Raw genomic sequence first — 461,373 nt, 5'->3', positions numbered from 1 at the left:
CTTTTTATAAAACAGATAAAAATAGAGAAAACGCCATTGAATACGAATATCAAAAATACTATAAGTATACTACTATATTAGAAATTCCTGAAGGTTATAAAGTAGATTATGTGCCAGAATCAATAACAGTTTCTAATGATTTATTAATTTCTAAAATTACCTATCAAGTAAAAGAAAATGAAGTAATTTACAATCATGAAATTGAGTTAAACTTCTTAGTTTTATCAACAGAACAACAAAAAGAAGTAAATAAAGAGATTCAGAAAATTGAAAGAAATTATAAAGAAATTGTAGTTTTAAAAAAAGAATAAGAACAAAACGAATTGACCAATAATCATGAGGTGTCATTCTGAATTTATTTCAGAATCTCCTATAACGATTTTTTATTTTAAGACCCTGAAATAAATTGATGGAGACAAATAAGACATGATTTTAAATAAACGAATGATGAAGAATAAAATTCACCTATTAATTGCCTTATTATTTGCTTTTCAGATTGCGATAGCGCAAGAAAAACCCTTTTTTGAAAGCTATGATTGGGAGGTAAATCCGAGTTATAAAGTAGATAAAGAAATTTCTGAAGACATGATTGCTGTTAAAGAAAAAACAGTGACAGAATTTTATTTTCAAGAGGAAGATTTAGTAGAATTCTATTTAGAACACAAAGTTTTATGGCTAAATTCTGATGATGCAATTGAGGAGTATAACAAAATATATTTGCCGTTTTCATCCGAAGCAGAAATGCAAGTGAATAAAGCAAGAGTGATTACTCCCGATGGAAAAATCATCAACTTAGATAAATCTAAAATTCTTACAGCTGAAGATGAAGAAACTGGTAATACTTATAAATATTTTGCTTTAGAAGGCATTACAAAAGGTAGTTTTATAGAGTATATGTATGTGGTAAAAAGACCACCAAGTTATACCGGAAATAAAATTTACATTCAAGATGGGTATTATAAAGACCAAGTAGCGTTCGATTTGTACTCGCCAAGTAATTTGTTGTTTAAATTTAAGAGCTATAATAATTTACCAGATGTAGAAAGAGATACATTAAGTACAGATAAAATACATTATAAATTACATGTTTCTAAGGTAGAAAAATTAGAAAACGAATACCAAGCTCCTTATAATGCTTCGAGAGGTTTTATTGTTTATAAAATGGATAAAAATGTAGATAATATGGACGAAGATATTATCTCTTATAGCAATATTGCAGAGAATGTATATGCTTCTTATTATCCGGAATATTCCGAAAAAACAAAGGAGTTGTTAAAGGATTTTGTAAAAGAACTAGCGTTGCCAAAAAATGCAGATCAAGAAAGTATTATTAGAAAATTAGATTTTTATATAAAATCGACCGTGTTTTCGCAGGATACTTTTAATGAAGACTTGCAAGATTTAGACCTTATTTTAAAAACGCAAGTAGCCAATGAAAGCGGAGTTATTAAACTATATATTGCTGTTTTAAGAACCTTAAATATAGAACATGAGTTGGTGATAACAACGGATAGAAATGAAATAAAATTCGACCCAGAGTTTGAAGCAACAAATTTTTTAACGGACTTTTTACTGTATTTTCCTACATCAAAAAAGTATTTGTCTCCAAATGCATCCGGAACAAGATATGGTTTTCCGTTGCCTTATGTAACAGATAATTACGGACTATTTTTGAAGGAGGGTGTTGTTGGAGATCAGAAAACGGTTACCGGAAGAATTGCATATATAGAGCCTGTAAAAGTTGATGAGGTTTTAGATGTGATGAAGGTAACCATCGATTTTAATAAGGATAATTTAACCGAAAATACCGTTCATTTAGACAGAGCTTTCAGCGGATATTACGCCATGAATATTCAGCCTTTTATGCATTTAATTCAGGGTGAAGATGCTAGAAATGACTTGGTTGATAGTTTTGTAGAAAGCATGACGTATGATTTTGATGTAGAAAAAAGAGAATTAATAAATGCCGATGCAGAATTGTTCGGAATAAAGCCTTTAAAGATAAAAGTAGATTTTACTACGGAAGGTTTTGTGGAAAAAGCAGGAAGAAAATATTTGTTTAAGTTAGGCGATTTAATTGGACAGCAAATAGAAATGTACCAAGAAAAAGAAAGGGTTTTACCATTAGAAGGACAGTTTCACAGAGGTTATAATAGAACCTTAACACTTCACATTCCTGAGGGCTATAAAATAACCAATTTAGAGGATATTAATATTAACAACTCCTATGTGAAAGACGGAAAAGAGTTGTTCTTTTTTAAATCTTCTTATCAATTAGAAGGAAATACCTTAACAGTAATTGCTAACGAATATTATAAAGAAAACAGTATTGAAGTTGCTATGTATGAAGCGTACAGAACTGTAATTAATAGTGCTGCAGATTTTAATAAAATTGTGTTGTTGTTGGAAGCTGAATAGTATTTATAAGTTATTTTTTTTTGTGATATTTTATCATATTGTTACTAATATGATGTCGTTTTAATTCTCTATAAATGTCTTTTCATTTCTTAAGGTTGTTCCACTGTATTTGCTAAAGTACGTTTTAACAAGGTTGTATAAATAGGTTTGTTTCCTAGTAGCATTGTAAATACAGATGCAGTAACTGTAGTGATTATTAAAGGTAATATTAACTCATAGTTAGATGTCATTTCTATGGCTAATACTAGGCCTGTTAGGGGTGCTCTAACAGTTGCCGAAAAAATACCAGCCATTCCTGCAATGGCAAAAATTCCAGGATGAGAAATTAAATCAGGAAATAATTGTTGCATGCTAATACCAAATAGCACACCTAATATTACACCTAGTGTTAACATGGGTAAGAAGATACCTCCAGGCACACCTAAACTGTAACTAAAAAAAGATAAGAGTAGTCTTACCGTAAATAAAAAAACTAAAAATAATAAAGTAAACGAATTGTCTAACACCTTTGTGATGGTTTCATATCCACCTCCAATCATATCTGGAGAGAAAATACCGATAATAGCAATAATAGATCCCACAAAAATACCTGTATAAAGGATTGGTAATTTATTAGAAAATTGGAAAAAATTTAAAGATAGAATTAGTACTTTGTTGTAAATTAAACCAATAATACTGCAAACTAAACCTAGAATAATAAATAACCATAAACTATAAATATTAGGACTAGGGAACACCATCATTTGTATAGTGGGTTTAGATTCTACTAAAATACGTACTATAAAATCTGCTGAACCAGCACCAATCATAATGGATGCTACGGAATAAAAGTTAAACTTAAAATGTCCATGCATTTCTTCTATTACAAAAATGATACCCGCAAAAGGAGCATTAAAAGCACTTGCAAGTCCTGCAGCAGCTCCGGTAGAAATTAAAGGATTATTTTCAAGACTGGTTTCACCAAAAGTATCTTTAATCATTTTACCAATATTAGCTCCCAATTGAATTGTTGGACCTTCTCTACCTAATAATAACCCACTTCCTAAAGAAAATAAGGAGGCTATAAATTTTATAGGAATTACCCTTTTCCATCTCATTGGACGCACGCCGTCTAAAGCACCTTCGATTTCTTGCACTCCACTCCCTGATGCTTCTGGAGCAAATTTTCGAACTAAAAATAATGCGATACTAATTGCTGTAATAGCAAATAAAATAGGCCATACCCAGCTTACTATATCACCAGTTACTGCATTTTTAAATAAGCTTTCTCTAAAGCTTTCAATATAACTTAGACTAAGCCTAAACAAACCTGCAAAAAGGCCTACAAGAATTCCAATTAATAAAGCATAAAATAACAGTTTGAAATTTTTTGTATTCTCATCTGTAGATCGTAGATGTTTATTATGAGATATATTAAACGGTATCATAAATCAATTATTTTTTGATTCGAGTATTGTAAATGTCACCTAAAAAGTAAAAGATTCCTTATTATTTTAAAAGTAAGAATCGTTGGAACAAATATTTTAAGTTCAAATTTTGTTTGTAGTAAAATTACTAAAAAATGAAATTATAGCCCTTTTTTTACTGATTTACTTTTGTTTTTTTATTGATAATATAAAGGGAAAAGAATACAATAGGAATTTGGAAATTAAAAGTAATTACTTACATAAAGGACATCTTAATGTGGGCTTTAACCAAAAAAAAACCTCAAGCTTCTGCTTGAGATTTTAAAAAGTAATTTCAATAAGTAAACAAAAGTTTACCCTAAATATGTTTTTAAAAGATGTGTTTTAGATTGATGTTGTAAGCGTCTAATTGCTTTTTGTTTTACTTGGCGGACTCTCTCTCTAGATAAATCAATCGTTGCTCCAATTTCCGTTAAGCTATAAGAACTAGGAAGATTAATGCCGTAAAACATTTTTATCACTTTTGCTTCCTTGTTAGAAAGCGTGTCTAAGGCTCTGTTTATTTCAATGGATAAAGATTGCTTCATTAAGTTTTTGTCGGGTCTAGGAGACTCGTCAGACTGTAATACGTTGTATAAGTTAGAATCTTCTCCTTCTTTAAAAGGTGCATCCATAGATACATGTCTACCAGAATTTTTTAAAGATTGCTCTACCTCATCTTCAGTCATGTCTAACTGCTTTGCAATTTCTTTATTGGTAGGCATTCTTTGCTCTCCTTGTTCTAAACGAGCATATATTTTTCGTATTTTATTAATGCTACCAATTTTGTTTAAAGGCAAACGTACAATACGAGATTGTTCTGCTAAAGCAGACATAATAGATTGACGAATCCACCAAACGGCATAAGAGATAAATTTAAAACCTCTTGTTTCGTCAAAACGTTTTGCAGCTTTTACAAGACCTAAATTTCCTTCGTTTATTAAATCAGACAATTTTAAACCTTGTCCTTGATATTGTTTTGCAACAGAAACAACAAACCTTAAATTTGCGGTAACAAGTTTATCTAACGCTCTATTATCTCCTTTTTTTATTTCTAAAGCTAGTTCTACTTCTTCATCAGCAGTTATTAGCCCAATTTTACTAATTTCTTGAAAATATTTCTCTAAAGATTTGGCGTCACGATTGGTTACTTGTTTTACAATTTTAAGTTGTCTCATATATTGTTTCTGGTTTTTGTAGATTAATTTTAAATAAATAGATTGCAATCATCACACGTTTTCATTTCTCCATAATATGTTTCTCTGTATTGATGGATCGTTTTAATAGGAATTCCTAAAAAATACTTTTTAATGTACGTTACTCTAGAATTTAGAGTTCCCATAGCAGACGAATAGTATTTTTGATATTTAGTTTTTCTTTGAACTTTAATTATTTTCATATATATAGATTTAAAGAAGTGTAAAAACACTTTTTTATAAAATTGTAGATGACAAAGGACATAATTTCCTTTAAAAAATTAAGAAGTAGAAAAACTAGAAAGCAGTCGTGATGAATTTATCAGAATGATTTTTTAAAAGACAAAAATCAAAAGAATAAATGCTCGTATTATTTTCGATGTAAAAAGAAGAATTTCTCATGAATCTACAATATACGAAAAAACGAGCGATTTTCAATAGAAAATGCTCGTTTTGTTTATTTTTTTAGTCAGTTTTAATCAAAAACCTCGATATAAGGATAAGAGAATAAATCCTTGGTTATCGCCCTGCGATTAAAACTTTAAGGTAACGCCAACTAAGAAGTTTCTAGTAGCTTGTGGGTAATAACCTGCTCCGTCACCAGTAACTGTATTTCCATTATCAGTATAATCATACGTGTAATAATAACCTCTGTCTACATATTCTGTATTAAAAATATTATTTACCAAAGCAGAAAATACAATCGATTTAAATACTTTGTTTGGTGTTATTTGATACACAATATTAAAATCAGACGTAAAATAATCGTTTAAAACATCGTTATCAGAAATAGCACTTCCAAAATTACTCATGTATTGTTTGCCAACAAATTTAGATAAGAAAGAGAACTGTAGATTGTCTATTGGTTTAAAAATAAACATGTTTCCTGCAATAATATCCGGAGAAAAAGACAAATCTGTATTTCCTAATGCTTGCGGAATTGGGTTTGCATCTCTCGTAATAAAAAAGTCTCTGTTTTTATTAGAACTAAAAGCAACATTCGGTTTTATAGAAAATTGATCTGAAACCCTAATATCTGCATCTATTTCTAAACCTAAACGGTAGCTGTCTCCAGAAGTCGCTCTTACAGGCGCGCCAACATCATCTAAAGCACCAGTTAATACCAACTGGTTTTTATAATTCATATAATAAATATTGGAGTTTAATTTAAAGTTTTCCGACTTAAATCTCCATCCAAATTCTAAATCATTTAAAGTTTCGTGTGTGGTAACTCCGGCTTCAAAATCATTTCTGTTTGGCTCTCTATTTGCAACTGCAAAAGAAGTATATAAATTATTATCGTCGTTAATTTTATAAGTTAAACCAACCTTCGGATTAAAGAAATTAAAGTTTGCATCAACGTCAATTGGAGCTCTTTTAGAAGTAATTCCTTTGGTTTCATAAGTTACAAAACGTCCTTGTACATCTGCATAACCAGATAATTTCTCACTAATATCAAAAGTTGCTTTTGCAAAGATTGAAAAATCTGTTTTCTTAGCGTCAGAAAAATAATATTGATCTCTAATGCTTGCGGTATCTGTAAACTCTTTTCCCCAAATTACTTCACCAAAGTGGTTTCCTGTATAATTAGAATATGAAATTCCTGAAATTAGATTCAGTTTATCCGTTTTGTAATTGGTGTTAAAATTCACTACATAAAAATCGTTTTCTAACCAACGTCTTACAATAGCATCTGTAATCGGTATTAAAGAAGTACTACCGTCTTCATTTTCTACAGTTTTTATCTTTGTTCCTTCTAAGATACCATTATAATTATCAAAATCTAATGTACCGTCTTCATCTAAATCACTAATTACTTCTGTATCTGCTTTGTATTGCTCAAAAAATCCAGCACCTTTTGTATAGTTCAACGCTAAATTAGTAGACCAGTTTTCGTTTAACTTTTCATTCCAATGTAATTGGTAATGGTTTTGGTCATAATCATCCACTTCATTCTCATACGTATAAGGATTCTGTCTTCTATCTTCTTTAAGTTGATCTGCCGTTAAACCTTCCCAAGCTTGGTACGTAACTTCTTTTCCACCAAAAGTAACCGCTTTTATCAATGTGTTTTCATCGGTATAACTACCTTGTAAATAGTACGATTTTATATCAGAGCTTGCTCTATCTACATAACCATCAGAATAAATATTAGACAAACGACCTGCAATTTCTATGTGGTCGTTAATTTTACCTGTTGTAAATTTTACGGTATGTTTTCTAGTTCCGTAAGAACCAAAAGAGTTGGATATTTCTCCACCAGCTTCCTCGGCAACAGCATCTGTTAAAATATTTAAACTCGCACCAAAAGCACCAGAACCATTGGTTGAGGTTCCTACACCACGTTGCAATTGTAAATTCTCTGTAGAAGAAGCAAAATCTCCTAAATTCACCCAAAAAGAACCGTGACTTTCAGCATCATTATACGGTATTCCGTTTACGGTAACATTAATTCTTTCTCCGTTAGAACCACGCACACTCATGTAGGTATAACCAACACCTGCACCAGCATCTGATGATGAAACCACAGAAGGCATATAATTAAGCAGAATAGGAATATCCTGACCTAAATTACGGGTTGCGATTTCCTTTTTAGAAAGATTAGAAAATGTTACTGGCACATCAGCATTTACACGAACTGCAGAAACCAAAACTTCTTCTAAAACCGTGGCATTTGGAACTAAAGTAAACTCAATTTCATTGTTTTTGTCTAAATGAATTTCTTTAGAAACGGTGTTGTAACCAATAAATGAAACCTGAATGGTGTAGTCTCCTTTTAGTAGATTTAATTGAAACTTTCCATCAAAATCGGTAGAAGTTCCTTTGTTGTTTTCTTTCACCAAAATAGTGGCTCCTGGCAAAGATTCATTGTGTTCGTCTACTACTTTTCCTTTTAAAGTAAGCGACTGGGCGTTTGCAAATATACCTGCAAACAAGAATAAAAAAAATGTGATTTTTTTCATTTTAAAATAATTTAAAACGAATAAAAAGAGGTAATTATTCTTGTGATTTATGTTGAATAATTAGTGTTTATCATTTATGTAAAATAAGAACAAAATAATTTTCAGTTAAATTGTTTTACGCTACATAACGATGTGTTATGCAAAATGGCGATTATCGCCTCCCTAAACAGCATTATCTGTTCTAGGTTCATTGGGTATGATCTCAGCCTTAAAAAGTTGAAAGTTTATATCGTTAAAAGTATAAAAAGTCTGTTGAGACTGAAAACTAATAACTGAAACTGCCAACTAAAAAGCACCCCTTTATGAGAACGCTGCAAAATTACCTCAGTTTTTTGACATAAAGAATAACAAAAGCTTTTTTTTTTTGAAGCTATTTCCTGCTTTCACTACTCGCTTTTTTTATCCTAAAAAGGGATAAAAAAGAGCTCAAACATGTCGTTCAATCAGGGCTACATTTGTTTGCTAACTTTATTAAAATAAAATTGTAATTAGTAGTTAATGTTTTTTTCTATCTTTAGAAAACCAAAATCATCAAAATGAAAAAAAGTATTGTAATTTTATGTCTTATAATTGGCTTAATATCTTGTCAAAAAAAACAAAGTGGTTATATTGTAGAAGCAGATATTACAGGTTTAAAAGACAGTACAAAAGTACTTTTATTTAATTCTAACACTTGGAAAGAATTAGATTCTACAATCATCATAAATAATAAATTTACTTTTAAAGGAAAATTAAATGATCCTACACCTGTTGGTATTTATATTTCTGATGTATCTATTGGTTTTTGGTTAGAAAATAAAAAAATTACGATAAATTCTTCTAAAGAAGAACTATTAGAAAAAAATAATGACTTTAGTAAAATTATTACAGGTAGTGAAACAAATAAAATTGCACTTCGTCATGAAAAACTTTTGAAGCCTTTTAGAGACAGGCAAGCAGAAACGTATAAAAAATTTAATAAAAAACTTATTTCAGAAGAAGCATATAAAGCATATAGAGATTCAATTACAAATACTTCTACTAAATTTCTATTCGAGAATCCTAATAATTATTTTTCTTTATCAGAAATCTTAGATTACAGGTTTGATTTAAAAAAAGAAAAACTAGAAGATTATTTCAGTCAACTTCCTTTAGAACTAAAAAAATCTAGTTACGGAAAAATATTGGATGATTTTTTACACTTAAAACGAGTTAAAGAAGGCGATGATATTGCAGATATTATCGGAAAAAACTTAGACGGAGAAGAAGTGAAATTAAGTGATTTTAAAGGCAAAGTAGTGCTGTTAGATTTTTGGGCAGGTTGGTGTCCTCCGTGTATAAAACAAATAAAAGAAGAATTTCCTTCGTTAATAGAAAAATACAAAGACAAAAATTTTCAGATTGTAAGTTATTCATTTGATATAAGAAGAGAAATGTGGAAAAATGCAAGTGATAAATTAGAAATAAATTGGCCAAATTTTTCTAAACTAACTAAGATTAATATTGATCCGGTTGCATTACAATATGATATATCATCCATACCAATTACTTTTATTATAAGCGAAGAAGGGAAAGTTTTAAAAAAAGTAGAATATAATGATGATTTAGAAAAAGAATTGGATAAAGTATTATTGGGTAAAGAGTAAATTTAAATTATATATCATCTTATTTATTATTTTAGCTTTTGTAATTTGCTATATATAATTACGACTGTTACAATTTAAAATATTTTTTTTGATCAATTTAAAACATTCTAAAACTGCTATTCTTATCTTTTCGCTTTCGCAAGAAGCCGAAAATTTACGTAAGCCTTTCCTTCAAAAAAAGGATACGGCTAGCAAACTGAATGCTTTAATTAAAGAAAAAGTTAGTTCTTTAGGCGTAGACTATTTTCATTATACAGAGAAAGACCAAAAAGGAAATAATTTTGGTGAACGTTATGTAAATACTGTTTCCGATATTTTTAAAAAAGGGTATAATAATGTTATAACAGTTGGTAACGATACTTTAGGTTTAGAAAAAAAGCATCTTCGTGCTGCCATAGAATCCGTAGAAAACAATCAAATACCTATTGGACCTTCTTACGATGGTGGTTTTTATCTTTTAGGTATACGTAAAGATCAATTTAAAGCCTCAGAATTTCTTTCACTTCCTTGGGAATCATCAACATTATATAAAGAATTAAAAACACTTTTATCAGCAAAAGAAATAGCAACTGCTACACTTCCTTATTTATACGATTTAGATGAAGAGTTAGATATTTCTAAAAACATTGCGTCACTTTCTTTTCTAAAGATAAAAGCACTTAAATTATTACAAAATCTACAAGTAGTAATTTTAAAAGTAAGCAAATACATTCTTCAAAAATTTAAAGAAGCTTCTTTAAATCACCTATACAATAAAGGACCTCCATTGGTTTGTAATTAATTATAAGTACAATTTTCTGTAAAAACAGGACTTATTATTTTACATACATTTTAACTCAAACTAATGAAAAATTTATTTTTCGGGTTACTTGCGCTATTTACTATTAGCCTAAGTGCTCAAGAAGATCTTGTCGTCTACGTTATAGATTATGAGACCAAAGCACCAATTAAAAACATAACTGTTACGCTTGTGAATGATCAACAAGGTTATGAAGCAGAAAAGACCACAAACGAAGTAGGTAAAGCCTCTTTTAATTCCATTGCCGCTGCAAACGGTTATCAAGTTATTTTTGATGGAAACAAAACATACGGAACCACTATTTCTGATATGGTAGATGTGCGTTCTAATGAAGAATCGGTGGTTAAATTGTTATTGTTTCCGGCTTCATTTCAGCAAGAAATATTAAACGAAGTTGTTGTTACTGCTTTAGGTATTAAAAGAGAAAAGCAATCTTTAGTATCTTCCGTAACCACTATAAAGCCTGCTGCTCTTACAGAAGTTACGCTTACGAACGTGGTAAATAGCCTTGCAGGACAAGTTGCTGGTGTAAAAGTTACCAATGGTTCTTCTGGTGTAGGATCTTCTTCTCGTATTGTTATTCGTGGAGAGAATTCTTTAAGCAGCTCCAATCAACCTTTATTTGTTGTTGATGGTGTGCCTATTAGTAATGAGCAAATTACAAGTGATTTAGTAAACGACGGTTCGTTACAAGAAGTAGATTATGGTAATGGTGCATCTGAAATTAGTCCGGATGATATTGCTTCTATTTCTATTTTAAAAGGAGCTGGTTCTGCTGCTTTATATGGTGCAAGAGCTGCTAACGGAGTGGTACTAATCACTACCAAAAGAGGTGAAAAGAAAAAAGGTTTGGGTATTAGCATTAATAGCTCTTTAACCATAGAGACTTTATTAACCTTACCAGATTATCAAAATGTATATGGTGGTGGTTCTAATGGTGAATATTCTTTTCAAAATGGTGCTGGAGCTGGCGTTAATGATGGTGGTTTAAGTAGTTATGGTCCGCGTTTAGATCAAGGTTTTTTAATCAACCAATTTGATAGTCCATCTGTAGATATCAACGGAAATACAGTTCGTGCTGGAGACGTTATTGCAAGAACACAAGCAGACGGAACTTTAACACCAATTACACCTACAGCTTGGGTTTCTAACCCTAATAATGTGCGTAATTTTTTTAAAACCGGAATTACGAAGCAAAATAATATTGCTATTAGCTCTTCTGGTGATAAAGGAAGTAGTAGATTTTCTTATAGTAATTTAATAAACGAAGGAATTGTACCAAATACCGATTTAAAAAGAGATGGTATCTCTATAAGTTTGAACCAAGAATTACACAACAAGTTACATGTAAATGCTTTTGTTAATTATATTAATACAAGAAGTGGTAACCGTCCTAATTTAGGATACGGATATGAAAACCCTCTTTATGGTTTTAATTGGACAGGTAGACAAGCAGATATTAATTCTTTTAAAAATTATTGGCAAGCAGGACAAGAAGGTTCTCAGCATTTTGATATTAACTACAACTGGTTAACAAACCCTTATTTAACTGTTTTTGAAAACACCAACAGTTTTAATAAAAACAGATTTTTAGGAAACGCTGCTGCCGTTTACAATATTACAGACAAATTAACTGCAACTATACGTACTGGTTTAGATACTTATAATGATAAGCGAGAATTTAGACGTGCTGTAAGTACCAATGCAAATCTAGAAGGATCTTATAGAGAAGACAATGTGTTTTTTAAAGAATTAAACACAGATGTATTAATCTCTTATGATGATGTAATTAATGAAAATTGGAAATACAATGTAAGTGCAGGTGCTAACCGTTTTGATCAAGAAATAGAATACAGTTATACTTTAGCGCCTCAATTAGCTATTCCAGATATTTTTACACTTGCAAACTCTAAAGCTGCTTTGGTTGCAGAAAGTAATACGTTTACTAAAAGAATAAATAGTGTATATGCAACTGGTAATTTAAACTATAAAGATGCTCTTTATTTTGATGTTTCTTATAGAAATGATTGGAGTAGTACCTTACCTGCCAATAACAATTCTTTTGGATATTATTCTGCCGGCGTAAGTGCTGTAATTAGTAAATTAGTGACATTACCTGAAGCAATCTCTTTCTTAAAACTTCGTTTTAGTGGCGCAAGTGTTGGTAATGATACAGATCCTTATCAAAACAACCAGAACTTTTTATTAAATCAGAACTACGGAACCAATTTTCGTGTAACCAATGAGAATGTACTAAAGAATTCCAATTTAAAACCAGAAAGATTAAATGCTTTAGAAACTGGTGTTGAAGCTTGGTTTTTTAAGAATCGATTACAAGTAGATGTTTCTGCCTATCAAAATACCAGTGTAGACCAAATTATATCTAGTCCTATTTCTCAAGCAAGTGGTTTCGGTAATTTTAATATAAACGGTGGAGAAGTTCGTACGAGAGGTTTAGAAATTTTATTGAGTAGTATTCTTATTAAAAATAAAGATTTTAAATGGGAAAGTTCTGTGAATTTTTCTACTTCTAGAAGTATTGTTACAGAATTACCAGAAGGAGTAGATCAATTTGTAACAGGTTCCGCAGACGTATTTTCTGGTTCTGGCGGTTCTAATAGTGTTTTTTATATTGCCCAAGAAGGTGGTAGAGTTGGAGATATGTTTGGTACTGGTTTTGTAGAAATTGATGGAAAAATTCTTCACAATGCTAATGGTTTACCTGTACAAGACCCTAATTTACGCTTATTAGGAAATTATAATCCAGATTTTCAAATAGGTTTTAACAACAACTTTACCTATAAAAATATAAACCTATCCTTTTTATTCGACTGGAGACAAGGTGGAACAATCGTTTCTAGAACGAAAGCTTTAGGAAGTACTTCTGGTGTATTAAAAGAAACTTTAATAGGTAGAGAAACAGGTATTGTAGGTAATGGTGTGGTTAATATAGGTACAGATGCAGCACCACAGTATGTAGCAAATACTACTAATGTTTCTGCACAAACATACAATAATACCTTTTTTGATAGAGGTAATGAAGCAAGTGCATTATATGATGCTTCTTATTTAAAATTAAGACAATTAAGTATTTACTATAAGTTTAATAAAAGCTTAGTAAATAGAGTTGGTTTCCAAAAAATAAAAATTGGGTTAACAGGTAGTAATTTATTCTTGTTTACAGAAAACCCTCACTTTGACCCTGAGCTAAATGCTTTACAAGGACAAAGTATAACACAGGGTGTTGAAGATTTCTCATACCCATCTACAAGAAGTTTCGGAATTAGTATTAAAACTGAATTTTAAGAAAATGAAAAATTATAAAAATATATTTTTAGCAATCTTCGTTTTTAGTACATTTTTTACTGCGTGTACTAACGGTTTCGAAGAAATTAATACAAATAATAATAACCCAGAATCCGTTGCTCCACAGTTTTTATTAACCAATGTTCTTTCGGTTTCTTCAGATTTAAATGCCTACGACCAAGGTTTTAGACAATCCAATTATTTAGCCCAGTTTTCGGCTAGTATTGAGTTTGAACGTATTGATCGTTATGAAATGGGATCTAATAGTGGCTATTGGAATGCTATTTTTGGTTTGCTTTCTGATATTGAATCGATACAAAATTCAGAAACCACAAACAGTGCTTATAATGCCGTTGGTGATATTATGAAAAGTTATTTATTTTCTCAACTTACCGATTTATGGAATGATGTTCCATATACACAAGCTATAGGTGCTATTGATGGTGTTTTTTCGCCTAAATACGATACACAAGAAAGTATTTATACAGATTCTGAAACAGGTATTTTGGCTACTTTAAAAAATGCTGTCGCAACGTTAGAAAACAACAATGCTATTATTGAAGGTGATGTTTTATTTAATGGCGATTTAAGTAAATGGATAAAATTTTCCAACTCTTTACAAGTTCGTTATTTAATGCGTATTAGTAAACGTTTAAGTGATTTTTCAGATTTACAAGCTTTGGCAGATTCAGGTAACCTCATGCAATCTAACAACGATAACGCGGTTCTTCCTTATTTAAGTACATCACCAAATCAGTTTCCTTTATTTAATGCAGCTTCTGGTATTAATAATGAACATACCATGACGATTACTGTAGAAGAAATTTTAAAATCTTGGAACGATCCTAGAATGGCAGTTTTATACAAACCTACAAATGCAACTGCTAATACAACCGCAGAATTTCATGGTTTATTAAACGGACAATCTAGTAATAGTATTGCCGCTAGTGGTGTAGACTTAAATAATATTTCTTTATTCGGAACTATTTTTAGAGATACTCCTAATGGCGTAGACGCACAATATATGCAATATTCCGAAACTCAATTTGCTCTGGCAGAAGCTGTTGCTAAAGGTTTTATTTCTGGTGATGTAAATACGTATTACCAAAACGGAATTGCAGCTAGTTTTGCTTATTATAACACAGAAATTCCTGCAGATTATTTTACAAGAACTGCAGTTGCTTTAGATGGAAGTAACGATGATATCACAAAAATTATGACTCAAAAATGGTTGAGTTTAATTTCTGTAGGTCATGAAGCTTGGTTTAATATTCGTAGAACCGGAATTCCTAATTTAGTAGCTGGTCCAGATAATTTTAATCAAGATCGTTATCCAGTTCGTTATTTGTATCCAGAATCAGAGCAAGCTTCTAACAACGCTAATTATAAAGAAGCTGCAGAAAACATTGGTGGAGACAATATTAATAGTAAAGGTTGGTGGGAAAAAGATTGATTTTTAAATTAAAAATAAAGAGAGGTAAACCCATAATTTATACTTTAAAAATGTGGGTTTACAATCGAAATATAAAACATCATATATAATGACAAATTACATGAAAACGATATACACATTTATACTCTTCTTGTTGGTTTCAGCCTTTGCAGAAGCACAACAGAAACCGATACATTTAATTATAGATGCAGACACCGCAAATGAAGTAGATGATCTTTTTGCACTGGTTCGTGCAATAGATGAACCTGCTTTTAATCTTTTAGCAATTACTTCAGCACAGTTTCATACATCGCCACAAGCAACGGATAATACGGTTGGTGAAAGTCAGGCTATTAATGAGCAAATCATTAAAGTGATGAACCGCCCAGAAATTAAATTGCCTTTAGGTAGTAATGTTCCGTTAGCGTCTATGACAACACCTTCTCCTTCGGAAGCTTCTAGATTTATTATAGAAAAAGCACACGAAATGAAAGGTAACGAAAAGTTAGATTTGGTTATTTTGGGTTCTTGTACTAATGTTGCTTCGGCAATTTTAGAAGATCCTTCTATCATTTCTAAAATCCGTGTAAATTATCTTGGTTTTTGGCACACGGTAAAAACGAATACGTATAGTAAAAAAGAGTTCAATTCTCGTAATGATCCTTTTGCAGTGGATGTACTTTTAAATACGGTAGATTTAGAGTTTAATGTAATGACGGCGACTACTTCTCAGCATTTAGTTTTTAAAAAGAAAACCATCGATAAGCAGTTAAAAGGAAAAGGCGGCATTAAAGACATCTTAGTAAATCGTTGGGATACGTACAACCGTTGGTGGACAAAAAAGGATCCTAAAAAGAAAAAATGGGTAATGTGGGATGTTGCGCTTATTGAGGCTTTAATAAACCCTGAGTTTGCAACAATAACACCTTTGCAAACGCCAAAAGAAAACACAAAACGGACTATTGGTGTCTACACCGGTTTAGATAAAAAAGCAATGGAAAAGGCTTTTTGGAAACACCTTAATAAATTGTAATATGAAATATATTGATATACATACAGATTTAAAAGTCATCAAAGAATTTCTATTAGAAATCAATTTTTTAAAGGAGTCTGAAGAAATTTTATCCGTAGAAAAACCAGGAGAAGGGAACATGAATGTGGTGTTGCGTGTAAAAACCAATCAGCGTTCTTTTATTGTAAAACAATCGCGTCCTTTTGTTCAGAAATATCAAGATATTCCTGCGCCAGAAGATAGAATTGATGTAGAATATCAATTTTATAAAGCGATTGAAAGTCCTGCTGTTACTTCTCATATTCCTAAAATTCTTGCTTATGATGCAAAAAATTATGTATTGATTTTAGAAGATTTAGGGAATTGCGAAGACATGAGCTTTCTTTATAAAAACCGTGTTATTGAAACGGAATCAATTCAACTTTTGGTAGATATTCTTTCTAATATTCATAAAAGTGATATTTCTAATACGTATCCAGAAAACAAAGAATTACGTGCGTTAAATCATCAACATATATTTGTTTTACCTTTTGCTGTTGATAATGGTTTTTCTTTAGATACGATTCAAGATGGATTAGAAGCAGTATCACAAACTTATAAAAACGATGAAAAATTAAAAGAACAAATTGCTTTGGTTGGAGAGCGTTATTTATCCGAAGGAACAACTCTTTTACACGGAGATTATTATCCTGGTAGTTGGATGACCAAAGAAGATGATGTATTTGTAATTGACCCAGAATTTAGTTTTAAAGGTTTTCCAGAATTCGATTTAGGAGTTATGGCGGCACATATAGTGATGGCAACCGGAAATAAACTACTAATTTCTACTGTTAAAAAAGCGTATACATTAAAGTTTAGTGAACGTCTTTTCTTACAAATAACAGGAATTGAAATTATGAGGAGGTTAATTGGTTTAGCCCAACTTCCGTTGGATAGAACTTTAGAAGAAAAGAAAGAATTACTTGAAATAGCGAGATTATTAATTGTTGATTAATCTAATCCTGGTTTTTTTCTCAATGCTTTTTTCACAGAAGTTCTCTTTTTCTTTTCTGCATTTTTTCGAACAGAAGATTTACTTGGTTTTGTAGGTCTTCTTTTTTTCGGACGAATTAAACTGACACGTAATAATTCTAAAAACCGTTTGATTGCTAAGTCTTTGTTTCTGTGCTGAGAACGTGTTTCTTCACAAAATAAGATGAGGTTATTGTCTTTTGTTAATTTAGAAGAAAGCTTGGTTTTTAAAAGTTCTTTTTCGTTATCAGAAAGAGAAAGAGAGTTTTCTAAATCGAAAGTTAATTCAATTTTAGAAGATGTTTTATTTACATGTTGCCCACCAGCACCAGAACTTCTAATGCCTTTAAAATTAAGTTCTTTTAGTATGTTTTCTTTGTTCATGTTCTAAAAATAGATGTTATACCAAATAAACATCAAAATGACTGATTAAATTCATTTCTTTTTCCTTACTAATTCAATATAAAATCTAATCGTAGCTATGGCTATGATTAGATTTTCTATCTCTTATTAAGAAAAAATAACTTAAATTTATCATCAATCATTTTAAAATTCATTTGGTATTAGAATATAGATAAAAGAAAATAGACGAGCTACTTTGGGCTATTCTCTAACTTCTTTTTTCTATTTTTTTAAGACTCAAAAGGAGTGCCAAAATCATTTGTATTTTGATGTAAAAATTGCATGTCTACGTCTTATAAAGATTTAGAAAAAGAATGCAAATCGTTTTTATCGGCAATAATCTTATTAATAACTTCTGTTGCGTTTCTTAAGCGCGTTTCTTTATCTCCTTTTAATAAAATATAAGGTCTGTTATTGTCTATTAAAGATTTTTCAAAAGCATTAAACATTTCTAAACGCAGTTCTGGTCTGTCTCGTAAATCATCTTCTTCCCAAGGCGTATCTATATAGGTTAATAAGTACAAATCATACTGGTTTTTGCTTGCTGCTTCGTTTAGTCTTTCATCAACAAAACCACCATAAAACTCTTCGGAATATACTTTTGTTTCTAATAAATCGGTGTCGCAAATTAAAATTTTATCAGCCTTTTTTGCTAAAGAATTTTCTAATTTCATTTGTCCGATGGCAATAGGAAGTAAATCTTCTTTTTCGCACGTTTTACGCTCGTTGTTCCATTTTTCTTGTAAATATTCACGTGCAAATTCTGGTGCCCAAACCGTATTATAATAACGCGCTAAATGACGAGAAAGAGTTGTTTTTCCTGAAGATTCTGGTCCAAATAAAACTACTTTTACAATGTTAATTGGGTCTTGTTTAAGTTCTTTTTCCATGCTAAATAACCTGATATTGCTATAAAAGTAAATATTAAATATTGAAAACTCGTAAAAGTGAAGCCTTTATAGAAATACAAAGGAGCAGAAATAATATCTCCCACAATCCAATAAATCCAGTTTTCTATTTTTCGTTTTGCCATTAACCACATTCCTACAAAGAAAATAGCTGTTGTAAGGGTGTCTACATAAGCCGTCCAACTTGTCCATTTTTCGAAATACGTATAAATTCCGTACACAAAAATTAAGGTTGCTATAAAGATAAAGATACTTAGTTTTTTTTCTTTTAAAGTAGTTCTAGAAATCGGCGTTTCATGCTCACCATCGCTTTTATAAGTCCAAATATACCAGCCATAAACACTCATAACAAAGTAGTAGGCATTTATCATCATATCACCTAAAAGTTCCCATTTATAAAGTAGGTACACAAAAATAAGCGTGCTAATCATTCCTGTAGGAAAAACCCATATTTTATTCAATTTAGAGTACCAAACAGATAAGAAACCGAATATTATAGCAATAATTTCTAATGAAATATCTGTAGTAGAATAGGTTTTATATTGTCCGAAAAGGAAATCGATAATTTCTGACATTGGGTTTTGTTTTAAGTTGTAAAAGTAACCTTTTCTGTTTTTATTAGTAAACGTAAAAGTGTAATTCATTTAAAACTACTTTAAAAAAGATAATCGTGTCATTTCGAACTTTAGGGAGGAAATCTCATAAGGTTTGGTTGTTGTTGTGTTATCACTGTTATGTGATTTCTCCTAACGTCGAAATGACAATTGTTGTGTTTTTTTTGCGTTCAGTTTTTGCTACACTCAGTTTTGTGATTTCGACCTTTTGGGAGGAAATCTCATAAGGTTTGGTTTTTGTTGTGGTATTACTTTTATGAGATTTCTCAATACTTGGAAATGACATATTTGTGGTTCAATGTTGTAGTGTCACTGTTATGTGATTTCTCAATACTTCGAAATGACAAACTGCGAGAAAATATTACAATGTATTATTTTTTAAGTTGATTAAAAAACGCTTCATCATTTTCAAAAGCAGTACCAATAACCACTAAATCTGCACCAGCATTAAAAGCGGTTTCTAATTGTTTTTTAGAACGAATTCCGCCACCAACAATTAAAGGAATGTTTAAATTCTCACCCACAACAGTGATAATATTATGGCTGACTGCCTCAGTCGCTCCGGAACCGGCTTCTAGGTAAATTAGTTTTTTACCAGAAAATTCGCCAGCTAAAGCGGTGTTTAAAATGAGTTCGGTGTTTTCTTGCGCAATTGGTTTTGTGTTGCTTACTTTTTGGGTAGCTGTATCTTTTTTGCCATCAATTAAGATATATCCTGTAGAAATAATCTCTAAAGAAGAATCCTTCAAAAAAGGGACACTTCTTATTTGTTGTTCAATTAAATATTCTGGATTTCTGCCAGAAAGTAGACTTAAAAATAGAATTCCGTCTGCTTTTTGAGAGATTTGTTTTACATCACCAGGAAAAAGAACAACAGGCAAATGCGTTGTTTTTTTAATTGCCGCAACAACTGTATCCGTTACGTTATCTTTATCTGTACTACCACCAACAAATATATGCGTTGTTATAGATTGATGTACTTTTTCAAAAAAAGAAACGATGTTTTTTAGATCAATCTTTTCTGGATCGATTAAAACTGCTAACAGTTTTTTGCCTTCTTTTTTTGCTAGTAAAATGTTCTTATAAATATTCACAACTGCGAAAATAAGAAATTACAAGCAGATTAATATTAAAGAGGTCTGTTTTTACAAGTAGTGCTAATTGTCTATTTATGAAGTATACTTTTTTCTAAAATCCATTGGCGTACAACCAGTTTTAGATTTAAAGAATCGAGAAAAATAGGCATAATCAGAAAACTGAAGTGTCTCTGCAATAGCAGCTAAATTATTTCCAGAATGAATAATTAACCTTTTCGATTCTAAGATAATTCTTTCAGAAATTAATTGACTTGTAGTTTTGTTCAGTGCTTTTTTTACAACCCTGTTGAGGTGTTTTGTGGTGATGTTTAATTGATCGGAATAAAATTTAGGTAATTTCTCTTTATAAAAATGTTGGTGTATTAAGTTTTCTAGATTTTCTAGTATAATTGAATAACTAGTAGAAACGAGTTTTTCTAAATTAACATCTGCAGTGTAAGCCCTTGTTAAATCTATATAAATACTATTTATAAGGTTTATTATTTTTAACTCTCTTAACAAGTTTTGTTGTTGATATTCTGCGTACACTTCTTCAAACTTTAGTTTTAATACATCTATTTTTAATGGAGACAATTCTAAGAAAGGCGGATTCTGATTCGAATAATAAAAAGGAAATGAGTGAAGGGTATGATCTAAAAATTTTATTTCATAAAATTCTTGAGAGTGGAAAAAGATAAAACCTTCTGGTTTTGTATCAAACTGCCAAGAATGAGTTTGACCAGGTTTTAAAAAGAAAACCTTCCCTGGGTTTACTTGGTAAGAATTAAAATCAATTTCATGCGTACCAAATCCTCCGGTAAAAAGAACACATAAGTAAAAATTATGACTGTGAGGTTTGTCAATTAACTTCTTATTCAATTCCAAATGGTTTGAAAAAGAATTGACATACAAATCCTTTAAAGATTCAGATTCTTTAAATTGATCAATTTTTAAAACAGGTATTTTCATAAGAATGTCCTAAAAGTACAAAAAATGGCGATTATACTATATGGTAAATGTAGTTTTATCAACTTAATTTTGTTATATTATTAAATTAGAGAGTATGGCAAATGTAATTGATATGTTAAAATGTAAATGTCCTAATTGTAAAAAAGGGAAAATGTATAGCGAATTAGGGAATCTTCTTCTGCTTAGATCTCCTAAAATGTATACAACTTGTAGCGAGTGTCATTTTAAATTCGAGAAAGAACCAGGTTTCTTTTTTGGAGCTATGTTTGTAACTTATGCACTTATATCGGCAGAAATGATAGCAGGTATGGTTTTATTTAAGTTTATATTAGATTTCTCTTACATAACTGTTGCGCTTTTAGCAATTACAACGATTATTTTATTAAGTACCTTTAATCTAAGACTTTCTAGATCTATTTGGATTTATATGTTTTATCACTAGTGTCCCCTAAAAAGACTTAAAAACGCTCTGCTAAAAGACACAAGAAATAAGACTTTCTCTATTTACTGTTTTTAAGTATTTTGTATATTATAAAGTCATTAAAAAAAATATTGTTAATCGTAATTTCATATTCCAATTCAAATATTCACGTAATAATTTCTATCTAAACAAATTGAATTTCATAAAGTTGACTGAAGAAAATGATGCTTTATAATAATTTATATAAAATTGATTTTATAGCGGTATTTTTAAAAATAAAATTTAATTCCCTTAATTTAAATCTTAATAGCTTTAATAAGCATAGACACACGTAAAACCATCAAACTCTAAAAATTCAATATTGTAGGCAGTCGTTTTTCCTTCATATCTAATTTCTCCCGTAGTTTTAGCATCAGAAAACTTAAAATCTTCAATATAAATATTTTCTAAAAAGCGTAATTTTTTCTTTCCGTAAATTTTATACAAACTCTCTTTTCCTCCCCAAACAATCGTCAATTTACTAATTAAAGCATTGTGGTTTGCAATGGTAACATACTCTTTAACGTGCGTAAACTTGTGTGCAATTTTTAATATTTTGTCACGTTGCATTTCAATATCAATACCAACATGTAAATCATCAGAAATTATTAAGCCAGAAAAAGTAAAAGAATGGGTAATAGAAATATACTTTCCATCTTTTAAATGCGGTTTTCCAAATTCATCATAAATTAAATCAGCATCAGAATAGCCTGCTTCTTTTAATAAATGACGGACACTTAAAAAACCTCTTTGGTGTAAGTCAGATTTCATACTATCTAAACGAATTTGGCTTTTATCAGAAAGTAAAACGTTCTTATTTAATTCATTAAAGGATTCATCAATTTTCCAAATAAATACTTTGGTGTTTTCGTTAATCGTTAAACTTTTGTAAAGAGGCATACTTTTTTAAAATGGATGTCGTAACTTTGCAGTTCGAAAAATTAGAATATAAATATACATAATATGAGCACTAAATTAGCTTACGTACCAAACAAAGTTAAGGATATTTCTTTAGCAGATTGGGGGAGAAAAGAAATTTTATTGGCAGAAGCAGAAATGCCAGGATTAATGTCTTTAAGAGAGGAATACAAAAACGAGCAACCTTTAAAAGGAGCTAGAATTGCAGGGTGTTTACACATGACAATTCAAACAGCAGTTTTAATAGAAACTTTACAAGCTTTAGGTGCAGAAGTAACTTGGAGTTCTTGTAATATTTTTTCTACACAAGACCAAGCAGCAGCAGCAATTGCAGCAGCAGGAACAGCGGTTTACGCTTGGAAAGGTTTAACAGAAGAAGAATTTGACTGGTGTATAGAACAAACTTTATTCTTTGGAGAAGACAGAAAACCATTAAACTTAATTTTAGATGATGGTGGAGATTTAACAAACATGGTTTTGGATAAATATCCAGAATTAGCTGCAGGAATCAATGGTTTATCAGAAGAAACTACCACAGGAGTTCATAGACTTTATGAAAGAGTAAAAGCAGGAACTTTACCAATGCCAGCAATTAACGTAAACGATTCTGTTACAAAATCTAAATTCGATAACAAATATGGTTGTAAAGAATCTGCAGTAGATGCAATTCGTAGAGCAACAGATATTATGTTAGCAGGTAAACGTGTTACTGTATGTGGTTACGGAGATGTAGGTAAAGGAACAGCAGCATCATTTAAAGGAGCAGGTTCTATTGTTACGGTTACAGAAATCGATCCTATTTGTGCTTTACAAGCTGCAATGGACGGTTTTGAAGTTAAGAAATTAGAAACTGTTGTTGGTAATTCAGACATTATTATTACAACTACAGGAAACAAAGATATTATACAAGGTCGTCATTTCGAAGCAATGAAAGACAAAGTTATTGTATGTAACATTGGGCACTTTGATAATGAAATTGACATGGCTTGGTTAAACGGTAATCACGGTCACACAAAAGACACTATTAAACCTCAGGTTGATAAATATAACATTAACGGAAACGATATTATTTTATTAGCAGAAGGTCGTTTGGTAAACTTAGGTTGTGCAACCGGTCACCCAAGTTTTGTAATGAGTAACTCATTTACAAACCAAACTTTAGCACAAATAGAACTTTGGAAAAACAGAGATGCTTATGAAAACGAAGTGTACATGTTACCAAAACATTTAGATGAAAAAGTAGCAAAATTACACTTAGCTAAAATAGGAGTAGAGCTTACAGAATTACGCGAAGAGCAAGCCTCTTATATTGGTGTAACTGTAGATGGTCCTTATAAGCCAGAACACTATAGATACTAGAAATAGTTTTTAGGTTTTAGTTGTTGGTTTTTAGTAGCAACTTGAATTCATAAAATTATTCTGTCATTTCGAAATGAGCCTTTTTGGGCGATTGAGAAATCTCATAATACCTGAAAACCCTTTCATTAATTTGAAAGGGTTTTTCTTTTTTTTCTGTCATTCCGAAATGAGTCTTTTTAGACGATTGAGGAATCTTATAACAGCAGAATATTTTCATTAATTTGAACTTTTTTAGTTATTGTGTTACAAGAAAAAATGAAGTAAATTTCACTCTAACTGACATCATATTTTTTATACTGTCCCATCGAGTGATTTTGTTTTTTTTACAAAATTGTATCGAGATGTTTTATTTTTGGGCGTTTTAACAGGCTTTCCACTATATCTTTTTTGAGAAAAACAAAAAAGGATGCCGTTTCAATCCTTAACGCGGGTTTTTAGCATTTTTAAATATGTCTATTTTTCCTGCAAGGTTTCAAAAACCTTGTAGGTATAAGTTTGATAAGCCATATTTTGGCTAAAGCCACTTTGTTGCAAATATTTAAAGACCTGCAGATAAATCTACAGTCAATTAAAAACTTCATGCTTATATTCAGTTTATCAATTGTCACAGACTTTCGTCTGAATAGAAGAACATTTTTTGCGTTGAAAAGGATAAAAAACAAACAACATTTGGGCTAAATCCATTGTGTTACAGGTAATTAAAATCTCATGTTTATATTGATTTCATGAATTGTCACAGACTTTAGTCTGTGTTTAATTAATATGTAAAATATTGGCTTTAGCCAAATAATTATAGATTGATTAGAAAAAGTGATTGATAATTTTAAAGAGTAAATTCCATCTTCTCATTCTTTCATACCTTTACAACTTAAAATAATCACCTTGAAAAAAAAACAAATACTATCCATCATAGCCATTATTATATTAGTAGCTGTTTTAGGTTCTGAAGAACTATTAGATGCTAAAAAAGAAAATAACATAATAGAAAACGGTAAAACACCTAAAGCAACAACCAATCAATATTTTCTACCAACAAGTACTACAAACCAGGTTATACATCATCAAAACTATTCACTATCCTATAGCGAAAAACACGAACAAGCAGAATGGGTTGCGTATGAGTTAAAAGCTTCCGATTTAAGCAGTACAAATTACAAAAGACCTTATTTTGAAATAGACAGTGCCGTAAAAACCAAAGCAGCACATTGGCGGAATTATAAAAATTCTGGTTACGATAAAGGGCATTTATGTCCGGCAGCAGACAGACGTTTTACCAAAGCAGCACACGATGAAACCTTTTTAACAAGTAATATTAGTCCGCAAGAACACCAATTTAACGCAGGAGTTTGGAATCGTTTAGAACAGAAAGTACGGTATTGGGCAAAGAAAAACGATGGTGTTTTTGTAATTACAGGCGGGGTTTTAGAAAACAATTTAAAAACGATTGGTAGTGAAGCCGTTTCTGTACCAAATCAGTTTTATAAAGTAATACTTGACAAAACAAACGGTAAAATTAAAATGTTGGCTTTTCTAATGCCTCATAAAGAATCGAAATTACCTTTGTATAAATTTGTGGTTTCTGTAGATAAAATAGAGGCTAAAACAGGTATTGATTTCTTTAAAGAACTAGACGATACTATAGAAGAAAAACTAGAAAGTTCTAGTAGTTATAAAAACTGGAGTTTTTAGAAAACCCAATATTAAACTGGTTAGCCAGTTTAATATTCACTATTTTTGTACCCACTTTAATAGGTGTTTAAAATAGTACAAACTACCACTTCATGAAAAGCTCAAAGGCAATTTTTTATATGATTTTTAGTGTTATTGCATTTTCACTAATGAATACTGTTGTAAAATTCTTAAATGATTTTAGTGCTTATCAAATTGTGTTTTTTAGATCTATTGGTACGTTGTTTTTTACGGTGCCATTAATTTTAAAAGCGAAGATTCCTATTTTAGGGAAAAATAAAAAACTGTTATTTATTAGAGGACTTGCAGGAGTAATTTCTTTAACCACTTTTTTTCAGGCTTTAAATTATTTAGCAATTGGTACGGCAGTTTCATTAAGGTATACCTCTCCTATTTTTGCAGCAATTCTTGCGCTTATTTTCTTAAAAGAAAAAATTAAACTAGTACAATGGTTTTTATTTTTACTCTCCTTTGCAGGAGTTTTAGTAATTAAAGGGTTTGGTGGAGATGTAGATTCTATGGGAATAATCTTAGTTCTTTTGTCAGCAATTTCATTAGGTGTAATTTTTGTAGTAATTCGTAAAATAGGAGACACAGAAAACCCATTAGTAATTATCAATTATTTTATGGTAATGGCTTTTGTTTTTGGAGGTATTATGTCTATTAATAATTGGAAAAACCCAAATTTAGTAGAATGGTTATTATTACTAAGTTTAGGTATTTTTGGTTATGTTGGTCAATTATATATGACCAAAGCATTACAGTCTCACGAAACCAATGTAATTGCACCTTTAAAGTATTTAGAAGTCATTTTTATGATTGTTATTGGCGCTTTTTGGTTTGGAGAAATTTATACTCTTTGGACTTTACTAGGAGTCTTTCTAATTATGTTCGGTTTGCTTTATAATATCTATTTAAAACGAAAACGTAGTTAATTTTACTAAAAGGTTTTTTTTAGAATCAACCTCATTGAATAGATAAAACACAAAAACAAACAGTTTTTCAACCATAATTCTCTGCGAACTTTGCAATTTACCTTTGCGTCTTTGCGTTTAATTAATGTCAACTTTTACCCCAACCAACCATCTCTATCTAAACTTCTATATTGTATGGCTTCTGCAATATGATCTGGAGAAATATCTTTAATATTTGCCAAATCTGCAATAGTTCTAGAAACTTTTAATATCCTGTCATAAGCACGAGCAGAAAGGTTTAATTTTTCCATAGCCGTTTTTAATAACGTTAAACTTTCTTCGGATAATTTACAAAACTCACGAATTTGTTTCACGCTCATTTGGGCATTATAATGTACATTTTCAAAATCTATAAAACGTTCAGATTGTATTTCTCTAGCCGCTGTAACGCGTTCTCTAATTACAACGCTAGATTCCCCTTTTCTTTCTTCGGTTAGTTTTTCAAACGGAACGGGAGTTACTTCTATATGAATATCAATTCTGTCTAATAAAGGTCCTGAAATCTTACTTAAATAACGTTGCATTTCTTGTGGAGAAGAAGTCATCGGACTATTTGGGTCGTTAAAAAAACCACTCGGACTCGGATTCATACTTGCCACCAACATAAAACTACTTGGATAGGTAACCGTAAATTTTGCACGAGAAATAGTTACTTCTCTGTCTTCTAAAGGTTGACGCATTACTTCCAACACATCTCTCTTAAATTCAGGTAATTCATCTAAAAATAAAACACCGTTATGAGACAAAGAAATTTCTCCAGGACGAGGATATTGTCCGCCGCCGACCAAAGCGACATTTGAAATCGTATGATGTGGGCTTCTAAAAGGACGTTGGTATAGCAAACCCTCCTTTTTAATTTTACCTACCACAGAATGAATTTTTGTAGTCTCTAATGCTTCATGTAACGTCATTGGAGGTAAAATAGATGGCAATCTTTTTGCTAGCATTGTTTTTCCAGACCCTGGAGGTCCAATTAAAATAATATTATGCCCGCCAGCAGCAGCAATCTCCATACAACGTTTAATAGACTCTTGTCCTTTTACATCAGAAAAATCGAACTCTGGGAAATCGATATTTTTATAAAACTCAGCCCTTGTATCTACAATAGTGGGTTCAATTTTTTCATCATCATTAAAATGATTGATAACTTCTAAAATATTTTCTACACCTAAAACTTCTAAATCATCTACAATGGCGGCTTCTTTCGCGTTTTCCTTCGGAAGAATTAAATACTTGTAACCTTCTTCTCTTGCTTTTATGGCAATTGGTAAAGCACCTCTTATGGGCTGTAAGCTTCCGTCTAAAGAAAGTTCTCCCATAATAATATATTCCTCAATATGGTCTGATTTTATTTGCGATGATGCTGCTAAAATTCCAACAGCTAAAGTTAAATCATAAGAAGCACCTTCTTTCCGAATATCGGCAGGAGCCATGTTTATGATAATTTTCTTTCCTGGAAGTTTGTAATTGTTGTTATTGAGTGCTGCGGAAATTCGATACGAACTTTCTCGAACAGCATTATCTGGCAAACCTACCAAATGATAGCCAATTCCTTTATCAATATTTACTTCTACGGTAATTGTGGTTGCCTCAATACCAAAAACGGCAGAGCCATAGACTTTTACAAGCATTCTTTTTCTTTTTTCTAAAGATAAAGAAAATTAATTAAGGTTTGGTTGCTTAAAATTAATAGGATCCCATCGAGTAGGGTCGTGCTTTTGTAAAAAACCTTTTAATAAGTTTTCATCTCTATAACTTTTATAATCGTCATAGATAAATTTAGTGGCTTTTGTAGAAAGATTTTCAGTAGAAATTAAAAATTGGTTATCATCAATTTCTTCAAAAGAAACCGTTGAAAATTTATATTTTTTTTTGAAGTTTAAATCCTTGTTTATAGAAGAATAAGTAGGATTGTTATCAGCTTTTAGCTGAAAAGAAGTAGTATAAATACTAACAGGAGTAAAATTATTGTTGGTAGTTTGTTGTTGTGAAAAACAAAAACTATTAACAAAAAGAGTTAAAAGTAAGAAAGCGTATTTTTTCATGGTACGTAATTTTACTTTATAAATATACCACTTTAATTCATTATTAAAAAAAAATAATTTATAAGAACTCAGTTAATTTGTTTTATTTTTTGAAATACTAAATTAATATCACAAAAAAATGCACTCATAAATTGAGTGCATTTTAAATATAAATTATTTTTTTGATACTATTTTAAGCAGAATTTCTACTTGCATTAATATTACCAAATAAAGAACGCATTACCATTTTTTCATATACTTCAATTTCTTCTGCGCTTCCGCCATTTTTTTGAAGTTCTTGAATTTTCTTTAATGCGAACTGTTGTATTGTTAATAAAGGCAATACAATTTGTTCTCTAATTTCTATAGATGCTTTTCCTACAGGAAAATTTTCCATTAATTCAGATTCTCCAGTAAGTTTTAAAAGTAACCTTTTAGAAGTTTCGTATTCTGTAAAAATCAAAGTCCAAAATTCACCAAATTCTTCGTCATCTGCCATATAAGAAGTTAAGCCAAAGAAAGATTTGGTTAAACTCATCATACTGTTTTCTAACAAAGTTCTAAAGAAATCTGAAGCGTGATAAAATTCTTTTACTTCTTCAAATCTACCAGCATCTTCGTATTTTTTAAGAGCAGTACCCACACCAAAGAAACCTGGTACGTTTTGTTTTAACTGACTCCAGCTACCTACAAAAGGAATGGCTCTTAATGCAGAAAAGTCTAACTTGTCAGATCCACCACGTTTACTTGGTCTACTTCCAATATTGGTTTTTGCATAGTATTTTAACGTACTCATTTTTTCTAAATACGATAAAAATTTAGGATGATTTTTAAAGTCTACATACGTTTGATAACTTGTAGCAGCCATGTCGTTTATTAACTCTCTATGGTTATCATTTAATTGATCTTTTGTAAAAACATCATTTTTAATACCAGAACTTATCAATTGTTCTAAGTTGTATTGAGATGAATTTAACGTACCAAAGTTAGAACTAATTGTTTGTCCTTGTATGGTTAATTGTATTTCTTTATCCTCTATTGTTGGGCCTAAAGAAGCATAGAATTGGTGTGTTTTTCCTCCTCCACGTGCTGGTGGTCCACCACGTCCGTCAAAGAAAACTACTTCAATATCAAATTCTCTAGAGATTCTTGTTAAAGCTTCTTTTGCTTTAAAAATACCCCAGTTAGCCATTAAGTATCCACCATCTTTTGTTCCATCAGAAAAACCTAACATAATTGTTTGTTTGTTTTTTCTTTTAGCAACATGGTGTCTATATACTTGATTAGAGTATAGGGTTCTCATTACTTCTTCTGAATTTTCTAAATCATCTACAGTTTCAAAAAGCGGAATAACATCTACTGGTAATTCGTTTTCAAAACCACATAAATTTAGCATTGCAAAAGTTTGCATTACGTGTAAAGCACTTTGGTTGTTACTAATAATGTAACGGTTTGCTCCACGTTCTCCATTTCTTTGCTGAATCTCTTTTAACGCATAAATAGATTCTATAGTTTTAACAGAAGTTTCGTCTGTTAAAATACTTGGGTCTATACTTCCTTTTACAACAGATAGAACTTCCACTTGTTCTTCATCTGAAAGACTTAAATAGTTTTTAGGGAAAGTAGTGTCTCCAGTTTTAAGTAAATCTTCTACAATTTGAGTAAATGCTTGGTGATGTACTCTACTATCTTGTCTAATATCTAAAGTTGCAAAGTGAAAACCGAAAATTCTAACTTTATTGATTACGTCATTTAATTCTTCTACAAATAAAGATTGATGATCATTTACAATAATTTCTCTGGCAGCATATAATTCGTCTAATAAGATTTTTTGAGAAAAATTAACTTTCGTATAACTTCTTACAACATGCTTATAAAGTCTCTTTTCTAACTTTGCAAAAATTTCTTGAACACCATCAAACGTATAACGTCTTTTTAAACGTCTTATGTCTCTATAGTAATTTCTTAAAATTGTTTGACGCAATCTTTCTGCAACATCTAAAGTTATTTTAGTAGTTACAAACGGATTTCCATCTCTATCTCCACCTGGCCAAAAACCAAGTTCAATAATTTCATTTTCTATTGGTTCTCCATCATAAATATGATGTTGAATGTAGTTGTATATTTTAGGCACAGAGTGATAAAAAACATGTTCTAAATACCAAATTAAACTTACAGCTTCATCAAAAGGAGATGGTTTTTCTTTTTTATAGAAAGGTGTTTTTCCTAATTGAGCTAATAATTTTCTAATTAGTAATAAATCATCATTTTGAATCGCTTTGTCTAAGTCTGTAATGATACCTAAAACAGACCCCGGATAAAATTGTGTTGGGTGCGCTGTTAATACAACACGTACTTTAAAGTCTTCTAAATGCTTTTTTAATTCGTCTTTTTTATTGCTTAATAGCGCTAGCTCTTTAGAGTTTCTTAACGTACCAAAACCATCCATATTATTTACAATAGGATATGCGGCATCTTCTACAGCATCAAATAAAACTACTTGACGTTCTATAAATTGAATAAAACGAAAAAGCAAATCTGATTTTTCTTTTTCTGTAGGTTCGTCTTGGTATTTATTAAAAAAGTGTTCTACAATTTCTGTAGGGTTTTTTTCTAATTTAAAACCTTTACTACAAACTTTATGTAAAAGAGGTAATAAAACCCCAGTATCGTCTATGGTGTCAAAAGGTAGCGTTGTGAAAATACTGTTATAAATCTGATATTTAGACAGTACGTTTTCATTAAATCTATCTAGCTTAGGTAAATTGTTCATTTTCTTATGATTTTACGGGATTAAAATTACGAAAAAGGGAAATGATTAAGCCTACTTTTTAATGAATAATCATGTTTTTATTTGCGAAAACGATATAAATTTGATTCCTTTTTAGTGAATTGTTTATTTTCTGTTACTTAATGTCCATTTTTGTTTTTATCTAAACAAAAATAGTTTGCATAAATATATTCTTTATTAAAAATAATAACTGTGCTGCAAAGATTTTAATTTTTATAAATAAACGTTGTTCTTATAATTTTAAAGATTGTAGTGTTTCAACTAATTTTTCATCAGAAGGTCTTGGTGCATTTGCATTTACAATATTTCCGTTTGGGTCTATTAATATAAAACGTGGAATCCCTTTTATGAGGTATTCTTCTATAAATTTAGACTCCCAATTATTATCTGCAAATAACTGTATTCCTTTTAAATCTTTATTTACAATCATTTCTTTCCATTTTTCATGGTCTTTCATTTTGTCGATAGAAATACTAATAAATTCAATGTTTTTACCATGATATTCTTTTTCTAATTTCTTTAAAGAAGGAATCTCTGCAATACAAGGTCCACACCAAGTTGCCCAAATATCTAAATATAAATATTTTCCTTTTAAGTCGTCTAAAGAAGTGGTTCCGCCTGCATTGTTTTCATAATCTACAAATTTTGGAGACGGACTTCCTTTTGCCAAAGCTTTCAATTTGTTGTAAGAAGTTGTAATTGTTTTGTTGTTTTCTTCGTTGGTAGAATTGTTAGAAAAAAGGGAGTAAAATTCTTCTAAATTATCTGTGTAAGTAACTCCGTATTTAGCAGCATCATACAATAATTTATTTTTTATTTTATCATTTTTAATATTTGTAGTCAATTTTAAATAGGCAATATCATCTGCTATAGAATCTTTTTTTGCTAATACTGTAGCATTGGTTGCTAATGCATTATCAACAAGACTTCTATACCCTGGAGAAAAAAGAAAGTCGTTTTCATTTTCTAAATCGATATTTTTTAATTCATCTAAAAAGTTTTCCGAAGCTTTAAAACTTTTGTCTTTAGTGTAATATCCATGATAAGGAGTGTAGTTCTGTAAAGTAGATAAATAACTGTAATTAATGTTTTTAAGTTCCTTGTTTTTAAATTCTTCAGAAATATCATTTGTTTTTATTAATAAATCTTCTTCTGTTTTTTTTATATTTAATAAATGTGCTTTAAAACTTGCTTCATCTTTTAGATACATTTCTTTTTGATCTCCAGTTGTAGCTGCTATAACCTTATTTTTTTCTGATAAGTATTTATTAATAGTGCTATTACTACCTGATAATTGTAGCGTAGAGTCTTTTTTTTCTGAATCGTATTCAATTTTTAAAACGCTTCCTTTAGTAATATATAAATTTGTGAAATCTTTATCTTGACGCAGTGCGTAAAAGTCGGTAGATATCTTTAAAGTGTCTCTAAAAGTACCATCTTCTGCAATCGTTATATCAGCAACTTTATCCATTGTATATTGATCGTAAATGATTACTTTTTTAGAATCTGTATTTTCAATTTTACCAGAAATAATTGCATAGTCTACCGTTTCTTCAGGTTTTGGTTTACAAGATAATATGGTTGTAAAGGCAATTAAAAGTAGTAACTTCTTCATAATTTTATTGGTTTAAGTTTATATTGAAATTTTTAAGAGTGTATTGTTTTTTTTGTTTGTATCAAAACGATTGTCCTTTCTATATTCTACAACCCAAATAATGGCATTGTCATTATTACAAAGCAGCCATGTGTTTTGTTTTTGTAAAAGCGAGAATTTTTCGTCTTTAAAATACTTGCTTAATTTCTTTTTCCCAGTCATTCCAGAAGGATAGAAGAAATCTCCGTCTTGCCACTTTCTAAGTGTTAAAGGGAACTGTAAGTTTTGTTTATCAATATAAATGGTTTGTTTGTTCTCTGTTGATTTTTCTTGTACTTCTTCAATTTTTAAATGAATAGGATTTGTAATTTCTACAGTGTCTTTATCAATCTCAAAGATAGTTTCTACTGCTGATAACCCTTTTTTTGTTAGAATTAAAAAATTTCTATCTTTTAATAAAGTATGTGTTTTAGAGATAACTTGTTTCCCAGACTGTGCAGAAAGTAGATCGGCAACATCATTCCATTCTGTAAAATTATAGTCTTTTAAAAGTTGATATAAATAAGCCTTCGGGTTCGATAATTTTTCAATTTTAGAAATATCAATTTTAGAAATATTGTTTTCTGTCGCTATTGTTTCTGCTGATATTTCATTAATTCGATCTTCAATGATTTGCTGACTTTCCTTTAAATGTGCCGTTGTTTTTTCAAAAGTTTCTAACAAACTAGGGTTTATTTCCTTTAAAACAGGAAGAATTTGATGTCTAATTTTATTTCTGATGTATTTTGTAGAGGCATTGCTTTTATCTTCTCGCCAAGAAATATTGTTTTCTTTTACAAAAGTTAAAATTTCTTCTCTAGAAAACTTTAAAAGCGGACGTATAATATTCCCATTAATTTCCGGAATTCCTGTTAAGCCATCTAAACCGGCACCACGCGTTAAATTAATTAGAAAAGTTTCTAAATTATCATCTGCATGATGTGCTGTTAAAATATAATCGAATTGGTGTTTTTCTATAAGTTCATTAAACCAATCATAACGGAGATTCCTTGCCGCAATTTGTGTAGATTGTTTGTTTTCTTTGGCAAATTGGGTTGTATTAAAATGAATTGTAAAAACTTTGGTGTTTAGATTTTTTCCTAAGTTTTTTACAAAATCCTCGTCTATATCACATTCAATTGGTCTTAAATTAAAGTTACAGTGTGCAAGAGAAATATTAAATTTTAATGTTGATAAAAGGTGTGCTAAAACCACAGAATCTACTCCGCCAGAAATGGCGATTAATAACTTTTTATCCTTTAAAAAAGGAAGGTTTTGGTGAATGTGGTTCTCTAGTTTTTTTAGCATTATACCTCAAAAATAACAATTTTAAATGTGATAGTGTTATTTAATTTGAAGAGTATTTTATATCGTCTTTTGTATTCAATTTCCCATCTCCTCCTAAAGAAGTCAATTTGTAATTTTGTCTATCTTTAGATGGAATATATACAAAAGTAGTTTTCCAGTAATCTGTTGTTAAATTGCTTCTTAACGGGTTGTTTCTAATAATGACTTTTAATTCTGATGGGAATTTTCCAAATTGTTTCTTTTCTGCTTCTAAAAGTTTAGAAATTTCCAGCATTCTTTTTGTAGTTCTCTTTGGATTCTCATTTTTAAAAAAGAAGAAAGAAAATAGGAAATAAACAGGAATAAAAATAATAAATAAAACTAAAAGTGGTTTTGCCATTGGGTGCCAAACAATACTTTTTGGTAGGTTATTTTCTTTCTCATACTTTCTTCTTCTTTTTGAATTAAACCAATGTTTAATGTCTAAATAGGTGTCTAAAATACATCCTATAAAAGCAAACATTTTATTGTTTATTTAACCAAGCACGAATATCTTTTCTGATAGAAACTTCTGGTTTTGGTAACGGAATAGTTTTACCAAATTGTTTACTTCTGTTAAATTTAGAAAAGGTTACTTTAAGAGCTTTCCATTCTGCTGGGTACAACGTTAAAAACATATTAAACATATTCTGTTCAGTTGGTTTTTCTTTTAAATTATCTAATGTTTTCTTAAAAAGTTCTTCTTGATTTGGTATCATAATGTAGATTTAAATAAAATTATTAATTGTTTTTTATTGCCTTATAAAACACTTGCTGCAGCTTTGGTCTTATATTTAGATTGTATATATTTCTATGGTTTCTATTGGGATATACTCTGTTTGATAAGAATATAAAAACTAAATTATTTGTAGGATCTGCCCAAACAAAAGTTCCGGTAAAACCACTATGTCCAAAACTCTCTGGACTCACTTCTGGTGCAGGATAAGCTTCTTTTATAGATAATGTGGCATTGTTAATTAAGGGTTTGTCAAAACCTAAACCTCTTCTGTTTTCGTTTTCTGGATATTGAATTCGTGTAAACTCTCTTAGCGTATTTTCAGAAATATATCTTTTTCCATTGTAAATTCCGTAATTGGCATACATCTGCATAATTTTTGCCAAATCTAATGAAGTACCAAACAAACCTGCGTTACCTGAAATTCCGCCTAAAAGAGCGGCATTTTCATCATGAACCCAGTTTTTTGTAAGTCCTTTTCTAAAAAGGCTATCGACTTCTGTTGGTACAATTAAATTATTAAAGTTTTTAGATTTTGGTCTGTATCCTAAAGTGGTTGCTTCTAAAGGACCATAAAAATTGGTTTGCAGATACTCTGTATAATCTTCTTTGGTAATTTCTGAAATTAAGTCAGGATAAATTAAAAAACTTAAACCAGAATATTTGTATTTTTTTACATCAGAAACTTTAGATCGGTTAATTTGTCTAAATACTTTATTTTTAAATCGATTCTTAATATAAAGTCCTTCGTAAGCTTCGTTTTTAAATCTTCTACTAGCTTTAGTTCTTATAAAACGTGATTTTATTTTGCCATTTTTCTTTAAAACTTCATTTAAAAAAATAATATACGGACTCAATCCTGCCTGATGTGCTAAAATTTCTCTAACGGTAAGTTCTTTTTTATCTTTTCTTTTTTTCCAAGGTTTCCAATATGTGCTAAAAGGACTGTCTAAATCTAGTTTTCCTTCAGAATGAAGTTTCATTAAAGCAGGTAAAGGTCCTGTAATTTTTGTTACAGAAGCTAAATCGTACATATCATCTAAACGTACTGCTTGAATACTGTCATAGGTATGAAAACCATAGGCTTTATTAAAAATAATCTTACTGTCTTTTACCACTAAAATCTGTGCACCAGGAAATGCTTCTTGTTGTATTCCAACAGTCATAATGGAATCTACTTTGGTGTAAATGTAAAGAGAATCCATACCTACTTCAGACGGGTTTCCGTAAGTGATTTTTAGATTTTGAGCAATTGTAAAATGTGTGATAAATAAGAATACAATTAACAATAAAGTAGCTGTTTGTTTAAATGTTGTCATATTTATTGATAATTATTTTATGATTACTGTTTACTTAGAATTCAATAAAGCAAACTTCATTGCTTTTGCTTTTAGCAAACATTCTTCGTATTCTTTTTCTACAACAGATTGTGCTGTAATTGCGCCGCCAACGGAGTAAGAAACATATTTTTCTGCTTCATTATATAAGATACTTCTTATGATTACATTAAAGTCAAAATCGTTTTCTGGTGTAAAATAACCAATCGTTCCAGAGTATAAACCACGTTTGGTTTCTTCTAAATCTTCAATAATTTTCATGGCAGAAACTTTAGGAGCTCCGGTCATACTTCCCATCGGAAACGTACTTTGTAGCACGTCTATAGGATGTGTGTTTTCTTCTACTTCAGAAACTACTGTAGAAATTAATTGATGCACTTGCTTAAAAGAATACACTTTGCACAATTCTTCTACTTTTACACTTCCAATTTTAGCCGTTTTAGACAAGTCGTTTCTAACCAAATCTACAATCATTACATTTTCTGCGCGTTCTTTTTCGTCTCGTGTTAAATCTAACGCTAATTGTGCGTCATCAAACTCGCTAACCAATCTTTTTGCAGTTCCTTTTATAGGTTGAGAAATTATTTTTGTGCCTTCTTTTTTAATATACCTTTCTGGTGAAGCACACAGAGCATATTTATCATCTAGTTTTAAAAAGGCAGCAAATGGAGGTTCGGAAATTTGGTTGAGGTGTTTATATACTTCAACCGGATTTATAGTAGCGTTTTCTGCATAAAATTCCTGACAAAAATTAGCTTCGTAAATATCACCTTTTTTTATATGCTCTAAAACTTGAGTGACTTTTGCATGATACTCATCCTTGTGAATCCTTAGTTTTATTTTGATGTCACTTTTAGATTGCTCGATTGCTGGATTTTTAGATTTAAGAATCTCATCAAAATCACTTTCAATTTCATCGTCTACCATTCTTAAATATTGAAACTCTACAGAATTTCCTTTGATGAAAACAAGTTTTTTAGGCTGAAAAAAATATAAATCAGCAAAATCTAAACCATCAAAATTCTTGGAAGAAAGTTGCTCAACATCATTTTTAACATCATAGGTGATGTAACCAAAAATATAATCTTTGGTAATGGTTTGGTATTCCTTTAACTTCTCAAAAGCGTTGTAATAATCTGTTTTAATAGAGGTAAAATCGTCTGCTGCTAATGCACCATCGAAACTAGAGTATTTTTGATGATAATTGTTAGAGTCTAACCAAATAACCGTTTCAAATTGTTGTGCCCAAGACAATAAATTGTTTTTGAACTCAATAGTATTATCAACAGAAAAAGTGCGAGTTGTTCTTTGCATATTCGCTTCAAAAATACAATTCTTATTTCTTTGAGGTATAAATTTTTAAATTGATTTGATGTTGATGTTAAAATGTTTTTCCAATTGTAAATTGGATAGGAATTGCAACTCCAGAATTTTTAGTAAAAATATTTCCGTTAGAGTAATGCATAATTCTAAGTTCTGCATTGTAAGCTCTTTTTTCTCCAAAGAAAACACCTAAACCCATCGTATCTTGATACGTGATTTTAGGTCCTGTTTCTAAATTATCTATGTTGCTTTTTGTTAAATAAGTCGGGCCAATTAAAGAGTAATTGGTGTACATATCAAAACCATCTCTTCTCATTAAGTAAAAACGCATAGTTGGGAAAATAGAAAACGCAAACACATTTGTATTGGTGGCTTCCGTGTTAAAAGCCGTAACACTAACTCCCCAATCTAAAGAAAAAAGTTTTTGTGTTCTAAAAGCAAGTCTTTGGTAGGTTATAGAAAAAGAATTTTCTGCTTTTACATCTCCAACCCAAAAAACCGGAATTCCGAAACTTTCGAAATTCCCCACTTTTAAGCTCATTCCGAAAAATTGGTTTGCACTAAAACCAATTTTACTAGTTCCGTAACTTACTTGTAAAATATTTTTTGGAAAGAAATACCTTTCATCATTTTCGTATTCTAGAGCTAATTCTTCTGGGATTTTTTGAATATGGTATTCAAAACCAACAGAGGCTTGTGAAATAGATGGTTGATTGTGTTTATCTGATTTCGGAAAAAAGGTTCCATTTAGAGCTAATTTCCATCGGTCATTTAATTGATAATTGAAACCAAAACCATAGAGTAGGCTTCCATAATGAGCATCGTCATAAATTACTTTGTCTTCAATAGAAAAACCACTTCTTGTAACATTTGCAGCGCCAACTTCTCCAAAAAAGGATAATTTATTGGTAATGTTGATGTTCTTTTTAAGTGACAAATACCAAGCGTTAATCCACACACTTCTGTAGTAACCAATATTATTTACATTGTCGTATTTAAACCAAGAAGCAGGTCTAATAACTCCAAATTGTAATGCTAAGTTTTCTTTTATTTTATAACCAAAACCTAATTTTCCTGAAAAATAGTTTTTACTGAAGGTTTCTGTTTCATAACCATCAATTAAGTTATCATTAGAAAAAGGATAAAAAATACCACCAAAGTTAACACTATAGTAAAAATTTGATAAAAATTTAGAAGGTTGTGTTTTTGGGGTCTCACTTTCTTGACTATTCAGGTTAAAGAATATCATAAAAAAAGAAAGTAAGAACATGTTTTTTTTCATTTTATAAAAGTAAGTAACTTTTTAAAAAGAAAAAGGATTGGTAAAGAAGCTATTTTTATGAAGTATATTTTTAGATTTATTTTTTCGGTAGTATCTTTACATTATGGAGTTAATTATTTTAGGACTGGTTATTGGTTTAGGTATTTCCTATCTAATATCGAAACGATTTTCAGTATCAAAGAAAAAGAATTTAGTAGAAAAGCAATCTGTTATTTTATTGGATAAAATAAAGAAAGTGTCTAAATTGATTACTGTAGAAGGAGATTTTTCTGAAATTTATCATCATGAAAATACCAAAGAAAACTTTTGGGGATTTAGCAGTAAGAAAAAAGCGATTGTTTTAATTCAGGCAAAAGCACACATCGGGTTCGACTTTAGAAAAATTAAACTGGCAGCTAATACTGAAAAAAAGGAAATTGTTTTATCAAATTTTCCGCAGCCAGAAGTAGTTTCTATTGAATGCGATATTAAGTTTTACGATATAAAAAATGGTTATTTAAATAAGTTTGGTACAGAAGATTTTACCAGTTTAAATAAAGATGCAAAAGAACATGTGTTGAATAAAATACCAGAAAGTAATTTAATACAATTGGCAAATAAAGAAGCTTTAGAAGCCATTTTATTAATGGAAAATATTGTAGAAACGATTGGCTGGAAACTAGATTATACCGCTTTGGAAGCAAATGAAGCGCATAAAAAAATCTCGAAATAAAATGTATTTCGAGATTTTTAAAATTATATATTTTACTAATTAAGCATTTAAAGGCTTTCCGTCCCAAGCAGCTTTTGCAGCTTCTTTTACCGCTTCAGAATACGTTGGGTGACCATGACAAATTCTTGCCAAGTCTTCTGCAGATGCTCTATATTCCATTGCAACTGCAGCTTCCATAATTAAATCGGCAACACGTGCACCAACCATGTGAACTCCTAAAATTTCATCTGTATTTTTATCTGCAATCACTTTTACAAAACCATCTGTATCTCCACTTGCACGAGATCTACCTAAAGCTCTCATAGAAAATTTACCAACTTTGTAATCTACTTTTGCATCTTTTAATTCTTGTTCTGTTTTACCAACAGCAGCAACTTCTGGCCATGTGTATACAATACCAGGAATTAAATTATAATCGATATGTGGTTTTTCGCCAGCTAAATACTCAGCTACAACAACACCTTCTTCTTCTGCTTTGTGTGCTAACATTGCACCTTTAACAACATCACCAATTGCGTAAATATTAGAAACGTTGGTTTGTAAATGATCGTTTGTAGTAACTTGACCACGTTCGTTAACCTCTACACCAATTTTTTCTAAACCTAAACCTTCTGTATATGCTTTTCTACCAACAGCAACCAAACAATAATCTCCAGTAAAAGTAACTTCTTCACCTTTTTTGTTATTTGCTTTTACGATAACTTCATCACCGTTTCTTTCTACAGAAGTAACACCATGACTTACAGCAAACTTAATACCTTGTTTCTTTAAAACTTTTGTAAGTTCTTTAGAAACATCAGCGTCCATAGTTGGTGTAATTTTTGGTGCGTATTCTACAACAGTTACATCTGCTCCTAAACGTTTGTAAACTGTACCTAACTCTAAACCAATAACACCACCACCAATTACAATTAAATGTTTTGGTACTTCAGTTAATTTTAAAGCTTCGGTAGAAGTAATTACACGTTCTTTATCTAAGGAGATAAATGGTAAAGTAGACGGTTTAGAACCTGTTGCAATAATAATATTAGTTCCTTCAATTATTTCTGATGAACCATCGTTTTTAGTAATCTTTACATGTGTTGCATCTTCAAAAGAACCTAAACCTTCAAAAACATCAACATTGTTTTTGTCCATTAAATAGGTGATTCCTCCTGTAGTTGTTTCTACAACTTTGGCTTTTCTTTCTACCATTTTTCCAAAATCGAACGTAGGGTTTTCAACAGAAATTCCGTGTTCTTCGAAATGGTTAACAGCATCATAATAATGATGCGAAGAATCTAACAATGCTTTAGATGGAATGCAACCAACGTTTAAACAGGTTCCTCCTAAAGTTGAATATTTTTCTATAATTGCTACTTTTTTACCTAATTGAGAAGCTCTAACTGCAGAAATGTATCCTCCAGGACCAGATCCAATTACAATAATATCGTATTTCATGATTGCGTTTGTTTTGCGTATAATGTAACCTTTCGGTTTTTTTTTATATTGATGAACAAAAATACATATATTTTCATAGAATAAAGTAAGAAATAAGTAGTTTTACCAATCTGAATTTCTTATTTTTTAGCTAAATAAGTTTTAAAAAGAACCAGATTTTAAATGAAAAATGATTTGAAAGAATTAACAATACAAAATGTCTTAATTATTGGTTATGTTTGGGTTGAGCCAAATTCTTCTGCTGCCGGAAGTAGAATGATGCAATTAATTGAGCAGTTTTTAAAATATAATTATAGAATAACTTTTGCTTCTCCTGCGCAAAAAAGTGAAAAAGCTACAAGTTTAAATTCTTTAGGAATTGATGAAGTTTCTATTGAGCTAAACAATGCTTCTTTTGATGATTTTATAACAGAGTTGCAACCAGAAATTGTAATGTTCGATCGTTTTATGATGGAAGAACAATTTGGTTGGCGCGTTGCGGAAAATTGTCCGAATGCAATTCGGATTTTAGATACGGAAGATTTACATTTTTTACGTAAAACACGTCATCAACAATTAAAAAAAGGAGAAGAATTTACAACAGAAGCATTATTAAAATCGGATGATGCAAAAAGAGAAATTGCGGCTATTTTGCGTTGCGACATGAGTTTGATTATTTCTACGTATGAAATGGATTTATTAAAATCTGTTTTTAAAGTTGATGAAAAAATCTTGTATTACCTACCTTTCTTATTAGATAAGATTGATGAGCATCAACAAGAAAAATGGAAGTCTTTTGATGAAAGAGCAAACTTTGTGTTTATAGGTAATTTCTTTCACAAACCAAATGTAGACGCTGTTTTAACTTTAAAAACTGAAATTTGGAGTGAAATTAGAGAGCTGCTTCCAAAAGCAGAAGTTCATATTTATGGAGCGTATGCGAATCAACAAATAAATCAATTACATAATAAAAAGGAAGGTTTTATTATTAAAGGTTTTGCAGAGGACGCTAAAGAAGTGGTGAGAAATGCAAGAATTGTTTTAGCTCCGTTACGTTTTGGAGCAGGAATAAAAGGAAAATTGACAGAAGCCATGATTTGTGGAACGCCAAGTATAACTACAGATATTGGTGCAGAAGGAATGTGTGATAGATTTCCTTGGAATGGTTTTGTCGAAAATGATTTTTCTGATTTTGCATTGATTTCCGCAGAATTGTATCGAAATAAAAGTATGTGGAAAAGTCATCAATTAACAGGAGCTGAAATTATCAATGAAATATATGATAAAGAGAAGTTAGGTGTGCTTTTTATCAACCAAATAAAAGAAATTCAAGAAAATTTAGAACAACACAGAACTCAGAATTTTTTAGGAAATTTATTGCAACATCAAACGTTACAGTCAACAAAATACATGAGTAAATGGATTGAAGCTAAAAACAGTATTCAGTAATTTATTTTAAAGAGATCAGTACTTGTTTTCAAATATTATAATTGCATAAAAAATGCAATATGTCTGGTTGAGCGCAGTCGAAACCTAATTTTAAGAATCTAATAGTTCTCAACTGCGCTCGAACTGACAATAGTAATTTAATTTCTATAAATTAATTTCCTTAACAATACTCTCGTTTCCAAATTTATCAACAGCAGTTATGGCAATCGCTTTTAAAATGCTTTTTGAATTTTTATTATCAACCTTAACTAAAGGTATGTTTTGTGAGTTTGTAAAAATACCATGAATGCTATAATCCCATTTAGAATTGTATTTGTAATAAATTACCCAATTTGCAATTTCATCAATGTTTTTATGCGCCCAAATTACCGATAAATTGTCTTTATCTTTAGAGTAATTTACAGTTGGAGCTTCTGGTGCTGTTGTGCTTAACCAAGGGTAACTAGGTGTTAATGCTTGCTTTTTATAAGGACCATTAAAAATTGCTTCCGTAAGTTCTGGTGAATCAATTAAAGGCGCAATGCTCCAATGCACGGTTCCTGGAGATTTTGAGGTCATTCCACGTGTAATCATAATTTGATTGATGACTTCATCAATTGCTTCTTCCCCTTTTTTACTAGCAAGACTCATTCCTGGCCAAAGATGTCTTTGTTTGGTGTTTTCACCTATCCACCAATTTAATAAAACAGGAAAACTTACATCCATTCTATTAATAGGCCAATACAATTGCGGTGTAAAATAATCTATCCAACCTTCGTTTAACCAAAGTTTTGCATCTGCATACAACTCGCTATATTGGTCAAAACCAGCAGTTACTGAAGCAGGATAATTAGGTCTCCAAAATCCAAAAGGACTAATGCCAAATTTAACGTTAGGTTTTGTTTCTTTTATATTTGTGTAAATACTTTTAACGAATTGGTTTACATTATCTCGTCTCCAATCATCTCTTTTTAATTTTCCGCCAGTATTTAAGTATACTTTCCAGCTTTTATCATCAGGAAAATCTTTGTTGTTGTTGTAAGAAGGGTATGGGTAAAAATAATCATCAAAATGAATTCCGTCTACATTATACCTTTCAACAATATCCATAACAACTTTGTAGCTATGGTTTTGCGTTTTTTTATTTCCTGGATCTAGCCAATAAAAACCAGTTTCTAGTTTTACAGCCAATTCTGGTTGTTTGCTAACAATAGAAGCTGCTGTTATTTCGCCTCCGGTGGTGTGGTGTGCTCTATAAGGATTTAGCCAAGCATGTAATTCTAGTCCTCTTTTATGTGCTTCTTTAATCCAAAATTCTAAAGGATCATAATATGGAGAAGGCGCTTTACCTTGAGTTCCTGTTAAAAAATAAGACCAAGGTTCTAAGTCGCTTTTGTACATAGCGTCTGCTTGCGGTCTCACTTGTAACACAACGGCGTTAAAATTATTTTTATGAAGCAGGTCTAATAATTTAATAGCTTCTTCTTTTTGTTGTTTGCTAGAAAGACCACGTTTACTTGGCCAATTTATATTTGCAACACTCGCAATCCAAGCAGCTCTAAATTCTCTTTCAGGAGCAGGAATTACCCTTTTTTTTATCTCAATAATTTTTTCAACTTCAACACTTTTTTCAATTTCAATGTTTTTTTGTATTTTATTGTCTGTTTTGACTTCTTTGTTATAAATTTTTTTACTACAATTTATAAATAGTAAAGTGAATAAAACAATAAAATATATTGATTTGGTGTTTTTATAAAAAAGCATTTTCATTGATGTTGTTATGTTTATTCTAATAATCGCTTTTTTTTCTAGTTGAAAATTACATTAAAACTACGCCATCTTTAATGTAGTATTTCTTTTGTCTTCAATAAGAATGAATCTAAAAAAATATTCAGTCGCAGTTTTCAGTATATAAATAACTGAATACTGCGACTGAAAACTGAAAATTAAATTAACCCTGCTCTTCTTAAAAGTGCATCTGGTTTTGGTTCTTTTCCTCTAAAACGTTTGTATAATTCCATAGGTTTTTCTGTTCCACCTTTAGAAAGTACGTTGTCTTTAAATTTTGTAGCTACTTCTTTATTAAAAATCCCTTCTTCTAAGAAATATTCAAAAGCATCTGCATCTAAAACTTCTGCCCATTTGTAAGAGTAATATCCGGCTGAATATCCTCCTTGAAAGATATGAGAAAAAGCAGTACTCATACAGTTTTCTGCAACATCAGGATACAATTTTGTGTTTTCAAAAGCTGCATTTTCAAACTCTTTGATAGATTTTATTTCTGATGGATCTTGTCCGTGCCATTGCATGTCTAAAAGACCAAAACTAAGCTGACGTAAAGTTTGCATTCCCTCATGGAAACTTGCAGATTCTTTAATTTTCTCTACATATTTCATCGGAATAACTTCTCCGGTTTCGTAATGCTTTGCAAACAATTCTAATGCTTCTTTTTCGAAACACCAGTTTTCTAAAACCTGACTTGGTAATTCTACAAAATCCCAAGAAACAGACGTTCCAGATAAGCTGTTGTATGTGGTGTTTGCTAACATTCCGTGTAACGCATGTCCGAATTCATGAAACAAGGTAGTCACCTCGTTAAACGTTAATAAAGACGGTTTGGTTGCGGTTGGTTTGGTAAAGTTGCAAACAATAGAAACCTGTGGTCTTTCGTTAATTCCGTTTTTAATTTGTTGCGATTTGTAACTTGTCATCCACGCACCATTTCTTTTTCCTTTTCTAGGATGAAAATCAGCATAAAAATGCGATACAAAATTTCCGTTTGCATCAGTTACGTTATATGTTTTAACATCATCATGGTATTTGTCGATGTTGTTTATTTCTTCAAACTTTAAATCATACAATCTGCTGGCAATTTCAAAAACACCATCAATTACATTTTCTAATTTAAAATAAGGTTTTAAAGCTTCTTGGTCTAAATCGAATAATTCTTTCTTCAGTTTTTCTGAATAATAAGAACCATCCCATTTCTGAAGCTGATCTATTCCGTCTAATTTTTTTGCAAAATTTTCTAAATTTTCAAACTCTTTTAATGCAGCAGGTTTTGCTTTTTCTAAAAGGTTGTTAGAAAATTCGATTACTTTTTCTGGCGTTTCTGCCATTCTTTCTTCTAAAACAAAATGAGCATGTGTTTTATAACCTAGTAAATTAGCTCTTTTCTGACGAAGATTTACAATGTCTAAAACAACTTGTTCGTTATTAAATTCATTGTCCTGAAATGCTTTTTTACCAGCAGCAATGGCCATTTCTTTACGCAATTCTCTGTTGTCTGCATACGTTAAAAAAGGAATGTAACTTGGGTAATCTAAAGTAAAAATATATCCTTCTTTATCTCTAGATTTTGCTACTTCTTTAGCAGCTTCTTTTTCGCTTTCTGGTAAGCCTGCAAGATCTTTTTCATCCGTTAAATGCATCTCGAAAGCCTGCGTTTCAGCTAGTACATTTTCGCCAAACTTTAAAGATAATTTAGAAAGTTTTGCATCAATTTCACGAAGCTTCGTTTTATCTGCTTCCTTTAAATTAGCACCGTTTCTAGCAAAACTTTTATATTGCTTCTCTAAAAGCATGGTTTGTTCTGGTGTTAAATCTAAATTTTCTTTAGCATCAAAAACGGATTTTACCCTTTTAAATAAATCTTGGTTTAAGGTAATGTCGTTTCCAAATTCACTTAACCAAGGAGAAACTTCTTGTGCTATTTTCTGAATCTCATCATTTGTTTCTGCAGAATTCAAATTGAAAAAAATACTGGTAATTTTATTCAGTTTTTCACCAGAAAAATCTAAAGCAACGGTTGTGTTTTCAAAAGTTGATTGTTCTGTATTATTTATAATTGCATCAATTTCTGCTTTGGCAATTTCAATTCCTTTTTTAATAGCAGGTTTGTAATCCTCATTAGAAATTTTTGAAAAAGGAGGCGTATTAAAATCTTGTAAAAGTGGATTCATGATTTCTTTGTATATAGATGTAAATATAAATATTCTATCAATTTTATACTTGAAATCAGTATAAAAACTTTCATTTAACGAAGAAATAATTAACTTTATCTAATTTTTATAAATCAAGGTATGCTTTAGAGTTACCTTTAGATGAATACTTAATATATCTCCCAAATCATGAAAAGCGTATTTATTAATTTAATAATAATTTTAATTACTTGTTTTAGTTATGGACAGACAGCTAATGATGGTCTATATTTTGATGGTGTAGATGATACTATAATCGTTCCAAACACTACAAATATTAACAGTACAGTAACTAATAACAGAACGTATGAAACTTCTTTTAAAGTTGAAGATGCAACTTCTTCTATAAAACAGGTTATCATGAAAGAAGGGGGGTACAAGAGCTGTTATTATATATATAGAAAGTGGATATTTATATGTAGGAGCTTATAATAGAACAGATTATTCACCAATATGGGATGGTACTTTTTATAGAGAAGCTATTTCATCAAATACTTGGTACCATGTAGCATTAGTTTTTGATAACGCTATAGCTGCTGATGCAAGTACGAACCCAATGACAGTTACTTCAAATAATGCTCTAAAATGGTATTTAGATGGAGCTTTAATGGGGCAAATTTCTGGTTATCAATTAGGAGGGCATAATTCAATAAGATTAGGGTATAAAAATGAAACTTTGCGTTTTCCTTCTTGTGGAACATGGACAGCAACTGGTATGTCTGAGTATTGTTTTAATACAATTGCAAATGATACTGGTAGTGATGAATATTATTTTAAAGGATACATTTGGGGGTTTAGAGTTTGGAATGATGTAAGAACAATTACAGAACTTGTAGATTATAGAACAGACATTATAACAACTGTTGGTACTAATGATCTGGTTGCTGCTTTAGATGGAGATACATTTACCTATTTAAATAGTTCTGATGTTGCTGTAGAAGCAGCTGTATCTACTGTTACTACTATTATTTGGAAATCATCAGGAACAACTACAGATTGGAATACGGGGTCTAATTGGGTTGGTGGTATTGTGCCAAATTCATTAAAAAAAGAAAAAGCAAAAATACAAGTCTCTAGTAATTATCCAGAAATAGCAACCCATATTGTTGTAGGGGATTTAATAGTTGATACTGGAGCTAGTATAACCGTTAATACAGGCGGAACGATGGAGGTTTCTTATGATTTAACAAATAATGGTACTATTACTGTTTTAGATGATGCTAGTTTAATTTTAAGAGAAAAAGATGCAGCTGTAAGTGCAGGTACGTTTAATATTCAAAAAGTTAGGCCAACTTATGGCAGTAATAAGTTTTATTCATATTGGAGTTCTCCGGTTGTAGCCTCAGACTCTAATATTGCAACTGTTTTTTCAGACGCTTCAATAATTTATAAATTCGATGCGGCTGCTGCAAATTCAGATTGGGTTTCTACAGGGAGTTCAGATTTTAATCCAGGAATTGGATATGCTGTTTGTAATGAGAGTACGGGAGGACAATTAAGAACTTTTACAGGAAATATTAATAAAGGTGATATAGCCGTAGATATATACAATACTACAAATTTAACAGGGCCAGATTTTGATGGAATTCCATGGTCTACAAGTGGAGATAATTTAATTGGTAATCCATATGCTGCAGCGATAAATCGGGACTTAGTTATTACAGACCCAGATAATACAGAAATAGATGGTACTATGTACCTTTGGGACCAAAACTCGGTTCATATAGGTGAAAACAGACAAGCAGATTATTTAGAGTATAACATGACAGGCGGGGTAAGTAATACAACCACTAGTAATATTGGTTCTGGTCAAGGTTTTTTTATAAAAACAACAAGTGCAAACCCTAATTTAAAAATCACTTTTAAGACAACACATCAAATTGCAGGGGCAAATACAAAATTTCTTAGAAGTATTACTAATAACGATAGTAGTGTAAAGAAGAAAGGTCGTTCTTGGTTTACTTTTAATCATAAGGATGTTACAAAAACAATATTGATAGGTTTCTTAGATGGAGCAACAGAAAATTTTGATCGCTTGTATGATGCTCCTTTTGATGTGGAGAAGAAATTTATGGGGTTTTATTCGTTTGTAGAAGATGCATACAAGGCAACTATACAAGGTTTACCTGTTTTAAAAGAGGATATTAAAACAGTTAAGCTAGGGTTTGTAGTAGATGAAATAGGAGGTTATGCTATCAGTATTCAAGAAGAGCAAATAGAAGAAGGTTATAATATTTATTTATTAGATACAGAAAAGGGAATGACTGTAGATTTAAAGCAAGCAGAATATAATTTTACTATTGATGCTGTTGGTGAAAATAATACCAGATTTAAAGTAGTGTATGCTAAAAGTAAATTTAAAACATTAGGTAAAGAGTTTAATGAGATTGAGGCTAAAGAACTTTCTGTGTATCTCGATGCTGGAAAAGAATTAATAGTAACATACAATAATAGTAAAGATGATATAGATGAGGTTTCTTTGTTTAATGTTAAAGGAAGAAAGGTAGCTTCTTACAAAGGAATCCAAAAAAAGAATACGTCTAATTTATCACCTGGGGTTTATGTTGTAAAAGTAAAATTACAAGATACTAGCACCTTAAATAAAAAAATATTAATTGCAAATTAGTCTATTTTAGAAGCATAAAAAAACTCAGAATTTATATAAATTTTGAGTTTTTTTATTTTAAAAAAGAATTATTTTCTAACTCTAGCAGAAGCTTGTTCAACTTTCAGTTTCAATTCTTCTTTGTAAGCAATAATTTTATTTAAAACAAGCTCATCTGAAGCACCAATAATTTGTGCCGCTAAAATACCTGCATTTTTTGCGCCGTCTAAAGCAACGGTTGCAACTGGCACGCCACCTGGCATTTGTAAAATTGATAAAACAGAATCCCAACCATCAATAGAATTTCTACTTTTAACAGGAACTCCAATTATTGGCAACGGACTCATAGAAGCTACCATTCCTGGTAAATGCGCAGCACCACCGGCACCTGCAATAATTACTTTAATACCTCTTTTATGTGCGTTTTTAGAGTAATCAACCAATTTTTCTGGAGTTCTGTGAGCAGACACAATATCTACTTCAATTTTAATATCAAAACTCTCTAGAATGTCAATTGCTTCTTGCATTATTGGAAGATCAGAATCGCTTCCCATTATTATTCCTACCATATTTTTTATTTTGTGTTCCTGCTAAAACAGGAATCTATTCAAATTTTGAAAAACCGAGTAATATTCGGTAGTTCGTTTTTATTTTTTTGAGTTAATTTAAAAATTTAAAGTGGTCATTCTGTATTTCTGAACAGCCATATTTTAGAACTAACTAATTTTATTCAATTTCAGGAAGTAATTCCCATATTTTAATTTTAAACTCTTCGTCTATTGCTCTTAAATAAGAAACTTGTTTTAAATCATCATTAATTAATATTTCAAAAAAAGTAGCTGAATCTACACCAAAAATCTCCATCTCTACTTTTTTTCTTTTGATATATTTTTTTCTTTCATCTGCTAAAAGAATATCATCTAATTTAAGTAAATCAATCAAATTTTTAGCTTCAATATCTTTTGAATCTGCTAAAACATAGTCCCCGTTTAAATATAAAATTCGATTCTCGAAAGTTTCATCAGTTGGATGTAAAATTGGCTGATATTTTTCCCATTTAGAAGCTTTTTCTATATTCCATTGGTGTTTCGCTAAAAACCAATTTTGATAAGAATCTTCATCAGTTCCTTTTAAAATAGGGTTAAAATGTTCGATGTCTTTAGCATCTGTTCTTCCAATAAATTCTTCGGTATAAGCACAAAACCCTTTTTGCTCTTTATATAAAATAGTTGATATCTTTTTGTTGTTCGAAGAATTTCCTATAATGTAATTTAAGTTTTCTTTTACAATTTCAGATGCTCTTTTTTTTATAATTCTTTTCATATTTAAAAATTATATGCATCTCCTAATTTCACAGTTTCAAACAGTAATTCTTTTTTCTTTTTTGGGTCTTTTTCATTGGCTACTGATTGTTTTAAGCTAAGGTATTTCTTGTAAGCCTCTTCTCCATGTTTATTGTAATAATTAATTCCAAAATCATTTTTTAGCATATCGTTTGGGTCATCACCAATAGGCGAACTTCCTCGTCGAACAGCTACCTTGCCTTCTTTATCAAAATATAAAATAAAACGTTCTTCGGGTTCAAAAGAAGCCGCAATAAAAGGAGAATGCGTTGCTACAATAAATTGAGCATCTGGAGCAAGATTTTGATAATGCTCTATTAAATCCATTTGCATATCTGGGTATAATGAGCGCTCAGGTTCATCCATTAAAATGATAGCATCTTTTGTATCTAATTTGAATAATGGTAAAAATGTAAGCAATAAACTTTTTGTTCCTGTGCTGGTATTTTGGATTGGAATAATTTCTTCGTTTCTTTTATTAGCAATAGGAATTGAGTATTCTGTATTTACAATATCTACTTCTAAATTTAATTTTTCAATGATTGGATTGAATTTTAATGCAAATTCTTTTAGTTTATTTGGATTCTCTTTTTGCCACTTATTAAATTCTAAATTTAATTTTTTTGTATTTCCTAATAATCCTTTGTGGATTAGTTCAGACATTTTTTGATTGAACTTCTTACGATATTCAAGAATTTCAGATAATAATTTCAACCAAGTTTTATATTCAACTTTATTATCGAAAGTAGAAGTAAATTCAGGATCTACTAGATTTACTATATTTTCCTTTTCAATTTCTTTAAAATCAGAATCATTATGTTCAAATATTTCTACTGGATTTTTATTGAAAATTGAAATGTTTTCATCTGAAATAATATTCGTTTTAAAAAATAAAAGGTTTGATTTGGAAACGTTAGGAATTAATTTGTTTACTACTCCTCCATGATTTTGATAACTATATACTTTCTCATTATAAGTAGTTATTCCATTTTTTGTTTTGTAAATATTTGGTTGAAAGTTTATAATTAATTCACCATTTAATTTTTTTTCAAAATCTTTAGTGAAAATAAGTGAGTTACCAACTATTTCTTGATTTAAGGCTTGTTTTACTTGTAAAAACAACAACTCTAATAGATTAGTTTTCCCTGTAGCACTTTGTCCAATAAAACAAATTTTATCTAAAGGTTGTCCTTTTCTTTTTCCTGTTTGATAGGTGAAATCAAAATCAAGATTTTCTAGATGCTTGTATTGTTCTATGTTTAATTTTGAAATTTTCATTGTAGAAATTTTTACTAAATTAAGGAATACTTATCAATCTTTTATCACTTTTTGAACTGTTGCATTTTTTGCACTAGTTCAAAATATTTTTAACTTATTTAGAAACCACCCTAAGCGTTTCTTTTACTTCTTGTGCTACTTTTCTTGCAACTTCAATATCTTTATTTACAATCGTAACATGGCCCATTTTTCTAAACGGATGTGTTTCTTTTTTTCCATAAATATGTGGCGTAACACCATCAATTTTTAGAATTTCTTCTATGTTTTCATAAATTACATCACCAGAAAAACCTTCTTCACCTACTAAATTCACCATAATTCCGGCAACTTTACTATCGGTATTTCCTAACGGAAGATTTAAGATTGAGCGAATATGTTGCTCAAATTGATTGGTATAACTTGCTTCTATAGAATAATGCCCAGAATTATGAGGTCTTGGTGCTACTTCATTTACTAAGATCTTATCATCTACTGTCTGAAACATTTCTACAGCCAATAAACCAACAAAATCTAAATCGCTGACTACTTTTAAAGCTATTTATCTCGCTTTTTCTGCTACCTGAGCATCTATTCTTGCAGGGCAAATAACATACTCTACTTGGTTTGCTTCTGGATGAAATTCCATTTCTACAACCGGGTAGGTTTTTACTGCACCATCTGCATTTCTTGCCACAATTACTGCCAATTCATTTTTAAACGGAATCAGTTTTTCAGTAATACACTCAACATTTGGCAAAGAGTCTAAATCTTCTATATTTCTAACAATTTTAACACCAGTACCATCATAACCAAAACGAGCAGCTTTCCAAACAAAAGGAAAATCTATCGTGTTATTTTCATAAGAATGTTTAATTTCAGTTGAATGTGCAAAATGAGAAAAATCTGCAGTAGGAATTTCATGATCTACATAAAAGTTTTTCTGTCTTGCTTTACTCTGTATAATGCGTAAATCTTTCGGTTTCGGAAAAATGGTTAAACCTTCATCTTCTAGTTTATCTAAGGCATCTAAGTTTACATTTTCAATTTCAATAGTTAAAACATCTACGGTTTTACCAAAGTTGTAAACGGCATCAAAATCTAATAAATCTCCAACCACAAACGTGTTACAGATTTCTGCACAAGGTGCATTTTTATTCGTTTCTAAAATAGAAGTATGAATGTCTAATTTTTGCGTTTCTGCTAAAAGCATTCTACCTAATTGACCTCCACCAAGAACGCCTAATTTAAAATCTGAAGAATAATAGTTTTTCACGTTGATAATTGTTGTGTTTAGGCAAAAATAAGCAACTTATCTAAAGTACCCTATTAATAATTACTGATTCGAATAGCGGTTCCGACTTTTGTAACTTTGTATTCTATTGCAGGGCAAATAAAACCTTCCGTTTGTGGAGCACCTCCAATACTTCTTCCAACACCATATTCGCTGCCATCACATTCGCATTTTAAAATAAAAGTTCCACTAAAAGTCATAGGTGTATCGCAGTCTCCAACGGGACACAATTTGTCATATGCTACAAATTCAGTTCCATTTACATTCATTAAAAGTATTCCTTTAGAGCCTCCACTCAACTCTACATAGCCTCCTGGTACATTTACGTCTAATGCTTCTGGATTAGTTAAATATGTAACACGATTTAGTGGTAAAGCTTGTATACATCCGTCTAAATTGTCATTAGTAGAGCAATTTAAAAAGGCTAAAAAGCAGCAGAATAATACTATTTTTTTAATCATACAAAAGTTTCATTTTATTTAAAACGTTAGCAAGTTACAAATATTTTGTATATTTGTTATTCAATCTCATTCCTGTTAGGGCAATGGGATTTTTTAATATAAACCCATGTTGGGTTTTTTTAGTGTAAAAGCAACTTGTTTTTAATAAAATTAAGAAGTTATTAAATTGAGGTTAGAAATTAAAATAAAAAAAAATGAGCGAGATATCTTATTATTCAGCAGAAGGATTAAAGAAATTGAAAGATGAATTGGTGCAACTAGAACAAGTTGAGCGCCCACGAGTAACTACAGAAATTGCAGATGCACGAGATAAAGGAGATTTAAGTGAAAATGCAGAATATCATGCAGCAAAAGAAGAACAATCTCATTTAGAATTTAAAATAGCCAAATTAAAGAACGTTATTTCTAGTGCAAGAATTATAGATGAATCTCAATTAGATACCTCAAAAGTATTGATTCACTCTATCGTTAAAATAAAAAATACAGCTAACAAAATGGAGTTTTCTTACACGTTGGTTGCAGACTCAGAAACCGATGTTAGAAACGGTAAACTGTCTGTAAACTCACCAATAGGTAAAGGTTTGTTAGGTAAAGAAGTTGGTGATGTTGCAGAAATTAAAGTACCAAACGGAATTATGAAATTCGAAATTGTAAATATTTCTAGATAGTTTTTTTAGAAGCTATTTCCTGCTTTCACTACTCGCTTTTTTTACTTAAAAAAAGTAAAAAAGAGTTCAAACAAATAGGCCTGTCTTGAGCGAAGTCGAAAGATTCAATTAGGGCTAGACTTGTTTGCAGGCTTTTAAGATTTCTTAAAACAAATAGACTTTTTATACAAGTTTAAAATTATAAATTCGGGTTTTGGCAATGCTAAAACCCGAATTCTTTTTTTACCTTTACTACTGTTTGTCAGATTGAGCGCAGTCGAGGTCTAATTTATAAATCAATTCCATAAAAAAATGAGCATTTTTACAAAAATCATAGAAGGAGAAATTCCTTGTTACAAAGTAGCAGAAGACGATAATTATATTGCTTTTTTAGATATCAACCCAAATGCAAAAGGGCATACGTTGGTAGTTCCTAAAAAAGAAGAAAACAAGTTGTTTGATTTATCTAAAGAAGATTATTTAAGCTTGATGGATTTTTCTTACCGAGTTGCAGAAGCTTTAGAAAAAGCAGTTTCTTGTAAAAGAGTTTGTATGAGTGTTATTGGTTTAGAAGTACCACATGTACACGTACATTTAGTGCCAACAAATGCAATGGCAGACATGCAATTTAATCAAAAAGTAAAATTAACAAATGAAGAGTTTGTTGCTTTGGCGGCAAGTATTTTATCTAAATTTGAATAAAAACTAATAACTCTAACTAAAAATGAAATACGCTGAATTTAATATAGAATCTAATAAAATTGAGTTTTTAAATTCTTTCTTTGGAGTTGAAAGTGTTTTGTTAAATGGAAAAATAATATCTAAGAAGTTCTCTTTTTCTGGAATTAAGCATAAAGTAAAACTAAAATATAGCGATTTAACATTAGAATCAAATTATAAACAATTCGATAAAAAAGAAATTATACTTGAATTGAAAAATAATGAAGAATTGTTAGATAAGCGAATTGTAAAAACAGACAAAAAACAACGTTTTTATTGGATGTTAATAGGAATGATTTTAGGTTTTGGTATTTATAAAATATTAGATTTCTTGCTTTAAAACTATACTGTATAAATTACAAATAATTAGTTGGCAAACAAGTTTAGCCCTGATTGAACGGTCTGTTTGAGCTCTTTATTGCCATTTTTTTTGGCAATAAAAGCGAGTAGAGAAAGCGGGAAATAGCTTCTAATTAAAAAGCCTACTATTATATATAGTAGGCTTTTTAATGTTTAGAAATTAGTTTTTATTTCCTAAAAATAAATTATTCTACTGCTATTTTTTTAGTAACTCTTCCATTTTCTGTATCAATATTTACAATATAAATAGATTCAGAAATAGTATTAATTTTCAATCTATTTTGGATTGTATTGGTTTCAATTGTATTCCATTCAGCCACTTTTTGACCTAATAAATTAAATAAAGTTACCTTTTTTAATTCTAAATTACTGTTGTTATCAATTACCAATTCTTTAGCGTTATTATCTAAGTAAATAGAAACGTTGTTCTCTAAAATTGCATCTTCTATACCTAATACTTTGCTTTTAATAATTTCAGAAAAAGCAAGTACAAAACGGTCTGTGTAGGTTCCTTTTGCAAGTGTTAAAACAATACTTTCATTATTAAGTAAATAAGATGTTCTTGTTAATTTATCTGTTATGTAGATGTTTCTGTCAATTTCATTCCATTCATCTAAGCTAATTGTTACTTGTCCGTCTTTAGAAATAATCAACTCTAAAGGAATTTCTAGTTCTTCAGAAATACTTTGTACACCAGTAATTACATATTTTTCATTGGTATTAGGAAACTTCCAATAGATATCCGTAGTTCCTACATCATAAATTTCAGTATCGTATCCTTTATCAAAGTTAAAAGAGTTATTGTCTTTAAATGAAATAGCTAATTGTCTATGTAAATTGACGTTATTATCATCGGTATAACTCATTCCTAATTTAATAATTGGCAATGTATTTGTAAAGCTTTTTTTAGCGATTGATTTTTTGTTTCCACTTTTAAAGAAATGAGAATTTGTTCCTTCTTGTACATATTCTCTTTGGCTGTTGTTAAAAACAATAGGTCCAGAGAGTAGATCGTCTCCTTCTATAAAAAATCCTTGTCCGATTGCTATAAAAGATTTTGGCTCTGTATAAGATCCATTACCCAAAGTAGGTGTGCCATTATTACTGTTATTATTGTCAACTACACTGTTTGCAGCAACGCCTCCAGATAAGTTTCTAACAGCATATCCACCAACATATCCGCCATAATTATGGCCTTCAGAACCATTTGTAGAACTTTCTTCTCCTACATGCTCCCAAAAATATAAACTACCGTTAGTAACTTCTAAATTATCTTCGATAAACTTTTTAGCACTTATTGCAGATGCATAAGGATTACCAACTAAATAAGAATCTCCAGCACTAATATAAGTTGTTAATTCACCGTCTTTAGGCGTACCTACAAAAGTATAGTTTTGCGCAGCACCAGATCCTTTAAAAGTAAATCCATCTGTTTGTGAAATGTTTCCACCTTTGTATTTGTGAGTCCAACCAGATCTTCCGTTAGATCCTGTTGTATATGTGTATACCCAATAACCTGCTATAGAAATAGGAGATGTAGTATTGCCATCATACCCACTCACAAAATTAATGTCTGTAATTGCAGAAGTTGCAGAGGTTGGTATTGTACCGTCTTTTAAAACATCTTCTATAGTAAATGTTGTAGCATTAAGCGTACGTACAGGAGAGCTTAAATAGTTATATCTATATTTACTTGATATTGTAGAGTTTTGGTCTACTAATAATTTACCATTACCAGTAACTTTAGAGGTTGTCTTATGCGTTTGAATTAACTGTGCCTTATTAGTGTTGTCTGTACTAATTAAACGTATTTCATCATTTGTATCTTTAATAATTATTTCATTAGTAACAACTAATAGGTTGTCTGTAACTGTAAAAATACTACTCTCTTTAACTTCTAATTTTCTAGCACTTAACTTACCGATATGATTATAATCTTCAGAAACTTTTACATTTCTAGACCTATCTGGGTATCCGTTTGTCCAAACACTATTGCCTAATACGGTAGTTCTGTCTGTGAATTGGAATCTATGTAAACCAGGTTTTATATTAGCTTCATCATTTGCTGTAGCTATTTCAGATAATAAAGGATCGTGTGCATGACGTTCTGTAGCGTTATCATTCGCTTCGTCTGAATAAGTAATAATAGCATCGTTAATAAAAGCGACCCATTCTGTTGTATCTGCAGTTTTATTTGGTTTAGAAACTTCATCAATACGAACATAACTTGTATTGTCTTCTATAGTTGCTATAACATCAATTCTTGTTGCCCAAGCATTATCATCAGAAGTTCTTGTTACAGCTATAATATCATTTGCAGTATCAAAATTGGTAACATTTGTATTTACAATTTCTAATACTGTGGAAAGCTTATTAGAAACAGTTCCTGCAGATATTAGTATAGATTCTCCTGGGTTAATAATACTCGTATTAGAGGTAAAAGCAGTAGGAGTATTACCTGTTTGATCTCCAGAAGTGTTTTTAAAGAGTGCAATAATTGCTGTATTTGGTGCAACGATATTTTGGGTGTCTTTATTGGTAATTTCTATCCAACGTTCCGTGGCTGTTTGGTACACTTGTGTAATCATAGCAACCCCACAGACATTTGTGTTTTTATCTAACGCATACGTATTGTAGGTTGATGTATAGTTTATAGAGGTTGTAGTATTATCATTAGTTTCTAAGCTAGCCGCTAATCCATTATCTCCAACAGGATTATTTGTAATGTTTATTATTGCGTCTGTAATATTGGCAATTGTATTATTGGTGTTATTTGTACCATTTCCATTAGTTACAATTGCACTTTCTAATACTGTAGGCACACGAGCTTCTATAGTATCTGGACAACCATCGCCATCAGAATCTAAATCTAATTGATTTGGTATGCCGTCGTTATCGGTGTCATTATTTCCTTCAGTTGTATCTAAAATACCATCGTTATCATCATCAATATCATTAATATCTGCGATACCGTCTCCATCATAATCTCTTAAAATGTTAAAAGAAACAGAAGGAGAATCACTTGTAATATTGGCATCTGTTTGGTCTTGCGTGTTTGTAGCTGTATTTGTTTTAGCAACAGTAGCGTTAATACCCGTCATTGGATCTACTTTTGCAACAATTGTAATGGTTTCTACTTGGCCACTTGTAAGATTTCCTAATGTCCAATTAGGAGTTGTCCAAGAACCAGTACTTGGGCTTGCATTAACAACTGTTAATCCATTAGGCATTACATCAGAAATATTAATATTTGTAACAGGATTAACACCTTTACTTTCTACTATAATTTTAAAAGTAATATTTTCTCCTTCCATAACTTCAGTCTTGTCAGCAGTTTTGTTAACAATGATATCTGGGTTACAATAATAAGCAGAAATTGGTTGAGAATCATAGGTGCAACCTCCTTTAGAAACACGTACATAATAATCTCCAGATGTTGTTGGGGCGTAAGTAGCATTGGTTTCACCAGGCATTAAAACCCCATTATCATACCATTGGTAAGATTCAAAATTTTTAGTTACTACTTCAATGGTTCCATCTGGCAAACATCCTCCACCGGTTATAGCTAATTCGGTAACAGGTACGGTATCAAAACCAGAAAAATAACCAGCAATACCTCTTGCTCCATTAAACCCTAAAAATCCTACGGCTATTGGTCCTGTAGAGTTTACAGACACATTTCCTGTTAGTCCTGTAATATAAAACGTTTTCCATTCTGATGTACCTGATACAGTTTCCGCAGAAGGTAAAGCAACTACATTGTTGTCATTGGTAACAATAATGTCTGAATTGGCTGTGGTTGTTGATGCTACAATGTATAAACCACCTGATGCTGTAATTCCAGAGATATCTTCTATATTAGAAATATAATCCATTGTGTCAGGCAATAAACAATTTACGGGAGCAACAAAATTTAAACTTACTGTAATAATAGATGAACTACCTGAAAGTACTTGGTAAGCATATACATTTTTTGTTGAAGATACAAACATGTTTTTACCAGATGTAGTGCCAGAATATTTAGAAGATGGTATTTCTGCATACTCTCCAATACCTATGGTAGCAAAAGGAGTCGTTTCATTATTTACATAAATTTCTGTGTTTGCTTGGGTTCCTATAATGATTACAAACTCATTCGTTGTACCACCGTTACCACGCACAAAAACATAGTCTTTTCCTAATTTGTCTTCTGGTACAGGTTGGTCTGCTCCAGCATCTCTGCTTGCACTACTTGGGTTTATACCAAAATTTAACATTCCGTTACTAATGGCAATATCTTTGTCTGCATCAATAGAGGCACCAATCCATCCGTCTACATTGGCAGTGGTAGCGTCTTTTGCAGCTTCAAGTACATAAGACTGTCCTTTGTTTAGTGTAATGTTTATGGTGTTAGCAGTAATGCCGCCAACCGTATTTGTGGCTCTAAATTTACAATTTGTATTATAACCACTTATTTTTATTTTGGTATTGTCTTCTGTAGCCATAATACCTAATGTAGCACTCATTGTTTTATGATTTGCTTCAATAGGAGCGCCTCCCCATTTAAATTTCAGGCCTAAAGCAGCTCTACCTTTAGAGGTAATTGAGGCTGCTTGTGAAGAAGATCTACCTCTATAATTTACATAAAATTTTTCTCCATTTTCAGATTCAAAACGCAAACCACTGTTAGATAAAATGATTCCTGTATTGGCATTGGTTACTAGAGTTATATTGTTGTCTCCATTACCTGGGTTGTAGGTTTTTGGAGTTGCTTTTGATAGTGATATGGTTGTAAGTGCTGTAGTACTAGTACCTTTATATACTTTTACATTGAAACTTGAAGTTTCTGGAGTAGATAAATAGATGGTTTGTTCTTTGATTGCTTGATTGTTAGCATCTTGTTTTAATGGCGGAAGAATATGTAAATCACTTAATTGACTATAACCAACTTGTGTGAAGGTTAATAAAATTATGGAGATTAATATTTTATGTAAATTATGTTTCATTAGATGGTCTTTTTAAATTTTACTTAACATTTGTAAGGTGTTGTAAAATAGCATGTTGCTATACAAAGATAAAAAGTACTCTAGAAAAATAGAAAATTATTATTTGATTCCCCTCGTTAAGCAAGGTGAACAGCAAGTTACTTTCTTTAAACGGTATTTTTACTGATTAAAAAAGGACTAATAGTAGCTGTGATTGGTGTTTTAAAGCTATTATTTTCGTTATTTTATGAGGAAGGATGGTATGTAGTTTCTTTTTAGTATAAGAAGAAACTAAATTTTATTCAGTGAAATCTCAAAAGTAGTTCCTTTTCCAATTTCAGATTTTTGCACAAATATTTTTCCTTTATGATAATCAGAAACAATACGTTTAGATAGTGATAAACCTAAGCCCCAACCACGTTTTTTAGTAGTAAAACCAGGTTTAAAAATCTGTTTAAATAGTTTTTTAGGCATTCCTTTTCCGGTGTCTGAAACTGTAATTTTTACTTTCTTGGGTGTATTCTCTATGTTTAGATCTAATTGACCTTTACCCAACATAGCATCAATAGCATTTTTGATGAGGTTTTCTATAACCCAACCAAATAATTCTGTGTTTAAATTGGTGTAGATCTCGGTGTCTGAAGTTGTAAAAGAGAAAGAAATTTGCTTAGAACTTCTAGACTCTAAATAATCGAAAGCTTGTTTTGTAATAGCAACCACATTTTCTTTTTCAAGTTCTGGCGTAGAGCCAATTTTAGAAAAACGATTGGCAATAGTGTTTAACCTGCTAACATCTTTTTGTATTTCTTCTACATATTTATCATCTACTTTTTCCATTTTTAAAATGGCAATCCATCCTAAAAGAGAAGACAAAGGTGTACCAATTTGATGCGCTGTTTCCTTAGCCATACCTGTCCAAAGTTTATTGGTTTCCGCAACTTTATTAGAGCTGTAAAACATATAAATAACACTTACAAATAGAAATAAAATTAAAATTAACGCAATAGGATAATACGTTAATCTGTTTAATAAATCTGAATTTCGATAATAAATAAACTGTTTATTTTTTCCTTTATAACTAACCTCAATCGGTTGGTTTTCTGCCTTCATTTCTATCAGTTGCTTTTCTAGATATTTAGGGTTTAAGGCTTTTACAGAATCAAGATTCTGAAAATATTCTATTTCTCCTTTATCATTTACCAGAATCATGGGAATATTGTTGTTATTCTCAATAATTTTTAAAGGCAAATCTACATTAGCATCTAAGTTGGTGTCGCTAGCAATTTCTTTTTGAGCAGTTGCTAAAATTTCCATTTTTATACGCTCTTCATGCTTAAATTTCTGAAAGAAAGTGTAGGTGTTCCATAAAATTAAAGAAACAATAATAAACGAAACAAGTATGGTAATTCGTTTAAATAAAAGGGTATTAGAAAAAATGTTCATCAAAACAAATATAAGGTTTCCTCTGTATAACTCATTTAAAGATTAGATAGTATCTTTACAAAGCAAATAATATTTGCCAGTTAGCATATTTACTTTTTATCAATAATTTATTTTGATAAAAGTATCAAACGGATATAAAGACTTCGTTAAACTTTTTAGTTGTGCTCTAAATGGCAATTAATAAAATTTATAAGTATGCTATCCATCAATCCAAAAGAGATTTCTACCCAAAAATTACATCGTTATTTATTAGGCGCCATTGCTCCAAGACCTATTGCTTTTGCTAGTACGGTTGATGCAGATGGAAACCCTAATTTATCCCCTTTTAGTTTTTTTAATATTTTTGGAGCAAATCCACCCATATTAATTTTTTCTCCTGCTAGAAGGGTAAAAAATAACACTACAAAACACACGTTAGAGAATGTATTGGCTACCAAAGAAGTGGTTATAAATGTGGTAAATTATGCCATGGTACAGCAAATGTCTTTAAGTAGTACAGAATATCCGCAAGGTGTAAATGAGTTTGAAAAAGCAGGGTTTACCATGTTGCCTTCAGATCTTATAAAACCATTTAGAGTAGCAGAATCTCCAGTGCAATTAGAGTGCAAAGTAAATGATGTTATTTTTACGGGTGATGAAGGTGGAGCTGGAAATTTAATAATTTGCGAGGTGGTAAAAGTACATATTTCTGAAGACGTTTTAGGAGATGACGGAAGCATAGATCAGCATAAAATAGACTTGGTGGCAAGAGCAGGAGGTAATTTTTACACAAGGGCTAAAGATGGTTTTTTTGAGATACCAAAACCAATTACTACTTTGGGCATTGGAGTTGATAAAATACCTTTAGAAATAAGAAATAGCAACGTGTTAACGGGTAATAATTTAGGCATGCTGGGCAATGTAGAACAATTGCCAACAGAAGCAGATGTTAATAACTTTAAGAAAGATCATTTAGAGTTTATTGGACTAGAAACCACAAAAAAACATACATTTGCCCAAGAGTATTTAAAAAAGAATGATGTAGAAAGTGCTTGGAAAGTACTTTTATTAAATTAGAAATTATGGAAGTTATTGGTAAAGTAAAATTAATTGGAGACGTTCAAACATTTGGATCAAACGGATTTCAAAAAAGAGAATTAGTGGTTACAACAGATGATCAATATCCGCAAATGATTAATATCGAGTTTCAACAAGATAAAACTGATTTATTAAACAATTACAAAGTTGGGCAAGATGTAAAAGTATCTATCAATTTAAGAGGTAGAGAGTGGATTAACCCACAAGGTGAAGCTAAATATTTTAACTCAATAGTTGGGTGGAGAATAGAAAACTTATCTCAAGCATCTGCAGGTGGTAATTTGCCTCCAGTAGATCAATTTGAGCCTGCATCTAAAGTTACAGATGAAGAGCCAGACGATTTACCGTTTTAAATAGTATTAAGATTTTTAGCATTAAGAATCAAGACAAATAAAAAGAGAGATTTCATTATTGAAATCTCTCTTTTATATTTTATAAAGGTTTGTTTATTTTTTGTTAGTTTGTTTCTTGCGTCTAAAAGCGAAGCAATCTAAAAAATAAAAACTTATTTCTTTTCACCTTTTTTAGGCATTGGTCCTCGTAAATGAACAACCAATCCGTTTAAGAAGTTACGCAATATTTGATCTTGACATTCTACATATTTTGGGTGTTCTTCACTTCTAAATAAGGCACCTAATTCTGCTTTACTTACTGTAAAATCTACCAAAGCACAAATTTCTACAATATCTGTATCGCGTAATTTATGAGCTACACGTAGTTTTTTTAAAATGTCATTATTTGTTAATCCCATAATACTAATATAATTATTTTTAATCTGAATTTAATCTACAACCTGAAAAATTGCCCAAGCATATATTGCAAATCTAATAAAACGAAATAAACCAAAAAATACAACTTTATTAAAAGGGTATTTTATCATTCCTGCAGCAATACAAGCAATTGAAAAAGGCAATGGAAATAAAGCACCTACTAGAATTAAAATACCACCCCATTTGCGAGTGTTTTTTAAATTCTTAGCCATTTTTACTTCTAAATATTCTTTAACCGACTTAATTCTTAATGCAGTTTTACCTATAAAGTAAGAAACTAAACCACCAGAATATGATAATGTAGCTAAAATTGTTAAGTTTAATATTGGGTCAGGTGTTTTTTTAGACCACGCAATAAAAATTTCTGGAGGCACTAGGCCTAACAAGGTTTCAGAAACAAAAAAGAATATTAAAACCGTAAGTCTAGAAACCGTTTCTGTAAAATGATGCAATCCATCATTGATATTATATACATATTCGTTAAAAAGAAATAAACATGCAACAACAATTACAATTGGCCAGAAAGCTTTCTTTAAACTCTCCCATATAAACATATAGAACCCCGTTCTATGAAAATAGGAGTGCATTAGTTTTGCTCTATGCGTTTTTGTTTTTTGTTTTCTTTTTTTTGCCATTTTTAGATTTCTCTTTTTCTTTAAACAGAGTACAAAAATAAGGACTTAATTTTTATAAAGTGAACAATAATTTATATTCCTACTCTTTTATGAATTCCTTAATTTAGCAACAAATAAATTTTTATGATTTGGCTTACAGATAAAATTGAATTTCCTCCCTATGAATTAACTACAAAAGATGGAATTATCGCTTTAGGTGGAGATTTATCTGATGAACGGTTAATTTGTGCCTACAAAAATGGAATTTTTCCTTGGTTTTCGGAAGGAGACCCTATTGTTTGGTATTGTCCGTTAGAAAGAATGGTATTGTTTCCTGGTGAAATTAAAGTGTCTAAATCGATGCGAAAAATTATACAGAAAAATGAATTTATCATCACGGAAAATAAGGCGTTTAGAGAAGTAATTTACAACTGTAAAAATATTGAAAGGAGTGATGGTTTTGGTACTTGGATTACTGATGATATGGAGCAGGCTTACATTAATTTACACCATAAAGGCATCGCAAAATCTATAGAAGTTTGGCAAGACAATCAATTAGTAGGTGGTTTATATGGTTTAGAGATTAACAATATTTTCTGTGGAGAAAGTATGTTTAGTAAAGTTTCTAATGTTTCTAAATTGGCATTTATTCATCTCGCTAAAAAGAAAGAATACACTTTAATAGATTGCCAAATGTATAATGATCATTTAGCGAGTTTGGGAGCAAGGGAGGTTGATAGAAGTTCCTTTCTTAAAATTTTAAAATCTTAGTTTTTCATTATTGTCCGATAAAAGACATAAGACCGCTTCGCTTTTAGAATCAAGAATCAAGACGGTGCTCTAACTGCTTGACAAACAGATCTAATTTCAACTAAAATTAGTATATCTTTCCTTAATTAAATTATTAAAAAACAAGAGTGTCATTTAAAAAGTATGCAAAATTACTTATTTACAAAGGTTTATCAAGAAAAATAATCGGACACTAATCAATATTTTTATGAATTGAGGGATTGGAATAATTATTGCAGATGTTTTAACAATCAAAGTTTTTTATGAAAAAAACACTCGTATTAATTGTACTATTATGTGCATTACAATCTTCGTCACAAGAGAAAATTGGAAGACCTTTTTTTACAGGGGATGTTAATTTTACTTTAGGAGTTAATGAAGATTATAAAATAGGTCCGGATGATGACAATGGTCCTTTAATTATACCTTCTGCACTATTTTTTAGAGTTGGTTTTGGTTATGAATTTAAGCGAAAATTGGCTATCGCTTTTAATTCAGGTTTTGATTATCATTGGAACTATGCCGTAAGTGCTTTTCCTACGTATGGAAGTTTAAAATATAATATTACAGAAAAGGATGATGATGCTTTTTTTGTTGAAGCGAGATATGGGAAAATGTGGACGCCCACTTCTAATTATCCTGATGGAAATTATTTTGGTTTAGGGATAGGTGTACAGGTTGCAGGAGAAGAAAGATGGAACACTGTTATTCGATTAGATTTTCATAGAAAAGGAATCATTGGTTTCGAAAATAACAGGTTAAATAGTGTTTCTTTAGGAATCGGTTTTTCATTTTTCTAAAAATCTGGAGCCACTGTAAAACTCATTTTTTTATGGGTTGTTGGGTGTGAGAATTCTATAAACTCTGCATGTAAATGGAGCCTATTTTCTTTGTTTCCATACAAGTCATCACCAACAATCGGAGTGTTTAGTCCGTTTATGTGGGCAGCATGAACTCTTAATTGATGTGTTCGTCCTGTAATTGGGTAAAAATAGACTTTTGTCTTTCCATTTTCTCTTTTGATGATTTTCCAATCTGTTTCCGCATTTTTTCCATGAACGAAATCTACTAATTGTTTAGGTCTGTCGTCTAAATCTACACGTAAAGGAAGTTTTATTTTTCCACTTTCTTCAGTTAGGTTTCCATCTAATAAAGCAACGTATCGCTTTTTTATAGTTCTATTTATAAACTGACTTTGTAATACTTTATTAGCTTCTTTTGTTTTGGTTAATAATAAAATTCCGGAAGTAGACATGTCTAATCGATGTACAATTAATGGCCCTGTAGCATCTGGGTACTTTTCTTTAATTCGAGTATATACTGAGTCAGAAATATCTTTCCCTGGAACTGATAAAAACTCCGTTGGTTTATTTATAACCAATAAAACATCATCTTCATAAATGGTTTCTAATACCTGTTTTTCTGCCAAATTTTCTAACAATAAATTTTCATCCATAGCAATACCCTCTAACATGTGTGTTAAAATAGGTTTACATCTACCTTGGCAGGCAGGATAAAAGTTTTTGTGTTTTCTAATTGCTGAGTTTGGCGAAATTCCCCACCAAAATTCGGCCATACAAATAGGCGTATAGTCGTTTAAAAAAACGTGTTGTAATAATTTAGGAGCAGAACATTCACCTGAACCAGCAGGAGGTTTAATTTCGGGATTATTAAAAATGTTTAATAGGTTTCGTTTCTCTTTTTTATGATTTAAGAAAGCATATTTACTAAAAAGAGTTTGTTGTAAATAATTAGATTTTTCTTTTCTATCTTTTTTTAAGGCTGCAATTTTATCTTCAAAAAGTGCTAATTCTGTTCTTTTTTTTGCAATTTTATCTTCGTAGTATTCTACTAGTTCTTTGTAATAAAATTGGTCATTAAAACTTTCTTGGACTAATACTTTGTAGAGGTTATTAAAATCAACTTCGTTTAAAGTTGCTTGTCCGTTTGTTTTTCTAGACTTTCTATCCTTTTTCTGAAGTTTTAATTTTTTCCTTTCCTGTGTTAAGTCTTCTTCAATTTCTTTCGATAATTTAAAAAAGATTTTCTTTAGTTTTAAATAACTTTTATCCTTTTTTACAAGAGATAATTGAGCGTTTATTTGGTCTATTTCTTTTTCACCTTTAATATAGAAACTTCCTTCTGTTCTCATGTTAAAAACTGGCGGAACAAATTTTTCTGGCAAACTTTTATCAGCTAATTTTCCTGAAAAGGCAGCTAAATAACCAATTTCATTTTGTTGGTTTTTAACCACCAACACCCCAAACATTTTACCGATTGGCAATTCGTTTTCCTCTTCTGTAAGTCCAAAATTGTGTTTAAAATCTGTCTGATTTTCTAAATATTCTTGCAATTCATTTGTAGCAATGGTTGCTAGCTGATGAGGTTGATAATAAAACGGAAACGTAAATTTTTCTGGAAGTTCAGCGCTAGAAATATCTGCTTTAAATTTTTGGAAATAAGTCAAATTAAAAAAATATCAAGTTAAAGGCTAAAAGTTGCACGTTGCAATCGGTCGTTAATAGATTTTCCTAAACCATGCTCAGGAAATCGTTCTGCAATAATTACATCTAATTTTAGATGGTCTAATTCGTGTAAAGAATCATATAATTTAGAAGCAGCTTCATGCAAAGATCCTTTTTCTGATAAAATAATTTCTGTTAGAGAATCATCATTTAAAGAATTTTTAAAAGGTAGCGCACCAATTTTTTTACCTACATGCTTTTTAACTTCATTCGCAATATCATCAACCAAAAAAGTACGAGTTGCAGGCGCATAATGTCTTGCCAACATGCCTGGAGCATCCGGACTTATTTCTTCTTTGTTTTTAATACTAATCTTACCAACAACCGCTTCAATATCTTCTATAGCTAAGGCACCTAATCTGTAAATAATAGGTTCATCATCTATAAAACCAATAATGGTAGATTCAATACCGTTTGTACAAGCTCCGCCATCTAAAACTTGCTGAATATCATGCTTAAAATAACGTTCTACGTGTGCTGGTTTTGTAGGACTTATGCTTCCAAAAGGATTGGCACTTGGCGCTGCTAAAGGAAATGGTAGTTGTCTTAATAACTCTAAAGTTACCGGATGATTTGGTACACGAACAGCAACTGTATCTTTACCGGCAGTAATAATATCTGGAATTTTTTTGTCCTTTTTTAAGACCAAAGTCATAGATCCTGGCCAAAAAGCAGCTGCTAATAACTTTGCTTTTTCAGGAATGTGCGTTACAATTCCGTCTAAAGCATCAACAGAAGGAATGTGTACAATTAACGGATTAAAAAACGGACGCTTTTTAGTCGAAAAAATGCTTTTTATTGCCTTTTCGCTAAAAATATTTCCTGCTAAACCATAAACGGTTTCCGTAGGTATGGCTACCAGCTCTTCGTTGGTTAATAATTGTATCGCTTTTTGTATGTCTTTAGAAATGATGCTCATTGATTATTCTTATAGACCGCAAATTTAATTATAAAATAGCACAAATAGGTTTAGTTAGTTTGATAAGAAATAAAGTTCTAATTTTTTTTGATAATTAATGCTATTTTTTCTTTATTATGAACGTAGGTTCATTAACTTTGAGTAAAATTTAAGAGATGCCTAGACCTCATAAGAAAAGAAAAGTAAATCATCCACCAAAAATGCTGGGTTTTAAACCGTTTGGAATTCGATTTTGTGATACGGAGCATGTCGATATGCAGTATGAAGAATATGAGGCGGTAAAATTGGTTATTTATGATAATCTTTCTCAGGATGCTGCGGCAGAAAAAATGGAGGTTTCTAGACCTACGCTTACTAGAATTTATAACAGTGCCTTAAAAAAAATTGCAAAAGGATTTGTGGAGGGGAAATCGATTGTTATTAAAGGCGGAAACTTCGAATTTGAAAAAGATTGGTACAAATGTAAAACGTGTTTTAAATTAATTGACGGTGTTACAAATCCGACAACATGTGGCGATTGTCCTGACAATGATAAAGATGAGTTAGTGAATCTAAATGAATAGAATATGCCGAATTTTGATAACAATGGTCCACAAGGTTTAGGACCAAAAACAGGAATGAAATTAGGGAAATGTAGAAAAAACAAATCCGATGTTAATCAATCACTAGAAAATAGGCCTTTTAGAAAAGGAAGACGTAAAAAAGACAATAGGAGAACAATAGTAAAAATAACTGATTCGTTATGAAAAAAATAGCAATCCCAATAACAAAAGACAACAAGGTTGCAGACCATTTTGGAAGATGTAAGTATTATGAAATCTATACTTTTTCTAATACAAATGAAATTTTAGACTTAAAATTGTTAGAGTCGGATGGTAAGTGTGGTTGTAAATCTAATATTGTTAGTGTTTTAGTAAAGGAGTGTGTAACATTTATGTTGGCTGGTAATATTGGTGATAGTGCAAAGAGTAAATTAGTGGTTGCTGGTGTTGACGTAGTACGCGGTTGTTCTGGTAAATCTGCAGACGTAATTTTAGAATTTGTTGAAGGAAAAATTTCTGATACTGATGTTAGTTGTGCAAGTCATGATCACAAACATAAAAAAGGTCATGCACACGCATGTCATCATTAGTAATTATTATATTATTTAAAGATTAAAAAGCGTAAGATGAGGCATCAACTTAATGGTGAAAAACCAGAACAGAATTGTTATGATAACTGATCTTTTTCAATTAAGACCTCGTTATGGGGAAGTCGATAAAATGTGCTATGTATACCATGCCAATTATGTAATTTATTGTCACCAAGCACGCAATGAATTATTGCGAAAATTAGGTTTAGATGAAGTTAAGTTAGAGGAGAATCAAATAATGTTACCTGTAATTTCTTTTGATATAAAATACAGAAAACCAGCTCATTTTGACGAGTTGATTACCATAAAAACAATTATTAAAGAAATGCCAAAGGTTCGTTTCTGTTTTGAATTTGAAATAACAAATGAACAAAAGGAGTTGCTAAGTAAAGCTAAATTAGATGTTGTTTTTGTAGATGTTCAGTCTCGTTTGCCTAAAAGAATTCCAAGTTTTATTGAAAAGAAATTAGCTACTTATTTTTAAAATGTAACTGTGTAAAAAGATTGATTTTAAAAGCTAATTATTTCTGGTTAGAAACCTGTGTAGTCTCTTTTTGTAATTGATTTAATAATACAGAGTTAAAAACTGAAACAGTTCTGTGGTATTGCAGTTTATATAAATAAAAAATTAACAAAGTAATTGATTAATTAACCCTTTTTTTTCAGAGTTTTGCAACTGAAAAAATACTAAATATTTACAGATTAAATAATCCGTAAAACATTCTCATTAGAGAAAACGACGTTGTAATAAACGTTTAAAATAAAGCACTTATGACAAATAATATACCGATAGAAGATCAATATAAAAGAACGTCTTTATTTGAAAAAGAAAATATTAATTATCTAGTTCATGTTTTAAAGCGTTTTAATACGGTACCAAAAATAAATAACATTAATATTATTACTTCTAATACAGTACCAAAAGTTTTTAAAATTGTTCCGAATAAATCAATAATCATTGGAGCGTTGTATTTAAGAAACCCTGTTTTAGCTTTAGTTTATTTACGATACGGAATAGAATGGCAGCTTTGGTATAAATCTTTAGAGGGCGAAAAAAAAGACACTTCTTTATGTAATATTGCAGCGCTAGAAGTAACTAGAATATTCTACAAATTATTACCTAAAGAAGATAAAGAAAAGTTAGAAAATGTTGATTATTTTTTAATTAACTTAATAAAAAGTGATGATAGCTTAAATGCAGAATCTCTATTAAATCATGAAGAGTTAGAAGCATTTCATGGATTAAATACTGGGGATAAAATATTTGAAAAATCTTGGAAGCCAATTGTTGATAATCTAGCAAAACCTACAGAGTATTTATTAATGGATGGTGGAGATTTTAGGTTAAATATAGATGAAATAGCTTTGTTAAATAAATATGGTTGTAGGCCATTTCCAAGACCAGAAGCTTTTACGTTTGCCTCTTCTACAGCAACAAGTGTGTCTAATTTTGCTTTTGATAAAACAGATAAAGCTAGAAGTATTTTAATTAAGAATAGTTTAAAAAACGGTTTTAAAGAAAGTGCCATTGAGTTTTCTGAATTATTAAAAAGTAATTTAAGAAAAATTTTTACTTTAAATGATGCTTGCGAAATAATTTTTTCTCCTTCAGGCACAGATTCATCACTTCAAATAGCTGCTATTAGTCAAATTGTTACCGACAAAGAAATTACGCATATTTTAGTTGCTTCTGATGAAACGGGTAGTGGAGTTCCGGCAGCCTTAAAAGGATGTCATTTCGAGAATAATACAGCTTTGAACTATCCCGTTAAAAAGGGAGATAAAATGGAAGGTTTTAGAGATGTAGATTTAATTAAAATTCCGTTTAGAGATGAAAAAGGAATATTAAAATCATCAGAAAAATTAGATGCAGAAGTTTTAGAAGCCATTACTGAAACTTATAAATTAGGAAGACAAGCGATATTGCATGTAATGGATCATTCTAAATTAGGCTATCAATCTCCTAGTGTAAAAATGATGCAAGAGATAGATGATCTTAAAGAGGTGTCACTACAAGTAATTATAGATGCTGCACAGTTAAGATTAGATCCTGCAGACATTCAGAATTATTTAAACAAGGGGTATATTGTTAGTATTACCGGAAGTAAATATTTTACAGGACCTCCGTATTCTGGAGCATTAATTTTTCCAGAATGTGTGAGTCAGCAAATTACTGATGCCAAAAAGAAGTTGCCTAAAGGATTAACGCAATATTTTAATCATTCTGATTGGCCAGTTAATTGGTTTTGTTCTAAAGAATTATCGGACGGATTTAATTATGGTTCTTATATGCGTTGGAATGCTGCTATAGTAGAAATGGATAGATATTATAAAACGCCTATTTTATACAGAAATATGGGGATTGAGATGTTTTGTAATTTTATAGAAGACTCTATAAAAGACGCAGCCTTTTTAAAACCTGTTTATGGTGATAAACCAAATGTAGGTAATGAAGAATTTGGAATAAGAAATATTCGTACTATTTTTCCTTTTTTCATCCTTAAAAATAAAGAAGTATTATCTGTAGAGAATGTAAAAAAATTATACACGCTTTTAAACTCCGACCTTTCTAATAAGTTTGAAGGAGAATCTTTAGAGATTATAAGGCTTGCGGCACAAAAGTGTCATATTGGGCAGGCGGTAAACGTTAAGTATGAAGATGATATACAAAGTGCTGTTTTAAGAATTAGCTTAGGTGCTAGAGTTATTTCTGAAAGTTGGGTTAACAGAGATATTAGTCTTTATTTTAGAAATATAGAAGCGCAGATGAGTCAAATTACTGTAATTATTAAAAAAATAGAATTGATTCTTAATACTCCAGAATTATTGAAATAATTTGAATTGATTAACACATTACCTTGTAGTTAAACTTACAATGTAATGTGTTTGTTTTTGCAATTCTGACTTATTTTTAAACTAAAATCGTCTACTTTTTGCCAATTGGTAAATTCTATTGGTTCTTTAGATTTTGTAGGACCATCCGTTAATCTCATAATTAGTTTAATCATAATTCTGTCTATTATTGAATATGATTTATAATCTAATTTACCTGCAAATACTTCTAAGAAATCTGGAGTCCAATTTATTTCTTTTATAAATTTAATTAGATAGGGATTTGTAGAAGGGGTGTTTTTATCTTCTTTTCTTGCCACTAAATTAACTGAGAAAAAGGCCGTTTTTATTTCTTTAAGATGCTCTTTGTTTTTTAAGATAAATTCATAAACTTGTTTGTTGTGTTTTCCATATCTAATACTAGCTCCAATTATTAGTGTGTGAAATTCAGATAAATTACCATTAAAATTTTCAATTGAAAATAGTGCTGTTTTTATTTGATTTTTATTGAAATTAGCACTTAGCTTTTTACAAATTTTTTTAGTCTGTCCGTCTATAGAAGAGTAAATAATTCCTATCTTTCTTTCCATAACATTATTTCGTCACTTTGTTTTGAATGATTACTTTCATACAATAAAACGTTTTTGTTTTTTTACAGCTACTAATTTACGAAATTCAGTCCATTTTTAGTCATTTAAAGACAGATTTTAGATCAGTTTTATTATATTCATTTTATAAAAAGAAGGCTTTTTAAGAAGTCTATTTTTGTTAGTTTTTTTAAAGATAAACGTGCCTTAATACCGTGTTTTCTAAAACTAGCTAAATTCAATTTAAGAGATTAAATGCATTTTTTTTAATTTTCCTTCTTCTATTTCTCCTTTGTTATTTGCTTTTAAAAACTGGCCTGTTTCAACATTCAAACAAGTTAACCACATGCCACCATGTGCAAAAGTATCAATACAAATTGTGTGACCAAAATCTGCTATTTTTCCATTTATCCGAGCAGTATGTCCGCAAATCACTATTTTATTTGCGTCATAAATTGTTGGTTTTTCAAACTTGTTATGATATAAATAATGCTCATTTTGTTCCTCTAAATGCTTGTTTTTTTCAAGTCCTGCATGCACAAAAATAAATTCTCCAATTTCTAAATAAGGTAAGCAAGAATCAATAAAATTCCAAAGCTTTTTATCTATTTGATGCATCCAACTTTGGGTATCATCAATATTATAGGAGTTTAATGTAAGTGATCCTCCATAATCGTTTAGCCAATGCTTAAATATTTTGGTGGAAGATTTGGCAAGTGTCATCATTACCTCATGGTTGCCACGAATAAATTCGAAGTCGAATGTTTTGTTTTTTTCAATTAACCAATCAATAACGCCTTTGCTATCAGGGCCCTTATCAATATAGTCTCCAAGAAAAACAACTTTATCATTTTCTTTTATCAAACCCTGTTGAAAAATAGTTTTTAATGCGTTTATACTACCATGTATATCTCCAATTGCATAAATTGCCATAATAACTTTTGTTTTTATACCATGTAATCTAAAGTTTATATTAATTTTTTTTTACTGTTGATAAACATTAAGATTTTAGTAATTTATTTTTTTTAATCTATAGATTGTAAGTTATGTGAATTTTTGATGTAAGGTTTTCGATGCAGTTTTATCAATTACCAAATTTACAGCAGATAATTTTGAAGTAAGAATTCTAGCACAACTACTTGATCCAATTACCTTTGTTTTCTCTATTTTCATCAATTAAGATAACCTCATTTCCATTTCAAAGATGTATTAATGCTTTGTCTAACGGTTACTACTAGTTGTTTGTATTGTGTTTAATGCTGCTAATTCCATTTTGAATTATGTTTAATTTTTCGATTAACAAAATTAATATTATTTGAAGCCAAACTTTTTGACATAAGTCAATAAATTAATATGGATTGTAATTTATTTGAAGACGAGTATTTTTTAATGTCGAAAATTAAAAATTGTTGTGCTATCAATTAGTTTAAGGGAGATGTGATTAATTGATAAATAAAAATGGTAGCGCTACAGCTTAAGCTATTATTGTTTTTTTATATTGTTGTCTGCTGTTATTTATTTCGATTCTTTTACTTCCTTTTGAGAAATAATAGGTTTGCCGTTTAAGGCCTGAACTAATGTAGATGTTGCAAGAAGTCCGTAAAGTACCGAAATAACTATTGTTGCTTTTGTGTTTTTAAAAATATAAAAAGAAAGCAATGGGAGTACTTGTAAAGCATGCATTCCTATAAAGTGAGAAACTCTTAAATCGCCTACAGTTTTACTCCAACCCACAAGCCACCAATTAGAATTATCGTTAATAGCTCCAACACTATGGTTCATACGAGACCCCATTAAGCCTCCTTCGAATGAAAAAATAACAAAAATTAAAATACCCAAACGAATTGACCAAACATAATAAGTTGGTAAACTTGTAAAAGACTGTGTAAAAAAAAGTACACCAATATATGCTGTATATAGCGTAACAAGTACTGCTATTAAGCCCATTAATGTATATAAAAGGGAATATGTTGGTGTGCTATTATTGAAGTGAGATAATTGTCCTTTTGATGCTTGAAAAATAATATATATAAGCTCTAAGCCGAACAATGTAATTACTGTCCAATTAAAAGGTGTTACATTAAAATCGGACAGATAATGGCAATACCAAGCCATAGTCCAAGAATATAATCCTATTGAAGCTGCAAATTTGAAAGGCTTAAACCAAGCATTTACACCATGTACCTGTGCAGATGTTGTTTTGGTTAGAACGATACATACAATTGAAAGAATTACACATAACAAACCAAAATAAAATAAGTATTCGTTACGGATTTTCAGTTCTTTAATGAAGCTGATAATTCCTTCAATCATAGTGTTGTTTTTTATTTAACCTTGTATTTCGGAACAAAAGAATTTAAACAATAAAGCATTGCTCCATAAGTAAATATAAGAGTAGGCATATTGGTGTTAAAACCTAAATCAAATTCAGGAATACCTAAAATATCTCTAAATGAGTGTGTTGCAATTAGTGTCATAAAAACAATTCCATAAGCAAAAACAGAAATAATGGCAATTTTATTTTTAGTAGTTCGTATAATTTCTTTTTTTGCCTCTCCTCTAAAGAAATACCAAAGTGATACAATGATGAATATTACTTCTATAAAAATTGCTAAATATACGTTAGAAGCATACAAGCCAAGACCAGCGTCCATTGTACCTGCTCCAAATAGATGATGCATGTGGCCAGAAAAGAAATCTAATACAAAGTGTACTAATACTAAAGCCATACTTACTAATCCTATTTGCGTGCTTTTAAATAATAATTTTCCAATTACAAATGCAATAGCTAGCCAGAATAATAAAGGTGCTAAATCATGACTATATAACATATCAACAGCCATGTTACTTAAAGTGGCATCAAAAGCATCACTTGGTGCAGTAACTTCAAGTCCTAAATAATGGAATGTAAACCACAATAAATCTTGTAATTGTGATATGATTAAAAAATAAAGGAAAGCTCCTTTTGGGAACTTTTGCTTAGCTATTAATGCGGTTGTAAAATGTCCTGCTAACATAATTCTTGTTTAAATTTTGTATTTTTGCTACTGAATTGAAAGCAAAAGTAACAATTACTTTCGAATTGATAGTAATAATCTGTAAAAAAAATGAAAAAAGAATTTCGTTCTGGCTGTCCAATCTCTTCTACATTAGATATTGTAGGAGATAAATGGTCTTTGTTAATTATACGAGATATGTTAATTAAACATAAAAAGACGTTCAAAGAAATATCTGATTCAGACGAGAGTATTGCGCCAAGTATTTTGTCTGCACGCTTAAAATTGTTGGAATCTTTTAAATTAATATCCAAGACAAAAATACCTGAAAACAAAAAAGAAAATATTTATTTGTTAACAGAAAAAGGAATTCGTTTAACTCCAATAATTATAGAATTCAGTTTGTGGGGTGATACTAATATGAGAGAATTTAATGAAATAAAGAATATAGAGGGTTTAAATTTAGATAAGTCTTATGTTATTAAAACAGTTGAAGATCGTTATAATTCTATGTTACTTAATTTTCAATAATGCTTGGATTTAATTGCTAAATAGTTGTGTCCTTTTTCTGTTTTAATGTATGTAATATCACTGACCCAAAGTTGTTCGGGTCTAGTAGGTATTTTGTTTTGAATGAGGTTTTTATATTTTTTAAATAGTTGATTAGTGTTTGTGGTAGTTATGTGGTTTTTGAGTTTAGGTACGAGTAAATTATACAGTCTTAATACATCAAAAAATTTATCTCTACCGATTTTTAAGTTCTTTATAGAGTTTTTTACCGCCAGTCCTAGAGCTTACTTTTTTACGATATTCTTTGACCAACTTAATTATTTTAGTGTCGTTTATAGCTTTACATTGTTTTACTTTTTCTCTTTTGTAAGAGGCTTGTTTACTAAACCCAAAACACTGATAGAACCATTTTCTTTTAAACGGTTTTTCTTTTTTAGTTCTATCTCTTTCGCTAATGTTTTTGGTAACGACTTTTTTGACAAATCGACGCCAGTAATGATTTCCATATCTGCAATAATATCTTGCTTAAAGTCCTTTACAAACTCCAGTTCTTCAATACGTTCCTTTAGTTTTTTAATTTCATCTAATTTACTCATACCTGTGTTTTGTTGGACTAAAGTACTATATTTTTTGATCCAATACCCAATTGTCGTCCTTGGAACGGCATATTTTTTGGAAGCAAAGTTAGTAGAAATCTGACCATTTTGAATTTGGTCAACGACGAATAATTTGAGTTCTAAAGTTACTTTTTCGTAGCTTTTTTTTCGCCAGTGTTCTTTTTGTGTTTTCATAAGTGACTATAATTAAATGTTTAATTTTTAGTCAACCTATTTCAGGACGCTTCATCGGTTTTATTACAGCTAACGTGTTTGTGTAAGAAAAGTTGCGTGTTTTAAGTGATAAAATTAGTAAATAAAACACAAACCAAGAAAATCCGCGAGGATTTTCGTAAGTGGTCTAAAACTAGCATTTTTTTTTACACGGTGTTGTAACCAGTTATTTTATTCGTAACTATAAATATTAATTGGTTCACAAATGCGTTCATTTCCATATATCATTAAAGGTTTTTCAATTTCAATTCCTTTAAATGATTTAATTCCAATTTCCTCAAAAGCTTTATTAAGTAATAAATATGTTTTGAATTTTATAGAATTTCGTAAATTTTGATACAATTCAGATTCCCAAACTAGCTGGTCTATATCTATATCTTCCAAAATCTCGTTTATTGATGTTAGTTTTTTCCAAATTTTACTATAATCTACTTTTCCGATTCCTGCATATAATTCTTCTCTAAAGTTAAATTCAAAATATTCAGGTTTTTTTAAAATTGGATAATCTCCTTTTCCAAAACCACAAAAATAGGCACGAGGTTCGTAATCATATTCTAAAAATATTATTTGATTTTTGAAACCTTTATTTTCAGAGTCAATTTTATTTCTCAATTGTGTAATAGAATTCAATATTTCAGTTTTAAATTCAGCTATGATTTCTTTTTCATCAAATTTCATTTTCTTCACATTTTCAAAGGCAGTAATTAATTCAGAATTATTTTTTGCATTAAGCAATTTTGTTATCTCAATTTCCCTCAAACCTTGTGTTACTGAATCATCATCTACATTAATTGTATAAGTTTCAGCTTCTTCAATTATTATATCATCAATTATTTTCTCGAAAGAAATTGACTTTATATTATTATAATTAATGTTGAATAAGTATTCAAGATTTGATTTTATTTCTTCGTTCATTTTAATTGGTTACAACGTTGTTGTATAAGCTTTGTTGCGTTGTTTAAGCAGTGAATTTAATAAATAAAACACGAACGGCGAAATTCCGGAGGAATTTCCCAAGTGAGCTAAAACCAGCAATAAAGTTTATACGGTGTTGCCATTTCGTTGTTTTTCCTTTATAATTCAGTTTTTATAGGTTTTCCAATTTTTTTCCGCAAACTTGTAAAACCCAAAAGATTTTTAATTCCGCAACTTTGGAATTCTGTTTCGATTTTCGCCATAGTAAAAATCCCAGACTTTGCTCAATTGCAAAACTTGTCATAATTCCAAAATTCTGATTTCGGTCAGCATTTGATTCCGTAATATTTTCAACTCCGACTGATTGAGCAAAGTGTTCAATATTTTTAAGATGTCTTTTTTTTACTTTTGAAAATATCAAAGATTAATGAAAAATTAATTATAAATGCTGAATAAAGAAAAATATCTATAATTGCTCCCGTTTCAATAGCATTATATTTTAGAGTTATCATTGTTAATAAAATTAAAACTGTTGAAATTATTAGTCCAAATTTATTTTTGTTATTAGTATTCATTTTATTTTTATTTTTTGTTTCTGAGTGTTTTCCGCCAATGAATGGCAACGTTGTTGTATATGGTTTGTTGCGTGTTTCAAGCAACTAATTTAGTAAATAATTACCGACCAAGAAAGTTCTCGAGGACTTTCGTAAGTAGGCTAGAACTAGCAATAAATTATATACGGTGTTGGCAAACGTTTTTATTCAATAAGTAATCTAATATTTTCAATTTCTTTCTTGTCAAATATTTTAGTCCTTGTGCAAGTATCTGTGTAAAGAGCATTCTTGTATTTTCTATTACTTTCTCTTAGCTCTTTAGTTCCCCAACTATTTTTAAATGCATAAATCAGATATTCTTCACCTTCTTTAAAATTAAAACCACAATCACCTCCGCCACTACCAGTATAAATTATCTTTTCTTTTTTTCTTTTTTCACCCTTTAATATTTCGGTCGTCTCTAGTGTAATTTTTGCTAATACTCGTCCTTTAAAAATATCTAATTCATCGCGAAATTCAGATGTCAGTATTTCAGTTTTTTTTCTATTTTTTTTTAGTATTTGTACAAAATCAATTGAAATAACTTTTCCTGTTAACACATAGTCAGCATTTATAAATTCTTTTTGAACGGATTTAATAATAATACATTCACACGCAATTACATTATAAGATGTCAAAATCAAAAGTGTTAGTAAGAATTTTCGGATGTTAATTTTCATAATGTTTGCCAACGTTGTTGTGTTATGGAAAGTTGCGTTTTAAATGAACGGCTATTTTCCGCAGGAAAATAGAAGTTTATAAAAATGCAACTAACTTTGGTTAAGTACTAAATTAAGCAATTTTTTATACACGGTGTTAGCACACGTAATTTTTGATTAATTTAAAAGTCCAATTCTTGATTCAAATAACAATCACAACCAATATGAAATGGTACTTTCGGTGGTGAATTTTTTGAATACTTTTTCTTAGAACATTCTATCGCTTTTGGGCAAGCATTTTCGTTATGTAATGGTTGAACTTTATATCCTTTAATATATTCTTTATCTCCTCTTAGTTCTTGCCAGGAATAAAATGAATTTCTAAATGTTTGTGTTAGTAATTTTACTTCTTCTTCGTGATATTTCCAAGTTTTGGAAAGTTCATTGAGATTAATCGAATTGTATTTTTCCGGTAATGGATTTAATTTAAAAAGTTCTCTCAGTGAAATTTTCTTTCCAATTAACTCTTCTACATTGTTTTTTTCTAAAATAAAATCTACAGCTTGTTTTTTTCTGTAATATTTCTTTTCCTGATTATCTGCTATTTGATTTAGGTCTTTAAGAGTTAAAGTGAGTAATATTTCGTCATTCGGTATTTCATTTCCTCTTTTTGATAATCCCAATTCAGAAAGTTTTTCAAATATTGGTCGAGGATATGAATCTGCTGACATTACACGAACTTTATCTAATTTATCTGCGTAACTTAAATATGTTTGTATATTTTTAAAACCATATTCCTTTATTAATTCATCGTCTATTGTTATGTCTTTTGGCTCGTGTTCAAAAAGTATTTCTAAATTGCAATTAGCTCTTTCGTAAAGTTCACTTATTGCTGTTTTTCTAAAGTCTATAAGAATATCTTCTTTGTCTTTAATTCCTGAAATTTCCCAATCTTTTGATTCTTTTTTTAGTTTTTCAATTTTTTCAAAATATTGTTTTCCATATTCATTTTTATAAGATTCTATTTCTTTAAGACGAAGATTATGTAATGCGAATAGTCCAACTAATTCCTTTTCTTTTTCATATTCTCTAATTTCATCGTCATCTAAAATTATTCTTATTTTTTCCGCTATTTGCTTTTCTGCATTTTGTAGTGTGAGTTTAAATGGTGATTTAGGATTTAAAATCCAATCTTCATTAGAATCTTGTTGAATTGGCGGGAATTTTTCTGCTTTATATGAACTTGAACTTGAACTATAAGATGTTTTTATTTCAACAGTTATTGGATTTTGTTCCTTCGTGTTATTTTTTGATTGTGTACTTTTTTTAGAAGATTTCACAATCAAAAGAATAATTCCTCCAACAATTAATAAAGTAATAAATGTTCCCATCTTTCTCTTGGATTTTTTTATGTGTGCTAACGTTGTTGTGTATGATTAGTTGCGTGTTTTAAGCACTAAAGTTAGTAAATAAATCACAGATAGAAAGTCCGCGAGGACTTTCGTAAATTGGCTAAAACCAGCAATTAATTATACACGGTGTTGGCAACTGTAATTTATAATCTTGATGTTGTTATTATTCGTTCGTTTTCATAATTTTTTCCCCAATTGAGAATTATATATGAAGTCAATTTTTCCTTTTTTAGTTTTATTTCTTCCTCACTTTTTTGATAATAAATTTTATTTTTAAATTCATTTCTTATTTTTTCATTAAAGTTCTTTTTAGCATTCTCATTTTGCGGAATTATTTCTTTTATTTTTAATTCAGAGTCTAAATGAACTTTATACAGAAAAATTCCTTTTACAGATTTTTCAAAAAGATTGTTGTTAATTTCCTCTTTCGCAATTTGGCGAAGATTTGAACTTATATTTTGTTCAATTTTTTCCTTACTTAATTTTCTTAATATTGATAAACTTTCCTTTTTTGGATTTCCTTGTGCTAAACAAAAAGAAATCATAGTTTTTCCGTCGTTTTCTTTATAACCTAAAATCAAATATTCACTATTCTTTTCAGGCAAGAAGCTACAAGAACTTCCTTTCATACTATTAATATAAATTTTTTCGTTTCTATTTCCTTTGTATAACTCCTTAATTATATAAGTTGATTCGTAGATACTTTCACTATTTTCAATTTCATTCAAAGTTTGGAATTCTACAATTCCAATAAATTCAAGATTTGAGTAAGCATTCACGATTTTTATTTGAGAACAGCTGCAAGCAAATGAATAAAATGATGTTATTAAAAGTAAAAAAGTTAAAATGCTATTTCCAATTTTCATTCGTTCGTTTTATAGTTGCCAACGTTGTTGTATATGGTTTGTTGCGTGGTTTAAAGGAACTAATTTAGTAAATAATTACCAACCAAGAAAGTCCGCGAGGACTTTCGTAAGTAGGCGAGAAGCAAGCAATAAATTATATACGGTGTTGTAAGTAGTGCTTATTGCTTTTCTAATTTATCTATCAAATTGTCAGCTAAATTTAAATATTCTTTTCTTTTAGTTTTAGATATATTAATTGATTCGTGAAGAATTTTATTTCTTAAGATTAATAATTCTCTTAATTCTAAATGTTCTTTTTCAGTCAGTGATTTATTATTTTTTAAATATTCAAGTATTTGATTGAAAGATTTTGGTTTTTCATTACTTTGCTTTTCAATTATTTCTCGAGTTAGTTTTTCTATTACAGTCCAGCGTTCAACAATAGAAAAATCTGATTCAGTAGAATAACTATTTATTTCCCCACGTTCTATTTTATTTTTTTCTTTAAGCATATAAAGTTGATTATAAAAGAAAGCCATAAAAGTTACAAGAATACCAACAGCTGTCACAATTAAACCTAAATTATCTCTAATATCTAATTTTGTATTTTGATACAGGTAAATTAAAATACCAATTATAGAGTATAACACACCACTCATTGTGAGTAATCTTACGATTCTCTTTCTTTTTGATTCTGATTTATTTATATGTTTCTGTAGATATTCTTTTTGGTCTTTTGCTTCTAAAATATCTCTTAAAGCAATTTCTTTAACATTGTCATCAACGTTAGATGCCTTTTCATAAGCTTTACTAAGAATTCTTTCTTTTTCTTCGATTAAGTATTTTTCAAGTTCTTCCTTAGCCGACTTTGTTAAGATGTTTTCAAATTTATTATTCATTGTTATTGTCGTTTAAGAATATGTAAATATTTGCGATAATTGAGATAAGAAATACAAGTAGAAAAGGTAATAAGTATTTTGGTTCGTTAAATTTTTCGGTTTTGAATAAGCCACCTGTTAATATTGTACTTATAAAAGCTACAATTAAAGCTATAATTTTTGGTGTAGAATTCTTTTTTCGAACACGAAACCTTTTATTAAAATCAACAGCATCATCAATAATAGTAGCTGTGATTTCAGGTGAATGTCCACTATTTCTTGTTGTTTCAATTCTACTAGCTTCATCTAGAATGTCATTAGAATATTTACTGACGACTGTATTTAATCTAACTTCAGCAGGTGGACTGAGATTTTCTACTTTCTCGTCTTGTATATCAATTTCAAGTTTCATTTAGTTATCTCATTTTTTTTTTGCATTACTTACAACGTTGTTGTATATGGTTTGTTGCGTGTTTCAAGCAGTTAATTTAGTAAATAATTACCGACCACGAAAGTCCGCGAGGACTTTCGTAAGTAGGCGAGAAGCCAGCAATAAATTATATACGGTGTTGGCATTAGTTTTTTTGTGTTATGTCATCGTAAATACTTTTAATTTTTCCTTCTTTTGAAATAACGCAAACTGTATTTAAAATATAATTGTAAGGTTTATTATTCTTTCTTCTAATTATATTATATTCCATTTTATATTGAATAGTGTAACTTTCATTCCCTTCAAATGTTCTAACTGATTGAGGTAGGATATTAATTAAAGAGATTTCATATTTTGACAAATAATCTTTGTGGTCTTTTATTGCTCGGGATTTATTTATAGAATATAAACCGTGAAAACGAGATAGTTCTTTTTCATAAATTTCAAATAAAGAATACATATCTTCATTCTTTAATTTATTATAGTAATTGTTCATAATTTTAATTAAATCCCTTTCATTTAATCTATTATTAAAACTCTGTTTATCTTTTTCTAAATATTTTGGTAAATTCAGATTATTGATATTAACAGCAAAGTTTAAATTGGCTTCTCCCATCCCAGAAGAAGTAATTCCGATAACTTCTCCATTATCGTTAAAAAGTGGTCCACCACTACTTCCGTGAGTAATTTCGGTAGTAGTTTGAATTAAATGTTTCCTGTAACTTGAAATAATTCCTTTTGAAAGTGTTTGTCTCAAACCGTTTGGATTACCAACTGCAAAAACATCTTCTCCAATATTTGGTATATTTTCAGATATTTTCAAAAATGGTATTGAGTTTGTTAATGGACCAAGTTTAAAAATGATATAATCCTTTTCTTCATTTTTTTCAATTATTTCTGAAATTAGAAACTCATTACCTTTTCCATTTATAGCAATTGCACTGGAAGCATTTTTGAAGACGTGATAATTACTAATTGCCATTCCTTCTTTTGACACTACAAAAGCAGATCCTTGTGATGTTCCTTTTTCGTTTTCTGTATAAATTAAATAAACTGAAGACTTAACCTCATTGTATAAATTATATAATTCCTTTTTCGGTTTTATTTTTGAAAAACTTTCTTTTAGTAACTTTAATTCTTGATTTAATAATTTTATTTCAGATTTTTTTTCTTCAATACTTACTATTTGATCTCGAATTATCAATTCTTTTTCATCAAGTTTTAAAATTAAATTTTCCTTTTCTTTATTAAATTCCTTCTGATTACAAGAAATTAGTAGGATTATGTTTAATACAAGTAGTATTTTCTTCATTTTCGTAATTTAATGACAAAGTTTTGGTTTTAAAAATTTAGTCTCTGTAAACTGATAAAATACAAGAACCATCATCAATTTCTAATTCGTAAGCGATATTGTTTTCATAATTTTTCCATTTTAATTCATTAATTTTAACATATCCTTTACCATTGTAATATTTAACGAAAGAATTAATTTCTGAAGAAGGTTCAATTACTTTTCTTAAAAAACATATTAATTCTTTACTTTTATTTTCGGTAAAATAAAAAGCTGATTTTCTTGTATATTTTCCACTTGCCTTCGTGTCAAATTCTTTTTCATAAACTATATAAGGAGTCTTGTCGTCAGTAGTTTTATCTTCTTCAAAAGTAGTTCCAAATTCCTCAATTATTTCGGCTTTTGTTAAACCAATTTGAGCGTTTAATGTAATTAAGCTAAAGAATATTAGTGTAAGCGTAATAATTTTTTTCATAAAATTTAATTTTTGTAAAGTTCCGTTTTTTACTTATATTTTCTTTACGGAAAACCGTAAGAAGTTCTTTTTATTTGTTTTAGTTTTCGGTTTGTATTGTCCTGATATAGGTTGACCTTTTTTAGGTTAATTTATACCGTTCAAACTATTTTTTTAGCCGTTTAGAAGGCTAAAAATAATTTAAACTAGGTTTGTTCTTAAATTGTTAGTTCAGTCAAATTTACATTATTTTTTCGATAGGATTTGTATTTGATGTTTGGATTTAAATGTACTTCAGCTGGTTTTCTTAATTCTAGGCTAAAATGTGTTCTTAAATTGTTGTAAATATATACAGCTTGTTTAGCTGATTTTTGAGCAATAAGAGTGTTTTTAAGGCAGTTTCTAAGGCCATATTCATATTTCAAAGTTCTATTGATTCTCTCTGCAATAGCGTTTTCATATGGGTCATATTGCTCTGTCATGCTCATTGTTATTCCATTATTTTCAGCAAACTGGGTATATTCTGGGCAACAGTATTGCATACCTCTGTCAGAATGATGAATTAATTTTTTGTCAGGGTATTTTCTGTTTTTAATAGCCATTTTTAAAGCATCTTTACAGAGTGATACCCTCATATGGTCATCTAATTTATATCCCATAATTTTCTTAGAGTACGCGTCGGTTACAATTGCTAAATAGTTGTGTCCTTTTTCTGTTTTAATGTATGTAATATCACTTACCCAAAGTTGTTCGGGTCTAGTAGGTATTTTGCTTTGAATGAGGTTTTTATATTTTTTAAATAGATGATTAGAGTTTGTGGTAGTTATGTAGTTTTTGAGTTTAGGTACGAGTAAATTATGCAGTCTTAATACATCAAAAAACTTATCTCTACCGATTTTAATTTTGTGTTCTATCAACTGATTTTTAAGTTCTTTATAGAGTTTTTTACCCCCAGTCCTTGAGCTTACTTTTTTACGATATTCTTTGACCATCGAAATTATTTTAGTTTCGTTTATCGCTTTGCATTGTTTTACTTTTTCTCTTTTGTAGAAGGCTTGTTTACTAATCCCAAAACATTGATAGAACCATTTTCTTTTAAAATGTTTTTCTTCTTTAGTTCTATCTCTTTTGCTAATGTTTTGGGTAGCGACTTTTTTGACAAATCGATGCCAGTAATGATTTCCATATCTGCAATAATATCTTGCTGAAAGTCTTTTACAAACTCCAGTTCTTCAATACGTTCCTTTAGTTTTTTAATTTCATCTAATTTACTCATACCTGTGTTTTGTTGGACTAAAGTACTATATTTTTTGATCCAATAGCCAATTGTTGTTCTTGGAACGGCATATTTTTTGGAAGCAAAGTTAGTAGAAATCTGACCATTTTGAATTTGGTCAACGACGAATAATTTGAGTTCTAAAGTTACTTTTTCGTAGCTTTTTTTTCGCCAGTGTTCTTTTTGTGTTTTCATAAGTGACTATAATTAAATGTTTAATTTTTAGTCAACCTATTTCAGGACGCTTCAGTTTGTAAATTAATGCCAACGTGTTTGTGTATGATTAGTTGCGTGTTTTAAGCACTAAAGTTAGTAAATAAAAACTGAATATAAAGTCTGCGAGGACTTTCGTAAATTGGCTAAAACCAGCAATTAATTATACACGGTGTTAGCAAAAGTTTTTTTCTTATTCTTTATCAAATCTATTATATTCTCAATATTATATTCTCCTTTTTGAATATAAAAATTTCCATTTTCATCGATTATCACAAAACTTCCACAAGGATAATGTATAGGTAGAAAAGTCTTTTCAATAGTTCCAGATTTATCTTTAATCCAATTCAACTGTTTCCCATATTCAACTGTTCCTTCGTGTGATTTATACATGAAAAATTGATTCACATTTTTCAATTTCTTTAATTTTCTTAAATAATTCTTATATTTTCCTCTAACATAGGATTTGTCTCCAGTCGAGTTGCATCTGTCCAACCCATGATAATAATTTATAATTAAAATATTATTTTCAGGGATATTCTGGTCTGATACTGTTGAGAGTTCATTTCTTATTGAATCAAGTTTTATTTTAGAAACTTGACCTTTTTTTACTCTTTGAACTTTTACGTTAACGATTAATGTATCCAATTCAAATCTCATATTATAAGATTTGTGAAGGTCCTTTTCTTTATTAAATTCAGATTTAGTTATTTTGACTAAATCATCATTAATATAAATTTCTTTTTTTTGTCCAAAGGATATTATTGAACATAGACAAATAAAATATGTAAGTAAGTTCGTTTTCATCTTAATTTTTGCTAACGTTGTTGTATAAGCTTTGTTGCGTTGTTTAAGCAGTGAATTTAGTAAATAAAGTACGAACGGCGAAATTCCGGAGGAATTTCCCAAGTGAGCTAAAACCAGCAATAAAGTTTATACGGTGTTAGCCAAAGTTTTTTTGTTTCAGCATAAATTCTGTAAAATCTTCCATACAATAATTTGTGATTGAATAAAGATTCCAGTCAAATTTTTCTTTTTCAAAAAGTTCAATTAATAATATCATACCAAGGTCTTCTGAATATTTGAAAATACTTTTGGTTAATTCTCTAATATAATCTTCCATATTATAATCTACTTCCAAACTATTCAAAATATTCGGCATTAAATTATCATTACTATATAAACCTGTTTTTGGGATTCTTATAAACAGTTGGTTATCTTTTTTTGTAATAATGATCTCCTTTCCTTTATGAACAATAAAATCTCTTATAGTTCTGATTTCATCGAGATAGGGTTCAATGTCTAAAAGAAAATGTTGAATTCTTTCAGGAAGTTTTTCCTTATTATTTTTGTTTTTTGAAAACTTAATAAGTTTATTTAAAGAATCTGTTTCAGGATATGTTTTTAGTTGTTTATCTGTTAAACATATTTTTATAATGTGAAATAAAAAATCATAAAGACTACGAATGTTTGTAAAATAATTTTCAAGAAGTAAGCTAACATAAAGATTAGCTTTATGTTTATTAATTTCTGAACTTTCAAGAGTTTCCTTTAAAAAACAATAGTTAATTGAAAGATTGTGTAAGTCACTAGTATATCCATAAATTGAAGATTTTATTTTTCCAAACTCTCTGGATTTCCAAGATTCAATATTTACTGTTAATTCGTCTTGTGGTGAAAAATTATTCGATTTCCAACTATTAGCTACAGAAAGCAATATTGAAGAATAATCTTCATTTCCAACAACCCATTTTTCTCCGTAGGTTAATATTGTTCCTTTTATTACTAATCTTTGTTTCAAGTTCGGATTTTAATTTTGGCTAACGTTGTTGTATAAGCTTTGTTGCGTTGTTTAAGCAGTGAATTTAGTAAATAAAACACGAACGGCGAAATTCCGGAGGAATTTCCCAAGTGAGCTAAAACCAGCAATAAAGTTTATACGGTGTTGGCAATAGTAATTTTCAATTTATTGTTCTATCTCAACATACATTGCCATTGATTTTCCTTTATTTATATTCCAAGTACCTAAACTTGAAACTCTATTAATAGACTTTCCAAGAAATTGTCCACTTATTCTGCAAGGTTCTTCATCTGTTTTTGTCTTTGGGATATATTCAAATGTTATAAAAACAGGTTGGTCATATTTTAAATCAAAATCCTTTAAATCGAATAAATTCCATCCTTCTTTTATGTTTTTTGTTAAAATGATATTATGTATTCTTTTGTTTGGTAATTTATCTTTTACCGTATAAAAATTTATTCTAAAAGTCATTGAATCTACAAACACATTGAATAAATTCATATTTAAATTTAGTATTTTAGATGGTTTTTTAATATTCAAATATTTTGCGTGTTCAATAATGTCTCTGTTTTCAAAGTTTTCTCTATTCCAAAGATAACCAGCAACCATTGAAACATAAGATTTTGTCCCTAATTTTCTTATTTTTCTTTTTCTTGTAGAAATTACAACTTCCTTTAATTCAGTTGGTTCCTCAAATAAAATAAATTCATTTAACTTTCTTGACTTTATATCTTCTATTTTAATTGTTAGATTTTTATAACCTACATAGGAAAAAGTAAGACTATCTTTTATAAATGATTTATCAAAAATTATTGAAAAATTTCCATTTTCATTTGAAATTGTCCCGATATTTTTTTTCTTAATTCCAATATTTACATATTCTAACTTTTTATTATTATTCGTCTTTACGATTCCCGAAATCGTTAAATTTTGAGAATATGAATAATTAAATACTAATAAAATTACTAATAAAATTGTTCTTTTCATAGGTTCGTTTTTTATTATTGCCAACGTTGTTGTGTATTGAAAGTTGCGTTTTTAATTAGCGGCTATTTTCCACTGGAAAATTGAAGTGAGTAAAAAAGCAACTACTTTTGGTTAAGCACTAATTTAGCAATTTTTAATACACGGTGTTGGGCACTGGCTATTCATTTTTAATTACTTCTTCTAATTCTTTAATTAAATCTTCCTTGTTTGGTAATATGTAAGTGTATTTTGAAGCAAATACATTATTTTCAAATCCGCCTAAAATATATTCAGCTGTAATTTCATCTTTCTCGGTACATAAAATTATTCCAATAGGAGGATTGTCATTATCATCATTAACTTCAGTTTTGTAATAATTCAAATAAGTGTTTAATTGTCCTCCATCTGATATTTTTAGCTTAGTAGTTTTAAGTTCTATTAATATATATGATTTTAATATTTTGTTATAAAAAACCATATCTACGTAATAGTGAGTATTATTAATTGTTACTCTTTGTTGAGATCCAACAAACATAAAACCTTTTCCTAACTCTAATAAGAAATCCTCAATATGTCTAATTAACTTTGCTTCTAAATCTTTTTCTAGCATTGGTTTGTTTTCTGGAATTCCCAGAAATTCAAAAACATAAGGACTTTTTACAATATCTTCAGGTTTAGTTACTTCTTGTCCTTTTTTAGATAATTCTATTATTTTTTCTTTATTAGCTTTTCCAGAAGAAAGTAATAATCTTTCAAAAAGAGAACTATCTATTTGTCTTTTTAATTCTCTTATTGACCATTTAGAATTTTTTGTCTCAGTTTCATAAAACTGTCTTTTTTCTAAATTTTCTATTATTAATAATTCACAGAGATGAGACCAACTTAAGTGTCCAGACAGTGTCTGGATATCTTTATATTCAAGATGTAGTTTTCTCATATTAAATAAATTAGAACGAGAAAATCCACGACCTAATTCATTTGTTAATTCTTTAGAAAGTTTTAGAATTACTTGATTTGCTGTTTTCATATCAAGACTTTCTTTCTGCTCATTCAAAAGAATTTGTTCACCAATTTTCCAATAAGTCAGGATTAATTCATGATTTACCTTAGTTGCAACTTTTTTTCGTGAATTTGAAATAATAGATTTAATACTTTCTATTAAGTCACTTTGATGATTAGTTAAACTAGATTTTTTCTCCATTTTGTAAAAGTATAATTTTATGTTTTATTATACTGTTTTTCTTCCTTTTTTTTGCTTGTGCCCAACGTTGATGTATAAGCTTTGTTGTGTTGTTTAAGCAGTGAATTTAGTAAATAAAACACGAACGGCGAAATTCCGGAGGAATTTCCCAAGTGAGCTAAAACCAGCAATAAAGTTTATACGGTGTTGGCATTTCGTTGTTTTTAAGGTTAGTTTTATTCGCTAATGTTTTTCTTTCTATTTTAAAATTTCTGTTTAATAAATTTAATATAAGGTCATAATAAAAAACATCATTATTTAAGTTCTAAATTGCTAAATTTCTCTTTTGTTATACTAAACTCTTCACGACCATTTATATGATTTAATATAATTTTAAATTGCCCTTTATTCATGTTACCTAATTTAAATTCTTTCTCAATTAAAATTCTTATTTCATCCCAATATTGATTTTGCGAGTGCCTTAAAGTTATAGCAGGAAATTGTTCTTCTTTACAATCAGGAAGATTTGGGAAACCTCTTTTTTTGATAATATCTATTAATAATTCTGTATTTTTATTGTCAAGTACTATTTGCAATTGCATTAAGGAGTCCTCTTGCTGTTTAGTAAACTTCAATTCTCGTTTGTTTGTAATTGCTCTTGCAATTCTCCCATAAGCCAACTGCTTCTCTTCTGAAAAACCGCTATACTCTTTCTTAGAGATACCTTCAGACTTTTTAATTGAATCTAATATATCAAAAAATGGATCTATCATTAATTGTCTATATTTCTGATCATCATCATGGATTTTTTTAATTATTTGACATAATTTTTCGGGATTATCATATTTGTTTTCTTTTTTACAAGAAAAGATACAAAGACTCAAAATTACTATTACTATTTTACTATTATTCATGTTTTTTCGCTTTTTAAATTCCTTAGGATAACGACTTAAAAAATTATTCTTATCTACTTTTTTTATAAAGTGGCTCTCAATGAATGCCAACGTTGTTGTATAAGCTTTGTTGCGTTGTTTCAGCAGTGAATTTAGTAAATAAAACACGAACGGCGAAATTCCGGAGGAATTTCCCAAGTGAGCTAAAACCAGCAATAAAGTTTATACGGTGTTGGCAATAGTTTCTATTTTTATTATTACAGAAGAAAATATTAGTGTTTTATATGATTCTTCATTGTAATCAAAACCATTTTCCAATCTAAGTTGTTCTACTCCATAATGTACAATGTTATCAGTTTGTATTTTTAATGAAATATTATTTGGACATATTTCTTCTAATTTATCTTTAATTCGTTTTAACCTTTGTTCTTTTTTATCAGACAATTCCTTTTTAGTTTCTATTTTTTTGAAATTGTTATGATGTATAAAGAAAATCAAATAACCTGCTTTAAAATAATTTTTAAAACCTTTAATTTCAGTATTTAAAAATCTTTTAATTCTTTCAAAATCTTTTAATAATAGACTCGGTTGTGGGTTAATAGATTTAATTTCAAATATATATTCTGAACTTCCCTTGTAATTGGTTTCGTTTTTACTTAAAGCAATATCTAATCTCCCTTTCCTTATTTTCTCTATATTTTCTTTAAATCCTTTTTCGTGAATAGAAAATATAGTTGGAGAAAAAATAGTTTCACCATCACGTTTATGATTATCGAAACAGTTTCTAAAAAAATCAAATGTCTTTTTTTCTAATTCAATTTTATATGGATATTTATTTTTCTTATTCCACAAGTGTATTGACTTACATATGTTTACAGTAATTAAATATTCTGTAATATTAAAAATATTCTCATCAAAAAAAGAGAACTGTAATTCCTGATGCTCAAAATAGGTGTTTCTTAATCCTTCAAAAATTATCTCTTCAAATTCCATTTTTTAATTATTGCCAACGTTGTTGTGTTATGGAAAGTTGCGTTTTAAATGAACGGCTATTTTCCGCAGGAAAATAGAAGTTTATAAAAATGCAACTAACTTTGGTTAAGTACTAAATTAAGCAATTTTTTATACACGGTGTTAGCACACGTAATTTTTGATTAATTTAAAAGTCCAATTCTTGATTCAAATAACAATCACAACCAATATGAAATGGTACTTTCGGTGGTGAATTTTTTGAATACTTTTTCTTAGAACATTCTATCGCTTTTGGGCAAGCATTTTCGTTATGTAATGGTTGAACTTTATATCCTTTAATATATTCTTTATCTCCTCTTAGTTCTTGCCAGGAATAAAATGAATTTCTAAATGTTTGTGTTAGTAATTTTACTTCTTCTTCGTGATATTTCCAAGTTTTGGAAAGTTCATTGAGATTAATCGAATTGTATTTTTCCGGTAATGGATTTAATTTAAAAAGTTCTCTCAGTGAAATTTTCTTTCCAATTAACTCTTCTACATTATTTTTTTCTAAAATAAAATCTACAGCTTGTTTTTTTCTGTAATATTTCTTTTCCTGATTATCTGCTATTTGATTTAGGTCTTTAAGAGTTAAAGTGAGTAATATTTCGTCATTCGGTATTTCATTTCCTCTTTTTGATAATCCCAATTCAGAAAGTTTTTCAAATATTGGTCGAGGATATGAATCTGCTGACATTACACGAACTTTATCTAATTTATCTGCGTAACTTAAATATGTTTGTATATTTTTAAAACCATATTCCTTTATTAATTCATCGTCTATTGTTATGTCTTTTGGCTCGTGTTCAAAAAGTATTTCTAAATTGCAATTAGCTCTTTCGTAAAGTTCACTTATTGCTGTTTTTCTAAAGTCTATAAGAATATCTTCTTTGTCTTTAATTCCTGAAATTTCCCAATCTTTTGATTCTTTTTTTAGTTTTTCAATTTTTTCAAAATATTGTTTTCCATATTCATTTTTATAAGATTCTATTTCTTTAAGACGAAGATTATGTAATGCGAATAGTCCAACTAATTCCTTTTCTTTTTCATATTCTCTAATTTCATCGTCATCTAAAATTATTCTTATTTTTTCCGCTATTTGCTTTTCTGCATTTTGTAGTGTGAGTTTAAATGGTGATTTAGGATTTAAAATCCAATCTTCATTAGAATCTTGTTGAATTGGCGGGAATTTTTCTGCTTTATATGAACTTGAACTTGAACTATAAGATGTTTTTATTTCAACAGTTATTGGATTTTGTTCCTTCGTGTTATTTTTTGATTGTGTACTTTTTTTAGAAGATTTCACAATCAAAAGAATAATTCCTCCAACAATTAATAAAGTAATAAATGTTCCCATCTTTCTCTTGGATTTTTTTATGTGTGCTAACGTTGATGTATAAGGAAAGTTGCGGTTTTGTCAGCGAGGAATTTCCGAAGGAAATTCAGAAGTTGATAAAAATGCAACTGCCTTTAATTAAGCACTAATTTAGCAATTTTTTTTATACGGTGTTGGCTGTAGTGTTTTCTTTCAGGCTAAAATTTCGTAATTCAATTCAGAATTCCAGGATTTAAAGTTTTCAACATTCAAACATTTCAAACGACTAATTAAATATTCAGCCATTATTTTTTGACATTCAGTCATATTTTCAGCTTTTTGTGATAAGTCTGTAATTCCTTTTTCCTCACGAAAAATATTATTCCGACTGCAATTTACATATGGAACATATTTATTTCCATTTATTATTGGTGAGTAACCTAAAGTCAAAACTCCATAATTGAATAAAAAACTATCAAAAAATCCATAATAACTTTTATTCCGATTGCTGTTTTTAAATTCATCTTTTATAAAGTTCAATACAGGATGATTTTCGTTTGAAATTAGTCTCTTTATTTCTCGGTTAAAAACTATTGTACTCATTCTTTTTTGTTTTACAGTTTATTTCGGTTTTGCATTACAGCCAACGTTGTTGTGTTATGGAAAGTTGCGTTTAAAGTGAACGGCTATTTTCCGCAGGAAAATTGATGTTCACAAAAAAGCAACTACTTTTGGTTAGGATAAAAATAAGCAATTTTTTATACACGGTGTTGGGCGTAGGTTATTTTATTTATCGATTTTTCTAAATTAAATTCCTAATTATTTTACATTCAGAACATTTTTCGTTTTCTTAAAACTCTAAATTTTTCAACTTTTTCTAAATTGTCTTAAACCTTGAAATTTTAGTTCTCACAAAGTTTGGCTGCGTTCAGTTTTTCGTTTTCTTAAAACTCTAAATTTTTCAACTTTTTCTAAATTGTCTTAAATCTTGAAATTTTAGTTCTCACAAAGTTTGGCTGCGTTCAATTTTTCGTTTTTTTAAAACTCTAAATTTTTCAGCTTTTTCTAAATTGTCTTAAATCTTGAAATTTTAGTTCTCACAAAGTTTGGCTGCGTTCAATTTTTCGTTTTCTTAAAACTCTAAATTTTTCAACTTTTTCTAAATTGTCTTAAATCTTGAAATTTTAGTTCTCACAAAGTTTGGCTGCGTTCAATTTTTCGTTTTCTTAAAACTCTAAATTTTTCAGCTTTTTCTAAATTGTCTTAAATCTTGAAATTTTAGTTCTCATAAAGTTTGGCTGCGTTCAATTTTTCATTTTCTTGAAACTCTAAATTTTTCAGTTTTTCTAAATTGTCTTAAAATTCAATATTTCACTTTTTTTATGGTTAATTTGTCTTTAAAATAACGAATTTTTATAGCTTATCTGAGTTTACTTTTAACTTACGCCCAACGTGTTTGTATATGGTTTGTTGCGTGTTTCAAGCAACTAATTTAGTAAATAATTACCGACCAATAAAGTCCGCGAGGACTTTCGTAAGTAGGCGAGAAGCCAGCAATAAATTATATACGGTGTTGTAAACTGGCTTTTATCAGTTTCAAATTTATTTTTGTTGTTTCTTTAAAATTTCCAACATCATTTCGTGAAACATTTCTCCAAAAATAGAAGGATTTTCAAGTTCTAATTTATTCGTTGTCATTAAACGAATTCCATCGCTATGTTCTAAACCAAAAATATCGTGTCCAAATTCGTGAAACATTATAAATATCTTATCAAGATAAGTCGATTTGTTCCAATTTTCAAGGTCAATTAAAATTTCAATGCAACAATCTTTATCCATACCGATTGCTTTTGCCAAAATTCCATCTGGTAAAGTTGTGTAAGTATATTTTTGATTTTTTTCAAATATTTCATCTCCAAACTCTATGTTATAAATTGAATTTGCAATAAAAAAGAATTTAGTAAAATATTCTTTTGGGTCATTTGTGTTTTCAATAAAAAACAAATATGGAAAAAGTTTTCCTCCAACAATAGAATTTGAAGTCTCAAAAAATTCTGAATCTAATAAAGATTTGATTTCATTAGTGTTTTTATTCCACGTTTTAGTTACTCCATCTGAAACTTTAGATGCGACATTAAAATTAATATCATCAGCAGTAACTGAACCCTTTCCTTTTGGTGTTTGAGCGAAATAACCAAAATTAACAGTTCTGTGTTTTTTGATTTTTCCTCTCTTATTTCTTATTGGAAGTTTTGCAATTCCTTGTCCAACTTCTAATTCGATTTTTGTTTCTCTATATAATGCGTTATTCCATTTATAATATTTTTTAAATGTAAATTCAGAATTTTTGTCATTATAAATACGTGAATAGCTTACGTTTTCTTTTGTAATTGAAGGTGTTCCAATGTTTTTGTAAAAGTTTCCTATTTTAATTGGATATTTAATAGGAAACCAATTTTCTAATTTGCCGTTATGAACAGTAAAGAAAACTTCTATCTTTTTAATCTTTTTTTGTTCATTTAAAGTTAGTTGATATTCTTCTTTAAAAATAAAATTTTTCGCACTAAATATTAAAATACTATCATTGTCCATAGTAGTTTTAAATTCACAGTCGTAGTCGTCATAAACCTTTTCTTTCCAAGAACTCATTTTTTCGTAATAAAATTCATCCTTTGAAATATCAAAATATCCTTTGGTGTTTTGTGAATAGGAATTAAACGAAATAAATAATAATATTAAAATAATTTTCATACGATTTCTTGGTTTCATAGCTTGTTTACAACGTTGTTTTGTATGGAAAGTTGCGTTTTAAATGAACGGCATTTTTCCGCAGGAAAAATAGAGTTTATTAAAATGCAACAACCTTTGATTAAGCCAAATTTAGCAATTTTTTATACAAGGTGTTGCCAAATGCGTTATTTTATTTCCATTTCCATATTTCGTTCATTTTTCAGATTATTTTAATTTACAACAACACATTTCAGTAATTTCCATTTTTTAGACATTTCCAATTCCGTAAACTTGATAAATTAAATTCTGAGTAAAAATTCCGCAATTTTGGTTTTTCAGCGTCTGATTGTTTTCTCACGTGCTTAATTCCGACAATAATTTTCACTTTATTTAATTTTCAGAAAATTCTCAGCCTTTCTAAATTATATTTTAGAGAAAATTCCACACAATTTTTGTTCTGCATTTTGCTCAATTCCGCAAAGTATGGAAATTCATATTTGAGTAATTTCTCCGCAATCTTGATTTCAGCGTTTGAGTAAATTCCTTTTTTGTGAAATTTTGAAAACTTCTCCAACTTTTCAAAATTTTGATTCGCGAGAGAGTGTTCCGCTTTTTTCAGAATTCCGATTTACAAACTAAAAAAAAGCCAAAATTATATTTAAATAAATGACTTGTATTCGGCTCGATTCACCAGTTTTTGGCAACGTTGTTGTGTAATGAAAGTTGTGATTTTTGTGAACGGCTATTTTCCGCAGGAAAATTGTTGTTTGCAAAAATGCAACTGCTTTTAGTTAAGTACTAATTTAGCAATTTTTTTTACACGGTGTTAGCTACAGTATTTTTCTGTTTTATTAATATTTTCATTAATTTTTCTATTCGTAAATACAAATCGAAATAATATTATTCCGTAAAATGCTAAAATCGGTAATTTCATATAATTCCAATATGGGTTATTATTATTATTATTAGAAAACCCCATTTGCCAAATCCCCATTATCATAATTATTATTGCCAAAATTATTTCAAGCCAACCATTTTTCAATCTATTATTTAGTTTTTCAATTATGTTTTTTAATTCTATATTTAGTTTTTCAATTCCTTCAAATTCCGATTTTGAATTGATTTTTTTCAAATGATTAAGTAATTTTAATTCATAAAATTGATTTGGTAGATTTAATACAAAACTTAAACTCAAAATAGCTAAAAGTCCAGTTTTCTCCCATTTAAAAATCTCATAATTAAATAAATTAGAAATAATAGATAAAACTAAAATTCCTGCGCTAAAAATAGTAAGTGTTAAATTTAAAATAGTCATTCCTTTTAGAAATTGAAATCTTTTTTCAATTCCCTTTTTTGGTTCTCCAAAACTAGATTTTAGAGAAACTATAATATTCTTTCTTTCGTCAATTTTTGTCATTTTCATATTGTAGCTAACGTTGTTGTATAAGCTTTGTTGCGTTGATTAAGCAGTAAATTTACTAAATAGAACACGAACGGCGAAATTCCGTAGGAATTTCCCAAGTGAGCTAAAACCAGCAATAAAGTTTATACGGTGTTAGGGCACGTAATTTATGATATAATAGTTCCTTCAATTTTTTCAATTCTCCATTTTCCAGATATTTTTTTGATGAATATTCTAAAACCATTTCCGTGTAATACTCCAAAATTAGTTCCACTTTCTAGTACTCCAAATTTTTTATTACTGTCAAAATATATTCTAGAAAATGACATTACAGCTCCAAGATAAAATGGGTATTCAGTTCTCCAAATCTCTCGACCTTTTGGGAATTCAGAATAGTATTTAAATTCAAATTTTTTATTTTTCTTAAATTCGGATAAATTGATTTTATATTCTTTTTTATTTTCTAAAGTGTCTTTTTTGAATTCAATGTTTTCAAAATACTTACTCAATGTTTTATAATTTGTTCTAAATGGTCTAGAAATTGTATCATTTATAGCTATTACAATTCTGGCTGTATCTTTTTCAATTTCGATTTTTCTCTTTTCAAAGTTTTCTAAAAACTTCTGGTACCTTTTTATATTTTCTTTATTCAAACTATCGCTTATAATAGTTCCGTTTGGAGGTGAAGGAATTTTTGGTGATGGTTGAAGTATTCTATAATCATAAAAAGTAGAGTCTACCAATTCAGTGAAAATTTCATTAAACACTTCCTTCTCAAATTCTAATTCACTTTTTTGTGTTTTACAACTTGATAAAATTATTAATATTAATAAGGTTATTATTCTTTTCAAGAATTCGTTTTTTTATGTGCCCTAACGTTGTTGTGTTATGGAAAGTTACGTTTTAAGTGAACGGCTATTTTCCGTAGGAAAATTGTTGTTCACAAAAATGCAACTACTTTTGGTTAGGATAAAAATAGTAATTTTTTATACATGGTGTTGCCAAATGCGTTATTTTATTTCCATTTCCATATTTCGTTCATTTTTCAGATTATTTTTAATTTACAACAACGCATTTCAGTAATTTCCATTTTTCAGACATTTCCAATTCCGCAAACTTGATAAATTAAATTCTGAGTAAAAATTCCGCAATTTTGGTTTTTCAGCGTCTGATTGTTTTCTCACGTGCTTAATTCCGACAATAATTTTCACTTTATTTAATTTTCAGAAAATTCTCAGCCTTTCTAAATTATATTTTAGAGAAAATTCCACACAATTTTTGTTCTTCATTTTGCTCAATTCCGCAAAGTATGGAAATTCATATTTGAGTAATTTCTCCGCAATCTTGATTTCAGCGTTTGAGTAAATTCCTTTTTTGTAAAATTTTGAAAACTTCTCCAACTTTTCAAAATTTTGATTCGCGAGAGAGTGTTCCGCTTTTTTCAGAATTCCGATTTACAAACTAAAAAAAAGCCAAAATTATATTTAAATAAATGACTTGTATTCGGCTCGATTCACCAGTTTTTGGCAACGTTGTTGTGTATTGAAAGTTGCGTTTTAAATGAACGGCTATTTTCCGCAGGAAAATAGAAGTTTATAAAAAAGCAACTGCCTTTGGTTAAGCACTAATTTAGCAATTTTTAATACACGGTGTTAGCAAACGTTATTAATCTATTATTTTTTAATAAATTTAATTATATCCTTATTATTTATCTTTAAAAAGTATAAGCCATTTGCCAAATGCAGTATGTTTATCTTATGATTATGAGCGATAGTTCCATTAATAATTTTCTTACCAATTATGTCGTAAATTATATAATCTTCTGATTTGTTTAATCCTGAAATATTAAGAAAATTAGATGAAGGGTTTGGGAATACATTAATTTTTTCAGACACTTCAAAATTATTAATAGTTAAGGCTGCAGATAAATCTATTTTAGAAATTTTACCTTGACTCAAACCCGAATTAAAGTCCTCCTCTCTATGAACGATATACATAATGTTGTTAGATATAGTTATTGACCAAGGAATATAGACATCTGATATAACTTCTTGAAAATTATTGGTCATTAAATTTTCTGTGTTCAGTACTGATATGTTATCTACATTTTCTCTCATTTTAGTTTTTGAATAATCATATATAGATGAAAATAGGTTGTTATTTTCATCAAAGGCAATATCAGTTGTGTATTTACTTTGAATAATTATTGATGGTTCTAAAGTAGGTGTGGTTAAATTAATTACATACAACTTGGTGTCAGCTGATAAATAAAGAAAATTCCCATTAATAGCTATGTTTTGATCGCCACCATATAATAGATGTTTATAATAGAGATCAACTTCAGAAACATTGGAATTTACATCAGTAATATCTGTTTTATATAATTTATTATTGCCCGTGCTATAAATAAACAGTTCATTTCCTGAAAAAGCAATTGAACTAGGGGTATGATCCATTTTTATTACTTCAATTAAACTAGGATTAGTTTGTGTGTAGTCAAACTTTAAAACTCTGTTTTCCAGCAGTACTCCAAAATATAAATAATTACCTTTCACAGCTAAAGAGACAGGATGATCAAACCCAGTTATTTCGTTTGTAATTGAGGGAATAGAAGATGTTAAATCTACTATACTAATTTTATCATATTTAGCAATAAATAAGTAATTTTCAATGGCCAAAATCGACCTTGCTCCTAAAAGTTCACCAGTGAGAAACATAAAGTCGGTGACTTGACTATTGATAGGTAGGTAAACAAATATAAATAAATATAGTAAAATCTTATTTTTCATTATCATTTCTTTTTATTAATGTTTGCTAACGTTGTTGTGTTATGGAAAGTTGCGTTTTAAGTGAACGGCTATTTTCCGCAGGAAAATTGTTGTTCACAAAAAAGCAACTACTTTTACTAAAGCTAAAAATAGCAATTTTTTATACACGGTGTTACCAAAAGTAGTTTTTTTATTTTTCTAATTTTCCTTATTATTTTCTGAATTCAGCGTTCGAGTGAAAATTCCGCCAACAATTTATACTTTTTTTGATTTTCAATAAATTCTCAGCCTTTCTAATTTTTCATTTTGAGATATTTTCGCAGAGTTTTACTCCACATTTTATTCAATTCCGCAATTTTGGTTTTTCAGCGTTTGAGTATTTTTCCACGTGTTTAATTCCGACAACAATTTTATTTCAATAAATTCTCAGCCTTTCTAAATTTTCGGTTTAGAGATAATTTCGCACAGATTTTATTCCGCATTTTGCTCAATTCCGCAATGCTCAGTTTTTATTTTTTTAAACTTTCTAAATTCTATAAAAAACAAACAAAATTCTTTCAGAATTTTCCAATCTTCAGAGAGTGTTTCGCAATTTTATATTCCTTTTTTTGGATTTTAAACGCTATTTTCAATTCAGCATTTGAGTGATTGGGCTATTTTTGGTAACGTTGATGTATAAGCTTTGTTGCGTTGTTTAAGCAGTGAATTTAGTAAATAAAACACGAACGGCGAAATTCCGGAGGAATTTCCCAAGTGAGCTAAAACCAGCAATAAAGTTTATACGGTGTTGTGTACAGTTATTGTGTTTTTTTGGTTAAATTTTTCATATTTTTTAATAAAGTTAAGAGCGCTTTTTCATTATCGCTAATTAATTGATTACATTCATTACTTGTTATTTTTGTTGGATTTATTGATTCAAATACAATTATTCCATCAGGATTTGATGCGGTATTATTGTCATTTATTGTTTTGACGAATAAAGAGCGACTTTTCATTCCAATTTTATTCAACCTTTTATCCGTAATATTACATTTTGTTTTCATGAAATTTTTGTAGTCAGTACCTTTTCCAGTCCACTTAGGGGAACCATTTACAATAACTTCATTTTCATCCCAACCTTTGCCAATTAATCCTTCATTGTCACGATACTTGTAATCTGTATTTTTATTATAAGCGAAATTCTTTGAACATCTTCCTAATAAGGTGAAATGATCACCTTGATGTTTATAAATACTTATTCGTTCTCCACCCGTAGTGTAAAAGGATTCAAATAAATGAAGAATATTATTACTACATAATTTATAATATTCTTCTTGATAAGTCTTTATTGATTTTTTGAGTAGTAAATTTTTATTGATTTCTTCTTGAACAGTACGATTATGTAAGTTTCTTTTAGCTCCTACAATTATTGCAGATAATACTATTAATGAAAATATGATTAATAATACTACCCAAACATCTTTCCATGAACTTGTTCCGATAAAAATATTATCACTACCTGATTGTATGTCAACTACGGTTAGACCTATTGCTCCAATTGCTGTTAAAAATTCAGATAAATATTGTGTTAAAAAGTTTCGAGTTGCCTTAATTGACGTAAAAACTAAAATTAATATTAAAGTTATTACAAAGTATAAATATCCATCCATTAATTTTCATTCATTTTTCCTTGGTTTTTAATTGTACACAACGTGTTTGTGTAATGAAAGTTGCGATTTTTGTGAACGGCTATTTTCCGTAGGAAAATTGTTGTTTGCAAAAATGCAACTGCTTTTAGTTAAGGACTAATTTAGCAATTTTTTTTACACGGTGTTGCCCAACGTTTTTCTTATTTTCAGTTCTTTTATTCTATTTTCAATTACTGATAGGTTATTTATAAATTCAACTTGTCCAGTACATTTTATTTCAGCCGATAAAAGTATTTTATTACCTTCTTTGTCAATAAGTAATATTCCTTCATCGTGGTTTATTTCAAACTGTTCGTCTATAATTTGCTCTCTTGAAAGTATCAAGATTTTTGAAATTATAAATTCAGGAAACGTAATGTTAGAGTTAATTCCATTTTTTGAGGTTTGTTCCAATATATTTTCAAAAGTTCCTACAAATTCTTCTCTTTTAAGAACTTTAATTTTCAAATTATAGTAATCTAAAAGAGTTTCTTCTTCTTCATTCCATTCATATTTGAATTCCAATTTTTTAGACTCTTCAATTCCAAGTTCATTTTTCCAGAAGAAAGGTATTTCAAATAAGTTTGCTGTATAAATATTTTCTTTCAGATTTGCTCCAAGATTTAAACATTTAATTAACCATATTCGCTTATTGATTAGCGTATTTAATTCCTTTAATTTGTTATCTTTTATGTATTCTCCTAATTTTTTCAAGAGTTCGTTTCTTTATGTTGGGCAACGTTGTTTTGTATGGAAAGTTGCGTTTTAAATGAACGGCATTTTTCCGCAGGAAAAATAGAGTTTATTAAAATGCAACAACCTTTGATTAAGCCAAATTTAGCAATTTTTTATACAAGGTGTTGCCAAATGCGTTATTTTATTTCCATTTCCATATTTCGTTCATTTTTCAGATTATTTTAATTTACAACAACACATTTCAGTAATTTCCATTTTTTAGACATTTCCAATTCCGTAAACTTGATAAATTAAATTCTGAGTAAAAATTCCGCAATTTTGGTTTTTCAGCGTCTGATTGTTTTCTCACGTGCTTAATTCCGACAATAATTTTCACTTTATTTAATTTTCAGAAAATTCTCAGCCTTTCTAAATTATATTTTAGAGAAAATTCCACACAATTTTTGTTCTGCATTTTGCTCAATTCCGCAAAGTATGGAAATTCATATTTGAGTAATTTCTCCGCAATCTTGATTTCAGCGTTTGAGTAAATTCCTTTTTTGTGAAATTTTGAAAACTTCTCCAACTTTTCAAAATTTTGATTCGCGAGAGAGTGTTCCGCTTTTTTCAGAATTCCGATTTACAAACTAAAAAAAAGCCAAAATTATATTTAAATAAATGACTTGTATTCGGCTCGATTCACCAGTTTTTGGCAACGTGTTTGTATATGAAAAGTAGCAGGTTTATATGTGCCAATTTTCAGTTTAAAAACAAAGATAGCAGAAATGAACTAAACTTTAAGTTTTACTCTTAACTGCTATTTTTTATATACGGTGTTGGCAACAGTATTATTTTTCGAATACTATATTTTTAAAATTTTGCCCTGACAATTTAAATCCTTTTATCAATCTATTTGGGGCATAAGTAAAATCTAAATTCCCTAATTCTGGCGAATAAAAGCTTTCTAAAGTAAGAGAATTTAGAACTATCGGATTACCAAAAGTTCGGGTAAGTGTAAGTTCATCATCTATTATACTTAAGTCATAAACCATATTATGTTCTTTGTTTCTGTATGTTCCTGTAAAATCAGTCAAATCTATTTCTTTTGAATTAGGTTGTTCTATAATACTTTTAAAGCACTCATAGGTGAAATCTGCGATTCGGAAATCAAACTTATCATCATAAAAGATGAATTTAGTGTGCGGGATATACGGGAAATCAAAAGTGTTTCCGAACAAATGGGGTAATGGATGTAAATCCTTTGTTCCAAAAGATTGAAAATATAAAGTATCTTTCTTTGCTATAATATTATAGTAAACACCTGGTTGAAACTCGTATGTTCCTGTGTATTTTTTTAACTGTTCATTGCTGATAGCGATTTTTGCTGGCGTTTTAGCTTTTATATCTTCTTTTAAAAGTAATTCGATTGATTTATAAACAACGTCAAGACCAGAAAAGTCATTGGCATTAGATAAGAAAATGAGAGACAACTTGTGCTTGGGTACATGCAAAATGTAAGAACGGTAACCTGCTGTTCCTCCACCATGAAATATAACATCAATCCCTTTGTAATTATCAAACTGTAAACCTAATCCATATTTGATTTCTTTTTTAGAATTAAGAATGGTCGCAGTTTGCATTTTTTTATAAAAACTGCTATTACCAATAACTGGGTTTTGGTAATTTTTTGCCCATAAAGCTAAATCATTTATTGTAGTATAAATTCCAGAAGAACCTATAGTTGAAAGTTTTACAGGATTGATTTCATAAATATCATTATCTAAATTGTACGAATATGCTTTATTTTTAACAACCAAATTATTATTATCAACTACTTTCGTGTCTTTCATACCCAATGGAATGAATATTTTTTCTTGTAGTTGTTCCTTAAATGGTTTTTGTCCAACTCGTTCAATAATTTCTGAAAGTAATATGTATCCAGTATTGTTGTATTCGTATTTTTCTCCTGCATTAAAGTTTACATGTTTTATGTTTAATAACATTTTTACAACTTCTTGGTGACTCATTGTTTTAAGACCTTTTAGTTGAGCTAATTCATCTGGGTTCGATAGTCCGTGTGTGTGATTTGCAAGTTGTTTAACCGTTATTTTATTTGGTAAGTGTTTTAGTTCTGGTAAATATGTTCGGATATCATCATTAAATGAGAGTTTGCCTTCTTGTTCTAGAAGTAGAGCTAGGTAGGTTGTAAATTGTTTAGATATTGAAGCGATATTAAATACTGAGGCATCTGTTATAGGAATGTCATACTCAACATTGGCTAATCCTATGGCTTTTTTATAGGTGGTTCTGCCATTTTTAATGATGGCAAATACAGCACCTGTTGTATTGGATTTGTAATGAGCATTGAATAGCGAATCTATTTTATAATAAGAATGCTGTGTTCTTATATTTGTTTGCCCTGAAACAAATAATGTTTGAAAAAATAGAAATAAGATAATAGAGATTTGATGTTTCATTTTAATTATTTTTTTGTTCGGGACAAAAGTGAAACATAAAGTCAAATAAAGAGTTTGACTATCGGAAATCGAACTGATTTTATAGCAAAAAATGTGTCCGACTTTAAATCGGACTATCCTATGTTGTTGATTTTCTGTAAGCTAATGGTGTTTGAAGAGTTTCTTTTTTAAAAGCCGTATAAAAGGATGATTTTGAATTAAAACCTATTTGGTAAAGTATTTCTAAAACTGTTAAGTCGGTTTGTTCTTTTAATAACGTTTTAGCATCATTGATTCTATACTCATTAACATAATCAAAAAAATGTTTTCCAATATGCTTATTGATTAGTTGTGAAAGTTGTTTTTCAGGAAGATTTAAACTAATTGCTAACTTTTGTAAATTAAGTTCGGGATCCAAATAAGGCTTTTCAGTATTCATATATTCGGAAAGTAGTTGTAAGGCTTGTTCCGTTTCTGTAGTCGGTTTTTGAATCGCTTTAAGCGTAGTTAAATTTTTATCAACTCCTAAAAATAATTTTGGTTGATACAATGCTTTTAAAACAAACCAACAAATAACAAATAAGGCAAAAACACTTATGAGCAAGTTTATGTAGGCAAGTAGATTACTATTGTTTTCAGACGTAATAAAAGACCTGAACAATACAAAACAATTGCCAATTAGAAATAGAATGGTAATTTGCAACAGCCATTTGTATGTGTTTTTATGGTTGGCTGCGTAATTTTCTTGATACAATTTTTTAAATTGAATCAGTGTGAAAAATACAGCGATTATATAACAATAGTATTGGACTTTAGATAGTGTTTGAAAAATATTATAGCTCCCATCAGAAATATTCGTGCTAAATAAAAGTATAAATACAACTAAAAATAAAATGGCATGTAAAAAATGTTTTCTTTCTAGTTTAAAATTAAAATAACAAACTGATTGTACATACAAGTAGTATAAAGGCATTTGAAGTAATACGGATGCTATTTTTAAGCTATTTAGGGTGTTATTGGAAATATCTAAAAACATACTAATAAAATCAAAGGCGGTAACTAAAAGAAATACTGCAAATAAATAGTTTGATACTTTTTTAGTAGATTTTACAGTAATCAAGAATATTGATAACAATATCATTAGAAAAACAATGATTTTTCCAATGTCATTTATTAGTTCTGTATTTGTCAAATTAGTTCGGTTTCATATTGTTGCCAACGTTGTTGTGTATTGAAAGTTGCGTTTTAAGTGAACGGCTATTTTCCGAAGGAAAATTGTAGTTCACAAAAATGCAACTGCTTTTAATTAAGTACTAATTTAGCAATTTTTAATACACGGTGTTAGGCAAAGTTGTTTTTATATTTGTCTATAATATTCTTCATCTAATTCAATTCCTGTATTTTTTTCGTGAATTTTCGGATAATTGACAACTAAATTATCAAATCCAATATATTTTAAAAGAATAGATGAAACTAGAACATATAGTTTTAGATAAAGATAATATATTAGTTTATCCTCTTCGTTAATGGATTTTGTTGTTATTTCTCGAATCATTGGAGTTTTCCCATGTAAGAAGGCATTCCTTTGTTCTATAGCTTCAATATCAGATAAATAAATTGGAATATCCAAAATCTTAAATGGAATTAATAACTTGTCTCGGTTTGTTCTTTGATTTATTTGGTCAATCCTTGACTTAATTATTTCTTTACCTTCTAAATCAATTTCATCTTTAAAGTTCTCGAGAGTCTTTAAGAGTTCCTTTCTTAATTTCTTTGAAATACTTTTGTTTTTTATTGGTGCTAATGTAGATTTGTTTTCCTCATATAATACTTTAGATAATGTTTCAAGTGCAATTGATAATATTCCCGGTCCTGATACAAGTGTTTGAGTATGTACCTCGATTAATAGTAGTAAAACTGATTTTATATCATTATTTAGGTGGCAATATTGACACAAGTTTGAGAACTCTTTTAAATTCAATGTTCTAACTTTATTTTGATATAAACTTGCTTTCTCTTTTTCATGAATATATCCAAATGGATTTGAATAAATTGGTGAAAAATGACATTTTATTGAACCTCTCATTTGCCTATATGCAACACCAACAACGTCTTTCATTTCGTTATTTTCATACTGTAAAAAATAACCATCATTATTTATGAAGTTACCAGTAATAAAACCAAATGAAATTAGTATTGAAAAACAATATTCTGAAAATTCAGAATAAGACATTTTAGTTTTACATTCTAGAACTAAATAATCCCGATCTGAAAATTCTGTAATTTTTTTCTTTGCTTTAAAAAGAAGAAATATATTTTTATTAATTATAATTTCAGTTGCTTCTCTTGTGTGAATTACTGATTTATATTTATAATCAATTATTATGTTTTCTAGTGAAAAGGAGAAGTCAATTGTATTTTTTAAAGGTAAAACTAATCTATGGCTTCTTAATTCTAGTTTACTGAAAGAACCATATTCAAATTCCGAAATTTTTCCATTTACTTGATTTCTGCTTTTATTCGTTAAATATAAATAAGGTACTTTTAATCTTAATTCATTTTGATTTATTTCTAAATCTTTAAATTCCCATTTGTCAAGTTTAAAGTTTAAGGGATCTGGAAAAAGTGTAAATTTTATTCCTTTATCATTAGGTTTTAGTTGAATTTTATAAATAGAAGAAAATTCTGTTGAAGATAGAAAACCATGTTCTATATTTCGTATTTCATCAAGTAATTCAAGAGATTTTGATAAATCAATTATATTTCCAATTTCCTTTAATGTCATGAATTTGTATTCAATTTTGCCTAACGTTGTTGTGTTATGGAAAGTTGCGTTTTAAAAGCACGGCTATTTTCCGTAGGAAAATAGGAGTGAGCAAAAAAGCAACTTCTTTTAATAAAGCTAAAACTAGCAATTTTTTATACACGGTGTTGTAAAATGCGTATTAAATTCTGCCTCTTAATTACTAGTTCTATATTTTGATGAAATTTACAATAATTTTTTTAAAGTTTCGATAAAAATTCAAATCGTAAAAAATGAGTTTTATAGAATTTTCTAATTTTAAATTATTGATTCAGGTTTTTCATTTCTCTTTTTTCAACGTTTAATTAATTTTTAAAGTTCAATTTTTCAGCTTTCTAAAATCTTTCATTTATTTGATACTCCACAAAGATTTAAATTTTCATTTTAGTTTTTTAAAACTCTAAGTTTTTCAGCTTATTGTAATTTTCATTTTACTAGAAATTCCGCAAAGATTTTAAATATTCATTTTAAGTTTTTGATTATATAATAAAATCGAAATTTTTCAGCTTTCTATAATTTTCATTTTATTAGAATTTCCACAAAGATTTTAATTCAGTTTTGCTTTATTAGAAATTAGAATTATTCAAATAATTTTCTAGGTATTTTTAGTTTTTCATTTAAAAGTAAAATGCTGTTTTAAAAGAACTGTTGCTTTTTAATTATGAAATCAACCAGTTTTTTACAACGTTGTTGTGCTATGGTTTGTTGCGTAAATTTAGCGAAAAAATAATTAAAATACCAGACTTTTATGTGTGCGAGGTTTTTCCAACGGAAAAACTACGCAAGCAATAAATTATGCACGGTGTTAGCAAATGCGTGTTTTTATTTTTAGCTAATTTTTCCTTCATTTCTATTTTTTTTCTTTTTCACGTTTTGCAAAATTCAGCTTTTGATTAAGTATTCCGCAAAGCTTTTTCATTCTGTATTTTGCTCAATTCCAAAATTTTGTTTTTTCAGCGTTTGAGTAAATTCACATTTAGATAATTTTTCAAACAGGCTAAATTCCGCAAAGTTTTTTTCCTTTTTTAAGAGCTTCTAAATTCTGAACTAGAATATGGATTTGATTAAATTTCGGAACTTTAAAATCTTAAAAACCAACAAAATCCTTTCAGAATTTTGATTAGCGAGAGAGTGTTCCATAATTTTATTTTTCCTACAATTTTCTCCGAATTTTATTTTTTTCAAGCTTTAAAAGTAGAATGTTTATTTATATAACTTTTGATCTTAAATTATACTTTCAACAGTTTTTGCTAACGTTGTTGTGTTATGGAAAGTTGCGTTTAAAGTGAACGGCTATTTTCCGCAGGAAAATTGATGTTCACAAAAAAGCAACTACTTTTGGTTAGGATAAAAATAAGCAATTTTTTATACACGGTGTTGGGCGTAGGTTATTTTATTTATCGATTTTTCTAAATTAAATTCCTAATTATTTTACATTCAGAACATTTTTCGTTTTCTTAAAACTCTAAATTTTTCAACTTTTTCTAAATTGTCTTAAATCTTGAAATTTTAGTTCTCACAAAGTTTGGCTGCGTTCAATTTTTCGTTTTCTTAAAACTCTAAATTTTTCAGCTTTTTCTAAATTGTCTTAAATCTTGAAATTTTAGTTCTCACAAAGTTTGGCTGCGTTCAATTTTTCGTTTTCTTAAAACTCTAAATTTTTCAGCTTTTTCTAAATTATCTTAAACCTTGAAATTTTTGTTCTCTCAAAGTTTGGCTGCGTTCAATTTTTCGTTTTCTTAAAACTCTAAATTTTTCAGCTTTTTCTAAATTTTCTTAAATCTTGAAATTTTAGTTCTCATAAAGTTTGGCTGCGTTCAATTTTTCATTTTCTTGAAACTCTAAATTTTTCAGTTTTTCTAAATTGTATTAAAATTCAATATTTCACTTTTTTTATGGTTAATTTATCTTTAAAATAACGAATTTTTATAGCTTATCTGAGTTTACTTTTAACTTACGCCCAACGTTGTTGTGTTATGGAAAGTTGCGTTTTAAGTGAGCGGCTATTTTCCGAAGGAAAATAGGAGTGAGCAAAAAAAGCAATAACCTTTACTAAAGCTAAAACTAGCAATTTTTTATACACGGTGTTGTAAAATGCGTATTTAATTCTGTATCTTAATTACTAGTTCTATATTTTGATGAAATTTACAATATTTTTTTTAAAGTTTCGATAAAAATTCAAATCGTAAAAAATGAGTTTTATAGAATTTTCTAATCTTAAATTATTGATTCAGGTTTTTCATTTATTTAATACTCCACAAAGATTTAAATTTCCATTTCATTTTTTTAAAACTCTAAGTTTTTCAGCTTATTGTAATTTTCATTTTACTAGAAATTCCGCAACGATTTTAAATCTTCATTTTGGGTTTTAATATTTGATTATATAATAAATTCGAAATTTTTCAGCTTTCTATAATTTTCATTTTATTGTAAAATTTCACAAGGATTTTAAATCTTCATTTTGAGTTTTAGAATTTTATTATTTGAAAACTTGAAGTTTCTCAGCTTTTTGTAATTTTCATTTTATTAGAATTTCCACAAAGATTTTAATTCAGTTTTGCTTTATTAGAAATTAGAATTATTCAAATAATTTTCTATGTATTTTTAGTTTTTCATTTAAAAGTAAAATGCTGTTTTAAAAGAACTGTTGCTTTTTAATTATGAAATCAACCAGTTTTTTACAACGTTGTTGTATATGGTTTGTTGCGTGTTTCAAGCACCTAATTTAGTAAATAATTACCGACCAAGAAAGTCCGCGAGGACTTTCGTAAGTAGGCGAGAAGCCAGCAATAAATTATATACGGTGTTGTAAGTAGTTTTTATTCGGATTCTTTTTTATAAATCAAAACGTAATTTTTTTCATATTCGATTTTCATTATTGTATCTGTTAATGAAATTATTTTACTTGTAGAAGAATCAAGATAATTTCCTTTTTCATCTTCTTTCCATTTTTTACCCATAGCTTTTTGAGCTATAGCAATAAATTTTGCTTGTTCAGAATTTTTAGGAATAACCATTTCAAATTTAATTTCATCTTTTTTTAGCATTTCCCAATTCCCGTAATCTGTATTTTCTTTCGTGAATTTTTTCTCGTAAGTACCATCATTTTTAATAATAATATTTGGCCCACTTGCAACAATTTTCATTTCTTTCCCATTTGGGTATTTACGAATAACGTGTTTAATAGATTTATTTTCTTTGTCAGTAGATTTTATATAATTCCATTTCCCAATTATTAATTTATTAAAGGCTTTATTTTCTAATTTTTCAGAAAAATCCTTTTCGTGAATTAATTCTCCTTTTTCATTCCACCAAAACCATTTTCCAATATTAGTTTCGCTTAATAATTTTCCTTCAGACTCTTTTTGTCCGTTATTAAAGTACCAAGTCCATTTCCCATTAGAAGTTCCATTTTTATAAAAACCTCTCTTTTTTAATTTTCCGTTTTCATACCACCAAGTAAATTTTCCTTCTTCTTTATTGTCTTTGTATATTCCTTCTCTCAGTTTATTACCATTAGAAAACCAAGCTATCCAATTACCATTTTTTTTTCCTTTAACCATTTTTCCGGAAACTTCAATTTTTCCGTTAGGAAACCATTTTTTCATTTCACCGTTCAATTCTCCATCAGTGAATTCTGTAAATGTTTCTTTTTTGTTTTCAGAATAGAAGGTATAAGATTCTCCAGTAAAAGGAATCTCTTTTCCTATTTCATAATATTTACCATTACGATTTTCTAATTCAATCTTTTTAACCTGTGCTTGACTTGCTAATGTTATAAAAATTAAAATAACGTTTGTCAATATTTTCTTCATTTTCTATTGTTCTGGTAAATTACTTACAACGTTGTTGTATAAGAAAAGTTGCGTGGTTTAGTAGTAAAGTTAGCAAATAATAACCTACAAAGAAAGTTCGCGAGAACTTTCGTAAGTAGGCTTTTATTAGCAATTTTTTTTATACGGTGTTAGCTTTAGTTGTTTTCCGTTTTCTTAAATGAATTAAATGTTTCTTGTGCTATTTCTTCTGCATCTACAATCATATCATTTCCAATCCAAGATGTCATTTTAAATCCTATTCCAGCTGCAATTATTGAACCCACTAAAGGAATCCATTTTGAAGCTGTTTTCGCAATTAATGTTGTGCTTGCTTTTTTCAAAAGAATCATAATTGCTTCTTTTCCACCATATCTCGCAGTGTACTGAAGAACTTTACTTGCAATCAATTTTATACTTTTTTGATCTAAAAGTTGTTTGTTGTATTCTTGTTGTTCTTCATTCAGTCCGTAAATGTTCTGAACTTCTTTTGACAATTTAACCATTAATGTTATGTCAACACCGATGTCAAGTCCAGGTATTGGGTTTAGACCATTAGCAGCGGCTAATGCAGAATAACGTGAAACTATTTTATCTGCTATTTTTCTTTTTTCTAAAAGTATATTTTCACTAGTGATATTTATGTCGGCAATAAATCTTTCTTTTTTGAAATTACTTAAACTGGAATAAATATCTTCTAATAATTTACTTAAATCATACTCATTTGGATAGTCAGATGATGTTAAATAGATTCCTTTGATTCTGAATCCTTTTAGATTTTCAGAAAGATTGTTATAAATCTTTCCATATGTTTCTTTTTCATTAATTCCTCTTTTTAAACCTCTATCTACAGCAAAATCCATTTTAGTTCTTACGGCGTATACAGGTTTTTTAATTCGGATTAATTCTTGCATTAAAAATAAGTCATCATCATAAAATCTATCCGCTGTAACTAGAATAACACAATCAAATTCTTCAATATTAAATTCGTTAATATAATTTTCTTTCGGAAAATTAGAAGTTGAACAACCGGGTAAGTCATAAAATAGTAAACCTCCGTGTTCAATTGGTTCGTTAACATTCATTGTAGTTTCGATTTCTCCAACCTCGGCAACTTCTTCTCCTGCAATAGCATTAATTAAAGATGATTTTCCAGTTCCGCTTCTACCAATAATTCCACATTTGATTTTTGCGTTTTTGTAACTTTCCAAATCTTTTTTAAATTTTTTTAAAACCTCATTCAGGTCTAATTTGTCTATTTCCATATTTTACTTTTATTAATTATTATTGTCTTAAGGTTTTGATTGTATAAAAAAGACCTCAATGTTTTTTGATGTTTCAAAAGTTGCTCGTCAATTAAAGCTAACGTTGTTTTGTATGGAAAGTTGCGTTTTAAATGAACGGCATTTTTCCGCAGGAAAAATAGAGTTTATTAAAATGCAACAACCTTTGATTAAGCCAAATTTAGCAATTTTTTATACAAGGTGTTGCCAAATGCGTTATTTTATTTCCATTTCCATATTTCGTTCATTTTTCAGATTATTTTTAATTTACAACAACGCATTTCAGTAATTTCCATTTTTCAGACATTTCCAATTCCGCAATTTTGGTTTTTCAGCGTCTGATTGTTTTCTCACGTGCTTAATTCCGACAATAATTTTCACTTTATTTAATTTTCAGAAAATTCTCAGCCTTTCTAAATTATATTTTAGAGAAAATTCCACACAATTTTTGTTCTGTATTTTGCTCAATTCCGCAAAGTATGGAAATTCATATTTGAGTAATTTCTCCGCAATCTTGATTTCAGCTTTTGAGTAAATTCCTTTTTTGTAAAATTTTGAAAACTTCTCCAACTTTTCAAAATTTTGATTAGCGAGAGAGTGTTCCGCTTTTTTCAGAATTCCGATTTACAAACTAAAAAAAAGCCAAAATTATATTTAAATAAATGACTTGTATTCGGCTCGATTCACCAGTTTTTGGCAACGGCTTATATTAAATCAAATGTATTGATTTTTACTTAAATATCCCGGGATAATAAAACATTTCCCTTGTCTTTATCGGACTTATTTAATTTCTGTAAAGCAATGTCCAGAGGGTTCTGAATTTCCATTAAATCCTTTCTTCTTACATGTGTATAGATCATCGTAGTTTCTGGTTTTGCATGTCCCAACAAAGATTGAATATATCTAATGTCAACACCATTTTCTAATAAATGAGTTGCATAACTATGTCTTAAAGTATGAGGAGTTACTGTCTTTTTGATTCTAGCTCTCGCACAACTTTTTCTTAAAAATTGTCGCACACTTTCTGTGCTATATTTTCCTCCGTTTTGTCCTTCTACAAAATAAATCTTTGGTTTGTAAGAATAGTAATAATTAGATAAAAGAGGTAAAAAACTATCTGCTAAACTAACGTATCTGTCTTTTCTGCCTTTTCCATTTTTTACTATCAGTTGTTTTCTTTCAATATGAAAATCTACCAATTCTAAATTTGTAAGTTCACTAATTCGTAATCCGCAAGAATAAATCAATGCTAAAATTGCTCGGTGTTTTAAGTTTTGTGTACACCTTATTATCTCTAAAACTTCCTCTTGTGATAAAACACTAGGTAACTTTCTAGATTTCTTAGGTCTTTCTAATACAAGATCATTAATTTTGGTTTGTGGACAAAAAATAATAAAAATCTTTAAGGCACTTATAAACTGTCTTTGAGAGCTAATTGAATAATCTCGTTCTATAAAAACTTTTTCAATAAAAAGTTCAACACTTCTATTGGTAAGTTCATCTAAAGGAATTTTTGTGTGGAAATTTACAAAATCAGCAATAAAAAAAGTATAAGTCTGTATGGTGCTTTTACTATACCTTTTCCCTTTTAAAAAAAGATAAAAGGTGTTTAATAGTTTTTTCTCACTTTCAGTTAAGTCTCTTTTAAAAAGGATTTTTTTATTTATTTTAGAAGTATCAACTTCAGTAATACCTTTAAAAAGAGTGGTGATTTTCTTTAAATTTTCTGGTGTGTTTTTTAAATACCAAGCGGTTAAATTTTGACTCCAATAAGTATCTTTAATAGACTTAACAAGAGTAACTAACTTTTTATCATAGGTAAATCTAACCAAAAGATGATCTTCCTTTCTATGATTCTTTTGTTCCAGATAAATAGTTGGTAGTTTTTCCAAAATTCTTTTTCAGTTTATAGCACTCTAAATATAATGAAAAAAAACAGTATCAACTTGTTTATTTTCAATCAATTATAGTGAAACTGAATTTTAGGAAGCAAAAGAACCATTTAAAAGTGTTAGAAATTTATAAATTATTTATTCCTCATCAAAAGTAGCAGTTGGGCAAAATAATAAATCTGTAGGGTTGTCAATTTCATATAAATACTCATATCCTTTAGATTCTTTTCTACAAAAAGGCTCTAAAAGTCTTGCTATATTTGTAAACCCTTCTAAAGTTAAAATACAGAAAAAAGTCTCATTATCTTCTGTCAATATTCCTTCATCAGTTTTAAATAATCCAAAAATTAAATTACAATTACGTGGTGTTATAAAATCTACAGCTGCCAGATTTAATTTTTGCTTTTTATTGATAACTGTATCTACAATTAGTTCTCTAAAAAGGATTGCTTCTGCTTTGTCAAAATTGTATAAACGGACAATATTCTGATCGTGACCATCTATGTTTTCAATATAATCTAATTCCATTTCTTGTGGTAAACTTGTTTTTAGCTTTAATACTTGGTGTCTATAATTTTTAAAATCTAATGCGCTTGTAACCAGTTTTCTCCAATTCCAACTTCAACATCTAAAGGAACGCTCATTTTAAAAGCATTTTCCATTTCGTATTTTATAATAGGTCTAATAATTTCTAACTCGTCTTTATGCGCGTCAAAAACCAATTCATCATGTACTTGCAATAACATTTTAGATTTAAAACCTTCCTTCTCAAAACGGTTATGAATGTTAATCATCGCTAATTTTATAATATCTGCAGCAGAACCTTGAATAGGAGCATTTACAGCATTTCTTTCTGCGCCACTTCTAACCATAGCATTTCTAGAATTGATGTCTTTTAAATACCTACGTCTGTTTAAAACCGTTTCTACATAACCATGTTCTCTAGCAAAATCTACCTGTGCAGACATATATGCTTTTAACTTCGGATACGTTTCGTAATACGTATCAATTAGCTCTTTTGCATCACTTCTAGACAAATCTGTTTGGTTACTTAATCCGAAGGCAGAAACACCATATACAATTCCAAAATTAACTGTTTTTGCATTACTACGTTGTTCACGCGTAACTTCATCTAAAGGAACATTAAAAACTTTTGCAGCGGTAGAAGCATGAATATCTTCACCGTTTTTAAAAGCTTCCATCATGTTTTCTTCTTCACTTAAAGCAGCAATAATTCTTAATTCTATTTGAGAATAATCTGCAGCTAATAAAACGTAATTTTCATCTCTTGGTATAAAAGATTTTCTAACTTCTTTACCACGTTCTGTTCTAATAGGGATATTTTGTAAATTCGGGTTGTTAGAACTCAATCTTCCCGTAGCAGCAACTGCTTGCATGTATTCCGTATGAATTCTTCCTGTTTTAGGATTCACTTCATTTGGCAACGCATCTACATACGTACTTTGTAATTTTTTATACTGACGATATTCTTGAATATCTCTAATAATTTTATGGTCTTTTGCTAAAAAGGATAAAATATCTTCACCTGTTTTATACTGACCCGTTTTTGTCTTTTTAGGTTTATCTACCAACTTCATGTTTTCAAACAATACAATACCTAATTGTTTTGGCGATGCAATATTAAATTCTTCGCCTGCTTGCTCATAAATATTTTTTTCAAGTCTATTGATGTCATCTGTTAAGGCGACAGATAATTCTTTTAAGAAATCGATATTGATGTTAATTCCCTCAATTTCCATGGCAGTTAAAACAGAAACCAACGGCAATTCTATATCATTAAAAAGACTAGAAACATTTCCGCTTTCTAATTCGCTTGTAAAAAGTTGTTTTAATTGAAATGTAATATCTGCATCTTCAACTGCATATTCTGTTTGATCTGCAATAGGAACAACACGCATAGAAAGTTGATTTTTTCCTTTTTTACCAATTAAATCTACAATAGAAACTGGTTGGTAATTTAAATACGTTTCTGCCAACATATCCATATTATGACGCATATCTGGGTTAATCAAATAATGCGCAATCATGGTATCGAATAATTTCCCTTTTACAGGCATTTCATAATTAGACAACACCTTAATATCATACTTTAAATTATGCCCAATTTTTTCGATTGCATCGGATGTGAAAAATGGACGAAACTCTTCTAAAATAGCTTTGGTTTCCTCTTGATCTTCCGGAAAAGAAACATAATATCCTTTACCAACTTCGTAAGAAAAAGCAATACCTATTAACTCCACTTCTAAGGCTTTTAAGCCAGTGGTTTCAGTATCAAAACAAACAGAAGTTTGCTCCATTAATTTTTTTAATAATAATTTTCTAGAAAAAGGAGAATCTATATGTTGATAAAAATGACTCGTATCCTTAATTGTTTTAAAACCAGATGCAATTGCTTCTTCAGAAACAGATCCAGTTCCTGGAGCCGCAAATAAATCAAACTGACCTTCAGGAAGTGGAGCTGCTTTTTTGCTTTGCAACGGACTTGAGTCCGTTGTGTTTTTATTATCTTCTACAGAATTTGCTTTTTCTGCATTTTCAACGGCAAAAGTTCGTAAGAAATTAGTTAATAAATTTCTAAACTCTAATTCGTTAAAAAGTTCCGTTACCTTGTCTTTATCTGGCTGATCTAATTCAAAATCTTTTGCATTAAAAGTTACAGGAACATCTAACATAATTGTTGCCAATTGTTTAGAAAGTATACCTAATTCTCCGTTAGCTTCAATTTTCTCTTTCATTTTTCCTTTTAGCTCATGTGTATTGGCTAAAAGATTTTCCATAGAACCATAAGTTGCTAAAAACTTTTTGGCAGTTTTTTCTCCAACACCAGGTAACCCTGGAATATTATCTGCAGAATCTCCCATCATTCCTAAAAAATCAATGACTTGCTCTGGGTTTTCTACACCAAATTTTTCTTTTACTTCATCAACTCCCCAAATATCGTAACCACCACCAAAACGAGGTTTGTACATAAAAATATTTTCAGAAACTAGTTGTGCAAAATCTTTATCTGGCGTTACCATATATGTTTTGTAACCTTCTTTTTCTGCTTGTTTAGCTAAAGTTCCAATAACATCATCTGCCTCAAAACCAGCTTTTACCATTATTGGTATGTGCATGGCTTTTAAAATTTCTTGAATATATGGAACCGCTAACTTAATAGCTTCCGGAGTTTCATCTCTATTTGCTTTGTAAGCTTCAAACATTTCTACCCTGTCTACACTTCCGCCTTTGTCAAAACAAACCGCTAAATGATCTGGTCTTTCACGTTTTATAACATCTAAAAGAGAATTCATAAAACCCATAATAGCAGAGGTATCTAAACCTTTACTATTAATTCTTGGGTTTTTTATAAAAGCATAATATCCTCTAAAAATTAATGCAAAAGCATCCACTAAAAAAACTCTTTTTTGATCTGACATATCTATTTTGTAATCTATTTTAATAATAGTTCTTATAACAATAACTGAAAAATAAGGGGTTATATAAGCAGCAGTAAAGCTACAAAACTTTAACATCCTATTAAAATTCCACCGACAATATAACTGTTATCTTTGACGAAATTTTTTAAAATAAAATTTCTTTTATGAAAATAGCAATTAGACTAATTATTTTGTTTGCCATTATTATGTTGTTAGAGGTGTATGCTTTTCAGGCAATAAAAACAATTACTAAAAATAAAATTTTTCGTTACTCTTGGGTTTTAATAAGTGTAATAGCATATATAAATTTCTTTTATGTATCAATTACCTACGATAGAACTGAAGGTCAAACTCCACAGTTTCAAATGGCAATGGGTATAATGTTAACGGTCTTAATACCAAAATTAGTCATCTTAATAATAATGTTTGGTGAAGATGCATATCGCTGGGTTTTAAAATTGTTTTCTGCCGTTTCAAACGGAGAAACAAATGAACTTGCAGGTAGAAGAAAGTTTATTTCTCAAATTGCTTTAGGTTTGGCAGCAATTCCATTTGCAGCATTTATCTACGGAATTATTCAAGGGAAATACAATTACAAAGTTTTAAAATACCAATTAAGTTTTAAAGATCTACCAGATACTTTCGATGGATATACCATTACTCAAATTTCAGATATTCATTCTGGGAGTTTTACAAACAGAGAAAAAATACAATATGGTGTAGATTTAATAAATCAACAAAAATCGGATGTAATGTTGTTTACGGGTGATATTGTGAATAATAAATCGGACGAAATGGATAATTGGATGGATGTTTTTGATAAATTAGAAGCAAAAGACGGTAAGTATTCTATTCTTGGTAATCACGATTATGGAGATTATATAGATTGGGATAAGCCACAAGACAAAATAGATAACTTTCAAAAAGTAAAAGACATTCATAAAAAAATTGGATTCGATTTGTTGTGTAATGAAAATAGATATTTAGAAAAAGACGGGCAAAAAATTGCATTAGTTGGTGTAGAAAACTGGGGGAAAGGTGGTTTTCAGAAAAAGGGAGATTTACAAAAAGCATCGGTAAACATTAAAAAAGAAGATTTTAAAATATTAATGAGTCACGATCCAAGTCATTGGGAACATAAAGTAAAAGAAGACCCTTTTAATTATCAACTTACCTTAAGTGGGCATACACATGGCTTGCAGGTGGGTATAGAAATTCCGGGTTGGTTAAAATGGAGTCCTTCTCAGTTTGTCTATAAACAATGGGCAGGTTTGTATGAAGAAGCAGGTAGATTTATTAATGTAAACAGAGGTTTTGGATACCATGCATTTCCGGGTAGAGTTGGTATTTGGCCAGAAATTACGGTGATAGAATTGAAGAAAGCCTGATAATCAGTTAGTTTAAAAACTTTTTTATATCTTTGCACTTTGTAACAAAAATTGTTTGCAGATTATCCCTCATTTAAAACTTATACTATGACTAGATTTGGGGAGTTAATAAATACTGAAAAACCTGTTTTAATTAACTTTTATACAGACAGAAATGATTCTGACACTGCAGTAAGTACCTTAAGGTATGTTGTTGCAGCTATAGGAAGCAAGGCAAAGGTAATTAAGATAGATGTTGCTAATAACGAAAATCTTGCAGATGCTTTACTCATTAAAGGAGGCTCAACTTTTATGATTTATAAAAATGGCGAAATGAAATGGCGTCAAGCAGGTTTACAAGACTCAAAAACTTTAGTAGGTTTAGTACTAAAATATCTTTAATTTTTTTAGAAGCTATTTCCTGTTTCCACTTCTCGCTTTTTTATTCTAAAAAAGAGCTCAAACAATGAGACTGTCTTGAGCTTGTAGAAAGGTTCTATGAGGGTTAGAATTTGTTTGTTAACTTTTTGTCATTGCGAGGTACGAAGCAATCTCTAATTTATGAAGAGCAAGGCATTATTTCTTCATAAAATTACAAACAAAATTGATTACATTCAGTTTTGCTATTCTTACTGTTATAAGATTTCTTAACCGCTAAAAAGCTCATTTAGAAATGACATTGGTAGTTTTACGTACTTCTTTTAAAGCCAAATATACTTTGTTTTCTATGTAGTTTAAATAAAGAGTTAAGTATACAATTTTACGAAATGTCATGTCAAGTGAATTTTATTTTTCATAAAATTTTTAGAGAGGTGTTGTACGGTTAATAAAATAGACTCTTAGATTTCTCAATCGCTAAAAAGCCCATTTCGAAATGACATTTGGTCGTTTTTATATTGCTTTAAAAACAAACCCTTTATCAGAAAAATGCTGCAACACTTTTGGTAAGGCATATTTCATTCTTTTAGCTGCTTTTACGCTATCATGAAAAACAATAATACTTCCTGATCCCGTGTTTTTTAAAACATTCTCTAAACACTTTTCATTAGAAATAGAGGTATCAAAATCTGCAGATAAAACACTCCACATAATAATTTGGTAGCCTTTTTTAATCAATTCTTGTGCTTGTAATTTTTTAACCTTACCGTATGGGGGTCTAAATAGTTTTGCTTTATCCTGCAAGGTTTCTATAACCTTGTAGGTGTCTTTAGATGTTTCTGCGGTATTTAAATGTACATGGTTCTTAAAAACTTGCAGGTTGTTTTCGCATTCTAAAACATTATCAATATAAGTTGTATTACCAGTTTTCCAACCATTTAAATGGTTTTGGGTATGGTTACCAATGCTATGTCCATCAGTAATAATTTTACTAAAAATTTCTGGGTGATTTTGTATGTTTTTTCCAATACAAAAAAAAGTTGCTTTTGCTTGGTGTTTTTTTAATTCGGCTAAAACAAATTGGGTAATTTCATGCGTAGGTCCGTCATCAAAAGTGAGAAAAATTTCTTTTTTATCAGAAAGAAAACGCCACGTATATTTAGAGAAAAATCTCATAATAAAACGTGGCGTTCTGGGGAAATAACTTTTCATTTAAAAGGTGTTATTCTTCATCCGGAATTAGATGATCAAATAGTTTTACAATATTTATAAATTCATTTTGTAATGCCTCTAAATATTCTTTATCAACTTCGCCTTCTTCTGTTTGTGTAATAATGTTTCTGTACATGTAAAGCGTAGTATCTATGTCATCAAAAATTAATTGAGTATCTTCTGTAGAAAATGTGCTTAACCAAATTAATTTTTCTTTAAATAAGTCTATCAATGTTCTAGCTGTTTCTCTTGCCTTTTTAGTGTCTCTTAATCTATAATAAGACTCTGGGTACCCCATAGATAGGCTATAATGATCAAAGTCTTCAATTGGCATTTTATCTAATGACAAGTCTAAGAGTTCTAATGCTTTTGCGGTATCTCCTTCTTTTTCAAAAGCTTCAGATAAACGCAATAAGCTATTACGCATAGAAATTGAATTTCTTTTGGTTTGTTCGTCTAAATAAATTTTTCCGTCGTTAATGTTTCTCCAATCCCATTTCTGAATATTGGTGTACATCTTTTCGGTGTCAATTCTACCCATATCAAGTGGGCTCTTTTTAGCCATCGGAGTTTTAATAGGTACTAATTTATAGGCCAAACCATCTAATTGTAAATAATCTTTTAACCAAAGGTATTCTTCTGCGGCATTTGCGCCACCTGTAAAGTAAATTGGTCTTTCCCAATTGTTATTGGCAAGAATATCTAACATTAAAATTCTATTCTTAAATAAAGCTCTATCATCAATAGTTATGTCTATGTAAGGCAGAATCTTATCAGCATCTTTTTGGGCTACAATTCCGTTTTCTAATACTTTTTGTTTGTTAACAGGAATTCTAATTTTATTAGTAGGATAATACTTTTCTTTCTGACCATTTTCTGTTTCTACATAAGTTGCATCACTATCTGAAGCAATCCAACGCATAAAGTTTTTAATAGTCATAATAGAATCTTTAAAACGCGGATGATCCATAGAATAGGCAACATCTAAAGTTCCGTATTTATACTGATCATGTTCTAATTGAGACGGAATAGGAGCTGCTTTATAAGTAGCTCGTTTCATTTGGTCTATATACCAAGCAGTCGCAAATAAAGAAGTGTTTACTAATTTTACATCTGTTCTAATGCCTTCTACTTCTTGCATATACCAAAGCGGGAAGGTATCATTATCTCCAATGGTAAACATAATTGCGTTCTCATCACAACTTTCTAAATATGCTTGTGCATTTAAGTGCGTTGTATATCTGTTAGAACGATCATGATCATCCCAGTTTTGAGAAGCCATTAAAGTTGGTACTGCTAAAAGAGAAACTAAAGAAACTGCAATTGCAATTGTTTTTTTATTTCCAAAATTCTTTAGATATTCATATAGTGCAAGTACACCAAAGCCAATCCAGATAGCAAAAATGTAAAAACTACCTACAACCGCATAATCTCTTTCTCTGGGTTCAAAAGGTTTTGGATTTGTGTAAAAAATTATAGCAAACCCTGTAAAGGCAAAGAATAAAAGGAGTGTAAAGAAATTTTCTTTATCCCATTTAATTTGATATAATAAACCAATAATACCTAAGATTAACGGTAAAAAGTAGTATTTATTTCTTCCTTTATTTTCTAAAACCTGAGAAGGTAAGTTCTTTTGAGAACCTAATCTCATTTCATCTATTGTATTAATTCCGCTAATCCAGTTTCCGTTAAAAACATCTAAGTTTCCTTGAATATCGTTTTGTCTACCAACAAAATTCCACATAAAATATCGTCCGTACATATAGCCAAACTGATAGCTCATCATAAACTTCATATTCTCTGCAAATGTAGGTTTACGTTTACTGTTTTGTGGAATACCTGCAATAGATTTATACATTTTTTCTGAAGCAGGGTTTACCATTCTTGGTATAAAACCTTTGTGTTTGTCAGACCAGTTTGGTACAACTCCTTCGTAGTTATTTACAATCTCGTATTTTCCATTTAATTTCTCATATTTTGGCTTATCATCCTTGTAAGGGTTCTTAGCATCTTGTTCTCTGTCGTAAGAGTTTGAGTAATAAGTGTCGTAAAAAACATTTGCATCACCATATTGTTCACGATCGTAATATGCTAATAATTCACGTGCACTAGAAGGGTTGTTCTCGTTAATAGTAGTGTTGGCGTTTGCTCTAATTGGTAACATCATCCAAGAAGAAAAACCTATCATAATAAACATTACAGAAAGAACTAGTGTATTTGCATGAATTTTATTTTTCTTACGAGTATATTTTAACCCTAGGTAAAATAAAACAACTAAAATAATCGCTGCAATAATACTTCCAGAGTTATAAGGCATTCCTATGGTATTTATAAAAAATAACTCAGAAGCACTAAAGAATTTTAATGTAAACGGAAATAAGAATTTAAAAACAAACATTAAAGCAAGTACAGAAATTACGGTTGCAATTGCAGTTGTTTTTATGTTGATGTTTTTATACGTCTTAAAGAAATACAGCATTACAATTGCAGGAATAACTAATAAAGAAAGAATATGTACCCCAAAAGATAACCCTACCACAAAACTGATAAGAATTAACCATTTGTTTCCTCTAGCTGTGTGTAGTTCGCTTTCCCACTTTAAACCTAACCAGAATAATAAAGCCATTAAAAAAGATGACATTGCGTATACTTCTCCTTCTACGGCACTAAACCAAAAACTATCTGAAAAATTATAGGCTAAAGCACCTACTATTGAACTTCCTAAAATTGCAATGTATTTTCCTTCGGAAGCTTCACTTGTTTTTAAAGCAAGTTTTAGTGCTAAATTAGAAATTGTCCAAAACATAAATAAAATAGTGAACGCACTTGCCAGTGCAGACATAAAGTTTACCATTTTAGCAATATGAGTAACATCTGAAGTAAACATGGCAAAAAATGCCCCTAACATTTGAAATAAAGGTGCTCCTGGCGGATGACCAACTTCTAATTTAACGGATGTAGAAATGTATTCTCCACAATCCCAAGCGCTTACTGTTGGTTCTAGTGTAAGGTAGTAAGTAATTAAAGCAATTACAAATGTAGCCCATCCTAAGATGATGTTCCATTTTTTAAATTTTGCTGATGTCATAGTTGTTTAATAATGTGTGGCGAATTTACTAATAAATATGAATTAAATTAGTTGAGTCTCACTTTTAAAAGGAGAAATTTCATCATAAATGTTTGTTAAATGTAAAAAAAATTAAAAAATGTTTGCAGGTTCTAAATAAAGGTTTAAATTTGCACCCGCATTAGAGTATTGGCCTATGGTGTAATTGGTAACACACCGGTTTTTGGTACCGACATTCAAGGTTCGAGTCCTTGTAGGCCAACTGCAAACCCTTTTAATCATTTGATTAAAAGGGTTTTCTTTTTTTACACGTTTTTTGTATTGATTCATTGTTGTTGGGTTTGTACGTTTCTTTATTTTCAACTCTAACCTGGGTAATTTCATTTTTTAGTTTAAATTCTTATTTTTAAAAGCGTAATAAGGGATCAAGTCCAAAAGTTGTGGGATTTAGAAATTAGGCATAAATATTTGAGAGTCTAAAAAGGAAAAATTTGATGTTTCTAACACCTCTAAATTGTGCTCTAAATGCTTTTATTTTAGCATTAAACGATTCTGCAGAAGCATTTGTACTTCTATTGTCAAAATAGTTGAGTATATTCTGATAATGTATAGACATTGTTCTAGCAATGGTATTAAAGCTTTTAAACTTCGCTTGTCTTACATTTTCATCCCATTTAGCAAGTCTAGTTAAGGCAACGGTTTTATCTTTTGTTTGATTGTAAATCCAGGATAAGTTTTGACATAAATTGTATGCCTTTTCTATATCTGGATAAGTTTTAAAAAGTATTTCAGCTCTTTCTTGTTGGGAGTTAGTCCATTTGTTACTAGATTTATACAATAGGTATCTACTTCTAGCTAATAATTGTTTTAGAGTATCTCCATTTGGTAGTAGTTTAGGAACATATTTTAAGGAGTTGTTTCTAGCATTTTCTATGGCGTCGTTATCTTTATCTATTGCTTCCCAACGATGTTTAATTCTAATTTCTTGCAAAGCATCTAAAGCTAATTTTTGCACATGAAATCGATCTATAACTAGTACTGCTTTTGGAAATGATTTTTTAACGATTAACCCCATGTTTGCTGCCATGTCTAAGGTTACTTCTTTTACTTTTTTTCGTTGTTTTAAAGAGATTTTATTAAGGATTCTAATAACATCTTCTGCTTTAGTGCCTTTAATCATGGCCAGTAAAGCACCTTTTTTTCCATTCGCATTTTTATTAGTCACGATAGTATATAAATCTCCATTAGAAAATGCTGTTTCATCTATGGAAAGATAGCTTCCAGTATTTTCAGGAAAAAGCAACCATTGTTCAGCATGTGGTTTTTGGTTCCATTGCTTAAAATCACTTAAATAATCTTTGTATTGTCTCTGTAAGTTTCTAGGGCTTACTCCGTAAAAGGTTGCTACAACAGATGTACTTGTAGCATTATTACAGACTGATTTGTTTTAAAAAAGCAGCAAATTCACTAGTAATTCTAGTGCCTTTTGCTACTAACTGCCAATCTCTTATCACTAATTTTTTAGAATTATCATCAATCCAACGCCTTCTAATAACATGTAGAAAAACGTTTTTACCTCGAATAGGAAAATCTTGAATAGTGGCTTCTGGAAAAAATCCTTTAGAGCTTAATTTAAGTGTTTTAAATTCTTCAGGAATTGTGTTTAACTCAGTGAAATAGAAATGGAGTTCTTCATTTTTAACTTCGTGTTTGGTAAGTTTAAAATAGTTAACAAGTATTTCTGGTAGTAATAATTTAATAAGCTCAATTGAAGTATCCAAAATAGAAGTAATTTAAAAGTCAAAGTTCTTCCTTTTTATTTTACTCCACAACTTTTTGTGTTGATCCGTAATAAGCTAAAAAAGTACATGGTTTAGGTTTTTAAATCAGTAAAAAAAGTTTTTTATTTTTATTGAGTGCTGCAAAAATTTTAGCAGTGTGATTTGCTATTGAATTTTAAGTTTGTGTATTACCAAAATTAGGTCTAGGCATAATTTTTTAGTATTTAGATATCGCTTAGAATTTGTATTTGAAGAATTCTAAATATCTTTTTTTTATTTTAGCAAGTAATTAGTTTCTGTAACATATCTGCATGTTCAAAACCACCTTCTCAGAAAAGTTAAAAATATTTTACTGGAAGGATTAAAATAAGAGCGTATTGCAAATAAAATTAATATAAAATTGAAATATTATGGTTTTAAAGTTTGCGTAAATATTTGGTTTAGTATTTTTGGGTTTTTAAACTAATTCCTATCTATTGTAAGAGGTAATCTAAGCTTTCTTTTTATTAATAGGGCAATTTGCATATTCTATAATACATCATGCACGTTTTTTGTTATTTACTTATGGGGTTTAAAAGTATTTTTATTACTTGATAAAAGGCTTAGGATTTATACACTGTGTTAGGCCATTTTTTTTAACTTAAAACAAGAAGGTTTGTATTATTTAGGATTAGACATTGGGAGTTCTTCTATAAAAGCGGCTTTGGTAGAAGTAGAAACGGGAAAAAGTTTAGGAGTTGTGCAAGAGCCTAAAGAAGAGATGGGCATGTTTGCTCAAAAAAATGGTTGGGCAGAGCAAAAACCAAATGATTGGTGGCTGCACATTTGCAACGCAATTACCAAGCTAAAAAAAGAATATAATATAAGTAGAACCCAAATTAAAGGTATTGGTATTTCTTATCAAATGCACGGTTTGGTTTTAGTAGATAAAAAAGGAAATCCACTTCGTAAAAGTATTATTTGGTGTGATAGTAGAGCTGTTGAAACAGGTAATACCGCTTTTTCTGAAATTGGAGAAGAAAAATGTGCTTCTCATTTATTAAATTCACCAGCAAATTTTACAGCTTCAAAATTAAAATGGGTTAAAGATAATGAGCCAGATATTTATAATCAGGTTCATAAATTTATGTTGCCAGGAGATTATATTGCTTATAAATTTTCAAACAAAATAAATACCACTATTTCAGGGTTGTCAGAAGGGATTTTTTGGGACTTTAAGAATGATACTATTGCAGATTTTCTTTTAGAGCATTATGGAATTGACAAGTCTTTAGTACCAGATATTGTAGATACATTTGGTGTTCAGTCTTTAGTAGATGAAAAAGGAGAACTAGAAAGTGGTCTTGCAGCAGGAACTCCAATTTATTATAGAGCAGGAGATCAACCAAACAACGCGCTATCTTTAAATGTATTTAACCCAGGAGAAGTTGGTGCAACAGGAGGAACATCTGGAGTGGTATATGCTATTACCGATAGTTTATCTGCAAAAGAAAGCTCTAGAGTAAACAATTTTGCACACGTAAATTATCAAAAAGGAGCAGCAGCAAGAATTGGTAAATTGTTGTGTATAAATGGTGCAGGAATTCAGTACCGTTGGTTGTTAAATAATTTAGCCGTAGATTCTTACGAAGAGATGAATAATTTGGCCTCAGAAATTCCTGTAGGTTCAGATGGTGTTTGTTTAATTCCTTTTGGTAATGGAGCAGAGCGTATGCTAAATAACACAGAAATTGGTACTCGTATTGTAAACATGAATTTAAATAACCATCATAAAGGGCACATGTGTAGAGCTGCTTTAGAGGGTATTGCGTTCTCTTTTGTGTACGGTATGGAGATTTTAAAGTCAGACGGAATTAAGCCAAGCGTAATTAGAGCAGGAAATGATAATTTATTCCGTTCAGATATATTTGCAAATACGGTAGCAACTTTAATAGAGCAAGAAATAGAAATATTTAATACAACCGGAGCTATTGGAGCGGCAAGAGCTGCAAATTTACACAAAGGTGATTTTGAGTCTTTTGGAAAAATAATTATGGACAATGATCATGTAATGACCTTTATGCCTTTTAAAGATAAAGAGCCTTATTTAGAGGCTTATAAAAATTGGAAAAAAGAATTAGAACTCGTTTTGAAAAATCAATAAAAAAATATAATTTTGGGCGTTACCTAAAAAGGTAGTGCTTACCAAACATAACCGAATAACATAATAACACGAATAAACAATTAAATAACATTTAAAGATGGCGAATAAGGAATATTTTAAAGGAATTAACAAAATTCAATTCGAAGGTAAAGAGTCAGACAATCCATTAGCATTTAAATACTACAACCCAAACCAAATGGTTGCAGGAAAAACAATGAGTGAATGGTTTAAGTTTTCAATAGCATATTGGCATACATTCTGTGGGCAAGGAGGAGACCCTTTTGGACCAGGAACACAAAACTTTCCTTGGGATCAATCTACAGACCCTATTCAAGCTGCAAAAGACAAAGCAGATGCTGCTTTTGAATTTATCAATAAAATAGGTTTCGATTATTTCTGTTTTCATGATTACGATTTAGTGCAAGAAGCAGGAACTTTTGCAGAATCAGAAAAAAGATTAGATACTATTACAGATTACATTAAAGGTAAGCAAGCAGAAAGTGGCGTAAAATTATTATGGGGAACAGCAAACTGTTTTTCTAATCCACGTTATATGAATGGTGCTGCTACAAATCCAGATTTTAACGTACTTGCAAGAGCAGGTGGGCAAGTAAAATTAGCTTTAGATGCAACTATTAAATTAGGCGGAGAAAATTACGTTTTTTGGGGAGGAAGAGAAGGTTACATGTCTTTATTAAACACAGATATGGGACGTGAAATTGACCACATGGGACAATTCTTAACCGTAGCAAGAGATTATGCAAGAGCACAAGGTTTTAAAGGAACTTTCTTTATTGAGCCAAAACCAATGGAGCCAACAAAACATCAATATGATTTTGATTCTGCAACAGCAATTGGATTCTTAAAAGAGTATGGTTTAGACCAAGATTTTAAATTGAATATTGAGGTAAACCATGCAACGTTAGCACAACACACAATGCAACACGAAATGGCAGTTGCTGCTAAAGCAGGAATGTTAGGAAGTATTGATGCAAACAGAGGAGATTACCAAAACGGTTGGGATACAGATCAATTTCCAAACAACATTCAAGAAGCTACAGAAGCAATGTTAGTGTTAATTGAAGCTGGAGGCTTACAAGGTGGTGGAGTTAATTTTGATGCAAAAATTAGAAGAAACTCTACAGATATGGATGATGTTTTTCATGCACATATTGGTGGAGCAGATACATTTGCTAGAGCATTGTTAACTGCAGACAAAATTTTAACTTCTTCTGCTTACAACTCTTTAAGAGAAAAAAGATATAATTCTTTTGATGCAGGAAAAGGAAAAGACTTTGAAGCTGGTAAATTAGATCTTAAAGATTTATACAACATTGCTCATGAAAATGGGGAATTAACATTACAAAGTGGTAAGCAAGAATTGTTTGAGAATATTATCAATCAATATATATAAGAATAAAGAGACCTTTCATATTTAACAATATGAAAGGTTTTTTACTAAAACTCAGTTTTAAAAAAAAAGACTTTAAAAAAACTAACTTCTAGAAAACTATGGTGAAATCAACTAATTCAGGATATCTTATTAAATTAACATTAGTGGCCACTTTAGGCGGTTTACTATTTGGTTATGATACCGGTGTAATTTCAGGAACTGTAGGATCTCTAGATAGTTTTTTTGTAATTCCAAAAGGATTATCAGAAACAGCAGCAAGTGCTTTTAAAGGATTTTTAGTATCAAGTGCATTAATTGGTTGCATTATTGGTGGAATCTTTGGAGGGTTAGTTAGTAAAAAACTAGGAAGAAAAAAAGGGTTAATCTTAGCCGCTATTTTATTTTTAATTTCAGCTTTAGGTTCTGCAATGCCAGAAATGTTTATTGGAACTTTAGGAGAATTAGATCATACATATTCTACAATTTTTATTGTGTATAGAATTATTGGAGGTATTGGAGTAGGTTTAGCATCTATGTTGTCTCCGTTATACATCGCAGAAATTGCTCCTGCAAAAAGTAGAGGTAAATTGGTTTCTTTTAATCAATTAGCAATTGTTGGAGGTTTTATGGTAGTTTATTTTGTGAACTATTTTATTTCTAGAGGTGGTGGTTCTGATGCTTGGTTAAATGAAGTTGGTTGGAGATGGATGTTTGCTTCAGAAGTAATACCTGCGGGCTTATTTTTAGGACTTTTATTTTTTGTTCCAGACACACCAAGATCTTTAGTATTACGAAACAAACCAACAGAAGCTTTAGATGTTTTAATTAAAGTAAATGGTAAAGAAGAAGGTAATAGAGTTTTTGCAGAAATACAAGATTCTATGAATGAAAAAACATCAGGAAACCTTTTATCTTTTGGTTGGCTAGTAATTATCATTGGAGTTTTACTTTCTATTTTTCAACAATTTGTGGGTATAAACGTAGTATTGTATTACGCTCCAGAAATTTTTAAAACTATTTCATCTGGTACAGATAGTGCCTTGTTAATGACTATTATTGTAGGTGTTGTAAACTTTTTATTTACTATTGTTGCAGTAAAAACAGTAGACAAATACGGTAGAAAACCATTAATGATTATTGGAGCTGCAGGTATGGCAGTAGCTATGGTAAGTTTAGGTTTTGTATTTTATTTAGGTGCAACAGGCTATTTTGCATTGTTTTGTATGATGTTATATGTTGCAAGTTTTGCAATGAGTTGGGGACCGGTAACTTGGGTTTTATTAGCAGAGATTTTTCCAAATAAAATTAGAGGAAAAGCTTTAGCTATTGCAGTTGGAGCACAATGGATTTCTAACTATTTAGTGTCTTTAACATTCCCTATGATGAATGATAATTCTTATTTAACAGGATTGTTTAATCATGGTTTCGCTTATTGGGTATATGGTATTATGAGTGTTTTAGCCATGTTATTTATTATGAAATACATTCCAGAAACAAAAGGGAAAACCTTAGAAGAGATGGAAAAACTTTGGAAAAAGTAATCTTAAAAAAATCAAATTAAAAAAAATAATAATGAATCTCGTTGAGGAGCAGTTTCTCTGTGAGGTGTGTTATAAAAATAGTAAATATGAACAAAAAAATAGACCAACAATCAGCAGATAATATTAGAGCATTATGTGTTGCCATGGTAGAAAAAGCAAATTCAGGACATCCAGGAGGTCCTATGGGAGGTGCAGATTTTATGCACATCTTATATTCAGAATTCTTTAATTTTGATCCTTCAGATATGACTTGGGCATTTAGAGACCGTTTCTTTATGGATGCGGGGCATTTATCAACCTTAATGTATGCACAATATTATCTTTTAGGAAACTATGAGAAAGATGATGTTGCTAACTTTAGACAATGGGGTTCAATTACACCAGGTCACCCAGAAGTAGATGTTGCAAGAGGAATCGAAAATACATCAGGACCTTTAGGTCAGGGACATACTATGGGAGTGGGTGCAGCAATTGCAGCAAACTTTTTAAAAGCTCGTTTTGGAAATTGGATGGATCATAAAATTTATGGTTTTATTTCTGATGGAGGCGTGCAAGAAGAAATATCTCAAGGAGCAGGTAGAATTGCAGGTCATTTAGGCTTAAGTAATTTTATTATGTTCTACGATTCTAATGATATTCAATTATCTACACCAACAGACGAAGTTACTTCTGAAGATACAGAAATGAAGTACAAAGCTTGGGGTTGGAATGTGGTAACTATTGATGGTCATAACCATGATGAAATAAGAAAAGCATTAAAAGATGCAAATGCTGAAACAGAAAAACCAACACTTATTATTGGAAAAACAATAATGGGTAAAGGTTGTGTTACTGCAGATGATAAAACTTTTGAAGGCGAATGTGAATTACATGGACAGCCTATTGGAGCTTCTGGTGCAGATTACACAAAAACCCTATTAAACTTAAATGCAAACCCAGAAAGCCCTTTTGATATTTATGAAGATGTTAGCGCATTTTATCAGAATTTATTAAAAGAAAAAACAGCAAAAGCAGCTGAAAAGAAAACAGAAATTTCTGCATGGAAAAATGCTAATAAAGAACTTTCAGATAAATTAGATTTCTTTTTATCAGGAGAGTTACCAGAATTAGACTTTGAAGGAATTGAGCATAAAGCAGGTTTAGCATCAAGAGCAGCCTCTTCTGGAGTATTAGGATATTTAGCAGAAAAGGTAGAAAACATGATTGTTTCTTCTGCAGATTTATCGAATTCAGATAAAACAGACGGATTCTTAAAGAAAACACACGCACTTAAAAAAGGTGATTTTTCTGGATCATTTTTACAAGCAGGAGTTGCAGAGTTAACGATGTCTTGTATTGCAAACGGAATTGCATTACACGGAGGGATTATTCCTGTAGTAGCAACTTTCTTTGTGTTTTCAGATTATATGAAACCAGCGATTCGTTTAAGTGGTATTCAAGAATTAGGTGTAAAATATGTGTGGACGCATGATGCTTTTAGAGTTGGAGAAGATGGACCAACGCATCAACCAGTAGAGCAAGAAGCACAAATTAGATTGTTAGAAAAATTAAAAAACCATAGTGGAAACCCAAGTTTCATGGCTTTACGTCCTGCAGATTCTGCAGAAACAAGCGTTGCATGGAAAATGGCTTTAGAAAATAAAAACACACCAACAGGTTTAATTTTATCTAGACAAGGAATTAAAGATTTACCAACCAAAGGAGCATCATCAAGATATCAAGAAGCATTAGCTGCTGAAAAAGGTGGTTACTTGGTAAAAGAAGTAGAAAATCCTGATGTAGTATTAGTTGCAAATGGTTCTGAAGTTGCAACCTTAGTAGCAGCAGCAGAAATTTTAGAAGCTAAAAACGGATTGAAAGTAAATATTGCTTCGGTAATTTCTGAAGGAGTTTTTAGATTACAATCTAAAGAATATCAACAAAGTGTAATACCTAAAAACAAACCATTATTTGGTTTAACAGCAGGTTTACCAGTAAACTTAGAAGGTTTGGTTGGAGATGCAGGTAAAGTGTTCGGGTTAGATCATTTTGGGTATTCAGCACCGGCAAACATCTTAGATGATAAATTTGGATTTACAGGAGAAAAAGTAAGTCAACAAGTATTAGAATATTTAAAAACAGTATAAAAATAAACGTATGAAATTTTTTATTGACACAGCAAATCTTAATGATATTGCAGAAGCAGAAGCTTTAGGAGTTTTAGATGGTGTAACTACTAACCCATCTTTAATGGCAAAAGAAGGAATTACAGGAGCAGCAAATATTTTAAACCATTATAAAAAAATCTGTGACATTGTAGAAGGAGATGTTTCTGCAGAAGTAATTGCTACAGATTATGATGGAATGATTGAACAAGGAGAAGAGTTGGCAGCGTTGCACTCTCAAATTGTTGTAAAATTACCAATGATTGCAGATGGTGTAAAAGCGTGTAAATATTTTTCTGATAAAGGAATTAAAACAAATATGACGCTTATTTTTTCTGCAGGACAAGCATTATTAGCTGCTAAAGCAGGAGCTACTTATGTTTCTCCGTTTTTAGGAAGATTAGATGATATTTCTACAGATGGATTAAATTTAATTTCAGAAATGAGATTAATTTATGATAACTACGGATTTAAATCTCAAATTTTAGCAGCATCTGTACGTAATACAATGCATGTTATTAATTGTGCAAAATTAGGTTCTGATGTAATGACTGGACCTTTATCTTCTATTACAGGATTGTTAAAACATCCTTTAACAGATAGTGGATTGGCACAATTTTTAGAAGATTATAAGAAGGGGAATTAGTATTGAGGTTATTGTTATGAAGAAGATAAAAAGGTAAATTCTATTTAGAATTTACCTTTTTTTTTGCAATAATAATTATAGAATTAATCTCATGAATTATAAGATAATTGTACATTTTGCACAATCTATAACACTTCATGCACTTTTTTTGTTATCTATAAATTTAGTTTAAATGTAAATTTATTTTTTTAATAAGTTATATTAACTCAAAATTTAATTTTATGTCAATAACCAAAAGAAGTTTTAGTCTCTATTTTTTACTACTCGTTTTTAATTTTACTTTATTTTCTCAAGGAAAAGTTGAGGGAAAATTAGAAAAATGGAATAAAGTAACCATTCACTTTAATTATAAAGAATTTAGTGAAAATGATAAAGATAATCCCTTCTTAAATTATAGATTAAATGTAACTTTTAAAAATGGAGATGAAGAAATAACAGTTCCTGGTTTTTTTGCTGCAGATGGAAATGCTGCAGAAACAAGTGCTGAAAAAGGTGCTGTTTGGCAGGTGCGTTTTATGCCTAATAAAATTGGAGAATGGACGTACAAAGCTTCTTTTAAAAAAGGAAATGAAATAGCCATAAATGATGATGAAAAAGTTGGAGAATCTATTGGTTTTGATAATGAAACAGGAAGTTTTATAATAAAAAACAGTAAAAACAGAACCGATGGTAGATTAATTAATAAAGACGAACGTTACCTGTATTATTCTGAGTCTAACAAACCCTTTTTAAAAGGTGGTGCAAATAGTCCAGAAAACTTCTTGGCATATTATGAGTTTGATGAAACACCAGCATCTCATAAATATGAACCACATTTTAAGGATTGGAAAAAAGGAGATCCAACTTGGCAAAACGGAAAAGGGAAAAATATTATTGGAGGACTAAATTATTTGGCATCTAAAGGAATGAATTCTGTCTTTTTTTTAACAATGAATGTACAAGGAGATGGAGATGATGTTTGGCCTTGGGCTACTAAAAATGACCGAACTCGTTTTGATACAAGTAAACTAGATCAATGGGAAATTGTCTTTGATCATATGGATAATTTAGGTTTAATGTTACATATTGTTACGCAAGAAACAGAAAACGAATTACTATTAGATATTGGCGAGTTAAAAACGCAACGTAAATTATATTACAGAGAATTAATTGCAAGATTTGCTCATCACTTAGCACTTACGTGGAATTTAGGAGAAGAAAATGGACCTGTTCATTGGTCTCCAAAAGGACAAAATGATGCAGATAGAAAAGCGATGGCTACCTATGTTAAAACACATGATCCTTATCAGAATTTTGTGGCTTTGCATACACATTCTATTGCAAAAGAACAAGATTTGTTTTTAGAACCTTTATTGGGATATGAGTTTTTAGATGGACCTTCTATGCAAACAAATGACCCAGACTCAATTCATAATATCACTAAAAAATGGATTAATGAATCTCAATTAACCGGAAAAAAATGGATTGTTTCTCAAGATGAAATAGGACCTGCAGATACAGGGGCAAAACCAGATGCAGATGACCCAAACCATAATAATATAAGACATAAAGTTTTATGGGGAAATTTAATGGCTGGAGGAGCAGGAGTAGAATGGTATTTTGGTTATAAATTTGCGCACAATGATTTAAATTGTGAAGATTGGCGATCTAGAGAATTTGTTTGGAACCAAACAAAACACGCATTAGACTTTTTTAATACGTATTTACCTTTTAATAAAATGCATGCTGCAGATGGCTTAACAGATAACCCAGACGATTATGTTTTTGTAGAAAATGATAAAACGTATGCTATTTATTTACCAGAGGTAAAAGAAACAAAAATTAATTTATTTGGTTCAACAAAAAAATACGTTGTAAAATGGTACAACCCAAGAACTGGAGGAGAATTGGTAAATGGTTCTATTAAAAGAATTACAGGTGGAGGAGAAAAATCAATAGGTTTACCACCAAATAAAGATAAAGATTGGGTTGCACTTATTAAATCTACCAAGAAGGAAGAAGAAGGTTCTCAAGAAATTGAGCAAAAAATAATCAGCTTAAATGCTATTCAAGATTTCAATTTATTAGAAAAGGATGGTTTTGGGTATTACAAGGATTTTCCAAACAACGTATTGGCTATTGAAGCATCCGAAGTAAATAATAGAAACAAATTTGCAACAGCAATTGCTAAATTTAAAGGAGTTACTGGTGTTTATAATTTTACTTTTGTAACTACTGCAGAAAATGATGGAGAATCTGAATATGTAATTAAAATTAATGGTACAGCTTTAGATACTATTAAAAACCCTAGAGTTTCTGAGTCTTTTAAAAGCATTAGACACCAAGTTGATGCTGTTTATTTACATGTAAATGATATTATTGAAATAACCTCTAAAGCGGTTACCAATGGTTTAATTCCAGAAGGAAATGAAACAGCTTGGTCTAGAGGAAGATGGAATTCTATTACTTTTACTCCTAAAGATTATTCGTTACTAAAAATATTAGCAGATACTAAACCTTTTGAAGAAAAAGATGGAATGTTAGAAATTGAAGCAGAAAATTATCACTATAAAAATAATAATAGCACCAAGAGAAATTGGGTTGTAAGATCTTTAGATGATAAAATAAGTGTTGCAAACTATAGTAAATCTGCTAATAAAAATAGTTATATTCAAGCATTACCAGATACAAGGGTTACACATGATGATACTCTTATTTTAGGTGAAAACTTCTTTCCTGTTTCTGGTACAGGAGGTGTTATTTCTTATAAAATAAAAATAAATAATCCAGGAAAATATTATATTTGGGTCAATGCACTCTCTACAGGGACAGAAGATAATGGAGTACATGTTGGTTTTAATGAAAATTGGCAAGAAAGTGGAGCTAGAATACAATGGTGCGATGGTAAAAATGAGTGGACTTGGTCTTCTGCTCAAAGAATGCCCGATAATCATTGTGGTACAGAAAAAACAATTTATTTAAACTTCGAGAAATCAGGTGAATATGTACTGTCTTTTTCGATGAGAGAAGATGGTTTTAAAATGGACCGTTTTATTCTTTCAAAAAATAGTAACTTTAGACCAAATTAAAAATCGCAATTATGCAACTTAAGTGGTGTGTTACTTTTATTTTATCTCTATGCACATTTTTTTGTGCCCCTATTGAAGCACAAAATAAAACGCAAATTTTTAATTTTGAAACGATAAAAGAAGGGATCTCTAAAGTAGGTATTTATACAATTAGTCAAGATAATTACGGTTTTATTTGGATAGGAACTAATGGATCTGGTTTGTATAAATTTGATGGTCTTGATTATACTTCCTATAAGTTTAAGCAAGAAGATGCAACATCAATTAGTAGTAATTTGGTGTTTTCTTCTTACTTAGATAAAAACAATAATCTTTGGATTGGTACAGAAGATGGTTTAAATCTTTATGATAGAGATTTAGACCAATTTAAAAAAATATCTGTTGGTCTTTTAGATACTGCTAATATCTCTGTTTTAAGTATTCTAGAACATAAGGATAATCTATACATTGGTACACGATTTAATGGTTTATTTCAGCTGAATCTAAAAACAAATAAAATACAAAGAATAGCTAGTAAAGATGCTAGTATACCTGCTATAAATAGTATAGAAAAAAATAAAAATGGTGCTATATTTCTTGGTACAAGTTTAGGCTTAAGAAAATTAGATACGCTAAACGCTGTAATTTCAAAGCCCAAAAAAGCAGAGGATACTACTATTTTAAATTTTGATGTACCTATTGAAACTTTGTTGGTAGATGATAAAAATAATTTATGGGCAGGAAGCTATACTAAAGGGATTTTTAAATATCAACTTAAAGAAAATAATATTATTGGTTCCTCACAATTTTCTATAACTGAAAAGCGCATATTATCTTTAGTGCAATTAGCCGATAAAACCATTTTATTTGGTTCAGAAAATGATGGCCTTTTTCACATAGATTCTAATGGAGTTTTAATAAAAAATTACTTCTACAATAAAAAAGACAAAAATAGTATTCGTTCAAATTCAATTTGGTCATTATTTGTTGATAATAATCAGAGAATTTGGATGGGATATTACAATAATGGTGTTGTGGTAAGCGATCATTTATTTGATAAATTCGATAACATAGAAAGTTTAGAAAATAATCCAAATTCTTTACAGATAGGATCCGTTACTGGTATTGTAAAAGATACCAATGATAAATTATGGATTACTATGGATGGTGGAGGTATTGATGTTTTTGATATCAATACATCTAAAGTAGACCATATTAATAAAGGTAATAATAAAACATATAAAGGGCTTACAAGTAATCACATTCAAACTATTTTTATTGATAGTAAAAAGAATATTTGGGCAGGAAGTTGGGATAATGGAATTTACATCTTAAAAGATGGGTCTAAAAACTTTACTAATATTAACATCCAAAATTCTAACGGAAAATTATTGTCTAATGCCATTTTAAGTATTACTGAAGATAAAAATGGTATTATTTGGATCGGTACTTTTTATACAGGTGTTTATAGTTTTAACCCTAAAACACAGGTTTTAACACACTATAATTTACCAGAATTTGCAAAGCATGGTATAAATACAAGTGATGTTAGAAAAATATTGGTAGATAGTGATGGTTCTATTTGGTTAGGAACAACTATTGGCCTTTTTAAGATACAAAATAACCAAGGCATATTAAGTGTAAAGTCTTTTGTGAAGCCAATGGCTAACTCTAACAATAACCAAAGAAGTTCTACCCACATATTATCCTTATATGAAAGTACAGATAATTATCTTTGGATTGGTACAAGAGGAGCTGGATTGTGTAGGTATGATAAAAAAACAGACGAATTTAAATGGTTTAATACGTTTTCTGGACTAAAGGAAGAAAATATTGCAAGTATTATTGAAGATAGAAAAGGGGATATTTGGTTAAGTGGCAATACAGGAATTACAAAATTAGATTTAAAAACAAATGAAGTTGTTAATTATACCATGAATGATGGTTTATTATCTGATGATTTTAATTTTAATGCAGTATATAGAGATAAAGAAGGAAAACTTTATTTTGGAAATTATAAAGGAGTAGATTATTTTAACCCAAAAGACTTAAGTACAAATTCTAGCGTACCTTCTCTTTATTTAACGGGTTTAAAGATATTTAATGAAGACGTACATCCTAATGAAAAAAACTCACCACTTACAAAAATTATTACAGAAACATCAAGTATAGAGTTTAATCATGAGCAGTCTGTATTTACCATACAATATACAGGTATTAACTACACAAGACCAGAGAAAAACCAATATGCTTATTATTTAGAAGGGTTAGAAAAATCTTGGAATTATGTAGGCAATCAAAGAAGTGCTACTTATACCAATTTAGATTACGGAGATTATGTTTTTAAGTTAAAAGCGGCAAATAACGATGGCCTTTGGAACGAAAAACCATTAGAATTAAAAATTACAATATTACCACCTTGGTGGAAATCTAAGTTGGCTTCCGTATTTTATGTATTACTTTTTGGGTTAGGAGTTCTACTTTTAAATAAAATAACAAAAAATAGATTAAAAGAAAAAGAACTCATTAAAAATGAGAGAACTCAAAGAATTCATCAAGAGATTTTAAATAAAAATAAATTACAATTTTTTACAAATATTTCTCACGAATTTAGAACTCCCTTAACCTTGATATTAAATCCTTTAAAGGATATGATGATGGATAAGACTTTAAATTTACCAGAAATAGTTAAATCTAAACACAATACTATTTATAGAAATTCTGATAGATTGTTTAGGCTTATAAATGAGCTAATGGATTTAAGAAAGTTAGAATTTGATAAAGTAAGAGTAAGAGCATCAGAATTAAATTTGGTAGATTTTACCAAGAATATTGTGCTTTTCTTTAAAGAAGAAGCTTTAACTAGAAATATATTTTTGACTTTAGATACAGAGGTATCATTAATAAAAACATGGGCAGATCAGAACATGCTTGAGAAAATTATTTTCAATATTTTGTCCAATGCAATGAAAGTGACTCCAGATAATGGGGTAATCAATGTAAATTTAATAGACAATGATGAAGATTATATTTTACCACTTATTTCATCTACCAAAGCTGTAAAAGTAGTAGAAATTGTAATATCTGATACAGGAAAAGGGTTAGAAGAAGATCAGGTTGATAAAATATTTGAAAGATTTTATCAAGTAGAAAGTCTTAATAAAACATACTATGGCGGTACAGGTATAGGATTAGAAGTAGTTAGTAGTTTTGTTAATTTACATAAAGGTAAAATAGAGGTAACTAGTAAAATAGATGAAGGTACTACCTTTAGAATAATTTTACCAAAAGGAAAAGAGCATTTTTCTAAAGATGAAATTAAGAGTTTTAAAGCAGAAATAGATCTTCCTAAAAAAGAACTAAACTTTATTCCAGAAAATAAAATTTCTGAGACAGAAGAGGAAGAAGAAGCTGAAAAAACAACCTCTAAAAAGTATACGATTCTTGTTGTAGAAGATAATACAGAATTAAGAAACTACTTAAAAACAGAATTAAGTAAAACCTATAAAGTTTTAGTTGCAAATAATGGTTTAGAGGGATTAAAAATTGCAGAAGTATCTTTTCCAGATGTTATTTTAACAGATGTTATTATGCCAGAAATGGATGGTTTTGAGTTTTGTAGACGTATTAAAACAGATGTTAAAACAAGTCATATTCCTTTATTAATGCTTACTGCAAAAGCAAGAATTGATGATCGTATTGAAGGAATAGAACATGGCTCTGATGCTTATATGACCAAGCCATTTGATATGCGTTTGCTTACTTTAAGACTATCTCAGTTAATTACTAGTAGAAAATTAATTTTTGATAAATACTTTAGTGAAGTTAGTGGCGCCAAAGAGAACACGAATGCTACTTCTATAGATAAAAAATTTATTAATAAAGTTTTGGCTTACATCGGTGAAAATATTAGTAACTCTAGTTTAAGTGTAGAAGAATTAGCTAATGAATTAAACTTAAGTAAAAGTCAATCATACAGAAAAATAAAATCTCTAACAGGTCAAACTCCAAATGAACTGTTAAGAAGAATTAGATTAGAAAGAGCATATCAAATATTAGAAACAGGTTCTGCATTTGTAAGCGAGGTAGGTTTTAAAGTTGGTTTTTCTTCTGCATCTTATTTTACAAAATGTTTCAAAGCACATTTTGGAAAGCTTCCAACCGAGGTTGTTATCAAAGAAAAAGAATAACTCTTTCCTTTTTTTCTTGAATGTAAAATTAGCTACCAAAAGCTAATGGATACAGTGTTTGTGCTATTTTACCCTATAAAGAGCCAAAATTAACATCGTATGCATTCTTTTTTTTATTCAAAAATACATCAACTTTCTATATTTGAATAGTTGTATGAGTTCGTTGTGCAGAAAAATATCCTATAAGAAATATTATTTTAGAAATATTTATTATGGGTATTTTAATACTGTTACTAATCTTAACCTTTAATTAATGATATTGAATAAAAGTAAAATGAATACCAATAAATTAAAATCTAGAAGCGCTTTTAAGATCTGCTTCCTTTCATTATTTCTTGTTTTTTCATGTAGTAAAGAAAAGACAGGATTTAAATTTCAAAATGAATCTCTATCAACAGAAGAAAGAGCAACAGATTTAATTAGTCTAATGACATTGACTGAAAAAATATCTCAAATGAGATATGATGCACCCGCAATAGAAAGATTAGGGGTGCCAGAATATAATTGGTGGAACGAATGTTTACATGGAGTTGGTAGAGCTGGTGAAGCAACTGTTTTTCCGCAAGCAATAGGTATGGGAGCAACCTGGAACCCAGATTTAATTTTTAATATGGGAACTGTTGTTTCTGATGAAGCAAGAGCAAAACATCATAAATTTATTAGTGAAGGAAAAAGAAGAATGGGACAAGGTCTTACTTTCTGGACTCCGAACATTAATATTTTTAGAGATCCACGTTGGGGAAGAGGACAAGAAACTTATGGAGAAGATCCTTTTTTAACAAGTAGAATAGGAGTAAACTATATAAAAGGTTTACAAGGTGATGATGAAAAGCATTTAAAAGTGGTTGCAACAGCAAAACATTTTGCAGTTCATAGTGGACCAGAAAAATCGAGACATCAAGATAATTATGTAACTACTAAAAAAGATTTGTACGAAACCTATTTACCAGCTTTTGAAGCTGCTGTAAAAGAAGCAAAAGTACATTCTGTAATGTGTGCTTATAATAGGTATAATGATAAACCTTGTTGTGGTAGTGATTTATTACTTCAAAAAATATTAAGAGAAGATTGGGGGTTTAGTGGATATGTAGTTTCAGACTGTTGGGCAATAAATGATTTTTGGGAAGAAGACAAACATGCTGTTGTAAAAACACCAGAAGAAGCAGCTGCAATGGCAGTAACAAGTGGTACCGATTTAAATTGTGGTAGTGCATATGACCCTAACTTAAATGAAGCAGTTTTAAAGCAGTTAATAAACGAAGAAGAATTAGATATTGCTTTGATAAGATTATTTTCTGCTCGTTTTAAATTAGGAATGTTTGATGACCAAAACAATGTTAAATGGTCTAAAATACCATACAGTGTTGTTGCAAGTGATAAGCATTATAAATTGTCAGAACAAATAGCCAAAGAATCTATGGTGTTGTTAAAAAATGACAATAATATATTGCCTTTAAGTAAAAGTATAAAATCGATTGCAGTAATTGGTCCAAATGCAGACTCTAAACAAGCATTGTTAGGTAATTATCACGGAACGCCAAAGAACTTTATTACACCGTTAAAAGGATTACAAGAGAAATTACCAAACACAACTATTAATTATGCCTTAGGTTCTTACATTGCAAAAGAATGGCCAAGCTTAAAAGCAATACCTAATGAGGTTTTAAAAAATGAAAATGGTTTAGGTCTTAAAGCAGAGTATTACAGCAATAGTAATTTAGAAGGAGAGCCGGTATTGGTTAGAAACGATGCTACTGTAGACTTTATTTGGACGCCTATTAGACCTATTAAAGATTTAAAATCGGATGATTTTTCAGTAAGATGGTCAGGAGAAATTGTGCCAGAAGAATCTGGAGATTATAGAATTGGTTTAAAAGCAAGTAGCTATGCAAAGCTGTATATCAATGATTCTTTAAAGTTTGAATACAGTGCAGAATATGAGCCAAAATTAGAATATTTTGATGCAAAATTAAAAGCAAAAGAAGCTTATAAAATAAGAATAGAATATAATAATACACTATCAGACCCTCAAGCACATTTAGTTTGGGCAAAATTAAATGAAGACTTATTATCGCCAGCATTAGAAGCTGCAAAAAAATCTGAAGTAGTAATTCTTTGTTTAGGATTAACACCAGAAATAGAGGGCGAAGAAATGTCTGTTGTTATAGAAGGTTTTGATAAAGGAGATAGATCTAAAATTACACTACCAAAAACACAGTTAGAATTAGTTAAAAGCATTCAGAAATTAGGCAAGCCAACAATTGTTGTTTTAATGAATGGAAGTGCTTTGGCTATTAATTGGACTGCAGAAAATGTTCCTGCTATTTTAGAATCATGGTATCCTGGTGAATTTGGTGGTAGAGCAATTGCAGATATTCTTTTTGGAGATTATAACCCATCTGGGAAACTACCAGTAACTTTTTATAAATCTGTAAAAGATTTACCAGATTTTAAAAATTACAACATGGAAAACAGAACGTATAGATACTTTAAAGGAGAGCCTTTATTTTCTTTTGGCCATGGTTTAAGTTATGCTAATTTTGAGTATTCAAATTTAGAAATATCAGAGAAGATTGCTAAAAATGAGGATTTTATTATTTCGGTTGATGTGAAAAATAACAGTAAATATTCTGGAGAAGAAGTTGTACAATGTTATGTTACACATGAGAACGATACAATTAAAAACAATCCAATAAGAAGTTTGGTAGACTTTAAGAAAGTGCTTATAAAAGCGAATGAAACTAAAACAATAACATTTAAAATTCCTGCTACAAAATATGCAAGAATATCTGAAGAAGGAAAAAAAGTAATAGAATCTGGAATGATGAATATTAGTATTGGTGGCAAACAACCAGATGTAAAGTTGTCATCAGAAAAGAATGTGTTAATCACTAAAGTTCAAGTTCAATAAATTTAAATTATTCAAAATGATAAAAATGAAAATCGCTATCATAGCATTAGTTATGATATGTACTCAGAGTCTGTTTTCACAATCTAAGACTGTTAGCGGAACAGTAAAAGATGCCATGGGAGAATTATTACCTGGTGTTAGTGTAGTAGTAAATGGAACACAAAAAGGAGTACAAACAGACTTTGATGGTCTTTTTAAGATTGACAATATTTCGCCTACAGATGAGTTAGTCTTTGCATACATTGGTATGACTGGTCAAACTATTTTAGTTGGAGATAAAACAAATATTGATGTTGTTTTAATAGCATCTTTAGAAAGTCTTGATGAAATAGTTGTAGTAGCTTATGGTAAACAAAGTAGAAAAACAGTTACAGGTGCCATTGCAACAGTAGATGCGGCAGAAATGGCCTCATTACCAGTAGCAAATGCAGAACAAGCTTTACAAGGTAGAGCTGCAGGTGTAACTATTGTTAATTCAGGAGCACCAGGATCTAGTCCTCAAGTTTTAATTAGAGGTTTAGGTACTTTTGGTAACAATAGTCCTTTATTTGTTATTGATGGTGTAATTGTAGGAGATCTTTCTGGAATTAGCCCTTCAGATATAGAAAACGTGTCTATATTAAAAGACGCTTCTACTACTGCATTATATGGAGCAAGAGGTTCTAATGGTGTAGTTTTAGTAACTACAAAAAGTGGAAAAAAAGGTAGAGGAACCTTAAATTTCTCTTCATATACAGGTGCTCAGACAGTTACTAACAGGTATAATCTTATGAATACTGCTCAGTATTTAAAATTTGCTGCTAATAACAATGTTTTTCCAGACAGACCTGCAGCAATATTTGAAAACGATACAGATTGGCAAGATGCACTATTTCAAGTTGGTTTAATACAAGATTATAAATTAGATTATTCTAAAGGAACAGAAAATAGTACACAATATTTTTCAGCAGAATATTTAAAACAAGAAGGTACAATTGTTAATACAGGTTTCGATCGTTATTCTTTTAGAGCAAACAGTTCTTATACTTTAGGAAAGTTAAAGTTTGGACAAACAATGTCTATATCATTAAGTAAGTCTAAAGGAGAACAAATGGGGGGTGGTAGAACGTTAATAACACATGCTGTAAATTCAGTTCCATTTTTACCGGTATATAATCCTGATAATAAAGGTGGTTTTCAAGGACCAGATAATGTTGGTGATAGCCAAAATGCAGAGAATCCTATTAGAATTCAAACACTTCCAACATTTAGTACCCATAATATAGGAGTTATTGGTAGTTTGTATGGTGAATATGACATTTTAGAAGGTCTTAAATTTAGAACTCAAATAGGTTTAGATTATTTTAATAGTAGAAATAGTACTTTTGTACCTATTTATTCTGATGATGCTAGTAATACGCATGCACAAGACTTTGCTTCTTTTAATGCAGGTGTAGCTTACGGTCAAGGATTGGTTTTTACAAACAGTTTAAACTACGAAAAAACATTTGCAGAAAAGCACAATGTTGAGTTTTTAGCTTTAGTAGAAAAAACAGAAAACACTTATTTAGGTTTTGGTGGTAGTGCAAGAAACCTTGTTACTGATGAGGTACAGCAGTTTGGACCAGATTCTCAAACTATTGGAAGTAATAATAACAAAACAACTAGGTTAGGTTATTTAGCACGATTAAACTATAATTATGATACTAAATATATTTTCTCTGCTTCTGTAAGAAGAGATGCTTCTTCTAGATTTGGAGAAAACAATCGTTGGGGTACTTTTCCAGCAGTATCTTTAGGGTGGGTAATTTCTGAAGAAGAATTTTTTGGAGATGATAGTAATATTAATAATTTAAAATTAAGATCTAGTTACGGTATTAGTGGTAACGATGCTATTGGAGATTACCAATACTCTGCTACACTTGTTGGTGGTTTTGAATATCCTGTAGGAGATTCTTTTGCACCAGGTTTTACCCAAGATGGTGGTTCTAACCCAGATTTAAAATGGGAGGAAAAAACGAATTTAAATATAGGTCTTGATGTAGGTATACTTAATAATAAATTTACAGCAAGTTTAGAATATTTTAACAACAGAAGTGATGATTTATTAGTGAGTTTACCAACGCCATTATCTTCTGGTTCTCATGCTGGTAACATTACATCAAATATTGGTTCTGTAGAAACTAAAGGTTTTGAAGCAATTTTAGGATATAATGATAATGAAGGTGATTTGACTTGGTCTGCTAATTTTAATATTGGTTCTAGTACTAATAAAGTGTTAATTTTAGGGGTAAATGAAATTCCTAGAAATTTTCTGCAAGATGCTGCAGTTAACGTTACAAACATTCAACAGGGAGAAGCGATAGACCATTTTTATGGTTATATTAGTGATGGTATTTATCAAAACCAAGGAGAAGTAGATGCTGTTTTTTCTGCAAATACGGGTCAAACAGATATTAAACCAGGAGATATAAGATATAAAGATATAAATGGTGATGGACAGATTAATGCTGATGATAGAACTGTGTTAGGAAATGGACTTGCAGATTTTACTTATGGTTTAAATTTAAGTGCTAATTATAAAAACTTTGATGCTAGTTTATTTATTACTGGTGTACAAGGAGTTGATGTTTATAATACCATTAGATATGATTTAGAAGGTGGTGCTCGTAGAGTATTTAATGGAAGCCCTGTTTTGTTAGATAGTTGGACTCCTGGTAATTTAACAACTACAACACCAAGATTTGGTGGATCTACAGAAAACTTTGCAGTATCAGATAGATTTATTGAGGATGGTTCTTACACCAGGTTAAAAAACATTAATTTGGGTTATACAGTTCCTAGCGAGTTGTTAAAAGGTTACCTTTCTAAACTTAGGTTGTATGTAAGTGGGCAAAACTTAATTACTATAACAGATTATAGTGGATTAGATCCAGAATTAACATCAGGTGTAGATTATGGAAGATATCCACAACCAAAATCATTCTTATTCGGAGTTCAAGTTTCATTTTAAAAAATAATAATCATGAAAAAATATAAAATTTTATTTCTGTTTCTTACAGGTGTTTTTGCTATAAATTCTTGTAGTACAAATGATCTAGAGTTAGCAGATCCAAACCAGGTAATGCCAGAAACTTTTTTTGCAAACGAAACGCAAGTTCAGTCTGCTGTTAATGCCTCATACGCTAACTTACAACCTGGTGCCTTATATGGTAGGTTAATGTGGTTTATGAATGACAATATGTCTCAAGAAGCTGTTAATGGTGGTGGTATGGAGCCAAATAAAGAAGTGTTTTTAGACTTTAGCTTTAACTCTACAAATGTTTTTATTAAAGACTATTGGGATGCTTGTTATAGAGGTATCAATAAAGCAAATTTTGTAATTGGTAATGCGGCAATTATTGATGGAATTCCAGAAGGAGAATTAAGTAATGCAAAGAGATTAAAATTCTATGCAGAAGCTAAATTTTTAAGAGCACAATACTATTGGTTGTTAGTTAATAAGTTTGGAGACATTCCATTATTAAGAAACGGAGACTTTACAGAAAGCTTAGGGAAGGAAATTAGCCCAAAAGCAGATATAATTGCATTAATAATTGAAGATTTAGAAGATGCTTCAATTCATTTATTGCCTAAAGAGTCAGAAGAAAACGGTAGAGCTACTAAAGGTGCTGCACAAGCTTTCTTAGGAAAAGTATTATTGTATCAAAAGAGATATGTAGATGCGTTAGCTTCATTTAACAAAATGTCTGGTTACGATTTAGAGCCTAATTTCTTAGATAACTTTTTAGAAGAAACAGAACATGGTATAGAATCAGTTTGGGAAGTGCAATATGATTTAAGTTTAGGAACTAACAATAAATGGGGTAGCGATGGTACCGGTAAAAACCATGCTACTTTTAGAGGACAAGATTATGGAGCCTTAGATTGGTTTGGATCTGCGCCTTCAGACGATTTAGTTAATTCTTTTGAAGCTGGTGATAAGAGATTAAATGCAACATTTTATTTTGCAGGAGATTCTTATGATAACAATACTAAAACCTTTAAAGCAACTGACTTTGCTGTAGGGAGAGGTTGGAGAAAATATCAAAATTATTATAAGCAACCTAGTGAAGTACAAGAATCTGGAATTAATGCGAAAGTAATCCGTTATTCAGATGTGTTGTTAATGATGGCAGAATGTGAAAGTCTAAAACCTGGTGGATCACAATCTATTGCAGTTGGTTATATAAATAGAGTAAGAGCTAGAGCAGGTGCAACAGCAGGAGGAGTATTTCCTTTATTACCAACGACACTTTCAAAAGCAGAAGTTTTTGAAGCTATTGTACATGAAAGAAAAGTAGAATTAGCAGGTGAACAAGTTCGTTTTGATGATCTTATTCGTTGGGACAGAGCTGCAACCTTTTTAGCTGGTACAGGTTTCCAGACAGGTAAAAATGAATTATGGCCAATACCAGATAAGGAAATTTCTTCTAACCCTAACGTTACAAGTGCTGACCAAAACCCTGGGTATTAATACCTATTAAAGATAAAAAATTTGAGTTGATTGATTAAAACGGCGTATTCTAACGAAGCGCCGTTTTTTTTATTTTAAAAAATAAGCAATATTCAACTAAATATTTTTTTACAACGTACTATTCTTGGGTATTTTTCTAGCAATAAAATAATACATATCAAAAGAGAAATTTATACTTGTTTCTGGGAGAAAATTGAATATAAATTTTTAAAATTTTGATAAGCAAACCAATGATTTAAATTGCTTAAATTATATAGACACATTAGCTAAAGCTAGAGTAGCTACCGATAATTTTAATATGAATGGTTTAGTAGATATTTACTTGACAATTCTTTAAAAATTTAGTAAATTAGTTTAAAATAAAATTGGTTTTATTTTGATGATATGATGCTGTCAAGAAAAGTAGAAAACATAGAAATTTATGTTATTGATTGTTAATAAAGGTGAGGCAAAATATTTATTTATCTAAATCATTAAATAATTATGATGAAATAAATTTTTAGCAACTAAAAAATAGCCAATACATCATGTTTAAAACGTGTAAATATTAACAATGGATTATCTTTATTTTTAAAAAAAAAATATATAAAAATGAAATCTTATTTTAAACACATTTTATTATTGCTTACAATAACTACTCTTTGTAATTGTACATCGGCTAAGAAAGAAATTAAGATAGCGTCTACACAAATTTTTAGTCAGTTAAAAAATACGGATACAAATATCGATTTTAAAAACATTCTTACAGAAAACGATTCTATAAATTATTTCACTTATTCCTATATTTATATGGGTGGTGGTGTTTCTGTTGGTGATATAAACAATGATGGATTGCCAGACTTATATTTTACAGGTAACCAAGTTTCAAATAAATTATATCTAAATAAAGGGAACTTACAATTTGAAGATATTACAGAAAAAGCTGGTGTTTCTGGCAATAAAGAGTGGCACACAGGGGTTACAATGGCAGATGTAAATAATGATGGTTTTTTAGATATCTATTGTTCCGTTTCAGGGAAATTTGGAACATTAAAAAATCAGTTATTCATCAACAATAAAGACAATACTTTTACAGAACAAGCAGAAAAATATGGTTTAGCAGATGAAGGAAATAGTGTAAATGCTACTTTTTTTGATTATGATAATGATGGAGACTTAGATGTGTATGTAGCAAATTATCCTCCTTTAAAATTTAGTTCCCCAGCATTTGTTTATCAAATGGAAATGAAAAACGTAAAAGAAAACGAGTCGGATCATTTATATAGAAATGATGGAGGAACTTTTACAAACGTTACCGATGAAGCTGGTTTAAAAGCATTTGGTTTATCTTTAAGTGCTACCGTAGGAGATTTAAATAATGATGGTTGGCAAGATTTGTATGTTTCTAGTGATTTTAGTTCGCCAGATTTAATGTACATCAATCAAAAAGATGGAACTTTTAAAGAAGTTGTAAAAAAAGCAACTGCACATACGGCATTTTATGGAATGGGCGTTGATATTGCCGATTTTAATAATGATGGAAATTTAGATATTTTTCAGGTAGATATGGATGCTAAAAGTAACCGTAGACAGAAGGCAAATATGGCAAGTATGAATCCAGATTTGTTTTGGAGTGTTGTAGATGCTGGCTTTCATTATCAATACATGCAAAACTGTTTTCAAGTAAATTCTGGCGTTTTTGATGATGGAATTCCATATTTTTCAAATATTTCTAGAATTACAGGTACTTCTTCTACAGATTGGAGCTGGGGACCTTTAATGGCAGATTTTGATAATGATGGGTTTAAAGATGTTTTTATTACAAATGGTACTCGAAGAGAAGTAAATAATAGAGATTATTTTAAAAAATTAGAAGAGGCGAATGTAGGTGTGAGCAAGTCTTTAGAAATGAGTTTACAAATTCCATCAGAAAAAATAGATAATTTTATTTTTAAAAATAATGGAAATCTAAATTTTGAAAAAGCAAATAAAAAGTGGGGCATTGAATACAAAGGGTTTTCTAATGGTGCTGTTTATGCTGATTTAGATAATGATGGAGATTTAGAAATTATTACCAATAATATAGATGATTATGCTGCTGTTTTTGAGAACAAAAGTGCCGACAATAGCAATTTCTTAAAGGTTCGATTTAAAGGAGGTTTAAATAATAAATTCGGATTAGGAAATAGAGTTTATGTAAAAACTGCCGATAAAACTCAAATGCAAGAGTTAACACTAACCAGAGGTTTTCAGTCTTCCGTAGCGCCAGAATTGCATTTTGGTTTGGGTACAACTTCTAAAGTTGAAGAAGTAAAGGTTGTCTGGCAAAATGGTAAAACTCAAATTTTAAATAATGTTTCTGTAAATAAAAATCTAGTTTTTAATTATGATGATGCTACAACGGCTGTTATCAATAATAAAGAAGAAAAAGAGAATTTATTTGTAGCAGAAAAGAACCTGTTTCCAAAGTACAAACATGAAGAAAACGTACATGACGATTTTGAAACTCAGGTATTATTGCCTCATAAATTATCTTCTTTAGGACCCGCTTTAGCAATAGGAGATTTAAATAATGATGGTTTAGAAGACTATTTTATTGGAGGAGCAAAAGGAAAATTAGGAGCAATGTTTTATCAAACTAAAACAGGGTTTGAAGCACAGAACACAAGTTTCTTACAAGAAGATCTTTTAAGCGAAGACTTAGGGGCTCTCGTTTTTGATGCAGATGCAGATGGAGATAATGATTTGTATGTTGTAAGTGGAGGTTATGAATATGATGCAACATCAGAATTATTACAAGACAGATTGTATGTAAATGATGGAAAGGGAAATTTTTCTAAAGCAAAAAAAGGAACTTTACCTAAATTTATTTCAAGTGGTTCAAAGGTATATAATGCAGATTTTGATAATGATGGTAAAGAAGATTTGTTAGTTTTAGGTAGACAAATACCTGGTCAATATCCATTACCAGCCACAACGTATATGTTAAAAAATGTTGGTTCAAAAGGAAATCCAAAATTCGAATTCTTTTCTGATGATTTTACAAAACCTTTTAAAGATTTAGGAATGGCAACATCGGCAACAATTACAGATATTAATGACGACAATTTAAAAGACATTATAATTGTTGGAGAATGGATGCCTATTAAAGTTTTTAAAAATAATAAAAATGGTTTTGTAGATGTTTCTGAAGAGTTAGGTTTAGATAAAAATACTACCGGTTGGTGGTGGAGCATTAATCAAGGAGATTTTGATAATGATGGAGACACAGATTATATTTTAGGTAATAATGGCCTTAATTATAAGTATCAAGCAAACCAAGACGAAACCTTTGATATTTATGTGAATGATTTTGATAAAAATAACAAACAAGATATTGTATTAAGTTATTATAATGAAGGGAAACAGTATCCTGTAAGAGGTAGATCATGTTCATCTCAACAAATACCTGGAATTAAAAAGAAATTTAAAAATTACGAAAGTTTTTCTGAAGCGACTTTAATCGATGTTTATTCTGATAAAGCATTAGAATCTGCTTTACACTATCAAGTAAAATCGTTTGCGAGTATTTATTTAGAAAATAAAAACGGAAAATTTATTGTACACAAACTTCCTCAAGAAGTTCAAATTTCAAGTATAAATGAAATTATTGTTAAAGATTTTAATGATGATGGCAATTTAGATGCTTTGGTTGCAGGTAATTTGCATATGTCTGAAGTAGAAACACCAAGAAATGATGCAAGTTATGGCGTTTTTTTACAAGGAAATGGTGATGGAACCTTTAAGGCAACTTCAAGAAAGGAATCTGGTTTTTTTGCCTCGGGTGATGTAAAAGGAATGGGACTAATTAATAAAGATGAAAAGAAGTATATAATTGTTGTTAGAAACAACGATGCGTCCAATTATGTAAAAATCAATAAATAGTTTCAGTTTTAAGGAAACGTTACCGTTAAAGGGAATGAATCCCATTAAATATCAAAAATGATGTGTTTTTTTTAGAAAATGCATCATTTTTTATGTTTAAAACAAGATGTTATTAGTATTTTTATATGTTCGATAAAAAAAACAGTATTATAAATTATATTTAAATATGAAAATCACTAAAATTTTAAGCCTTTTATTTTTTGTAACAGTACTTATTTCTTGTGGAGGGTCAGAAGAAAGTGATGAGCCAATAACAACACCCGTAGAAAGAGTTAGGGCTGCTTTTGAGATGTCAATATCTCCAACAGACCAAAACGTGCTTTTGTTAGACAATAAAACCGTTGGAACTGGAGAGTTTACAAGCGAATGGGATTATGGTCAAGGAAATGGTTTTGTATTAGATCAACCAGGAATTGAAGAAGTTAGGTTTGATAATGATGGAACTTTTAGTGTTACATTAAAAGTGACTAATGAAGCCGGTGTAACACAAGATGTTCAAACAGTAGTTGTTGCTAATAGTGCAGGGGGAATATGCCCTAATGGAATTTGCGTTACATCTAATGCAGGAGTTTTAAAAGATGTATCAACCACCTTTTTAGTTGGTAATATAACAAGAGCATCTAAAGTAAATAGTGGTGGTATGGATGCCGAAATTTTAAAAACACATTTTTCAAGTATTACTTCAGAGTATGAAATGAAAATGGATAGAATGCATCCATCACAAGGTACTTTCGATTTTGCAGCTGCAGATGCTATTGTAAATTTTGGAGTAGCTAATGGAATTAATGTACATGGCCATGCTTTAATATGGCACAATGCAACACCAGATTGGGTTAAAAACTTTTCTGGAACAGATGCAGAGTTTGAGACAATGGTTAAAAATTATATTACAACAACGGTAACAAGATATAAAGGTAAAGTAGCTTCTTGGGATGTTGTAAATGAGGCTATTGAGGATGGTAGTGGAAACCCTTTAAGAAATTCTGTTTTTAAACAAAAAATGGGAGACGATTATATTAAAAAATGTTATCAATGGGCAAGAGATGCAGATCCAGATTGTTTGTTGTTTTATAATGACTATAACATGGCATCTAGTTCTGGTAAAAGAGCAGCAATGTTTAATATTGTTGATGATTTAGGAGATTTAATAGATGGTGTTGGTGCTCAAATGCATATTAATTATAATTTTCCATCAAAGGCAAATATTCAAGCAGTTGCAGATGGTACTGTTTCTAGAGGATTAAAACTACATTTTGCAGAATTAGATGTTAGAGCAAATCCAGATGATGATCAAACTATTTTAACATCAGAAAGAGCTGGTCTTCAAAAAGCAAAATTTACAGAAGTTGTAAAAATTTATAATTCAATACCGTTAGCAAATAAATATGCATTAACAGTATGGGGGGTAAGAGATAATGAAACTTGGCTAACAGATTTTTGGGGTCATATAGACTGGCCACTAATGTTTAATGAAGATTACAGTAAAAAGCCTGCTTACGATGGTTTTTTAGAAGGGTTGAAATAAATAAGTTATTTGTTAGGTGTAATAATACAGAATCAGTTAAACTTTTCAACGAAGTTTAACTGATTTTTTTTTAGAATAAAGAATCAGTTAATAGTTTAAATAACTTATTATGAATTGCAGTATATGTTTCAATTCAATATTTATAATTACAACAGTTTCTTTATTACATTCTTGTAATAGTGGGGTACAGAAGGAAGAAATAAAAAAAAATAAGTTATGAAGAAATTTTTTATAGTAGTATTTATCAGTACGTTTATTCTAAGTTGTTCAGATAAAAAAGTAATAAGTAAAGTTATAGCAACCACATTTACAAATCCTGTTTTAAAAGGGTTTTATCCAGACCCAAGTATTTGTAAAGTAGGGGATAGTTATTATCTAATAAATTCAACTTTTGCTTATTTTCCGGGAATTCCTGTTTTTAAAAGTGATGATTTAGTAAACTGGAAACAAATAGGAAATGCTTTAGACAGACCAGAACAGTTAGATTTAGAAGGTTTAGAGGTTTCTCAAGGAGTTTTTGCACCTGCAATTTCTCATCATAATGGTGTGTTTTATATTATTAACACAATTGTTGGTGGTAATAATAATTTTATTATTTCTGCTACTAACCCTGCAGGACCTTGGTCTAACGCAACTTGGTTACCAGAAGTAGAAGGTATAGATCCTGCACTGTTTTTTGATAAAGATGATAAAACGTATGTTATTTTTAATAGCACTCCTCCTAATAATTTACCAGAATATGACGGACACAGAACTATTAAAATTATAGAATTAGATGTTAAGAACCTAAAAACAGTTGGTGAAGCTAAAATAATTATAAATAAAGGAGCAAAACCAGAAGACAAACCAATTTGGATAGAAGGTCCGCATATTTATAATAGAAACGGGTTTTACTATTTAATGGCTGCAGAAGGTGGTACCGCAGAAGAGCATTCTGAAGTTGTTTTTAGAAGTAAAAATGTTTTAGGTCCTTATAAAAGTTATGAAAATAACCCAATTTTAACTCAAAGAAATTTAAGTGATACTAGAGAAAACCCAATTACATCAACAGGGCATGCAGATATTATAGAAGACAATTTAGGGAATTGGTGGGGCGTTTTTTTAGGATGTAGACCTTATGATGATGATAACCACTTTAACACAGGTAGAGAAACTTTTATGGCACCTGTAAAATGGAAAAATGATTGGCCAGTTTTTGATTTAGAAGGAGATGCTGTAAAAGATCATTATCAAATAACATTACAGAAACCTCTTACAAATGTACCGTCTGTTAATGCAGATTTTATAGATGAATTTAAGACAGATACTTTAGCTTTCGACTGGCTTTTTTTAAGAACACCAAAAGAAAAATGGTATTCACTTTTAAACGGAAAATTAACTATAAATACACGTTTAGAAACTACTTCAGGTACATCAAACCCAAGTTTTATTGGGTATAGACAAAAACATTTATTTGGTGAGGTAACCACAAATTTATCTTTTAAAGCAGTTGCAGAAAATGAAAAAGCGGGTTTAATTGCCTTTCAAAATGAAAAACATTATTACTATGTCTGTAAGAGTTTAAAAGGTAATAAACCAGTGGTTCAGTTATTAAAATCAACAGAAAACGGAACAGAAGAAATTACTTTTAAATCAATAAAAGAGAGTGATAAAATTTCTTTTAAGATAGAAGCAAAAGGAATCTATTATAATTTTTACTACTCCATAAACAATACAGATTGGCAAGTTCTAAATGAAAATGTTGATGCTACTTTTTTAAGTACCAAAAAAGCAGGTGGTTTTGTAGGTACAATTTACGGAATGTACACAACTTCATCAGGTAAAAAAAGTACAAACAATGCGGTTTATCACTGGTTTAAAAATAAGAATATAAATTAATAACAATAAAAATAGAATTCATGAAGTATAGATATAGTATTTTTATAGCCCTTTTAGTAACTTTAATTTCCTGTAAATCCATAGCTATTAAAGAAGAGGTTAAGCCACCAAAGGCTAAAAATGTTATTCTTTTAATTGCAGACGGTACTGGCTTGTCTCAAGTATCATCGGCATTTTATTATAAAAAAACCAAACCCAATTACGCAAGGTTTAAGTCAATAGGGCTTATTAAAACCTCTTCTGCAACAGAAGATGTTACAGATTCTGCTGCAGGAGCAACCGCTTTTTCTACCGGAGAAAAGACTTACAATGGGGCAGTTGGTGTTGCTGTAGATTCTACGAAGCTAAAAACTTTGGTAGAAATTTTATCACCACAAAATGTTAAAACCGGATTAATTTCTACCTCGTCAATACAACATGCAACTCCGGCAAGTTTTTATTCGCATGTTTTACATAGAAGTCAATATGAAGATATTTCTTTAGATTTAGTTACTTCTGATGTAGACTTTTTTGCTGGTGGAGGTATAAAATTTCTTAATAAAAGAAAAGATGGAGAAAATTTATTAGCAGAGTTAAAAGTAAATGGTTTTGAAGTAGATACTACTGCTTTGGGTAGTTTTTCTGAAATTAAAAAGCATTCTAAAATGGCTTACTTATTAGCTAAAGAACACATGAGTGCAGCAGCAAAAGGACGTGGAGATTTTTTACCTAAAGCAACAGAATTAGGAATAGAATTTTTGAATAAAGATGCTGCTAAAGCTGGTTTTTTTATGATGATAGAAGGTTCGCAAGTAGATTGGGGCGGCCATTCTAATGATGCTGATTATTTGGTGTCTGAATTGATTGATTTTGATGACGCTGTAGGTAAAGCGCTAGATTTTGCAGAGAAAGATGGTAATACTTTGGTTATTGTAACTGCAGATCATGAAACCGGAGGGTTTACGTTAGCTTCTACGCCAAAGAAAAAAGAAGATGGTACCACTTATGACGATTATAAGGAAATTACAGGAACGTTTTCAACCAAAGGGCATTCTGCTACTTTAATTCCGGTGTTTGCTTTTGGTCCAGGTTCTGAAGCATTTACTGGGATCTATGAAAATACAGCTATTTTTCACAAAATATTTGAATTAACAAATTGGAAGAATAAATAGCTTCTTTTTATTCAAATATTAAAGGCTATAGCAATTAGTATAGATTATAAAACTCAAAATAATGTTACATTCTAAAATAGTACATTTTCTTCTTTTAAGCATTTTTATTTCTCAAAGCCTCTTTGTAAATGCACAGGATAAATCAGAAAATCAGTTACAAGAATTATCAAAATATATGGGTACTTGGTATGGTGCAGAAAATATTAATGATGATAATTTAAGTGAAAACCCTAAGGTTAAAATGACTGTAAAACCTACAATTGGTTTTACAAATGGTTTACAAGTAGAAGTTTTTGAAAGTAAAAAAAATGAATGGAAAACTACTTTGGTAGAACTCATTTCTTATGATGTTGTAACTGATAAAATTATAGCAAAAGGTATTAATGATAAAAACGAATGCTTTATAGGCAAAGGAGCTTTTTATGAAAATAACCTTTGGATTATGAAAGATGAGAATTTAAATGGAGAACATATTTCTACCGTAAAATTTAATTTTTTAAGTAGTTCAGAAGTAGTTTTAAAGGGAACAGACTCTGCAGGTAAAGAACTTTGGAAGATAAAATATATCAAGAAAAATCCAAAAGATAAAAATATTGGTATTCAGTTGGTTTCAGTAAAGGATTTAATGGATAAAAACCCAGAAAATACGCTGAAACAATTAGGGAGAATGGGGTATAGTTATATAGAGACCTTTGTGTATAAAGAAGGTAAATTTTATGGTTACTCTCCAAAAGAATTTAGAGATATAGTAGAAAAAAATGGCATGCGTTTTTTAGGTTCTATGACTTTTTATAATCCAATTGATAAAAGTGAAAAAGAAATAGAGAAGTGGTGGAATAAAACAATCTTAGATCATAAAAATGCAGGTGTCGCTTATTTATCAACTTCAAATAACAATCTAAAAAACATCAAATCTTTATCAGAGTTAAAGGTATATACTGATTATTATAATTTAGTAGGGAAGCTTTGTGAAAAAGCAGGCTTAAAATTTCTATTTCACAATCATAAAGACGAGTTTTTAGAGGTAGAAGGAAAAATAATTTATGAGTACTTTTTAGAGAATACCAATCCAAAATATGTAAGTTTTCAATCTGATTTGTATTGGATGGATGTTGCAGGTGTTAATCCTGTAGATTATTTTGAAAAATATCCAAAACGATTTATAAGTTGGCATGTAAAAGATTATAAAGAATTAGGGCAAAGTGGTAAAATAGACTTTAATAAGATTTTTTTATCAGCAGAAAAAGCAGGTTTAAAATATGTTATTGGAGAAGTAGAAGATTACGCTTATCCAGCCATTACAAGTGTTGGTTTAGCATGGGAATATCTGTATTATGAATTATTAAAATAAACGTTTAATTATGAAATTTTTTAAAATGAAATACCTTTTATTAACTATATTTTTCTTTACAATGATTAAAACTAATGGGCAAGACCAGTTTAGTGTTTTGTTGTTTACGCAACATGATACTTGGCATTACAATAGCATACCAGTTGCTGTTGAGGCTTTTGAAGAAATGGCCGCAGAAAATCAGTTTAAGTTTGATTGGACACAAAGACCAGATGATCTTATTGATAAATTACCAGAATATGATGTAGTCATATTTATGAACGCCAATGCAAATTTTTTAACTCCAAAACATATGGATGCTTTAAAAGTATTTATGAAACGAGGAGGAGGTTTTGTAGGTATACACACAACATCAGATGGTGAAAAGGATAATGCCTGGTTTGATGGTCTTGTTGGAGCAAAATTTATAGATCACCCAAAATTACAAGCCGCAATAGTAAAAGTTGAGAATAATGATTCTCCGGTAACATGGCATCTACCAAATAAATGGCTTCGCAGTGATGAATGGTATAACTTTAAAAACATGAATTTAGAGAAACTAAATATTCTATTAACTGTTGATGAAGCTTCTTATGATTTTACTGCAGGTTATGATGACATTCCGTTAAAAGGTATGGGAGAGAAACACCCTATTGCATGGTGTCAAGAGTATGATGGTGGGAAATCTTTTTATACTGCTTTGGGACATAGACCAGAATCGTTTAAAGATAAAAATTTCTTAAATCACATTTTTGGAGGCATATACTGGGTTTTAAAAAAGAATTAACAATAAGTAAGACTATATTAAAATGATAAAATTAATAGATGCTAATCAGTTTTCTAAAGGCTTTGAGAAACAGGGAATTAAATTATTTACCTTAAAAAATAAAAATGGAATTGTTAGTCAGATTACCAACTATGGTGGTAGGGTTGTAAATTTATTTACTCCAGATAAAGAGGGCCTTTTTAAAGATGTTGTTTTAGGCTATGACACGGCAAAAGAGTATTTAGAAAAGCCAGATCATTTTTTTGGAGCTATTATTGGCCGATATGGTAATAGAATTGCAGACGGTAAATTTAGTATAGATAATAATGAGTTTTTGTTACCTAAAAATGAAGTAGAAAATCAATTACATGGTGGTAATAAAGGTTTTCATACAATTGTTTGGCAGGCAACACAAATATCAGCATCTAGTTTAGAGTTAACTCACTTTTCTAAACATTTAGACCAGGGTTTTCCTGGTAACTTAGAAGTAAAAGTATTGTATACGTTAACAGAAAACAATGAATTGCAAATAGAATATTCTGCAGTTTCAGATGCAAAAACCGTTATAAACTTAACAAATCATTCTTATTTTAATTTATCGGGTAATTTTAATAAATCAATAGAGAATCATTTATTTCAAATAAATGCAACTCATTATTTACCGGTAAATGATAAAATGGTTCCTGTAGGAGTTTTAGAGGATGTTACCAATTCTCCTTTCGATTTTAAAAAATTAAAAAAGTTAGAACACGTTGTTGATAAAGAACATCAACAAATAGAATTAGGCAGTGGTTTTGATCATAATTTTGTTTTAGATGATGTGAATTCAGGTTTTGTAGCAAAGGCAATTGATGAAAATTCTGGAAGAAGTTTAGAGGTGTATACGACCGAACCCGGAGTACAATTTTATTCGGGGAATCACCTAAATAATTTAGAAGGCAAAAACGATATTTTATATCAAAAAAGAGCCGCGTTTTGTTTAGAGACGCAACATTTTCCAAATAGTCCTAATCAAAGCAATTTTCCATCAACTTTATTATTACCAGAAGAAAAGTATTTTTCAAGAACTATTTATAAGTTTAGTGTTTATAAGTGATTGCTAGAATTTAGTAATACTTTTAAAACATAAATTAGTTATTGTAATGCAAGAATTGTTCTACTAAAAGCAGTATTTGTTTTACAGTAATCTACATATTACAGTTAATTTTAATCCTATAACAAGTCGTTTTTTTTTTTAACTATTTGTTGGTTAATTTAGCTTTAAAAAACTCACTTAATAGCAGAGTGACATCCTTAGAAATTCACAAATAAATACAATTTAGATATGTTTAATAAAATTAATACAACTTTACTCTTACTCTCAATTTGCCTTTTAAGCTGTAAAGAAGCAAAAAAAGAAACTGTTAGTGAAACACCTCAAAACAAGACCTCTTTAAAAGATAGTTTTAAAGAAGACTTTTTAATAGGAACAGCACTTAATACAGGTCAAATTAAAGAAGTAGATGCAGGTCAAACAGCTTTAATAACTAATGAGTTTAATGCTATTACACCAGAGAACGATTTAAAATGGGAGCAAATTCATCCTCAAAAAGACACTTTTAATTTTGAAGTATCAGATGCTTATGTTGCTTTCGGGAATAAAAATAACATGCATGTTGTAGGGCATACCTTACTTTGGCATAGTCAATTGGCACCTTGGGTACATGAAATTACAAATAAAGATACTTTAGTAAATAGTATTACCAAACATATTAATACAATTGCAGGTAGATATAAAGGGAAAATTGATTCTTGGGATGTTGTTAATGAAGCTTTAAATGAAGATGGATCTCCAAGAGAGTCTATGTTTTATAAAATTTTTGGTGGAGAAAGCTATATAGAATTGGCTTTTAAACTTGCAGAAGAAGCAGCACCAGATGCAGATTTAGTTTACAATGATTATAACCTTTGGAAACCAGCAAAAAGAGAAGGAGTTATTAGAGTTGTAAAAAACTTACAAGCAAAAGGAATTAAAGTTGATGGTGTAGGTATGCAAGCACATTGGAGTTTAGATGGGCCATCTTTAGAAGATATTGAAAACAGTATTATTGCATATTCAGACTTGGGTGTAAAAGTAATGTTTACAGAGTTAGATATTACTGTACTACCAAATCCTTGGGAATTAGACGGAGCAGCTGTAGAGCAAAGCTATGAAAGATACGAGAATGACCCTAAAATGAATCCTTATCCAAATGGATTAACAGAAGACATTGAATTAAAAATAGCAAAACGTTATGAAGATATTTTTAATCTTTTCTTAAAACACCAAGATAAAATTAGTCGTGTAACTTTTTGGGGAGTTAATGATGGACAATCTTGGTTAAATAACTGGCCAATTAAAGGGAGAACAAATTATCCATTACTTTTTGGAAGAGATGATAAACCAAAAAAAGTATACAATAATGTAATTGCGCTTAAAAATAAGGCAAACTAATAATCCCTAAAAATGACAACTATTTCACACAAATTATCTGTAAAAGAAAAAGTAGGTTATGCTCTTGGAGATTTAGCAGCCAATTTAGTTTTTCAAACTTTAGTAACCTATCTATCTTATTTTTATACAGATATTTATGGTCTAAAGCCAGAAGATGCCGCATTAGTAACCTTAACGGTTGGTCTTATAGCTGCGTTTGGTTTTAATCCTATAGTGGGGGCTTTGGCAGACAGAACAAACACTAAAATGGGTAAATTTAGACCATGGATTTTATGGACTGCAATACCCTTAGGAGTAACGGCATTATTAGCTTTTACTACGCCAGATTTTGAGTATCAAGGAAAGGTTATTTATGCTGTAATTACCTATTCTTTACTGTTATTGCTATACTCCGCAAATAATTTACCGTACTCTGCTTTAAGTGGGGTTATTACAGGAGATATGAAAGAGCGTAATAGCTTATCTGCATATCGATTTGTAGGTGTTTTAGGAGCACAATTTTTTGTACAAGTTTTTATGTACGATTTAATTTTAAAAGCAGGTAATGGAGATAAAGCTGCAGGTATGGAAACCGTAATGACCTATTTGGCAATTATAGGAACCATAATGTTATTGATTACGTTTTTTACAACAAAAGAAAGAGTAGTACCTAAGCCAGAACAACAATCTAGTTTAAAAGAAGATTTATCTGATTTGTTTAAAAACAAACCTTGGGTAATTATGTTGGTACTTACCACTCTAATCTTTGTTACGTTAGCAATGAAAGGTGGATCTTATGTTTATTATTTTGAAAACTTTGTTAATGAAGAAAAATTAAGACTGTTTTTAGATCCGTATAGATCAATTTTACCCACTTTTGAGAATGAAACCTCTTTTGGTTTAGGAGTCTTTAATGGAATTGGAATTTTAGTTGGGTTAATAGGAATCATTCTTTCTAAACGTTTGGCAGATAAATATGGAAAACGAAATGTTTTTGCTATTTCGCTTTTTATTTCAACCTTATTTATTATTGCTTTTTATTTTTATCAACCAGAATCTATAGAGCTTATATTTATTACTCAGATTTTACACATGTTTTTCTACGGAATTGGTACCCCAATTCTTTGGACGATGATTGCCGATGTAGCTGATTTTTCTGAGTGGAAAACAAACAGAAGAGCCACTGCTATTATTTTTTCTGCAATGATGGTTGGTTTAAAAGGAGGTATTAGTATTGGTAGTGCTTTAGTTTCATCAATTTTAGGAGCCTATGGATATGATTCTCATTTAGAAGTACAAAGTGAAACAGTTATTCATGGTACAAAATTATTAATTAGTTTGTATGCTGCAGTTCCATTTTTAATAGGTGTAGGTCTATTATATTTTTATGAAATTGATAAAAAAATGGAATTAAAAATTGAAAAAGAATTAAAAGAAAGAAGAGCAATTTAAAAAAAAATATAATGCCAGAAAATAGTATAGAACACATCAATTTTGATGAATTAAATAAAAAAGCCATTTCGCAACCATTAGTGTCTAATATTTATACAGCAGATCCATCTGCACATGTCTTTGATGGTAAGATATATATATATCCATCTCATGATATTGATGCTGGAGAAGCTTTTGATGACTTAGGAAGTCATTTTGCTATGGAAGATTACCATGTAATCTCTATGGATAGTATAGATAGTAAGGCGGTAGATAATGGTGTTGCTTTACATGTAGATGATGTTCCTTGGGCAAAACAACAAATGTGGGCACCAGATGCAAATGAAAAAGACGGTACTTACTATTTGTTTTTTCCAGCAAAAGCACATGATGATATTTTTAGAATTGGTGTAGCTACAAGTAAATCGCCTACGGGTCCGTTTAAAGCAGAACCAGAAGCAATTAAAGGTAGTTTTTCTATAGATCCAGCAGTTTTTAAAGATGATGATGGAAGTTATTATATGTACTTTGGTGGTCTTTGGGGTGGACAATTACAACGTTGGAGATCTGGAGAGTTTAATGCAAGCCAACCAGAAAGCCCAACAGCGTTTCTGCCAGAAGGTGATGAGCCAGCATTATTACCATACATTGCAAAAATGACTGGTGATTTATTAGAATTTGATGAAAAGCCAAAAGAAATTGAAATTGTTGATGAAAATGGAGATTTATTAGTAGCAAGTGATAATGATAGACGATTTTTTGAAGCAGCATGGTTACATAAACATAACGGAAAATATTACTTCTCCTACTCTACAGGTGATACTCATTTTATCTGTTATGGAATTAGTGATAGTCCTTATGGACCATTTACGTATGGTGGTAGAATTTTAGAACCAGTTGTTGGTTGGACATCTCATCACTCTGTTTGTAATATAGAAGGAAAAGATTATTTATTTTATCATGACTCTAGTTTATCTAAAGGAGTAACACATTTACGTTCTGTAAAAGTTGCAGAAATTAAATATTTAGAAGACGGACGTATTGAAACTTTAGAGCCATATCTATATTAATTTAATATAGATTATTTAATAAGAAAACTTCTTAAAAAAGAAAGTCGTTTAAAAATTTCTTTTTAAACGACTTTCTTTTTTGCATTTTAATAAGTATCCAAATCTATCTACTTTAGAAATTAATACTATGATAGAATTAAAATTAAAAATTTACTATGATAAGTGTTTTTTAGTAAAATATTGATGTGCTAAAAACTAAAAAAAATAAGTATTTTAATAAGTGCGTAATTGCTTTGTATGAGCTAACCCTACTTGTACAAATCTTAGAATAAATAAGAATATAGATATTTTAATTTTATAACTACACCCAACAGACAACTTAAGGAAGCTAAAGTTATCTGTTGGGTGTAATTATTTTCTAGAACTTGTTTAATCTATATAATGCTGTAATTTTAGTATTTAATGCTAAGTTTTTGTTATTGAATACTTTATATTAAAACTAATTGAGTTATACGTTTAGCTTCTGTTTTATTTGATTTTGATAAACTGGTTTGGCAACTACCATTCTTTCAATTGTTTTATGAAATATACTTTTCTGAAATTGAGATCTATTAATTCTAAAACAAAATTCATCAAAATAAGCTTGAATATGCCATTTACTTACATGAGTTGGTATTGCTCTAAGCCAAGACTTAACTTGCATAATCATGACATGTAATTGTTTAAAGTTAGCACCATTATTACTATAGATTTGCTCAATGTTATAAACTTCTTTCAAAGGTTCATATCCTCTCCATTTATCTGTTATTATTTTAGCAGATTTACTTATGTGTTCTTCAAAAATTGGTGTTAATGATTTTGCAGAATAGTCGTTTATAGATTTAATGTAAACTCTTTTCACCTTATTGTTATCTGTTAATTCTACTGCAATTACGGCTTTTTTCTTTTTTGTATCGTAACTCCTACCTTGTTTTCCTTCTTCTTTTCCTCCAACAGTAAACTCATCAACATGAATTAAGGTTTCTAGAGGATATTTTTGACTACTTTTCATTGCTTTACGAACTTTTTGCATAAAATACCATGCAGTTCCTTGACGAATACTAAAGCGTTTACCCATTTGAATACTTGAAGTACTTTTACTATTTGTGCTCATTTCAAAAGCAACACAAAACGCTTTTTGCAATCCAAATTTAACTTTATGAAAAAGTGTATTTGCAGTAGCACTTTCTACATGATGGCAAGCATAACAGTGATAATTATATCCAGCTTTTTCACAACCTTTTGTATGTCCACATTTACTACATTTAAAACCATCCTGCCATTTTATTTTTGATAAATAAGCTTTACAGGCTTCATCATTTGGTAGTTCTTTTATAAAGTTTAGTATATCTTGACCTTCAAAATTATCCATATATCAATGTTTTAAAGCTATAAGATACGGAAACTAAATGACTAACTCAAAAAACTAATTTAACAAAGTTAAATTTTAATCTTTCAAATAATTATTTTTAAATGGAAAAGCTTCATGGTTTTAGAATAGTACTGTGTTTTGTATGTGTATTTACTACATCGATTATTTCTGCACATGGTAGTTTGTCAAAAAGAATAAGAGTAAAAACAGCTGAAATTTCCGAGCATCCTAAAAATGAAAAACTATATTTTGAAAGAGGTTTCTTATATGAACAACACGAGGAATTCAATAAAGCAATAAAAGACTATTTAAAATCAGAAAAACTAGGAAATTCTAACATATTAATTCAATATAGAAAGGCCAAAACATATTATTACCAAGGTAAATTTTCTAAGGCGTTGGAATCTTCCAACTTATATTTAGAAAAAAATAGTACCGATGTAAAGATTCATAAGTTACATGCTCAAATATTAATTCTTTCTGAAGCCTATTATAAAGCAATACCCTACTACAGTTATTTTATTAAAAATACAATAGACATTAACCCTAGAGATGTTATAGAATATAGTGAGGTTTTTTTATCAATAAATAATAATAACTATTCAAAAGCTATAGAGGTAATAGAATTGGGCTTGAATAAATTGGGAAAAGATGTTTTTTCATTACAGTTAAAAAAATTAGAGTATTTAGAAGCATCGTTACAATTTGATAAAGTAATAGAGCAATACAATTACTTTATTTTAAGCTCTAGTAGAAAGGAATTTTGGTATTATAAAAAAGCGAAGTATTTATTTGAAAATAATAAAATTAACGATACTAAAATTGCAATTCAGCAAGTAAAAACAGCAATACTTTTGTTGAATGACAAAATTATTAATACAACATCAATTAAAAATTTAAAACAGCAAATTAACTTACTTGAATTAAACTTAAATCAATAAACCATGATTAAAACAATTTACATTACACTCTTGATACTGTTTTTAACAACCTTATCAAATGCTCAAAATAAAACAACCATAATTCCTATGGATGCAGATTGGAAATATCTTGTAACGCCAGCTGCACCAGATAATGATGCAGAAGGTGACACTTGGAAAGTAAATGCATTTGATGATACAACGTGGCCAATTGGAGCTGCTCAATTAGGGTATGGAAATAATGGAGATGGAGACCAAACGACTATCGGTTTTGGTGGAGATAGCTCTAATAAATACAGAACTACCTATTTTAGAAAAAGTTTTACAGCTACTGCAGCAAATTTAGCAGATCTTACATTACATATTGATGGCTATATAGACGACGGTGTTGTTATTTATCTAAATGGGGCTGAAATTTGGCGTGATAACATTGCTTCTGGTGCAGTGGATTATGCTACCAAAACTATTACAGATTATGAGGGTGGCTTTTCAGCTTCATTAACCAACTCTTTAGTTTTGGGAACGAATGTTTTATCTGCAGAATTACATCAAGTAAGTAGTAGCAGTTCTGATTTAAGTTTTAATTTGCAATTGGCAACCTCTACTGATAATACAAATCTGAGTGACGAAGTTATTTCTACAGGTTCTAATTGGAAATATTCTGATTTAGGCGCCGCACCTGACAATGATACAGAAGGAGATACCTGGAAACAAAATACCTATAACGATGCCTCTTGGGCTTCTGGTAATGCACAGCTTGGGTATGGTGAAAGTGATCAAGCTACTGTAATTAGCAAAATAGCAAAAACAGCCTACTTTAGAAAAGAGTTTAATTTAACAAAAGATCAAGCAGCTTTTACGTATGTACAAATGTCTGCATTGGTAGATGATGGAATGGTTGTATATCTAAATGGAAATGAAGTTTGGAGAGATAATCTGCCTTCAGGTACTATTGATTATGGAACTTTTGCAAGAACAGATTATGAAAACACACAAGTTGATGAGGTTATAACAAGTACTTTATTGGAAGGCAAAAATACTATAGCGGTAGAAGTACACCAACTTTCCTTAACAAGTTCAGATATTAGCTTCGATTTTGAATTAAAAGTTAGTGCACAAATTACAGCTGAATTAAAAAGAGCTCCTTATTTACAAAAAGGAAGTTCTAACGCTATGACTATAAAGTATAGAACGAGTGCAGATACAGAAACTATTATTAATTATGGAACTTCTTTAGGTTCATTAAACAGTATAGTATCTGAGAATACGTTAAAAAGTGACCATGAAATTGAAATAACAGGATTACTTCCTGATACAAAATACTATTACGAAATAGCCTACAGTTCAGGTGTTTTCTTAGCAGAGTCTAGTGATTTATTTTTTAAAACAGCCCCAGAAGTTGGTTCAGACCAATTTGTTAGAGCTTGGATTTTAGGTGATGCTGGTACAGGTAATCAAAACCAAAAAAATGTAAGAGATAGATACTATGATTACGTTAAAAACGCAGCTACTAAAAACCCTAATCAAACAGATATGATGTTGTTTTTAGGTGATAATGCTTATAATGATGGATTAGATGTAGAATATCAAAGAGCTTTTTTCGATATTTATGAAGCACAGTTAAAAAATACTGTTTCTTGGTCAACACTTGGTAATCACGATGGTTATTCTTCTAATTCAAATTCTCAAACAGGACCATATTATGATATTTTTACGTTTCCTACTGCTGCAGAATCTGGTGGAATTGCTTCTGGAACAGAGGCTTATTATTCTTTCGATTATGCAAATATCCATTTTATTGTATTAGAGTCTTATACTTTAGATGAAGACGCAACACAAATAGCTTGGTGTAAACAAGATATGCAAGATACCAAACAAGATTGGATTGTTGCAGTATTCCATCATCCACCTTATTCAAAAGGTTCTCATGATTCTGATAATGAGAGTGAATTAATAAATATGAGAACTAAATTTTTACCTATTTTAGAAGATAATGGAGTTGATTTAGTATTAAACGGTCATTCACATTCTTATGAAAGATCTTTTTTTATAAATAAACATTACGGAAATTCAGATACCTTTAGTACTACAATAAATACGGTTGGTGTAAATGGTAATTTATCAGGAAAAGCAGATACATCAGATGGTGCTTACAAGAAAACAAATACTCAAAACCCAGGGGCTGTTTATATTACCACAGGGTCAGCTGGTAAAATTTCTGGAGGAGATTTAGATCATGAGGCTATGTATTCTTCTTTAAATGAATTAGGGTCTTGTGTTTTAGAAATTGATAGCGATGGTGGATCCGGACAAAATTTAACAATTAAGTTTATAAATGATTCTGGTTCAGTATCAGATTATTTTACAATTAACAAAACCGGAGTAACACTTTCTACAAAAGTTAATAAATTAGAAGATAATGATGTTAGAATATATCCTGTTCCAGTAAATGGTATTTTAAATATAGAGGTTACTTTAAATCAGCAATTAAAGACTGTAAATATATATAATATAGTGGGGGAACTAGTGAAAACTACTACTCGTGATAAAATTAATTTGAGCACACTAACTAAAGGTACATACGTCGTTCAAATCATTACAGATAAAGGAGATTTAACTAAAAGTATTGTAATTGAATAATTATTCAAAAAATTGTTACTTGCTTAAATAGTACTATAATATTAATAACTTAAAGGTAGTGGTTTTATATCACTACCTTTTTTTGTTTCATATTCTTTTGTTTTCAGTTGTTTAGAGTAGAATACCTATTGCAATTCTTAAATAAAAATAAAATTATTTTTTTGTACAAACTTTAAAATCTAGAATTCTACCTGTGGTATCTATTTATAAACGGTAATATGAATCTAAATAGGTGTTGACTGTTGATTAAAGTTGGTATTTAATGCTCTTAAATAGTTTGTAAAAGTAAATTGTACTAAAAATAGAAGTAGACTTTTTAGGTAGTAAAGCAAAGTAATAAATTTATGATGTTTTGGTAGCTTAATTTAAACAAGCAACAAAAAAGTCCTAACAATTTTAATTGTTAGGACTTTTTAATTTTAAGAAGTTAAAGTTCTTATTCCTTCATTAAGAAATCTTTTAAATCTTGGTACGTAGAAGCTTTGTAAGCTACTTTTTTATTGTTGATTACCTTTTTAATCTGTTCAGGAATTGCAACTTTAACAGGTAAAGTTTCTTCTACAACATCTAAAAACTTTACAGGATGTGCAGTTTCTAGAAAAACACCGAATTCATTTTCTTTTAAACCATGTTTTTTCAACCCTAAGTAACCAACAGCTCCATGAGGGTCTGCAACATAACCAGAGTTTGCATAAATTTCTTTCATAGTTGCACGTGTTTCATCATCAGAAAAACTATATGAAGAAAAAGCAGTTTTAAGAGCTTTTAAGTCGTTATTAAATAATTCTTGTATTCTGATAAAGTTACTAGGGTTACCAACATCCATGGCGTTAGAAATAGTTGCTTTAGATGGTTTTGGTTTGTAAACACCATCCACTAAATAATTAGGAACCGTATCATTTACATTTGTAGAGGCTACAAAGTGTTTAATTGGTAAACCTAATTTTTGTGCCATGATTCCTGCGCAAATATTACCAAAATTTCCACTAGGAACAGAAAATATGAGGTCTTTATGTTTTTTATGTAATTCTTTATAAGCAAAGAAAAAATAAAACATTTGTGGTAACCAACGCGCAACGTTTATAGAGTTTGCTGAGGTTAATGTTTTGGTGATTTCTTCATCTAAAAAAGCAGTTTTTACCATTTCTTGACAATCATCAAAAACGCCATCTACTTCTAATGCTTTAATATTCTGACCAAGAGTTGTCAGTTGTTTTTCTTGAATATCACTTACTTTACCAGAAGGATATAAAATAACCACATTTACACCTTTTGCACCTAAAAACCCGTTGGCAACTGCACCACCAGTATCTCCAGAAGTAGCTACTAAAACAGTAACTTCATCATCTCTATCTTTGTTGAAGTATTCTAAACATTGTGCCATAAATTTAGCGCCAACGTCTTTAAAAGCCATCGTTGGGCCGTGAAACAATTCTAAAGCAGCAATATTATCATCCACTTCTACCAAAGGAAAATCGAAAGAAACGGTTTTTGCAACAATCTCTTTTAATTTTTCAGTCGGAATTTCATCACCTACAAACTGTTTAATTACCTCATACGCAATTTCATGATTTGTGTAATCAGAAATATTTTCGATAAAATCTTTTGAAAGTTGTTGAATATTATCTGGAAAATAAATTCCTCTGTCTTTTGCTAAACCTTGTACAACTGCATTTTTAAAAGTTGATATTGGTGATTTATGATGTAAACTGTAATAGTTCATTTTGTATGTTTATTAGTCATTGCGAGAGCAACGAAGCAATCTGTTTGTTAGAAAGAGATTACTTCAGTCATTCTTCCTTCGTAATGACGATTAATTACTATTTATTATTTTCATTCCTTTATGATTCACTTTAGAAATAAACATTTCAAAGTCAATACCTGTATTTTTATAACTCTCTTCGATGCTTTTGTAAACCTCTTTTGCAATTTCATCACCTTTACAAAGTGCGAAAATTGTAGGTCCAGAACCACTAATTCCTGCGCCTAAAGCACCTGCTTTTATAGCTGCGTTTTTAACATCATCAAAATGTGGAATTAATTTTTTACGATGAGGTTCTACAATAATATCAACCAAAGAATTACTAATTAGCTCGTAATTATCAGCATATAAACCGCTAATTAAACCACCAACATTTGCCCATTGTGTAACTGCGTCTTTCAGTGCTATTTCTATAGGTAAAACGGCTCTAGCATCTTTTGTTTTTACTTCTACCTGCGGATGAATAGCCACCACTCTCAATTCACTCGGAACCGGTAATTTTATAATTTCTAACGGACTGTAGCTTCGTACTAAGACGAAACCACCATAAATGGCCGCAGAAACATTGTCTGCAATAGGAGTTCCGCAAGCAACTTCTTCACCAAACATGGCAAATTTTGTCAATTCTAAATCAGAATAAATATTCCCTAACAACTGATTTGCGCCAAAAGCAGCACCTGCAGCACTAGCAGCAGAACTACCTAATCCACTTCCAGGAGAAAAACCTTTGTGTATGGTTAATTCAATTCCAAAATCTGCATTTGCTTCATTCAGTATTTTTTTAACAACTGCACTAGCAGCATTTTCATCAACATTGTATGTTAAGTTTGCGCCAGTAATATTGGTTATTTTAACGCCTTTTTCAGAAGTTTTTGTAAAAGTCATTTTATCTCCAATTTCATCAACAGCAAAACCTAAAGAATCAAATCCGCAAGAGACATTGGCAACAGTAGCAGGAGCAAATATTTTTAAATAATCCATTTTTTTTTAAGTCTTCAGTTTTCAGTCGCAGTTTCCAGTCACAGTTTCCAGTCATTTGCTAACTGAGAACTGCTACTGCCACTGAATACTATTTTTATTTTTAGTTTGCAGTTTTCAGTCATAGTTTCCAGTCATTTGCTAACTGAAAACTGTGACTGCTTACTGAATACTTTTTTATTTGTTAGCTATTCTAATTACATCTGCAAAAATACCAGAAGCAGTAACATCTGCACCGGCACCAGCACCTTTTATAATTAAAGGATTTTCTGGATATCTGTCTGTAAAGAACAATACAATATTATCACTTCCTTCTAAATTATAAAAAGGATGATCTGACGGAATGTGTTGTAAACCAACATTTGCCTTTCCGTCTACAAATTCTGCTACATATTTTAATCGACAATCTTTATCGTTTGCTTCTTTAAATATATCTTGAAAATGCGCTTCATTTTTAGTTAAAGAAGCGTAAAAATCATCATTATTAGTTGTGTTTAAGCTTTCATCAGGTAAAAAGGCATTTTTTGCAATGTCTTCTAATTCCATCTTATAGCCACTTTCTCTCGCTAAAATTAATATTTTACGAGCAACATCTACACCACTTAAATCAATTTTTGGATCTGGTTCTGTATACCCTTCTTTTTGAGCAGCAGCAACAACGTCATGAAAAGTTGAATTTTCATTAAAGTTATTGAATACAAAATTTAAACTTCCAGATAACACAGCTTGAATTTTATGAACTCTATCTCCAGAGTTGATTAAGTTTTTAAGTGTATCAATAATTGGTAAACCTGCCCCAACGTTTGTTTCGAATAAGAAAGAAGCATTGTATTTTCTAGAAACTTGTTTTAACGTTTTATAGTTATCAAAACTAGAAGCACACGCAATTTTGTTACATGTTACCACAGAAATACTTTCGCGTAAATATTTTTCATAGATTTCAGAAACTTGTTGGTTTGCTGTGTTGTCTATAAAAACACTATTTATATGATTACTTTCTTTAACTTTTTTATGAAAGCTCTCTAAAGTTGTTGCTTCGCCATTCTCTAAAGCCTCTTTCCAATTATTTAGATCGATACCATTATCATCGAAAGCCATTTTTCTAGAATTGGCAATTCCGATAACATTAATACTTAATTTTAAGTTTTCTTTTAAGAACTTTTTTTGTTGATGAATTTGAGCTAGAAAACGTTCACCAACATTACCAACACCTGTTACAAACAAGTTTAATTGTTTCGTTCTTTCTTCAAAGAATTGCTCATGTAACGTGTTTAAAGCTTTCTTTGCATCATATTTATTAATAACTGCAGAGATGTTTTTTTCTGATGAACCTTGTGCAATTGCTCTCACATTTACATTGTTTCTTCCTAGGGCGCTAAACATTTGTCCGCTTAAACCTTGGTAGTTTTTCATGCTCTCACCAACCACGGCAATAATAGCCAAATTACTTTCAACAATAATTGGCTTAATTTTTTTCTTGTCTATTTCTATGCTAAAAGTATCGTCTAAAAGTTCTTTAGCTTTTGCAGCATCATTTTCAAAAACCCCTACGCAAATAGAATGCTCTGATGAAGCTTGTGTTATAAAAACTACATTTATTTTAGCAACAGAAAGTGTTTCGAATAAACGCTTAGAAAAACCAGGAATTCCAACCATTCCTCCACCTTCTAAAGTAATTAAGCTAATATCTTCTATATGAGAAATTCCTTTAACTTCATTACCGTTTTTAGGGTTCTTACAGATTAATGTTCCAGCACTTTCTGGTTCAAACGTATTTTTAATACGAATAGCAATTTCTTTTCTTAAAGCAGGCTGAATTGTTGGTGGATATAAAACTTTTGCTCCAAAATGAGACAACTCCATTGCTTCTTCATAAGAAATTTCTGAAATAGGATATGCTTGGTTTACAACTCTAGGGTTTGCAGTATACATACCAGAAACATCTGTCCAGATTTGTAATTCATTTGCATCTAAAGCGGCAGCATAAATGGAGGCAGTAAAATCAGAACCACCTCTACCTAATGTAGTTGTTTCTTCAAAAACATTCGAAGAGATAAAACCACCTAAAACAACAACCTGATGTTTGTTCTCTTCAAAAAAGGAAGTAATATTATTATTAGTGACTTTAAAATTTACTTGTGCATCTAAATACTGATTGTTTGTAATTATTAAATCTCTACTTTCTTTATGAGTAGCACCAAACAATTCTTTTGCTGCATTTGCAATAATATAAGAAGAAAGTCTTTCTCCAAAACTATATACTTTGGCTAGTGTTTTATCAGATAATTCTTGTAATAAGAAAATTCCTTCATAAATAGATAGTAATCTGTCAAATAGATAAGTAACCTCTTCGTGAACTTCTTTTTTATTTTTAGCAATTAAATCATCAATTACTTCAAAATGAATTTCTTTAATGGTTCCTAAAATTTCTTTAGCAGTTGTAATGTCTTCTAAAGCTTCATTTGCTCCAGCAAATAATTTATCAGTAGTTTTTCCGAAAGCAGAAACTACTACGGCTATTTTTTCTTTTTTAGATGCAGCCTCAACAATAGCTAAGACTTTTTGTATTTTTTCTGAACTTGCGACAGATGAACCGCCAAATTTTAATACTTTCATTTTTAATGAATAGTTTGTGTAATTAAATGTTTTATTGCCTTTATTTCGTTGTTATTCGAAACAATTATATAACCTGTGGTGATATGTATATAGTAGAACCCCTAAAGGGTAATTGTTGTAATTGTGCGAGTAATTGTGCGCATAGCAGTATAAACTACGTTTGTAGTTTTAGAAGAATTAGTATGTGTATTATATAAATTCACAAAGCAAAAATAGGAGTATTATTTAATTTTTCACCTTTAGGTGGGGATTATTTTATTTTTTAGACTGATTTATACGTAATTAATAAAAATATACTATTTAAAATATTGTTTTCCTATTATTTACGAATAGGTTTTAATTTTTCTTTAATAATTAAAGCAATCGGTTTATTCTGTATTTTACTTTCTAACCAGGATAAAATATCTAAGTATAAGAAAGCTCTTTTTTCGTACGGATGATTCTCGAAGGTTTTTAATTTGGCATGAATTTTTTTAAACTCATTCCTTATTTCATGCGGAAAAACATCACTCAAATCTCTAATAGAGGTTAGAAAAACTTTCTGAACTTCTTGTAGGTTTTCCATTTTTAGTAAGAACTTATAGGTATCTACAAACTGTCTTTCTAAATCGTAATCTAACCCACATTCATAATGTGCAATTAAGTTTAAAATACGTGCAAAACATTGTAAATCTTCTGCAGAACCTATGTTTTTAGAGCGAATTATTTTTTGTAAATAAATAATACACAATTTGTTTTTACCCATTCCAAAATACAAACAGGCAATTTTGTAGTAGAGTAAGACAATAAAATGACTGTCTAGTCTATTTTTATACTTTTCAATTTTATTATTAATAATGTCAACAAGATATTCTCCTTTTTCAAAAGAACCTTCTAAAAAGTGAAGGTGTAATTTATTAGAATAGAAATACAAGAAAATTAATAGTTCTGTATTGGTATTCATTGGTATTTCTTTTTGATCTATTTCAGATTCAAAAAGAGTTAATTCTCTTTTAAAAGTAGAAACTTTTTTCACTAAAAAAGAAGCTTCAAGTAAGTAGTTTTTAGATTTTAAATAGAAAACTGGGTGTGTATTAATCAGTTTTGGGCTGTCAAATAAATCAACACATTTTTTAGCATATTTATAGCTTAATAAAAAATCTTGCACCAAAAAACTATGCCAAAGATGTGCTTTGTATAACCATAATTTTTCACGAAAACCTAACTTTTGATAATCGTACTTTGGCATTCGATCACTAAAATATTTATCAACAAACTTTAGTTCTTCTTCATTTTTTACGTAGCCATTTTGTATTAAATGACTGTATAATTGTAATGATAAATTAGAAAGTTTGCTAGCAATTACATTGTCTTGGCTTAATTCTTTTGCCTGTATAGACAGTTGGTTTGCTCTGTTGCTTAAACTTCTTGTAATGTATTGTGTTTCTATTACTTTTTCTAGTTCTACAATTTCATAAGCAATATTTTTCTCATCATTATCTAAAGCCATGTTTTTGGCTTTTTCTAAAAGTTTTAAACTCTGTTTGTACAATCCCTTTTGATATAAAACAGTTGCAAAATCTAATTGTTCTCTAATTTGAATTCGCACATTTTTATGGGCAGGGTTTAAACGCAAACTAATTAATATCTGTTTATATAAATGCGCCTTTAAGTTAGAGAGTTGTTGCTTAGAAACAATTCCGCTGCCAATGATAACTTTTTCATCATATACCTTCAGTTTTTCTAAAAACTTAAATAAAGAAAAAAACTTAGCATCGATGTTTCCACCTAATCTACCTACATATAAATTAAATTGTCTCTTTTCTGACTTAGTTAAAGACTTAATTAAAACAAAAAGAGCATCATTTTGTTGATTGGCTGATGTAACACTTTTACTCATAAAGCTCTTATTATTAGGTTTTTAAGTTTTTGTAAATGATATTAGAAATCGTACGGAACTGTAAAAATAACTATTTATTTTAAGTTCAATATATACATTTGAGTTTAAATAAGATAATCTTTACAGAAATTATGCAAGATAACAAGGTTCAAATTTTTGACACGACATTAAGAGACGGAGAACAAGTTCCTGGCTGTAAGTTAGATACAGCTCAGAAATTAGTAATTGCTGAAAGATTAGATTTGTTGGGTGTAAATGTAATTGAAGCTGGTTTTCCGGTTTCTAGCCCAGGAGATTTTATTTCAGTAACTGAGATTTCAAAAATTATAAAAAATGCAACAGTTTGTGGTTTAACCAGAGCTGTAGAAAATGATATTAAGGTTGCAGCAGAGGCATTAAAATATGCAAAATATCCAAGAATTCATACAGGTATAGGTACCAGTGATTCTCATATAAAATTCAAATTTAATTCAACAAGAGAAAAAGTAATAGAACGTGCTGTAAAAGCAGTTTCTTATTCAAAGTCTTTTGTAGAAGATGTAGAGTTTTACGCAGAAGATGCAGGTAGAACAGACAATGAATATTTGGCAAGAGTATGTGAAGCTGTTATTAAAGCAGGAGCAACAGTTTTAAATATTCCAGATACAACGGGGTATTGTTTGCCAGAAGAATATGGTGCAAAAATTAAATACTTACGTGAAAACGTAAAAGGAATAGAAAACGTAATTCTTTCATGCCACTGTCATAACGATTTAGGTATGGCAACTGCAAATTCTATTGCAGGTGTAATTAATGGTGCTCGTCAAATAGAGTGTACTATTAATGGTATTGGAGAAAGAGCAGGAAATACAGCTTTAGAAGAAGTAGTAATGGTGTTAAAGCAGCATCCATATTTAAACCTAGAAACAAGTATCAATACAAAACTATTGTATGATACCAGTATAATGGTTAGAGAAAGTATGGGAATGCCGGTACAACCTAATAAAGCAATTGTTGGCGCAAATGCTTTTGCACATAGTTCTGGAATACACCAAGACGGAGTTATAAAAAACAGAGAAACATACGAAATTATGGATCCAGAAGATGTTGGTGTAACAGAAAGTGCTATTGTATTAACTGCAAGAAGTGGTAGAGCTGCATTGGCGTACAGAGCCAAAAAGATTGGTTATGAACTAACAAAAGTTCAGTTAGATGTTGCTTATGATGCTTTTTTAAGTACTGCAGATAAGCAAAAAGAAGTAAAAGATGATGATATTCATGCTATTATGACAGAGGTAGGTAAAATCTCTAAAGTAGCAACAGCTTAGAAATAAACTTTGTCTTCGAGGGTAGTTGTGAATTTTAAGACCACTATTTTAAAATAATCAACTACCTTTGATAAACAGAATAATTTTAGATTATAAGTAGAGAATGAAATACACAATTGCAATAATCCCCGGAGATGGTATTGGACCAGAAGTAACCACACAAGCAAAAAAAGCTTTAGATGCGGTAGCAGAAGTTTACGACCATATATTTTTATATAAAGAAGCTCAAATGGGCGCTTGTGCAATTGAAAAAACGGGTAATCCATTACCGCAAGAAACCATAGAGATCTGTAAAAATGCAGATGCAATTTTATGTGGAGCTATTGGAGAATTAAAGTACGATAATGACCCAACCTTAAAAATAAGACCAGAACAAGGTTTATTGCGTTTAAGACAAGAATTAGAATTGTTCTGTAATGTAAGACCTGTAAAAGCATATCCTAAATTACTCAAAAATTCACCTCTTAAAAAAGAGATTATTTCAGGTACAGATATCCTTATTTATAGAGAACTTTCTGCCGGAATTTATTTTGGCAAAAAAGAGTTAAGTGAAGATGGTAAAGAAGCATCAGATGTTTGTTCTTATACAGTAGATCAAATTTCTAGAATTACACATTTAGCCTTTAAAGCAGCCCAAGATAGAAAGAAAAAAATAACCTTAATAGATAAGGCAAATGTTTTAGCAACTTCTCGTTTGTGGAGAAAAACAGTTGCAAAAATAGGAGAACAATATCCAGATGTTGCTTTAGATTTTATGTTTATAGACAATGCAGCAATGCAAATTGTATTAAATCCAAAACGTTTCGATGTTATTTTAACAGAAAACCTTTTTGGAGACGTTATCTCAGATGTAGCCTGTGTAATCGGTGGTTCAATCGGTATCTTGGCATCAAGTTCGGTAGGTGAAAAAACCGCATTATTTGAGCCAATTCACGGTTCATACCCGCAAGCAGCAGGTAAAGATATTGCCAATCCTTTAGCATCTATTTTATCAGCAGCATTAATGCTAGAGCATTTAGGCTTGCATGATGAGGCAGACGCAATACAGAGAGCTGTAGAAAAATCGTTAGATTTAGGTATTACAACCCAAGATCTAAAAGGTAAAAACCAATATTCGGCTTCCACAGCAAAAGTGGGCGATTTTATAGCAGATTATATTGCAAACCAAGAAGATAGTAATATGAATTTTAAAAATATTCATATGGGACAAAGCACAATTATTTAAGTTTTTTAGAAGCTATTTCCAGCTTTCATTACTCGCTTTTTTTGTGAAAAACAAAAAAGAGCTCAAACAGACCATTCAATCTGGGCTAGACTTGTTTGCAAGCGGCTATCAATAAAAAAAATATTAGTTGTGTATTTAAATATAAATCGCAATATTTACACCAATGAAAAAACAATTATTAAATAGTATTTCAATTATCAACGTCATCGTAATTATTACGAATTGATAGGGAAGTGATATTTATATTTTTTATAAACGAACCTTCCATTAAAATGGAAGGTTTTTTTATGATTTTATTTTAAAGATTGAGTATCATAATTAAGTAGACTTAATTAACTTAAATTCAGTTAATTAGGGTGTTTTTTTAACACGTGAATTTAAAGTAAGTTATTGAATTTTATTCAATAAAAACAGAGAAACATAGTAATTTAGACAACAAATTGAAGAAAACATTAAATGAAACTAAATAAACACAGTAGCAGATTAACACAAGACGAATCTCAACCAGCATCACAAGCAATGTTGTATGCGGTAGGTTTAACGGATGAAGACATGCAGAAAGCGCAAGTTGGTATTGCGAGCACTGGTTATGATGGTAACCCATGTAATATGCATTTAAATAATTTGGCGGCAGAAGTCAAGATTGAAAGCAAAATTGCAGGTTTAGTCGGTTTAGGATTCAATACAATAGGTGTTTCAGATGGTATCTCTATGGGAACCTCTGGTATGAATTACTCATTAGCATCTAGAGATATTATTGCAGATTCTATAGAAACTGTAATGAATGCTCAAAGTTATGATGCATTGGTTTCTGTTGTTGGTTGTGATAAAAACATGCCAGGAGCCGTAATTGCAATGTTGCGTTTAAACCGTCCATCAATAATGATGTATGGTGGTACAATTGCATCTGGAAATTATAAAGGAAGAAAATTAAATGTTGTTTCTGCTTTTGAAGCTTTAGGTCAAAAAATGGCTGGCGAAATAGAAGAAGAAGAATATAGAGAAATTATAAAAAGAGCAATTCCAGGAGCCGGGGCATGTGGAGGTATGTATACTGCAAACACTATGGCTTCTGCAATAGAATGTATGGGGTTCTCATTACCTTATAACTCATCAATACCAGCAGAAAACCCTAATAAATTATCTGAAGCAGAAAGAACCGCTTTGGCAATTAAAAATTTATTAGAATTAGATTTAAAACCTTTAGATATAATTACTAAAAAATCTTTAGAAAATGCTATCGCAATTGTAAATGCTTTAGGTGGCTCTACAAATGCAGTATTACACTTTTTAGCAATTGCACATGCAGCAGATATTGAGTTTACATTGGCAGATTTTCAAAAAGTATCAGACAGAACTCCGTTAATAGCAGATTTAAAACCATCTGGTAAATACCTAATGGAAGATGTTCATAGTATTGGAGGAACACCGGCAATAATGAAATACTTATTAGATAAAGGGTATTTACATGGAGATTGTATGACGGTTACTGGTAAAACATTAGCAGAAAACTTAGAAAGTGTAGCAGCAATGGAATTTGATGAGCAAGATGTAATTCATCCAACAGATAAAGCATTAAAATCATCAGGAAATATTCAAATAATATATGGAAACCTTGCAACTGAAGGAGCTGTTGCAAAAATTTCTGGAAATGAAGGATTACTTTTCGAAGGAAAAGCAGTTGTTTATGATGGTGAACAAGCAGCAAATACAGGTATTGCTAACGGAGAAGTAGAAAGAGGAGATGTAGTTGTTATTAGATATGTTGGACCTAAAGGAGGACCCGGAATGCCAGAAATGTTAAAACCAACTTCGTTAATTATGGGAGCAGGTTTAGGAAAATCTGTAGCTTTAATTACAGATGGTCGTTTTTCTGGAGGAACCCATGGTTTTGTGGTTGGACATATTACACCAGAAGCACAATCTGGAGGTACAATCGGAATTTTAGAAACGGGAGATAAAATTAGAATTAGTGCAGAAGATAATTCTATAAATGTGTTAATTTCTGATGAAGAAATTGCAAAAAGAAAATCTAAATGGGTTGCACCAGCATTAAAGCACACCAAAGGAATTTTATATAAATATGCTAAATCAGTAGCGTCAGCATCTAAAGGATGTGTTACAGATTTGTAGTTTAAATAGAATAAAGAAACTAGATTAAAAGGGAGACAAGACGTCCTGCAAGGTTTCAAAAACCTTGTAGGTATAAAAAACAATAGTAATGAAACTAGTTTAATATCTATTTTCTAAACTCTATAATCTCATAAAGAAATAATATGGAAACGCAAACCATACAAAACAAACAAAACACAGCAAAAGTTACAGAAAGGATTTCTGGTAGCGAAGCAATCGTTAGGTGCTTAATAGCAGAAGATACTAAAATAATTTATGGATATCCTGGTGGAGCAATTATGCCAGTTTATGACGAATTATATAAGTATCAAGATAAAATTCATCACGTTTTAACACGTCATGAACAAGGTGCAACGCATTCTGCACAGGGATTTGCAAGAATTTCTGGTAAAGTAGGTGTGTGTATTGCAACTTCTGGCCCTGGGGCAACCAATTTAATAACTGGTATTGCAGATGCACAAATAGACTCTACACCAATGGTGTGTATTACGGGTCAGGTATTTTCTCATTTATTAGGAAGTGATGCGTTTCAAGAAACCGATATTGTTGGTATTTCTACACCAGTTACAAAATGGAACTGTCAAGTAACCAAAGCATCTCAAATTCCTGAGGCAATCGCAAAAGCTTTTTACATCGCAAAAAGCGGAAGACCAGGACCTGTTTTAGTAGATATTACTAAAGATGCACAACAAGAAATGTTCGATTTTTCTTATGAAAAATGCACAAAAGTTAGAAGTTATTTTCCGTTACCAAAAATAGATGTTTCATCAATTGAGGCTGCTGCAACATTAATTAATGCAGCAAAAAAGCCATTAGTAGTTTGGGGACAAGGAGTAATTTTAAGTGAAGCAGAAGAAGCGTTTAAAGCCGTAATTGAAAAAGCAGGTATTCCATCTGCTTGGACAATCTTAGGAGCTTCTGCAATTCCTACTTCACATCCATTAAATGTTGGTATGGTTGGTATGCATGGTAATTATGCACCAAACGTTTTAACAAACCAATGTGATGTTTTAATTGCAATTGGTATGCGTTTCGATGACCGTGTTACGGGTAGTTTAAACACGTATGCAAAACAAGCCAAAGTTATTCACTTTGAAATTGATCCTGCAGAGGTAGATAAAAACGTAAAAACAGATGTAGCGGTTTTAGGTGATGCAAAAGCAAGCTTAGAATTGTTGTTACCAATGTTAAATGAAAATAAGCATCCAGAATGGCGTAAGGAATTTGCAGATTTATACGCTATTGAGTATGAAAAAGTAATAAAAGGCGATTTGTACCCTACAAAAGAAGGGATTACAATGGGTGAGGTTTTAAAAGAAATAAACATTCAGAGTAAAGGAAATGCTGCAATTGTAAGTGATGTTGGTCAACACCAAATGATTGCTTGTAGATATGCAGAATTCAATAAAACCAAAAGTAACATTACTTCTGGTGGTTTAGGTACTATGGGCTTTGGTTTACCAGCAGCAATTGGTGCTAAAATGGCCGCTCCAGATAGAGAAGTTGTTTCTATTTCTGGTGATGGAGGTTACCAAATGACAATTCAGGAATTAGGAACTATTTTTCAGCAAAAAGCTGCGGTAAAAATAGTTGTTTTAAATAACGATTTCTTAGGAATGGTACGTCAATGGCAACAGTTATTTTTCGACAAACGTTATGCATCTACAGAAATGGTGAATCCAAATTTTGTAGCTATAGCAGAAGGGTATTATATAAAAGCGAAGAAAGTAACCAAACGTGAAGAATTAGCGGGTGCTGTTGCAGAAATGATGGCTAGTAAAGAGGCTTACTTTTTAGAAGTATGTGTAGAAAAAGAAGGAAATGTTTTTCCTATGATTCCTACAGGAGCAAGTGTTTCAGATATAAGGTTAGAGTAGAATTATATAAGTTGTCTCCTCGAGCGCAGTCGAGAGGTATTATTTAGGTCTCGACTGCGCTCGACCAGACATTCAAATTTATTATTATGAGTACAGAAAAACAATTTTACACAGTATCTATTTATACTGAAAATAATATTGGATTGTTGAACAGAATTTCGGCAATTTTCCAAAGAAGACACATAAATATAGAGAGTTTAAATACGTCTCCATCAGAAATACCGGGTGTTTCTAAATTTACCATTGTTGTAAGTATGACAGAGGAAAATATTAAGAAAATTATCGGTCAGATAGAGAAGCAAGTAGAGGTTATTAAAGCGTATTATCATAATGATGATGAAACAATTTATCAGATTTCTGGGTTGTTTAAAATTAAATCTGAATTGTTATTTGAAGAACCTCAAATTCAGAATATCATTAAAAAGAGCCACGCAAGAATTGTTACTGTAAATACAGAATTTTTTGTATTGGAAAAATCAGGAAAAAAAGAAGAAATAGTAGCATTATACGATCAATTAAGCGTTTTTGGTATTATGCAATATACACGTTCAGGACGTGTTGCTATTACTAAAGAAGAAATGAAAATTTCAGCATTACTAGAAACATACAACAACTAAATAAAGATAAAAGAGTAGCGATTATAGAAAACAGAAATAAAGATCATGTTTAAATCTTTTTTCTCTTTTCCTTGCTCTAATCAACAAACAAAAACAATAAAAATGTCAAATTATTTTAACACATTAACATTAAGAGAACAATTAGAACAATTAGGAAAATGTCGTTTTATGGACGCTTCAGAATTTGAAGACGGAGTAGAAGCATTGAAAGGGAAGAAAATTGTTATTGTAGGTTGTGGAGCACAAGGTTTAAACCAAGGTTTAAATATGAGAGAATCTGGTTTAGATATTTCTTATACTTTAAGAGGAGCTGCAATAGAACAAAAGAGACAATCTTATATTAATGCATCTTCAAATAATTTTGAAGTTGGTACGTATGAAGAAATGTTACCAACTGCAGATGTGGTAATTAATTTAACACCAGATAAACAACATACTAGTGTTGTAAATGCAGTAATGCCTTTAATGAAAAAAGGAGCTACATTATCTTACTCTCATGGTTTTAATATCGTAGAGGAAGGTATGAAAGTTCGTGAAGATTTAACTGTAATTATGGTGGCGCCAAAGTCTCCAGGATCTGAGGTTAGAGAAGAATATAAAAGAGGATTTGGAGTACCAACATTAATTGCGGTTCACCCAGAAAATGACCCAGAAGGAAAAGGTTGGGCAGAGGCAAAAGCATATGCTGTAGGAACAGGAGGACATAAAGCAGGTGTTTTACAATCTTCTTTTGTTGCTGAGGTAAAGTCAGATTTAATGGGAGAACAAACTATTTTATGTGGTTTGTTACAAACAGGAGCAATTTTATCTTTTGATAAAATGGTTGAAGAAGGAATTGAACCAGGTTATGCAGGTAAATTAATTCAATATGGTTGGGAAACTGTAACAGAAGCTTTAAAGCATGGTGGGATTACTAATATGATGGACAGATTGTCTAACCCTGCAAAAGTAGAAGCTTTTAGATTATCTGAAGAATTAAAAGATATTATGCGTCCGTTGTTTCAAAAACATATGGATGATATTATGACAGGTCATTTCTCTAAAACAATGATGGAAGACTGGGCTAATGATGATAAAAACTTATTAACTTGGAGAGCTGCAACAGGAGAAACTGCTTTTGAAAAACAAGTAATTACAACTGATGAAATTTCTGAACAAGAATATTTTGATCACGGAACATTATTAGTTGCTTTTGTAAGAGCTGGTGTAGAATTATCTTTCGAAGCAATGACAGATTCAGGAATTATAGCTGCTTCTGCATATTATGAATCTTTACATGAAACGCCATTAATTGCAAATACAATTGCAAGAATGAAATTGGCAGAAATGAACCGTGTAATTTCTGATACGGCAGAATATGGTTGTTATTTATTTGACCATGCTTGTAAGCCTTTATTAACAGATTTTATGAAAGATATAAAAACTGATATTATTGGTAAATCTTTTAGCTCAGAAAACGGAGTTGATAACCAAGAGTTAATTAGAATTAACGCTATTATTAGAAATCATCCAGTAGAAACAGTAGGTGCAAAACTAAGAGCTTCTATGACAGCAATGAAAGTTGTAAAAACTGCTTAATAAGTACGTTTTTAAAATAAAATGAACCTTAATTTAAGGTTTCAATAAAATACCATTTCCCCCAATAATACAATTAAAAAAACCTGTTAGATTTCAGAATCTAACAGGTTTTCTTTTTACATTTGATCGATGCAAACAAATCTAATTTATTACCCAAGTTTAGAAAGCGTAAAAGAAGCTTTAGAAAACTTAAAAGGTGTTGCTTTTGAGACGCCGCTTAGTAAAAACTTTAATTTATCAAAAGAACTAGAAGCAACAATTCTTTTTAAAAGAGAAGACTTACAGGTGGTACGTTCTTATAAAATTAGGGGAGCATATAATAAGATGTCTTCTTTAACTTTAGATGAAAAACAACGAGGAATAGTTTGTGCTAGCGCAGGTAATCATGCACAAGGAGTAGCTTTGTCTTGTAAGTTATTACAAATAAAAGGTACTATTTTTATGCCGTCTCCAACGCCGAATCAAAAAATTAACCAAGTAAAAATGTTTGGTGAAGATTTTATTGAAATCGTAATTGAAGGAGATACTTTTGATGATGCTTCTGATGCTGCAAAAATAGAATGTGACTCTAAAAATAAAACGTTTATCCATCCTTTTAATGATGAAAAGGTTATTGAAGGTCAGGCTACTGTTGGTTTAGAAATTTTAAACCAAACTAAAGAGAAAATAGATTATGTTTTTGTGCCTATTGGAGGTGGAGGATTGTCTGCAGGATTGTCTTCTGTTTTTAAATACTTATCGCCAGAAACAAAAGTAATTGGTGTGGAGCCAGCAGGTGCATCTTCTATGCTAACATCTCTTAAAAATAAAGAAAATACGTTATTAGAAACCATCGATTCTTTTGTAGATGGTGCAGCAGTAAAAAAAGTAGGTGATTTAAATTTTGCAATTTGCCAGCAAAACTTGTCAGAAGTAATTACGGTTCCAGAGGGTAAAATTTGTCAGACTATTTTAGATTTGTATAATAAAGATGCCATTGTAGTAGAGCCAGCAGGTGCTTTAAGTATTGCTGCTTTAGATTTTTTTGCTGATAAAATAAAAGGAAAAAACGTTGTTTGTGTGGTTAGTGGTAGTAATAATGACATTACAAGAACTGCAGAAATTAAAGAACGAGCCTTGTTGTATGCAAACCTAAAACATTATTTTATTGTAAAGTTTCCGCAAAGAGCAGGAGCGTTAAAAGAATTTGTAGCAGAAATTTTAGGACCTAATGATGATATTACTCATTTTGAATATACCAAAAAGAATAACAGAACAAATGGATCTGCTGTTGTTGGCTTAGAATTAAAATCTTCTAGAGATTTGGCTCCTTTAATTCAAAGAATGAAAGAAAACAATTTCTTTGGCGACTACCTAAATGATAAGCCAGATTTATTTCAATTTTTGGTGTAATTATATTAAGAATTTAATAAAAAGTAAAAATAGAACCTCGAAAACCATTTCGTGTTTTAAAGTCTAAATGAGGTGTTTTACAGTTATTTTTAGTTAATTTTGAAGTATAAATAATAGTCTATTTATTTTTGAATTATTATTTTTTATATAATTTATAAAATTAATTTATGAAGAAACAATTTAAAGAAATTCCAGAAGCATATAAAATAACATCACTGTTACATCAAAAAACATATTTAGTTAGTGGTGAGTTAAAAGAATGGGAAGGTGAAACTACAGAAGTATATTCTACAATTTCATCAACTAAAGACTACAAACCAACGTTGTTAGGTACTGTTCCTAACTTAACAGGTGAAGAAGGTTTAGAAGCATTAAATTCTGCTTATAGAGCTTATGATAAAGGGCAGGGTTTATGGCCAACAATGAGAGTTGCAGACAGAATTGAGTGTATGGAGGAATTTGCAGAGCAAATGAAAACCAAACGAGATGAGGTTGTAAAGTTGTTAATGTGGGAAATTGGAAAAGCATTACCAGATTCTGAAAAAGAATTTGATAGAACGATAGAATATATCTACGATACTATTGAAGACTATAAGCAAATGGATAGAGATTCTGCTAAGTTTGAAAAAAGTAGTGGAGTACACGCACATATTAGACGTGGTCCTTTAGGTGTAGTTTTATGTTTGGGCCCTTATAATTACCCTTTAAATGAAACATTTGCGTTGTTGATTCCTGCTTTAATTATGGGAAATACAGCGGTTTTTAAACCAGCTAAACATGGGGTTTTATTATTATCTCCGTTGTTAGAAGCTTTTCAAAATAGTTTTCCAGAAGGTGTGGTAAATGTTATTTATGGTAGAGGTCGTGTTTTAGCAACACCTATTATGAAAACGGGTAAAGTAGATGTGTTGGCTTTAATAGGTAACAGTAAATCTGCGAATGCAATTCAAGCAAACCACCCTTTTAAAAACAGATTACGTCTAGTATTAGGTTTAGAAGCTAAAAATCCGGGAATAGTTTTGCCAGATGCAGATTTAGACTTGGCAATAGATGAATGTCTTTCTGGAGCAACTTCTTTTAACGGACAACGTTGTACTGCGCTAAAGATTTTATATGTTCATGAACATATTGTAGATAAATTTAACAAACGATTTGCAAAAAGAGTTGATGCATTAAAGTTTGGAAACCCATGGGAAGACGGTGTAAAGTTAACACCTTTACCAGAACCAGAAAAACCAGCATATATTCAAGAATTAATTGACGATGCTACTTCTAAAGGTGCAAAAGTGATTAATAAAAAAGGAGGAAAAACTTCTGAAAATTATATTTTTCCGGCAGTTTTATATCCGGTTACTAAAGATATGAGAGTTTTTCAAGAAGAGCAATTCGGTCCAGTAACACCTATTGTTTCTTTTAAAAATATTCAAGAACCTTTAGATGATATGGCAGAATCTAATTACGGACAACAAGTGAGTGTTTTTGGAAGTGATGTAAAAACTTTGGCGCCATTAATTGATACTTTGGTAAATTTAGTGTGTAGAGTTAACTTAAACAGTGCTGCGCAAAGAGGTCCAGATGTGTATCCGTTTACGGGAAGAAAAGATTCTGCAGTGGCAACTTTAAGTGTGCATGATGCTTTGCGTTCTTTTTCTATTAGAACATTTTTAGCTTCTAAAGATACAGATTACAACAATGCTATTTTAGAAGAGTTATTAGATAAAAAAGCATCTAATTTTATAAGTACAGATTATCTTTTGTAAGAGAAGATAGAAGTTACATTAAATAAAAAAAACCTCCAATTTTGGAGGTTTTTTTATTTTATAATAAGTAATATCTTTCTAAATGCTTTAAAATAAGAGGTAGTTTTGGTTTTAAATTCTAGTAGTCATTTATTTAAACCTTTATAGTTAACATAGGTTTTAAAGCGTTTTTGGTTAAATTTTTTATAACACTACCTGTAAATAAATGTGCCAAACCGCTTCTGCCGTGTGTACTTAAGGCTATTAAGTCTACATTAATATCTTTGGCGAAATTTAAGATACCTTTTTCTACAGAAACATCATTATAGATGTTTATTTTGTGTTTTGGTAAGCTGTAATCAGTTATAAAGTCCTTTATTTTTTGTTTTGTTTCTGAAGTTGACTGAAAATTAGCAGGAGTATTTATTTTTAATAAATGAATGTTGCTATTAAAAATTTTAGCAAATTCTATAAATTTACCAAATACTTCTTTGTTCTCTTCTTTAAAATTAGAAGCAAAAACTAAATTTTTTAAATTAAACTTTCTACTATCCTTTTTTACAACAATTACGGGTCTTTTAGAGTTTCGTACTACTTTTTCAGTATTAGAGCCAATAAGCATTTCTTCTAGTTGAGAATGACCTTTAGAGCCCATTATTATTAAGTCTGCATCAATTTTATCAGCATATTTTTGTATTCCTTCAAAAGGATTGTTTAATTTTATAAAGTATTTAACTTGTGTTTCTTTATTAAAAAAATTTTCTTTAAAGGCTAGTACTTTTTCTCTAACTTTTCTTAAATACAACATGCTTTCAGGAATGCTAAATTTACTTCCAGATCCCATATCTATAACTCCTTTAGGTAGTTCTATAAGGTGAATAAGGTAAACTGTGGCATTTGTTTTTACTGCAATTCTTGCTGCCATTTTTGAGGCGTATTCAGAAGTTTTTGAAAAATCTATTGCGACTAAAATTTTTTTCATAATACAGCAAATTAGAGGTTAATATGATTGTATATAAAGTTACAAAAAATAATTGACTTAAACTTAGTTTGGTAAATCCCAAACATTTAGTATATTTGCACCGAAATTTACAATAAATGGAGAAGGAAGGGGACTAAAGAGTCCCCTCTTTTTATATTTTATTTTAGGATTTAAAATGGACCAAACCAAAGTAAGAAATTTAGTAGAGGAAGCACTGGCCGAGAATGAGTCGTTATATTTGATAGATTTATCTATTTCAGAAAACAACAAAATTCAGGTTACAGTAGATGGAGATAATGGTGTTCCTTTAAGTGAATGCATTAGAATTAGTAAAAGTGTAGATAATAATTTTGATAGAGAAGAAGAAGATTTTTCTCTAGAGGTTTCTACACCAGACATATCGCATCCATTAAAAGTGAAAAGGCAATATATTAAAAACATCAATAGAATACTTAAAGTAAAAACTTCTGAACAAGAATTTGAAGGAACTTTGGTAGAAGCAGATGAAGATAAGATTGTTTTAAATTGGAAAGCAAGAGAGCCAAAGCCAATAGGTAAAGGGAAGGTTACTGTAACAAAAACAGCAACTTTAGCCTATAAGGATATTATAGAAGCAAAAGTGAAGATTGTATTTTAAGCAAAAAATGTAATGGAGAATATAGCATTAATTGATTCGTTTTCAGAATTTAAAGATAACAAGAGTATAGACAGAGTAACATTAATGTCTATTTTAGAAGAGGTTTTTAGAGCTGCCCTAAAACGTAAGTTTGGTTCGGATGATAATTTTGATATAATTATTAACCCAGATAAAGGAGATTTAGAAATTTGGAGAAATAGAGTTGTTGTTGCAGATGGTTTTTCTGAGGATGATAACGAAGAAATTGAATTAGCGGAAGCAAGATTAATTGAGCCAGATTTTGAAATTGGTGAAGATGTATCTGAAGAAGTTAAGTTGATAGATTTAGGTAGAAGAGCTATCTTAGCATTACGTCAGAACTTAATTTCTAAAATTTACGAACACGATAGTACAAATATCTTTAAACAATTTAAAGATTTAGAAGGAGAATTATATACAGCCGAAGTACATCACATTCGTCACAATGCAATTATTTTGTTGGATGATGAAGGAAATGAAATTGTATTACCAAAGAGTGAGCAAATCCGTTCAGACTTTTTTAGAAAAGGAGATTCTGTAAAAGGAATTATTAAAACGGTAGAACTAAGAGGAAACAAACCAGCGATTATCTTATCTAGAACATCGCCAGTTTTCTTAAATAAATTATTTGAGCAAGAAATTCCAGAAGTTTTTGATGGTTTAATTACTGTTGAAGGAGTTGCAAGAATACCAGGAGAAAAAGCAAAAGTAGCGGTAGATTCTTATGATGATAGAATAGACCCTGTTGGAGCTTGTGTTGGTGTTAAAGGTTCAAGAATTCATGGAATTGTACGTGAATTAGGGAATGAGAATATAGATGTTATTAACTATACCAAAAACGAGCAGTTATTTATTTCAAGAGCATTAAGTCCTGCAAAAGTGACTTCAATGGAAATAGAAATGTTTGAAGAAGAAAGAAATGGTAAAAAAGGACGTGTAAGCGTTTTATTAAAACCAGAAGAAGTTTCTAAAGCAATTGGTAGAGGTGGTGTAAATATTCGTTTAGCAAGTGAGTTAACAGGTTACGAAATAGACGTTAAGAGAGAAGGTCTAGAAGAAGAAGACGTAGAGTTAACAGAGTTTGGAGACGAAATTGAAGATTGGGTTATTGCTGAATTCAAAAAGATTGGTTTAGATACTGCTAGAAGCGTATTAGAAACTAGTGTAGATGAGTTGGTGAAAAGAACCGATTTAGAAGAAGAAACAATTACGGATGTTCAAAAAATCTTGAAAGAGGAATTTGAGGACTAAGTATAGTAAAGAAGTAACGTAAAAAGCATATTTTTACAAGTATAAAGTTAAAAAGAATATATGTCTGTAGGCAAAACAATGAGGCTTAATAAAGTTTTAAGAGAATTAAACATTTCTCTTGATAGAGCAGTCGAATATTTAGCGGGAAAGGGTCACGAAATAGAATCGAGGCCAACCACTAAAATTACGGGTGACGTCTATCAAGTTTTACTTGATGGCTTTGAAAAAGATGCTAATAAGAAAGCAGCATCTAAAGAAGTTGGTGAAGAAAAACGAAAAGAGAAAGAAGCTATTCGTTTAGAGCATGAAGCTAAATTAGAGAAGAAAAGAGCGGAAGAGGTTAAGAAGGAAGAGGTTTTAAGAGCCAAAGCAGATAAATTAGAGTTTAAAACTGTTGGTAAAATCGATATTGATAATATTGGTAAAAAACCTGCTGACAAAGTTGAAAAGGTAAAAGAAGAACCAGTAGAGGTTGTTGCAGAACCTAAAACTAAAACAGAAGAACCTAAAGTTGATGAACCTAAAGTAGTAGCAGAAGCTCCAGTTGTAGAGTCTAAAGCAGAAGCTTCTAAGGTAGCAGAAACTCCGGTTGTTGAAAAACCAGTTGAAGAAAAATCAAAGGTTGTTATACCAGAGGTTAAAAAAGCTGTTTCTGAAATTGAAAAAGAAGTTTCTAAAGTTGGTGATAAACCAAAAGGGAAAAAAGACGCTTCAAAATCAGAAGAAAAAGCAGAAGAGGTTACTGCAGAAAATGCAGAAGCTATCAAAACGCAATATAAAAAGCTAGATGGTCCTAATTTTACAGGGAAGAAAATTGATTTAAAACAATTTGAAAGACCTAAGAAAAAGAAACCTGAACCTAAAAAAGATGCAAACGCAGACAAAAAGAAACGTAAGCGTATTGTAACTAAAGCTGGTGCGCCAGGTTCTGCTACGGCAAGACCAAGTAGACCAGGTCAAGGAAATAGAGCAGGTGGAAGTAGACCTCCATTTAATAGAGGTGGTAGAGGTGCCGCTAGACCAGCAGCAGTTAAAAAAGAAGAACCAACTGAAGCAGAAATTCAAAAACAAGTAAGAGAAACACTTGAGAAACTGCAAGGGAAATCTTCTAGAGGAAAAGGAGCAAAATACCGTAGAAATAAAAGGGACGCCCATAGAGAGCATTCTGATGCTGAGTTAGAAGCTCAAGCATTAGACAACAAAATCTTAAAGGTAACAGAATTTGTTACTGTAAGTGAAGTTGCAACGATGATGGAAGTACCTGTTACAAACATTATTTCTGCATGTATGTCTTTAGGTATGATGGTAACAATGAATCAGCGTTTAGATGCAGAAACATTAGTTATTGTTGCTGAAGAATTTAACCACAAAGTAGAATTTGTTGGTGCAGAAGTAGAAGAGTCTATAGAAGAAGTAATTGATAAACCAGAAGATTTAGAAAATCGTGCACCAATTATTACGGTAATGGGTCACGTAGATCATGGTAAAACATCTTTATTAGATTATATTAGAAAAGCAAATGTTATTGATGGCGAAAGCGGAGGGATTACACAGCATATTGGTGCGTACTCTGTAAAAGTTGGAGATCAAAAAATAGCATTCTTAGATACACCAGGTCACGAGGCGTTTACAGCAATGCGTGCACGTGGAGCTCAGGTAACAGATTTAGTTATTATTGTAGTTGCAGCAGATGATGATGTGATGCCGCAAACAAAAGAAGCAATTTCTCATGCACAAGCAGCAGGAGTGCCTATTATATTTGCAATCAATAAGATTGATAAACCAAATGCAAATCCAGATAATGTAAAAACGCAATTATCTCAAATGAATTTGTTGATAGAAGAATGGGGGGGTAACATACAGTCTCAAGATATTTCAGCAAAACATGGAACAGGTGTTCCAGAATTATTAGAGAAAGTTTTATTAGAAGCTGAAATTTTAGAATTGAAAGCAAATCCTAATAAAAATGCAGTTGGTGCAGTAGTGGAAGCATTATTAGATAAAGGTAGAGGATATGTTTCTACTGTATTAGTACAAGCTGGAACTTTAAAAATTGGAGATTACTTGTTAGCAGGTAAACACAGTGGTAAAGTAAGAGCAATGTTTGATGATAAAGGAACTAATTTAAAAGTTGCAGGTCCATCAACACCAGTATCTATTTTAGGTTTAGACGGAGCGCCACAAGCTGGAGACAAGTTTGTAGTATTTGATGATGAGAGAGAAGCAAAACAAATTGCCTCTAAACGTTCTCAATTACAACGTGAGCAATCTGTAAGAACTCAGAAAACATTAACGTTAGATGAAATTGGACGTAGAATTGCGTTAGGAGACTTTAAAGAATTAAACATTATCTTAAAAGGAGATGTAGATGGTTCTGTAGAAGCTTTAACAGATTCTTTCCAGAAACTATCAACAGAAGAAATTCAAGTAAATATTTTACATAAAGGTGTTGGAGCCATTACAGAAAGTGATGTGTTATTAGCAACAGCTTCAGATGCAATTATTGTTGGGTTTAATGTACGTCCGCAAGGAAATGCAAGAGCAGTAGCCGATAGAGAAGAAGTAGATATTAGAACATACTCTATTATTTATGCAGCTATCAATGACTTAAAAGACGCCATGGAAGGAATGTTATCTCCAGAAATGAAAGAAGAAGTTACGGGTAATGTAGAAATTAGAGAAATCTATAAAATCTCTAAAGTTGGTAACATTGCAGGTTGTATGGTAATGTCTGGTAAAATCCAAAGAGATTCTCAAATTAGAATTATTAGAGACGGAATTGTAGTGCACGACGGAACTTTAACAGCGTTAAAACGTTTTAAAGATGATGTTAGAGAAGTTACAAAAGGATTCGATTGTGGGGTTCAAATTAAAAACTACAATGATATTGTAGAAGGAGATGTAATTGAAGCTTACAAAGAAGTAGCAGTTAAGAAGAAATTGAAATAATAATTTCAAAACTTAGATATAAGATCGAGATTTCAGCATGCTGAAATCTCGATCTTTTTTTATGCCAATAAATTTAATCAGTCGTATTGCTGTTTATTTGGTATTATACTTATTTTAGCATAAATAATTATAAACCTTTGTAAGGTTTTTACTTTTAAGAAGACTTGAATACTAATATTATAAATAAATATAACAAACCATGAAAAAATCTATTTTATCAATTGCAATTTTTGCAATTACATTAATTAGTTCAACAGGAACAAATGCACAAGACTTTAAAGGTTTAGATAAAAGCCCAATGGATGGTGCTGCATACCCAAGTAGTTATAAAATTTCAGACAAAGTAGTAAAAGTAACGTACGGAAGGCCACAGTTAAATGGAAGGGAATTAAGTAAATTAGCTCCTGTTGATGAAGTTTGGAGAACAGGTGCAAATGAAGCTGCAGAAATTACTTTCTACAAAGATGTTGTTTTTGGTGGTAAGGATGTAAAAGCAGGAACTTATACGTTATTTACAATTCCTAAAACAGAAGGAGATTGGGTTGTAATTTTAAGTACAGCAAAAAATGTTTGGGGATCTTATTTTTATAAAGAAGACCAAGATGTTGTTAGAGTACCAGGTACGGTTTCTACATCAGACAAAAACATAGAAGCTTTTTCTATGGTGTTTGCAGATGATATGACATTAAAAATGGGATGGGCTAATACTATAGTTTCTGTTTCTATTAAATAATTTTCTTTAAGAAATAATTGAAACCGTCTAAATAAATTTAGACGGTTTTTTTATGTCATTTAATTTAAAGAAATGAATTTCTTGCTTACAAAGAATAAACGTAAATTTGTGCACTTTAATAAAAGAATCAAATGCAATATAATCACCTAGATATAGAAAAGAAATGGCAAAAATTTTGGGCAGAGAACCAAACTTTTAAAGCCAGTAATGAATCGGAAAAACCTAAATATTATGTTTTAGATATGTTTCCTTATCCATCCGGAGCAGGTTTACATGTTGGGCATCCTTTAGGATATATTGCCAGTGATATTTATGCACGTTACAAGCGCCATAAAGGTTTTAATGTATTGCATCCGCAAGGATATGATTCTTTTGGTTTACCAGCAGAACAATATGCAATTCAAACAGGTCAGCATCCTGCAAAAACTACAGAAGACAACGTAACAACGTATAGAAGACAATTAGATACAATTGGTTTTTCTTTCGATTGGAGCAGAGAAGTAAGAACTTCTAGCCCAGAGTATTACAAATGGACTCAGTGGATTTTTATTGAATTGTTTAATTCTTGGTATAACAAAGATTCAGACAAAGCAGAAGATATTTTTGAATTGGAAAATATCTTTACTAAAGAAGGAAATGCTACTGTAAAGGCAGTTTGCGATGAAGAGATTCAATCTTTTTCTGCAGATGATTGGAAAGCATTTACTAAAGTAGAACAAGAAGAAATTTTATTAAAATACCGTTTAACATTTTTGTCTGATACAGAAGTAAACTGGTGTCCTGCATTAGGAACCGTTTTAGCAAATGATGAAATTGTAAACGGAGTATCAGAAAGAGGAAGCCATCCTGTTATTCGTAAAAAGATGACACAATGGTCTATGAGAATTTCTGCATATGCACAACGTCTTTTAGACGGATTAGAAAAAATAGATTGGCCGCAACCTTTAAAAGATTCTCAAACCAATTGGATTGGAAAATCTGTTGGTGCAATGGTTTCTTTTGATGTTGATAATGGTGCTAAAAAAACTTCTTCTGAAGTAAAATTATCTTACAAAGAATTAGAAGCTTTAAAAGAATTACGTCAGAATTTATCGAAAGCAGAAACCGTTCTTTGGGACGAATTAAAGAATAAAAAAGGAGCAGCAAAATTTAGAAAAAAATATACAATAGGTACTTTTTTGGTAGATTATGTATGTTTAGCTAAAAACCTAATTGTAGAGTTTTCTGGTAAAGAAGATGAAGCAGCAAGAACAGCCTTTTTTAATAATGAAAGTTTTAATGTCGTTCGTTTTAAAAACGAAGAAGTAATTGAAAACGTTCTTAAAGTAGTTGCAGCAATTAATACTGCAATTCAATTTCCAAAAAAGATTGAAAAATCAGTAGAAGCAGAAGTAGTTGTAAAAGATGAGAAATCTTATAAGATTGATGTTTTTACAACAAGACCAGATACTATTTACGGAGTAAGTTTTATGACATTGGCTCCAGAACACGAGTTGGTTTCAAAAATTACAACAGATGCTCAAAAAGCAGATGTAGAAGCATATATTACTGCTACAGCAAAACGTTCTGAACGTGATAGAATGGCAGATGTAAAAACCATTTCTGGTGCTTTTACTGGTGCGTATGCAATTCACCCTTTTTCTGGAGAGAAAGTTCAAATTTGGATTGGAGATTACGTGTTAGCAAATTACGGAACAGGAGCTGTTATGGCTGTGCCTTGTGGAGATCAACGTGATTATGATTTTGCAAAACACTTTGGAATTCCGATTCCTAATATTTTTGAAGGTGTAGATATTTCTGAAGAAGCACATACCGGAAAAGATGGAACAAAGATTGCAAATTCAGACTTTTTATCAGGATTAAAATATAAGAAAGCATTAAAATTAGCCATTTTTGAAATGGAGAAACGTGGCTTCGGTTACGGAAAAATAAACTACCGTTTGCGTGATGCTGTTTTTAGCAGACAACGTTATTGGGGAGAACCTTTCCCAGTTTATTATAAAGACGGAATGCCACAAATGATTGATGCAGAACACTTGCCAATCGTATTGCCAGAAGTAGAAAAATACTTGCCAACCGAAGATGGAAAACCACCTTTAGGAAACGCAACAGAATGGGCTTGGGATTCTCGTGGAAAGAAAGTTGTTTCTAACGATAAGTTAAAAAATAAGACTGTTTATCCTTTAGAGTTAAACACAATGCCAGGTTGGGCGGGTAGTTCTTGGTACTTTAACAGGTATATGGATGCTACAAATTCTAACGAGTTTGCCAGCAAGGAAAGTTTAGAATATTGGAAAGAAGTAGATTTATATATTGGTGGATCTGAGCATGCAACCGGACATTTATTATATGCTCGTTTTTGGCAAAAATTCTTATTCGATAAAGGAATTGTACCTGTAGATGAGTTTGCCAAAAAACTGATTAACCAAGGAATGATTTTAGGAACTTCTGCATTTGTTTACAAAGCAACTGCTTTTGTAAAGAATGGTTGTGGTTGCTCTGATGAAAAATCTATGGATGATGTTTTAGAGAAAATCCCAACCGTATTTGTGTCTAAAAATACATTTACTTCTGATGACGAATTTGAAACGGTTGTTATAAATTACTTATTAGATAATAAATTCTTAGACCCTAATTTTGCAGATTTAGTAATGATTACTAAAACGGCTTTACATGCAGATGTTTCTTTAGTAAATGCTTCTGATGAGTTAGATGTGGATGGATTTAAGAATCATGCTTTAAATGCTGATTATAAGAATGCCGAATTTGTTTTAGAAAACGGAGCATATAAAGTAGGTCGTGAAGTAGAAAAAATGTCTAAGTCTAAATACAATGTGGTAAACCCAGATGCTATTTGCGAAGAATATGGAGCAGATAGTTTACGTTTATTCGAAATGTTTTTAGGACCTTTAGAACAAGCAAAGCCTTGGAAAACTTCTGGTATTTCTGGAGTTTCATCTTTCTTAAAGAAATTATGGAAACTATACTTTAACGAAGAAGTGTTTGAGGTTTCTGATGAAGCACCAACAAAAGACGAGCTTAAAACATTACATAAAACCATTAAGAAGGTAGAAGATGATATAGAGAATTTCTCTTTTAACACTTCTGTTTCTACCTTTATGATTGCTGTAAATGAATTAACTGCTTTAAAATGTAACAAGCGTGCAATTTTAGAACCTTTAGCAATTTTGGTTTCTCCTTATGCACCACACATTGCAGAAGAGTTATGGAGCTTATTAGGAAATAGTGAATCTATTTCTACTGTAGATTTCCCTGTTTTTGAAGCAAGTCATTTAGTAGAAAGTGCTAAAAATTATCCTATTTCTTTTAATGGAAAAATGCGTTTTACGTTAGAACTTCCTTTAGATTTATCGAAAGAAGAAATAGAAAAAATAGTAATGGAAAATGAAAAAACAATAGCACAGTTAGAAGGTAAAGCTCCTAAAAAAGTGATTATTGTTCCTGGTAAAATTATAAACATAGTTATTTAAAGGCGCAGCCTTTTTAATATTCGCTTGTTTGTAGTTTTTACCAAACTAAGTACAAAATATAAGTTGTCATTATCAAATGAGCCTTTTTAGGCGACTGAAAAATCTCAAAAAAAATAAAAAGTCATTACAAATATTTGTAATGACTTTTTTTATTTACCTATCTTGTCAACTCAATGAGTGTAACAAAAAATCAATTTTTTAAACGTCAAATTACTTTATCAGAAATTGGTGAAGTCGGACAAGGAAAATTACAAAAATCAAGTGTTTTAGTAGTTGGTTGTGGCGGATTAGGAAGCCCAATAGCGGTGTATTTAGCCGCAAGTGGAATTGGGAAAATACATTTAGTAGATTTCGATACCGTTGATGTTTCCAATCTACACAGACAAGTATTTTATGCTCTAGATGATGTAAATAAACCAAAAGCAGCCGTTTTATCAGAATTTATAAAAAAGAGAGCCCCTTTTACAGAAGTTACTTTTACAAATAAACCAATTACAAAAGATAATGTTTTTGGGTTGATTTCTCAGTTTGATATTGTTGTAGATGGTACAGATTCTTTGCCAACAAAATACTTATTAAACGATGCTTGTGTTCTTAAAAAGAAACCATTGGTGTACGGATCTTTGTATAAGTTTGATGGATATGTGTCTACTTTTAATGTTTTGCAGAAAGACGGAACGTATTCAGCAAATTTAAGAGATGCTTTTCCAGAAATGGCAACAGATATTCCCAATTGTTCAGAGGCAGGTACCATGAACTCGATTGTAGGTATTATTGCAACGCAACAAGTAAATGAAGTTTTAAAGTTGATAACAGGTATAGGAAAACCATTATCAAACGAATTGTTGATTTACAATTCGTTGCAAAATACACAATTAAAAATGAAGTTAAAACCAACTGTTTTAAAAGATAAAATTGTAAAATTATTTGAAGTGCAAACATATTTTGATGCAGTTTGTGAGCTTCAAAATAAGGATTGGCAAATATCATCAGAAGAGTTAAAAGAATATTTATCACTTGAAAAGCAGTCGAAAAGTTTAGAATTGATTGCTGTTTTACCCAATTTAAAATTGCCTTTTAAAGTTGATCAAACAATTCCTATTCAAGAATTTAATGTAGATGCAATTAAAATTGATTTAAATAAAACCTATGTGATGGTTTGTCAAAGAGGTTTTAATAGTTACAAAGCAACCAAAATGTTAAAAAAGAAATACCCAACACTTAAGGTTTTAAGTTTGTTTGGTGGAATTTCTAATTATAATAAATAATATTAAAATGAATACTCCTTCCAATTTTTATAGTGAAGAAAAGTTAGCATTAGAAAAAGATGCAACTCTTTTAAAAAAGAAATCTATAAACCTAAGTATTTTTAGGTTTGGAGTTTTTTTAGCGACTTGTTTTTTAATTTATTTAACTTTTGGTAAATATCCAGATGTTTTTATCATTGCCTTTTTAGGCATTTTACTATTTGGTTTTTTAGTTACAAAACACGTTAGTTTACAAAGAAAAAGAGCTATCATAAAAGCTAAGATTAATATAAATACGACAGAACTCGATGTTTTAAATAGAAAATTCCATCACTTAGAATCTGGTGAGGAGTTTGCAAATCCTATGCATTATTATAGTAATGATATCGATTTATTTGGTGTTGGTTCTTTTTTTCAATATTTAAATAGAACGGTTACTTCAGAAGGGAAAAAATTATTAGCTAAAACGTTTACGGAAAATAAAACGAATGAAATTGTAGAGAAGCAAAACACCATAAAAGAATTAGCAACAAAGGTAAAATGGAGGCAACACTTTGCTGCTTTGGCAAGCTTAATTACCACAAAAGATACGTCTGGTTTTATAGTAAATTGGGTTCAGAATTATAAAGCTGTTCTCCCTATGTTTTTAAAGGGAATTCAACTTGTTTTTTCTGTGCTTTCAATAGTGTTTATCGGTTTGGTTTCTTTCGGTTTTCTTTCTTTTTCTTATTTAGTAGTTTGGTTTTTTATTGGCCTTTTTATCAGCGCTGGCTTTGTTAAAAAAACAAGTAATTTGTATGCAGATACAGATAAAGTAAGAGAAACCTTTAAGCAATATCATGTGTTGTTAAATGAAATTGAGGGAGAAGAATTTTCGGCAACCATTTTAAAAGAAAAACAAGCAATTATAAAATCTGAAGATAAAAAAGCGTCAACTATTTTTAAAGAATTTTCTAAAGTTTTAGATGCTTTCGATCAACGTAATAATCTTGTAATTGCATTTTTTGGAAATGGATTTTTTCTACTTGATATTAGAAATGCAGTGAATGTAGAAAAATGGATTATTAATTATAAACACACAGTAGATAAATGGTTTTCTGTTGTTGCTTTTTTTGATGCTCAAAACTCATTGGCAAACTTTCATTTTAATCATACAAAATTTGTTTTTCCAGAAATCACAAATGAAAAAGAAGTAGTAAAAGCTACCAATTTAGGACATCCATTATTGGATGTAACAAAAAGAATTGACAACGATTTTACAATTAACAAAGAAGAGTTTTTTATTGTTACTGGAGCAAATATGGCGGGTAAAAGTACTTTTTTAAGAACCATTTCTTTATCTATTGTAATGGCAAATTGTGGGTTGCCTGTTTGTGCAGAAAATTTTAAATATTCGCCAATTAAGCTGATTACAAGCATGCGAACTACAGATTCTTTAACAGAAGATGAGTCTTATTTTTACTCAGAATTAAAGCGTTTAAAGTTTATTGTTGATGAAATTAAAACAACAGACTATTTTATCATTTTAGATGAAATTTTAAAAGGAACGAACAGTAAAGACAAAGCTATTGGCTCTAAAAAGTTTGTAGAAAAATTGACAAAATCTAAGTCAACCGGAATCATTGCAACTCACGATGTTAGTTTGTGTGAGCTAGAAAATGAGTTTACAGATATTAAAAACTATTATTTCGATGCAGAAATTATAAACGATGAACTACATTTCGATTACACTTTAAAAAACGGAATTTGTAAAAATATGAATGCTTCTTTCTTATTGCAAAAAATGGAAATTATTTAGAAGCTATTTCCTGCTTTCGCTATTGGCTTTTTTTTGAGAAAAAAAAAGAGCTCAAACAATTATCCTGTCTTAAGCGAAGTAGAAAGGCTCTATCAGGGTTAAACTTGTTTGCTTACTAAAGTTCTTATTTCGATTTTAAGAGAAGCTTTATAATAAATAGAACGTATAACGTGAGTAACCTTATGAGGTTTCTCTCTGCTAGTGCTCATTTGTAACGAGTACCGAAGCTAATGTTCTATATGTTATTGGTACTCGTTACAAACGAGCGCGAGCAATAAATCAATGAAAAGGTCTAATAGACAAAATTGTTTAGTTATTAAAATGGCTTAATCCTTAATGCGTATTGCAAACTTAATAAGGAAGGTTTTTTAAGACGACCAAAAAAATATTCAGACCTCACAGGTTTTTAAAACCTGTGAGGTCTTTTTTAAACATATAATTCACCACTCACTTGTTATTTAGAAGAATTGAAAAGTCACATAACAGTGATAACAAAAACCTGAGTAATATGATGAGATTTCTCGCTGCGTTTTAAAGAACAAACATCATTAACTAAAGCTTGCAAACAAGTATAGCCCCGCTTTCTACGGCATCCTTTTTTCTGTCAGTTCGAGTGAATTTGCTTTTTTGCAAATTTGTATCGAGAACAGAAGAAAAAAGATACAGTAGAAAGCGGGAAATAGCTTCAAAAAATAATGCTACACTTTTTGTAAAATACTCAAAGCAGTTTTTACGCTATCAATTCTTATAAAAGTGATTAATAATCGCAATCCGTTTTTAGATTCTTTCTCTTTCATAACACAACTTTTAGGGTTTAGTTGCACGTATTTTAACATGCGTGTAAAGGCATCTGTGTGGTAAAATTCACTTTGTTGATTGGCAACAAAATACCCCATCATTCTTTTTTGCTTTAGAATCACTTTTTCTAAACCAAGCTCTTTTGCCAACCATTTTATACGAACAGAATCTAATAAATCTTCTACTTGCGTAGGGAATTCTCCAAAACGGTCTATAATTTCAGTTTCAAAAACTTGTAGTTCTTCTTCAGTTTTTAATTCTCCTAATTTGTTATACAAAGCCAACCTTTCTGTGATTGAATTGATATAATCATCTGGGAAAAGAATTTCGAAATCAGTATCAATCGTAACCTCTTTTACGTACTCTTTAGGTTTAGAATTATCTGAAGGATAGAGTTCTTTAAATTCATTCTCTTTTAACTCTTCAATAGCTTCTTGTAGTATTTTTTGGTAGGTATCAAACCCAATATCATTGATAAAACCACTTTGCTCACCACCTAATAAATCTCCTGCACCACGAATTTCTAAATCTTTCATGGCAATGTTAATTCCGCTTCCTAAATCAGAAAATAAAACTAAGGCTTCTATACGTTTTCTAGCATCATCGGTCATCATATGATACGCCGGAGTGATAAAGTAACAGAATGCTTTTTTGTTAGATCGACCAACTCTACCACGCATTTGGTGTAAATCTGAAAGTCCGAAATTGTTAGCATTATTGATGAAAATTGTGTTGGCATTTGGTACATCTAAACCGCTTTCTATAATGGTTGTAGAAACCAAAACATCGAAATCTCCTGCCATAAAACCAAGCATTAAGCCCTCTAGTTTTTTACCTTCCATTTGTCCGTGACCAATACCTACTTTTGCGGTAGGAACTAATCTTTGTATTAAACCAGCAACTTCTTTTATGTTTTCTATTCTGTTGTGAATAAAGAAAACTTGTCCTCCACGAGAAACTTCGTAAGCAATAGCATCACGAATAGTTTCTTCAGAAAAACGAATTACATTACTTTCTATAGGATGTCTATTCGGCGGCGGTGTTTTTATAACAGACAAATCTCTTGCAGCCATTAAACTAAACTGTAAAGTTCTAGGAATTGGGGTTGCAGTTAGTGTTAATGTGTCTACGTTTTCTTTTAAAGTCTTTAATTTATCCTTTACAGCAACTCCAAATTTTTGCTCTTCGTCTATAATTAAAAGGCCTAGGTCCTTAAATTGTAGCCGTTTGTTAGTTAATTGATGCGTACCAATAATAATATCTACAGAACCGTCATTTACTCCGTTTATGGCTTCCGTTTTTTGTTTTACAGTTCTAAAACGATTTAGATAATCAATTTTTACAGGAAAATCTTTTAAACGCTCTGTAAAAGTTTGATAATGTTGAAAAGCAAGAATGGTTGTAGGTACTAAAATTGCGACTTGTTTACCGTTATCTACCGCTTTAAAAGCAGCTCTTACGGCAACTTCTGTTTTACCAAAACCAACATCACCACAGACTAATCTGTCCATGGGTTGTTCTTTTTCCATATCATTTTTTACATCTTGTGTAGATGTAAATTGATCTGGAGTATCCTCATACATAAAACTGCCTTCTAGTTCATGCTGAATGTGTGTATCTGGGCCAAAAGCAAAACCCTTTTGTAGTTTTCTTTTAGCGTATAGTTGAATTAAATTAAAAGCAATATGTTTAACTCTTGCTTTTGTTTTTTGTTTGATTTTTTTCCAAGCACCAGAACCTAATTTGTATATTTTAGGTGCTTTACCATCTTTACCATTGAACTTAGAAATTTTATGAAGCGAGTGAATACTTACATATAAAATATCTCTTTCTCCGTACACTAATTTAATGGCTTCTTGCTTTTTACCTTGAACGTCGATTTTTTGTAAACCACCAAATTTTCCAATTCCGTGATCCATGTGTGTTACATAATCTCCAATTTCTAGTTTGTTTAAATCTTGAAGCGTAATTGCCTGTTTTTTAGCGTACCCATTTTTTAAACGGAATTTATGATAACGCTCAAAAATTTGATGATCTGTGTAACAAACTAATCTATTTTCAACATCTATAAAACCCTGATATAAAGGGAAAACAACCGTTTCATAATGTACTTCTTGTGCTGCATCATCAAAAATATCATGAAAACGTTTTGCTTGTTGATCGTTTGCACAAAATATATAACTGGTAAATTTGGCTTTGTGATATTCTTCTAAGTTTTCTATTAATAAATTAAATTGTTTATTAAAAGAAGGTTGTGCTATGGTATTGAATTTAATTTCTGGCAAATCTTCTTGCAAAGTTTTAGAAACTTTGTAGGTATTTGTGTTTCCAAAATTTACCAATGTAAAATCTTGTAATTGATTTTTTATAAAATTACCATCGCAAAACAATTCTACTGGTTTTGCGTGTTTTATTTCTTTGGATAAATCTAGGAATGCTTCTTCTGCTTTTTGATAAAACTTATCTAGATTTCCAACAAGTAGATCTATATTTTTTGTAAAAACAACTGTTTTAGAAGAAATATATTTAAGAAAACTCTCTCTGTTTTCTTCCAATGTTTTATTTTCTACATTGGGCATTATAGAAATTTTCTTCAGTTTTTCTTTAGATAATTGTGTTTCTACATCAAAAGAACGGATACTATCTATTTCATCACCAAAAAACTCAACTCTGTAAGGTTCATCATTAGAAAAAGAAAAAACATCTATAATTCCTCCACGAACAGAGAAATCACCTGGTTCTGTAACAAAATCTACCCGTTTAAATTTGTATTCGAATAAAACTTCGTTTACAAAATCTAAAGATAAACTTTCGCCTACTGCTACTTTTAGTGTGTTTTTTTCTAGTTCTTTTTTAGTAACCACTTTTTCGAACAAAGCTGTTGGATAGGTTACAATTACTGCAGGTTTTTTACGTGAATTAATTCTGTTTAAAACCTCAGATCGTAATAAAACATTGGCATTGTCAGTTTCTTCTATTTGGTAAGGTCTTCTGTAGGATCCCGGATAAAAAAGTACATTTTTTTCACCTAGCAATTGTTCTAAATCGTTAAGGTAATAAGCTGCTTCTTCTTTATCGTTAAAGATTAAAAGAAAAGGTTTGTCTGCTTTTTTAAAAGTTTCTGAAATAACAAAAGACAACGAAGAACCGACCAAATTCGATATTTGAAAATGGTTTTTATCTTGTTGAAGTTGGTTAATTATCTGCGATACATTCGCAGAATTCTGATATTGATTTACAATGTTCTGCTTGCTCAACCCGAAATGTTTTAGCAAAGATATTAATTTGAATTTGTTAAAATAAAATGTTTTAAAACTATTTTAAATAAGACATAATTTTTTATTAAAATAGTTTAGTGAAATTATAAAGAAAGGTTTACGTTCTATATTCTGTAATGACGATTTAATTATTTTTGTTACATTTTAAAGCAGCAGATTATAATGTAAGGTATTGGTTTGTAAATTATGAATTTACAATTAATTAGGTGTTATTTTTGTTATATTCGAATAAATTAAAATTTCGACTAAATAAAAAACACAGCACTTTATTTTCTTTGTTTAATCAATATATTTGTAAAAAAAATTATTGGGAATTGGAAAATGTTTTTCTTTTACCCTAAAAAAGAAAAATTAAAATGAAACATATCGTTTTTACACTTGTTTTTTTATGTACCCTGCATAGTTTTAGTCAGAATGAAACTAATAAATGGGCTGTAACACTTGGTACAGGTTCTGTACTTTATTCTGTAGAAGATGGTAAAGATTTGGGAGGTAGGCTTATTCCTCAATTTCCAAGATTATCTCTTGCTACATATTTGTTTAAGAATGTAACTTTAGCAGGTAGTATTTCTAGTGATTTTAATGATAATCAAAAATACACCACGTTTGATGGTGAGTTTAGATATGATTTTGGTACTTCAGAAAGCACTATTAATCCTTTTGTTTTAATAGGAGGTAGCCTTGTAAAGTCTAAACATGTACTTCCAACTTTAAATTTTGGTATTGGTGGTACGCTTTGGATTTCTGATCATTTTGGATTACAAGGAATATTGATGCACAAGTATAATGAAGAAAGATTTAAAAGTCAGCGTTCTCATACATACGGTTCTGTTGGTGTTACATATCGTTTTTCATTTAGTGGAGGGAATAGTGGTTCTAGTTCTGGTAGAAAACGTATCTGGGAAGACAAACATTAATTTTCTATTTAGACCCATTGTATATTTTGATGAATTTATGTTAATTTGAGGGTCTCTTAGAGAGATAGGTTGTCAATATTTTACTAATTTCTTTTGCTGATAAAAAGGAATCTATCTGTTCATCTATAGTATTATTTGCACTTAAAATAATAGTAGATGGATAGCTAATGGTGTTGTTTTTAAAAGCAAGTACCTCTACTATCTCATGAATGCCAGACTTGTTCTTAAAAATCTTGTCTTTTATATTTACCAAGTCTTTACTTTCTGCATTAAAAGAGATAAAGTAAAACTCTTTATTTAATAAGGCTACCACTTTTTTATTGATAAAAGTATTTTTTTTCATCGCAAAACAATATTTACACCAGTTTGTATGAAAAAAAACTACAATTGGCCTTTTTTCTTTTTCTTGTAGTTTATAAGCCTCTTCAAAAGAGTAACTCTTTAAAGTATTGTTTTTCTGACTAAGTAATATACTAGTAGAAAATATAAAAAAGAAAAGAAGCGTTTTTTTCATTATTGTAGTTTATATCTAAGTCCTAAAAACATACGAGTTCCTTGATTTGAAGCGTATACATAAGCTGGGTCGAAATTTTCACTAAATGGTTCTGAAGCATTTAAGATACTATTGGCTGCAGGAGTAAAATTTAATAAGTTTTTTACACCTCCAAAAATTTCAAATTGATCATTAAGTGTTTTAGTGGCTTGTATGTTTTGAATACTGTACCATGGAGATGTTGGTGATCTTGGGTCTATATCTGTATTGTCTGATATTAATGGTAAATCCATTGGAGCGTATACATTACCTGTATAATCTAGTTTTAAATCGATTGCCTTTATTTTGTAAGAAATACTCCAAGTACCACTAAAACTTTCTGTTAATAATTGTTTTTCGGTAATTCCATTTTCAGTAGTAGATACCTCCATTAAAGTTGCACCCGCTATTATTGAAAGTCCATTTCTTAAATTGATATCTGTGTTTAGAGATATTCCTTTAGAAACTGCATGACCATTTAAATTTGAATAAATAATTTGTGTTGGTTCTGTTTCGTAATCTGGAATTATTTTATTGTCGAAATAAGTATAGAAAGCACTTGCATCTAAATTAATTATAGTGTTATTGACTGTAACTAACTTTTTAACATAGTTAATATTAGCATTCCAAGAAGTTTCTGGGAGTAATTCATCTTCAAAAACAACCTTTCTATTTCCTGTAAGTGCAGCATGATCTTCTGTAAAAACATTAGCAACCCTAAAACCATTACCAATACTAACCCTAAGTACATCTTCGTTATTTTCTGAGTTCCATTTATAATTTACTCTTGGAGAGAAAACACTTCCGTGTACATTATTATAATCATATCTTGCGCCTAAAAGCAACTTGTTTTTTGGAGATAGTGTAATTTCATCTTGAATAAAAGCACCTGGTAAATGAGTTATTGATGGAGCATTACCAGTATCACTATTTGTTGCTGTTGTGTTATCGTCATAATTTGTGTAACGATAAGCAACTCCCATTAGTAGATCATGGTTTTCGCCAAAAGTAGTGTCGTATGTTAATTGGCTAAAAGCAATAAATTGATCTGCTTTATAAAAAGTGTCTCCGTAATAAGAGTTTTGGTCATGTCCATTCGCGCTAAATTGTAAATTTATTTTTTTATCGGTAGGCAATTGGTAAGTTCCAAAAGTTTCCCATCTACTGGTGTAAATGCTTTCGCCATAAACCTCTGTTCCACCTCTATATTTAGGCTCCCAATTCATTTCTCCTCCCCATCTATCTTCGTAAACATAACGTCCGGCTACAGTAAAAATACGATTGTTTTTTCTTTCAAAATTAAATTTATTAAAAATAGAAATTCTGTCTTGTAAAGTCAAATCTGTAAAACCATCCTTATTATTATCAATAGGGTTTTGGTAATTAAAATAATTAACACCTAACAGTCCATCGGTTTTTCCTAATTTATATTTTAAACCAATATCTGTATTTACTTCTCCCCAAGAACTTGCATAAGATTCTACGGTAACTAACGGGGCTGAAGATGGCTTTTTAGTGATAATATTAATGATACCACCAACAGCTTCAGAACCATATAAAGTAGAAGCAGGACCTTTTACAATTTCTACACGTTCTATTAATGCCTGCGGAATTCCTGTTAATCCATACACGGTAGATAAGCCGCTTACAATGGGCATTCCGTCTATTAAAACAAAAGTATAAGGACCTTCTAATCCGTTAATATGAATATCTCCTGTGTTACAAACACTACAATTTACCTGCGGACGAACACCATTTACATTTTGTAAGGATTCAAAAATAGATGGTGCTGGGTTTTTCATAAAAAAAGTAGGAGAGTATACTTCTACAGGTACAGAACTATCTAGTTTTTTAACCGGTTTCATGGTTCCAGAAATTACAATTTCGTCTAAAGAGTTAGCTTCTGATAAAGAAAAGTTTTTAATAATTTTTTGATTTTCATCAATCGTTATTTTAATCGATTTAGATTTATAACCAACACTACTAATAACAAGTGTATAGTTTCCTTTTGGTATGTTTTTTAACTGATAAAAACCATTTTCGTTAGAAGCTGCTCCAATTTTAGATTTTTTTAAATACACATTCACGTAAGCTAGTGCATCTAATTTGTTAGTTATTTTACCAGAAATAGAATTATTCTGTGCAAAAATTGCATTTAAGCTGATAAGAGCTGCAAATAAGATAAGTCTTTTTAGTTTCATTTAATTTTATTTTATGGCAAATGTAATTTATTTTTTAGACTTGTCTAAAAATATATTTATTAAAATTAAAAAGTATATCTTTGTAGTATAAAATTTGTAGATGTTTACACTTTCTGAAGAAAATTATTTAAAAGCAATTTATCATTTAGAGTTAGATTCCGATAAAGGAATTAGTACAAATGCTATAGCTAAAAAATTAGAAACGAAAGCTTCTTCTGTTACAGATATGATTAAAAAATTGTCTGAAAAGGAAGTTGTTGTCTATAAAAAATATAAAGGTGTAAAATTAACCGTCTTGGGTAAAAAAACTGCCGCAAACATTGTAAGGAAACATAGGCTTTGGGAAGTTTTTTTAGTAGAAAAATTAAATTTTTCTTGGGATGAAGTTCATGATGTTGCAGAACAGTTAGAGCACATTAAGTCTCCAAAGTTAATAGAACAATTAGATGCTTTTTTAGGTTTTCCAACACGTGACCCTCATGGAGATCCTATCCCAGATAAGGAAGGTAATTTAAAAACCATCGAGAAAAGTTTATTATCAACTTTATTAAAAAGTGAAAGTGGAATTTGTATTGGTGTTGATGATTCTTCATCAGAATTTTTAAAATTCTTAGATAAAAAAGGTATTATATTAGGTAAACAAATTACCGTATTAGAAAAAGAAGATTTTGATGATTCAGTTTCCATTATGGTTGATGATAAAAAACTATCAATTTCAAACAAAATAGCTAACAATTTATATATTAAAAAAATATGAGTACTTACAGCCCAGTAGTAGCGCTTTTAGTGTTTTTTGGCGTTATTTTAGTCTTATTTATTATTTTTAATCCTAAAAAAGGACTCTTTTTTAAATACTTAAAAGCACGTAAAGAAACAGAGAAAACGGCTATTGAAGATGTTTTAAAGCTTTTGTATCATGACCCGAAGACATCTATAAATACCATTTTTAATGAACTAGATTTTAGTCATAGTTTGTTGTTAGAAAGTATTGATACTATGGTAGAATCTGGTTTGATAAGAAAAGAACACGATCTTTTTTCATTAACCGAAGACGGAGATGAATATGCGTTAAGAATTGTGAGAGCTCACCGTTTATGGGAAAAGTATTTATCAGAAAAAACAGGGTTTCATAAAACAGAATGGCACAGTAGAGCAGAGAAAAAAGAACACGAGTTATCTGGTGAAGAAGTAGAAAATTTGTCTACACTCTTAGGAAATCCGAGATATGACCCTCATGGAGATCCAATACCTACTAAGTCTGGTGAAATTCCAGAGAAAAAAGGAATGCTACTTGCAGATTTACCGATTTTGAATTTTGGAAAAATTATTCATATAGAAGATGAGCCTACAAGTATTTATAAACAAATTTTAGCAAAACATATTCATTTACATTCTCAGGTGTACATGAAAGAGATTAGTGAAAATCGTATTGTTTTTGAATCTGAAGGAGAGCAATTTGTGTTGCCGCCTATAGTAGCAAAAAATATTACCGTAATTTCTTTAGACAAAGCAGATGTTGTAGAAACAGATACGTTGCGTTTATCTAATTTAGAAAATAACCAAAAAGCAATAATTATTGGTGTTTCTAAAGAATGTAGAGGAGAAAATAGACGAAGATTATTAGATTTAGGTTTTGTAAAAGGAGCAACGGTTAGTATCGATTTGTTAAACCCGTTAGGAGATCCAAAAGCATTTTTAATTAAAGGAACGGCCATTGCTCTAAGAAAAGACCAGGCTGTTAAAATTTTAATTACCAAAGCATAAAAAAATGAAAACAGCACCAAAATCGGCTTGTGACACTTGTGCACATCATACTTTAGAAGGAGTTAAAAAATTAGGAGTAGATACAGAAAATGTAGATTTTGTAATTGCATTAGCAGGAAACCCTAATACAGGAAAAAGTACTGTTTTTAATGCGTTAACAGGTTTAAGGCAGCATACTGGGAATTGGCCAGGAAAAACAGTAACTAGAGCAGAAGGCGCGTTTGAATATCAGCAGCAAAAATTTAAATTAATAGATTTACCAGGTACCTATTCTTTAATGTCTCGATCGGAAGATGAAGAAGTAGCTAGAAATTTTATTCTTTTCGGTAAACCAACATTAACAGTAATAGTTGTTGATGCAAGTAGGTTAGAACGTAATTTAAACTTAGTGCTGCAAATTTTAGAGATTTCTTCGAATGCAGTTCTTTGTTTAAATTTAATGGATGAAGCAGAAAAAAATAATATAAACATAGATTACAGAAGTTTATCTAGAGAGTTAGGGATTCCTGTGGTACCAACAAGTGCAAGGTCTAAAGAAGGAATTCCAGAATTAATTGCTGCAATTAGCGATTTGGCAAACGGAAAAATAGTATGTAAACCTTATAAAATAAAAAGCATTCCAAAACATGTAGAAGATGCTGTTCAGAAGTTAAGCAATGCTATTAAAGAAGAATACCCAACTGTTTCTAATAGCAGGTGGTTAGCTTTTAGAGTTTTGGAAGGAGATTCACATATTTTAGAAGCCTTAAAAACAGGTGATTTTATTTAATTATAAAAAATGGAAACAAAAAATATTGATAAAATTATAGAATTATCAAACGAATTACGTTGGCAAATTGGCGATGATTTTCATGATAACTTAACAGAAGCAATTTATGCGGATGCTTCTAAGATTGTTGAAAAAACAGTTGTAAAAGACAATAAAAAAGGAGCTTTTTATTTAAATGCTAAAATAGATAAAGTAGTAACTAGTAAAATTTGGGGGTTTCCAATTATGCTATTGTTATTAGGTTTGGTACTTTGGTTAACTATTATTGGGGCAAATTATCCATCATCTATGTTGGCTAGTTTATTGTTAGATACTATTCATCCTTTATTAAAAGAAGGTGCAGCGTTCTTGAGTTTTCCTTGGTGGTTGTCTGGTTTTTTAATTGATGGCGTTTATTTAGCAGTTGCTTGGGTAATTGCTGTAATGTTGCCGCCAATGGCAATCTTTTTCCCATTATTTACCTTGTTAGAAGATTTTGGATATTTACCTAGAGTTGCTTTTAATATGGATTCACTTTTTAAAAAATCTGGAGCACATGGTAAACAAGCTTTAACCATGACCATGGGTTTTGGTTGTAATGCAGCAGGAGTTGTAGCAACAAGAATTATTGATAGTCCGAGAGAGCGATTAATAGCCATTATTACTAATAATTTTTCTTTGTGTAATGGTCGTTGGCCAACGCAGATTCTATTAGCAACAATTTTTATTGGTGCTGTTGTACCTTCTACATATTCTAGTTTAATTTCTTTAGTTGCCGTTGTTGGAATTGCCGTTTTAGGAATCTTTTTTATGTTTTTCTTTTCTTGGGCATTGTCTAAGACAGTTTTAAAAGGTGAGGTTTCTACCTTTAATTTAGAGCTTCCTCCTTATAGAACTCCTATGTTTTGGAAAACCATTTATACCTCTTTAATAGATAGAACAATAATTGTTTTATGGAGGGCAATTGTGTTTGCTGCGCCAGCAGGAGCCGTAATATGGCTGGTTTCTAATGTGTTTATAGGTGATGAAAGCATTGCTGTACATTTAATTAATTCTTTAGATGGATTTGGGTTTTTATTAGGTTTAAATGGTGTTATTCTACTAGCATATATTGTAGCAATTCCTGCCAATGAAATTGTAATTCCTTCTATATTAATGTTAACAGTTATGGTAACAGGAGTTGCTGGTGGAGCAGGAGCTGGAGTAATGTTTGAATTAGATTCTGTAACTGCTACTGGAGATATTTTAAGAAGTGGTGGATGGACGCTTTTAACAGCTGTAAATGTGATGCTATTTAGTTTATTACACAACCCATGTAGCACAACGATTTATACCATTTATAAAGAAACAAAAAGTAAAAAATGGACAGTGGTAGCAACAGTTTTACCAGTTGTAGCAGGTTTTATTGTTACTTTTTTAGTGGCGCAAATTTGGAGAATTTTAAGTTAATCACTCTAAAATAAATCTTGATATTTACCTAAACTTAATTGCTTAATTTGTATTTTGCAGTAAAATAAATTGTGCAAAATACATCTACCTTTCAGGTTTATAATGCTTCTGCAGGAAGTGGTAAAACCTTTACCCTTGTAAAAGAATACATAAAAGTCTTATTAACTTCTGAAGATATTTTTTCGTTTCAGAAAATATTAGCAATCACGTTTACCAACAAAGCAGCTGGTGAAATGAAAGAACGTGTGTTGTCTAGTTTAGAAGATTTTGCAGATGGTAAAGAGAACGATCTACTCAATATTATTATTGATGAAATTACTATTGATAAAGCAATAATTCAAGAAAGAAGTAAGAAAATTTTAGATGCAATTTTAAAAAATTACTCCGCTTTTTCTATTACTACCATTGATAGTTTTACACATAAAATAATAAAAAATTTCGCTTTCGATTTAGGCTTGTCGCTAAACTTTGAAGTAGAAATGGATGCTGTTTCTCTTTTAAATGAAGCCGTAGATGTTTTAATTTCTAAAATAGGTACCGATAAAAAATTAACCAATCTTTTAATTGATTATTCATTAGACAAAACAGATGATGATAAGTCTTGGGATATTTCTAGAGATTTAAGTGAATTTGCAAGAATCTTATTAAATGAAGATGATGTACAGCATTTTAGAAGTCTTGCAGATAAAAAATTAGAAGACTTTACAAATTTAAAAACAAAGCTTTACAATCAGCAAAAAGAATTGAAAGATTCTATTAAAAAAGTTGGTGAAGAATGCCTTCAATTAATAGAAAATAACGATTTAGAGCATAAAAATTTTATGCGAGGAACTATTCCTAAGTTCTTTGCTGATCTAAGTGAGAAGTCTGTAAATATAGATTTCATAAAACGAAGTGAAACGATAAAAAAAGCAATTGAGAATGATCAGTATTATTCAAAATCTACTGTAGATTCAGTTGCCACTTCTATAGATCAAATTGTTCCAGATATTGTTCGGTTATTTAAGGAAGCTGAGGTTATTTATCAGCAATTCTCTATGAATAAATTGGCGTTGAAAAGCATTATTCCTTTAGCTGTTTTAAATAATATCAATTCAGAATTAGAAACCATAAAAGAAGATAATAATATTCGATTAAATGCAGAGTTTAATCAATTGATTTCTGATAATATAAAAGATCAGCCAGCACCTTTTATTTATGAAAGAATTGGGCAACGTTTTCAGCATTATTTTATTGATGAAATGCAAGATACTTCTGTGCTGCAATGGCAAAACTTGGTGCCTTTAATAGATAATACATTAGCGCAAGAAAATAGTAACTTGTTGTTGGTTGGCGATGGAAAACAAGCTATTTATAGATGGCGTGGTGGAAAAGCAGAACAGTTTATAGAGTTAGGTTCTGATAGAGTAAACCCTTTTCATGTTTCTAAAGAAATTAAAAACTTAGAGACCAATTTTAGAAGTTATTCCGAAGTTATTAATTTTAATAATTCGTTTTTTCAGCATACGGCAAATTTTATTGAAAATGAATCGTATAAAAATATTTTTATAGAAGGAAATAAGCAAATAGAAAATGCTAAAAAAGGAGGTTTTGTCTCGTTGAGTTTCCTTGAAAAAAATGAAGATAAAGAACTTGAAAAAGTAAAATATCCGCAGAAAGTTTTAGAGAAAATACTTCAATTAAAAGAACAGTTTTCTTTGAGTGAAATTTGTGTATTAACCCGAACTAGAAAAGATGGGGTTGCAGTGGCAAATTATTTATCAGAAAAAGGAATTGATATTGTATCTTCGGAAACTTTATTACTTAAAAACAGTGCAAAAGTTACTTTTATTGTTGATGTTTTAAATGTTTTACAAAACCCGAGTGATGAAGAGACGCGGTTTGAAATGCTATATTTTTTACATCAACATTTACAAATAGAACAACCAAAACATGTCTTTTTTAATGAATTTGCAAAAGCTGATAATCAGACGATATTAGAGTCTTTAAAAAACCTTGGTGTAACGTTTAATATTTCATCATTTCATCAATTACCCTTTTATGAGAAAATAGAAGAAATTATTAGAGGTTTTAATTTGATAAATTCTTCGGATGCCTACATTCAGTTTTTTTTAGATGTTGTTTTAGAACAGCAAAGAAACGGAACCGATGTTGGTGAGTTTTTGGAGTTTTGGGAACTTAAAAAAGAACGCTTAAGTATTGTTGCCCCAGAAAGTGCAGGTGCTGTTCAGATTATGACGATTCATAAATCGAAAGGATTAGAATTTCCTGTGGTAATTTTCCCCTGCGATGTAGATATTTATAGACAGATAAAACCAAAATCGTGGTTAAATAAATTGCCAGAGTCATACGATGGTTTCGATGAGTTGTTGGTAGATTATAGTAAAAGTTTAAGTATTGTTAGTGAAAGAGGTTTAGATATTTATAATAAGCAAAGAGAAGAATTAGAATTAGATAATTTTAATTTGTTATACGTTACATTAACCAGGGCTGTAGAGCAATTACATGTTATTACGGATAAAAAAATATCCTCTAAAGGAGAAGAAAACACTAATTTTTATTCAGGCATTTTTATCAATTACTTAAAGCAACAAGGTCTTTGGAATGATGATGTCTCAGACTATTCTTTTGGAGTTAAACAAAGAGTTAGTAAAAAAGAAAAAGAAAGTTCTGTTGCAGAAATTCATGAGAAATTTATTTCTACTCCTTGGCAAGAACATAATATTGTTTTATTAGCAAACTCTTCTAAGTTATGGAATACAGAACAAGGAAAGGCAATTGATTTTGGAAATTTATTTCATGAAATTTTATCAAAAATTATTACTTTAAAAGATGTTGAAAAAGTAATTTCTATTTATTATCAACAAGGAGTTATAAATAATGAACAACAAATTTTTATTACAAAGAGTATTTTCAATATTGTAAATCATCCTAAATTAGAACTTTATTTTTCAGAAGGTGTTAAAGTTTTTAATGAAAGAGAAATTCTTGATGTAGATAATCACATTATCATTTTAGATAGATTAATTTTTATAGCGGATAAAAAGGTGGTTATTCTAGATTATAAAACAGGAAACCCTTCATCAGAACATCATCAGCAATTATTAAGGTATGAAAGAACTTTAAAATCGATGAATTTTACTGTAGATGAAAAACTATTGATCTATATTAATGATGTAATAGAAGTTGTTGAAGTGTAATTTATATAAAAAATAGTAACTTAGTAATCTTGATGTTACTATAAGTCAAGCAAGATAAATTTAAAAATAAAAAAGTAATTTAATTGCTTATTTTTCTTCTCTTTAAAGCTAAAAAAAAAGATTTGATTTCCCTTTACTTCATGCTAATGAGTGTTTTAAAGTACGATCTTGAAGTTTTTATAAAAATTAGGTAGAGAATTAAAGACGGGTAGAATTAATAAAACGTATTGTTTTAATAATATTTTGTAGATTTGTCTTTGTAGATACGATTTAAGGATTTACTTTTGCGTATTATAATAACGAACTTTTAATTTAAAAATTTGATAATGAAACGATTAAAAATAGCTGTGATAGCTTTGTTTACGTTGGTAACAGTTGGTAACGTAAACGCACAAGATGAAAACAACCCTTGGGCTGTAGGTTTTGGTGTAAACGTAGTAGACTTTTACAATGGTGATGACTTTAGTGACCAAATAAAAGATTTAATTGGTAATGGAGATTGGAATATTTTACCTTCTATTTCTAGAATATCTGGAGAGAAGTATTTAGACAAAGGTTTCTCTTTACAATTAGCAGGGTCTTTAAATAAAATTGAAACAGTTACAATTAAAGATGATTCAGATTTTCTTTATTGGGCTGTAGATGCAGTTGTAAAGTATGACTTAAATAACTTAGTTGGACAAACAGGTTGGTTTGATCCTTATGTATATTTAGGTGGAGGTTATACTTCTGTAGATTCTAGTGGTGAAGGAATGTTAAATGGTGGTTTAGGTTTTAATACTTGGTTTAATGATAACTTAGGTTTAAACTTTCAAACAGGAACTAAAAAAGGTTTTTCTGATAAAGTAAGAGCACACTATCAAACTTCTTTAGGTTTAGTAATTAAATTTGGAGGAAAAGATACAGACGGAGACGGAGTATATGATAAAGATGATATGTGTCCTGAAGAAGCAGGTTTAAAAGAATTTAATGGTTGTCCTGATGCTGATGGCGATGGAGTAAAAGATTCTGATGATGCTTGTCCTAACGTTGCAGGTTTAGCAGCTATGAACGGTTGTCCTGATTCTGACGGAGACGGTGTAGCTGATAAAGATGATATGTGTCCTAATGCTAAAGGTACAAAAGCTAATAAAGGTTGTCCTGATGCTGATGGAGACGGTGTAGCTGATAAAGATGATAAATGTCCTTCTATTGCAGGTCCAGCTGATAATGCAGGATGTCCTTGGCCAGATACTGACGGAGACGGAGTTTTAGATAAAGACGATAAATGTCCAGAGTTTGAAGGTGTAGCTTCTAATAATGGTTGTCCAGAAGAAGCTATGACTGCAGAGCAAATTGCAGCTTTATCAGGATTTTCAAAAGAAATTTTATTTGGTACAGATAGTGCTAGAATTAATAAAGCTTCTGCAGCAAAATTAGACAAGGTTTACGGTTTAATTAGTTCTGTTGATAATGTAATCTTTGTAGTAGAAGGTTATGCAGATAGTAGAGGTTCTGATTCTTATAACTTATACTTATCTGAAAGAAGAGCAGAATCTGCTAAAACTTATTTAGTAGGAAAAGGTTTTGATGCTAATAGATTAGAAACAATTGGTCAAGGAGAGAAAAATCCTATTGCTAATAACAATACTAATTTAGGAAGAAGTAAAAACAGAAGAGTAGTTATTCAGTTATCTGATAAATAATTGTCAACTACATTTTAATATAAAACTCTGCTCATTTTGAGCAGAGTTTTTTTTGTTTATGCTATTTGTTTCTTTTTCAATTAAAAAAGAGGAAAATCTTTTTTAATTAAAGACAAAAAAATTACCTTTGCAATCTGAAAAAAGAGGCTGAAATCTCTAAAAAAAAATAATAACTTTAATTAGATACATAATGTCTACAATAACAGGTAAAGTTTCACAAATTATTGGGCCAGTAATTGATGTTGAATTCAATACTGAAAATGAACTTCCTAAAATTTACGATTCGTTAGAAATCAAAAAAGCTGACGGCTCTATTTTAGTGTTAGAGGTACAACAGCATATTGGAGAAGATACAGTTAGAACTATCTCGATGGACGCTACTGATGGATTAAGTAGAGGAACTGAGGTTGTAGCTACAGGTAGTCCTATTCAAATGCCTATTGGAAACGATATTTATGGCCGTTTGTTTAATGTAACTGGAGACGCTATTGATGGTTTAGGGAACTTGAAAAAAGAAGGTAAAGATGGTTTACCAATTCACAGATCTGCACCTAAATTTGAAGATTTATCAGTATCTACAGAGGTTTTATTTACAGGTATAAAAGTAATCGACTTAATTGAGCCTTACGCAAAAGGAGGTAAGATTGGATTATTTGGTGGAGCCGGAGTAGGTAAGACAGTATTAATACAAGAGTTAATTAACAACATTGCAAAAGGACATGGTGGTTTATCAGTTTTTGCAGGTGTTGGAGAAAGAACTCGTGAAGGAAACGATTTACTTCGTGAAATGCTAGAATCTGGAATTATAAAATACGGAGACGATTTTATGCATTCTATGGAAGCAGGAGGATGGGACTTATCTAAAGTAGATAAACCAGGAATGAAAGATTCTAAAGCTACTTTCGTATTCGGTCAAATGAATGAGCCACCTGGAGCACGTGCACGTGTTGCATTGTCTGGTTTAACAATTGCAGAGTACTTTAGAGATGGAGCAGGAGAAGCAGAAGGTAAAGATGTACTTTTCTTTGTTGATAATATTTTCCGTTTTACACAAGCAGGTTCTGAAGTGTCAGCACTTTTAGGGCGTATGCCATCTGCGGTAGGTTACCAACCAACATTGGCAACTGAAATGGGTGCAATGCAAGAACGTATTACATCTACTAAAAAAGGTTCTATTACATCTGTACAAGCAGTTTATGTACCTGCAGATGATTTAACAGATCCAGCGCCAGCAACAACGTTTGCTCATTTAGATGCAACAACAGTATTGTCTCGTAAGATTGCAGAATTAGGTATTTACCCAGCGGTAGATCCTTTAGATTCTACTTCAAGAATTTTATCTGCAGCAATTTTAGGTGATGAACACTATAATACTGCAACAGCTGTAAAAGAAATTTTACAACGTTATAAAGAATTACAAGACATTATCGCTATTTTAGGTATGGAAGAATTATCTGAAGAGGATAAATTAGTAGTTCATAGAGCTAGACGTGTACAACGTTTCTTATCTCAACCTTTCCATGTAGCTGAACAATTTACTGGTATACCAGGAGTTTTAGTTGATATTAAAGACACTATTAAAGGTTTTAATATGATTATGGATGGTGAGTTAGATAAATACCCTGAAGCAGCATTTAACTTAAGAGGATCAATTCAAGATGCAATTGATGCTGGAGAAAAAATGTTAGCAGAAGCATAAAATTAGTCAGTGGTTTGCAGTTTACAATCTTTAAAAGAGTATAAACTGCAAATTGAAGACTGTAAACTATAAGAGATATGTTTTTAGAAATTGTAACACCAGAAGCTATATTATTTTCAGCAAGAATTGACTCATTGTCGGTTCCTGGAGAGAATGGTGAGTTTCAAATGTTAAATAATCACGCACCAATTGTTGCTAACTTAAAGGAAGGAATAGTTAAAATTCATGTTCATAGTAAAGAACATCTAGAATTCGATCAATTTAAAGGACATTATGAAATTCATATAGATGATGATAATATTCTAACAATTGCTATTAAATCTGGAACTTTAGAATTAAAAGATAATAAAGCAATTATTTTAGCAGATTAAATTTCTAAAATAATTATAAAAATTAAAAGTCTCAAAACATATGTTTTGAGACTTTTTTAATTTAGACACTCTCTATAAAATATTAAGTGCTTTTTTTTTTGCAATTTCCCCCTTTACTTTTCTTTTTATTTCATACACCAAAATTGATAAATAATTTAGAATAATCTGTTAGTGTAAACCTTTATATTTAAATAGGAAAAACACCTTTTTAAAATTTGGTTGTTATAAGGATAATGTTGATTAAGTATCTGATATTTAGGGATTAATATTTTTTGATATTGTTTAATGTTTTTATACTTTTATATATTATAATTTAAGTTGTATTTTCATACATATTAATCCAACTATGATGTTATGAAGGCGCTTTTTAAATTTTATCAAATATTTTTTTTATCATTATTTATCATTAGTTGTCAGTCTGAGACCATATCGCAGGTTCCGCAAGTTGATAGTTCTAGGCCTTCTAACACCATAACATATAAAGAAATGGCGAGTATGTTTCATCAATATGATATAGGGCAGAAACCTGTTTTAGATCAATATAGAAAAGAGCTTACAGGTAATGCTAAAGAAATAGAGAGTGTTTCTCATTATTATGACATTAATCAATTAAAGCAGTATATTGCTTATATAGAACGATTGTCTAAAGAAAAAGATATTACACTTACTGGTGTTAGAATTTTCTCTGCAGCATATCCTAACGATTATTCAGATAAACTTTTAAGAGGGAGACAAACTTTAATTTTTATGCCTACAGCAGACACAAAAGAAAAGAAAAATGTTGCTTATGAACCTTTGTATTCTAATAAAGGTGAGGCAATTCCTTTTACAAAATTCTTAGATCAATTTAGTAGTAAAGAAACTCAGCAAGTTGTAAGGGCTTCTTTTTTGCCTTTTATTGGAGGTCAAGAAGATTTTAAGAGTTCTGGAGCTAATAGATTGAAACCTACACCACCAATGTAATATTTTGGAGAAAATAATTTACATATTATATTTTTTAGCCATAGCGGTCTATGCTATCTTCTATTTTAAAAAATCTTTTGATGTTGATTTAAAATACTTTTTGGGGTACTTAATAGCTATGTTTACTTTTGAAATGATTGCTAGCTATGTAAAATATAATTTAGCGCTATATAATTTATGGGTATACAATACCCTTACTTTTGTAGAATTTAACTTATTATTCTTATTTACAAAACAAATTTTAATTTCAGGAAAAACACAAAAAATAGTTTCAAGAGTTAGTATGCTCTTTAATGTAATTTATTTGCTAACTACGTTCTATTATTTGTATCAAGGAACTTATTTTGTAACCTACAATAGCATTGCTTCTATTTCAGGGAGCTTATTAATAGCTATTGTTTTATTCTTATTTTATAGGGATTTTTTATCTTCTAATGAAATTCTTAATTATAAGAAATCTCTTACTTTTTGGATTGTTTTTGGTTTATTATTCTATTATTTAGGCACTATACCAATAACTTCTATACTAAATAATATGAAAGGAACACCAATTGAGGTGATAGAATATTTATATAATATTCAGTTCGTTTTATTGATATTTATGTATAGTTGTTTTATATTGGGGGCACTATGGAGTCAGAAGCGAGTCAAATAATATTAATTGTAACCACTATAATAATAGTTACGTTTGTTATTTTTATTATATTATTGTTTACTGTTTTTCAGAAAAGAAAAAACTCCCTGTTAGAGCAGCAAGAACAAAATAAAAAGAGATTTGAAAGAGAGATTGCAGAAACACAAATTGAAATTAGGGAGGAAACCTTAAGAAATATTAGTTGGGAGTTACACGATAATATTGGGCAATTACTAACACTAGCTAAAATTCAATTGCAGAATGTTTCTCTAGAAAATATTCATGAAGTTTCAGAAACGATTACTAAAGGGCTAACAGAAGTAAGGGCGCTATCAAAATTAATAAACCCTGAAGCTATAAAAAACATCAAATTAAGGGAGGCTATACAGCTAGAAATAGATAGATTTAATAGATTAAATTTTATCAATTCTGCCTTAATTATTAAAGGAGAGGGAGAATTAAATAATGAAAAATCTTGCATTATTATTTTTAGAATCTTACAAGAGTTTTTTTCCAATACCATTAAACATTCCAAAGCATCTAATCTAACTGTAGAGTTAAATTTCAGTGAACATTATTTAGAAATTACAGCGAAAGACGATGGAGTTGGTTTTTCCTCTTTAGAGGGTAAATCTAATGGAATAGGATTAGAGAATATTAAAAATAGAGCAAAATTAATAGGTGCAACGGCCGTTTTTACTTCCGAAGTAAATAAAGGTACTTCCTTAAATATAGTATATAAGTTATGATGAAATATTCAGTTGTTATTGTAGATGACCACACATTACTTTCGCAAGCAATTGCTGCTATGGTAAATACTTTTAGTAAATTTAAAGTCTTATATACCTGTAAAAATGGACAAGAATTAATTGATAAATTCTCTACTTCACCAGAATTTATTCCAGATGTTGTTTTAATGGATATTAATATGCCGATAATGAACGGAATTGAAACTACAGAATGGATTTCTAAAAACCATCAAGATGTGCATGTAATGGCACTTTCCGTAGAAGATGAAGACGCTACTATTTTAAAAATGTTAAAAGTTGGTGCTATAAGCTATTTATTAAAAGATACTGAAAAAGTAGTTTTAGAAAAGGCTCTAGTAGAAATAGCAGAAAACGGATTTTATCATACCAAAAATGTAACCAATCTATTAATGAAATCTCTTTCTGGTGGAGGAAAGGCCGAAATACAACTAAAAGAAAGAGAAATTACCTTTATGAAACACGCTTGTTCTGAGTTAACCTATAAGGAAATTGCAGAAATTATGTGTTTAAGTCCAAAAACAATTGATGGATATAGAGATGTTTTGTTTACTAAATTACAGGTAAAAAATAGAGTAGGTTTGGTAATGTATGCAATTAAAAATAAAATTTACACTCCATAAAAAAAGTGTAAATTTGCAGCATGGAAGAAACGAACAGACAACGTAAAATTGCAGGAGTATTGCAAAAGGATTTGGTAGATGTTTTACAGAAAGCAGCACAAGATGGTATGAAGGGAATAATTATTTCTGTTTCTAAGGTTCATGTAACATCAGATTTAGGAGTCGCTAAAGTTTATTTAAGTGTATTTCCTTCTAGCAATAGAGAAGAGCTGATTAAAGGAGTGCAATCTAACACTGTTTTAATTCGCCATGAAATGGCTAAAAGAACAAAACATCAATTACGTAGAATGCCAGAATTATTGTTTTTTGGAGATGATACGTTAGATTATATTGAGGAAATTGATAAATCTTTAAAAGGTGAAGACGACAACCCTATTAAAGACCCTAGCGTTTTACCTAGACGTAAAAGGAATTAAATTAATTATTTCATTTGAACTTTCCCTTCTACATAGCCAAAAGATATTTATTTACTAAAACAGGTAATAATGCTATAAATATTATTACCATTATTGCTTCTTTTGGAGTGATTGTAGGTTCATTAGCCTTGTTTATTATACTTTCTGGCTTTTCTGGTTTACGTACATTTAGTTACAGTTTATTAGATGTTTCAGATCCTGATATTAAAATAACTTCTAATAAAGGAAAGACTTTTTTATATACGGATGATGTTCATCAAGCATTCATAAACAATACTTCTATTAAAGCAACTTCTAAAATTATAGAAGAGCGTGTTTTTTTAGAGTACAATGATAAGAATGAAATTGCTTATATAAAGGGAGTTGAAGCGAGTTATACTTCTATTACAAACATAGATTCTGTAATCAGTTTAGGGAATTGGTTAAATGTAAATCAGCCAAATACTGCAGTTGTTGGTAATGGAATTTCAAGAAAATTATCATTAGGAGTTTTAAATTATGGTGCTCCTTTGACAGTTATGGTTCCTAAGCCAGGAGTAGGTTTTATCAACCCAAATAATGCTTTTTACAAAGCAGAAGTGCAAATTGTGGGCTTGTATTCTGGTACAGAAGAGTTTGAAAGTAAATTTGTTTTTGTTTCTATAAATGACGCAAAGAATTTGTTGAATTTTAAGAAAAATGAAATAACAGGTATAGAAATTAAATTAAAAGATAATTTAGATGCAGATTTGTTTTCTGAAGAACTACAAGAACAATTAGGAGATCAATTTAAAGTACAAACCAAACAACAATTAAACGAGGTTTTTTATAAGGTAATCAACACAGAGAATTTTGTGTCTTATCTTATTTTTACGTTAATTGTAATTATAGCATTATTTAATGTTATTGGTGCAATTATAATGATGATTATCGATAAAAAATCGAATTTAAAAACCCTTTTCAGTTTAGGTGCCTCTATAAAAGACATTAAGAAAATATTTATTTTACAAGGTTTTCTATTAACCTTTTTAGGAATGATTATCGGTTTATCATTAGGAATTCTAATCGTTTTTATTCAGAAAGAATTTGGCGTATTTATGATAACTCAAAACTTTGCTTATCCGGTAGAATTTAGATTTTCTAATCTTTTTATTGTAATTGCTACTATTACTGTCTTAGGTTTTATTGCCTCTAAAATTGCAAGTAGTAGAATATCTAAAGAGTTTGTTGAGAAATAAAGAATTATCAAAAAGTTTTAAAACTGAGGAATAATGGTATTTTTAAACTTCGCTTCAACTTCATCAAAGGCAGCAAAAACATCACTAGCATCATCCGAAGTTACCATTTTCATTCTATATTCTTTAAAATGCGGTATTCCTTTAAAATAATTGGTGTAATGTCTTCTAGTTTCTAAAACTCCTAAACCAGCACCTTTCCAATCAATAGCCATTTGTAAATGTCTTCTTGCCATTTCTACACGTTGTGCAATTGTTGGTTTTGCTAAATGTTCACCAGTATTAAAAAAATGTTTTATTTCGTTAAAAAACCAAGGATATCCAATAGCTGCTCTACCAATCATACAGCCATCTAAACCGTAAGAATCTCTCATTTCCATTGCTTTTTCAGGAGAGGTTACATCTCCATTTCCAAAAACCGGAATGTGCATTCTTTGGTTATTTTTTACAGCTGCAATAGGTTTCCAATCTGCTTCCCCTTTATACATTTGGGCACGCGTTCTACCATGAATAGAAATGGCAGCACAACCAACATCTTGCAATCTTTCTGCTACTTCTACAATTCTAATAGAATCATGATCCCAACCTAATCTAGTTTTAACTGTAATAGGCAAATTAGTGTGTTTTACCATGGCTTCTGTTAATGAAACCATTAAATCTATGTCTTTTAAAATTCCTGCTCCTGCGCCTTTAGAAACGACTTTCTTAACAGGGCAACCAAAGTTGATGTCAATAATATCTGGATTCGATTTTTCAACAATTTCGACGGTTCTTAACATCGACTCTAAATTGGCTCCAAAAATCTGAATTCCTACCGGACGTTCTTTTTCATAGATGTCTAATTTCATGATACTTTTTGCTGCATCACGGATTAAGCCTTCAGAAGAAATAAACTCTGTGTATACCACATCTGCTCCATGTTCTTTACATAAAGCTCTAAATGGTGGGTCAGAAACATCCTCCATTGGTGCTAATAAAAGAGGAAAGTCTGGTAATTCTATGTTGCCGATTTTAATCAAAACGATATAATTTTTTGCAAATTTAGTGTTTTTTAAACCTTTAAGGGGAAAAATATTTTTTGCTATTTTTAAGATTGAAATATCCCTAAATTCATTTTTAAATCATCTCTTAGAAATATGAAAAGCTTTGTATTTTAAAAATAAAATGATATCTTACAGTATAAAAGAATCAAATTATATTATGGGAGCAAAAGAAGATATTTTAAAGAAAATCAGTTTTTTAATTACTAGTAAATTTCAAAGTCCGGCAGAAGCTTTTCTTTTTTTTGATAAAGATAAAGATGGTAAATTAAATAAAGGCGAAGTAAAAGACCTATTAAAAGATGCTGATATCAGTGGCTTTTTTAGAGGAATTGTTGCTGGTGAATTGATAAAAGGATACGATAAATCTGGAGATGAATGTATCAATTTAGAAGAATTTAAAGTAGCCATTGCAGAACTAGAAAGAGATTTGTAAATCTCTTTCTAGTTTTTATTTACAATATAAACGAACATACTTAATAAGGTTTTGAAAATGCTTTTCTTGTATACTGCAAAAGATAGCTGTTAACTGCAAAAATTAAGATACTTTTAGTTATTTAATTCACAAACTTATTTACCTATCTTTGTCAGTTGAACGCAGTTAGAAAACGAAGTATGAAAAACATTAGAAACTTTTGCATTATCGCACATATAGATCATGGTAAAAGTACGTTAGCAGATAGATTGTTAGAGTACACAGGTGCTGTAACAGATCGTGAAAAGAAAGATCAGTTATTAGATAATATGGATTTAGAGCGAGAACGTGGTATTACCATAAAATCGCATGCTATCCAAATGGATTTTGAATATAAAGGAGAGCAATATATCTTAAATTTAATTGACACTCCTGGTCACGTAGATTTCTCTTACGAAGTTTCTCGTTCTATAGCCGCTTGTGAAGGCGCATTGTTAATTGTAGATGCAGCACAAAGTATACAGGCACAAACAATTTCTAATCTATATCTAGCTTTAGAGAACGATTTAGAAATTATTCCTATTTTAAATAAAGTAGATTTACCTTCTGCAAACCCAGAAGAAGTAACAGATGATATTGTAGATTTATTAGGTTGCGACCCAGAAGATGTAATTCACGCAAGTGGAAAAACAGGTTTTGGAGTGGAGAATATTTTAGCTGCAATTATCGATAGAGTTCCTGCGCCAAAAGGAGACCCAGATGCACCATTGCAAGCCTTAATTTTTGATTCTGTTTACAATTCTTATCGTGGAATAGAAACTTATTTCCGTGTTTTAAACGGAGAAATAAAAAAAGGACAACAAATTAAGTTTATGGCAACTGGCAAAAATTATTTTGCAGATGAAGTTGGTACTTTAAAGCTAGAGCAAGTTGTAAAAAAATCTGTTAAAACAGGTGATGTTGGGTATTTAATTACAGGAATTAAAACAGCAAAAGAAGTAAAAGTAGGAGATACTATTACAGATGCTCTTAACCCAACTACAGAAATAATTGATGGTTTTGAGGATGTAAAACCAATGGTTTTTGCAGGAATTTATCCGGTAGACACAGAAGATTTTGAAGAATTGCGTTATTCTATGGAAAAATTGCAATTAAATGATGCTTCTTTGGTTTTTGTACCAGAAAGTTCTGCCGCTTTAGGTTTTGGTTTCCGTTGTGGATTTTTAGGAATGTTACACATGGAAATTATTCAAGAACGTCTAGAACGTGAGTTTAATATGACCGTTATTACAACGGTTCCTAACGTTTCTTACCACGCGTACACAAAGAAAAATCCGAACGAAATATTACTTTTAAATAATCCTACAGATTTACCAGATCCATCGAGATTAGATAGAGTGGAAGAGCCTTTTATCAAAGCAAGTATTATTACTAAGTCAGATTATGTTGGGCAAGTAATGAGTTTGTGTATAGAAAAACGTGGTGAAATAGTAAATCAGACTTATTTAACCACAGAAAGAGTAGAATTGATTTTTGATATGCCTTTGGCAGAAATTGTTTTCGATTTTTACGATCGTTTAAAAACGGTTTCTAAAGGATATGCTTCTTTCGATTATTCTCCAATTGGTATGAGAGAATCTAAATTAGTTAGAGTAGATTTATTGTTAAATGGACAACCTGTAGATGCCCTTTCTGCACTTTTACATGCAGATAACGCCTATACAATTGGTAAGAAAATTGTAGAGAAGTTAAAAGAATTAATTCCACGTCAACAGTTCGATATTCCTATTCAGGCAGCAATTGGAGCAAAAATTATTGCCCGTGAAACTACCAAAGCATTGCGTAAAGATGTTACAGCAAAATGTTATGGTGGAGATATTTCTAGAAAACGTAAGTTATTAGAAAAGCAGAAAAAAGGTAAAAAGAGAATGCGTCAGGTTGGTAATGTAGAAATTCCGCAAGAAGCATTTATGGCAGTTTTAAAGCTGAATGATTAAATTTCAATTATGGAAGAGGCTTATGATGTTGTAATTATTGGAGCAGGAACAGCTGGCTTAATGCTTGCAAGAGAGCTTGGTAAGACTAAATGTAAAATATTACTTTTAGATAGGAGAAAAGATTTATTAAATTTTTCATTTAAAACTTTAGCGAGTTTTATGGATTTAAAAGATTTTGATTTATCAGAAAATATCGTTGCTCAGCATATTAATACAATGGTAGTTCACTCTAAAAGAGTAAAATCTGAAATTAAAGATGATTTATATATTTTAGACAAAGAAATACTTCATAAAGAACTTTTAGAGTCTCTTGATTATAATTATGTAGATATTAAAACAGGAGTACATGTAAATGATATTTTTAAAGAAAACTCTAAAGACTTATATACTCATATATCAGATAAAAAGGGAAATATATATAAAGGTAAAATCTTTGTTGATGCTTCTGGTACAGTTGGTGTAATTAGTAAAAAAGTTGGATTATTAGATAGTAGCTACAGCGTTGCAACAGGTGTTGAGTACAACGTAAAATACCATGGGAATTCTAATGAAATGCACTTGATGATTGGCAAAACTTATGAAGGAGGTTATGGTTGGATTTTTCCATTAAAAAATGAAAGGGCAATTATTGGCTTTGGTACTTTAGAAGAGACACTTTTTAAAGGTTTGAAAAATAGATTAAATAAAATTATTGAATTACCAAAATTTAAAAAACTAGTTACTAAAGATAATGATTTAGTAGAAGGAGGTAGTATTCCAATAACACCAGTTTTAGAAAAATTTACTTTAAATAATTTAGTTTGTGTAGGTGATAGTGTTTCTCAAGTAAATCCTATTGCAGGGGAAGGTTATAAATTTATATTTGAAGCTGCAATTATGGCTAGTAAACATATAAAAAACGCTATTGAAAATAAAGATATTAATCTTTTAATTGGCTTTGAAGAAGATTGGAAAAAGAGATTTTCGTCTAATTATAAAAGATCAAAAATAGCGCAAAATAGAATCTTTAGTTCTTTTTCTAAAAATGATATTTCAACCGATATTGGTATGGTTTTATTAAAATTAAGATCCAATAAGAAAAATGTTCAAACGCTATCTGGAGAATATGAATAATTTTAATTTTTCAAAAAATATATAAAAAATGCTCTTGATTTTATCAAGAGCATTTTAATTTTCATTAAGAATAGAAAAGTAACAATAACATCTGCGATGTTAATCTCTTCCTCCTAATATTTGCAGTCCCCAATATAATAAAGAAGCTAAAGAACCTAAAGCAGCTACTAAGTATGTTCTTGCAGCCCATTTTAAAGCATCTGTTGCGCCAGCTAATTCTTCTTGAGAAACCATATTCTTGTTTTCTAACCAAGCCAAAGCTCTATTACTTGCATCATATTCTACAGGTAAAGTAATAAAACTAAAAAGTGTTGCAAACCCCATAAAAACTAAACCAGCAATGGCAATGTAAAAACCGATTCCGGTTGCTCCAGAAGCTGCGCCTAAAATTAAACCACCAATTACCAACCATTGCGAGAATTTAGAAGTAACACTTACAATAGGTACTAATTGAGATCGCATTGTTAAATAACTATACGCTTTTGCATGTTGTACTGCGTGTCCGCACTCATGTGCAGCAACAGCCGCAGCTGCAGCATTTCTTTGGTTATACACAGATTCACTTAAGTTTACTGTTTTATCTGTAGGGTTGTAATGGTCTGTTAATCTACCAGGAGTAGAAATTACTTTTACATCAAAAATACCATTATCAGCCAACATCTTTTCTGCAATTTCAGCACCGCTCATTCCATTTCTAAGCTGAATTTTAGAGTATTTTTTAAATTTGTTTTTCAGCGTATTACTTACTAACCAGCTCGCTAAAGCAATTGCACCAATTAAAATATAGAATCCTATCATAAATTATATTGTTTAAAAATTGTATTTCACTTTTCTTTGATAAATTTACAACATAAAGTATTCCAATTTATTGTTTGGAAGATAAAAATGACAAAATGACAAGGAAACCTAACATATTACTTATATATACTGGCGGAACGATTGGTATGATGAAAGACTATAAAACAAATGCCTTAAAAGCATTCGATTTTAGTCAGATTGTAGAAAAGATTCCAGAATTACAACAGTTAAACTGTACTATAGAAAGTATTTCTTTCGAAGAGCCCATAGATTCATCAAACATGAATACTGTATATTATATAAGTATAGTAGAAATTATTGAAGAAAATTATAAAAAATTTGATGGTTTTGTGGTTTTATCAGGCTCAGACACTATGGCGTATACTTCTTCTGCAATAAGTTTTATGTTAGAAAATTTGCAAAAACCGATCATTTTTACAGGATCTCAACTACCAATTGGAGATTTAAGAACCGATGCTAAAGAAAATTTAATTACCTCAATAGAAGTTGCAAGTGCAAATAAAAATGGAATGCCCATTATATCTGAAGTTTGTTTGTATTTTGAATACAAATTATACAGAGCAAATAGAACAACAAAAATAAGTTCTGAAGAATTTGAGGCTTTTACCTCTTTAAATTTTCCTCCATTAGCAGAAAGTGGTGTGCATCTTAAATTTAATGAGCATATTGTTCAACACTCTAATAATAAAGATAATGTTTTAATTGTTAGAAAAAATTTGGTTGAGGAAGTAGTTATTTTAAAATTGTTTCCTGGAATATCAAATTTAGTGATAGAAAGTATTTTAAATATTCCAAATTTAAAAGGAGTTGTATTAGAAACGTATGGGTCTGGTAATGCACCAAATTCAGAAAGTTTTATTGGTTTGTTAAAAAAGGCAATAGAGAAAGGTATTAAAATTGTAAACGTAACCCAATGTATAAGTGGTCGGGTAATGATGGGGCATTATGATACAAGTTTACTGCTTTTAGAAATGGGGGTTATTAATGGTAGAGATATTACCACAGAGTCTGCTATTGCCAAATTAATGTACTTATTAGATAAAAACCTATCAGATGAGGAGTTTATACATTTTTTTGAAAAATCTTTAAGAGGCGAATTAACTGATAATTATCATTTTTAAACATATAATTGAGTTAAATGAAGTTTTTAACATCAAATAGATTGATTTTTTTTTTAAATGCTCAATATTTTTTTGTTACTTGGCACTCTCAAAAGTATTAGAGGGGTAATTTTTTAATTATTTTAGTTAAATTGCCTTTCATATTGTTTTTTTGAGATGAAAATTAATATCTTTAACCCGTTAACTATTAAAAATTAATTATAACAAAGATGAAAAAAGTAGTAAATGTCCTATCCGTAACAGGATTTATGTTTTTTGGAGCTATTCAATCAACTTTCGCACAAGAAGCAGCTGAAGAGTCAAAAACTTTCCACCAAGAATTAAAACAACGTTTTATAGAAGGTGGCCCAGAATTTATGGGAATTGTATTAGTAGCCTTAATTTTAGGTTTAGCAATTGCAATTGAAAGAATTATTTATTTAAACTTGGCAACAACTAATACTAAGAAATTAGTAGCTAGTGTAGATGAAGCTTTAAGTTCTGGTGGTGTAGAAGCTGCTAAAGAAGTTTGTAGAAACTCTAAAGGACCAGTTGCATCTATCTTTTACCAAGGTTTAGACAGAGTAGATGAAGGAGTAGATGCTGCAGAAAAAGCTGTAGTTTCTTATGGAGGAGTTCAAATGGGACTTTTAGAGAAAAACATTTCATGGCTATCTTTATTTATTGCTTTAGCACCGATGCTTGGGTTTATGGGTACGGTAATTGGTATGATTCAGGCTTTTGATATGATTGCAGTAGCAAATGATATTTCTCCTGGAGTAGTAGCAGTTGGTATTAAAGTAGCATTATTAACAACCGTATTTGGTTTAATTGTAGCTATTATTTTACAGATTTTTTATAATTATATCGTTTCTAAAATCGATAGTATTGTAAACAACATGGAAGATGCATCTATTCAATTAATAGATTTATTAGTGAAATATAAAAAATAAGATACATTATGAAAAATAATTTATCAAAAATTTTAAACATATTTATAGCTGTAATAGCTGTAATTGGAGCCTTTCTCTTTATCAACATCTTTATGAGTGATGAGGGAGACACAGCAGCCTTAAGTGGTTCTGTTGGTAGTATAGTGACATTTTCTACTATATTACTTTACTTTGCAGTAGGTACAACATTGTTGCTATCTTTATTTAGCCTTTTTACAAATCCAGAAAATTTGAAAAAGACTTTAGTAGGAGTTGCTGCTTTAGGTGTAGTATTAGTTTTTGCTTACTTTTTAGCAGATAGTAGTGCTGTGCTTGATACACAAGGAAAAGTACTAGAAGGTGGAGAAGCAGGTACTTCTAGTAACCAATGGGTAGGAACAGGTATATGGTATAGCGTTTGTCTAGGCCTAGTAGCTAGTTTGTTCTTTGTATACGATTTAGTAAAAGGATTAATAAAATCATAATAATATGGCAAGAAGAGAGAATCCAGAAATTAATGCAGGTTCTATGGCAGATATTGCCTTCTTGCTGTTAATCTTTTTCTTAGTAACAACAACCATGAATGTGGATTCAGGAGTTTCCAAAAAACTTTCTGAAAAACCACCAGCAGATTATGTACCACCTGTTATTAAAGAAAAAAACATTTTTGAGGTAAACATTAATAGAAATAATGAGCTTTTAGTTGAAGGCGAAAGAATGGATATTAAAGACCTAAAAGAAGCTGCTATTGCTTTTGTAGACAATGGTGGAGGTGAAGGTAAAGTTGAAAATGGTGTTGCTAGTGGACCATGTGCTTATTGTAAAGGTGAAAGAAGTGATGATTCTTCAGATCACCCTAACAAAGCAATTATATCGGTACAGAGTGATAGATTAACAGAGTATGGAACTTATTTAACTGTTCAAGATGAATTGTTAAAAGCTTATAGTTTTTTAAGAAATAGATTAAGTGTTGAGAAATACAAAATCCCTTTTGAAGAACTTGAAGAAGCTTATAAGGATGATAGGACTAATGAAAATTTGAAGAATAGAGTTGAATTTATTAAAACAGCTTATCCTCAGATTATTTCAGATCAAGAACCTACAAATTAATTTTTAAAATTTAACAGTATGTCTAAATTTAGAAAAAAGAAGAAAGGAATGCCAGGAGTAAATACTGCAGCTTTACCTGATATTGTATTTATGTTGTTATTCTTTTTCATGGTAACTACTACCATGAGAGAAACTTCTTTACAGATTGATGCTCCAAGGTTACCTTCGGCAACAGAAGTAAAGAAATTAGAGCATAAAAGTTTGGTAACAACAATTTATGTTGGTAAAGCAAAGGATGCTAAATATGGTACGAGTTTTAATAGAATTCAATTGAATGATAAAATTGCTACTGCGGATGAAGTTCCTGCATTTATAATAAATGCAAGATCTAAAGTCTCTGAAGCAGAAGTTCCATTTATGACAACTTCTATTAAGGCAGATACAGAATCTAGTGTTGGTACAATTACAGACATTAGATTAAAATTAAGAGACGTAAATGCTCTTAAAATTAGTTATTCTGCTTCTAAAAAGACTGAGTAATCTATATAATATAATTTTTAAGGAAAAGGATAATTCAATGGATTATCCTTTTTTTTATGTTTTTTTTTTTTAAATTAAAATGTATTAATGAAATATTCTATATTTATAATTCGTTAAATTTATATATGAAAACAGTTTTAACTCTCCTTTTAATATTAATTAATGTATTTGGAGCTTTTGCCCAGAAAGACTCCTTAAATCTAGGTGACAGATATGCAGAAGATCAAATTTATATTGGAGTTTCTTACGCACAATTTGTAGATCAACCACAAGAAATATCTAAAAGTAATTTTTCCTATGGACTTTCTATTGGGTTTATGAAAGATGTAATTCTAAATAAACAGGGTAGTATATCTGTAGCAGCAGGAGTAGGGTATGGATTTGATTTTTTTAATCATGAGCTTAAAGTAGAAGAAATAAATAACACAACTACTTTTAGTAGTGATGCTAGTATTAGTGCTAATTTGTTTAAATCACATAACTTAGAGTTTCCATTAGAATTTAGATGGAGAACTTCTACAGCGACTAAATATAGTTTTTGGAGGGTGTATGGTGGTATTAAATTCTCTTACAACTTTGCTAATAGATTTCAATTTGATAATGATAGCAATAATACTTTTAAATTCAAGAATGTTTCTAGTTATAATAAATTGCAGTACGGCTTAACACTTTCTACAGGTTATGATGAGTTTAATATAAACCTTTACTATGGTTTAACACCAGTTTTTAAAAATAGTACTATAAGCGGAGAAGTTATAAATACTAAAATATTAAAATTTGGACTAACTTTTTATCTTTTATAAGAAGTAGTATACAATACTTTGATGTAAATAAACCTTACAATACTTAAATAAGCTTCTTTTAATGTATGGTTTTTTAACTGTAATCTTACACTAAATAGGATACCAGATAGTATTAAGGCCGATATAATTACTTCTATTAAATTCTGATGATATGATATGGGAAGTGTAAAAAATAAGTCTGTAAAGATCCCTAAAGAAGTTAAAATGTTCTCTTTTTACCTTAAAAGAAAATATTAAATATATAATGACAAACCCAATGTGATTGTATAATAAAGATTGCTAGATCTGATAATTTTGTCGTTTTATATAAGATATTAGTTAATAATTAGAAACCACAGCAATTAGTGTTTTTTATTTCTAAATGCTTTCTACGTTAAAAATTTTATAAAGTTAAATTTTTTAATTAATATGATCAATAATAAAGGTATTAGGTAGCTTGTTACAAAAATTAGGATCATAAAAGAAAATTTCTAAGTACTATTAAAATTTTTTTGAATGAATATAAAAATTAATAATACCTCAATTTTGGGGCTTTCAATTAGTTTTAATATTGCACATAAGAGTTTGTGAAATTTCACATTAAAGCTTGTTTATATGTTGGTATTTTATCTTTTATTATATTAATTTAACCTGGTAGAGAACAAATTTTAAGCTATCAGCAAAAGATACTAATGTTATAAATAGTATAGATTTAAGATTACTTCTTTTATTTTAACGATAACATTCTTCCTAAATTTTATTTTTGATTGATTCTAGTCTTGATTTGTTATTTATTGTTTCCAAAATAGCTTAAATTAAATACCTTTCTAATAATATAAACAAAGATTTACTGCCTTAGCATTTACACTTATTAAGTTATTTCAACAAAATTTTAACAGTGCGTTTTTTTAGCCATATTTCTAATATTTACTGTTTAATGCACTCAATTTGGGGTAATTTTTATACTTATATATAGATATAAAAGAAAGCAGTATTATTAGTTGTCTTAGGCTATTTTTAATGTCTTGTTACTAGTTTTCAAAGGGTTGTCTTAGAATTTGAATTGTTATTTTGGTCCGTATAAACTTAATCTTTTTATCAAATTTTAAAAATAACTTAGATCATTTTATATGTTGCACCTTTTGTAATTTATACTGCACAAACGTAGTAAATACAGGTTAATGCAACATTAATTACATTAGATGCTTTAATTTTATTTATTATTTCTTTAAGATTTCTTTAACATTGAGGACGGCTTAGCAACGTACTATAACTAGATGAATAACAGTGCGTTTTTAAAAAGAGCGGTTAATATAATGGTATGAAGTAAAAACAATGAAATTATGTATTAGTTAGATTTAGGCCATGTTAAGTAGAGTTACTAAAAGAGTAAAATTGGCCGGTTAAAACAAGTATCAACCAAAACTTATAGATATAAGTTATTAAAAAAAGATTTAAATGTATGACAAAACAAATCCTTTATGCAAAACAGCCCTTTTTCGGTTTTAATTTGTGCAGTAAAACGGGGCTCTTTGTATTACTCATTTTATGTCCCATTTTACTATTTGGGCCAATGAGAATCCTCAGAAGACTGTTACTGTTAAAGGTTTCGTAACCGAGGCATAAACGAGTATACCAGCTATTGGTACTAATATTCTACAACAAGGTAGTAGAAATAGTGTAGTAACGGGTTTTGATGGTATTCTTACTTTGTGTCTGTTTATATTGCAGATAATATTAAAATATAGGTTTAAATTACTAAATATGTAATATTTGTTATAAAAATAGTAGTTTTGTAACAAATATTAGGGGTAATTTTCTATATAAAAAGGGTAAAATTTTAAAACGATCACTATATTACAGTATAACTTAAGTGTTAAAGTTTTGTAAAATTGTGCATGTTATTATAAGTTTCTTTTCTAGATTCTTATTTCAATCGATTCAAATTATAATTAAATTTAAAACAAAAAATGAAGCAAAAACTAAAAAACGAGAAACCAGTTTCGGGATTTATGTTGTTACTCGCACTTGTTTTCTGCAGTTTTACAGCTGTTAATGTGCAAGCACAGGAAAAGATTACGGGTGTTGTCACAGATCTAAGCGGACTAACCTTACCAGGAGTAAGTGTAGTGCAAAAAGGAACGACTAGGGGAACAACAACAGATTTTGACGGAAACTATTCTATTCAATTAACGACGGGTACTAAAACGTTAGTGTTTTCTTATCTAGGATTTAAAACTTTAGAAATACCTGTAAAAGGTACAACTACAATTAGTGTAGAGCTAATGGAAGATGTAGCTAGTCTAGATGAAATTGTAATTGTCGGTTACGGTAAACAAAAGAAAGAAAGTGTGGTAGGTTCTATCGTGCAAGTCTCAGGAGATAAACTGTTAAAGTCTGGTGGTGTATCTACTGTAGGGCAAGCACTTACAGGGCGTTTACCAGGTGTTACCACTGTATCTTCTACTGGTCGTCCAGGAGAAGAGTCTCCAGATATTTTTATTCGTGGAAAGAGTAGTTGGAACGGAAGTGGGCAACCACTTATTTTGGTAGATGGTATAGAGCGTAGTATGAACGATGTAAATGCCAATGATGTGGAGAGTATCTCTGTATTAAAAGATGCTTCTGCTACTGCTGTATTTGGTGTAAAAGGAGCTAATGGGGTTATTCTTATTACTACAAAACGTGGTAAAATTGGTAAGGCTCAACTTTCTTTAACGGCTAGTTCTACTTTGAAAAAGCCATCTAAATTACCAGGAAAATACGATTCTTATAATGGTATAAAAGTTGCCAATGAGTCTATTGAGCGTTCTGTACCTGCTAATGAGGGAGCTTGGAAATTTTATGTACCTGAGTCGATTGCAGATAGATATAGAAATCCAATTAATGATACTGATCAGTATGTGTATCCAAATGTAGATTGGATAAAAACAACTCAAAAGGATTTCGCCATGGATTATAAGGTAGATCTTTCTATTAGAGGTGGTACTGAAACTGTAAAATATTTTGGAGCAATTAACTATAACCACGTAGGGGATATTTATGACGCAAATGCCTTTGATACTGGAAGAGGTTATACTACAGAGTTTTCTTACAATCGTTTTAACTTTAGAAGTAATATAGATTTTGACATAACAAAATCTACTCGTCTTTCTGTAAACCTTTCTGGTTATTATGGAGTTCAAGGAGGTACAAGTGTTGATAGATCATTACTTAATAATAGTATTTATGAATTGTCGCCAGATTTGTTTTATCCTTTATATCCTGATGGTTCTTATGGGCGTGCAGATCCTAACAGATATGATGTTCTTAACCCTGCGGTTTCTTTAACAGCAAGAAGTGATGTCAATGAACATAGGGTACAGGTAAATACAGATTTTATCCTACAACAAAAATTAGATTTTATTACAGAAGGTTTAAGTTTAAGAGGTTCATTATCATTTGATAACAACTTTAGAGGTAATGAGGGGATTGATGATCCTAAAGTTGATGCAGATGATAATGTGGTTTTTAAGATTTATAATGATGATGGAACCTTTTATTATGTGACACCTTCAGGTGAAAATCAATTTGATTATGTGGTTCAACCATGGTCTAGAAACGGGTTGACAATTAATGATAATAATTCTAGTAGACGTTTATTTTATCAGCTTTCTTTAAATTATGATCGTGTTTTTGGAGACAAACATACCGTAGGTCTGTTAGCTTTAATGAATAGAGAAGAGTATGCTATAGGTAATGAATTTCCAAGATATAGGGAAGATTGGGTGGCCAGAGCTACCTATAATTATGATAGTCGTTACTTTATTGATGTGAATGGAGCTTATAACGGATCGGAGAAATACGGACCAGGTTTTAGGTTCGATCTTTTTCCTTCTGTAGCACTAGGTTGGATGGTAACTAATGAGAATTTTATGAGCGGAACAGAAAGTTGGTTAAACAAACTTAAGATTCGTGGTTCTTACGGTGTTGTAGGTGATGATTCTTCAGGTGGTAGATGGGGTTATGTTTCTCAGTGGGGAAGTGGAGGAAGTGCTTTTTTGAACAATAGTAACAAATGGGATAAATCTCCTTATACTTTTTATAAAGAAGCTATAATCGGAAACCCTAATTTGCAATGGGAGACCTCAACGAAAGCCAATATTGGTTTTGAATTAGCTGCATTAAATAATATGTTTACCTTAGATGTGGATTTCTTTAAGGAGGATCGTGATAATATTGTTATCCCTGCTAATGACCGTAGTGTTCCTAGTTTTTTTGGTTTTCAGCCGCCAGATGTTAACTTAGGTAAAACGACTGTAAAAGGTTTGGAGATGGTTCTTAATTATAATCAACAACTTACAGAGAATTGGAGTGTTAATGGAAATTTTGCCTACACTTATACCAAGGATGAGATAATTTATAAGGAAGATCCTAAACTTAGACCTTCATATCAAAAAGAGGCAGGATTTTCTATAGGTCAACCGCGTGAATTAATAAGGGGAGATCTATTAGAGAATTGGGATGATGTATATGGTTCGTATCCTCAAGAGAGTAACCAAAGTGCACGTAGACCTGGTTTCTATGATGAGCAGGATTGGAACATGGATGGTTTTGTAAGTGGAGATTATGACCAAGTACCTTTTGGATATACAGAACGTCCTCTAAATACTTTTAACTTAAGCTTTGGTGCTAATTACAAGAAATTTAGTTTTAGTGTTCAGTTTTATGGGGTTAACAATGCTACCAAATCATATCAAGACAGAACATTTGTTGGTGAATCTCACTTATACTTTGATTTTCTTTCAGACTATTGGAGCAAAGATAATCCTGATGGAGAACATGTTCTTAGTGGATTTAATAACACACAACACAGTACAGATTCTTATAGACAATGGTATGATGCATCATTTATCAAATTACAAAATATGGAATTTGCATATACTTTTGATTCCAAAGAAGGTAGCAGCTATAGGTTGTTCCTAAACGGAAACAATTTGGCTTTCTGGTCAAAGCTTCCAGATGATAGATTGAGCAATGAAGATGGTAATTTTAGGGGTAGTTATCCTTCGTTTAGGAGAATTAACCTAGGGGTAAATATTAACTTTTAAGAGCGATAACAATGAAAAAAATATTTAAAATAATATGCTGCGTATTTTTGATAGGAACACTTACTGTTTCTTGCGAAGAATACTTAGATAAAACACTTGAAACCGACCTAAGTATCAATGAAGTCTTTAAAGATTTTAATAATTCTCAAGGTTGGGTAGAGGAAATGTATGCTATGATGGTTGATTATGCTGGAGCTTTCTGGCAGTACTACGGCTATTATGGTGAAGAATCGGTTAATAATCGTACTTGGATGTTCGATTTTGCAGTAGATCAAGGAGAATATGGTCAATGGGCAAATCAAAGAGGTATGTTTAAGATTGCCAAAGGTTCTGGTGGTAATGATGCAAAAGATACTAATGCAGACTATCCTTTTGATAGAAGTTCTGTTTGGGTAAGTAGCTGGAAAGGTATTAGAAAAGCAAACATAGCTATTGAAAATGTAGAGACCTTAATGGTAAATGCTACGCAACAAGAAAGGAATGCTATTTTAGGACAGTCGTACTTCTTTAGAGCATTTTTTCATCATGAAATTATGAAGTTCTGGGGTTCTATACCATATATAGACAGAGTTTTAGAGGATGATTGGCAGTTACCAAGACCTGCAGAATGGTCTGAAACAGCATTAAAAATAGATGAAGACTTTGATAAAGCTATTGCGTTACTTCCTATAGAGTGGGACGATGCAACTTGGGCTCCTGGAGCGAAGACTAGAGGACAGAATATGTTCCGTATAACCAAAGGTGCTGCGATGGCTATGAAAGGTAAGAATCTTTTATACGCAGCTAGTCCATTAATGCAAGGTAGTAGTAGTACCTATGGATATAATAAGGAATTGAGTATGAAAGCTGCAGAAGCTTTGGCTCAGGTAATACAAATGCCTAGGTATCAATTAGTGCCTTGGGATAATTATGGTTCTGTGTTCTATTCAGAGAACGGACAGTATCCTTATTCTTCTGAGTTTATTTTAAGTCAACCAGGAAACGTAGGTTGGTATCCTAAGTATTTACCGTCTATATGGCAGTTAACTGATGTTGCTATGAGTTCAGGTGATACAGGTGCAGCCCCTACCCATAACTATATCCATAATTATTTTGGAATGAAAGATGGGTTGGCATGTGATGATAGTCCTTTGTTCGATCCTCAAGATCCTTGGAAAAATAGAGATCCTCGTTTTAATAAATGGATTGTGGTAGATGGTGATCAGTTGATTGACAATATAGGAGCCGCTACTGGCGCTAATGAAGTACACCGATATGCCCAACTTTATAATGATGGAGCACACCGTAATCCTAATCAAAATACTGGTTCCCTAACAGGATATGGTATGAGAAAATGGTCTCCAAGAAATTTTAATAAGTTCGATAATGTAGAAGCATTTGGTTGGAGATCTCATGTAAGGCTTACCGACGTATACCTGATGTATGCAGAGGCTGCTGTAATGGCTTATGGCTTAAACGGAAAAGCACCTGGATTCAATATGTCTGCAGTAGACGCGGTAAACGCAATACGTGAACGTGCCGTTCCAGACGGTAGTTTAAATGTTAAACCACAGAATTTAACCAGTGTAAACAAATTTATGGATGAGATCCGTAGAGAACGTGCCGTAGAAATGAGTTACGAAAATCACCGCTGGATGGATGTAAGACGTTGGAAATTGGGTACAGAAATGAAATATCGTTTGAAAACAGGTATCCGTTTTGACCGAAATTCTGCTGGAAAACCAATCAACTTCCAAGAAGAGATAATACGTACTAAAGTTTTTGAGGAAAAACATTATTGGTTACCATTTCCTCAGAATGATACGGAATTGTACGCTGGATTCCCACAAAACCCGGGATGGTAAAATTAAAACTGTTTTCACTATTTGTTAATATAAATAATCTATGACACACTTTAATAAATATAAAAAATCATTGTTGTTCGGTTGCGTCTCTGTGATGTTTTCCCTTACATTATCCGCTCAGGACAATGATCTAACCGCAACAACTGATTCCATTAAAAGGAATACCAATAAAATGGTATCCAAAATTAAGGAAGAAGTAAACTTAGGATTCCAGAATCGGGAGAATATAGACGTGGTAGGTGCGATATCTACTATAGAACCCGGAGATTTCCTTAAGTATGATAACACCCAATGGGTTCGAGATGCTTTATCTGGTAGAATGCTAGGACTTAAAGGAAGCGACAACATTCGTGGTTTAGGTTCTGCCTTAATCGTTGTGGATGGTATTCCAGGTAGAAGCGTCGATTTGCTTAATATGGAAGAAATCAAGGAAATTACCATTTTAAAAGATGCCAATGCAGTAGCGCTATATGGTGCTATGGGTAAGAATGGGGTTATCGTTGTAACAACGAAACGTGGTACGGAAAAGCAAGAGTTTAATGTAAGTATTAGTTCGGGAATTAAAGCCCCTACTAGTATGCCAAATTATCTAGGCTCTGCTGAATATATGACGCTTTTTAATGAAGCTAGAGCCAATGATGGGCTAGCTCGGAATCCTGGTTTTACAGATGAAGCAATTGCAAATCATGCTAGTGGAACTAATCCTTTTAGATATCCTAATGTAGATTTCTACAGTAGTGAATATATGAAAGATTACGCTTCATTTACCAATGTAGTGGCAGATTTCTCTGGAGCAGTAGATGATACCAAATATTACATCAATCTTGGTTTTAAAAGCGATCAAACCATACAAAATGTTACCGATAATGATAAAGGTGTTAAGCGTTTTAATGTTCGTGGAAATATCGATTTTAGAGTAAATGACTGGATTAAGAGTAGCTTTGATATGATTGCTATTATTGAACAGAATACAACTTCTTTAACCAATCTTTATGATGCAGGAAATAATTTTAGACCTAACCTATATGCTCCTTTATTACCTATAAGCGCTATAGATGTTACCGGTAATCCAGAATTAGCAGGGGTATTACAGGCAGCCAAAAAATTTAATGGATTCCTTATTGGAGGAAATCAAAATTTTAAAGACAATGTGCCTTTGGGTAGTGTATATGCTGGAGGTAGTAGAACTAACGTAACAAGAATAAGTCAGGTAAACAATGCCATTGATTTTGACTTGAGTGCTATTACAGAAGGCTTATCTGCTAAAACATATTTAAGTTTTGATTTTTATAATTTATATAACACTAGTAGTGAAAACGACTTTGCTGCATACGAACCTACCTGGAACGATGATAATAAGATTGTAGGATTGGTAAACGTAAGGGAAAATGACCGTACAGAGCAAAATGAGAATATTAGTTCTAATCTGTTTACTATTCGTTATGGTTTCTACGGGATGATTAACTACGAGAAGATGTTAGGTAAAAATCACAAGATCAATGCTTCTATAATAGCGCTTGCTAATAGCACTCAGGTTATAGATGAAGAGCAATCTGATAAGAATAACCATTTAGGAATGAGTGTTAACTATACGTACAAGAACAAATTGATGTTCGATTTTAATGCTTCTTACGTACATTCTATAAAATTAGCAGAAGGTAATCGTGGTAAGTTTGCTCCAACATTAGGCTTTGCATACGTACTTACTGAGGAAGATTCTTTAAAGGATTCTTCTTGGTTGAATTATTTAAAAATACGATCTTCTATGGGAGTTGTTTATTCTGATGTAGGTATTGATGGGTATTTTTTATATGATGCCATTTATCAACAAGATGGAGGTTCTTATAATTGGGGAGACGCATCAAATGGTTCTGGTTTCAATAATCAATACACCACAATAGACAGAGGACAGAACAATAATTTGGGTATGGAGAAAAGAATGGATTATAACCTTGGTTTTGAGGCCTTAATTGGTAAAAAATTATGGGTAGAGGCCAATGTTTTTAGATCAGATATGACAGATCAAGTAATCAATGCAACCACTGTGTACCCAGAATACTATGGAGGGTTTAGACCTTTCTCTAATTTTAACGCTGATAAATATTCTGGTTTTGAATTCGGTGCTAACTATTTGGATCGTTTTGGTAAGTTTGGGATGAACATCGGGGCTAGAGTATTATACACTAATTCTACTAGAAAGAAGGTAGATGAAGTTTATGCAGACGATTATCAGAATAGAGAGGGGAAACCTGTGAATGCTATTTTTGGTTTAGAGTCTATAGGCTTCTTTGGTGAAGATGATTTTAACACAGATGGTTCCCTTAATGCAGGTATACCTACTCAGTTCGGGGCATTACAGCCAGGAGATCTTCGTTATAAAGATATAAATAACGATGGAGTGGTAAACAATCAAGATGAAGTTTCTATAGGTAGATGGGATTCACCTTGGACATTCAGTTCTGATATTACCTTAGATTATGGTCCTTTTACGCTTTTTGCACTTTTAACTGCAGAAGTTGGTGGTAATGGTGTAGCCGATGGTAATTATTATCGCCCTCAAGGAGATCAAAAATACTCTGAAGTAGTTCGTGGTCGTTGGACACCAGAAACAGCTAATACGGCAACTTTTCCAAGATTGTCTTCCTTAACAAATACAAACAATTTTGGTAACAACTCTACCTTTTGGTTGTATGACAATAGTAACTTTAGGTTACAAAGGGTACAATTGACATATGATCTGCCAAAAAATTGGGTAGATAAGATGAACATGGAAGATTTTAGTGTGTACGCTTCCGGATCAAACTTGGCGGAGATTTCAAAAAATAAGGACATTCGCCAACTGCAATTGAATAATAGCCCAATGTACCGTTACTATTCTTTGGGACTTAGAATGAAGTTTTAACTAAAAAAATAGATTTTAGATATGAAAAATTTTTTTAAATATACAACGATAGCTATCGTTCTCTTATCCTTAGGAGCTTGTACTATCGAGCCTTTGGATGAAAATTTACAAGGAGAGAATAGATTGAACAATGATCCCTCCTTTGCCGAAGGCTTACTGCTTAATGGCTATGAGGGAATGCCAAATCAGTATTCTTTTAGTGACGTAGCTACAGACGATGCTGTTAATAACGTTGTTAACGATTTTAGACGTATGGCTACAGGAGAATGGAATGCTCAAAATGCATTTTCAAGTAGATGGGGACAGTATGAACAAATCCTATATTTGAACAATTTCATGGAAGTTATTGATAATGTATCTTGGAAAAGAGATACAGTTACCAATCAACTTTTTAAGGAAAGAATGCTAGGTGAAGCGATTGCCTTGAGAGGAATAAGACATTTCTGGATTTTACAAGAACATGGAGGAAAAAGCAATTCAGGCGAATTATTAGGAATACCTTATATTTCTGATTTCTTGTCTTTTGATGCTGATTTTAATATACCAAGATTAAGCTTTCAAGAAACGGTGGCTCGTATCAATACAGATTTAGAGGAAGCCTTAGAGTATTTACCAATGGATTGGGATGGTGATCTTTCAAAGCGCCCCTCAAGATATGACGGTATTGATACTGAAAGATATCAGTTTGTTTTTGGTAATTCTCAAGATGGACGTGTTAGTGGAAGGATTATCAAAGCTATTCAAGCAAAAATGAATATGTTAGCAGCTAGCCCCGCATTCTTAAACGGATCAGGAGGTAATTACCAAATAGCAGCTAATATTTTGGCTGATTTATTGAACGATAATGGAGGAGTAGCTGGATTAGATCCTAACGGGTTGACCAACTTTTATGATTTCCCAAACGGTACTCGTACATTTCCAGAAGTGCTGTGGAGAGAAAATGTATTTACTTCTGCATTTGTAGAGGAAAATAATTTTCCACCTTCTTTAAATGGAGATGGAGCTGTAAATCCTACTCAGAACTTAGTAGATGCATTTCCAATGTTAGACGGTACTCCGTTCTCTACTTCTCACCCAGATTACGATGCGGCTAACCCATACACCAATAGAGATCCTCGTTTGGCTTTGTATATATTGTACAACGGAAACGATCTTAATGGTAGAGTTATCAATACCGGTGTAGGTGGTGGTAGTAATGAAGTAGATAAGGTACAAGGTAAATCTACACGTTCTGGTTTCTATATGAAGAAATTGTTAGCTCCAGATTTAGTAATTAGTAACGATGGAAGTACAACCACAACAGAAAAAATGAATATTTATCTACGCTATACGGATCTATATCTATTGTTAGCTGAAGCTGCCAATGAATTGGGAGGTCCTGATAATATGGTAGATGGTATGAGTGCTCGTTCTATAATCGGTGCTATCCGATCTAGAGCTGGAGTAGGTCAAAGTAGTGGGGATGCTTATTTATCTAGTATTACTTCTAAAGCAGATATGCGAGAATTGATTAGAAACGAACGCAGATTAGAACTTTGTTTTGAAGGGTATCGTTTGTATGACTTAAGACGATGGGGTATTCTTAATACAATACCTAACGTTAAAGGAGCTAAATTTAATGGGGCCAATTATACAATTTTAAATGTGGAATCTAGAATTTATAATAGTAATGCTAACTACGGACCAATACCACAAAACGAGATAGTTAAATTTAACCAATTAGTACAAAACCAAGGTTGGTAACCTATTGGATAACCAGAAATAAATTAGATTTGGTTTAAGTTCCCGGTAGGTTACCGGGAACTAAATCCAAAAATATGTTTAATAACAATTAATTCTTCATTAATGAATACAAAAAATATAGTTTTATTAATAGGTGCTCTGATAGCTTTATCATGTAGCAATAGCGAACCTGAGTTTGATGATTTCGAGTTTCAAGGAGCTTATTTTCCTTATCAAAACCCAGCACGTACTCTAATCCTAGGAGATTATGATTTAGCCTTTAACGATAACGATAATGATCATAGGTTTGAAATAACAGCCTTAATGACAGGGGTGTATACTAACGATATAGAAAGAAAAATCTATTTTGAAGTAGATAATAGTATTTTAAACAACGTAGCTAATGTAAAGGCACTTCCTGCAGAGTATTACACGTTTGAAACTGTAAGCCCTGTATCTATTCCGGTAGGTTCTACCAAGGGTAGGATTCAGGTTCAATTACGTGATGCATTTTTTAAAGACACATTGTCGTTTGGAAAGGTAAATACTACTAATTATGTAATTCCTTTAGTAATGACTAAGGCAGATAATTTGGATACTTTGTCTGTAGGAAGAAGTTTTATAGCTAATCCAGATCGTCTAAATCCATTAGATTGGGATGTGCTTCCAAAGGATTATACCTTATTTGGTATTAAATTTATGAACAGATTTCATGGGAACTACCTTAGAAGAGGTAATGATATGATTACAGAGCCTACCGCTACAGTAGGAAGAGTATACAATGCAGATTTTGTAGAGAGAGATGAATTAACACTTTTAGAAACAGCTGGTATGGATAAGATTAAATATCAAAATCTTATTGGACGTGGTGAAAACTCTAGTCCAGGAAATGTTGTTATGGAACTTTCTTTTAATGCAGATAACACTTGTACTATAAGTAGTTATAAAAACGATCCTTATGGGGTTACAGGTACTGGTCAATTTGTTGAAGACGGAGATTCTTTTGGAGGAAATAAAAAAGATGTAATCTATTTAAATTATAGCTATAAAGATGCCGTTAATGCAGAGACACATACCGTTAAGGATACTTTAGTAATACGTGACAGAACTGCCATTTTTGAAGAGTTTACAGTTGAACTTAAAGACCTATAGATAATGATAAAAAATATAAATAATTTACTGTTAAAACTAGTTGTCTTTGTATTGCCTTTGGCATTATTGTGCACGGCTTGTAGTAACGAAGAAGAAAATACCTACTCGAGATTAAGTGGTATTTCAATGAAAACGCAACCGAAAGTAAAGTATGTTTTGGGAGAAACATTAGACCTTACCAGTATGGTAATCACCTTAGGTGAAGGAGAGAGTGGTGAAGATATACCTTATGCTTCTTTTGACGCAAAAGGTATTACCACAGAGCCAGTTAATGGAAAAGTATTAGATTTTTCTGATGAAGCTCTGATTATAACAATAGATAATTCGGATAAAGGTATGATTCAAGCTATTGAGGTTACCAATGATATCGTAGAGCTAATTGTAAAAACTGAACCTAAGAAGAATTATGTAAGCGGAGAAAAATTAGATTTATCTAGCCTTTTAATTACTACGGTACAAGAGGATGGAACTACTACTGATGTAGCTTTTGCTGATTTTGGTAAAAAGTTTGGAACTACACCAATGAATGGTGATATTCTTGCAGTAAGTAATACAGCTGTTGTTATTTCTTATTTAGAAACAGAAGCAAAGGTTACTCAATCTATTAATGTAATTGCATTTGAACCGGTAAGCGCTACTTTAGTGACTGGTCCTACAAAAAACGTATATGATATAGGGGAAAGGTTGAATCTTGAGGGTACAGCTATTAATTATATGCTTCCAGGTGGACTTGAACTTGAGCTTTCTTTTGAAGATTTTGCTTCTTTTGGAGTTACGACCACGCCAGCCAATGAAGATAAATTGAAGGCTACGGATAATGAAGTTCAAGCAATGACAGGTTCTGGATTTGCGGTAGGAATACCTATAACCGTGAACAAAATTAATGTTACAGGAATGACTCTAGAGATGAAACCCGCCAAAACTCTATATATTGCGGATGAATTGATAAATCTTCAAGATTTAAGCGTAAGATTAGCTATTTCTGGAAAAGAGGACTTAATTGTTAATTCACAAGATTTTGATATCTATGGTATTACTACAAACCCAGCAGAAGGAACAACTTATGTAGACGGTACTTCGGAAATCGTTGTTAGTTATCCAGGAATTACAGATACTATTTCCATATCCTTGGGATCGGAGATTTTGTACGAATCTAATTTCACTGACGGTATAGATGGTTGGACCAACCAAGGTTCTGATGGTGGTTCTTCTAATGTTTATGCTAAAGATGGAGTTATGATTTCTGATAATATTGTTGTAGGAGAACAGACATATTCTTTACAATTGTATAAACCAGGCATTACTTTGAAGAAAGGTGCAAAATATAAAATTACTATAGAATTAATGGCTGTTCCTGGTGAAGGAGGTTTTGAGTTTAGTTTTAGTGTTGGTGATGGAGATGGACGTCATGGTTATTCAAATTACTACGGAAATGAGACTTTAGCACTTTCAGATTCAGAATCCACAAGATTTACTGGTGAGTTTACAATGTCTAATGACACTACAGATGCGGCTAGAATCTTATTGAATAATGGGTATCAAACCAACAGTGTTATAGTTAAGTACGTTAAACTTGAAGAGTTATAATTAAAATAATTACTAGGTTAATTATAAATAGGGTTAAGGCTAAGTAATGATAAAATCATTTAGTCTTGACCCTATTACTTTTTACATAGTATTGTAAAATAGAGAAGTCGTATTTAAAGTACAGATTTTATAAATTTAATATCAAAAAACATAAAAATGAATAATAACAATTTATTAAAGCATTCCTTAATCGTATTATGCTTAATTTCTACACTATTAAGTTTTGCACAAAAATCAAAAATTAATATGCCTAAGGGGCGTATCGCTTTTAGTTCTGATGGAAATTTACATGATTCAGACGATTGGGGAGCAACCGCTTTTTCACTAGCACTTTTGCATTATGCAGATTTAGAAAAACGCTTTGTACATTATGATTATAATAATCATTTAGGAGACTCTAGAGAAAGTTGGGAGAAAATGATGGATGAGGCTGCTAAAGGTGGTGCTAAACGTTTTGGACTTGATGTTTCTAAAGTATTTAACGATCAAACTGAAAAGGAAGCTGCAATAGCCAATTTTGTTAAAGAAGCTAAAAAAAGCAGTAAAAATAACCCACTTTGGTTTATTTGCGCTGGTCCAATGCAAATGGCTTACAACTTAATAGAAGCTACACCAGAAAATAAACGTCAATTTATTTATGCCATATCTCATAGTACATGGAATGAAGATCATACCGATGGAGAAAATGAAAAAACCTGGGCAGATATGAAAAAGGATTTTCCGTCTGTAACTTATTATGATATTATTGACCAAAATAATGCAAATGGAGAAGATGATTTTAAATCACATATAAACAATTGGCAATGGTTAAAAAATAGCTCAAATAAAAATTGGCAATGGTTATACAATATAGATGATACTTACCAAGTGGATGAGTTAGAGAATTGGGATTCTAATACAGAAAAACATTTTGATATTTCGGATACTGGTATAACATATTGGTTAATTACTGGAGGCCCAGATAATGGAAATGAAAAAGGAGGTTGGAAAGAAGTGAAAGCTCTTTTTGAAAACAAACCTATTGAAATGACTAATCCAACACCAGAGGTTAAACTAACCTCTAACGATTTTATTTTTATAGAAGCAGAAAACACAACTTCTGATTTACAAGAATGGAACGTTTTAAAAAAGGGAGATGCTCTTTACACTGAAAAAGCTTCTGGGTTTGCACATATTGAGTTTACAGGTAATATGGCGAATACGGGAGAACCAAATTCACCTTTAGAATATACTTTTGTGGCACCTAAAGATGGAAATTTTAGGTTATTAATGATGAGCAGTAAGCGATTGGAAGGAGCGCAAGGTGATTGGTGTAATGATGGTTTTGTTAAAATGAAAGGAGATTTTACTTCAGAAACAAATTTATCTAAAGCGGAGCTAGAAGATTATATTAAATATTTTCAAGAAGGGAGTACAAATACACCAGAATTAGAATGGCATTGGGGACAACGCGCAGAAAAAGGGACACACACGTTTTTTAATTTAATCTATGGATTAAAAAAAGGAGAAGAATATACGTTAACCTTAGCAGGTAGATCAAAACGATTTAGTGTTGATTATTTAGTGTTTTATGATGCCGATAAATTGAGTTTAATTGATGCCAAAGCACTTTTTAAAAATCAATAACTAGAATATCAGATTGGTATTATAATAAAAAGACCTACTCTTAATTTTCGTAATTAAGAGCAGGTTTTTTTTATTCTATTTTAGATGTATTTTAAACAATTGTTTACATAGCTCTAAAGCATCTAGTAGTAAATGATATTCTTCTTTTTTTTATGCATTTAATAAATGCGAAGTAGTTTTTTTTACTTGTAGTCTCTTACAAATTTACGATAGTGAATAATATCTTGAATAGTTAATACCATCAAATCGTGTTCACCTGCAAACGAAATAATAGTGTCCTTTTTTGCCATTGTTCCGTCGTCATTCATTAATTCACAAAGCACAGCTTCTGGTTTTAAGCCTGCTAATTTCATTAAATCTACGCTACCTTCAGTATGCCCTTTTCTTTCTAGAACACCGTTATTTTTAGCTCTTAATGGAAAAATATGACCAGGTTTTGCTAAATCATTACTTGTAGCATTTTCATTAGATGCTACTTTTATGGTTGTTAATCTATCTTTAGCCGAAACCCCTGTAGTTACGCCTTCTTTTGCTTCTATAGAGACTGTAAAAGGTGTTTGATAGCTACTAGTGTTTTCCGTTACCATATAAGGAAGCTTAAGTAAATCTGCTTTTTCGTTGGTTAAACAAAGGCAAACAATACCGCTACATTTTCTAATCATAAGTGCCATATGTTTATTGGTCATATGGTGTGCAGAGAATACTAAATCACCTTCATTTTCTCTGTCTTCGTCATCCATTAAAATAATTCCTTTTCCATTTCTAAGATGCATCAATACTTTTTCTACCCGCTCTTGACTATTTTTATTAACTGTTTGTAATGTATCTAATTCTGCAAGTACCATTTTATATTTTTATAATTGAATTGCAAAATTAATGTTGTCTTAAGTCAGATTATTTGACATAGGTCAATAAATTCATTTTATTTTAGAAAATAACTAAGCTTTAGTTTTATGACAAATCTGTAAATGATAATATGTTTTTAGATTTCTTGTTTAATTTATCGCTATACCTAGTTTGTTTAATTACTTAAAACAATTAATAAGCTAATAAGTAGCAATTTCTTAGAACTTCATTTTTATTAAACTGCTAAGAGATAAAAGACAAACATAATTGAGGTCTTTAATTTTTACTTACGCATTTGCTTCTTAATTACCTGATATAAAAATTCCGACACACCAACGTGCAAAAAGTATAATAGATTTTCTACAGTTAATTTACCTATCGCTGTTACTAAAGGTAATCTGGCTTCTTTTAACTAGTAGTAATATCAAAAAACACCTATTTTTTAAACGTACATCTTTCAATACTTACTTCAGTATTAATTTTTAATTGACTTTCATTTTAAAGATTAGCAAGAGCATCTATAAAATCATTGTAAGAATAATGTACTCATTTATCCTGTAATCCTAATTTAGTTATAATAGCACAAGAAGCTACTAAAGTGTAGCAATTAAGGGGGTACTTTAGACTACTTGTATAAATTATTTTGGTTACTGTTGCCGTAAAAGCTAACGGCCATAACATTGTTATGGCCGTTTAATTCTTGAGAGTAAACTCTATAATACTTATTAAAGTTAATATAAATATTGTTGCTTTTTTATCCTATTTATATAGGATGTTTTAAAAATAAAATCAACAAAATAATTTATTTATATACCCATAAGTTTCTGTATTTTTTTTGGTAAATCTGTATTGTCAAAATATTTAGAAAACTCTTCTTGACCTTTACCTATAACTCTAACAGGAACTGGTGTACCAGAATGATCGCCAGAAGCCCAATTTATTCCTGCTTTTTTATTCAAAATATAAGCAGCTGTTTCAGCAATAGATTTTACTGCAGTTTTACTTAAATAATCGGCATCTGCGTCTACGTTCTTATTTCCTTTAAACTGTTTGTTGTAAGCAGATTTTAATAGCGCTAATTCTTTATCATCTAAAGACAAACCGACATCCTTGTTTCCTAAACCAAAATCTGCCTGTACTAATTCTAAAATAGTATTAAAAGAAACTTCTGGTTCAGTACCTTTAAGTTCAGTCATTTTTCTTTTAAACTCTTGAACTGAAATTATTTGGTATTTTAAGTATTCTGGATTAGTTACATAATTTATCCCTGTAGTTAGGGCACCCGTTTCATGGTCTGCAGTAACAATTATTAAGGTTTCATCTGGTCTTTCTTTATAAAACTCATAGGCTTCTTTAATAGCATCATTAAAAGCTAGTACTTCATGAACCATAGATACACCATCGTTTCCATGACATGCCCAATCAATTTTACCACCTTCTACCATCATAAAAAAACCTTTGTCATTATCAATCACTTCAATTCCTTTTTTTGTAAAATCGGCAAGAGAAAATGCTTCTTCTTTTTGGTCAATAGCCCAGTGAAATTCTCCTGAAGGATACATGTCTGGATTTATAGCAATTATTTTTTCATCTCCATTTTTTAAATTTCTAATATCTTCTATAGAGTTTGCAATGGTATACCCTTTATTTATAGCATTTTGATATGAATCTGGTTGATCTCCTTTTTTTCCTTTAGGATGATGGAATCCTCCACCTCCAAAATAATCGATATTATAATTGGGTAGCTCCATACTAATTTCATAATACATATTACGAGAATTTTGATGTGCATAAAAAGATGCTGGAGTAGCATGATCTATCATTACACTAGATAATATACCTACTTTAAAACCTGCTTTTTTAGCTTTCTGAGATATGTTTTCATACGATATTGTTTGGTCTGGCGATTTTCCTATAATACCATTATTTGTTTTAAACCCTGTAGACATTGCTGTTGCTGCAGCACAAGAAGTAGTAACATAAGAACTAGCAGAATAGTTAGTCATATTAGAGTTAACCGGAAAACTACTCATTAATAGTTTTTCTGATTTAATCTCGTTAGGTTTCGAATTTAAATACATTTCGGTAGTATAAATTTGACTTAACCCCATACCATCTCCAATAAACAAAAAGACATATTTTGCTTTTGTTTCAGTTTGACTGTATCCAATAGTGCAAAAAAATGTTATTGAAATTAGCACTATATTTTTTATCATTTTTACCATAATACTTTTTTAAGTAAATGTACTATAAGTTATGTTTTTAGAGTATAAAAAAATAGGCGTATTTATGGTAATTATGGTGCAATATTCATTGTAAATATTCATTGCAAAATTTTGTCTTGCTTAAAAAATAAAAGTAATATAGTTTTAAGAGACTTATTTTTTTAATTAATTATGATTCGTGTAAAGTCGTTTTTTTAATTAATTGTGGCAATTACCTTTAAAATATTACCTTAGATTTTGAGTAATATTTGCGTTATTTTATTAATACATTGTACTTTAAAGTATCATATTTAGCTTTAAAAATATTTTAACATATTGTAAAAATGGGTAGTTAGCAGCATTTTTGTTATAAGATGCTTGATTTGTTATAAATGCTTTGTTTACTTATGGATAGTTTTATAACCGGTTGATTTTTAATACTTAAAATCGATTTAACACTTAAAATTAAATTATGATGAAAAAACTACTTACAATTACTCTCGTTTTATTTACTGTTATTTCAGTAAACGCACAAAGTTTAAGCGACCTTGTGTTTGAATCTACAATTACTCCAACTACAACTTCTGTAGATTTAACTTTTAATTATAATGGAATCTCTGCAGGAGATAAATTCGAATGGCAGTTAATATTAGCAAAAGCAGATGAGTCTCCAGATTGGGGATCAAAGAACATTACTTATCTAACTGATATAACTCCAAATGGAATCGGATCAGGTACTCAAACTATAACTTTTAATGTGTCGAATGGCCCTATAAATGGAGAAGTGTATACTTGGGCAGGAAAAATTACAGTGGCTTCAACTGGTGTAGATTTATACAATAACACCGGAAATTTAGTTACTATATCTACTACTGCTGGTTTAGAGGATGCAAAATCTAATGCAATAGCAATCTATCCAAACCCTGTATTAGATGAAATATTTGTTAAAAATTTATCTGAAGTAAACCAAGTAAAAGTGATTGATATTACTGGTAAAACAGTAAAAAATGTAAATGATTTTAATCAATCAAATTCTATTAATGTATCTGCTTTAAATAAAGGAGTTTATTTTTTGATTTTTGATAATAAAAAACAAGTTAAGTTTCTGAAAAATTAGAAGTTTAATTTAAATAATAAAACTGGAAGGTTTTTTAGAAAACTCTTCTAGTTTTATTATTTAAATACTGTTGCATTATTTAATAGGATTTCTACCTAAGCAATAGTCTGATTAGGTAACCTGTTAAAGGTTTTTAAAGAAGTTTTTTAGTATATCATTTACTGTTTCTAAAATTGCTTTTTTATGTTTTGCCTAATTTTAGTTATTAAATGAACTCCGTCTACAAAAAGTCTTTAAAATAAATTGTTGTGAAACTTTTTCTTTTTATAATGACATACTTCTAAAGGAGTAGAATAAATCAAAGAGATATCTGCACAATGATATAAACAATTCATTTTCATAAAATAGTTAAAATGAATGTGTTTTTTTAAAGCACTACCTACCTTATATAGTAAACCACAATTAGAGAACATATCTTATCTATATTTACAAATATGGTTTACTAAAAAAGATTAAGTTTTTGGTGAATTTTAAAGTAAAATATTAAAATAATGATCACTTCACTATTCGATATTTTAAATTATTGTTACGTTATTAGCTGTTATACTTTCTAAAATACTGTTTCTTTTGAAGCATTATATTATAATTTTGGGATGATATTATCTAAAAAGAAATAATTGATTTGATAGAATTGAAAGCTTGGTTTCGATAAAAAAAAATGGAATTTATAATTTTTTAGTTGAATCTATTTCATATAAAATGACGATAGATTATAGAAGTCAATGAAGTACCAGTCATTTTCTATGATTGTATAAGTGAGTCGATGGTATTATTTTAAATTTGTATGGTCGACAAATTCAGAAATAACAAAAGAAATGATTACTACAGGTGCTAAAATTTATAAATTAGATACAGATCTAATTGTTGTGGATAACACTAAACTTAAAAGTTATTTACGAGATGCACTAAAAGCAGTCGATAAAATTTTAGTGGTAATTAATGGGAAAGAGGTTTAAAAATATATAAAAACTGAGGCTACCCGCTTTAGTTAAATGTGTTGTAAAGTTATTTTGTTTTACCCACATATTTTGTCAAATGCTTTAAAGTACACTTGAAGATAATGGATGCAGAAATTAAATTAAATTCTATTTAATAAAAGGAGTAAGTCATCTGTTTTTAGCTTCATTATGTTTTATTAATTGTAATTTTAGGTCTCTTAAATATCTAGTTAGTCTAATTAAATTAGTAGTTTTAATAACTTAATTACCTTTAAGAATAAGCTGCAATTAGTATGTAGCGTCACTTCTGCTACTATAACAAATGTTGCGACTTATGTATTATGTTGCGCGTTAAGTGTTAGAAAGCTAATTGCAAGAATTCTTTTATGAATTGCTTTATAAGTCTCATCATTTGCTTTATTCAAAAATTATATTTGTTTCAAGCATTTTCTATGTAAGTAATAATGAAGACAAATAAATCAAAATATAAGTTGTGGATAGAATTTCTCATAATAGGGTTTATGCTGTTTTTACTTATACTAATATTTGATTACATATAAATTTCATCAACTATAAAAAACCAACCTACTATATGAATATAAATAATAAAACACAATCTTTAGTTAAGTTTTCAAAATCATGTTTAGTAACTGTTATGGTTCTATTTATGGTTGTTTCGTGTAAAACAAACAAAGAAAATCTAGCAGAAACTGAAACCTACAAGTTTAAATTTCAAAATACTTCTTTGTCATTTGAAGATAGAGTTCAGGACTTAATAAGTCAAATGACGCTTCAAGAAAAAGTATCTCAAATGCGCTATGATGCTCCGGCAATAGACAGATTAGGAATTCCAGAATACAATTGGTGGAATGAATGTTTGCATGGGGTTGGAAGAGCAGGAGAAGCAACGGTTTTTCCACAAGGTATTGGTATGGGAGCTACTTGGAATGCTCCTTTAATTTTTGAAATGGGAACGGCAGTTTCAGATGAAGCAAGAGCAAAACATCATAAATTTGTTAGTGAAGGTAAAAGAGGTATTTACCAAGGTTTAACGTTTTGGACACCTAATATTAATATTTTTAGAGACCCACGATGGGGAAGAGGACAAGAAACCTATGGGGAAGACCCACACTTAACAAGTAGAATTGGTGTTAACTATATAAAAGGACTTCAAGGAGATGATCCTAAATATTTAAAATTGGTGGCAACGGCAAAACACTTTGCTGTGCATAGTGGTCCAGAAAAATCAAGACATGAAGATAATTATCAAACATCAAATAAAGATTTATACGAAACGTATTTACCAGCTTTTGAAGCAGCTGTAAAAGAGGCTAATGTGCACTCTGTTATGTGTGCATATAATCGTTTTAGAGATGAAGCATGCTGTGGTAGTAATTTGTTGTTAAATAAAATTCTTCGTGACGATTGGGGGTTTGAAGGCTATGTAGTTTCAGATTGTTGGGCAATTAATGATTTTTGGCAATCAGGTCATCATGAAATAGTACAAACAGCAGAAGAAGCAAGTGCATTGGCTGTTGCTAGAGGAACAGATTTAAATTGTGGAGACTGTTATGATCCTAATTTAACAGAAGCGGTGCTTAAAAAAATGATTGATGAAGAAAAAATTGATTTGGCATTAACTCGATTAATGATTGCACGTTTTAAACTGGGTATGTTCGACAACGATAAAGACGTTAAATGGGCAAAAATTCCTTATAGCGTTGTTGCAAGTGAAGGTCATTATGCTTTATCTAAAAAAATAGCAAGAGAATCTATGGTATTGTTAAAAAATGAGAACAATATACTTCCGCTAAGTAAAAATATAAAATCTATTGCAATCATTGGTCCAAATGCAGACTCTAAACAAGCGTTATTAGGTAACTACCACGGTACACCTAATCAATTTAATACACCATTAAAAGCAATTACAGATAAATTACCTAACGCTACCATAAATTATGCATTAGGAAGTGATATTGCCATAGGTTGGCCTACTTTAAACACCATACCAACTTTAGCTCTTAAAAATGGTGATAACAAAGGTTTAAAAGGGGAGTATTTTGCCAATAAAGATTGGGAAGGAACACCAGAATTTACAAGAAACGATGCAGAAATTGATTTTATATGGATGAAGGATAGACCCATTAAAAATTTAAAAACTGATGTTTTTTCAGTAAAATGGACAGGACAATTAGTTCCTAATGAAAATGGGAATTATAGAATAGGATTTAAAGCGTGTAACGATGTTAAATTTTATTTTGATAACGAACTTAAGTTCGAATTTAGTGACGATCATAATACTCAAACCAAGTATTTTGATATGGAATTAAAAGCAGGACAGTCTCATGATGTTAAAATAGAATATTATAACCACCACTCAGATCCTCAAGCACAATTTGTTTGGGCAAAAATGGATCAAGATTTAATGACGCCAGCTTTAGAGGCTGCAAGAAATTCTGAAGTTGTGGTGCTTTGTTTAGGTTTATCTCCAGATATTGAAGGTGAAGAAATGCCTGTATTATTGGAAGGATTTGATAAAGGAGATCGTACTGATATTAAACTTCCAAAAACGCAAATTGAATTAATGAAAAAAATTCAGGCACTTGGTAAGCCAACCATTTTGGTTTTAATGAACGGAAGTGCTTTGGCTGTTAATTGGGCTGCCGATAATGTTCCTGCTATTCTAGAAGCATGGTATCCGGGTGAATTTGGAGGAAATGCCATTGCAGATGTGTTGTTTGGCGATTACAACCCTGGAGGAAAGTTACCTGTAACTTTTTATAAATCAGTAAATGATTTACCAGATTTTAAAAACTATAACATGGCGAATAGAACCTATAAATACTTTAAAGGAGATCCACTTTTTCCTTTTGGTCATGGTTTAAGTTATACGAATTTTACTTATACTAATTTAAATGTTTCTAATGAAGTTGTCGTAAACAAAGAAATTAAGGTAAGTGTAGAGGTAAAAAATACTGGAAGCGTTGATGGAGATGAAGTTGTACAACTGTATATTTCTCATGAAGGCAAAACAGATGCAGCAATAAGAACTTTAGTAGGTTTCGAAAGAATTCATTTAAAAGCTGGCGAAACAAAAATGTTTAGCCACAGTATCACTCCAAAACAATATGCTTTAATAAATAATGATGGTGGTTCTGTGTTAGAACCTGGAGCATTAACAATAAGTGTGGGTGGTAAACAACCAGGTTTTAAAGGTGTTGCAGATGCTACTACAAGTGGTGTGTTAACTAAAAAAATAGCATTAATAAAATAACTAATAACAACTTAAATTATTTAGGGAGTAGATTAGAAAAAGAGAAATTGTAGATTCTTTTTTAAAGGGTTACAATAAAGATTAATCAATAATTAAATTAAAGGATTTATAAAACTTGATATTCATAATTAAGCTTTTTTTAAGTCCTTTTTTTTTAAATAACAATATTAATTAGTAGCAGATGGTATATAAAAAACAAAGGTATTTTCAAATTAAAATAGTCCATATTGTCTTAATTGTGTTTGCTTTTACAAGTTGTAAAAGTGTGAGCCAAAAAAAGCTGGATGAGCCAGGTCTTAAAAATGTTTCAGAGTTTCCAATAGGTACTGCAGTTAATATTAATAGGCTAATTAATGATGACGCATTAATGTCTTTGCAGATTTTAAATTTTAATAGTATTACAGCTACAAGCGATATGAAAATGCAGTCTATTTTGCCTGCAGAAAACCAGTTTAATTGGAAAAAATCTGACACGATTTTATATTACGCCAAAAAGCACAACCAACGCGTTTTTGGCCATAACCTTATTTGGCACAGCAGTACACCAAAATGGGTAGAAGAAAAAGGGAATAAAGACAGCCTTTGGTTGGGAGAATTTATGAAAGATTATATTCATAAATATGTAGGCAGATACAAAGGCAAAGTAGCTGGATGGGATGTTGTAAACGAAGCTTTTGAATCTAAAGGTGGTGCATATAGAAAAACATTTTGGTATAATAATTTAGGTAAAGAATATATAGCAAATGCTTTTAGATATGCACATGAAGCAGATCCTGATGCCGTATTGTTTTATAATGATTTTAACATTGAGCGTGATACTCTAAAATTACAGGCCGTTTTAAATATGGTTAAAGATTTTAAGAAAGAGGGTGTACCTATTCATGGTATTGGTTTTCAAATGCACATTCGTATGGATACGCCAGATGAAGTTATTGCTTATTCATTAAAAAAAGCGGCAGAAACCGGTTTGCAAATTCACTTATCTGAAGTAGATATTATTTTTAATTCTCACAATGATGAAAGATTGGGTGGTATAGAAAATTATAGTTCTATTACTGATGAAATGAAATTAGCACAGGAAGAAAAATATAAAAATCTAGTTTTAATGTATCGCAGAATTGTTCCGAAAGAGCAGCAATTTGGAATTACAGTTTGGGATTTTACAGATAGAGATTCTTGGATTAAAGGTTTTTTTAATATGAAAGATTGGCCTACTATTTATGATGAAGATTTAAAGCCAAAACCAGCCTATAATGGTTTTTTAGAAGGTTTAAAAGAGAAAACTAAAAAAAAATAATATGAGGTATCTTAAAACTGAAATTATAAAGTTTACAACCCTGCTTTTTTTGCTATTGGTTTTAAATGTTTATAGTCAAGAGACTGAAGGTATCCATGAGTTTTACAATGCTAAATACGAACCAGAAACAGGAATTTATCACGGTGCTGGTCAAGATAAAAATGGATTCCAAGATTATGTAAATGCTTTAGGGCAAGATAAGATGCCTGCAATTTATATGACGTATGTTAATATTACGTCATCCGTAAAAAAGATTGAACGTTGGGGAAAAAGTTTACAACAAGTTTTAGATAGTTTGCCTAAAGGAATGATGCCTCAAATTGGTTTAGGATTTACGGGTGGTAAGGATACCGGATCAGGTTTGGATAAAGAAGTAGCTGATGGTAAGTATAACAAGCAATTACAAGCATTTTATAAAGTGCTTTTAGATTTAGACAGACCCTCTTTTACTAGAATTGGTTATGAGTTTGAAGGCGATTGGAACGGCTATTCACCTGAAAGTTTTAAAAAAGTATTCATCACTATTTCAAAGGCATTTAAAGAAAAGAATATAAAATCGGCTACAGTTTGGTGTTCAGGTGGTGGCTCTGCAAAATTTATAAGTCTAGATAAGTTGATGGAATACTATCCTGGTGACCAATATGTAGATTGGTGGGGTATTGATATTTTTAGTCCAGAAGAATTTGACCATGTTGGTTTACAAAACTTTTTTGATGCAGCGCATATTCATAAAAGACCCGTTATGATTGGTGAATCAACACCAAGATTTGTAGGTGTTTTAGATGGTGAAATTTCTTGGGATAAATGGTTTAAACCTTTTTTTAAAATGCTACATGATAACCCAGGAATAAAAGCATTTTGCTACATCAATTGGGATTGGGAATATTGGTCTAACAGAAATGGTTTTCCTTGGCATGATTGGAAAGATGCCCGTATAGAAAAAAATCCATTTGTATTGGAAGCTTATAAAAAAGAAATGGAGCAACCATTATTTATTCATCTTGATAAAAAATAAGAAAATTGAAAACAGTTATATCTTTAGTTATTTTTCTAAATGCATTAGTCAGTTTTGCGCAAGAAAATTATAGTTTGTCTTCTCAAAAAGAAAGATTAAGACAATACTCTGGTCAATGGGTAAGTACTATTAACCCCAGTACAGATAGTGTAGCAAAACATCCTCAAATAAAAATGAGTAGTTTGAATAATTTCAACAATCATTCACTAACAGTTAAAGTTTTACAAAAAGATAGTGTCAATCAATACCATCCAATACTTCAAGAAATTATTGGATATGATAGGGGTACCAATACTATTTTTGCTGCAGGACATAATGCAGAAGGCGCATTTTTTACAGGGAAAGGTAGCTTTCCTTCAGAAAATAACTGGACGATGCAAGACAAAGATCTTAATGGTAATAATACAATGAAGGTTGATTTTAACTTTCAAAATTATACGGATGTTATATTGGAAGGATTAGATACTAATGAAAAAAGTTTATGGAAAACCAGATACATTAAAAACAATCCTAAAGACAAAAATATTGGTATTCAGCTCGTTTCTGTTCACAAAGAAATGCTTAAAAACCCAGAACAAACCTTAATTCAGTTAGGCAGAATGGGGTATAGTTATGTTGAAACTTTTGTATATAAAAACGGTGGATTTTACGATCAAAGTCCAACGCAGTTTAAGGCTATGGTAGAAAAAGCAGGTATGCAGTTTTTAGGTTCTATGACTTTTTTCGATCCAGAAGATAAAAATGATGATGTTGCAATACATACGTGGTGGAATAAAACAATACAAGACCATAAAAAAGCTGGTGTAGAATACCTATCTACCTCAAATAGCAAATTAAAAGGCATCAAGACCATCAAAGAACTGCAAGAGTATTCTAACTACTATAATAAAGTTGGAAAGCTTTGTAAAGAGAATGGACTTAAGTTTGTGTTTCATAATCATGCTGATGAATTTTTAAAAGTAGAAGGCGTAACCATTTATGATTATTTGCTTCAAAATACCAATCCTGAGTATGTCTATTTTCAATCGGATGTATATTGGATGCAGGTAGCAGGAGTTAACCCTGTAGATTATTTTAAAACCTATCCAAAACGATTTATTAGTTGGCATGTTAAAGACTATAAAGAATTAGGCGAAAGTGGTAAAATAGATTTCAAAGATATTTTTAACTATCAAGAAATAGCAGGAGTTCAATATATTTTGTCTGAAGTAGAAGATTATAGCTTTCCACCTTTATTTAGTGTTGGTTTAGCTTGGGAATATATTTATTATGAATTATTAAAATAAACATTTAATTATAACACCTTTAGAATGAAGTATCTTTTATTAACTATATTTTTCTTTACAATGATTAAAACAAATGGGCAAGACCAGTTTAGTGTTTTGTTGTTTACGCAACATGATGCCTGGCATCACAATGCTATACCTGTTGCTGTTGATGCTTTTCAAGAAATGGCATCAGAAAATCAGTTTAAGTTTGATTGGACGCAAATACCAGATGACCTTATCACTAAATTACCAAAATATGATGTAGTTATATTTATGAACGCCAATGCTAATTTTTTGACGCCAAAACATATCGATGCTTTAAAAGCATTTATGAAACGAGGCGGAGGCTTTGTAGGTATACACGGAACTGCAGATGGTGAAAATAATAATACTTGGTTTAATGGTCTTGTAGGAGCAAGTTTTGTAAATCATCCAAAATTACAATCAGCAATTGTAAAAGTAGTCAACAGTGATTTTCCTGCAACATGGCATCTACCAAAAAAATGGCTTAGAAGTGATGAGTGGTATAACTTTGAAAACATGAATTTAGATAAACTAACTATTTTAATGACTGTTGATGAAGCTTCTTATGATTTTGCTGCGGGTTATGACGATATTCCGTTAAAAGGTATGGGAGAAAAACATCCTATTTCATGGTATCAAGAATACGAAGGAGGAAAATCTTTTTACACTGCTTTGGGTCATAAACCAGAAACTTTTAAAGATAAAAACTTTTTGAATCACATTTTTGGAGCCATATACTGGGTTTCTAAATAAATTATTCTTGGTAGTATTTATAGAATATTAGTGATGCATTATCATGGTTTACGCTTAGTAAATTTACATCTTTGTTATGTATTTACAATACATAATATAAGCATCAGTCTTATTCTTTTAATAATGGGTTTTACTTCTAATAAATTTATAAAATCACTTTAAATATTTAAAAATAAACAATAAAATGAAAAAATTAACAGTTAAAAATTTCTCTAAAGTAATTTGTGCTTTACTTGTATTATCAGGGTGTAATGATAAAACAACTACAAAAAATACAGTTTTACCAGAAACTAATAAAAGTCAAGATATAGGATTAAAAACTGCTTTTAAAAATCAGTTTATAATAGGTAGTGCCTTAAGTGTTAATGATATTTTAGACAAGGATAATGCTATAAAGCAAATTGCAAAAAAGGAGTTTAATACCATAACTCCAGAAAACTGTATGAAAGCAGAAACGGTAAATCCACAACCTGGAGTTTATGATTTTAAAGCAGCAGATGCCTATGTTGCTTTTGGTAAAGAAAACGACATGTTTATTATTGGGCACACATTAATATGGCATAATCAAACACCAGCTTGGTTTTTTACCAATTCAAAAGGAGAACCTAATTCACCCGAAGAACAGAAAACGCAATTGCGTAACCATATAAAAGCTGTTGCAGGACGATATGCCGGAAAAGTACAAGCTTGGGATGTGGTAAATGAAGTTCTCGATGATGATGGTTCATATAGATCAACCACGTGGGTAAATAGTATTGGTGATGGTGATGAGCTGGTTAGACTTGCCTTTAAATATGCAAGTGAGTTTGCACCAGATACAGAATTATATTATAATGATTTTAATGCATGGCGTCCAGAAAAAAGAGACGGAATTATTCGTATGGTAAAGATGCTTAAAGATGCCGGAATTAGAATTGATGGTATAGGGATTCAAGCACATTGGGGTTTAAATTTTCCTGAAAACAAATATATTCAAGAAGCTATTGATGCTTATGCTGCATTAGGTGTTAAAGTTTTGATAACAGAACTAGATGTTGATGTATTGCCACTAACTAAAGAAGGTCAAATAATAGGGCGTAGTATGATGGAGCCTCAGTTTCAATTAGAAGAATTCGAAACATTTTTAGACCCTTACAAAGATGGTTTACCTGCATCTGTAGAACAAGAACTTGCAGATCGTTATAAAGAATTATTTGAAATTTTTGTAAAAAACAGCGATAAAATAGATAGAGTTACTTTTTGGGGAATGCATGATGGAATGTCTTGGAAAAATGACTATCCGGTACCAAATAGGACTAATTATCCGCTTTTGTATGACAGAAATATGGAGCCTAAATTAGCTAGACAAACTATTTTAGAGACGGTAAAATAAAGTTTAATTTTTTGTGTAAACTTTTGTAAAAGTATTAAACGCTTCCTAAAAAGGGAGCGTTTTTTTTGTCTTTTTTTTGAGATTTAATTCTTTAGTATCCAAGTAATTTTCAATTAGATTTCTTTGTATTCAGACCAAAGTAAAGTAGAAAAGTATTCCCGAAAACAGGTAATACATAGACTTGAGTTAATTTTTAGTTGTATTCACCGTGTAGATTATTTAAGGGTGAAAAAGATTCCTATTTAAAAGCAGTAGCATAAACTATGCAACAATGGTTAATCTTGAAATACTAAATATCATCTATACTTTTAAAATTAATAAAAAAAGTGCTATTTCTGACTCAATTGACAAACTACATGAAAAGACTGGTGTGATAGTGGTAATATTTTTTAGCATATTCAATTCTAAAGTCATTATTGTAAAATAGATAAACTCGATAATTGTGTTTTGTGTTAACTTATAAATTTTAAAAGAGATATGCAGAAATATTTAAGTTGAAAAACTAAATTAAATTTCAAAGTGATACTTATATAATGTGTTGAAATTCAATTTATTACTCAAGTTAGAATCTGATCATAATTTTAGAGTATAATTTTTAGTAAAATAGAAAAATGCATCAATAGTTATAGTTATTACCGTATTTTTCCTATTGATGGTAAGTGAATATTTATATGTTTACAATGTTATCTAATGGTAGATGACGTAAACTTTATTAACTAAACCAAACTAAAACCAAAATTATGAGAAAATTAAATTTTTCAGTGTTACGAGGAACATTATTATTGTCAATTGCATCTTTGTCATTAATAGCCTGTTCCGAAAACGATTTGAATCTTGAAACACCAAGTGGACAAGCACAAGGTGAAATTGAAACAGTTAAAAGTGCAACAACTCCAGTTAACGAAAGAGTAGGAAATCAGAACAACTTTTTTTATTCAATTGATGCTGAAGACCAACTTGGAACAATTAATATTACATCACCTAATGGTAATGGTCATTTTAATTTTACATGGAATGGGGTTCGTCAGGTAGTAGGTGGCCTAGGATGGAGAAATACACAAAGAATAAGTGTAGGCTACAATATAGGTTCTGTAACTACAGATAACAACCTTAAATTTGTAGGATTGTATGGTTGGACTAGAAGTCCGCTTACAGAATTTTATGTTTGTGAAAGAGGACCAGGTGCACTTTTTAATGCAGCAAGCGCAGGTACTAATTATACAGCTAATAACCATACCTATGTTATGACAAAGTCTCAAAGAATACAACAACCTTCTATTGATGGTACTCAGACTTTTTGGCAAGTACAAGGTCGTTGGGGTGGAGCTGCTCTTAATTCTAATAATTCTATAAATGTAGGAACTCATTTAGATAATTTTAAAGGAGCATTAGGTGCTGATTTTGGATTAAACTTTGCTACTCCTGCTGGTGGTACAGATGCGTACATGGTATTTGGATGTGAAGCTTACGATTACGGTAATAATCGTAATAATAGAATAAGTGGTGCTATGAACGCAACTATTTGGAAGATATAAAACAAGTTTCAATTTATAAGTGAGAATTGTAATTGTATCGCTAACAAAATAAGTAATATTTGGCTGCCATTATTGGTACGCTTTTAACTATAAATATTACCTGAGCTAACACACTCATAGATTTTGTTATGCTATATTAATAACACTCAGAATATTATTCAAAAAAAATGCAGATTTAATAAATCTGCATTTTTTATATATTAAAATATAAAACATAAATGAGAAAATTATTTATATTATTATTAGTACCATTATTTATTATAACCTCATGTTCAGAAAAAGAAAATACAAATTTTGTATTTGTAGAAGGAGGTTCCTTTAAAAATACAAATTCTACCTATTATGATAAAGATGTAACTGTTTCTAATTTTTATATTGGAAAATATGAGGTTACTCAAAAAGAATGGGTAGAAATAATGGGTAGTAATCCATCAGAATTTCAAGGAGAAAATTTACCTGTAGAAAATGTAAACTGGTATGACTGTGTTGAATATTGTAACCTAAGAAGTTCTAAGGAAGGTTTAGAGCAGTATTACACTATCGACAAAAACAAGAAAGATCCATACAACGACAATGTCTTAGATGAAATTAAATGGAATGTTACTATAAATGAAGGAGCTAATGGATATCGTTTACCTACAGAACAAGAATGGGAATTTGCAGCCGGAGGAGGGCAGATGAGCAAGAATTATACATACAGCGGTAGCAATACTATAAATGAAGTAGGGTATTATTGGTGCAATTCCGGCGATAAAGACTTAAAAGGTACAAAGTGGCAATGGTCTGCATTACAAAGTAACAATTGCAAAACAAAACCGGTAGGTAGTAAAGCGCCAAACGAGTTAGGTATTTATGACGCCTCTGGAAATGTTAGAGAATGGTGCTGGAATTGGCATACCGATGCATCAGCTCCTAAAGGACGTGTTTTAAAAGGTGGTGGTTGGATAGGTGCTGATTATTGTTGTGAAGCAAGTTTTCAGGGTAATTATGAAGCAAACGGTAAGGGAAGTGATACCGGTTTTAGATTATGCAGAGGTGAATAGTTTAAATTATATAGTAAACGTATTCTCGTAAAAATAACCTAAATTCAATAAGCGATAGTATTTATGAACACCAAGACAAAATCTAAATATGTTACATTAAAATTTAGCTAATATTTAAAGAATGTTGATGGTGAGCTTTTTAATGCAATTTATTTTGCAAACATAGAACGGATCCAAATTTAGAACACAAAGAGATGTAATAAAAAAGGAGTTAGTAACAAGTGTTACTGACTCCTTTTTTAGATTAAAACAAACTAAACTAATTATTTAATTTATGGTTTTAGAGGAACAATTATTCCATTTAGGTTATTTCTAATAATTTTACAGATTGTAAATACGTAACTGTCTAATAAATGGATTAGTAGTAACGTTGGAGTAAATACCATTTTTGTTTACTTTGTAAATTGAGTAGATTTTAACACTTGGTTTACATTGCTCATATAAGCAGACTTTTTCAATTCAATAAATTGAGTTAGTTATTGAATAAATTGTTGTGTGGGTTATGGTTTGAATGCTGCTTATTTTTTAAGTAGCATTTTTTTTATTTAAATATACCAGCTTTATAGATGAATATTTTTTTGCTATTTAATCTATAAAAATATAATTTATGCAAATATAGAGTGTGTAAGTGCTAATTTAATGCAATTCTTAATGTATTACAAAGGTTAAATTTGTGATATTATAATTTTAAACCAATATAAAAAATGAATTTATCTACTGCAGACACTATTGTTTTTATCACATACTTTATGTTGATATTACTAGTTGGTTTTGGAGCTGTTTTTTATAATAAAAAAAAGCAAACATCAAATGACTACTTTTTTGCAGGTAATACACTTCCTTGGTGGGTAATTGGATCATCAGTAATTGCTGCTAATATTTCTGCAGAACAATTTATAGGAATGACAGGTTCTGGATTTGCTATAGGTCTTGGAATTGCAACTTATGAATGGCTAGGTGCTATTGGGCTTTTAGTAGTAGCAAAATTCTTTTTGCCTATTTATTTAAAAAATAATATTTATACAATGCCTGGTTTCTTAGAGAAAAGGTACGACTCTAGGCTTAGGGTAAGTTTAGCTGTATTTTGGTTGTTGGTGTATTGGTTTGTTAATTTATCATCAGTTTTTTATCTGGGAGCTTTGGTTTTAGAAGGCTATTTAGGGTTAGATTTAATGGAATGGATTTTAGTACTAGCTGCAATTTCAGGTTTATATTCAGTATTAGGAGGCTTAAAAGCTGTTGCTTATACAGATGTTATTCAAATTATTTTTTTAGTTGCAGGAGGGTTAATGACTACGTTTTTTGTATTGCAAGCAATTAGTGATTCTAACGATGTATTTTTAGGACTAAGAATGATGTTTGATGCTGCTCCAGAAAAATTTGATTTAATTTTAAGTAAATCAGATCCCAATTATAAATATTTGCCAGGAGTAAGTGTTATTCTAGGAGGTTTATGGGTTGCAAATATTGCCTATTTTGGATGTAACCAATACATTATTCAGCGTTCATTAGCTGCAAAAAATATTAATGAAGCCCAGAAAGGAATGGCATTTGCAGCTTTTTTAAAACTATTTATTCCAATAATTGTTGTTTTACCAGGAATTGCTGCTTTTGTGTTAAATGCTGGCATAGATAAGCCAGATGAAGCCTACCCTTGGTTGTTAGCTAATTTTATTCCATCAGGTTTTAAAGGCCTTGCATTTGCAGCTTTAATTTCTGCAATAGTATCCTCATTAAGCTCAATGGTTACAAGTGCATCCACCATTTTTACATTCGATATTTATAAACCGTTGTTTAATAAAACAGTCACAGATAAAAAGCTCGTAACTGTTGGTAGAATAATGAGTGCTGTTTCTTTACTAATTGCCATTATTATAGCTCCACTGTTAGCATCGCTAGAACAAGCATTTCAGTTTATACAAAATTTTACAGGCATGGTAACTCCAGGTATTGTAGTTGTATTTGTATTTGGTTTGTTCTGGAAAAGAGCAAACGCAACAGCTGCTTTATGGACCGTTATTCTAACAATTCCAGTGTCCGTTTTATTAGATATATGTATTAAAGATTTACCATTTTTAGATAGAATGGGGGTTTCATTCTTACTATTATCAATAGTATTAATTGTAGTATCACTTTTAAAGAAACAAAAAAGTAGTGATTTAATAAAAATAGATGAGGGTATTTATAAAACTACCACTGTATTTAATGTTTTAGCAATAATCATTTCAGCTGTTTTAGGAGTTTTTTATTATACTTTTTGGTAGTTAATTAATAATTTTTTAAAAAACAATAATGGATAAATTTTGGAACAATGATAAGGAGCTATTCTCTCTAGCAAAAAAAGAGTTATTTACAGCTGTAATTGGTGATGCAATGGATAAAATGAATTTATTACACCAATTTCTTCCGCCACAAATTCAACCATTAAAAGATGATATGTTTTTAATTGGAAGAGCAATGACTGTACTAGAAGCAGATACTTTTGAAGAATTAAGTCATGGGAGTCAAAACCCATTAATGGCAAAACCATTTGGGTTAATGTTAGAAGCATTAGATGATTTAAAAGAAAACGAAGTATATATATGTTCTGGAGCTTCGCTAAATTATGCTTTAGTTGGTGAGTTAATGATGACTAGAGCAAAAATACTAGGTTCGGCTGGTGCAGTTGCTAACGGCTACTCACGAGACACAAATGGTATTTTAGAATTAGATTTTCCTGTATTTTCTTATGGAAGGTATGCCCAAGATCAGGGGCCAAGAGGAAAGGTTATAGATTTTAGAGTTCCAATTGAAATGAATGGTGTTAGAATTAATCCTGGAGATATAATTATTGGTGATAATGATGGAGTTTGTGTTGTTCCTAAAGAATTTGAAGATGAAGTTTTTATTAGAGCTTTTGAAAAGGCTAGAGGTGAAAAAACAGTATTAAAAGCAATACAAAACGGTATGAGTGTTATAGACGCTTGGAATAAATACCAAATAATGTAATTATAAAATAATTTAAAAAATAAAGTACATGAAAACTTGGATTTATCTTTTATTCTTTTGTTCAACTTTGGGAATATATGCCCAAACTGGTAAAATGAATTCGTTAGCATACAATGACAGTGGCAATATTAATAACCAACCATTTCTTATAAAGGGAGATAATTATACTTTTCCAGATAAAGAGTTAGGGAATGAAGTAGATAGGTCTTGTAATTATGGAAATACAATTATTTACGCATTTAATAATTTCGATTTAAAAGCTTCCTATAATTTAAGAGTCGTTTTTGTTTCAGATGAAAATAGAGTTATTGCATTAAGTGCAGATGGAAATGCTTTAGAAGACGAAATTACTATTAAAAAAGGTGAGCGTAAAGAAATAAATTTTAAAATACCAGAAAAAGCTTATGCCTATGGACAGTTTGTATTATTATTTGAGTTAATTGAAGGAACAAATGCTGTAGTGTCTGAAATTGAAATATATTCATCAGACACTACTAATGTTCTTTCTCCTTTTTCTGAAGAACAAAAAAAAGAAATACTAAAGAAAAAATTAATTGTTGTAAATGAAATAATTAATGTAGAGAGTGTGATGCCAAAATATGTTCCTCGTCCAATAAAGGTAACAAAGGTATTTAACCCAAAACTATCTTTAAATGGTGATTGGAGATTTAATGAAAAACCGGGTAATACATTCTTTAAAAACACAAAAGAAACAACCAATTGGAAAACAATTAATGTACCAGGAGAATGGGCTATGCAAGGCTACAAAGTAGATTCTGCTGCTTTTGCAGGATATAATAAAAAATTTAATATTCCGAGAGATTGGAATGGAAATCGTATAAAGATTCGTTTTGATGGAGTTTCTAGCGAAAGTATCATTTGGATTAACGGAAAAGAAGTGGGGTCTCATATGGGAGGAATGACAGCTTTTGAATTTGATATTACCGATTTTTTAATGAAAGGAGAAAATAGTATTTCATTAAAAGTTAGAAATGAATCTTTGGCTGATATGTTGGGTAGTTTAACTCAGTATGCAGCACATCAAATAGGTGGTATTACTAGAAAAGTTACACTTTTTGCAGTGCCAGATGTACATATTTCAGATTTAAGAATTGTAACCGATTTAGATGAAAATTATAAAAATGCCAACTTAAAAATTCAATTAGGTATTACAAATTATGGAAATAACAACTCTAAAGAGCAATCGGTTAGATTTACAATTCCAGATAAAAATATAGTAAAAGAATTTATTATTGAAGAGATTAAGGTTGGTGAAACAGTTGTTAAAAATATTGAAATACCCGTTACAAATCCACAAAAATGGACCAATGAAACACCTAATTTATACGATTTATTTATCGATTTATTAAAAGAGAAGAAGCTTTCAGAAAGATTAATTAATAGAGTTGGTTTTAGAGAAGTTGAAATTAATGGAAGTGAATTACTAGTCAATGGTGTTTCGGTTAAATTAAGAGGAGTTAACCGACATGAAATACACCCATTAAAAGGAAGATCTTTAGATCAAGAAACTTGGGAAAAAGATATTGAATTGTATAATAAGGCAAATGTTAATTATATAAGAACATCACATTATCCTCCATCAGAAGAATTTATAGCTTTATGTAACGAAAAAGGAATGTTTGTAGAAATGGAAGCTCCGGTTTGTTGGGTTGGGCACCATGCTAACAAAAATTGGCAAACGCTTAATTATACAGATGAAAAGTATTTCCCATATATGTTACAAGCAAATATGGAAACTATTCATTTTTATAGAAATAACCCGTCTATTATATTTTGGTCTGCTGCCAATGAATCATATTGGAACTATAATACAGCAAAACTAATGAAATATGTTGATGCTGCAGATACAACACGTCCAAATGCATTTCACGATCAAGCATACGGAGGTTTTAATAACCAAGGAAGTACAGCTTCAATAGCAAACATTCATTATCCAGGACCAAATGGTTATAAAAAGGCTACTGATTTTGATAAACCATTAATTTATGGAGAGTACTGCCACTTAAATGTTTATAATAGAAGAGAATTAATAACAGATCCAGGTGTTAGAAACGATTGGGCTTCAGCATTAGCTCCAACTTGGGAAAACATGTATAAGACTAAAGGTGTTTTAGGAGGTGCTATTTGGTCTGGTGTTGATGATATTTTTCAAATGCCAAATGGAGATGCTGTTGGTTATGGCCCATGGGGACCAATTGATGCTTGGAGAAGACCTAAGCCAGAATATTGGCATGTAAAGAAAATTTATAGTCCAATTAGAGTAACAACCAAAAGTTTAGAAGCTACTACTAATTTTGAACTTGAAATTGAAAACAGATATACATACACAAATCTTAAAAACACTAAAGTTGTTTGGAGTTATGCAGGTGAAACAGGTAGCATTTTTCCAAATATAGAACCAGGAGCTAAAGGGAAAATTAAAATAAACGTAAAGAATATTGCTACTAATAAAAGTTTAAAATTAGTATTTTTTGATCCTAGAGGTTTTTTAGCTGATGAGTTTATAATACCAGTTGGAGAACAGTCTTTTGATGCAATTGTTAAAAATGATCCTGCAGTAAAAACAAAGTTAAAAACAACTAGCACAAGCTTTATAATTACTGGAACTAATTTTACTTGTGTAATAAGCAGAGCTACAGGACAAATAATTTCATTAAAAAAGAATGACAATATTGTATTAAATGGAGGACCTTGGTTAATGGCTTTACCTTTAGATGGTGAAGGTTGCGAACCAGATCACGATGCAAATATTCCACCTTTTAATGAGCTTTGTACTAATTGGAAAGCAACTAAAGTAGTTGCAGAAAGGTTAAATACAGGAGTGAAAATTGAGGTAAAAGGATCGTATAAAGAATTTAAGGGTGATTATTCTTTACATATTAATGCAAACGGAGAAATTAATATTGATTATGTTTTTGCAAGTAAAGTAGCCGTGAACCCAAGACAATGGGGAATGGTGTTTGATGCACCTAATAATTACAATAAATTTTTCTGGAAAAGAAATGGGAGATGGACGTCTTATCCACAATCACATATAGGTAGAGCAATTGGTGAAGCACCATTGTTTTATGAAGGTGTACCAGAAAGTATAAGTCCTAATGAAAGACCATTATGGAACTGGAGTATGGATTTTAATAAATTAGGAAGTAACGATTTTAGATCTACACGAAGAAATTTTTGGTATGCAGGGTTGCGTTCAAATTCTGGAAATGAGGTTCTTGCTGTTTCAGAAAATGCATCTCAACATTGGCGATCTTGGTTAGATGGAAAGAAAGTAAGATTTTTAGTAGCTGGTTTTGTAACAGCCGGAAACGAATTGTTTTTAGGAAGTTTTTATGGACCTACTCGAGTTCCGTTAGAAATTGGAGATGAAATTTCAGACTCTATAAAATTAATAGTAAGTAAATCTGAGTAGAATAATAATATTATTTATCCTATAAATTGAAGTGTATTTTAAAAAATTAAGCAAGCTTAAGTTTTTATAAGTATTACAATCTAATTTTCACTAATTAAACTTAATGATATGTTGAAGTTGTTTTTTTTGAATAGTATTCAAAATAAATATAAATACATGTTTATTGTATTTATAACTCTGGGAATCTTTTTGTCTGTAACAAGTTGTTTTAATAAAAATGATAAGCAAAATGAAAACCCGTTAATGAAAAATGAAGCTAATATGGATCCTTCTTTAGAAGGAATTCCTTATAAAATTAAAGATTTTATAGCGCCAGCTAATTTTTTAGAAAAGGATTGGGTAGATTTTCATAAAAATAATAAGAGTAAAGTAAATGCTTTAAATCTACTAAAAAGTCCATGGGAACAAGTAAACTTTACGGTAGATCATACAGCAGGAAGTTATGGTGCACATGGTATTGGAGTGATACGCTCTATAGCGATTCAGCCAGGAAATACAAACCGTGTTATTGCGGGAACATTACTTGCAGGTGTTTGGATAACAACTAATAAAGGTGATAATTGGGTGTCTGTTGGTCAAAATGTACCATTGGTAGAAACTATTTGGGAAGTGAAATTTGCACCTAGTAATGCCAATATTGTATACGCAATTACCAATGTAGGGTTGATTAAATCTATGGATGAAGGGCAAACTTGGAACTATGCAACTAACTTTCTTTCTACACTTCCTTATACTGCTAAAGAGGCAATGTTAGATATTTCTCCAACAGATAGTGATAAAGTATTTGTATCTACAAAGAATAATTATACTAATAATGGTGGTATTTATTTAACCACTAATGGAGGAACAACATGGAGTACCTTGCATGAAGGGAGTGCTTATTGGGATCTTAAAATTAATCCTGGGAATAGTTCTATAATTTATGCAATAGAACAAGTAGGTTCGTGGACTAAGTTTTTACGAAGTACAGATTCAGGGGTTACGTTTACAGAAATTAACAATGGTTACCCTTCTGCAGCAATTTCAGGACATCAATTATATCGTGGTGCTATTGGGGTAACTCCAGCTGCACCAAATTATGTATATGTGTATAGTGCAGGAAATGATGAGTATGGATTTTGGAAATCTACAGATGCAGGTTTGAATTTTACAAAACAAGATGAAGGATGGGCAGGTAACACTATATTATCCGTTGTTCCTTCTGGTACAGATTATACATTTGATAATAAGCTTACTGCAGGTTATGGACAAACAACTTGGGATTTTGCAATAGGAGTTTCAACAACAAATCCAGAACTTGTTTATGCAGGTTGTAATAAAACGATGTTTTCAACAAATGGAGGTACTACATGGTCTCATGTTGGTAACCCAGATCAAACTACTTGGCCTATTCATGGAGACATACAAGGCATTGATGCAAGCGGTGATGAGGTTTGGGTTGTAAGTGATGGTGGTGCCTATTATTCTTCTAATAATGGAATAAATGCTATTTCTAAGTATGATGGTATTTATAGTCAAGAATGTTGGGGCTTTAGTCAAGGATTTAAGTCAGATATTATGGCAGCAGGTATCAATCATAATGCTATTTATATAAAAGACGGTTCGTTATACAACCAATGGTTAACAGGGCCAGGAGCAGATGCACAAACAGCCACCGTAAATCCTTTAGATGACCGTTATATTTATGCGATGCCTTGGTGGGATCAAAGGCTTACTAGACCAGCATTACGTAATACAGCACCTGGTAATTCAGGTAATCTAGGTGTTTATTCTGGTTATGTAAATTTCCAAAATTATATTATGCATCCAAATCTATATAATAAAATTTATGTTATTGGACACCCAAATTCTCTAAGACCAGAATTAGTTACAGGAGTAGCAGTAAGTAATGATAATGCGTCAAGTTGGTCATCATTAAAAGATTTTCCAGACATTAGTAATACAGGAGGAAGAATGCAAGTTAGTTTTGCAGATGCCAATACAATGTTTGCTATTATAAAACGTGAGGCTAAGTCATATCAAATATGGAAAACTAATGATTCTGGAGTTAATTGGTTAAATGTAACTCCCTCTTCATCTCTAACATCAGAATTTAATATTAGAAACATAGCATTAAGTGAAACAGATACAAATATAGCTTGGGTTGTACTTGGCTCATCAAGTAATGTAAAAGTTCTAAAAACAATTGATGGCGGAACAACTTGGGTAGATTATTCAACTGGTTTACCTAATAGTGAAGGGCGTTTTGGAATTGTTAATCAAAGAGGAACTAATGGTGGGGTTTATATAGGAACAAGAATGGGCGTGTATTATCGTAATGCTTCTATGAGTTCATGGGATTTACACGGAACAGGAGTTTTAGGTGGTGAAGTTAATTTTTTACAAATTAATTATGCAAAAGGAAAAATAAGAGCTGCTGGAACTAGAGGTATTTGGGAAAATGATTTGTATGAATCTTTTAAACCTGATGCAAATTTTGCTGCCGATAAAATTTTGGTTGATTTAACACAAGATGCTATGGTGCAATTTAAAGATCATTCTGCAATTACTCAAATAGGAGCTACTTGGAGTTGGTCCTTTCCGGGAGGCATTCCTAGTACTTCTACAGATGAGAATCCTTTAATATCATATGCCAATGCTTCAGAAGGAAAACATGATGTAAAATTAACAGTTAAAGATGTAACTGGTAAAGAAAGCACTAAAACTATTACAAATTTTATAGAAGTATTTACCACGCCATGTCCAACACTTATTCCTAGCAATAAGTATTCTATACATCAATTTGATAGTCAGGAAATTGTTGGAGAAACATCTCCGGCTACCAATGTTATAGATGGAGATATTTCAACTAATTGGGTTACTCAATGGTATAGCCCAGAAGTACCTATGCCACATTATATATCAATAGATTTAAGTGCTAATTATAATGTTTCTCAAATGAATTATGCTCCAAGGCAAAATCAAGAAAATGGAAGAATTAATTCATATCAAATACATTCAAGTTTAAATGGTACAGATTGGACTCTAGTTACTTCTGGAAATTTTGTAAACTATACAGAGCTTCAAAAAGTTGTTTTTTCTAGCCCTATATTGGCTAGGTATGTAAAACTAACTGCTTTATCTGAAGTAAATGGAAACCCATGGACAACCGTTGGAGAGTTATCTTTTCTTGGTTGCTCAGAAGTACTTTCACTTAGAAAGGAGCAAGTAGACAAAGTGATGGTGTATCCTGTTCCTACGGGTAGTAATATATCTATAAAGACGTCAAACATGAAAGGTTTAGAAATACAAGTTTCTTTAGTAAGTATTGATGGTAAACAGGTAAAAAAAATGAATCTTAAAAATAAGAATGGTGAAGTTACAATGGATATAAGTGATGTAGCCAAGGGTATTTATGTATTAAATTTAATAGATGAATCGGGTAAAAAGTATCAAAAAAAAATAATAAAAAAGTAGAAAGTATTATTCATCTTTAGAACAAGAAATGTTCTTTGTTTTTTAATAAATGTTGTAAAAAATAATTTTGAAGATAGTCATAATAACAAGAATAAAAAAATATGAAAATTACAGATGTAAAAGTTTGGCTTGTAGAAGGGGTAAAGTATAATTGGACATTATTGAAAATTTATACAGATGAAGGTTACACAGGTGTTGGTGAAGCCACAAATTGGCCAGGGAGTCAAATAGTAGAAGCCGCCGCAAAAGAACTTGGACAAAGAATTATAGGTTTAGATCCAATGAGAACCGATTTTATTTGGACCAAATTATATAGAGATATGAACTGGGTTGGACCAAGTGGAGCAAGCTTATGTGCAATTTCTGGAATAGACATGGCTCTATTAGATTTAAAAGGAAAAGTGTTAGGAGTTCCTTGTTATGAGCTTTTAGGAGGGAGTTATAGAACAGAAATTCCTTTATATGCTAATTATTGGTTTACAGGAGGGGGACATAATGGTGAAGACTATGCAAAACAAGCAAAACAAGTTAAAGAAGCTGGGTTTACAGGCTTAAAATTTGATCCATTTGCTCATACTAATTATTTTTATGGAGATGATTTGGCAACAAATTTATCATTAACTAAATCAGAACAGGATAGAGCGTTTGAAGTTAGTAAAGCGGTAAGAGATGCTGTAGGACCAGATATGGATATTATGATTGAAACACATGCAATGCTTAATTTTAAAGTAGCAGTTTCAATGGCTAAGCGATTATCTGAATTAGATATTGCTTGGTATGAAGAACCAGCAGGACCAGAAAGTGCAGATACCTTGCGGGCATTAAGAGAGCGAATTGATCCAAGTGTATCTATTTGCGTTGGTGAAAGACATTATACAAGACATGGTATTAGACCAATTTTAGAAAAACATGTATGTGATGTTATAATGCCTGATATTACACGTTGCGGTGGTCCTTCAGAAATGAAAAGAATGGCTACAATGGCTGAAGCTTATAATGTATTAGTTGCTCCGCATAATCCAAACGGACCATTATCTACATTATCGTCTGCTCATGTATGTGCATCCATACCAAATTTCTTTAGGCAAGAATTTATTTTTAAAGACGTAAGTTGGCGAGATGAAATTATAGATCATCCTATAAATATTAAAAATGGAAGTTTAGTTTTGAGTAAAAGACCTGGTTTAGGAGTTGATTTAATTGAAGAAGAAATGGACAAACATCCAGGTATTAGAAAGCATAGAGAAGGATTTTATATCTAAAAAAAACAAAAATGTTAAATATTAATTTAGAAGGTAAAACAGTTTTAATAACAGGTGTATGCAGTGGAGTAGGACAAGGAGTAGCAAAAGTATTTGCAAAAGCAGGTTGTAATGTTGCTGGTTGTGGTATATCTTCTAAAGATTCTCAAGGAGCTAAGGATTTTTTTGGTATTTTAAAAAATGAAGGAGTAAAAGGACTTTATTTAAGTGTAGATGTTGTTTCCTCAAAAGATCAAGAAGCGTTAATAAACAAAACGATAGCAACCTTTGGTAGAATTGATATTTTAATTTCAAATGCGGGAGGTAATGTTTTTGAAGGAGCTGAACAATGTACACTTGATAAATGGGAATTTAATATGAATCTCAATTTAAAATCACATTGGATGCTAAGCCAGAAATGCAAACCTTGGTTAGAAAAAAATGGAAATGGAGTAATTATTTTAATGACTTCAAATCATTCTAATTATACAATACCTGGCTGTTTCCCATACAATGTAACAAAAACAGCAATAAAAGGTTTGGTTCAAAGTTTAGCAATTGAATGGGGACCAAAAATTAGAACTGTTGGTATTGCTCCTGGATTTATTGATACACCCGGAAACCAAAAATGGTTTGATAGTTTTCCTGACGCAGAAGTAGAAAGAAATAAAACAATAAATTTACATCCTGTAAAAAAATTAGGTACTACTGAAGAAGTAGGTAACTTTTGTGCTTTTTTAGCTTCAGATTTAGCTTCATTTATATCTGGTTCTACCTACTTAATAGATGGAGGAAGATCTGCACTTATGCAAGATTAATAGTTTTATATTCTTATTAAAAATCATCAAAAATCAATCAGATTTTTATGTTAATTGAGTAGTAAACCCAATAATAAATTTAAATGGATATTGGAGAATATCCTTCTAATGCATTTTAGAAGGATTCCATTCTTAGATCATTCTAAAAAAAAGATTAAAGTTTTAGTAGCGGTTATGCTGCAAGGATTTTTTGATATTTTTTTTCCTTTCTCCTATAAAAAGAAATTTCTATTCCTTTAGAGTATAAAAATATTTATTTATAATGAGAGGGTTTATCTTAGAGTAGGAAACCTTATTGAAACCATACCTCAATAATTAATATATAGGTTTTAAGTATAGATTTCTTTTGTACTTGTTATAAAATAAGGTGTATTTAATTTATGTTTTTATTTTGTGTAGTGTAGCTGTGAAAAATACAGTTATAGTTCTAGTTAAAGCGAGACTTTTTTACAAAGTTAATATGTAGCAGAACAAGTGAAAATTTATAGGTATTTCGTAACAAACCCTTAGAAATGAAAAATGATAAAAAGATAATAAAAAAAGCCTTATTATGGTACAATATTAAAGCTAATTTAGGAGAAGGTCCTTTATGGGTAACGCATTCTAAAGAATTATTATGGGTAGATATTAAAGGAGGACTCGTCTATGCTATAAATGCAATTACTAGAGTAAATAACGTTATTTATAAAGGAAATAAACCTAGTTGTATTGTTCAAGTTTCTAATCATGAATTCTTAATAGCAGATGGTCATAAAATAGTACTGTTAAATCTAATAACTAAAAATTATAATGAATTTGCTTCTTTAAAGTTTAATAATTTAAACATACGATTTAATGATGGAAAAGCAGATCCTAATAGTAATTTATGGATAGGAACTATGGATAAGAATGCACTTCATAACCAAGGAAGTCTATATTTGATAAATCATAAAAAAAAGATTTCAGAAAAATTAAATAACATTACCATATCGAACGGTATGACCTGGTCTTTAGATGCTAAAACAATGTATTATATTGATACTTTTGAGGCTAAAGTTTATGCTTTTGATTTTAACGAAAAAAGTGAAATTTTAAATCAAAGAGTAATTATTGATGTTCCAAAAGAATTAGGCATGCCAGATGGAATGACAATTGATAATAATGGAAATTTATGGATAGCTATGTGGGGTGGGTTTTCAGTAATTTGTTGGAATCCTAGCTCTGGAAAAATTATTGATAAAATAGAAGTTGAGGTACCAAATGTAACATGTTGCGTTTTTGGTGGTGAAAATATGGATACATTGTTTATTACTACAGCAAGATATGGACTTTCAAGTGCTGAATTAGAAAAATATCCAACTAGTGGAAGTGTTTTTTATACAAAAATGAATGTGTCCGGATTCAACTCAAACTATTTTAAGATATAACTAATTCGGTAATTTTTATATACGATTGATAAATTTAAGTAACAGATAAAGAAAACCAATCTTATATTCCTTGCGAATTTTTATAAAACTCAGTTGGTGATGTTTTTTTAATTAAACGAAATTGTTTATTAAAATGAGAAGGACTGTTATAACCGCTTAAATATGCAGCTTCAGTAATATTATACTTTTCTTCTCTTATTAATTTACAAGCGTAACCAATTCTAATTTCATTTAAAAAGGAAGAAAAAGTTTTTTTAGTTCTTTTTTTAAAATATCTACAAAAAGCAGTTTTATTCATTGAAGCAACTTGTGCAACTTCATCAAGCGTAATGGAGTTCGAAAAATTATCCATTATATATTCGAACACATTATTAATTTTTAAATCGCTTTTAAAAATAGTCTCTTTAAATAACGGAGAAGCAAGTAATGAATACTCTTCAGATTTAGAAGAAAAATGTAAAATATCAAGAAAAAACAATAAACGCTCCATCCCTTCTAGCTCTATGAGTCTTTTAATTTTTTCTATTAATTTTTTTCTTGTTTCATTTTGAAATGAAATACCCATTTCGGCATTTTTAAAAAGTTTTTTTAGTTTATCTGATTCAGAAAGGTTTAAAAATGTTGTTCCTAAAAAATCAGGAGAGAATTGAATAATAATAGAAGAACATTTCATTTTTAAAGAATTCTTCTTTTTTTGAGGATTGCTTCTCCAAACATGAGGTAACTTTTTTCCTACTAAAATAACATCTCCCTTAGAAAAAGTTTCAATTGAATCTCCAACAAACCGTTTTCCACTTCCCTTTAGTATTACAACAAGTTCTAACATTTCATGAAAATGCCATTTATCATCAAAAGAAGTTCTAACATCTTTTTTAATATGAAAGGCGCTTTCGGTAGGTTTTTCTAATTTTCTAAAATTCGCCTTCATTCTTTATTATTTGATTTTAAGGCAAATATAGAGAAAGTTATTGATAATTAAGAGCAAGCTTTCAATGGAAAGTAGCGGTAAGTTTGTTACAAGTAATGTTCTTTGTAGTAATGTATAGTTTGAGTTAATTAATAATTTCTAAAAAAAATATATATAATATTCTTTCTTTATTAAAATAATATCTATTTAATTTAAAGGATGTTATGTTTAGTTTTAGAAATTATTAGTAGTTAAACTTCAAGTAATACATGATATATTGACTTTAAATAATAATCATAAAAACAATTATTAACAAAATTTATTTAAGTATGAAAGCAAAAATATTTAAAATTTTTATTTTACTTGCAATTTTTACTGTTAGCCTGGGTTTTGCTCAGAATAATAGTGTTAGTGGTAAAGTAACAACTTCGGATGATGGAATGCCATTTCCTGGAGTTAATGTATTCGTTAAAGGTTCTCAATTGGGAGCAACTACCGATTTTGACGGTAACTTTACAATAGCTAATGCCGATCCTAATGGTATTTTAGTTTTTAGTCATGTTGGGTTTAAGACACTTGAAATAGCTATTAATAACAAAAGAACATTTTCTGTTTTAATGGAAGAAGATGCTTCGCAATTAGATGAAATTGTTATTGTTGGGTACGGAACACAGAAAAAAATTAACTTAACAGGTTCAATTTCAACAGTAAAACTAGACGATGCTGAAAATAGACCTATTGCCAATGCTAGTCAGGCACTTGCAGGTAAAGCAGCAGGTGTAACGGTTACTCAAAACTCTGGCCAACCAGGTGCAGATGGAGCTAGCATTAAAATTAGAGGAGTAGGTACTTTAGGAAATAGTAATCCATTAGTAATGATTGATGGAATTAGAGGAAGTTTGGGAAATGTAAATGTATCAGATATTGAATCAATTACGGTTTTAAAAGATGCAGCATCCGCAGCAATTTATGGATCAAGAGCAGCAAATGGTGTTATATTGGTAACAACCAAAAAGGGTAAATCTGGAAAATTTACTGTTAATTATGATGGATATACAGGTGTTCAAACAGCTACATACTTAGCAGATTATGTTACAAATTCTGCAGAATATATGGAACTGTTAAATCTTGCAAAATTTAATGAGAGTCCAGGCTCTACTCCAGAATTTACAGCAGACCAAATAAATGCATTTAGAACTGGAACAAATTCTGATTTATATCCAAACACAAATTGGAACGATGATTTATATAGAAGTGCACAAATTACCAGTCATAATTTAAGTGTACGTGGAGGTAGTGAAAAAACAACTTATTCTTTTTCACTTGGGCATCTTAACCAAGATGGTATTTTATTAGGTACCAATACCAAACAATATACAGCGAGGTTAAATTTAGATACAAAAGTATCTGATAAGTTTAGCACTTCCTTAAAAATTTCAGGAAGACATGACGATGTAAATCAACCCGTAGCAGGGTCGAGTACCGTAATAGGTTGGATAAACAGGGCATCACCAATGCAAAACCCGCGTTTAGCTGACGGAAGTTATGGATTTCCATGGTTAGCTTTCCCTAGTGCTACACAAGCATTAGCAGGTGCATTAGAAGGTAAAAATAATACGAGTTGGGATAATTTAATGGTAAACTTATCTGGTGAATATGAATTTATTGAAGGATTAAAGTTAAAAAGTACTGTAGGAGTAAGAACGTCTCATAGTTTACAAAAAGTATTTAGACCTTTAGTTGAACTAGTAAACCCTTCTGATGGTTCTACAACTAGCTTAAGTGTTGGTGGTAATCCATTGTCTGCTTGGAACGGTTATAGCAATTCTAGAGATATTACTTTTGTAACCACCTTAAACTATAATAAAACAATTGCAGAGAATCACAATTTTACAGGACTTGTTGGTTTTAACCAAGAAACAAACAAATATCAAGTTTTACAGGCTTCTAAAGATGGAATTCCTAGTAATGCACTTCAAGAAATTAGTGCAGGCGCTATAGATCCAACAGCACAAGGGTATACTGTAAATTTTGGACTTCAATCTTTTTTTGGAAGGCTTACATATGATTTTAATAGCAAATATCTATTTGAGGCTAATGTACGTTATGATGGGACTTCAAATTTTGCCGAAGGAAATCGATGGGGACTATTTCCTTCTTTTTCTGCAGGTTGGAATATTTCTAATGAATCTTTTATGGATGAGGTAGATTTTATCGATAACTTAAAATTAAGAGCTTCATGGGGACAATTAGGAAATCAAGCTATTGCAGCTGGTCAGTACTCTTCAATATATAGTTTAGGACAAAATTATTCGTATGGAGGTAGTTTAGTTAGTGGAGCTGCACAAACCAACTTATCTAATCCAAACGTAACTTGGGAAACATCTACACAAACCGACATAGGAGTAGATTTAACAGCTCTTAATGGTAAATTAGGGATTGTAGCAGATTATTATATAAAAGATACTGACGATATTTTACGAGGAGTAGCGGTTTCTACAGTTGTTGGAGGATTAAGCCCACCTACGGTGAATTTAGCTTCTGTTCAAAATAAAGGATTTGAATTTTTAGTTAACTATAAAGACAACGTTGGAGATTTTGAATATGGTGCTAGCATTAATTTGACTACTATTAACAATAAGGTAACCAAATTACCTACACCACAAATTGGTAGCAGAAGATTGGTAGAAGGGAGTTCAATTAACGAGTGGTTTGCTATTAAAATGTTAGGGATTTTTCAAGAAGGAGATGATATTGCCAATAGTGCACAACCTACAGCACAACCAGGAGATATTAGGTTTGAAGATTTTAACGAGGATGGTAAAATAGATAATGATGATAGACAGGCGGCGGGTCAATCAATACCTGATTTAATTTATGGTTTTGATTTGTCACTTGCTTACAAAGGTTTTGATTTTTCTATGCTTTGGCAAGGAGTAGAAGGTATTAAGGCAATAACAGAAGAAGAACAGAAACCGTTTTTTAATAATGCGGGAATTCCAAAATTTTGGGCAGAAAATTCTTGGACGCCAGAAAACCCTAGTAATCAATATCCAAGATTGGTAAGATCTAGTAATTATGTTAATAACATCTGGAGATTTTCTGATTTTTTACTTGAAGATGCTTCTTTTTTACGATTAAAAAACGTTCAATTAGGGTATTCACTACCTACTCAACTTTTAGATAAATTAAAATTAGATAAACTAAGAATTTATGTGAATACTACTAATCCTTTAACGATTACTAAATATAGAGGGTTAGATCCAGAGAAAAATCCTGCCGCAGGTAGAGGTTCTTATTCAAATGTTCAAGTATTATCATTAGGTGTTAATATTTCTTTATAATTAAAAAAAAATCTATAGATATGAAAACATATATAAAAATTATTTTTGGGCTATTCTTTATTTTTGCTTCTTGTGATGAAGACATTCTAGAGGTTAGTTCTACAACTCAGATATCTTCTGAAACATTTTGGCAAACAGAGTCTGATGTTCGTTTAGGTTTAAACGGAATTTATAACAGATTCAGTGCTTTAGAGCAAAATTATATTTATTTTGATGTAATGTCAGATAATGCATACAACAATTATCCATGGGAAGGTTATAAAGCTATAGCTGATGGAACACATGACGCCAGTGGTCCAGGAGCAATTTCTTGGATATGGGCAGATTGTTTTAGAGGTATAGGAAGGGCTAATGTTCTTTTAGAAAATATTGAAACTATGGATGGGCTTAATTCTGATTTTAAAAACTCAACCATGGGAGAAGCTTTGTTTTTTAGAGCCTTTTTCTACTTTACTTTAACAGATTTTTATGGAGGTGTACCTCTAATTTTAGAAAGTCCAAAATTAGAACATGGTCAATTACCAAGAGATTCAAAAGAAGTAGTGATTACACAGGTATTGGCAGATTTAAATGCTGCAGCTGCCTTACTACCAGAAAATCAATCTGAAGTAGGTAAAATTACAAAAGGAGCTGCTAAGGCTTTAAAATCTAGGGTTTTATTGTATAATAGTAGGTGGGGGGAAGCAGCTACTGCCGCACAAGAAGTAATGGGCATGGGGTATTCGCTATTTCCTAATTATAGAGACTTATTTCGTGAAGTAAATGAAAATAATAAAGAGGTTATTTTTGATGCACAATATATATCTCCAGAACAAGGTAATTTTATGGAATTATATCTTGGTAGCTATACTATAGGAGGTTGGTCATCTGTTGTTCCATTACAAAACATGGTTGATGAATATGAAATGATAGATGGAAATTCCATAGATGAGTCAATATTATTCGACCCAAGTAATCCTTATGAAAATAGGGATCCAAGGTTAAAACAAACAATATCTGTTCCTGGAGCTACACTTAATGGAATTGTAAATCATGTTGGTGAATTTGGAGGATTTTGTTTTAAAAAATATACAGAATATGATGAGTTTGATGTAGTGTCAGCTACTCCTTATCCTACTCAATCTGGACTTAATGCAATTATAATTAGATATGCAGAAATATTATTAACTTATGCTGAAGCAAAAAATGAAGCTTCAGGACCAGATGCTACTGTTTATGCAGCTATTAATGAAATTAGAGCGAGACCATCTGTTAATATGCCACCATTACCGTCTGGTTTAACTAAAGAAGAAATGAGACAAGCAATAAGACATGAACGTAGAGTTGAGTTACTTCTTGAAGGGACACGATATTCTGATATTAGACGATGGGGAATTGCAGAAGACGTTTTAAATGGATTAACAGACGCGGGAGGAACAAGGGTTTTTAATCCAAGTAGAGATTATTTATTCCCAATTCCTTCAGGTGAGTTTGATATTGAGGGTACAAAATTAGAACAAAACCCTGGCTATTAAAATTAAATATTATTTGATTTGAGAATGTTAGTGACTCAAATATTTGTTACTAATGGATTGTTAAAGAGGGTATCTGTTAAAAGATACCCTCTTTTTATTATCATTATTTATAAATTTAAAATTTAGTATAATAGGTATAGTGGAAAGTTCGGTTAAATAGAGTTTTTTTTGACTGTCATTTCAAACTCATAACAGAAGGTCACTGGTTCTAGTCTAGTTCCTGCTGCTATAAAAGAGTAATCAGAAATGATTACTCTTTTTTTTGTATTAAATTAAAAGAGAGTACCCTAAACAAAAGATCAAGTACAAAAGTTCTTAATTTTTTATCCTACTTAATAATTTTACATTGATTATAAATGGCTCAATGATATTTGTGTAACTAGTTTATCTATTTTAAAAGAAGAAAAACCAAAATAAATAAATATTTTGGTTTTTCTTAACTTGCTTTATATGATGTAAAATTATTTTATATCTAAGAATACTCCTCCAGAGAAAGAAGGACTTGCGGCTATTATTTTACCAGAAAAAGCAGAGTCGAAGCCCAGTGAAACACCTAGTTTTTTAGTAATATAGTAAGCAGTTTCAAAACCAAAACTGCTATATTCAATATCGTTAGCAAAAATACTTCCATTACTATTTGTAGCATTTAATGATCCATTTTTTAAAGATTTTACAACATTTAATCTTGTAATTAGCCAAAGCTTATTGTTTATTAAATTGATTCCTGCTTCTAAGCCAGTTCTAAACTCATCAGAAAAACCTTCACTTCTATTGTTGTAACCTAAATAAGATTTTAAATAAACAGGTTTTTCTTTAAAAGATGTAGAATAGCCTAAAGATGATGATAGAATTTGATTAAACTCTCCATCTCCATTTTGAAAACTACCATCGCTACCACCGGTATTATTACCTGTTGGTAAGCCCAAAGTTAGTTTTATATCTGCAGCCCAATTTCCTTTTTTGTATAAACCATACCTAACCCCTAAATCTACATCTCCAAAAGAATTTACTGTTTCCCCTTTGCTAATAGTTCCGCCCGTGGTACCTGAAATTTGATTATTTTGAGAAGAGCTAGCAAAGAATGGTACGTATGCAATAACATCAAATTTATTACTTACTCCATATTCTGCATACACGCTAGTGTTAAACAAAGTTCTAGTTCTATTAGGGTCTTTTGCACCTGTATCTGTATAATGCTCATCATATTGCAATTGCCATCCTGCAAGTTTATAATACCCCTTTCCTTTTCCTTTAGTCCATTGGGCAAAACTAATGTTACTTGCCAGTACTATTAAAACGAATGCAATGATATGTTTTTTCATATTTCTTTTATTTAATTTCTCCATTTCCTACTTCTATACCAAATGGTTTACACCAATATAATAAATGTGTAAAATCATTAATACCTGTATTTTTTATAATGTAAGTATGGGTTCCTTTAAAAACCGTGACTTTTTGTATTTCTTTAGCATTTGCTACTGTATTTATATTATTGGTAAAGTATAAGTATAAACCAGGTAGTCTTTCTGATGCTTTGTAGTTTTCACTAATTATTAACTCTAAATCATTTGTGTTTGGTATTTCTTTTAAAATAAAATCTCCTCTAAGTTCATAACTACTTGATGTTTTTAAAGTTCCTGATTTTTTTTGAGTTGCATTACCAATAACACTTACTGTATCTTGTGTTGTAAGAGTATTATTAGAAGAATTTACTGTTGCTGTAATAACAGCTTCTCCCGCTGCAATTGCAGTTATTAAACCAGTATTAGAAACGGTTAATATGTTTGTGTTAGAGCTTTGCCAAGTAATAGTAGGCGTCTCTGTTTCTCCAAGACTGTTTGTATAAGTTGAGGTATATTGGTGTGTATTGTTTATGTTTAACTCTATTATTGGGTTGTTAATACTTATGCGCTCGTCTATGGTTACTGCCGTTACTGTATCTTCTGTATTTATTATTTCTCCGTCTGCTGTTGTAGTACTTGCTGTAATGGTTGCTAAACCTTCACTAATTGCAGTAATTAGACCTTCGTTAGTAACTGTAATAATAGAATTGTCAGAACTATTCCAAGACACTTTTAAATCTTCTATCTCGCCAAGTTTATCTGTATAATTTGCAGTGTATTGGTGTGTGTTAGAAATAATTATTTCTTCAATAACATTATTTATTGTTAGTTTTTTAGCAACAGCTATAACTGCTATATTATTTTCATTTGTAATAATACTTCCATTTTCTGTTGTTACAGAAGCGGTAATTACAGATTCTCCTATGGATAGTGCTGTAAGTAAGCCAGTGTTAGAAACAGATATAATGTTAGAATTACTGCTATTCCAATTAATTACTGGAGTTGTTACTTCACCTATATTATTGGTGTATTTAGTGTTGTATAGGTGTGTGTTTTTTATACCAAGTTCTGCAATGGTATTGTTAAAACTTAATATTTCTGTTTGATTATCTGCAATAATATCATCTTCAATACAGCTATTAAAAATGAGTGAAAGGAATAGAATAAATTGTAAATATTTCATTAAGGTTATTTTTAAATTCTGAAAATTTTGTCGTAGAAAAAAACAATTGTTTACAATTTTCATTATAATAGTTAACTTTTTTAAGAAAATACTTCAAAATATGGAAACCCGTATAAAAACTATAAAATGAAAAATTAATTTTGATATTAAATTAATGAGGAGTTTAAAATTAATTTTTCATTTTAAAAGATAAAAATGTTTCAAAAAGTTTTGGTTGTAGAAGATCTGGATGTTATTAATAGCGGAATTAAAATAGCCTTAGAAGAAATAGGAATAAAAGAAGTAGATTTTGTTTCGTATTGTGATGACGCGTATGCTAAAATTAAAAATGCTTCCTTAAATAATGAGCCTTACCATTTAATTATTTCTGATTTATCTTTTAAATACGATGGAACTCACCAAGAATTAAAATCAGGAGAAGAGTTATTAAAAAAGATTAGGAAAGAATTTATAGATTTAAAAATTATTGTTTTTTCTGTTGAAGATAGACCCTATAAAATTCAGCATTTGTATAAGAATCTAAAAATTGATGGATTTGTTTGGAAGAGTAGAAGTGGATTAAAAGAATTAAAAAATGCTATGAATGCAATTTTAACTACAAATCAGTTTTATATTTCACCAGAATTAAATACCACCGTTCACCCAAAGCAAGTGGTTGAGGTTACCGATTTTGATGTATTTTTAATAGCATCGATTTCTAAGGGTTTATTGCAAACAGAAATAAGTAAAAACCTGAAAAAAATAGGGTGTTTTCCCTCTAGTATAAGTGCTATAGAAAAAAGATTAAAGTTTTTAAAGGAACATTTTAATGCTAATAATCCTGCACATTTAGTTGCTATTGCTAAAGATTTTGGGTTGGTGTAATAAAAATTTTCATAAAAAACATGCTAATTACGGAAACCCGTAATATTTATATATTTTATTGGAATATATTTGAAAAATAGTTAGAAAAGAAACTATTGAAAAGGAAAGAGTTCTAGTTGAGAGCCTTACGGATTTCCGTAAGGCTTTTTTTTAGAAATCTTGTTTTGTATGTGATAATTAGGTTTCTTTAAAGATTTTGATTGTCTTTATAAAATCTAAAATTAAAAGATAAGTACAGTGGTTTTAAATAAGCCATTCTATAGATAAGTTTATTACAACTTCATTTATAATAATTTTGAGTATTTTAATATTGTTGGGGGACAGTGTTTTCTGTCATTAAGTTGTTTTATTTGGAGTTGTTTTTTTCTATAAGCTATTTATACAGTTTTTTAATTTTAAAACGATTACTCTTTATTATAGAGTATTATCACCTATTTTTTTTAATAGTATTATAAACGGAGAAGGTTATAAATGCTTAATACATAAAATTGGAGCTAATTTGCTATCTGTTATAAAAAGTAGAATACAATACTTGGAGATAAGAAACCTAGTATAAAACCTAAATAGACTTCTTTATGTGTATGTGCTTTTAAATGTAACCTAGCACTTGCTAAAATTCCGGAGAGGAGCAAACCACAAATAAGTACTGCTATTAGGTTTTGTTGATAGATAAAACTTAAAACATAAAAGAACCCAACAGTAATTCCTATAGATATTAAATGAATGCTTGTTTTTATCTTTAGAGCAAATAGTAGGTATATAAAGACTAAGCCTAAAGAAGTGGCGTAAAAAAGCATTCCTAGATCTCTTAAGTTTGCTATTCCGTATAGGGTGTTGCCTAATAAATAAAATAGTACAATCATCATAGCAACCGGAATTTTTCTTTCCTTTATACTTTCTGCTTTAAATGATTTAATGAGTTTAAAACGCCTAAAAAGAATAAGTAATAGTAAAGGTACAATGTAAGTTGTTACAAAAATTAAACCTAATACTGCAAATTTTTGGTTTTTGCTAAAGCTATTTTCAATTAATATAAAATATAAGGTTATTCCAATTGTAGGAATTACAATTGGATGTAGCATTACAGATATAAATTTATAAAACTTCATTAAATCTCTTTACGTAAACGAGCTACGGGTAAATCTAGCTGTTCTCTATATTTTGCAACTGTTCTTCTTGCTATTGGATATCCTTTTTCCTTTAAAATAGCAGCTAGCTTTTCATCCGTTAAAGGTTTCTTTTTATTTTCTTCTAAAATTACCGTTTCTAAAATCTTTTTTATCTCTTTGGTAGATACATCTTCTCCCTGATCGTTTTTCATAGATTCAGAAAAGAATTCTTTAATTAACTTTGTGCCATAAGGAGTAGATACATATTTGCTATTTGCAACCCTAGAAACAGTTGAAACATCCATATTAATTTTATCTGCAATATCTTTTAAAATCATTGGTTTTAGCTTTCGCTCATCACCTGTTAAAAAATAATCATACTGATAGTGCATAATTGTATTCATGGTAACTAAAAGTGTTTGCTGACGCTGTTTAATAGCATCAATAAACCATTTTGCCGAATCTAATTTTTGTTTTATAAAGAATACAGCATCTTTTTGAGACTTACTTTTTACAGTAGCTTCTTGATAGCCTTTAAGCATATTGTTATACTCTCTAGAGATATGTAATTCTGGAGCATTTCTAGAATTTAAAACTAAATCTAATTCTCCATCAATCAATTTTATTGAAAAATCTGGAACAATTTGTTCTGCTATCTTATTATTACCAGCATAAGAACTTCCTGGTTTAGGGTTTAGTTTAGAGATTTCTTTATTTACTTCTTTTAATTCTTCTTCAGAAATAGTAAACTTTTCTTGTAATTTTTTATAATGTTTTTTTACAAAATGATCAAAAGCAGTCTCTAGAATTTCTATGGCTAAACTTCTAATTTTGTTACTTTCTTTTCTCTTTAATTGAATAATTAAGCATTCTTTTAAATCTCTAGCTCCAACTCCAATAGGATCTAAAGTGTGGACAACCTTTTTTAGAATAGAAATAACTTTTTCTTCTGTGGTAAAAACGTTTTCTGTAAAAGCTAAATCGTCTACCAAGTCTATAATATCTCTTCTAATATAGCCACTATCATCTATACTTCCCACTAAAAACTCGGCAATAGCGAGTTCTTCATCATTAAAAGTATAGGTACTTAATTGATTTTTTAAAGATTGATGAAAACTAGTACCACTGGCATAAGGTACATTTTTCTCTTCATCATCTGCAGAGTAATTATTAGCCTGAGTTTTATAACTCGGTATTTCGTCATCACTTAAATAATCATCTATATTGATGTCTTCTGCCTCTATTTTTTCTGTTCCAGCATCATCATATTCATTCGATAAATCATCATCTATAGAATCAGCATCATCCTTACCAGTATCTAATGCCGGATTTTCTTCAATTTCTTGTTTTAGACGTTCCTCAAAAGCTTGCGTAGGCAATTGAATTAACTTCATCAACTGTATCTGTTGTGGAGATAATTTCTGTAATAGCTTGTATTGTAAACTTTGTTTTAGCATATAGACAAATATATGAAATAGCTTAAAATAAAAAACGTCATTCTTATAGGAATGACGTTTTTATTACTTTAATTTTTTAGTTCTTTTTAAAAATCAGCGTTTTGTGGTGTTCTTGGAAAAGGAATTACGTCTCTAATATTACTCATTCCAGTTGTAAACTGCACGAGTCTTTCAAAACCTAGTCCAAAACCAGAATGTACCGCTGTACCAAATTTTCTTAAATCTAAGTACCACCATAATTCTTTTTCATCAATATTCATGGCTTTCATTTTTTCGACTAAAACATCATAACGTTCTTCACGTTGCGCGCCACCAACCATTTCTCCTATTCCAGGAAATAAAACATCCATGGCTCTTACTGTTTTTCCATCATCATTTAAACGCATGTAAAATGCTTTAATATTTGCTGGGTAATCAAATAAAATAACCGGACATTTAAAGTGTTTTTCTACTAAAAAACGTTCGTGTTCAGACTGTAAATCTGCACCCCATTCATTAATTGGAAATTGAAATTTCTTCTTTTTATTTGGTTTACAGTTTCTTAATATGTCTATTGCTTCTGTATATGAAACTCTTTTAAAGTTATTATCTGCTACAAAACGAAGTTTTTCTAACAAACTCATGTCACTTCTTTCTGCTTGTGGTTTGCTTTTTTCTTCTTGTGTTAAACGTTGGTCTAGAAAGTCTAAATCATCTTTACAGCTTTCTAAAATAGAACTTAAAACTGTTTTTATAAAGTCTTCTGCTAAATCCATGTTACCATCTAAATCCATAAATGCAACTTCTGGTTCTATCATCCAAAATTCTGCTAAATGACGTGTAGTATTAGAGTTTTCTGCTCTAAATGTTGGTCCAAAAGTATAGGCTTTTCCTAAAGCCATCGCATACGCTTCTGCTTCTAATTGACCAGAAACAGTAAGGTTTGTTTCTTTACCAAAAAAGTCTTTAGAATAGTCAACTTTTCCATCTTCTGTAACCGGAGCTTCATTATCTTTAAAGTTAGTAACTCTAAACATTTCTCCTGCTCCTTCTGCATCAGAACCGGTAACAATTGGTGTATTAACGTAGTTGAAGTCTCTTTCCTGAAAATATTGATGAACCGCAAAAGATAATTTAGAACGCACACGCATTACTGCGCTAAAAGTATTTGTTCTTACACGTAAATGTGCATTTTCTCTTAAAAATTCGAAACTGTGTTTTTTAGGTTGAATAGGGTATTCATCTGGATTAGAATCTCCTAAGATTTCAATTGCTGAAACCTGAATCTCTACAGATTGTCCTTTTCCTTGACTTGCAGCCAAAGTACCTTTTATACAAATAGCGGCACCTGTTGTAATTCTTTTTAATGTAGTTTCATCTGTGTTTTCAAAATCGATAACACATTGTATGTTGTTAATGGTAGAACCATCATTTAAAGCAATAAAGCGATTGCTTCTAAATGTTCTAACCCATCCTTTTAGAGTTACTTCTTGTAGTAATAATCCTTCCGATTTTAAAAGTTCGGCTACGTTGCTGTTTATCATATTCTTATAATATTGATATAAATATATGTTATTAATTGATTGTATTATTCTTATTATTTTCTAGATATATTCTCCTTTTAATAAAAGAGGAGGTGTTTATCAAAAAAAGTATGTAGAATATACAAAAACTGTTTTTTATTAAAGAGTAAAGATACTTTTTTGAAAGAAGATGAGCAATGATATTTTACAGTAGTTTTAAGTATGGTTTGCTTAAAATACTGTTAATTTTTATCGTTATTCATTGTCTTTTCTTGTAGTCACTAAAAAATCGGATGTTAGACAATAACATCCGATTTTTTTAGTAAAAATTTATAGATCAATTAAAGATTTATTCTTCTAATTTATCTTCCTCTGGAGGAATAATTCTTATAGAAGGTTCTTTAAATACTTTTTTATTTGCTATTTTCTTTTCAAAAGTTAATAAAAGTGAAGGTAATAACAGTAAGTTAGAAACCATTGCCAATAATAAGGTTACAGAGACTAAGCCACCTAATGCAATGGTGCCTCCAAAACTAGAAAGTGTAAAGGTTAAAAAGCCAAAAAAGAGTACAATAGAAGTATAGAACATACTTACTCCTGTTTCTCTTAGTGCTCCATAAACAGATGGTTTTACACGCCAATTATTAGCCATTAATTCTTGCCTGTATTTTGCTAAAAAGTGAATCGTATCATCTACAGAAATACCGAACGCAATACTAAATACAAGTATGGTTGATGGTTTTATAGGAATACCAAAATACCCCATTAAACCAGCTGTAATTAATAATGGCAATATGTTTGGCAGTAATGAAATGAAAATCATTGGTGGAGATCTAAACATCCAAGCCATAAAAATGGCAATTAATAAAATAGCTAAGGATAATGAAATAACTAAATTGTGAATTAAATAATTGGTTCCTTTTATAAAAACTAATGCTTTACCTGTAACAGAAACTTCATATTTGTCTGACGGAAATTCTTTAGCAATTACTTCTTTTAAGCGCTCTTGAATTACATTCATCTTTTCAGTACCAATGTCTTTCATAAAAGTGGTTATTCTTGCATAACGACCTGTAGAGTCTACAAAGTTTTTAAGCATACTAGCATCACTATTGGAATTTTTGGTATATGCAAAAATGTAACTTTGTTCTTGACTTGTTGGTAACTGATAATATTTAGGGTTCCCTTTGTAGTAAGCTTGTTTAGAGTATTTTACTACATTGGTGATAGAAATTGGTTTAGAAAGTTCTGGAAAAGATTCTATTGCTTCATTTATTTTTTCCATCTTTTTTAAAGTAGACAAACTCATTACCCCTTTTTCCTTTTTAGTATCAACTAAAATCTCTAAAGGCATAATACCGCCAAATTCGGTTTCAAAGAATTTTATATCTTGATAAAACTCTAAACTTTTAGGCATGTCTTCTATTAAACTACCAGAAACTTTTATTTTATAAACACCTATAATTGCTGCAACGATAACAATAACTGTGGCAAAATAAATAGTAATTCTTTGGTTTCTTACCATTTTTTCCATCCAATTCACTACATTTTCAATCCACTTTGTTTCTAAGTGGTTTAAATGCTTCTTCTTTGGAAGCGGCATAAAACTATATAAAATAGGTATAATTAATAAGGCTAATATAAAGATACTTATTATATTAACTGAAGCTAAAATACCAAACTCTCTAAGTAAACTACTTTTCACAAAAATAAAAGTTGCAAACCCAGATGCAGTTGTAATATTTGTCATTAAAGTAGCATTACCCACTTTAGTAATTACACGTTGTAAAGCTTTTGCTTGTTGGCCATGTTTCTTTATTTCTTGTTGATATTTATTAATAAGAAAAACGGCATTTGGTACACCAATAACAATAATTAACGGAGGTATTAATGCCGATAAAACGGTTATTTCATAACCAAACCAACCTATAAAACCAAAGGCCCAAACAACACCTATCATTACTACTAAAAGTGTAATAAAGGTTGCTCTAAATGAGCGAAAGAAAAAGAAGAAAATAACTGCTGTAATACCTAATGCACCTACTACAAATAGTAGTATTTCATCTTGAATATTTTGTGCATTTAATGTTCTAATGTAGGGCATTCCGGATACTCGAATGTCTACATCATTTTCTTTTTCAAATTTATTTATGGTTGGTATTAAAATATCAAAAATAAAATCTCTACGTTGTGGTGTATTTATAATTTCTTTTTTAATATAAATGGCAGTCTGTAATGTACCTGTTTTTTTATTAAATAGTAAATTATCGTAGAAAGGTAGTTTTTCAAATAGCTGATTTTTTATATCTAGAACTTCTTGTGTTGTTGTTGGTTCTTTCTCATACAAAGGTTCTAGTACAAATTTTCTTTGTTTTCTATCTGCTTTTAATTTTTGAATATCAGCAATAGATATAGTAAAATCTATTTCTTCTAAACTATCAAATTTTTGAACTAAATTATTCCAAGCATTAAATTTTTTAGGTGTAAATACTGTAGAATCTTTTATACCTAAAATAACCAGGTTGCCTTCTTCTCCAAATATCTCTAAAAATTGATTGTATTCTAGATTAGCTATGTGATCTTCAGGTAATAAATTTGCTTCTGTATATGAGAATTTCATATACTTCATTTGTGAAGCTAATAAACCTGTAATGATGGCAATACCTATTAAAACCAAATAACGGTTTCTTAAGATAAGACCAGCAACTTTTGTCCAGAAATTCATTTAGTTAAATTTTAGAAATTGTAATTAATTGTATATTGTTATAAATAAAAAGAGAGTGTTAAGAAACACCCTCTTTTTTTATTGTGTCGGTTTTTTTAAACCTTCATTATTTCAACTTCTTTTACAGCTAGTTTTTCTTCTATCTGCTTTATAAAAGTATCTGTTAATTTTTGCACATCTGCTTCTGTTATTTTTTTAAGATCGTCTGAAGCCTCTGTTTTTTTAATATCATTATTTGCATCTTTACGGGCATTTCTAATACCAACTTTTGCGTGTTCTGCTTCTGCTTTGGCTTGTTTAGCCAAACCAATTCTTCTTTCTTCAGTTAATGGCGGTACATTAATCATAATAATATCACCATTATTCATTGGGTTAAAACCTAAGTTGGCAACCATTATAGCTTTTTCTATAGGTTGTAACATGTTTTTCTCCCAAGGTTGTACAGATATTGTTCTTGGGTCTGGTGTAGTAACATTTGCAATTTGTCCTAACGGAGTTAGAGATCCATAATAATCTACCATTACATTTGCTAACATTGCAGGTGTTGCTTTACCAGCTCTTATAGTTCGTAATTCTTTAATTAAATGCTCAATAGCATTATTCATCGCCTCTTTAGCGGAATCAAGAATAAATTCAATTTCTTCGTTCATCGTCAGTAAATTTTTTTAAAAAACTCTAATTAATGAGTATTAACAATAGTACCAATTTTTTCACCAGAAACTAATTTCATTAAGTTTCCATTCGTGTTCATGTCAAAAACAATAATTGGCAATTTGTTTTCTTCACTTAATGTAAATGCAGTCATATCCATCACTTTAAGACCTTTTTTAATTACGTCTTTAAAAGTTATATTTTCAAATTTGATAGCATCTTTATTTTTTTCTGGATCTACATCATAGATTCCGTCTACACGAGTTCCTTTTAATATAGCATCTGCATCTATTTCAATTGCTCTTAAAACGGCAGCAGTATCTGTTGTAAAATATGGATTACCTGTTCCTGCTCCAAAGATTACAACTCTTCCTTTTTCTAAGTGACGAATTGCTTTTCTTTTAATATACGGTTCTGCAACTTCTTTAATTTCTAAAGCTGTTTGCAATCGCGTATGAACATCTTCATCTTCTAATGCACTTTGCAATGCTAAGCCGTTAATACAGGTTGCTAACATCCCCATGTGGTCTCCTTGTACGCGGTCCATACCATTTGCAGCACCAGCAACACCTCTAAAGATATTTCCACCGCCAATTACAATGGCAACTTCGATTCCTTTTTGTACTACTTCTTTAATTTCTTTTGCGTATTCAGCTAAACGTTTAGGATCAATTCCGTATTGTCTTTCGCCCATTAAAGCTTCTCCGCTTAATTTTAAAAGAATTCTCTTGTATTGCATAGTTTATTTTGAAAGTTGTGCAAAATTAAGCTTTTTTTTTGAGTTTTGTTTTTTTGAGATACAAAAAAACCTCGCAATTCTAAAATTATAGAATGCGAGGTTTTAAATATTTATGTTCTTGTCTTCACAAGAATAGAAGATACATGTTTATCCTAAAGTAACTCTTTTGAATCCACTTACAGAAACATCACCATATGTACTTACATATTGTGCAACATTTTTCTTTTCATCTTTAATAAAAGCTTGGTCTAAAAGACATTGCTCTAAATCTAAAGTTGTATTGTCTGCAATAAATCTTTCCATTTTTCCTGGTAAAATTCTATCCCAGATTTTTTCTGGTTTTCCTTCTGCAGCTAATTCCGCTTTAGCAGCTTCTTCAGCTTTAGCTAAAATTTCATCAGATAATTGAGACATAGAAATATATTGAGGTACGTTTTTCAACGTTTTCCCTAATCTTCCTAATTCAATATTATCTTTTTCAATTACAGCAATTCTTGCTTCTGTTTCAGCAGCAACAAATGCAGGATCAAAATCTTTATAAGATAAAGTAGATGCTCCCATAGATGCTATTTGCATAGCTACGTCTTTAGATAATACATCAGCATTATCAACAGCAGCAGTTAAACCAACTAATGCAGCAATTTTACCAATGTGAGTATAGGCACCAACATAAGCAGCTTCGATTTTCTCAAAAGCAGTTATCTCTAACTTTTCTCCAATAACACCAGTTTGCTCAATTAATTTATCAGCAACAGTCATTCCTCCAAAATCAGCAGCTAAGAAAGATTCTTTATCAGCATGATTTAAAGCAATTTCTGCAAATTGACTTCCTAATGCTACGAAAGCATCATTTTTACCAACAAAATCAGTTTCACAAGCTAATACGATTGCTACTCCAACAGTATTATCAGCATTGATTTTTGTTACTGCAACTCCTTCTGTAGATTCTCTATCAGCTCTTTTTGCAGCAATTTTTTGACCTTTTTTACGTAAAATATCAATTGCTTTATCAAAATCACCAACAGCCTCAACTAATGCCTTTTTACAGTCCATCATTCCAGCTCCAGTTGCTTCTCTTAATTTTTTAACATCAGCAGCACTAATCTTTACTGTTTCCATGTTATGTATGTTTTTTAGTTAGAATTATTTTTTTTCTTCAGCAGGTGCTTCAGTAACTTCTGCCTTAGGAGCTGCTGCTTCAGCTTTTGGAGCTGCAACTTCTTTAGTTTCTTTTACTTTTTCTTTGTCTGCTTTTCTATCTGATAAACCTTCTGCAATTGCATTAGTAACATAAGATAATACTTTGTCTATAGACTTAGAAGCATCATCATTTGCTGGAATGATAAAATCTACTAATCTAGGATCAGAGTTTGTATCAACCATTGCAAAAATAGGAATACTTAATTTTTGAGCTTCTGCTACTGCAATGTGCTCTTTTTTAATATCTACTACAAATAATGCACCAGGTAAACGAGTCATATCTGAAATAGAACCTAAATTCTTTTCTAATTTTTCTCTCTGACGATTGATTTGTAATTTTTCTCTTTTAGATAATGCATCAAAAGATCCATCTAACTTCATTCTATCAATATGAGCCATTTTCTTAACAGCTTTTCTAATAGTAATAAAGTTTGTTAACATACCACCAGGCCATCTTTCTGTGATGTAAGGCATGTTTACTGCTTTTGCTTTTTCTGCAACAATATCTTTTGCTTGCTTTTTAGTAGCTACAAATAAAATTTTACGTCCAGAGTTAGCGATCTTTTTTAAAGCTTCTGAAGTTTCTTCTATTTTTGCTGCTGTTTTATACAAATCGATGATGTGTACACCATTACGTTCTGTATAAATGTATGGAGCCATGTTTGGGTTCCATTTTCTAGTTAAGTGTCCAAAGTGTACACCACTATCTAATAACTCTTGAATATTTACGTTTGCCATTTTCTTAAATGTGTTTACTTTCTGTTTTGAAATCAATAGTTAGGTAGTCTTTCGAGTCCTAACTATTTAGATGCTAAACTGTTTAATATTAAAATATAATAACAGTTCTCGATATAATATAGTGCAGAATAAATTCTGACAAATATTAACGTTTCGAGAATTGGAATTTTTTACGTGCTTTTTTCTGACCGAATTTCTTACGTTCAACCATTCTTGGGTCACGAGTTAATAAACCTTCTGGTTTCAAGACAATTCTATGATCTGCATCAATATGAACTAAAGCTCTTGTAATAGCTAAACGGATAGCTTCTGCTTGTCCTGTTACACCACCACCGTAAACATTAACTTTAATGTCGTAAGACTCTAAGTTTTCTGTTAACATTAAAGGTTGTTGTACTTTGTACTGTAAAGTTCCAGTAGTAAAGTAATTTTTATAATCTTTTTTGTTTACTGTAATGTTTCCTGTTCCTTCAGAAAGATAAATACGAGCAACAGCTGTTTTTCTTCTACCGATTTTATGTACTATATCCATTATTTAAGATCGTTAAGGTTAATAGCTTTAGGTGCTTGACCTGCGTGTTTGTGCTCTGTACCTGCATATACATACAAGTTTCTGTAAAGTGCTGCTCCTAAAATATTTTTAGGTAACATTCCTTTTACTGCTTTTTCGATTAATCTTGTAGGATCTTTCTCAAACATTTCTGTTGCAGTTAACGATCTTTGTCCTCCTGGATAACCTGTGTGACGAATGTAAGATTTGTCTCTCCATTTGTTACCAGTAAGGTTAATTTTTTCTGCGTTGATGATAACCACGTTATCTCCACAATCTACGTGAGGAGTAAAATTAGGTTTGTTTTTACCTCTAATTAGCTTTGCTACTTTAGAAGCTAGACGACCCAACGTTTGCCCGTCTGCATCAACTAAAACCCACTCCTTGTTTACGGTAGCGCTGTTTGCTGATACTGTTTTGTAACTTAATGTGTTCATAATTACACTATTAGTTTTTGTTTATTAATAATTGAATTTTCCTTAAAAAAGGAGTGCAAATGTACTGTATTTTATTTGATTGACAAATAGTGCTTTAGATTTATTTTGTACTTAATGTATTAATGTTTTTTACATGTTAGTAGTTCTCAAAATTTTTAAGATAATAAAAGTTACTTTTGTCGTATAATTAAGGGCATTTTACGCAATCTTTATACTAGCCAACCATCCATATGAAATTTTATTTATTTTATTATTAATAGTAAGTATTTCGTTTACTACCTATTCGCAAGAATCAACGAATGAAATTATACCAAAAAGAGTTTATAATACAAAGAAATTAAAAGAAGTACCAATAATAGATGGTGTTATCTCGGAAGATGCTTGGAATGTTGTAGAATGGTCATCAGACTTCGTACAGAAAGAACCAAATGAAGGAGTTGCACCAATGCATCAAACAAAATTTAAAGTAATGTATGATGATAAGTATTTATACATTGCTATTAGAGCTTTTGATGATAAACCAGAATTAATTCAGCAAAGACTTACACGTAGAGATGGTTTTGCTGGAGATAGGGTAAATGTAATTATTGATAGTTATCATGATAAAAGAACCGCATTTGCATTTACAACAACTGCTGCAGGGGTAAAAGGTGAAGAAATTGTTACGCAAAATGGCGATAATTGGGATGATAGTTGGAACCCTATTTGGTATACAGATGCTAAGGTAGATAACAAAGGCTATACCGTAGAAATGAAAATTCCTTTTAGCCAGTTACGCTTTGGTAATGCAAAAGAACAAATATGGGGGTTTAATATTAATCGAACTTTTTTTAGAAAACAAGAACGATCTTTATGGCAAAGAATTCCAAATTCTCAATCTGGGTTTATTAGTGAAGCTGGTGAGTTGCATGGATTAATAGATTTAGTATCGCAAAAACAATTAGAAATTCAGCCTTTTGCAGTTTTACAATATGATTCTTATCCAAAAGAGGGGAATAACCCGTTTAGAGATGGAAGTGATTTTAAACTAAATGCGGGTTTAGATGCTAAAATTGGAATTACAAACGATTTAACGCTAGACTTAACGATAAACCCAGATTTTGGACAAGTAGAAGCAGATCCAGGAGCGATTGCTTTAGATGGATTTCAAATATTTTTTAAAGAACAGCGTCCTTTTTTTGTTGAAAATAAGAATATTTTCAATTTTGAGTTTGCTGACGGAAGTGATAACATTTTTTATAGTAGAAGAATCGGTAGAAATCCTCATAAAAAAGTTGGTAATAATATAGAAACTGATCTTATTTTACAAGATGATGAATTTGCAGATGTACCACAGAATTCAACTATTTTAGGTGCTGCAAAATTTTCAGGAAAAACACAGAATGGTTGGTCTATTGGTGTTTTAGAAAGTGTTACAGCAAATGAATTTGCAAAAATTAAAGAAACAAATGGTAATACCAGAAAAGAAATTGTAGAGCCTTTAACAAACTTTTTTGTTGCCAGGGCTCAAAAAGATTTTAACGAGCGTAATTCTTTTATAGGAGGAATTTTTACAGCAACAAACAGAAATTTAGATGATAATTTTCCTGAATTACACAAAGCTGCTTATACAGGAGGAGTAGATTTTAGACATACTTGGCATAATAGAGATTTTTATTTGGAAGGGAATACAATTTTAAGTCATGTTAAAGGAAGTGAAGAAGCAATTTTAGATACACAAACATCTATTGCCAGGTTATTTCAAAGACCAGATGCAGATTATGTAGATTTAGATCCAACTAGAACCTCGCTAACAGGAAGTGGAGGTAGAGTTAAATTTGGGAAACAAGGTGGAGGAAACTGGCGTTATAATGGAGGTTTTATTTGGCGTTCGCCAGAATTAGAATTGAATGATGTTGGCTTTTTACGTCAGACAGATGAAATGATTCAATTTACACAAGTAAGATATTTATGGCAAATTCCTAAAGGTATTTATAGAGATATAGATTTAAGTGCGGAGCAATCTACTATTTACGATTTTGGAGGCAATTTAAATAAATCTCGTTTTGCAGTTGAAGGAAGGGTTAATTGGAAAAATAATTGGTCTTCAAATATAGGTATGGGATCTAGTACGCAAATGCATAGAAACTCTTTTTTAAGAGGTGGACCGCGCTTTAAAGTAGCAGATGATAAATTTATATATGCTTTTGTAGAAACGGATAAGAGTAAAAAATTTAGTCTTAAACTTGGTTATGTTCGTATTAGAAGTGAAGAAAACGTAAGTGATACAGATAAATATGAGTTTAAAATAAATTACCAACCTTTCAATTCTTTTAGTATGTCTTTAGAAAATGTATTGGAAAAAACTTCTGATAAATCTCAATATGTCACAACTAAAGATTTTGGTAATTTAAAAAGATATATTTTAGGAAATATTGAAAATGATTCGTGGACAACAACTTTACGATTAAACTATAGTTTAAATCCTAATATGTCTATTCAGTTTTATGGGCAACCTTATATTGCTCGTGGAAGATATTCCGATTTTAATTACGTTACTAATTCAACAGCATCTAGTATCAATGACAGGGTAAGGATGTATAATGAGAATGAGATTTCTGAAAACAATGATCGTTTTTCTATTGATGAAAATTTAGATGCAATTGCAGATTACACATTTAAGAACCCAGATTTTTCTTATGTACAATTTAGAACAAACTTAGTGGCAAGATGGGAGTATATACCAGGCTCTGAGTTGTTTTTTGTTTGGGCAAGAGGTGGCGCTGGTTCTGATGATGCTAGAAATTCATTATCAAGAAGCTTTAGAAACCAAATTTTAGACAAACCTTTAGAAAGTACTTTTTTAATAAAAGCAACGTATAGATTTGTAAGGTAATATAAACGGTTTATAAATGATAATTAGCATTGTTACTTGTAAACCTAAACTTAATTTATCAAATTTATTTTACCCATAACTGCCTTCTAATAATGTAAAATTTGTAAGATTAAAATAAATGAAAATCACTTTATTTTTGGTTGATAAATATTCATTTTACTTTATTGTAATTTAAAAAGTAGCCTAAAAAAAGCTTAATCTGTCTTTTTTTACTTCTTTAATAATAGAGCATTTCCGTTTTTGTTAGTATAAAAATAAGCATAACATTTTTTTTTGAGAACCCACATTTTATGCAATTCCTAAAACGGTATTGTATTGTATTGTATGTTTTTTTGCTGAATTTTTACTTTCGCTGTTTAAGGTTTATCAAGAAACTCAATTAAGAAATAAGCGTAAAACTGAAATACAAAAAAAGCATCAAAATTAATTGATGCTTTTAGTATTATATCTTTTTACAGCTTTAAACTACAACTATAAAATGTTTATTTAAGAATTACTCTCCATCCGTAAGGATCTTCGGCTTGGTTTGTTTGTATGTCTGTAATCGCTTTCTTTAGAGTTCCTGCAAAAGGTGCTTCTAATTCTGGTAAATCATAATCAGAACCTTGGTATCCAAAAGCTGCAATAGGAGAAATTACTGCAGCAGTTCCTGCTCCAAACATTTCTTTTAAACTACCACTTTGTGCAGCAGCAATTACTTCAGAAACTGTAATTTTTCTAACTTCTACATCAATATTCATGTCCTCAGCAATCTGAATAACACTTTTACGTGTAATTCCATTTAAGATTCTATCGCTTGTAGGACTTGTAATTAAAGTATCATTAATTCTAATGAAAATATTCATTGCACCAGCTTCCTCAATATATTCGTGCGTATTATCATCCGTCCAAATAACTTGATTGTATCCTTTTTCTATGGCCAATTGTGTAGGGTAAAACTGAGCAGCATAATTACCACCAGCTTTTGCAAAACCAACACCACCATTTGCAGCACGAGCATATTTTTCTTCAATTAAAACTTTTACTTTGCCAGAAAAATATGCGCCAGAAGGAGCTGTACAAATTATAAATTTATAAGCATCTGCCGGAGAAGCGTGAAATCCTATTCCAGAAGCAAACATAAAAGGTCTAATATATAAAGAGCTTCCTTCATTAGTAGGAATCCATTTATTATCAACTTCTAATAATTTTTTTAAACCTTCCATAAAAACATCTTCAGGAACAGCTGGGATAACTAAACGTTCTGCAGATTTATTTAAACGCTTCCAGTTTTCTAAAGGTCTAAATAACATCGTGTTTTCATCTGCGTCTTTGTAGGCTTTCATACCTTCAAAAATAGATTGTCCGTAGTGGAAAATCTTTGCAGATGGGTCTAATGAGATAGGTGCATAAGGTTTAATAACAGGTGTTTGCCACTCGCCATCTATAAAGTCACACTCTAACATGTGGTCAGAATATACACTACCAAATGGTAGATTGTTAAAATCTACAGAATCGATCTTCGATTTTTCTATACGTTGAATTTCTATATCAGATTTCATTCTTTTTGATTGAATTATTGGACAAATGTACATAAAATATTCATCGGTCGATATAACTAATCATTGCTTTTACTCATTATAATATGTACTTTTGTTCGATACTCATTAAATTTAGAAAATATGAAATATGTAATATCCTTTTGTTTGGTTATTTTATTTGGTTTTACGGCATGTAAAGAAGGCAAGAAAGCAGCCAATGAAACATCAGAACCAAAACAAGAAGTGGTTTATGAATCTTTCGGAGAAAAAATTGAGTTAGACAATGCAATTACTTCAGAAGAGTTATTAGCTAAATTTAAAACCATGAAAACTGGTGATACAATTAATGTAAAGTTTGCATCTAGTATTAAAGAAGTTTGTTCTAAAAAAGGATGTTGGATGAAGTTGCCTTTAAATGAAGAAACTGAAACGATGGTTCGTTTTAAAGATTATGGTTTTTTTATGCCTTTAGATTCTCAAGGAAAAGAAGTGGTTTTAAATGGTAAAGCATTTGTACAAGAAACATCTGTAGAAGAATTGCAACATTACGCAGAAGATGCAGGGAAAACTAAAGAAGAAATAGCAAAAATTACCGAGCCTAAAAAAGAATTTACTTTTGAGGCAGATGGTGTTTTAATGAGAAAGTAAAAATTAGTTTCAATAAGTAATAAGTCTACATATTTTGAAAAGAGAAATTCTAATAACTTCCGATGGTTCTACAACCATTAATTTACCCGATTTAAATGAACAATATCATTCTAAAAACGGTTCAATAAACGAGTCTTACCATGTTTTTATTAATAGCGGATTAAAATTAGTTACTGCAGAAGAAGTATCTATCTTAGAAATTGGTTTTGGTACAGGTTTAAACTGTTTTATTACCTATTTAGAAGCAAAAAGAAATATAAACTATGTTGGTGTAGAAGCATATCCTGTTACTGCAGAAGAAGTAGAGAATATGAATTTTATTACTGTTTTAAAAGCAGAAAAAGAAAGTGCTGTATTCGATAAAATGCACGCTGTTTCTTGGGAAGAAAAGCATCAAATTTCAGATACTTTTTCACTCATAAAAAGGAAGCAGTTTTTTGAAGATATCGAAGATAAAGACACGTTTAATTTAATTTATTTTGATGCCTTTGGTGCTCGTGTACAACCGCAATTATGGACGGTAGAGATTTTCCGTAAAATGTTTGATGCATTAAAAGAAAACGGAATTTTAGTAACTTATTCGGCAAAAGGAAGCGTTAGAAGAGCGATGCAAGAAGTTGGTTTAACAGTAGAGCGTTTGCCTGGACCTCCGGGGAAAAGAGAAATGTTAAGAGCAACTAAAATAACGACAAAAACGAACGAGTAAAAAAACATTCAGATGGAATTCAAAAGAAAATTTGGAAGACAAAAGCAATCTAAACCTACAAAAGGGCTTTTTTTAATTGCTGTTTTAGCTTTCGTTTTAATCCTTTGGTTTAAAGCCGAAGATATTATGAATGCTTTATTTTAATAGTTTTTTAGAAGCTATTTCCTGCTTTACATTATATCTTTTTATAGCTGTCTTTGCGAAGTTTACTTTTTTGTAAACTGTGGCAATCTCTTTAAGGTTAACAGATTGCTTCGTTCCTCGCAATGACGATTTTTTAACAGGGAATATAAAGGTTGCTACTTCAATCAGGGCTAAACTTGTTTGCAATAAATATTCATTTACCTAAAGTAGAAGTTACTTTTTAAAACGTCTTCCTTTCCAATTGTACTTAAAAAAGAGCGATTTAAAAATAACGAGAAGGCTAAAAAAAGGATACAAGAAGCTTGCAAAAAGATACCATTTATAAAAGTGTTTTTCCTGTTTAAAAAACTGAATTGTAGGCAAGAATAAAAACAAATCAATAATTACTTTTAACACAAAAGGAATAAAAAGCATTTCTAAGCTTCCAAGCAATAAATAGTAAACAACAACAAAGTTGGTGAGTAAAACCAATAAACCAATTAGCTTTACTTTTAAAGAACTAAAATTACCTGTTTTTGCAGCCCAACGTGTTCTTTGGTTTACTAAATCACTCCATGTTTTTACAGGAAATGTAGTAACAATAGCCGCTGCTGATTTTAAATAAAAAACACTTTTTTTATCAACAATTATAAATTTTTCAAACAGAAAAACATCATCTCCGCTAGCAATATTGTTGTTGCCTTCAAAACCGTTTAGTTGTAGAAAAGCATCTTTTCTGTAAGCAAAGTTTGCACCGTTGCATAAAAAAGGAAAATCCATTCCAAAACCACCAATGGTAGTTCCTTGCATACTCATAAAATCTAATAATTGAAACTGCTCTAAAAAGTTGTTTTTAGCTTTATAGTTTACAGGAGCAACTACCATTTTTGCATTATTATTCTGAATAAAAATATCTAAGCTTTTTAACCAATTTTCAGGTAAAATACAATCTGCATCTGAAGTAACAATCCAATTGTTTTTTGCCTCAGAAATAGCTGTTGTAATGGCGTCTTTTTTTGGTGAGTTGGAGGTTCTATTGTTTCTTATAATACGAATGTCAGTTCGAGTGATTTCCCTTTTTTTCGAAATTGTATCGAGAACTTGTTTGCTTTTTGAGATTTCTCCTCGTTCCTCGTTCGAAATAACAAATTGTTGAATTATTTCAACAGAGTCATCAGTAGAAGCATCATCAACCAAAATAAATTCAACCAAGTCTTTTGGGTAATTCAGTTCCTCAATTGATTGTAATAAAATAGGTAGGTTTTCAACTTCATTTCTAAAAGGGATAATTACTGAAAATGAGGTTTTATTTACTGTTGCTACTTCCTTAAATTCTTTAACTTTTTTAAAGCCAATTCTTAACCAAACAATTAGAATTGCATAAGAAGTAAATGTGAAAATTAAGAACCAAATCATTTTGTAAAACTAGGTTTAAAAGTTAACACAAAATAACTACCAATAATTGCGGGTAGTACAAAATTTAAAATCCACATTAAAGTGGTTGTAGATAGAATGATAAGAGGTTCTATATTTAAAAACGAAAATATCCAAATAGCTACAGATCCTTTTAAGATAACATCAAATAATGACAGCATTGGTATTGTAGAAGCTATCAAGTAAACGGAGTTAATTGCCGAAATTGCATCAACATAAGAAATATCAACATTAAAAATGAGTAATAAAAAGTAAAACTGATGTGAGAAAACTAAGAACCGAAACAATGATAAAATAGCAACTTTTATATTTAGCGTCAACGGTATACTTTTTATAAAATTCCTTGCTTTTTCAAAAGTAAAGCCTTTGAAGTTAAGTTTTTTTAGTAGAAAAAATAAGACAAGAATTAGAATAAATACTAAAAGTAAAATTTTAAAAATTTGATATAGATCAACATTTATTTTATGACTAAGAACAAAATAACAGAGGCCGATACTTCCAAAAAATAAGGTCATTACCATTTGATAAAAGTTACCAACCAAATTTAAACCTAATATTTGCTTTCTATATTTCTTATTAAAATAAAGTGCTTTTGCTCCGTATTCTCCAATTCTATTGGGTGTAATTAAAGAAGTTGTTAAGGAAGCTAAAGATTGTTTTGTGGCTTCAAAAAAGGATATTTGTTTTACAAAACCGACAAGAGATTTCCATTTTAATATTTCTAAAAACCAATTTAAAAATGTGAGAAGAGATAGAAAAAATATGATTTTGATAGAAAAAATATCATTTTCTATTAAATTTTTATAAAAAACAGTGAATTTTAACTGTTCGTTATCAACCAGTTTTGTGTAAATAAAATATCCGCAACCAATTACAATCGATAGTTTTATTATCAACCAAAAGAATTGTTTAGATTTGTATGAGAGCGAATTATACATGGTTTGCAAAGTAACAAATAATCATCAGTATTTTTGGTGATAAAAACAAAAACAATCTACCAGTTTGGCGATAGAAAAAATTATTTTAGGCATTGATCCGGGAACTACAATTATGGGTTTTGGTTTGATAAAAGTTGTTGGTAAGAAGATGGAATTTATTCAGATGAATGAATTAATGTTGCAGAAATACGATGATCACTACCTAAAATTAAAACTAATTTTTGAGCGTACTATTGAGTTAATAGATACTTACAATCCTGATGAAATAGCTATTGAAGCTCCGTTTTTTGGAAAGAATGTACAATCGATGTTAAAGTTGGGTAGGGCACAAGGAGTTGCCATGGCTGCGGGTTTGTCTCGCGAAATTCCGATTACAGAGTATTTGCCAAAGAAAATAAAAATGGCAGTTACCGGAAGTGGAAGCGCTAGTAAAGAGCAAGTCGCGCTGATGTTAAAATCACTTTTAAATTTAAAAACATTACCAAAAAACTTAGATGCAACAGATGGTTTGGCGGCGGCAGTTTGTCATTTCTACAATTCAGGAAAAGTTGTTGGAGGGAAGAATTATACAGGTTGGGCTTCATTCGTTAAACAGAATGAGAAACGCGTTAAGAAATAATGTTTAGTTTTCAGTAGCAGTAGCAGTAGCAGTGTTCAGTTGTGGTAATCAGTAAAAATAAAAATTATGAGTTTTACAGATTTATTAGCTCTTAAAAAATCGTTTTCTTTGGCAATGAATATTTTTGAGGTTTCAAAATCATTTCCGAAAGAAGAAAAATATTCACTTACAGATCAAGTAAGAAGATCTTATAGAAGTGTCTCTGCAAATATATCTGAAGCTTATAGAAAAAGACAATATCCTAAGCACTTTGTTAGTAAATTAAGTGATTCGGATGCTGAAAATTCTGAAACTTACACTTGGTTATTGTTTGCTTTAAAATGTGAGTACTTTGATAAAAATACTTTTGAAAAATTAGCTTCCGAAAATTTAGAAGTAGGAAGATTAATAAATTATATGATTAATAATCCTGGTAAATTTGGTGTCAAGTAATTCTGCCAACTGATACTGTAAACTGAGAACTAATTTATGTCCGGAATATATATTCACATACCATTCTGTAAGCAAGCATGTTTTTATTGCGATTTTCATTTTTCTACTTCGTTAAAGAAAAAGGAAGATATGATTTCGTCTTTAATTAAAGAGATAGAAATTAGAAAAGACGAGTTAGAAAACACCATTATAGAAACTATTTATTTTGGAGGCGGAACACCGTCTGTTTTAAATACAGAAGAAATTAATTTGTTAATTGATGCTGTGTATAAAAATCATACAGTAATTGAGAATCCAGAAATTACGTTAGAGGCAAATCCAGATGATTTATCCGAAGAAAAAATAATTGAACTATCTAAATCACCAATAAATAGATTAAGTATTGGCGTGCAATCATTTTTCGAGAAAGATTTAAAACTCATGAATCGTGCGCATAATTCATCCGAAGCAAAAAAAAGCTTAACAATTGCAACTCGCTACTTTAAGAATATTTCTGTCGATTTAATTTACGGAATTCCAGATTGTACTAATGAGGAGTGGAGAGATAATATACAAACGGCACTAAGTTTCGGAATTCCACATATATCTAGTTATGCGTTAACGGTAGAACCAAAAACAGCCTTAGCTACGTTGATTAAAAAAGGGGAAATTAAAAACGTAGATGATGAAAAAGCAGAGGAACAATTTCATATTTTAATAGAAGAATTATCGAAAGTAAATTTTGTGCATTACGAGTTGTCTAACTTTGGTAAAGAAGGTTTTTTTAGTCAGAATAATTCTTCTTACTGGTTGGGTAAATCGTATTTAGGTATTGGTCCTTCTGCACATTCTTTTAACGGAACCCAACGAAGTTGGAATGTAAGAAATAATGCGAAATATATAAAAGCGATTCAACAAAACACGCTTCCAATAGAAAGAGAGACACTCACAAAAACGGATGGTTATAATGAATATATTATGACAGGTTTAAGAACCATTTGGGGAGTTTCTTTTGATAAAATAAAAACAGATTTCGGAGAAAAATATATTAAATATTTAGAAAAGCAATCTGAAAAATATATTGAGCAAGAATTATTGTATATTGAAAACCAAATTTTAAAAACAACCCAAAAAGGAAAGTTTTTATCAGACGGAATATCCTCAGATTTATTTATGGTAAACTAGGTTATTCAGCTTAATTAATAAAGAAATATTTGTAGCATAAATGAAAGCAACAGTAGAATATAACTCCAGAAAAATAGAAATAAATATTTCTAAGCCTATAGATATTTCTATAGCTATAGATGTTAAGAAAAATAATATAAATGCTTGGGGAATTGATGACCCAAAGATAGAACCAGAAAAATATGATGACTATGAAGTAAGTGTTGCAAACGGAGCGGTCGTTAACTTTAATAATATTCATTTTAACCCGCATTCTCATATTACACATACAGAATGTGTTGGGCATATTACAAAAGAAGTACATTCTGTTAATCAACATTTAAAGTATTTTATTTTTTTAGCAGAAGTAGTTACTATTGCTCCTTTGTTTCATAATGGAGACTTTCTAATAGGAGTTAAACAATTAAAACATGCTTTAGGGAATAAGAAGCGTGATGCAGTTGTAATTCGTACTTTACCTAATTTAGAGGAAAAAAAGAGTATGAAATATTTTAACACGAATCCTACTTATTTGTCTGAAAAAGCAGCTATTTATTTAAGAGAAAAAGGGATAAAGCACTTGTTAATAGATTTACCTTCAGTGGATAAGGAGAAAGATGGAGGGAGGCTTTTATCTCACAATGCTTTTTGGAATACAGGAGGTAAATTAAGAATGGATGCAACCATTACAGAATTTATATACGTACCAAATGATGTTGAAGATGGTGAGTATTTATTAAACCTAATGATTGCACCATTTGAAAATGATGCAACGCCTAGTAAGCCTATTTTGTATAAAATTATAAAGTAGATAACATTTAAAATTATTGGACCCTTCAGGTTTTTAGAACCTGAAGGGTCTATTTTTTTATTCTATTGGTTAAAAAGTAGGAGTAAGTTAAAGTCAGTGTGTCATGTTTGTGAATCTTATTTCTTAAAACCACTTTTTTCTTTTAAAATACCAAACAGAAACTATGGTTACTATTGCCATAACACCCAGTAATATAAAATAGCCATATTTAGACTTTAATTCAGGAATGTTTTCAAAGTTCATTCCGTAAATTCCTGCTAAAAAAGTTAATGGAATAAATATAACAGACAAAATAGTAAGCGTTTTCATTACCTCGTTTAAACGATGTCCTTGAATACTAAATATTAAGTTTATTTTACTCTCTAATTCTTGTAACTCAAAATCTATATTAGAAATTAAATTACTTGTTTGTTCTTTTAATTCACTAAAATATTTTACATCAAAACCTTCAATTTCAATCTTTTCTAATTTTATTATGGTGTCTCTTAAACTTAAAGTGGCTTTCTTAAAATTGAATAATTCTTGCTTTCTTTTTTCAACTAAAGAAGTAAATTCTGGAGTTGGTTTTATATGTGTAGAGTTTAATTTATCTGCGCTTAATTCGGCATTTTCTAAATACGTATCTTGGTAATTGTCAATAATAGATTCTAATAATAGAAACAACAAATAATCTGCTCTTTTCTTTCGTACAATTCCTTTATTTCCTTCTAAACGCTCGCGAATCCAATTAAAATAATCACCTTGTTTTTCTTGAATAGACCATAAAAAATCTGCGGAAACAATAAAAACCATTTGTTCAGAGTCTAATTTGTTACTTTCTGTAATTAAAACACGCGTGGTTACAAAAAATAAATTATCTAATAAAATAACTTTATTCGGGTGTTCTTCATCACTTAATAATTTAATTAAAAAATCGTCTAATTTATTTTGATAGATAACCCTTTTGTAAACATTATGAAACTGAATTCCGTAAGTATTCAACCATTTTGTAGTTTTTGTATTATCAGAAAAAACAATTTCTGATATGGCAGAAAACTTGGTTTTCTCGTAATTCTCATCAGAATATCTAATTATGGTTGTATTGTCTAAGAATTCATTTTCCATTAAAAAAAGATTTGTAAATTTGATAGATAAAGATACTTTTTAATTTATTAAAAAATACATTTAAAAAGAAGAGTTAATGCACATAGAACAATTAAGAGATTTTTGTATTGCTAAGAAAGGAGTAACAGAGCATTTTCCTTTTGATGAATCTACGTTGGTTTTTAAAGTAATGGATAAAATGTTTTTACTTACCGGATTAAATAATTGGGAAAAAGGAGAAAGTAAAGTCAACCTAAAATGCAATCCAGAAAAAGCAATAGAACTAAGAGAAGAATACGAAGGGATTATTGCAGGTTTTTATATGAATAAAAAACATTGGAACACTGTTTCTATAAATTCTAGTGATGTGCCAGACAATTTCGTAAAAGAATTAATTAACCATTCTTACGATTTGGTGGTAAGCGGATTGACAAAAAAACTTCAAAAAGAACTAGAAGAATTATAAGTTTCTAAAATGATGGAAAATAATAAAAACGAGATTTTAGAAAAACATTGTTATACCGAATTGGTCTATCAACGGATAAATAAAAAGTTAAAAACAGCTTTTTCTAAGGATGAAACTGAAAAATTGATTAGAAATATTTTAGAAGAAACTACTGTAGAAAACTACTTGAAAAAAGGAAAGAACTTTTACGTTTCTAGTAAAGAGCACAACATTAGAATTACAGTAAATTCGAATACTTTTAGAATTATTACGGTGGATAAAGTTTTAAAATAACCATTATTTTATCAAAATGAAAAAACAAGAACTTAGAAAACTTTATAAGCAAAAACGTACAGATTTAAGTGAAAATCAGATTATAGATTTTCAGCAAAATATCTATCAACAAATTTATGAGTTAGATATTGGCGGTATTAAAAATGTACACTTATTTTTGTCTCTTACAAAGTTTAAAGAAATAGACACACAACCAATTATCAATTTTTTTAGAAGTAGAAATATTAGAATCGTTGTAAGTACTTGTAATTTTAAAGACAACACACTTTCTCATTTCTATTTAGAAGAAAATACGGTTTTAGAATTGAATAAATTTGGAGTTCCAGAACCCGTAAATGCAGAACAAGTAGATGAAAAAGAGCTCGATTTAGTTTTTGTTCCGTTGTTAATTTCTGATGAATTAAATTACAGAGTTGGTTACGGAAAAGGATTTTACGATCGTTTTTTATCCAACTGTAAAGAAGAAGCAAAATTTATTGGAATCAATTATTTTAAGCCTATTTACCAGATTGAGGATTCCAACGATTTTGATATTCCGTTGCATCAAGTAATCTATCCCAAATAAACTTTAAATCGCCTTTAATTCTTTGTAAATTTGTTTTTGAACATCTCGATTCAGTTTTGCAAATAAAACACTTAGTGTGACAGTCCGTTCATAAGAATTGATAATAGTGACTGTCAGTTCGAGTGAAATTTCTTTTTCTGAAATTTTGTGTCGAGAACATTTTCAATTAAAACTCAATTAAAAAATGATTGTACAAGGAAACATCGTTGACATACTAAACAAAAGAATTTACAAAGGAGAAGTTGAAATTATAAACGGAAAAATATTATCTGTAAAAGAAGTAAATCACAACGAAGAAAACTACATTTTACCCGGTTTTATAGACGCACATATTCACATAGAAAGCTCTATGTTGGTTCCATCTGAATTTGCGAAAATTGCCGTAAAACATGGTACAGTTGCAACCGTTTCCGACCCACATGAAATTGCCAATGTTTTAGGTGTAAAAGGAGTTGATTTTATGATTGAAAACGGAAAGAAAGTTCCGTTGAAATTCAATTTTGGCGCTCCAAGTTGTGTGCCTGCAACGTCTTTTGAAAGTGCCGGAGCAATTATAGATGCTGATGATATTAAATTGATGATGGAAAACCCGGATATTAAATATCTGGCAGAAATGATGAATTATCCCGGAGTTTTATTTGATGATGCTGAGGTTTTAGCTAAGATTGAACACGCAAAAAACAACAACAAACCAATTGATGGTCATGCGCCAGGTTTAAGAGGCGATGATGCTACAAAATATATTGCAGCCGGAATTTCTACAGACCACGAATGTTTTTCTTTTGATGAAGCTTTAGAAAAGCTGCAAAAAGGTATGAAGGTAATTATTAGAGAAGGTTCTGCAGCAAAAAACTTCGAAGCTTTAATCGGTTTATTACCAGAACATTTCGAGAATATGATGTTTTGTTCAGACGATAAACATCCAGATGATTTATTGTTGGGGCATATCAATCAGTTGTGTGAAAGAGCCGTTGCCAAAGGAGTTGATGTTTTTAAAGTATTGCAAGCAGCTTGTGTAAATCCTGTAAAACACTACAATCTAGATGTTGGTTTATTACAAAAAGGAGACGATGCAGATTTTGTTATAGTTGATAGTTTAGAAAAATTCAATGTTTTAGAAACCTATATTAACGGAGAATTAGTCGCTAAAAATGGCGAATCTTTTGTAAAACAGGTAGATTTTGAAGTGTTGAATAACTTTAATACAGATAAAAAAGAAGTTTCAGATTTTAGATTTGAATCTTCTGCAGAAAAAATAAGAGTCATAGAAGCTTTAGATGGCGAATTGGTAACCAACCAGATTGAAGCAGATGCTTTAATTGTTGATGGAAATTTAGTATCAAACACTAAAACCGATGTTTTAAAAATGACAGTTGTTAATCGTTATAAAAATGATGTGCCTGCAATTGCTTTTATTAAAAACTTCGGATTAAAAGAAGGTGCTATTGCAAGTTCTGTTGGGCACGATTCTCATAATATTATTGCCATCGGAGTTTCAGACGAAGCTATTTGTAAAGCGGTTAATTTAATCATAGAAAATAGCGGTGGAGTTTGTGCTGTAAACGACACCGAAGAAAAAATTGTTTCGTTACCAGTTGCCGGAATTATGTCTGATAAACCTGCTGAGGTTATTGGTAAAGCGTATGCAGAATTAGATGCAATGGCAAAAGAAATGGGCAGTAAATTACGTGCGCCTTATATGAGTTTATCTTTTATGGCGTTGTTGGTAATTCCTGCGTTAAAATTGTCGGATAAAGGTTTATTTGATGGAACGTCTTTTAAATTTACTTCTTTAGAGGTTTTTTAGAGGTTTAAAAGTAACAAAGATTCAATGTTTCAAAGGAACAAAGTTTTTAAGTCTGATTGTCATTTCGACGATAGGAGAAATCTCATAAAGTTGATTGGTTTGGGCTTTTCTCTGTTATGTGACTTCTCATTCTTCGAAGTGACAATTTGTTGTGGAAATAGAAAATACGCTCGCAAACAAGTTTAGCCCTGATAAAACGGTCTGTTTGAGCTCTTTTTTAGCCTTTTTTTGGCTAAAAAAAGCAAGTAGTGAAAGCAGGAAATAGCTTCGAGTTAAAATTTTATCAAATTCTTAATTTTTAGGATACTTCTTTGGTAATTAATTAGCATTTTTCATTTAAAAATGTACTTTTGCCTAACTAAAATTATATTATGAGTTTACAACAAGATTTAGAAAATAGAAGTGGAAATAAGTGTGAATTATGTACATCAACAGATAATTTAGCAATTTACGAAGTTAAACCAACATCAACAGTTGGGGGTAGTGGAGTAGATGGAAGCTTGCTAGCTTGTGAAACTTGTAGAACTCAAATTGACAATGCAGACCAAACAGAACCAAACCATTGGCGTTGTTTAAACGATTCTATGTGGTCTGAACATAGAGCTGTAAAAGTGGTTGCTTGGAGAATGCTTTCTCGTTTAAGAAACGAAGGTTGGCCAAAAGATTTACTAGACATGATGTATTTAGAAGATGACGATTTACGTTTTGCTAAAGAATCTGGAGATCATTTAGATGATAGCGAAAAGATAATTCACAGAGATGCAAACGGCGCAATTTTAGAGGCTGGAGATTCTGTAGTTTTAATAAAAGATTTAAAAGTAAAAGGATCTAGCTTGGTTGCTAAACAAGGAACTGCGGTACGTAGAATATCTTTAGATCATGAAAATGCTAAGTTTATAGAAGGTAAAGTAGGACCAACTCAGATTGTAATTATTACAGATTACGTTAAGAAAATGGCAGAAAAGGAGTAGGTTGTTACTTCGAGTGATTTTCTGAAAGAAAATTGTATCGAGAAGTTGGGCGTTTCCTTGCAGGTCGCGCTTTGCACTATATCTTTTTTTCGTACCTCAAAAAAGGATGCCGTTTCAATCGCTAACGCACTTTTTTGCGAACTAAAAAGAGTTTTAAATTTACTTTATCATTATTTAGAAACATAAAAAAAACCTCGAAAATTTCGAGGTTTTTTTAGTTTCTATAGTGTAGTTTTATTCTTTTTTACTCGTAATATAAATTGAGCCACCACCATCTTTATTTTTTTCTACGTTTACACTTTCTATAGTGTCTGGCTTTACTTCTTTCATTTCTTTTTTAGAAATGCGTTTTCCGTCTAAGTAATAAATAGGTTCTTTTTTCTTTTTAATAGAGACCGTAGAACTTCCGTTTTCTTTTTTAGTAACGTTTACACTTTCTATATTATCCGCGTTTATTTTGTCCACTTCTTTTTTAGAGGTAACTTCTCCGTTTAAATAAAAAATTGGTTCCTCCTTATTTTTTTCTTTTATAGATGTAAAAGGAAATGGTGCTGCTGTTTTTTTCTGAGACTCGCTTAATTGTACATATAGTTTTTCTAACTTTTCTATATCTTCTTTTTTTGTAACGGCATTATCTTTAGATTTTACTTTTTTAGCTAAAGAATTATATTCTATAACTATTTTGTCTTTTGCTTTTTCTTGTGCTTGTACACGTTCTGCAAATAAGAAAAGGAAGCCAACTAACAACGGAATTACTGAGAGTTGTTTTAATAAAATTTTAGTTTGTGAACTTTGTTTTGTCATCATTTTTAATCTTTTTTTAGTGAGTGAATAATTCAAATTACTGGCCAAGTAATATTCGTTGTTCCAAGCAGCTTTGTTTAATAATAAGTGCTGGTATTTATTGGTGTTTTTATGTTGATTGATAACCTTTTGGTCGGCTAAAAATTCGTGATTTAATTGTATTGCTTTTTTTAAGAAGATAAATAATGGGTTTATCCAAAATATAATTTGTAGTAGCTCAATTACTAGAACATCTAAGGTGTGTTTTTGCGTTACATGCGTTAGTTCATGTGTAAAAAGCTCTTCTTCAATTTTTCCTTCATTGTAGTCTTTTTTATTGATAAAAATGAAATTCCAGAAAGTGTGAGGTAGTATTTCATCCTCCACCAATACAAGTACTCCTTTTTGATATTTTATAGTTTTGTTTTTTCTTATTTTTTGAATAATCTTTGTAAAGTTTTTTACAAATCGAATTAAAAATAAGGTTGATACAATTAAATAAACACCAATTAATAACTGACTGTAATTAAAAGTGTCGTGAATTGTTGCAAAGGCAGTATTTCCCATGAAAATAGGCTCTCCGTTGGTTTCTAAAATATTTTTAGCCTGAACCGTAATTGTTGCTAATGGAACTAAAAAAGAAACAATAATACCTATTAAAAGATAAAAACGATTAAACGTGTGCATTTTTTCCTTTTCTAATATAAAATGATAAAAGAAAAGTAATAATGCCAAACAACTTGCGGATTTTAGTAGATAGAGAATCATTGTTGTTGTTTTTTAATTTGACTGTCAATTATCTTTTTTAAATCTTCTAGCTCTTCTGTAGAAAGGTTGGTTTCTTTAGTGAAAAACGATGCAAACTGACTAGCAGAGTTATTAAAGAAATTTTTAATCAGGCCGTTTACGTGTTTAGAGAAGTAATCTGTTTTTTTAATTATTGGAAAATATTCTCTCGATTTTCCGAATAAAGTATAATCGATAAACCCTTTGTCTGCAATTCTCTTTAATAAAGTGGCAACGGTTGTTGTTGCTGGTTTTGGTTCTGGAAAATCTGTTAACAATTCTTTTAAAAATGCTTTTTTACGTTTCCATAAATATTGCATTAATTGTTCTTCGGTTTTAGATAATTGCATGGTCTTTTATTTTACTCTACAAACATAGAATAAAAAATTGTATTCTACAAGTGTAGAGTTAAAAAAATTTTTATGAAGTATTAAACCTCAAAGGTTTTTAAAACCTTTGAGGTTTGTAAATAATAAAAAGGTTTCTAGTTTTACTTAAAGTAGGCAAGTACATTTGCATTAAGGATTGCAGTAGTTGTTTGAGCTCTTTTTTCTTTTTCAGAAAAAAAGCGAGTACGGAAAGCCTGACGCAATTATTTTTTTCAAATAATTGGGGAATGCCCTAAAAAAAATCCGCTCATTGCTGAACGGATTTGTTATTTTATTGATTCATTTCTGTAAAATATTTATAGAAATACGGAATGGTTTCAATCCCTTTTAGGTAATTCCAAACCCCAAAATGTTCGTTTGGCGAGTGAATGGCGTCAGAATCTAACCCGAAGCCCATTAAAATAGTCTTACTTTTTAAGTGCTGCTCAAATAGGGCAACGATAGGGATACTACCACCGCTTCTTTGAGGAATAGGTGTTTTTCCGAAGCTAGTTTCATAAGCTTTACTAGCAGCTTTATACGCAATATTGTCTATTGGAGTTACATAACCTTGTCCGCCATGATGCGGTTTTACAAGAACTGTTACCGATTTAGGAGCAATGCTTTCAAAGTGTTTTTTGAATAACTCTGTAATTTCTTTCCAATCTTGATTCGGCACTAAACGCATAGAAATTTTAGCAAATGCTTTACTCGCAATTACTGTTTTTGCGCCTTCGCCAGTATAACCACCCCAAATTCCGTTTACGTCTAAAGTTGGTCTAATTGCGTTGCGCTCGTTGGTAGAATAGCCTGCTTCTCCGTGTACATCGTCAATTTTTAAAGCATCTTTATATTTCTCTAAAGAAAAAGGTGCTTTTGCCATTTCTGCTCTTTCTTCTGTAGATAATTCTTCTACATTATCGTAAAAACCAGGAATTGTAATGTGGTTGTTCTCGTCGTGTAAAGAGGCAATCATTTTGGTTAAAATATTGATAGGATTTGCAACTGCGCCTCCGTATAAACCAGAATGTAAATCTCTGTTTGGCCCTGTAACTTCTACTTCTACGTAACTTAAACCACGTAAACCTGTTGTGATTGAAGGAATATCGTTGGCAATCATTCCTGTATCTGATATTATAATAACATCATTGGCTAGTTTTTCTGTATTTCTTGGTACAAACCATGCCAAACTTTCTGAACCTACTTCTTCTTCTCCTTCAATCATAAACTTTACGTTACAAGGTAAGTTTCCGGTAGATGTCATGTATTCTAATGCTTTTACGTGCATGTACATTTGTCCTTTATCATCGCACGCACCTCTTGCAAAAATTGCGCCTTCTGGATGAATTTCTGTATTTTTAATAACTGGCTCAAATGGAGGAGAGGTCCAAAGTTCTATTGGATCTGCCGGTTGCACATCATAATGACCATAAACTAATACGGTTGGTAAGCTCTTATCGATGATTTTTTCTCCATAAATAATAGGATATCCGGGAGTTTCGCACATTTCTACGTTGTCACAACCTGCTTTTTTTAAACTTTCTAAAACAAAATCTGCGGTTAATAAAACATCCTTTTTATATGCCGAATCTGCACTTACAGAAGGGATTTTAAGGAGTTCTATTAATTCATTTAAGAAGCGTTGTTTGTTGTTTTTTATGTAAGATTGAATGGTATTCATAAAATGTTTTTTTTATTTCTTCATCAAAAGTAGAAAAATTATTATGAACTGCTTTGCAGTTTGCAAGGAATGTTTATATTTGCAGCCCAATTAAATGGGAAAAGTTGCAGGCGTGGTGGAATTGGTAGACACGCTAGACTTAGGATCTAGTGCCGCGAGGTGTGAGAGTTCGAGTCTCTCCGCCTGTACAATAAGAGAAAACCTCAGCTTTATAGCTGAGGTTTTTTGGTTCTAGGTAACATATTAGAGGTTGATTGAAAGGTTTAGAATAGATAATAGAAATAGAAGGAATAGAACATACTTACATAATAATCCCTTTTGATATGAGATTACTTTTTTAAGATTATTGCAACTAATAAGAAGTGAAAATTAGTTTTTTATAAATATTTTAGTGAAGTAGGTAGTGTCAAAATAAACATGAATACAAGTTCTATAGATAAAGAATTAACCAATAAACGACTATCTTATTTTAGTAACAGGTTCTACTTATTTAAATGAAGTATTTTATAGAGTAAATTTTTATTCTTCTTCTTATTTTACAAAATATTTTTAAGCACATTTTAGAGTATTACCAGAAGAAATTGAAATAAAAGATAGTGATATTTCAGAAAGCTAAACTTATCTTTAAAAAACATTTATACTACCTCTTATAATGTATTAGTGTTTTTTTAACCTAAAAAGCAACAAAATTACCACCTGATGCGTTGCTTGTTTCACTCATAGGTAACTCAACTTTCTATATTTGGTTTTTATTGTGATAAATTTAAGGAGGAAAAATTACAAATTAAGAGTATAATTACAGAAACTGAGGTTGTATGAGTATTAGTCTTTCTCTTAGGTTTAATTAATAAGGTTGAAAAATTTAGGTGTACATAAAAATAGTAACACTTACATTGTAAAAAAAAGATAGATGAATTAGTAAAAAAAAACTGCAATTAGCTGTTGTATATATAGCATCTCATTAGTGTATTATTTACTAATAAAAAATAGGAAAAGTAGCTTAGAATTATAAGTTTGATGTAGGGAAAGTTTTCTATACTTCATTAATGCATAAATCTGAAGCTCTTAAAGAGATAATTATATAAAACACCTTTTAGAAGGTATATACTGTTTATTAAATAATAAAGAATAATTATGAAAAAAGTAATTTTATTTTCGCTAATTTCTGTGTTTGCTTTTACAGCTTGCTCTGTAAAAAAACAAGAAAAGACAATTCCAAAAATAATTGCAGAAGGCGCTAAGTTAACTTTGGTTTCTGATGATTTTGAATTTACAGAAGGACCAGCATCAGACAAAGAAGGGAATGTCTATTTTACGGATCAGCCTAATGATCAAATTTTAAAATGGAATGCCACGACTAACACTATTTCTCAATATCTGAAACCTTCTGGTCGTTCTAACGGACTTTATTTTGATAACCAAGGAAATCTATTATCTGCAGCTGATGAAAAAAACGAATTATGGAGTATCAATTCAGATAAAAAAGTTACTGTACTTGTAAGCAAATTTGAAGGAAATAAATTGAACGGCCCTAATGATCTTTGGGTAGATAGTAAAGGAGGTATTTATTTTACAGACCCTTATTATCAACGTGACTGGTGGTCTCATAAAGAACCACAACAAAAAGAAAATAGAGTGTATTATTTAGCCCCAAATGCAGATAAATCGATTGTTGTATCTAATGACAATTATGTACAACCAAATGGAGTAATTGGTTCTAAAGATGGAAAAACACTTTATGTTTCAGATCATGGAGATAAGAAAACCTATGTTTTTACGATTGAAGAAAATGGGAGTTTAACCCATAGAAAATTATTTACAGACATGATTTCTGATGGAATGACAATAGATAATTTAGGGAACGTCTATTTAGCAGGAGATGGTATAACGGTTTTTAATTCTGAAGGAAAAAAAATAGAACATATTGCAGTGCCAGAAGGTTGGACTGCCAATGTAACTTTTGGAGGGAAAAATCAAAAAACACTTTTTATAACAGCGATGGATGCCGTTTATACTTTAGAAATGAATGTACAAGGAGTTCGATATGCTAAATAATATATTTTTAAAGCAAATTTTATAAATAAAACAAAGATAAAATTGAGAGCGTAACTTTTTTTGGGAGCTCATGATGGCATTTTTTGGTAAGAGAACTCATCAACTGTAATGTAACGTTTTTTGTAAAGTAGTTAAAAATCAAATTTCTTTAACGATGTTAGTATCTGAAGAGAATTATATTGCTACCAATATTTATAACTTTAATGTATTCGTTAATCATTTGTTAGTAAAGTGCGCTAATGATTAGAATTAATTTTAAAATCACTAAATTTTAATATATCAAAAATTAAAAAATAGAACACTTTAAATATGAAAAGAAAAATTTTTATTAAACAGCTTTTAGCAGCATCTTCTGGTATTGCAATATTTGCATCTCAAATACAGCTATTACAAGGGTGTACAACTCCAGCAAAAACCAAAAAACTTGGGATCGCTTTAGTTGGCTTGGGCTCTTATTCTACAACACAATTAGCGCCAGCTTTATTAGAAATAAAGCACTCTTATCTGTCTGCAATTGTTACTGGTACCAAAGAAAAAGAAGATATTTGGGCAAAAAAATACAACATCAAAAAAGAAAATATTTACAACTATACTAATTTTGATGATATTGTAAATAATGATGATATAGACATCGTATATATTGTTTTACCAAATAGTATGCATGCAGAATTTACTATTAGAGCAGCAGAAGCTGGTAAACATGTAATTTGCGAAAAACCGATGGCAACTTCTGCAGAAGATTGTCAAAAAATGATTGATAGCTGTAACAAAGCAAATGTAAAATTATCTATTGGTTACAGATTACATTTCGATCCTATTAATGGTTATTTAATGGAACTTGGGCAAAATAAAGTTTTTGGAAAAATGGATACTGAAGCTGGTTTTGCATTTACTTTAAAAGATCCTGAAAAATGGAGATTGCAAAAAGAGTTAGCTGGCGGAGGACCTTTAATGGATTTAGGAATTTATGTATTACAATCTGCAATCTATATGTTTGGAGAATTACCTACATCTTTATGGGCAAAAGACACCACCAAAGACACCGATTTTTTTAACAAACAAAATATTGAAGGAAGTTTAGAATGGGAAATGACGTTTCCATCAGGAAAAGCGTTGTGTAAAACTTCTTATGAAGAAGAATTTTATTGTTATATAACCGCAACTACAGAAAAAGGGAATATAGAATTAAACCCTTCATTTACCTATGGTGAATTAAAAGGTAAAACACCAAATGGTCCAATAGAAATAGAAAATGTAAATCAGCAAGCATTTCAAATTGATGCTTTTGCTTTAAATATTTTAAATGATACTGAAAGTATTGTTTCTGGTGAAATGGGATTACGTGATTTATACATTATCGAAAAAATTTATGAATCCGCAAGAGCAGATGGTAAACAAGTTTTGTTAGATGAAATACCTAATATTTTGGACTTAAGAATAATATAATTAAATAATCTAGTTATAGTATATTGCTATTATTTACTTGTGTACCGAAACCAAAAGAGTGACCTACTAATAAAATAATTTTTACAGCAAGACATAAATGTGCTTATAGTGATGAGTTAATAGCTCTAGGTAGACCTTTATCTGATTAACATAAATTAGATAATTTTTAAGCCTTTTAAAACAACATTAGGTGTTGTAGATTATTTAGATTTTGAAACAAGAAAACCAAAACTAACCACAATATAAATATATAAATAAGAATTATGATCAAACAAATAAAATCAATTTTAATTTGCGCATCAGTTTGTTTTTTAAGCTGTAAAGAACTAAAAAAAGAAGCAGCACAAGAAAAAGAAGTTACACAAGAAAAAGAAGAAATTAAAGCTTCATTAAAAAGTACCTTTAATGGCGATTTTTTAATAGGTGCAGCAATTAATTCTGCCCATATAAAAGAAACAGATTCTATTGGTGTGGCTTTAATAAATAGAGAATTTAATTCAATTACGCCAGAAAACGACTTGAAATGGGAGGGAATTCATCCGAAGGAAAATGAATATTTCTTTGATATAGCTGATGCCTATGTTGCTTTTGGGCAAAAAAATAATTTATACACTATTGGCCATACATTGTTGTGGCATAGTCAATTATCTCCTTATGTGAGTAAAATTACTAAAAAAGAAGATTTAGAAAATCACATAAAAACACACATAAATACAATTGCAGGTAGATATAAAGGTAAAATAAATGCTTGGGATGTTGTTAATGAAGCTTTAAATGAAGATGGTTCTCCAAGAACTTCTCATTTTTACAATGTTTTTAAAGGTGAAAGTTATTTAGAATTAGCATTTAAAACAGCTTCAGAAGCTGCTCCAGATGCAAAATTAGTGTATAATGATTACAATCTTTGGAAGCCAGAAAAAAGAAAAGGAGTTATTAGAATTGTAAAAAACTTACAAGAAAAAGGTATTAAAATAGATGGCGTTGGTATGCAAGCGCATTGGAGTTTAGATGGACCAAGTATTGAAGATATTGAGAATAGTATTTTAGCTTATTCAGAATTAGGTGTAAAGGTTTCATTTACAGAATTAGACATTACAGTTTTAAAGAAACCAAAGGGATTAAACGGAGCAGCTATAGAGCAAAACTACGATCGTTATAAAAATGATCCTATATTTAACCCTTATAAAGACGGATTAACAGAAGAGGCAAAACAAAAATTAGCAACTCGTTATGAGGCTGTTTTTAATTTGTTTTTAAAGCATAAAGATAAAATTGAAAGAGTTACTTTTTGGGGTGTAAATGATGGTAATTCATGGTTAAATGATTGGCCTATAAAAGGTAGAACAAATTATCCATTATTGTTTGATAGAAATAATCAACCTAAAGATGTATATCAAAATGTAATCTCTATAAAAAAATAAACCAATTTTTAAATTATGAAGTCAATTTCGCAGAAATTATCAGTAGGAGAAAAAATTGGTTACAGTTTAGGTGATTTAGCAGCCAATTTAGTGTTTCAAACACTTGTAACGTATTTGGCTTTTTTTTATACAGACATTTATGGATTAGAAGCAAACCATGCTTCTGCTATTATGTTAACTGTAGGTCTTATTGCCGCCTTTGGCTTTAATCCTATTATTGGTGCCATTGCAGACAGAACAACTTCTAAATGGGGAAAGTTTAGACCATGGATTTTATTTACAGCAATACCTCTTGGTATAGTGGCGCTCTTAGCATTTAGTACACCAGATTTTGAATATAGAGGAAAAATAATTTATGCAGTAATAACTTATACGTTATTATTATTACTATATGCTGCCAACAACCTACCTTATTCTGCTTTAAGTGGTGTTATTACTGGCGATATGGGAGAACGAAATAGTATTTCTGCTTATCGTTTTGTAGCGGTAATGTTTGCTCAATTTTTTGTGCAAGTGTTTATGTTACCAATTATTGAATCTGTAGGAGAAGGTGATAAGGCTGTAGGTATAGAAATTGTTATGACTTGGTTAGCAATTATTGGTACTATTATGTTATTGATAACATTTTTTACTACCCGAGAACGTATTGTACCAAAACCAGAACAAAAATCTAGTGTTAAAGAAGATTTATCCGATTTATTTAAGAACAAACCATGGGTAATAATATTAACCGTTACAACGTTAGTTTTTGTAACACTTGCTATGAAAGGTGGTTCTTATGTGTATTATTTTAAGAATTATGTAGATGAAGAGAGATTGACAAGCTTTATAAGTCCTATTTTAGATTTCTTATCTAGTATTGGGGTTAATTTCTTTGGTGAAGACCCTGTTTCAGCTGGTTTTGGATTATTTAATGCCGGCGGTATTATTTTTATGATTGTTGGTATTGGTTTATCTAAACGATTAGCTGATAAATATGGTAAAAGAGATATTTTTAAAATATTCTTATTCATATCTACATTATTCATCATTTTCTTTTATTTCTTCTCACCAAAATCTGTCGAATTTATGTTTGCATCTCAAATTCTACATGGTTTTTTCTACGGAATTACCATACCACTGCTTTGGGCAATGATTGCAGATGTTGCCGATTTTTCTGAATGGAAAACAAACCGTAGAGCAACGGCAATTATTTTTTCTGCTATGATGGTTGGTTTAAAAGGTGGTCTAAGTATTGGTAGTGCATTATTAACATGGATTTTAGGACTTTATAACTATATACCACAAAGTGACACAGTACAAGCAGAAAGTGCAATTTTAGGAACAAAAATGTTAGTGAGTATCTATCCTGCAATTCCTTTTTTATTAGCAGTTGCACTCCTTTTTTTCTATGAAATAGATAAAAAAATGGAAGTTAAATTAGAAGCAGAATTAAAAGAAAGAAGAGCAAATTAAAATAATTTTGTAATCTATTTAGATAATAAAGAATACTAAAAAGATGTGCATCCTTTATGTAAAGCAGAAATGTTTAGACTGATGATTTATAAAGGTAATTATATAGAATATTGTTCATGAAATTTTCAAGTAAGAAAAGTTTATTCTGTAATAATTAAGGCTAAATAATCTAAATGTCGATTGTAAGAAGCTGTTGCATTTTAAAACCAAAAAATCATCTAAAAATTACTTTTTAGATGATTTTTTAATTTTTAAAAGTTTGTAAATGTTACAAACAGTCTTTAATCATTTTTACTGCTTGTTCTGCAGTAATATCTCTTTGTGGCGTTCCAAACATTTCATAACCAACCATAAATTTCTTTACAGATGCGCTTCTTAATAAAGGCGGATAAAAACTCATGTGAAAATGCCAATGGTTGTTTTCATTGCCATCCGTTGGCGCTTGATGAATTCCGCTAGAATACGGGAAAGAAGTATTAAAGATCTTGTCATACGCTTTTGTTAATACCGAAATTGCTTCTCCGTATTGTAACGTTTCCGCTTCTGTCATCTTTAAGATAGTCGCCAAAGGTCTTTTAGGAACAATCATTGCTTCGAAAGGCCAAATAGCCCAAAAAGGAACTAACACAACAAAACCATCATTTTCGAAAATAATACGTTCTTTTTTTTCTAATTCTTGCGCTAAATAATCGCCCAATAAACTACTGTTATTTTTGTTAAAGTAGTTTAATTGTTGCGTGTTTTTCTTATCAACTTCATTTGGTAAAGAAGATTGACTCCATATTTGCCCGTGAGGATGTGGATTACTACAGCCCATTACAGCGCCTTTGTTCTCAAATATTTGAACATAGTTGATGTTTGGGTTTTTAGATAATTCTTTAAATTCTCTTTGCCATGCAAAAACAACTTTCTGAATTTCTGTAGCAGACATGTCTGCCAAACTTTTTGAGTGATCTGGACTAAAACATATTACTTTACAAATACCTGTTTCACTTTGTGCTTTTAAAAGTCCGTCGTTTACGTTAAACGTTGGTGAATCATTTTGTAAAGCAGCAAAATCGTTTGTAAAAACAAAAACGTCTTTATAATCTGGATTTACTTCTCCATTAATTCTTGTGTTTCCAGCACATAAATAACAAGATTCGTCATGTGTTGGTCTTTTTTCATTATTAACTTCTTCATTTTGTCCTTGCCAAGGTCTTTTAGCTCTGTGTGGTGAAACTAAAACCCATTCTCCTGTAAGAATATTAAATCGTTTGTGCGAATAATCTTGTAAATTTGTATTGCTCATTTTTTTGTGTTGTAGTTATTGTTTTACGATATGGGTACCTTCCGAAAGTTCAATAAAATACACTGAACATTCATTATCAAATTCATTTTTATAGGCTTTAGAAGCTGTTTCTGCAAACGCTTTTGCTTCGCTTTTATCAATTAAATTAATGGTACAACCACCAAAGCCACCACCCATCATTCTTGCGCCCAAAACGTGTTTATTTTTCTTTGCTTGTGCAACTAAAAAGTCTAACTCATTGCAACTTACTTTGTATTGATTAGATAAACCTTCGTGAGATTGATAAATTAAAGCACCTAACAATTCTAAATCGTTATCTTCAATTGCTTTTGCTGCTTTTATTGTTCTATTATTTTCTTGAATTATAAACAATGCTTTTTGATAATTAGCTGGCGTAACTTTGTCTACAATAGTTTCTAAATCTGCTTCTGTAGCATCTCTTAACGCTTTTATGTTTAACAATTCAGATACGCCTTCGCAAGCAGAACGTCTGTCGTTATAAGCACTGTCGGATAAACTATGTTTAACGTTGGTGTTTATCAACATTAATTGATGATTTTCGAAGTCAATTTTATAAGGATTCGACGCTACAGTTCTACAATCTAAATGCAATGCATGGTCTTTTATACCAAACATACTTGCATATTGATCCATAATTCCGCAGTTAACACCCACATAATTATGCTCTGCTTTTTGAGATATTAAAATCATTTCATGTTTGGTTAAACCTAAATTAAACAATTCATTTAAACCAAAAACAACACTATTTTCTAGAGCGGCAGAAGAAGACATACCAGCTCCAGCAGGAATATTTCCTTTAAAGATGATATTAAAGTTGCCAATTACTTTGTTTTTATTCTGTATTTCTGCAACAACACCAAAAACATAGTTTTCCCAGCATCCTTCTTTAGAGGGTTTTATTTTATCTAATTCAAATTTTATGGTACTGTCTAAATCTAAAGCGATGGCTGTAGAATAATTAGCATCACTTTTTTGAATAGCAGCAGCAATACCTTTATTTACAGCTGCAGGAAACACAAAACCATCATTATAATCTGTGTGTTCTCCAATAATATTTATTCTTCCAGGAGAAAAAATTAATAGAGGTTCTGTTTTAAATTCTTTGATAAATGTCTCTTTAACATCCTTAATTAGTGTTGTGCTCATAATTTGCCTAGTTAATTGTTAATTATGTTTATTTTCCAAATAATAGAATATTTTTCATTTGGGTTTAATGTTTGTAATCCAATTTTATTATTAAAACTATTAGAAACACCTGTAGTAGGCTCAATGGCAATGGTGTTTAATCTAGGAGGAGTATATGTTTGTAAAAAATTATCAGTACCTGTTGATTGAAAATTTAATTGGTATTTAGGAGTGTTAAATTGAACTTTATCAGAATTTAAACGCCAACAATCATCTAATTTTTTTTTCTCGATATCTAAATTTATCATAGAATTTTTAGCTTCAGAACCAGTAGTAATATTACGATCTCCAATAATTATTTTTTCATTACAATCAAAATATAATGAACTTTCCGCTAAATTATCACTGATAAAATACGGGTGCCAACCTAAAGTAAACGGAAAAGTTTTAGCATCGGTATTTCTTACAGTAACAGATAAATCTACCCCATTATTTGTAAAAGTATAAGTGACTAGAATGGAGTATGTGTACGGAAAACCATCATTTCTAATGTTTTCATTATACTCTAAAATTATTTTTGCACTATCTGTAGATGCTTCTTTTGCAATTACTTTAAATGTTTTATTATAAACAAAACCATGTAGTGCATTTTGTTCTTCTTGCTGATTTTTTTCTAATTGATAATCTTCATTATTAAAAGAATACTTACCATCTTTAATTCTATTTGCAAACGGAAATAAAATAGATGATGCAAACGTAGAGTCGTATGTTAAAGGTGTTAAATCTTGAATAATGGCATTTCCGCCTAAAGTTAATTCTTGCAAGCTAGCTCCTTCATTTAGGTAAATCTTACCAAAAACCGTGTTTTTAGCATTTTTTACTTCTAAAATAGTACTTTCTGTATTATGGTTTATAGTATACAATGTGTTGTTATATTGAGTTTCGAATAATTAATTTATTCAGATTTTCTATTTTACCCTGTTCCTTGTTCAAAATCATTTTAGCTAATCTTTTCCCCATTTCATTAAAATCTGTAGTAATGGTTGTAATGCCTCCTTCAACAATTTCTTTTAATAGTGTGTCATTATAAGAAATTACGCCAATATCATTGACTAAAGTCATATTCTGACTCTTCATTTTCTTTATAATTCTTAGCAAGCTTTTATCATCAAGTAAAACGTAGAGTTCTCCTTTTATAAGAGGTTCTTCTTTTACGTTGCTTAAAATTTCGAAAGGTATTAGGTTTTGTTTGCAGAATCGAATAAACCCTTTAAGTAAGCCTTTAGGTTGTTTTTCTTCAGAAAAGATAAGATTAATTTTGTGGTATTTTAAAATTAACTCTGAAGCTTTATTTAGGTTTTCATAGATAACTTTTTCAAAATTTTGATAGATAGATGGGTAGGCCATCAAATCTTCAGGCACTTGATCTAAAATATAAACTTTATCATCTGGTAATAATTGAATGCTCTTGCCAGTGTTTTCTAAATTAGCAGGCATAATTACATAATAATTATAACCACCGGCATTGTCTTTTATTAGTTTTTTAAAAATAGTTTTATTAAAATGATGAAAGAAAATATCTACCTGAATTGTATCGTTTAAATTTTCTAAAAAAGAATTATACAGGTCTTCTTTAAATGAATTTAACTCATCAAAAAGTAAAAATATTTTTTGATGCACATTAATGTCTTCACTTAAAACATAATAACCTTTACCTACAATAGATTCTATGATGCCTCTATGCTTTAATTCATTAAAGGCCATTAAAACGGTATCTCTAGAAAGCTTATTGTTATTTTTAATGGTATTAATAGAAGGCACTTGATCTCCTTTTTTTAATAAACCATTTTCTATAGCATTTTCTATAGCATTAATGATTTGCTTGTATTTTGGGATCCCTATTTTTTTTTTAATTTCTACCATAATTAATTACAAATATATGTTTTTTTAATTAAAAAACCTGCTAGACCCTACTAGTTTGGTAAAAATGTACTGAGAGACACATTTCTTTAGGCTTACAGATACATTTTCTGAAATGTATATACATATATTTGATTTTTATATATAATTAACTAAAACAAAAATAATAATTATGAAAGCAGGTTTTGAAATGTGGGACTATATAGTCTTCATTGCGTATGCCATTTTAATTTTAGGTGTAGGTTTATGGGTTTCTCGAGATAAAAAAGGACATCAAAAAAATGCAGAAGACTACTTCTTGGCAAGTAAGTCTTTACCTTGGTGGGCAATTGGTACTTCTTTAATTGCAGCCAATATTTCTGCAGAACAATTTATAGGAATGTCTGGTTCTGGTTTTGCACTAGGTATTGCAATTGCTTCTTATGAATGGATGGCAGCTTTAACATTAATCATTGTGGGTAAATATTTCTTACCTATTTTTATTGAAAAAGGATTGTATACCATTCCAGAATTTGTTGAAAAACGTTTTTCTACCAACCTTAAAACCATTTTAGCTGTATTTTGGTTAGGTTTATACATATTTGTTAATCTTGCTTCTGTTTTATATTTAGGAGGTTTGGCTATTGAAACCATTATGGGAGTAGATATGATGTATGCGATTATTGGTTTAGCGTTATTTGCAGCTGCATACTCTTTGTATGGTGGTTTGTCTGCAGTAGCTTGGACAGATGTTATACAAGTAGTTTTTCTAGTATTAGGTGGTTTGGTTACTACTTATTTAGCTTTAAATACGGTTTCTGGAGGAGAAGGAATGTTAGCTGGTTTTTCTAAAGTATTGGATGCGGCACCAGAAAAATTTCATATGATATTGGATGAATCTAATGATAACTATGTAAACTTACCTGGTATTTGGGTATTAGTTGGTGGTTTATGGGTTGCCAACTTGTACTATTGGGGATTCAACCAATATATTATTCAAAGAACTTTAGCCGCTAAATCTTTAAAAGAATCTCAAAAAGGGATTTTATTAGCAGCGTTTTTAAAATTGATTATTCCTTTAATTGTTGTAATTCCTGGTATTGCAGCGTATGTAATGGTAAACGATCCAGCTATTATGGCTAATTTAGGAGAAGCAGGTATGTTAAATGTGCCTTCTGCCGGACAAGCTGATAAAGCATATCCTTGGTTACTACAATTTTTACCTACAGGTCTTAAAGGTGTTGCTTTTGCTGCTTTAGCAGCTGCAATTGTTTCTTCTTTAGCTTCGATGTTGAATTCTACATCTACCATTTTTACAATGGATATTTACAAGCAATACATCAACAAAAATGCAGATGATAAAACAACGGTAAATGTGGGAAGAATTTCTGCTGCAGTTGCTTTAATAATTGCTGTTATTGTAGCGCCACTTTTAGGAGGAATTGATCAAGCATTTCAATTTATTCAAGAATACACAGGTATTGTAAGTCCAGGTATTTTAGCTGTATTTATCTTAGGTTTGTTTTATAAGAAAACAACTAATAATGCAGCAATTTGGGGAGCTATTTTATCTATTCCAATTGCATTAGCATTGAAATTTATTCCAATAGCAGTATTTGAGCCTTGGATGCATCAAATGGGTATTACAGCTGTCTTAACGCTTATTATCATTATGGTTATGAGTAATATTCAAAACAAAGGGAAAGATGATTCTAAAGGAATTGATTTTGGAACAGATTTATTTAAAACAACTCCGTTGTTTAACTTAGGTTCTATTGCCGTTTGTATTTTAGTAACTGTACTATATTGTTTATTTTGGTAGGAATTACCAAATAGTTTATATAAAAAATCGTCTAAAGAAATTTAGACGATTTTTTCTTACCCAATTTTTTAGGTTTTAGAATTGATGGCTTGTTAAGAAAATAAGACACTGAAAGATGTTCAGTGTGACAAGGTTGAATTCTTTTATTCAGTAATTTTTATGCTCTTAACTTTTTTTAAGTGCTATTTCTTCAAAATCTTCACTTTTTTCTGCAGAGTCAAACAAATACTGTGCTGCTGCTGGAGGCGTTGTTAATTTTCGTTTTGTTAAATCTATCCAAGCTCCATATACTTTTATAATTGCAGATAGTTGGCCAGCTTCATTAAAAACCTGGTGCGTAATTTTCCAACGTTCTCCGTTTTTAGATAAGCCGGAAAGCTTAAAATCTACAGAGATATTTTCGCCTAAATGAATTTCTTTTCTAAAAGAAGTTTCTTCTGTAAATAAAATAGGACCAAGGTTGTGTTTTGTAAATTCTTCTATAGAGAAATTTTGATCTCTAAAATATCGTACTCTTACTTCTGCAGCATAATCATTATATGCTGTGTGACGCATGTGTCTGTTTGGGTCAAAGTCAGACCATTTTGTGTGAAATGTTACTTTAAAACTCATGTTAGCTTTTTTTTGAAACAAAAAACCTGATAACATTAGACAATATTATCAGGCCTATTATTATTTTATATTTTGTAATTAATGTTTTATAATTTCGTTTTTTGTATTCATTTTTAATTCACTTAAAACGTTAATTGCTTCAAAAACATATACATCTTTAGATAAGTTTTTATGCCATGCCAATCGTTTATCTGCTAGTGCTGTATCCTTTTTAATTAATGAAAGTTCGTAGGCAGGAGAGTTAAATGTTAAATCTGATTTATAATCAAAAACAGATTTGAATTTCTCTGCATCTTTTTCATTGGCTACATTGGTATCTTCAAATTGTTTGTAGTTTAGAGAGTAAGAATTGTCATCTTGCTTTTGCTTTAACCATTTTGCATATTCGTTTATCAACTTAAATTTAGAATCTGTAGCAATTCTTTGTTTGCTGTTATTAACAACATCATTAAAATTTTGGTACGAATTTGTTTGCACATAATCTGCTTGTTTTACTTTGTCCCAAACCAATGCTCCATCTAAATCTCTTTCGCCAAATTTCATATAACTATATCTGTCTGGCATTGCAATGTCTGAATATACACCTTCAATTTGCGTAGAACCACCATTAACTCTATAGAATTTTTGAATGGTCATTTTTAGAGCACCTAAATCTTTATCGTATTTTGTAAATTGATTAATAGGTAATACGCTTTGTACAGTTCCTTTACCATACGTTTGGTTACCGCCCATAATTACCGCTCTTTTATAATCTTGCATTGCTGCTGCAAAAATTTCTGAAGCTGAGGCAGAAAACTCATTTACAAGAACAACTACTGCTCCTTCCCATTGAATTTTAGGATCAATATCTTTTTTAATAATTGGATCTTCTCCTCTATATTTTACCTGTACAATTGGGCCTTCATTAATAAATAAGCCACTAATTTCAATGGCTGTTTTTAAAGAACCTCCTCCATTATTTCTTAAATCTACAATTAAGCCAGTAACACCTTCGCTTTTTAAGCGTTCTATTTCTTGCTCCATATCTTTTGCAGAATCTCTATAACTTTCCTCATTAAAATCGATATAGAACTTAGGTAAATCTATAATTCCGAATTTTTTACCATCTTTTTCTACAATACTAGATTTTACAAAAGTTTCTTCTAACTCTACAACATCTCTAATAATAGAAATTATTTTAGTTGTACCGTCTAATTTTTTCTTAACGGTTAATCTAGCTTCAGTACCTTTTTTTCCTTTTATAAATTTTATAGCATCGTCTAAACGCATCCCTACAATATCTAAAGGTTCTTCGTCTCCTTGGGCAATTTCTAAAATAATATCACCAGGTTCTAAACTTCCTTCTTTCCATGCAGGTCCTCCAGAAACCAATTCAAAAATTTCGGTATAAATTCCTTTTTTTACTAAACGAGCTCCAATCCCTTCTAGTTTCCCAGACATATCTTGGTCAAAACGCTCTTTTATACTTGGCGCCATATAGGTTGTGTGCGGGTCAAAAGCACCAACAACACTGTTTAAAAAAGTAGAAAACCAGTCTTCATGTTCTAATTCTTCAATTCTAACATACAATTCATCCATGTTTTTTAAAACTTCTGCACGTGCTTCTTTTTCTAATTCATCAAAGCTTTTCGTTTTGTGATTTTTATCTTTAAGTACGTCAGCTTTTTGTTTCTCTAATTTGTCTTGAACTCTAATTAGAGTGCTTAACTTTAGTTGCTTACGCCAGTAGTCTATTAATTCGTTTTCATTTTTAGCAAAAGGAAGTTCTTCATAATTTACATCAATGGTTTCCGTTTTGTTAAAGTTAAATGGATGTTTTAACAAATCACCATAATACGATTTTGCATTTTTAATTTTATCAGTAAATCGTTCATAAACCAAATTGTAGAAAGAGATATCTTCTTTTAAAAGTTGATTATCGATTTCATATTTGAATTTAGAAAAATCTTTCATATCCTTTTGGGTGAAATATCTTTTACTTGGGTCTAAACCATCAATGAATTCTGTATACACATATTCAGAAAAATCATCATTCATATCTTTTACAACAAAATGACTTCTTGTTAGAATATTTCTAAGAATGTATACTAATATTTTATCTTTTTCAGGATCTGAACTTTTGTCGCTATTAGCAGCTTGGGCTTGCAAGCTAGTTGCAAATAGAAGTATTGCTAATAAAAATGTAGTGATTTTATATTCTGTCTTCATATTTTCTTATGTCGTTGTTTTATTTCTAAAATTACTCCTTGTGCTTTGCTAAACTACTAAAATAATGCCAAAATTATTTAGAGTGTAAGGGGCTTATTTGTTTATTGTTTAAGTACTAAACATTGTTTTGTTCTTTCAATGTATCCTTTTAAACCTAAAGAATAACTTTTTCTTATACAATATTACGCAAAAAAGTGAAATTGTATTCTTTACAAAATGTTAAAAAGGAATCGTATAAAATCAATTATATTTGCTTAAAATAATTCAAAATCTAAAGTTCAATAATTAAATTGAAAACTACCTTTAATTTTGAGTTATAAATTTAGAACTTTAAACGACTATGATGCAAAACAAACCTTTAATTTTAATTACGAATGATGATGGAATTACAGCTCCTGGTTTAAGAGCTTTAATTAATATAATGAATAAAATTGGTGAGGTTGTTGTGGTTGCTCCTGATAGTCCGCAGAGCGGAATGGGGCACGCTATTACAGTTGATAATGTTTTAACGTGTAATGCGATAACTATAGATGATGGTCCGCAATTAGAATACACCTGTTCTGGTACGCCTGCAGATTGTGTAAAAATGGCGGTAAATGAAATTTTAAATAGAAAACCAGATTTATGTGTTTCTGGTATAAATCATGGTTCTAATGCCTCTATTAGTGTTATTTATTCTGGTACTATGAGTGCTGCAATAGAAGCAGGAATAGAAGGGATACCTGCCATTGGTTTTTCATTATTAGATTTTAAATGGCATGCAGATTTTAAACCATCGGAAGAGTTTATAAAAAATATTACATTAAATGCGTTGCTAAACGGAATTCCGGAAGGCATTGTTTTAAACGTAAATATTCCGAAGTTAAAAAAGGAAGAAATAAAGGGCGTTAAAATTTGTAGACAAGCAAATGGGTATTGGAAAGAAATTTTTGATAAACGAAAAAATCCAATGGGAAAAGAATACTATTGGCTTTCTGGTGAGTTTATAAATAAAGACAAAGGGCAAGATACAGATCTTTATGCATTAGAAAATGGCTACGTTTCGGTTGTTCCTGTTCAGTTTGATATGACGGCACATCACATGATTCAAAAATTAAACGCTTGGGAACTGTAAAAAAACATATTTTAATAGGCGTATTGGTTTCATTATTTGCCACTTTTGGAGGTATATTTTTATATTTAGAATATATTTCGAAATTTGGTTTTTACGAAACTATCGATTTAATCAAAGAAGGAGAATTGTACGGTAAAGTATTGTCTTTAGCTGCAATGCCTAATTTATTTGTATTCTTTATTTTTATCAAAAAGAAACAAGACAACAAAGCAAAAGGAGTTTTATTGGCAACTATTTTAATTGCACTGACAACTTTAGTTTTAAAGTTTTTTTAACAGAGATAATGTCTCCTCGAGCACAGTCGAGAGGTTTAATAAGGTCTCGACTGCGCTCTAGTAAACAAGTAAAAACTTATGAAATATTATATAATTGCAGGAGAAGCTTCTGGAGATTTACATGGTTCTAATCTAATGAAAGCATTGTATAGAGAAGATGCAAATGCAGACATTCGTTTTTGGGGTGGAGATTTAATGCAAAATGTTGGCGGAACTTTGGTAAGTCATTATAAAGAAAGAGCTTTTATGGGCTTTTTTGAAGTTATAATGAACCTTTCTAAAGTATTGGGTTTTATTAAATTTTGTAAAAAAGACATTGCTCAATTTAAACCAGATGTACTTATTTTGATTGATAACTCTGGGTTTAATTTACGCGTTGCAAAATGGGCAAAAGAGCAAGGTTTTAAAACCAATTATTATATTTCTCCGCAAGTTTGGGCAAGTAGAGCAAGCAGAGTAAAAGATATTAAAAGAGATATCGATAAAATGTTTGTAATTCTTCCTTTTGAAAAGGAGTTTTATAAAAAATACGACTATAATGTAACCTTTGTTGGGCATCCTTTAATTGACGGAATTGCAGGTAGAAAACAAGTAAAAGAAGCCGCTTTTAGAAAAGAATACAACCTAACTGATAAACCAATTATTGCCTTGTTACCTGGAAGTAGAAAGCAAGAAATTACTAAAATGCTTTCTGTAATGCTGTCTTTAATTAATGATTTTTCTGAATATCAGTTTGTAATTGGAGGTGCTCCTAGTCAAGATTTTAGTTTTTATCAAAGTATTATTGGTGATAGAAAAGTAAGTTTTATCAACAATAAAACATACGATTTGTTAAGTGTTTCTTATGCAGCAATTGTTGGGTCTGGTACAGCAACTTTAGAAACTGCTTTGTTTAAAGTACCACAAGTAGTTTGTTATAAAGGAGGAAACATTTCTTATCAAATTGCGAAAAGAATTATCACTTTAAAATTTATTTCTTTGGTGAATTTAATTATGGATAAAGAGGTGGTAAAAGAATTAATTCAGGATGATTTTAATAAGAAGAATTTAAAAACCGAATTGACTAAGATTTTAGATGATACCTATCGAGAAAAACTATTTTTAGAATACTTTGAATTAGAGAAAAAATTAGGTGGAAAAGGAGCTTCAGAAAAAGTGGCGAAACAAATTGTAAGTGATTTAAAATAAGAAGGTAATTAGTTTTAAGTTTCATGAATTATAATAATAAAAAGTTTAAAGTTGTTCAAAACGTTGATAATGGAGAAACTTCAAAAGAAACTATTTTTACATACAAGTAAAAAGGTGCTATTTTAACGTCTGAATATAAAGGCGGACAAATAGTTAAAGGTCATTTAATAGGTCTTGTAGATGAGTATGGAAATATAGAAATGCGTTATCACCAAGTGAATCTTAAAGGAGAATTAATGACAGGTATTTGTTACTCTAAACCTGAAATTGCTGCTAATGGAAAAATTACTCTTTATGAAAATTGGACATGGACTTCTGGTGATAAAACAAGTGGAACTTCTGTTTTAGAAGAAGTTTAATTATAATACAAATGATAGGTAAAAGAATATTTAATATGAAGAAATGGAGTTTTTTAATAGTTGTAATTTCTTTATTATTAAGTTCTTGCTCATCCACTAAAACGGTTGTTAAAAAGACACAAAAACCAATTACTAAGGCGGATAAAATAGTAGCAAATGCCTTAGAATATAAAGGTGTTCGTTACAAATTTGGAGGTACTACCAATAGAGGTATGGATTGCTCTGGAGTGATATATGTTGCCTTTGGAAGCGAAAACGTACAATTGCCAAGAATCTCTAGAGATATGGCAAAAAGAGGTCATAAAATTGCTGTTAGTAAAGTTAAAAAAGGTGATTTACTATTCTTTAAAACTAGTAAAAACAGACGAGGAAATATCAATCATGTTGGCTTGGTGGTTTCCCATTCAAAAGGACAAATTAAGTTTGTACACGCCACTACTTCTAGAGGTGTAATTGTTTCTACACTATCAGAAAAATACTGGAAAAATGCCTTCGTAAAAGCAACAACAATCTTGTAATTAATAGTTAACTTTTTTTTTAGTAACTTTAACTTGCTATGAAAAGGTTGTACAATTACATACCCTTGCACTTTGTTGTGCTTGTAATTATTGGAATTTGTTTCCAGTTTTTTACCCAATTTTGGACTTTTAGTTTTCTTAGAACCACGATTTTTTTGTTAGGTTTAACTGTTTTATTCTTTCTGATAAAACATAAGGTTTTAAGAACATGTACTGCTTTTATTTTATTCTTTGGTATCGGTGTTTCGGCTGTTTATGTGAGTGATGAAAGAAATTATGATTCATATTATCAACATCATTTAAAAGATAATTCTAAGGTTGTTTTACAGATTCATAAAATATTAAAACCTGGGAATTATTACCAAAAATATGAGGCTGTAATTGTTCAGGTTGATGATTTGAAAACTACAGGAACAGTACTTCTAAATGTTAAGAATGATAGTAGTGCAAATTCGTTACAAATTGATGATCAGTTATTCTTAAAACCTACTTTAAAAGAGCTAATTCCGCCTTTAAATCCGCATCAATTTAATTATAAGTCTTATTTAGCAAAACAAGGTATTCATCATCAATTATTTGTGGAAGAAAATCAATTTTTAAAGATGGATTCTACGGCTAATACCTTATTTGGATTGTCGGCTATTTTTAGAAATCAAATTCAGGAGGCGTTAGAAAAATACCATTTTAAACCAAACGAATTAGCGGTCATAAATGCACTGTTATTAGGTCAGCGACAAGACATTTCTAAAGAATTAATTGTAGATTATCAACGAGCAGGAGCTATCCATATTTTAGCTGTTTCGGGTTTACATATTGGTATATTACTACTCATTTTATCCTTTATTTTTAAACCCTTAGAAAGAATTAAATATGGTAATTTTTTAAAAACCACCCTTATTGTTTTACTCCTTTGGATGTTTGCTTTTATTGCGGGGCTTTCGGCGTCGGTAGTTAGAGCCGTAACCATGTTTACTTTTTTAGCAATCGGTTTGTCTTTTAGAAGGAAAAAGGTAATTGAGTTTTCATTTATTTCGTCCCTATTTTTTTTACTACTAATAAAACCAATGTTTCTGTTCGATGTTGGTTTTCAATTAAGTTATTTAGCCGTTTTCGGTATACTTTGGGTTCAGCCAAAGTTGTATAAAATTTACAAACCAAGATATATACTTGACAAGAAGGTTTGGCAATTGTTCACCGTTTCAATAGCCGCTCAAATAGGAATTTTGCCTTTGAGTATATATTATTTTCAACAATTTCCAGGATTATTTTTAGCTTCGAATCTTGTGATTATTCCTTTTTTAGGGGCTATTTTAATTGGAGGGATTTTAGTTATTATTGGAGCACTTTTAAATATTTTACCTCAGGTTTTAGCAAATATCTATGGAGTTATTATTTCTTGGATGAATGGTTTTGTAAGTTGGGTTTCTCATCAAGAAGAATTCTTATTTAAGGAAATTTCCATTTCATTTATTACTATGTTGTTTTGGTACTTACTTCTCTTTTTAGGAGTTTCTTTTTTTATCAAAAAATCACCTAAAAGTCTGATTTACTTTTTAGTTTCAATACTATTTCTACAAACTATTTTTCTTATTGAATCGAAAGAAAATAAATCGAAAGAAGAATTGATTGTATTTCATAAAAGTAGGTTTTCTGTGATTGGAAAGAGAGTAGGAGAACAACTCTTTTTACAACACAACTTAGATAGTATTCGCTTAAAAAATGAAAATAGTATTAAAACATATAGAGTTGCAGAAGGTATTGATGAGGTTAAAGAATTCAATTTTAAGAACTTCCTCCAATTTTCTAAAAAAGATATTTTACTGATTGATAGTTTGGGTGTTTATACCATTTCCGGAATGGTAAATCCAATTGTAGTGTTGCAATATTCGCCAAAAATAAATTTATCAAGATTGATAAAAACAATAAAACCATCACAAATTATTGCAGATGGTTCTAATTATAAGAGTAGTGTTATCCTTTGGGAAGAGACTTGTTTAAAATATCAAATTCCATTTCATTATACAGGTCAAAACGGAGCGTTTATTGTGAAGTAAACCTCCTGCAAGGTTTCAGAAACCTTGTAGGTGTATAATCTACAATAGTATTATACCAAATGAATTTTAAAATGATTGATGATAAATTTAAATTATTTTTTCTTAATAAGAGATAGAAAATCTAATCATAGCCATAGCTACGATTCTATTTTATATTGAATTAGTAAGGAAAAAGAAATGAATTTAATCAGTCATTTTGATGTTTATTTGGTATTATTTTAAATTACTTTTAAAATTGTTATCAAAGTCTTCCCATTTTTTAGTTTTGTATAGTTCTTCAGAAAAAAAGACCAATACTTTTTCCATGATTTCTTTGTCTAAATAACCAGGAATTTTATCTAATAATTTTACATCTTCCGACAAAAATAGCGTGGTAGGATACGACAATTTACCATCCATTAAAGAAGCTGCAAGTTGGTGATAACCTCGTCTACCTTCTTTTTGAAATTTAAATGTATGATCATTAAAAATGATATCTTCTTTACCCTCACCATCTAGTTTAACGGCATAAAAGTTTTTATTGATATAATTGCCAATTGTTTTATTAGAATAGGTATTTAAATCCATTTTTTTACAATAGCCACACCAATCTGTATAGATATCAACTAAAATAGGTTTTGGATTCTCTTTGTTTAGTTCAATAGCCTCTTCAAAACCAAGCCATTTAATATTTTCTTGAGCGTTTGTATTTAAATAAAATAGAGAAATAGCAATAAGTAATATTCGTTTTTTCATGAATACTGAGTCGTTATAATTTTGTTGAATTTACAAAAATAAGTGATTGTCTAAAAAGTATTGAATCTTGTCATACTGAACTTGTTTCAGTCTCTAAATTAACTGAATTTAATAACTCACACAAGAATCTGAAATAAATTCAGATTGACAGAAAAACTTACTTTTTAGACAACCATTTTCTCCATTTACTTTACACCGTGCATTAGTTTCTTTAATAATGGTGTTAAACTCATTACTAAAACACCAGCAATGATAGGTACAAAAGTAAAAATTAAAAAGAAAGTACTCATAGAGTATTCTGTAGTTATTTTATCAATCATTCCTCCCATCAATCCAGCTAATTTATTTCCCATACCAACTGCAATATACCAAAGACCAAACATCATTGCAATCATTTTTCCTGGTACTAATTTAGATACGTAAGACAAACCTACCGGAGATAAACTTAATTCACCTAAAGTGTGAAGTAAATATGCTAAAATAAGCCAAATAACACTTACAGAAGCCGTTTTTGCTCCTTGAGGAATACTTGCTGATCCATAAGCTAAAACTAAAAACCCTAATCCTAATAATATCAATCCGATACCAAATTTTACGGTTGCTGGTGGATTGTATTTACTTTCCCATATTTTAGAAAATAAGGGCGCAAATGTTATAATAAAGAATGAATTTAAGATACCAAACCAAGAAGCAGGTATTTCCGTAGAAACTTCACTAAACTGGTTTTTTAACATGATGATTACGATAACCCATATTATTGCAAAACTGATTCCTAAGAAAAGATTAGATAATGCATATTTTTTAAAAGTAATTTTAAATAAACTAAATAAAACATACGTAATAATAATTAAAGGAACAATCGTAAGTAGTGTATTTGCTATTCTAAAAATATTTGCAGCGCTACCTTCTAATACTCTATTGGTATAATCTTTAGCAAAAATAGTCATAGAACCACCCGCTTGCTCAAATGCTGCCCAAAAGAAAATAGTAAAAAATGCTAAAATACCAACAACAATATATCTGTCTCTCTGTACATTGCTTGGTACGTCGTCATAACTTTTTTCTTCTTTGTTAGCAACTGCATCAGATAAATCAACAGCTTTACTAGGCTTTGTACCAACATTACCAAAAATGCTTTGCGCAAAATAGAATTGTAACATTCCGAAAAACATAAAAATACCAGCTAAACCAAAACCAAAATGCCAGCCATAAGTTTCACCTACATAACCACAAAGCATAATACCTAAAAAAGCACCAGCATTTACACCCATATAAAAAATAGTAAATGCACCATCTTTTTTTTCTTGAGCGTTTTTATAAACACCATTAATAATTGAAGTAATATTAGGTTTAAAGAAACCATTTCCTGCAATTAATAAACCAATACCAACATATAATGCCCAAGGAGTATCAAATGCCATAGACGCATGCCCAAGTGTCATTAATAAAGCACCTATAACAACTGCGTTTCTATAGCCTAAAAATCTATCGGCTAAAATACCTCCAATAATAGGAGTAAAGTATACTAACATGGTATAAGTACCGTATAGACTTAAAGCTTCTTCACGACTCCAAGCCCAACCACCATCGGTTAATGATGAAATTAAAAAAATAACTAATAATGCACGCATTCCATAGTATGAAAAACGTTCCCACATTTCTGTGAAAAATAAAATAAATAAACCTGCTGGGTGTCCTAGCAATAATTTATTGTTCATTTCTGAACCTTCAAATCTGTATTTAGCGGTATTCATGTAAAAAAGTTAAAATTAATTTATAAAATAAAAGCCTCATAATTGAATTTATGAGGCTTTTAATTTGTTTGTTATTAGTCTGCTAATTCAAAGCCTTCAGTTTCTTCGTTCTTGGTACTTATTCTATCTTCGGCACCGTGTGTTAACCTCTTTAGTGGTTTTAGAATTGCTATAAGTAGTAAACCAAAAATTGTACAAGTTATTGCAATTCCGGTAAAGACTTCAAAGTCTCCTGCGTTTTCAGAAAGACCTCCAATAAAACCAGCAACTTTGTTCCCTAAACCTGTTGCAGCAAAATAAGCCCCCATCATTAAGGAAGCATATTTTAATGGCGCTAGTTTTGTTATAAAAGACAATGCTACAGGAGAAGCACATAGCTCTCCAATAGTATGAAAAAGATATGCTAATATTAACCATATCATTGCAGATTTTTCTGCTACTTCATCACCATTCATTACAACTTCAGAAGCAGCTTTACTCATAAAGAAAAAACCAAAAGCCATAATAATTACACCTATTGCCATCTTAAATAAAGAAGATGATTCTTTTCCTTTATTTTTCCATTTATGCCAAAAAGCACCAACAGCGGTTCCTAAAACAATTATAAAAAATGCATTTACAGATTGAAAAACAGCTGCAGGAATTTCATTTCCAATAAGAGGTAAAGAAAATGATAACATTCTATTTGTTTTTTGTTCTGTATATAAACTCATTAATCCTCCGGCTTGTTCAAAAGCACCCCAAAAAACAATAATAATTAAGAAAGATAAAAACATTACTAACATTCTATCCTTTTCAATTTTACTTAAAGGTTTTTTTAATAAGTCTTTGTTAGGTGAATCGTCATTACCAATAAAGTTACCAACTGTACCTAAATATTTTGTACCAAACATATATACAATTTGACCTAGTGCCATACCTATACCAGCTAAACCAAAACCATAATGCCATCCATATTTAGCGGCTACTGCACCTACTAATATTGCTCCTAAAAAAGCACCTAAATTAATTCCGATATAGAATACATAAAAACCTTTATCTCTTCTGTCGTCTCCTTGTTTGTATAAACCACCAACCATTGTAGAGATATTTGGTTTTAAGAAACCAACACCAATAACAATAAAAATAAGACCTGTAAAAAAGGCCCATTGTGCATTAATAGCTAAAATTCCATGACCTATACATAGTAAAACTCCACCGACCATTACAGCCTTTTTTTGACCAATAAATTTATCTGCAATCCAACCTCCAGGAATAGATGTTAAGTAAACAAACATGGTATAAGTTCCGTAAAAAGATAGAGTTTCTCCATTAGACCAACCAAAACCAGATTGTGGATCTCCCATTATAATTGGAGCAGCAAGATATAAGGTTAAAATTGCTCGCATTCCATAATAAGAAAAACGTTCCCACATTTCAACAAAAAATAATACATACAACCCTACAGGATGTCCAAATAATTCTTTTTCGTGTGGTTTTTTTATTAAATTACTCATAAGTTTATTCTTTTATTTAGTTGATTCTGTATTTAAATTTTCGTCGATAAAGTTAGTCATTTTTGTGTACAAATTTAAACGTGTATTTCTTCCTCTATAAATTCCGTGTGTTCTGTCTGGTACAATAAACATATCGAATTGTTTATTTGCTTCAATTAAAGAATTTATCATTCTATAAGAATTTTGTACATGTACATTATCATCTCCAGTTCCATGAACTAAAAGGTAGTTCCCTTTTAATTTATCTGCATAGTTAAATGGAGAATTATCATCATAACCACTTGGGTTTTCTTGTGGAGTTTGCATGTAGCGTTCTGTGTACACAGAATCGTAAAAACGCCAAGAAGTAACAGGTGCAACGGCAATTGCTGTGGTAAAAATGTCATTTCCTTTTAAAATACAGTTTGTACTCATAAAACCACCAAAAGACCAACCCCAAATACCAACGTTATTTTTGTCGATATAAGATCGTTCCACTAATTTTTTAGCTGCTGCTATTTGATCTTCAACTTCATATTTACCCAATTCCTTTTGAGTAACCTTTTTAAAATCTGCACCTTTAAAACCAGTTCCGCGTCCATCAATACAAACCACAATAATTCCTTTTTGCGCTAACATATTGTGCCAGTAATCATTGCTTCCGTTCCAAGTATTTCCAACTTGTTGAGAACCTGGGCCAGAATATTGAAACATTAACAAAGGATATTTTTTGTGTTCATCAAAATCTAAAGGTTTCACCATCCACATATTTAAATCGTTTCCGTTAATATTAATGGTAGAAAACTCTTTCGGACTCATTTTATAGGTTGATAATCTTTCTTTTAAAGCATCATTATTTTTAATCACCTTTAACATTTTTCCTTTACTATTATATAAAGAATAAATAGGAGGTGTTTCTGCCGATGAATACGTGTTGATAAAAAAGTTTAGATTTTTACTGAAAGAAGCAGTGTTTTGTCCATCTTTATTACTCAACAATTCTTTACGCTTTCCATTTAAGTTGATAGAGTAAACCCCTCTATTAATAGAACCGTTTTCTACAGATTGATAATAAATAGTTTTCTTACTTTCATTAAAACCATAGTAGTTGGTTACTTCCCAATTTCCATTTGTAATTTGATTGATTAATTTTCCGTTAAAATCATAATGATAAATATGATTGTAACCATCTTTTTCGCTAGTCCAAATAAAACTGTTATCAGCTAAAAAAGTAAGGTTGTCGGTAATATCTATATATGCTTTGTCTGTTTCATTTAATAATAAAGTAGCAGTAGCATTTTGAGTACTTACTTTATATAAGTTTAAGTTATTCTGATGACGATTTAAAGTAGTTGCGACTAAAACATCAGTATCATTAGACCATTTAATTCTAGGAATATATTCATAATCTCCTAAAGTAATTTTCTTTGTATTTTTAGAAGAAAGCGTATACATGTGTAAAGTAACATCTGCATTTTTCTCTCCGGCTTTTGGATATTTAAAAACTTGTTGTGTTGGGTATAATTCAGTACCAACAACATCCATAGAAAAAGTAGGAACATTGGTTTCATCAAAACGTAAATACGCCAAATGAGTTCCGGTTTTATTCCATTCAAAAGCTCTTACAAAAGCAAATTCTTCTTCATACACCCAATCTGTAATTCCGTTGATGATTTCATTTATTTTACCATCCGTAGTAACTTGAGTAATTTTGTTTGAAGCCACGTTTTTAATGAAAATGTTATTGTCTTTAGCATACGCTACATTTTTATTATCCGGAGAAAAAACAGGTTCTTGAATTGCCTCACCAATTAAAGTCAATTCTTTAGAAGCAATATCATAAGCATAATACGTTCCTTTTTTAGAGTGACGATAAATTTGCTGGAAGTTGGTTCCTAATATTAGTTTGGTTTCATCATTATTAAAACTATAAGAAGAGAAACTATTTAACCCTTTTAAATCGGCACTATTTACAATTGTTTCAACTTTTTCTAAAGTTTTGTAACTGTATTTATCCACAGTTACCGATCTAGATGACCTATTAAAATCTAAAACAGCATAATAATCGCCATTCATAGAATTTAAAGAATTCATTCTTTCTGCAGAAAATGTTCCGTTCCAGATTTCTTCTAATGTTATGTTTTTTTTGTTTGATGTTTTATTTGCATTTGTTTGTGCAAATGTTATACAGTTAATTAATAGTAAAATAACTGTAAGGGAGACTCCTTTTCTCATTGTAGACCTTGTATTTGATAAAAGTTTGCCAAGTTTACGCAAAAATCCATAAAAAATATCTTAAAAATCCATAAATGTTGATTATCTATTAATGTTTTAACAGTTTGACTTATCTTTGTTGTTGATAGTTTTATACACAAATTAATGAGCAAACTTATTTCTGGTTTTTCTAAGTTAACGAAAGATGAAAAAATTACTTGGTTAACAGAGCATTATTTCCATAATCATACCAAAACTAAAGATATAATTAAACAGTATTGGAATGATAATGATGATTTACAGCAATTACATGATGATTTTATAGAAAATACAATTTCTAATTTTTACATGCCTTTTGGTATTGCACCAAATTTTGTAATTAATGATAGAACTTATGTAATTCCTATGGTAGTCGAAGAAAGTTCTGTGGTAGCAGCAGCTTCTTTAGTTGGTAAATTTTGGAGCAAAAGAGGAGGGTTTAAAACAAGGGTAATCGGTACCACAAAAATTGGGCAAGTCCATTTTATGTATGCCGGAGACAAAACGAATCTTGAAGATTACTTTAATAAAAATAAAACGGAATTATTTGCAGCAACGGCTTCCATCACTAAAAATATGGATAAACGTGGCGGTGGAATTTTAGATATAAAATTAGTTGATAAAACTGATAAATTAGAAAACTATTACCAACTACACGCAACCTTTGAAACCAAAGATTCAATGGGCGCAAACTTTATAAATTCCTGTTTAGAAGCCATTGCTAAAAAGTTTGAAAAAGACGACATAGAAATTGTAATGAGTATTCTTTCTAACTATGTTCCTGAGTGTTTGGTTAGGGCAGAAGTGAGTTGTAAGATAGAAGAATTAGGTGGTGAAAATCCTCAGAGATTTGCAGAGAAGTTTTACCAAGCAGTAAAAATTGCAGAAATAGAGCCTTATAGAGCGGTTACGCATAATAAGGGAATTATGAATGGAATTGATGCCGTTGTTTTGGCAACCGGTAACGATTTTAGAGCGGTAGAAGCTGGAGCTCATGCTTACGCATCAAGATCTGGACAATATGCAAGTTTATCTCATTGTACTATTGATAATGGGGTTTTTAAATTTTGGATTGATATTCCGTTAGCTTTAGGAACCGTTGGTGGCTTAACAGGTTTACATCCTTTGGCAAAGTTATCTTTAGAAATGTTGCAAAAACCATCTGCCAGAACCTTAATGCAAATTATGGCAGCAGCAGGTTTGGCTCAGAATTTTGCAGCTTTAAGAGCATTAACTACTAAGGGAATTCAGCACGGACACATGAAAATGCATTTGCAGAATATCTTAAATCAATTTAATGCAACAGAAGAAGAAAAAGAAATAGTTACTGCTTTTTTTGATAAAAAAACGGTGACTCATTCTGCTGTGGTAGAAAAAATAGATGCTTTAAGAAAACCGTCTATCAATTGGATAGATTTTTTTAATAAGAACTTAGTAAGTTATAAACTGTCTAAGATTGATGAAAATACAAAGCCACTTTTTGGAAAAATGAATGGGCAACAAATGATAGAACATTTAAGCTTTTTAGTACAAATTTCTAACGGAAAAGTAGCTGCTGATTATTATGTTTCTGATGAAAAAGCAGCAAGAAGAAAGCCATTTTTAAACACCGAAGGAGAATTGCAAGTTGGATTTAAAGCAAGTATGTTGTCTGAAGAACCAAATGCCTTAAAATTTAATTCTGTAGGAGAAGCAATCCATGATTTATTTACTCAAATAGATGCTTTTAAAATTCACTTTGAAACAGCTAAAGCTGAAAATCATCCATTTTTTGGGGAATTAGATTATGAATATTGGCAGAAATTTCATGTAAAACATTTTACACATCATTTTAAACAATTTGGGTTGGTATAAATGGTTATAATTTGGCTAAAGCCAATTTTAATTTAATAATTATATTCGTCATCTGCTAAAGCAGAATGCAATTCAATAGGATGTAATTAAATATTAATTAACAAAAAATGAATTTTTATTCTAACGGAAAATTATTATTAACAGGAGAATATCTTGTTTTAGACGGCGCAAAATCTTTAGCAATTCCAACTAAATTTGGACAAGATTTAGTAGTGGAAAAAATAAAAGAACCAGAAATTATTTGGGGAAGTTTTACACACACCGGAGAATGTTGGTTCGAGGCTGTTTTCGATTTAAAAAAACTACGTTTGATAAATTGTACTTTCAATTCGGATAAAGAAGGAAGCGGAGAAGTTATTGCAGAAACGCTGTTAGATATTTTAAAAGAAGCAAAAAACTTAAATCCAGATTTTTTAAAGTCAGAAAACGGATTTATAGTAAAAACAAACCTTACATTTCCAAGAAATTGGGGATTAGGAACTTCATCAACATTAATAAATTCGATAGCTTCTTGGGCAAAAATAGATGCTTTTAAGTTGCTTTGGAATTCCTTTAAAGGAAGTGGTTATGACATTGCTTGTGCACAAAATGATACACCAGTTTTTTATCATATTAAGGATAAAAAACCTGTTGTAGAACAAGTAGAATTCAACCCGAGTTTTAAAGAAAATTTGTTTTTTGTACACTTAAATCAGAAGCAAGATTCTAAAGAAGGAATTGCAAAATTTAGAGAAAGTAATATCAATTTTGATAAAGAAATAAAGAGAATTTCAGAAATTTCTGAGGCACTTTTAAAAGTTGAATCATTAGATAAATTTGAAGATTTAATAATTGAGCATGAACAAATTATCAGTTCAATTATCAAACTAAAAACAGTAAAAGAAAAATTATTTCCAGATTATTTTGGAGTAATAAAAAGTTTAGGAGCTTGGGGAGGAGATTTTGTGTTAGTAACAGGAAATTCGGATACACCAAGTTATTTTAAAAATAAAGGGTATGAAACTATATTGACTTACAGTCAGATGGTTTTATAAACTCACATAAGACCTCACAGGTTTTTAAAACCTGTGAGGTCTCAAAATAAAAAACATGAAAAAAGTAATCATTATTGGAGGAGGAGCAGCAGGATATTTTACAGCGATAAACGCGAAAGAAAATAACCCTGAATTAGATATTACGATTCTCGAAAAAGGAAAAGACGTTTTACAGAAAGTAAAAATTTCTGGAGGTGGAAGATGTAATGTAACCCACGCATGTTTTATTCCGAAGGATTTAACAGAATTCTATCCAAGAGGAAAAAAAGAATTGTTAGGGCCTTTTCATCAATTTATGACAGGCGATACTTTTGAATGGTTCGAAAATAGAGGAGTTCCTTTAAAAATTGAAGCTGACAATCGTGTTTTTCCTGAAGCAAATACAAGTCAGGCAATTATAGATTGCTTTCAAAACGCTGTTGATAACTTAGGAATTAAAGTGTTAACAAACTGTGGTGTAAATTCGGTTTCTCAACAAGATAATAAATGGATTATCAACACCAAAGAGCAAGTTTTTGAAGCAGATAAATTAGTAATCGCTGCAGGAAGTTCTAAAAAAGTGTGGGAGTTGTGTGAAACTTTAGACCACGAAGTTATAGAACCTGTTCCGTCTTTGTTTACGTTTAATATCAATGATAAACGTTTGGTAGATTTATTAGGGACTTCAGTTCCAAACGCAACGGTTACCATTTCTGGAACAAAATTAGAGGCTTCCGGACCTTTGCTAATTACACATTGGGGAATGAGTGGACCTGCAGTTTTAAAATTATCCGCCTTTGGCGCAAGAATTTTAGCAGACAAAAATTATCAATATAATGTTGAGGTAAACTGGTTGTCTAGACCTACAGATAAAGTATTAAATGTTCTTTTAAATTTAAAAAAGAAAGAACCAAGAAAAACAGCTATTTTAAAATCGCCATTTGCAGAGGTTTCTAAAAGATTATGGGAACGTTTTGTAATTGCAGCGGGTATAAAAGCGACTCAGAATTGGGCAGATTTAAATAATGCTCAATTAGAGGCTTTAGCTAATCAACTAACAAAAGGAGTTTTTAACGCAAACGGAAGAACTACTTTTAAAGACGAATTTGTAACTGCTGGAGGAGTGGATTTAACAGAAATCAATTTTAAACGTTTTGAAAGTAAAAAGCATAAAAATCTATTTTTTGTAGGGGAAGTTTTAAATATTGATGCTGTTACCGGAGGATTTAACTTCCAAAATGCGTGGACAGGTGGCTTTATTTGTGCGAACGCTTTGGCCGAAGATTAGTGAAATATTTGTTTTACAAACGTGTCATTCCGAATGAGGGACAAAGAGGAATCTTGTAATAATGATGAGATTCCTCAATCGCCGAAAAAGGCTCATTTTAGAATGACATTCTGAATATAAAATTAAAAATAATTTCTCCACAGAGATACGCAGAAAACATGAGTTATGTAATCTATGTTTCTATGTGGTAAAAGACAATAATTATGGCAAGAGCAGAATCTAACGAGTTTAAAAACGGAACAAAAGCACCAGATTTCAATTTATTAAATACGGTTGATGATACTTTTCTTTCTTTAGAAAAAGCGAAAGGAGAAAAAGGAACCGTAATTATGTTTATTTGTAATCATTGTCCGTTTGTGATTCATGTAAATACTGAGTTGGTAAAAATGGCGAATGAGTATCAGCAAAAAGGAATTAATTTTATTGCGATTAGTTCTAATGATGTAGAGAATTATCCGCAAGATTCACCTGATTTGATGACGCAATTGGCAAAAGATGAAAACTATCCTTTTCCGTATTTATATGATGAAACGCAAGAAGTAGCAAAAGCATATGATGCTGCTTGTACTCCAGATTTTTATGTTTTTGATGAAAGTTTAAAAGCCGTTTATCACGGACAATTAGACGATTCTAGACCAGGAAACGGAAAGCCAGTAACAGGAATTGATTTATGTAACTCTCTAGACAATTTATTAGAAAATAAACCAGCTTTAGAAAACCAAAAACCAAGTATGGGGTGTGGAATTAAATGGAAATAGTATTTATTAGATATCATTATTTACTTCAATCCAATATCCATTGGGATCTTGAAAATACACTTGTAGAATTCCATCATTTCTAACATAGTCTTTGTTTGTTGTACCGATCCAATCGGAATACTCAATTTTTAATTCTTTTAAATGTAGTATAAATGTGGCAATATCTGTGGTTGATAAAGCAAAATGTACAGCTTTATTCGTTTTAATGATCGCATCAGGACGAGGAATTATATGAAGTTGTTTTCCTTCCCCAAGAGATAACCATCTTGTCTTTGAATTAGAAGCAGTATTTTTAATTTCTTTTAGTTGAAGTACTTTTTGATAAAACGCTATAGATGTATCTACATCTTTTACAGAAAGGGCAATATGATTAAATATAAAAGGTTGCATTTATAAAGTTTTATGAGGAGTTTACTTTTCCTAACAACAAAACTAATAAAGAATATCTAATTTCAATTGACGTGCCTCTTTTATTTTAATCAAATTCAATATAGTTTTTTACATCAATTTTCAGGGAAACATCAACGAACTAATGGGTGTTGAGTACTTTGTAAATAAGAACGAATCTTACTTTGTGTATATGAATAAGTAAGATTCGTTATTATTTTAAGGGTATTATGCAGCTTTATTTTGTTGCTGATTTTGAAGTAATGAATTAATTACTTTGTTCCATTTTTCTATAGAATCGAATTCGTTACCAGGTTGAAAATTAATATCTGAATTATAAAATTCAAGAACAATACTAGGTTTGTTTTTACCAATAACGTTCAGTTTTAAGTTTAATTTATCTAGTGTTGTTTCGTTCTTCCCTATAGATTTACTGATGTTATTTATCTCGCTGTTTTTAATAGTGTTAAGATCTATAAATTGAAGATTAACTTGCTCTTTTGTTTTTTGTAAAAATGAAATTGCATGTTTATTTTCATCTAAACCAATAGCATAACACTCACTAATTTCGTGTTCTGTAATTTCAGAATTATGCTGTTTTGCAAACTCTATCAACGAGTTTAATACTTTTTTTTCTTTATTTTTTTTGTTTCTATTTGTTAATACAAAAGGTAGTGCACATAATGCAATACATATTACTCCTATTATTATTGTACCTAAATCCATTTTATGTTTTTTTAATTTTTTTGATATACTGGTTTTTATATGAAACGGGTATCCGCAACATATCAATGTTTTATTTTAACTACGCAAAAGGTAGTTGTTAGTAAATAAAATAAAGGGTTACCAAAAATTATGGAAGGGAAAAATAAGATCAGACTTTCGTTGTCTAATCAGGGTGTTTTCTAAGTAGTTTTTATACTGTTTAAACTTAGAATTAAACTCTTGTTTAGTCGTATAAGAAATTGCTAATAAATCGTCTGAAGACAATTTAAAATTGGGTAATGAAAAATCTATTGTTTCAGAAACTAAGTTTTCTGATTGTTGTGTATGCGCATGAAATACTTTAGAAGCTGTAACTAAATAGGTAAGCTGTTCTGTATCCTGTTTTGCATTTTGCGCGCTAAAATAAGATGTTGTATTTGCAGAAAGATACATCCCAGAACAATAAATTGAAATGAGTAATAGTACTTTTAGTATTTGGTGTTTCTGCTTCATTATTTTTTGCCATACAAATTATGACACTGCAAAATTAGTTAATTTTATAATAGGAAAAATAAAAAAGTGTATTTGTTGTATAATAATTAACTATTCTAAAAAAAAATGCAACCAAATGAAATATAACATTGTTGCATTTTTTAAATATATTAATTTCCTTTAACAGCTGAAATCATAGCCAATTGTCTAGCTTGATCATCTTCCCTTTCTCTCTTTTCTATCTTGTCAATTTTTCTATATATCTCGGCGTTATGTCTTTCAACTTTTCCAGAAATTGTAAAAAGATCTATTAATGCCCAAATTCCAAGTCCACCGAATGTAAACCAGAATAATAATTGAATTCCCCATTTTCCTAGATAAGCGTAATGTGTACCAAATACAAATAAGAAAAGTAAATAGGCAGTTCCGCTTGATTTAATTTGAGATTGAAGTAAGTGTTTATTCATTGTTTTTAATGTTAAGTTATAATTATCACAAACTTAACTTCTCTTAAAGTAAAAATCTTACGGTTTTCCGTAAGGTGTCTTTGTTTTTTTAAGAAAACGAAATTATCCAACTTCTCCACGATGCGGTTTTAAAGCATCTCTATAAACTTTCATATCTTTTTCATCTACGGTAATAAAGGCAGAAAATAACATTGGGTTCTTTTCTTCAATAGCTATTTCAAAGAAAGTTAAGTTTTCCATTTCTGCAAACTCTTTTAAGTGAATAGTATGATGTTTTGCTGTTTGTGCTGCATCTGGACCTCTAAAATCCCATAATAATTTTATTTTTCTAGACATTTATTTGTTTTAATGGTTGATGAAAATGAATAACTCGCCATTTTCAAAAGTAATTTTTATATTATCTTGAATGGCCTTATTTCTTGTGCCAATTCGTTCGCCAAAAGTTAAATCTTCACTTTTTAAAGGGTATTGTAAACCTTTTGTTGTTATTTTCTCTGCCTTTGGAAAAGGAACTAAAGAGACTGTTTTATCTATACAATTAGAAATTGATGTGCTTTTATCAGCTAAAAAATAATGACTATGATTATCAAAAAAGGTAAGGTTTAATTTGTTTTTCCATTGAATTGCCGTGTGTAAATTTCCTAAAAAATGATCTTGTTCTTTTCCGCTTGCTCCGTAAACATCAATATTTTTATAACCTTTATCAAATAGAATTTGTAATATTTTATCAAAATCTGTAAAATCTTGATTCGGAGTATGAATTACCTCAATATCTTTTGGTAAATTTTCTAGAGAGTCAAAATCGCCACTAATAAAATGAGGTGTAGTATTTTGTTCTTTTAAAAACTGATACGCGCCATCTGTAGCACAAATAATTTCATATTCGTCTAAATCAGGGAGTGTTTTTGGCGGTTCTCCGTTTAACAATAGAAAGACAGTTCCTTTTTTCATGGATGCAAAAATACCCATTTCAAAATTAATGAAATGGGTGTTTTGAAAGTGATTATTAGGGTTTATTTTTCTTTTATAATAAGTCCGATTATTCCTAATCTGGCAATTAAAAAAATTGTCATACCAATTATTGTTGGTGTTATGGAATATTTGAAACCTACTGCTAGAACACCAGCTGATGAGTCTGTAGCAATAGCAACCATTTCGAATATCCAAAACAATTCTTGAAAAAGACACCCAAATCCAAAAACTAGAGCAAAAAGACTTATTTGTTTAACAAGTTCTCTGTTTTTCTGTGTATTATTTTTAATGCTTTTTATAAGTAAAATGATAGTAATAATAAAAATGATAATTAATGGGATTATAAATAAAGGATATCCGTTTGTGATTGTTTCCATAGTATATGTTTTAAAGTTCGTTTTTAAAATAGTAAGAATGTTTGTTCTTATAATATAATTGAGACCAGTGGATAGTTTTTAATTTGTTTTTACTAAAACTGTTTTTTTTGTTTATTCTTTTTTCATCCAAGTAAGTGCAATTACACCTAATCTGCCAATAAGAAAAATGATAAAACCAAATATAACTGGTGTAATTTCGCATTTTAAGCCTATTCCTAAGACCTGGTGAGATACATCATTCGCTATTGCAATCATAGTAAACATTTGGTACAAACCAATAAAAAGGTTTAAAAAACCAAATACAAGTGCAAATAAACTGACAGATTTAATGAGTTCCCTATTTTTTTCTGAATTTATTTTAAAACCCTTCATGACTAAGAAAAGTGTTAAAAGTAAAAGAATAATTAAAGGAATCATAAATGTATTGCCTCCATCGATAATATATTTCATAATATAAGTTTTTAAATTCGTTTCAAAAATATTGGTAATGTTTGTTCTTAAAATATAATTGAGACGAGTGAATAGTTTTTAATTTGTTTTTACTAAAACTGTTTTTTTTACTTATTCTTTTTTTATCCAAGTAAGTGCGATTACACCTAATCTACCAATAAGAAAAATGATAAAACCAAATATAACTGGTGTAATTTCGCATTTTAAGCCTATTCCTAAGACCTGATGAGATACATCATTCGCTATTGCAATCATAGTAAACATTTGGTACAAACCAATAAAAAGGTTTAAAAAACCAAAAACAAGTGCAAATAAACTGACAGATTTAATGAGTTCCCTATTTTTTTCTGAATTTATTTTAAAACCCTTCATGACTAAGAAAAGTGTTAAAAGTAAAAGAATAATTAAGGGAATCATAAATGTATTGCCTCCATCGATAATATATTTCATAACATAAGTTTTTAAATTCGTTTCAAAAATATTGGTAATGTTTGTTCTTAAAATATATTTGAGATGAATGAATCCTTTTTACTTGGTTTCTACAAAAAATAGGTAGTTTTAGTATAAAAAGTGTCAAATTTGCTTTTTAGAGATTAAAATAAGTAATCCGTCGCTAATTATCCTAAAATTTAAATCTTTATTTTTATTTTGTAACATATGCAAAAAGAACTGATTTTAGTCTTAAAAAAAATACCAATACATTTTTTATGTTGGATGCTTGTTTGGTTTTTCTTCAAAAGTTTTTTTAGTGTAGGTTCATCAAACAAAGCTTTTTTATTTTGGTTTTCTTCTCTTTTAAGTATTGTAACATTAATTACTGCGTATGTTTTTGTATATGATTTAATTCCTAAATATTTATTAAAAAAACAATATAAGAAATTTGTTCTTTATACTATTTATTCAGGTGTTTTTGTTGCTACAACTATTTTAATGATAGAAGTAGTTGGGTTTGTGTTTTATTTTAATTTAGAATTTCAAAAAATGCCAGCATTGACTACAAATCCTGCTGTAATCTTGATTTGTGTTTTTTTTATAGTTGTTTTGGCAGGCGGTTTAAAAATATTAAAACACAGTTATAAATCGTTAGATGAAAAGAAAACTTTAGAAAACAAATTTTTACAAACTAAGTTAGAGTTAAAAGAGCAAGAATTAAAGTTTTTAAAGATGCAAATTCATCCGCATTTTTTGTTTAATTCTTTAAATACAATTTATGGTTTTGCAATCGCTAAAGCGGATGAAGCTCCAGAAATGATTTTAAAATTATCTAATTTACTAGATTATATTTTATATCAAGTAGAAAAGCCAAAAGTATTATTAGTAGAAGAAGTAAATCATTTAGAAGATTATATTGCATTAGAGAAAATGCGTTTTCACGATACTTTAAAAGTGAGTTTTAAAAAGGAAAATATAAATGAAGAAGTACAAATTCCACCGATGTTATTAATTCCGTTTGTAGAAAATAGTTTTAAACATGGTTTTGCTGCTAACGGAATTTTAAAAGTTGATATTCATCTTAAAATAGATGCTAATTATTTGTTTTTTGAAATAGAAAACTCATCCAAAGAAAAAGAAGATATAAGTGCAGGAATTGGTTTAGAGAATATTAAAAAAAGACTAGAAATGTTATATCCGAAGAAACATCAACTAGAAATTATAGCTAAAAAAGATGCATTCAAAGTGTCTTTAAAAATTGAATTTTAATAGAGATTGTCATTTCGACCTTTTGGGAGTAATCACATAAAGTAATTCAACATTGTGTTATTACTGTTATGTGACTTCTCAATGCTTCGAAGTGACAAGTTTTGAAGGTTTTTTCAAACAGTTTGTCATTCCGACAGAAAGAGGAACGAATGACGAGAAACCTTATGCTTTCTAATCTAAAAATAAATAGTTAAAAAATGAATCAAATTAATTGTGTTATTGTTGATGATGAGCCCGTTGCTAGAAAAATTCTAGAAACTTTTGTAGCTAAAATTCCGAATTTAACTTTAGTAAAAAGCTGTAAAAATGCTATGGAAGCTTTTGATGTTTCTAATTCACATAATATAGATTTATTCTTTTTAGACATTAATATGCCAGATGTTTCTGGTTTGTCTTTGGCAAAATCCATCAACAAAAAATCTAAGATCATATTTACAACGGCATATAGAGAATATGCGGTGGACGGTTTCGATTTGCAAGCGGTAGATTATTTATTAAAACCAATTGCATTCGATCGATTTTTACAAGCAGTAAATAAGTTTTTTGAAACTAAAATTACTATAAAACCTTCGGTTGAGGTTACAGAAAGTGTTGTTAAAAATGACTATATTTTCGTAAGATCAGATCGTAAAATGGTGAAGGTTATTTTTGATGAAATTTTATATGTAGAAAGCTTATCGGATTATATTAAGATTTATATAAAAGACAAGGTTTTAGTAACGAGAGAAACCATTTCTAATTTAGAAGTAAAATTACCTTCGCATCAATTTTTTCGAATTCATAGGTCTTATATCATTAATTTAAACAAAACAGACTCGTACACTAATGAGTTGGTTGAAATTGAGAAAAAAGCCATTCCTATTAGTAGAACCTACAAAGAAAATGTACTTAAAAAGTTAACTGAAAATTCTTTGAAATAGTTTTATCTTTGGTGCAAAATCAAGACGTTTGGATACAGCACAATTTATTTCGAAATCAAATAACAATTCAGTAGAAAAAGCAAGTTTTACCTGGCAAACACCAAGTAATATTGCATTGGTAAAATATTGGGGAAAGAGCAATCCGCAAATTCCAAAAAATGCTTCTATTAGTTTTACGTTAAACAATTGTCATACCATTACTACCATTGATTTTGAGAAAAAGCGTAATTCTGATGAGAATCTGAAACAAGTTCAGATTGACAAGAAGGTAGATTTCGATTTATTTTTTGAAGGAAAACAAAAAGATGCATTCAAACCAAAAATTGCAGAATTCTTTACAAGAATACAAGAATATTGTCCGTATATTTTTGATTATAAAATGACGATTAATTCAGAGAATTCTTTTCCGCATTCTAGCGGAATCGCATCTTCTGCAAGCGGATTAAGTGCCATTGCAATGTGCTTAATGAGTTTAGAGTCTGAGTTAAATCCTGATTTATCAGCAGAAGAAATTAATAAAAAAGCTTCTTTTTTAGCACGTTTAGGATCTGGAAGTGCCAGTAGAAGTATAGAAGGCCCAATGGTTGTTTGGGGAAATCACCCAGAAATAGCAGGTAGTTCAGATTTATATGGTGTGCAATTTCCTTATAAATTACATTCAGTTTTCGAGAATTATCAAGACGCAATTTTATTAGTGGATAAAGGAGAAAAACAAGTTTCTAGTACCGTTGGTCATAATTTAATGCATGAGCATCCGTATGCAGAAAGTCGTTTTACACAAGCCAATGATAATTTAGGTAAAATGTCAGAAATTCTTCAAAACGGAGATATCAAAGCATTTGTTAATTTAGTAGAAAGTGAAGCGTTAACATTGCACGCAATGATGATGACTAGCAATCCATATTTTATTTTGATGAAACCAAATACCTTAGAGATTATCAATAAAATTTGGGAGTACAGAAACGAAAATGATAGTAATATCTGTTTCACATTAGATGCAGGTGCAAATGTGCACGTTTTGTATCCGGAGAATGAAAAAGAAAAAGTAAATCATTTTATAGAAAATGTACTTTCTATATACTGTCAGAAAAATCACTATATTTATGATTCTGTTGGACTTGGCGCTAATAAAATGTAATTTATCAGAATTAAAACTATTTAAATGAATGCTTTTATAAAGTTAGTATCCATAATAATTTTTCTTTTTACAGTATCTATTTCCGCACAAAAAACCACTTGGTTAAATGGTCAGTTAAAAGAAACAAACCAAGCGAAATCTGTTTATTATACAGTAAATTCTAGTAATGCTAAAGAAGTAATTTATTTTTATAAAAGTGGTAAGGTTTTTAGAAAAATAGGATATTCTAAAGGGAAGTATGATGGAGCTTTTTCTGAGTTTTATGAATCTGGAGAATTAAGAACATCCGGAATCTATGTAGAAGGTTTAGAGGAAGGTGTCTGGAAAACGTATTATAAAAACGGTAAGAATCAAGAAAAAGGAAAATATACTAAAGGGGAAAAAGTTGGTGTCTGGAAAACTTTTTACAAGAATTTTTAATAAGGTTTTGTTAATTTATTAATTCGTATTTTTGCAACACTATAAAAAAGAAAAATGAAAGGACCATTATTTTATGCTAAAATCTTACTCTTCGGAGAATATGGAATCATTAAAGATTCTAAAGGTTTAGCAATTCCGTTTAATGCCTATAGAGGAGCGTTAAAAACGTCATCAAATTTATCTGGAAATCGTAAGGTCTCAAATGAAAATTTAGAACGTCTTTGCAATCATTTATCTGCTTTAAAAACAGATTTAGTTTCTTTTAATTTAAAAGATTTAAAAGCTGATATAGCTAACGGAATGTACTTTGATTCTTCTATACCACAGGGTTATGGAGTTGGTAGTTCTGGTGCTTTAGTAGCTTCTATTTATGATAAATATGCAGAAGATAAAATAACGGTTTTAGAAAACTTAACAAGAGAAAAGTTGTTAAAGTTAAAACAGATCTTTTCTTTAATGGAATCTTTTTTTCATGGTAAAAGTTCTGGTTTAGATCCTTTAAATAGTTACCTAAGCTTGCCTATTTTAATCAACTCTAAAGATAATATAGAGCCAGCAGGTATTCCTTCTCAAAAACAAGGAAAAGGAGCTGTTTTCTTATTAGATTCTGAGCAAATAGGAGAAACAGAGCCTATGGTGAACATCTTTATGAATAAGATGAAAAACGAAGGTTTTAGAAAAATGATAAGTGAAGAATTTGCAACAACAACAGATGCGTGTATTGAAGATTTTTTAGGAGGAAACGTAAAATCATTGTTTGGGAATGTAAAATCTTTATCTAAAATTGTTTTAAAGAATTTTAAACCGATGATTCCGGATGCTTTTCATAAAGTTTGGGAAAACGGAATTAAAACGAATGATTATTACCTGAAACTTTGTGGTTCTGGTGGTGGTGGTTACATTTTAGGTTTTACGGAAGATTATGAAAAAGCTCAAAATAGCCTTAAAGATTATAAGTTAGAACTGGTTTATAGATTCTAAATGTATGCTTAGTTTTAAAGTCAAAAAATCTATTTTTAAACTTTTAAGCTTGGTTTCTGTTATCAGGGGTTATAATATTCTTGTTTTAGTTTTAGCACAATACTTAGCAGCTATTTTTGTTTTTTCGCCTAAAAAATCCCTTAGAAATATTATTTTTGATGTTGACTTGTTATACATTGTACTCGCAAGTGTATGTGTTGTGGCGTCTGGTTATATTATTAATAATTTTTATGATGCAAAGGTAGACCGCATTAACCGTCCTTTAAAAGCGGGTTTAGATAATTATGTAAAGCAGTCTACTAAATTAAAGCTTTATTTTACTTTAAATTTTTTAGGTTTTATTTTTGGTTGCCTAATATCTGTTAAAGCAGCGTTGTTTTTTGCTATTTATATTTTTGCTATTTGGTTTTATTCTCACAAGCTAAAAAAGTATCCTTTTACAGGTTTAGTTTCTGCCACTGTGCTTACCATACTTCCCTTCTTTGCCGTGTTTGTGTATTTTCAGAACTTTTCTAAAATCATTTTTGTACATGCAATTTTCTTGTTTTTAGTACTTATGGTAAGGGAATTGCTAAAGGATTTACAAAGTATGAAAGGGGCAATAGTAAATAATTATGAGACATTTCCTGTATTTTATGGAGAAGTAAGAACAAAACAATTATCAATATTCTTATTAATTTTAACACTATTTCCTATTGTAGCTTTGTTTAGTTATCCTGCTTTAAGCTACATGAGATATTATTTTTACTTTGCTTTATTTGTTCTTGTTTTTCTAGGCTTTTATTTATGGAATTCTTCCGAAACGAAACATTATATATTAATGCATAATGTTTTGAAAATCTTACTTTTAATAGGAGTTTTCTCTTTAATGTTTATAAAGCCTGAACTAATTGTAGAAAAAGTAATAGACCGATTGAATTAAGGTTTTTTTGTGTATTTTTGCAAAAATTTTTAAGTAATGAATTCAAATAAAAACTCGTCGAGAGGACGACAAGAAGGTAAAAAAAGTACTCCTTTAAGTAGAAAGAGCAAACCTGTAGCAAGAAAGGCTCCGAAGAAAACTTTTACCAAAATTAAAGAAGCTCCAAAGGCTAATAATGATGCCTCAGGAATCCGTTTAAACAAATACATAGCAAATTCTGGTGTATGTTCTCGTAGAGAGGCAGATACTTATATAGAGCATGGTAGTGTAGAAGTAAATGGAAAGCTGGTAACAGAAATGGGGTATAAAGTTCAGCCAGACGATATTGTTCGTTTTGATGGAACTTCTATTACACCAGAACAAAAAAAATATATTTTACTGAATAAACCTAAAAACTACATTACCACAATGGATGATGATAGAGGTAGGAAAACAGTAATGGAATTGATAGCAAATGCATCAAAAGAGAGAATTTACCCTGTTGGTAGATTAGATAGAAACACAACTGGTTTGTTGTTGTTTACAAATGATGGTGATTTAGCTAAGAAATTAACGCATCCAAAACACAATGTTCGTAAACTATATCACGCTTCTCTAGATAGAAAATTAGAGTTAAAAGATTTAGAGAAACTACGAGGAGAAGTTATTATTGAAGGTAGAAAAGTATTTATTGATGCTGTTTCTTATGTAGATGGGCAACCAAAATCGGAAATTGGTATTGAAATACATTCTGGTAGAAATAGAATTGTCCGTAAGATCTTTGAACACGTAGGTTATAAGGTAAGTAAACTAGATAGAGTTGTTTTTGCTGAATTAACAAAACGAAACTTACCGAGAGGTAGATGGAGAGAGTTAACTAATTTAGAGGTTACCAATCTTCAAATAATGAAATAGAATAATTAAAAATCCAGCTTTTAGCTGGATTTTTTTTTACCATATAATCATGTTGTATTATGTTTATAGATAGTTAATCTGTGTCCTTTAATTAGGTTTAGGTTGTTAAGGTGTCTGTTTACACTATAAACTTTTACGAAACAATATTCAGGTATAATAATCAAAGGGTGAAGGGAGCTGGGGCGGAAAGTTTGTAAAAGCAAAAAACCGTTGAAAATCATAAGATTAACAACGGTTATTGTACTGAAGGCGGGACTTGAACCCGCACGGCCATTACTGACCACTGGATTTTAAGTCCAGCGTGTCTACCAATTCCACCACTTCAGCATGGTATTTTATCTAAAGTAAATGATTAAATTGAATCAAAATTTACTTTTTTTATTTTAAAAGAACTTTTTATAGTTGTCCTTATTTCTAAGGAGTGCAAATATAGTATCTTTATTAGTAGTACGCAATATTTAAATGGAAAAATAATTAATTATTTTTATTATTTTCTGTAAAGTATTAAAGATCTATTGTTTAAATATTTTTTTTCTTAAATATAGCGCTATTGTTATTTAAAGTTAAATAATAAATAAAGGTTATAATTAAAGAAGGTGGGCGAGCGCCTAAGTTTGTAAAAGCAAAAAACCGTTGAAAATCATAAGATTAACAACGGTTATTGTACTGAAGGCGGGACTTGAACCCGCACGGCCATTACTGACCACTGGATTTTAAGTCCAGCGTGTCTACCAATTCCACCACTTCAGCATGGTAATTGAATAGAGCGAAAGACGGGATTTGAACCCGCGACCCCCACCTTGGCAAGGTGATGCTCTACCCCTGAGCTACTTTCGCAGTCAAAATTTCAAAAGAACTTTCTTTTTAATTACCCTTATTCCTAAGAGCGGTGCAAATATAATATCTTTTATTATTCTGACAAGTTTTTATTTGGTTTTTTTTACTTTTTTTAACCTTGGTTATTTTGTTATTAAAACGAGTAACTTTTTTTTGACTATAGAGACTGGTAGAGCTAACAAATTCTAGTTTTTAACTTAGAATAATATAGAGCTTAAATAGTTAAGGTAAGTTGTATTGTAATTTTATGGATAGAGGCTTCTAGTGGAGCTAATATATAGTAGGGTTGTAATCAGTTTTTTTTAAGAAATGGAATGGTTAAAGGTGTTTTTACTAGTTGTAATCTAAAGTTAGAGTTCAATACAAGTAAGAGCTATTTTTAAGAAAATGTGAATAATAAGTAACTTTAGAAAGAAAACAGGCTTTTTGTAAATGAAAAAAGCATCCTAAATTTAGGATGCTTTTTATTATAATAAAAGTAAACCTACTTAAAATTTAAGTAAGATACTTAAAGCAACTTCGTTGCTTACTTTGCTGTTGCGTAACGTTTTTCAACTTCATTCCAGTTAATTACATCAAAAAATGCATTGATATAATCTGGTCTTCTGTTTTGGTAGTTTAAGTAGTAAGCATGTTCCCAAACATCTAATCCTAAGATTGGAGTTCCTCCACAAGTTACACCTGGCATTAATGGATTATCTTGGTTTGGCGTAGAACAAATTTCTACTTTACCTCCTGGTAAAACACATAACCAAGCCCAACCAGAACCAAATTGAGTAGCTGCTGCTTTAGAAAAAGCTGCAATAAAATCATCTTTAGTACCAAAAGCTGCTTCAATAGCATCTTTTAATTCACCAGATAAATATCCTCTATCATTTGGGTTTAAAACTGTCCAGAATAAAGAATGATTGTAAAAACCACCACCATTATTTCTAACAGCTCCATTGCTCATATCTAAATTAGTAAGAATATCTTCAATAGATTTTCCTTCTAAGTCAGTACCTGCAATTGCATTGTTTAAATTGTTTGTATATCCTTGATGATGTTTACTATGGTGAATTTCCATAGTTTTTGCATCAATATTTGGTTCTAACGCATCGTAAGCGTATCCTAATTCCGGTAATTGAAAAGCCATTTTTTTATATTTTAAAAAAGTTAGTATATTATTTACGATTGTAAAATTAACAATAAATGGATGGTTTTACAAGTAATTTATGGTCTGATAATTTATTAAGGTATAAATAAGATTTATTCTCCGTGTATTTGCATAAATTCTTCCAGCTGATTTACCATATTTTTGCTTCCACAAATAAAAGGAACTCTTTGATGTAGCTCAGTAGGCTCCACATCCATAGTTCTTGTATATCCATCAGAAGATTTTCCGTTAGCTTGTTCTGCTATAAAAGCCATTGGATTGCATTCATAAAGTAAACGTAATTTTCCGTTCGGGTTTCTAGAACCTTTTGGATACATATAAATACCACCTTTTATCATGTTTCTATGAAAATCAGAAACCAAAGAACCAATATATCTGCTGGTATAAGGTCTGTTTCCTTCTTCCTCTTGGCAATATTTAATATATTTTTTTACACCTAAAGGAAAGTCTAAGTAATTTCCTTCGTTTACAGAGTACATCGTTCCGTCTTCTGGGAATTTCATGTTTGGGTGAGACAAGTAAAAAGTACCAATTGCAGGGTTTAAAGTAAATCCATTAACACCATCTCCGGTTGTATAAACAATCATCGTAGAGGTTCCGTAAACTACATAACCCGCAGCAACTTGTGCGCTTCCTTTCTGTAAAAAATCTTTTAATTCTACAGGAGTACCTGTTGGTGTAATACGTCTATAAATAGAAAAAATAGTTCCTACAGATACATTTACATCAATATTAGAAGAACCATCTAAAGGATCAATTAAAACAACATATTTATTCTGATGATTTTCATCATTACTATTAATGGAAATAAAACTATCTTCTTCTTCACTAGCAATACCACAAACAATATTTCTTCTTGTTAAAGTCTGTATAAACTTATCGTTAGCATATACATCTAATTTTTGTTGATCTTCTCCTTGAATATTCGTGTCTCCAGCGGCACCAATAATGTCTACTAAACCAGCTTTATTAACTTCGTGATTTACCACTTTTGCAGCTAATCTTATAGAGTTTAGAAGGCTAGAAAGCTCTCCAGAACTATATTTAAAAGCATGTTGATGTTCTATAATAAATTCACCTAAAGTTTGTTTTTTTCCTGTCATTTTTAGAGTTGTGTAATTATTTCAACAAATATCTATTTTTTTTAAAGTTACTACAACGTTTTCGTTGTTTAATTTGCTTTAGAAATTTAAACAATTCAAAAATAATTGTCTAAAATCTTCAAATATTTTTGGTAGATATGTAAATAACTATCTTTGACTAAAATTTATAAAAAGATGGATTTTATTGTAAGATTAGGAGAGGAAAAAGACATGCAATCTGTATTAGATTTAATTACAGAATTAGCAGTTTTTGAGAAAGAACCAGATGCTGTAGAAATTACAGTAGAAGATTTAATAAAAGATGGTTTTTCTAAGAATCCTAAGTTTAAGGTTTTTGTTGCAGAGCAAGAAAATAAAATTATTGGTATTGCTTTGTTTTACGAGCGTTTTTCTACCTGGAAAGGAAGAACAATTCATTTAGAAGATTTAATAGTTACTAAAAGTAAACAGAAAATAGGAGCAGGAAAAGCTTTGTATACTGCTGTTTTAAAATATGCTCATGATCATAACTTTAAAAGAGTTGCGTGGGAAGTAATTGATTGGAATACCAATGCAGTAGAATTTTATAAAAGTACAGGAGCAACGTATTTAAACGATTGGTCGGTAGTACAAATGGACAAAGAAAACTTATTAAAATTTATTCAAAATAATTAAAATGAAGATTTTTAAATTTGGAGGAGCGTCTGTAAAAGATGCAGCAAGTGTAAAAAATGTAACACAAATTTTACAAAGCGAAGGAACAGAAAGTACTGTAGTTGTAATTTCTGCCATGGGTAAAATAACAAATGCTTTTGAAGAGGTTATAGATGCTTATTATAATAAGACAGATAAGTTGTCTGAAAGCTTAGGTGTTATAGAAGACTTCCACAAAAATTTAATGAATGATTTGTTTGATAAGGACGATGAAATTTATAAAGAAATAGATATTCTTTTAGGAGAATTAAGTTGGTTTTTAGCAAGAAATACTTCACAGAGATATAATTATGTATATGATCAAATTATCTGTTTTGGAGAGCTTTTATCAACCAAAATAGTAAGTGCGTATTTAACCAAAATTGGTGTAGAAAATAACTGGTTCGATGTTAGAAACTACATAAAAACAGATAGTAACTATAGAGATGCAAAAGTAGATTGGAATTTAACGCAAGAACTAATCAGTAAAAAATTAGATGCATCTAAATTAAATATTACCCAAGGTTTTATTGCAGCAAATGATACAGAAAATACCACTACTTTAGGTAGAGAAGGGTCAGATTATACGGCAGGTATTTTTGCATATTGTTTAGATGCAGAAAATGTGACTATATGGAAAGACGTTCCTGGGGTTTTAAATGCAGATCCAAGAGTATTTACAGACACTACTTTATTAGAGCAAATTTCTTATGAAGAAGCAATAGAAATGGCTTTTTACGGAGCTTCTGTTATTCACCCAAAAACATTGCAACCTTTAGAAAGAAAAGACATTCCGTTATTGGTGCGTTCTTTTATCAACCCTAAAGAAACAGGTACTAGAGTTTCTTTAGGAAAAATGTTAGAACCTTTTATACCTTGTTTTATAGTTAAAAAAGATCAGATTTTGGTATCTATTTCTGCGTTAGATTTTTCTTTTATGGTAGAAAATAATATCAGTTATATCTTTCAAAAATTACATGATTATCAATTAAAAGTAAATTTAATTCAAAACTCAGCCATTAGTTTTTCTGTTTGTATCGATAATAAATTTAATAAGTTTGATGAATTTTACAATGAGTTAAAAACGCAGTTTAAAATTGATGTTCAGAAGGGTGTAGACCTGTTTACTGTGCGTCATTTTGATGATAAAGCTGTGGCAAGTATTGAAGCTAAAGGAACTCCTTTACTAACACAAGTAAATAAAGAAACTATACAAATTGTTTTAGTAACAAAGTAACTTCAGAATATAAAAAGGACACTAATTTTATCCGTTTTCAACAATAAAGAATCTTAAGTTTTTAATAGCTAAAGAGTCTTTGATATATGTAAAATTGGTGTCTTTAATCTGTTTTAGTAACTAAATAGTAATTCAATATTTTTTTTTAGTAAGTTTGCAGTTCGTCTAATTATAATATATGGCATTAGTAACAGCTAAAGAAATTGCACAAGTAATTGGTTTACAGAAGTTTGGTTTTTTTGGAACTTTTATTGGGTGGATTCTATTAAGGATACTTCGTATATCTGCAATCAATAGAATCTACGAGAAAAATAAAAATAAAAAAGATTTAAATTTTTTAAATAGTATTTTAGATGATTGCAATATCAAATTTGAAATTCCGGAAGAAGATTTAAAAAGAATTCCAAAAGAGGGGCCTTTTATTACGGTATCTAACCATCCTTTAGGCGGTATAGATGGTGTTTTATTACTAAAACTACTCATAGAAAAAAGAGCAGATTACAAAATTATAGCCAATTTTTTACTACACAGAGTTGAGCCCTTAAAGCCTTATGTAATGCCTGTAAATCCTTTTGAATCAAGAAAGGATGCTAAATCTAGTGTAGCTGGTATTAAAAATGCATTATTACATTTAAGAGAAGGAAAACCTTTGGGTATTTTTCCTGCAGGAGAAGTATCTACTTATAAAGATGGAAAGTTAAATGTAGATAAACCTTGGGAAGAAGGTGCGGTAAGGTTTATTAAAAAGGCAAATGTACCTGTTATTCCTATTTATTTTCATGCAAAAAACAGTCGTTTATTCTATTTTCTATCAAAAATATCAGATACTTTAAGAACTGCAAAATTACCTTCAGAAGTAATATCTAGAGGAGGTAGAGTAGTCAAAGTAAGAATAGGGAAACCAATTTCGGTTAATGACCAAGATGAATATAAGGAGCTTTCTGCGTTTTCAGAATTTATTAGAAAGAAAACATATATGTTGGCAAATCCGTTTGAGAAAGCCCATAAGTTACTTTCTACTCAGAATATAAAAATTAAAAAAGCAGCAAAAAAAATAACGTCTCAAAGAAATACAGATTTATTTATTAAAGAAGTAGATGCTTTAAGAGAAGGAGATGGTAGGCTGTTAGAAAGTAAGAATTACGAAGTGTTTTTTGCTAGTGCAAAAGAGATTCCTAATTTATTACATGAAATTGGTAGGTTACGAGAAATCACTTTTAGAGCTGTTGGTGAAGGAACCAATAAAGAAATTGATGTAGATAAATTCGACAAATATTACCACCATTTATTGCTCTGGGACAATGATGCAAACTGTTTGGCAGGCGCTTATAGAATGGGTCTTGGAAAAGAGATTTACAAAAAATATGGTATTAATGGCTTCTATATTCAAACCTTGTTTAGAATAGAACCAGAATTATTTCAAATGATGGAAAATACCATAGAAATGGGTAGGGCTTTCATTATTGGCGAATACCAACAAAAGCCAATGCCGTTATTTCTATTGTGGAAAGGGATTGTACATGTTACGCTGCGTTACCCAGAATATAAATATTTAATGGGCGGTGTTTCTATAAGCAATCAGTTTTCAGATTTCTCAAAATCGTTAATGATAGAGTTTATGAAATCTCACTATTACGATCCGTATATAGCGCAATACATTCATCCGAAGAAAGAATACAAAGTAAAATTAAAAGACGCCGATAAAGATTTTGTATTTGATGCCACACAATCAGACATGCAAAAGTTCGATAAAATTATCGACGAAATAGAACCTGGAGCTTTAAGAATTCCGGTTTTAATTAAAAAATACGTAAAACAAAATGCACGCTTAGTGGCGTTTAATGTAGATCCTAAATTTAATAATGCTGTAGATGGTTTAATGTATATTAAAGTTTCAGACATTCCAGATAGTACTGTAAAACCAGTTATGGAAGAGTTTCAGGCAGAATTAGAGCGTAAAGCTACAGAGTTGCAGAATAAATAAAATACCAGATATTTTTATTAGTGCGTTACCCAAAAGGGTCGGGCTTTCCGTTACAAGTCCTCGGTCGTTCCTCCCTGTGGGCTTTTCACTACAATCCCTAACGCGGGCTTGTTTATACATAAGTGATGTTTGTATTTTTATAGACCAAGTTTCCTTTAAAAGGTAGAAGTAACTAAACATAATATTTGGTGCTTTTCTCATCTAGTTTTGTCGTTTCAACGACAGGATGAATGGCATTACGGTGGTTAGTTTGTGTTTTGTTATCTTTATCAGACTTCCTTAAAAGGGATAAACAAACGTATTGGGTTTTTTCGCTAACGTGAATTGAGTATTATCAAGTTTAAACTCGGTACCCAAACGTTAGCGAACGTTCATTAAATAAATTTACACACGCACATTACCATCTCCAATAATATAGTACTTATTGGTTACTAATTTCTTTAATCCTAACGGACCTCTGTGGTGTAATTTGTCTGTGCTAATTGCTAATTCTGCACCAACACCTAATTGTCCACCATCTGTAAATCTTGTAGATGAATTTTTATAAACAGCAGCACAATCTACTTGTTGCATAAAATCATCTGCATTTTCATCATTGGTTGTCATTATAGCTGCAGAATGTCCGCCAGAACAGGTGTTAATCATTTTGGTAGCTTCGTCTAGATTTTCTACGGCACCAATACAACATTTTAAAGCTAAAAACTCTTCTTTCCAAACGTTAGCATCCGGAATTAAAGTCTCATCTGTTAATACTTTTTTAATGCTTTCATCAACTAAAATAGTTACATTTCTTTCTTTTAAAACAGCTTGTAAGTCTTTTAATTTTGCCTCGTAACCTTCTATATTTTTATTGATAAGAATTTTATCTAACGCATTACAAGCAGATATTTTAGCTGTTTTTGCATTGATAATTACCGCTAAGGTTTTATTCCAGTCGGCGCTTTCATCAATATAGATAAAGTTATTTCCTCTTCCGCTAATTAAAACGGCACACGTTGCATGCTCTTTTACAAAGTTAATTAAGCGTTCTCCACCTCTTGGTACAATTAAATCTAATTGTTCTGTTGGGTTTTTTAAAAATGCTTGTGTTTCTGTTCTGTCCATTTGCAAGAACTTAATATAATCTTCACTTAGATTATTTTCTGTTAATGCTTGGTGCCAAAAATCGACTAATATTTTATTACTATATAAGGCTTCTTTCCCTCCTTTTAATAAAATTCTATTGTTAGATTTAAAGGCTAAAACAGCAGCTTCTACGGTAACATCTGGTCTCGATTCGTAGATAATCATAATGGTACCAAATGGCGCCGTTTTATTAGTTACTTTTAATCCGTTTTCTAAAGTAATATCACTAATAATTTGATTTACTGGGTCTTCTTGCGCTTTAACGTCATTGATGGCTTTTATCATTCCATCAATTTTTTGATCGTTTAAAATCAAGCGGTCAAACATTGCCTGATCTTCTTTATTAAAAGCATCTAAATCTCTTTTATTTGCTTTTAATAATGCTTCTCGATTTTCATCAAGAATTTTGGTCATGCTTGTTAATACGTTATTTTTAATGGTTGTTTCTAGTAATTTCATTTGGTAGATTTTAAAGTGCCACTTTTGTACCAACAGATTTTCCGTCAATAATATCAATAATGGTGTTATCTCTTTTTCCGTTTGCTATATAGGTAGGTATGTTGTTTGATGCCGCTTCTTGTGCATAATCTAATTTAGAACCCATTCCGCCTCTACCTTCACCAGGTTTCTTGTTGCTGTCTTTTATGTATTTGTCTAAATCTTCAGTAGGGTTTACATTGGTAATTAAATTACTACTTTCAGCCTCTGGGTGTCCTGTGTACAATCCGTCTATATCTGTTAGAATAATTAATTTATCCGCATTTATTAACTGTGCAATTAAACTAGCTAGCTCATCATTGTCAGAAAACATAGACATGGTAACAGAAACAGCATCGTCTTCATTAGCAATAGGAATTACACCTTCAGATAATAAACCTTCGCAACAATTTATCATATTCTGTCTGTGAACACCAGGAGTAAAATCTCTCTTTGTTGGTAAAACCTGAGCACATTTCATTCCGTAATCATTAAAAATATTGTAATAATGGCGCATCATTCTTGGTTGTCCAATAGCAGAATAGACTTGTCTTCTTTGAGTTTCATTTTCAATACTAGATTCTCCTAGAATTTCTTTACCTGCAATTACAGATCCAGAAGAAACTAAAATACAAATAATACCACGTTCGTATAATTCTGCAACTTGTTTTACCAAACGTCTTAAAACAGGTCTAACAATTCTGTTATCTCTGTTTGTCATTACGTTGGTACCTACTTTAATTACTATTCTTTCTTTGTACATTTTAATTTTCTTTACCCATTTCTACAGCTCTGTTAAAAGCAGCAAAAGCGGCGTCTTTAATTAATTCATTTACATTATTATCTTCCATAGAATCTAACGCAGCACGTGTAGTACCACCTTTAGAAGCTACTTTTTCCATCCAAGAATTTGGCGATAAGTTAGATTGATTAAACAACTCGATAGCACCAGTAAAAGTCTGACTAACCAAAACAGAAGAATCATTTTTAGAAAAGCCCATTTTTAAGGCAGCCTCCATCATACTTTGCATAAAGTAAAATACATACGCAGGTCCACTACCAGAAATTCCTGTAGAAGCATCAATCAATTTTTCGCTGGTAACTTCCATAGATTTACCAGTGGTGTCTAATAAACTTTCTACGGTTAATTTTTCTAACCTAGATACTTCTTCAGATGTTACGTAAGACGTTAAACCTTTACCAATTTGCGCGGGTAGGTTTGGCATTGCTCTTACTATTTTGTTTAATCCAGAATATTTTTTAATGTTTTCTATATTAACACCGGCCATAATAGATACAATAACCTGACCTGGTTTTGTAAATGGTTTTAACGCTTTGAATAAGTTTTCTGCGTGGTATGGTTTTACGGCAATAAAGATAATGTCTGCTTTTGGCACACAGTCTCCTAGTTCTTCAAATGCATCGAAGTGAGATATTCCGTTTAGCTCTTCTAGCTTTTCTGCAGATTTATCTAAAACCATGATGTTTTTTTTCTTTAACAATCTAGATTTAGACATTCCTTGAGCATACGTTAGCCCCATGTTTCCTGCTCCAATTACTAATATTTTCATTTTTTTGTGTTAAGTGTTACTATTATTTTTGATTTTTATTTTGTGTATTATTTGTACAATGTCATTTGAATTTTCTCTGATTCAAATCCGTTTTTCTTAAATAATTCAATGGCATTATTATTTCTATTGATGTTTAAAGAAAGATTTCCGTTACAGTAGTTGGTAGCCTCTTTTATTAGTTTTGTAGCAATTTTTTGTTCTCTATATTCTTTATGAACTGCCAAGTAGGTAATAAGGTTTTCAGATTGATATTCACTCATGCCTGTTTTATTAACTACAATTGCGCCAATTATTTTGTCTTTTTCTTCTATAACAAATGCATAGCCACCTAAGTTAGATGTTTCTTTGGCGGCATATAAAAGTGATTTACGAATGGCACTTTTGTCCTCTTTACAGTCGTCTTCTAAGTGCTTGTGTAAAAATTTTGAAATTTTATTAATATTAATGTAGGACATCCTTGTAAAGGCGTCAAAAGTTTTAATCATCATCATTATTTCTATTGATTTGATTTATCTAAAACGATAAAAAATGAAAAGCTAAAAAAGAAGTGAAACGCTAGGAGCGTTTATTTAAAAAAAAGAGTGAGGAGGTATGAATTTTTTAGGTTGGTTTTTAAACACTAAAAAATTAAAGTTGAATATTCTAAAGTTACGCTGTTTGTGTATCCTTATTTTCATAATGCAAAGGTACAAAAAGCAAATGCCACTATCAAATTATATAGATTTAATAAGGGAATATCTTGTTTTAGTATTTTTATAGGTATTAAAAATGTTCACAAAAGAGTTGTAGAAACCTTAATGGTAGAGGCTCTATTGTAGGTCGTATATATACTGTTTTTATGCAATGCATTCATCCGAAGAAAGAGTAGAGCAACATATTACTGATACAGACAAATACTTGTGATTCTTTTAGTTTTTCTAGTTTTTATGTATTAATAGATATAGTGATAGACTTGTATCTTGTTTTAACGTACTTATTTTGCAAAAGTTATTCGTATTTAAGATTCAAAACAAACGAACTCAAAACCAAAACATGACAAAAATGCAGACTTTTTCATTTGGTACAGTTTTAGCAATTATCTTTAAAAATATACAGTATGAAAACCTTTTTAAAAATTTTATTAACGGCTTTAGCAGTAATTGTTTTAGCTAATATTTTACCAGGTATTTCGGTAGCAGGGTATGTTGCGGCTATTATTGTTGCAGTGGTTATATCGTTACTAAACATGTTTGTAAGACCACTTTTAATCTTCTTTACATTGCCAGCAACTATTGTCACTTTTGGCTTATTTATTTTTGTAATTAATGCTTGCATTATATTATTGGCAGATAAGTTAGTAGATGGTTTTGCTGTTTCCGGATTTTTTGCAGCGCTATTATTCAGTGTTTTACTATCTGTTTTTAGATCGGCATTATTTTCATTATTAAAAGAGGATACCAAAACAATTCAAAACTAAATAACATTACTGAATTAGAAGTATTTAACATTTGTGCAATCAATTAAAATTATTAATTTTGCACTCGATTTTTCAAGATAAAAGAACAAGAAATGAATATTACAAAAGAAAACATTGATGCGTTAAACGCAGTTGTAAAAGTAGATATCGTAGCAGAAGATTATCAAGCAAAAGTATCAAATTTATTAGCAGATTACCGTAAAAAGGCAGATGTTCCTGGTTTTAGAAAAGGACATGTACCAATGGGGATGATTAAAAAGCAGTACGGTAAATCTATTATGATGGATGAGGTGAACAAGCTTTTACAAGAGTCTTTAAATAAATTTATAGCAGAAGAGAAATTAGAAATGTTAGGTAATCCTTTACCTAGAATGAAAGAAGATTTTAACTGGGATGCTGAGGTTTTTTCTTTTGAATTTGAACTAGGTTTAGCACCTGTTTTTGAGGTAGATTTAAAAGCTAAAGATAAAGTTACGCAATACAATATTGTTGCAACAGAAGAATTACTTGACGAAGAAGTTAAGAACATACAAACTCGTTACGGAAACGTAAGTGCAATAGATGAAGCTACTGAAGAATCTAATATTACAGGTACTTTTGTAAATGAAGAAAAAGAAATAAACAAAAAATCTACTTTCATTGTAAAAGATGTAAATGGAGAAGCAAATATTGCTAAATTAGTGGGAGCTAAAGTTGGTGATGTAATAGAATTAGCAACTAAAGACTTGTTTGAAGACGCTCATAGATTACAACACCTTTTAGATGTTGAGCATGATGTAATTCACGATTTAGATATAACAGTTACCTTTACTGTAGAGGAAATTACAAAAACAACCCCAGCAGATTTAGACAAAGAATTGTTTGAGAAATTATTTGCAGATGGAAGTGTAATTACTGTATCTGATTTAAGAGGAAAAATTAAAGAAGACGCAGAAAAGCAATTTCAACAACAAGGAGATCAACAATTATTAAATGCTATTACAGAGTATTTAGTAGAAAGTACAAAGTTTGATTTACCAGCAGAGTTCTTAAAAAAATGGTTAAGAACAGCAGGAGAAAAGCCTTTAACAGATGAAGAAGCTACTGCAGAATTTGAAAAATCAGAAAAAGGTTTACGTTATCAATTAATCGAAGGAAAAGTGATGAAAGATAATGATATTAAAATAGATTATACAGAATTGGTAGACTATGCAAAAGGATTTATCCGTACGCAAATGGCTCAATTTGGTAATACAAATCCAGAAGAAAAAGAATTGGATGATATTGCTGGTAGAATCTTACAAAACCAAGAGGAAGCTCAGAAATTACAATCTCAGTTAATTAGTAACAAGTTATTAACTTTTTACAAAGAGAACATGAGTTTTAAATCTAAAGAGCTTTCTTACGAAGACTTTATTAAAGAAGTATATAAATAACAGCTCATTTGTCATTGCGAGGAACGAAGCAATCTGTTTTTTTTAAAATAGAATATCTTTCCCCTTTAATTGGCAATAAAAAAATAGAAAACCTGAATTGTTATATTCAGGTTTTTTTAGCGGCAAACCGAAGCAAAATAGTAAGAAATAGTTCTTATATTTACAATATTAAACTTAAAAAAGCATCAGAATAATGGATTACGGAAAAGAGTTCGAAAAATACGCAACAAAACATCACGGAATTAACAGCAACTATTATGGTAAAATTACAAGTAGTGTAACGCCATATATTATGGAAGAGCGCCAAATGAATATTACGCAAATGGATGTTTTTTCTCGTTTAATGATGGATAGAATTATCTTTTTAGGAACAGGAATTAATGACCAAGTAGCAAATATTATTCAAGCTCAGTTGTTATTTTTAGAAAGTGTAGATGCTAATAAAGATATTTCAATTTATATCAATTCTCCTGGTGGAGGAGTGTATGCAGGTTTAGGTATTTATGACACTATGCAGTTTATAAAACCAGATGTAGCAACAATTTGTACTGGTATGGCAGCTTCTATGGGTGCCGTTTTAATGTGTGCAGGAGCAGCGGGTAAACGTTCTGCATTACCACACTCTAGAGTAATGATTCACCAACCTTTAGGTGGTGCACAAGGTCAGGCTTCAGATATAGAAATTACTGCAAGAGAAATTATAAAGTTAAAAGGAGAGTTGTATGATATTATTGCAAACCACTCTGGTCAAACAGTAGAAAAAGTACATAATGATTCTGATAGAGATTATTGGATGAAGGCAGATGAAGCAAAAGCGTACGGAATGATTGACGAAGTTTTAGCAAGAAAAAAGTAATTTTTTTAAGCTATTAGCCTTTTGCAATTACCCATTTGCAAAAGATAGATTTTTAAAGCATGCAGCTAAATGCCCAAAGCAAATAGCCAAAAGCGAAAAGCGAAATATAATGTCGAAAGAAGAAAATTTAGAATGTTCGTTTTGCGGACGAAAAAAAGCAGAAACAGACTTGTTAATAGCAGGTATAGATGCTCATATTTGCGATAAATGTATAGAACAAGCGCACGGAATTGTAGAAGAAGAAATTTCTGAAGCAAAATCTGGCGACTTGTCTAAAGATTTAATGCTAAAAAAACCTTTAGAAATTAAAGAATTCTTAGATCAATATATTATTGGTCAATTAGAAACTAAAAGAGCAATGGCGGTGGCTGTATATAATCATTACAAAAGATTATTACAAACCAAAGACGATAAAGACGATGTAGAAATAGAGAAATCTAACATTGTTTTAGTAGGTGAAACAGGTACCGGAAAAACCTTAGTAGCAAAAACAATTGCAAGAATGTTAAACGTACCTTTTGCTATTGTAGATGCCACTGTTTTAACACAAGCTGGGTATGTTGGTGAAGATGTAGAAAGTATTTTAAGTAAATTATTACAAGCTGCAGATTACGACGTAGAAAAAGCGCAAAGAGGTATTATTTTTATAGATGAAATCGATAAAATTGCAAGAAAAGGAGACAATCCTTCTATTACCAGAGATGTTTCTGGAGAAGGAGTACAGCAAGCGCTATTAAAATTATTAGAGGGTACGGTTGTAAATGTTGCGCCAAAAGGAGGAAGAAAACATCCTGAGCAAAAATTTATAGAAGTAGACACTAAAGAAATTTTATTTATTGCAGGTGGTGCTTTTTCAGGAATCGAAAGATATATAAGCAAGCGTTTAAATATGCAAGCTGTAGGTTTTGGAGCTTCTTTAGATGATGACAAAGTAGATGAAGAAAACTTGTTGCAATACATTATTCCTTCAGATTTAAAAGCTTTTGGTTTAATTCCAGAAATTATTGGACGTTTACCTGTTTTAAGCTACATGAATCCTTTAGATGCTAAAACATTAAGGTCTATTTTAACAGAGCCAAAAAATGCTATTATAAAACAGTATACCAAGTTATTTACAATGGATGATGTGGCTTTTTCTATAGACGAAGAAGCATTAAATTACATTGTAGAAAAAGCGGTAGAATATAAATTAGGAGCAAGAGGTTTGCGTTCTTTATGTGAGGCGATTTTTACAGATGCAATGTTCGATTTACCAAGTTCTAATGAAAAAGAACTTAAAGTAACGAAAGCGTATGCAGAAGCAAAATTATCAAATTCAACCTTAAAGAAATTAAAGGCAGCTTCTTAATTTTTTTTGGGCGTTACCACAAGGGTCAGGCTTTTGCACTCGCTTTTTTTGTAGAAAAACAAAAAAGAGCTCAAACAATTGCGCAATCCTTAACGCGTAGCGCAAACTAAAAAAGGAAGTTTGTAAAATATAATTTCAGACCTCACAGGTTTTTAAAACCTGTGAGGTCTTTATATTTATAAAAAAACTTCTTATTATATTTGTATACCTTTTAATTAAAACTCAATGATATTAAGAAGTACCATAGACCGCATTTTCGAAACAGCTAGAGTAGAAGAGGTTATTGGAGAATTTGTTGTGCTTAAAAAAGCAGGAAGTAACTTTAAAGGTTTAAGTCCGTTTACAGACGAGAAATCACCATCATTTATGGTGTCTCCAGTAAAACAAATCTGGAAAGATTTTTCTACAGGAAAAGGAGGGAACTCAGTTTCTTTTTTAATGGAGCATGAACATTATACCTATCCAGAAGCATTAAGGTGGCTAGCCAAAAAGTACAATATAGAAATAGAAGAAGCAGAGCAATCATCTGAAGAAAAAGCACAGATGAATGAGCGTGAAAGTATGTATTTGGTTTCAACCTTTGCCAAAGACTATTTTCATGATCTAATGCTTACTTCAAACAAAGGAAAAGCAATAGGATTATCTTATTTTAAAGAACGTGGTTTTACAGATGAAACCATTAAAAAGTTCGAGTTAGGATATTGTATGGATGAGTGGGATAATTTTACAAATGCCGCTTTAAAAAAAGGGTATGACTTAAAATTCTTAGCATCCACAGGACTCACAATTGTTAAAGAAAACAAGCAATTCGACCGTTTTAAAGGACGTGTAATGTTTCCGATACATTCTATGTCTGGACGTATTTTAGGTTTTGGAGGACGTATTTTAACGGCCGATAAAAAAGCTGCTAAATACTTAAATTCTCCTGAAAGTGAAATTTATCATAAAAGTAAAATTCTATACGGATTATACCAAGCTAAAAAAGAAATAGCCAAACAAGACAATTGTTTTTTGGTAGAAGGCTATACAGATGTAATTTCTTTTAATCAATCTGGGGTAGAAAATGTTGTAGCGTCTTCTGGTACAGCTTTAACACCAGACCAAATTAGGTTAGTAAACAGATTAACAAAAAATATTACTGTACTTTTTGACGGTGATGCAGCCGGAATTAGAGCTTCCATTCGTGGTATCGATTTAATTCTAGAGCAAGGAATGAACGTAAAAGTAGTTCAGTTTCCAGACGGAGAAGATCCAGATAGTTTTGCAAAAGCAAACTCCAACGCAGAGTTAGCTGCTTATTTAGAAAATTCTGCACAAGATTTTATCAACTTTAAAGTATCCCTTTTATTAAAAGATTCTAATAACGATCCTATAAAAAAGGCCGGTGTAATTAGAGATATTGTAACAAGTATCGCTAAAATTCCAGACGGTATTCAGAGAGAAGTTTACGTACAAGAATGTTCTAGAATTATGGACATTTCAGAACGTGTATTGTTTAGTGAGTTAGCCCAGTTGTTAAAAAAAGGGGCACAAGAAAAGAGTAAATTTACCAGACAACAAAACAATGCACCGCAAAACCCAAATGAGACTCCGCCAGAGTTTGCTAGTGGTAAAGAGCAAACTAAAATGGGCTTGGTTAAGGGAGGTGCTGTAACTAATCAGAAAATAGATCAACTTTCTATTTTAGAAAATGAAATTATTAAAATTTTACTTCTTTATGGAAATGAAGAAGTAGAATTTACGGAAGAGGTTGTAAATGTAGATGATGCAGGAAGAGAAAAAATAGGTACAAGAAAATATGAAAATACAGTTTCTGCAGAAATTTATGTGCATTTGCATGAAGATGAAATTGAGTTTTCTAACGTACTTTTTCAGGAGATTTATACAGAAATTATTCATCAATTAAATCAGTTAGAAAAATTAGATATAGATGGTTTAATTAATCATAAAAACACAGAGATATCTACCATTGTAACTTCTATTTTAATGGAAAAAGAAAATCCTAATAGACAATTAAGTAATTGGGAAGGACAAAATATAGAGGTAAAGTCAGCTTTAGAGGTTTTAGCCAAAGATGTGAATGATGTGGTGTATAATTTAAGACGAGTTTTAATAGGAGAGAAGATAGATGAGTTGATGAGTGAGGCGGTATCAAACCAAGGCGCACCAATAGATTTAGAGGTTATTAGAAATTATACGAGTCTAAAAATGAGGCTTTTTGAAAAGCTAAATAGAGTTGTTTAATATTATTAAATTGTAAAAAGGGTGTTTACACCTATAGTGAAAACTGATAATGATATAGATTTTTTGTATATTGCACTCGCAAAAAGAAAACCCTCATTATCATGAAAAAATTATTACAATTTTTAAGAATTATTCAATTATTTCTACTATTGCCATTTGAAATTTCAAAAGGGTCTAAGAAAAAAGCTTATATGAAGATAAAAAAAACGATGGTAGCTGCAAATTTACTTTAATTTCAAAATCTTAATAAAAAAGCCTTAATTTTATTTAAAAAATTAAGGCTTTTTTGTGCTTTTATTTTATTTCTTCGGGTATTTCACAAATAGGTATTGGCAACATTTTATGTTGGTTAATTCTATTTAATCTTGTGTAAATTTTAAAAACTTCTTGATTTCTTCCCGAAAAATCATTTTCAGATTTTCCCTTTTCTTGCATCACCATGGCCCATTCTAACTCATCATAAGAAGCGCCTATTTGATCTTCATCTGTTCTACTATCTCCAAATAAACCATCTGTTGGTTGTGCTTTTTGTATAGAATTTGGTACACCTAAAAACTCAGATAATTTATATACTTCAGATTTCATTAAATCTGCAATAGGACTTAAATCTACACCACCATCACCATATTTGGTGTAAAAACCAACGCCAAAATCTTCTACTTTATTACCGGTTCCGGCTACTAAAGAACTGTGTAAACCGGCTAAATAGTATAAAGTTGTCATTCTTAGTCTAGCTCTTGTATTGGCTAAAGATAAATCTACTTTTGGAGAAGGAGTTGCATTTGGAACTACATTTTTAAAATCTTCGAAAGTAGAGGTTAAATCTACTCGAACATCAGAAACATTATCAAAATTATTTTTTAATTGTGTAATATGTTCTTGTGCTCTAGTAACTTGAACTGGAGATTGATGAATTGGCATTTCTACACATAAAGTAGGTAAACCAGTTTTAGCACATAAAGTAGAGGTAAGGGCAGAATCTATACCGCCAGATACTCCAACTACAAATCCTTTTACTTTTGCATTTTCAGCATAATCTTTTAGCCATTTTATAATGTATTCGGCAACCTTTTCAGTCTTCATTGATAAACTATTTTAGTATTTTTAGCGTTCTTAAATCTAATGACTAAGGTACAAAGAATATGAGATTTTATTTTATGAATTTAATGGTTTTATGTGTTTTTTTTTCATGTTCTGATAAAAAAAACACTCAAATTGATGTTTCTACTGTAAATGTTGATTTTACCACAAAAAGATACGAAGTTGATTTTTATAATTCAACAGCAAAAACATTGCCCGCTCTTAAAAATGAATACCCCTATTTATTTCCAAAATCATTTTCAGATAGTTTAGCGATCTCTAAAATAGCAGATACGGACGAGCAAGAGTTATTTGCTGAAACACAAAAATTATATAAAGATATCTCTCAGCTAGAAGTAGAATTAAGAACCCTTTTTAAGCATGTTAAATATTATAATTCTAATTTTAAAGCGCCTAATGTAGTTACCATGATTTCTAATATAGATTATAATAGTAGAGTAATCTATGCAGATAGTTTATTGTTTATTTCTTTGGATGTTTACTTAGGAAAAACACACCGATTTTATGCAGATTATCCAAAATATATTAAAGAAAATAACAAAAGAGAAAATATAATTGTTGATGTTGCAAATACAATGATAGAAAAGCAATTAATACCATTTTCTAACAGAAGTTTTTTATCAAAAATGATTTATGAAGGTAAGAAGCTATATGTATTAGATTTGTATTTACCTACCATTTTAGATCAATTTAAAATTGGGTATTCAAGTGAAAAGTTAGATTGGGCTATTGCCAATGAAGAAAATATTTGGAAATATTTTATAGAAAAAAAGTTACTATTTAGTACAGAAACAGCTTTGAATAAAAGATTTTTAGACAATGCTCCTTTTTCTAAATTTTATTTACAGAATGATAATGATTCTCCAGGAAGAATTGGCGTCTGGTTAGGGTGGCAGATTGTGAAGTCTTTTATGCAAAATAATGATGTATCTTTGCAAGAATTATTAATTATTGATTTTGAAGAATTATTTCAAAAATCAAATTACAAGCCTAAAAAATAATGTCAATAAAACATAATTCACAAATTAATTTTGAAATTGGTTTAGATGAAAACAAAGTTCCAGAAGAAATTTACTGGACAGCAAACGATGGTGGTATAGATAATGAAGAATCTAAAGCGATTATGATTTCTGTCTGGGATCATAAGAAAAAAGATACTTTACGAATGGATTTATGGACTAAAGAGATGCCTGTAGATGAAATGAAGCAGTTTTATCATCAAACATTGGTCTCTATGGCAGATTCATTTGAACGCGCAACCGATGATCAGAAAATGAGTGCTACTATGCGTGATTTTTGTGATTATTTTGCAGAGAAGTTAGAGCTGAAATAAATACTACTTATTTTTAAACACAAAAAGGTTGTCCATGTTAATTGGACAACCTTTTTGTGTTTTTAATAAGATATACTGGTATTTATATAACGAGTTAAAAATTGATTGTATAACTATTTAGATTAGTTTATATCTACTAAAACTTCTTTAGGAGTATATTTATATTATTCCAAATAAGTGCAAAAGACAGAATTTTATTCCTTGAACTTAGATTGTTTTAAATAGTACAACTTAAATAAAAATACTTCATATATGCTTTACAAGGTATATATATTGCTTATTAAATTAAAGAGGTGCTATTTTATATGTTACAATTTTAAATAAAAAAAGAGGCTACATAAGTAGCCTCTTTTTTTATTTAATAGATTAATTAATTATTCATCAATTCTCTCTACCTCACCTATTGCATCAATAGGTTTAATCTCAACTCTTCTGTTTAATTGTCTTCCACCTGCATTATCATTAGAGAATTTAGGTCTAGATTCTCCATAACCTACTGGTTTAAGTCTATCACTTTCTATACCTCTCTTAATCATGTATTTTCTAACACTTTCAGTTCTTCTTTGAGATAAGTACAAGTTGTATCTGTCACTATTTCTATCATCTGTATGACCTTCAATAACGAATTTTACATCTGGTATTTTTTTCATTAATCCAATAATTTGGTCAATGGTACTGTAAGAAATTAATTTAATATCATCCTTATTAGTATCAAAGTAAATACTGGTTGCTAACAATCCAATTTGTTGGGTAATGTTAACTGGTGCTACTACTTCTTGTTTAGGACAACCTCTATTTTCTACAGGACCTGGAGTATTTGGACATAAATCTTTTGCATCCATTACGCCATCTCCATCTGTATCTACATTTAAAGGACAACCTTCATTTGATAATGGTCCGTATTCTAAAGGACATTTATCTTTAAAATCTGGTAAACCATCTCCGTCTGTATCTACAGCCTGACCGTTACCGTATACCATTGCACCTTTTGGAGTGTTTGGTTCTACATCTAATTCATCCATTACACCATCTCCATCTGTATCTACAATTGTAAATTGTGCTCCAGGAGCTTCTTCAGCAGCCCATATAATGTATTCTTTTTTCTTTCCTAATTTTAAAACAACACCTAAACTAGTAACAAAAAAGCTTTCCCAAGTCTGTTTGTCAGAAACAGCTGCATCTAAATGATCTTCATTATTAAGGTACATTCCTGTTCTAAATTCAACATCTATTCGTCTACTTATTTTTCTTTTTACACCTAGTTGTGCAGATAAAAAGATAGAACTTGCTTCATTTACACTATTTCTGTCTGGGTTGTAACCAAAGTCTACTAAAAGTTCATCTGGTGTTGCACCAGTTGGGTCTGTTTTATAAAGAGCAGAATCATATTGATGATATCCAACTCCAAAATAACCAGCCGCATGCCATTTAGTTGCATCCCTTTTAAACATGTTTGTTAAACTCACAATTAAGTTTAACTCAGCACCGTAAGACCTACCTTCAAATCGTAAGTCAGAATTACTAATAACATTATTTGGTACATATCTAAGAGAATATCCGTTAGAGAAAGATTGTACGCCTCCAGACATTTTGTTATATGTAGCTTTAAGTTCTAAACCTAAAATTGGGTTAAACATTTTATCTACATATACATAACCACCAAAATTCCAATAATTAGAATCATCAGCAACTCCAATTGAACGTAAATCTCCATGCATGATAAAATTACTAAAACCACCACCAATTGCCCAGGTGTTATTGTCTTTAATAATATCCTTACCTTTTACTTCGGTACTGTCGGTGTTTATTATGGTGTTTTCGGTAGATTGACCGAATGATTGAGCTATAATAGTACTGCTCAATAAAATAAATAGTATAATTCTCCTCATTTTAATTTGATTTTTTTGTTTTAAATAGTATAGGGGAATGATTCCCACAAAAATATATTTTTTTTTTTAAAAAAGCTTTATTTTGTTAACAATGTTCTTATAATCATCTTCATTGTTAAGAAAATCCATATCCGAAACGTCAATAACTTGCAAATTTAAACTTTTTTCAGTTTTAATAAAACTTTTATAACCATTATGAATACGTTTTAAGTATTCTGGTTCTATTTTTTGTTCATAAGCTCTTCCTCGGTTTTTAATGTTTTCTAACAGACGTTCTGTATTCTGAAATAAATAAATATATAAATCTGGTTTTGTAATTTCTTTGTACATTAAATCGAACATTTTTCTATATAAGAGATATTCTTCTTTTTGTAATGTTACTTGTGCAAAAATTAAAGATTTAAAAATATAATAATCTGAAATTATAAAGCTCTTAAATAAGTCGAACTGCGCTAAATCGTCGGTTAATTGTTGATATCTATCTGCTAAAAAACTCATCTCTAAAGGAAATGCATATCTTTCTTTATCTTCATAAAACTTTGGAAGAAAAGGATTGTCTGCAAAACGTTCTAAAACTACTTTAGCATTAAAGTCTTTAGATAGTAAGTTTGCTAAAGTTGTTTTACCTGCACCAATGTTTCCTTCAATAGCTATATAGTTATATTTTTCTGAAATAGAGATAGGTCTTTTTAAGGTTTCACTTAATTTTATTATTTCAGAGGTATCATCACAACCTTGTAAACATGCGGCAATTTCTTTTTTCTCTATAGGATGAATTGTAGTTGAAGCTATTTCTGCTAGAGGAATCATAACAAATTTTCGTTGTAACATTTTAGCATGAGGCACTATTAAGGCATTAGATAATATTATTTCATTATCGAATAATAAAATATCGATGTCTATATTTCTGTTTTGATATCCTTCTACAGCACTGCGTTGTCTACCTAATTTGTTTTCTATTTTTAATAAAGAGTCTATTAAGGTTTCTGGTTCTAAATTAGTTGCTACTTTTATACAAATATTAAAAAAATCATCACCTTCAAAACCCCAAGCCGGAGTTTTGTATATAGAAGATATTTTTTGAATACCTCCAATGCCATCATCTATCAAATTAATAGCATTTTGTAAGTTTTCAAGTTTGTTTCCCTGGTTTGTGCCTAAAGATAAATATGTAATATGTTGTATTTTCATTGTTGAGTGCAAAGAAAATAAAAGCATTCTATAAATACCCTATAAACCAAAAAAATCGCCAAAATTAATTGGCGATTTTTAATCTCAATTATGAGATACTGAAATAAGTTCAGCATGACATTTATTCTTCTTTTCTTGGTTCTCTTGGTTTTCTGTCATCACGTCCGCGATTATCTCTACTTCTGTTATCACGTGCACCAGAACGTTTATCATCTCTTGGTGGTCTTTCTACAAAACCTTCTGGTTTAGGTAAAATAGCCTTTCTAGAAACTTTTTCTTTACGTGTTCTTGGGTCTAAACCAAAGTATTTTACATCTAAGATATCTCCCATTTTAACAACATCAGAAACGTTATCTGTACGTTCCCAAGCTAATTCACTAACGTGAAGTAAAACTTCGTTACCAGGAGCTTCAGTATACTCTACAACAGCACCAAAATCTAACATTTTGATTACTTTTACTTCGTACACAGAACCTTTTTCTGGTTTAAACATCATAGATTCAATTTTAGCAATTACTGCTTCAATTCCTTCTGGTTTTGTTCCTAAAATTTCAATAATACCTTCTTCTGTTACAGCGTCTTCAGTAATTACAATTGTAGTTTCTGTTTCTTTCTGTAATTCTTGAATGTGTTTACCTCCTGGTCCAATAAATGCACCAATTAATTCATTAGGTATTCTTCTATTAACCATTTTAGGTGCATGTGCTTTAACTTCTATGTTAGCACCTGCAATTGTATCTGTTATTTTTCCTAAAATATGTAAACGACCTTCACGAGCTTGTTTTAGTGCATTCACTAAAATCTCATATCCTAATCCTTTTACTTTAATATCCATTTGACAAGCAGTAATTCCTTCTGAAGTACCAGTTACTTTAAAGTCCATATCTCCTAAGTGATCTTCATCACCTAAAATATCAGATAAAACTGCGTAACGATCTCCATCAGAAATTAATCCCATTGCAATACCAGAAACTGGTCTTATCATTTGAACACCTGCATCCATTAATGCCATTGTACCAGCACAAACAGTTGCCATAGAAGAAGAACCGTTAGATTCTAATACTTCAGATACTACTCTTACTGTATAAGGACAGTCTGCAGGAATCATTCCTTTTAAACCACGTTGTGCTAAGTTACCATGACCAACTTCTCTACGAGATGTTCCTCTTAATGGTCTAGCTTCACCTGTACAAAAAGGAGGGAAATTATAGTGTAAATAGAAGTTCTCTTCACCTTCATAAGATGGCATATCTATTTTCATTGCATCTCTAGATGTTCCTAAAGTTACAGTTGCTAAAGCTTGAGTTTCTCCACGAGTAAAGATAGAAGAACCATGCACAGATGGTAAATAATCTACTTCACACCAGATTGGTCTAATTTCGTCTGTCTTTCTACCATCTAAACGTAAACCTTCAGATAAAGTTAATTCTCTAACAGCTACTTTTTGAGATTTGTTGAAGTATTTACTAACTAAATCTCCATAATCTGCTAATTCTTCTTCGGTAAATGAAGCTTTTAATTCTTCTTTTACTTCAGCAAATGCAGTTGTACGTTCTACTTTAGATGTTCCTTTTTTAGCGATAGCATAACATTTGTCGTAACAAAAGTCATTTATTTTTGCTGCTAACTCTTCATCTTCTCTTTCTCCTTGGTATATTCTAGTTTCTTTCTTACCGAAAGCTTCTGCTAATTTTACTTGAGCAGCACACTGAATTTTAATAGCTTCATGTGCAAATTTAATTGCGTCTGCCATTTCTTCTTCAGAAATTTCATCCATTTCACCTTCAACCATCATTACAGAATCTGCAGAAGCTCCAATCATCATATCGATGTCAGATTCTGCTAATTGTGCTCTGTTTGGGTTGATTACAAATTCTCCGTTGATACGACCAACTCTTGCTTCAGAGATAGGGCATTCGAAAGGGAAATCTGATAATTGAATAGCTGCTGATGCTGCTAAACCTGCTAATGCATCTGGCATAACATCTTCATCATGAGACATTAATTGAATCATTACCTGTACTTCTGCATGGTAATCTTTTGGAAATAAAGGACGTAAAACACGGTCTACAAGACGCATTGTTAATACTTCTCCATCACTTGGTCTTGCTTCTCTTTTAAAGAAACCACCTGGATATCTACCTGCAGCTGCAAATTTTTCTCTATAATCTACTGTAAGTGGTAAAAAATCAACGTCAGATTGTTTGTAGTTAGAAACTACAGTACATAATAACATTGCTTTACCCATTTGAACAACAACAGAACCGTGTGCTTGTTTTGCTAATTTACCGGTTTCTAATGAGATAGTTCTTCCATCTCCAAGGTCTATAACCTCTCTAAATACTTTTGGAATCATAAATTTTAATTCTAAATTTTTAATTTGTTTGTTGTTGTGTTGTTGTACGTTGTTGCAATGGAAATTCAAAAATGCTGTTACTATTTTTGATTTTTTTTCCTGCCTTTGCAGGAATGCGGCTAATTAATTTAACCTTTTTTATATAGATTCTGTTTGTTAGTCAGAATTTAATACTTTTTTCTATTCTCTGTTTTGTGAGAATATTTTTCACTATTTTAAAGGAATGCTTTAAAATTTAAAAACAAAAAAGAGGAACGTTTATAGCCCCTCTTTTTTTAAGAATTATTTTCTAATTCCTAATTCTGCAATAATTGCACGATATCTTAAAATATCAGATTTCTTTAGATAATCTAATAAACTTCTACGTTTACCAACTAACATTACTAATGAACGCTCTGTGTTATAATCCTTACGATTACTTTTTAAGTGCCCAGTTAAATGGTTAATTCTGTGTGTAAACAATGCAATTTGACCTTCTGAAGAACCAGTATCGTTTTTTCCTTTACCGTGTTTTTCGAAGATGCTTTCTTTTACTTCTTTAGTTAAATACATTCCAATATTATTTAAATGATTATTATGTATATCAATGATATATTCATTGAAGCTGCAAATATATGATTATTTTTTTAATTTGATATAGGAAAATATATACATTATTTAGCTCTTTCTAAGATACATTGTAATCTGTTTAAGGGTTAAAAACTAAGGGTTTACTTAGTTTTTAACCTTTTATAAGAATGTTTTATATTATGCTCTAACAGGTATATTCTGAATTAGATCGATATACAGATTAATCTGTTTTTTTAAGTTTTTACGTTCGTAAATTGCATCTAAGAAACCATGTTCTAATACAAATTCTGATCTTTGGAAACCTTCTGGCAAATCTTTACCGGTAGTATCTTTTACAACTCTTGGTCCTGCAAATGCAATTAAAGCATTTGGTTCTGCAATATTAATATCACCTAGCATAGCGTAAGATGCAGTGGTACCACCTGTTGTTGGGTCTGTACATAAAGAAATGTACGGAATATTAACTTCTGCTAATTGTGCTAATTTTGCAGATGTTTTTACCAATTGCATTAATGAAAGTGAGGCTTCCATCATTCTTGCTCCTCCAGATTTAGAAACCATTAAAAAAGGAATTTTGTTTTTTATAGAGTAATCGATAGCTCGTGCTATTTTTTCTCCTACAACAGATCCCATAGATCCACCAATAAAAGCAAAGTCCATTGCTGCAATTACAATATCTTTTCCTAAAGATTTTCCAACAGCTGTTCTAACAGCGTCGTTTAATTTTGTTTTTTCTTGCGCAGCCTTTAATCTATCTGGGTATTTTTTTGTGTCTTCGAATTTTAAAGGATCTTTAGAGGTTAGATTGGCATCTAGTTCTTTAAACTTATTTTCATCAAAAAATAATTCGAAATATTCTTTACTTCCTATTCTTACATGATATCCATCTTCTGGGCTAACATATAGGTTTCTTTTTAATTCTTCTGTATCTATTATTTTTCCACTAGGTGTTTTGTACCATAACCCTTTTGGAGTGTCTTTTTTATCTTCTGTAGAAGTCTGTATTCCTTTATCCGTTCTTTTAAACCAAGCCATACTAGTTGTTGTGTTTTAGGTTATTTCTAAATTTATGTAAAAAAAAATTAGAACCGCAAATGTAAAAGTTTTTTCTTAAAAGTATCCTTTTTGATCTCTAAACTCATAAAAAAAAAGCACTTTGATTTTAATCAAAGTGCTTTTTAAAAATATTTTTAAGATAACTCTTATAAAGTATCTACATTGTTTAAGTCCGAGAATGCTTGTTTTAAACGTGCAATAAAAGTAGCTTCACCTTCACGTAACCATTTTCTTGGATCGTAATATTTTTTGTTTGGAGATTCAGGACCATCAGGGCTTCCAATTTGAGATTTTAAATAATCTGCTTTTTCTCCCATATAATCTCTAATTCCGCTCATAAAAGCATATTGCATATCTGTATCAATGTTCATTTTAATAACACCGTAACCAATAGCTTCTCTAATTTCTTCTAATGTAGAACCAGATCCTCCGTGAAATACAAAATCGATATGATTTTCTTCAACACCATATTTCTTAGTAATAAATTCTTGAGAATTTTTTAAGATTTTTGGAGTTAATTTTACGTTTCCTGGTTTATAAACACCATGAACGTTACCAAAAGCTGCAGCAATTGTAAATTTATCACTTACTTTAGAAAGCTCTTCATAAGCATAAGCAACTTCTTCTGGTTGTGTGTATAATTTAGACTCATCAACATCACTGTTGTCAACACCGTCTTCTTCACCACCTGTAATACCTAATTCAATTTCTAAAGTCATACCCATTTTACTCATACGAGCTAAATATGTTTTACAAATCTCAATGTTTTCTTCTAAAGGCTCTTCAGATAAATCGATCATGTGAGAGCTATAAAGAGGTTTACCAGTTTCTTCGAAATGTTTTTCTGAAGCATCTAATAATCCGTCTATCCAAGGTAATAATTTTTTAGCACAGTGGTCTGTATGTAAAATAACAGGAACTCCATAAGCAACCGCTAATTCATGTACATGTTTTGCACCAGCAATACCACCAGCAATGGCAGCTTTTTCACCTTCGTTAGATAAACCTTTTCCTGCGTTAAATTGTGCACCACCGTTAGAAAACTGAATAATTACCGGAGCATTTAAGTCTCTTGCTGTTTCTAAAACACCGTTAATTGTATTAGATCCAATAACATTTACTGCTGGTAAAGCAAATCCTTTTTCTTTTGCGTATTTAAAAATAGCTTGAACTTCTGATCCAGTTGCAACACCTGGCTTTATATTATGACTCATGTTTGTTTATTTTAATCATTAATTACCCATCAAAAGTACTAAAAATACGGCTGAATGTAAGCATAAAATAACGAAAACGTTATAGGTTTTATTCTAATTTTAGAAAGGGTAGTTAATACCTATATTATAAACAGCATTGGCAAAGTTGTAGTTTTTAAGCCATTTGTTACCAGCTAAATATGGCTCGTAAGTTTTAAAACCAACATCTAAACGTAAAATTAAAAAACTAAAATCTAATCTTGCTCCAAAACCAGAACCTACGGCAATATCTTTTAGAGATGATACATTATTAAATTTAGACTCTTCATCTACAAAGTTAGAACCAGTAATGTCCCAAATATTACCAGCATCAATAAATAAAGCTCCTTTTAATTTGCTAACTACATCAAATCTGTATTCTGCACTGGTTAAAAATTTAAGGCTTCCTACATTAAATTCTAGACCAGTATTTCTGCTTCCAGGTCCTAATTCATAAGTTTGCCAAGCTCTAATATCATTAGATCCTCCGGCAAAATAACTTTTTGTAAAAGGGATATCAGAATTGTCATAAGGAATAATTGCTCCTAAGAAAGTTCTAATTCCAAAAACGGAGTTTCCGCCTACATCCCAAAATTTCTTGTACTCTAAATCTGTTTTAAAATATTGAGCTAGAGGTATGTTTGCAAGTGTTTTTTTGTTATTTGTATTTTTTTTGCTTGATAGTAAGCCTAAGGCATTTCCAGAATTTGCAATTCTTACTTTAAAGAATGAGAAATTATTGTCATTAAAATTAGATTGATTATTGTAGGTATATGTGTATGCTAAAACGGGTATTAAGAAATCTGATGTTACTATATTGTACCTATTTAAAATATTTAATGCAGTATTATAATCATCTGAGTTTGTTGTTTTAAAGCTAGTGTCATTCGCTACTGTTTTCATAAAAGCCAATGCTTTTGGTACTTGAGTAGATATGTTGGTAGAAAGTGGGTGGTTAGTGTTGGTAGTAATATTATTTGCAGTATCGTAAGCTTTTGCTACGTTATCTAAATTTGAAAACTCTGAGCTGTAAATATCAAAATAGCTAGTAATGTTTAAGTTTTGTATGTATTGCGTGTTTAAAACTTCTAATTGAATTGTTTTTTTTGCGTTATACTGCCATTTGTAATCAGACAAAAATGTAAATGTTTGCCTGTCTAAACCTATGTTTTTTTGAAAACTAGATCCAATAGAAAACAAGGTTCTTGGAGACATTTCTTTAGGAACCAATTTATTTAGACCAAAAGGGGCAATAAGCCTTGGTATTTCTAAAGAAGCATCAGCACCAATTTCCCAACCAGGTCCACTGGTAGAGTTAAAGTAAGATCCTAAAAATGATAATTTTAGTAATTCTGCTCCTCTAAATGCATTTCTATTAGTGATAGAAAACTTTGCAGAAGAACCAATTTCTCTAATGTTAGAATGTGTTATTTCTGTTTCTAATCCTAACGTAAATTTTTCTATAGGTGCTAAAAAGATATCCATTTTTAGTTCATTATCAGTTCCTGAAATTGGAGTGAATTTGATATTGGTAGATTTAAAATTTTTAAGCGATTTTAAATGATTTCTTGTTAAATTTCTTAAGGTGTCTTTGTAAATACTTCCTGGTTTTAAAAATATTGATTGTGATAAGTATTTTGGGTTGTATTTAATTTTTCTATGACCTAAATAGTTAATTCCTTCGTACTTTAAAGAGTCTAATAGTGGTTCTCCTTTTCTTGTAAAAGAATAATCTGTAGTAACATTTACTTCCGTTACTTTTTGTACTTTATAAGGAGTATTTACATAGATTCCGTTTGTTTCTTTTAGTCTATTTCCAGAAATTAAGAAATCTACATTTGTTTTGTTATCGGTTCTTGTAGAGTCTACATAAAACCCCAAAGCAGATTCTGTAAAATTATAGACACCATTATTTCTAAATAGCTTTAAAACCCTGCTTGCTTCATTTCTAAAGGTTTTATCATTATATTGATTTCCTTTTTTTAAGAGTGATGGAGTCTTGGTGCTTTTATAAATAGAATCTAATACTAGAGACTCTATTTTAAAATTGATAGTATCTAACAGTGTTGGTTTTCCTCTATTTACTCTATATGCTACAGTCGCTTTTTTACTAATTGAATCTCTATTGATTTCTGAGGTTACTTTCGATTTAAAATAACCTTGATTTTTGTAATACGTTAACAAGTTGTTTTCGGTGTTTTTTACTTTTCTTTCGCTAACAATAACGGGCCCCTGGTAATTTAAAAACCATCTATTTAATCCAATAAAAGTTTTGGCGTATGCAATACTTTGTTTTTCAGAAAAAACATTTTTAATAAAATTATAAGAACGTAGGTTTTTTTCTCCCCATGTAGCAGGTGTTTTAGGTTTGTTTGGGTTTCCTATATTGTAAAAATACAAGCCAACGGGTAAGTTTAAAAACTTTGGATTGGGTTTTTGTAAAATGTATTTTTGAATATCACTACTTTTGTTTCTTACACTATCTACATAAATATAATTTTGAGTAAGCATGTTTTTTCCTTCCGCAACATGCTTTGTAGAATTACATGAAACTAAAAGGAGCAAGAATAAAAGGGATAAAGAAAGTTTTTTCATTAATTTAGCAGTGCTATCAAATTCAAAAATAGTATTTTTCGGCGGTTTATTTTCAATTACAATCAATTAATGAGTATCTCAAAAAATCAATTTAAATTAATAACAAGTTTATCTCAAAAAAAGTATAGACAAAAGCATAAATTATTTATAGCGGAAGGTATAAAAGTTGTGCAAGAAATCTTAAACTCTTCATTTGAGCTAGAAATGCTTTTTTGTACGGATGATTTTTCTTCGGATGTTTCAGAAGAAAAAACAGTTCGTGTTTCTGAAGCTGACTTAAAGAAAATAAGTAACTTAAAAACGCCAAATAAGGCTTTAGGTATTTTTAAAATCCCTGATGAAAAACTTAATTTAGATAAGGGATTAACAGTAGCTTTAGACGCTATAAATGATCCAGGAAACTTAGGTACTATTATTCGCTTATGTGATTGGTTTGGAGTAGAAGAGTTAATTTGTTCTAAAGACACGGTAGATTGTTACAACCAAAAAGTGGTGCAAGCAAGTATGGGGTCTTTAACTAGAATATCTATTCGTTATGTAGATTTAGCTAAATATTTAGCTGAAACTAAAAAACCAACTTTTATAGCAGATATGGATGGCGAAAATGTGTACAAAACAAATTTGCCTAAACAAGGGGTTTTAATAATGGGAAATGAAGCAAATGGTGTTTCTAATGAAATTAAAAATTTAATTACCCATAAAATTTCTATTCCAAGATTTGGAGATACTCAAGAAACAGAAAGTTTAAATGTTGCCACTGCAACAGCTATTTTGTTGAGTGAATTTAAAAGAAGTTACTAAGTATATATTTTTACAAACAAAAATAAGTTTATAAGCTAATCTTTATTCAAAAGAAAGTGTTAGAAAAAGACCACGAGTAGCTAAGTAGTTTATTGGTGATGTATATGGACTAGTTCCTCCAAAAGAGCCGGCGTTATCTTCTTTTAATTCACTAGGTAACGCAAAAACACCACGTATGGAAGGTGAAAATTTAAAGTAGTATAAGTAAATATCTATTCCCACACCAACCTCATACATATAATTACTTGTTTTTGTTCTAAACTGTCCTCCAGAGTTATCATTACCTTGTTCATTACTAGAAAAATTATAGTCATAAGAAACTCCTCCTAATACGTAAGGTCTAATGTTTTTATATCTGTCTGTACTAAATTTAAAGATTAAAGGGATGTGTAAATACGTAGAGTTTACCTCTCTTGTATCTCCATTAGGAAAAGAGTATGTTGGGTCTGTCTTGTTAATATAGGTTATCTCTTTTGTATTGGTCATTAAACCTGGTTCTAAGCGTAAATTTACATTTTTGTGTAAACGTAAATCTGCTATTAGACCTACATTAAAGCCCATAGTTGATTTAATATCTAAGGTTGTTTCTGTCCCGTTATTTAAACTGTATTTAAAATCATTCTGATTTAAACCAAGATAAAAACCATAATGTATTTTTCTTTGATCGAAAGTAGGTAAGTATTCTACTTTTTCTCTTTGCGCAAAAAAAGCAATAGAAATTAAAAGGAAAAAACCGAATATTATAAATTTCTTACTCATATTATTTACTTGCAGTATAAATTGTAGCAACTCCAAAAGTTACTGGTGTATCTTCTGTATGTCTAAACCCATTTTTTTGTAAAATATTGTTGAACGCTTCTCCAAAAGGAAAAGAATTTGCAGATTCTGATAAATAAGAGTAGGCAACTTTATCTTTAGAGAATAATTTACCGACAACAGGTAAAAATAAGTTAGTATATAATTTATAACCTTGCTTAAAAGGGAATTTTGTTGGATTAGAAGTTTCTAAAATAACCAAAACACCGGTTGGTTTTAATACTCTAGCTATTTCTTTAATACCTTTATTTAAATTAGCGAAATTTCGAACACCAAAAGAAACTGTAATTGCATCAAAAGTATTGTCTGCAAAAGGCATTTCTTCAGAATCGCCAACAATCATTTCTATTTTATCAGAAAGATTTGCTTTTGCAATTTTTTGATTTCCTACTTCCAGCATTCCTTCAGAAATATCTAAACCTACAATTCTATCTGGGTTTAAAGCAGCCATCATAATAGCTAAATCTCCAGTGCCTGTAGCAATGTCTAAAATTTGTTTCGGGTTGTTTTTGCCAACAATATTCACAACTTTTTTACGCCATTTAACATCAATTCCTAAAGAAATTACTCTGTTTAAGCCATCGTAATTTTCAGAAATATTATCAAACATTTGAGCAACTTGCTCTTTTTTGCCTAATTTAGAATCTTTGTAAGGGTTTATTTTTTCTGCTGACATTATTTTTGCTTTAAGCTTTAGCACTTTGCTTTAAGCGTTTTGCCCAAAGCATAGTGCGTATTACAAGTTTATCCGTTAATTGCTACTACTTCGTTAATCTGATTTGGTAACATTTCTTTTAGTAAGCTTTCTATTCCGTTTTTTAAAGTAGCGGTAGAAGATGGGCAACCACTACAGGCACCTTGTAAAACTACACGTACTATTTTGTTTTCTTCATCATAAGAACGAAAAGCGATATTACCACCATCACTTGCAACTGCAGGCTTAATGTATTCATCTAAAATATCTGAAATTTGTGCAGAAATTCCTTCTAATGCTACTTGTGGTTCAGCAACTTTACTTTCTGAAGCTAATTTTTCTTCTGTAGGTAATTCTTTAATAATCGTTTTTCCAGAAACTAAATATTCACGAATAAAAGTTCTTACTTCTGCATACACATCATTCCATTCTACCATATCGTATTTGGTAACTGAAACATAATTGTCAGAAATAAATACTTCCTTTACAAAAGGGAAATTAAAAATTGCTTGTGCTAAAGGAGATGATTTGCTAGCTTCATCTATATTTTTATATTCAACATCTGTTTGTGTTAAAGATTTGCTGCTTCCAAATTTCATTACAGATGGGTTTGGAGTTGCTTCTGCATAAACCTCTATAGCTTCTTTTTTAGAAGTTGGAGATTCGTTTACAACAACGCCATTGTCATTTAAATAAGCTTCAATTTGTTCTTTAACTTCTTCTTGTACATCTATCCATTCTAAAATGTCATAACGTTGTACAGCAATAAAGTTTGCGGTAATAAAAATCTTTTTTACAAAAGGTAAGTAGAATAATTCTTGTGCTAAAGGTGAGTTTTTAGCTTCATCTATATTATTATATTCATAACTTCCTCCATTGATTAAAATTTGATTGGTATTAAATTTTATAATGGTATTGTTTGTAGTTTCTTGAACTGTTATTTTTACGTCTTGCATGGTGCTAAATATTGATTTGCAAAATTAAGGGAAAAAAGGGAGATAGAATTGTTTTTGATATGTTAAATAAAAATCCGCTTGCGGATACTAGTTGTATCTACAAGCGGATTTTTTATGAAATATGTTGTTGTTTACAAATTAAAGCTAATTGATGCCGTAATTGTTTTATTGTCTATTTTTAATTCTGATGGGTTTACGCTTGGTTCTGTATTAAGGTTTGAGTATAAGTTATACACACCGGTTCTATTATTGTTACTAAAAGAAAAGTCTAGTTTCATATTCCCAAAGTTGTAACCTGCACCTAAAGAATATCCTTTTAAATTATCTGAGGCTATAGATGATTTGCTAGGATCTTGCTCAAATTTATAACCACCTCTTACACTTATTCTATCTATGCGCCATTCTGTACCTAAATTAAAAGAATGTGTGTTTCTTAAGTCGTTTTCAAAAAAATCATTTTCTTTTATAAATTCACCGTTAGATAATTTTATGTTTTTATAATTTCTGTTGATGTAATCTAAACTGATTAAACCATCCTTCCCAAAAATAAAAGCCGCACTTGCAGTAACTTTACTAGGTGTTTTTAATTTATAAGATATAAATTGACGGGGATTGTTTTCTGAAAAGGAGTAAACTTCATCCGGGAAAAAAGCTGTTTCTCCAATATCAATATCACTATCTTGGTTGTAATTTGTGTCTTGTAAGATTTCTGTATACCAAGTTGGTGTTTGGTAAGCTAAACCAAATCTAAAACTTTCACTAGCTTTGTAAATAAAACCTGCGTTTGCAGAGAAGCCGGTTCCTGACGTAAGGTTTTCTTGATATAATTCTACGTCTAAAATATTAGCGACTTTATCACTATTAAATTCAGTTAAAATAGATTTTTGAGTGAAATTTAAATCATAAAAATTAAGACCTAAACCTACATATAATTTATTTTTATGAACTGATGAAAAAGCGATGTTTAACTCTGTTGTTTCTCCGTTGTAATTTGTATTGAATTGCTGACCATCTGTGAAATTGTATTTGTTACTTAGATCACGAGGGTTTGTGTCAAATCTAGTAACGGCTTCATTTCCTTGTGCAGAAAAACTGTTTTCAAAATCGTTCGTAATTCTATAGTTAAAACCAATTGCAAACTTATTCCAGTCAGATCTGTAAGCACTGTCAAAAACTAATACAGCACCGGCGTGAGAAAGGTTGAAATATTTATTATCAGTTGTCGTCTTTCTTCTATCGTTAAAGTTAGCGTCTCCAAATTTTGCAGAAATATCTGTGTTTCTAGAGTTTATAGTTCCTGTAAAAAAGCTATTTGTAAATACAGAAATACCTGCTGGGTTAATACTCATTGCAGAAACATCTCCACCTAGTGCGCCAAAAGCACCACTCATAGATGTAAAACGAGCAGAACCATTATCATCATTTTTAGAAAATAAGACACCTAAATCTTGGTATCTTAAAGATTGAGAATAAGACGTAACTGATGCTGCGAATAAAAAAGCTATCGTTATAATTTTTTTCATACTAGTATTTGTTTGTTACCTTTTAAAGATTGTAAAACTTTCTTAGCCTCTTCTTCTAGATGAGGATGAAGAAGAACTACTAGAGCTACTGCTTCTGGTTGAAGAACTTCTAGTTGGTGTGCTTCTTGTTGATGAAGACCTAGTTGGAGTACTTCTTGTAGATGATGATCTAGATGAAGACGAACTTCTTGTAGATGGTGTATAGGTATTGTTACTTCTGCTAGAAGTATTGGTTCTACTTCTTGTTGATGTATTTTTTGTAGAACTTGAGCTTCTAGTTGTTGCAGCTCTGCTAGTACTTCTATTTGTTGATGAATTAGAGCTTCTAGTAGTAGAAGGTGTTGATGCTTTTCTTACAACTACAACTTGCCTGTTGTTTCTACTATTTGTATTGTTGTTTACGCTTGCGCTATTATTTCTTCTTGTTGTTGTAGAACGACTTCTAGTTCCGCTGCTTCTTGTGCCGCTGCTTCGTGTAGAAGTACTACTTCTAGTACTTCTTGTAGGAGTTGTACTTTTTCTTGTAGTTGTAGTAGAACTTCTTCTAGGTGATGTTGTTGTTGTGCTAGTTCTTCTACTTGTAGTATTTGTAGGTTGTCTATTTACAGTACTTGTTCTTCTGCTAGTTGTGGTGTTTCTGTTACTAGAATTAACGGTGCTGTTTCTTCTATATGTATTATTGTTAGTAGTTCTTCTACTGTAGTTGTTATTTCTGTAATTATTGTTTCTATAATTATAATTTGTGTACCTATTATTATAGTTTCTATATCTGTTTGTATACCCATAATGATAAGGTTGGTAATAATAAGGAGAATAAAAACCTACATTCCAAGCATAATAATTATGGTAAGGGTGCCAATAAGGATTCTGATTCCAGGCATATCCTCTATAATTCCAGTTTCTGTATCCCCAAGTATCGTAGTAGTTGTTTCCGTAGTAATTATCCCAATAAGGACTTTCAATTACATTTACATTTACATTTACAACTACATCGTTGTTACTGTTTTGACCCCAAGGTTGGTTAGATTTATAGTTTAAGGTTTCATCTATATCTGCTTCATCAATATAAATAGTATCTACAGAGTTGTAATTATCAACATTTGTAAAAACATCATTATTATCTACATTTTCTAAACTATTTAGTTTGTTTAAAAAATAATTCTCATTGTAATCATCATATTGATCCTGATTAACATAGATTGTATTTCTCTTTTCATTATTTGCTGTATCACTACCATAAATACCATCATCATTATACGCACTTTGGTAAGTACCACAAGAAACCAATACTAAACTAGTTGTAAGTATAGTTAATAGTTGGCTTAGGTTGAGATTTGTATATTTTAGTTTCATAATGAATATATTTAGATGAATACTTATTTTATTAATTAAATGTAGTTAAAACTCTTTAATTTATAGTAGTTTTGTGCTGTTTTCGTATATTATAACTAATTTTTAACAAACATTTACACAATAAAGGTTACAATATTTGTGCCAAACTTTTGATTATGAGTAAACATTTAACAAAAAGAGCCGACGATTATTCTAAGTGGTATAACGAGTTAGTAGTGAAAGCAGATTTAGCTGAAAACTCTGCCGTTAGAGGTTGTATGGTTATTAAACCTTATGGTTATGCCATCTGGGAGAAAATGCAAGCAGAACTAGATAGAATGTTTAAAGAAACTGGGCATGAGAATGCTTATTTTCCGCTACTTGTACCTAAAAGTCTATTTGAAGCAGAAGAGAAAAATGCAGAAGGCTTTGCTAAAGAATGTGCGGTTGTAACACATTATCGTTTACAAAACGACCCAGATAACCCTGGTAAATTAAGAGTAGATCCAGATGCTAAATTAGAAGAAGAATTAGTGGTTAGACCAACTTCTGAAGCAATTATATGGAATACCTATAAAGGTTGGATTGAATCTTATAGAGATTTACCATTATTAATAAATCAATGGGCAAATGTGGTTCGTTGGGAAATGCGTACACGTTTGTTTTTACGAACTGCAGAATTTTTATGGCAAGAAGGGCATACTGCTCATGCAACAGAAGCAGAAGCTATAACAGAATCTAAGCAGATGCAAGATGTTTATGCAGAGTTTGCAGAAAATTTTATGGCTATGCCAGTGGTAAAAGGTGTAAAGTCGGATAGCGAACGTTTTGCAGGAGCAGTAGATACGTATACTATAGAAGCTTTAATGCAAGACGGAAAAGCTTTACAAGCAGGAACAAGTCATTTTTTAGGCCAGAATTTTGCAAAAGCATTTGATGTAAAGTTTACTTCTAAAGAAGGAAAACAAGAACATGTTTGGGCTACTTCTTGGGGAGTTTCTACACGTTTAATTGGTGGGTTAATTATGACTCATTCAGATGATTTAGGTTTGGTTTTACCTCCTAAATTAGCACCGATACAAGTTGTAATTGTTCCAATTTATAAAGGAGATGATCAATTAGAGGCTATTTCTGAAAAAATGAATGTAATTGTAAAAGAATTACGTTTAAAAGGAATTTCTGTAAAGTTTGATACCCGAGATACTTATAGACCAGGAGCTAAGTTTGCCGAATACGAATTAAAAGGAGTACCAGTAAGAATTGCCGTAGGAAATAGAGATTTAGAAAACGGTACTTTAGAGATTGCTAGAAGAGATACTTTAGAAAAACAAATTGTAGCACAAGATGATGCTGTTTCTTTTATAGAGAACCTTTTAGAAGAAATTCAAGAAAACTTATTTAACAAGGCAATAGATTTTAGAAAAGAACATACAACGGTTGTAGATGACTTTAAAGAATTTAAGAGTGCAATAAAAAATACAGGTGGTTTTGTTTCTGCTCATTGGGATGGTACAGAAGAAACAGAAGATAGAATAAAAGAATACACAAAGGCTACTATTAGGTGTATACCTAATGATGCTAAAGAAGAGGTAGGTGTCTGTGTTTTAACAGGAAAACCTTCTTCTAGGAGGGTTCTTTTTGCAAAAGCATATTAGTTTTATAAAAAAAAAACATTTTTTTTTATAAAACTCTTGCAAGATTTAAAAAACATTGTATATTTGCAGCCGCAATTAGGATATACTTAATTGTTCTGGTCCGTTCGTCTAGGGGTTAGGACGCATGGTTTTCATCCATGTAACACGGGTTCGATTCCCGTACGGACTACAATGTTTTATTAAAAAAAACAAATTAAAGTATTATGGCAAATCACAAGTCAGCATTAAAGAGAATTAGAAGTAACGAAGCTAAAAGGTTACGTAATAAATATCAGCATAAAACTACACGTAATGCTGTTAGAGATTTACGTATTGTAGAAGATAAGAAAGATGCAGAAGAAAAATTAGTAAAAGTTATTTCTATGTTAGATAAATTAGCTAAAACTAATATTATCCATAAAAATAAAGCGGCTAATTTAAAATCTAAATTAACAAAGCACGTAGCTGCATTGTAATATTTTAAGCCTTAAAAAAATTAAAACTCTGAATAGTAATATTCAGAGTTTTTTTTGTGTTTAATTTAAGCTAGAACTTTTTATAGATACATGTTATCGATTTCCTTAAAATAGACAATATGTAATGTGTTTAAAGATAAATTGCAGAAATATATTTGTTATCTTAAAACTACTTAGAGAGAGTATATAGAGGTTTAATTATTGGTTTTTAGGCTTTTAGAATATTTCTTTAAAGTGTGTTTTGAGTACTGATTAAATATTTTTAAAAAAAAAACACTATATTTTATAATATTTACTTGCAGGAATTAAAAAACATTGTATATTTGCAGCCGCAATTAAGGCATTTTTAATTGTTATGGTCCGTTCGTCTAGGGGTTAGGACGCATGGTTTTCATCCATGTAACACGGGTTCGATTCCCGTACGGACTACAAGTTTTAATATAAAAAACTAATAAATTAAGTATTATGGCAAATCATCAGTCAGCATTAAAGAGAATTAGAAGTAACGAAGCTAAAAGGTTACGTAATAAATATCAGCATAAAACTACACGTAATGCTGTTAGAGATTTACGTGCTGCAGAAGATAAAACAGATGCAGAAACAAAATTAGGTAAAGTTATTTCTATGTTAGATAAGTTAGCTAAGAATAACATTATCCACAAAAATAAAGCAGCTAATTTAAAATCTAAATTAACAAAGCAGGTTGCTGCATTGTAAGATTTTAAAAGCATATATAATTAAAAGCTCTGAATGAAAATTCAGAGCTTTTTTTTGTTCTAAATTTAAATAATCATTCTTATAAGGTCTAAAAGTAGCTCTTACTTTTTAAAGGGGGAAGTATCTATTATTTAGATTTCTAATTTACTTTCTAAATGCTTTTATCACTACTGGTGTATAACTTTTAGTTGATACATTATTATCCTTTTAAATAGTCTTTGTAGTCTTATCTAAGAAGGATCAAGTGGATCAAGTTCAAAAGTTGTGGGATTTAGAAATTAGGCATAAATATTTGAGAGTCTAAAAAGGAAGAATTTGATTTTTCTAACACCTCTAAATTGTGCTCTAAAGGCCTTGATTTTAGCATTAAAAGATTCTGCAGAAGCGTTTGTACTTCTATTGTCAAAATAGTTGAGTATATTCTGATAATGTATAGACATTGTTCTAGCAATGCTATTAAAGCTTTTAAACTTCGCTTGTCTTATCTTTTCATAAGGGAAAGTAACTATTATTTAGATCTCTAATTTGCTTTCTAAAGGCTTTTATTCCTGGTTGTGTATAACTTTAGTTTATCCCTTTAAGTAAGGTCTTACAGTCTTATCTAAGAACTGTAATTAATTGTTAATAAAATAGGTTTTGCTATGGAGTTGGCTTAATGCTTATTCTACCAGTCGTAGTGTTTATGAGCATCTAATCTAATAAAGATAAAGAGTAAGATTGTAAATCCCCAAAGAGATGAACCTCCGTAGCTAAAAAAGGGTAGAGGTATACCAACAGTTGGTAGTAATCCTATAACCATTCCTATATTTACAATAACATGAAAAAAGAGAATAGAAGCGACACTGTAGCCATATATTCGTCCAAATTTATTAGCGTGTGTTTCTGCCAGATAAATGATTCTATACATCATCAACATAAAAAGAATAATAACCATGCTACTTCCTAAGAATCCCCATTCTTCACCAATAGTGCTAAAAATATAATCGGTGTGTTGTTCTGGTACAAAATCTCCTTTAGTAATATCTCCCTTTAAAAAACCTTTCCCTGTCCAACCGCCTGAACTAATTGTTAATTCTGACTGGTGTGAGTTGTATCCAATATTTTTTTTATCAGTTTTTAGACCTAATAATACTTCAAAACGATCTCTATGGTGTTGTTTAAAAATGTTATTATAAGTTAGGTTTGTTCCAAATACAAAGAGTGTGGCAACTATATAAAGTGCTAATACTTTATACCAATTAAAACGAAAAAATCTTTTACCTCCTCTATAAATAGCGTATCCAACACCTATTGTAATTAATAATAATAGGGTAAATAAAACGGAAGTATATCCGAAGAAAATAGTTGAAATAAAAATAACGATGGCCAAAGTACCTAATATAATATAATTTAGGGTTAATCCCTCTCTGTTTAGAACAAAGAAAAAAGCTAAGTAAATTAAAGCAGAACCTGCATCTGGTTGTAATGTAATTAATACAGCAGGTGTAAAAATAATTATAAAAGCCTTTATCTGGTTTTTAACTAAGCCTAAATTGTATTGTCTATCACTTAAAAGCTTAGAAACAGCTAATGCAGTAAATGCTTTTACAAACTCTGACGGCTGTAAACTAATGCCTCCAAAACTAAACCAAGATTTTGCACCATTTATTTCTTTACCAAATGGAAATAAAAGAATTAAGACAATCAATGAAATTATGTAGAATATACTGGAGTATTTCTCGTAAAATTTTGAATTAAAAAAAAGAATGATTACAATTAATGGTACACTTAAAATAATCCAAAGAATTTGTTTACCATAATTAGTAGAGAAATCTAATATTTGTGTAGTATCTTCTGTTTTAGATGCAGCATATATATTCATCCATCCAAAACCAACAAGAATTGCAAATAAGAAAACTAAAAGCCAATCGATCTCAGCAAAAATGTTATTTCGTTCTTGGCGCAATTTATTGAGGTTTTTGATTTAATTTAGCGTAAATATCTTTTAAGTTTAAGTCTAACATTCGTTGCTCTCTATATTTATTTTCTTTAGATATACTACCATTTATATATTTTTCTATAAGTAAACTGGTAATTGGAGCAGCAATTGTAGATCCAAATCCACCATTTTCTACAAAAATAGCTATAGCAATTTTAGGGTTGTCTTTAGGTGCAAAGGCTACTAGAATTGAATGATCTGGGAGTTGAATTTTTTGACCGTCTATTCTCGCAAAGTTTTCTGCGGTTCCGGTTTTTCCACAAATTTCAATACCTTCTACTTGGTTAAATCTCCCAGTTCCTGTTTTGAATACTTCGTGCATAGCTTCAACAACTGGAGAAAAATACTTTTTATCTATAGTTGTTTTTTTTGCAATTGTATATGTAGAATCTTTTATAGGAGTTTTATTCACTTCTTTTAATACGTGTGGTGTATAAAAATATCCTCTGTTGGCAATTACTGCTGTAAAATTAGCTAGTTGAATTGGTGTTGTTAAAACTTCTCCTTGACCAATTGCGTTAGATATTGTGGTAGAACCGTTCCAAGAATATTTATAAATATCATCATAATATTTTCCGGTAGGAATTAATCCGGGACTTCCGGCAGGTAAATCATACCCTAAATAATTACCCAAACCAAAACTAGCAATATGATTATGCCAAGTGTCTAAACCTTCTGAGGGTTTATTGTTTTTTTCTATAATTTTTTTATAGGTTTGAGAAAAGAAAGTGTTGCAAGATCTAGCAATGGCAGATTTTAGTTGTACTGGCCTTCCTGTAATTCCACAATGGCACCCCATAAAAGCACCTGCTCTGCTACCGTATCTAAAACCATGATGACAACTAAAACCTGTATCTTCTGTAATTACACCTTCTTGAAGACCAATTAAAGCATTCATCATTTTAAAAGGAGAACCAGGTGCATAGGTAGCCAATAAACCTCTGTCATAAGAAGGTTTACTTATAGTATCGTTAAATAGTATTGTAGAGTTTTTAGATCGTTTTCTACCAACTAACATGTTAGGGTCGTAAGAAGGAGCAGTAACTAATGCTAAGATTTCTCCAGTAGATGGTTCTATTGCTACAATTCCGCCTCTTTTACCCGACATTAGTTTTTGAGCATAAAGTTGTAGCTCAATATCTAAGGTTAATGTTAAGTCTTTTCCGTTTTCTGGAATGGTGTCGTATGAACCGTCTAAATAAGATCCTGTAACTTTATTTAAGTTGTTTCTTTGTAAGTATTTTTTTCCTTTTGTTCCTCTTAAGTAGTCTTCATACTGTCTTTCAATTCCATCTTTTCCAATTAACTCTCCTGGTTGATAGTAGGCATTCTCTTTTGCCAAAGTTTCATTTACTTCTCCAATATAGCCAAGTACATTTGCTGCAGCATTTATTGGATATTTTCTAATGATTCTTTTTTGAATGAAAAAACCGCTGTATTTATGTAATTTTTCTTGAAGAAAAGCAAAATCTTCTTTTGCCAATTGTTTTAAAAATACCGAAGGTAAATAAGGTGCGTAATTATCAGCTTTTTTTAATCTTTTTAAGAAATCTTCTTTATCAATTTTTAATAGATTACAAAATTCTATAGTGTCTAATGGTTTTACCTGGTTTGGTTGCACCATAACATCGTAAGAAAGTTGGTTTGCTACTAAAAGTTTTCCGTTTCTATCGTATACGTAACCTCTTTCTGGATAATCGTATTCTATTTTTACGGCAGAATTATGAATAGGATCATAACTGGCACCTCTAATTACTTGTAATTGAAACAGTCTTCCAATAAAAAGGATTCCGATAAGTGTTATTAAAATATAGAGTAAAAAACTTCTTTGCATTATTCGCTTTTAGTAAAAATATAAGTTCCCAGAAAAAATAAAATCAATGTAAAAACACTAGAATATAATGTGTTTAAAAAAACCATAGATAAATTATCGAGACTAAAATTAGCAAAAGAAAAATAAATAAGGTGATGAATTACTGTTAAAGTTACTACATAGTTAAAAACTTTACCAAAAGATTCAGATTTTAAGCTGAAGAAAGGGTAATCTGCAGGTATTTTTCTAAAATAAACATTCACAAAAAACAACCTAATATAAGCAATAAATAAAGTTGCAAAGGCGTGTATACCTCCAGAATCTGAAAAGAAATCAACAAATAAGCCTAAAAGAAAACTGATAAAAAGAAAAGAATATCTTTTTTCATTTAATGGGTATAAAATTACAAAGCTTATATAAAGATATGGATTTATATGCCCTAAAAAATTGATGTTATTTAGTACTAATACTTGTAGGAATAACAAGAATAAAAAAGATAAAATTTGATTTATACTTTTATTCATTGCTTGTGTTTTCTAGAAATTGTAGTTCTTCTTTATCTAAATTCTTAATAATATACACATAACCAAGGTTACTCATATCATTAAAAAGCTTAACATCTACTTGGTTATTAGCAGTGTTTCCTTTGTTTATTTTAGAGATCGTTCCAATAGGTATTCCTTCCGGAAAAATAGTAGATTTTCCTCCTGTTTCAATGGTATCTCCAATTTTTAATGGAGCTTGTCTAGGTATATCGTGTAACTGAACAATATTATAATCTACACTGTTCCATTTTAATGTTCCGTAATAAAATGAGTTTCCTTTAAGACGTGCATTAATACCACTATTCTTATTTAAAATAGATTGAACTCTCGTATAATTGTTTGATGAGTTTTCTGTAATTCCAATAATTCCTTTGCTATTAATTACAGCCATTTCTTTATCTATATTTTGGTTTTTACCTTTATTTATAGTTATAAAATTAAATGGTTTAGAGTAGTTATTTTTGATAATTTTAGCATTTGTAAAAGTGTAATTTTGATGGTATTTTGTTGAATCTATTATCGTAGAGTCAATATTAAAAATTACAGATTTATTTTGCTCTAAAAGATTTTTTAGACGTGTGTTTTCTTCTGATAATAATTTATTTTCAGACTTTAATCCTAAATATTCTGTAGAATTAGAAAGGGTTGTAAGAAAACCACCTGTAACACTATTCGCAGAGTTTATAAACTTGCTTTTATGAAAACTTAGGTTGTTAAAAGTAAAAGTTAGCGCTATTAACTCTAACAATATAAAAAACAGAAAATACTTAAACTTCTGAAAAAAATAGATAATCTGCTGCATTGTAAGAACTTAAAAACTACTATTTCATTAATACATTTTTGTATTTTTTTAATTCTTTTAACGCAATTCCTGTTCCACGAACAACTGCTCTTAAAGGATCTTCTGCAACATAAACAGGTAAATCTGTTTTTCTAGATAAACGTTTGTCTAAACCTCTTAACATAGAGCCACCTCCTGCTAAGTAAATACCTGTATTATAAATATCAGCAGCCAATTCTGGCGGAGTTTTAGATAAAGTTTCCATTACAGCATCTTCAATTCTTAAGATAGACTTGTCTAATGCTTTTGCAATTTCTCTATAAGAAACTTGTACTTGTTTTGGTTTTCCGCTCAGTAAATCTCTACCCTGAACCAACATTTCGTCTGGTGGAGTTTCTAAATCTTCTGTTGCTGCACCAATGGTGATTTTTATTTTTTCTGCAGTAGATTCTCCAACATGTAAATTGTGTTGTGTACGCATATAGTACATAATATCATTTGTAAAAAGATCTCCTGCAACTTTTACAGATTGATCACAAACAATACCACCTAATGCAATTACAGCAATTTCTGTTGTACCACCACCAATATCAATAATCATGTTTCCTTTTGGCTCCATAATGTCTATACCAACACCAATTGCAGCAGCCATAGGCTCATAAATTAAATAGATTTCTTTAGCATTCATGTGTTTTGCAGAATCACGAACAGCTCGTTTTTCTACTTCTGTAATTCCAGAAGGAATACAAATAACCATTCTTAATGCTGGTGGAAATAAACGCTTCTTAATAGAAGGAATCTGCTTTACAAATTCTTTAATCATCTGTTCAGATGCCTCAAAATCTGCAATAACTCCGTCTTTTAACGGACGAATTGTTTTAATATTTTCATGGGTTTTTCCTTGCATTAAATTGGCTTCTTTACCAATTGCAATGATTTCTCCAGTAATTCTGTTCCTGGCAACAATAGAAGGACTATCAATAACCACTTTACCGTTGTGAATTATTAAAGTATTTGCGGTACCTAAATCTATCGCAATATCTTCCGTCATAAAATCGAAAAAACCCATAAAATATCTTTGTTGTTTATTTTTGATGTAACTCTACAAACTTACTAAATTTCTGAGTGCAAATTACATATTAAAAATTAATGTTTAAAATGTCTTGTTCCTGTCATTACCATAGATATATTGTGTTCATTACAATAGTCTATACTTAGTTGATCTTTAATAGATCCACCAGGTTGAATAACACTTTTTATACCTGCATTATCTGCAATTTCTACACAATCTGGAAAAGGGAAAAACGCATCACTTGCCATTACACATCCATTTAAATCAAATTTAAAAGAATTTGCTTTTTCAATAGCTTGGTTTAATGCATCAACTCTACTAGTTTGTCCTGTTCCTCCAGCTAATAATTGTTTGTTTTTAACAAGTATTATGGTGTTAGATTTTGTGTTTTTACACAATTTAGAAGCAAATAACAAATCATCTAACTCACTTTGAGTTGGTTTATTGTTGGTTACGTACTTTAAATCTGATAATTGATCTGTAATACTATCTTTATCTTGTACTAAAGAACCATTTAAACAAGTTCTTACAGTTGATGTCGGCAATGCAACATCTTTCTGAATTAAGATAATTCTGTTTTTCTTTCCTTTTAAGATAGCTAATGCTTCATCAGAAAAAGAAGGAGCAATTACAACCTCGCAAAATAAAGTATGAATTTTTTCTGCAGTTTCTTTGTCTATTTCTGTATTAGCAATTAATACACCACCAAAAGCAGATACAGGATCTCCTGCTAAAGCATCTGTATACGCTTCACTAATTGTGTCTCTTTGTGCAAAACCACAAGCATTGTTATGTTTTAAAATAGCAAAAGTTGGTGCTTCTCCTTTAAATTCTTGAATTAAATTTACAGCAGCATCTACATCTAATAAATTATTGTAGCTTAATTCTTTTCCGTGAAGTTTATCAAACATTGCTTCTAAGTCTCCAAAGAAATATCCTTTTTGATGAGGGTTTTCTCCGTAACGTAAAACGTTTGCATTTTGTTCACTTGCTTTATAAACTATTTCATCTTCATTAAAATAGTTAAAAATAGCAGTATCGTAATGAGAAGAAATATTAAATGCTTTTGCAGCTAATTTTTTTCTTTCAGCAATTGTAGTTTCTCCATTCCCTTCAGAAAGTGTATTTAAGAAGCCTTCATACTGGTCCATAGAAGAAACAATAACCGTGTCTTTAAAATTCTTTGCAGCAGCTCTAATTAAAGAGATTCCTCCAATATCAATTTTTTCTACAATATCTTGTTCTGGTGCTCCAGAAGCAACTGTTTTTTCAAACGGATATAAATCTACAATTACTAAATCTATTTGCGGAATATTAAATTCTGCCAATTCAGCAACATCGCTTTCATTGTCTTGTCTGTTAAGAATACCTCCAAAAACTTTAGGGTGTAGTGTTTTAACTCTTCCACCAAGAATAGATGGGTAAGAAGTAACCTCGTCTACCGGAATTACATTGATTCCTAAATCTTTAATGAATTTTTCTGTACCACCTGTAGAGTAGATAGTTACATTTAATTCATTTAATTTTTTTACAACTGGTTCTAGACCATCTTTGTGAAATACCGAAATTAATGCGGATTTAATTGTTTTTGAAGTGCTCATTTAGTGTTGTGTTGTTTAAGCGTGCAAATTTAGGTAAAGCAATCTTCTAAGGCAATAAAAGATAGTAACAAAAATAGCAAGTAATTAACAACAAATATTAAATGAAATATTTAGGATAAGAAACACAAGAATCGACTACTCTGCATTTTCTAAAAAATCTCGAAACCAAACAATAAAATGATCTAAAATAGATTCGTTTTTTGTGTTATGGTTAGATGATGAGTTTCTAGAGGTAAATGTAGCAGTCGATTCGTGTTTTCTCATTGTTTTTAAATTTGATAAATATAAATTACATTATATTTATCAAAAATAAGAATAAATTAAATATAAATCAATAAAATTAAAGGATACTTGATAATTCTTTGCAAATATACTCTAAAAGTGCTTCGTCTTTTGCGGAAAATGTATTTGCTGTATGAGAATCTATATCAATCTGGCCGATGTTCTTGCCAGCAACAAAAATTGGTATTACAATTTCAGATTTTACTTTCCATCCACAAGAAATATAATTGTCTTGAGCAGAAACATCTTGTACAACAAAGTTTTCATTGCTAACAGCAACTTGCCCACAAATACCTTTTCCAAACGGAATAATAGTGTGTTCTGTTTCTTCTCCTGTATACTGAGCTAGTTTTAGCTCGTCTTTATCTCCGTTTTTAAAATAAAAACCAACCCAATCATAGTAAGAAATTTCTTTTTCTAAATAATCGCATATAGCTTGTAATTTCTCATCTTTAGATGTGTTAGATGAAATAATTTTGTCGATCTGTTGTTGTAAAATATCTATATTCATTTTGTATATTCGTTCTGTAAATAAGTCGCAAAATTAAATAAAATTTATTGTGAAGAAACATAAAAGCATCATCATTTTTCTAATTAAGTTTTTTGTAACTTATTTTTTATTAGTTACAATTTATAACAGTTACTTACAGCATTCTCAAGAAAAGGAAGGGATTTATAAAACAGCATCCATAACAACACTTGTGGCAGACCAAACGGTAAAAGTGCTTACTTTTTTCGATTATAATGTAGAAGCTATTCAGCATGATAAAGAAGTTTCTGTAAAACTAATTATAGAAGGTAAATATACCGCTAGGGTTATAGAAGGGTGTAATTCTGTTAGTTTAATTATTTTATTTATATCTTTTATTATTGCTTTTTCAGGGTCTTTAAAAGCTACTTTCTTATACTCTCTGTTTGGTAGTTTGTTTATTTATACAATTAATGTATTAAGAATTGCATTTCTAACAGTAATGATTTATAAATATCCAGAAAATCAAGAACTCTTACATGGTTTGGTATTTCCAGCTATTATTTATGGTGCTATTTTTATGCTTTGGGTTATTTGGGTTAATCAATTTTCTAAGTTTAAAAAATGAGTAAATACCTAAAAATAGTATTAATATTCTTGCTTTTTGTGTTGTTAATTGCTGTAAGAGCTTTTCAAACGAATTTGTTTTATGACCCTTTAATCATGTATTTTAAAAATGATTATTTGTACACAGGTATTCAGAATATAGTTGCTTGGAAGCTGGTAATAAATATGTTATTTAGGTATATTATAAATTCTGTAATTTCATTAGGTATAATTTGGGTGTTGTTTGAGCGTAAAGATTATTTAAAATTTGCTAGTTATTTTTTAATGATAGCATTTGTAATTCTTATTATTCTGTTTGTTTTTTTACTAAAGGATAATTTTAAAAGTGGCTATTTGCTGCCGTTTTACATTCGTAGATTTTTAATACATCCACTATTTTTACTAATATTGCTTCCTGCTTTCTATTATCAAAAAATGAGTAATAAGTAATTTAATAACCAATTTGATTTTGTTGTTGTAAATTTGCAAAAGCGATGAAACAGTTTTTTTCTAAAATAGCGTCTTTTCTGTTAGCACTTCTAGTGTTGTTTTCTACGTTTTCTTTTACGATAGAAAAGCATTATTGTGGAGATTCTTTAATAGATATCTCATATATAGGTGCTGCTAATGATTGTAGTTTAGAAATGCAAAAAATTACAGCTAATGAAAACTGTTGTAAAAATGAGGTTCATCAAATTAAAGGGCAAGATCAATTAAGACAAACTCAAGTTGATGATTTTGATTTTTCAAAACAACAATTTCTAGCATCGTTTTATATTTCTTTTAATGATTTATTTCTAGAACAAGATTCTAAAGAGATAAACTACAACAACATTTCACCACCTGGTATTCTTCTAAATTATCAGATTCTTTACCAATCTTTTTTAATTTGATTTTAATTTTTAAATCTATAAATATTGCCTAAAGGCGATAAAAATTAGCTTTATAAATTAAAATTAAAACATACAATGAAAAAATATATACTTAGTAGTTTTCTACTATTTATTCCTGTCATACTCTTTTCTCAAACTACATTTAAAGGGATGATTATGGACAAAAATAATCCTAAAGATAATTTAGGAGTTGCCAATGTAACTGTACATTGGTTAAACACAAACGTAAGTGCAATTACAAACAATAAAGGTTGGTTTATTATAGATTACAAACCTGAATATAAAAAATTAGTAGTTAATTATTTAGGGTATAAAACCGATACTTTAACTATTGAAAACTTAGATCCTATTCATCATTATATTACTCAAGAAGGTAATTTAGATGAAGTTATTATTAAAAGTAAACGAAATGCAATTCAGAAATCTTTTTTGTCTACCGCCAATATGTTTACGGTAAATTCAGAAGAATTATTAAAAGCAGCTTGTTGTAACCTAGCAGAAAGTTTTGAAACCAACCCATCTATAGATGTTAGCTTTTCTGATGCTTTAACAGGTACAAAGCAAATACAAATGTTGGGTTTAACGAGCCCGTATTTGTCAATTACACAAGAAAACATTCCCTCTGTAAGAGGTGCAAGTCAGGTTTTTGGAATGACTTTTACACCAGGTACTTGGGTAGAAAGTATTCAGATTACAAAAGGAGCAGGTTCTGTTGTTAATGGTTACGAGAGCATATCCGGACAAATAAATGCAGAATTGGTAAAGCCTTTTTCTGATAATAAATTCTTTGTAAATGCCTATTCTTCTTTAAATGGAAGACTTGAGTTAAATACACATTTTAACCAAAAAGTATCTGATAAATGGTCTACAGGTGTCTATTTACACGGAAATTATAGGGGTGAAAAATTTGATAAAAACAATGATAATTTTTTAGACAGTCCTTTAGCGAATCAAATAAATGTAATGAACCGTTGGCAATATGTAGATGCAGAAAAAGGTTGGGTGAGTTTTATTAATGTGCGTTTTTTAAATGATGAAAAACAAACAGGAGAGATTGATTTTAACCCATCTTTAGATAAAGGGACAAATAATACTTGGGGAAGTGAAATAGATACCAAACGTTTTGAGACTTCTGCTAAATTAGGATATGTTTTTCCAGAATTGCCTTTTCAAAGTGTAAGTCTTCAGTTTGCGTATAGCAACCATCAACAAGATTCTTATTTTGGACAAAAAATTTACAATATAGAACATCAAAGTATCTTTTCTAATATTATTTTCAATTCTATAATAGGGGATACTAGAAATAAGTTTAAAACAGGACTTAGTTTTACGCATGATAATTATGAAGAATTGGTAAACATTACTGAGTACGATAGAAAAGAAACTTCTGCGGGAGCCTTTTTTGAATATGCGTTCGATAATTTGAATGATTTTAGTTTAACAGCAGGTTTGCGTATAGATACTCATAATTTATTAGGAACTTTTGTAACCCCTAGAATTCATGCAAGATATGTACCTTGGGAAAACAGTGTTTTTAGAGCATCTGCAGGAAGAGGAAAAAGAAGTGCTAATATTTTTGCAGAAAATCAACAATTGTTTGCAAGTTCAAGAGTTATTAATATTGATGATGTTGGTGGTAATATCTACGGATTAAATCCGGAAGTTGCATGGAACTACGGAGTTTCTTACATGCAAAGATTTAATTTATTCAATAAAAAAGGAGATGTTACTTTCGATTTTTATCAGACAGATTTTACAAACCAAGTAGTGGTAGATTGGGAAAATCCACAAGAAATAGCATTCTATAATTTAAACGGAAAAAGTATCGCAAATAGTTTTCAGGTTGAATTGAATTATAACATTGCACCGTATTTTAATTTTAGAACAGCGTATAAGTATTTTGATATTTCTACGGATTATACTTCGGGGAATTTGCAAAAACCGATTCAACCTAAAAATAGATTTTTTGCAAACCTTTCTTATGAAACACCTGTAAAAGAAAATAATGCACACTGGAAATTTGATGTTACTTTTAATAACATTGGGGAGCAGCGTTTACCAAATACTGCGCCTAACCCAGCACAATATCAGTTGGCAACATATTCAGGTTCTTATCAATTGTTAAATTCACAAATAACCAAAGTGTTTTCAGACAAGTTTGAAGTGTATATTGGTGCAGAGAACTTGACAAATGTTCAGCAGAAAAATCCTATTTTAGGTAGTGACAATCCTTTTGGGGCCTATTTTGATAGTACCATTGTGTATTCTCCAATTTTTGGAAGAGCATTTTATACAGGATTAAGATTTAAGATTAAATAACCCACGCAGTGGAAATAAGTAACATAATATAAAATTAGAAAAAAATGAAAAAATTACTATTCGTATTCAGTTTATGTTTGATTGGTTTCTCTACACAATCACAAGAAGTAAAAAAGAATAAAAGTGCAAAAGTATCTATAGAAGTAGATGGTATTTGTGGTATGTGTAAAAAACGTATAGAAACAGCTGCTTTAAAAACAAAAGGTGTAAAGTTTGCAATTTGGAGTGTAGAAACGCATCAGTTAAATGTAATTTTAGACGAACGTAAAACCGATGTTGAAACGATTCAGCAAAGTGTTTTGGCTGTAGGTCATGATATTGTTTTAGATAAAGAAAATACATTAATTGCAACAGATGAAGCGTATGGTTCTGTACATGGTTGTTGTAAGTACAGAGAAGAAGAAATAATTAAAGACCATAATGGAGAATTGAAAAAGCAAAAGAAGAATTAAATTCAAAACCCTTCAGGTTTTTAAAACCTGAAGGGTCTGTTTATATAAAAAAAATCCGTTAGAAAATTTTCTAACGGATTTTTTTATTTAAGATTTCTCCATAAAGTCGAAATGACAAAAAGTGGAGAAAAAATGTTTATCTATAGCGATTCGCTATTACATCATTCCTGGCATTCCACCACCCATTGGAGGCATTGCAGGAGCATCTTCTTTAATATCTACTAAAGCACACTCTGTAGTTAAGATCATACCAGCAACAGATGCAGCATTTTCTAATGCAACACGCGTTACTTTTTTAGGATCTATAATTCCAGCTTCTAGCATATCTACATACACATCATTCTTAGCATCATAACCAAAGTCTTTTTTACCTTCTAAAACTTTGTTTAAAACAACAGAACCTTCACCACCAGCATTCTCGACAATAATTCTTAGAGGAGCTTCAATAGCTTTGTTAATAATTTGCACACCTGTAGTTTCGTCTAAATTATCTGTAGTAATTTTTTCTAAAACTCTTTTAGCACGTACTAAAGCAACACCACCACCGGCAACAATACCTTCTTCTACTGCAGCTCTTGTAGCATGTAAAGCATCATCAACTCTATCTTTCTTTTCTTTCATTTCTACTTCAGAAGCAGCACCAACATATAAAACAGCAACACCACCAGCTAATTTAGCCAAACGTTCTTGAAGTTTTTCTTTGTCATAATCAGAAGTTGTAGTTTCAATCTGAGCTTTAATCTGGTTTACTCTTGCTTTAATAGCATCTGCATTACCAGCACCATTTACAATTGTAGTATTGTCTTTATCAATAGTAATACCTTCTGCAGTACCTAAAAGGTCTAAAGTAGCATTTTCTAAAGAGAATCCTCTTTCTTCAGAAATTACAGTTCCACCAGTTAAAATAGCGATGTCTTCTAACATTGCTTTTCTTCTGTCTCCAAAACCTGGCGCTTTAACAGCGGCAATTTTTAAACCACCACGTAATTTATTTACCACTAAAGTAGCTAATGCTTGTCCGTCTACATCTTCAGCAATAATTAATAAAGGACGTCCAGATTGAGAAACTGGTTCTAAAATTGGGAGAATTTCTTGTAAGTTAGAAATCTTTTTATCGAACAATAAGATATAAGGATTTTCTAAATCTGCAATCATTTTGTCTGCATCTGTAACAAAATAAGGAGATAAATAACCTCTGTCAAACTGCATACCTTCTACAACATCAACATATGTTTCCATACCTTTTGCCTCTTCAACAGTAATAACTCCTTCTTTACCAACCTTGGCAAAAGCAGTAGCTATTAGGTCTCCAATAACAGCATCGTTATTTGCAGAAATTGCGGCAACTTGTTGAATTTTTTCAGAAGAATTACCAACTTTTTTAGCTTGTTTTTCTAAGTCTTCAATAATGGCAGCAACAGCTTTGTCTATTCCACGTTTTAAATCCATTGGGTTTGCACCTGCAGCAACGTTTTTTAAACCTTCTTTTACAATTGCTTGTGCAAGAACAGTAGCAGTTGTTGTACCATCACCAGCTAAATCGTTGGTTTTAGAAGCAACTTCTTTTACCATTTGAGCTCCCATGTTTTCTAGCTCGTTTTCTAACTCAATTTCTTTTGCTACAGAAACTCCATCTTTAGTAACTGTTGGTGCTCCAAAAGATTTAGAAATAATTACGTTTCTTCCTTTTGGTCCTAAAGTTACTTTTACTGCATTTGCTAAAGCATCAACACCACGTTTTAATCCGTCTCTTGCTTCAATATCAAATTTTATATGTTTTGCCATTGTTTTTAATTTTTTTTTTAGCTGTTAGCTAAAATAAGTTACTATGAATTTTATTTTTTGATTTTGCTAAAGGCAAATAGCCAAAAGCAAATAGCGTTTTAAATAATCGCTAAAATATCAGACTCACGCATCATTAAATAATCTTTACCTTCTAACTTTAAATCTGTACCACCGTATTTGCTATATAAAACAGTGTCTCCAATTTTTACAGTTAAAGGCTCGTCTACCTTTCCGTTTCCAACAGCAACAACAGTTCCTTGTTGTGGTTTTTCTTTTGCGTTATCAGGTATAATTAATCCTGACGCTGTTTTTGTTTCTGCTGGAGCAGGCTCTACAAGAACTCTGTCTGCTAAAGGTTTAATGTTTAATCCCATTGTTATATTTTTAGATAATTAATTTATATGTTACTAACAGTAAATTGTCAGAAATTGTGCCATTACACTAAAACTGACAATTTTTCTTTGATTGATTTTATTGTTAAATTTTAGGCGCAAAAAAAATGCCAACGTGTCATTTACGTTGGCATTTTAAATTATCTCTAACGGATAGTTAATTTAAACTATCGTTAGTTATAGGAGTTGTGTTTTCAACAGGTGTAGAAGTTTCAATACCATCTAAAGTATCGTTTAACTGAAAGTTGTTGTCTCCACTTCTTGGAATTGCAAAGTTTGCTAATAAAATTAAGGCAAACATAGCAATAGCTAAAGTCCAAGTTGTTCTGTCTAAGAAATTGTTAGTGTTTTGTACACCACCCAAAGATTGTGCTCCACTACCTCCAAAAGAAGAAGTTAATCCTCCACCTTTAGGATTTTGAACCATCACAATTAAGATTAATGCAACGGCTACAATCAAAATTAGAATTAAAAATGCTGTGTAACTCATGATTTATTTTTTTGTAAAATTTGTATTCTTTTAATTTGGTCTGCAAAGAAACCACTTTTTTCTGGATATTTCAAACTTAAAATTCTATAAGCTTGCATTGCATTTTCATACTTTTTTTGTTCTAAATAAACTTTAGCTAATGTTTCTGTCATTAAAGATGAATCTTGGCTGTTTTTAGCAACCGGTACAGCTACTATTTTATCTTTGGCTAAAGGCTTAATTTTAGGATTATTTTCTATAAAAGTGTTTATTAAGTTCTCTTTTTCTGTAGGTTTTTCTACAGCGGTTTTTTCTATGAGCTTTTTTTCTTCTCTAACAATAGGCTTTCTAGATGATAGTTGTAGCCATTCTCCAAAAGAGTGATTCTCTGCAGAAGAAAAAGAAATAGGCTTACCAATTTCTAATGCCGTTTCTATTTCAACAATATTTTCTGAAACTACTATTGCTTTCTTTATTGGAGTTTCAATAATTTTAGAAGGAGTTGCAATTGTTTTTTCTGCGGATATTTTTTCAAATATTTGTTGATGAATATTTTCTTTCTGATTATTAAAATTGGTTGTAGTAATATAATTGAACAATAAAGTTCTGTCTGTGGTGTAAGCAGCGGTTACTTTTAATTCGTTATTATATTTAAAACTATCCTGATTTTTCAAACCTTTTAAATACAAAACCCTAGCTGCTTGAAAATACGGATATTCTTCAACAATAGTTTTTAATTCAGCAGTTTCCACTTCCTGAATTTGAGTTTTATTTTTTATTAAATTGATGAAAATATTTGATTTCAAACCTTAGTTATTTTTATCTCTTTTTTACTGAATACTGCAACTGAACACTGTATACTTATAATATTACCATTTTGCAACGGAAGCATTAAAAATATCTTGTGTTAATCTCTCCATAATTTCATCTAATGCAGCTTCTAAAACACCACCTGTAAGTTGTGCATCTGCAGCAAAGTCTGAGTAAAATGAGAATTGTTTTTCAAAATCATCTTTTTCTATCAGTTTGTTTACAAAACGAACATTTACTGTTATTGTAAGTCTATTTTGAGCAGCAGTTTGGTCTGCAGTAGCACTCATAGGGGTAATTCTATAACCCGTAATTTCTCCGCTAAAATATAAATCTCCATTAGAGGTTACTGTGGTTAAGTTGGTTTGTCTTGTAAATAAATCTAGCATGTCTTGGGTAAAACGCTGACTTAAAGTTGGCTCTACTAAAGATGCTTGATTCGGAAAAAAATCTATTTGTAAGGTTTTTGCATCACCGGTACTTCCTCCCGTAAAAGAGTATGCACCACAAGCAACAAAAAATAAAGTGCTTAATGAGAATAATGTTATGTAGAGTATTTTTTTCATTGATTTTGTCTGGTCGAGCGCAGTCGAGACCTAAAAGATTTACTTATTAATACCTCTCGACGGCGCTCGAGGGGACAGTTTTTAGAGATTAAACAATTCAACTTTTAAACAATTACACATTCTTTTACAAATCGTATTGTTTAATTTTTCTGTACAAAGTTCTTTCAGATATCCCTAGTTCTTTAGCGGCCAACTTACGTTTATTGCTGTTTTTCTCTAAAGATTTTTTAATCATTTCTACTTCCTTGTCTTGTAAAGATAAAGATTCGTCTTCTTCAATCGTCTCAATAAAATCATAATCTTTTTCTGTAGATGAGTTTTGCGGAATATTCATTACTTCTACATTAGATTTATGAGCATCTTTGTTTTCATACATCTTTTCAATTAATTGATGATGTTCTTCTTGCACTTCCTCTACATTACCACTTTTCATTAAATCGAGCGTCAACTTTTTTAAATCGTTGATGTCATTACGCATATCAAATAAAATTTTGTACATAATATCTCGTTCGGTAGAAAAGTCATTTTCCTTTTTACCACCAATTACAGCAGGTAAATTACCATTGTTATTAGGTAGGTATTGCTGTAGTTTAAGACCGGAAATAACTCTTTCTTCTTCAATAACCGAAATTTGTTCTGCTAAGTTTTTTAACTGACGAATGTTTCCTGGAAAACGATAGTTTAATAACATTTTTACAGCATTATCATCTAAACGAATAGAAGGCATTCTGTATTTCTGTGCAAAATCTGCCGCAAATTTCCGAAACAATAAATGAATATCTTCACTACGTTCTCTTAAAGCAGGTAAATGAATCTCTACAGTACTTAATCTATAATATAAGTCTTCTCTAAATTTTTCATTATGAATAGCAGATTGCATGTTTACGTTGGTTGCCGCTACAATTCTAACATTTGTTTTTATTACTTTAGAAGAACCAACTTTTATAAATTCGCCATTTTCTAATACCCGTAATAAACGTACTTGCGTTGTAAGTGGTAATTCACCAACTTCATCTAAAAAAATAGTACCTCCATCGGCAACTTCAAAATACCCTTTACGGTCTTGTGTTGCTCCTGTAAATGATCCTTTTTCATGACCAAATAATTCACTGTCTATTGTTCCTTCTGGTATTGCACCACAGTTTACTGCAATGTATTTTGCATGTTTTCTGTGTGATAATTGATGTACAATTCTGGGGATATTTTCTTTACCAACACCACTTTCTCCAGTAACTAAAACAGAAATATCTGTAGGCGCAACTCTAAGAGCTTTTTCTAAAGCTCTATTTAAGTGAATATCATTACCGATAATTCCAAAACGTTGTTTTAATGCTTGTAAGTTTTCCATATAGCCCCTTTTAATTTCCCCGAAGGGGAAAACACTTATTTCTTTTTACTTTTTTAAAGTCAAGAATCTTTTTATTCAAGAAACATTATGTCTTGGTTCTTGTCTCTATCAGTCTTATCTCTCTTTTTTTTACCCACAACAGTTTCCTTCCCTTTAGGAAGGATTAAGGATGGCCTGTTTTAATTATTATCAGAATAGCCAATAACGGTTCCTTTTAAGGTGGCAGAAGTACAATCTTCTACTTTTACCATTACAAAATCGCCTAATTTATAATCTCCTTTATCAAAAACAGCTACGGTATTTTGGGTGTTTCTACCTTTCCATTCATTTGGGTTTTTCTTAGAAGTACCTTCAATTAAAAATTCTTCTGTCTTCCCTAAATGTTGTTGCGTTCTGTATAAAGCGTGTTCTTGTTGTAAATCGATTATTTCTTGTAAACGACGTTTTTTTGTAGCAAAAGGTACATCATCTACCATTTTCTTAGCGGCTAAAGTTCCGGGTCTTTCAGAATAGGTAAACATAAAACCGAAATCGTATTTTACATATTTCATTAAATCTAAAGTATCTTGATGATCTTCTTCTGTTTCTCCACAAAAACCAACAATCATATCTTGACTTAAAGACATTTCCGGAACAATCTTAAAAATATTATCAATTAACTCGATATATTCTTCACGAGTATGTTGTCTGTTCATTGCTTTTAGCATGTTATTACTACCGCTTTGTACAGGTAAATGTAAATATTTACAAATATTTTTGTGTTTTGCTATTGCGTGAATTACATCTAAACTAATATCCTGCGGATTAGAAGTTGCAAAACGAAAACGTGTTTTTGGAAATTCTGTAGCACACATATCTAATAATTGCGCAAAATTTACAGCAGTTGCTTGTGCCATTTCAGATGCTTTGCTAAAGTCTTTCTTTAAGCCTCCACCATACCATAAGAAACTATCTACATTCTGACCTAAAAGTGTAATTTCTTTAAAGTTTCTATCTACCATAGATTGAATTTCTTCAAGAATACTCTTCGGGTCACGGCTTCTTTCTCTTCCTCTTGTAAAAGGAACCACACAGAAAGTACACATGTTGTCACAGCCTCTAGTTATAGATACAAATGCAGTAACACCGTTAGAATTTAAACGAACAGGAGAAATATCACCGTAGGTTTCTTCTTTAGATAAAATTACATTTACGGCATCTCTACCAGCATTTACTTCTTCTAGTAAATTAGGTAAATCTTTATAAGCATCTGGACCAACAACTAAGTCTACAATTTTTTCTTCTTCTAAAAACTTTTCTTTTAAGCGTTCGGCCATACAACCTAAAACACCTACTTTCATGTTTTTGTTTACTTGTTTTACAGCATTATATTTCTGTAATCTTTTACGAACAGTAGTTTCTGCTTTTTCTCTAATAGAGCAGGTGTTTACTAAAACTAAATCTGCTTCTTCAAGAATTTGAGTTGTATTGTAGCCTTCTTTATCTAAAATAGCAGCTACAATTTCACTATCATTCATATTCATTTGACAGCCGTAGCTTTCTATGAATAATTTTTTAGTGTTGTTTTTTTTATTTTCGGTAACAAGGGCTTTCCCTTGTATTTTCTCGTCTATGATTTTTTCTACGTGTTCCATCTTTCAATTTATCATTTAAAGGTGAGCAAAGATACAACCAAATTTAATTTATTGTGACAAATTGGCAGAAAAAATATTGATGCATTTCTGTATTTATTTAGCGAAAATTGGCAAAATAATTTTTTTTACAAAAAACTAACTACTTTTGCAACCAAAATAGTGCGTTTTTAACGTGTTTTAGCGACAAAAGAGAGATAAATGGCAAAGAATTTAGTAATTGTAGAGTCACCAGCAAAGGCAAAAACCATCGAGAAATTTCTTGGAAAAGATTTTCAAGTAGAATCTAGTTATGGGCATATTGCAGACTTACCATCCAAAGAATTGGGTATTGATGTAGAAGGAGATTTTAGTCCGAAATATATTATTTCTGATGATAAAAAGCCAGTTGTTAAAAAACTAAAAGCTTTAGCAAAGAAAGCAGATATTGTATGGTTAGCAAGTGATGAGGATCGAGAGGGTGAGGCAATTGCTTGGCATTTAAAAGAACAATTAGGTTTAAAGGATGAGAATACAAAACGTATTGTTTTTCATGAAATAACAAAAAATGCCATTTTAAAAGCAGTCGATAATCCAAGAGATATAGACTATAATATGGTAAATGCACAACAAGCACGTAGAGTTTTAGACAGACTTGTTGGGTATGAGTTATCGCCAGTTTTATGGCGTAAAGTTAAAGGAGGTTTGTCTGCAGGTAGAGTACAATCTGTAGCGGTTCGTTTAATTGTAGAAAAAGAAAGAAGCATTCATGAGTTTAATGCGGAAACACATTATAAGGTAGTTGCAGAATTTTCTAATGTTGAAGGTAAAACTTTTAAAGCAACGATTCCAAAGAATTTTGATACTAAAAAAACAGCAGAAAATTTCTTAAAATCGTGTGCAAATGCAGATTTTTCGATCGCAGAGTTAACAAAGAAACCTGCAAAGAAATCTCCAGCAGCACCTTTTACAACGTCTACGTTGCAACAAGAAGCATCTAGAAAATTAGGTTTTCCTGTTGCAAAGACCATGCAAGTTGCACAACGTTTGTATGAAGCCGGTTTAATTACCTATATGAGAACAGATAGTTTAAATTTATCTGTTGATGCAAGAAATGCTGCCGAAGAAGAAATTACTAATTATTACGGAGCAGAATATAGTAAACAACGTGTTTTTAAAACGAAGTCTAAAGGTGCACAAGAGGCGCATGAGGCTATTCGTCCTACCAACATGAAGATGCATGCTATAGATACAGAATATGACCAAACGAGATTGTATGATTTAATTTGGAAAAGAACATTGGCTTCTCAAATGAGTGATGCTCAGTTAGAAAGAACCAATTTTAAGATAGAAAATTCTGAAAATTCAAAAATATTCACTGCAAATGGTGAAATGATAAAGTTTGATGGTTTCTTAAAAGTATACTTAGAAGGAAAAGATGATGATGAAGAAGAACAAGCAGGAATGCTTCCGAATTTAAAAGTTGGTGAAGCATTAGAGTATTCTTTTATAAACGCAACACAGCGTTTTACGAGTCCGCCTTACAGATTTACAGAGGCTTCTTTGGTAAAACAATTAGAAGAGTTAGGTATTGGTAGACCATCTACATACGCGCCAACAATTTCTACAGTACAGAGAAGAGGTTATGTAGAGAAAGGAGAAGATGAAGGTGTAGAAAGAAATTACGAACAAATGATTTTAGTTGATGGAGCTGTAAAAAGTGAAGCATTGACTGAAAAAACGGGTTCTAATAAAAATAAATTAATTCCTACCGATATTGGTAATATTGTGAACGACTTTTTAGTTGCTAACTTTTCTAATGTTTTAGATTTTGGATTTACAGCTAAAGTTGAATCTTCTTTTGATGATATCTCTGAAGGAAATGAAGATTGGATAGAAATGATTAAAGGTTTCTATAGCAAGTTTCACGTTACTGTAGAAGATGTAAAGGAAAATGCAGAAAGAGAAAGTGGAGAACGTATTTTAGGAAAGCATCCAGAAACTGGTAAAACAGTTTTAGTTCGTTTAGGTAAATTTGGACCAATTGCACAAATTGGAGCGCCAGAAGACGAAGAAAAAGTGTTTGCTAGCTTAAATAAAGATCAGAATTTAGGAACCATCACTATGGAAGAAGCTTTAGAGTTATTCTTGCTTCCAAAAACATTGGGTGGTTATGAAGATGAAGAGGTTATTGTTTCTAACGGTCGTTTTGGTCCTTATATTCGTTTCGGAACCATGTTTGTTTCTTTAGATAAAGGAGAAAACCCAATGGAAGTAGATTTGCCAAGAGCAATCGAATTAATTGTTGCAAAACAAAAAGCAGATGCACCAATTTACCATTATGAAGATTTACCTGTGCAAAAGGGAGTTGGGCGTTTCGGGCCTTTCTTAAAATGGAATAATATATTTATCAACGTTAATAAAAAATACGATTTTGATAACCTTACAGATGATGATATTGTTGAGTTAATAGAGGTAAAGAAACAAAAAGAGATCGATAAGGTAATACATAATTGGGAAGATGTAGAAATTCGTGTAGAAAAAGCACGTTGGGGACGTTTTAATGTGATAAAAGGTAAGATTAAGATTGAATTACCTAAAACTACAGAAATAGAAAAATTATCTAAAGAGGAAGCTGTTAAGATGATTGAAGCTAAAACTCCAAAGAAAAAAGTAGCGAAGAAAAAAGCTGTTAAGAAAAAGGTAGTAAAGAAGAAAGTAGCTAAAAAGAAATAATATTTTTCATAAATTATATTTGATTTTAAAAATTTGATGAACCAAGACTTTTTAACACCTGTAAAAGAATCGATTGTAAAATCTTTAGAAGAGCAATCTAATTTGTGCTTAGGTAAAACCTTTAGAATACATACTCAAGAAGATGGTTTGCCTGATTTAGAGAATGTACAAATTGCAATTTTAGGGGTTCAAGAAGATAGAAACTCAGAAAATAATTTTGGTTGTGGAGAAGATTTGCATTTTATCCGAAAAAAATTATACAATTTGTTTCCTGGCAATTGGAACACTCAAATAGCAGATTTAGGAAATGTTTTAAAAGGAAACTCAGTTACAGATACTTATTATGCAGTTTCAGAAATTATTACGGAATTACTTAAGAAAAATATAATTCCTGTAATTATTGGTGGGGGGCAAGATCTTACTTATGTAAATTACAGAGCTTATGATTCTTTAGAACAAACGGTTAATATTGCTGCTGTAGATAGTCGTTTCGATTTAGGTCATTTAGATGATCCGTTAACTTCTCAATCTTATTTGAGTAAAATAATTATGCAAGAACCTAATAACTTGTTTAATTATAGTAATGTAGGTTATCAGACATATTTTAATTCGCAAGATGAAATACAGTTGTTAGATAACTTATTTTTTGATGCTTATAGATTAGGAAATGCAAAAGAATTAAAAAATATTGAACCTGTTTTTAGAAATGCTGATATTGTTTCTATAGATTTGGGTTCTGTAAGACAAAGTGAAGCACCAGCAAACAATAATGCTTCTCCTAATGGGTTTTATGGAGAAGAAATTTGTGCTATTGCTAGGTATGCAGGTCTAAGTGATAAGGTTACATCATTTGGTATTTATGAGTATAATTCTAAGTTAGATAACAACCATCAGACAGCACATTTAATTGCTCAGATGATTTGGTATTTTATTGAGGGTGTTAACTTTAGAGTAAAAGATTACCCTTTTTCTGGTAAAGAAAATTATCAGAAATTTACCGTTTTATTAGATGATGATGACCCATTAACATTTTATAAAAGTAATAAATCTGGAAGATGGTGGATAGAGATAAAAATTTTATCAGATAATAAATACAAAAGACATGCGTTAATACCATGTACATATAATGATTATACTGAAGCCACTAAGCAAAATATTCCTGAAAAATGGTATAAAGCGATGCGGAAATTGGTGTAATAAATAAAGATTAAAAGATTAGAACGTTAAAAAGCAATTTGATTATTGTTTTTTAACAAAAAAAATAATAGGTTTACGGACTTTATAGTAAAGACATTTTTAAATATGAAGAAAGCAGCAATATTTGCACTTTTAATAGTAGTTTTTTACAGTTGTGGCTCTAATGATAGAGGAGAATTGGTCGGAGTTAAATCGAATAAAAAGTGGTTTTCAGAAAAACCATTTGGTATGGCGTTAATTCCTGGAGGTGCTTTTACAATGGGTAAACAAGACGAGGACCTTATTGGTACAATGAATTCACCTACTAAAACAGTTACTTTAAGACCATATTACATGGACGAAACAGAGATAACTAATAACGAATATAAAGAATTTGTTGAGTGGGTTAGAGATTCTGTTGTAAGAACTAGATTAGGGTATCAGCAAGAATTTGCAGGTATGATGGGGACACCAGATCCAAATGGTGAGCTTCCTACTGGAGGTATTAATGATTATGCATTTGCTGTATTAAAAGATACTACAGGAGCTAATGCTTATGAAAAATACATGTATGAAAATTACACGAGTTTAGAGTTAGATTCAGATTCTGTAAGACCCTTAAACTGGGAAAATGATATTATTTGGGAAAAAGAAGATTTTCCGGATGCAGATTACGTAGAGGTTATGGATACTTTATTTGTGGCTAGAGATGAAGCGGTAGATGGTGTTAGAACTTTTAACGTAAAATACTTAAAATATAAATACACTTGGTTCGATAGAGACAATGCTGCAAGACAAGGTGGTAATAGAAAAGACTTTGTAAAACACGAAAAATTAAACATTTATCCAGATACTACTGTTTGGGTAAAAGATTTTAGTTATTCTTATAACGATCCAATGCACCAAGATTACTTTTATCATCAATCTTATGGAGATTATCCTGTTGTTGGGGTAAACTGGGGGCAAGCAACTGCTTTTTGTAACTGGAGAACTAAGAAGAAAAATAATTATTTAAAAAGTAAAAAAAATTCGATTGGTGTTCCTGATTTTAGATTACCAACAGAAGCAGAATGGGAGTATGCCGCTAGAGGAGGTTTAGAATTTGCTACGTATCCTTGGGGTACAGGTAATACTACTACAGATAGAGGTTGTTTTTTAGCAAACTTTAAACCAGTAAGGGGAGATTACGCTGTAGATGGAGCGCTTTATACTATGGAAGCGAAGTCATTTAATGCAAATGATTACGGTTTGTACAACATGGCTGGTAATGTTTCTGAATGGACAAATACTGCTTACAACCTATCTTCTTATTATATGGCTTCTACAATGAACCCGAATGTTGAGGATAGAAAAAATAAAAGAAAAATAATTCGTGGAGGTTCTTGGAAAGATGTAGCATACTTTTTAGAGGTGAGTTCTAGAGATTATGAATATGCAGATACTGCAAGAAGTTACATCGGTTTTAGAACCGTACAGAATTACATTGGTACAACTAACAAATAATTAAAAAAAAATAAAAAGAAAAGAAATTATGGCACAGTCAAAATCTTACAAAAAAATAATGAATTTCGTTTACGGAATGGGAGCAGCAGTTGTAATTGTTGGAGCATTATTCAAAATTCAGCACATGAGTTTAGGTCCTATTACTGGAGGTATGATGTTAACAATTGGTTTATTAGTAGAGGCTGCCGTTTTTGCTGTTTCAGCTTTTGATACACCAGAAGATGATTTTGATTGGTCTAAAGTATATCCTGAGTTGGGTGATGAGAGTTTTAAAGCTGTAAAAGTAGAAAAAGAAGAAGTTGGTGCTCAAGGTTTATTATCTCAAAAATTAGATACTTTATTACAAGAAGCTAAAATTGATGCTAGATTAATGACGAGCTTAGGTACTAGTATGAAAAACTTTCAAGGAGCTGCAGAAGGTTTATCTGCTGCATCAGAATCTATTTCATCTACTAACAAATACAACGAGCAAATGTCTATGGCTGCTATTCAAATGGAGTCTTTAAACAATTTGTATAAAGTACAAGTAGAAAATGTAAGCAAACAGTCTGCATTAAATGGAGCTGTTGTAGAAAATACAGAAAAATTAAAAGATCAAATGGAGTCTTTAGCAAAAAACCTATCTTCTTTAAACGGAGTTTATGGAAATATGCTTTCTGCAATGTCTAAATAATAATTAGTTAACAAATACAAATATTAATTTAAAAAACTAATTATAATGGCAGGAGGAAAATTGTCCGCAAGGCAGAAAATGATAAACTTAATGTACCTTGTATTTATTGCAATGTTAGCAATGAACATGAGTAAAGAAGTTTTATCTGCTTTTGGTTTTATGAACGAAAAGTTAAGTGAAAATAATGTTTCAACAACCGCAAAAAATAATGAAGCGTATGCTAATTTAGCAACTAAAGCTTCAGAACAAGCTGCAAAATTTGCAACATTAAATCAAGAAGCAATAAAAATTAAAGGCTATTCTGCAGATTTTTATACTTATTTAGAGGAGTTAAAAGCTAAAATGACATCTGATATAGAGGATAAAAATGATTATGAATCTATGGATAAAACCGCTTTTTTAGATGAACATTTCTTTAAAGGTGATAAATTTACAGCAGAAGGTCAAGAGTTTTTAGATAAAATAAATAGCTATAGAACAAGTGTAACTGGCGCCTTAGGAAAAGACAGTAAGTTTGCACCAATTGTTGCCAATAGATTTTCTACAAGTGATGTTACTAATAAAGATGGTAAAACTATAAAATGGTTAGATTATAGATACAAAGGATTTCCTTTAGTAGCTTCTTTAACAAGTTTAACTCAAATGCAAGCAGATATTAAAAACACAGAAAGTGATATTGTATCTGACTTATTAGGAGGTAAAATGGAAGAAGCATTGTCTTTAAATAATTATAAAGGTATTGTTGCTTTAGACAAGAACGCTTATTTTGCTGGAGAAAAAGTTACAGGTAAAATAGTTTTAGGTCGTTATGATGCTACAATGATTCCAGATAATGTTACCTTAAATGGTCAAGATTATAAAAATATTCAATCGGGTCAAGTAATTATAGACATGCCAGCAGGTAATGTTGGTAGTCATGATATTAAAGGTAAAATAGCTTTTACACAAAATGGAGAAGTGGTAGAAGTACCTTTCGAAAGTACGTATTCTGTAATACCACAACCAGGTGATGCTGTTGTTTCTGCAGATAAAATGAATGTTGTGTATAGAGGTTTAAGCAATCCTATTTCTGTTTCATTACCAGGTGTTAGCGATAACAATTTAAGAGTTTCTGCATCAGGAGGTTCTTTATCTGGTGGTAACGGTAAATATATTTTAAAACCAAGCGGTGGCAACACGGCAGTTATTAATGTAAGTGCAACTTTAAGTAATGGTAAATCTGTAAATTCTAAAGCCACCTTTAGAATTAAAGACATACCTGCAGCTATGGGATCTGTAAGAGGACAATACGGAACCGTAAGAATGCCAAAATCTGGTTTAGCTAATGCACCAATTGCAGCAGGATTACCAGATTTCGAATTCGATTTAAGTATTAGAGTTCAAAGTTTTAAAATTAAAGTACCAGGAGAGTTAACTATTATTGTAAATGGTTCTTCTTTAAATGCAGCAGCAAAACAAAAATTGGCTAAAGCAAAAAGAGGAGATCAAATTAATATTTTTGATATTAAGGCAACTGCTAATGGAGTAAACCTTAAACAAGTATTACCTGTTAGTATAGAATTAACAAACTAGAAGTTAAAAAATAAAATATGTTTAAAAATTGTTTACTATTATTTTTCGGTTTGATGATTAGTGGTTCAATAAACGCACAGATAGGTTTATTGAATGCTAAAACAGTAGATCAAATAGGAAAGAAAAATGAAGAACAAATTGCAGCTGACAATGATGCTCCCTTATCTTACGGATATGTAGATGATAGAGATATATTATGGTCTAAAGTAGTTTGGGAATTTGTAGATCTAAATCAAAAAATAAATTTACCGTATTATTTTCCAATAGATAACTCAAATGTTTCTTCTAACAGAAGATCTTTATTTGATACTTTAATTAAAGGAATCAAAGAAGGTAATATAGAAGAAGTATATTCAGACTCTTTCTTTACCTCTAAGATTACTCAGAATGAAATAGATTCTAGAATGTCTAGTGTAAGAGAATCAAATGGATATAGCGATACTATTAGACTTCAATCTCAGGATGTAGAAGGGTATATGATGAAAGGAATGTGGTATTTTGATAAACGCCAAGGAGAATTAAAATACAGATTGTTAGCAATAGCACCAATGGGTAAAGATGTACAAACTTTAGGATTGGGATTAGATGGCGGTAATGAAGAGGAATTATATGAGTTATTTTGGGTTTTCTATCCATCTGCAAGAGATGTTTTACATGATGCAAAAGTATTCAATCCAAAAAATGCATCACAACCAATTTCTTTTGATCACATGCTAAATGCAAGACGATTTAGTAGTACTATTGTTAGGGAAGAAAATATTTATGGTGATAGAGCAATATCAGATTACGTTAAAGGTAATTCTTTATTCCAGTTATTAGAAGCTAATAAAATTAAAGAAGGTATTAGAGATAGAGAAATGGATATGTGGAATTACTAAAATTCTATTATTCTTTAAAAATATAAAAACGTTCCAATACTTTGGGACGTTTTTTTTTGTAGCTATTTCCCGCTATCTCTACTCGCTTTTTTTATCCTATATCGGAATAAAAAAGAGCTCAAACATACCGTTCTATCGGGGCTATACATTTTAATAAAGTTCAGTAATAATATCATAATTATTGCAAATTCACGTATTTTTATCACATGAAAGTAGATTATATAATAGTTGGTTTAGGATTAGCAGGTTTGGCTTTTGCAGAAGAATTAATTGCTGCAAAAAAAACGTTTATCGTTTTTGAAGACGATTCTCAAACATCTTCATTAGTTGCCGGAGGTGTTTACAACCCCGTAATTTTAAAACGATTTACACCTGTTTGGAATGCAAAAGAGCAATTAGACGTTGCGCTTCCTTTTTATAAAAAGTTAGAAGAAAAACTAAACATAATTATAGATCAAAAATTTGTTATTAAAAAATCTTTTAAATCTGTAGAAGATCAAAATAATTGGTTTGGTGCTTTAGACAAACCTAAGTTAACAGATTATTTAGACCCTAAGTTAGATACCAATTCTTATCACGGAGTTTTAGCCGATTTTAGTTTCGGAAACGTAAACGAAACAGGTAGAATAGACACAGAAAAATTAATAAATGCTTACCGAGCATATTTAGAATCTGAAAACTTAATTCGTTTTGAACAATTTAAACATAACGAATTAAACATTGAACAAGAATCCATTTCTTATAAAGATATTGAAGCTTCTAGAATTGTTTTTTGTGAAGGTTTTGGAGTGGTAGAAAACCCTTATTTTAATTATTTACCAATAAATGAAGCAAAAGGAGAGTTGTTAACTATTCATGCTCCGGAACTAAATATAGATTTTTTATTAAAGTCCACACTTTTTGTAATGCCTTTGGGCAACAATAACTATAAAGTAGGAGCAACGTTTAATTGGACAGACAAAACATCTGATCCTTCTGAAGAAGGAAAAGAAGAGTTGGTAGAAAAATTAAAGAAAGTATTGAATGTTCCTTATACAATTGTTTCTCAATCTGCAGGAATAAGACCAACGGTTTCTGGTAGAAGACCTTTGGTGGGTATGCATCCAGATTATGCACAATTAATTGTTTTAAATGGATTAGGAACGCGTGGAGTAATGATTGCACCAACGGTTGCTAAAAACCTGTTTAATCATATTTATAATGCTGAATCTTTAGATGAAGAAATAGATATTGTTCGTTTTAAGCATTTGAAGGATAAAAAGTAGTTGTAATTTATTTAGGAGCATAAAACTATCAAATTTTAAATTGTATGAACATTTCTATTTTATAAGTAATAATAAGATGACAGTAAAAAAACTTGTTGAAACTCAAATTTCTGAAATAATAAACTCTCAAAAATTTAAGAACAAGTTGATTTTTTTAAATCATAATTATTCAAATCAAAAGCAAGAATTACTGATTAGAAATATATTACTAGAAGAATTAAATGAATATTTTAATTCTAATAATTTTACAGATTTAAAGGCTTTTGCGGAAATTAGAGTTGGCAAAGTACGTATTGATTTAACTGTTATTGATATAAAAAACATTGATAACCCTGTTCGTATTGAATTAAAATATCAATTCACTAATGATTTTAAGCAATTTTTAAATTACAAAGGAGTTATTTATAATGATTTTGAAAATCGAAAAAGTGATATGTTTATTCTAATTATTTCAAACTGGAAAAAAGAAGATAAAAAGGTGTTTGATAACAAATGGAAAATCTCTCCTGACTTATCAAAGTATATAACAAGCTCTGACAATTGGAAAGTTAATATAGAAAGTATACTGAAATCTTTTAAACAAGCAGAATTAGAAATTTTTAATAAATTAACAATCAATAAACCTTATCGAACAGAATATTATTTTTATAATTTAAAACGTAAATAAAAAATATTTAAACACTTATTATTCAGTTTGCACTATGCGCTAAGGATAGAGCCTTTCGACAAGCTCAAGACAAGCTATCTGTTTGAGCTTTTTTTGTTTTTACAAAAAAGCGAGTAGCGAAAGCCTGTTAAAGCGCCCAAAAAAGGTTTATTATTCTTTTTTCTTGAACTTTTTATCAAAATGGACAAACATATTTATCCAAATTATTCTAGATAAGCGCAAGTTTAAAGGTGCTAATATTAACAATGCTATTACGATTGCTGCAAAACATTGTAATAGACTTAAACCAAAAATTAAACTACTTATTACAAATATAGCAACAGAAAGTGCCACTGTTAAACCATAGTTAACATACATAGCTCCGTAAAAGAAGGAAGGTTCCATCATGTATTTTAAATTACAATTCGGACAGTTGTCATGTAATTTGGTTACTTTATTGGGGTTAAAAGTAAATTTATGAGCAAAGAATTCGCCTTCTTGACATCTAGGACATTTGGCTTTAAAAATACTATATAACTTGGTACCCTTTTTCAACATAATAGACCTTAAATTTGTATACTTTTGCAAATATAGAGTTTTAAACTTTTTTTAAGTAACAATTATTACATTAGATGCTAAACGTACACAACTTATCGGTTTCTTTTATGGGAACGGATTTATTTTCAGGAATTACTTTCAAATTAAATAAAGGAGATAGAATTGGTCTTATCGGAAAAAATGGAGCAGGGAAATCTACGCTTTTAAAAGTTCTTTCTAAAGATATAGAAACAAGTGGTGGTACCATGGCTTTTGATAAAGATATTAGAATGGGGTTTTTAAGACAAGATATAGATTTTGTTGAAGGAAGAACTATTTTAGAAGAAGCGTACCAGGCGTTTGTTGAAATTAAAGAAATTGAGATAAAACTTGATGAAATTAATGAGCAACTTGCTACTAGAACCGATTACGAAAGTGAAGGGTATACAGAATTAATACATGATTTAACGGACAATACAGAACGTTATGAGTTGCTTGGTGGGTATAATTACCAAGGTGATACCGAAAAGATTTTACAGGGTTTAGGTTTTCAACGTGAAGATTTTGATAAAAAGACAGATACTTTTTCTGGAGGTTGGAGAATGCGTATAGAATTGGCAAAATTATTGTTACAAAATAATGATATTTTGTTATTGGATGAGCCAACGAATCACTTAGATATTGAGTCTATTATTTGGTTAGAGAATTTCTTAAAAGGATATTCTGGAGCTATTGTTTTAGTATCGCATGATAAAATGTTTTTAGATAATGTAACGAATAGAACTATTGAGATTTCTTTAGGTCAAATTTACGATTATAAAAAACCATATTCTGAATTCTTAGTTTTAAGAGCAGAAATTAAAGAAAAGCAGTTACAGGCGCAGAAAAATCAAGAGAAAGAAATAAAGCAAAAACAACACTTAATTAATAAGTTTAAGGCAAAAGCAAGTAAAGCATCTATGGCGCAATCTTTAATGAAACAACTTGATAAAGTTGAATTGATTGAGGTTGACCAAGATGATAACCAAGCAATGAATGTTAAGTTTGCCATCTCTAAAGAACCTGGTAAAATTATTGTTGAAGCAGAAAAACTTTGTAAAAGTTATGGTGATAAACATGTTTTAGAAGATGTAGATTTATTAATTGAGAAAAACAGTAAAATTGCTTTTGTTGGTCAGAACGGACAAGGAAAATCTACTTTGGCAAAAATGATGGTTGGAGAGATTCCTTTTGAAGGAATTTTAAAACTTGGGCATAATGTAGAAGTTGGTTATTTTGCTCAGAATCAATCTGAAGAATTACCGCCGGAAAAAACAGTGTTGGAAATTATGGAAGATGCTGCCACAGACGGAAACAGAGTGCGTGTTAGAGACATGTTAGGTTCTTTCTTATTTGGTGGAGATGCTGTAGATAAAAAAGCAAAAGTACTTTCTGGAGGGGAAAGAAATAGATTGGCATTGTGTAAATTATTATTACAACCATTTAATGTTTTAATAATGGATGAGCCAACCAATCACTTAGACATTGCCTCTAAAACAGTATTAAAAGAAGCTTTAAAGAATTTTAATGGAACCTTAATTGTAGTATCTCACGATAGAGATTTCTTACAAGGTTTAACGGAAACTGTTTATGGTTTTAAAGACAAAGAAATTAAAGAATATTTAGGAGATATTGACTATTTCTTAGAACAACATAAAATAGAGAATTTAAGAGAAGCAGAAAAAAGAACGGTTGTTAAAGTAGAGAAAGATACTTCTAAAAAAGAAGCACATCAATTATCTAGAGATGAAGAAAAGCAATTAAAGAAGTTAAAGAATAAGCTTTCTAATATTGAAACTGAAATAGCAGATTTAGAAAAAGAAATTGCAAAGATCGATTTGGAGTTAGCTCAGAATTATGATGAAGTTTCTGCAAGACCAAATTTTTTCGAAAAATACAAAGCTAAAAAAGCAAAATTAGATACTAAAATGGAAGAATGGGAAAAGGTAGAAGCACAAGTTTCTAATTTCTAATTTTTTTATAAAAATATAAAAGCTCATTATTTTATAATGAGCTTTTTTTATGTTTTAAAGTGAGGTGAAAAAGACTAAACTTTTATCAGAATTTGGTGTTATACCTTTTAAAAATAAAATCAATTTTAAAATCATTTACAGAAACGATTGCTTTTAAACGTTTAAATTATTGTTTTATTATTGTATTCTTAAAAAACTAAATTATAGCTTTGTAAGACGTGTAATTGTCTTTAAATTTGCTTAATACTATTGTATAATTATTGGTGTAATAGCATATGAATAAGATAAAATTATTATTTTTAATTTCCTTTTTTACACTTTTAAGTAATAACATATCGGCTCAAGAAATTGTTAGTTCAGTAGTATTTAATATCGAGAAGAATATACCTATTAATGATGTTTCTGTTCAGGTTTTAAATACAGAATTAGGTACTTACACAGATACAAAAGGTTCCTTTTCTTTTGATAATTTACCAGAAGGAAGCATATTAGTCTTTTCTAAAATAGGGTTTACTACTTTAAGGTTAAGTATTAATTCTGTAACAAGAACTGTTTATCTATCTCCAAAGGTTAGTATGTTAAAGGAAATAATAATTAGAAGTTTCTCTAGTAGTCAATTAAATAAAATAGTACCAGATCAAATTTACTTTTCTAAAAAAGATATAGAAAGGCTTCCTTTTATATTAGGAGAAAAAGATGTAATTAAATTAATACAATATACGCCTGGTGTTCAACAAGCTGCTGAAGGTCAATCTGGTTTTCTAGTGAGAGGAGGTAATGGAAGTATGAATTTAACTTTGTTAGATAATATGTACCTACATAATACATCTCATTTAGGAGGCTTGTTTTCTACCATAAATTCAGACTTTGTTCATTCATTAGAGTTTTCTAAAGCTGGTTTTGATGCAGGTTATGGTGGGCGATTATCTTCTGTTACAGATATAAAAACTTTAAAACAACCAGATAGCACTCATTTTGAAGGAAGTTTAGGATTGTTGTCTACAAAACTAACAGGAAATATAAAAATTAATAATAAGCATAGCTTATTAATTTCTGGAAGAAGAACCTATTTAGAAGTTTTTAAACCTTTCTTTGGTGATGATACTTCTATTCTTGGTAAAAAGAAAAATTATTTTTTATATGATTTTTTAACAAAGCACAGTTTTAAACTATCAGATAAAAGTGAGATAGAAACTACACTTTATATAACGAGTGATAATTTTAGAGATCAAACCAAAGGTAGAAATAGAAAATTACAATGGGGCAATTCTTTATTAGGCACAACTTTTAAACATCAGTTTTCGTCTAGTTTAAGTTCTCAAACCACAGTATCTAATAGTTTTTATAAGTTTTCTTTTGGAGACAATGATTTTCCTTTTGATTATAGCGCAGAGAGTACTTTTAATGTATTTAGCTTAAAACATTATTTTTTGTTAGATAAACCATCGTATTTATTAAAATTAGGAATAGAGTACAATAAGAATAACATATTACCTAAAGATGTAAAAGCACGTATAGATGATTCTCCTTTAGAAATTTTAAATCAAGAAAAATATAAGTATGATGATGTGAGTTTATATGGGGATTTGGCATTTTCTGTATCATCAAAATTAAAAGCTAAAACAGGGCTAAGATTAACTTCTTTTTTTACTCATAAAAATGCTTTAGTTGGTAAAGACACCTTTTTTAGTATTGAGCCAAGGGCGAGTTTAAAATATGAATATAAAGAAAATCAGGCTTTTAAATTAAGCTACCAAAGATTAAGTCAGTTTGTGCACCAAGCATCTATAAACTTTAGTTTGCCAGCAGATTTTTTTGTGGTAAGTACTAAAAATATAAAACCACAGGTAGTAAATCAATTTAGCTTAGGATATGCTTACGAAACAAATGGATTGCAATTAAACAGTGCTGTTTATTTTAAAAACGTTTCTAACTATACTGAGTTTAGAAATGGTTCTGTAAATAATCTATTTTCTAATGATATTTATAGAGATATACTTGTTGGTAAATTTAATTCTTACGGTTTTGAAGTTAGTCTAAATAAAAAAATAAATAATTTTACAGCGCAAACATCACTTACTTTATCTAAAACATTAGCTAAATTTGAAGATATAAATCAAGGGAATTATTTTCCTACAACTTTTGATAGACCTATAAATGTAAATACCATTATGCATTATAGGTTAAATAATAAGTTTGAATTTGGTGCTTTATTCTTACTTACTAGCGGACAAAACTATACAAGACCTAGAGATATAAGAATTATAAACGAAAGACCAATACTTAATTTTGAGTCTAAAAATGCTTCTCGATTTCCTAGTTATCATAGGTTAGATTTATCTTGTACCTATTCTTTTAAAAATAAAGGAAAATGGAAATCTAAATTAAATTTAACTTTGTATAACGTGTATAATAATAGTAATCCTTTTCAGATTTCTTATAATACAGAAGGAAATGTAGATGATTCATTTATAGAAATTACAGAAAAAAGAGATAATTTGTTTCCTTTTTTACCAACTCTAAATTGGTTGTTTTCATTTTAAATAAAGTGCGTTATGAAAAAAATAATATTTTTATCCTTTTTACTATGTAGCTGTTTAAATACTGAAACAGATATTTTATCTTCGGATAAACTTACAGTAGAAGGACAAATAGAAGAAGGCAAATTTGCCAGAATAAGTTTAACAAATAGTTTACAATTTAAAGGTATTATTGATTCTGTAGAAGTAGCGAAATCTATTGAATCTAAAGCAAAAGTGGTGCTGTCTAACGGAGAAGTATCAGAAATATTAACTTTAAAGAAAGATGAATCTCGTTTCCCTTTTTTATATTATAGAAGTAATTTAATAAAAGGAGAAATAGGTAAAACGTATGATCTATCTATACAGATTAGAGGTAAGGAATTTGTATCTAAAACAAGTGTGCCTAAAAAAGCCGCGGTATTAAATGTTGAGTTTTTAGACTGGAAAGAAGATGGAATTGTATATCCAGATTTTAAAGACATAAAATTAACTATTAATAACAGTAATTTAGAGCAGAAATATTTTAAGATTTTTATTAAGAATGAAAAAGAAGAAAAGTTTGAACTGGCACTACCTTTTATTTTTAGTACAGAAAACATTGCAACAGAAACGTTTCCTTTAATTGTAAGTTATATAAAAACAGATAAAGAAGGAGAAAATGAAAATCAGATTAGAATAAATGATGTAATTGAAATACAGCTTATTTCTATTACAAAAGACCAATTTTATTTTTGGAAATCTGTAGAAGGAGATCAAACAAGTATTTTAGAAAATGCGTCTTATGCTAATGAAGTGGTTACTAATATTAGTAATGGTGCTTTTGGTTATTGGTCTGGGGAAAATATATCAAGTTTTAAATTTAAGGTTCCTGAATAAAAAAAGGCCACCTTTATAGGTGACCTTTTAAATTTATATTTATTTTTTTCGTTTAGATGTCTCCTAAAAGGCTCTCGTATGCATCAAATACAGCATCAAACTTGTCTTCTATACTTGTAAAAGACCCATCAAAATAAGTATCAAAGTCATTTGTTGTACCGTCTTCAAATAAGAATCTTGCATTTACAATATCCTCATCTTTGTAAAATTGACTTTTAGCAACATATTTATTATTAATACTCAATTCTGCACTTGTATTGCTATTTAATAATACAAGTTGTTGGTCTACACTTAATTCGCTATCAGAATCAAAACCAGCATCATTTGCTTTTAGAGTTAATGCAGCATTTAAAAATTGAAAAGAATATGTTACATTATCAACAATATCTTCAATGTTACCATCTAGCTCATCGTTAAAGTTACCATTCGTCGTTAAATCATATCCCAATATAACATCATCACCAAGCTTAAAACTTAATGCTTGTTTTATCGATTTATTATTAGAGTTAGTATAAGTTGTTACAAATGAAAAAGCTCCAATACTAGTTGTATTGTTAATTGCAGTTGGTATTAATTGACCATTCTTAAAAGTAGCTGTGTAATTCTGAGAGAATACTGTAGTACCATTTAATTTAAGATTTGCTTTAGCCAAAGTAGGTAATTCTTCGTCGTTATTGCTTCCTACAAGAGTAGTCGTAAAGTCCGTAAAACTAAATTCCGCATTTTCCCCATCATTATATGCTACATTATAGATAATATCATCACTATTTCCTGTTTTATCAAAATCTTCAGTTTCTGCATTCCAAGTATAGATTCCCTTTTCATTATTAAAGTCATCAATAAGTGATGTTTCAGCAATAATTGCTACTGCTTGTTTTGCGTTAAAAGCTGTAAGTCCGTTTGTTGTAGTTTCTATGTTTGCTATATTAGAGATTGTTTTTAATGCGGTATTTTTAAAACTTTTATTTTTTACACTATTGTCTGCATTTAAATACTCAGCTAATTCAATGATATCGTTTAAAGCATTGTCGTTTTTAAAACTCTCTACTTTATTTAATAATTCTATAGTATTATCTTCTAATTGTGTTTTTCCTTCTTCAACACTTAGAGAACCAGAAATCTTTATAGAATCATCATTGTCATTGCTTTCACAAGATGTATTAATAAATAATGTAGCACATAGTACTGTTAATAGATAAATTTTTTTCATATTATTTTTTTTTAAATTTAGCCGCTAAATTAATACTTTTATTATAATTTATAATAGAAGCATCATTGTTATTCTTTTATTTTTTCTGAATAATACCTCTCAAAAATAAAATTAATTTTAAAATCATTTTTAGATATAATTGCTTTTAAATGCCATTTTTCTATAATATATTTTATGGTTTTTGGAAATTCGTTTTTAGGATTGTTCGCAAACAAAAGAAGAGTCCGTTTGTTGTGTTAATTTGAAAAATGTAGCAATGTCATTTATGCCTTCCTCTTTTAAAAATAATGTATCTTTTAGCTTAATAAAACTTAAGTTTTCTTTAAAAATAGTATCGTTATCTTTTAAAGTATAACTTAAATCCTTAAGGTTTGTATTCCAAGATTCATAAGTAGTATTGCTTTCTTTTTCGTTTATACGAATCCAATCTCCAATTAGAAAATTTGGGCTAAGCGTACTAGGTTTTTCTTACTGACAAGAAGTGATTCATAAAAAAGAAAAGGCTATAAAGAGTAATTTTATAAAAATAGTTTGCTTTGTTTAAATATACCTATAAAAATTGTAAATTCGCATTCCAAGAAAAGACAGAAGATGTTAGATAAATTAAGAATTGTTAAGCAGCGTTATGATGAAGTTTCTGATTTAATTATTCAGCCAGAAATCATCATGGATCAAAAGCGTTATGCGCAATTGATGAAAGAATATAAAGATTTAGGTGATGTTGTAAAAAAAGGAGATGAATATCAAACCTTAACAAACAATATAGAGGAAGCAAAAGAAATACTTTCTGATGGTTCTGATGCCGAAATGAATGAAATGGCGAAGATGGAAATCGAAGAAGCCAATATTAGAATTCCGCAATTAGAAGATGAAATAAAAGTTTTATTAATACCTAAAGATCCAGAAGACTCTAAGAATGCAGTTGTAGAATTACGTGCAGGTGCAGGTGGAGATGAAGCAAGTATTTTTGCTGGAGATTTATTTAGAATGTACACAAAATATTGTGAAAGTAGAGGCTGGAAAGTTTCTACCGTAGATTATTCTGAAGGTACCAATGGTGGTTTTAAAGAAATTCAGTTTGAAGTTACAGGAAATGATGTTTATGGAATCTTAAAGTTTGAAGCTGGTGTGCATCGTGTACAAAGAGTTCCACAAACAGAAACACAAGGTCGTGTACATACTTCTGCAGCTACTTGTATGGTTTTTCCGGAAGCAGAAGAATTTGATGTTGAAATTAACCCCAAAGAAGTTCGTATAGATTTTTTCTGTTCTTCTGGTCCTGGTGGTCAATCTGTAAATACTACGTATTCTGCAGTTCGTTTAACACACCTTCCAACTGGTTTAGTTGCACAATGTCAAGATCAAAAATCGCAACATAAAAACAAAGAAAAAGCATTTAAAGTGTTACGTTCTCGTTTGTATGATATGGAATTGGCTAAGAAGAATGCAGAAGACGCTTTAAAACGTGGTTCTATGGTTTCTTCTGGAGATAGAAGTGCTAAGATTAGAACTTATAACTATGCACAAGGTAGAGTTACAGACCATAGAATTGGTTTGTCTTTATATGATTTACCAAATATTGTAAATGGAGATATTCAGAAAATTATTGATGAATTGATGTTAGCTGAAAATACTCAAAAATTAAAAGGATTAAGTGACGGAATATAGTTTTCCTAATATTTATAATAAAAACCTTAAAACATTGTTTTGAGGTTTTTTTTTGTTCAAAAAAGAAAAGCGATTATAGTTTAGATAAACTATAAATCGCTTTTTTTTCATTCAAATAATTAAGAAATCTTAAGCAACTTTTATTTAGCTTAGGGGGAAGATTACTTATGCTACAAATATATACGGATAACAGAAACCCCACAATACCCATTTATGGGGTAATTTCACTTCACCGTTTTCGGTGAGTTAGTTCACCAGAAATGGTGATGATAAATTTACTGGTAAAGAGATATTACTGATAATAGTTTATTGCTTTAATTATAGAATATCGGATCAACACAAAAAGTTGTGGAGTAAAATAAAAAGGAAGAACTTTGACTTTTAAATTACTTCTATTTTGGATACTTCAATTGAGCTTATTAAATTATTACTACCAGAAATACTTGTTAACTATTTTAAACTTACCAAACACGAAGTTAAAAATGAAGAACTCCATTTCTATTTCACTGAGTTAAACACAATTCCTGAAGAATTTAAAACACTTAAATTAAGCTCTAAAGGATTTTTTCCAGAAGCCACTATTCAAGATTTTCCTATTCGAGGTAAAAACGTTTTTCTACATGTTATTAGAAGGCGTTGGATTGATGATAATTCTAAAAAATTAGTGATAAGAGATTGGCAGTTAGTAGCAAAAGGCACTAGAATTACTAGTGAATTTGCTGCTTTTTTAAAACAAATCAGTCTGTAATAATGCTACAAGTACATCTGTTGTAGCAACCTTTTACGGAGTAAGCCCTAGAAACTTACAGAGACAATACAAAGATTATTTAAGTGATTTTAAGCAATGGAACCAAAAACCACATGCTGAACAATGGTTGCTTTTTCCTGAAAATACTGGAAGCTATCTTTCCATAGATGAAACAGCATTTTCTAATGGAGATTTATATACTATCGTGACTAATAAAAATGCGAATGGAAAAAAAGGTGCTTTACTGGCCATGATTAAAGGCACTAAAGCAGAAGATGTTATTAGAATCCTTAATAAAATCTCTTTAAAACAACGAAAAAAAGTAAAAGAAGTAACCTTAGACATGGCAGCAAACATGGGGTTAATCGTTAAAAAATCATTTCCAAAAGCAGTACTAGTTATAGATCGATTTCATGTGCAAAAATTAGCTTTAGATGCTTTGCAAGAAATTAGAATTAAACATCGTTGGGAAGCAATAGATAAAGATAACGACGCCATAGAAAATGCTAGAAACAACTCCTTAAAATATGTTCCTAAACTACTACCAAATGGAGATACTCTAAAACAATTATTAGCTAGAAGTAGATACCTATTGTATAAATCTAGTAACAAATGGACTAACTCCCAACAAGAAAGAGCTGAAATACTTTTTAAAACTTATCCAGATATAGAAAAGGCATACAATTTATGTCAAAACTTATCCTGGATTTACAATCAAACAAAAGATAAAACCGTTGCCTTAACTAGACTTGCTAAATGGGATGAAAATGTAAGACAAGCGAAGTTTAAAAGCTTTAATACCATTGCTAGAACAATGTCTATACATTATCAGAATATACTCAACTATTTTGACAATAGAAGTACAAATGCTTCTGCAGAATCGTTTAATGCTAAAATAAAAGCATTTAGAGCACAATTTAGAGGTGTTAGAAACATCAAATTTTTCCTTTTTAGACTCTCAAATATTTATGCCTAATTTCTAAATCCCACAACTTTTGGACTTGATCCAGAATATCCGTTTGTTGGGAACAATTATTTTATTTGTGAAATATGATATTATTTATATGGCACAAAAAAAAGCGATCATAGTTTAGAAAAACTATATATCGCTTCTTTTTCATTCAATTACTTAAGAAATCTTAAACAATTTTTATTTTGTTTAGGGGGAAGATTACTAATACTTCAAATATACACTTGTAATTTAGACTTTACAATACCCATTTATGGGGTATTTTTATCTCACTGTTTTCAGGTAGTGATCTCACTGAAAACAGTGAGATGAAATTTTTAGTCGTAAATAAATGTGGCAAATAATTTTTTTTTACATGAATATTTATATAAAATTCTAAAAAATAGCACTGCTTTAGTTTTTTTAGAATATCCTTTTAAAGGGTGAATTCATGAAATCTAAAATATTGGTAAGATTATTATAATAAAAAAAGCGATTATAGTTTAGATAAACTATTAATCGCTTTTTGTGTAATTTAAATACTAAAGAAATCTTAAACAAATTATATCTTGCTTGGGGAAAAGATTACTTACGTTACAAATTTACACTAGTAATTTAGACTTTACAATACCCATTTATGGGGTATTTTCATCTCACTGTTTTCAGGTAGTTACCTCACTAAAAACAGTGCTATAAAATTTATTTTCCTAATAAATGTAATTCTGTAAATTCTTTATCTAAAAGTATAGATTGAGTATTTCCAGAGATTACTCGATCTATATTTGTTTCAACATTATCTATTTGAATAGAAGTAATTTTAAAAGGTAAATTATGGAATACAATATTAAACTTGCTATAACCTGCGTTAAAATCACCACGTTTATGTTGTTGTATAATTAATTCTTCTTTTTTTCCTGTTACTTTAAAAGTACGTAGACTAAACCTTCCTTTTTTATAATCATAGCCATCATGAGCATCATCGTATAATTGTGAAGATTCTTTACCTTCCTTATAATAAAGATCTAAAGTAATTTCATCAAATTCTATCTCATCAACATATTGTTGTACAGGGTATTTTGGTATTACTGCACCCTCTTTAATAAAAATAGGCATGCTATCTATGTCTGCATCTACCCAAATTTCCTTACCACCAACTATAAGTTCATTTGTCCAGAAGTTATACCATTTACCTCTAGGTATGTACATTCTTCTACCTTTAGCGTTTGGTTCTTGTATTGGGCAAACTAAAATTTGTTCACCATAAACAAATTCATCACTTCTATGATGTGTAGCGGTATCTTCTTGGTCGTATAAAACTAACGATTTTAAAATAGGTGTTCCGTCATTAATATAATTCCAGAAACAAGTATATAAATAAGGTAATAATTGGTATCTAAGTTCCACAAATTTTCTTACGATATCTGTAACTTCATCTCCAAATACCCAAGGTTCTTGATCTCCATGATCTCCAGAAGAGTGTACTCTACAAAAAGCATGAAATACACCTAATTGAATCCAACGGGCAAAAAGTTCTCCTTGTGGCTGTTCTGCAAATCCACCAATATCAGATCCTGCAAAAGAAAAACCAGACATAGACATTCTCTGTGCTTGATTGTTTGCAATTGCTAAATGCTCCCAAGTTGCAACGTTATCTCCCATCCAAGTAGAAGTATATCTTTGCGCACCAGAATATGCAGATCTTGTAATTACAAAAGGTCTTTTCGGATATGCGTATTTCTTTAAACCGTGGTACGTTGCACGTGCCATTTGGGTTCCATAAATATTATGTGCTTTTCTATGAGAACAAGGATTTCCATCATAATCATGACGAACATCATCTGGAAAAGATTTGTTAGGAACATCCATTACAGCTGGCTCATTCATATCATTCCAAACTCCTTTAACACCAAAGTCTTCAATTAGTTCTTTAAATAAACCAGACCACCATTCTCTTACTTCTGGTTTTGTATAATCTGGAAAATAACATTCACCAGGCCATACCTTACCTTTCATATAAGGACCATCGGCACGTTTACAGAAATAATCTTTATCTAATGCCTCTTTAAAAACATCGTATTCTAAATCTATTTTAATTCCTGGATCTATAATCACTACGGTTTTAAAACCGTCTTCTTCTAATTCTCTAACCATTCTTTTAGGATCTGGAAAATGGTTTTTATCCCAAGTAAAACAACGGAAACCATCCATATAATCAATGTCTAAATAAATAGCATCACATGGTATTTTTAAATCTCTAAAAGTATTTGTAACTTCTTTTACGTTACTTTCTGGAAAATAACTCCATTTACATTGATGAAATCCTAAAGCCCATAATGGAGGTAAAGCATGAGGTTTACCTGTTAAGTCTGTGTAGTTTTTAACTACATCTTCCATTTTAGGTCCGTAGATAAAATAATAATTCATTTCACCACCTTGTGCCCAAAAACTTGCTACATTTCTTCTTTCATGTGCAAAATCGAAATGTGATTTAAAAGTATTGTCAAAGAAAATTCCATAAGATTTATCACCTTGTATAGCGGTATAAAAAGGAATTGCTTTATAAATAGGATCTGTATCTTTACCAAAAGCATATGAATCTGTTGCGTAGTTTTCAAAACGTTTTCCTTTTAAGTTAACGTCTACTGGTTTATCACCTAAACCATAGAAACTTTCTGATCTTTGGCAAGTCTTACTCATTTTTACAATGTCTCCACCATATTCATAACTTTCTTCCCAATGAAAACCAATTTCATCTTCGTTTATTAACTTTAGATCTACAGCATCAAAAAGTTTAACTTGTAAACTGCTTTTTTCTATTTTACAGATTAATTTGGAAGTTGTTACAACATAGTGAGTTTCATCTTCCGTTACGTCTAAAAAGTCATACCCTCTAGATGCGTGAATTGTAACTCCGTAAGAAAAATCGTTTTCAAATTTACCTGTTGTAGAGTATCTAAATCTTATTACACTGTCTCTTACTACAGTAAGTTGTAAAATTACATTGTTCTTTGTAGTAAAATATAATGTGTCTACATCTTTCTTGTAGCTCACTATTTCTGTTGGAAATAAGTTTCCTTTTTGTTCTAACTCTGTATTAACAATCATAATTTTGGTTGTTTATTGTGCTTATAAAAATCGTAATTATTTGTAAAAGAGCATTATGGAATACTTTTTTTCTACGATAATGGATTGGTTTAATTAAGACGCAAAAATATTGCTTATTTAATTAAATATAATTAGATTATATTTTCTTTTTAAAAATGATGGTATTTTTCTTAATGTCTTAAAAATCAGGTTTTTTATTATGAAGTTAAAAAAAATATTCCTCTTTTTTTATCAGAATAATAGAATGATAATAAAAGAGGATTTACATTTTAAATTTATTTGTACTTGTAAGCAATCATTCCTAACGGAGGTAAATTTAATTCTATAGAATTGTTTCTATTATTCCATACTTTTTCTTCTGAAGTTAACTTTTTGTTCGTAAAGTTTCCAGTACCGTTATATTTGGTCTCATCACTATTAAAAATTGGTTTTAAAGTTCCAGATTTTGGTAACCCTATTCTATAGTTTTCTCTAGGAACTGGAGTTAAGTTTAAGATAACAATTATATTATCTTTTTCATTTTCTCCTTTTCTTATATAAGACATAACAGAATTTTCATGATCTCCGTGATCTATCCATTCAAAACCCTCAGGAGAAAATTGTTTTTCATGTAAAGCAGGTTCTTTTTTGTATAATTTATTTAAGTCTTTTACTAAATTCTGTGCGCCTTTATGCACACCATATTCTAATAAGTGCCAATCTAAACTTCCGTCAAAATCCCATTCGCTTGTTTGTCCAAATTCTGCTCCTTGAAACAATAATTTAGTTCCAGGGTGTGTATACATTAAACTATATAGCATTCTTAAGTTGGCAAATTTTTGCCATTCATCACCAGGCATTTTGTCTACTAATGCTTTTTTGCCATACACAACTTCATCATGAGAAAGAGGTAACATAAAGTTTTCTGTAAACGCATAATTTAAACTGAAAGTTAATTCGTTTTGATGATGTTTTCTATAGATAGGTTCTTTTGCAAAGTAATCTAGTGTATCATGCATCCAACCCATCATCCATTTCATTCCAAAACCTAAACCTCCATCATAAATGGGTTTAGATACTTTTGGGAATGATGTAGATTCTTCTGCAATTGTTTGTACATCTGGAAAAGATTCATAAACAGCTGCATTCATCTCTTTAATAAAGTTGATGGCATCTAAATTTTCTCTTCCACCAAATTCATTTGGTTCCCATTCTCCTTCTTCTCTAGAATAATCTAAGAATAACATAGAGGCAACTGCATCTACTCTTAAACCATCTGCATGGTATTGGTCTAGCCAGAAGATTGCATTACTAATTAAAAAAGCTTTTATTTCGTTTCTTCCGTAATTAAAAATTAAACTTTTCCAGTCTTGGTGATATCCTTTTCTTCTATCTGGATGTTCATATAAATGAGAGCCATCAAAGAAACCTAATCCATGATCATCTGAAGGAAAATGAGAAGGAACCCAGTCTAATAAAACTCCAATGCCTTTTTCGTGAAATTTATCTACTAAATATTTAAATTCATCCGGATATCCGAAACGAGAGGTGGGTGCAAAATAACCGGTTAATTGGTAACCCCAACTTGGGTCATAAGGAAATTCCATAATTGGCATAAACTCTACATGCGTAAAATTCATTTCTGCAACATAATTAACTAACTCTTCTGCTAATTCTCTATAACTTAAAAAACGTCCTTCTTCAATTTGCTTTTTCCAAGAACCTAAATGGACTTCATAAACAGAAAAAGGTGCATCTAGTGCATTATTTTTCTTTCTGTTTTTCATCCATTTTTTATCTTTCCAAGCATAATCATCTTCCCATACTTCTGATGCAGTTTTTGGAGGATGTTCACATCTTCTTGCAAAAGGATCTGCTTTTTCTGTAGTTATATCGTTATTAGCACTTCTTATTTTATATTTATAAATTGTTCCTTTACCAATATTAGGGATAAAACCCTCCCAAATACCGCTTCCATCCCAACGTACATTTAAGTGATGCTCACCTTCTAACCAAAAATTAAAATCTCCAATTACTGAGACCGATTTTGCGCTTGGAGCCCAAACGGCAAAATAAGTTCCTATTACACCATCTACAGTAATAATGTGCGAACCAAATTTTTCGTATAAACGATAATGTTTACCCGCCTGAAAAAGATTAATATCAAATTCTGTAAAAAGACTGTGTACTTTTGTTTGTGCCATAGTTTTATTAGTTCAAGAAAGACCTTTAAAAAAAGGTGCTTTTTGTTTACTTATTAATTTTAAAGATATGAAACGGAAGTGTGGCATGTAATTCTACATAATTCCACTCATTATACCAATTGTAGCAATTTTTAGTTACTAAATCTTCTACCTCAATTTTCTGACCATGATTTATTTTTAAGGCTTGCAGTGGTAATTGAATAGAACCAGATTGTGAATTATAAGCATCTAAACTAATCACTGTTATTGTTTCATTAGTTCTTTGATCATTCCATTTATAAAAAGCTATAATTTGATCATTACCAGTTTCTAAAAATTGAATATTATTTGTTTGTTGATAAGATTCTTGTTCTTTTCTAATATGATTAATTTTAGAAATTAAAGTAGTTACTTTATTTTCTTTAAACCAATCATAATTACAAAGTTGAAATTTTTCTGACATATAATACTCTTCCTTACCAGGAATCGGATCACTGATCATTTGCTCAAAAACGGGTCCGTAAATACCAACATTAGAACTTAAAGTTGCAGCTAAAGCATAACGCTGTAGGTACTTACTTTCTGGAGCTCCTTGTAAATGATAAGGATTAATATCTGGTGTGTTTGGCCAGAAATTAGGTCTCATATATTCCTTTTGTTCCGTTTTAGTTAATTCATTCATATACTCGATTAATTCGTGTTTAGAATTTCGCCAAGTAAAATAAGTATAAGATTGTGTATAACCTTGCTTTGCTAGTTGTTGCATTACCTTTGGTCTAGTAAATGCTTCTGCTAAAAATAGCACATCTGGATGTTGTTTTTTTACTTCAGCAATAATCCAACCCCAAAAGAAGTATGGTTTTGTATGTGGGTTATCTACTCTAAAAACATTAATTCCACAGTCTATCCAATATAATAAGGTGTCTAAACATTCTTTCCAAAGATTTTTAAAGTCTTTACTTTCCCAATAAATTGGAAGAATATCTTGGTATTTTTTAGGTGGATTTTCAGCATACTGTACAGTTCCGTCTGGTCTCCATTTAAACCAATCTGGATGCTCCTTTACCCATGGGTGATCTGGTGCTGCCTGCAAAGCATAATCCATTGCCACTTCAATACCTAATTCTTTGGCCTTAGCAACTAAGTTTTTAAAGTCTTCTAAAGAACCTAATTCTGGGTGTAAGTCTTTATGTCCACCATGTTTAGAACCAATTCCCCAAGTAGAACCAACATCGCCATCTTGTGCAACAGTAGTATTGTTTTTACCTTTTCTATTTACCTCACCAATTGGGTGAACAGGAGGGAAGTATAAAGTATCAAACCCCATTTGGGCAACTTTAGGTAATAATCTGTGGCAATCATTAAAAGTACCATGTTTACCTTCTTGCTCAGAAGCAGAACGTGGAAAGAATTCATACCAGGTACTAAATCGTGCTTTTTTCCTATCTACATAAACTTTATATTCAGGAGAAGTCTCTATTAAAAGTTTCTCTGGATATTTTTTAAAAATTTCAGTTAATCTTTTAGAGACAGCTTCTTTTACAGCTTCAGTATAGTTTTCATTATTTTTAAAAATGAATATAAGGTGCAGTAAGTAATTTTTATCTTCAGAAGAAACTTTGTCTAGAATTGTAGCTAAAAGTTCTGCTCCTTCTAAAAGCTCTGAACTTACATGTTGAGAATCATCTATTTTTCTTCCTAAACCATGTTGCCAATTCAAGGCATAATCTACCCAACCTTCAATTTTATATGAATAATAACCTTGTTTTGATGTTTGAAAAATTGCTAAATATTCATCATTAAATGTTGGTGTCATTCTAATTTGAGACCATTTATTATCTTTTTCATGTTTGAATAATAAATTAGCCTGAAGTACATCATGACCATCAACTAAAACATCTGCAGTTACATTTACAATTTCATCTACAACACGTTTAATATCTACTGTTCCTTGGTTTATTTGTGGAGCAATATTTTCTATTACAATTCTACTTTGATTTTGCATTAATTTTGTTAAGTTTAAATAATAAAAAAGTAAAAGTTTTTCTTATCCTATAATGGTTCCTTTAGCTATGGTAGCTTCTTTTTTAATTACTACAATTCCTTCTTTAACCATGTAGGTGTCGGTTTCTATGTTAGCAATATGTTTACCTCCATTAATTCTAACATCATCACCAATTCTACAGTTTTTATCTATAATACAGTTATGAATATAGCATCTGTCTCCGATACCCATCATAATATCAATATTGTTTTCTGCTATTTCTTCTAAAGTTTCATAAGAATCATTACCCATCATGTAGGTATTGGATATTAGAGAATTTTTTCCAATTCTAGAACGAATACCAATAACAGATCTTTCTATTTTTTCTGCGTGAATTAAGCAACCATCTCCAATTACAGCTTTATTTAAAATAGAACCAGCAATTTTAGAAGTTGGTAATATTCTTGGCCTTGTATAAATACCTTTATTATCGTATAAATTAAATTTAGGAACATCATCTGTTAACCCTAAATTAGCCTCAAAGAAAGAATCTATATTACCAATATCTGTCCAATATCCTTCATATTGATAACTTAATGTTTTATGTTTATCAATAGCTTGAGGAATGATTTCCTTACCAAAATCATTGGTATCTGGATTACTCATTAATTCTATTAATAATTCTCTATTAAAAATATAGATCCCCATAGAAGCTAAGTAGTCTCTACCTTGTGCTTTCATTTCATCACCAACATCAGATGTCCAGTCTGGTAATAATTCAGCAGCTGGTTTTTCTATGAATGAAGTAATTATATTTTCTTCGTTCGTTTTTAAAAGTCCAAATTCTGTAGCATCTTTAGCATTAACAGGGTAAGTAGCAATAGAAATTTTTGCACCACTTTCTTCATGTTTTTTAATCATATCATTAAAATCCATCTGATACAATTGATCTCCAGAAAGTATTAAAGCGTACTCAAAGTCATTTGCTAAGAAATGTAGCATACTTTGTCTTACCGCATCTGCAGTTCCTTGAAACCATTTATCGCTAAGAATAGTTTGTTCTGCCGCAAGTACATCTACAAAAGCTTCACTAAAAAAGCTAAAATGATAAGTGTTTTTAATATGTTTATTTAAAGAAGCAGAATTAAATTGAGTTAGTACGTACATTCTTTTAATATCAGAATTGATACAGTTAGAAATAGGTATATCAACCAATCTATATTTACCCGCAATTGGTACTGCTGGTTTAGATCTATCCTTTGTTAGTGGGTATAATCTAGATCCTTGTCCTCCTCCTAAAATAATTCCTAATACTTTGTCATTTATCATTACGTTATTTTTTTAGTGTTTTATATAATTCTTCTACTTGCTTAGCTATCGATATCCAATCAAAATGTTCTTCTACTCTTTTTCGTCCTTTTTGAGCCATTTGTTCTCTTAATTCAGGATTGCTAATAACCTTATTAACTCCATCTGCTAAGTCTCTAGCAAATTTATCTGGGTTTATGGGTTCAAAAGGAGCAGCGTCTTGCTGTTCTACTGGTATTAGAAAACCTGTTTCTCCATGAACAACAACTTCTTTAATGCCACCAACAGCACTAGCTACAACGGCTGTATTACAAGCCATCGCTTCTATATTTATAATACCAAAAGGTTCGTAAATAGATGGACAACAAAATACGTCTGCATGAGAATATAATTGAATAATTTCTTCTTTAGTAACCATCTTATCAATCCAGATTACATTTTTACGATTTTTTTTAACCTCGTTAACAGCATCTTTCATTTCCGCACCAATTTCTGGAGTATCTGGTGCACCAGCACAAAGTACTATTTGAGTATCTGGATCTATATATTTTATAGCATTTACTAGATGAATAATTCCTTTTTGTCTGGTTATTCTCCCTACAAAAAGTACATAAGGTTTGCTTTTATCTACTCCATATTCATCTAGAGTATCGGTTTTGGTAGTAGTAATGTATTGTTGTAAGTTAATACCATTGTAGATAACCTTTATTTTAGATTCATCTACATTAAAATGTTTTAAGACATCTTGTTTCGTTTCTTCTGAAACCGCAATTAAAGCATCTGCCATTTCAATGGCTGTTTTTTCTATCCAAGAAGAAGCATCGTAACCACGACCTAATTGTTCCCTTTTCCAGGGTCTTAATGGCTCTAAAGAGTGTGTAGTAATTACTAAAGGGATACCGTAGCAAAGTTTAGCTACAATCCCTGCAAAGTGTGAATACCAAGTATGGCAATGTACAATATCTGCATCTATAGGGTCTGCATTCATATGCAGACCTGTACTTAAAGTTTTAAAGATCGCTTTAAGCTTATCGTCTGAATTGTCGAAAATTGGGTTTTCATACGGAAAACCCTTTACAGTTGGGTTGTTGGTACTGTCGTCCTGATCTCCAAAACATCTAACTTCTACAGGCATTAGCTTGGCTAATTCTGCTGCAAGATATTCCACATGAACACCAGCACCACCATATACATAAGGAGGATATTCTCTAGTATAAAAAAGGGCTTTCATAAAATTTTAGTAATTAAGTTTGTTTAGTTTTTTTTAGAAATCCTAAGTTAACAAAATACTATTTAATGGACTAAATAATTGAGTGGATTTTTATTTCAGTCGCAAATATTATGAAAATGATAATTTTAAGGTATTAATTAAGTAGCTTTCTATAAAATTATCATAGATTTTATAGTTTATGTTTAATTAATGAGTTTTTTTACATATAAATTAACTATTTCTCTGTTTGTTTATTTCATCTTGTAATTGTCTTCTAAGTTTTTGCTCCTTGTCTAATGTGTTTTTTCTGTGTTTTTCAAACTCCTCTTCTATCTCAGCTAAATTATCTTTAGCCTCTTTTGTTAGTACATTACTTTTAGAAAATTTAAAAATAAAATAAGATAGTGCCAAAAGTAATCCAATTACAATACTCCAAAGGATAAGATTATAAGTTACTTTACTTAATTGAAGACCTGCAACAGAAATAGAATTTTCTTTAATTAAAGCAGCCTCTAAATCTAATTGTGTTTTAGATAGAAGAATCTTATTTTTTTCAATATTCTCTTTTTCTGCTTTTAATAATACATCTTTCTCAGAAATTATCTTTTTAGAAGATTTAAGAGAGTCTAAAACATTAGACTTTAAGTTTACATAGCTGTCTTTGCTTATTACTTTATATACCTGGTATGTGGTAGATACTCTATAGATATTATCAAATTGGTTTTCAATAGAGTTTGTTCCTTCTTCTGTTTCTTGTGCAAAAGAAATAGTAGCAGTAAGTAATAGCAAGGTAATTAATAATGATTTCATTGGTTGGTTTTTAATATCTGTAAATTTATAAAAAAAACCCAAACGTTATTGTTTGGGTTTTTATTATAAGCAAGTATTATTATTTATTTTATTTTTTCTACAACTGCCTTAAAAGCGTCTGGGTTGTTAACAGCTAAATCTGCTAAAACCTTACGGTTTAATTCGATTTGGTTAGCTTTCACTTTCCCCATAAACTGAGAGTAAGACATTCCGTGTAAACGAGCTGCAGCGTTAATACGCACAATCCATAAAGAACGGAAGTTTCTCTTATTGTTTTTACGGTCTCTGTATGCATAAAGCATACCTTTTTCAACTGCATTTTTTGCTACTGTGTAAACGTTTTTTCTACGTCCGAAGTAACCTTTTGCAGCCTTCAAGATTTTTTTTCTTCTTTTTCTTGAGGCTACTGAATTTACTGATCTTGGCATAATTTCAATGTGTTTTGTAGTAGGCGATTCAATTATGAATACTTTTTATTTTTGGCCTAGCTCCATGGTTAATAATTAAATTCCCTAGTTAAACTTATTTCAAGTTTAACATTTGCTTAATGTTAGACTCATCGGCTTTATGAACTAAACCGTCATGAGTTAACCTTAATTTACGTTTTTTAGACTTCTTTGTTAAGATGTGACTTTTAAACGCGTGCTTTCTTTTGATTTTCCCAGTACCAGTAACTTTAAATCGTTTTTTGGCGCTAGATTTGGTTTTCATTTTAGGCATCTCTCCTTCGTTTTTAACTTGCTTATTATCTTTAGTATTAAAGTTATTAGTCCAAAAAGTTTTAAAGTTAAGTAATACCTAACTTTAAAATCTCTAAGAAGCTTTAAACTTTAAAAACTCTTTTTATTTTAGTTTTTTAGGAGCAATAAACATAATCATACGTTTACCTTCTAATTTTGGTAACTGTTCTACTTTACCATACTCTTCTAACTCTTGGGCTAATTTTAATAATAAAATTTGACCTTGTTCTTTAAATATAATAGAACGCCCTTTAAAGAATACAAATGCTTTTAATTTAGCACCTTCTTGTAAGAACTTAAGAGCATGTTTCTTTTTAAATTCATAATCATGCTCATCAGTTTGAGGTCCAAAACGTATTTCTTTAATCGTCACTTTTGTAGCTTTCGATTTTAAAACTTTTTCACGTTTTTTCTGCTCATACAAGTACTTCTTGTAATCAATAATTTTACAAACAGGTGGCTTAGCTTTTGGTGATATTTCAACCAAATCCAATTCCTGTTCTCTGGCTAATTCTTTAGCTTTATCTAAAGGATATACACCAACTTCTATATTATCGCCCACAAGACGAACTTCGTCAACATATCTTATTTTCTCATTAATTCTATGTTGATCTTCTTTGATTACTCTTAACGGTCTTCTTGACCTGCTTCTACGAATTGCTATGACTTATAAATTTTAAATTTAACTAATGGTTGTTTTCCAACCTTTTTATTTTCTAGACGAATTTCAAAATTAATTAAAATTTCTTCAATGTTTTACTTTCTTCTGCTTTAATTAAAGAAATAAATTCTTCAATTGTAAAGGTACCAAGATCTCCTTCACCATGTCTTCTTACAGAAACTGTGCCATCCTGTTCTTCTTTTTCACCAACAATTACCATAAACGGTACTTTGCTAACTTCTGCATCTCTAATCTTACGACCAGTTTTCTCACTTCGGTTATCTACCAGGGCGCGAATTTCGGAATTTTCTAACGATTTTAAAACTTTTTCTGAATATTTTTCATATTTATCACTGATTGGCAATAAGATAACCTGATCCGGAGTTAACCAAAGAGGGAAGTTACCGCCCGTATGCTCTAGTAATACCGCAATAAAGCGCTCCATAGAACCAAACGGTGCTCTGTGAATCATCACTGGTCTGTGTAGCTGGTTATCGGCTCCTTTGTAGGTTAAATCAAAACGTTTTGGTAAATTATAGTCAACTTGTATCGTTCCAAGTTGCCAACTTCTTCCCAAAGCGTCCTTCACCATAAAGTCTAATTTAGGTCCATAAAAGGCAGCTTCACCTTCTTCAATCACAAAATCTAAACCTTTATCTGTAGCAGCGTTAATAATTGCTTGTTCTGCAGCATCCCAAGTTTCAGCATCTCCTATATACTTGTCAGGGTTACTTTTATCTCTAATAGAAACCTGAGCAGTAAAATCTTCAAAACCTAAAGAACCAAAAACATATAAAACTAAATCTATAACATCTTTAAATTCTTGATCTAATTGTTCTGGTGTGCAAAAAATATGCGCATCATCTTGCGTAAAACCTCTAACTCGTGTTAAGCCGTGTAATTCACCACTTTGTTCATATCTATATACGGTACCAAATTCTGCAAAACGCTTAGGTAAATCTTTATAAGAATAAGGTTTAAAGTTATAAATTTCACAGTGATGTGGACAATTCATTGGTTTTAATAAAAACTCCTCATCCATTTTAGGCGTTTTTATCGGCTGAAAACTATCTGCACCATATTTTTCATAATGACCAGATGTAACATATAGTTCTTTTTGGCCAATATGTGGAGTCATTACTTCTTCGTAACCAGCTTTCTTTTGTGCGATTTTTAAGAAATCTTGTAAGCGATTACGTAAAGCAGTACCATTTGGTAACCACAAAGGTAAACCAGCACCAACTTTCTGAGAAAAAGTAAACAATTCTAATTCCTTACCTAGTTTTCTGTGGTCACGTTTTTTAGCTTCTTCTAATAACTCTAAATATTCAGTTAATAACTTTTGTTTTGGGAAACTAATTCCATAAACACGTGTTAACTGATTATTTTTTTCATCACCACGCCAATAAGCACCGGCAACACTCGTTATTTTAATTGCTTTTATAATACCTGTATTAGGTATATGACCTCCTCTACATAAATCTGTAAAATTGCTATGGTCACAAAAAGTAATTTCTCCGTCCGTTAAGTTTTCAATCAACTCAACTTTATATTCGTTATTTTCTGCTTTATATAAAGACAAAGCATCCGCTTTAGAAACGGAACGTAAAGAGAATTCATGTTTTCCACGAGCAATCTCTAAAAATTTCTTTTCTATACTAGGAAAATCCTTGTCAGAAATAACGTCATCACCTAAATCAATATCATAATAGAAACCATTATCAATAGCAGGTCCAATCGTTAATTTAGCCTTCGGATAAAAACTTAAGATTGCTTCTGCTAATACGTGCGCAGATGAATGCCAAAAAGCTTTCTTTCCGCCATTGTCATTAAATGTGTATAAAATTAAAGAACCATCCGTGGTTAATGGGGTAGAGGTTTCAATGGTTACGTCGTTAAAATTTGCAGAGATTACATTTCTAGCAAACCCTTCACTAATGCTTTTTGCAACATCCATCGGAGTGCTATTCTTAGCAAACTCCTTAATAGTTCCGTCAGGTAAAGTTATTTTAATCATTTAATGTCTAATATTTGAGAATGCAAAGATATTAGAAAACAATTTTTCACACAATATATATATGTACTAATTATAAGTGTATGTTTTTTCTGGGTGTTCCCTTTTTTTTAGTTAGTTTATCTTAGAGATTACATTAATAAAAGAGGGTTTTTCGATGAAAGATATTTTTAGAAGAAAAAAGGTCGGGCTTTCCACTATATCTTTTTGCGAAAAGCAAAAAGGATGCCGTTTCTATCCCTAACACAGCTAATTTGCAGATTGAAGTTCTATTTTTAGATTTCTTCTTTCTATTCAAGTTAAAAATACCACAAATCATTTTTTGGGTTCATAACAGTTAATGGCTATTCTATAACCAAGACCTCACAGGTTTTAAAAACCTGTGAGGTCTATAAATTCTAGTTATTTAAAAATAAGGTATTTATGGTTTAATAGTATGTGTTTTTATAATCTATATACTATAACATCCAATCCAATACTCCTTATTCATCTTTATGAATCCAAAGAAAACCCCAACCTATGTTTTCTATGTTCCTATGTGTTTCAAACAAGCATCCACTTCCAAAACCACCCCAATCCCCAAAACCTTCCAAAATAACTTCAAAAAAACTCCCCTCATAAATCACTCAAAACAAGCTTCTTAAAACCTCGTGTAAAATTAAATTAAAATAAAGGTAAAAAAATAGTTGTTAGATTAAAAATGAGTTGTAAGTTTGCACCCGCTAACAGGATTATCACACAGTTAGCAATGTTCATTGAGGAGTTGTAAGTAAGGTGAGGATTAGTTGTTTATCCAAATAAAATTTCAAAATTTTATTAAAAATAAATTTCAATATTCATTAGGTTTCTAATTAAAAAGAGTTGTATGTTTGCAGTCCGAAATTTTCGGCAAAAACGTTCAGAGATTTTTAGTTTTAAAGCAAATAAAAAGAAATAAAAAAAAGTTTAATTTTTTATTGTCAGATTAGAAATAGTTTGTATGTTTGCAGCCGCTAAGAAATACAGCAAAAACGATCAAAGAAAATTTGGAATGATTATTAAAAAAGTCAGTTAGTTCGAGTCTAACATTTCTACAAAGTTTTAACCGATTAACCTCTTTAAGTTGTTAATTAAGATTGAAACAAAGTTCATTGAAAATATTGAAATTGACAGCGTAATTAAAGAGTAGAATAACCATGTTTAGATTTATTTAAACAAATTCTTTTGAAACTTATTCATTAAAATATTTAAAATATACAATGAAGAGTTTGATCCTGGCTCAGGATGAACGCTAGCGGCAGGCTTAACACATGCAAGTCGAGGGGTAACATTGTGCTTGCACAGATGACGACCGGCGCACGGGTGCGTAACGCGTATAGAACCTACCTTTTACTGAGGAATAGCCTTTAGAAATGAAGATTAATGCCTCATAGTATTGAGACTTGGCATCAAGTTTTAATTAAAGATTTATTGGTAAAAGATGGCTATGCGTCCTATTAGTTAGATGGTAAGGTAACGGCTTACCATGACTTTGATAGGTAGGGGTCCTGAGAGGGAGATCCCCCACACTGGTACTGAGACACGGACCAGACTCCTACGGGAGGCAGCAGTGAGGAATATTGGGCAATGGAGGCAACTCTGACCCAGCCATGCCGCGTGAAGGATGACTGCCCTATGGGTTGTAAACTTCTTTTATACAGGAAGAAACACTGGTATGTATACCAGCTTGACGGTACTGTAAGAATAAGGACCGGCTAACTCCGTGCCAGCAGCCGCGGTAATACGGAGGGTCCGAGCGTTATCCGGAATCATTGGGTTTAAAGGGTCCGCAGGCGGTCAATTAAGTCAGAGGTGAAATCCCATAGCTCAACTATGGAACTGCCTTTGATACTGGTTGACTTGAGTCATATGGAAGTAGATAGAATGTGTAGTGTAGCGGTGAAATGCATAGATATTACACAGAATACCGATTGCGAAGGCAGTCTACTACGTATGTACTGACGCTGAGGGACGAAAGCGTGGGGAGCGAACAGGATTAGATACCCTGGTAGTCCACGCCGTAAACGATGGATACTAGTTGTTGGGTGTATGCTCAGTGACTAAGCGAAAGTGATAAGTATCCCACCTGGGGAGTACGGTCGCAAGACTGAAACTCAAAGGAATTGACGGGGGCCCGCACAAGCGGTGGAGCATGTGGTTTAATTCGATGATACGCGAGGAACCTTACCAGGGCTTAAATGTAGTCTGACAGCTTTAGAGATAGAGTTTTCTTCGGACAGATTACAAGGTGCTGCATGGTTGTCGTCAGCTCGTGCCGTGAGGTGTCAGGTTAAGTCCTATAACGAGCGCAACCCCTGTCGTTAGTTGCCAGCATGTTATGATGGGGACTCTAACGAGACTGCCTACGCAAGTAGTGAGGAAGGTGGGGATGACGTCAAATCATCACGGCCCTTACGTCCTGGGCCACACACGTGCTACAATGGTATGGACAATGAGCAGCCATCTGGCAACAGAGAGCGAATCTATAAACCATATCACAGTTCGGATCGGAGTCTGCAACTCGACTCCGTGAAGCTGGAATCGCTAGTAATCGGATATCAGCCATGATCCGGTGAATACGTTCCCGGGCCTTGTACACACCGCCCGTCAAGCCATGGAAGCTGGGAGTGCCTGAAGTCGGTCACCGCAAGGAGCCGCCTAGGGTAAAACTGGTAACTAGGGCTAAGTCGTAACAAGGTAGCCGTACCGGAAGGTGCGGCTGGAACACCTCCTTTCTAGAGAAAGATGGTGAGTTACAAAAAAAGGTCATTTTTACTCTTTGCTGTTAATTTTAAAATAAAAAGTATTTAAGCTATTATAGTCTCGTAGCTCAGCTGGTTAGAGCGCTACACTGATAATGTAGAGGTCGGCAGTTCGAGTCTGCCCGGGACTACAAAAAAGCAAAAATACTAAGGAAATTCTGGAAGTAAGAGGATTCTACATTCATAATTTAGGATTTATTCTGAATTTCATAATGGGGGATTAGCTCAGCTGGCTAGAGCGCTTGCCTTGCACGCAAGAGGTCATCGGTTCGACTCCGATATTCTCCACAACGGCTTAATGTTGTTGCTGATTTAATTATCGGTGGCGATTCGCCACAAGTTCATTGACATATTGGTAAAATGATATCGTAAGAATCAAATAGATAGAGAACAATTAGAATATTTATATTCTAATTAAATAATTTTTTTATAAAAATATAAAAGAGTTCATTATAGTGTGGTAACACACTGTAGCAAAAAGTACAATAAGTTAAGTAAGGGCGTATGGCGGATGCCTAGGCTCTCAGAGACGACGAAGGACGTGATAAGCTGCGATAAGCTACGGGGAGGGGCACATACCTTTTAATCCGTAGATTTCCGAATGGGGCAACCCGGCATGTTGAAGACATGTCACCTAGCAATAGGAGTAAACCCGGTGAACTGAAACATCTAAGTAACCGGAGGAAGAGAAAACAATAGTGATTCCGTTAGTAGTGGCGAGCGAACGCG

Annotated in this window: 358 protein-coding genes, 9 tRNA genes, 2 rRNA genes and 2 pseudogenes (2 of these 371 cut by a window edge); 194 read left to right on the top strand and 177 right to left on the bottom strand. The window is 30.4% G+C overall.

Features of this window, described 5'->3' with window-relative positions:
* Together KV700_RS09985 and KV700_RS09980 are read left to right on the top strand one after the other, a co-directional pair.
* On the top strand, positions 1–311 hold the end of the coding sequence (locus tag KV700_RS09985; RefSeq protein WP_254712900.1) for a DUF3857 domain-containing protein. Its footprint begins 1,615 nt before the window's first position; 311 of the gene's 1,926 nt are visible here — the last part of the coding sequence; the start codon falls outside the window, past its left edge; the stop codon is at positions 309–311.
* A 133-nt stretch (positions 312–444) separates the two neighbouring features.
* Entirely contained in the window at positions 445–2,418 is a 1,974-nt protein-coding gene (locus KV700_RS09980; RefSeq protein WP_254712899.1) for a DUF3857 domain-containing protein, read from the top strand.
* 89 nt (positions 2,419–2,507) lie between these two features.
* On the opposite strand, the gene clcA is transcribed toward KV700_RS09980, so the two are convergent.
* The 4 genes from clcA to KV700_RS09960 all read right to left on the bottom strand — a co-directional run bounded on the left by clcA (position 2,508) and on the right by KV700_RS09960 (position 8,022).
* Positions 2,508–3,845 carry a H(+)/Cl(-) exchange transporter ClcA gene (gene clcA / locus KV700_RS09975; RefSeq protein WP_218597802.1) on the bottom strand — a complete coding sequence of 446 codons (1,338 nt, stop codon included), beginning with the start codon at positions 3,843–3,845 and terminating at the stop codon, positions 2,508–2,510.
* 332 nt (positions 3,846–4,177) lie between these two features.
* Positions 4,178–5,041, bottom strand: coding sequence for an RNA polymerase sigma factor RpoD/SigA (locus KV700_RS09970; RefSeq protein WP_218597801.1), 864 nt, complete (start codon positions 5,039–5,041; stop codon positions 4,178–4,180).
* Between the two features lie 29 nt (positions 5,042–5,070).
* A complete protein-coding gene (locus KV700_RS09965) occupies positions 5,071–5,262 on the bottom strand; it encodes a hypothetical protein (RefSeq protein WP_166386762.1) in 192 nt (63 codons plus the stop codon).
* A gap of 330 nt (positions 5,263–5,592) precedes the next feature.
* Entirely contained in the window at positions 5,593–8,022 is a 2,430-nt protein-coding gene (locus tag KV700_RS09960) for a TonB-dependent receptor (protein WP_218597800.1), read from the bottom strand.
* Positions 8,023–8,558: 536 nt separating this feature from the next.
* Here KV700_RS09960 and KV700_RS09955 point away from each other — a divergent pair.
* The 6 genes from KV700_RS09955 to KV700_RS09930 all read left to right on the top strand — a co-directional run bounded on the left by KV700_RS09955 (position 8,559) and on the right by KV700_RS09930 (position 17,190).
* Positions 8,559–9,647: a TlpA disulfide reductase family protein gene (locus tag KV700_RS09955; RefSeq protein ID WP_218597799.1), complete on the top strand. Its 1,089-nt coding sequence runs from the start codon at positions 8,559–8,561 to the stop codon at positions 9,645–9,647.
* An 88-nt stretch (positions 9,648–9,735) separates the two neighbouring features.
* Positions 9,736–10,428, top strand: a complete 693-nt coding sequence (locus tag KV700_RS09950) for a DUF2064 domain-containing protein (RefSeq protein ID WP_218597798.1) — start codon at positions 9,736–9,738, stop codon at positions 10,426–10,428.
* A gap of 63 nt (positions 10,429–10,491) precedes the next feature.
* Positions 10,492–13,752: a SusC/RagA family TonB-linked outer membrane protein gene (locus KV700_RS09945; protein ID WP_254712898.1), complete on the top strand. Its 3,261-nt coding sequence runs from the start codon at positions 10,492–10,494 to the stop codon at positions 13,750–13,752.
* Between the two features lie 4 nt (positions 13,753–13,756).
* Positions 13,757–15,205: a SusD/RagB family nutrient-binding outer membrane lipoprotein gene (locus KV700_RS09940; protein ID WP_218597797.1), complete on the top strand. Its 1,449-nt coding sequence runs from the start codon at positions 13,757–13,759 to the stop codon at positions 15,203–15,205.
* Positions 15,206–15,305: 100 nt separating this feature from the next.
* Complete coding sequence (locus KV700_RS09935; protein WP_218597796.1) at positions 15,306–16,217, top strand: nucleoside hydrolase; 912 nt, start codon at positions 15,306–15,308, stop codon at positions 16,215–16,217.
* A 1-nt stretch (position 16,218) separates the two neighbouring features.
* Entirely contained in the window at positions 16,219–17,190 is a 972-nt protein-coding gene (locus KV700_RS09930) for a phosphotransferase (RefSeq protein WP_218597795.1), read from the top strand.
* On the opposite strand, the gene arfB is transcribed toward KV700_RS09930, so the two are convergent.
* The 5 genes from arfB to KV700_RS09905 all read right to left on the bottom strand — a co-directional run bounded on the left by arfB (position 17,187) and on the right by KV700_RS09905 (position 21,176).
* The gene (arfB, locus tag KV700_RS09925; RefSeq protein ID WP_218597794.1) at positions 17,187–17,591 is read right to left on the bottom strand and encodes an alternative ribosome rescue aminoacyl-tRNA hydrolase ArfB; all 405 of its coding nucleotides are present in this window, start codon (positions 17,589–17,591) and stop codon (positions 17,187–17,189) included. The genes KV700_RS09930 and arfB overlap by 4 nt on opposite strands.
* A gap of 311 nt (positions 17,592–17,902) precedes the next feature.
* A complete protein-coding gene (locus tag KV700_RS09920; protein ID WP_218597793.1) occupies positions 17,903–18,499 on the bottom strand; it encodes an AAA family ATPase in 597 nt (198 codons plus the stop codon).
* Entirely contained in the window at positions 18,460–19,092 is a 633-nt protein-coding gene (pnuC, locus tag KV700_RS09915; RefSeq protein ID WP_218599837.1) for a nicotinamide riboside transporter PnuC, read from the bottom strand. Before pnuC ends, KV700_RS09920 begins: the two co-directional genes overlap by 40 nt.
* 410 nt (positions 19,093–19,502) lie before the next feature.
* Entirely contained in the window at positions 19,503–20,225 is a 723-nt protein-coding gene (locus KV700_RS09910) for a geranylgeranylglyceryl/heptaprenylglyceryl phosphate synthase (protein ID WP_166386742.1), read from the bottom strand.
* A 75-nt stretch (positions 20,226–20,300) separates the two neighbouring features.
* Positions 20,301–21,176, bottom strand: a complete 876-nt coding sequence (locus tag KV700_RS09905; protein ID WP_218597792.1) for a helix-turn-helix domain-containing protein — start codon at positions 21,174–21,176, stop codon at positions 20,301–20,303.
* A 94-nt stretch (positions 21,177–21,270) separates the two neighbouring features.
* On the opposite strand from KV700_RS09905, the gene KV700_RS09900 reads away from it, so the two are divergent.
* Positions 21,271–21,618 carry a DUF983 domain-containing protein gene (locus KV700_RS09900; protein ID WP_218597791.1) on the top strand — a complete coding sequence of 116 codons (348 nt, stop codon included), beginning with the start codon at positions 21,271–21,273 and terminating at the stop codon, positions 21,616–21,618.
* 291 nt (positions 21,619–21,909) lie between these two features.
* Here the strand turns inward: KV700_RS09900 and KV700_RS09895 are convergent, their stop codons facing one another.
* Positions 21,910–22,536 carry a 4'-phosphopantetheinyl transferase superfamily protein gene (locus KV700_RS09895; protein WP_218597790.1) on the bottom strand — a complete coding sequence of 209 codons (627 nt, stop codon included), beginning with the start codon at positions 22,534–22,536 and terminating at the stop codon, positions 21,910–21,912.
* Positions 22,537–22,599: 63 nt separating this feature from the next.
* On the opposite strand from KV700_RS09895, the gene ahcY reads away from it, so the two are divergent.
* The 3 genes from ahcY to KV700_RS09880 all read left to right on the top strand — a co-directional run bounded on the left by ahcY (position 22,600) and on the right by KV700_RS09880 (position 26,537).
* On the top strand, positions 22,600–23,913 hold the full coding sequence (gene ahcY, locus KV700_RS09890; protein ID WP_218597789.1) for an adenosylhomocysteinase: 1,314 nt from the start codon (positions 22,600–22,602) through the stop codon (positions 23,911–23,913).
* A gap of 882 nt (positions 23,914–24,795) precedes the next feature.
* The gene (locus KV700_RS09885; protein WP_218597788.1) at positions 24,796–25,602 is read left to right on the top strand and encodes a DNA/RNA non-specific endonuclease; all 807 of its coding nucleotides are present in this window, start codon (positions 24,796–24,798) and stop codon (positions 25,600–25,602) included.
* Positions 25,603–25,694: 92 nt separating this feature from the next.
* Positions 25,695–26,537, top strand: a complete 843-nt coding sequence (locus KV700_RS09880; RefSeq protein ID WP_254712897.1) for a DMT family transporter — start codon at positions 25,695–25,697, stop codon at positions 26,535–26,537.
* A gap of 134 nt (positions 26,538–26,671) precedes the next feature.
* Here KV700_RS09880 and KV700_RS09875 read toward each other — a convergent pair whose 3' ends face one another.
* The 10 genes from KV700_RS09875 to KV700_RS17285 all read right to left on the bottom strand — a co-directional run bounded on the left by KV700_RS09875 (position 26,672) and on the right by KV700_RS17285 (position 39,028).
* Positions 26,672–28,207, bottom strand: a complete 1,536-nt coding sequence (locus tag KV700_RS09875) for a YifB family Mg chelatase-like AAA ATPase (RefSeq protein ID WP_218597787.1) — start codon at positions 28,205–28,207, stop codon at positions 26,672–26,674.
* Positions 28,208–28,237: 30 nt separating this feature from the next.
* Positions 28,238–28,621, bottom strand: coding sequence for a hypothetical protein (locus tag KV700_RS09870; protein ID WP_218597786.1), 384 nt, complete (start codon positions 28,619–28,621; stop codon positions 28,238–28,240).
* A gap of 172 nt (positions 28,622–28,793) precedes the next feature.
* The gene (locus KV700_RS09865; protein WP_166386726.1) at positions 28,794–31,373 is read right to left on the bottom strand and encodes a phosphoenolpyruvate carboxylase; all 2,580 of its coding nucleotides are present in this window, start codon (positions 31,371–31,373) and stop codon (positions 28,794–28,796) included.
* A gap of 250 nt (positions 31,374–31,623) precedes the next feature.
* Positions 31,624–33,006, bottom strand: coding sequence for a TlpA disulfide reductase family protein (locus KV700_RS09860; protein WP_218597785.1), 1,383 nt, complete (start codon positions 33,004–33,006; stop codon positions 31,624–31,626).
* Between the two features lie 18 nt (positions 33,007–33,024).
* A complete protein-coding gene (tilS, locus tag KV700_RS09855; protein WP_218597784.1) occupies positions 33,025–34,332 on the bottom strand; it encodes a tRNA lysidine(34) synthetase TilS in 1,308 nt (435 codons plus the stop codon).
* 40 nt (positions 34,333–34,372) lie between these two features.
* A complete protein-coding gene (locus KV700_RS09850; protein WP_218597783.1) occupies positions 34,373–34,834 on the bottom strand; it encodes a hypothetical protein in 462 nt (153 codons plus the stop codon).
* Position 34,835: 1 nt separating this feature from the next.
* The gene (locus KV700_RS09845) at positions 34,836–35,069 is read right to left on the bottom strand and encodes a hypothetical protein (protein WP_166386718.1); all 234 of its coding nucleotides are present in this window, start codon (positions 35,067–35,069) and stop codon (positions 34,836–34,838) included.
* A 22-nt stretch (positions 35,070–35,091) separates the two neighbouring features.
* Positions 35,092–36,405: a serine hydrolase gene (locus KV700_RS09840; RefSeq protein WP_218597782.1), complete on the bottom strand. Its 1,314-nt coding sequence runs from the start codon at positions 36,403–36,405 to the stop codon at positions 35,092–35,094.
* Between the two features lie 30 nt (positions 36,406–36,435).
* A complete protein-coding gene (locus KV700_RS09835) occupies positions 36,436–37,737 on the bottom strand; it encodes an anthranilate synthase component I family protein (RefSeq protein WP_218597781.1) in 1,302 nt (433 codons plus the stop codon).
* 67 nt (positions 37,738–37,804) lie between these two features.
* Positions 37,805–39,028, bottom strand: a complete 1,224-nt coding sequence (locus KV700_RS17285) for an acyloxyacyl hydrolase (RefSeq protein ID WP_254712896.1) — start codon at positions 39,026–39,028, stop codon at positions 37,805–37,807.
* 103 nt (positions 39,029–39,131) lie between these two features.
* Between KV700_RS17285 and KV700_RS09820 the strand changes: the two genes are divergently transcribed.
* Positions 39,132–39,740: a DUF4230 domain-containing protein gene (locus KV700_RS09820; RefSeq protein ID WP_218597780.1), complete on the top strand. Its 609-nt coding sequence runs from the start codon at positions 39,132–39,134 to the stop codon at positions 39,738–39,740.
* Between the two features lie 39 nt (positions 39,741–39,779).
* Here the strand turns inward: KV700_RS09820 and lpdA are convergent, their stop codons facing one another.
* Positions 39,780–41,180: a dihydrolipoyl dehydrogenase gene (gene lpdA, locus KV700_RS09815; protein WP_218597779.1), complete on the bottom strand. Its 1,401-nt coding sequence runs from the start codon at positions 41,178–41,180 to the stop codon at positions 39,780–39,782.
* A 162-nt stretch (positions 41,181–41,342) separates the two neighbouring features.
* Here lpdA and KV700_RS09810 point away from each other — a divergent pair, with 162 nt between their 5' ends.
* Positions 41,343–42,608, top strand: coding sequence for a glycosyltransferase (locus tag KV700_RS09810; protein ID WP_254712895.1), 1,266 nt, complete (start codon positions 41,343–41,345; stop codon positions 42,606–42,608).
* Positions 42,609–42,752: 144 nt separating this feature from the next.
* Here KV700_RS09810 and KV700_RS09805 read toward each other — a convergent pair whose 3' ends face one another.
* Both KV700_RS09805 and KV700_RS09800 read right to left on the bottom strand, forming a co-directional pair.
* Positions 42,753–44,357, bottom strand: a complete 1,605-nt coding sequence (locus KV700_RS09805; RefSeq protein ID WP_218597778.1) for a glycoside hydrolase family 10 protein — start codon at positions 44,355–44,357, stop codon at positions 42,753–42,755.
* 176 nt (positions 44,358–44,533) lie between these two features.
* Positions 44,534–46,549: a M3 family metallopeptidase gene (locus tag KV700_RS09800; RefSeq protein ID WP_218597777.1), complete on the bottom strand. Its 2,016-nt coding sequence runs from the start codon at positions 46,547–46,549 to the stop codon at positions 44,534–44,536.
* 168 nt (positions 46,550–46,717) lie between these two features.
* Between KV700_RS09800 and KV700_RS09795 the strand changes: the two genes are divergently transcribed.
* Positions 46,718–46,999: a hypothetical protein gene (locus tag KV700_RS09795; protein WP_218597776.1), complete on the top strand. Its 282-nt coding sequence runs from the start codon at positions 46,718–46,720 to the stop codon at positions 46,997–46,999.
* A 124-nt stretch (positions 47,000–47,123) separates the two neighbouring features.
* A complete protein-coding gene (locus KV700_RS09790; protein WP_218597775.1) occupies positions 47,124–49,193 on the top strand; it encodes a T9SS type A sorting domain-containing protein in 2,070 nt (689 codons plus the stop codon).
* Between the two features lie 68 nt (positions 49,194–49,261).
* On the opposite strand, the gene purE is transcribed toward KV700_RS09790, so the two are convergent.
* The 5 genes and pseudogenes from purE to KV700_RS09765 all read right to left on the bottom strand — a co-directional run bounded on the left by purE (position 49,262) and on the right by KV700_RS09765 (position 53,524).
* Complete coding sequence (gene purE / locus KV700_RS09785) at positions 49,262–49,741, bottom strand: 5-(carboxyamino)imidazole ribonucleotide mutase (RefSeq protein WP_165733879.1); 480 nt, start codon at positions 49,739–49,741, stop codon at positions 49,262–49,264.
* A 157-nt stretch (positions 49,742–49,898) separates the two neighbouring features.
* A complete protein-coding gene (locus KV700_RS09780) occupies positions 49,899–50,495 on the bottom strand; it encodes an HNH endonuclease domain-containing protein (protein ID WP_218597774.1) in 597 nt (198 codons plus the stop codon).
* 2 nt (positions 50,496–50,497) lie between these two features.
* On the bottom strand, positions 50,498–51,793 hold the full coding sequence (locus KV700_RS09775; RefSeq protein ID WP_218597773.1) for an ATP-binding protein: 1,296 nt from the start codon (positions 51,791–51,793) through the stop codon (positions 50,498–50,500).
* Between the two features lie 94 nt (positions 51,794–51,887).
* Positions 51,888–53,045, bottom strand: a pseudogene (locus KV700_RS09770) (5-(carboxyamino)imidazole ribonucleotide synthase).
* Between the two features lie 53 nt (positions 53,046–53,098).
* Complete coding sequence (locus tag KV700_RS09765; protein ID WP_166387899.1) at positions 53,099–53,524, bottom strand: phosphoribosylaminoimidazole carboxylase; 426 nt, start codon at positions 53,522–53,524, stop codon at positions 53,099–53,101.
* Between the two features lie 194 nt (positions 53,525–53,718).
* On the opposite strand from KV700_RS09765, the gene greA reads away from it, so the two are divergent.
* From greA to KV700_RS09750, 3 genes are all read left to right on the top strand, one after another.
* On the top strand, positions 53,719–54,192 hold the full coding sequence (greA, locus tag KV700_RS09760; protein WP_218597772.1) for a transcription elongation factor GreA: 474 nt from the start codon (positions 53,719–53,721) through the stop codon (positions 54,190–54,192).
* Between the two features lie 291 nt (positions 54,193–54,483).
* Entirely contained in the window at positions 54,484–54,873 is a 390-nt protein-coding gene (locus KV700_RS09755; RefSeq protein ID WP_165733875.1) for an HIT family protein, read from the top strand.
* Positions 54,874–54,895: 22 nt separating this feature from the next.
* On the top strand, positions 54,896–55,231 hold the full coding sequence (locus tag KV700_RS09750) for a hypothetical protein (RefSeq protein WP_165733874.1): 336 nt from the start codon (positions 54,896–54,898) through the stop codon (positions 55,229–55,231).
* Between the two features lie 205 nt (positions 55,232–55,436).
* Here the strand turns inward: KV700_RS09750 and KV700_RS09745 are convergent, their stop codons facing one another.
* Positions 55,437–60,236: a T9SS type A sorting domain-containing protein gene (locus KV700_RS09745; protein ID WP_218597771.1), complete on the bottom strand. Its 4,800-nt coding sequence runs from the start codon at positions 60,234–60,236 to the stop codon at positions 55,437–55,439.
* 270 nt (positions 60,237–60,506) lie between these two features.
* Positions 60,507–61,658, bottom strand: a complete 1,152-nt coding sequence (locus KV700_RS09740) for a HAMP domain-containing sensor histidine kinase (protein WP_218597770.1) — start codon at positions 61,656–61,658, stop codon at positions 60,507–60,509.
* Between the two features lie 195 nt (positions 61,659–61,853).
* Between KV700_RS09740 and KV700_RS09735 the strand changes: the two genes are divergently transcribed.
* Positions 61,854–62,714, top strand: coding sequence for a flavin reductase family protein (locus KV700_RS09735; RefSeq protein ID WP_166387893.1), 861 nt, complete (start codon positions 61,854–61,856; stop codon positions 62,712–62,714).
* 5 nt (positions 62,715–62,719) lie between these two features.
* Complete coding sequence (locus tag KV700_RS09730; RefSeq protein ID WP_068449396.1) at positions 62,720–63,088, top strand: DUF3127 domain-containing protein; 369 nt, start codon at positions 62,720–62,722, stop codon at positions 63,086–63,088.
* Positions 63,089–63,240: 152 nt separating this feature from the next.
* On the opposite strand, the gene KV700_RS09725 is transcribed toward KV700_RS09730, so the two are convergent.
* On the bottom strand, positions 63,241–63,486 hold the full coding sequence (locus KV700_RS09725) for a DUF1456 family protein (RefSeq protein WP_166387891.1): 246 nt from the start codon (positions 63,484–63,486) through the stop codon (positions 63,241–63,243).
* Positions 63,487–63,516: 30 nt separating this feature from the next.
* Complete coding sequence (locus KV700_RS09720) at positions 63,517–64,140, bottom strand: YqaA family protein (protein WP_166387889.1); 624 nt, start codon at positions 64,138–64,140, stop codon at positions 63,517–63,519.
* A 123-nt stretch (positions 64,141–64,263) separates the two neighbouring features.
* Here KV700_RS09720 and aat point away from each other — a divergent pair, with 123 nt between their 5' ends.
* Together aat and KV700_RS09710 are read left to right on the top strand one after the other, a co-directional pair.
* Positions 64,264–64,890, top strand: a complete 627-nt coding sequence (gene aat / locus KV700_RS09715) for a leucyl/phenylalanyl-tRNA--protein transferase (protein WP_166387887.1) — start codon at positions 64,264–64,266, stop codon at positions 64,888–64,890.
* A 281-nt stretch (positions 64,891–65,171) separates the two neighbouring features.
* Positions 65,172–65,708 (top strand): hypothetical protein, encoded by a 537-nt coding sequence (locus KV700_RS09710; protein WP_218597769.1) that lies wholly within the window; start codon positions 65,172–65,174, stop codon positions 65,706–65,708.
* Here the strand turns inward: KV700_RS09710 and KV700_RS09705 are convergent.
* Together KV700_RS09705 and KV700_RS09700 are read right to left on the bottom strand one after the other, a co-directional pair.
* On the bottom strand, positions 65,705–67,375 hold the full coding sequence (locus KV700_RS09705) for an RluA family pseudouridine synthase (protein ID WP_218597768.1): 1,671 nt from the start codon (positions 67,373–67,375) through the stop codon (positions 65,705–65,707). The two genes, KV700_RS09710 and KV700_RS09705, sit on opposite strands and share 4 nt — an antisense overlap.
* A gap of 17 nt (positions 67,376–67,392) precedes the next feature.
* Entirely contained in the window at positions 67,393–68,352 is a 960-nt protein-coding gene (locus KV700_RS09700; protein ID WP_218597767.1) for an L-threonylcarbamoyladenylate synthase, read from the bottom strand.
* A gap of 155 nt (positions 68,353–68,507) precedes the next feature.
* Between KV700_RS09700 and KV700_RS09695 the strand changes: the two genes are divergently transcribed.
* The 5 genes from KV700_RS09695 to KV700_RS09675 all read left to right on the top strand — a co-directional run bounded on the left by KV700_RS09695 (position 68,508) and on the right by KV700_RS09675 (position 72,319).
* Positions 68,508–68,915 (top strand): DUF134 domain-containing protein, encoded by a 408-nt coding sequence (locus KV700_RS09695; protein WP_166387879.1) that lies wholly within the window; start codon positions 68,508–68,510, stop codon positions 68,913–68,915.
* A 3-nt stretch (positions 68,916–68,918) separates the two neighbouring features.
* Positions 68,919–69,098 carry a DUF5320 domain-containing protein gene (locus KV700_RS09690; RefSeq protein WP_166387877.1) on the top strand — a complete coding sequence of 60 codons (180 nt, stop codon included), beginning with the start codon at positions 68,919–68,921 and terminating at the stop codon, positions 69,096–69,098.
* On the top strand, positions 69,095–69,484 hold the full coding sequence (locus tag KV700_RS09685; protein ID WP_218597766.1) for a NifB/NifX family molybdenum-iron cluster-binding protein: 390 nt from the start codon (positions 69,095–69,097) through the stop codon (positions 69,482–69,484). The genes KV700_RS09690 and KV700_RS09685 overlap by 4 nt, the downstream gene beginning before the upstream one ends.
* 79 nt (positions 69,485–69,563) lie before the next feature.
* A complete protein-coding gene (locus tag KV700_RS09680; protein ID WP_218597765.1) occupies positions 69,564–69,968 on the top strand; it encodes a thioesterase family protein in 405 nt (134 codons plus the stop codon).
* Positions 69,969–70,255: 287 nt separating this feature from the next.
* A complete protein-coding gene (locus KV700_RS09675) occupies positions 70,256–72,319 on the top strand; it encodes a hypothetical protein (protein WP_218597764.1) in 2,064 nt (687 codons plus the stop codon).
* A 35-nt stretch (positions 72,320–72,354) separates the two neighbouring features.
* Here the strand turns inward: KV700_RS09675 and hemG are convergent, their stop codons facing one another.
* The 4 genes from hemG to KV700_RS09655 form a co-directional block, all read right to left on the bottom strand.
* On the bottom strand, positions 72,355–72,906 hold the full coding sequence (gene hemG / locus KV700_RS09670; protein ID WP_218597763.1) for a menaquinone-dependent protoporphyrinogen IX dehydrogenase: 552 nt from the start codon (positions 72,904–72,906) through the stop codon (positions 72,355–72,357).
* Between the two features lie 240 nt (positions 72,907–73,146).
* Positions 73,147–73,836: a metallophosphoesterase family protein gene (locus tag KV700_RS09665; protein WP_218597762.1), complete on the bottom strand. Its 690-nt coding sequence runs from the start codon at positions 73,834–73,836 to the stop codon at positions 73,147–73,149.
* 582 nt (positions 73,837–74,418) lie between these two features.
* Positions 74,419–75,216: a hypothetical protein gene (locus tag KV700_RS09660; protein ID WP_166387867.1), complete on the bottom strand. Its 798-nt coding sequence runs from the start codon at positions 75,214–75,216 to the stop codon at positions 74,419–74,421.
* Positions 75,217–75,227: 11 nt separating this feature from the next.
* The gene (locus tag KV700_RS09655; RefSeq protein ID WP_218597761.1) at positions 75,228–75,920 is read right to left on the bottom strand and encodes a hypothetical protein; all 693 of its coding nucleotides are present in this window, start codon (positions 75,918–75,920) and stop codon (positions 75,228–75,230) included.
* A 90-nt stretch (positions 75,921–76,010) separates the two neighbouring features.
* On the opposite strand from KV700_RS09655, the gene KV700_RS09650 reads away from it, so the two are divergent.
* Positions 76,011–76,430, top strand: coding sequence for a helix-turn-helix domain-containing protein (locus tag KV700_RS09650; RefSeq protein ID WP_218597760.1), 420 nt, complete (start codon positions 76,011–76,013; stop codon positions 76,428–76,430).
* A gap of 329 nt (positions 76,431–76,759) precedes the next feature.
* Here the strand turns inward: KV700_RS09650 and KV700_RS09645 are convergent, their stop codons facing one another.
* From KV700_RS09645 to polA, 33 genes are all read right to left on the bottom strand, one after another.
* Positions 76,760–77,200, bottom strand: coding sequence for a helix-turn-helix domain-containing protein (locus KV700_RS09645; RefSeq protein WP_218597759.1), 441 nt, complete (start codon positions 77,198–77,200; stop codon positions 76,760–76,762).
* A gap of 210 nt (positions 77,201–77,410) precedes the next feature.
* Positions 77,411–78,154 carry a hypothetical protein gene (locus KV700_RS09640; protein WP_218597758.1) on the bottom strand — a complete coding sequence of 248 codons (744 nt, stop codon included), beginning with the start codon at positions 78,152–78,154 and terminating at the stop codon, positions 77,411–77,413.
* A 757-nt stretch (positions 78,155–78,911) separates the two neighbouring features.
* Complete coding sequence (locus tag KV700_RS09635; protein ID WP_218597757.1) at positions 78,912–79,427, bottom strand: hypothetical protein; 516 nt, start codon at positions 79,425–79,427, stop codon at positions 78,912–78,914.
* Positions 79,428–79,588: 161 nt separating this feature from the next.
* Positions 79,589–80,797, bottom strand: coding sequence for a hypothetical protein (locus KV700_RS09630; protein ID WP_218597744.1), 1,209 nt, complete (start codon positions 80,795–80,797; stop codon positions 79,589–79,591).
* A 164-nt stretch (positions 80,798–80,961) separates the two neighbouring features.
* The gene (locus tag KV700_RS09625) at positions 80,962–81,684 is read right to left on the bottom strand and encodes a hypothetical protein (RefSeq protein ID WP_218597756.1); all 723 of its coding nucleotides are present in this window, start codon (positions 81,682–81,684) and stop codon (positions 80,962–80,964) included.
* A gap of 158 nt (positions 81,685–81,842) precedes the next feature.
* Complete coding sequence (locus tag KV700_RS09620; RefSeq protein WP_218597755.1) at positions 81,843–82,562, bottom strand: hypothetical protein; 720 nt, start codon at positions 82,560–82,562, stop codon at positions 81,843–81,845.
* On the bottom strand, positions 82,555–82,953 hold the full coding sequence (locus KV700_RS09615) for a hypothetical protein (protein WP_218597754.1): 399 nt from the start codon (positions 82,951–82,953) through the stop codon (positions 82,555–82,557). Before KV700_RS09615 ends, KV700_RS09620 begins: the two co-directional genes overlap by 8 nt.
* Positions 82,954–83,116: 163 nt before the next feature.
* Positions 83,117–84,283: a S1C family serine protease gene (locus KV700_RS09610; protein ID WP_218597753.1), complete on the bottom strand. Its 1,167-nt coding sequence runs from the start codon at positions 84,281–84,283 to the stop codon at positions 83,117–83,119.
* A 37-nt stretch (positions 84,284–84,320) separates the two neighbouring features.
* Positions 84,321–84,737, bottom strand: a complete 417-nt coding sequence (locus KV700_RS09605; RefSeq protein ID WP_218597752.1) for a hypothetical protein — start codon at positions 84,735–84,737, stop codon at positions 84,321–84,323.
* A gap of 197 nt (positions 84,738–84,934) precedes the next feature.
* Positions 84,935–85,783, bottom strand: a complete 849-nt coding sequence (locus KV700_RS09600; protein WP_254713007.1) for an IS3 family transposase — start codon at positions 85,781–85,783, stop codon at positions 84,935–84,937.
* Positions 85,747–86,187: a helix-turn-helix domain-containing protein gene (locus tag KV700_RS09595; protein ID WP_218597751.1), complete on the bottom strand. Its 441-nt coding sequence runs from the start codon at positions 86,185–86,187 to the stop codon at positions 85,747–85,749. The genes KV700_RS09600 and KV700_RS09595 overlap by 37 nt, the downstream gene beginning before the upstream one ends.
* A 177-nt stretch (positions 86,188–86,364) precedes the next feature.
* A complete protein-coding gene (locus KV700_RS09590; RefSeq protein ID WP_218597750.1) occupies positions 86,365–87,012 on the bottom strand; it encodes a hypothetical protein in 648 nt (215 codons plus the stop codon).
* Positions 87,013–87,148: 136 nt separating this feature from the next.
* Complete coding sequence (locus KV700_RS09585) at positions 87,149–88,006, bottom strand: hypothetical protein (protein ID WP_218597749.1); 858 nt, start codon at positions 88,004–88,006, stop codon at positions 87,149–87,151.
* A 165-nt stretch (positions 88,007–88,171) separates the two neighbouring features.
* Positions 88,172–88,993 carry a carboxypeptidase-like regulatory domain-containing protein gene (locus tag KV700_RS09580; protein WP_218597748.1) on the bottom strand — a complete coding sequence of 274 codons (822 nt, stop codon included), beginning with the start codon at positions 88,991–88,993 and terminating at the stop codon, positions 88,172–88,174.
* A 157-nt stretch (positions 88,994–89,150) separates the two neighbouring features.
* The gene (locus tag KV700_RS09575; RefSeq protein WP_218597747.1) at positions 89,151–90,173 is read right to left on the bottom strand and encodes a YhcG family protein; all 1,023 of its coding nucleotides are present in this window, start codon (positions 90,171–90,173) and stop codon (positions 89,151–89,153) included.
* A 293-nt stretch (positions 90,174–90,466) separates the two neighbouring features.
* A complete protein-coding gene (locus tag KV700_RS09570; RefSeq protein WP_218597746.1) occupies positions 90,467–91,066 on the bottom strand; it encodes a hypothetical protein in 600 nt (199 codons plus the stop codon).
* A gap of 201 nt (positions 91,067–91,267) precedes the next feature.
* A complete protein-coding gene (locus tag KV700_RS09565) occupies positions 91,268–92,038 on the bottom strand; it encodes a hypothetical protein (protein WP_218597745.1) in 771 nt (256 codons plus the stop codon).
* Positions 92,039–92,204: 166 nt separating this feature from the next.
* A complete protein-coding gene (locus tag KV700_RS09560) occupies positions 92,205–93,413 on the bottom strand; it encodes a hypothetical protein (RefSeq protein ID WP_218597744.1) in 1,209 nt (402 codons plus the stop codon).
* Positions 93,414–93,584: 171 nt separating this feature from the next.
* Entirely contained in the window at positions 93,585–93,974 is a 390-nt protein-coding gene (locus KV700_RS09555) for a hypothetical protein (RefSeq protein WP_200809375.1), read from the bottom strand.
* Positions 93,975–94,973: 999 nt separating this feature from the next.
* Positions 94,974–96,140, bottom strand: a complete 1,167-nt coding sequence (locus tag KV700_RS09550) for a hypothetical protein (protein WP_218597743.1) — start codon at positions 96,138–96,140, stop codon at positions 94,974–94,976.
* Between the two features lie 787 nt (positions 96,141–96,927).
* The gene (locus KV700_RS09545) at positions 96,928–97,518 is read right to left on the bottom strand and encodes a hypothetical protein (protein ID WP_218599882.1); all 591 of its coding nucleotides are present in this window, start codon (positions 97,516–97,518) and stop codon (positions 96,928–96,930) included.
* 152 nt (positions 97,519–97,670) lie between these two features.
* The gene (locus KV700_RS09540) at positions 97,671–98,354 is read right to left on the bottom strand and encodes a hypothetical protein (RefSeq protein WP_218597742.1); all 684 of its coding nucleotides are present in this window, start codon (positions 98,352–98,354) and stop codon (positions 97,671–97,673) included.
* Between the two features lie 822 nt (positions 98,355–99,176).
* Positions 99,177–100,292: a T9SS type A sorting domain-containing protein gene (locus tag KV700_RS09535; protein WP_218597741.1), complete on the bottom strand. Its 1,116-nt coding sequence runs from the start codon at positions 100,290–100,292 to the stop codon at positions 99,177–99,179.
* Positions 100,293–101,068: 776 nt separating this feature from the next.
* Positions 101,069–101,920 carry a hypothetical protein gene (locus tag KV700_RS09530; RefSeq protein ID WP_218597740.1) on the bottom strand — a complete coding sequence of 284 codons (852 nt, stop codon included), beginning with the start codon at positions 101,918–101,920 and terminating at the stop codon, positions 101,069–101,071.
* Between the two features lie 153 nt (positions 101,921–102,073).
* Positions 102,074–102,652: a hypothetical protein gene (locus KV700_RS09525; RefSeq protein WP_218597739.1), complete on the bottom strand. Its 579-nt coding sequence runs from the start codon at positions 102,650–102,652 to the stop codon at positions 102,074–102,076.
* Positions 102,653–103,461: 809 nt separating this feature from the next.
* The gene (locus KV700_RS09520) at positions 103,462–105,090 is read right to left on the bottom strand and encodes a serine hydrolase (RefSeq protein WP_218597738.1); all 1,629 of its coding nucleotides are present in this window, start codon (positions 105,088–105,090) and stop codon (positions 103,462–103,464) included.
* Positions 105,091–105,208: 118 nt separating this feature from the next.
* Positions 105,209–106,261 (bottom strand): helix-turn-helix domain-containing protein, encoded by a 1,053-nt coding sequence (locus KV700_RS09515; protein ID WP_218597737.1) that lies wholly within the window; start codon positions 106,259–106,261, stop codon positions 105,209–105,211.
* A 165-nt stretch (positions 106,262–106,426) separates the two neighbouring features.
* On the bottom strand, positions 106,427–107,854 hold the full coding sequence (locus tag KV700_RS09510; protein WP_218597736.1) for a hypothetical protein: 1,428 nt from the start codon (positions 107,852–107,854) through the stop codon (positions 106,427–106,429).
* Between the two features lie 2,837 nt (positions 107,855–110,691).
* Entirely contained in the window at positions 110,692–111,687 is a 996-nt protein-coding gene (locus KV700_RS09505) for a toxin-antitoxin system YwqK family antitoxin (RefSeq protein WP_218597735.1), read from the bottom strand.
* A 155-nt stretch (positions 111,688–111,842) separates the two neighbouring features.
* Positions 111,843–112,949, bottom strand: coding sequence for a GTPase (locus KV700_RS09500; RefSeq protein ID WP_218597734.1), 1,107 nt, complete (start codon positions 112,947–112,949; stop codon positions 111,843–111,845).
* Between the two features lie 752 nt (positions 112,950–113,701).
* The gene (locus KV700_RS09495; RefSeq protein ID WP_166383976.1) at positions 113,702–114,859 is read right to left on the bottom strand and encodes a site-specific integrase; all 1,158 of its coding nucleotides are present in this window, start codon (positions 114,857–114,859) and stop codon (positions 113,702–113,704) included.
* 138 nt (positions 114,860–114,997) lie between these two features.
* A complete protein-coding gene (locus KV700_RS09490) occupies positions 114,998–115,387 on the bottom strand; it encodes a hypothetical protein (RefSeq protein ID WP_218597733.1) in 390 nt (129 codons plus the stop codon).
* A 56-nt stretch (positions 115,388–115,443) separates the two neighbouring features.
* Positions 115,444–118,299, bottom strand: a complete 2,856-nt coding sequence (gene polA, locus KV700_RS09485; protein WP_218597732.1) for a DNA polymerase I — start codon at positions 118,297–118,299, stop codon at positions 115,444–115,446.
* A 164-nt stretch (positions 118,300–118,463) separates the two neighbouring features.
* On the opposite strand from polA, the gene KV700_RS09480 reads away from it, so the two are divergent.
* Both KV700_RS09480 and KV700_RS09475 read left to right on the top strand, forming a co-directional pair.
* Entirely contained in the window at positions 118,464–119,687 is a 1,224-nt protein-coding gene (locus KV700_RS09480; protein WP_218597731.1) for a metallophosphoesterase, read from the top strand.
* Between the two features lie 87 nt (positions 119,688–119,774).
* Complete coding sequence (locus KV700_RS09475) at positions 119,775–120,068, top strand: co-chaperone YbbN (RefSeq protein ID WP_166383984.1); 294 nt, start codon at positions 119,775–119,777, stop codon at positions 120,066–120,068.
* A gap of 489 nt (positions 120,069–120,557) precedes the next feature.
* On the opposite strand, the gene KV700_RS09470 is transcribed toward KV700_RS09475, so the two are convergent.
* Together KV700_RS09470 and KV700_RS09465 are read right to left on the bottom strand one after the other, a co-directional pair.
* Complete coding sequence (locus KV700_RS09470; protein WP_218597730.1) at positions 120,558–121,256, bottom strand: polysaccharide deacetylase family protein; 699 nt, start codon at positions 121,254–121,256, stop codon at positions 120,558–120,560.
* A gap of 10 nt (positions 121,257–121,266) precedes the next feature.
* Positions 121,267–124,344: a DUF2723 domain-containing protein gene (locus KV700_RS09465; RefSeq protein WP_218597729.1), complete on the bottom strand. Its 3,078-nt coding sequence runs from the start codon at positions 124,342–124,344 to the stop codon at positions 121,267–121,269.
* A gap of 169 nt (positions 124,345–124,513) precedes the next feature.
* Between KV700_RS09465 and KV700_RS09460 the strand changes: the two genes are divergently transcribed.
* A tRNA-Gln gene (locus KV700_RS09460) sits at positions 124,514–124,585 on the top strand.
* A 192-nt stretch (positions 124,586–124,777) separates the two neighbouring features.
* On the opposite strand, the gene KV700_RS09455 is transcribed toward KV700_RS09460, so the two are convergent.
* On the bottom strand, positions 124,778–125,626 hold the full coding sequence (locus tag KV700_RS09455; protein WP_218598260.1) for a transposase: 849 nt from the start codon (positions 125,624–125,626) through the stop codon (positions 124,778–124,780).
* 127 nt (positions 125,627–125,753) lie between these two features.
* Entirely contained in the window at positions 125,754–126,104 is a 351-nt protein-coding gene (locus KV700_RS09450; RefSeq protein ID WP_218597728.1) for a transposase, read from the bottom strand.
* A 655-nt stretch (positions 126,105–126,759) separates the two neighbouring features.
* On the opposite strand from KV700_RS09450, the gene KV700_RS09445 reads away from it, so the two are divergent.
* From KV700_RS09445 to KV700_RS09350, 20 genes are all read left to right on the top strand, one after another.
* On the top strand, positions 126,760–128,247 hold the full coding sequence (locus KV700_RS09445; protein ID WP_166383988.1) for a xylulokinase: 1,488 nt from the start codon (positions 126,760–126,762) through the stop codon (positions 128,245–128,247).
* Between the two features lie 97 nt (positions 128,248–128,344).
* The gene (gene xylA, locus KV700_RS09440; RefSeq protein WP_166383990.1) at positions 128,345–129,661 is read left to right on the top strand and encodes a xylose isomerase; all 1,317 of its coding nucleotides are present in this window, start codon (positions 128,345–128,347) and stop codon (positions 129,659–129,661) included.
* Positions 129,662–129,759: 98 nt separating this feature from the next.
* Positions 129,760–131,181 (top strand): D-xylose transporter XylE, encoded by a 1,422-nt coding sequence (gene xylE / locus KV700_RS09435; RefSeq protein ID WP_218597727.1) that lies wholly within the window; start codon positions 129,760–129,762, stop codon positions 131,179–131,181.
* 86 nt (positions 131,182–131,267) lie between these two features.
* Complete coding sequence (locus KV700_RS09430) at positions 131,268–133,307, top strand: transketolase (RefSeq protein WP_166383993.1); 2,040 nt, start codon at positions 131,268–131,270, stop codon at positions 133,305–133,307.
* Positions 133,308–133,317: 10 nt separating this feature from the next.
* Positions 133,318–133,971, top strand: coding sequence for a fructose-6-phosphate aldolase (fsa, locus tag KV700_RS09425; protein ID WP_166383995.1), 654 nt, complete (start codon positions 133,318–133,320; stop codon positions 133,969–133,971).
* A gap of 221 nt (positions 133,972–134,192) precedes the next feature.
* On the top strand, positions 134,193–137,039 hold the full coding sequence (locus tag KV700_RS09420; protein WP_218597726.1) for a DUF5060 domain-containing protein: 2,847 nt from the start codon (positions 134,193–134,195) through the stop codon (positions 137,037–137,039).
* Positions 137,040–137,050: 11 nt separating this feature from the next.
* Entirely contained in the window at positions 137,051–141,208 is a 4,158-nt protein-coding gene (locus KV700_RS09415) for a two-component regulator propeller domain-containing protein (protein WP_218597725.1), read from the top strand.
* 274 nt (positions 141,209–141,482) lie between these two features.
* A complete protein-coding gene (locus KV700_RS09410; RefSeq protein WP_218597724.1) occupies positions 141,483–144,119 on the top strand; it encodes a glycoside hydrolase family 3 protein in 2,637 nt (878 codons plus the stop codon).
* 25 nt (positions 144,120–144,144) lie between these two features.
* Positions 144,145–147,111 carry a TonB-dependent receptor gene (locus KV700_RS09405; protein WP_240914569.1) on the top strand — a complete coding sequence of 989 codons (2,967 nt, stop codon included), beginning with the start codon at positions 144,145–144,147 and terminating at the stop codon, positions 147,109–147,111.
* A 12-nt stretch (positions 147,112–147,123) separates the two neighbouring features.
* Positions 147,124–148,614 carry a RagB/SusD family nutrient uptake outer membrane protein gene (locus KV700_RS09400; RefSeq protein WP_166384005.1) on the top strand — a complete coding sequence of 497 codons (1,491 nt, stop codon included), beginning with the start codon at positions 147,124–147,126 and terminating at the stop codon, positions 148,612–148,614.
* A 591-nt stretch (positions 148,615–149,205) separates the two neighbouring features.
* Complete coding sequence (locus KV700_RS09395; protein ID WP_218597723.1) at positions 149,206–152,517, top strand: VCBS repeat-containing protein; 3,312 nt, start codon at positions 149,206–149,208, stop codon at positions 152,515–152,517.
* A gap of 166 nt (positions 152,518–152,683) precedes the next feature.
* On the top strand, positions 152,684–154,042 hold the full coding sequence (locus KV700_RS09390; protein WP_218597722.1) for an endo-1,4-beta-xylanase: 1,359 nt from the start codon (positions 152,684–152,686) through the stop codon (positions 154,040–154,042).
* Between the two features lie 216 nt (positions 154,043–154,258).
* A complete protein-coding gene (locus KV700_RS09385) occupies positions 154,259–155,920 on the top strand; it encodes a glycoside hydrolase family 43 protein (protein WP_218597721.1) in 1,662 nt (553 codons plus the stop codon).
* 20 nt (positions 155,921–155,940) lie between these two features.
* Positions 155,941–157,071 (top strand): alkaline phosphatase, encoded by a 1,131-nt coding sequence (locus KV700_RS09380; protein ID WP_218597720.1) that lies wholly within the window; start codon positions 155,941–155,943, stop codon positions 157,069–157,071.
* A 61-nt stretch (positions 157,072–157,132) separates the two neighbouring features.
* A complete protein-coding gene (locus KV700_RS09375; RefSeq protein ID WP_218597719.1) occupies positions 157,133–158,422 on the top strand; it encodes a sugar phosphate isomerase/epimerase in 1,290 nt (429 codons plus the stop codon).
* A gap of 25 nt (positions 158,423–158,447) precedes the next feature.
* Positions 158,448–159,188, top strand: coding sequence for a ThuA domain-containing protein (locus tag KV700_RS09370; RefSeq protein ID WP_240914570.1), 741 nt, complete (start codon positions 158,448–158,450; stop codon positions 159,186–159,188).
* A gap of 22 nt (positions 159,189–159,210) precedes the next feature.
* Positions 159,211–160,263 carry an aldose epimerase family protein gene (locus KV700_RS09365; protein ID WP_218597718.1) on the top strand — a complete coding sequence of 351 codons (1,053 nt, stop codon included), beginning with the start codon at positions 159,211–159,213 and terminating at the stop codon, positions 160,261–160,263.
* Between the two features lie 228 nt (positions 160,264–160,491).
* Entirely contained in the window at positions 160,492–161,640 is a 1,149-nt protein-coding gene (locus KV700_RS09360) for an endo-1,4-beta-xylanase (protein WP_166384022.1), read from the top strand.
* A gap of 12 nt (positions 161,641–161,652) precedes the next feature.
* Positions 161,653–163,071, top strand: a complete 1,419-nt coding sequence (locus KV700_RS09355; RefSeq protein WP_166384024.1) for an MFS transporter — start codon at positions 161,653–161,655, stop codon at positions 163,069–163,071.
* An 11-nt stretch (positions 163,072–163,082) separates the two neighbouring features.
* On the top strand, positions 163,083–164,120 hold the full coding sequence (locus tag KV700_RS09350; protein ID WP_166384026.1) for a glycoside hydrolase family 43 protein: 1,038 nt from the start codon (positions 163,083–163,085) through the stop codon (positions 164,118–164,120).
* Between the two features lie 448 nt (positions 164,121–164,568).
* Here KV700_RS09350 and KV700_RS09345 read toward each other — a convergent pair whose 3' ends face one another.
* A complete protein-coding gene (locus KV700_RS09345; RefSeq protein ID WP_165734421.1) occupies positions 164,569–165,471 on the bottom strand; it encodes an IS1595 family transposase in 903 nt (300 codons plus the stop codon).
* A 101-nt stretch (positions 165,472–165,572) separates the two neighbouring features.
* On the opposite strand from KV700_RS09345, the gene KV700_RS09340 reads away from it, so the two are divergent.
* Complete coding sequence (locus KV700_RS09340) at positions 165,573–166,412, top strand: hypothetical protein (RefSeq protein ID WP_166384028.1); 840 nt, start codon at positions 165,573–165,575, stop codon at positions 166,410–166,412.
* 3 nt (positions 166,413–166,415) lie between these two features.
* Complete coding sequence (locus KV700_RS09335) at positions 166,416–169,031, top strand: metallophosphoesterase (RefSeq protein ID WP_218597717.1); 2,616 nt, start codon at positions 166,416–166,418, stop codon at positions 169,029–169,031.
* Positions 169,032–169,467: 436 nt separating this feature from the next.
* Here the strand turns inward: KV700_RS09335 and thrC are convergent, their stop codons facing one another.
* The 4 genes from thrC to KV700_RS09315 form a co-directional block, all read right to left on the bottom strand.
* Positions 169,468–170,754, bottom strand: coding sequence for a threonine synthase (gene thrC, locus KV700_RS09330; protein WP_218597716.1), 1,287 nt, complete (start codon positions 170,752–170,754; stop codon positions 169,468–169,470).
* Between the two features lie 90 nt (positions 170,755–170,844).
* Complete coding sequence (locus tag KV700_RS09325) at positions 170,845–171,774, bottom strand: homoserine kinase (protein ID WP_218597715.1); 930 nt, start codon at positions 171,772–171,774, stop codon at positions 170,845–170,847.
* A gap of 174 nt (positions 171,775–171,948) precedes the next feature.
* Positions 171,949–174,387 (bottom strand): bifunctional aspartate kinase/homoserine dehydrogenase I, encoded by a 2,439-nt coding sequence (gene thrA / locus KV700_RS09320; protein WP_218597714.1) that lies wholly within the window; start codon positions 174,385–174,387, stop codon positions 171,949–171,951.
* A gap of 319 nt (positions 174,388–174,706) precedes the next feature.
* Complete coding sequence (locus KV700_RS09315; protein WP_218597713.1) at positions 174,707–176,266, bottom strand: hypothetical protein; 1,560 nt, start codon at positions 176,264–176,266, stop codon at positions 174,707–174,709.
* A gap of 131 nt (positions 176,267–176,397) precedes the next feature.
* Between KV700_RS09315 and KV700_RS09310 the strand changes: the two genes are divergently transcribed.
* The 8 genes from KV700_RS09310 to KV700_RS09275 all read left to right on the top strand — a co-directional run bounded on the left by KV700_RS09310 (position 176,398) and on the right by KV700_RS09275 (position 188,155).
* Positions 176,398–177,573 (top strand): 2-isopropylmalate synthase, encoded by a 1,176-nt coding sequence (locus KV700_RS09310; protein WP_166384040.1) that lies wholly within the window; start codon positions 176,398–176,400, stop codon positions 177,571–177,573.
* A gap of 103 nt (positions 177,574–177,676) precedes the next feature.
* The gene (gene leuB / locus KV700_RS09305) at positions 177,677–178,798 is read left to right on the top strand and encodes a 3-isopropylmalate dehydrogenase (RefSeq protein WP_166384042.1); all 1,122 of its coding nucleotides are present in this window, start codon (positions 177,677–177,679) and stop codon (positions 178,796–178,798) included.
* A gap of 456 nt (positions 178,799–179,254) precedes the next feature.
* Positions 179,255–180,931 (top strand): dihydroxy-acid dehydratase, encoded by a 1,677-nt coding sequence (gene ilvD, locus KV700_RS09300; RefSeq protein WP_166384044.1) that lies wholly within the window; start codon positions 179,255–179,257, stop codon positions 180,929–180,931.
* A gap of 143 nt (positions 180,932–181,074) precedes the next feature.
* Positions 181,075–182,808 (top strand): biosynthetic-type acetolactate synthase large subunit, encoded by a 1,734-nt coding sequence (gene ilvB / locus KV700_RS09295; protein WP_218597712.1) that lies wholly within the window; start codon positions 181,075–181,077, stop codon positions 182,806–182,808.
* 86 nt (positions 182,809–182,894) lie between these two features.
* Positions 182,895–183,425 carry an acetolactate synthase small subunit gene (ilvN, locus tag KV700_RS09290; RefSeq protein ID WP_165734284.1) on the top strand — a complete coding sequence of 177 codons (531 nt, stop codon included), beginning with the start codon at positions 182,895–182,897 and terminating at the stop codon, positions 183,423–183,425.
* 102 nt (positions 183,426–183,527) lie between these two features.
* Positions 183,528–185,003, top strand: coding sequence for a ketol-acid reductoisomerase (ilvC, locus tag KV700_RS09285; protein WP_218597711.1), 1,476 nt, complete (start codon positions 183,528–183,530; stop codon positions 185,001–185,003).
* 129 nt (positions 185,004–185,132) lie between these two features.
* Complete coding sequence (ilvA, locus tag KV700_RS09280) at positions 185,133–186,395, top strand: threonine ammonia-lyase IlvA (protein ID WP_218597710.1); 1,263 nt, start codon at positions 185,133–185,135, stop codon at positions 186,393–186,395.
* Positions 186,396–186,562: 167 nt separating this feature from the next.
* Positions 186,563–188,155: an NADP-dependent glyceraldehyde-3-phosphate dehydrogenase gene (locus tag KV700_RS09275; RefSeq protein WP_166384052.1), complete on the top strand. Its 1,593-nt coding sequence runs from the start codon at positions 186,563–186,565 to the stop codon at positions 188,153–188,155.
* A gap of 133 nt (positions 188,156–188,288) precedes the next feature.
* Here the strand turns inward: KV700_RS09275 and KV700_RS09270 are convergent, their stop codons facing one another.
* Positions 188,289–189,116, bottom strand: a complete 828-nt coding sequence (locus KV700_RS09270; RefSeq protein WP_166384054.1) for a universal stress protein — start codon at positions 189,114–189,116, stop codon at positions 188,289–188,291.
* A gap of 175 nt (positions 189,117–189,291) precedes the next feature.
* Here KV700_RS09270 and rimP point away from each other — a divergent pair, with 175 nt between their 5' ends.
* The 7 genes from rimP to KV700_RS09235 all read left to right on the top strand — a co-directional run bounded on the left by rimP (position 189,292) and on the right by KV700_RS09235 (position 201,240).
* On the top strand, positions 189,292–189,753 hold the full coding sequence (gene rimP, locus KV700_RS09265; protein WP_166384056.1) for a ribosome assembly cofactor RimP: 462 nt from the start codon (positions 189,292–189,294) through the stop codon (positions 189,751–189,753).
* A gap of 12 nt (positions 189,754–189,765) precedes the next feature.
* Positions 189,766–191,022 (top strand): transcription termination factor NusA, encoded by a 1,257-nt coding sequence (gene nusA, locus KV700_RS09260; RefSeq protein WP_218597709.1) that lies wholly within the window; start codon positions 189,766–189,768, stop codon positions 191,020–191,022.
* Positions 191,023–191,082: 60 nt separating this feature from the next.
* Positions 191,083–193,971 carry a translation initiation factor IF-2 gene (gene infB / locus KV700_RS09255; RefSeq protein ID WP_218597708.1) on the top strand — a complete coding sequence of 963 codons (2,889 nt, stop codon included), beginning with the start codon at positions 191,083–191,085 and terminating at the stop codon, positions 193,969–193,971.
* A 199-nt stretch (positions 193,972–194,170) separates the two neighbouring features.
* Positions 194,171–194,704: a DUF2911 domain-containing protein gene (locus tag KV700_RS09250; RefSeq protein ID WP_218597707.1), complete on the top strand. Its 534-nt coding sequence runs from the start codon at positions 194,171–194,173 to the stop codon at positions 194,702–194,704.
* Between the two features lie 131 nt (positions 194,705–194,835).
* Complete coding sequence (locus KV700_RS09245; RefSeq protein ID WP_218597706.1) at positions 194,836–198,195, top strand: class I tRNA ligase family protein; 3,360 nt, start codon at positions 194,836–194,838, stop codon at positions 198,193–198,195.
* 173 nt (positions 198,196–198,368) lie between these two features.
* Positions 198,369–199,463, top strand: coding sequence for a HesA/MoeB/ThiF family protein (locus tag KV700_RS09240; RefSeq protein ID WP_218597705.1), 1,095 nt, complete (start codon positions 198,369–198,371; stop codon positions 199,461–199,463).
* Between the two features lie 7 nt (positions 199,464–199,470).
* Positions 199,471–201,240: a DNA mismatch repair protein MutS gene (locus KV700_RS09235; RefSeq protein ID WP_218597704.1), complete on the top strand. Its 1,770-nt coding sequence runs from the start codon at positions 199,471–199,473 to the stop codon at positions 201,238–201,240.
* A 698-nt stretch (positions 201,241–201,938) separates the two neighbouring features.
* Here the strand turns inward: KV700_RS09235 and mfd are convergent.
* Positions 201,939–205,295, bottom strand: a complete 3,357-nt coding sequence (mfd, locus tag KV700_RS09230) for a transcription-repair coupling factor (protein ID WP_218597703.1) — start codon at positions 205,293–205,295, stop codon at positions 201,939–201,941.
* 377 nt (positions 205,296–205,672) lie between these two features.
* Here mfd and KV700_RS09225 point away from each other — a divergent pair, with 377 nt between their 5' ends.
* Entirely contained in the window at positions 205,673–206,233 is a 561-nt protein-coding gene (locus KV700_RS09225) for a hypothetical protein (protein WP_166384072.1), read from the top strand.
* Between the two features lie 40 nt (positions 206,234–206,273).
* On the opposite strand, the gene KV700_RS09220 is transcribed toward KV700_RS09225, so the two are convergent.
* Together KV700_RS09220 and KV700_RS09215 are read right to left on the bottom strand one after the other, a co-directional pair.
* A complete protein-coding gene (locus KV700_RS09220) occupies positions 206,274–206,747 on the bottom strand; it encodes a thioredoxin family protein (protein ID WP_218597702.1) in 474 nt (157 codons plus the stop codon).
* Positions 206,747–208,966 (bottom strand): TonB-dependent receptor, encoded by a 2,220-nt coding sequence (locus KV700_RS09215; RefSeq protein ID WP_218597701.1) that lies wholly within the window; start codon positions 208,964–208,966, stop codon positions 206,747–206,749. The genes KV700_RS09220 and KV700_RS09215 overlap by 1 nt, the downstream gene beginning before the upstream one ends.
* Positions 208,967–209,066: 100 nt before the next feature.
* Here KV700_RS09215 and KV700_RS09210 point away from each other — a divergent pair, with 100 nt between their 5' ends.
* The 13 genes and pseudogenes from KV700_RS09210 to KV700_RS09150 all read left to right on the top strand — a co-directional run bounded on the left by KV700_RS09210 (position 209,067) and on the right by KV700_RS09150 (position 224,502).
* Entirely contained in the window at positions 209,067–209,723 is a 657-nt protein-coding gene (locus KV700_RS09210) for a metal-dependent transcriptional regulator (protein WP_218597700.1), read from the top strand.
* The gene (locus KV700_RS09205) at positions 209,720–210,730 is read left to right on the top strand and encodes a metal-dependent transcriptional regulator (RefSeq protein ID WP_166384080.1); all 1,011 of its coding nucleotides are present in this window, start codon (positions 209,720–209,722) and stop codon (positions 210,728–210,730) included. Before KV700_RS09210 ends, KV700_RS09205 begins: the two co-directional genes overlap by 4 nt.
* A gap of 4 nt (positions 210,731–210,734) precedes the next feature.
* Positions 210,735–212,927: pseudogene (feoB, locus tag KV700_RS09200) on the top strand (ferrous iron transport protein B).
* A 71-nt stretch (positions 212,928–212,998) separates the two neighbouring features.
* A complete protein-coding gene (locus KV700_RS09195) occupies positions 212,999–216,127 on the top strand; it encodes an exodeoxyribonuclease V subunit beta (RefSeq protein WP_218597699.1) in 3,129 nt (1,042 codons plus the stop codon).
* Between the two features lie 326 nt (positions 216,128–216,453).
* A complete protein-coding gene (locus KV700_RS09190) occupies positions 216,454–217,812 on the top strand; it encodes an OmpA family protein (RefSeq protein WP_166384084.1) in 1,359 nt (452 codons plus the stop codon).
* 190 nt (positions 217,813–218,002) lie between these two features.
* Positions 218,003–219,511, top strand: coding sequence for a F0F1 ATP synthase subunit beta (gene atpD / locus KV700_RS09185; RefSeq protein WP_166384086.1), 1,509 nt, complete (start codon positions 218,003–218,005; stop codon positions 219,509–219,511).
* Positions 219,512–219,588: 77 nt separating this feature from the next.
* Positions 219,589–219,882 carry a F0F1 ATP synthase subunit epsilon gene (locus KV700_RS09180; RefSeq protein WP_165734305.1) on the top strand — a complete coding sequence of 98 codons (294 nt, stop codon included), beginning with the start codon at positions 219,589–219,591 and terminating at the stop codon, positions 219,880–219,882.
* Between the two features lie 354 nt (positions 219,883–220,236).
* Positions 220,237–220,845, top strand: coding sequence for a hypothetical protein (locus tag KV700_RS09175; protein ID WP_166384088.1), 609 nt, complete (start codon positions 220,237–220,239; stop codon positions 220,843–220,845).
* A 4-nt stretch (positions 220,846–220,849) separates the two neighbouring features.
* Positions 220,850–221,500: a hypothetical protein gene (locus tag KV700_RS09170; RefSeq protein WP_218597698.1), complete on the top strand. Its 651-nt coding sequence runs from the start codon at positions 220,850–220,852 to the stop codon at positions 221,498–221,500.
* A complete protein-coding gene (locus KV700_RS09165; protein WP_218597697.1) occupies positions 221,476–222,228 on the top strand; it encodes a sensor histidine kinase in 753 nt (250 codons plus the stop codon). The genes KV700_RS09170 and KV700_RS09165 overlap by 25 nt, the downstream gene beginning before the upstream one ends.
* A complete protein-coding gene (locus KV700_RS09160; protein WP_218597696.1) occupies positions 222,225–222,869 on the top strand; it encodes a response regulator transcription factor in 645 nt (214 codons plus the stop codon). The genes KV700_RS09165 and KV700_RS09160 overlap by 4 nt, the downstream gene beginning before the upstream one ends.
* Positions 222,870–222,889: 20 nt before the next feature.
* Positions 222,890–223,285, top strand: coding sequence for a 30S ribosome-binding factor RbfA (rbfA, locus tag KV700_RS09155; RefSeq protein ID WP_166384096.1), 396 nt, complete (start codon positions 222,890–222,892; stop codon positions 223,283–223,285).
* 14 nt (positions 223,286–223,299) lie between these two features.
* Entirely contained in the window at positions 223,300–224,502 is a 1,203-nt protein-coding gene (locus tag KV700_RS09150) for an ABC transporter permease (protein ID WP_218597695.1), read from the top strand.
* Positions 224,503–224,519: 17 nt separating this feature from the next.
* Here the strand turns inward: KV700_RS09150 and dusB are convergent, their stop codons facing one another.
* Positions 224,520–225,518: a tRNA dihydrouridine synthase DusB gene (dusB, locus tag KV700_RS09145; RefSeq protein ID WP_218597694.1), complete on the bottom strand. Its 999-nt coding sequence runs from the start codon at positions 225,516–225,518 to the stop codon at positions 224,520–224,522.
* 145 nt (positions 225,519–225,663) lie between these two features.
* Here dusB and KV700_RS09140 point away from each other — a divergent pair, with 145 nt between their 5' ends.
* The 3 genes from KV700_RS09140 to KV700_RS09130 all read left to right on the top strand — a co-directional run bounded on the left by KV700_RS09140 (position 225,664) and on the right by KV700_RS09130 (position 229,064).
* Positions 225,664–225,975: an EF-hand domain-containing protein gene (locus KV700_RS09140; protein ID WP_240914571.1), complete on the top strand. Its 312-nt coding sequence runs from the start codon at positions 225,664–225,666 to the stop codon at positions 225,973–225,975.
* A gap of 179 nt (positions 225,976–226,154) precedes the next feature.
* A complete protein-coding gene (gene lepA / locus KV700_RS09135; RefSeq protein ID WP_218597693.1) occupies positions 226,155–227,951 on the top strand; it encodes a translation elongation factor 4 in 1,797 nt (598 codons plus the stop codon).
* Positions 227,952–227,960: 9 nt separating this feature from the next.
* Positions 227,961–229,064: an NAD(P)/FAD-dependent oxidoreductase gene (locus tag KV700_RS09130; protein ID WP_218597692.1), complete on the top strand. Its 1,104-nt coding sequence runs from the start codon at positions 227,961–227,963 to the stop codon at positions 229,062–229,064.
* Positions 229,065–229,163: 99 nt separating this feature from the next.
* Here KV700_RS09130 and KV700_RS09125 read toward each other — a convergent pair whose 3' ends face one another.
* A complete protein-coding gene (locus tag KV700_RS09125; RefSeq protein ID WP_218597691.1) occupies positions 229,164–229,862 on the bottom strand; it encodes a zinc metallopeptidase in 699 nt (232 codons plus the stop codon).
* 95 nt (positions 229,863–229,957) lie between these two features.
* Here KV700_RS09125 and KV700_RS09120 point away from each other — a divergent pair, with 95 nt between their 5' ends.
* From KV700_RS09120 to KV700_RS09060, 13 genes are all read left to right on the top strand, one after another.
* On the top strand, positions 229,958–231,004 hold the full coding sequence (locus KV700_RS09120; protein ID WP_218597690.1) for an asparaginase: 1,047 nt from the start codon (positions 229,958–229,960) through the stop codon (positions 231,002–231,004).
* 209 nt (positions 231,005–231,213) lie between these two features.
* Complete coding sequence (locus KV700_RS09115) at positions 231,214–231,936, top strand: MotA/TolQ/ExbB proton channel family protein (protein ID WP_166384110.1); 723 nt, start codon at positions 231,214–231,216, stop codon at positions 231,934–231,936.
* A gap of 8 nt (positions 231,937–231,944) precedes the next feature.
* Positions 231,945–232,400, top strand: coding sequence for a hypothetical protein (locus tag KV700_RS09110; protein ID WP_166384112.1), 456 nt, complete (start codon positions 231,945–231,947; stop codon positions 232,398–232,400).
* Between the two features lie 4 nt (positions 232,401–232,404).
* Positions 232,405–233,025 (top strand): biopolymer transporter ExbD, encoded by a 621-nt coding sequence (locus tag KV700_RS09105; protein WP_166384114.1) that lies wholly within the window; start codon positions 232,405–232,407, stop codon positions 233,023–233,025.
* An 18-nt stretch (positions 233,026–233,043) separates the two neighbouring features.
* Positions 233,044–233,505 (top strand): biopolymer transporter ExbD, encoded by a 462-nt coding sequence (locus KV700_RS09100; RefSeq protein ID WP_166384116.1) that lies wholly within the window; start codon positions 233,044–233,046, stop codon positions 233,503–233,505.
* 125 nt (positions 233,506–233,630) lie between these two features.
* On the top strand, positions 233,631–234,308 hold the full coding sequence (locus KV700_RS09095) for a porin family protein (RefSeq protein WP_166384118.1): 678 nt from the start codon (positions 233,631–233,633) through the stop codon (positions 234,306–234,308).
* A gap of 1,949 nt (positions 234,309–236,257) precedes the next feature.
* Positions 236,258–239,377 (top strand): TonB-dependent receptor, encoded by a 3,120-nt coding sequence (locus tag KV700_RS09090; RefSeq protein WP_218597689.1) that lies wholly within the window; start codon positions 236,258–236,260, stop codon positions 239,375–239,377.
* A gap of 11 nt (positions 239,378–239,388) precedes the next feature.
* The gene (locus tag KV700_RS09085) at positions 239,389–241,221 is read left to right on the top strand and encodes a RagB/SusD family nutrient uptake outer membrane protein (RefSeq protein ID WP_218597688.1); all 1,833 of its coding nucleotides are present in this window, start codon (positions 239,389–239,391) and stop codon (positions 241,219–241,221) included.
* 172 nt (positions 241,222–241,393) lie between these two features.
* Entirely contained in the window at positions 241,394–244,123 is a 2,730-nt protein-coding gene (locus tag KV700_RS09080; protein WP_218597687.1) for a SusC/RagA family TonB-linked outer membrane protein, read from the top strand.
* A gap of 21 nt (positions 244,124–244,144) precedes the next feature.
* A complete protein-coding gene (locus tag KV700_RS09075) occupies positions 244,145–245,866 on the top strand; it encodes a RagB/SusD family nutrient uptake outer membrane protein (protein ID WP_166384126.1) in 1,722 nt (573 codons plus the stop codon).
* A 102-nt stretch (positions 245,867–245,968) separates the two neighbouring features.
* Entirely contained in the window at positions 245,969–246,997 is a 1,029-nt protein-coding gene (locus KV700_RS09070) for a DUF5627 domain-containing protein (RefSeq protein WP_218597686.1), read from the top strand.
* Between the two features lie 3 nt (positions 246,998–247,000).
* Positions 247,001–248,584 carry a carbohydrate binding domain-containing protein gene (locus tag KV700_RS09065; RefSeq protein ID WP_218597685.1) on the top strand — a complete coding sequence of 528 codons (1,584 nt, stop codon included), beginning with the start codon at positions 247,001–247,003 and terminating at the stop codon, positions 248,582–248,584.
* 156 nt (positions 248,585–248,740) lie between these two features.
* Positions 248,741–250,210 carry a hypothetical protein gene (locus tag KV700_RS09060; protein WP_218597684.1) on the top strand — a complete coding sequence of 490 codons (1,470 nt, stop codon included), beginning with the start codon at positions 248,741–248,743 and terminating at the stop codon, positions 250,208–250,210.
* A gap of 182 nt (positions 250,211–250,392) precedes the next feature.
* Here KV700_RS09060 and ribB read toward each other — a convergent pair whose 3' ends face one another.
* Positions 250,393–251,055, bottom strand: coding sequence for a 3,4-dihydroxy-2-butanone-4-phosphate synthase (gene ribB, locus KV700_RS09055; RefSeq protein WP_166384134.1), 663 nt, complete (start codon positions 251,053–251,055; stop codon positions 250,393–250,395).
* An 807-nt stretch (positions 251,056–251,862) separates the two neighbouring features.
* A complete protein-coding gene (locus KV700_RS09050; protein ID WP_218597683.1) occupies positions 251,863–253,272 on the bottom strand; it encodes an alkaline phosphatase in 1,410 nt (469 codons plus the stop codon).
* Positions 253,273–253,732: 460 nt separating this feature from the next.
* Here KV700_RS09050 and KV700_RS09045 point away from each other — a divergent pair, with 460 nt between their 5' ends.
* The 17 genes from KV700_RS09045 to KV700_RS08965 all read left to right on the top strand — a co-directional run bounded on the left by KV700_RS09045 (position 253,733) and on the right by KV700_RS08965 (position 280,241).
* Entirely contained in the window at positions 253,733–254,377 is a 645-nt protein-coding gene (locus KV700_RS09045) for a T9SS type A sorting domain-containing protein (RefSeq protein WP_166384138.1), read from the top strand.
* An 815-nt stretch (positions 254,378–255,192) separates the two neighbouring features.
* A complete protein-coding gene (locus KV700_RS09040) occupies positions 255,193–255,333 on the top strand; it encodes a hypothetical protein (RefSeq protein WP_166384140.1) in 141 nt (46 codons plus the stop codon).
* Positions 255,334–255,907: 574 nt separating this feature from the next.
* Positions 255,908–258,589, top strand: coding sequence for a glycoside hydrolase family 3 C-terminal domain-containing protein (locus KV700_RS09035; protein ID WP_218597682.1), 2,682 nt, complete (start codon positions 255,908–255,910; stop codon positions 258,587–258,589).
* A 265-nt stretch (positions 258,590–258,854) separates the two neighbouring features.
* Positions 258,855–259,886, top strand: a complete 1,032-nt coding sequence (locus KV700_RS09030) for an endo-1,4-beta-xylanase (protein ID WP_254712894.1) — start codon at positions 258,855–258,857, stop codon at positions 259,884–259,886.
* Position 259,887: 1 nt separating this feature from the next.
* Positions 259,888–260,901 (top strand): hypothetical protein, encoded by a 1,014-nt coding sequence (locus KV700_RS09025; protein WP_218597680.1) that lies wholly within the window; start codon positions 259,888–259,890, stop codon positions 260,899–260,901.
* Between the two features lie 5 nt (positions 260,902–260,906).
* Positions 260,907–262,187, top strand: a complete 1,281-nt coding sequence (locus tag KV700_RS09020) for a sugar phosphate isomerase/epimerase (RefSeq protein WP_218597679.1) — start codon at positions 260,907–260,909, stop codon at positions 262,185–262,187.
* A 24-nt stretch (positions 262,188–262,211) separates the two neighbouring features.
* On the top strand, positions 262,212–262,946 hold the full coding sequence (locus KV700_RS09015) for a ThuA domain-containing protein (protein ID WP_166384150.1): 735 nt from the start codon (positions 262,212–262,214) through the stop codon (positions 262,944–262,946).
* A 184-nt stretch (positions 262,947–263,130) separates the two neighbouring features.
* Entirely contained in the window at positions 263,131–264,318 is a 1,188-nt protein-coding gene (locus KV700_RS09010) for an endo-1,4-beta-xylanase (protein WP_218597678.1), read from the top strand.
* A 740-nt stretch (positions 264,319–265,058) separates the two neighbouring features.
* The gene (locus tag KV700_RS09005; protein ID WP_166384154.1) at positions 265,059–265,853 is read left to right on the top strand and encodes a glycoside hydrolase family 11 protein; all 795 of its coding nucleotides are present in this window, start codon (positions 265,059–265,061) and stop codon (positions 265,851–265,853) included.
* Between the two features lie 218 nt (positions 265,854–266,071).
* Entirely contained in the window at positions 266,072–266,896 is an 825-nt protein-coding gene (locus tag KV700_RS09000; protein WP_218597677.1) for an SUMF1/EgtB/PvdO family nonheme iron enzyme, read from the top strand.
* Positions 266,897–267,600: 704 nt separating this feature from the next.
* Entirely contained in the window at positions 267,601–269,160 is a 1,560-nt protein-coding gene (locus tag KV700_RS08995; protein WP_166384158.1) for a sodium/solute symporter, read from the top strand.
* Between the two features lie 28 nt (positions 269,161–269,188).
* Positions 269,189–269,884: an RraA family protein gene (locus KV700_RS08990; protein WP_166384160.1), complete on the top strand. Its 696-nt coding sequence runs from the start codon at positions 269,189–269,191 to the stop codon at positions 269,882–269,884.
* Between the two features lie 28 nt (positions 269,885–269,912).
* Complete coding sequence (locus KV700_RS08985; RefSeq protein WP_218597676.1) at positions 269,913–273,320, top strand: glycoside hydrolase family 2 protein; 3,408 nt, start codon at positions 269,913–269,915, stop codon at positions 273,318–273,320.
* Between the two features lie 243 nt (positions 273,321–273,563).
* Entirely contained in the window at positions 273,564–276,776 is a 3,213-nt protein-coding gene (locus KV700_RS08980; protein WP_218597675.1) for a discoidin domain-containing protein, read from the top strand.
* 101 nt (positions 276,777–276,877) lie between these two features.
* Positions 276,878–278,038, top strand: coding sequence for a mandelate racemase/muconate lactonizing enzyme family protein (locus KV700_RS08975; RefSeq protein WP_218597674.1), 1,161 nt, complete (start codon positions 276,878–276,880; stop codon positions 278,036–278,038).
* Between the two features lie 11 nt (positions 278,039–278,049).
* Positions 278,050–278,835, top strand: a complete 786-nt coding sequence (locus KV700_RS08970) for an SDR family NAD(P)-dependent oxidoreductase (RefSeq protein ID WP_218597673.1) — start codon at positions 278,050–278,052, stop codon at positions 278,833–278,835.
* 512 nt (positions 278,836–279,347) lie between these two features.
* On the top strand, positions 279,348–280,241 hold the full coding sequence (locus tag KV700_RS08965) for an SMP-30/gluconolactonase/LRE family protein (protein WP_218597672.1): 894 nt from the start codon (positions 279,348–279,350) through the stop codon (positions 280,239–280,241).
* 61 nt (positions 280,242–280,302) lie between these two features.
* On the opposite strand, the gene KV700_RS08960 is transcribed toward KV700_RS08965, so the two are convergent.
* Complete coding sequence (locus KV700_RS08960) at positions 280,303–281,169, bottom strand: AraC family transcriptional regulator (protein WP_218597671.1); 867 nt, start codon at positions 281,167–281,169, stop codon at positions 280,303–280,305.
* A 308-nt stretch (positions 281,170–281,477) separates the two neighbouring features.
* Between KV700_RS08960 and KV700_RS08955 the strand changes: the two genes are divergently transcribed.
* Positions 281,478–284,492: a TonB-dependent receptor gene (locus KV700_RS08955; RefSeq protein WP_166384174.1), complete on the top strand. Its 3,015-nt coding sequence runs from the start codon at positions 281,478–281,480 to the stop codon at positions 284,490–284,492.
* Positions 284,493–284,512: 20 nt separating this feature from the next.
* Positions 284,513–286,006, top strand: coding sequence for a RagB/SusD family nutrient uptake outer membrane protein (locus KV700_RS08950; RefSeq protein ID WP_218597670.1), 1,494 nt, complete (start codon positions 284,513–284,515; stop codon positions 286,004–286,006).
* A gap of 461 nt (positions 286,007–286,467) precedes the next feature.
* On the opposite strand, the gene KV700_RS08945 is transcribed toward KV700_RS08950, so the two are convergent.
* Together KV700_RS08945 and KV700_RS08940 are read right to left on the bottom strand one after the other, a co-directional pair.
* Positions 286,468–287,328 (bottom strand): hypothetical protein, encoded by an 861-nt coding sequence (locus KV700_RS08945; RefSeq protein ID WP_218597669.1) that lies wholly within the window; start codon positions 287,326–287,328, stop codon positions 286,468–286,470.
* A 7-nt stretch (positions 287,329–287,335) separates the two neighbouring features.
* Positions 287,336–288,532, bottom strand: coding sequence for an Ig-like domain-containing protein (locus KV700_RS08940; RefSeq protein WP_218597668.1), 1,197 nt, complete (start codon positions 288,530–288,532; stop codon positions 287,336–287,338).
* Positions 288,533–288,727: 195 nt separating this feature from the next.
* On the opposite strand from KV700_RS08940, the gene KV700_RS08935 reads away from it, so the two are divergent.
* Complete coding sequence (locus tag KV700_RS08935; protein ID WP_218597667.1) at positions 288,728–289,396, top strand: response regulator; 669 nt, start codon at positions 288,728–288,730, stop codon at positions 289,394–289,396.
* A gap of 509 nt (positions 289,397–289,905) precedes the next feature.
* On the opposite strand, the gene KV700_RS08930 is transcribed toward KV700_RS08935, so the two are convergent.
* The 10 genes from KV700_RS08930 to rplM all read right to left on the bottom strand — a co-directional run bounded on the left by KV700_RS08930 (position 289,906) and on the right by rplM (position 300,504).
* Positions 289,906–290,505: a hypothetical protein gene (locus tag KV700_RS08930; RefSeq protein WP_166384185.1), complete on the bottom strand. Its 600-nt coding sequence runs from the start codon at positions 290,503–290,505 to the stop codon at positions 289,906–289,908.
* Positions 290,505–291,962, bottom strand: a complete 1,458-nt coding sequence (gene rpoN / locus KV700_RS08925) for an RNA polymerase factor sigma-54 (protein ID WP_166384187.1) — start codon at positions 291,960–291,962, stop codon at positions 290,505–290,507. The genes KV700_RS08930 and rpoN overlap by 1 nt, the downstream gene beginning before the upstream one ends.
* Positions 291,963–292,048: 86 nt before the next feature.
* Positions 292,049–293,485, bottom strand: a complete 1,437-nt coding sequence (gene asnS, locus KV700_RS08920) for an asparagine--tRNA ligase (protein ID WP_166384189.1) — start codon at positions 293,483–293,485, stop codon at positions 292,049–292,051.
* 328 nt (positions 293,486–293,813) lie between these two features.
* The gene (locus KV700_RS08915; RefSeq protein ID WP_166384191.1) at positions 293,814–296,189 is read right to left on the bottom strand and encodes an RND family transporter; all 2,376 of its coding nucleotides are present in this window, start codon (positions 296,187–296,189) and stop codon (positions 293,814–293,816) included.
* Positions 296,190–296,284: 95 nt separating this feature from the next.
* Positions 296,285–296,839 (bottom strand): ribosome recycling factor, encoded by a 555-nt coding sequence (gene frr / locus KV700_RS08910; protein ID WP_166384193.1) that lies wholly within the window; start codon positions 296,837–296,839, stop codon positions 296,285–296,287.
* 29 nt (positions 296,840–296,868) lie between these two features.
* Positions 296,869–297,579, bottom strand: coding sequence for a UMP kinase (gene pyrH / locus KV700_RS08905; RefSeq protein WP_166384195.1), 711 nt, complete (start codon positions 297,577–297,579; stop codon positions 296,869–296,871).
* A gap of 147 nt (positions 297,580–297,726) precedes the next feature.
* A complete protein-coding gene (gene tsf, locus KV700_RS08900) occupies positions 297,727–298,698 on the bottom strand; it encodes a translation elongation factor Ts (RefSeq protein WP_166384197.1) in 972 nt (323 codons plus the stop codon).
* A 24-nt stretch (positions 298,699–298,722) separates the two neighbouring features.
* Positions 298,723–299,517, bottom strand: coding sequence for a 30S ribosomal protein S2 (gene rpsB, locus KV700_RS08895; RefSeq protein WP_166384199.1), 795 nt, complete (start codon positions 299,515–299,517; stop codon positions 298,723–298,725).
* Between the two features lie 145 nt (positions 299,518–299,662).
* Positions 299,663–300,049: a 30S ribosomal protein S9 gene (gene rpsI, locus KV700_RS08890; RefSeq protein WP_166384201.1), complete on the bottom strand. Its 387-nt coding sequence runs from the start codon at positions 300,047–300,049 to the stop codon at positions 299,663–299,665.
* On the bottom strand, positions 300,049–300,504 hold the full coding sequence (rplM, locus tag KV700_RS08885) for a 50S ribosomal protein L13 (protein ID WP_166384203.1): 456 nt from the start codon (positions 300,502–300,504) through the stop codon (positions 300,049–300,051). Before rplM ends, rpsI begins: the two co-directional genes overlap by 1 nt.
* 235 nt (positions 300,505–300,739) lie before the next feature.
* Between rplM and KV700_RS08880 the strand changes: the two genes are divergently transcribed.
* Complete coding sequence (locus KV700_RS08880) at positions 300,740–303,379, top strand: DUF5916 domain-containing protein (protein ID WP_218599833.1); 2,640 nt, start codon at positions 300,740–300,742, stop codon at positions 303,377–303,379.
* A 482-nt stretch (positions 303,380–303,861) separates the two neighbouring features.
* Here the strand turns inward: KV700_RS08880 and KV700_RS08875 are convergent, their stop codons facing one another.
* Entirely contained in the window at positions 303,862–304,920 is a 1,059-nt protein-coding gene (locus tag KV700_RS08875) for a branched-chain amino acid aminotransferase (RefSeq protein WP_166384207.1), read from the bottom strand.
* A gap of 120 nt (positions 304,921–305,040) precedes the next feature.
* Here KV700_RS08875 and KV700_RS08870 point away from each other — a divergent pair, with 120 nt between their 5' ends.
* From KV700_RS08870 to KV700_RS17360, 3 genes are read left to right on the top strand one after another with little or no spacing between them, the layout of a single operon-like run.
* The gene (locus tag KV700_RS08870; protein ID WP_166384209.1) at positions 305,041–305,547 is read left to right on the top strand and encodes a DUF4920 domain-containing protein; all 507 of its coding nucleotides are present in this window, start codon (positions 305,041–305,043) and stop codon (positions 305,545–305,547) included.
* A 34-nt stretch (positions 305,548–305,581) separates the two neighbouring features.
* Positions 305,582–306,253 (top strand): tRNA (5-methylaminomethyl-2-thiouridine)(34)-methyltransferase MnmD, encoded by a 672-nt coding sequence (gene mnmD / locus KV700_RS08865; RefSeq protein WP_166384211.1) that lies wholly within the window; start codon positions 305,582–305,584, stop codon positions 306,251–306,253.
* Positions 306,254–306,265: 12 nt separating this feature from the next.
* Positions 306,266–306,397 carry a hypothetical protein gene (locus KV700_RS17360; protein WP_262887957.1) on the top strand — a complete coding sequence of 44 codons (132 nt, stop codon included), beginning with the start codon at positions 306,266–306,268 and terminating at the stop codon, positions 306,395–306,397.
* Positions 306,398–306,610: 213 nt separating this feature from the next.
* Here KV700_RS17360 and KV700_RS08860 read toward each other — a convergent pair whose 3' ends face one another.
* The gene (locus KV700_RS08860; RefSeq protein ID WP_218597666.1) at positions 306,611–307,792 is read right to left on the bottom strand and encodes a glycosyltransferase; all 1,182 of its coding nucleotides are present in this window, start codon (positions 307,790–307,792) and stop codon (positions 306,611–306,613) included.
* Positions 307,789–308,706: a hypothetical protein gene (locus tag KV700_RS08855; protein WP_254712893.1), complete on the bottom strand. Its 918-nt coding sequence runs from the start codon at positions 308,704–308,706 to the stop codon at positions 307,789–307,791. The genes KV700_RS08860 and KV700_RS08855 overlap by 4 nt, the downstream gene beginning before the upstream one ends.
* A gap of 106 nt (positions 308,707–308,812) precedes the next feature.
* Between KV700_RS08855 and ruvC the strand changes: the two genes are divergently transcribed.
* From ruvC to KV700_RS08835, 4 genes are all read left to right on the top strand, one after another.
* Positions 308,813–309,367, top strand: a complete 555-nt coding sequence (ruvC, locus tag KV700_RS08850; protein WP_166384217.1) for a crossover junction endodeoxyribonuclease RuvC — start codon at positions 308,813–308,815, stop codon at positions 309,365–309,367.
* Between the two features lie 66 nt (positions 309,368–309,433).
* Complete coding sequence (locus KV700_RS08845; RefSeq protein WP_166384219.1) at positions 309,434–309,799, top strand: four helix bundle protein; 366 nt, start codon at positions 309,434–309,436, stop codon at positions 309,797–309,799.
* Positions 309,800–309,835: 36 nt separating this feature from the next.
* Positions 309,836–310,963, top strand: coding sequence for a radical SAM family heme chaperone HemW (gene hemW / locus KV700_RS08840; protein ID WP_218597664.1), 1,128 nt, complete (start codon positions 309,836–309,838; stop codon positions 310,961–310,963).
* Positions 310,964–311,003: 40 nt separating this feature from the next.
* A complete protein-coding gene (locus KV700_RS08835; protein WP_218597663.1) occupies positions 311,004–311,753 on the top strand; it encodes a cyclase family protein in 750 nt (249 codons plus the stop codon).
* A gap of 123 nt (positions 311,754–311,876) precedes the next feature.
* Here KV700_RS08835 and KV700_RS08830 read toward each other — a convergent pair whose 3' ends face one another.
* Positions 311,877–312,857 (bottom strand): CorA family divalent cation transporter, encoded by a 981-nt coding sequence (locus tag KV700_RS08830; protein ID WP_166384225.1) that lies wholly within the window; start codon positions 312,855–312,857, stop codon positions 311,877–311,879.
* 76 nt (positions 312,858–312,933) lie between these two features.
* On the opposite strand from KV700_RS08830, the gene KV700_RS08825 reads away from it, so the two are divergent.
* From KV700_RS08825 to KV700_RS08805, 5 genes are all read left to right on the top strand, one after another.
* Entirely contained in the window at positions 312,934–313,302 is a 369-nt protein-coding gene (locus tag KV700_RS08825; RefSeq protein ID WP_218597662.1) for an MmcQ/YjbR family DNA-binding protein, read from the top strand.
* Positions 313,303–313,314: 12 nt separating this feature from the next.
* Positions 313,315–313,575: a DUF3781 domain-containing protein gene (locus KV700_RS08820; RefSeq protein WP_218597661.1), complete on the top strand. Its 261-nt coding sequence runs from the start codon at positions 313,315–313,317 to the stop codon at positions 313,573–313,575.
* 16 nt (positions 313,576–313,591) lie between these two features.
* Positions 313,592–314,140: a 5-formyltetrahydrofolate cyclo-ligase gene (locus tag KV700_RS08815; RefSeq protein ID WP_218597660.1), complete on the top strand. Its 549-nt coding sequence runs from the start codon at positions 313,592–313,594 to the stop codon at positions 314,138–314,140.
* Between the two features lie 184 nt (positions 314,141–314,324).
* Entirely contained in the window at positions 314,325–315,947 is a 1,623-nt protein-coding gene (ade, locus tag KV700_RS08810) for an adenine deaminase (protein ID WP_218597659.1), read from the top strand.
* 371 nt (positions 315,948–316,318) lie between these two features.
* A complete protein-coding gene (locus KV700_RS08805) occupies positions 316,319–316,918 on the top strand; it encodes an alkylphosphonate utilization protein (RefSeq protein ID WP_218597658.1) in 600 nt (199 codons plus the stop codon).
* Between the two features lie 234 nt (positions 316,919–317,152).
* On the opposite strand, the gene KV700_RS08800 is transcribed toward KV700_RS08805, so the two are convergent.
* The 3 genes from KV700_RS08800 to KV700_RS08790 all read right to left on the bottom strand — a co-directional run bounded on the left by KV700_RS08800 (position 317,153) and on the right by KV700_RS08790 (position 320,536).
* A complete protein-coding gene (locus KV700_RS08800; RefSeq protein WP_218597657.1) occupies positions 317,153–318,469 on the bottom strand; it encodes a M56 family metallopeptidase in 1,317 nt (438 codons plus the stop codon).
* On the bottom strand, positions 318,466–318,837 hold the full coding sequence (locus KV700_RS08795; protein WP_218597656.1) for a BlaI/MecI/CopY family transcriptional regulator: 372 nt from the start codon (positions 318,835–318,837) through the stop codon (positions 318,466–318,468). The genes KV700_RS08800 and KV700_RS08795 overlap by 4 nt, the downstream gene beginning before the upstream one ends.
* A gap of 310 nt (positions 318,838–319,147) precedes the next feature.
* Positions 319,148–320,536, bottom strand: coding sequence for a dipeptidase (locus KV700_RS08790; RefSeq protein ID WP_218599793.1), 1,389 nt, complete (start codon positions 320,534–320,536; stop codon positions 319,148–319,150).
* Between the two features lie 106 nt (positions 320,537–320,642).
* On the opposite strand from KV700_RS08790, the gene KV700_RS08785 reads away from it, so the two are divergent.
* From KV700_RS08785 to KV700_RS08765, 5 genes are all read left to right on the top strand, one after another.
* Positions 320,643–320,724: transfer RNA gene (locus tag KV700_RS08785), tRNA-Leu, on the top strand.
* A 946-nt stretch (positions 320,725–321,670) separates the two neighbouring features.
* Positions 321,671–322,591 (top strand): SMP-30/gluconolactonase/LRE family protein, encoded by a 921-nt coding sequence (locus KV700_RS08780; protein WP_166384274.1) that lies wholly within the window; start codon positions 321,671–321,673, stop codon positions 322,589–322,591.
* A 309-nt stretch (positions 322,592–322,900) separates the two neighbouring features.
* Positions 322,901–324,037: a Gfo/Idh/MocA family protein gene (locus KV700_RS08775; RefSeq protein WP_166384276.1), complete on the top strand. Its 1,137-nt coding sequence runs from the start codon at positions 322,901–322,903 to the stop codon at positions 324,035–324,037.
* A 263-nt stretch (positions 324,038–324,300) separates the two neighbouring features.
* Positions 324,301–325,458, top strand: coding sequence for an endo-1,4-beta-xylanase (locus KV700_RS08770; RefSeq protein WP_218599792.1), 1,158 nt, complete (start codon positions 324,301–324,303; stop codon positions 325,456–325,458).
* A 15-nt stretch (positions 325,459–325,473) separates the two neighbouring features.
* Positions 325,474–326,913 carry an MFS transporter gene (locus KV700_RS08765; protein WP_218599791.1) on the top strand — a complete coding sequence of 480 codons (1,440 nt, stop codon included), beginning with the start codon at positions 325,474–325,476 and terminating at the stop codon, positions 326,911–326,913.
* A gap of 268 nt (positions 326,914–327,181) precedes the next feature.
* On the opposite strand, the gene KV700_RS08760 is transcribed toward KV700_RS08765, so the two are convergent.
* The 4 genes from KV700_RS08760 to KV700_RS08745 are packed head-to-tail and all read right to left on the bottom strand — an operon-like array spanning position 327,182 to position 331,273.
* A complete protein-coding gene (locus KV700_RS08760) occupies positions 327,182–328,204 on the bottom strand; it encodes a UDP-glucose--hexose-1-phosphate uridylyltransferase (RefSeq protein ID WP_218599790.1) in 1,023 nt (340 codons plus the stop codon).
* A 15-nt stretch (positions 328,205–328,219) separates the two neighbouring features.
* The gene (gene galK, locus KV700_RS08755) at positions 328,220–329,371 is read right to left on the bottom strand and encodes a galactokinase (protein ID WP_218599789.1); all 1,152 of its coding nucleotides are present in this window, start codon (positions 329,369–329,371) and stop codon (positions 328,220–328,222) included.
* Between the two features lie 11 nt (positions 329,372–329,382).
* Positions 329,383–330,273, bottom strand: coding sequence for an aldose 1-epimerase (locus KV700_RS08750; RefSeq protein ID WP_166384286.1), 891 nt, complete (start codon positions 330,271–330,273; stop codon positions 329,383–329,385).
* Between the two features lie 7 nt (positions 330,274–330,280).
* Entirely contained in the window at positions 330,281–331,273 is a 993-nt protein-coding gene (locus tag KV700_RS08745) for a GntR family transcriptional regulator (RefSeq protein WP_218599788.1), read from the bottom strand.
* A gap of 169 nt (positions 331,274–331,442) precedes the next feature.
* On the opposite strand from KV700_RS08745, the gene KV700_RS08740 reads away from it, so the two are divergent.
* Positions 331,443–333,071: a sodium/sugar symporter gene (locus tag KV700_RS08740; protein ID WP_218599787.1), complete on the top strand. Its 1,629-nt coding sequence runs from the start codon at positions 331,443–331,445 to the stop codon at positions 333,069–333,071.
* A 165-nt stretch (positions 333,072–333,236) separates the two neighbouring features.
* Here the strand turns inward: KV700_RS08740 and KV700_RS08735 are convergent, their stop codons facing one another.
* Positions 333,237–333,683 (bottom strand): thioesterase family protein, encoded by a 447-nt coding sequence (locus KV700_RS08735; protein ID WP_218599786.1) that lies wholly within the window; start codon positions 333,681–333,683, stop codon positions 333,237–333,239.
* A gap of 78 nt (positions 333,684–333,761) precedes the next feature.
* Positions 333,762–335,891 carry a carboxy terminal-processing peptidase gene (locus KV700_RS08730; protein ID WP_218599785.1) on the bottom strand — a complete coding sequence of 710 codons (2,130 nt, stop codon included), beginning with the start codon at positions 335,889–335,891 and terminating at the stop codon, positions 333,762–333,764.
* A gap of 343 nt (positions 335,892–336,234) precedes the next feature.
* On the opposite strand from KV700_RS08730, the gene surE reads away from it, so the two are divergent.
* From surE to KV700_RS08700, 6 genes are all read left to right on the top strand, one after another.
* Positions 336,235–337,005 carry a 5'/3'-nucleotidase SurE gene (gene surE / locus KV700_RS08725; RefSeq protein ID WP_166384500.1) on the top strand — a complete coding sequence of 257 codons (771 nt, stop codon included), beginning with the start codon at positions 336,235–336,237 and terminating at the stop codon, positions 337,003–337,005.
* Entirely contained in the window at positions 336,993–337,280 is a 288-nt protein-coding gene (locus tag KV700_RS08720; protein ID WP_166384296.1) for a hypothetical protein, read from the top strand. The genes surE and KV700_RS08720 overlap by 13 nt, the downstream gene beginning before the upstream one ends.
* Positions 337,281–337,358: 78 nt before the next feature.
* On the top strand, positions 337,359–338,468 hold the full coding sequence (gene lpxB / locus KV700_RS08715; RefSeq protein WP_218599784.1) for a lipid-A-disaccharide synthase: 1,110 nt from the start codon (positions 337,359–337,361) through the stop codon (positions 338,466–338,468).
* Between the two features lie 200 nt (positions 338,469–338,668).
* Positions 338,669–338,827 carry a hypothetical protein gene (locus KV700_RS17280; RefSeq protein WP_240914573.1) on the top strand — a complete coding sequence of 53 codons (159 nt, stop codon included), beginning with the start codon at positions 338,669–338,671 and terminating at the stop codon, positions 338,825–338,827.
* 35 nt (positions 338,828–338,862) lie between these two features.
* On the top strand, positions 338,863–339,345 hold the full coding sequence (locus KV700_RS08705; RefSeq protein WP_218599783.1) for a C40 family peptidase: 483 nt from the start codon (positions 338,863–338,865) through the stop codon (positions 339,343–339,345).
* A 155-nt stretch (positions 339,346–339,500) separates the two neighbouring features.
* Complete coding sequence (locus KV700_RS08700) at positions 339,501–341,399, top strand: ComEC/Rec2 family competence protein (RefSeq protein WP_254712994.1); 1,899 nt, start codon at positions 339,501–339,503, stop codon at positions 341,397–341,399.
* 213 nt (positions 341,400–341,612) lie between these two features.
* Here the strand turns inward: KV700_RS08700 and KV700_RS08695 are convergent, their stop codons facing one another.
* The 4 genes from KV700_RS08695 to KV700_RS08680 all read right to left on the bottom strand — a co-directional run bounded on the left by KV700_RS08695 (position 341,613) and on the right by KV700_RS08680 (position 347,598).
* A complete protein-coding gene (locus KV700_RS08695; RefSeq protein WP_166384305.1) occupies positions 341,613–342,134 on the bottom strand; it encodes a DUF255 domain-containing protein in 522 nt (173 codons plus the stop codon).
* Positions 342,135–342,319: 185 nt separating this feature from the next.
* On the bottom strand, positions 342,320–343,888 hold the full coding sequence (locus KV700_RS08690) for a peptide MFS transporter (RefSeq protein ID WP_166384307.1): 1,569 nt from the start codon (positions 343,886–343,888) through the stop codon (positions 342,320–342,322).
* A 74-nt stretch (positions 343,889–343,962) separates the two neighbouring features.
* Entirely contained in the window at positions 343,963–345,384 is a 1,422-nt protein-coding gene (locus KV700_RS08685) for a peptide MFS transporter (protein WP_166384309.1), read from the bottom strand.
* 12 nt (positions 345,385–345,396) lie between these two features.
* Entirely contained in the window at positions 345,397–347,598 is a 2,202-nt protein-coding gene (locus KV700_RS08680) for a S9 family peptidase (protein ID WP_218599781.1), read from the bottom strand.
* A gap of 111 nt (positions 347,599–347,709) precedes the next feature.
* On the opposite strand from KV700_RS08680, the gene KV700_RS08675 reads away from it, so the two are divergent.
* The 4 genes from KV700_RS08675 to KV700_RS08660 all read left to right on the top strand — a co-directional run bounded on the left by KV700_RS08675 (position 347,710) and on the right by KV700_RS08660 (position 352,529).
* The gene (locus KV700_RS08675; protein ID WP_368384772.1) at positions 347,710–349,470 is read left to right on the top strand and encodes a hydroxymethylglutaryl-CoA reductase, degradative; all 1,761 of its coding nucleotides are present in this window, start codon (positions 347,710–347,712) and stop codon (positions 349,468–349,470) included.
* A 107-nt stretch (positions 349,471–349,577) separates the two neighbouring features.
* Complete coding sequence (locus KV700_RS08670; RefSeq protein WP_218599779.1) at positions 349,578–350,504, top strand: GYDIA family GHMP kinase; 927 nt, start codon at positions 349,578–349,580, stop codon at positions 350,502–350,504.
* Positions 350,505–350,559: 55 nt separating this feature from the next.
* Positions 350,560–351,771 (top strand): NAD(P)/FAD-dependent oxidoreductase, encoded by a 1,212-nt coding sequence (locus KV700_RS08665; RefSeq protein ID WP_218599778.1) that lies wholly within the window; start codon positions 350,560–350,562, stop codon positions 351,769–351,771.
* A 203-nt stretch (positions 351,772–351,974) separates the two neighbouring features.
* Positions 351,975–352,529, top strand: a complete 555-nt coding sequence (locus tag KV700_RS08660) for a thioredoxin family protein (RefSeq protein WP_166384321.1) — start codon at positions 351,975–351,977, stop codon at positions 352,527–352,529.
* Between the two features lie 6 nt (positions 352,530–352,535).
* Here the strand turns inward: KV700_RS08660 and KV700_RS08655 are convergent, their stop codons facing one another.
* From KV700_RS08655 to KV700_RS08615, 9 genes are all read right to left on the bottom strand, one after another.
* A complete protein-coding gene (locus tag KV700_RS08655; RefSeq protein WP_166384323.1) occupies positions 352,536–352,919 on the bottom strand; it encodes a VOC family protein in 384 nt (127 codons plus the stop codon).
* A 225-nt stretch (positions 352,920–353,144) separates the two neighbouring features.
* Positions 353,145–353,642 (bottom strand): hypothetical protein, encoded by a 498-nt coding sequence (locus KV700_RS08650; RefSeq protein ID WP_166384325.1) that lies wholly within the window; start codon positions 353,640–353,642, stop codon positions 353,145–353,147.
* A 117-nt stretch (positions 353,643–353,759) separates the two neighbouring features.
* On the bottom strand, positions 353,760–354,134 hold the full coding sequence (locus KV700_RS08645; RefSeq protein WP_166384327.1) for a hypothetical protein: 375 nt from the start codon (positions 354,132–354,134) through the stop codon (positions 353,760–353,762).
* A 149-nt stretch (positions 354,135–354,283) separates the two neighbouring features.
* Positions 354,284–354,580, bottom strand: a complete 297-nt coding sequence (locus KV700_RS08640; protein WP_166384329.1) for a TM2 domain-containing protein — start codon at positions 354,578–354,580, stop codon at positions 354,284–354,286.
* A gap of 102 nt (positions 354,581–354,682) precedes the next feature.
* Entirely contained in the window at positions 354,683–354,916 is a 234-nt protein-coding gene (locus KV700_RS08635) for a hypothetical protein (protein ID WP_218599777.1), read from the bottom strand.
* Positions 354,917–354,925: 9 nt separating this feature from the next.
* Positions 354,926–355,531, bottom strand: a complete 606-nt coding sequence (locus KV700_RS08630; RefSeq protein ID WP_218599776.1) for a thiamine diphosphokinase — start codon at positions 355,529–355,531, stop codon at positions 354,926–354,928.
* Positions 355,532–355,593: 62 nt separating this feature from the next.
* Entirely contained in the window at positions 355,594–355,929 is a 336-nt protein-coding gene (locus KV700_RS08625) for a hypothetical protein (RefSeq protein ID WP_165733783.1), read from the bottom strand.
* A gap of 111 nt (positions 355,930–356,040) precedes the next feature.
* Entirely contained in the window at positions 356,041–356,379 is a 339-nt protein-coding gene (locus tag KV700_RS08620) for a hypothetical protein (protein WP_166384335.1), read from the bottom strand.
* A 111-nt stretch (positions 356,380–356,490) separates the two neighbouring features.
* Positions 356,491–356,829, bottom strand: a complete 339-nt coding sequence (locus tag KV700_RS08615) for a hypothetical protein (RefSeq protein WP_218599775.1) — start codon at positions 356,827–356,829, stop codon at positions 356,491–356,493.
* Positions 356,830–357,036: 207 nt separating this feature from the next.
* Here KV700_RS08615 and KV700_RS08610 point away from each other — a divergent pair, with 207 nt between their 5' ends.
* From KV700_RS08610 to KV700_RS08580, 7 genes are all read left to right on the top strand, one after another.
* Positions 357,037–358,080, top strand: a complete 1,044-nt coding sequence (locus KV700_RS08610) for a sensor histidine kinase (protein WP_218599774.1) — start codon at positions 357,037–357,039, stop codon at positions 358,078–358,080.
* Positions 358,081–358,277: 197 nt separating this feature from the next.
* The gene (locus KV700_RS08605; protein ID WP_218599773.1) at positions 358,278–359,000 is read left to right on the top strand and encodes a LytTR family DNA-binding domain-containing protein; all 723 of its coding nucleotides are present in this window, start codon (positions 358,278–358,280) and stop codon (positions 358,998–359,000) included.
* Between the two features lie 28 nt (positions 359,001–359,028).
* A complete protein-coding gene (locus KV700_RS08600; protein ID WP_218599772.1) occupies positions 359,029–360,138 on the top strand; it encodes a diphosphomevalonate/mevalonate 3,5-bisphosphate decarboxylase family protein in 1,110 nt (369 codons plus the stop codon).
* A 24-nt stretch (positions 360,139–360,162) separates the two neighbouring features.
* Positions 360,163–360,558 (top strand): toxin-antitoxin system YwqK family antitoxin, encoded by a 396-nt coding sequence (locus KV700_RS08595; RefSeq protein WP_218599771.1) that lies wholly within the window; start codon positions 360,163–360,165, stop codon positions 360,556–360,558.
* A 54-nt stretch (positions 360,559–360,612) separates the two neighbouring features.
* Positions 360,613–361,539, top strand: a complete 927-nt coding sequence (locus tag KV700_RS08590) for a mevalonate kinase (RefSeq protein WP_166384345.1) — start codon at positions 360,613–360,615, stop codon at positions 361,537–361,539.
* Positions 361,540–361,543: 4 nt separating this feature from the next.
* The gene (locus KV700_RS08585) at positions 361,544–362,461 is read left to right on the top strand and encodes a geranylgeranylglycerol-phosphate geranylgeranyltransferase (RefSeq protein ID WP_218599770.1); all 918 of its coding nucleotides are present in this window, start codon (positions 361,544–361,546) and stop codon (positions 362,459–362,461) included.
* Between the two features lie 36 nt (positions 362,462–362,497).
* The gene (locus KV700_RS08580; protein ID WP_166384349.1) at positions 362,498–363,355 is read left to right on the top strand and encodes a pseudouridine synthase; all 858 of its coding nucleotides are present in this window, start codon (positions 362,498–362,500) and stop codon (positions 363,353–363,355) included.
* A gap of 241 nt (positions 363,356–363,596) precedes the next feature.
* Here KV700_RS08580 and KV700_RS08575 read toward each other — a convergent pair.
* The 5 genes from KV700_RS08575 to fbp form a co-directional block, all read right to left on the bottom strand.
* Positions 363,597–363,682, bottom strand: a tRNA-Leu gene (locus KV700_RS08575).
* A 337-nt stretch (positions 363,683–364,019) separates the two neighbouring features.
* A tRNA-Leu gene (locus tag KV700_RS08570) sits at positions 364,020–364,105 on the bottom strand.
* A 15-nt stretch (positions 364,106–364,120) separates the two neighbouring features.
* Positions 364,121–364,192: transfer RNA gene (locus KV700_RS08565), tRNA-Gly, on the bottom strand.
* Positions 364,193–364,718: 526 nt separating this feature from the next.
* Positions 364,719–365,327 (bottom strand): superoxide dismutase, encoded by a 609-nt coding sequence (locus KV700_RS08560; protein ID WP_166384351.1) that lies wholly within the window; start codon positions 365,325–365,327, stop codon positions 364,719–364,721.
* Between the two features lie 113 nt (positions 365,328–365,440).
* A complete protein-coding gene (fbp, locus tag KV700_RS08555) occupies positions 365,441–366,451 on the bottom strand; it encodes a class 1 fructose-bisphosphatase (protein ID WP_166384353.1) in 1,011 nt (336 codons plus the stop codon).
* Between the two features lie 174 nt (positions 366,452–366,625).
* Here fbp and KV700_RS08550 point away from each other — a divergent pair, with 174 nt between their 5' ends.
* The 3 genes from KV700_RS08550 (at position 366,626) to KV700_RS08540 (ending at position 370,344) form a co-directional block, all read left to right on the top strand.
* Positions 366,626–367,105, top strand: a complete 480-nt coding sequence (locus tag KV700_RS08550; protein ID WP_218599769.1) for a GNAT family N-acetyltransferase — start codon at positions 366,626–366,628, stop codon at positions 367,103–367,105.
* 1 nt (position 367,106) lies between these two features.
* Entirely contained in the window at positions 367,107–368,360 is a 1,254-nt protein-coding gene (locus KV700_RS08545) for an aspartate kinase (protein ID WP_166384357.1), read from the top strand.
* A gap of 178 nt (positions 368,361–368,538) precedes the next feature.
* Positions 368,539–370,344 (top strand): lysophospholipid acyltransferase family protein, encoded by a 1,806-nt coding sequence (locus KV700_RS08540; protein WP_166384359.1) that lies wholly within the window; start codon positions 368,539–368,541, stop codon positions 370,342–370,344.
* 384 nt (positions 370,345–370,728) lie between these two features.
* On the opposite strand, the gene KV700_RS08535 is transcribed toward KV700_RS08540, so the two are convergent.
* The 4 genes from KV700_RS08535 to KV700_RS08520 are packed head-to-tail and all read right to left on the bottom strand — an operon-like array spanning position 370,729 to position 374,008.
* Positions 370,729–371,928, bottom strand: a complete 1,200-nt coding sequence (locus KV700_RS08535) for a glutamate-5-semialdehyde dehydrogenase (RefSeq protein ID WP_218599768.1) — start codon at positions 371,926–371,928, stop codon at positions 370,729–370,731.
* A gap of 10 nt (positions 371,929–371,938) precedes the next feature.
* Positions 371,939–372,709, bottom strand: coding sequence for a glutamate 5-kinase (gene proB / locus KV700_RS08530; protein ID WP_166384363.1), 771 nt, complete (start codon positions 372,707–372,709; stop codon positions 371,939–371,941).
* 1 nt (position 372,710) lies between these two features.
* The gene (gene proC / locus KV700_RS08525) at positions 372,711–373,517 is read right to left on the bottom strand and encodes a pyrroline-5-carboxylate reductase (RefSeq protein ID WP_166384365.1); all 807 of its coding nucleotides are present in this window, start codon (positions 373,515–373,517) and stop codon (positions 372,711–372,713) included.
* A 47-nt stretch (positions 373,518–373,564) separates the two neighbouring features.
* Complete coding sequence (locus tag KV700_RS08520) at positions 373,565–374,008, bottom strand: GNAT family N-acetyltransferase (protein WP_166384367.1); 444 nt, start codon at positions 374,006–374,008, stop codon at positions 373,565–373,567.
* 605 nt (positions 374,009–374,613) lie between these two features.
* On the opposite strand from KV700_RS08520, the gene KV700_RS08515 reads away from it, so the two are divergent.
* The 5 genes from KV700_RS08515 to dnaG all read left to right on the top strand — a co-directional run bounded on the left by KV700_RS08515 (position 374,614) and on the right by dnaG (position 380,836).
* Positions 374,614–374,973 carry a phage holin family protein gene (locus KV700_RS08515; protein WP_068449469.1) on the top strand — a complete coding sequence of 120 codons (360 nt, stop codon included), beginning with the start codon at positions 374,614–374,616 and terminating at the stop codon, positions 374,971–374,973.
* 92 nt (positions 374,974–375,065) lie between these two features.
* A complete protein-coding gene (locus KV700_RS08510; RefSeq protein WP_218599767.1) occupies positions 375,066–376,388 on the top strand; it encodes a trigger factor in 1,323 nt (440 codons plus the stop codon).
* Between the two features lie 193 nt (positions 376,389–376,581).
* Complete coding sequence (clpP, locus tag KV700_RS08505; RefSeq protein WP_165733763.1) at positions 376,582–377,244, top strand: ATP-dependent Clp endopeptidase proteolytic subunit ClpP; 663 nt, start codon at positions 376,582–376,584, stop codon at positions 377,242–377,244.
* 109 nt (positions 377,245–377,353) lie between these two features.
* Entirely contained in the window at positions 377,354–378,592 is a 1,239-nt protein-coding gene (clpX, locus tag KV700_RS08500) for an ATP-dependent Clp protease ATP-binding subunit ClpX (protein WP_166384371.1), read from the top strand.
* Between the two features lie 225 nt (positions 378,593–378,817).
* On the top strand, positions 378,818–380,836 hold the full coding sequence (gene dnaG, locus KV700_RS08495) for a DNA primase (RefSeq protein ID WP_166384373.1): 2,019 nt from the start codon (positions 378,818–378,820) through the stop codon (positions 380,834–380,836).
* Between the two features lie 294 nt (positions 380,837–381,130).
* On the opposite strand, the gene nadE is transcribed toward dnaG, so the two are convergent.
* Positions 381,131–381,919, bottom strand: coding sequence for an NAD(+) synthase (gene nadE, locus KV700_RS08490; RefSeq protein WP_218599766.1), 789 nt, complete (start codon positions 381,917–381,919; stop codon positions 381,131–381,133).
* A 59-nt stretch (positions 381,920–381,978) separates the two neighbouring features.
* Here nadE and gldB point away from each other — a divergent pair, with 59 nt between their 5' ends.
* Both gldB and gldC read left to right on the top strand, forming a co-directional pair.
* Positions 381,979–382,938: a gliding motility lipoprotein GldB gene (gene gldB, locus KV700_RS08485; protein ID WP_218599765.1), complete on the top strand. Its 960-nt coding sequence runs from the start codon at positions 381,979–381,981 to the stop codon at positions 382,936–382,938.
* The gene (gene gldC, locus KV700_RS08480; protein WP_166384379.1) at positions 382,938–383,270 is read left to right on the top strand and encodes a gliding motility protein GldC; all 333 of its coding nucleotides are present in this window, start codon (positions 382,938–382,940) and stop codon (positions 383,268–383,270) included. Before gldB ends, gldC begins: the two co-directional genes overlap by 1 nt.
* Before the next feature lie 374 nt (positions 383,271–383,644).
* On the opposite strand, the gene KV700_RS08475 is transcribed toward gldC, so the two are convergent.
* The 7 genes from KV700_RS08475 to KV700_RS08445 all read right to left on the bottom strand — a co-directional run bounded on the left by KV700_RS08475 (position 383,645) and on the right by KV700_RS08445 (position 394,159).
* Positions 383,645–385,159, bottom strand: coding sequence for an OmpA family protein (locus KV700_RS08475; protein WP_218599764.1), 1,515 nt, complete (start codon positions 385,157–385,159; stop codon positions 383,645–383,647).
* Positions 385,160–385,225: 66 nt separating this feature from the next.
* Positions 385,226–386,350 (bottom strand): 2-amino-4-hydroxy-6-hydroxymethyldihydropteridine diphosphokinase, encoded by a 1,125-nt coding sequence (folK, locus tag KV700_RS08470; RefSeq protein WP_218599763.1) that lies wholly within the window; start codon positions 386,348–386,350, stop codon positions 385,226–385,228.
* Between the two features lie 121 nt (positions 386,351–386,471).
* Positions 386,472–388,706 (bottom strand): polyribonucleotide nucleotidyltransferase, encoded by a 2,235-nt coding sequence (locus tag KV700_RS08465; RefSeq protein ID WP_218599762.1) that lies wholly within the window; start codon positions 388,704–388,706, stop codon positions 386,472–386,474.
* Positions 388,707–388,988: 282 nt separating this feature from the next.
* Entirely contained in the window at positions 388,989–389,258 is a 270-nt protein-coding gene (rpsO, locus tag KV700_RS08460) for a 30S ribosomal protein S15 (protein ID WP_166384388.1), read from the bottom strand.
* 195 nt (positions 389,259–389,453) lie between these two features.
* Positions 389,454–390,311 (bottom strand): acetyl-CoA carboxylase, carboxyltransferase subunit beta, encoded by an 858-nt coding sequence (gene accD, locus KV700_RS08455; RefSeq protein WP_166384390.1) that lies wholly within the window; start codon positions 390,309–390,311, stop codon positions 389,454–389,456.
* A 167-nt stretch (positions 390,312–390,478) separates the two neighbouring features.
* Positions 390,479–391,546, bottom strand: a complete 1,068-nt coding sequence (gene fbaA / locus KV700_RS08450) for a class II fructose-bisphosphate aldolase (protein WP_218599761.1) — start codon at positions 391,544–391,546, stop codon at positions 390,479–390,481.
* Between the two features lie 99 nt (positions 391,547–391,645).
* Positions 391,646–394,159, bottom strand: coding sequence for a BamA/TamA family outer membrane protein (locus KV700_RS08445; protein ID WP_218599760.1), 2,514 nt, complete (start codon positions 394,157–394,159; stop codon positions 391,646–391,648).
* Positions 394,160–394,228: 69 nt separating this feature from the next.
* On the opposite strand from KV700_RS08445, the gene KV700_RS08440 reads away from it, so the two are divergent.
* Positions 394,229–394,960, top strand: a complete 732-nt coding sequence (locus KV700_RS08440) for an RNA methyltransferase (RefSeq protein WP_218599759.1) — start codon at positions 394,229–394,231, stop codon at positions 394,958–394,960.
* A gap of 42 nt (positions 394,961–395,002) precedes the next feature.
* Here KV700_RS08440 and KV700_RS08435 read toward each other — a convergent pair whose 3' ends face one another.
* The 5 genes from KV700_RS08435 to KV700_RS08415 form a co-directional block, all read right to left on the bottom strand.
* Positions 395,003–395,719 carry a porin family protein gene (locus tag KV700_RS08435; protein WP_218599758.1) on the bottom strand — a complete coding sequence of 239 codons (717 nt, stop codon included), beginning with the start codon at positions 395,717–395,719 and terminating at the stop codon, positions 395,003–395,005.
* Position 395,720: 1 nt separating this feature from the next.
* The gene (gene ubiE, locus KV700_RS08430; protein WP_166384400.1) at positions 395,721–396,452 is read right to left on the bottom strand and encodes a bifunctional demethylmenaquinone methyltransferase/2-methoxy-6-polyprenyl-1,4-benzoquinol methylase UbiE; all 732 of its coding nucleotides are present in this window, start codon (positions 396,450–396,452) and stop codon (positions 395,721–395,723) included.
* 68 nt (positions 396,453–396,520) lie between these two features.
* On the bottom strand, positions 396,521–397,426 hold the full coding sequence (locus tag KV700_RS08425; protein ID WP_166384402.1) for a NifU family protein: 906 nt from the start codon (positions 397,424–397,426) through the stop codon (positions 396,521–396,523).
* Positions 397,427–397,557: 131 nt separating this feature from the next.
* Complete coding sequence (locus KV700_RS08420) at positions 397,558–398,949, bottom strand: OmpP1/FadL family transporter (protein ID WP_218599757.1); 1,392 nt, start codon at positions 398,947–398,949, stop codon at positions 397,558–397,560.
* 42 nt (positions 398,950–398,991) lie between these two features.
* On the bottom strand, positions 398,992–400,302 hold the full coding sequence (locus KV700_RS08415; RefSeq protein ID WP_218599756.1) for a hypothetical protein: 1,311 nt from the start codon (positions 400,300–400,302) through the stop codon (positions 398,992–398,994).
* 155 nt (positions 400,303–400,457) lie between these two features.
* On the opposite strand from KV700_RS08415, the gene proS reads away from it, so the two are divergent.
* From proS to rpsT (KV700_RS08390), 5 genes are all read left to right on the top strand, one after another.
* Positions 400,458–401,936 carry a proline--tRNA ligase gene (gene proS / locus KV700_RS08410; protein ID WP_218599755.1) on the top strand — a complete coding sequence of 493 codons (1,479 nt, stop codon included), beginning with the start codon at positions 400,458–400,460 and terminating at the stop codon, positions 401,934–401,936.
* Positions 401,937–402,033: 97 nt separating this feature from the next.
* Positions 402,034–402,105 (top strand) — tRNA-Glu (locus KV700_RS08405).
* A 34-nt stretch (positions 402,106–402,139) separates the two neighbouring features.
* Positions 402,140–402,391 carry a 30S ribosomal protein S20 gene (gene rpsT / locus KV700_RS08400; protein ID WP_166384410.1) on the top strand — a complete coding sequence of 84 codons (252 nt, stop codon included), beginning with the start codon at positions 402,140–402,142 and terminating at the stop codon, positions 402,389–402,391.
* 357 nt (positions 402,392–402,748) lie between these two features.
* A tRNA-Glu gene (locus KV700_RS08395) sits at positions 402,749–402,820 on the top strand.
* Between the two features lie 36 nt (positions 402,821–402,856).
* Positions 402,857–403,108 carry a 30S ribosomal protein S20 gene (gene rpsT / locus KV700_RS08390; protein WP_068449447.1) on the top strand — a complete coding sequence of 84 codons (252 nt, stop codon included), beginning with the start codon at positions 402,857–402,859 and terminating at the stop codon, positions 403,106–403,108.
* Between the two features lie 278 nt (positions 403,109–403,386).
* Here the strand turns inward: rpsT (KV700_RS08390) and KV700_RS08385 are convergent, their stop codons facing one another.
* The 9 genes from KV700_RS08385 to KV700_RS08345 all read right to left on the bottom strand — a co-directional run bounded on the left by KV700_RS08385 (position 403,387) and on the right by KV700_RS08345 (position 411,691).
* On the bottom strand, positions 403,387–403,593 hold the full coding sequence (locus KV700_RS08385) for a transposase (RefSeq protein WP_302849994.1): 207 nt from the start codon (positions 403,591–403,593) through the stop codon (positions 403,387–403,389).
* Between the two features lie 179 nt (positions 403,594–403,772).
* A complete protein-coding gene (gene rodA / locus KV700_RS08380) occupies positions 403,773–405,053 on the bottom strand; it encodes a rod shape-determining protein RodA (RefSeq protein WP_166384413.1) in 1,281 nt (426 codons plus the stop codon).
* Between the two features lies 1 nt (position 405,054).
* Positions 405,055–406,920, bottom strand: coding sequence for a penicillin-binding protein 2 (mrdA, locus tag KV700_RS08375; RefSeq protein ID WP_166384415.1), 1,866 nt, complete (start codon positions 406,918–406,920; stop codon positions 405,055–405,057).
* Entirely contained in the window at positions 406,920–407,423 is a 504-nt protein-coding gene (mreD, locus tag KV700_RS08370; protein WP_166384417.1) for a rod shape-determining protein MreD, read from the bottom strand. Before mreD ends, mrdA begins: the two co-directional genes overlap by 1 nt.
* On the bottom strand, positions 407,416–408,246 hold the full coding sequence (mreC, locus tag KV700_RS08365; protein WP_166384419.1) for a rod shape-determining protein MreC: 831 nt from the start codon (positions 408,244–408,246) through the stop codon (positions 407,416–407,418). The genes mreD and mreC overlap by 8 nt, the downstream gene beginning before the upstream one ends.
* A 19-nt stretch (positions 408,247–408,265) precedes the next feature.
* A complete protein-coding gene (locus KV700_RS08360; protein WP_068449442.1) occupies positions 408,266–409,294 on the bottom strand; it encodes a rod shape-determining protein in 1,029 nt (342 codons plus the stop codon).
* 77 nt (positions 409,295–409,371) lie between these two features.
* Positions 409,372–410,898, bottom strand: a complete 1,527-nt coding sequence (purH, locus tag KV700_RS08355) for a bifunctional phosphoribosylaminoimidazolecarboxamide formyltransferase/IMP cyclohydrolase (RefSeq protein WP_166384421.1) — start codon at positions 410,896–410,898, stop codon at positions 409,372–409,374.
* 135 nt (positions 410,899–411,033) lie between these two features.
* Positions 411,034–411,162 (bottom strand): phosphoribosylaminoimidazolecarboxamide formyltransferase, encoded by a 129-nt coding sequence (locus tag KV700_RS08350; protein WP_166384423.1) that lies wholly within the window; start codon positions 411,160–411,162, stop codon positions 411,034–411,036.
* A gap of 76 nt (positions 411,163–411,238) precedes the next feature.
* Complete coding sequence (locus KV700_RS08345; RefSeq protein ID WP_218599754.1) at positions 411,239–411,691, bottom strand: GAF domain-containing protein; 453 nt, start codon at positions 411,689–411,691, stop codon at positions 411,239–411,241.
* A 49-nt stretch (positions 411,692–411,740) separates the two neighbouring features.
* Between KV700_RS08345 and xrtF the strand changes: the two genes are divergently transcribed.
* The 5 genes from xrtF to KV700_RS08320 all read left to right on the top strand — a co-directional run bounded on the left by xrtF (position 411,741) and on the right by KV700_RS08320 (position 415,919).
* Positions 411,741–412,277: an exosortase family protein XrtF gene (xrtF, locus tag KV700_RS08340; protein WP_166384427.1), complete on the top strand. Its 537-nt coding sequence runs from the start codon at positions 411,741–411,743 to the stop codon at positions 412,275–412,277.
* Positions 412,274–412,705, top strand: a complete 432-nt coding sequence (locus tag KV700_RS08335) for an exosortase F system-associated protein (protein WP_166384429.1) — start codon at positions 412,274–412,276, stop codon at positions 412,703–412,705. Before xrtF ends, KV700_RS08335 begins: the two co-directional genes overlap by 4 nt.
* 44 nt (positions 412,706–412,749) lie before the next feature.
* Positions 412,750–413,148, top strand: coding sequence for a hypothetical protein (locus tag KV700_RS08330; protein ID WP_166384431.1), 399 nt, complete (start codon positions 412,750–412,752; stop codon positions 413,146–413,148).
* A gap of 75 nt (positions 413,149–413,223) precedes the next feature.
* A complete protein-coding gene (locus tag KV700_RS08325; RefSeq protein WP_218599753.1) occupies positions 413,224–415,467 on the top strand; it encodes a carboxypeptidase-like regulatory domain-containing protein in 2,244 nt (747 codons plus the stop codon).
* A 44-nt stretch (positions 415,468–415,511) separates the two neighbouring features.
* Entirely contained in the window at positions 415,512–415,919 is a 408-nt protein-coding gene (locus tag KV700_RS08320; protein WP_218599752.1) for a heavy-metal-associated domain-containing protein, read from the top strand.
* 156 nt (positions 415,920–416,075) lie between these two features.
* Here KV700_RS08320 and groL read toward each other — a convergent pair whose 3' ends face one another.
* The 7 genes from groL to miaB all read right to left on the bottom strand — a co-directional run bounded on the left by groL (position 416,076) and on the right by miaB (position 422,923).
* A complete protein-coding gene (gene groL, locus KV700_RS08315) occupies positions 416,076–417,704 on the bottom strand; it encodes a chaperonin GroEL (protein ID WP_166384437.1) in 1,629 nt (542 codons plus the stop codon).
* Positions 417,705–417,802: 98 nt separating this feature from the next.
* Positions 417,803–418,078 (bottom strand): co-chaperone GroES, encoded by a 276-nt coding sequence (gene groES / locus KV700_RS08310; RefSeq protein WP_068449432.1) that lies wholly within the window; start codon positions 418,076–418,078, stop codon positions 417,803–417,805.
* Between the two features lie 175 nt (positions 418,079–418,253).
* Entirely contained in the window at positions 418,254–418,586 is a 333-nt protein-coding gene (secG, locus tag KV700_RS08305; protein ID WP_166384439.1) for a preprotein translocase subunit SecG, read from the bottom strand.
* Positions 418,583–419,371, bottom strand: a complete 789-nt coding sequence (locus tag KV700_RS08300) for a hypothetical protein (RefSeq protein ID WP_218599751.1) — start codon at positions 419,369–419,371, stop codon at positions 418,583–418,585. Before KV700_RS08300 ends, secG begins: the two co-directional genes overlap by 4 nt.
* Before the next feature lie 63 nt (positions 419,372–419,434).
* Positions 419,435–419,941: an LptE family protein gene (gene lptE, locus KV700_RS08295; RefSeq protein ID WP_166384443.1), complete on the bottom strand. Its 507-nt coding sequence runs from the start codon at positions 419,939–419,941 to the stop codon at positions 419,435–419,437.
* 124 nt (positions 419,942–420,065) lie between these two features.
* Complete coding sequence (locus tag KV700_RS08290; RefSeq protein ID WP_166384445.1) at positions 420,066–421,289, bottom strand: sigma 54-interacting transcriptional regulator; 1,224 nt, start codon at positions 421,287–421,289, stop codon at positions 420,066–420,068.
* Between the two features lie 179 nt (positions 421,290–421,468).
* Positions 421,469–422,923: a tRNA (N6-isopentenyl adenosine(37)-C2)-methylthiotransferase MiaB gene (gene miaB / locus KV700_RS08285; RefSeq protein WP_218599750.1), complete on the bottom strand. Its 1,455-nt coding sequence runs from the start codon at positions 422,921–422,923 to the stop codon at positions 421,469–421,471.
* A gap of 198 nt (positions 422,924–423,121) precedes the next feature.
* Between miaB and topA the strand changes: the two genes are divergently transcribed.
* From topA to KV700_RS08245, 8 genes are all read left to right on the top strand, one after another.
* A complete protein-coding gene (gene topA / locus KV700_RS08280) occupies positions 423,122–425,635 on the top strand; it encodes a type I DNA topoisomerase (RefSeq protein WP_166384449.1) in 2,514 nt (837 codons plus the stop codon).
* Between the two features lie 36 nt (positions 425,636–425,671).
* Complete coding sequence (locus KV700_RS08275; protein ID WP_166384451.1) at positions 425,672–426,832, top strand: formimidoylglutamase; 1,161 nt, start codon at positions 425,672–425,674, stop codon at positions 426,830–426,832.
* Positions 426,833–426,937: 105 nt separating this feature from the next.
* Positions 426,938–428,314 (top strand): gliding motility lipoprotein GldK, encoded by a 1,377-nt coding sequence (gene gldK / locus KV700_RS08270; RefSeq protein WP_166384453.1) that lies wholly within the window; start codon positions 426,938–426,940, stop codon positions 428,312–428,314.
* Between the two features lie 28 nt (positions 428,315–428,342).
* Complete coding sequence (gene gldL, locus KV700_RS08265) at positions 428,343–428,987, top strand: gliding motility protein GldL (RefSeq protein ID WP_166384455.1); 645 nt, start codon at positions 428,343–428,345, stop codon at positions 428,985–428,987.
* Between the two features lie 45 nt (positions 428,988–429,032).
* Positions 429,033–430,559, top strand: a complete 1,527-nt coding sequence (gene gldM / locus KV700_RS08260) for a gliding motility protein GldM (RefSeq protein WP_218599749.1) — start codon at positions 429,033–429,035, stop codon at positions 430,557–430,559.
* Positions 430,560–430,576: 17 nt separating this feature from the next.
* A complete protein-coding gene (gldN, locus tag KV700_RS08255; RefSeq protein ID WP_166384459.1) occupies positions 430,577–431,437 on the top strand; it encodes a gliding motility protein GldN in 861 nt (286 codons plus the stop codon).
* 206 nt (positions 431,438–431,643) lie between these two features.
* Entirely contained in the window at positions 431,644–432,702 is a 1,059-nt protein-coding gene (locus tag KV700_RS08250; RefSeq protein WP_166384461.1) for an FAD-binding oxidoreductase, read from the top strand.
* A gap of 76 nt (positions 432,703–432,778) precedes the next feature.
* The gene (locus tag KV700_RS08245) at positions 432,779–433,369 is read left to right on the top strand and encodes a hypothetical protein (RefSeq protein ID WP_218599748.1); all 591 of its coding nucleotides are present in this window, start codon (positions 432,779–432,781) and stop codon (positions 433,367–433,369) included.
* Between the two features lie 150 nt (positions 433,370–433,519).
* On the opposite strand, the gene KV700_RS08240 is transcribed toward KV700_RS08245, so the two are convergent.
* Positions 433,520–433,936, bottom strand: coding sequence for a DUF983 domain-containing protein (locus KV700_RS08240; protein WP_368384769.1), 417 nt, complete (start codon positions 433,934–433,936; stop codon positions 433,520–433,522).
* Between the two features lie 44 nt (positions 433,937–433,980).
* Between KV700_RS08240 and KV700_RS08235 the strand changes: the two genes are divergently transcribed.
* The 3 genes from KV700_RS08235 (at position 433,981) to KV700_RS08225 (ending at position 439,295) form a co-directional block, all read left to right on the top strand.
* Positions 433,981–435,897 carry an ABC-F family ATP-binding cassette domain-containing protein gene (locus tag KV700_RS08235; protein ID WP_218599747.1) on the top strand — a complete coding sequence of 639 codons (1,917 nt, stop codon included), beginning with the start codon at positions 433,981–433,983 and terminating at the stop codon, positions 435,895–435,897.
* 275 nt (positions 435,898–436,172) lie between these two features.
* Positions 436,173–438,440: a TonB-dependent receptor gene (locus KV700_RS08230; protein WP_218599746.1), complete on the top strand. Its 2,268-nt coding sequence runs from the start codon at positions 436,173–436,175 to the stop codon at positions 438,438–438,440.
* A gap of 12 nt (positions 438,441–438,452) precedes the next feature.
* Positions 438,453–439,295, top strand: a complete 843-nt coding sequence (locus tag KV700_RS08225; RefSeq protein WP_218599745.1) for a DUF4249 family protein — start codon at positions 438,453–438,455, stop codon at positions 439,293–439,295.
* A 52-nt stretch (positions 439,296–439,347) separates the two neighbouring features.
* Here the strand turns inward: KV700_RS08225 and KV700_RS08220 are convergent, their stop codons facing one another.
* Entirely contained in the window at positions 439,348–440,505 is a 1,158-nt protein-coding gene (locus KV700_RS08220; protein ID WP_218599744.1) for a hypothetical protein, read from the bottom strand.
* Positions 440,506–441,096: 591 nt separating this feature from the next.
* On the opposite strand from KV700_RS08220, the gene prfA reads away from it, so the two are divergent.
* From prfA to KV700_RS08205, 3 genes are all read left to right on the top strand, one after another.
* Positions 441,097–442,173: a peptide chain release factor 1 gene (gene prfA / locus KV700_RS08215; protein WP_166384473.1), complete on the top strand. Its 1,077-nt coding sequence runs from the start codon at positions 441,097–441,099 to the stop codon at positions 442,171–442,173.
* 397 nt (positions 442,174–442,570) lie between these two features.
* On the top strand, positions 442,571–442,921 hold the full coding sequence (locus KV700_RS08210; RefSeq protein WP_218597728.1) for a transposase: 351 nt from the start codon (positions 442,571–442,573) through the stop codon (positions 442,919–442,921).
* Positions 442,922–443,048: 127 nt separating this feature from the next.
* Entirely contained in the window at positions 443,049–443,897 is an 849-nt protein-coding gene (locus KV700_RS08205; RefSeq protein ID WP_218598260.1) for a transposase, read from the top strand.
* Between the two features lie 672 nt (positions 443,898–444,569).
* Here the strand turns inward: KV700_RS08205 and KV700_RS08200 are convergent.
* From KV700_RS08200 to thrS, 10 genes are all read right to left on the bottom strand, one after another.
* Positions 444,570–446,975, bottom strand: coding sequence for a glycoside hydrolase family 31 protein (locus KV700_RS08200; RefSeq protein WP_166384475.1), 2,406 nt, complete (start codon positions 446,973–446,975; stop codon positions 444,570–444,572).
* A 275-nt stretch (positions 446,976–447,250) separates the two neighbouring features.
* On the bottom strand, positions 447,251–449,158 hold the full coding sequence (gene glgB, locus KV700_RS08195) for a 1,4-alpha-glucan branching protein GlgB (RefSeq protein WP_218599743.1): 1,908 nt from the start codon (positions 449,156–449,158) through the stop codon (positions 447,251–447,253).
* A gap of 46 nt (positions 449,159–449,204) precedes the next feature.
* The gene (locus KV700_RS08190; protein ID WP_218599742.1) at positions 449,205–451,142 is read right to left on the bottom strand and encodes an alpha-1,4-glucan--maltose-1-phosphate maltosyltransferase; all 1,938 of its coding nucleotides are present in this window, start codon (positions 451,140–451,142) and stop codon (positions 449,205–449,207) included.
* A gap of 42 nt (positions 451,143–451,184) precedes the next feature.
* Positions 451,185–452,450, bottom strand: a complete 1,266-nt coding sequence (locus KV700_RS08185) for a glucose-1-phosphate adenylyltransferase (RefSeq protein WP_166384481.1) — start codon at positions 452,448–452,450, stop codon at positions 451,185–451,187.
* Positions 452,451–452,454: 4 nt separating this feature from the next.
* On the bottom strand, positions 452,455–453,660 hold the full coding sequence (glgA, locus tag KV700_RS08180; protein ID WP_218599741.1) for a glycogen synthase: 1,206 nt from the start codon (positions 453,658–453,660) through the stop codon (positions 452,455–452,457).
* A 210-nt stretch (positions 453,661–453,870) separates the two neighbouring features.
* A complete protein-coding gene (locus KV700_RS08175) occupies positions 453,871–454,449 on the bottom strand; it encodes a hypothetical protein (protein WP_166384486.1) in 579 nt (192 codons plus the stop codon).
* Positions 454,450–454,532: 83 nt separating this feature from the next.
* Positions 454,533–454,877: a 50S ribosomal protein L20 gene (gene rplT / locus KV700_RS08170; RefSeq protein WP_068450935.1), complete on the bottom strand. Its 345-nt coding sequence runs from the start codon at positions 454,875–454,877 to the stop codon at positions 454,533–454,535.
* A gap of 94 nt (positions 454,878–454,971) precedes the next feature.
* The gene (gene rpmI, locus KV700_RS08165; RefSeq protein WP_166384488.1) at positions 454,972–455,169 is read right to left on the bottom strand and encodes a 50S ribosomal protein L35; all 198 of its coding nucleotides are present in this window, start codon (positions 455,167–455,169) and stop codon (positions 454,972–454,974) included.
* A 123-nt stretch (positions 455,170–455,292) separates the two neighbouring features.
* Positions 455,293–455,811, bottom strand: a complete 519-nt coding sequence (infC, locus tag KV700_RS08160) for a translation initiation factor IF-3 (protein ID WP_166384504.1) — start codon at positions 455,809–455,811, stop codon at positions 455,293–455,295.
* A gap of 115 nt (positions 455,812–455,926) precedes the next feature.
* Positions 455,927–457,867 (bottom strand): threonine--tRNA ligase, encoded by a 1,941-nt coding sequence (gene thrS / locus KV700_RS08155; RefSeq protein WP_208891056.1) that lies wholly within the window; start codon positions 457,865–457,867, stop codon positions 455,927–455,929.
* A gap of 1,232 nt (positions 457,868–459,099) precedes the next feature.
* Between thrS and KV700_RS08150 the strand changes: the two genes are divergently transcribed.
* From KV700_RS08150 to KV700_RS08135, 4 genes are all read left to right on the top strand, one after another.
* Positions 459,100–460,617 (top strand): 16S ribosomal RNA (locus KV700_RS08150).
* An 84-nt stretch (positions 460,618–460,701) separates the two neighbouring features.
* A tRNA-Ile gene (locus KV700_RS08145) sits at positions 460,702–460,775 on the top strand.
* Between the two features lie 83 nt (positions 460,776–460,858).
* Positions 460,859–460,932 (top strand) — tRNA-Ala (locus KV700_RS08140).
* Between the two features lie 195 nt (positions 460,933–461,127).
* Positions 461,128–461,373, top strand: a 23S ribosomal RNA gene (locus tag KV700_RS08135); it runs 2,638 nt beyond the window's last position.
* The 16S and 23S rRNA genes sit together here with 2 tRNA genes alongside, the layout of an rRNA operon.

The organism is Polaribacter sp. NJDZ03 (assembly GCF_019263805.1).
In the GTDB taxonomy this organism is placed as follows: domain Bacteria; phylum Bacteroidota; class Bacteroidia; order Flavobacteriales; family Flavobacteriaceae; genus Polaribacter.
The sequence above is the reverse complement of the archived record's forward strand: the minus strand, read 5'-3'. Positions and strand labels throughout refer to the sequence as shown.

Bases quoted from the DNA above. Each gene is read 5' to 3' on its own strand.
- lptE (WP_166384443.1), bottom strand. From the start codon at position 419,941: ATGAAAAAAATACTCTACATAACATTATTCTCATTAAGCACTTTATTT.
- KV700_RS08440 (WP_218599759.1), top strand. From the start codon at position 394,229: ATGAGTATCTCAAAAAATCAATTTAAATTAATAACAAGTTTATCTCAA.
- KV700_RS09380 (WP_218597720.1), top strand. From the start codon at position 155,941: ATGAAGTATAGATATAGTATTTTTATAGCCCTTTTAGTAACTTTAATT.
- KV700_RS08645 (WP_166384327.1), bottom strand. From the start codon at position 354,134: ATGAAGCAGAAACACCAAATACTAAAAGTACTATTACTCATTTCAATT.
- KV700_RS09005 (WP_166384154.1), top strand. From the start codon at position 265,059: ATGAGAAAATTAAATTTTTCAGTGTTACGAGGAACATTATTATTGTCA.
- KV700_RS09690 (WP_166387877.1), top strand. From the start codon at position 68,919: ATGCCGAATTTTGATAACAATGGTCCACAAGGTTTAGGACCAAAAACA.
- KV700_RS09025 (WP_218597680.1), top strand. From the start codon at position 259,888: ATGAGGTATCTTAAAACTGAAATTATAAAGTTTACAACCCTGCTTTTT.
- nusA (WP_218597709.1), top strand. From the start codon at position 189,766: ATGGAGAATATAGCATTAATTGATTCGTTTTCAGAATTTAAAGATAAC.
- KV700_RS08930 (WP_166384185.1), bottom strand. From the start codon at position 290,505: ATGAAGTTTTATAAATTTATATCTGTAATGCTACATCCAATTGTAATT.
- ahcY (WP_218597789.1), top strand. From the start codon at position 22,600: ATGAGCACTAAATTAGCTTACGTACCAAACAAAGTTAAGGATATTTCT.
- rplT (WP_068450935.1), bottom strand. From the start codon at position 454,877: ATGCCAAGATCAGTAAATTCAGTAGCCTCAAGAAAAAGAAGAAAAAAA.
- KV700_RS08915 (WP_166384191.1), bottom strand. From the start codon at position 296,189: ATGAATTTCTGGACAAAAGTTGCTGGTCTTATCTTAAGAAACCGTTAT.
- KV700_RS09160 (WP_218597696.1), top strand. From the start codon at position 222,225: ATGATGAAATATTCAGTTGTTATTGTAGATGACCACACATTACTTTCG.
- rimP (WP_166384056.1), top strand. From the start codon at position 189,292: ATGGACCAAACCAAAGTAAGAAATTTAGTAGAGGAAGCACTGGCCGAG.
- KV700_RS08835 (WP_218597663.1), top strand. From the start codon at position 311,004: ATGAAAGCAACAGTAGAATATAACTCCAGAAAAATAGAAATAAATATT.
- groL (WP_166384437.1), bottom strand. From the start codon at position 417,704: ATGGCAAAACATATAAAATTTGATATTGAAGCAAGAGACGGATTAAAA.
- KV700_RS09175 (WP_166384088.1), top strand. From the start codon at position 220,237: ATGAAGGCGCTTTTTAAATTTTATCAAATATTTTTTTTATCATTATTT.
- KV700_RS08320 (WP_218599752.1), top strand. From the start codon at position 415,512: ATGAAAAAATTACTATTCGTATTCAGTTTATGTTTGATTGGTTTCTCT.
- nadE (WP_218599766.1), bottom strand. From the start codon at position 381,919: ATGAAGACTGAAAAGGTTGCCGAATACATTATAAAATGGCTAAAAGAT.
- KV700_RS09625 (WP_218597756.1), bottom strand. From the start codon at position 81,684: ATGAAAATTGGAAATAGCATTTTAACTTTTTTACTTTTAATAACATCA.
- KV700_RS09355 (WP_166384024.1), top strand. From the start codon at position 161,653: ATGACAACTATTTCACACAAATTATCTGTAAAAGAAAAAGTAGGTTAT.
- KV700_RS08770 (WP_218599792.1), top strand. From the start codon at position 324,301: ATGATCAAACAAATAAAATCAATTTTAATTTGCGCATCAGTTTGTTTT.
- accD (WP_166384390.1), bottom strand. From the start codon at position 390,311: ATGGCTTGGTTTAAAAGAACGGATAAAGGAATACAGACTTCTACAGAA.
- KV700_RS09655 (WP_218597761.1), bottom strand. From the start codon at position 75,920: ATGTTAGCAGGACATTTTACAACCGCATTAATAGCTAAGCAAAAGTTC.
- polA (WP_218597732.1), bottom strand. From the start codon at position 118,299: ATGTCAGATCAAAAAAGAGTTTTTTTAGTGGATGCTTTTGCATTAATT.
- KV700_RS09490 (WP_218597733.1), bottom strand. From the start codon at position 115,387: ATGGAATTAGATTATATTGAAAACATAGATGGTCACGATCAGAATATT.
- miaB (WP_218599750.1), bottom strand. From the start codon at position 422,923: ATGGAACACGTAGAAAAAATCATAGACGAGAAAATACAAGGGAAAGCC.
- KV700_RS08795 (WP_218597656.1), bottom strand. From the start codon at position 318,837: ATGCAATTATCTAAAACCGAAGAACAATTAATGCAATATTTATGGAAA.
- KV700_RS08690 (WP_166384307.1), bottom strand. From the start codon at position 343,888: ATGAATACCGCTAAATACAGATTTGAAGGTTCAGAAATGAACAATAAA.
- KV700_RS08190 (WP_218599742.1), bottom strand. From the start codon at position 451,142: ATGCAAAATCAAAGTAGAATTGTAATAGAAAATATTGCTCCACAAATA.
- KV700_RS08185 (WP_166384481.1), bottom strand. From the start codon at position 452,450: ATGATAAATGACAAAGTATTAGGAATTATTTTAGGAGGAGGACAAGGA.
- KV700_RS09505 (WP_218597735.1), bottom strand. From the start codon at position 111,687: ATGAAGAAAATATTGACAAACGTTATTTTAATTTTTATAACATTAGCA.
- KV700_RS09900 (WP_218597791.1), top strand. From the start codon at position 21,271: ATGGCAAATGTAATTGATATGTTAAAATGTAAATGTCCTAATTGTAAA.
- KV700_RS08680 (WP_218599781.1), bottom strand. From the start codon at position 347,598: ATGAGAAAAGGAGTCTCCCTTACAGTTATTTTACTATTAATTAACTGT.
- KV700_RS08990 (WP_166384160.1), top strand. From the start codon at position 269,189: ATGGATAAATTTTGGAACAATGATAAGGAGCTATTCTCTCTAGCAAAA.
- KV700_RS09050 (WP_218597683.1), bottom strand. From the start codon at position 253,272: ATGATAAAAAATATAGTGCTAATTTCAATAACATTTTTTTGCACTATT.
- KV700_RS09500 (WP_218597734.1), bottom strand. From the start codon at position 112,949: ATGGAAATAGACAAATTAGACCTGAATGAGGTTTTAAAAAAATTTAAA.
- KV700_RS09045 (WP_166384138.1), top strand. From the start codon at position 253,733: ATGATGAAAAAACTACTTACAATTACTCTCGTTTTATTTACTGTTATT.
- ade (WP_218597659.1), top strand. From the start codon at position 314,325: ATGATTGTACAAGGAAACATCGTTGACATACTAAACAAAAGAATTTAC.
- rbfA (WP_166384096.1), top strand. From the start codon at position 222,890: ATGGAAGAAACGAACAGACAACGTAAAATTGCAGGAGTATTGCAAAAG.
- folK (WP_218599763.1), bottom strand. From the start codon at position 386,350: ATGAAAATACAACATATTACATATTTATCTTTAGGCACAAACCAGGGA.
- KV700_RS08940 (WP_218597668.1), bottom strand. From the start codon at position 288,532: ATGAAATATTTACAATTTATTCTATTCCTTTCACTCATTTTTAATAGC.
- KV700_RS09640 (WP_218597758.1), bottom strand. From the start codon at position 78,154: ATGAACGAAGAAATAAAATCAAATCTTGAATACTTATTCAACATTAAT.
- KV700_RS08670 (WP_218599779.1), top strand. From the start codon at position 349,578: ATGAATTTTTATTCTAACGGAAAATTATTATTAACAGGAGAATATCTT.
- KV700_RS08275 (WP_166384451.1), top strand. From the start codon at position 425,672: ATGAACCAAGACTTTTTAACACCTGTAAAAGAATCGATTGTAAAATCT.
- dnaG (WP_166384373.1), top strand. From the start codon at position 378,818: ATGATATTAAGAAGTACCATAGACCGCATTTTCGAAACAGCTAGAGTA.
- KV700_RS09970 (WP_218597801.1), bottom strand. From the start codon at position 5,041: ATGAGACAACTTAAAATTGTAAAACAAGTAACCAATCGTGACGCCAAA.
- KV700_RS08605 (WP_218599773.1), top strand. From the start codon at position 358,278: ATGAATCAAATTAATTGTGTTATTGTTGATGATGAGCCCGTTGCTAGA.
- KV700_RS09880 (WP_254712897.1), top strand. From the start codon at position 25,695: ATGAAAAGCTCAAAGGCAATTTTTTATATGATTTTTAGTGTTATTGCA.
- ilvA (WP_218597710.1), top strand. From the start codon at position 185,133: ATGCAAACAAATCTAATTTATTACCCAAGTTTAGAAAGCGTAAAAGAA.
- KV700_RS09555 (WP_200809375.1), bottom strand. From the start codon at position 93,974: ATGAGTACAATAGTTTTTAACCGAGAAATAAAGAGACTAATTTCAAAC.
- KV700_RS09635 (WP_218597757.1), bottom strand. From the start codon at position 79,427: ATGAAAATTAACATCCGAAAATTCTTACTAACACTTTTGATTTTGACA.
- KV700_RS08360 (WP_068449442.1), bottom strand. From the start codon at position 409,294: ATGGGTTTTTTCGATTTTATGACGGAAGATATTGCGATAGATTTAGGT.
- KV700_RS09520 (WP_218597738.1), bottom strand. From the start codon at position 105,090: ATGAAACATCAAATCTCTATTATCTTATTTCTATTTTTTCAAACATTA.
- KV700_RS17285 (WP_254712896.1), bottom strand. From the start codon at position 39,028: ATGAAAAAAAACATGTTCTTACTTTCTTTTTTTATGATATTCTTTAAC.
- KV700_RS09480 (WP_218597731.1), top strand. From the start codon at position 118,464: ATGAAAATAGCAATTAGACTAATTATTTTGTTTGCCATTATTATGTTG.
- KV700_RS09790 (WP_218597775.1), top strand. From the start codon at position 47,124: ATGACAGTTACTTCAAATAATGCTCTAAAATGGTATTTAGATGGAGCT.
- KV700_RS08980 (WP_218597675.1), top strand. From the start codon at position 273,564: ATGAAAAATGAAGCTAATATGGATCCTTCTTTAGAAGGAATTCCTTAT.
- KV700_RS09905 (WP_218597792.1), bottom strand. From the start codon at position 21,176: ATGAAAATACCTGTTTTAAAAATTGATCAATTTAAAGAATCTGAATCT.
- KV700_RS08595 (WP_218599771.1), top strand. From the start codon at position 360,163: ATGAATGCTTTTATAAAGTTAGTATCCATAATAATTTTTCTTTTTACA.
- KV700_RS08345 (WP_218599754.1), bottom strand. From the start codon at position 411,691: ATGAATATAGATATTTTACAACAACAGATCGACAAAATTATTTCATCT.
- KV700_RS09405 (WP_240914569.1), top strand. From the start codon at position 144,145: ATGAAAATCGCTATCATAGCATTAGTTATGATATGTACTCAGAGTCTG.
- KV700_RS08250 (WP_166384461.1), top strand. From the start codon at position 431,644: ATGAAAGTAGATTATATAATAGTTGGTTTAGGATTAGCAGGTTTGGCT.
- KV700_RS09940 (WP_218597797.1), top strand. From the start codon at position 13,757: ATGAAAAATTATAAAAATATATTTTTAGCAATCTTCGTTTTTAGTACA.
- KV700_RS08200 (WP_166384475.1), bottom strand. From the start codon at position 446,975: ATGATTGTTAATACAGAGTTAGAACAAAAAGGAAACTTATTTCCAACA.
- KV700_RS08800 (WP_218597657.1), bottom strand. From the start codon at position 318,469: ATGATTCTCTATCTACTAAAATCCGCAAGTTGTTTGGCATTATTACTT.
- mreD (WP_166384417.1), bottom strand. From the start codon at position 407,423: ATGAATAAAAGTATAAATCAAATTTTATCTTTTTTATTCTTGTTATTC.
- KV700_RS09695 (WP_166387879.1), top strand. From the start codon at position 68,508: ATGCCTAGACCTCATAAGAAAAGAAAAGTAAATCATCCACCAAAAATG.
- KV700_RS09805 (WP_218597778.1), bottom strand. From the start codon at position 44,357: ATGAAAATGCTTTTTTATAAAAACACCAAATCAATATATTTTATTGTT.
- KV700_RS09930 (WP_218597795.1), top strand. From the start codon at position 16,219: ATGAAATATATTGATATACATACAGATTTAAAAGTCATCAAAGAATTT.
- hemG (WP_218597763.1), bottom strand. From the start codon at position 72,906: ATGGAAAGAAAGATAGGAATTATTTACTCTTCTATAGACGGACAGACT.
- KV700_RS08475 (WP_218599764.1), bottom strand. From the start codon at position 385,159: ATGAGGAGAATTATACTATTTATTTTATTGAGCAGTACTATTATAGCT.
- KV700_RS09180 (WP_165734305.1), top strand. From the start codon at position 219,589: ATGTTTTTAGAAATTGTAACACCAGAAGCTATATTATTTTCAGCAAGA.
- KV700_RS09165 (WP_218597697.1), top strand. From the start codon at position 221,476: ATGGAGTCAGAAGCGAGTCAAATAATATTAATTGTAACCACTATAATA.
- KV700_RS09340 (WP_166384028.1), top strand. From the start codon at position 165,573: ATGGAAAAGCTTCATGGTTTTAGAATAGTACTGTGTTTTGTATGTGTA.
- KV700_RS08350 (WP_166384423.1), bottom strand. From the start codon at position 411,162: ATGAGAAAACACGAATCGACTGCTACATTTACCTCTAGAAACTCATCA.
- KV700_RS09210 (WP_218597700.1), top strand. From the start codon at position 209,067: ATGTTTACACTTTCTGAAGAAAATTATTTAAAAGCAATTTATCATTTA.
- KV700_RS08780 (WP_166384274.1), top strand. From the start codon at position 321,671: ATGAAAAAAGTAATTTTATTTTCGCTAATTTCTGTGTTTGCTTTTACA.
- KV700_RS09010 (WP_218597678.1), top strand. From the start codon at position 263,131: ATGAAAAAATTAACAGTTAAAAATTTCTCTAAAGTAATTTGTGCTTTA.
- rpsB (WP_166384199.1), bottom strand. From the start codon at position 299,517: ATGGCAAACGTAAATATTCAAGAGTTATTAGATAGTGGTGTACACTTT.
- KV700_RS08520 (WP_166384367.1), bottom strand. From the start codon at position 374,008: ATGATGATGATTAAAACTTTTGACGCCTTTACAAGGATGTCCTACATT.
- KV700_RS09700 (WP_218597767.1), bottom strand. From the start codon at position 68,352: ATGAGCATCATTTCTAAAGACATACAAAAAGCGATACAATTATTAACC.
- KV700_RS09430 (WP_166383993.1), top strand. From the start codon at position 131,268: ATGAACAAAAAAATAGACCAACAATCAGCAGATAATATTAGAGCATTA.
- KV700_RS09590 (WP_218597750.1), bottom strand. From the start codon at position 87,012: ATGAAAACGAACTTACTTACATATTTTATTTGTCTATGTTCAATAATA.
- KV700_RS08325 (WP_218599753.1), top strand. From the start codon at position 413,224: ATGAAAAAATATATACTTAGTAGTTTTCTACTATTTATTCCTGTCATA.
- KV700_RS09420 (WP_218597726.1), top strand. From the start codon at position 134,193: ATGTCAATAACCAAAAGAAGTTTTAGTCTCTATTTTTTACTACTCGTT.
- KV700_RS09865 (WP_166386726.1), bottom strand. From the start codon at position 31,373: ATGAACAATTTACCTAAGCTAGATAGATTTAATGAAAACGTACTGTCT.
- KV700_RS09575 (WP_218597747.1), bottom strand. From the start codon at position 90,173: ATGGAGAAAAAATCTAGTTTAACTAATCATCAAAGTGACTTAATAGAA.
- KV700_RS09125 (WP_218597691.1), bottom strand. From the start codon at position 229,862: ATGATAGGATTCTATATTTTAATTGGTGCAATTGCTTTAGCGAGCTGG.
- KV700_RS09835 (WP_218597781.1), bottom strand. From the start codon at position 37,737: ATGCAAAGAACAACTCGCACTTTTTCTGTTGATAATACTATTGAGTTC.
- KV700_RS09345 (WP_165734421.1), bottom strand. From the start codon at position 165,471: ATGGATAATTTTGAAGGTCAAGATATACTAAACTTTATAAAAGAACTA.
- lpdA (WP_218597779.1), bottom strand. From the start codon at position 41,180: ATGAAATACGATATTATTGTAATTGGATCTGGTCCTGGAGGATACATT.
- KV700_RS08545 (WP_166384357.1), top strand. From the start codon at position 367,107: ATGAAGATTTTTAAATTTGGAGGAGCGTCTGTAAAAGATGCAGCAAGT.
- KV700_RS08445 (WP_218599760.1), bottom strand. From the start codon at position 394,159: ATGAAAAAACTTTCTTTATCCCTTTTATTCTTGCTCCTTTTAGTTTCA.
- KV700_RS09745 (WP_218597771.1), bottom strand. From the start codon at position 60,236: ATGAAACATAATTTACATAAAATATTAATCTCCATAATTTTATTAACC.
- fsa (WP_166383995.1), top strand. From the start codon at position 133,318: ATGAAATTTTTTATTGACACAGCAAATCTTAATGATATTGCAGAAGCA.
- gldM (WP_218599749.1), top strand. From the start codon at position 429,033: ATGGCAGGAGGAAAATTGTCCGCAAGGCAGAAAATGATAAACTTAATG.
- KV700_RS08580 (WP_166384349.1), top strand. From the start codon at position 362,498: ATGAATTCAAATAAAAACTCGTCGAGAGGACGACAAGAAGGTAAAAAA.
- KV700_RS08535 (WP_218599768.1), bottom strand. From the start codon at position 371,928: ATGAAATTACTAGAAACAACCATTAAAAATAACGTATTAACAAGCATG.
- KV700_RS09245 (WP_218597706.1), top strand. From the start codon at position 194,836: ATGCAATATAATCACCTAGATATAGAAAAGAAATGGCAAAAATTTTGG.
- pnuC (WP_218599837.1), bottom strand. From the start codon at position 19,092: ATGTCAGAAATTATCGATTTCCTTTTCGGACAATATAAAACCTATTCT.
- KV700_RS09645 (WP_218597759.1), bottom strand. From the start codon at position 77,200: ATGAAAACACAAAAAGAACACTGGCGAAAAAAAAGCTACGAAAAAGTA.
- rplM (WP_166384203.1), bottom strand. From the start codon at position 300,504: ATGAACACATTAAGTTACAAAACAGTATCAGCAAACAGCGCTACCGTA.
- ilvB (WP_218597712.1), top strand. From the start codon at position 181,075: ATGGAAACGCAAACCATACAAAACAAACAAAACACAGCAAAAGTTACA.
- KV700_RS09120 (WP_218597690.1), top strand. From the start codon at position 229,958: ATGACAAGGAAACCTAACATATTACTTATATATACTGGCGGAACGATT.
- KV700_RS09410 (WP_218597724.1), top strand. From the start codon at position 141,483: ATGAATACCAATAAATTAAAATCTAGAAGCGCTTTTAAGATCTGCTTC.
- KV700_RS08955 (WP_166384174.1), top strand. From the start codon at position 281,478: ATGAAAGCAAAAATATTTAAAATTTTTATTTTACTTGCAATTTTTACT.
- rpsO (WP_166384388.1), bottom strand. From the start codon at position 389,258: ATGTATTTAACTAAAGAAGTAAAAGAAAGCATCTTCGAAAAACACGGT.
- KV700_RS08560 (WP_166384351.1), bottom strand. From the start codon at position 365,327: ATGGCTTTTCAATTACCGGAATTAGGATACGCTTACGATGCGTTAGAA.
- ilvN (WP_165734284.1), top strand. From the start codon at position 182,895: ATGAGTACAGAAAAACAATTTTACACAGTATCTATTTATACTGAAAAT.
- KV700_RS09550 (WP_218597743.1), bottom strand. From the start codon at position 96,140: ATGAAACCAAGAAATCGTATGAAAATTATTTTAATATTATTATTTATT.
- KV700_RS09470 (WP_218597730.1), bottom strand. From the start codon at position 121,256: ATGAAAAGTTATTTCCCCAGAACGCCACGTTTTATTATGAGATTTTTC.
- KV700_RS08965 (WP_218597672.1), top strand. From the start codon at position 279,348: ATGAAAAATGATAAAAAGATAATAAAAAAAGCCTTATTATGGTACAAT.
- KV700_RS08610 (WP_218599774.1), top strand. From the start codon at position 357,037: ATGCAAAAAGAACTGATTTTAGTCTTAAAAAAAATACCAATACATTTT.
- KV700_RS09250 (WP_218597707.1), top strand. From the start codon at position 194,171: ATGAAAAAATCTATTTTATCAATTGCAATTTTTGCAATTACATTAATT.
- KV700_RS08875 (WP_166384207.1), bottom strand. From the start codon at position 304,920: ATGAAATCTGATATAGAAATTCAACGTATAGAAAAATCGAAGATCGAT.
- KV700_RS08465 (WP_218599762.1), bottom strand. From the start codon at position 388,706: ATGATTCCAAAAGTATTTAGAGAGGTTATAGACCTTGGAGATGGAAGA.
- KV700_RS08625 (WP_165733783.1), bottom strand. From the start codon at position 355,929: ATGGAAACAATCACAAACGGATATCCTTTATTTATAATCCCATTAATT.
- surE (WP_166384500.1), top strand. From the start codon at position 336,235: ATGCAAAACAAACCTTTAATTTTAATTACGAATGATGATGGAATTACA.
- KV700_RS09090 (WP_218597689.1), top strand. From the start codon at position 236,258: ATGAAGCAAAAACTAAAAAACGAGAAACCAGTTTCGGGATTTATGTTG.
- pyrH (WP_166384195.1), bottom strand. From the start codon at position 297,579: ATGCAATACAAGAGAATTCTTTTAAAATTAAGCGGAGAAGCTTTAATG.
- rpsT (WP_166384410.1), top strand. From the start codon at position 402,140: ATGGCAAATCACAAGTCAGCATTAAAGAGAATTAGAAGTAACGAAGCT.
- KV700_RS08995 (WP_166384158.1), top strand. From the start codon at position 267,601: ATGAATTTATCTACTGCAGACACTATTGTTTTTATCACATACTTTATG.
- tsf (WP_166384197.1), bottom strand. From the start codon at position 298,698: ATGGAAACAGTAAAGATTAGTGCTGCTGATGTTAAAAAATTAAGAGAA.
- KV700_RS09615 (WP_218597754.1), bottom strand. From the start codon at position 82,953: ATGAAACTTGAAATTGATATACAAGACGAGAAAGTAGAAAATCTCAGT.
- KV700_RS09960 (WP_218597800.1), bottom strand. From the start codon at position 8,022: ATGAAAAAAATCACATTTTTTTTATTCTTGTTTGCAGGTATATTTGCA.
- KV700_RS09060 (WP_218597684.1), top strand. From the start codon at position 248,741: ATGAATAATAACAATTTATTAAAGCATTCCTTAATCGTATTATGCTTA.
- KV700_RS08630 (WP_218599776.1), bottom strand. From the start codon at position 355,531: ATGAAAAAAGGAACTGTCTTTCTATTGTTAAACGGAGAACCGCCAAAA.
- KV700_RS08175 (WP_166384486.1), bottom strand. From the start codon at position 454,449: ATGAAATCATTATTAATTACCTTGCTATTACTTACTGCTACTATTTCT.
- xylA (WP_166383990.1), top strand. From the start codon at position 128,345: ATGGCGAATAAGGAATATTTTAAAGGAATTAACAAAATTCAATTCGAA.
- KV700_RS08335 (WP_166384429.1), top strand. From the start codon at position 412,274: ATGAGTAAATACCTAAAAATAGTATTAATATTCTTGCTTTTTGTGTTG.
- mreC (WP_166384419.1), bottom strand. From the start codon at position 408,246: ATGCAGCAGATTATCTATTTTTTTCAGAAGTTTAAGTATTTTCTGTTT.
- KV700_RS08950 (WP_218597670.1), top strand. From the start codon at position 284,513: ATGAAAACATATATAAAAATTATTTTTGGGCTATTCTTTATTTTTGCT.
- thrS (WP_208891056.1), bottom strand. From the start codon at position 457,867: ATGATTAAAATAACTTTACCTGACGGAACTATTAAGGAGTTTGCTAAG.
- KV700_RS09040 (WP_166384140.1), top strand. From the start codon at position 255,193: ATGATTACTACAGGTGCTAAAATTTATAAATTAGATACAGATCTAATT.
- KV700_RS08960 (WP_218597671.1), bottom strand. From the start codon at position 281,169: ATGAAGGCGAATTTTAGAAAATTAGAAAAACCTACCGAAAGCGCCTTT.
- rpsI (WP_166384201.1), bottom strand. From the start codon at position 300,049: ATGGATATAGTACATAAAATCGGTAGAAGAAAAACAGCTGTTGCTCGT.
- KV700_RS08735 (WP_218599786.1), bottom strand. From the start codon at position 333,683: ATGAGTTTTAAAGTAACATTTCACACAAAATGGTCTGACTTTGACCCA.
- KV700_RS09335 (WP_218597717.1), top strand. From the start codon at position 166,416: ATGATTAAAACAATTTACATTACACTCTTGATACTGTTTTTAACAACC.
- KV700_RS09935 (WP_218597796.1), top strand. From the start codon at position 15,306: ATGAAAACGATATACACATTTATACTCTTCTTGTTGGTTTCAGCCTTT.
- rpsT (WP_068449447.1), top strand. From the start codon at position 402,857: ATGGCAAATCATCAGTCAGCATTAAAGAGAATTAGAAGTAACGAAGCT.
- topA (WP_166384449.1), top strand. From the start codon at position 423,122: ATGGCAAAGAATTTAGTAATTGTAGAGTCACCAGCAAAGGCAAAAACC.
- KV700_RS09240 (WP_218597705.1), top strand. From the start codon at position 198,369: ATGAGTGTAACAAAAAATCAATTTTTTAAACGTCAAATTACTTTATCA.
- KV700_RS08330 (WP_166384431.1), top strand. From the start codon at position 412,750: ATGAAACAGTTTTTTTCTAAAATAGCGTCTTTTCTGTTAGCACTTCTA.
- KV700_RS09220 (WP_218597702.1), bottom strand. From the start codon at position 206,747: ATGAAAAAAACGCTTCTTTTCTTTTTTATATTTTCTACTAGTATATTA.
- KV700_RS08245 (WP_218599748.1), top strand. From the start codon at position 432,779: ATGACAGTAAAAAAACTTGTTGAAACTCAAATTTCTGAAATAATAAAC.
- ilvC (WP_218597711.1), top strand. From the start codon at position 183,528: ATGTCAAATTATTTTAACACATTAACATTAAGAGAACAATTAGAACAA.
- KV700_RS09580 (WP_218597748.1), bottom strand. From the start codon at position 88,993: ATGAAAAGAACAATTTTATTAGTAATTTTATTAGTATTTAATTATTCA.
- prfA (WP_166384473.1), top strand. From the start codon at position 441,097: ATGTTAGATAAATTAAGAATTGTTAAGCAGCGTTATGATGAAGTTTCT.
- gldL (WP_166384455.1), top strand. From the start codon at position 428,343: ATGGCACAGTCAAAATCTTACAAAAAAATAATGAATTTCGTTTACGGA.
- KV700_RS09775 (WP_218597773.1), bottom strand. From the start codon at position 51,793: ATGAAAATTTCAAAATTAAACATAGAACAATACAAGCATCTAGAAAAT.
- KV700_RS09545 (WP_218599882.1), bottom strand. From the start codon at position 97,518: ATGACAAAAATTGACGAAAGAAAGAATATTATAGTTTCTCTAAAATCT.
- KV700_RS09945 (WP_254712898.1), top strand. From the start codon at position 10,492: ATGAAAAATTTATTTTTCGGGTTACTTGCGCTATTTACTATTAGCCTA.
- KV700_RS08870 (WP_166384209.1), top strand. From the start codon at position 305,041: ATGAAATATGTAATATCCTTTTGTTTGGTTATTTTATTTGGTTTTACG.
- KV700_RS09415 (WP_218597725.1), top strand. From the start codon at position 137,051: ATGCAACTTAAGTGGTGTGTTACTTTTATTTTATCTCTATGCACATTT.
- KV700_RS08790 (WP_218599793.1), bottom strand. From the start codon at position 320,536: ATGAATACCATTCAATCTTACATAAAAAACAACAAACAACGCTTCTTA.
- KV700_RS09275 (WP_166384052.1), top strand. From the start codon at position 186,563: ATGAAGAAACAATTTAAAGAAATTCCAGAAGCATATAAAATAACATCA.
- glgB (WP_218599743.1), bottom strand. From the start codon at position 449,158: ATGGCACAAACAAAAGTACACAGTCTTTTTACAGAATTTGATATTAAT.
- KV700_RS08510 (WP_218599767.1), top strand. From the start codon at position 375,066: ATGAATATTACAAAAGAAAACATTGATGCGTTAAACGCAGTTGTAAAA.
- KV700_RS09510 (WP_218597736.1), bottom strand. From the start codon at position 107,854: ATGACATTAAAGGAAATTGGAAATATAATTGATTTATCAAAATCTCTT.
- KV700_RS08935 (WP_218597667.1), top strand. From the start codon at position 288,728: ATGTTTCAAAAAGTTTTGGTTGTAGAAGATCTGGATGTTATTAATAGC.
- KV700_RS17280 (WP_240914573.1), top strand. From the start codon at position 338,669: ATGCGTTATCACCAAGTGAATCTTAAAGGAGAATTAATGACAGGTATT.
- KV700_RS09875 (WP_218597787.1), bottom strand. From the start codon at position 28,207: ATGCTTGTAAAAGTCTATGGCTCTGCCGTTTTTGGTATTGAGGCAACC.
- KV700_RS08820 (WP_218597661.1), top strand. From the start codon at position 313,315: ATGGAAAATAATAAAAACGAGATTTTAGAAAAACATTGTTATACCGAA.
- KV700_RS08985 (WP_218597676.1), top strand. From the start codon at position 269,913: ATGAAAACTTGGATTTATCTTTTATTCTTTTGTTCAACTTTGGGAATA.
- thrC (WP_218597716.1), bottom strand. From the start codon at position 170,754: ATGAACTATTACAGTTTACATCATAAATCACCAATATCAACTTTTAAA.
- KV700_RS08420 (WP_218599757.1), bottom strand. From the start codon at position 398,949: ATGAAAAAAATTATAACGATAGCTTTTTTATTCGCAGCATCAGTTACG.
- KV700_RS09035 (WP_218597682.1), top strand. From the start codon at position 255,908: ATGAATATAAATAATAAAACACAATCTTTAGTTAAGTTTTCAAAATCA.
- KV700_RS09080 (WP_218597687.1), top strand. From the start codon at position 241,394: ATGGTATCCAAAATTAAGGAAGAAGTAAACTTAGGATTCCAGAATCGG.
- KV700_RS09685 (WP_218597766.1), top strand. From the start codon at position 69,095: ATGAAAAAAATAGCAATCCCAATAACAAAAGACAACAAGGTTGCAGAC.
- KV700_RS09730 (WP_068449396.1), top strand. From the start codon at position 62,720: ATGGAAGTTATTGGTAAAGTAAAATTAATTGGAGACGTTCAAACATTT.
- KV700_RS09315 (WP_218597713.1), bottom strand. From the start codon at position 176,266: ATGAGTAAAAGTGTTACATCAGCCAATCAACAAAATGATGCTCTTTTT.
- KV700_RS09620 (WP_218597755.1), bottom strand. From the start codon at position 82,562: ATGAATAATAAATTTGAAAACATCTTAACAAAGTCGGCTAAGGAAGAA.
- KV700_RS09795 (WP_218597776.1), top strand. From the start codon at position 46,718: ATGAAAAGCGTATTTATTAATTTAATAATAATTTTAATTACTTGTTTT.
- KV700_RS09605 (WP_218597752.1), bottom strand. From the start codon at position 84,737: ATGAAAAAAATTATTACGCTTACACTAATATTCTTTAGCTTAATTACA.
- KV700_RS09800 (WP_218597777.1), bottom strand. From the start codon at position 46,549: ATGAATCCACTTTTACAAGATTTTAATACGCCTCCTTTTTCAAAAATT.
- KV700_RS08695 (WP_166384305.1), bottom strand. From the start codon at position 342,134: ATGAAAAAACGAATATTACTTATTGCTATTTCTCTATTTTATTTAAAT.
- KV700_RS17360 (WP_262887957.1), top strand. From the start codon at position 306,266: ATGGAATTCAAAAGAAAATTTGGAAGACAAAAGCAATCTAAACCTACA.
- KV700_RS08220 (WP_218599744.1), bottom strand. From the start codon at position 440,505: ATGAAAAAAATTTATCTATTAACAGTACTATGTGCTACATTATTTATT.
- KV700_RS09740 (WP_218597770.1), bottom strand. From the start codon at position 61,658: ATGAACATTTTTTCTAATACCCTTTTATTTAAACGAATTACCATACTT.
- glgA (WP_218599741.1), bottom strand. From the start codon at position 453,660: ATGAAAGCCCTTTTTTATACTAGAGAATATCCTCCTTATGTATATGGT.
- KV700_RS09755 (WP_165733875.1), top strand. From the start codon at position 54,484: ATGAGCATTTTTACAAAAATCATAGAAGGAGAAATTCCTTGTTACAAA.
- rpmI (WP_166384488.1), bottom strand. From the start codon at position 455,169: ATGCCTAAAATGAAAACCAAATCTAGCGCCAAAAAACGATTTAAAGTT.
- KV700_RS09375 (WP_218597719.1), top strand. From the start codon at position 157,133: ATGTTACATTCTAAAATAGTACATTTTCTTCTTTTAAGCATTTTTATT.
- KV700_RS08640 (WP_166384329.1), bottom strand. From the start codon at position 354,580: ATGAATAAACACTTACTTCAATCTCAAATTAAATCAAGCGGAACTGCC.
- KV700_RS09015 (WP_166384150.1), top strand. From the start codon at position 262,212: ATGAAGTATCTTTTATTAACTATATTTTTCTTTACAATGATTAAAACA.
- KV700_RS09535 (WP_218597741.1), bottom strand. From the start codon at position 100,292: ATGAAAAATAAGATTTTACTATATTTATTTATATTTGTTTACCTACCT.
- KV700_RS08745 (WP_218599788.1), bottom strand. From the start codon at position 331,273: ATGGTAGAAATTAAAAAAAAAATAGGGATCCCAAAATACAAGCAAATC.
- thrA (WP_218597714.1), bottom strand. From the start codon at position 174,387: ATGAAAGTATTAAAATTTGGCGGTTCATCTGTCGCAAGTTCAGAAAAA.
- KV700_RS09140 (WP_240914571.1), top strand. From the start codon at position 225,664: ATGATATCTTACAGTATAAAAGAATCAAATTATATTATGGGAGCAAAA.
- KV700_RS09570 (WP_218597746.1), bottom strand. From the start codon at position 91,066: ATGAATAATAGTAAAATAGTAATAGTAATTTTGAGTCTTTGTATCTTT.
- KV700_RS09565 (WP_218597745.1), bottom strand. From the start codon at position 92,038: ATGGAATTTGAAGAGATAATTTTTGAAGGATTAAGAAACACCTATTTT.
- KV700_RS09735 (WP_166387893.1), top strand. From the start codon at position 61,854: ATGCTATCCATCAATCCAAAAGAGATTTCTACCCAAAAATTACATCGT.
- tilS (WP_218597784.1), bottom strand. From the start codon at position 34,332: ATGCTAAAAAAACTAGAGAACCACATTCACCAAAACCTTCCTTTTTTA.
- KV700_RS09895 (WP_218597790.1), bottom strand. From the start codon at position 22,536: ATGCCTCTTTACAAAAGTTTAACGATTAACGAAAACACCAAAGTATTT.
- KV700_RS08650 (WP_166384325.1), bottom strand. From the start codon at position 353,642: ATGGATTTAGGTACAATAATAATAGGAGTAATATGTATTGCATTATGT.
- KV700_RS08730 (WP_218599785.1), bottom strand. From the start codon at position 335,891: ATGAAGACAGAATATAAAATCACTACATTTTTATTAGCAATACTTCTA.
- KV700_RS08540 (WP_166384359.1), top strand. From the start codon at position 368,539: ATGGCATTAGTAACAGCTAAAGAAATTGCACAAGTAATTGGTTTACAG.
- xylE (WP_218597727.1), top strand. From the start codon at position 129,760: ATGGTGAAATCAACTAATTCAGGATATCTTATTAAATTAACATTAGTG.
- KV700_RS08705 (WP_218599783.1), top strand. From the start codon at position 338,863: ATGAAGAAATGGAGTTTTTTAATAGTTGTAATTTCTTTATTATTAAGT.
- arfB (WP_218597794.1), bottom strand. From the start codon at position 17,591: ATGAACAAAGAAAACATACTAAAAGAACTTAATTTTAAAGGCATTAGA.
- KV700_RS08665 (WP_218599778.1), top strand. From the start codon at position 350,560: ATGAAAAAAGTAATCATTATTGGAGGAGGAGCAGCAGGATATTTTACA.
- KV700_RS09395 (WP_218597723.1), top strand. From the start codon at position 149,206: ATGAAATCTTATTTTAAACACATTTTATTATTGCTTACAATAACTACT.
- KV700_RS09190 (WP_166384084.1), top strand. From the start codon at position 216,454: ATGAAACGATTAAAAATAGCTGTGATAGCTTTGTTTACGTTGGTAACA.
- KV700_RS08435 (WP_218599758.1), bottom strand. From the start codon at position 395,719: ATGAGTAAGAAATTTATAATATTCGGTTTTTTCCTTTTAATTTCTATT.
- KV700_RS09820 (WP_218597780.1), top strand. From the start codon at position 39,132: ATGGAGTTAATTATTTTAGGACTGGTTATTGGTTTAGGTATTTCCTAT.
- KV700_RS09360 (WP_166384022.1), top strand. From the start codon at position 160,492: ATGTTTAATAAAATTAATACAACTTTACTCTTACTCTCAATTTGCCTT.
- KV700_RS09725 (WP_166387891.1), bottom strand. From the start codon at position 63,486: ATGGGATTAACAAATAATGACATTTTAAAAAAACTACGTGTAGCTCAT.
- KV700_RS09680 (WP_218597765.1), top strand. From the start codon at position 69,564: ATGATAACTGATCTTTTTCAATTAAGACCTCGTTATGGGGAAGTCGAT.
- KV700_RS09965 (WP_166386762.1), bottom strand. From the start codon at position 5,262: ATGAAAATAATTAAAGTTCAAAGAAAAACTAAATATCAAAAATACTAT.
- KV700_RS09765 (WP_166387899.1), bottom strand. From the start codon at position 53,524: ATGATTAAAAAAATAGTATTATTCTGCTGCTTTTTAGCCTTTTTAAAT.
- KV700_RS08590 (WP_166384345.1), top strand. From the start codon at position 360,613: ATGAAAGGACCATTATTTTATGCTAAAATCTTACTCTTCGGAGAATAT.
- KV700_RS08230 (WP_218599746.1), top strand. From the start codon at position 436,173: ATGAATAAGATAAAATTATTATTTTTAATTTCCTTTTTTACACTTTTA.
- KV700_RS08290 (WP_166384445.1), bottom strand. From the start codon at position 421,289: ATGGAAAACTTACAAGCATTAAAACAACGTTTTGGAATTATCGGTAAT.
- KV700_RS09660 (WP_166387867.1), bottom strand. From the start codon at position 75,216: ATGATTGAAGGAATTATCAGCTTCATTAAAGAACTGAAAATCCGTAAC.
- KV700_RS08845 (WP_166384219.1), top strand. From the start codon at position 309,434: ATGAGTTTTACAGATTTATTAGCTCTTAAAAAATCGTTTTCTTTGGCA.
- hemW (WP_218597664.1), top strand. From the start codon at position 309,836: ATGTCCGGAATATATATTCACATACCATTCTGTAAGCAAGCATGTTTT.
- KV700_RS08515 (WP_068449469.1), top strand. From the start codon at position 374,614: ATGAAAACCTTTTTAAAAATTTTATTAACGGCTTTAGCAGTAATTGTT.
- KV700_RS09710 (WP_218597769.1), top strand. From the start codon at position 65,172: ATGAAAAAAACACTCGTATTAATTGTACTATTATGTGCATTACAATCT.
- KV700_RS09350 (WP_166384026.1), top strand. From the start codon at position 163,083: ATGCCAGAAAATAGTATAGAACACATCAATTTTGATGAATTAAATAAA.
- KV700_RS09810 (WP_254712895.1), top strand. From the start codon at position 41,343: ATGAAAAATGATTTGAAAGAATTAACAATACAAAATGTCTTAATTATT.
- asnS (WP_166384189.1), bottom strand. From the start codon at position 293,485: ATGATAAACAGCAACGTAGCCGAACTTTTAAAATCGGAAGGATTATTA.
- KV700_RS09850 (WP_218597783.1), bottom strand. From the start codon at position 34,834: ATGTTTGCTTTTATAGGATGTATTTTAGACACCTATTTAGACATTAAA.
- KV700_RS09325 (WP_218597715.1), bottom strand. From the start codon at position 171,774: ATGGATTATTTAAAAATATTTGCTCCTGCTACTGTTGCCAATGTCTCT.
- KV700_RS09955 (WP_218597799.1), top strand. From the start codon at position 8,559: ATGAAAAAAAGTATTGTAATTTTATGTCTTATAATTGGCTTAATATCT.
- proB (WP_166384363.1), bottom strand. From the start codon at position 372,709: ATGTACAAAGAAAGAATAGTAATTAAAGTAGGTACCAACGTAATGACA.
- clpX (WP_166384371.1), top strand. From the start codon at position 377,354: ATGTCGAAAGAAGAAAATTTAGAATGTTCGTTTTGCGGACGAAAAAAA.
- mrdA (WP_166384415.1), bottom strand. From the start codon at position 406,920: ATGCAAAGAAGTTTTTTACTCTATATTTTAATAACACTTATCGGAATC.
- proS (WP_218599755.1), top strand. From the start codon at position 400,458: ATGAGTAAACATTTAACAAAAAGAGCCGACGATTATTCTAAGTGGTAT.
- KV700_RS09310 (WP_166384040.1), top strand. From the start codon at position 176,398: ATGCAAGATAACAAGGTTCAAATTTTTGACACGACATTAAGAGACGGA.
- groES (WP_068449432.1), bottom strand. From the start codon at position 418,078: ATGGGATTAAACATTAAACCTTTAGCAGACAGAGTTCTTGTAGAGCCT.
- clpP (WP_165733763.1), top strand. From the start codon at position 376,582: ATGGATTACGGAAAAGAGTTCGAAAAATACGCAACAAAACATCACGGA.
- KV700_RS08765 (WP_218599791.1), top strand. From the start codon at position 325,474: ATGAAGTCAATTTCGCAGAAATTATCAGTAGGAGAAAAAATTGGTTAC.
- atpD (WP_166384086.1), top strand. From the start codon at position 218,003: ATGTCTACAATAACAGGTAAAGTTTCACAAATTATTGGGCCAGTAATT.
- KV700_RS09130 (WP_218597692.1), top strand. From the start codon at position 227,961: ATGGAAGAGGCTTATGATGTTGTAATTATTGGAGCAGGAACAGCTGGC.
- KV700_RS09095 (WP_166384118.1), top strand. From the start codon at position 233,631: ATGAAAACAGTTTTAACTCTCCTTTTAATATTAATTAATGTATTTGGA.
- KV700_RS09065 (WP_218597685.1), top strand. From the start codon at position 247,001: ATGATAAAAAATATAAATAATTTACTGTTAAAACTAGTTGTCTTTGTA.
- clcA (WP_218597802.1), bottom strand. From the start codon at position 3,845: ATGATACCGTTTAATATATCTCATAATAAACATCTACGATCTACAGAT.
- KV700_RS08860 (WP_218597666.1), bottom strand. From the start codon at position 307,792: ATGATTTGGTTCTTAATTTTCACATTTACTTCTTATGCAATTCTAATT.
- KV700_RS09365 (WP_218597718.1), top strand. From the start codon at position 159,211: ATGATAAAATTAATAGATGCTAATCAGTTTTCTAAAGGCTTTGAGAAA.
- KV700_RS08615 (WP_218599775.1), bottom strand. From the start codon at position 356,829: ATGAAATATATTATCGATGGAGGCAATACATTTATGATTCCCTTAATT.
- proC (WP_166384365.1), bottom strand. From the start codon at position 373,517: ATGAAAATATTAGTAATTGGAGCAGGAAACATGGGGCTAACGTATGCT.
- KV700_RS09530 (WP_218597740.1), bottom strand. From the start codon at position 101,920: ATGGATGGATATTTATACTTTGTAATAACTTTAATATTAATTTTAGTT.
- KV700_RS09085 (WP_218597688.1), top strand. From the start codon at position 239,389: ATGAAAAAAATATTTAAAATAATATGCTGCGTATTTTTGATAGGAACA.
- gldB (WP_218599765.1), top strand. From the start codon at position 381,979: ATGAGATTTTATTTTATGAATTTAATGGTTTTATGTGTTTTTTTTTCA.
- KV700_RS09475 (WP_166383984.1), top strand. From the start codon at position 119,775: ATGACTAGATTTGGGGAGTTAATAAATACTGAAAAACCTGTTTTAATT.
- frr (WP_166384193.1), bottom strand. From the start codon at position 296,839: ATGAACGAAGAAATTGAATTTATTCTTGATTCCGCTAAAGAGGCGATG.
- gldN (WP_166384459.1), top strand. From the start codon at position 430,577: ATGTTTAAAAATTGTTTACTATTATTTTTCGGTTTGATGATTAGTGGT.
- ilvD (WP_166384044.1), top strand. From the start codon at position 179,255: ATGAAACTAAATAAACACAGTAGCAGATTAACACAAGACGAATCTCAA.
- KV700_RS08975 (WP_218597674.1), top strand. From the start codon at position 276,878: ATGAAAATTACAGATGTAAAAGTTTGGCTTGTAGAAGGGGTAAAGTAT.
- lpxB (WP_218599784.1), top strand. From the start codon at position 337,359: ATGAAATATTATATAATTGCAGGAGAAGCTTCTGGAGATTTACATGGT.
- KV700_RS08945 (WP_218597669.1), bottom strand. From the start codon at position 287,328: ATGAAAAAACATATCATTGCATTCGTTTTAATAGTACTGGCAAGTAAC.
- KV700_RS09845 (WP_166386718.1), bottom strand. From the start codon at position 35,069: ATGATACCAAATCAAGAAGAACTTTTTAAGAAAACATTAGATAATTTA.
- gldC (WP_166384379.1), top strand. From the start codon at position 382,938: ATGTCAATAAAACATAATTCACAAATTAATTTTGAAATTGGTTTAGAT.
- KV700_RS09370 (WP_240914570.1), top strand. From the start codon at position 158,448: ATGAAATACCTTTTATTAACTATATTTTTCTTTACAATGATTAAAACT.
- KV700_RS09100 (WP_166384116.1), top strand. From the start codon at position 233,044: ATGTCTAAATTTAGAAAAAAGAAGAAAGGAATGCCAGGAGTAAATACT.
- KV700_RS09870 (WP_218597786.1), bottom strand. From the start codon at position 28,621: ATGAAAAAATACGCTTTCTTACTTTTAACTCTTTTTGTTAATAGTTTT.
- KV700_RS09630 (WP_218597744.1), bottom strand. From the start codon at position 80,797: ATGGGAACATTTATTACTTTATTAATTGTTGGAGGAATTATTCTTTTG.
- ubiE (WP_166384400.1), bottom strand. From the start codon at position 396,452: ATGTCAGCAGAAAAAATAAACCCTTACAAAGATTCTAAATTAGGCAAA.
- aat (WP_166387887.1), top strand. From the start codon at position 64,264: ATGATTTGGCTTACAGATAAAATTGAATTTCCTCCCTATGAATTAACT.
- KV700_RS08225 (WP_218599745.1), top strand. From the start codon at position 438,453: ATGAAAAAAATAATATTTTTATCCTTTTTACTATGTAGCTGTTTAAAT.
- KV700_RS08775 (WP_166384276.1), top strand. From the start codon at position 322,901: ATGAAAAGAAAAATTTTTATTAAACAGCTTTTAGCAGCATCTTCTGGT.
- KV700_RS08970 (WP_218597673.1), top strand. From the start codon at position 278,050: ATGTTAAATATTAATTTAGAAGGTAAAACAGTTTTAATAACAGGTGTA.
- KV700_RS09610 (WP_218597753.1), bottom strand. From the start codon at position 84,283: ATGAAGAAAATACTACTTGTATTAAACATAATCCTACTAATTTCTTGT.
- KV700_RS08235 (WP_218599747.1), top strand. From the start codon at position 433,981: ATGCTAAACGTACACAACTTATCGGTTTCTTTTATGGGAACGGATTTA.
- purH (WP_166384421.1), bottom strand. From the start codon at position 410,898: ATGAGCACTTCAAAAACAATTAAATCCGCATTAATTTCGGTATTTCAC.
- KV700_RS08415 (WP_218599756.1), bottom strand. From the start codon at position 400,302: ATGAAACTAAAATATACAAATCTCAACCTAAGCCAACTATTAACTATA.
- KV700_RS09750 (WP_165733874.1), top strand. From the start codon at position 54,896: ATGAAATACGCTGAATTTAATATAGAATCTAATAAAATTGAGTTTTTA.
- purE (WP_165733879.1), bottom strand. From the start codon at position 49,741: ATGGTAGGAATAATAATGGGAAGCGATTCTGATCTTCCAATAATGCAA.
- KV700_RS09070 (WP_218597686.1), top strand. From the start codon at position 245,969: ATGAATACAAAAAATATAGTTTTATTAATAGGTGCTCTGATAGCTTTA.
- KV700_RS08815 (WP_218597660.1), top strand. From the start codon at position 313,592: ATGAAAAAACAAGAACTTAGAAAACTTTATAAGCAAAAACGTACAGAT.
- KV700_RS08660 (WP_166384321.1), top strand. From the start codon at position 351,975: ATGGCAAGAGCAGAATCTAACGAGTTTAAAAACGGAACAAAAGCACCA.
- KV700_RS09115 (WP_166384110.1), top strand. From the start codon at position 231,214: ATGAAAAAAGTAGTAAATGTCCTATCCGTAACAGGATTTATGTTTTTT.
- KV700_RS09780 (WP_218597774.1), bottom strand. From the start codon at position 50,495: ATGAAAAGAATTATAAAAAAAAGAGCATCTGAAATTGTAAAAGAAAAC.
- KV700_RS09075 (WP_166384126.1), top strand. From the start codon at position 244,145: ATGAAAAATTTTTTTAAATATACAACGATAGCTATCGTTCTCTTATCC.
- fbaA (WP_218599761.1), bottom strand. From the start codon at position 391,546: ATGAGTCATAATATAAAGCCAGGTGTTGCAACTGGATCAGAAGTTCAA.
- KV700_RS08685 (WP_166384309.1), bottom strand. From the start codon at position 345,384: ATGAGTAATTTAATAAAAAAACCACACGAAAAAGAATTATTTGGACAT.
- KV700_RS09225 (WP_166384072.1), top strand. From the start codon at position 205,673: ATGAAACATATCGTTTTTACACTTGTTTTTTTATGTACCCTGCATAGT.
- KV700_RS09000 (WP_218597677.1), top strand. From the start codon at position 266,072: ATGAGAAAATTATTTATATTATTATTAGTACCATTATTTATTATAACC.
- KV700_RS09720 (WP_166387889.1), bottom strand. From the start codon at position 64,140: ATGGCAAAAAAAAGAAAACAAAAAACAAAAACGCATAGAGCAAAACTA.
- rpoN (WP_166384187.1), bottom strand. From the start codon at position 291,962: ATGCTAAAACAAAGTTTACAATACAAGCTATTACAGAAATTATCTCCA.
- KV700_RS08825 (WP_218597662.1), top strand. From the start codon at position 312,934: ATGCACATAGAACAATTAAGAGATTTTTGTATTGCTAAGAAAGGAGTA.
- KV700_RS09675 (WP_218597764.1), top strand. From the start codon at position 70,256: ATGACAAATAATATACCGATAGAAGATCAATATAAAAGAACGTCTTTA.
- KV700_RS08425 (WP_166384402.1), bottom strand. From the start codon at position 397,426: ATGCAAGACGTAAAAATAACAGTTCAAGAAACTACAAACAATACCATT.
- KV700_RS08635 (WP_218599777.1), bottom strand. From the start codon at position 354,916: ATGTCTAGAAAAATAAAATTATTATGGGATTTTAGAGGTCCAGATGCA.
- KV700_RS09400 (WP_166384005.1), top strand. From the start codon at position 147,124: ATGAAAAAATATAAAATTTTATTTCTGTTTCTTACAGGTGTTTTTGCT.
- KV700_RS09560 (WP_218597744.1), bottom strand. From the start codon at position 93,413: ATGGGAACATTTATTACTTTATTAATTGTTGGAGGAATTATTCTTTTG.
- lepA (WP_218597693.1), top strand. From the start codon at position 226,155: ATGAAAAACATTAGAAACTTTTGCATTATCGCACATATAGATCATGGT.
- KV700_RS09465 (WP_218597729.1), bottom strand. From the start codon at position 124,344: ATGACATCAGCAAAATTTAAAAAATGGAACATCATCTTAGGATGGGCT.
- KV700_RS09840 (WP_218597782.1), bottom strand. From the start codon at position 36,405: ATGACAACATTTAAACAAACAGCTACTTTATTGTTAATTGTATTCTTA.
- KV700_RS09595 (WP_218597751.1), bottom strand. From the start codon at position 86,187: ATGAAAACACAAAAAGAACACTGGCGAAAAAAAAGCTACGAAAAAGTA.
- KV700_RS09980 (WP_254712899.1), top strand. From the start codon at position 445: ATGATGAAGAATAAAATTCACCTATTAATTGCCTTATTATTTGCTTTT.
- KV700_RS09235 (WP_218597704.1), top strand. From the start codon at position 199,471: ATGAATACTCCTTCCAATTTTTATAGTGAAGAAAAGTTAGCATTAGAA.
- secG (WP_166384439.1), bottom strand. From the start codon at position 418,586: ATGAGTTACACAGCATTTTTAATTCTAATTTTGATTGTAGCCGTTGCA.
- ribB (WP_166384134.1), bottom strand. From the start codon at position 251,055: ATGGTACTTGCAGAATTAGATACATTACAAACAGTTAATAAAAATAGT.
- KV700_RS08740 (WP_218599787.1), top strand. From the start codon at position 331,443: ATGAAAGCAGGTTTTGAAATGTGGGACTATATAGTCTTCATTGCGTAT.
- KV700_RS08550 (WP_218599769.1), top strand. From the start codon at position 366,626: ATGGATTTTATTGTAAGATTAGGAGAGGAAAAAGACATGCAATCTGTA.
- KV700_RS09385 (WP_218597721.1), top strand. From the start codon at position 154,259: ATGAAGAAATTTTTTATAGTAGTATTTATCAGTACGTTTATTCTAAGT.
- KV700_RS08620 (WP_166384335.1), bottom strand. From the start codon at position 356,379: ATGAAATATATTATCGATGGAGGCAATACATTTATGATTCCTTTAATT.
- infB (WP_218597708.1), top strand. From the start codon at position 191,083: ATGTCTGTAGGCAAAACAATGAGGCTTAATAAAGTTTTAAGAGAATTA.
- KV700_RS08760 (WP_218599790.1), bottom strand. From the start codon at position 328,204: ATGAGCAATACAAATTTACAAGATTATTCGCACAAACGATTTAATATT.
- KV700_RS09920 (WP_218597793.1), bottom strand. From the start codon at position 18,499: ATGGAAAAAGAACTTAAACAAGACCCAATTAACATTGTAAAAGTAGTT.
- KV700_RS09270 (WP_166384054.1), bottom strand. From the start codon at position 189,116: ATGAAAAAAATTTTAGTCGCAATAGATTTTTCAAAAACTTCTGAATAC.
- KV700_RS08830 (WP_166384225.1), bottom strand. From the start codon at position 312,857: ATGGAAAATGAATTCTTAGACAATACAACCATAATTAGATATTCTGAT.
- KV700_RS09665 (WP_218597762.1), bottom strand. From the start codon at position 73,836: ATGGCAATTTATGCAATTGGAGATATACATGGTAGTATAAACGCATTA.
- KV700_RS09650 (WP_218597760.1), top strand. From the start codon at position 76,011: ATGAAAAAAGAATTTCGTTCTGGCTGTCCAATCTCTTCTACATTAGAT.
- leuB (WP_166384042.1), top strand. From the start codon at position 177,677: ATGAAATACACAATTGCAATAATCCCCGGAGATGGTATTGGACCAGAA.
- KV700_RS08655 (WP_166384323.1), bottom strand. From the start codon at position 352,919: ATGCAACCTTTTATATTTAATCATATTGCCCTTTCTGTAAAAGATGTA.
- KV700_RS09215 (WP_218597701.1), bottom strand. From the start codon at position 208,966: ATGAAACTAAAAAGACTTATCTTATTTGCAGCTCTTATCAGCTTAAAT.
- KV700_RS08585 (WP_218599770.1), top strand. From the start codon at position 361,544: ATGCTTAGTTTTAAAGTCAAAAAATCTATTTTTAAACTTTTAAGCTTG.
- KV700_RS09390 (WP_218597722.1), top strand. From the start codon at position 152,684: ATGAAAATCACTAAAATTTTAAGCCTTTTATTTTTTGTAACAGTACTT.
- KV700_RS09860 (WP_218597785.1), bottom strand. From the start codon at position 33,006: ATGAAGAAGTTACTACTTTTAATTGCCTTTACAACCATATTATCTTGT.
- KV700_RS09110 (WP_166384112.1), top strand. From the start codon at position 231,945: ATGAAAAATAATTTATCAAAAATTTTAAACATATTTATAGCTGTAATA.
- gldK (WP_166384453.1), top strand. From the start codon at position 426,938: ATGAAGAAAGCAGCAATATTTGCACTTTTAATAGTAGTTTTTTACAGT.
- galK (WP_218599789.1), bottom strand. From the start codon at position 329,371: ATGAGCACAACACTAATTAAGGATGTTAAAGAGACATTTATCAAAGAA.
- fbp (WP_166384353.1), bottom strand. From the start codon at position 366,451: ATGACAGGAAAAAAACAAACTTTAGGTGAATTTATTATAGAACATCAA.
- KV700_RS09105 (WP_166384114.1), top strand. From the start codon at position 232,405: ATGGCAAGAAGAGAGAATCCAGAAATTAATGCAGGTTCTATGGCAGAT.
- KV700_RS09205 (WP_166384080.1), top strand. From the start codon at position 209,720: ATGAGTACTTACAGCCCAGTAGTAGCGCTTTTAGTGTTTTTTGGCGTT.
- KV700_RS08805 (WP_218597658.1), top strand. From the start codon at position 316,319: ATGAGTTTACAACAAGATTTAGAAAATAGAAGTGGAAATAAGTGTGAA.
- greA (WP_218597772.1), top strand. From the start codon at position 53,719: ATGAGCGAGATATCTTATTATTCAGCAGAAGGATTAAAGAAATTGAAA.